The 457,717-nt window shown below is 63.1% G+C and carries 404 protein-coding genes, 6 tRNA genes and 7 pseudogenes (1 of these 417 cut by a window edge); 222 read left to right on the top strand and 195 right to left on the bottom strand.

Annotated elements, in window-relative coordinates; translation table 11 throughout:
• Positions 1 to 1,271: the 5' portion of a S8 family peptidase gene (locus BGP00_RS20530; protein WP_292688601.1), read on the bottom strand. It extends 1,093 nt beyond the left edge of the window; the window shows 1,271 of its 2,364 coding nt (coding positions 1–1,271); it begins with the start codon at positions 1,269 to 1,271; its stop codon lies off the left edge, out of view.
• Positions 1,272 to 1,454: 183 nt separating this feature from the next.
• On the opposite strand from BGP00_RS20530, the gene dapD reads away from it, so the two are divergent.
• From dapD to BGP00_RS20505, 5 genes are all read left to right on the top strand, one after another.
• Positions 1,455 to 2,297 carry a 2,3,4,5-tetrahydropyridine-2,6-dicarboxylate N-succinyltransferase gene (dapD, locus tag BGP00_RS20525; protein ID WP_168605612.1) on the top strand — a complete coding sequence of 281 codons (843 nt, stop codon included), beginning with the start codon at positions 1,455 to 1,457 and terminating at the stop codon, positions 2,295 to 2,297.
• Between the two features lie 19 nt (positions 2,298 to 2,316).
• Complete coding sequence (locus BGP00_RS20520) at positions 2,317 to 3,144, top strand: glutaminyl-peptide cyclotransferase (RefSeq protein WP_292688598.1); 828 nt, start codon at positions 2,317 to 2,319, stop codon at positions 3,142 to 3,144.
• Positions 3,145 to 3,206: 62 nt separating this feature from the next.
• Positions 3,207 to 3,644: a potassium channel family protein gene (locus BGP00_RS20515; protein WP_168605610.1), complete on the top strand. Its 438-nt coding sequence runs from the start codon at positions 3,207 to 3,209 to the stop codon at positions 3,642 to 3,644.
• A gap of 81 nt (positions 3,645 to 3,725) precedes the next feature.
• Positions 3,726 to 5,048 (top strand): nucleoside transporter C-terminal domain-containing protein, encoded by a 1,323-nt coding sequence (locus BGP00_RS20510; RefSeq protein WP_290007918.1) that lies wholly within the window; start codon positions 3,726 to 3,728, stop codon positions 5,046 to 5,048.
• 4 nt (positions 5,049 to 5,052) lie between these two features.
• Positions 5,053 to 5,610: a thermonuclease family protein gene (locus BGP00_RS20505; RefSeq protein WP_292688595.1), complete on the top strand. Its 558-nt coding sequence runs from the start codon at positions 5,053 to 5,055 to the stop codon at positions 5,608 to 5,610.
• Between the two features lie 267 nt (positions 5,611 to 5,877).
• Here BGP00_RS20505 and BGP00_RS20500 read toward each other — a convergent pair whose 3' ends face one another.
• Complete coding sequence (locus tag BGP00_RS20500) at positions 5,878 to 7,206, bottom strand: nucleotide sugar dehydrogenase (protein ID WP_292688593.1); 1,329 nt, start codon at positions 7,204 to 7,206, stop codon at positions 5,878 to 5,880.
• Between the two features lie 152 nt (positions 7,207 to 7,358).
• Between BGP00_RS20500 and wecB the strand changes: the two genes are divergently transcribed.
• Both wecB and wecC read left to right on the top strand, forming a co-directional pair.
• Entirely contained in the window at positions 7,359 to 8,498 is a 1,140-nt protein-coding gene (wecB, locus tag BGP00_RS20495; protein WP_292688591.1) for a UDP-N-acetylglucosamine 2-epimerase (non-hydrolyzing), read from the top strand.
• A complete protein-coding gene (gene wecC, locus BGP00_RS20490) occupies positions 8,495 to 9,796 on the top strand; it encodes a UDP-N-acetyl-D-mannosamine dehydrogenase (RefSeq protein ID WP_292688589.1) in 1,302 nt (433 codons plus the stop codon). The genes wecB and wecC overlap by 4 nt, the downstream gene beginning before the upstream one ends.
• Before the next feature lie 289 nt (positions 9,797 to 10,085).
• Here wecC and BGP00_RS20485 read toward each other — a convergent pair whose 3' ends face one another.
• Positions 10,086 to 10,823, bottom strand: a complete 738-nt coding sequence (locus BGP00_RS20485; RefSeq protein ID WP_292688587.1) for a molybdopterin-dependent oxidoreductase — start codon at positions 10,821 to 10,823, stop codon at positions 10,086 to 10,088.
• A complete protein-coding gene (locus tag BGP00_RS20480) occupies positions 10,820 to 11,683 on the bottom strand; it encodes a cytochrome b/b6 domain-containing protein (RefSeq protein ID WP_292688585.1) in 864 nt (287 codons plus the stop codon). The genes BGP00_RS20485 and BGP00_RS20480 overlap by 4 nt, the downstream gene beginning before the upstream one ends.
• Positions 11,684 to 11,865: 182 nt before the next feature.
• On the opposite strand from BGP00_RS20480, the gene BGP00_RS20475 reads away from it, so the two are divergent.
• Entirely contained in the window at positions 11,866 to 13,476 is a 1,611-nt protein-coding gene (locus BGP00_RS20475) for a secretin N-terminal domain-containing protein (RefSeq protein WP_168605603.1), read from the top strand.
• 5 nt (positions 13,477 to 13,481) lie between these two features.
• On the opposite strand, the gene BGP00_RS20470 is transcribed toward BGP00_RS20475, so the two are convergent.
• Complete coding sequence (locus BGP00_RS20470) at positions 13,482 to 14,219, bottom strand: hypothetical protein (protein WP_292688583.1); 738 nt, start codon at positions 14,217 to 14,219, stop codon at positions 13,482 to 13,484.
• A gap of 1,077 nt (positions 14,220 to 15,296) precedes the next feature.
• Here BGP00_RS20470 and BGP00_RS20465 point away from each other — a divergent pair.
• The 5 genes from BGP00_RS20465 to BGP00_RS20445 all read left to right on the top strand — a co-directional run bounded on the left by BGP00_RS20465 (position 15,297) and on the right by BGP00_RS20445 (position 21,363).
• Positions 15,297 to 17,405, top strand: coding sequence for a polysaccharide biosynthesis tyrosine autokinase (locus BGP00_RS20465; RefSeq protein WP_168605601.1), 2,109 nt, complete (start codon positions 15,297 to 15,299; stop codon positions 17,403 to 17,405).
• A gap of 79 nt (positions 17,406 to 17,484) precedes the next feature.
• Complete coding sequence (locus BGP00_RS20460) at positions 17,485 to 18,741, top strand: hypothetical protein (RefSeq protein ID WP_168605600.1); 1,257 nt, start codon at positions 17,485 to 17,487, stop codon at positions 18,739 to 18,741.
• Positions 18,738 to 19,637 (top strand): glycosyltransferase, encoded by a 900-nt coding sequence (locus tag BGP00_RS20455; protein ID WP_292688580.1) that lies wholly within the window; start codon positions 18,738 to 18,740, stop codon positions 19,635 to 19,637. Before BGP00_RS20460 ends, BGP00_RS20455 begins: the two co-directional genes overlap by 4 nt.
• Positions 19,634 to 20,545 carry a glycoside hydrolase family 16 protein gene (locus tag BGP00_RS20450; RefSeq protein ID WP_292688578.1) on the top strand — a complete coding sequence of 304 codons (912 nt, stop codon included), beginning with the start codon at positions 19,634 to 19,636 and terminating at the stop codon, positions 20,543 to 20,545. Before BGP00_RS20455 ends, BGP00_RS20450 begins: the two co-directional genes overlap by 4 nt.
• Positions 20,546 to 20,553: 8 nt before the next feature.
• Complete coding sequence (locus BGP00_RS20445; protein ID WP_168605597.1) at positions 20,554 to 21,363, top strand: aldo/keto reductase; 810 nt, start codon at positions 20,554 to 20,556, stop codon at positions 21,361 to 21,363.
• Between the two features lie 44 nt (positions 21,364 to 21,407).
• Here the strand turns inward: BGP00_RS20445 and BGP00_RS20440 are convergent, their stop codons facing one another.
• From BGP00_RS20440 to BGP00_RS20430, 3 genes are read right to left on the bottom strand one after another with little or no spacing between them, the layout of a single operon-like run.
• Positions 21,408 to 22,196, bottom strand: a complete 789-nt coding sequence (locus tag BGP00_RS20440; RefSeq protein WP_290007897.1) for a hypothetical protein — start codon at positions 22,194 to 22,196, stop codon at positions 21,408 to 21,410.
• Between the two features lie 7 nt (positions 22,197 to 22,203).
• The gene (locus BGP00_RS20435; protein ID WP_168605595.1) at positions 22,204 to 22,875 is read right to left on the bottom strand and encodes an exosortase C-terminal domain/associated protein EpsI; all 672 of its coding nucleotides are present in this window, start codon (positions 22,873 to 22,875) and stop codon (positions 22,204 to 22,206) included.
• Entirely contained in the window at positions 22,872 to 23,756 is an 885-nt protein-coding gene (locus BGP00_RS20430) for an archaeosortase/exosortase family protein (RefSeq protein WP_292688575.1), read from the bottom strand. Before BGP00_RS20430 ends, BGP00_RS20435 begins: the two co-directional genes overlap by 4 nt.
• A gap of 425 nt (positions 23,757 to 24,181) precedes the next feature.
• Between BGP00_RS20430 and BGP00_RS20425 the strand changes: the two genes are divergently transcribed.
• Positions 24,182 to 24,682 carry a PEP-CTERM sorting domain-containing protein gene (locus BGP00_RS20425; protein WP_168605593.1) on the top strand — a complete coding sequence of 167 codons (501 nt, stop codon included), beginning with the start codon at positions 24,182 to 24,184 and terminating at the stop codon, positions 24,680 to 24,682.
• Positions 24,683 to 24,742: 60 nt separating this feature from the next.
• On the opposite strand, the gene BGP00_RS20420 is transcribed toward BGP00_RS20425, so the two are convergent.
• Complete coding sequence (locus BGP00_RS20420) at positions 24,743 to 25,198, bottom strand: retropepsin-like aspartic protease (RefSeq protein ID WP_292925857.1); 456 nt, start codon at positions 25,196 to 25,198, stop codon at positions 24,743 to 24,745.
• Between the two features lie 389 nt (positions 25,199 to 25,587).
• Between BGP00_RS20420 and BGP00_RS20415 the strand changes: the two genes are divergently transcribed.
• On the top strand, positions 25,588 to 27,435 hold the full coding sequence (locus tag BGP00_RS20415) for an acyltransferase family protein (RefSeq protein ID WP_292688570.1): 1,848 nt from the start codon (positions 25,588 to 25,590) through the stop codon (positions 27,433 to 27,435).
• Between the two features lie 66 nt (positions 27,436 to 27,501).
• Here BGP00_RS20415 and BGP00_RS20410 read toward each other — a convergent pair whose 3' ends face one another.
• From BGP00_RS20410 to BGP00_RS20390, 5 genes are all read right to left on the bottom strand, one after another.
• On the bottom strand, positions 27,502 to 29,181 hold the full coding sequence (locus BGP00_RS20410) for a GMC family oxidoreductase (RefSeq protein WP_292688567.1): 1,680 nt from the start codon (positions 29,179 to 29,181) through the stop codon (positions 27,502 to 27,504).
• Positions 29,182 to 29,558: 377 nt separating this feature from the next.
• On the bottom strand, positions 29,559 to 30,317 hold the full coding sequence (locus BGP00_RS20405; RefSeq protein WP_310012909.1) for a sugar transferase: 759 nt from the start codon (positions 30,315 to 30,317) through the stop codon (positions 29,559 to 29,561).
• A gap of 574 nt (positions 30,318 to 30,891) precedes the next feature.
• Positions 30,892 to 31,821, bottom strand: a complete 930-nt coding sequence (locus BGP00_RS20400) for a hypothetical protein (protein ID WP_292688565.1) — start codon at positions 31,819 to 31,821, stop codon at positions 30,892 to 30,894.
• A gap of 740 nt (positions 31,822 to 32,561) precedes the next feature.
• A complete protein-coding gene (locus tag BGP00_RS20395; RefSeq protein WP_168605587.1) occupies positions 32,562 to 32,990 on the bottom strand; it encodes a hypothetical protein in 429 nt (142 codons plus the stop codon).
• A 50-nt stretch (positions 32,991 to 33,040) separates the two neighbouring features.
• Positions 33,041 to 35,773, bottom strand: a complete 2,733-nt coding sequence (locus tag BGP00_RS20390) for a GMC family oxidoreductase (RefSeq protein WP_292688562.1) — start codon at positions 35,771 to 35,773, stop codon at positions 33,041 to 33,043.
• Between the two features lie 391 nt (positions 35,774 to 36,164).
• On the opposite strand from BGP00_RS20390, the gene BGP00_RS20385 reads away from it, so the two are divergent.
• Both BGP00_RS20385 and BGP00_RS20380 read left to right on the top strand, forming a co-directional pair.
• Positions 36,165 to 37,016 (top strand): hypothetical protein, encoded by an 852-nt coding sequence (locus BGP00_RS20385; RefSeq protein ID WP_290007877.1) that lies wholly within the window; start codon positions 36,165 to 36,167, stop codon positions 37,014 to 37,016.
• 116 nt (positions 37,017 to 37,132) lie between these two features.
• Positions 37,133 to 38,617 carry a M48 family metalloprotease gene (locus BGP00_RS20380; RefSeq protein ID WP_292688559.1) on the top strand — a complete coding sequence of 495 codons (1,485 nt, stop codon included), beginning with the start codon at positions 37,133 to 37,135 and terminating at the stop codon, positions 38,615 to 38,617.
• A gap of 33 nt (positions 38,618 to 38,650) precedes the next feature.
• Here the strand turns inward: BGP00_RS20380 and BGP00_RS20375 are convergent, their stop codons facing one another.
• From BGP00_RS20375 to BGP00_RS20360, 4 genes are all read right to left on the bottom strand, one after another.
• The gene (locus BGP00_RS20375; RefSeq protein WP_292688557.1) at positions 38,651 to 39,433 is read right to left on the bottom strand and encodes a glycoside hydrolase family 16 protein; all 783 of its coding nucleotides are present in this window, start codon (positions 39,431 to 39,433) and stop codon (positions 38,651 to 38,653) included.
• 38 nt (positions 39,434 to 39,471) lie between these two features.
• Complete coding sequence (locus BGP00_RS20370; RefSeq protein ID WP_292688555.1) at positions 39,472 to 40,644, bottom strand: glycosyltransferase family 4 protein; 1,173 nt, start codon at positions 40,642 to 40,644, stop codon at positions 39,472 to 39,474.
• 73 nt (positions 40,645 to 40,717) lie between these two features.
• A complete protein-coding gene (locus tag BGP00_RS20365) occupies positions 40,718 to 41,989 on the bottom strand; it encodes a hypothetical protein (protein WP_292688553.1) in 1,272 nt (423 codons plus the stop codon).
• Positions 41,986 to 43,332, bottom strand: a complete 1,347-nt coding sequence (locus BGP00_RS20360; protein WP_292688552.1) for an O-antigen ligase family protein — start codon at positions 43,330 to 43,332, stop codon at positions 41,986 to 41,988. The genes BGP00_RS20365 and BGP00_RS20360 overlap by 4 nt, the downstream gene beginning before the upstream one ends.
• 813 nt (positions 43,333 to 44,145) lie before the next feature.
• Here BGP00_RS20360 and BGP00_RS20355 point away from each other — a divergent pair.
• Together BGP00_RS20355 and BGP00_RS20350 are read left to right on the top strand one after the other, a co-directional pair.
• Positions 44,146 to 45,219: an acyltransferase gene (locus BGP00_RS20355; RefSeq protein ID WP_292688550.1), complete on the top strand. Its 1,074-nt coding sequence runs from the start codon at positions 44,146 to 44,148 to the stop codon at positions 45,217 to 45,219.
• Positions 45,220 to 45,234: 15 nt separating this feature from the next.
• Positions 45,235 to 46,188 carry a D-glucuronyl C5-epimerase family protein gene (locus BGP00_RS20350; RefSeq protein WP_292688548.1) on the top strand — a complete coding sequence of 318 codons (954 nt, stop codon included), beginning with the start codon at positions 45,235 to 45,237 and terminating at the stop codon, positions 46,186 to 46,188.
• Between the two features lie 847 nt (positions 46,189 to 47,035).
• Here BGP00_RS20350 and BGP00_RS20345 read toward each other — a convergent pair.
• From BGP00_RS20345 to BGP00_RS20335, 3 genes are read right to left on the bottom strand one after another with little or no spacing between them, the layout of a single operon-like run.
• Positions 47,036 to 47,824, bottom strand: coding sequence for a metallophosphoesterase family protein (locus tag BGP00_RS20345; protein ID WP_292688546.1), 789 nt, complete (start codon positions 47,822 to 47,824; stop codon positions 47,036 to 47,038).
• Positions 47,821 to 49,164 carry a hypothetical protein gene (locus BGP00_RS20340; RefSeq protein ID WP_292688544.1) on the bottom strand — a complete coding sequence of 448 codons (1,344 nt, stop codon included), beginning with the start codon at positions 49,162 to 49,164 and terminating at the stop codon, positions 47,821 to 47,823. Before BGP00_RS20340 ends, BGP00_RS20345 begins: the two co-directional genes overlap by 4 nt.
• Before the next feature lie 36 nt (positions 49,165 to 49,200).
• Positions 49,201 to 50,388 (bottom strand): glycosyltransferase, encoded by a 1,188-nt coding sequence (locus tag BGP00_RS20335; protein ID WP_292688543.1) that lies wholly within the window; start codon positions 50,386 to 50,388, stop codon positions 49,201 to 49,203.
• Between the two features lie 235 nt (positions 50,389 to 50,623).
• Between BGP00_RS20335 and BGP00_RS20330 the strand changes: the two genes are divergently transcribed.
• The 7 genes from BGP00_RS20330 to BGP00_RS20300 all read left to right on the top strand — a co-directional run bounded on the left by BGP00_RS20330 (position 50,624) and on the right by BGP00_RS20300 (position 59,415).
• Positions 50,624 to 51,202 carry a polysaccharide biosynthesis/export family protein gene (locus BGP00_RS20330; RefSeq protein ID WP_292688542.1) on the top strand — a complete coding sequence of 193 codons (579 nt, stop codon included), beginning with the start codon at positions 50,624 to 50,626 and terminating at the stop codon, positions 51,200 to 51,202.
• 143 nt (positions 51,203 to 51,345) lie between these two features.
• Positions 51,346 to 52,578 carry an outer membrane beta-barrel protein gene (locus BGP00_RS20325; RefSeq protein WP_292688541.1) on the top strand — a complete coding sequence of 411 codons (1,233 nt, stop codon included), beginning with the start codon at positions 51,346 to 51,348 and terminating at the stop codon, positions 52,576 to 52,578.
• Between the two features lie 235 nt (positions 52,579 to 52,813).
• Positions 52,814 to 54,034 carry a glycosyltransferase family 4 protein gene (locus tag BGP00_RS20320; protein ID WP_292688540.1) on the top strand — a complete coding sequence of 407 codons (1,221 nt, stop codon included), beginning with the start codon at positions 52,814 to 52,816 and terminating at the stop codon, positions 54,032 to 54,034.
• Between the two features lie 287 nt (positions 54,035 to 54,321).
• Positions 54,322 to 55,449 (top strand): glycosyltransferase, encoded by a 1,128-nt coding sequence (locus BGP00_RS20315; RefSeq protein ID WP_292921065.1) that lies wholly within the window; start codon positions 54,322 to 54,324, stop codon positions 55,447 to 55,449.
• A 573-nt stretch (positions 55,450 to 56,022) separates the two neighbouring features.
• Positions 56,023 to 57,852: a phosphoenolpyruvate carboxykinase (GTP) gene (locus tag BGP00_RS20310; protein ID WP_292688539.1), complete on the top strand. Its 1,830-nt coding sequence runs from the start codon at positions 56,023 to 56,025 to the stop codon at positions 57,850 to 57,852.
• Positions 57,853 to 57,922: 70 nt separating this feature from the next.
• Complete coding sequence (locus BGP00_RS20305; RefSeq protein WP_292688538.1) at positions 57,923 to 58,138, top strand: hypothetical protein; 216 nt, start codon at positions 57,923 to 57,925, stop codon at positions 58,136 to 58,138.
• Between the two features lie 110 nt (positions 58,139 to 58,248).
• Entirely contained in the window at positions 58,249 to 59,415 is a 1,167-nt protein-coding gene (locus BGP00_RS20300) for a nucleotide sugar dehydrogenase (protein WP_292688537.1), read from the top strand.
• Positions 59,416 to 59,649: 234 nt separating this feature from the next.
• Here the strand turns inward: BGP00_RS20300 and BGP00_RS20295 are convergent.
• A tRNA-Gly gene (locus BGP00_RS20295) sits at positions 59,650 to 59,723 on the bottom strand.
• Positions 59,724 to 59,890: 167 nt separating this feature from the next.
• Here BGP00_RS20295 and BGP00_RS20290 point away from each other — a divergent pair.
• On the top strand, positions 59,891 to 60,394 hold the full coding sequence (locus BGP00_RS20290) for a GNAT family N-acetyltransferase (protein WP_292688536.1): 504 nt from the start codon (positions 59,891 to 59,893) through the stop codon (positions 60,392 to 60,394).
• 60 nt (positions 60,395 to 60,454) lie between these two features.
• Complete coding sequence (locus tag BGP00_RS20285) at positions 60,455 to 61,066, top strand: murein L,D-transpeptidase catalytic domain-containing protein (RefSeq protein ID WP_292925853.1); 612 nt, start codon at positions 60,455 to 60,457, stop codon at positions 61,064 to 61,066.
• A gap of 48 nt (positions 61,067 to 61,114) precedes the next feature.
• Here BGP00_RS20285 and BGP00_RS20280 read toward each other — a convergent pair whose 3' ends face one another.
• On the bottom strand, positions 61,115 to 62,641 hold the full coding sequence (locus BGP00_RS20280; RefSeq protein WP_292688535.1) for a L,D-transpeptidase family protein: 1,527 nt from the start codon (positions 62,639 to 62,641) through the stop codon (positions 61,115 to 61,117).
• 175 nt (positions 62,642 to 62,816) lie between these two features.
• On the opposite strand from BGP00_RS20280, the gene BGP00_RS20275 reads away from it, so the two are divergent.
• Both BGP00_RS20275 and acnA read left to right on the top strand, forming a co-directional pair.
• The gene (locus tag BGP00_RS20275; protein WP_168603447.1) at positions 62,817 to 63,716 is read left to right on the top strand and encodes a DMT family transporter; all 900 of its coding nucleotides are present in this window, start codon (positions 62,817 to 62,819) and stop codon (positions 63,714 to 63,716) included.
• A gap of 264 nt (positions 63,717 to 63,980) precedes the next feature.
• Positions 63,981 to 66,653: an aconitate hydratase AcnA gene (gene acnA, locus BGP00_RS20270; protein ID WP_292688534.1), complete on the top strand. Its 2,673-nt coding sequence runs from the start codon at positions 63,981 to 63,983 to the stop codon at positions 66,651 to 66,653.
• A 137-nt stretch (positions 66,654 to 66,790) separates the two neighbouring features.
• Here acnA and BGP00_RS20265 read toward each other — a convergent pair whose 3' ends face one another.
• From BGP00_RS20265 to BGP00_RS20235, 7 genes are all read right to left on the bottom strand, one after another.
• The gene (locus BGP00_RS20265; RefSeq protein ID WP_292688533.1) at positions 66,791 to 67,489 is read right to left on the bottom strand and encodes a PEP-CTERM sorting domain-containing protein; all 699 of its coding nucleotides are present in this window, start codon (positions 67,487 to 67,489) and stop codon (positions 66,791 to 66,793) included.
• A 198-nt stretch (positions 67,490 to 67,687) separates the two neighbouring features.
• The gene (gene ruvB, locus BGP00_RS20260; protein ID WP_292688532.1) at positions 67,688 to 68,728 is read right to left on the bottom strand and encodes a Holliday junction branch migration DNA helicase RuvB; all 1,041 of its coding nucleotides are present in this window, start codon (positions 68,726 to 68,728) and stop codon (positions 67,688 to 67,690) included.
• A 265-nt stretch (positions 68,729 to 68,993) separates the two neighbouring features.
• On the bottom strand, positions 68,994 to 69,605 hold the full coding sequence (gene ruvA, locus BGP00_RS20255; RefSeq protein WP_292688531.1) for a Holliday junction branch migration protein RuvA: 612 nt from the start codon (positions 69,603 to 69,605) through the stop codon (positions 68,994 to 68,996).
• 305 nt (positions 69,606 to 69,910) lie between these two features.
• Positions 69,911 to 70,387 (bottom strand): crossover junction endodeoxyribonuclease RuvC, encoded by a 477-nt coding sequence (ruvC, locus tag BGP00_RS20250; protein WP_292688530.1) that lies wholly within the window; start codon positions 70,385 to 70,387, stop codon positions 69,911 to 69,913.
• Positions 70,388 to 70,456: 69 nt separating this feature from the next.
• The gene (locus BGP00_RS20245) at positions 70,457 to 71,221 is read right to left on the bottom strand and encodes a YebC/PmpR family DNA-binding transcriptional regulator (protein WP_292688529.1); all 765 of its coding nucleotides are present in this window, start codon (positions 71,219 to 71,221) and stop codon (positions 70,457 to 70,459) included.
• A 122-nt stretch (positions 71,222 to 71,343) separates the two neighbouring features.
• On the bottom strand, positions 71,344 to 71,583 hold the full coding sequence (locus tag BGP00_RS20240) for a DUF2312 domain-containing protein (protein ID WP_168603441.1): 240 nt from the start codon (positions 71,581 to 71,583) through the stop codon (positions 71,344 to 71,346).
• 119 nt (positions 71,584 to 71,702) lie between these two features.
• Complete coding sequence (locus tag BGP00_RS20235; RefSeq protein WP_292688527.1) at positions 71,703 to 72,032, bottom strand: DUF1244 domain-containing protein; 330 nt, start codon at positions 72,030 to 72,032, stop codon at positions 71,703 to 71,705.
• An 83-nt stretch (positions 72,033 to 72,115) separates the two neighbouring features.
• On the opposite strand from BGP00_RS20235, the gene pyk reads away from it, so the two are divergent.
• Both pyk and BGP00_RS20225 read left to right on the top strand, forming a co-directional pair.
• Positions 72,116 to 73,597: a pyruvate kinase gene (gene pyk, locus BGP00_RS20230; protein ID WP_292688525.1), complete on the top strand. Its 1,482-nt coding sequence runs from the start codon at positions 72,116 to 72,118 to the stop codon at positions 73,595 to 73,597.
• Between the two features lie 6 nt (positions 73,598 to 73,603).
• Entirely contained in the window at positions 73,604 to 74,059 is a 456-nt protein-coding gene (locus BGP00_RS20225; RefSeq protein WP_292688523.1) for a hypothetical protein, read from the top strand.
• Here BGP00_RS20225 and BGP00_RS20220 read toward each other — a convergent pair.
• From BGP00_RS20220 to BGP00_RS20210, 3 genes are read right to left on the bottom strand one after another with little or no spacing between them, the layout of a single operon-like run.
• The gene (locus BGP00_RS20220; protein ID WP_292688521.1) at positions 74,051 to 75,304 is read right to left on the bottom strand and encodes an adenosylmethionine--8-amino-7-oxononanoate transaminase; all 1,254 of its coding nucleotides are present in this window, start codon (positions 75,302 to 75,304) and stop codon (positions 74,051 to 74,053) included. The genes BGP00_RS20225 and BGP00_RS20220 overlap by 9 nt on opposite strands.
• Positions 75,301 to 75,912, bottom strand: coding sequence for a dethiobiotin synthase (gene bioD / locus BGP00_RS20215; protein ID WP_292688519.1), 612 nt, complete (start codon positions 75,910 to 75,912; stop codon positions 75,301 to 75,303). The genes BGP00_RS20220 and bioD overlap by 4 nt, the downstream gene beginning before the upstream one ends.
• A gap of 3 nt (positions 75,913 to 75,915) precedes the next feature.
• Positions 75,916 to 76,578: a YggS family pyridoxal phosphate-dependent enzyme gene (locus BGP00_RS20210; RefSeq protein ID WP_292688517.1), complete on the bottom strand. Its 663-nt coding sequence runs from the start codon at positions 76,576 to 76,578 to the stop codon at positions 75,916 to 75,918.
• Here BGP00_RS20210 and BGP00_RS20205 point away from each other — a divergent pair.
• The 3 genes from BGP00_RS20205 to BGP00_RS20195 all read left to right on the top strand — a co-directional run bounded on the left by BGP00_RS20205 (position 76,577) and on the right by BGP00_RS20195 (position 80,291).
• Entirely contained in the window at positions 76,577 to 77,125 is a 549-nt protein-coding gene (locus BGP00_RS20205; RefSeq protein WP_292688516.1) for a thiamine phosphate synthase, read from the top strand. The two genes, BGP00_RS20210 and BGP00_RS20205, sit on opposite strands and share 2 nt — an antisense overlap.
• A gap of 81 nt (positions 77,126 to 77,206) precedes the next feature.
• Entirely contained in the window at positions 77,207 to 79,591 is a 2,385-nt protein-coding gene (locus tag BGP00_RS20200) for a DNA translocase FtsK 4TM domain-containing protein (RefSeq protein ID WP_292688515.1), read from the top strand.
• A 226-nt stretch (positions 79,592 to 79,817) separates the two neighbouring features.
• Entirely contained in the window at positions 79,818 to 80,291 is a 474-nt protein-coding gene (locus tag BGP00_RS20195; RefSeq protein ID WP_168603594.1) for a CHAP domain-containing protein, read from the top strand.
• A gap of 203 nt (positions 80,292 to 80,494) precedes the next feature.
• Here the strand turns inward: BGP00_RS20195 and BGP00_RS20190 are convergent, their stop codons facing one another.
• Both BGP00_RS20190 and BGP00_RS20185 read right to left on the bottom strand, forming a co-directional pair.
• Positions 80,495 to 80,908, bottom strand: a complete 414-nt coding sequence (locus BGP00_RS20190; protein ID WP_292688513.1) for an acyl-CoA thioesterase — start codon at positions 80,906 to 80,908, stop codon at positions 80,495 to 80,497.
• A 259-nt stretch (positions 80,909 to 81,167) separates the two neighbouring features.
• Positions 81,168 to 83,231, bottom strand: a complete 2,064-nt coding sequence (locus tag BGP00_RS20185; protein WP_292688512.1) for a S9 family peptidase — start codon at positions 83,229 to 83,231, stop codon at positions 81,168 to 81,170.
• Between the two features lie 71 nt (positions 83,232 to 83,302).
• On the opposite strand from BGP00_RS20185, the gene BGP00_RS20180 reads away from it, so the two are divergent.
• The 6 genes from BGP00_RS20180 to BGP00_RS20155 all read left to right on the top strand — a co-directional run bounded on the left by BGP00_RS20180 (position 83,303) and on the right by BGP00_RS20155 (position 89,200).
• Positions 83,303 to 85,105: an aminopeptidase P family protein gene (locus BGP00_RS20180; protein ID WP_292688511.1), complete on the top strand. Its 1,803-nt coding sequence runs from the start codon at positions 83,303 to 83,305 to the stop codon at positions 85,103 to 85,105.
• An 82-nt stretch (positions 85,106 to 85,187) separates the two neighbouring features.
• On the top strand, positions 85,188 to 85,583 hold the full coding sequence (locus tag BGP00_RS20175) for a VOC family protein (protein ID WP_292689208.1): 396 nt from the start codon (positions 85,188 to 85,190) through the stop codon (positions 85,581 to 85,583).
• The gene (locus BGP00_RS20170; RefSeq protein WP_292688509.1) at positions 85,573 to 85,974 is read left to right on the top strand and encodes a cupin domain-containing protein; all 402 of its coding nucleotides are present in this window, start codon (positions 85,573 to 85,575) and stop codon (positions 85,972 to 85,974) included. Before BGP00_RS20175 ends, BGP00_RS20170 begins: the two co-directional genes overlap by 11 nt.
• 206 nt (positions 85,975 to 86,180) lie before the next feature.
• Positions 86,181 to 86,930 (top strand): hypothetical protein, encoded by a 750-nt coding sequence (locus BGP00_RS20165; protein WP_292688507.1) that lies wholly within the window; start codon positions 86,181 to 86,183, stop codon positions 86,928 to 86,930.
• A 12-nt stretch (positions 86,931 to 86,942) separates the two neighbouring features.
• Positions 86,943 to 87,689: a response regulator gene (locus tag BGP00_RS20160; RefSeq protein ID WP_168603427.1), complete on the top strand. Its 747-nt coding sequence runs from the start codon at positions 86,943 to 86,945 to the stop codon at positions 87,687 to 87,689.
• Entirely contained in the window at positions 87,686 to 89,200 is a 1,515-nt protein-coding gene (locus BGP00_RS20155) for an ATP-binding protein (RefSeq protein WP_292688504.1), read from the top strand. The genes BGP00_RS20160 and BGP00_RS20155 overlap by 4 nt, the downstream gene beginning before the upstream one ends.
• Before the next feature lie 14 nt (positions 89,201 to 89,214).
• Here BGP00_RS20155 and BGP00_RS20150 read toward each other — a convergent pair whose 3' ends face one another.
• A complete protein-coding gene (locus tag BGP00_RS20150; RefSeq protein WP_292688502.1) occupies positions 89,215 to 91,965 on the bottom strand; it encodes a M1 family metallopeptidase in 2,751 nt (916 codons plus the stop codon).
• 205 nt (positions 91,966 to 92,170) lie between these two features.
• Between BGP00_RS20150 and pabB the strand changes: the two genes are divergently transcribed.
• From pabB to BGP00_RS20135, 3 genes are read left to right on the top strand one after another with little or no spacing between them, the layout of a single operon-like run.
• Positions 92,171 to 94,021, top strand: a complete 1,851-nt coding sequence (pabB, locus tag BGP00_RS20145) for an aminodeoxychorismate synthase component I (RefSeq protein WP_292688500.1) — start codon at positions 92,171 to 92,173, stop codon at positions 94,019 to 94,021.
• A gap of 10 nt (positions 94,022 to 94,031) precedes the next feature.
• Positions 94,032 to 95,210: a pyridoxal phosphate-dependent aminotransferase gene (locus tag BGP00_RS20140; protein WP_292688498.1), complete on the top strand. Its 1,179-nt coding sequence runs from the start codon at positions 94,032 to 94,034 to the stop codon at positions 95,208 to 95,210.
• A gap of 14 nt (positions 95,211 to 95,224) precedes the next feature.
• Positions 95,225 to 95,929, top strand: a complete 705-nt coding sequence (locus BGP00_RS20135; RefSeq protein ID WP_168603423.1) for an RluA family pseudouridine synthase — start codon at positions 95,225 to 95,227, stop codon at positions 95,927 to 95,929.
• A gap of 257 nt (positions 95,930 to 96,186) precedes the next feature.
• On the opposite strand, the gene arfB is transcribed toward BGP00_RS20135, so the two are convergent.
• A complete protein-coding gene (gene arfB, locus BGP00_RS20130) occupies positions 96,187 to 96,609 on the bottom strand; it encodes an alternative ribosome rescue aminoacyl-tRNA hydrolase ArfB (RefSeq protein WP_292689206.1) in 423 nt (140 codons plus the stop codon).
• Positions 96,610 to 96,829: 220 nt separating this feature from the next.
• The gene (locus BGP00_RS20125) at positions 96,830 to 97,141 is read right to left on the bottom strand and encodes a hypothetical protein (RefSeq protein ID WP_168603422.1); all 312 of its coding nucleotides are present in this window, start codon (positions 97,139 to 97,141) and stop codon (positions 96,830 to 96,832) included.
• Between the two features lie 166 nt (positions 97,142 to 97,307).
• Here BGP00_RS20125 and BGP00_RS20120 point away from each other — a divergent pair, with 166 nt between their 5' ends.
• The 8 genes from BGP00_RS20120 to BGP00_RS20085 all read left to right on the top strand — a co-directional run bounded on the left by BGP00_RS20120 (position 97,308) and on the right by BGP00_RS20085 (position 108,218).
• The gene (locus tag BGP00_RS20120) at positions 97,308 to 98,321 is read left to right on the top strand and encodes a metalloregulator ArsR/SmtB family transcription factor (protein WP_292688495.1); all 1,014 of its coding nucleotides are present in this window, start codon (positions 97,308 to 97,310) and stop codon (positions 98,319 to 98,321) included.
• Positions 98,318 to 99,265, top strand: coding sequence for a methylenetetrahydrofolate reductase [NAD(P)H] (gene metF, locus BGP00_RS20115; protein ID WP_292688494.1), 948 nt, complete (start codon positions 98,318 to 98,320; stop codon positions 99,263 to 99,265). The genes BGP00_RS20120 and metF overlap by 4 nt, the downstream gene beginning before the upstream one ends.
• A gap of 1 nt (position 99,266) precedes the next feature.
• Complete coding sequence (locus tag BGP00_RS20110) at positions 99,267 to 100,325, top strand: homocysteine S-methyltransferase family protein (protein ID WP_292688493.1); 1,059 nt, start codon at positions 99,267 to 99,269, stop codon at positions 100,323 to 100,325.
• Positions 100,326 to 100,340: 15 nt separating this feature from the next.
• The gene (gene metH / locus BGP00_RS20105) at positions 100,341 to 102,941 is read left to right on the top strand and encodes a methionine synthase (RefSeq protein WP_292688492.1); all 2,601 of its coding nucleotides are present in this window, start codon (positions 100,341 to 100,343) and stop codon (positions 102,939 to 102,941) included.
• 99 nt (positions 102,942 to 103,040) lie between these two features.
• The gene (locus BGP00_RS20100; RefSeq protein ID WP_292688491.1) at positions 103,041 to 104,252 is read left to right on the top strand and encodes a serine hydrolase domain-containing protein; all 1,212 of its coding nucleotides are present in this window, start codon (positions 103,041 to 103,043) and stop codon (positions 104,250 to 104,252) included.
• Positions 104,253 to 104,259: 7 nt separating this feature from the next.
• Complete coding sequence (gene recQ / locus BGP00_RS20095; RefSeq protein ID WP_292688489.1) at positions 104,260 to 106,035, top strand: DNA helicase RecQ; 1,776 nt, start codon at positions 104,260 to 104,262, stop codon at positions 106,033 to 106,035.
• Positions 106,036 to 106,041: 6 nt separating this feature from the next.
• A complete protein-coding gene (locus BGP00_RS20090; RefSeq protein ID WP_310012868.1) occupies positions 106,042 to 107,262 on the top strand; it encodes an ATP-dependent DNA helicase RecQ in 1,221 nt (406 codons plus the stop codon).
• A gap of 11 nt (positions 107,263 to 107,273) precedes the next feature.
• A complete protein-coding gene (locus BGP00_RS20085) occupies positions 107,274 to 108,218 on the top strand; it encodes a right-handed parallel beta-helix repeat-containing protein (RefSeq protein ID WP_292688487.1) in 945 nt (314 codons plus the stop codon).
• Here the strand turns inward: BGP00_RS20085 and BGP00_RS20080 are convergent.
• From BGP00_RS20080 to BGP00_RS20055, 6 genes are all read right to left on the bottom strand, one after another.
• A complete protein-coding gene (locus tag BGP00_RS20080; protein ID WP_292688485.1) occupies positions 108,215 to 109,540 on the bottom strand; it encodes a gluconate:H+ symporter in 1,326 nt (441 codons plus the stop codon). The two genes, BGP00_RS20085 and BGP00_RS20080, sit on opposite strands and share 4 nt — an antisense overlap.
• A gap of 20 nt (positions 109,541 to 109,560) precedes the next feature.
• Positions 109,561 to 111,519, bottom strand: coding sequence for a glycoside hydrolase family 3 N-terminal domain-containing protein (locus BGP00_RS20075; protein WP_292688483.1), 1,959 nt, complete (start codon positions 111,517 to 111,519; stop codon positions 109,561 to 109,563).
• A gap of 123 nt (positions 111,520 to 111,642) precedes the next feature.
• Positions 111,643 to 113,937 (bottom strand): TonB-dependent receptor, encoded by a 2,295-nt coding sequence (locus BGP00_RS20070; RefSeq protein WP_292688481.1) that lies wholly within the window; start codon positions 113,935 to 113,937, stop codon positions 111,643 to 111,645.
• Between the two features lie 304 nt (positions 113,938 to 114,241).
• Positions 114,242 to 115,252 (bottom strand): LacI family DNA-binding transcriptional regulator, encoded by a 1,011-nt coding sequence (locus tag BGP00_RS20065; RefSeq protein WP_292688479.1) that lies wholly within the window; start codon positions 115,250 to 115,252, stop codon positions 114,242 to 114,244.
• 20 nt (positions 115,253 to 115,272) lie between these two features.
• Positions 115,273 to 116,958: a GMC family oxidoreductase gene (locus BGP00_RS20060; RefSeq protein ID WP_292688477.1), complete on the bottom strand. Its 1,686-nt coding sequence runs from the start codon at positions 116,956 to 116,958 to the stop codon at positions 115,273 to 115,275.
• Between the two features lie 21 nt (positions 116,959 to 116,979).
• On the bottom strand, positions 116,980 to 117,522 hold the full coding sequence (locus BGP00_RS20055) for a gluconate 2-dehydrogenase subunit 3 family protein (protein WP_168603409.1): 543 nt from the start codon (positions 117,520 to 117,522) through the stop codon (positions 116,980 to 116,982).
• Positions 117,523 to 117,614: 92 nt separating this feature from the next.
• Here BGP00_RS20055 and BGP00_RS20050 point away from each other — a divergent pair, with 92 nt between their 5' ends.
• The 6 genes from BGP00_RS20050 (at position 117,615) to BGP00_RS20025 (ending at position 124,288) form a co-directional block, all read left to right on the top strand.
• The gene (locus BGP00_RS20050) at positions 117,615 to 118,850 is read left to right on the top strand and encodes an MFS transporter (RefSeq protein WP_292688474.1); all 1,236 of its coding nucleotides are present in this window, start codon (positions 117,615 to 117,617) and stop codon (positions 118,848 to 118,850) included.
• Positions 118,850 to 119,827 (top strand): sugar phosphate isomerase/epimerase, encoded by a 978-nt coding sequence (locus tag BGP00_RS20045; RefSeq protein WP_168603407.1) that lies wholly within the window; start codon positions 118,850 to 118,852, stop codon positions 119,825 to 119,827. Before BGP00_RS20050 ends, BGP00_RS20045 begins: the two co-directional genes overlap by 1 nt.
• Before the next feature lie 136 nt (positions 119,828 to 119,963).
• Complete coding sequence (locus BGP00_RS20040) at positions 119,964 to 121,079, top strand: Gfo/Idh/MocA family oxidoreductase (protein WP_292688471.1); 1,116 nt, start codon at positions 119,964 to 119,966, stop codon at positions 121,077 to 121,079.
• Between the two features lie 12 nt (positions 121,080 to 121,091).
• Positions 121,092 to 122,144, top strand: a complete 1,053-nt coding sequence (locus tag BGP00_RS20035; RefSeq protein ID WP_292688469.1) for a sugar phosphate isomerase/epimerase — start codon at positions 121,092 to 121,094, stop codon at positions 122,142 to 122,144.
• Positions 122,145 to 122,288: 144 nt separating this feature from the next.
• A complete protein-coding gene (locus BGP00_RS20030; protein WP_292688467.1) occupies positions 122,289 to 123,284 on the top strand; it encodes an aldo/keto reductase in 996 nt (331 codons plus the stop codon).
• 104 nt (positions 123,285 to 123,388) lie between these two features.
• Entirely contained in the window at positions 123,389 to 124,288 is a 900-nt protein-coding gene (locus tag BGP00_RS20025; protein ID WP_292688465.1) for a LysR family transcriptional regulator, read from the top strand.
• A gap of 11 nt (positions 124,289 to 124,299) precedes the next feature.
• On the opposite strand, the gene ribA is transcribed toward BGP00_RS20025, so the two are convergent.
• The 7 genes from ribA to BGP00_RS19990 form a co-directional block, all read right to left on the bottom strand.
• Entirely contained in the window at positions 124,300 to 125,349 is a 1,050-nt protein-coding gene (gene ribA, locus BGP00_RS20020) for a GTP cyclohydrolase II (protein ID WP_292688463.1), read from the bottom strand.
• Positions 125,349 to 126,137 carry an exodeoxyribonuclease III gene (locus BGP00_RS20015; RefSeq protein ID WP_168603401.1) on the bottom strand — a complete coding sequence of 263 codons (789 nt, stop codon included), beginning with the start codon at positions 126,135 to 126,137 and terminating at the stop codon, positions 125,349 to 125,351. The genes ribA and BGP00_RS20015 overlap by 1 nt, the downstream gene beginning before the upstream one ends.
• Positions 126,138 to 126,420: 283 nt before the next feature.
• Positions 126,421 to 127,068, bottom strand: a complete 648-nt coding sequence (locus BGP00_RS20010) for an outer-membrane lipoprotein carrier protein LolA (RefSeq protein WP_292688461.1) — start codon at positions 127,066 to 127,068, stop codon at positions 126,421 to 126,423.
• Between the two features lie 87 nt (positions 127,069 to 127,155).
• Positions 127,156 to 127,323: a 50S ribosomal protein L33 gene (gene rpmG, locus BGP00_RS20005; RefSeq protein ID WP_168603399.1), complete on the bottom strand. Its 168-nt coding sequence runs from the start codon at positions 127,321 to 127,323 to the stop codon at positions 127,156 to 127,158.
• 159 nt (positions 127,324 to 127,482) lie between these two features.
• Positions 127,483 to 127,761 carry a hypothetical protein gene (locus BGP00_RS20000; RefSeq protein ID WP_292688459.1) on the bottom strand — a complete coding sequence of 93 codons (279 nt, stop codon included), beginning with the start codon at positions 127,759 to 127,761 and terminating at the stop codon, positions 127,483 to 127,485.
• 110 nt (positions 127,762 to 127,871) lie between these two features.
• A complete protein-coding gene (locus tag BGP00_RS19995) occupies positions 127,872 to 128,687 on the bottom strand; it encodes an undecaprenyl-diphosphate phosphatase (RefSeq protein WP_292688457.1) in 816 nt (271 codons plus the stop codon).
• 34 nt (positions 128,688 to 128,721) lie between these two features.
• Positions 128,722 to 130,542 (bottom strand): ABC transporter transmembrane domain-containing protein, encoded by a 1,821-nt coding sequence (locus BGP00_RS19990; RefSeq protein WP_292689204.1) that lies wholly within the window; start codon positions 130,540 to 130,542, stop codon positions 128,722 to 128,724.
• Positions 130,543 to 130,784: 242 nt separating this feature from the next.
• On the opposite strand from BGP00_RS19990, the gene phaZ reads away from it, so the two are divergent.
• Positions 130,785 to 132,011, top strand: coding sequence for a polyhydroxyalkanoate depolymerase (gene phaZ, locus BGP00_RS19985; protein ID WP_292688455.1), 1,227 nt, complete (start codon positions 130,785 to 130,787; stop codon positions 132,009 to 132,011).
• Between the two features lie 18 nt (positions 132,012 to 132,029).
• Here phaZ and BGP00_RS19980 read toward each other — a convergent pair whose 3' ends face one another.
• Together BGP00_RS19980 and BGP00_RS19975 are read right to left on the bottom strand one after the other, a co-directional pair.
• Positions 132,030 to 133,949, bottom strand: coding sequence for an acyltransferase family protein (locus BGP00_RS19980; RefSeq protein ID WP_292688453.1), 1,920 nt, complete (start codon positions 133,947 to 133,949; stop codon positions 132,030 to 132,032).
• A complete protein-coding gene (locus tag BGP00_RS19975; RefSeq protein ID WP_292688451.1) occupies positions 133,949 to 134,833 on the bottom strand; it encodes an SGNH/GDSL hydrolase family protein in 885 nt (294 codons plus the stop codon). Before BGP00_RS19975 ends, BGP00_RS19980 begins: the two co-directional genes overlap by 1 nt.
• A gap of 248 nt (positions 134,834 to 135,081) precedes the next feature.
• On the opposite strand from BGP00_RS19975, the gene BGP00_RS19970 reads away from it, so the two are divergent.
• Entirely contained in the window at positions 135,082 to 136,044 is a 963-nt protein-coding gene (locus BGP00_RS19970) for an FkbM family methyltransferase (RefSeq protein ID WP_292688449.1), read from the top strand.
• On the opposite strand, the gene BGP00_RS19965 is transcribed toward BGP00_RS19970, so the two are convergent.
• The 3 genes from BGP00_RS19965 to BGP00_RS19955 are packed head-to-tail and all read right to left on the bottom strand — an operon-like array spanning position 136,033 to position 138,701.
• Positions 136,033 to 137,145 (bottom strand): acyltransferase, encoded by a 1,113-nt coding sequence (locus BGP00_RS19965; protein WP_292688447.1) that lies wholly within the window; start codon positions 137,143 to 137,145, stop codon positions 136,033 to 136,035. The genes BGP00_RS19970 and BGP00_RS19965 overlap by 12 nt on opposite strands.
• Before the next feature lie 25 nt (positions 137,146 to 137,170).
• Positions 137,171 to 138,544 (bottom strand): DUF5935 domain-containing protein, encoded by a 1,374-nt coding sequence (locus BGP00_RS19960; RefSeq protein ID WP_292688445.1) that lies wholly within the window; start codon positions 138,542 to 138,544, stop codon positions 137,171 to 137,173.
• On the bottom strand, positions 138,537 to 138,701 hold the full coding sequence (locus BGP00_RS19955; RefSeq protein ID WP_292688443.1) for a hypothetical protein: 165 nt from the start codon (positions 138,699 to 138,701) through the stop codon (positions 138,537 to 138,539). Before BGP00_RS19955 ends, BGP00_RS19960 begins: the two co-directional genes overlap by 8 nt.
• A gap of 149 nt (positions 138,702 to 138,850) precedes the next feature.
• Here BGP00_RS19955 and BGP00_RS19950 point away from each other — a divergent pair, with 149 nt between their 5' ends.
• The 5 genes from BGP00_RS19950 to BGP00_RS19930 all read left to right on the top strand — a co-directional run bounded on the left by BGP00_RS19950 (position 138,851) and on the right by BGP00_RS19930 (position 148,000).
• A complete protein-coding gene (locus tag BGP00_RS19950) occupies positions 138,851 to 140,080 on the top strand; it encodes a TIGR04063 family PEP-CTERM/XrtA system glycosyltransferase (RefSeq protein ID WP_292688442.1) in 1,230 nt (409 codons plus the stop codon).
• A gap of 75 nt (positions 140,081 to 140,155) precedes the next feature.
• Complete coding sequence (locus BGP00_RS19945; RefSeq protein WP_292688440.1) at positions 140,156 to 141,313, top strand: hypothetical protein; 1,158 nt, start codon at positions 140,156 to 140,158, stop codon at positions 141,311 to 141,313.
• 256 nt (positions 141,314 to 141,569) lie between these two features.
• Entirely contained in the window at positions 141,570 to 146,222 is a 4,653-nt protein-coding gene (gltB, locus tag BGP00_RS19940; RefSeq protein ID WP_292688438.1) for a glutamate synthase large subunit, read from the top strand.
• A 23-nt stretch (positions 146,223 to 146,245) separates the two neighbouring features.
• Positions 146,246 to 147,682, top strand: a complete 1,437-nt coding sequence (locus BGP00_RS19935) for a glutamate synthase subunit beta (protein ID WP_292688437.1) — start codon at positions 146,246 to 146,248, stop codon at positions 147,680 to 147,682.
• A 117-nt stretch (positions 147,683 to 147,799) separates the two neighbouring features.
• Positions 147,800 to 148,000 (top strand): hypothetical protein, encoded by a 201-nt coding sequence (locus tag BGP00_RS19930; RefSeq protein ID WP_168603386.1) that lies wholly within the window; start codon positions 147,800 to 147,802, stop codon positions 147,998 to 148,000.
• A 25-nt stretch (positions 148,001 to 148,025) separates the two neighbouring features.
• Here the strand turns inward: BGP00_RS19930 and BGP00_RS19925 are convergent, their stop codons facing one another.
• Both BGP00_RS19925 and ung read right to left on the bottom strand, forming a co-directional pair.
• Positions 148,026 to 148,679: an N-acetylmuramidase domain-containing protein gene (locus tag BGP00_RS19925; RefSeq protein ID WP_292688434.1), complete on the bottom strand. Its 654-nt coding sequence runs from the start codon at positions 148,677 to 148,679 to the stop codon at positions 148,026 to 148,028.
• 89 nt (positions 148,680 to 148,768) lie between these two features.
• On the bottom strand, positions 148,769 to 149,455 hold the full coding sequence (gene ung, locus BGP00_RS19920; protein ID WP_292688432.1) for a uracil-DNA glycosylase: 687 nt from the start codon (positions 149,453 to 149,455) through the stop codon (positions 148,769 to 148,771).
• Positions 149,456 to 149,521: 66 nt separating this feature from the next.
• Between ung and BGP00_RS19915 the strand changes: the two genes are divergently transcribed.
• The 12 genes and pseudogenes from BGP00_RS19915 to BGP00_RS19860 all read left to right on the top strand — a co-directional run bounded on the left by BGP00_RS19915 (position 149,522) and on the right by BGP00_RS19860 (position 162,574).
• Positions 149,522 to 150,145 carry a ribonuclease D gene (locus tag BGP00_RS19915; RefSeq protein ID WP_168603383.1) on the top strand — a complete coding sequence of 208 codons (624 nt, stop codon included), beginning with the start codon at positions 149,522 to 149,524 and terminating at the stop codon, positions 150,143 to 150,145.
• 7 nt (positions 150,146 to 150,152) lie between these two features.
• Positions 150,153 to 150,800 (top strand): LPS export ABC transporter periplasmic protein LptC, encoded by a 648-nt coding sequence (gene lptC, locus BGP00_RS19910; protein ID WP_292688430.1) that lies wholly within the window; start codon positions 150,153 to 150,155, stop codon positions 150,798 to 150,800.
• A gap of 41 nt (positions 150,801 to 150,841) precedes the next feature.
• The gene (locus tag BGP00_RS19905; RefSeq protein WP_292688428.1) at positions 150,842 to 151,435 is read left to right on the top strand and encodes an LptA/OstA family protein; all 594 of its coding nucleotides are present in this window, start codon (positions 150,842 to 150,844) and stop codon (positions 151,433 to 151,435) included.
• Between the two features lie 200 nt (positions 151,436 to 151,635).
• A pseudogene (gmd, locus tag BGP00_RS19900) lies at positions 151,636 to 152,737 on the top strand (GDP-mannose 4,6-dehydratase).
• Between the two features lie 11 nt (positions 152,738 to 152,748).
• Entirely contained in the window at positions 152,749 to 153,678 is a 930-nt protein-coding gene (locus tag BGP00_RS19895) for a GDP-L-fucose synthase (protein WP_292688424.1), read from the top strand.
• Positions 153,678 to 154,934 carry a WcaI family glycosyltransferase gene (locus BGP00_RS19890; protein ID WP_292688422.1) on the top strand — a complete coding sequence of 419 codons (1,257 nt, stop codon included), beginning with the start codon at positions 153,678 to 153,680 and terminating at the stop codon, positions 154,932 to 154,934. The genes BGP00_RS19895 and BGP00_RS19890 overlap by 1 nt, the downstream gene beginning before the upstream one ends.
• 2 nt (positions 154,935 to 154,936) lie before the next feature.
• Positions 154,937 to 156,349, top strand: a complete 1,413-nt coding sequence (locus BGP00_RS19885) for an oligosaccharide flippase family protein (protein WP_292688420.1) — start codon at positions 154,937 to 154,939, stop codon at positions 156,347 to 156,349.
• A 26-nt stretch (positions 156,350 to 156,375) separates the two neighbouring features.
• Positions 156,376 to 157,140 carry an acyltransferase gene (locus BGP00_RS19880; RefSeq protein WP_292688418.1) on the top strand — a complete coding sequence of 255 codons (765 nt, stop codon included), beginning with the start codon at positions 156,376 to 156,378 and terminating at the stop codon, positions 157,138 to 157,140.
• Between the two features lie 64 nt (positions 157,141 to 157,204).
• A complete protein-coding gene (locus BGP00_RS19875; RefSeq protein ID WP_292688416.1) occupies positions 157,205 to 158,170 on the top strand; it encodes an NAD(P)-dependent oxidoreductase in 966 nt (321 codons plus the stop codon).
• Positions 158,167 to 159,345 carry a glycosyltransferase gene (locus tag BGP00_RS19870; protein WP_292688414.1) on the top strand — a complete coding sequence of 393 codons (1,179 nt, stop codon included), beginning with the start codon at positions 158,167 to 158,169 and terminating at the stop codon, positions 159,343 to 159,345. Before BGP00_RS19875 ends, BGP00_RS19870 begins: the two co-directional genes overlap by 4 nt.
• A gap of 131 nt (positions 159,346 to 159,476) precedes the next feature.
• Positions 159,477 to 159,902 carry a hypothetical protein gene (locus tag BGP00_RS19865; RefSeq protein ID WP_292688412.1) on the top strand — a complete coding sequence of 142 codons (426 nt, stop codon included), beginning with the start codon at positions 159,477 to 159,479 and terminating at the stop codon, positions 159,900 to 159,902.
• The gene (locus tag BGP00_RS19860; RefSeq protein ID WP_292688410.1) at positions 159,899 to 162,574 is read left to right on the top strand and encodes a right-handed parallel beta-helix repeat-containing protein; all 2,676 of its coding nucleotides are present in this window, start codon (positions 159,899 to 159,901) and stop codon (positions 162,572 to 162,574) included. Before BGP00_RS19865 ends, BGP00_RS19860 begins: the two co-directional genes overlap by 4 nt.
• 36 nt (positions 162,575 to 162,610) lie before the next feature.
• Here BGP00_RS19860 and BGP00_RS19855 read toward each other — a convergent pair whose 3' ends face one another.
• Together BGP00_RS19855 and BGP00_RS19850 are read right to left on the bottom strand one after the other, a co-directional pair.
• On the bottom strand, positions 162,611 to 164,155 hold the full coding sequence (locus BGP00_RS19855) for a GMC oxidoreductase (protein ID WP_292688408.1): 1,545 nt from the start codon (positions 164,153 to 164,155) through the stop codon (positions 162,611 to 162,613).
• Positions 164,152 to 164,934, bottom strand: coding sequence for an aldo/keto reductase (locus BGP00_RS19850; protein WP_292925848.1), 783 nt, complete (start codon positions 164,932 to 164,934; stop codon positions 164,152 to 164,154). Before BGP00_RS19850 ends, BGP00_RS19855 begins: the two co-directional genes overlap by 4 nt.
• Positions 164,935 to 165,080: 146 nt before the next feature.
• Here BGP00_RS19850 and BGP00_RS19845 point away from each other — a divergent pair, with 146 nt between their 5' ends.
• The 8 genes from BGP00_RS19845 (at position 165,081) to BGP00_RS19810 (ending at position 174,177) form a co-directional block, all read left to right on the top strand.
• Positions 165,081 to 167,012, top strand: a complete 1,932-nt coding sequence (locus BGP00_RS19845; RefSeq protein WP_292688404.1) for a right-handed parallel beta-helix repeat-containing protein — start codon at positions 165,081 to 165,083, stop codon at positions 167,010 to 167,012.
• Positions 167,013 to 167,092: 80 nt separating this feature from the next.
• On the top strand, positions 167,093 to 168,361 hold the full coding sequence (locus BGP00_RS19840; protein ID WP_292688402.1) for a hypothetical protein: 1,269 nt from the start codon (positions 167,093 to 167,095) through the stop codon (positions 168,359 to 168,361).
• 13 nt (positions 168,362 to 168,374) lie between these two features.
• Positions 168,375 to 169,298 (top strand): SGNH/GDSL hydrolase family protein, encoded by a 924-nt coding sequence (locus BGP00_RS19835; RefSeq protein ID WP_292688401.1) that lies wholly within the window; start codon positions 168,375 to 168,377, stop codon positions 169,296 to 169,298.
• A gap of 180 nt (positions 169,299 to 169,478) precedes the next feature.
• On the top strand, positions 169,479 to 170,318 hold the full coding sequence (locus BGP00_RS19830) for a glycosyltransferase (RefSeq protein WP_292688400.1): 840 nt from the start codon (positions 169,479 to 169,481) through the stop codon (positions 170,316 to 170,318).
• Positions 170,319 to 170,328: 10 nt separating this feature from the next.
• The gene (locus tag BGP00_RS19825) at positions 170,329 to 170,925 is read left to right on the top strand and encodes a putative colanic acid biosynthesis acetyltransferase (protein WP_292688399.1); all 597 of its coding nucleotides are present in this window, start codon (positions 170,329 to 170,331) and stop codon (positions 170,923 to 170,925) included.
• A gap of 4 nt (positions 170,926 to 170,929) precedes the next feature.
• Entirely contained in the window at positions 170,930 to 171,871 is a 942-nt protein-coding gene (locus BGP00_RS19820; protein ID WP_292688398.1) for a glycosyltransferase family 2 protein, read from the top strand.
• Positions 171,868 to 173,070 (top strand): glycosyltransferase, encoded by a 1,203-nt coding sequence (locus BGP00_RS19815; protein WP_292688397.1) that lies wholly within the window; start codon positions 171,868 to 171,870, stop codon positions 173,068 to 173,070. The genes BGP00_RS19820 and BGP00_RS19815 overlap by 4 nt, the downstream gene beginning before the upstream one ends.
• 18 nt (positions 173,071 to 173,088) lie before the next feature.
• Entirely contained in the window at positions 173,089 to 174,177 is a 1,089-nt protein-coding gene (locus tag BGP00_RS19810; protein ID WP_292688395.1) for an acyltransferase, read from the top strand.
• 33 nt (positions 174,178 to 174,210) lie between these two features.
• Here BGP00_RS19810 and BGP00_RS19805 read toward each other — a convergent pair whose 3' ends face one another.
• From BGP00_RS19805 to BGP00_RS19755, 11 genes are all read right to left on the bottom strand, one after another.
• Positions 174,211 to 175,437, bottom strand: a complete 1,227-nt coding sequence (locus BGP00_RS19805) for a hypothetical protein (RefSeq protein ID WP_292688394.1) — start codon at positions 175,435 to 175,437, stop codon at positions 174,211 to 174,213.
• The gene (locus BGP00_RS19800) at positions 175,434 to 177,668 is read right to left on the bottom strand and encodes a polysaccharide biosynthesis tyrosine autokinase (RefSeq protein WP_292688392.1); all 2,235 of its coding nucleotides are present in this window, start codon (positions 177,666 to 177,668) and stop codon (positions 175,434 to 175,436) included. The genes BGP00_RS19805 and BGP00_RS19800 overlap by 4 nt, the downstream gene beginning before the upstream one ends.
• Before the next feature lie 20 nt (positions 177,669 to 177,688).
• Complete coding sequence (locus BGP00_RS19795) at positions 177,689 to 178,306, bottom strand: polysaccharide biosynthesis/export family protein (RefSeq protein WP_292688390.1); 618 nt, start codon at positions 178,304 to 178,306, stop codon at positions 177,689 to 177,691.
• Positions 178,307 to 178,397: 91 nt separating this feature from the next.
• Positions 178,398 to 179,852 (bottom strand): O-antigen ligase family protein, encoded by a 1,455-nt coding sequence (locus tag BGP00_RS19790; protein ID WP_292921088.1) that lies wholly within the window; start codon positions 179,850 to 179,852, stop codon positions 178,398 to 178,400.
• Positions 179,853 to 179,982: 130 nt separating this feature from the next.
• A complete protein-coding gene (locus tag BGP00_RS19785; RefSeq protein ID WP_292688386.1) occupies positions 179,983 to 180,309 on the bottom strand; it encodes a hypothetical protein in 327 nt (108 codons plus the stop codon).
• Between the two features lie 270 nt (positions 180,310 to 180,579).
• Positions 180,580 to 180,909: a hypothetical protein gene (locus BGP00_RS19780; RefSeq protein ID WP_292688384.1), complete on the bottom strand. Its 330-nt coding sequence runs from the start codon at positions 180,907 to 180,909 to the stop codon at positions 180,580 to 180,582.
• A 257-nt stretch (positions 180,910 to 181,166) separates the two neighbouring features.
• Positions 181,167 to 182,498 carry an exopolysaccharide biosynthesis polyprenyl glycosylphosphotransferase gene (locus BGP00_RS19775; protein WP_292688382.1) on the bottom strand — a complete coding sequence of 444 codons (1,332 nt, stop codon included), beginning with the start codon at positions 182,496 to 182,498 and terminating at the stop codon, positions 181,167 to 181,169.
• Positions 182,499 to 182,766: 268 nt separating this feature from the next.
• On the bottom strand, positions 182,767 to 183,798 hold the full coding sequence (gene holA / locus BGP00_RS19770; protein WP_292688380.1) for a DNA polymerase III subunit delta: 1,032 nt from the start codon (positions 183,796 to 183,798) through the stop codon (positions 182,767 to 182,769).
• Positions 183,795 to 184,295, bottom strand: coding sequence for an LPS assembly lipoprotein LptE (lptE, locus tag BGP00_RS19765; protein ID WP_292688378.1), 501 nt, complete (start codon positions 184,293 to 184,295; stop codon positions 183,795 to 183,797). Before lptE ends, holA begins: the two co-directional genes overlap by 4 nt.
• Before the next feature lies 1 nt (position 184,296).
• Positions 184,297 to 186,813 carry a leucine--tRNA ligase gene (leuS, locus tag BGP00_RS19760; protein ID WP_292688376.1) on the bottom strand — a complete coding sequence of 839 codons (2,517 nt, stop codon included), beginning with the start codon at positions 186,811 to 186,813 and terminating at the stop codon, positions 184,297 to 184,299.
• 82 nt (positions 186,814 to 186,895) lie between these two features.
• A complete protein-coding gene (locus BGP00_RS19755; RefSeq protein ID WP_168603583.1) occupies positions 186,896 to 187,402 on the bottom strand; it encodes a DUF3576 domain-containing protein in 507 nt (168 codons plus the stop codon).
• A 338-nt stretch (positions 187,403 to 187,740) separates the two neighbouring features.
• Between BGP00_RS19755 and BGP00_RS19750 the strand changes: the two genes are divergently transcribed.
• The 5 genes from BGP00_RS19750 to BGP00_RS19730 all read left to right on the top strand — a co-directional run bounded on the left by BGP00_RS19750 (position 187,741) and on the right by BGP00_RS19730 (position 190,931).
• Positions 187,741 to 188,478 (top strand): hypothetical protein, encoded by a 738-nt coding sequence (locus BGP00_RS19750; protein WP_168603352.1) that lies wholly within the window; start codon positions 187,741 to 187,743, stop codon positions 188,476 to 188,478.
• Positions 188,479 to 188,743: 265 nt separating this feature from the next.
• Positions 188,744 to 189,466: an acetoacetyl-CoA reductase gene (gene phbB / locus BGP00_RS19745; protein ID WP_168603351.1), complete on the top strand. Its 723-nt coding sequence runs from the start codon at positions 188,744 to 188,746 to the stop codon at positions 189,464 to 189,466.
• Between the two features lie 358 nt (positions 189,467 to 189,824).
• Positions 189,825 to 190,085 carry a ribbon-helix-helix domain-containing protein gene (locus BGP00_RS19740; RefSeq protein ID WP_292688373.1) on the top strand — a complete coding sequence of 87 codons (261 nt, stop codon included), beginning with the start codon at positions 189,825 to 189,827 and terminating at the stop codon, positions 190,083 to 190,085.
• Positions 190,086 to 190,173: 88 nt separating this feature from the next.
• A complete protein-coding gene (locus BGP00_RS19735) occupies positions 190,174 to 190,545 on the top strand; it encodes a glycine zipper 2TM domain-containing protein (RefSeq protein ID WP_292688371.1) in 372 nt (123 codons plus the stop codon).
• A 95-nt stretch (positions 190,546 to 190,640) separates the two neighbouring features.
• Positions 190,641 to 190,931, top strand: a complete 291-nt coding sequence (locus tag BGP00_RS19730; protein WP_168603349.1) for a hypothetical protein — start codon at positions 190,641 to 190,643, stop codon at positions 190,929 to 190,931.
• A 44-nt stretch (positions 190,932 to 190,975) separates the two neighbouring features.
• Here the strand turns inward: BGP00_RS19730 and murA are convergent, their stop codons facing one another.
• Positions 190,976 to 192,259, bottom strand: coding sequence for a UDP-N-acetylglucosamine 1-carboxyvinyltransferase (murA, locus tag BGP00_RS19725; protein WP_292688369.1), 1,284 nt, complete (start codon positions 192,257 to 192,259; stop codon positions 190,976 to 190,978).
• Positions 192,260 to 192,427: 168 nt separating this feature from the next.
• Here murA and galU point away from each other — a divergent pair, with 168 nt between their 5' ends.
• Positions 192,428 to 193,324 (top strand): UTP--glucose-1-phosphate uridylyltransferase GalU, encoded by an 897-nt coding sequence (galU, locus tag BGP00_RS19720; RefSeq protein ID WP_168603347.1) that lies wholly within the window; start codon positions 192,428 to 192,430, stop codon positions 193,322 to 193,324.
• Between the two features lie 142 nt (positions 193,325 to 193,466).
• On the opposite strand, the gene BGP00_RS19715 is transcribed toward galU, so the two are convergent.
• The 3 genes from BGP00_RS19715 to BGP00_RS19705 form a co-directional block, all read right to left on the bottom strand.
• Positions 193,467 to 193,994: a hypothetical protein gene (locus tag BGP00_RS19715; RefSeq protein WP_168603346.1), complete on the bottom strand. Its 528-nt coding sequence runs from the start codon at positions 193,992 to 193,994 to the stop codon at positions 193,467 to 193,469.
• 148 nt (positions 193,995 to 194,142) lie between these two features.
• Positions 194,143 to 195,132 (bottom strand): sulfur carrier protein ThiS, encoded by a 990-nt coding sequence (gene thiS, locus BGP00_RS19710; protein ID WP_292688366.1) that lies wholly within the window; start codon positions 195,130 to 195,132, stop codon positions 194,143 to 194,145.
• An 18-nt stretch (positions 195,133 to 195,150) separates the two neighbouring features.
• Positions 195,151 to 195,525 (bottom strand): MerC domain-containing protein, encoded by a 375-nt coding sequence (locus tag BGP00_RS19705; protein WP_292688364.1) that lies wholly within the window; start codon positions 195,523 to 195,525, stop codon positions 195,151 to 195,153.
• 172 nt (positions 195,526 to 195,697) lie between these two features.
• Between BGP00_RS19705 and BGP00_RS19700 the strand changes: the two genes are divergently transcribed.
• From BGP00_RS19700 to rpsI, 4 genes are all read left to right on the top strand, one after another.
• A complete protein-coding gene (locus BGP00_RS19700) occupies positions 195,698 to 196,726 on the top strand; it encodes a COX15/CtaA family protein (protein WP_292688362.1) in 1,029 nt (342 codons plus the stop codon).
• Positions 196,723 to 197,046, top strand: a complete 324-nt coding sequence (gene cutA, locus BGP00_RS19695; protein ID WP_292688360.1) for a divalent-cation tolerance protein CutA — start codon at positions 196,723 to 196,725, stop codon at positions 197,044 to 197,046. Before BGP00_RS19700 ends, cutA begins: the two co-directional genes overlap by 4 nt.
• Positions 197,047 to 197,183: 137 nt before the next feature.
• Positions 197,184 to 197,663: a 50S ribosomal protein L13 gene (gene rplM / locus BGP00_RS19690; protein ID WP_168603342.1), complete on the top strand. Its 480-nt coding sequence runs from the start codon at positions 197,184 to 197,186 to the stop codon at positions 197,661 to 197,663.
• Positions 197,663 to 198,145, top strand: coding sequence for a 30S ribosomal protein S9 (gene rpsI / locus BGP00_RS19685; protein WP_168603341.1), 483 nt, complete (start codon positions 197,663 to 197,665; stop codon positions 198,143 to 198,145). The genes rplM and rpsI overlap by 1 nt, the downstream gene beginning before the upstream one ends.
• Before the next feature lie 60 nt (positions 198,146 to 198,205).
• Here rpsI and BGP00_RS19680 read toward each other — a convergent pair whose 3' ends face one another.
• A complete protein-coding gene (locus BGP00_RS19680; RefSeq protein WP_292688357.1) occupies positions 198,206 to 198,991 on the bottom strand; it encodes a 3'(2'),5'-bisphosphate nucleotidase CysQ in 786 nt (261 codons plus the stop codon).
• 131 nt (positions 198,992 to 199,122) lie between these two features.
• Between BGP00_RS19680 and sucC the strand changes: the two genes are divergently transcribed.
• A complete protein-coding gene (sucC, locus tag BGP00_RS19675) occupies positions 199,123 to 200,322 on the top strand; it encodes an ADP-forming succinate--CoA ligase subunit beta (protein ID WP_292688354.1) in 1,200 nt (399 codons plus the stop codon).
• A 146-nt stretch (positions 200,323 to 200,468) separates the two neighbouring features.
• Positions 200,469 to 202,244: a sensor domain-containing diguanylate cyclase gene (locus BGP00_RS19670; protein WP_292688353.1), complete on the top strand. Its 1,776-nt coding sequence runs from the start codon at positions 200,469 to 200,471 to the stop codon at positions 202,242 to 202,244.
• Here the strand turns inward: BGP00_RS19670 and BGP00_RS19665 are convergent.
• Entirely contained in the window at positions 202,241 to 202,654 is a 414-nt protein-coding gene (locus BGP00_RS19665) for a helix-turn-helix domain-containing protein (protein WP_292688351.1), read from the bottom strand. The two genes, BGP00_RS19670 and BGP00_RS19665, sit on opposite strands and share 4 nt — an antisense overlap.
• Before the next feature lie 55 nt (positions 202,655 to 202,709).
• Between BGP00_RS19665 and BGP00_RS19660 the strand changes: the two genes are divergently transcribed.
• On the top strand, positions 202,710 to 203,318 hold the full coding sequence (locus BGP00_RS19660) for an NAD(P)-dependent oxidoreductase (RefSeq protein ID WP_292688349.1): 609 nt from the start codon (positions 202,710 to 202,712) through the stop codon (positions 203,316 to 203,318).
• Here BGP00_RS19660 and BGP00_RS19655 read toward each other — a convergent pair.
• Entirely contained in the window at positions 203,315 to 204,715 is a 1,401-nt protein-coding gene (locus BGP00_RS19655) for a short-chain fatty acyl-CoA regulator family protein (protein ID WP_292688347.1), read from the bottom strand. The two genes, BGP00_RS19660 and BGP00_RS19655, sit on opposite strands and share 4 nt — an antisense overlap.
• A gap of 116 nt (positions 204,716 to 204,831) precedes the next feature.
• Here BGP00_RS19655 and BGP00_RS19650 point away from each other — a divergent pair, with 116 nt between their 5' ends.
• Genes BGP00_RS19650 through BGP00_RS19635 form a run of 4 tightly spaced genes read left to right on the top strand, consistent with a single transcriptional unit; the run spans position 204,832 to position 210,974 of the window.
• Positions 204,832 to 206,358: an acyl-CoA carboxylase subunit beta gene (locus BGP00_RS19650; protein ID WP_292688346.1), complete on the top strand. Its 1,527-nt coding sequence runs from the start codon at positions 204,832 to 204,834 to the stop codon at positions 206,356 to 206,358.
• A 14-nt stretch (positions 206,359 to 206,372) separates the two neighbouring features.
• Entirely contained in the window at positions 206,373 to 206,822 is a 450-nt protein-coding gene (mce, locus tag BGP00_RS19645; RefSeq protein ID WP_292688344.1) for a methylmalonyl-CoA epimerase, read from the top strand.
• Positions 206,809 to 208,947, top strand: a complete 2,139-nt coding sequence (gene scpA, locus BGP00_RS19640; protein WP_292688342.1) for a methylmalonyl-CoA mutase — start codon at positions 206,809 to 206,811, stop codon at positions 208,945 to 208,947. The genes mce and scpA overlap by 14 nt, the downstream gene beginning before the upstream one ends.
• A 5-nt stretch (positions 208,948 to 208,952) precedes the next feature.
• Positions 208,953 to 210,974 (top strand): acetyl/propionyl/methylcrotonyl-CoA carboxylase subunit alpha, encoded by a 2,022-nt coding sequence (locus tag BGP00_RS19635; protein ID WP_292688340.1) that lies wholly within the window; start codon positions 208,953 to 208,955, stop codon positions 210,972 to 210,974.
• Between the two features lie 42 nt (positions 210,975 to 211,016).
• Here BGP00_RS19635 and BGP00_RS19630 read toward each other — a convergent pair whose 3' ends face one another.
• From BGP00_RS19630 to BGP00_RS19605, 6 genes are all read right to left on the bottom strand, one after another.
• Positions 211,017 to 211,382 carry a hypothetical protein gene (locus BGP00_RS19630; protein ID WP_168603330.1) on the bottom strand — a complete coding sequence of 122 codons (366 nt, stop codon included), beginning with the start codon at positions 211,380 to 211,382 and terminating at the stop codon, positions 211,017 to 211,019.
• Positions 211,383 to 211,407: 25 nt separating this feature from the next.
• The gene (locus tag BGP00_RS19625) at positions 211,408 to 212,589 is read right to left on the bottom strand and encodes a DUF445 domain-containing protein (RefSeq protein ID WP_292689201.1); all 1,182 of its coding nucleotides are present in this window, start codon (positions 212,587 to 212,589) and stop codon (positions 211,408 to 211,410) included.
• A 113-nt stretch (positions 212,590 to 212,702) separates the two neighbouring features.
• Positions 212,703 to 215,882 carry an efflux RND transporter permease subunit gene (locus BGP00_RS19620; RefSeq protein WP_168603329.1) on the bottom strand — a complete coding sequence of 1,060 codons (3,180 nt, stop codon included), beginning with the start codon at positions 215,880 to 215,882 and terminating at the stop codon, positions 212,703 to 212,705.
• Positions 215,883 to 215,895: 13 nt separating this feature from the next.
• Positions 215,896 to 217,089 (bottom strand): efflux RND transporter periplasmic adaptor subunit, encoded by a 1,194-nt coding sequence (locus BGP00_RS19615; protein ID WP_292688335.1) that lies wholly within the window; start codon positions 217,087 to 217,089, stop codon positions 215,896 to 215,898.
• A 188-nt stretch (positions 217,090 to 217,277) separates the two neighbouring features.
• The gene (locus BGP00_RS19610; RefSeq protein ID WP_168603328.1) at positions 217,278 to 217,577 is read right to left on the bottom strand and encodes a DUF1153 domain-containing protein; all 300 of its coding nucleotides are present in this window, start codon (positions 217,575 to 217,577) and stop codon (positions 217,278 to 217,280) included.
• Positions 217,574 to 217,936, bottom strand: a complete 363-nt coding sequence (locus BGP00_RS19605) for a hypothetical protein (protein WP_168603327.1) — start codon at positions 217,934 to 217,936, stop codon at positions 217,574 to 217,576. Before BGP00_RS19605 ends, BGP00_RS19610 begins: the two co-directional genes overlap by 4 nt.
• Before the next feature lie 246 nt (positions 217,937 to 218,182).
• Between BGP00_RS19605 and mnmA the strand changes: the two genes are divergently transcribed.
• Entirely contained in the window at positions 218,183 to 219,265 is a 1,083-nt protein-coding gene (mnmA, locus tag BGP00_RS19600) for a tRNA 2-thiouridine(34) synthase MnmA (RefSeq protein WP_292688332.1), read from the top strand.
• 3 nt (positions 219,266 to 219,268) lie between these two features.
• Here the strand turns inward: mnmA and BGP00_RS19595 are convergent, their stop codons facing one another.
• The gene (locus tag BGP00_RS19595; RefSeq protein ID WP_292688330.1) at positions 219,269 to 219,643 is read right to left on the bottom strand and encodes a hypothetical protein; all 375 of its coding nucleotides are present in this window, start codon (positions 219,641 to 219,643) and stop codon (positions 219,269 to 219,271) included.
• 31 nt (positions 219,644 to 219,674) lie between these two features.
• Between BGP00_RS19595 and BGP00_RS19590 the strand changes: the two genes are divergently transcribed.
• Positions 219,675 to 220,826: a serine hydrolase gene (locus BGP00_RS19590; protein ID WP_292689199.1), complete on the top strand. Its 1,152-nt coding sequence runs from the start codon at positions 219,675 to 219,677 to the stop codon at positions 220,824 to 220,826.
• Positions 220,827 to 221,107: 281 nt separating this feature from the next.
• Here BGP00_RS19590 and BGP00_RS19585 read toward each other — a convergent pair whose 3' ends face one another.
• Both BGP00_RS19585 and pdxH read right to left on the bottom strand, forming a co-directional pair.
• Complete coding sequence (locus tag BGP00_RS19585; protein WP_292688328.1) at positions 221,108 to 222,043, bottom strand: cation diffusion facilitator family transporter; 936 nt, start codon at positions 222,041 to 222,043, stop codon at positions 221,108 to 221,110.
• Between the two features lie 11 nt (positions 222,044 to 222,054).
• Positions 222,055 to 222,687, bottom strand: coding sequence for a pyridoxamine 5'-phosphate oxidase (gene pdxH, locus BGP00_RS19580; protein WP_168603324.1), 633 nt, complete (start codon positions 222,685 to 222,687; stop codon positions 222,055 to 222,057).
• A 137-nt stretch (positions 222,688 to 222,824) separates the two neighbouring features.
• Here pdxH and BGP00_RS19575 point away from each other — a divergent pair, with 137 nt between their 5' ends.
• From BGP00_RS19575 to BGP00_RS19525, 11 genes are all read left to right on the top strand, one after another.
• Positions 222,825 to 223,763, top strand: coding sequence for a DnaJ C-terminal domain-containing protein (locus BGP00_RS19575; protein WP_292688326.1), 939 nt, complete (start codon positions 222,825 to 222,827; stop codon positions 223,761 to 223,763).
• Between the two features lie 64 nt (positions 223,764 to 223,827).
• A complete protein-coding gene (locus BGP00_RS19570) occupies positions 223,828 to 224,829 on the top strand; it encodes a YihY/virulence factor BrkB family protein (RefSeq protein WP_292688324.1) in 1,002 nt (333 codons plus the stop codon).
• Positions 224,826 to 225,629 (top strand): enoyl-ACP reductase FabI, encoded by an 804-nt coding sequence (gene fabI / locus BGP00_RS19565; RefSeq protein WP_168603321.1) that lies wholly within the window; start codon positions 224,826 to 224,828, stop codon positions 225,627 to 225,629. The genes BGP00_RS19570 and fabI overlap by 4 nt, the downstream gene beginning before the upstream one ends.
• A gap of 92 nt (positions 225,630 to 225,721) precedes the next feature.
• Positions 225,722 to 226,456, top strand: a complete 735-nt coding sequence (locus BGP00_RS19560; protein WP_292688321.1) for a sterol desaturase family protein — start codon at positions 225,722 to 225,724, stop codon at positions 226,454 to 226,456.
• A 95-nt stretch (positions 226,457 to 226,551) separates the two neighbouring features.
• A complete protein-coding gene (locus BGP00_RS19555; RefSeq protein WP_292688319.1) occupies positions 226,552 to 227,826 on the top strand; it encodes a hypothetical protein in 1,275 nt (424 codons plus the stop codon).
• Between the two features lie 47 nt (positions 227,827 to 227,873).
• Entirely contained in the window at positions 227,874 to 229,253 is a 1,380-nt protein-coding gene (locus tag BGP00_RS19550; RefSeq protein ID WP_292688317.1) for a M48 family metalloprotease, read from the top strand.
• A gap of 141 nt (positions 229,254 to 229,394) precedes the next feature.
• Positions 229,395 to 230,099: a DsbA family protein gene (locus BGP00_RS19545; RefSeq protein ID WP_168603317.1), complete on the top strand. Its 705-nt coding sequence runs from the start codon at positions 229,395 to 229,397 to the stop codon at positions 230,097 to 230,099.
• Positions 230,100 to 230,148: 49 nt separating this feature from the next.
• Complete coding sequence (locus tag BGP00_RS19540) at positions 230,149 to 231,309, top strand: histidine kinase (protein ID WP_168603316.1); 1,161 nt, start codon at positions 230,149 to 230,151, stop codon at positions 231,307 to 231,309.
• A 62-nt stretch (positions 231,310 to 231,371) separates the two neighbouring features.
• Positions 231,372 to 232,172, top strand: coding sequence for a LytTR family DNA-binding domain-containing protein (locus BGP00_RS19535; protein ID WP_168603315.1), 801 nt, complete (start codon positions 231,372 to 231,374; stop codon positions 232,170 to 232,172).
• 270 nt (positions 232,173 to 232,442) lie between these two features.
• Positions 232,443 to 233,318 (top strand): carboxylating nicotinate-nucleotide diphosphorylase, encoded by an 876-nt coding sequence (nadC, locus tag BGP00_RS19530; RefSeq protein WP_292688314.1) that lies wholly within the window; start codon positions 232,443 to 232,445, stop codon positions 233,316 to 233,318.
• Complete coding sequence (locus BGP00_RS19525) at positions 233,319 to 234,083, top strand: hypothetical protein (protein ID WP_292688312.1); 765 nt, start codon at positions 233,319 to 233,321, stop codon at positions 234,081 to 234,083.
• On the opposite strand, the gene BGP00_RS19520 is transcribed toward BGP00_RS19525, so the two are convergent.
• Positions 234,080 to 234,535 carry a nucleoside deaminase gene (locus BGP00_RS19520; RefSeq protein WP_292688310.1) on the bottom strand — a complete coding sequence of 152 codons (456 nt, stop codon included), beginning with the start codon at positions 234,533 to 234,535 and terminating at the stop codon, positions 234,080 to 234,082. The genes BGP00_RS19525 and BGP00_RS19520 overlap by 4 nt on opposite strands.
• 126 nt (positions 234,536 to 234,661) lie before the next feature.
• Between BGP00_RS19520 and rpmB the strand changes: the two genes are divergently transcribed.
• Positions 234,662 to 234,952, top strand: coding sequence for a 50S ribosomal protein L28 (gene rpmB / locus BGP00_RS19515; RefSeq protein ID WP_292688308.1), 291 nt, complete (start codon positions 234,662 to 234,664; stop codon positions 234,950 to 234,952).
• 356 nt (positions 234,953 to 235,308) lie between these two features.
• Here rpmB and BGP00_RS19510 read toward each other — a convergent pair whose 3' ends face one another.
• The 10 genes from BGP00_RS19510 to BGP00_RS19465 all read right to left on the bottom strand — a co-directional run bounded on the left by BGP00_RS19510 (position 235,309) and on the right by BGP00_RS19465 (position 249,954).
• A complete protein-coding gene (locus tag BGP00_RS19510) occupies positions 235,309 to 236,967 on the bottom strand; it encodes a M28 family metallopeptidase (protein WP_292688306.1) in 1,659 nt (552 codons plus the stop codon).
• A gap of 32 nt (positions 236,968 to 236,999) precedes the next feature.
• On the bottom strand, positions 237,000 to 239,102 hold the full coding sequence (locus tag BGP00_RS19505; RefSeq protein WP_292688305.1) for a M3 family metallopeptidase: 2,103 nt from the start codon (positions 239,100 to 239,102) through the stop codon (positions 237,000 to 237,002).
• Positions 239,103 to 239,116: 14 nt separating this feature from the next.
• Complete coding sequence (locus BGP00_RS19500) at positions 239,117 to 240,247, bottom strand: aspartyl/asparaginyl beta-hydroxylase domain-containing protein (protein WP_292688303.1); 1,131 nt, start codon at positions 240,245 to 240,247, stop codon at positions 239,117 to 239,119.
• Positions 240,244 to 242,268, bottom strand: a complete 2,025-nt coding sequence (locus tag BGP00_RS19495; protein ID WP_292688301.1) for a tetratricopeptide repeat-containing sulfotransferase family protein — start codon at positions 242,266 to 242,268, stop codon at positions 240,244 to 240,246. Before BGP00_RS19495 ends, BGP00_RS19500 begins: the two co-directional genes overlap by 4 nt.
• An 83-nt stretch (positions 242,269 to 242,351) precedes the next feature.
• Positions 242,352 to 245,432 (bottom strand): TonB-dependent receptor, encoded by a 3,081-nt coding sequence (locus BGP00_RS19490; protein ID WP_168603307.1) that lies wholly within the window; start codon positions 245,430 to 245,432, stop codon positions 242,352 to 242,354.
• Between the two features lie 559 nt (positions 245,433 to 245,991).
• Positions 245,992 to 246,663 (bottom strand): glutathione S-transferase family protein, encoded by a 672-nt coding sequence (locus BGP00_RS19485; protein ID WP_168603306.1) that lies wholly within the window; start codon positions 246,661 to 246,663, stop codon positions 245,992 to 245,994.
• Between the two features lie 86 nt (positions 246,664 to 246,749).
• Positions 246,750 to 247,553 (bottom strand): formate dehydrogenase accessory sulfurtransferase FdhD, encoded by an 804-nt coding sequence (fdhD, locus tag BGP00_RS19480; RefSeq protein WP_292688298.1) that lies wholly within the window; start codon positions 247,551 to 247,553, stop codon positions 246,750 to 246,752.
• A 6-nt stretch (positions 247,554 to 247,559) separates the two neighbouring features.
• On the bottom strand, positions 247,560 to 247,937 hold the full coding sequence (locus BGP00_RS19475) for a VOC family protein (protein ID WP_168603304.1): 378 nt from the start codon (positions 247,935 to 247,937) through the stop codon (positions 247,560 to 247,562).
• A 21-nt stretch (positions 247,938 to 247,958) separates the two neighbouring features.
• Positions 247,959 to 248,513: a dCTP deaminase gene (gene dcd / locus BGP00_RS19470; RefSeq protein WP_168603303.1), complete on the bottom strand. Its 555-nt coding sequence runs from the start codon at positions 248,511 to 248,513 to the stop codon at positions 247,959 to 247,961.
• Positions 248,514 to 248,955: 442 nt separating this feature from the next.
• Positions 248,956 to 249,954 (bottom strand): agmatine deiminase family protein, encoded by a 999-nt coding sequence (locus tag BGP00_RS19465; RefSeq protein WP_292688294.1) that lies wholly within the window; start codon positions 249,952 to 249,954, stop codon positions 248,956 to 248,958.
• An 83-nt stretch (positions 249,955 to 250,037) separates the two neighbouring features.
• Between BGP00_RS19465 and BGP00_RS19460 the strand changes: the two genes are divergently transcribed.
• The 4 genes from BGP00_RS19460 to BGP00_RS19445 all read left to right on the top strand — a co-directional run bounded on the left by BGP00_RS19460 (position 250,038) and on the right by BGP00_RS19445 (position 255,157).
• Positions 250,038 to 252,749, top strand: a complete 2,712-nt coding sequence (locus BGP00_RS19460; protein WP_292688292.1) for a bifunctional [glutamine synthetase] adenylyltransferase/[glutamine synthetase]-adenylyl-L-tyrosine phosphorylase — start codon at positions 250,038 to 250,040, stop codon at positions 252,747 to 252,749.
• Positions 252,746 to 253,216 (top strand): peroxiredoxin, encoded by a 471-nt coding sequence (locus BGP00_RS19455; RefSeq protein WP_292688290.1) that lies wholly within the window; start codon positions 252,746 to 252,748, stop codon positions 253,214 to 253,216. Before BGP00_RS19460 ends, BGP00_RS19455 begins: the two co-directional genes overlap by 4 nt.
• A gap of 270 nt (positions 253,217 to 253,486) precedes the next feature.
• Positions 253,487 to 254,284 (top strand): ferritin-like domain-containing protein, encoded by a 798-nt coding sequence (locus BGP00_RS19450; RefSeq protein WP_172249182.1) that lies wholly within the window; start codon positions 253,487 to 253,489, stop codon positions 254,282 to 254,284.
• A gap of 144 nt (positions 254,285 to 254,428) precedes the next feature.
• Positions 254,429 to 255,157 carry a M23 family metallopeptidase gene (locus BGP00_RS19445; RefSeq protein ID WP_292688287.1) on the top strand — a complete coding sequence of 243 codons (729 nt, stop codon included), beginning with the start codon at positions 254,429 to 254,431 and terminating at the stop codon, positions 255,155 to 255,157.
• Positions 255,158 to 255,567: 410 nt separating this feature from the next.
• Here BGP00_RS19445 and BGP00_RS19440 read toward each other — a convergent pair whose 3' ends face one another.
• Both BGP00_RS19440 and BGP00_RS19435 read right to left on the bottom strand, forming a co-directional pair.
• Positions 255,568 to 257,388: a long-chain fatty acid--CoA ligase gene (locus BGP00_RS19440; RefSeq protein WP_292688285.1), complete on the bottom strand. Its 1,821-nt coding sequence runs from the start codon at positions 257,386 to 257,388 to the stop codon at positions 255,568 to 255,570.
• A 101-nt stretch (positions 257,389 to 257,489) separates the two neighbouring features.
• Complete coding sequence (locus BGP00_RS19435; protein ID WP_292688283.1) at positions 257,490 to 258,539, bottom strand: quinone-dependent dihydroorotate dehydrogenase; 1,050 nt, start codon at positions 258,537 to 258,539, stop codon at positions 257,490 to 257,492.
• Positions 258,540 to 259,011: 472 nt separating this feature from the next.
• On the opposite strand from BGP00_RS19435, the gene BGP00_RS19430 reads away from it, so the two are divergent.
• Genes BGP00_RS19430 through BGP00_RS19395 form a run of 8 tightly spaced genes read left to right on the top strand, consistent with a single transcriptional unit; the run spans position 259,012 to position 264,858 of the window.
• Positions 259,012 to 259,482, top strand: a complete 471-nt coding sequence (locus BGP00_RS19430) for an Rrf2 family transcriptional regulator (protein WP_292688262.1) — start codon at positions 259,012 to 259,014, stop codon at positions 259,480 to 259,482.
• Positions 259,479 to 260,960 (top strand): Fe-S cluster assembly protein SufB, encoded by a 1,482-nt coding sequence (gene sufB / locus BGP00_RS19425; RefSeq protein WP_274174847.1) that lies wholly within the window; start codon positions 259,479 to 259,481, stop codon positions 260,958 to 260,960. The genes BGP00_RS19430 and sufB overlap by 4 nt, the downstream gene beginning before the upstream one ends.
• Complete coding sequence (locus BGP00_RS19420) at positions 260,957 to 261,298, top strand: hypothetical protein (RefSeq protein WP_292688259.1); 342 nt, start codon at positions 260,957 to 260,959, stop codon at positions 261,296 to 261,298. Before sufB ends, BGP00_RS19420 begins: the two co-directional genes overlap by 4 nt.
• A gap of 7 nt (positions 261,299 to 261,305) precedes the next feature.
• Entirely contained in the window at positions 261,306 to 262,049 is a 744-nt protein-coding gene (gene sufC / locus BGP00_RS19415) for a Fe-S cluster assembly ATPase SufC (protein WP_168603573.1), read from the top strand.
• Entirely contained in the window at positions 262,046 to 262,768 is a 723-nt protein-coding gene (locus tag BGP00_RS19410; protein ID WP_292688257.1) for a SufD family Fe-S cluster assembly protein, read from the top strand. The genes sufC and BGP00_RS19410 overlap by 4 nt, the downstream gene beginning before the upstream one ends.
• A gap of 23 nt (positions 262,769 to 262,791) precedes the next feature.
• The gene (locus tag BGP00_RS19405; protein ID WP_292689195.1) at positions 262,792 to 263,979 is read left to right on the top strand and encodes a cysteine desulfurase; all 1,188 of its coding nucleotides are present in this window, start codon (positions 262,792 to 262,794) and stop codon (positions 263,977 to 263,979) included.
• The gene (locus BGP00_RS19400) at positions 263,979 to 264,500 is read left to right on the top strand and encodes an SUF system Fe-S cluster assembly protein (RefSeq protein WP_292688255.1); all 522 of its coding nucleotides are present in this window, start codon (positions 263,979 to 263,981) and stop codon (positions 264,498 to 264,500) included. The genes BGP00_RS19405 and BGP00_RS19400 overlap by 1 nt, the downstream gene beginning before the upstream one ends.
• A 1-nt stretch (position 264,501) precedes the next feature.
• Positions 264,502 to 264,858: an iron-sulfur cluster assembly accessory protein gene (locus tag BGP00_RS19395; protein ID WP_292688253.1), complete on the top strand. Its 357-nt coding sequence runs from the start codon at positions 264,502 to 264,504 to the stop codon at positions 264,856 to 264,858.
• Between the two features lie 43 nt (positions 264,859 to 264,901).
• Here the strand turns inward: BGP00_RS19395 and BGP00_RS19390 are convergent, their stop codons facing one another.
• Both BGP00_RS19390 and BGP00_RS19385 read right to left on the bottom strand, forming a co-directional pair.
• Positions 264,902 to 265,258 carry a hypothetical protein gene (locus tag BGP00_RS19390; RefSeq protein WP_168603290.1) on the bottom strand — a complete coding sequence of 119 codons (357 nt, stop codon included), beginning with the start codon at positions 265,256 to 265,258 and terminating at the stop codon, positions 264,902 to 264,904.
• 119 nt (positions 265,259 to 265,377) lie between these two features.
• Positions 265,378 to 265,797, bottom strand: a complete 420-nt coding sequence (locus BGP00_RS19385; RefSeq protein WP_292688251.1) for a hypothetical protein — start codon at positions 265,795 to 265,797, stop codon at positions 265,378 to 265,380.
• A gap of 108 nt (positions 265,798 to 265,905) precedes the next feature.
• Here BGP00_RS19385 and BGP00_RS19380 point away from each other — a divergent pair, with 108 nt between their 5' ends.
• The 3 genes from BGP00_RS19380 to BGP00_RS19370 all read left to right on the top strand — a co-directional run bounded on the left by BGP00_RS19380 (position 265,906) and on the right by BGP00_RS19370 (position 267,509).
• Positions 265,906 to 266,901: an adenosine kinase gene (locus tag BGP00_RS19380; protein WP_292688249.1), complete on the top strand. Its 996-nt coding sequence runs from the start codon at positions 265,906 to 265,908 to the stop codon at positions 266,899 to 266,901.
• Between the two features lie 209 nt (positions 266,902 to 267,110).
• On the top strand, positions 267,111 to 267,314 hold the full coding sequence (locus BGP00_RS19375; RefSeq protein ID WP_168603287.1) for a hypothetical protein: 204 nt from the start codon (positions 267,111 to 267,113) through the stop codon (positions 267,312 to 267,314).
• A gap of 18 nt (positions 267,315 to 267,332) precedes the next feature.
• Positions 267,333 to 267,509 (top strand): hypothetical protein, encoded by a 177-nt coding sequence (locus BGP00_RS19370; protein ID WP_168603286.1) that lies wholly within the window; start codon positions 267,333 to 267,335, stop codon positions 267,507 to 267,509.
• A 40-nt stretch (positions 267,510 to 267,549) separates the two neighbouring features.
• Here the strand turns inward: BGP00_RS19370 and purD are convergent, their stop codons facing one another.
• Complete coding sequence (gene purD, locus BGP00_RS19365) at positions 267,550 to 268,830, bottom strand: phosphoribosylamine--glycine ligase (protein WP_292688247.1); 1,281 nt, start codon at positions 268,828 to 268,830, stop codon at positions 267,550 to 267,552.
• Here purD and xseA point away from each other — a divergent pair.
• From xseA to BGP00_RS19350, 3 genes are read left to right on the top strand one after another with little or no spacing between them, the layout of a single operon-like run.
• The gene (gene xseA, locus BGP00_RS19360) at positions 268,829 to 270,316 is read left to right on the top strand and encodes an exodeoxyribonuclease VII large subunit (protein ID WP_292688245.1); all 1,488 of its coding nucleotides are present in this window, start codon (positions 268,829 to 268,831) and stop codon (positions 270,314 to 270,316) included. The two genes, purD and xseA, sit on opposite strands and share 2 nt — an antisense overlap.
• Before the next feature lie 18 nt (positions 270,317 to 270,334).
• A complete protein-coding gene (locus BGP00_RS19355) occupies positions 270,335 to 270,535 on the top strand; it encodes a DUF2093 domain-containing protein (RefSeq protein ID WP_168603283.1) in 201 nt (66 codons plus the stop codon).
• Positions 270,532 to 271,368 carry a M23 family metallopeptidase gene (locus BGP00_RS19350; RefSeq protein WP_310012807.1) on the top strand — a complete coding sequence of 279 codons (837 nt, stop codon included), beginning with the start codon at positions 270,532 to 270,534 and terminating at the stop codon, positions 271,366 to 271,368. The genes BGP00_RS19355 and BGP00_RS19350 overlap by 4 nt, the downstream gene beginning before the upstream one ends.
• Here the strand turns inward: BGP00_RS19350 and BGP00_RS19345 are convergent.
• Positions 271,358 to 272,275, bottom strand: coding sequence for a complex I NDUFA9 subunit family protein (locus BGP00_RS19345; protein WP_292688243.1), 918 nt, complete (start codon positions 272,273 to 272,275; stop codon positions 271,358 to 271,360). The two genes, BGP00_RS19350 and BGP00_RS19345, sit on opposite strands and share 11 nt — an antisense overlap.
• Before the next feature lie 225 nt (positions 272,276 to 272,500).
• Between BGP00_RS19345 and BGP00_RS19340 the strand changes: the two genes are divergently transcribed.
• The 4 genes from BGP00_RS19340 (at position 272,501) to BGP00_RS19325 (ending at position 274,516) form a co-directional block, all read left to right on the top strand.
• Positions 272,501 to 272,587 (top strand) — tRNA-Leu (locus tag BGP00_RS19340).
• 444 nt (positions 272,588 to 273,031) lie between these two features.
• Positions 273,032 to 273,307 (top strand): hypothetical protein, encoded by a 276-nt coding sequence (locus BGP00_RS19335; RefSeq protein ID WP_292688241.1) that lies wholly within the window; start codon positions 273,032 to 273,034, stop codon positions 273,305 to 273,307.
• Between the two features lie 70 nt (positions 273,308 to 273,377).
• Positions 273,378 to 273,824 (top strand): hypothetical protein, encoded by a 447-nt coding sequence (locus tag BGP00_RS19330; RefSeq protein WP_292921120.1) that lies wholly within the window; start codon positions 273,378 to 273,380, stop codon positions 273,822 to 273,824.
• Entirely contained in the window at positions 273,821 to 274,516 is a 696-nt protein-coding gene (locus tag BGP00_RS19325; protein ID WP_292688237.1) for a phytanoyl-CoA dioxygenase family protein, read from the top strand. The genes BGP00_RS19330 and BGP00_RS19325 overlap by 4 nt, the downstream gene beginning before the upstream one ends.
• Positions 274,517 to 274,521: 5 nt before the next feature.
• Here BGP00_RS19325 and BGP00_RS19320 read toward each other — a convergent pair whose 3' ends face one another.
• The 4 genes from BGP00_RS19320 to BGP00_RS19305 all read right to left on the bottom strand — a co-directional run bounded on the left by BGP00_RS19320 (position 274,522) and on the right by BGP00_RS19305 (position 276,703).
• Complete coding sequence (locus BGP00_RS19320) at positions 274,522 to 274,965, bottom strand: hypothetical protein (protein ID WP_168603278.1); 444 nt, start codon at positions 274,963 to 274,965, stop codon at positions 274,522 to 274,524.
• An 81-nt stretch (positions 274,966 to 275,046) separates the two neighbouring features.
• Complete coding sequence (locus tag BGP00_RS19315) at positions 275,047 to 275,409, bottom strand: hypothetical protein (RefSeq protein WP_292688235.1); 363 nt, start codon at positions 275,407 to 275,409, stop codon at positions 275,047 to 275,049.
• The gene (locus BGP00_RS19310) at positions 275,384 to 276,547 is read right to left on the bottom strand and encodes a DUF6538 domain-containing protein (RefSeq protein ID WP_292688233.1); all 1,164 of its coding nucleotides are present in this window, start codon (positions 276,545 to 276,547) and stop codon (positions 275,384 to 275,386) included. Before BGP00_RS19310 ends, BGP00_RS19315 begins: the two co-directional genes overlap by 26 nt.
• Before the next feature lie 81 nt (positions 276,548 to 276,628).
• Positions 276,629 to 276,703: transfer RNA gene (locus tag BGP00_RS19305), tRNA-Thr, on the bottom strand.
• A gap of 161 nt (positions 276,704 to 276,864) precedes the next feature.
• Here BGP00_RS19305 and BGP00_RS19300 point away from each other — a divergent pair.
• The 6 genes from BGP00_RS19300 to BGP00_RS19275 all read left to right on the top strand — a co-directional run bounded on the left by BGP00_RS19300 (position 276,865) and on the right by BGP00_RS19275 (position 280,813).
• Complete coding sequence (locus BGP00_RS19300) at positions 276,865 to 277,011, top strand: hypothetical protein (RefSeq protein ID WP_168603276.1); 147 nt, start codon at positions 276,865 to 276,867, stop codon at positions 277,009 to 277,011.
• A gap of 130 nt (positions 277,012 to 277,141) precedes the next feature.
• A complete protein-coding gene (gpmA, locus tag BGP00_RS19295) occupies positions 277,142 to 277,828 on the top strand; it encodes a 2,3-diphosphoglycerate-dependent phosphoglycerate mutase (protein WP_168603275.1) in 687 nt (228 codons plus the stop codon).
• Between the two features lie 4 nt (positions 277,829 to 277,832).
• Complete coding sequence (purE, locus tag BGP00_RS19290) at positions 277,833 to 278,321, top strand: 5-(carboxyamino)imidazole ribonucleotide mutase (protein WP_168603274.1); 489 nt, start codon at positions 277,833 to 277,835, stop codon at positions 278,319 to 278,321.
• 3 nt (positions 278,322 to 278,324) lie between these two features.
• Positions 278,325 to 279,383, top strand: a complete 1,059-nt coding sequence (locus BGP00_RS19285; RefSeq protein WP_168603273.1) for a 5-(carboxyamino)imidazole ribonucleotide synthase — start codon at positions 278,325 to 278,327, stop codon at positions 279,381 to 279,383.
• The gene (locus tag BGP00_RS19280) at positions 279,383 to 279,871 is read left to right on the top strand and encodes a dihydrofolate reductase (RefSeq protein ID WP_292688230.1); all 489 of its coding nucleotides are present in this window, start codon (positions 279,383 to 279,385) and stop codon (positions 279,869 to 279,871) included. Before BGP00_RS19285 ends, BGP00_RS19280 begins: the two co-directional genes overlap by 1 nt.
• Positions 279,872 to 279,883: 12 nt before the next feature.
• Positions 279,884 to 280,813 (top strand): bifunctional riboflavin kinase/FAD synthetase, encoded by a 930-nt coding sequence (locus BGP00_RS19275; protein ID WP_292688228.1) that lies wholly within the window; start codon positions 279,884 to 279,886, stop codon positions 280,811 to 280,813.
• A gap of 296 nt (positions 280,814 to 281,109) precedes the next feature.
• On the opposite strand, the gene BGP00_RS19270 is transcribed toward BGP00_RS19275, so the two are convergent.
• From BGP00_RS19270 to BGP00_RS19255, 4 genes are all read right to left on the bottom strand, one after another.
• Entirely contained in the window at positions 281,110 to 281,526 is a 417-nt protein-coding gene (locus tag BGP00_RS19270) for a DUF3035 domain-containing protein (RefSeq protein ID WP_168603271.1), read from the bottom strand.
• A 6-nt stretch (positions 281,527 to 281,532) separates the two neighbouring features.
• The gene (lspA, locus tag BGP00_RS19265; protein ID WP_168603270.1) at positions 281,533 to 282,078 is read right to left on the bottom strand and encodes a signal peptidase II; all 546 of its coding nucleotides are present in this window, start codon (positions 282,076 to 282,078) and stop codon (positions 281,533 to 281,535) included.
• Complete coding sequence (gene ileS, locus BGP00_RS19260) at positions 282,075 to 284,906, bottom strand: isoleucine--tRNA ligase (RefSeq protein WP_292688224.1); 2,832 nt, start codon at positions 284,904 to 284,906, stop codon at positions 282,075 to 282,077. Before ileS ends, lspA begins: the two co-directional genes overlap by 4 nt.
• Positions 284,907 to 285,217: 311 nt before the next feature.
• The gene (locus tag BGP00_RS19255; protein ID WP_168603268.1) at positions 285,218 to 286,528 is read right to left on the bottom strand and encodes a hemolysin family protein; all 1,311 of its coding nucleotides are present in this window, start codon (positions 286,526 to 286,528) and stop codon (positions 285,218 to 285,220) included.
• 200 nt (positions 286,529 to 286,728) lie between these two features.
• Between BGP00_RS19255 and BGP00_RS19250 the strand changes: the two genes are divergently transcribed.
• On the top strand, positions 286,729 to 287,418 hold the full coding sequence (locus BGP00_RS19250) for an OmpA family protein (RefSeq protein ID WP_168603267.1): 690 nt from the start codon (positions 286,729 to 286,731) through the stop codon (positions 287,416 to 287,418).
• A gap of 22 nt (positions 287,419 to 287,440) precedes the next feature.
• Here the strand turns inward: BGP00_RS19250 and BGP00_RS19245 are convergent, their stop codons facing one another.
• Together BGP00_RS19245 and BGP00_RS19240 are read right to left on the bottom strand one after the other, a co-directional pair.
• Positions 287,441 to 288,169: a metallophosphoesterase gene (locus BGP00_RS19245; RefSeq protein ID WP_168603266.1), complete on the bottom strand. Its 729-nt coding sequence runs from the start codon at positions 288,167 to 288,169 to the stop codon at positions 287,441 to 287,443.
• Positions 288,170 to 288,425: 256 nt separating this feature from the next.
• Positions 288,426 to 289,946, bottom strand: coding sequence for a fumarate hydratase (locus tag BGP00_RS19240; RefSeq protein WP_292688221.1), 1,521 nt, complete (start codon positions 289,944 to 289,946; stop codon positions 288,426 to 288,428).
• Between the two features lie 295 nt (positions 289,947 to 290,241).
• Between BGP00_RS19240 and BGP00_RS19235 the strand changes: the two genes are divergently transcribed.
• Genes BGP00_RS19235 through BGP00_RS19215 form a run of 5 tightly spaced genes read left to right on the top strand, consistent with a single transcriptional unit; the run spans position 290,242 to position 293,614 of the window.
• On the top strand, positions 290,242 to 290,847 hold the full coding sequence (locus BGP00_RS19235) for a protein-L-isoaspartate O-methyltransferase (protein WP_292688219.1): 606 nt from the start codon (positions 290,242 to 290,244) through the stop codon (positions 290,845 to 290,847).
• Positions 290,847 to 292,310 (top strand): TolC family outer membrane protein, encoded by a 1,464-nt coding sequence (locus tag BGP00_RS19230; protein WP_292688217.1) that lies wholly within the window; start codon positions 290,847 to 290,849, stop codon positions 292,308 to 292,310. Before BGP00_RS19235 ends, BGP00_RS19230 begins: the two co-directional genes overlap by 1 nt.
• Before the next feature lie 42 nt (positions 292,311 to 292,352).
• Positions 292,353 to 292,781, top strand: a complete 429-nt coding sequence (locus BGP00_RS19225; RefSeq protein ID WP_168603263.1) for a DUF2497 domain-containing protein — start codon at positions 292,353 to 292,355, stop codon at positions 292,779 to 292,781.
• 39 nt (positions 292,782 to 292,820) lie between these two features.
• The gene (locus tag BGP00_RS19220; protein ID WP_292688215.1) at positions 292,821 to 293,252 is read left to right on the top strand and encodes a thioesterase family protein; all 432 of its coding nucleotides are present in this window, start codon (positions 292,821 to 292,823) and stop codon (positions 293,250 to 293,252) included.
• Positions 293,243 to 293,614 (top strand): (2Fe-2S) ferredoxin domain-containing protein, encoded by a 372-nt coding sequence (locus BGP00_RS19215; protein WP_168603261.1) that lies wholly within the window; start codon positions 293,243 to 293,245, stop codon positions 293,612 to 293,614. The genes BGP00_RS19220 and BGP00_RS19215 overlap by 10 nt, the downstream gene beginning before the upstream one ends.
• Here the strand turns inward: BGP00_RS19215 and BGP00_RS19210 are convergent.
• Positions 293,596 to 293,895 (bottom strand): hypothetical protein, encoded by a 300-nt coding sequence (locus BGP00_RS19210; RefSeq protein ID WP_292688213.1) that lies wholly within the window; start codon positions 293,893 to 293,895, stop codon positions 293,596 to 293,598. The genes BGP00_RS19215 and BGP00_RS19210 overlap by 19 nt on opposite strands.
• Positions 293,896 to 294,078: 183 nt before the next feature.
• On the opposite strand from BGP00_RS19210, the gene BGP00_RS19205 reads away from it, so the two are divergent.
• The 3 genes from BGP00_RS19205 (at position 294,079) to xth (ending at position 295,940) form a co-directional block, all read left to right on the top strand.
• The gene (locus tag BGP00_RS19205; RefSeq protein WP_168603259.1) at positions 294,079 to 294,507 is read left to right on the top strand and encodes a CBS domain-containing protein; all 429 of its coding nucleotides are present in this window, start codon (positions 294,079 to 294,081) and stop codon (positions 294,505 to 294,507) included.
• Between the two features lie 70 nt (positions 294,508 to 294,577).
• A complete protein-coding gene (gene erpA, locus BGP00_RS19200) occupies positions 294,578 to 294,916 on the top strand; it encodes an iron-sulfur cluster insertion protein ErpA (RefSeq protein WP_168603258.1) in 339 nt (112 codons plus the stop codon).
• Between the two features lie 250 nt (positions 294,917 to 295,166).
• A complete protein-coding gene (gene xth, locus BGP00_RS19195; RefSeq protein ID WP_292688210.1) occupies positions 295,167 to 295,940 on the top strand; it encodes an exodeoxyribonuclease III in 774 nt (257 codons plus the stop codon).
• Between the two features lie 15 nt (positions 295,941 to 295,955).
• Here the strand turns inward: xth and BGP00_RS19190 are convergent, their stop codons facing one another.
• From BGP00_RS19190 to BGP00_RS19100, 19 genes are all read right to left on the bottom strand, one after another.
• The gene (locus BGP00_RS19190; protein ID WP_168603256.1) at positions 295,956 to 296,564 is read right to left on the bottom strand and encodes a hypothetical protein; all 609 of its coding nucleotides are present in this window, start codon (positions 296,562 to 296,564) and stop codon (positions 295,956 to 295,958) included.
• A gap of 109 nt (positions 296,565 to 296,673) precedes the next feature.
• Positions 296,674 to 297,192 (bottom strand): demethoxyubiquinone hydroxylase family protein, encoded by a 519-nt coding sequence (locus BGP00_RS19185; protein WP_274174787.1) that lies wholly within the window; start codon positions 297,190 to 297,192, stop codon positions 296,674 to 296,676.
• A gap of 1 nt (position 297,193) precedes the next feature.
• Positions 297,194 to 297,661 carry a disulfide bond formation protein B gene (locus BGP00_RS19180; RefSeq protein WP_292688206.1) on the bottom strand — a complete coding sequence of 156 codons (468 nt, stop codon included), beginning with the start codon at positions 297,659 to 297,661 and terminating at the stop codon, positions 297,194 to 297,196.
• A gap of 1 nt (position 297,662) precedes the next feature.
• A complete protein-coding gene (locus BGP00_RS19175; protein WP_292688204.1) occupies positions 297,663 to 299,000 on the bottom strand; it encodes a S41 family peptidase in 1,338 nt (445 codons plus the stop codon).
• 77 nt (positions 299,001 to 299,077) lie between these two features.
• Complete coding sequence (locus BGP00_RS19170; protein WP_292688202.1) at positions 299,078 to 300,271, bottom strand: peptidoglycan DD-metalloendopeptidase family protein; 1,194 nt, start codon at positions 300,269 to 300,271, stop codon at positions 299,078 to 299,080.
• A gap of 24 nt (positions 300,272 to 300,295) precedes the next feature.
• Positions 300,296 to 300,718: a 23S rRNA (pseudouridine(1915)-N(3))-methyltransferase RlmH gene (locus tag BGP00_RS19165; RefSeq protein WP_290007487.1), complete on the bottom strand. Its 423-nt coding sequence runs from the start codon at positions 300,716 to 300,718 to the stop codon at positions 300,296 to 300,298.
• A gap of 54 nt (positions 300,719 to 300,772) precedes the next feature.
• Entirely contained in the window at positions 300,773 to 301,180 is a 408-nt protein-coding gene (gene rsfS / locus BGP00_RS19160; protein WP_292688200.1) for a ribosome silencing factor, read from the bottom strand.
• A 100-nt stretch (positions 301,181 to 301,280) separates the two neighbouring features.
• Positions 301,281 to 301,907: a nicotinate-nucleotide adenylyltransferase gene (locus tag BGP00_RS19155; protein WP_292688198.1), complete on the bottom strand. Its 627-nt coding sequence runs from the start codon at positions 301,905 to 301,907 to the stop codon at positions 301,281 to 301,283.
• A gap of 26 nt (positions 301,908 to 301,933) precedes the next feature.
• Entirely contained in the window at positions 301,934 to 303,220 is a 1,287-nt protein-coding gene (locus BGP00_RS19150) for a glutamate-5-semialdehyde dehydrogenase (protein WP_292688197.1), read from the bottom strand.
• A 38-nt stretch (positions 303,221 to 303,258) separates the two neighbouring features.
• Positions 303,259 to 303,426 (bottom strand): DUF1289 domain-containing protein, encoded by a 168-nt coding sequence (locus tag BGP00_RS19145; RefSeq protein WP_168603247.1) that lies wholly within the window; start codon positions 303,424 to 303,426, stop codon positions 303,259 to 303,261.
• 68 nt (positions 303,427 to 303,494) lie between these two features.
• On the bottom strand, positions 303,495 to 304,106 hold the full coding sequence (locus BGP00_RS19140) for a cell wall hydrolase (RefSeq protein ID WP_168603246.1): 612 nt from the start codon (positions 304,104 to 304,106) through the stop codon (positions 303,495 to 303,497).
• Positions 304,107 to 304,304: 198 nt separating this feature from the next.
• Positions 304,305 to 304,643, bottom strand: coding sequence for a DUF1491 family protein (locus BGP00_RS19135; RefSeq protein ID WP_292688193.1), 339 nt, complete (start codon positions 304,641 to 304,643; stop codon positions 304,305 to 304,307).
• 8 nt (positions 304,644 to 304,651) lie between these two features.
• Complete coding sequence (locus BGP00_RS19130) at positions 304,652 to 305,110, bottom strand: PTS sugar transporter subunit IIA (RefSeq protein WP_292688191.1); 459 nt, start codon at positions 305,108 to 305,110, stop codon at positions 304,652 to 304,654.
• A gap of 199 nt (positions 305,111 to 305,309) precedes the next feature.
• Positions 305,310 to 305,876 carry a ribosome-associated translation inhibitor RaiA gene (raiA, locus tag BGP00_RS19125; protein ID WP_168603243.1) on the bottom strand — a complete coding sequence of 189 codons (567 nt, stop codon included), beginning with the start codon at positions 305,874 to 305,876 and terminating at the stop codon, positions 305,310 to 305,312.
• 34 nt (positions 305,877 to 305,910) lie between these two features.
• Positions 305,911 to 306,603, bottom strand: a complete 693-nt coding sequence (dnaQ, locus tag BGP00_RS19120; RefSeq protein ID WP_292688188.1) for a DNA polymerase III subunit epsilon — start codon at positions 306,601 to 306,603, stop codon at positions 305,911 to 305,913.
• A gap of 59 nt (positions 306,604 to 306,662) precedes the next feature.
• Positions 306,663 to 307,271: a dephospho-CoA kinase gene (coaE, locus tag BGP00_RS19115; RefSeq protein ID WP_292689192.1), complete on the bottom strand. Its 609-nt coding sequence runs from the start codon at positions 307,269 to 307,271 to the stop codon at positions 306,663 to 306,665.
• Between the two features lie 2 nt (positions 307,272 to 307,273).
• Positions 307,274 to 308,122, bottom strand: a complete 849-nt coding sequence (aroE, locus tag BGP00_RS19110; protein ID WP_292689190.1) for a shikimate dehydrogenase — start codon at positions 308,120 to 308,122, stop codon at positions 307,274 to 307,276.
• Positions 308,123 to 308,127: 5 nt separating this feature from the next.
• Positions 308,128 to 308,712 carry a Maf family protein gene (locus BGP00_RS19105; protein WP_292688186.1) on the bottom strand — a complete coding sequence of 195 codons (585 nt, stop codon included), beginning with the start codon at positions 308,710 to 308,712 and terminating at the stop codon, positions 308,128 to 308,130.
• Positions 308,712 to 309,554, bottom strand: a complete 843-nt coding sequence (locus BGP00_RS19100; protein WP_168603239.1) for a pyruvate, water dikinase regulatory protein — start codon at positions 309,552 to 309,554, stop codon at positions 308,712 to 308,714. Before BGP00_RS19100 ends, BGP00_RS19105 begins: the two co-directional genes overlap by 1 nt.
• Positions 309,555 to 309,881: 327 nt before the next feature.
• Here BGP00_RS19100 and hemE point away from each other — a divergent pair, with 327 nt between their 5' ends.
• The 9 genes from hemE to BGP00_RS19055 all read left to right on the top strand — a co-directional run bounded on the left by hemE (position 309,882) and on the right by BGP00_RS19055 (position 319,258).
• Positions 309,882 to 310,907, top strand: a complete 1,026-nt coding sequence (hemE, locus tag BGP00_RS19095) for a uroporphyrinogen decarboxylase (RefSeq protein WP_292688184.1) — start codon at positions 309,882 to 309,884, stop codon at positions 310,905 to 310,907.
• Positions 310,908 to 311,008: 101 nt separating this feature from the next.
• Complete coding sequence (locus BGP00_RS19090) at positions 311,009 to 311,452, top strand: CopD family protein (RefSeq protein WP_292688182.1); 444 nt, start codon at positions 311,009 to 311,011, stop codon at positions 311,450 to 311,452.
• A 385-nt stretch (positions 311,453 to 311,837) separates the two neighbouring features.
• Entirely contained in the window at positions 311,838 to 313,094 is a 1,257-nt protein-coding gene (gene rho, locus BGP00_RS19085; RefSeq protein ID WP_168603237.1) for a transcription termination factor Rho, read from the top strand.
• A 316-nt stretch (positions 313,095 to 313,410) separates the two neighbouring features.
• On the top strand, positions 313,411 to 313,656 hold the full coding sequence (locus BGP00_RS19080; protein WP_172249178.1) for a DUF6489 family protein: 246 nt from the start codon (positions 313,411 to 313,413) through the stop codon (positions 313,654 to 313,656).
• Between the two features lie 12 nt (positions 313,657 to 313,668).
• The gene (gene mnmE / locus BGP00_RS19075; RefSeq protein ID WP_292688179.1) at positions 313,669 to 314,946 is read left to right on the top strand and encodes a tRNA uridine-5-carboxymethylaminomethyl(34) synthesis GTPase MnmE; all 1,278 of its coding nucleotides are present in this window, start codon (positions 313,669 to 313,671) and stop codon (positions 314,944 to 314,946) included.
• A 68-nt stretch (positions 314,947 to 315,014) separates the two neighbouring features.
• On the top strand, positions 315,015 to 316,859 hold the full coding sequence (gene mnmG / locus BGP00_RS19070) for a tRNA uridine-5-carboxymethylaminomethyl(34) synthesis enzyme MnmG (protein ID WP_292688177.1): 1,845 nt from the start codon (positions 315,015 to 315,017) through the stop codon (positions 316,857 to 316,859).
• Position 316,860: 1 nt separating this feature from the next.
• Positions 316,861 to 317,514, top strand: coding sequence for a 16S rRNA (guanine(527)-N(7))-methyltransferase RsmG (rsmG, locus tag BGP00_RS19065; RefSeq protein ID WP_292925877.1), 654 nt, complete (start codon positions 316,861 to 316,863; stop codon positions 317,512 to 317,514).
• On the top strand, positions 317,511 to 318,290 hold the full coding sequence (locus BGP00_RS19060) for a ParA family protein (RefSeq protein WP_168603233.1): 780 nt from the start codon (positions 317,511 to 317,513) through the stop codon (positions 318,288 to 318,290). Before rsmG ends, BGP00_RS19060 begins: the two co-directional genes overlap by 4 nt.
• A complete protein-coding gene (locus tag BGP00_RS19055; protein WP_292688172.1) occupies positions 318,287 to 319,258 on the top strand; it encodes a ParB/RepB/Spo0J family partition protein in 972 nt (323 codons plus the stop codon). Before BGP00_RS19060 ends, BGP00_RS19055 begins: the two co-directional genes overlap by 4 nt.
• Before the next feature lie 33 nt (positions 319,259 to 319,291).
• On the opposite strand, the gene BGP00_RS19050 is transcribed toward BGP00_RS19055, so the two are convergent.
• Positions 319,292 to 319,780: a hypothetical protein gene (locus BGP00_RS19050; protein WP_292688170.1), complete on the bottom strand. Its 489-nt coding sequence runs from the start codon at positions 319,778 to 319,780 to the stop codon at positions 319,292 to 319,294.
• A gap of 118 nt (positions 319,781 to 319,898) precedes the next feature.
• On the bottom strand, positions 319,899 to 320,387 hold the full coding sequence (locus tag BGP00_RS19045; protein ID WP_292689188.1) for a GAF domain-containing protein: 489 nt from the start codon (positions 320,385 to 320,387) through the stop codon (positions 319,899 to 319,901).
• 88 nt (positions 320,388 to 320,475) lie between these two features.
• Here BGP00_RS19045 and BGP00_RS19040 point away from each other — a divergent pair, with 88 nt between their 5' ends.
• Positions 320,476 to 321,957 carry a sorbosone dehydrogenase family protein gene (locus tag BGP00_RS19040; RefSeq protein ID WP_292688168.1) on the top strand — a complete coding sequence of 494 codons (1,482 nt, stop codon included), beginning with the start codon at positions 320,476 to 320,478 and terminating at the stop codon, positions 321,955 to 321,957.
• Positions 321,958 to 322,286: 329 nt separating this feature from the next.
• On the opposite strand, the pseudogene BGP00_RS19035 reads toward BGP00_RS19040, so the two are convergent.
• From BGP00_RS19035 to BGP00_RS19015, 5 genes and pseudogenes are all read right to left on the bottom strand, one after another.
• A pseudogene (locus tag BGP00_RS19035) lies at positions 322,287 to 322,475 on the bottom strand (transposase); the annotation flags it as partial.
• Positions 322,476 to 322,613: 138 nt separating this feature from the next.
• On the bottom strand, positions 322,614 to 323,486 hold the full coding sequence (locus BGP00_RS19030) for a phytanoyl-CoA dioxygenase family protein (RefSeq protein ID WP_292925841.1): 873 nt from the start codon (positions 323,484 to 323,486) through the stop codon (positions 322,614 to 322,616).
• A gap of 168 nt (positions 323,487 to 323,654) precedes the next feature.
• Complete coding sequence (locus BGP00_RS19025; protein WP_292688164.1) at positions 323,655 to 325,265, bottom strand: glycosyltransferase family 2 protein; 1,611 nt, start codon at positions 325,263 to 325,265, stop codon at positions 323,655 to 323,657.
• A 25-nt stretch (positions 325,266 to 325,290) separates the two neighbouring features.
• The gene (locus BGP00_RS19020; RefSeq protein ID WP_292688162.1) at positions 325,291 to 326,028 is read right to left on the bottom strand and encodes a DUF5672 family protein; all 738 of its coding nucleotides are present in this window, start codon (positions 326,026 to 326,028) and stop codon (positions 325,291 to 325,293) included.
• A 134-nt stretch (positions 326,029 to 326,162) separates the two neighbouring features.
• Positions 326,163 to 327,347 carry a polysaccharide biosynthesis/export family protein gene (locus BGP00_RS19015; protein WP_292688160.1) on the bottom strand — a complete coding sequence of 395 codons (1,185 nt, stop codon included), beginning with the start codon at positions 327,345 to 327,347 and terminating at the stop codon, positions 326,163 to 326,165.
• 311 nt (positions 327,348 to 327,658) lie between these two features.
• Here BGP00_RS19015 and BGP00_RS19010 point away from each other — a divergent pair, with 311 nt between their 5' ends.
• The 3 genes from BGP00_RS19010 to BGP00_RS19000 are packed head-to-tail and all read left to right on the top strand — an operon-like array spanning position 327,659 to position 330,265.
• On the top strand, positions 327,659 to 328,819 hold the full coding sequence (locus BGP00_RS19010) for a capsule biosynthesis protein (protein ID WP_292688158.1): 1,161 nt from the start codon (positions 327,659 to 327,661) through the stop codon (positions 328,817 to 328,819).
• Positions 328,820 to 328,823: 4 nt separating this feature from the next.
• Positions 328,824 to 329,621: an ABC transporter permease gene (locus BGP00_RS19005; RefSeq protein WP_292688156.1), complete on the top strand. Its 798-nt coding sequence runs from the start codon at positions 328,824 to 328,826 to the stop codon at positions 329,619 to 329,621.
• A complete protein-coding gene (locus tag BGP00_RS19000) occupies positions 329,618 to 330,265 on the top strand; it encodes an ABC transporter ATP-binding protein (protein ID WP_292688153.1) in 648 nt (215 codons plus the stop codon). Before BGP00_RS19005 ends, BGP00_RS19000 begins: the two co-directional genes overlap by 4 nt.
• Positions 330,266 to 330,286: 21 nt before the next feature.
• Here BGP00_RS19000 and BGP00_RS18995 read toward each other — a convergent pair.
• Positions 330,287 to 330,521 (bottom strand): annotated as a pseudogene (locus BGP00_RS18995) (IS5/IS1182 family transposase); the annotation flags it as partial.
• Positions 330,522 to 330,765: 244 nt separating this feature from the next.
• Here BGP00_RS18995 and istA (BGP00_RS18990) point away from each other — a divergent pair.
• Positions 330,766 to 331,391, top strand: a pseudogene (gene istA, locus BGP00_RS18990) (IS21 family transposase); the annotation flags it as partial.
• On the opposite strand, the pseudogene istA (BGP00_RS18985) reads toward istA (BGP00_RS18990), so the two are convergent.
• The 4 genes and pseudogenes from istA (BGP00_RS18985) to BGP00_RS18970 form a co-directional block, all read right to left on the bottom strand.
• Positions 331,387 to 332,259: pseudogene (gene istA / locus BGP00_RS18985) on the bottom strand (IS21 family transposase); the annotation flags it as partial. The pseudogenes istA (BGP00_RS18990) and istA (BGP00_RS18985) sit on opposite strands and share 5 nt — an antisense overlap.
• Positions 332,260 to 332,874: 615 nt before the next feature.
• On the bottom strand, positions 332,875 to 334,779 hold the full coding sequence (locus tag BGP00_RS18980; protein WP_292688151.1) for a methyltransferase domain-containing protein: 1,905 nt from the start codon (positions 334,777 to 334,779) through the stop codon (positions 332,875 to 332,877).
• Positions 334,780 to 334,898: 119 nt separating this feature from the next.
• Entirely contained in the window at positions 334,899 to 335,849 is a 951-nt protein-coding gene (locus BGP00_RS18975; RefSeq protein ID WP_292688150.1) for an NAD-dependent epimerase/dehydratase family protein, read from the bottom strand.
• A 31-nt stretch (positions 335,850 to 335,880) separates the two neighbouring features.
• The gene (locus BGP00_RS18970) at positions 335,881 to 337,131 is read right to left on the bottom strand and encodes a hypothetical protein (RefSeq protein ID WP_292688148.1); all 1,251 of its coding nucleotides are present in this window, start codon (positions 337,129 to 337,131) and stop codon (positions 335,881 to 335,883) included.
• A gap of 253 nt (positions 337,132 to 337,384) precedes the next feature.
• On the opposite strand from BGP00_RS18970, the gene BGP00_RS18965 reads away from it, so the two are divergent.
• Positions 337,385 to 340,135: a glycosyltransferase gene (locus tag BGP00_RS18965; protein WP_292688146.1), complete on the top strand. Its 2,751-nt coding sequence runs from the start codon at positions 337,385 to 337,387 to the stop codon at positions 340,133 to 340,135.
• 57 nt (positions 340,136 to 340,192) lie between these two features.
• Here BGP00_RS18965 and BGP00_RS18960 read toward each other — a convergent pair whose 3' ends face one another.
• Positions 340,193 to 341,116 (bottom strand): phytanoyl-CoA dioxygenase family protein, encoded by a 924-nt coding sequence (locus tag BGP00_RS18960; RefSeq protein ID WP_292689187.1) that lies wholly within the window; start codon positions 341,114 to 341,116, stop codon positions 340,193 to 340,195.
• 132 nt (positions 341,117 to 341,248) lie between these two features.
• Positions 341,249 to 342,025: pseudogene (locus BGP00_RS18955) on the bottom strand (IS5 family transposase).
• A gap of 118 nt (positions 342,026 to 342,143) precedes the next feature.
• Here BGP00_RS18955 and BGP00_RS18950 point away from each other — a divergent pair.
• The 7 genes and pseudogenes from BGP00_RS18950 (at position 342,144) to BGP00_RS25430 (ending at position 347,052) form a co-directional block, all read left to right on the top strand.
• Positions 342,144 to 342,449, top strand: coding sequence for a hypothetical protein (locus BGP00_RS18950; RefSeq protein ID WP_292688144.1), 306 nt, complete (start codon positions 342,144 to 342,146; stop codon positions 342,447 to 342,449).
• Positions 342,450 to 342,502: 53 nt separating this feature from the next.
• On the top strand, positions 342,503 to 343,081 hold the full coding sequence (gene rfbC / locus BGP00_RS18945) for a dTDP-4-dehydrorhamnose 3,5-epimerase (RefSeq protein ID WP_292688143.1): 579 nt from the start codon (positions 342,503 to 342,505) through the stop codon (positions 343,079 to 343,081).
• Between the two features lie 9 nt (positions 343,082 to 343,090).
• Entirely contained in the window at positions 343,091 to 344,146 is a 1,056-nt protein-coding gene (gene rfbB, locus BGP00_RS18940) for a dTDP-glucose 4,6-dehydratase (protein WP_292688141.1), read from the top strand.
• On the top strand, positions 344,143 to 345,042 hold the full coding sequence (gene rfbD / locus BGP00_RS18935) for a dTDP-4-dehydrorhamnose reductase (protein WP_292688140.1): 900 nt from the start codon (positions 344,143 to 344,145) through the stop codon (positions 345,040 to 345,042). The genes rfbB and rfbD overlap by 4 nt, the downstream gene beginning before the upstream one ends.
• Positions 345,039 to 345,914, top strand: a complete 876-nt coding sequence (gene rfbA, locus BGP00_RS18930) for a glucose-1-phosphate thymidylyltransferase RfbA (RefSeq protein WP_292688139.1) — start codon at positions 345,039 to 345,041, stop codon at positions 345,912 to 345,914. Before rfbD ends, rfbA begins: the two co-directional genes overlap by 4 nt.
• A gap of 203 nt (positions 345,915 to 346,117) precedes the next feature.
• Positions 346,118 to 346,807: pseudogene (locus BGP00_RS18925) on the top strand (IS5 family transposase); the annotation flags it as partial.
• Between the two features lie 20 nt (positions 346,808 to 346,827).
• Positions 346,828 to 347,052: a transposase gene (locus BGP00_RS25430; protein WP_366522309.1), complete on the top strand. Its 225-nt coding sequence runs from the start codon at positions 346,828 to 346,830 to the stop codon at positions 347,050 to 347,052.
• Between the two features lie 589 nt (positions 347,053 to 347,641).
• Here the strand turns inward: BGP00_RS25430 and BGP00_RS18920 are convergent.
• Positions 347,642 to 348,481, bottom strand: coding sequence for an ATP-binding protein (locus BGP00_RS18920; protein ID WP_168603229.1), 840 nt, complete (start codon positions 348,479 to 348,481; stop codon positions 347,642 to 347,644).
• Positions 348,482 to 348,534: 53 nt separating this feature from the next.
• On the opposite strand from BGP00_RS18920, the gene BGP00_RS18915 reads away from it, so the two are divergent.
• Positions 348,535 to 349,485 carry an L-threonylcarbamoyladenylate synthase gene (locus BGP00_RS18915; protein WP_292688137.1) on the top strand — a complete coding sequence of 317 codons (951 nt, stop codon included), beginning with the start codon at positions 348,535 to 348,537 and terminating at the stop codon, positions 349,483 to 349,485.
• A gap of 11 nt (positions 349,486 to 349,496) precedes the next feature.
• Here the strand turns inward: BGP00_RS18915 and BGP00_RS18910 are convergent, their stop codons facing one another.
• The 5 genes from BGP00_RS18910 to BGP00_RS18890 all read right to left on the bottom strand — a co-directional run bounded on the left by BGP00_RS18910 (position 349,497) and on the right by BGP00_RS18890 (position 354,493).
• Positions 349,497 to 350,231 carry a head GIN domain-containing protein gene (locus tag BGP00_RS18910; protein WP_292688135.1) on the bottom strand — a complete coding sequence of 245 codons (735 nt, stop codon included), beginning with the start codon at positions 350,229 to 350,231 and terminating at the stop codon, positions 349,497 to 349,499.
• Positions 350,232 to 350,359: 128 nt separating this feature from the next.
• Entirely contained in the window at positions 350,360 to 350,893 is a 534-nt protein-coding gene (locus BGP00_RS18905; RefSeq protein WP_168603226.1) for a CarD family transcriptional regulator, read from the bottom strand.
• Between the two features lie 347 nt (positions 350,894 to 351,240).
• Entirely contained in the window at positions 351,241 to 351,579 is a 339-nt protein-coding gene (gene fdxA / locus BGP00_RS18900) for a ferredoxin FdxA (RefSeq protein ID WP_168603225.1), read from the bottom strand.
• Complete coding sequence (locus tag BGP00_RS18895) at positions 351,576 to 351,890, bottom strand: RNA-binding S4 domain-containing protein (protein WP_168603224.1); 315 nt, start codon at positions 351,888 to 351,890, stop codon at positions 351,576 to 351,578. Before BGP00_RS18895 ends, fdxA begins: the two co-directional genes overlap by 4 nt.
• Entirely contained in the window at positions 351,890 to 354,493 is a 2,604-nt protein-coding gene (locus tag BGP00_RS18890; RefSeq protein WP_292688130.1) for a helicase-related protein, read from the bottom strand. The genes BGP00_RS18895 and BGP00_RS18890 overlap by 1 nt, the downstream gene beginning before the upstream one ends.
• 152 nt (positions 354,494 to 354,645) lie before the next feature.
• On the opposite strand from BGP00_RS18890, the gene BGP00_RS18885 reads away from it, so the two are divergent.
• The 3 genes from BGP00_RS18885 to BGP00_RS18875 all read left to right on the top strand — a co-directional run bounded on the left by BGP00_RS18885 (position 354,646) and on the right by BGP00_RS18875 (position 357,282).
• Positions 354,646 to 356,139 carry a M23 family metallopeptidase gene (locus BGP00_RS18885; RefSeq protein WP_292688128.1) on the top strand — a complete coding sequence of 498 codons (1,494 nt, stop codon included), beginning with the start codon at positions 354,646 to 354,648 and terminating at the stop codon, positions 356,137 to 356,139.
• 87 nt (positions 356,140 to 356,226) lie between these two features.
• Positions 356,227 to 356,667, top strand: a complete 441-nt coding sequence (locus BGP00_RS18880) for a group II truncated hemoglobin (protein WP_292688126.1) — start codon at positions 356,227 to 356,229, stop codon at positions 356,665 to 356,667.
• On the top strand, positions 356,668 to 357,282 hold the full coding sequence (locus BGP00_RS18875) for a DUF1275 family protein (protein WP_292688124.1): 615 nt from the start codon (positions 356,668 to 356,670) through the stop codon (positions 357,280 to 357,282).
• A 13-nt stretch (positions 357,283 to 357,295) separates the two neighbouring features.
• On the opposite strand, the gene BGP00_RS18870 is transcribed toward BGP00_RS18875, so the two are convergent.
• The 6 genes from BGP00_RS18870 to BGP00_RS18845 form a co-directional block, all read right to left on the bottom strand.
• Positions 357,296 to 357,577 carry a DUF167 domain-containing protein gene (locus BGP00_RS18870; RefSeq protein WP_292688122.1) on the bottom strand — a complete coding sequence of 94 codons (282 nt, stop codon included), beginning with the start codon at positions 357,575 to 357,577 and terminating at the stop codon, positions 357,296 to 357,298.
• A complete protein-coding gene (locus tag BGP00_RS18865) occupies positions 357,564 to 358,136 on the bottom strand; it encodes a gamma carbonic anhydrase family protein (protein ID WP_168603218.1) in 573 nt (190 codons plus the stop codon). Before BGP00_RS18865 ends, BGP00_RS18870 begins: the two co-directional genes overlap by 14 nt.
• A gap of 9 nt (positions 358,137 to 358,145) precedes the next feature.
• Entirely contained in the window at positions 358,146 to 358,685 is a 540-nt protein-coding gene (locus BGP00_RS18860) for a GNAT family N-acetyltransferase (RefSeq protein ID WP_292688119.1), read from the bottom strand.
• A gap of 2 nt (positions 358,686 to 358,687) precedes the next feature.
• Positions 358,688 to 359,695, bottom strand: a complete 1,008-nt coding sequence (gene hemB, locus BGP00_RS18855; RefSeq protein WP_292688117.1) for a porphobilinogen synthase — start codon at positions 359,693 to 359,695, stop codon at positions 358,688 to 358,690.
• 94 nt (positions 359,696 to 359,789) lie between these two features.
• Positions 359,790 to 362,195 carry an ATP-dependent Clp protease ATP-binding subunit ClpA gene (gene clpA / locus BGP00_RS18850; RefSeq protein ID WP_292688115.1) on the bottom strand — a complete coding sequence of 802 codons (2,406 nt, stop codon included), beginning with the start codon at positions 362,193 to 362,195 and terminating at the stop codon, positions 359,790 to 359,792.
• A gap of 148 nt (positions 362,196 to 362,343) precedes the next feature.
• Positions 362,344 to 362,589, bottom strand: coding sequence for a DUF1192 domain-containing protein (locus BGP00_RS18845; protein WP_168603215.1), 246 nt, complete (start codon positions 362,587 to 362,589; stop codon positions 362,344 to 362,346).
• Positions 362,590 to 362,683: 94 nt separating this feature from the next.
• On the opposite strand from BGP00_RS18845, the gene BGP00_RS18840 reads away from it, so the two are divergent.
• From BGP00_RS18840 to BGP00_RS18830, 3 genes are all read left to right on the top strand, one after another.
• Positions 362,684 to 363,688, top strand: a complete 1,005-nt coding sequence (locus BGP00_RS18840) for an NAD(P)H-quinone oxidoreductase (protein WP_292688112.1) — start codon at positions 362,684 to 362,686, stop codon at positions 363,686 to 363,688.
• A 269-nt stretch (positions 363,689 to 363,957) separates the two neighbouring features.
• Entirely contained in the window at positions 363,958 to 364,608 is a 651-nt protein-coding gene (locus BGP00_RS18835) for a glutathione S-transferase family protein (RefSeq protein ID WP_292689185.1), read from the top strand.
• A 158-nt stretch (positions 364,609 to 364,766) separates the two neighbouring features.
• Entirely contained in the window at positions 364,767 to 365,468 is a 702-nt protein-coding gene (locus tag BGP00_RS18830; protein ID WP_168603213.1) for a DUF1013 domain-containing protein, read from the top strand.
• A gap of 331 nt (positions 365,469 to 365,799) precedes the next feature.
• On the opposite strand, the gene BGP00_RS18825 is transcribed toward BGP00_RS18830, so the two are convergent.
• Positions 365,800 to 366,294 carry an MmcB family DNA repair protein gene (locus BGP00_RS18825; RefSeq protein ID WP_292688110.1) on the bottom strand — a complete coding sequence of 165 codons (495 nt, stop codon included), beginning with the start codon at positions 366,292 to 366,294 and terminating at the stop codon, positions 365,800 to 365,802.
• 28 nt (positions 366,295 to 366,322) lie between these two features.
• A complete protein-coding gene (locus tag BGP00_RS18820) occupies positions 366,323 to 366,715 on the bottom strand; it encodes a hypothetical protein (RefSeq protein WP_168603211.1) in 393 nt (130 codons plus the stop codon).
• 120 nt (positions 366,716 to 366,835) lie between these two features.
• Between BGP00_RS18820 and BGP00_RS18815 the strand changes: the two genes are divergently transcribed.
• Positions 366,836 to 366,912, top strand: a tRNA-Arg gene (locus BGP00_RS18815).
• Positions 366,913 to 366,946: 34 nt separating this feature from the next.
• On the opposite strand, the gene BGP00_RS18810 is transcribed toward BGP00_RS18815, so the two are convergent.
• Positions 366,947 to 368,416 carry an LTA synthase family protein gene (locus BGP00_RS18810; protein ID WP_292688108.1) on the bottom strand — a complete coding sequence of 490 codons (1,470 nt, stop codon included), beginning with the start codon at positions 368,414 to 368,416 and terminating at the stop codon, positions 366,947 to 366,949.
• A 342-nt stretch (positions 368,417 to 368,758) separates the two neighbouring features.
• On the opposite strand from BGP00_RS18810, the gene BGP00_RS18805 reads away from it, so the two are divergent.
• Entirely contained in the window at positions 368,759 to 369,940 is a 1,182-nt protein-coding gene (locus tag BGP00_RS18805) for a capsular biosynthesis protein (protein ID WP_292689183.1), read from the top strand.
• Between the two features lie 3 nt (positions 369,941 to 369,943).
• Here the strand turns inward: BGP00_RS18805 and BGP00_RS18800 are convergent, their stop codons facing one another.
• Complete coding sequence (locus BGP00_RS18800; RefSeq protein WP_292688106.1) at positions 369,944 to 370,753, bottom strand: SDR family NAD(P)-dependent oxidoreductase; 810 nt, start codon at positions 370,751 to 370,753, stop codon at positions 369,944 to 369,946.
• Positions 370,754 to 370,950: 197 nt separating this feature from the next.
• Here BGP00_RS18800 and BGP00_RS18795 point away from each other — a divergent pair, with 197 nt between their 5' ends.
• Positions 370,951 to 371,457 carry a sterol desaturase family protein gene (locus tag BGP00_RS18795; RefSeq protein ID WP_292688104.1) on the top strand — a complete coding sequence of 169 codons (507 nt, stop codon included), beginning with the start codon at positions 370,951 to 370,953 and terminating at the stop codon, positions 371,455 to 371,457.
• 6 nt (positions 371,458 to 371,463) lie between these two features.
• Here BGP00_RS18795 and BGP00_RS18790 read toward each other — a convergent pair whose 3' ends face one another.
• Genes BGP00_RS18790 through BGP00_RS18770 form a run of 5 tightly spaced genes read right to left on the bottom strand, consistent with a single transcriptional unit; the run spans position 371,464 to position 376,772 of the window.
• Positions 371,464 to 372,657, bottom strand: a complete 1,194-nt coding sequence (locus BGP00_RS18790) for a glycosyltransferase family 1 protein (protein WP_292688102.1) — start codon at positions 372,655 to 372,657, stop codon at positions 371,464 to 371,466.
• Complete coding sequence (locus BGP00_RS18785; protein ID WP_292688099.1) at positions 372,654 to 374,330, bottom strand: beta-3-deoxy-D-manno-oct-2-ulosonic acid transferase; 1,677 nt, start codon at positions 374,328 to 374,330, stop codon at positions 372,654 to 372,656. Before BGP00_RS18785 ends, BGP00_RS18790 begins: the two co-directional genes overlap by 4 nt.
• Positions 374,312 to 374,920, bottom strand: a complete 609-nt coding sequence (locus BGP00_RS18780) for a histidine phosphatase family protein (RefSeq protein ID WP_292688097.1) — start codon at positions 374,918 to 374,920, stop codon at positions 374,312 to 374,314. The genes BGP00_RS18785 and BGP00_RS18780 overlap by 19 nt, the downstream gene beginning before the upstream one ends.
• A 24-nt stretch (positions 374,921 to 374,944) precedes the next feature.
• Positions 374,945 to 375,769 carry a 3-deoxy-manno-octulosonate cytidylyltransferase gene (gene kdsB, locus BGP00_RS18775; protein WP_292688095.1) on the bottom strand — a complete coding sequence of 275 codons (825 nt, stop codon included), beginning with the start codon at positions 375,767 to 375,769 and terminating at the stop codon, positions 374,945 to 374,947.
• Positions 375,770 to 375,782: 13 nt separating this feature from the next.
• A complete protein-coding gene (locus tag BGP00_RS18770; RefSeq protein WP_292688093.1) occupies positions 375,783 to 376,772 on the bottom strand; it encodes a KpsF/GutQ family sugar-phosphate isomerase in 990 nt (329 codons plus the stop codon).
• 188 nt (positions 376,773 to 376,960) lie between these two features.
• Here BGP00_RS18770 and kdsA point away from each other — a divergent pair, with 188 nt between their 5' ends.
• The 10 genes from kdsA to BGP00_RS18720 all read left to right on the top strand — a co-directional run bounded on the left by kdsA (position 376,961) and on the right by BGP00_RS18720 (position 391,966).
• The gene (gene kdsA / locus BGP00_RS18765; RefSeq protein WP_292688091.1) at positions 376,961 to 377,788 is read left to right on the top strand and encodes a 3-deoxy-8-phosphooctulonate synthase; all 828 of its coding nucleotides are present in this window, start codon (positions 376,961 to 376,963) and stop codon (positions 377,786 to 377,788) included.
• A 140-nt stretch (positions 377,789 to 377,928) separates the two neighbouring features.
• The gene (locus tag BGP00_RS18760; protein ID WP_292688089.1) at positions 377,929 to 380,403 is read left to right on the top strand and encodes a heavy metal translocating P-type ATPase; all 2,475 of its coding nucleotides are present in this window, start codon (positions 377,929 to 377,931) and stop codon (positions 380,401 to 380,403) included.
• The gene (gene cueR / locus BGP00_RS18755) at positions 380,400 to 380,855 is read left to right on the top strand and encodes a Cu(I)-responsive transcriptional regulator (RefSeq protein ID WP_292688087.1); all 456 of its coding nucleotides are present in this window, start codon (positions 380,400 to 380,402) and stop codon (positions 380,853 to 380,855) included. Before BGP00_RS18760 ends, cueR begins: the two co-directional genes overlap by 4 nt.
• 79 nt (positions 380,856 to 380,934) lie before the next feature.
• On the top strand, positions 380,935 to 382,563 hold the full coding sequence (locus tag BGP00_RS18750) for a family 43 glycosylhydrolase (RefSeq protein ID WP_292688085.1): 1,629 nt from the start codon (positions 380,935 to 380,937) through the stop codon (positions 382,561 to 382,563).
• 111 nt (positions 382,564 to 382,674) lie between these two features.
• Complete coding sequence (locus BGP00_RS18745) at positions 382,675 to 384,900, top strand: PQQ-binding-like beta-propeller repeat protein (protein ID WP_292688083.1); 2,226 nt, start codon at positions 382,675 to 382,677, stop codon at positions 384,898 to 384,900.
• A 13-nt stretch (positions 384,901 to 384,913) separates the two neighbouring features.
• Positions 384,914 to 385,825 carry a ThuA domain-containing protein gene (locus BGP00_RS18740; protein ID WP_292688081.1) on the top strand — a complete coding sequence of 304 codons (912 nt, stop codon included), beginning with the start codon at positions 384,914 to 384,916 and terminating at the stop codon, positions 385,823 to 385,825.
• Positions 385,826 to 386,007: 182 nt separating this feature from the next.
• Complete coding sequence (locus tag BGP00_RS18735) at positions 386,008 to 388,779, top strand: TonB-dependent receptor (RefSeq protein WP_292688079.1); 2,772 nt, start codon at positions 386,008 to 386,010, stop codon at positions 388,777 to 388,779.
• Positions 388,780 to 388,933: 154 nt separating this feature from the next.
• Complete coding sequence (locus tag BGP00_RS18730) at positions 388,934 to 389,896, top strand: helix-turn-helix domain-containing protein (protein WP_292688077.1); 963 nt, start codon at positions 388,934 to 388,936, stop codon at positions 389,894 to 389,896.
• A gap of 103 nt (positions 389,897 to 389,999) precedes the next feature.
• On the top strand, positions 390,000 to 390,686 hold the full coding sequence (locus BGP00_RS18725; RefSeq protein ID WP_292688075.1) for a hypothetical protein: 687 nt from the start codon (positions 390,000 to 390,002) through the stop codon (positions 390,684 to 390,686).
• Positions 390,683 to 391,966 (top strand): MFS transporter, encoded by a 1,284-nt coding sequence (locus BGP00_RS18720; RefSeq protein WP_292688074.1) that lies wholly within the window; start codon positions 390,683 to 390,685, stop codon positions 391,964 to 391,966. The genes BGP00_RS18725 and BGP00_RS18720 overlap by 4 nt, the downstream gene beginning before the upstream one ends.
• Positions 391,967 to 391,980: 14 nt before the next feature.
• Here BGP00_RS18720 and BGP00_RS18715 read toward each other — a convergent pair whose 3' ends face one another.
• Both BGP00_RS18715 and BGP00_RS18710 read right to left on the bottom strand, forming a co-directional pair.
• Positions 391,981 to 392,925: a hypothetical protein gene (locus BGP00_RS18715; protein ID WP_292925837.1), complete on the bottom strand. Its 945-nt coding sequence runs from the start codon at positions 392,923 to 392,925 to the stop codon at positions 391,981 to 391,983.
• Positions 392,925 to 395,105 carry an ATP-binding protein gene (locus BGP00_RS18710; protein WP_292688071.1) on the bottom strand — a complete coding sequence of 727 codons (2,181 nt, stop codon included), beginning with the start codon at positions 395,103 to 395,105 and terminating at the stop codon, positions 392,925 to 392,927. Before BGP00_RS18710 ends, BGP00_RS18715 begins: the two co-directional genes overlap by 1 nt.
• A gap of 544 nt (positions 395,106 to 395,649) precedes the next feature.
• Here BGP00_RS18710 and BGP00_RS18705 point away from each other — a divergent pair.
• A complete protein-coding gene (locus tag BGP00_RS18705) occupies positions 395,650 to 396,513 on the top strand; it encodes a response regulator (protein WP_292923736.1) in 864 nt (287 codons plus the stop codon).
• A 3-nt stretch (positions 396,514 to 396,516) separates the two neighbouring features.
• Here BGP00_RS18705 and BGP00_RS18700 read toward each other — a convergent pair whose 3' ends face one another.
• Positions 396,517 to 397,044, bottom strand: a complete 528-nt coding sequence (locus tag BGP00_RS18700; RefSeq protein ID WP_292688069.1) for a hypothetical protein — start codon at positions 397,042 to 397,044, stop codon at positions 396,517 to 396,519.
• 266 nt (positions 397,045 to 397,310) lie between these two features.
• Here BGP00_RS18700 and BGP00_RS18695 point away from each other — a divergent pair, with 266 nt between their 5' ends.
• The 7 genes from BGP00_RS18695 (at position 397,311) to BGP00_RS18665 (ending at position 406,703) form a co-directional block, all read left to right on the top strand.
• Positions 397,311 to 398,264 carry a LacI family DNA-binding transcriptional regulator gene (locus BGP00_RS18695; RefSeq protein ID WP_292688067.1) on the top strand — a complete coding sequence of 318 codons (954 nt, stop codon included), beginning with the start codon at positions 397,311 to 397,313 and terminating at the stop codon, positions 398,262 to 398,264.
• A gap of 105 nt (positions 398,265 to 398,369) precedes the next feature.
• The gene (locus BGP00_RS18690; protein WP_292688066.1) at positions 398,370 to 400,112 is read left to right on the top strand and encodes a sulfatase; all 1,743 of its coding nucleotides are present in this window, start codon (positions 398,370 to 398,372) and stop codon (positions 400,110 to 400,112) included.
• An 85-nt stretch (positions 400,113 to 400,197) separates the two neighbouring features.
• Entirely contained in the window at positions 400,198 to 401,118 is a 921-nt protein-coding gene (locus BGP00_RS18685) for a formylglycine-generating enzyme family protein (RefSeq protein ID WP_292689181.1), read from the top strand.
• 180 nt (positions 401,119 to 401,298) lie between these two features.
• Positions 401,299 to 402,390 (top strand): HlyD family secretion protein, encoded by a 1,092-nt coding sequence (locus BGP00_RS18680; RefSeq protein ID WP_292688065.1) that lies wholly within the window; start codon positions 401,299 to 401,301, stop codon positions 402,388 to 402,390.
• A gap of 2 nt (positions 402,391 to 402,392) precedes the next feature.
• A complete protein-coding gene (locus tag BGP00_RS18675; RefSeq protein ID WP_168603173.1) occupies positions 402,393 to 403,922 on the top strand; it encodes an MDR family MFS transporter in 1,530 nt (509 codons plus the stop codon).
• Between the two features lie 8 nt (positions 403,923 to 403,930).
• Positions 403,931 to 405,343, top strand: coding sequence for an efflux transporter outer membrane subunit (locus BGP00_RS18670; RefSeq protein WP_292688063.1), 1,413 nt, complete (start codon positions 403,931 to 403,933; stop codon positions 405,341 to 405,343).
• Positions 405,344 to 405,362: 19 nt separating this feature from the next.
• The gene (locus BGP00_RS18665; RefSeq protein WP_292688061.1) at positions 405,363 to 406,703 is read left to right on the top strand and encodes an anti-phage deoxyguanosine triphosphatase; all 1,341 of its coding nucleotides are present in this window, start codon (positions 405,363 to 405,365) and stop codon (positions 406,701 to 406,703) included.
• A 231-nt stretch (positions 406,704 to 406,934) separates the two neighbouring features.
• Here BGP00_RS18665 and BGP00_RS18660 read toward each other — a convergent pair whose 3' ends face one another.
• The 10 genes from BGP00_RS18660 to BGP00_RS18615 all read right to left on the bottom strand — a co-directional run bounded on the left by BGP00_RS18660 (position 406,935) and on the right by BGP00_RS18615 (position 419,159).
• Positions 406,935 to 407,711, bottom strand: a complete 777-nt coding sequence (locus BGP00_RS18660) for a methyltransferase (RefSeq protein WP_292923740.1) — start codon at positions 407,709 to 407,711, stop codon at positions 406,935 to 406,937.
• On the bottom strand, positions 407,675 to 408,262 hold the full coding sequence (locus tag BGP00_RS18655) for an alpha/beta hydrolase (RefSeq protein WP_292688057.1): 588 nt from the start codon (positions 408,260 to 408,262) through the stop codon (positions 407,675 to 407,677). The genes BGP00_RS18660 and BGP00_RS18655 overlap by 37 nt, the downstream gene beginning before the upstream one ends.
• Complete coding sequence (locus tag BGP00_RS18650; RefSeq protein ID WP_292688055.1) at positions 408,259 to 409,326, bottom strand: 8-amino-7-oxononanoate synthase; 1,068 nt, start codon at positions 409,324 to 409,326, stop codon at positions 408,259 to 408,261. Before BGP00_RS18650 ends, BGP00_RS18655 begins: the two co-directional genes overlap by 4 nt.
• A 77-nt stretch (positions 409,327 to 409,403) precedes the next feature.
• The gene (bioB, locus tag BGP00_RS18645) at positions 409,404 to 410,489 is read right to left on the bottom strand and encodes a biotin synthase BioB (RefSeq protein ID WP_292688053.1); all 1,086 of its coding nucleotides are present in this window, start codon (positions 410,487 to 410,489) and stop codon (positions 409,404 to 409,406) included.
• A 218-nt stretch (positions 410,490 to 410,707) separates the two neighbouring features.
• Positions 410,708 to 411,649, bottom strand: a complete 942-nt coding sequence (locus tag BGP00_RS18640; protein WP_246870053.1) for a response regulator — start codon at positions 411,647 to 411,649, stop codon at positions 410,708 to 410,710.
• Positions 411,646 to 413,472, bottom strand: a complete 1,827-nt coding sequence (locus BGP00_RS18635) for an ATP-binding protein (RefSeq protein WP_292688049.1) — start codon at positions 413,470 to 413,472, stop codon at positions 411,646 to 411,648. Before BGP00_RS18635 ends, BGP00_RS18640 begins: the two co-directional genes overlap by 4 nt.
• Positions 413,473 to 414,046: 574 nt before the next feature.
• Entirely contained in the window at positions 414,047 to 414,748 is a 702-nt protein-coding gene (locus BGP00_RS18630; protein WP_292688047.1) for a hypothetical protein, read from the bottom strand.
• Positions 414,745 to 415,323, bottom strand: coding sequence for a TadE family protein (locus BGP00_RS18625; RefSeq protein WP_292688045.1), 579 nt, complete (start codon positions 415,321 to 415,323; stop codon positions 414,745 to 414,747). Before BGP00_RS18625 ends, BGP00_RS18630 begins: the two co-directional genes overlap by 4 nt.
• Complete coding sequence (locus BGP00_RS18620; protein ID WP_292688043.1) at positions 415,320 to 417,089, bottom strand: TadE/TadG family type IV pilus assembly protein; 1,770 nt, start codon at positions 417,087 to 417,089, stop codon at positions 415,320 to 415,322. Before BGP00_RS18620 ends, BGP00_RS18625 begins: the two co-directional genes overlap by 4 nt.
• A 54-nt stretch (positions 417,090 to 417,143) precedes the next feature.
• A complete protein-coding gene (locus BGP00_RS18615; RefSeq protein WP_292688041.1) occupies positions 417,144 to 419,159 on the bottom strand; it encodes an EAL domain-containing protein in 2,016 nt (671 codons plus the stop codon).
• 448 nt (positions 419,160 to 419,607) lie between these two features.
• Here BGP00_RS18615 and rpe point away from each other — a divergent pair, with 448 nt between their 5' ends.
• The 5 genes from rpe to BGP00_RS18590 all read left to right on the top strand — a co-directional run bounded on the left by rpe (position 419,608) and on the right by BGP00_RS18590 (position 425,597).
• Entirely contained in the window at positions 419,608 to 420,270 is a 663-nt protein-coding gene (gene rpe / locus BGP00_RS18610) for a ribulose-phosphate 3-epimerase (RefSeq protein ID WP_292688039.1), read from the top strand.
• Positions 420,271 to 420,273: 3 nt separating this feature from the next.
• Positions 420,274 to 422,148, top strand: a complete 1,875-nt coding sequence (locus tag BGP00_RS18605) for a heparinase II/III family protein (protein ID WP_292688037.1) — start codon at positions 420,274 to 420,276, stop codon at positions 422,146 to 422,148.
• A 330-nt stretch (positions 422,149 to 422,478) separates the two neighbouring features.
• On the top strand, positions 422,479 to 424,053 hold the full coding sequence (purH, locus tag BGP00_RS18600; RefSeq protein WP_292688035.1) for a bifunctional phosphoribosylaminoimidazolecarboxamide formyltransferase/IMP cyclohydrolase: 1,575 nt from the start codon (positions 422,479 to 422,481) through the stop codon (positions 424,051 to 424,053).
• Between the two features lie 328 nt (positions 424,054 to 424,381).
• A complete protein-coding gene (msrA, locus tag BGP00_RS18595) occupies positions 424,382 to 425,071 on the top strand; it encodes a peptide-methionine (S)-S-oxide reductase MsrA (protein WP_292688033.1) in 690 nt (229 codons plus the stop codon).
• Between the two features lie 19 nt (positions 425,072 to 425,090).
• A complete protein-coding gene (locus BGP00_RS18590) occupies positions 425,091 to 425,597 on the top strand; it encodes a transcriptional repressor (protein ID WP_292688031.1) in 507 nt (168 codons plus the stop codon).
• Positions 425,598 to 425,856: 259 nt separating this feature from the next.
• On the opposite strand, the gene BGP00_RS18585 is transcribed toward BGP00_RS18590, so the two are convergent.
• Entirely contained in the window at positions 425,857 to 426,543 is a 687-nt protein-coding gene (locus BGP00_RS18585; protein WP_292688029.1) for an NnrU family protein, read from the bottom strand.
• A gap of 16 nt (positions 426,544 to 426,559) precedes the next feature.
• Positions 426,560 to 428,344 carry a peptide MFS transporter gene (locus BGP00_RS18580; RefSeq protein WP_292688027.1) on the bottom strand — a complete coding sequence of 595 codons (1,785 nt, stop codon included), beginning with the start codon at positions 428,342 to 428,344 and terminating at the stop codon, positions 426,560 to 426,562.
• Between the two features lie 105 nt (positions 428,345 to 428,449).
• On the opposite strand from BGP00_RS18580, the gene BGP00_RS18575 reads away from it, so the two are divergent.
• From BGP00_RS18575 to BGP00_RS18545, 7 genes are all read left to right on the top strand, one after another.
• Complete coding sequence (locus BGP00_RS18575; RefSeq protein WP_292688025.1) at positions 428,450 to 428,803, top strand: GntR family transcriptional regulator; 354 nt, start codon at positions 428,450 to 428,452, stop codon at positions 428,801 to 428,803.
• Positions 428,804 to 428,991: 188 nt separating this feature from the next.
• On the top strand, positions 428,992 to 429,270 hold the full coding sequence (locus BGP00_RS18570; RefSeq protein WP_168603153.1) for an integration host factor subunit beta: 279 nt from the start codon (positions 428,992 to 428,994) through the stop codon (positions 429,268 to 429,270).
• 142 nt (positions 429,271 to 429,412) lie between these two features.
• Positions 429,413 to 429,497, top strand: a tRNA-Leu gene (locus tag BGP00_RS18565).
• Positions 429,498 to 429,599: 102 nt separating this feature from the next.
• Positions 429,600 to 430,778 (top strand): glycosyltransferase family 2 protein, encoded by a 1,179-nt coding sequence (locus BGP00_RS18560; RefSeq protein ID WP_292688021.1) that lies wholly within the window; start codon positions 429,600 to 429,602, stop codon positions 430,776 to 430,778.
• The gene (locus BGP00_RS18555) at positions 430,778 to 431,476 is read left to right on the top strand and encodes a class I SAM-dependent methyltransferase (RefSeq protein ID WP_292688019.1); all 699 of its coding nucleotides are present in this window, start codon (positions 430,778 to 430,780) and stop codon (positions 431,474 to 431,476) included. The genes BGP00_RS18560 and BGP00_RS18555 overlap by 1 nt, the downstream gene beginning before the upstream one ends.
• Positions 431,473 to 431,859 (top strand): GtrA family protein, encoded by a 387-nt coding sequence (locus BGP00_RS18550; RefSeq protein WP_292688017.1) that lies wholly within the window; start codon positions 431,473 to 431,475, stop codon positions 431,857 to 431,859. Before BGP00_RS18555 ends, BGP00_RS18550 begins: the two co-directional genes overlap by 4 nt.
• A 279-nt stretch (positions 431,860 to 432,138) precedes the next feature.
• Positions 432,139 to 433,218 carry a glycosyltransferase family 4 protein gene (locus BGP00_RS18545; protein ID WP_292688015.1) on the top strand — a complete coding sequence of 360 codons (1,080 nt, stop codon included), beginning with the start codon at positions 432,139 to 432,141 and terminating at the stop codon, positions 433,216 to 433,218.
• Here the strand turns inward: BGP00_RS18545 and BGP00_RS18540 are convergent.
• Positions 433,205 to 434,905: a hypothetical protein gene (locus BGP00_RS18540; protein WP_292688013.1), complete on the bottom strand. Its 1,701-nt coding sequence runs from the start codon at positions 434,903 to 434,905 to the stop codon at positions 433,205 to 433,207. The genes BGP00_RS18545 and BGP00_RS18540 overlap by 14 nt on opposite strands.
• Before the next feature lie 241 nt (positions 434,906 to 435,146).
• Here BGP00_RS18540 and BGP00_RS18535 point away from each other — a divergent pair, with 241 nt between their 5' ends.
• From BGP00_RS18535 to BGP00_RS18525, 3 genes are read left to right on the top strand one after another with little or no spacing between them, the layout of a single operon-like run.
• Positions 435,147 to 436,715: an NAD(P)/FAD-dependent oxidoreductase gene (locus BGP00_RS18535; protein ID WP_292689179.1), complete on the top strand. Its 1,569-nt coding sequence runs from the start codon at positions 435,147 to 435,149 to the stop codon at positions 436,713 to 436,715.
• Positions 436,715 to 437,125 (top strand): GtrA family protein, encoded by a 411-nt coding sequence (locus tag BGP00_RS18530; protein WP_292688011.1) that lies wholly within the window; start codon positions 436,715 to 436,717, stop codon positions 437,123 to 437,125. Before BGP00_RS18535 ends, BGP00_RS18530 begins: the two co-directional genes overlap by 1 nt.
• Positions 437,122 to 438,954: a hypothetical protein gene (locus tag BGP00_RS18525; RefSeq protein ID WP_292688009.1), complete on the top strand. Its 1,833-nt coding sequence runs from the start codon at positions 437,122 to 437,124 to the stop codon at positions 438,952 to 438,954. The genes BGP00_RS18530 and BGP00_RS18525 overlap by 4 nt, the downstream gene beginning before the upstream one ends.
• On the opposite strand, the gene msrB is transcribed toward BGP00_RS18525, so the two are convergent.
• The 3 genes from msrB to BGP00_RS18510 all read right to left on the bottom strand — a co-directional run bounded on the left by msrB (position 438,912) and on the right by BGP00_RS18510 (position 441,734).
• A complete protein-coding gene (gene msrB, locus BGP00_RS18520) occupies positions 438,912 to 439,349 on the bottom strand; it encodes a peptide-methionine (R)-S-oxide reductase MsrB (RefSeq protein WP_246870099.1) in 438 nt (145 codons plus the stop codon). The genes BGP00_RS18525 and msrB overlap by 43 nt on opposite strands.
• Positions 439,350 to 439,551: 202 nt before the next feature.
• Complete coding sequence (locus BGP00_RS18515; RefSeq protein WP_292688007.1) at positions 439,552 to 440,793, bottom strand: ABC transporter permease; 1,242 nt, start codon at positions 440,791 to 440,793, stop codon at positions 439,552 to 439,554.
• Positions 440,790 to 441,734: an ATP-binding cassette domain-containing protein gene (locus BGP00_RS18510; RefSeq protein ID WP_292688005.1), complete on the bottom strand. Its 945-nt coding sequence runs from the start codon at positions 441,732 to 441,734 to the stop codon at positions 440,790 to 440,792. Before BGP00_RS18510 ends, BGP00_RS18515 begins: the two co-directional genes overlap by 4 nt.
• Positions 441,735 to 441,788: 54 nt before the next feature.
• Between BGP00_RS18510 and queG the strand changes: the two genes are divergently transcribed.
• On the top strand, positions 441,789 to 442,853 hold the full coding sequence (queG, locus tag BGP00_RS18505; RefSeq protein ID WP_292688003.1) for a tRNA epoxyqueuosine(34) reductase QueG: 1,065 nt from the start codon (positions 441,789 to 441,791) through the stop codon (positions 442,851 to 442,853).
• Between the two features lie 243 nt (positions 442,854 to 443,096).
• Here the strand turns inward: queG and BGP00_RS18500 are convergent, their stop codons facing one another.
• The 3 genes from BGP00_RS18500 to BGP00_RS18490 all read right to left on the bottom strand — a co-directional run bounded on the left by BGP00_RS18500 (position 443,097) and on the right by BGP00_RS18490 (position 449,629).
• Entirely contained in the window at positions 443,097 to 447,842 is a 4,746-nt protein-coding gene (locus BGP00_RS18500; RefSeq protein WP_292688001.1) for an NAD-glutamate dehydrogenase domain-containing protein, read from the bottom strand.
• A 182-nt stretch (positions 447,843 to 448,024) separates the two neighbouring features.
• The gene (locus tag BGP00_RS18495; protein ID WP_292687999.1) at positions 448,025 to 448,894 is read right to left on the bottom strand and encodes a tetratricopeptide repeat protein; all 870 of its coding nucleotides are present in this window, start codon (positions 448,892 to 448,894) and stop codon (positions 448,025 to 448,027) included.
• A gap of 6 nt (positions 448,895 to 448,900) precedes the next feature.
• Complete coding sequence (locus tag BGP00_RS18490) at positions 448,901 to 449,629, bottom strand: alpha/beta hydrolase (protein WP_292687997.1); 729 nt, start codon at positions 449,627 to 449,629, stop codon at positions 448,901 to 448,903.
• A gap of 88 nt (positions 449,630 to 449,717) precedes the next feature.
• Between BGP00_RS18490 and thrS the strand changes: the two genes are divergently transcribed.
• Together thrS and BGP00_RS18480 are read left to right on the top strand one after the other, a co-directional pair.
• The gene (gene thrS, locus BGP00_RS18485; protein WP_292687995.1) at positions 449,718 to 451,709 is read left to right on the top strand and encodes a threonine--tRNA ligase; all 1,992 of its coding nucleotides are present in this window, start codon (positions 449,718 to 449,720) and stop codon (positions 451,707 to 451,709) included.
• A 155-nt stretch (positions 451,710 to 451,864) separates the two neighbouring features.
• Positions 451,865 to 452,716: a siderophore-interacting protein gene (locus tag BGP00_RS18480; protein WP_292687993.1), complete on the top strand. Its 852-nt coding sequence runs from the start codon at positions 451,865 to 451,867 to the stop codon at positions 452,714 to 452,716.
• Between the two features lie 248 nt (positions 452,717 to 452,964).
• On the opposite strand, the gene BGP00_RS18475 is transcribed toward BGP00_RS18480, so the two are convergent.
• Positions 452,965 to 453,660, bottom strand: coding sequence for an RlmE family RNA methyltransferase (locus tag BGP00_RS18475; protein WP_292687991.1), 696 nt, complete (start codon positions 453,658 to 453,660; stop codon positions 452,965 to 452,967).
• Positions 453,657 to 454,865: a Ppx/GppA phosphatase family protein gene (locus BGP00_RS18470; protein WP_292687988.1), complete on the bottom strand. Its 1,209-nt coding sequence runs from the start codon at positions 454,863 to 454,865 to the stop codon at positions 453,657 to 453,659. The genes BGP00_RS18475 and BGP00_RS18470 overlap by 4 nt, the downstream gene beginning before the upstream one ends.
• 385 nt (positions 454,866 to 455,250) lie before the next feature.
• On the opposite strand from BGP00_RS18470, the gene BGP00_RS18465 reads away from it, so the two are divergent.
• Positions 455,251 to 455,324, top strand: a tRNA-Gln gene (locus BGP00_RS18465).
• Between the two features lie 154 nt (positions 455,325 to 455,478).
• On the opposite strand, the gene BGP00_RS18460 is transcribed toward BGP00_RS18465, so the two are convergent.
• Together BGP00_RS18460 and BGP00_RS18455 are read right to left on the bottom strand one after the other, a co-directional pair.
• Positions 455,479 to 456,489, bottom strand: coding sequence for an Abi family protein (locus BGP00_RS18460; protein WP_292687986.1), 1,011 nt, complete (start codon positions 456,487 to 456,489; stop codon positions 455,479 to 455,481).
• A 364-nt stretch (positions 456,490 to 456,853) separates the two neighbouring features.
• The gene (locus BGP00_RS18455; protein WP_292687984.1) at positions 456,854 to 457,084 is read right to left on the bottom strand and encodes a hypothetical protein; all 231 of its coding nucleotides are present in this window, start codon (positions 457,082 to 457,084) and stop codon (positions 456,854 to 456,856) included.
• Positions 457,085 to 457,717: the final 633 nt, after the last annotated feature.

Raw genomic sequence — 457,717 nt, 5'->3', positions numbered from 1 at the left:
AACGCCCGCCCATAGGAATCCAGCACCACTGCGGCCACAGAGGCCCCCTGCGCCGCATCGCCCATCGCGGGCGATGTCACCGCGCTGGTGCCGCCCAGCGCCATTTGCGTCGCTGTGCCCGCAAGCGAGGTGGCCCCTTGCGCATTGAAGGCCGCCGCAATGTTCAGCCCGCCGCGCCCATAGACCGCATCCTGCCCGGTGGCGCCAAGGTTGGTGGCGGTGTTGAGCAGGATCGACACCGCCTGCGCGGCGGTCAGGTTGGGAAAGGCCTGCCGCAGGAGTGCGACCGCCCCCGCGATCTGGGGCGCGGAAAAACTCGTGCCGTTATAGACGGTCGTATAGGTCGTCCCGCCCGAGACTGTGGTCTTGATGACGCCATTTTCATACTGACAGCAGATCTGTTCACCCAGCGCCGCCAGATACCATGCCGCCTCGGTCCCGGCCCGGTTCGAAAAGCTGGAGATGACATTGGTCGATCCCACCGAGCCCGCGATGATGACATTGCCATTGCCCGCCGCGCGCACGCCCGAGGCGAAAGGATCGACCTGAGCCGAGGCGTCATTGCCCGCCGAAACCACCACCACCACGCCCGCACCGGCCGCCCCGGCGATGGCATTGGCGACATTGGCATTCGGCACCGATCCGCCCAGCGACAGATTGATGACCTTGGCCCCGGCGGCGATGGCGGCGGTGATGCCCTGCGCGATGGCGTTGTCGTTGAAACTGCAACCGGCGCTGCTGGCGCAACTGCCTGCGGTGTCGACGCGCATGGCCGCGATGGTGGCGTTAAAGGCCATGCCCATCACCCCCACCCCGTTGCGCGCGGCGGCGGCCACCTGCGCGACGATCGTGCCGTGGTCGCTGTCGGGATTGTTCAAACCCCGGCTGCCCGCCAGATCGGTCGAGGCCGAGGAAATGCGCCCGGCAAATTCGGGATTGGTGGTGTCCATCCCCGAATCGACGATGCCGATGGTCACGCCCTGCCCGCTGGCGCCCGCCGCCCATGCGGTGATCGCGCCATGCTGCGACGGGCCGGTCGAACGATTGTATTCGGCGGTCTGGAAACTGGCCGAAGGCGTGGGGGTGATGATCGCGCCGGGAGAGACGGTGGCCGTTGGCGTTGGCGTGGCCGTCGCGGTCGGCGTGGCGGTGGCGCTGCTTGTGCCGCTGGGCGTGGAATTGACCGATCCGCCGCCCGATCCCCCGCCGCAGGCCGCCAGCCCCGCCAGACCCGCGCCCACCACCGCCGTCAGCGGCAGGCGACGAACCATCGCCAAGGACCTGTACACCCCATCCCGATTCATAAACCCATCCCCCTGTGCCTCCTTCCTGCGCCCTTTCGGGTAAACACCGGGTAACGATCCCGCCTTCACACTTGTTCTATCGCGCGTCAGGCGATAGGCGCTGTGGTCAAACAGGCGTATGCCGTCCCCCTTCGCAAAGAGGCCAAGACCATGACCGACACTACCGTCCTTGCCGCCGCCATCGAGGCCGCCTGGGAAGCCCGTGACACCGTCACCCCCGCCAGCGCCGATGTACGCGCCCATGTAGAGGCGGCCTTTGGCCTGCTGGAATCGGGCGCGGCGCGCGTGGCCGAAAAGATCGACGGCGAATGGGTGGTCAATCAGTGGCTGAAGAAGGCCGTGCTGCTCTCGTTCCGCCTGAACGACAATGCCGTGGTGCCCGGCGGTTCGGCAGGTTCGCCCGCCTTTGATAAGGTGGCCAGCAAGTTTGACGGCTATGACGACGCCAAGTTCCGCGAAGGCGGCTTCCGCGTGGTGCCGGGCGCGGTGGCGCGTGCGGGCTCGTTCATCGGCAAGAATGTGGTGCTGATGCCTTCTTTCGTCAACATCGGCGCCTATGTGGGCGAAGGTTCGATGGTCGATACCTGGGCCACCGTCGGTTCGTGCGCACAGATCGGCAAGGGCGTCCACCTGTCGGGCGGCGTGGGCATCGGCGGCGTGCTGGAACCGCTTCAGGCCGGGCCGGTCATCATCGAGGACGGCGCCTTTATCGGTGCGCGTTCGGAAGTGGTTGAAGGCGTCATCATCGGCGAGGGCGCGGTGCTTTCCATGGGCGTGTTCATCGGCGCCAGCACCAAGATCATCGACCGCGCCACGGGCGAAGTCCATATCGGCCGCGTGCCGCCCTATGCGGTGGTCGTGCCCGGCTCGATGCCCGGCAAGCCGCTGCCCGACGGCACGCCGGGGCCGAGCCTCTATTGCGCCGTGATCGTCAAGACCGTCGACGCGCAGACCCGCGCCAAGACCGGCATCAACGATCTGCTGCGCGACTGATCCGGGACCGCAAAGCCTCATGAAAAAGCGCGCTTTCGCTCTGCTGCTCGCCCTGCTGATTCCTGCGGGGCTGGCCTCTCATGGGGCGGCAGAGGCGCAGGGCGAACGCGCGCCCAAGGTTGCTCCCAAAGTTCCCATGGCGGCGGCACAGGTCTTGCGCCGCCTGCCCCATGATCCCCATGCCTATACCGAAGGACTGTTCATCCATAATGGACAGCTTTTTGAAAGCACCGGCATGGAGGGACGCTCCAGCCTGCGCCGGGTCGATCTGAATTCGGGCCGGGTGCTGGAAAAGACCGACCTGCCGCGCCCCTTGTTTGGCGAAGGGATTGCGCCATGGCGCGATCAGATCCTGATGCTGACATGGCGCGACGGGCTGGGCTTTCGCTTTACCCGCGCCGGGTTCCGCCCGATTGGCCGCTTCACGTATCTGGGCGAAGGATGGGGCATGACGGCGCGGCCCGATGGGGCCGAGCTGATCATGTCGGATGGCAGCAACACGCTGCGCTTCATCGATCCGGCCACTTTCCGCACCCGCCGGATGCTGAGCGTCACCGCCGACGGGATCGGGGTGGACATGCTCAACGAGCTGGAATGGGTGAACGGCGAGATCCTCGCCAATGTCTGGATGACCAGCCGCATCGCCCGGATCGATCCCGCCACGGGGCGGGTCAAGGGCTGGATCGACCTTGCCGCTCTGGCGCGCGAGGCAGGCGCCACCGGCCCCGATCAGGTGGCCAACGGCATCGCCTGGGACGCGGTCGGCAAGCATCTTTACGTCACGGGCAAAGAATGGCCGGTGATGTTCGAAATCGCCCCTCCCGCCGCCGCGCCGCCCGCCCATTGATACGCGACATTTTGACCGGCCACATGGACAAAGCGGGCTGAAACCGCCATGTCTGGGGTCTGATGGGCAACAATCTGTTCCTGCAATTTGCGGTTTCCTCGGCCATGGTCGTGCTTTGCGTGATTGTGCATGGCTTTGGCCTGTTCGGCCTGACCCGCGCGCTGCGCAGCGAGGCCAATGTGGAACGATTGCGCCATATCCGCCCGCTTTCGCCGCGCGGGGCGATTTTCACGCTCTCGATCGTGGTGGCGATCATCGCGCTGCACGGGGTGGAAATCTGGGCCTTTGCGCTGGTCTATTTCTCGGTCGGCGCGGTGCATGGGCTCGAGCCTTCGCTCTATTTCTCGACCATCTCCTATTCGACCGTGGGATACAGCGACATTCACATCACCAGCCAATGGCGGCTGATCGGGGCGTTTGAAAGCATTCTGGGGATGCTGCTGCTGGGCTGGTCCACCTCGTTCTTTTTCCGGATGCTGGGGCGCATAGACGCGCATTAACGGCGCATTGATGGCGCTTGCCGCGCGGCGCGCGCTGCATTACCGGTGGGCGGTTGCGCCAAGACGGGATAGACCTCTTTCATGCCGATCATCCATAGCCTGCTGGGAATGCTGCTCATTCTGGGGATCGCCTTTGCGCTGTCCTCCAACCGGCGCGCGGTGCGGCCAAGGGTGGTGCTGGCCGCTTTCGGGCTTCAGGCGGGGCTGGCGGCGCTGGTGCTCTATGTGCCTGCGGGCAATGCGGCGCTTCAGGTCGTGGCGGGCGGGGTTTCCTCGCTGCTGGCCTATGCCCATTCGGGGGTGGATTTCCTGTTCGGCCCGCTGGCCAAGCCCGAGATCGGCGGGGCCAGTTTCGCCATTTCGGCGCTGCCGGTGATCATCTTCTTCGCCTCGCTGATTTCGATCCTCTATTACCTGCGCATCATGCCGCTGGTGATCCGCTGGATCGGCGGCGGCCTTGAAAAGCTGACGGGCATCAGCCGGATCGAATCGCTTTGCGCGGCCAGCAATATTTTCGTCGGCCAGTCCGAGGCGCCGCTGGTGATCCGGCCCTATCTGGCCGCGCTGTCGCCGGCGCAGTTGTTCTGTGTGATGACCGTGGGCATGGCGGGCGTGGCGGGCACGATTCTGGCCGCCTATGCCAGCATGGGCATCCGCATCGACTATCTGGTGGCGGCCGCCTTCATGTCGGCGCCGGGCGGGATCTGCATGGCCAAGATCATGATGCCCGATCCGCGCACGCCGCCGCCGGTCGATGGCGATCTGCCCGACAATATCGTGCCGCCCGCAGGACTTGCCGCCGCCGCGCTCAACCGCGCCGATGTGACGCATCAGCCCGGCGTGCATGTCGATGAGCCGGTTCCGCTGGCCCATGACGAGGAGCGCCCCGCCAATATCATCATGGCCGCCAGCGAAGGCGCGCAGACCGGCGTGAAGCTGGCCGTAGCAGTGGGCGCGATGGTGCTGGCCTTTGTGGCGCTGGTGGCGCTGGCCAATGGCATTGTGGGGGGCATCGGGCATTGGGTCGGCATTCCCGACCTCTCGTTCCAGAAACTGCTGGGCTATCTGTTTGCGCCGATCTTCAGCCTTCTGGGCGCGCCGACATGGGCCGAGGCGATGCGCGCGGGCGGGATGTTCGGCACCAAGATCGTGCTCAACGAATTCGTCTCCTTCATCGATCTGGGCCAGGCCAAGGAATTGTCGGCCAAGACCGTGGCCATCGTCACCTTTGCCCTGTGCGGCTTTGCCAATTTCTCGTCCATCGCGATCCAGATGGCCGTGACCGGCAGCCTTGCCCCCAACCAGCGGCCGCTGATCGCCAAGATGGGGCTGAAGGCTCTGGCCGCAGGCGCGCTGTCCAACCTGATGAGCGCGGCGCTGGCCGGGCTGTTCCTGTCGCTGTAACGCCATGAGCCAGCGCTGGGATGAAGAATGGGCCGCCGCCATGCCCAAGCGCGCGCGGCCAAAGCGCAAGGCAGGCATCGGCACGGTCTTCGCCGTCGTGCTGTTGCTGATGGCGATCAGCGTGGTCAGCACGCGGTGGCGGCAATGGAACGCGCCGCAGAACGTGGGCGTGACAGCATCGGACCTCAAACCCACTGCGCAGGACCGCGAATCGGCCCGCTTTGCCCTGTGCAAGGGCAAGGTGCGCGTCACCTGCGTCGTCGATGGCGACACGATCTGGTTCAAGGGCGAGAAAATCCGCATCGCCGACATCAACGCCCCCGAAATCAGCCACCCGCAATGTGATTACGAGGAGCAGTTGGGCGACAAGGCCCGCGATCGGTTGATGGGCCTGCTCAATGCGGGCGCGTTTTCGGTGGTGAGCGAGGGCAGCCGGGACGTGGACAAATATGGCCGCAAGCTGCGTGACATTACGCGGGGCGGAAAAAGCCTTGGCGCGGTATTGGTCAGCGAAGGGTTGGCCGAGCGGTGGACCGGGCATCGGCGGGATTGGTGTCATTGATTTTTGGGGGTTTAAGGTGCCTCCGGCGGGTTAAGGGCGGGGGCCCTTAACAATCCCGGTAATGGCTTTGTTGCGCCCTGCCCCGGCCAAGGCTGATGGGGGAAAGGTTAAAATGATAAAGCCTGCGGCGCTTGAAGGCAGAACCTCTCCGCGCCGCAGGCTTTCAAACCATCAGACAAACATAACTCTGCCATCCTCCCGCCACCCCAAAAATGGGATTGCAAAGGGACGAGTCCCTTTGCCCGCCGGAGGCATCAAACCGCTAAATCAAAGCGTCCAATCCGCCGCATCCCCCAGCTCACCCTTAAGATCAGCCAGCGTACCGCCCGCGTTCAAAAGCCCGCGCAGAGCCTCCCCGCCCAGCTCGTAATATTCGCGATGGGGCACGGCGAGGACGACCATGTCGTAGGTCCGCTCCAGCGCATCGTGGACCAGCGGGATACCATATTCATGCATCGCCTCATCGGCATCGGCATGGGGATCGTGGACCGCCACGCCGTGGCCAAAGCGACCCAGCGCCGAGACCAGATCCGCCACTTTGGAATTGCGCAGGTCGGGGATATTTTCCTTGAAGGTCAGGCCCAGCATGAGGACGCTGCCGGTCTTGTTCCCACGCGCCTTGTGCAGTTCCTTGGCCACCCATCCGGCCATGCCGTCATTGATCCCGCGCCCGGCCAGGATCACGCGCGGGTCGAGACCAAGCTGTTCGGCCCGGTGCGACAGGTAATAGGGATCAACCCCGATGCAGTGCCCGCCGACAAGGCCGGGCGCGAAAGGCAGGAAGTTCCACTTGGTCCGCGCCGCCGCCAGCACATCCCAGATCGAGATATCGAGCCGGTTAAAGATCTGGGCGATCTCGTTCATGAAGGCGATGTTGATGTCGCGCTGGGCGTTTTCGATCACCTTGGCGGCTTCGGCGGCCTTGATGCTGGCCGCGCGGAACGTGCCGCCGCTGGTCACGCTGCCGTAGAGATGGGCCACGCGGTCGAGGATTTCGGGGGTCTGGCCCGAGACGACCTTGGTGATCTTGTCGATCGTGTGTTCGCGGTCGCCCGGATTGATGCGTTCGGGGCTGTATCCGAGGAAGAAGTCCTTGCCGCACAAAAGGCCCGAATGCGCCTCAAGGATAGGGGCGCAAATGTCCTCGGTCACGCCGGGATAGACGGTGCTTTCATAGACCACCACCGGCACGCGCCCTTCGGCAATCGCGGCGGGCAGCATGGCGCCCACGGTCCGGCTTGCCGCCTCGACCATGCGCAGATCGGGGCGATTGGCGCCATCGATGGGCGTGGGCACGGTGACGATGTAATAGTCGGCCGGAGGGCAGACCTGCGGATCGGCGGCCAGCGCCAGCGTGCTGGCGGCCAGCCGGTCGCGGTCGATTTCGCCGGTGCGGTCATGGCCTGTGTTCAATTCGTCGATGCGGCGCTGGTCGATATCCAGCCCGACCGTCTCGAACTTGCCCGCCAGCGCCACGGCCAGCGGCAGCCCGACATAGCCAAGCCCGACCACCACCACGCGGGTCACGCGCTGCTGCGCATCAAGCGAACCAAGCGATACAGGCGCGGCGCTGTCCACCGCCACCTTGGAATACATATACGTCAAAGCGAACCCCCTCTGGCGGCTCGGCATGGAATTTGCCGCCCGGAGGCTTAGGCCCAAGGCTCTTATATTACGGTTAACACCTGCAAAGCTAAAGCATCACCGGCAAACGGCCCATGTAGGCAACCATAAGGCAGAGTATTCGCATGACCGATCAACCGGCCAAGATTCTCGTTATTTTCGGCACCCGCCCCGAAGCGATCAAATTGTTCACGGTGGTGGAGGCGTTGAAGCAGGATCCGCGATTCGAGCCTGTCGTCTGTGTTTCGGCCCAGCATCGCGCGATGCTGGATCAGGTGCTGGAGATTGCAGGCATCACGCCCGACCACGACCTTGACCTGATGCGCCCGAATCAGACGCTTGATGGCCTGACCGCCGCGCTTTTGACCGAACTGGGCGAGGTGATGGACAAGGTGAAGCCCGACCGCGTGATCGTTCAGGGCGATACGGCAACGGCCATGGCGGGGGCCTTGGCGGCCTATTACCGCAAATTGCCGGTCGATCATGTCGAGGCCGGTTTGCGGTCAGGCAATATCTATCACCCATGGCCCGAAGAGGTGAACCGCAAGATCATCGGGGGCATCGCTTCTTTGCATTTTGCACCGACCACCACCAGCGAGGCGGCGCTGCTGCGCGAGAACGTTAGCGCGGATCGGGTCCACGTTACGGGCAACACCGTGATCGACGCGCTGCATTGGGTGCTGGCGCGAATCGAGGCGCAGCCTTCGCTGGCCGCCGGGCTGGATGACTTGGCCGAGCGATTCAAGGGCAAGCGGATCATCGGCGTGACCAGCCACCGCCGCGAGAATTTTGGGCATGGCATGGAAAACATCGCCAGCGCCATCCGCCAGATCGCCGAACGCCCCGATACGGCGATCATCTTCCCGGTGCATCTCAATCCCAATGTGCGCGCGGTGATGAATGAGCGGCTGGTCGGGCTTGATAATGTCGCGCTGATCGAGCCGCTCGATTATCCGCATTTCGCGCGTTTGCTGTCCATGGCCGAAATCATGCTGACCGATTCGGGCGGAGTGCAGGAAGAAGCGCCGGCGCTTGGCAAACCTGTTCTGGTCATGCGCGAGACGACCGAGCGGCCCGAGGGCGTTGTTGCGGGAACGGCGCGGCTGGTGGGCACCGATTCTTCGCGTATTGTTTCCGAAATCTTCAGCCTTCTTGACGATAAAGCCGCCTACGAAGCCATGGCGCGCGCCCATAACCCGTTCGGGGATGGGCAGTCCTCGCGCCGCATCGTGGACGCGCTGGCGCAGGAGGTATGGGGCGCATGAAATCGGACAAGAAGCCTGACGTTTGTGTGGTGGGGCTGGGGTATATCGGCCTGCCCACGGCCGCTATTGTCGCCCGTTCGGGCTGCCGCGTGCGCGGCATCGACGTCAGCCAGAAGGTGGTGGACACGATCAATCGCGGCGAAATCCATATTGAAGAAGTCGATCTGGACGGGCTCGTCCATGCCGTGGTCGGGCGCGGGCTGCTGACCGCCTCGCTGGAGGTGGCGCCTGCCGATGTGTTTGTCATTGCCGTGCCCACGCCCTTTGGCCCCGATCATGAGCCGGATGTATCCTATGTGCTGACCGCCGCGCGTTCCATCGCGCCGGTGCTCAAGCATGGCGATGTGGTGATCCTCGAATCGACTTCGCCCGTGGGCACGACCGAGCAGATCCGCGATCTGTTTGCCGAGATGCGCCCGGACCTCAAGATCCCCGGCCTGACCCGCGACACGCCCGATGTGTCGATCGCCTATTGCCCGGAACGCGTGCTGCCCGGCCGCATCCTGCATGAACTGACCGAGAATGACCGCTCGATCGGCGGCATCACGCCACGCTGCGCGCGCAAGGCGGTGGGCTTCTACAAGATCTTCGTGCGCGGCCAGTGCATCGCCACGGATGCGCGCAGCGCGGAAATGACCAAGCTGGTCGAAAACGCCTATCGCGACGTGAACATCGCCTTTGCCAACGAACTCTCCATCGTCGCCGACCGCATGGGTCTGGACGTGTGGGAAGTCATCAAGCTGGCCAATCGCCATCCGCGCGTGAACATCCTGTCGCCCGGCCCCGGCGTAGGCGGCCATTGCATCGCGGTCGATCCGTGGTTCATTGTGTCGAGCGCGCCGGCGGAAACGCCGCTGATCCGCACGGCGCGGGGCGTGAACGATGGCAAGATCCACCACGTCATCGCCAAGGCGGACGAACTGATTGCCGCCCACCCGAATGCCCGCGTCGCGGCGCTGGGGCTGGCGTTCAAGGCGAACATCGACGATTTCCGCGAGAGCCCGGCGCGCCTTGTCGCCGCCACCCTCGCACGCAAATATCGCGAGCGGATGAGCATCGTCGAACCCTATGCCACCGTCCTGCCCCGCGAGTTCGAAGGCACCGGTGCGACCCAGATCGACCTCGACGAAGCGCTGGAGGAATGCGACATCCTTTTGGTCCTCGTCGATCACGACGCCTTCCGCCAGGTGCCTCTGGCCGAGCGCGCGGGCAAGATCGTCTATGACACGCGCGGGATCTGGCCGGATCAGCCCAAGGGTGGAGCTGAGGTCAGCGAAGGATTGCGGTTGGTGGGATGAAGATGCCTCCGGCGGGTTAAGGGACTCGTCCCTTAACAATCCCATTAATGGGGTGGCGTGTGGTCGGCAGACTGGCGCGCGACTTATGATTTGAAAGCCTGCGGCGCGGAGAGGGCATACCTTCAAGCGCCGCAGGCTTTATTCATTCGGAGATCGCACATAATCGCCCTCCAAACACAACACCGACAATATCGGGATTGTTAAGGGCGAGTCTTTGTCGGTCGCATTTCTCAAGAGAAATGCTCCGGGCCCTTAACCCGCCGGAGGCATCAAACCCGAGCCAAAGAACTCAAATCCCCCCATACCACTGATACCCGGCCACATCCTCCCAATACCCCCCCTTGCCGCCATAGAGGCCCGCGAGCGTATCGCGCACTTCCACCCGCATCACATACTTGGCCTGCTTGTATCCCAACTGCCGTTCCACACGCAGGCGGACCGGCGCGCCATGCTCCAGCGGCAATTCGCGCCCGTTCATCGCCCAGGCCAGGATCGTTTGCGGGTGGAAGGCGTCCACCAGATCGATGCTTTCGTAATAGGGGGCCTCGTCGGTCTTGTCGGCGCAGTGGAACACCACGAACTGTGCGGTCGGCATCAGCCCCGCCATGGCCAGCACCTGCCCCAGTTGCGGGCCTTGCCACTGGCCGATGGCGGACCATCCCTCGACACAATCGTGGCGGGTGATCTGGCGGCGCTGAGTCATGGCTTTGAGCGCGGTGAGCGGCAGGTCGAGCGGGCGTTTGACCAACCCATCGACGCGCAGCGACCAGCGCGCAAAGCCCTCCGCCGCATGGGCCGCCCATGCCGCATCGCCCTCGGTATTGCCGTTGGAGCGGAAGGTGGGCGACATATCGGCTTCGCGGAATTCGCGCGCCAGCGCATCGCGGCCCAGCAGCAGCCTTTGCGCGGGCTGGTGCAGCCCCGCCGCACCCTCGACCCAGCCCGCCACCGTGGGCTGACGCACGATCCGGTCGCAACCCGAAAGCAGCAGGCCCCCGCCCGCGATCAGGCCCCGTCTGGAAATCATGGCCTGCCTCCCTCGCGCCGCCATCCCGTGATCATACCGCGCAATTGGTTAATCGGCCCGGACGCCAGCACCATCGCCAGATGCACCACCACGAACAGCACGATCCCGCAAAGCCCCAGAAAATGCAGCGAACGCGCCGATTGCCGCCCGCCCAGAACATCAAGCAACCATGGCGCCGCCGCATCCATCCCCGGCGATAGCGCCAGCCCGGACGCGATCATCAGCGGCAACAGGCCGAACAGCACCCCGGCATAGGCCAGCTTCTGCAGCACGCCATAGGCGCCATCATGAAAGCGAAAGCGCAGATGGTCGACCACATCGCGCGCAATCGAACGCGGCGACCACTCGGCCCGCGTGATATGCAGATCGCGCCGGATATGCCCGTTGACCAGCGACCATAGCAGATAGGCCGCCAGCCCCACCGCCAGCCCCCATGCAAAAGCCAGATGCCAGCTTCGCGCCAGCGCCAGATCATAGGTCGAGGGCAAGGTCATCCAGCCCGGAAAGGCCAGCGCCAGTTCGGCCCCATCGGCCCCGCGCGACAGGCCGAAGACGCCCGTCGTCTCCATCGTATGGCCCAGCAGCGTGATGCCTCCGTGATTGGCCCCGGCATTATCGGTCCACGCGCCGAATTCCAGCCATGCCGGATCATCATTGGCGCCATAGGCCCCCCAATAGAGTCGCGGATGGGCATTGAAGATCATCAGCCCGCTCATCGCCATGACCAGGATGACCAGCGCATTGACCCAATGCCAGAGGCGCGTCGAAAAGCGATGGCGCCGCACCAAAGGCCGCGCAACACCGCTGCCCTCGCGCAGGACACGGCCCCTGAATAGGGTGAAATCCTTATCCTCGTCCATGATGCAAATCTAGGCCGACAATGCCGCAAGAGCAAGCAGCACCAAGGGTTTGGCAGGCAGAAGTCCCGCCGGTGATCTTACCACTAAGCTACTCCACTTTCTGGGAAAGTCCCAAATTGTCCCGCGATACGAAATTAAGCATTCCACGCGAAAATAGGGGCCTTCCATAAGGATTTGGGACTATGAGATTCTTCTCGGCAGCCGCGTTGCTCAAGAGCGGAGCTGTTTTTTTTGTGTCGCTTTGCATCGCCTCGCCGGCATGGGCTCAAGCGCCTTCTCCCTCTGCGCTGGTTGATATTCAGGTTGTCGCCCAATCAACGAACCAGACCCGCCTGCGCCTGACCTTTACCCCGCAGGCGAACAGCTTTGGTTCGATTGGCACCTCTGTGACCCAGCCCGCGATCGGCTTTGCGCTGACCTCACGCGGGAACAGCGCCGCATCGCCGCGCCAGTTGAACGGCTTTCTGCGCCAGATAAGCTTTGAGCAGCTCGACACCGTTTTGGTGATGCGCTTTCTCACCACCGGCCCTTCGCAGATGATCACCAGCGCGGTGGATGCAACGCATGTGGATGTGACGCTGTCCGACGGCGTGGAAAAGGCCGTGCGCAAGGCCGTTGCCGACAATCTGCCGCCCCCGCCGCCTCCGCCGCCCGCCAGCCCGGTGCCCCCCGCCGATCAGGGCTATGAACTGGTCATGCTGCGCTATGCCGATGTCAGCGAAGTGGTGGGTCTTTTGACCGAAGGGCTGACGGTCAAGTCGAACGTCTCATTTACGCCAAAGTCGCCCGGATTCGGATCCACCAACAATTCAAACAACAGCTATGTGATCCAGCAGGCCCAGAACACCGAGAACAATGATCAGCCGCTGGGCCAGTCGGTTGACGGCTCGATTGCCGTGGACCGCCGCTTGAACGCGGTCTGGCTGAAAGGAAGCCCGGAGAAAATCGCCCGGATGAAGGCCCAGATCGCGCTGATCGACGTGCCGGTGGACAGTGTCATCCTCGAAACGCAGCTGGTCGAATTGACCGACAGCGGCGCCCGCTCGATCGGCATCAATTTCAGCAATGCCAGCGGCCAGATCGGCGTGGCCACCTTTCAAAGCGGGGCCAGCATTCCGCTGGGCTATACGCCCAATGGCGGAGGCCACGTTTCGCATGACGGCGGCACATTGATGGGCGGGCATCTGTCCAGCGTGGCCCTGCAGGCAGCCATTTATGCCCAGGTTGCCAAAGGCGAGGGACGCATCGTGTCGCGCCCCCGGATTTCGGCGCTTTCCGGCTCCACCGCCCGGATCATCACCGGCGATGCCTTGCCCATCCTGACGGCTATCACGCTTTCGGGCGTCAACGGCGTCTCGCAGCAGGTGCAATATGTGAATGTGGGCGTGACCCTTCAGATCGCGCCGCGCGTCACGCCCGATGGATTCGTCAGCAGCAACGTCTTCTGCGTGGTTTCAAGCGTTTCGGGCTATTCGCAGGGCTATCCCACGATCAGCCAGCGCGAGGCCCAGACCACGGCCATTGTGCGTGATGGGGACACTTTCGTCATCGGCGGATTGACTCAGGAGAGCAGCATCAAGTCCCGCTCGCGCGTGCCTCTGCTCGGAGATCTGCCGGTGGTCGGCACCGCCTTTCGCTATGAGCAGGCGAGCAAGGCCAAGACCGATCTGTTCATTGTGGTCACGCCTCATGTGGTGCGCACCGGCTTGTTGAAAGCCCCGCCGCAGCCAGAGCGCGAAATGGAGGCCCCCCCTGCGGATCAAAGCCGCGTCCCGCCCCCACCCGGCTTGTAAGGTGCTCAGTTCATGCTGAATTGGCGATCATGCCTTGTTTGGCGATAGAGCATGACCCATTGCCCCGCCGCGAAGAGCAGGAACAGCAGCGCCGCGAAAAAGCGAAAGGTCGCGTGGCGCCAGTATTGGGCATACAATTCCTCGGGATTGGTGAAGAGAACCCAATATTTGCCTTTGGCCAGAGTGCCTTGCTCACGCAGGCTGTATTCGGCCGAAACGGGCAGGATGTCGGCCACCAGCAGACCCGTCAACCCCATGGAATTCACCGTTGCGGGATCGAAGGTCAGGCCGTCGTCGGGCAATTGCACCACCAGCCAGGCCGCCCCGGCCTGCTGGGCGCTCTGGACGGGCAGAAAGCGCGTGGGCGGTGCGAAATCCAGCCCCGCGCCTTTGTAACGCAGGACGGCCCCCAAGGGACGGGCGCCAAGCACCTTAACGAATCCCTCTTTCGGATCAGCCGGACGTGAAAGATCCATGTCGACCGCGGGCCCTTTGGCAGACGGCAGATTGCGGGCCTGAAGCAGGACGATGGCCCCCGCCACCGTGCACAGGATGCCCAGCGCCAGCAGGACATAGATCCGCGCCGTAGCCCCACGGCCAACGTCTTGGCCCAAATCATCCAAAGCCGCCCCCTCCGGGGCCGGCAGGAGTTTCTGCACAAGCGGCTGCAGGACCAGCAAGGCGAGGAACAGCAAAAGCGCCATCAGCGGCACCTGCGAATCTATCCCGATATTCTGCGCCATACGAAGAATATGCGGAAGATTGAACTCAGCCAACGCCAGCAAGGCCAATACAGCTGCAATCAGCCCCCAATAAATTATATGTCTTGATGTCGTCGTCATAGCACATCTCAATGCCTGTTGAGAAAACCGAAAGATTGCGGACAATCCGGCGAGGAACGATCCTCGACCTTGCTTCCACTTAGAAGCCCTTAATCAGATGTCAGATAGCCGACGGGGCCGAACATGCCCTTGTGGAATCGAGCTTTTGTTACTGCACAAAGTAAACTTCATTCTCGATTTACAAAAGGAGATTAAGGGTGGATTCGGTTCAAACATGTATTTTGGCCTGTGCCCCCCTCAAAGACATTCCAGAATCCAAGTCGCGTCCGCGTTTGAAATGGGCATTCTGCGGTACCCTTTGGCCATGAAGCCTGGAAAGGCGAGCAGAGGGATCTTCTTCGGGAGCGGATCGGAAAGCGACGGGCCGCATGAGCAATCCGGCCGATACCCCCTCCAAAAACGCGATTCCGTGGTGCAACGCAGAATCGCCCCGATGGTTCCTGCTGCCTTGCGCCAGCCCTCCCAGAGATCGGGCATGGAAAGGCGGGGCAAACCTCCATATTGAATGGAAATAGCGCAAGGCAACGCTCGGCTTCTGCTGCAACGCGATCCGGTGATCAACGAGGATAAATAGCAGATCTTGTCCGTTATGGCCCCATTGCACCGGCCCAGCCTGACCGAGCATCAAGTCGATCAAACACATAGCAGGCATCGGCGAACGCCGGTCGGCGGCCCCGGAAAACACTGACAAATTTATGCACTTCGTCCGCACGTCGCGGAAACAACAGCGCGGAACGCCAGTATATAAGTTTTTATATATAAGATTTTATATCCATAATGGATTAAATAACGCCATCCTCCCCACACATCACCACACACATTAAAACATTTTGGAAATGTAGTTCGGTAATGGCGACATCTTATAGGCCAGTTTCGAAAGAGGATATTGCCTTCGCATCTGCGACAAGGTTAGGTATTGCACTTATGGATGGATGTTCGCGATCTTTTGGATCCCGGCACATTATTGAGGTGTAATAAATGGCTTCGATGGGCGGAATTCGCGACGAAGAGCGGTTGGACCTGGCGGCGGTCACGTCTCGTTATCGGCGACACGTGGGGCCGATTCTGGCCTGCACCGCCGTGGGGGCTATCCTGTTTGGCGGGCTGACCTATTTCCTGCCAAACCGATACACCGCCGTGACCGAAATGACCTATGCGCCGCAGGTGCCGCCCGATGTTTCGCAGAACAGTTCGGCGGTTCCAGCGCCTTTGAGCGACCAACAGCGCGATTCGCGGATCGACGCCGCGGTCCAAGGCATTCAATCCCTGCCCGTAGCGGTGCGTGTTGTCACAGCCCTCAAGCTGGAGCGGGACCCGCAACTGGCGGACAAGGCCAAGAAATATCTGACCGGCGGGAATGTGCGCGAAGCGGTTGCCGCAGCCCTGCTCGACAGTCTGAAGGTCAAGCGGGTCAGCGAAACCCCGCTGATCGACATCAGCTTTACCCATGCCGACCCGCTGCAGGCCGCCAAGATCAGCGATGCCTTTGGCAAAGCCTATGAGGATCAACAGAGCGCGGACAACACAGCGCTCTCGCAAAGCAGTTCGAACCGGATGGACGCATCGATGGTCCAGATGGCCCAGCAGGCGCGCGATGCCGATGCCGCCGTGGCACGGTTCAAGCTGGAGCACAGGGTCGAATTCGACCCGAAATCGCCCGCCATTGGTCAGGACATCGCCATGTTGGCCAGTTCGCTGGGCATGGCGCAGGCCCAATTGGGCGAAGCGCGCGCGCGCGCCAGCTTTGTGCGTCAGGGCGGCATGAATGACCAGTTCGCCACAAATTCACCCCTGACGCCGCTGCGCGATCAACAGGCGCAGGTTTCGCGCAATCTGGCCTCGCTGCAATCACGCTACGGCTCGATGCACCCCAAGGTGATCGAGGCACAAAAAGAACTCGACAGCATCAACAATCAGGTCCGGTCGGAAACCGTGCGCCAATCCGATCAGGCCTATGCGTCGGTCCGTTTTGAAGAGCAGAAGGTCAAGGCCCTGTCCTCCGCGCTGGCCGAAGCGCGCAATCGACAGATCAACCAGATCGCCGCCGCAACCCAGTTGGAAGGGCTTCAGCGCCAGGCCGAAACCGCCAACACATTGTATAACAACATGTTGAGCAACAGCACGCAGGAAGTGGCCAAGCGCGCCGTTCTGCCGCCCGACACCACGATCACGATGCGTGCGTCGCCGCCCATGCGGCCCAGCTTTCCGATCCTGCCACTCAATATCGCGATTGGCCTGATTCTGGGCTTTGCGGCGGGGATCGGCATTGCCTTCTTCCGCGAACGCTGGTCCATCGGTATCGACAACAATGGCGATATCGAGCGCCTGTTGGGCAAAACCTATCTGAATTCGCTGCCGACGCTGACCAGTGCGATCGACCGTCCGACCACCAAGGATCCGGTCGAAGCGCTCACGGCGCATCCGCTTTCGCTCTATGCCGAAGCCTATCGCAGCCTTGCCACCAACCTGCGGATGAGCGACCAGAATGTGAAGGTCATTGCCGTGACCTCGGCGCTGCCGAAGGAGGGCAAGACCACGACCGCAATCAATATGGCGCGGACGCAAGCCATGGCGGGCGAGCGTGTGCTGCTGATGGATTGCGACCTTCGTCGGCGCAGCGTGACCACCCTTTTGGCTCCCGATGCCAAGATCGGCCTGAATCAGGTGATCAATGGCACCGCAGCGCTTGAAGAGGCCATTTCCGTCGATTCGACCGGGCTGCACCTGCTGCAGCTGGCGCCGCAATCCCATATCGGGCCCCAGCCATTCGGCACACCGGCCTTTGATGAGTTGATGGGGAAGCTGCGGGAGGAATATGATCTGATCGTCATCGATACGGCGCCCGTTCTGGCGGTGGTCGATGTTCGCCTCCTGCTGCCGCATATCGACGCGCTGGGCCTGTTGACCCGCTGGCGCCAGACCCCTGTGCGGGCGACGCGTGCGGCCATCCATCAACTGGAAACGGTTGGCGGCCGCGTGGATGGCATTGCCCTCTCCTTGGTGGACGCCAATGCGCAGGCGCATGTCGGCTATGGCGATGCGTCGCAATATTACACGGAAATGAAGGAGTATTACGCAACTGCGTAAATTTACTTCAAACCATGATGATACTGGAGGTCAAAGCGCCATGCTTTCCCGATTACAGCGCTTATCGCATTCGGAAAACATGGCGCGGATCTTCTCTCTGATTGACCAAGGCGCCCAAGGCGTCGCCAATATCATTGCCACGGCCGCCTTGGGCCGGATGCTGCCCAATGAACAGTTCGGGGCCATAGGTCTTGCAATCGGGATCTATTATTTCGTCGCCGGGTTTCATCGCTCGGCGGTGGTGCTGCCCTATATCACCGAGCATGTGCCCCAACTCAGCACCATGGCCGCACGCCAATATCACTCCGATTGGTGGTGGTTTAATGTGATGGTGGCCTTGGGCCTGGCCGCGGGTTTGGCCGGGATTGCGGGGGTGCTGCGGCTGCTGGCCCCTTTGCATCCGCAAATGGCCTTGGGTATCGAGCCTCTTATGCTGGGCGCCATAATTACGCCGCCGCTGCTGTTTGCAGAGCATGTCCGTCGCTGGCTTTACAAGATCGGGAAGGCCAATGCGGCCGCCTTTGTGGCTCTGCTCTATGCCCTGTCTCTGGTAGCCCTGGCGATCATCCTGCCCCATTTTCACCCCAGCGCCTTCACCGGCGCGCTGGTGTGGCTGGCGGCGGGCATGTCCGCCACGCTGGCCGCGCTGATCGGGCTGCGGCCGAGGGGCTTTTCCATCGCGCGCAGCCTTGATTGTTTCCATCGGCACCGGCGTTTCGCCGTCTGGCTTTCGCTGACAATCATTCCCTATGTCTTTTATTCCAGCGCAACGGTGGTGATTCTGATCGGCTTGTTGGACGGAGCCTTGGCCGCCGCCGTTTTCACCGCCGCCCGCACGCTGACAAATCCAGCAGTCAGCATCGTTTCGGCGATTGATTCGATTGACAAGCCCCGCGCGGCTCATGCGCTGGCCACGCAGGGAATGGCCGGTCTTCGCCATTCAGTCCAAAAGACGCGCCTGCTGCTGATCGTGGTGACGGGGGGGTATCTCGCCCTTGTGGCTCTGGGCGCCCAACCCTTGCTGGATCTGGCGTTTCACCACCGTTATTCGGGCATCACCCACGAGGTGCGGCTGCTCGCTCTGGCCACGTTCCTGTTCTGCCTCAACCAGCCTTCGGAAACCATGCTGATTGTCCTGCGGGCCAGCGCAACCATGTTTGCCACGCGCACCGCAACGGCCATCGTCACCATCATCCTGCTGGTCGCGGGCAGCGGTCATGGGGTGATCGGCATGGCGGTGGGCATCGCCGTGGCGCAGGCGGCCAACCTCCTTTTCCTGTTTGGCGCGGCCCATTGGGCCGAACAAAGGCAATCCACCCCCATGGTATCGGCATGACCCAGGCACCACGCTTTTCCATCGTCATCCTGACCTATGCGCGCGATGCGGTGCTGGCTGAAGTGCTGGGCCGGTTGCGGCCATTCGTTGCCCATCGTGAGGATACCGAAGTCATTCTGGTGGACAACAACCCGCCAGATCAGGACCGTGCAGCCCTGCTGGCGCCTTTCCCCTCGGCGCGCCTGATTCAGGAGCCGCATAACCGGGGAGTCGTGGCCCGCAATGATGGCTTTTCGGCCGCAAGAGGAGACATCATCATTCTGCTGGATGATGATGTGTTTGTTGAAACAGAGGATTTTCTTGATCGCTTCGCCGCCTTGTTCGATGCCGATGCACGATTGGGCGCGGTCACGATCCGCAAGCATGTTCGGGGTGAGACGCGCCGCCGGGTCGATCTGATCCCGCATACGAACAAGGCCGTGGACCTGACGCGGCCTTTTGACACCTTCCGCTTTGTCGGGGGCTGTGTCGGCTTTCGCGCGGCCACGCTCAAGCAGGTTGGGGGCTTCCTTCCGGACTTTTTTTATGGGCTGGAGGAGATCGAGCTGTCCTATCGCATCGTCGATGCCGGGTGGAAGATCATCTACTCACCCGACATCTCGGCCGAAGAATTGGAACATCCGGCGGGCCGAAAGCCAAAAAGAGTAGTTCAGACTGATCGCCTCGCTAATAAATATATTATAAGCTACCTGAGGATCCCTTTTCCTTGGGTCGTGATCAATTATATTCTCTTCACGCCTTACCTCCTTTTCTTTGCCCGAGGCGACGTCAGCGTCATCGGGGCAATACAGCAGTTCCGAAACTGGCTGGCTCGCAAGGATCGGCCAAAGCGCAAGCCGTTTTCTCGCGAAACAGCCAATTATATCCGCGCATGTGGGGGAGCAGTGTGGCGATGAAAAGAAATTGGCAGCAACCGCTGGTCCGCGGCGCTCTCATCCTTACGGCAGCCGCTTTCCTTGGCGGATGCCAGGATCTTTATGCGCGGATGGTGGGCGACAAACAGTTGAACCGTTCCGGACTGGTCCAAACCTTCCATGAGGATTTTTCCGCCCCTCCTTCCTTCTGGGATGCTGTGAAAAACCCCGATGGGCGCTGGAAAACCAATTTCTATTTCGGAATACAGGATGTTTCCGATCCGCGAGGCTGGGAATCACGCACCCTGCAGCCCAACGGAGAGCAGGAATATTATGGCGAACCCAAAGGCGTCGCCAACCCGTTTGAATGGAGCAAGGGCACGCTGACCATTGTGGCCCGGCCCAGCCCGGTGGTCGATGATCCCCACACCAATCACCTGCCCTATCTTTCCGGGCTGATCACCACGGAAAAGTCCTTCAACCAGCGCTATGGCCTGTTTGAGGCAAGGCTTGCCCTGCCCATGAGCCATGCCGTCTGGCCCGCATTCTGGCTTTTGCCACAGCCGCGTATGGTAAAAGGATGGGCCCAGGCCGTTGGCCAGCAGGAGATCGACATTTTTGAATCGATCGGCGAACCGGACAAACTCTACTTTACGCATTTTTCCGATGATGGCGGGCGCAAGATCGCCGATGATGTGGGCCGCGAATATTATACCAACGCCGATCTGACCCAATTCCATACCTACAGCGTGCTTGTCTCGCCCGCCACAATCACCTGGTATTTCGATGATCGACAGGTCCGGCAGCGCCCGAACCACGATTTCCACATGCCCGCCTATATGCTGCTCAACCTTGCGGTGGGGGGCAAATGGCCCGGCTACGTCAACGCCACCACCCAATTTCCCGCCAAGATGCGGATCGCCTGGGTTCGCGCCTACAAGCTGAAATGAGACCTATCGTGATTGATGAACCAAAACTCTCACCTCTCGGCCTTGGCGCCGGCCGCATTGGATCTTTCAACAATCCCCAGCCGCTGAGCGAAAGCATCAGACTGCTGCGCGCGGCGCTCGATATGGGCGTCACCACGCTGGATACATCGAACATCTATGGTCAGGGAGACAGCGAAAAAGCCATCGGCGCGGTGTTGGCCGGGGCCGGGCGCGACAGGGCCTTTGTCATCACCAAGGGTGGCCGTGTTTTTTCCCCCAAGGCGCGGGCGCTGTCATGGCTGAAGCCGGTGGTGCGTCCCCTGCTGGCGATGCGGTCCAAGGGCACCTCTGTCACCGCAAAGCGCGGCGAAGTGCTGGGTTTCGACTGGTCTCCCCAAGCCCTGGTCAAAAGCCTCGACGGATCGCTGCGGCGTTTGCGCACCGATCGCGTGGATGGGTTCATCCTGCACAGCCCGCCGGCCAGCGTGGCCGCCGATCCGGCTGTGGGCGAGGCGCTGTCCTCCATGAAAAAGGCCGGAAAGGCACGCCATGTGGGCTTTTCTTGCGATGATGCCGAAGCATTGGTCGCGGCGCTGGCCGTCCCGGAAACCACCATGCTGGAATTGCCGGTGGATCTGATGCCTGTGCTGCGCCAACATGCCGGAGATGTGCAGGCCCGCGGAATTATCGTGATCGCCCGCGAAGTGATCCGTATGCGCCCCGATCTCCCCCCGGTTCAGGCGGTACGGACCTGCATCGACGATCCCCTTGTCGCATCGGCCCTGATCGGAACAACCAAGATTGCCCACCTTGCCGAGATCGCCAAGGCGCTGCACTGATCCCTATGGCATGAGGAGCGCGGCCATTCCCATCGCCATGCTCCTCATTTCTGGGGCGCCCATTCAATCCGGGCCCCGGCGCGCAGCGCCATGCGGTGCCGCGCCAAGGCATCCATCTGCTGTTTCTGGTGCAGATTGGCCTTGAGCAGGGCCAAGGCACTCTCCCGGTCAAGGGGGGCAGGCTGGACCGCGGAAAGCATGACAACCTGTCGGACATTGCCAAGGGTGGAAAGCTTTAGCTTGCCTGCCTGCAGTTTGGTGACCAGATCGGCCTGTTCCGGCGTCAGGCTGGCGCTGTCCCACACTTCCACGCGGCGGGCGGCCAATATGTTGCGCTGGGCCAGCAGGGCCGACAAACCGGCCGCGTCGCGAACATGCGTTACCAGATCCACAATCGGATCGGGCGCAGAGAACTTCACGGTCTCGATCACATAAAAGCAATGTTTCGCCCCATATTCGGGATGGGCGGCCAGCCATGCCTCCACCTGTGAATCGCCGGCCAGACGGGTGCGGGCGGCGATGATATCGCTGGTGCTCTGGGCCAGCAGGACCTCATGCCAGCGGCGCTCCAGACGAACAAAAGTCACACCCCGCTCGGCGCCGCGCGCGCGGGCGTCCTGGGCAAACAGCTTGCGGTCAATCAAGTCCTGAAGGACGCGGGGGCGGGCGCCCGCGCGTTGGTCGGGCGGCAAGAGCGCCAGTTCAAGATCGACATCATCGCGCGAAATCGGCTCACCATTGACCAAAGCGAGCGTCTGCCCGCCCAATTGCGCCTTTTGGCAACCGCCGCAGGCCAGCAAAGCCAGTCCCAGCATCCAGCCGATTTTTCGCATGGACCGTTTACCCCATCACCAGCAGCGAACGTCCGGCCGGCCCTGCCGCGCCCACCAGTTCTGTGGTGAATTGCATCAATTGTGTCAAAGCCATATCGGGATCGGCGCCCACCACGGAAAAGCGGGCCAACATGCCATCGGGAATGGTACCTTCCAGAGCCCCCTGCATGATCAGCCATTGCGCGCGCGATGCGGAAGTGGCGAATTCCGCCCCGATACGAATCCAATAGAGGATCTGTTCGATCCGCCCTTCGCATTCAGCCGTGAGGAAGCGGGCAGCCACGCGGCGCTCCAGATCAAGCATCACCTCGCGCATGGCCGTGATCCGGTAACCGGCCGCAGGATAGCAGACTTCGGGTTGATGTACCCGCAGGCTGCCGCTTTGCCGTTGCGTGACGGCCACCACCATGAGCACATCATGCGCCCCCGGCCGACGATAGACGCGGGCCAGTTGCGCATCATAAGGCGAACCTTCACGCTCATCGCTGGAGGGCAGGACCATTTCCGCCTCTTCGGTCGATCCCGTCCAGCCCGCGAATCGATTCGGCGCCAATTGGGCCAGAGGTTTTTGCGTCCATAGCGGACGCGCCGCCACCGGCTGTCGCCAGAAACCCATGCCGGCCCCGACAGTCAGCAATCCCCCCATCAACATATGCCGCCGGTTGATCGCGCTGCTCATCGCCGCCCCCTCATCAACGGGTAGATGGCCGTGTCGAGAGCAAACAGAACCCCGACCGCGAACGCGAAAACACTCATTCCGACAAGGGGATGCAAGGGGCCGGACACCGGCGCATCGCCAAACCAGTGGGTCACACCGATCATAATCATGATGCGCGCCAGATTGGCCAGAATCGCCACCGGCGCCAGCATGATGCACAAGAGCATGGCATACAGCGGCTCGCTGCCCCGGCGCAGATAGACATAGAACAGGCTGATCCCGGCGATCCCCATCAGGGAATTGACCCCGGAACAGGCATTGGCGACCTGCAGTTGATAGCCATCCACCTGAATGATCGCGCCCGTGGCCCCGACACGAAGCCCCGCCGTCTGCGCGATGAGCGTGGCGATCTGCGGCAGCCAAAGCTTGAGCCCCCTTGCCACAGCATCCACCACGCCGCTGGCGGGCGTGCCCAGAAAAAGGGAAAGCGAAGCAGGAAACCAGAAATGGCGCAACGTCGCAAAACCCAGTTCGAGCCAGCCCACCAAGAGCACGATGGCCAAGGTGGCCAACAATTGCCACAAGGGGTTTTGGCAAATCCAGGCCAATACATAAGCGGGCAGGAGAAGCGCAAAAAGCCCGATGCCCGGCCAGAGCGGCTGGGCGCGCGCCAGCCTGAAATGGTCCCGCTCGCGCCAGAGAAGATAGCCGATGGCTATGGCCACAAGGAGGAATTGCCCCCCGCCGTCGGGTGCAAGGTCCGCTTTCCACAAGGCTCGCAGGGTGGGCGCAACAAGCACCGCCAAACCGCCCAGCAGGCAGATCAGCCCCCCATGCGCGCGGATGATTTGGAACAGATTTCGCGCTTTCCTGTCGGGCGCAAGGGCTGGGGTGGCGGTCAAGGCGCGTCCTTCATGTCGGGAAGGCGGCCCCAGACCGGTGCCGTCCATATGTGTGTCCAATCGATCCGCCCGCCGTTGGCCGCAAGCGCCCGTTCCGGTCATCATCAAGCCGCGCCGCCCAATGGGGACGGCGACACCGCCATGGACGACCGAGCCGGAAGAAAGCGCCAACAATGCGATTTCCGTAAAATTGCTCTCGGTAGTTTCACACCCTCCTGATCTGGTCAAGAATTGCCCTGTCCATCAGCCTGTATGAAAAGGTCCGAATTCGATCATGTACCGCCCTCTGTTACAATTACCCCCCTTGCTGACCTACAACACGCAATATATTAATAAAGAAGAATTTTATTTAATCCATGAATCGTGAGGAGGCATTCACGATGTCTATTGCCGCATCCCTTATTCAACAGATCGCGCAAAGGCGCATGGACTTGATCCTCTCGGCGGTGCTGGTCTTTGGCGGCGCCGGTCTTGGCGACAAAACGAGCTGGATCCCGCCGGAACAGGAAGAAACGCCGAGCGCCCTGCTGGCGCAGCCTAAGGACGCAGCCGCCCCGGCCGAAGTGGTCATGCCGCAACTGGCCTATTTGCCCACCGGGCAGCGCGCGGGCGGCAGCGTGGGATCCTTCCCGCTCACCAATCTGGTCTTTCCGCAGACCCCGCAGGGAATAGGCGCCAGGGGCGGGCAATCCGGCGCGATCGGCAACAGCCCGGTCCATTTCGATGTGCCGCGCGGCCAGGGCATCTCTTTCGGCAGCGGCGCAGCGGCTCCCAGCGGCGGCTTTGGGGCCCCTGTACAGACCACACAATCTGCGCCTGCGGTTCCCGAGCCTTCGACATGGGCGTTGATCGGGATTGGCATCGTGATGGCGGCGGTCATGGCCTTGCGCGACCGCAAGGCGCGGAGCCTGTCCGCCCAAGCCTGACACCGGCGCCGCCACATGCGGCGCCCTTTCCGGTTTATGCAGAATCCGCCGCAGCGCGCCTTAGCGGATTTCCAGATGATCGCCCTTGATCGTGACGGATTGCATCCGCGAAAGGACATCCCCGCCGATCAGGGAAACCTGACTGCCCGGCACAATCGCCACGGGAACTCCGTTCAGGGAAAGCCCGGCAACATCCAGACGATCCACGCGGCCTTTGTACATGGGCGCCGTGCCATCGGCGGTGACGATAGTGGTTGAGGCAAGTGGCGTCGCCACATGCGCGGCGGCGGCATCGGCCTTGCTGAGCACCATCATGCTGGCGCCCGTATCCACCACGAAGCGAACAGGCGTGCCGTTAACCGAGGCGCTGATATAAAACAGCCCATCCCGATCCCGACTCGCGCGCAATCCTAGGCCATTCGAATTTTTCGCGCTCGGCTGCTCCCCCATTTCGGCGTGGATAGCTGCAGATTGGGTCCAGGCGGAGTTGTTGGCTGCTTCATCGCGGATCGACATACCCAAAATGCCACCAATCGCGATGATTGCGGTGGTGCCGATAGCCCAAAGGGGAAGCGAGGATACTGTGTTCTGCATCCCGCTATTGGTACAAACAGCACCTTTAACACCTCACCCCGGAATATAGTTAATAATATCGTTTGATATTTGCAAATCATTAGATATTTATATGAAGTTTTACCTATGATTTCTCAGACTCCAATCGAAATTCCGCAACAATATCCAGAAAATCGAAACGAATACGTTCTTGTCGGAAAAGTCAAAGCACAAGGGAAACATTACGCAAGGGCCGCCCGTGATCCCCCAATATGGAACCATCTGGATTTGATCCAGATACGGGGCCCGCTTAAATTGCAAAAATCCGAAAGCCCATTTATTAAAGTGTAATTATGATCAGACAAGACATTCAGGTAATTCGCGCCATATCGATTATGGCGGTACTCGAATTCCACTTCAAGATGGGCTTTACAACAGGTGGATTTACGGGTGTTGACGTATTTTTCGTCATATCCGGATACCTGATATCCTCCGGCATCATGCGCAATATAGAGCAGAATGACTTCAGTTTCCTGAGGTTTTACCAGCGCCGTATCTTTCGATTGATGCCTGCATTGATGGTGACCTGTCTGCTAACGGCCATTGGTGCATGGTGGCTGTTGCTGCCTCCCGATTTCGCTGCCTTTGGCTTCAGCCTGATCAGTGCGGTTTTCGCCGCAACCAATTTCTACTTTTGGAAGCAAAGCGGCTATTTCGCGCCGGAATCGCAAAGCCAACCCCTGCTCCATCTGTGGTCTCTGGGGATTGAGGAACAATTCTATTTCCTGATGCCTGCGGCCCTTGTCCTGATCAGCCGGTGGTGCAAACCCCACCGGCTGCTGCTGATCACTCTGGCGCTTCTCGGCAGCCTGGCTGTCTGCATAGGCGCCGCCTTCATTGCGCCTGCGGCCGGGTTCTATCTCTTGCCTTGCCGCGCATGGGAACTGCTGGCCGGTGCTTTTCTGGCCGTGGTGGTCATGGATAGAGGCGGCTTGCCTGCATCACGCCTGTGGCGTGAAACAGCCGGCGCTTCCGGCTTGGCCCTGATCCTTGGCTCAATGCTGATCTTGCGGGAAACCGACGTGTTTCCAGCGTGGAACGCGATCGCGCCCTGTCTTGGGGCCGGGCTGGTCATATGGGCCGGAACCGGCACGGACCGCGCGCCCGTGGCGAACCGGGCTCTGTCATGGGCGCCCTTCCGCTTTATCGGCAACATTTCCTATTCGCTTTATCTGGTCCATTGGCCGATTGCCGCCTTTTGGGAATATCGCATGATGCGCCCTCCCACGATGGGCGAGAGTTGGGCCTTGGTGGCCATAAGCCTGATTCTGGCCAGCTTGATCTGGCAGCTTTTTGAACAACCCGGGCGCCGGAAAACCTTGCTGCCCCGAAAAAGACTGACGATCATCGTCGCTTCTGCGGCGGGTTTGGTCGCGCTGGGCCTGGGCATCGCGACCCATCGCGTTCCCCAGCGGTTTTCCGATTTTGCCCTGGCCGACAATTCCGCCCAGGGACAATGGGGCGGCGCCCACTGTTTCAATGAAAGTTTGGCGCATCCTATCGACTGGGACCGCAGGCTCTGCACCCGGACGCAAGGCAAAGCCCACCGCGTATTGTTGTGGGGGGATTCGTTTGCCGCCCATTATACGCCCGGCCTCGTCCGTGATGCGGCCAATCGAGATGCGGAAATCCTGCAATATACTTTTGCGGGCTGCCCGCCCATTCTGGCCTATAACAGTCTTTCGCGCGTGGGGTGTCAGGTGTCGAACGGCCGCGTGCCGGATATGGTCACGCAATTGCACATCGACACGGTGGTGATTGCCGCCAAATGGACCGATACGCCCAAGCGCACTCTGGACCGTTTGCATGAAACCATTGCCGCCCTTCGCGCGCGGGGGGCGAAGGTCTATGTCATCGGGCAAACTCCCGAATTCGTGGCCGATGTGCAAAGGGTCGATTATGTGGGCGGCCGACATAATGCGCCCGACGGGCAATGGCCGATTGCCTTTGATCCGGCCATCAATGCCGTACTCAAGGCGCAATCGGCTCAAGCCGGCTTTATCGACCCCCTTGCTGCGCTGTGTTCAGGCAGGCAATGCCCCTATCGTCGCGGTAAAATCTGGCTTTATGCCGATTACGGCCACTTTTCGGCCGCCGGCAGCCAATGGACGGTGGAAACCTACTTCCCCCTACGCAAGTAACAGATGCAGAAACGAAAAACGGGGCAGGCCGACAAGGCCCGCCCCGCTTGCTGCGGCGGCGACAATTCAGATCGACAGAGTCCTGCCCGGCGCCAGATACTCGGCCAACCGGAGCGACAGAGCCACAATGGTGAGCGTCGGATTGGCAAAGCTGGAAGTGGGGAAGCTGGCCGCACCGGCAATGAACAGGCCCGGCGCATCGAACACCTCGCAATTGCTGTCGCAAACGCCTTCCGCAGCGCTGTCAGCCATGCGCGCGGTGCCGATGTGATGCCCTCCGATGGGCACGATCAAATCGCGCAGCGTGGCAACATCGATGCCCTCCACATCGTAGCGAACCGTCCTGCTGGTGGCAAAGGCGGCCGAAATGGTGTGAATCGAGCGCACCAGCCTTTCGTAGTCGGCATCGGTCGTCCGCCAGTCGACCTGCACACGCGGCATGCCCAAGGCATCGCGCGTATCGCCGATCGAAATGCGGCTGAGGTAATTCGGCTCCTGTTCGGCATTGATGTCCGCCGGATAAAAGTTGCGCGGATCGGGCAACACAACCGAGGGCAGCTTGCGTTTGGCAAGTGTCCGCCGTCGCAGCCAATCGGTGCCGAATACGGCAAGTTTGGGCGCACCGCGCAGAATATTGGCGATATGCGCGCCGTAATAGGAAAGGCCCGAGGAATGGTTGGCGCGGATCTTGTGTTCAAGCGCCGTCATCTTGCGGGCATATTCGGGCACGATGAAGTTCTTCACCAGATACATGGCCGAAAGCACCGGATGGCGGTGGCGCGGGTCGACAATGCTGGGGTGTCCGGGGCGCAGCACCATGCCGCCCAAATGTTCGCGCCTTTGCGCCTCGGGCGACAGCCAGATGTAGCGGCGGCAATAGATGTCATCATGCGATTTGCCGTAATTGAGCCGCAAATCCGACGAGGGCGAGAGGAAATGCAGATGCCCCACCTCACCTTCGAGATGGCATTGATAATAGCGCCCCACCAGATCGCGCCCATTCCCGACGCCAACGGACTGGCTCTCGCGACTGGCCAACAGCAGGCGGGCGGTTTCGATGCCTCCGGCGGCCAACACAACGCGAGGGGCGGTCATTTCCACCGCGCGCCCATCCATTGAACAGCGCACGCCCCGCACGCGGTTATTGTCGTGCAGGAGGATCTGAGTGACCGGAGCGTGGGTGTAAACCGTCAGATTGGCGGCCTGTTCCATATTCTCGCGCCAGATCTTGCCGAAATGGGATGGCTTGCTGAACCTTTCGATGCGATCAAGAATCACATCTGCGCTGTCCACGCCCTTGACCATCGGTTCCTGATCGCCGGGCCAAGCCTGCGCCGCGTTGAATTCGGGCAGGCCCGCTTCGGCGATCCGCAAAGCCTGAGGCCAATGTTTGGCGACATCCCCATGCGTGATCGGCCAATGGGCCGCTTCCATCCAAGGGCGATCCTCGAAATCGATGGGATCAAAAGGGATGCATCGCCCGCCCCAGATGGCCGTTGAGCCGCCGAGCAGGCGCTGGCGATACATGTGCGTGGGGGAATGGGTTTTGGGCGAGATGGCATCGCTGGCCAGCAATTGCTGCGCCTCGGCGGAAAAGCGTTCGCCCCCGGCCTCGATCATGGCGATTTTCAAACCCGATTGCCGCAGCGAAAGCGCCAAGGTGATCCCGGCGGCCCCGGACCCGACAATGATCAGGTCGAATTCAACGTTTGCCGCCAGGTTGGCCTTGCGGGCATCGACGATCATGATCCTTGCATCTCCTGTATATGCGGGGGAGTTGATAATGATTGAAAATATTCGTTCCGGGCATGACCGAAAATAGCCTTAAAATCGGAAACGGAGCAACGATGCCAATCCGCGGCGGATTTTGAAAAATCAGCGATCGGCAGAGCCAGGCTGGGCAGATAAATTCAATTTTCGCGATTTATTGATGCGGATAAATGAAGATCAATGTCCCTGCGCACCACCGGATTTTCAAAACGGATCGAAACGGCAATCGGCATCCCGCAAGAGAGAACATGCCGCACCACAAACCGCCGGGCATGAGTGCGACAATGCCCAACGGAGCAGGCAAGCTCCGTTGGGCATTTCATGCTGCGACCAAAGTGGCGATCTGCAGAACCTTAATAGGAACCCTGCTGGCGCAGGACTGCCGGAACGGTCCGCACGATGATCATGCTGTAGAGGCGGAGGCTGCGGCTGCGCACATAGAGCACATCCATGGCAACGCGGCGGCGATAGGACGTGTCATTACGGCCCGAAACCTGCCACAGACCCGTGATACCCGGCCGCACTTCGCAATAGGCATTGAAGCGGCGGCCATAGCGGATCACTTCGCCGGCAACGATCGGGCGCGGTCCGACCCAGCTCATCGAGCCCATCAGGACGTTGAAGATCTGGGGAAGCTCATCAAGGCTGGTCTTGCGCAGAAAGCTGCCGATCGGCGTGATGCGCGGATCATTGCGCAGCTTGTGGTCCTGTTCCCACTCGGCGCGTGCGGCGGGATCCTCGCGCAGCAGCTTGGCAAGCCGCACGTCGGCATCGCAGACCATGGTGCGGAACTTGCAGCAATAGAAATCCTTGCCATTGCGCCCGATACGGCGGTGGCGGAAGATCGCCGGTCCCTTGCTGGTCAGCTTGACCAGAAGAGCCACGGCCAACATGACGGGCGCCAGCACGATCAGGGCGGCCAGCGCCAGCACAATGTCAATGGCACGCAACCAGTCCACGCCGGATCGAGGAGCGCCATCATCCTGACGCACATCGTTGGCGCCGCTGCCCCCGCGGAACTGGGCCGGGCTGCGACGGTTGGCAAACCGATCATCGATGATGACGGCGGCTTCTTGCGTCGAAACGATAGATTTCGCAGGCATTGCAACCATGAAAGGTCCCCTTTTGTGTGCAGCGCAATATAAATCACACCACCCACTCAGGTAACCCGCGAATAATCCAAAATGGCTTCAGTCAATCTGGATAATTTCTCAGACTCAACTATGGAATTTTAAGTATTATTACATACATATTTTCTGAAAAATCATTAAAAGTAGAAAATTATCACCAAACATCCGGCAAAATTTCGTACAGATGCCAACCAAGAAGCGCACGCAATCTGAGCCGTCGCTCTGGCGCCTTGAAATTCCCACCCCTGTTTCGGCTCTGCATTGTCTGGTCCGGTTTGGGGGCAATTCATCGGTTGCGCTGGCGAGAGCGCATCACCGCCGTAATTTTAGGTTAGATCAGGGCGCTGGCACGAACGAAAAATAGCACAATGCCGCACTTTTTACCAATGCGGGCGCAAAGTTTTCGCCAAATCGGCAAGATGTTTTTATAGCTGACATTTTTTCATAGGCCATATTGGCATATTATCTGATATATTTTCACCAATCAGGCCGTGCCTTTATTCAAAAATCCGGAGTCGCCCGCTGCCCTTCATCGGTTTGCAAGACGACTCCCGGATCAGGCAAATTGCCCCTTGAATGTGGCGCCAAGCGTCGCGTGCTGGCCGTCCGAAAGCTTGCAATTGATATCTGTTGTGCGATCCCACCAACATACATGGTGCAGTCGGCTGCCCAGTCCCTTCAACCACAGACCGATCAGCTCAAGGCTGGGTGCGAACACATCGGAATCAAAGCCAAGTTCGGTCAGAGCGTAGGGTTTATTTTGCGATGCAGCAAAATTCGCGCCCCATGTCAGCCCGCGCGGTTCCGGCATCAGCCATGTCGACAATGCCGAAGGGGCCAGACTGCTCGAACGCATATAGATATCCTGCGAGACGATCTCGACATATTGCGCGCCGGGCCAGCAGGACAGCGGGTCGATCTGGCGGGTGCAGACATTGGGGCACCAAATCCGCTGGAAGCGCGGAGATACGCTGCGCGCGATATTGGCGATGCGGATCCAGGCGGCGACAAATTTGGTTGGGCTGGGCAGGCCGTTGGAATCCACCGCTGCGCAATGCCAGTTGTCGGTCGTGACGTTGAATTCCCAAGGCAGACGGGCATAGATCGGCGCCCCGCCCGCAGGCGCATTGGCCAGGATCGATTTGAACACCGAGGTGTACAGATCGTCAAACTGCCCGGAATTGACGTTTTCGATCTGCCTTGGACCGGGGAAAGGCACCGACCAGATCACCGAGGACCCGAGCTGATACATCGATGCGCCAAGCGAGGAAATATAGGCAATCGATTTGGTCAGATCCGCGCCCGTGAGCGCCAGATTGAAGCAAAGCATCGTGAAATTGGGCACCCGTCCGAACCAGCCCGTGAAGAGCTTGTAATCGCTCAAAGCATATCCGGAATTGGTCCCGATAAAATTCGAACCGGTCGCGGCAAAGGCCTCGTCGCCCACCGCAGCATAAGCCAAGGCAGATGTCGGGACTGCCGACATGACCTTTAAGTACTTGCGCCTATTCATCATCATGAAATGTCCAATCTATTCTTAGAAATTTGACGATTTCACAAAATTAGATAATGGTGATTGAAGTTTATTGCATCAAATAGGGTTAATGCTCTTCACTTGGACGCACCCCGAAACCGATGCACAAAAACACCCCTTCCCCAGGCAGGGCGGCCGGAGATCAATGGAATATATCTCATATAATACAAATGTTTACTGGATATAAAAGCACTCTTTTGCGCCGATCGCCATTTTTATCCCGACCACCGTCCTACGTCCCTTGCCAGCCCCAATCGTTATCACGGCAAAGGATGTCAGCGGGTTTGAACGGAGGCAATTCGGACAAAATCGCCGTTTTACCAGCTTTGCGATTATGACTTCGGACTATATACTTATACGTAATAGGTAATTACGCTTATAAAATGCGCGATCCACCCAAGCGCACCGTCAGCGCCCACAGGATGATTGCCCCAAGGCACCCTGAACAGAATCGGCCCAATAGCGATTCCCGCAGGTCGGATATTGCCAAGGAAGAATGCGCACGCACCTCTCGGCATACCGCCGCCAAAGGCGCGCCTTCCCTGCACCATCAAACCACTGGACCAGTGTCCGAGGAGCGGCGCATCCAGCCTGCAACGCCCGAAGCAGACACGGGACCTCCTTTTCCGCAAAGGCCCCCGCGGAATCGGAAATCAGTCCTTCATGAGAAACTCTTGCTGGCGGCGCTGCGCTCAGCAGCCACCGCCAAGGCCGACCTGGAATTGCAGCTTAAGCAATTCCTTGCCCTGCGCCTCGGGCTTTGCTGTCAATTTATGCTGCTGCCCCGGAGTCAAATCCACCGGCGCCGAAGCATGGGCTGTCAGCACGCCTGTCCCCTTGCTCTCTGCCGTCTCGGATGATCGGCCAACCGGGACACCATCCAAATACAGCTTGAGCCGCACCTTGCCAAATCGCGTCCCTCGGGCGGCGATGTCGGCGCTCAGGAGGGTCCGAGTCGGCTGTTTGACGCTGACCCAGATGGAAATCGCCTTATCGTCCCCCCTTATGCTGGGGCGATCATCGGTTTCACGCCTGATGCATTGCGTGGTGTTGGCCTGCAAGGCGTTGCCATTGGTTCCGTCCTGCGCGGCGGCATCCTGAACCCAGCCCATCGCCGCCAAGGCCAAGGCCGACGCTTTCATCAAATTTGCCGGTGTGGGCATGATGTCTTTTATACTCCTGAAAGGCTTGATTCACGATGGGATGGCGCATGGACATGCGGGACGCCGCCCCCCTCGGCCTGAGGACAGGGCTGAGGCCGGCATGACTCAAGACCGCGCGCGAGATCATAAGTCGGGTGAAAGCCTGTGGATTTCATGCGGCCGGCATCATAGCGCAGCACGGCGCCAAAGCGGCGGCTTTCATCCCGCGAAGGGATGGCATCCGCCCATTCCCGCAGCCAAGCCCACAGCGCGGGCCTGCGCCTGGGCCACAGGCGGCCGACTATCAGCCTGTCGCACAACCGCACCGCCACGCGACACCGCGTTGCCCATCCCGCCATACGACGCGGCGCGCGCGGTTCGGGCAGATCAAACGCGACGCGAAGGGATTCCAGATAATGGTTCCAGCTCGGAATCTCCGGGCCGTTCACATTGTATATGGCCTCGGCGCGCGGCGGCGGAGCGTTCAGCAGATGCGTCACAAAACCGGCCAGATCCTCCACATGGATCAGATTGGCCAACCCATTGCCCCGCGCGCCCAAGGCATGCCAGCGTCCGCTGCCCATGCGGCGGACATAGGGAACGGTCCATTGCGCGCTGTCCCTGCCCCAAATGAGCGTGGGCCGCAGAATGGTCACGCCCAACCCCTTGCCCACCGCCTTGCGGCAAAGCTCCTCGGCCTCGCGCTTGGCCAATCCATAGGCCCCCTGCGGAGAGGACACGTCCGACAGTTCATCGATCAGGCCGTCCTGCCCGCTGTAGACCGCAACAGAGCTCATATGAACAACATGCCGCACCCCCGCCGCCAGCGCCGCATCCAGGACATGGGCCGTGCCTTCGATGATGACCCGCGTATCATCGGGGGCGCCGACCGCACAGTGGACCACCGCCGTCACGCCATGCATGGCCGCCGCAACACTGGCCGGATCCAGCACATCGCAGCGCAGCGCCTGCGCGGCCCCTTCAACCATGGTCCCGTTGCGCGTGCCGGCCTTGACCGTCCACCCCGCCGCCGCGAGGTGGCGCACGACCGCGCGGCCGACAAAACCGCTCGCCCCCGTTACCAGCGCCGCGCCCTTGCTTTCGCCCTCATGCGAAACATCCGCGGGCTGCAGTATCGGCTTTTCGGTCGGCAAGGATTCCAGATGATCGGCAAGGCGCAGCGCCAGCGCAAGAATGGTCAGCGTGGGGTTGGCCTGGCTGGATGTGGGCAGGACGGCACTGCTGGCCACATAGAGATTGTCGAGACCATGCACCCGGCAATCGGCATCCACCACGCCATCGGCGGGCGAGGCGGACATGCGCGCGGTGCCGCTGTGATGGCCGCCATAGGCCCCGGCCTTGAGCACGGCAGCCTCCAACGCGGCATCGTCATAGGTGAGACGGCCGGTTCCTGTGCGCTCCATCTCGCGCGCCATCAACTCATAGGACTTGCGCACCGTGGCGAAATCAAGCGGCGTGACGCGCCAGTCCACCTCCAACCGCGGCATGCCATAGGCATCGTGATCCTCGGTCAGGCGCAACCGGCTTTCCGGATTGGGGGCCTGCTCGGCGTGGAATTCCAGCGGATAGCGGCCATGGCGTGAATAAAGCGCAATGGAGGGAATGCGCCTGCTGGCCAGATAGCGCTGAACGCCCCATGTCCGGGCAAAATTGAACAGCCGGATCGGATCGCGGGCGATATTGCCGATATGGCGCATCATGACCGGCCAGGACCGGTCCGCCTCGCGCATACCCCTGCTGTATTCATACTTCACGGCAAACGCGGCCAGAAAGATCAGGGACAGCACGGCATTCCTGTGCGCCGGATCATTGGCATCGAAAATATGCAGCCGCGCGGTGAAATTCATCACCTCCAGTTCGCGCTGGGCATGTTCGGTCAACGCGATTCGGCGGCGCAGATAGATGCCTTCGCCATCGCGTTCATAATCGAAACCGATCGAGCGGGGATCGCCATGCAACTGCACCTCGCCGAAAGTGGCGGCCAGATGGCACATATAGCCGCGCCCCAGCCAGCCGCCGCCATTGCCGATGCCATCGCGCAGCACATCATTGGACGCCATCAGCAGCCGCGTGGTTTCCAGCCCGCCCATGGCCAGAACATAAGAGCCCGCGCGCACCCTGGCCTGTTTTTCGCCGCAACGCACAACCAGGTGATCGACATGCGCGCCCTGTTCGTTAAGTGCGATGCCGGTGACCGCCGCCTCGGAAAACACCTGAACATCGCTGGCCTTCAGTGCGGGGCCGTAACGGGTCCAGAAATCGGTCGGCCGACTGAAACGCTCGATCGTGGTATGCAGCCATTCTCCATCCAGCCCCGGCACGATCGGGCCGGAAGGCGTGTAATCGAAGGCGCCCCCTTCCGCCGCGGCCAAGGCGGCTGGATAATAGGGCGCCAGATCCTCATAGCCGATGGGCCATCCCGAATGGGCGACCCACGGCCGCCGGACGAAATCGATGGGATCATAGGGAATCGCCCTGCCGCCCCAGATGCGCCCCGTTCCGCCCAAAGCCCGCACCCGATAGGTATCCAGCGGCCAATGCACCGAAGGATCGGCAACGCGCCCGGCATAAAAGGCCTGCGACTCGCTCGTCTGGTGTTCGCCGCCCGCCTCCAGCAGGAGCACCTTGCGCCCGCGCCCGGCCAGCCGCGCCGCCAGTGTCAATCCGGCAGGCCCGGCCCCGGCGATGCAAACGTCCGCGTGGATCTCGCGATTGCTTTCGGTGATCTCCGGGAAACGCATAAGCACAAATACCTATCAACCAGACATGATTCTCCCGAAAACCGGGAATAGTCAATGATCGGTTTATACGACAGCCCGGCTATTTACTCCATAATTATTTATAAAAAGAATGATCCACTTAATAAATTTCATTTCCAACTTAGACATTAATCTTGTTTCGTAAATAAGTTTAAAACCAATTGCTCTATAACGGCATGCATAAAGTATTCACCACTCAATCAGGCTGCAGATTTACTTTAACAAAAACTGCCGCCGCCTACTATCATAAGTGGATGTTTCCATGCATAGCTCCAGAAGAGAATTTTTAAGATATTCATTGGCAGCCCCCATGGCGGTCGGCGGAATCAGTTCAATTCTTCCGGCTTTGTCACAACCGGCGGCGGCCGGCACAATGCCCGGCCTTGGCGGCGCGATTGTCGGCAATGACCCGTCGCTCTACCTGCGCTTTGCCGGCTGGCTGGGGCGCAAGCCTCCGCTGACCGTGCTGGCCTTCAACCAGACCAATGCCACAGAGCTTGCCAATTCGATCAACTGGATATGCCAGCAAGGGCGCCAGTTCATAGCAGATGGCGCGCGAGTCTTGTGGTCGGTGCCCTGCCCTGGTTCACGGCAATTGGAAGCCATCGCGGCCGGGACCTATGACACGCTCTATACCAACCTGTTCAAGGCCATCCTCGCGGCATCCCCGGCCGATGGCACCGGCATTCTGGTCCGCCTGCCCTGGGAATTCAATCTGTCGTGGCAGGAAAACGCCGCGATCGACAAGAATGGTCAGTTCAACAACACGCTGTTCATTCAGGCATTCCGCCGTATCGCCACAATCGCAAAGGGCGTGTCCTATCGCTTCCAGCGCATATGGTGCCCCAATGTGACCACCATGTCGCTCGATCCGATCAGCTGCTGGCCGGGCGCGCAATATGTCGAAATCATCTCGCAGGATTTCTACATGCAGGCCCGCTATAACAAGCCGGGCGATTTTGCCTGGTTCCTGAATGAAAAGCGCGGTCTTGCGTGGGCTTCCAACTTCGCCAAGAGCTACAGCAAGCCTTACGGCCTGAGCGAATGGGGCATGGACTCGGACATTTTTGTCAATGATCTCAATTCGGCGGCCTTGTGGCTGACCGGCCTGGGCACCACTCTTCATCACCAATGCTGGTGGGACCGGCTCGAGGTGATCGATTGCCGCCTGTCCGATGGCACCCACCCCCAATTGGGCGCCGCCTACAAAAATCTCTGCGTCTGAACATCGACAAGGGCGCCGTCCATCAGGACTCCATGCCAAGGCGGCGCCCCGGTTCGTGGTTGCCATGCCCATGCCCGCCGGTTTATTGCTGGTCCGACCGGGGCAGGGGGATGTGTATGAAGAAGCTGGGTTTGGTGGCTCTGATGGCTCTGACGGCGGCAACGCCTGCCATCAATCTACCCGGCCCCCAGGCTATCTCGCCCGATGACCGCGCCACGGGGGGCAAGGCGCACCCCGACATGCTTTCCGAATATGGCGGCGCCTATTCGGGCCCTCAATCCGCCATGGTGCGCCGGGTGGGGCTGAAAGTCGCCGGCCAATCGGGCATCAGCAATGTGGAGCGTGATTTCACCTTCACTCTGCTCAATTCGCCGGTCGAAAATGCCTTCGCCATCCCCGGCGGCTATGTTTACACGACGCGGGCGCTGCTCGCGCTGATGAACAACGAGGATGAACTGGCCTTTGTACTGGGCCATGAGACAGGCCATATTGCCGCGCGCCATTCGGCAAAACGCCAGCAGGTGGCCCAGCGCAGCACATTGCTGGGCGCGCTGGGCCAAGCCGTGCTGGGCAGCGTGCTGGGCGGCGGCGCCATGGGTCAGATCGGCAGCCAGATCGGTCAGGCCGGGATCAACCGGCTGGTGGTGGGCCATGTCATGGCCTATTCGCGCGGCGAGGAATTCGAGGCCGACGATCTGGGCGCGGTCTATATGCAAAAGGCCGGTTACAGCCCCGCCTATGCCTCAACCATGCTTTCCTCGCTGGCGGCGCAGACCGGGCTGGAGGCCAATCTGGCGGGCAATGCGCGCACCACGCCGGGCTGGGCCATGTCGCACCCCAACCCTGAGGCCCGCGTCACCCGCGCGCTGGCCCGCGCCAGAGAGATGGGCGTGGGCGCACCCGCCGGATCGCGGGCAAACGAGACGTTCCTGCTCTCGCTCAAGGGCATGATCTATGACGATGACCCCGAGCAGGGCGTGATAGAGGGGCAGACCTTCACCTATACGCCGGACCGCCTGCGCTTCACCGTGCCGGGCGGCTATGGCATGTCCAACGGATCGGACGCCGTCACCATATCGGCCAAGGGCAGTCAGGTCGCCGGACAGGCCCGTTTCACCGGCGCCTACAAGGGCAATCTGAACGCCGCGCTGCGGGCCGCTTTCACCGCCATCGCCAAGGATGGACAGGTAGGCGAGATCAAGGGCACACCCGGCACCATCAACGGCCTATCCACCCTGAGCGCCACCGCACGGGGCAGCAACGGGGCAACGGCCATGGACCTGACCGTGGTGGCCATCGCGGTCGCGCCGGAACGGGCCTATGCCTTCACGGTGATCCAGCCTGCCGGGCGCGGGCTTGGCGATCTGGCCCCGCTGGTCAACGGCTTTCGCCGCATCACCCCGGCAGAGGCCGCCGCGATCCGTCCGCACATTGTGGATGTCGCCCGCGTCGGCCCGGGTGACACGGTGGCCACCATGGCCGCCCGCATGGCCTATACCGACAATGCGGCGCAACGGTTTCTGGTGCTCAACGGTCTTTCCCCTGAGACAACGCGCCTGACGCCGGGCAGCATGGTCAAGCTGGTCGTGTGGAAACGATAGTGCCGCGCCCGGCCGAACGCCGGGCCCAGGCCCCTATTGCTTCAAGGACCAGGCCCGAACCGACTGGATTTGCATAGAGGCCGGAAAGCGCGTGCTCTGGTCCGGGTCGCCATCCATGACGCCGCCTACGGCCAGGTTCAGGTGGATGGCCATCGGACTGTTCGGTATGTAATTGGTGGTTTCCAGATAGCGTTGGCCATCCAGATACCAGCTCACACCGGTGGGGGACCATATCAGGCCATAGCGGTGGGGCGCGGTGAAATCCATGTTCCAGCCCAATGGATGCCACGCACAGCCGCGTTTCACCCCGAAAAGGGAATCCCCCGCCCCGCCCAACCGCGCACATGTGGCCCCCATATGGGCACCATTGGCCCAATTGTGCAGCGTACTTTGGATCACGCCAGGGTGCGAACCAAAGCCCTCCATGATATCAATCTCGCCATTCGTGGGCTTCATGAAATCGGTGCGCAGCCAGATTGCCGGCCAAAGGCCCTTGCCCGCCGGCATTCGGGCCACCACCTCGAAACAGCCGTACAGGAAGGTCTGGGTCGAATAAACCCGCGCCGAGGAAATACGGCCCCAGGCATCGCTGGTGGCCGACAGGCGCAGCCCGTCCTCACCCAGGCTCAGGTTTTGGGCGCCATAGGATTGTATTTCCCTGTTGCCGTTGATCCCCGCCTTGCGCTGGACCACTTTCCAGTTCGCCCCCAGATCGCGGCGCGCGAACGTGTCCTCAAACTGGGGCGAGGCGGCACAGGCGGAACGGAATTCATCGGGCAGAGCCTTGGCATCGGGCACCATAAGCGATCCTGCCAATAAAACGCTTCCCCAAATGCCCAGATATCGACGCTTGTTCACTGACATGAACTGTCTCCTTGAACACCGGCACGCTGCATGGCCGAAACATAGAGCTGAGCCAGACGCCCCCATCCGGCCACATCCAGAAAACGTTCCTTCAAAACGGCGGCCTGTGCCTGACGCCCGGCGCGGGGGATGGCCGCAAATGCCTTGATGGCCTGGGCGATCGCCTCCGCATCGGCAACAGGCGCCACATCGGGCCATGGCGCGTCGCCCATATCCACATTGGGCACGCCCACATTGGGCGTGCGGATCAGGGGAATGCCGTTGGAAACCGCCGTTACCGCCACCCCGCTTTGCGAATCAAAGCCGACATAGGGGCACAGCATGGCATCCACCTGCGAAAGGATTATAGGCAAATCCTCATCGGCGATAAAGCGCGCCTGGACGTCGAATCCGTGCTGGTCGTCGGGAATTTCGGCAAGGCACGCCTGCGCATAGGCCGCATCTTCGCGTCGGGGCGCACCGGCGATGCGCAATTCCACATCCAAGCCTTGTTCGCGCAATTTGCGCACGGCCCGAATCGATTCCAGCACCTGCTTGTTAGGCCGGATCGACCCGAATACCAAAAGACGCAGCGAGCGCTCCGGCCCATCCGGCGCCCGCAAATGCTCGACCGCGAAAGGGCCGTGGAAAAGCGTGACAATCCGCTTTTCGGGCACACCGGCCTCCTCGATCAGGCGGCGTGTCTGTTCGGCATTGTTGGTGACGACCAGATCAAAACGGCGATAGGCCCAGCGATAGATATAGCGTTCGAGCCAGTGCAGACGAGCCGGGAAACGCATCGTGTGCGGATAGAAATCATGGAGATTGAGGATCGCCCTGGCGCCTTTCAATTTGGCCGCGATCAGGGGAGCCAGGCTGACCGGCAATGTGGGCGTCAAATGGATGAGGAGAAAAGGCTGGCGTTTGCCCGCCCGTTTCAACACCTCCTGCCCGATCCTCAAAGAGGACCGACAGAGCGCCGCAATCTTGTCGCTGCGCCGGGAGCCAGTGGGCAAGGCCAGCCCAACCGTTTCCGACACGGCAATGCCATATTGCTGGGGCGGCGTCACAAAGGTCACGCAAAGCCCGGCTTGTTCAAGGGCATTGGCCAATTCAACCGAAAAGCGGCCCAGCCCAGAGCCTGGAACCTCCGTGGCAACCAGCAAAGGGAATGGCTTAGGCACTGCGCTTGATCTCCTGTATGGGATTGCGAAAATCCCGCTTAACCTTTGAACGTCAGCGTCATGGCAAAGCCGCTCAGGCCCTGCGCAAAGCCAGGGTGGCGAGTATGATCAAAGAGGCGGCCAATTCCGTTGCCGAACCGACGGCGATCGCGGGTCCGAAACCCCAACGGCTCCAGACGTAATAGCGCGCGCCATTGGCGAGGAAATAGCCGGTGACCGTAATCACGGTGTAGATACGGACCGCGCCGCGCGCAAAACTGAGTCGGCTGAGCATCATATTCGTGCCCTGCGCCACCAGCCAAAGCGAGTAGCTGGGAATAAGGCCCGCCAGCAGCAGGCCGTTTGATGAATGGGTCAGCCCCGCGATGAAACGGGAAAAGAGCGACAGCGAAAGGGCCACGCCGCCCAATCCCATCATCGTGAGCGAGGCGACCTTCACCAGATAGGCGCGCTGTTCACCCTCGGGGATTTTGGTCATCCGCACCATGACGACATTGGACATGGGATTTACGACCAAGCCATTGGCGGTCAGCGCGATCCTCTGCGCAAGGGAACCGGCCGAGGCGACCCCGACGCCCGATGACGAGGCAAGAAACAGAACCACCGCCTGCGTGGCCAGGAAACCCAATGTCTCGATACTGGCATAGGCCAGCATGGGCAGGAAACGCTTGCGCACCGAAAGCATCAGATCCGCCTTGGTCGCTTGATCCGGGATGGGTGCCGCGGCATGGCCCTGACTGTCATGACGAAGGGCGCGCAGGCCATAGAATGCCGCGATCAGCGCGGCGGCCGAAAAAGCCGATGTCAGCGCAATCCCCGCCGAGTGCCGGAACAGCAGGGCAGCAACTCCAAGCAGCGCGACAAACCCAAGATTGTTGGCGAACAATATGGATTGCGCCCGGATGAAACGCCCCTTTGCATTGGAAACGGTGGAGCAGAAACAAAACAGGGCAACCATCACGCAGGACATGGACATCAGCGCGAGCGAGAATGCTGAAATGCCGCTGGAGGCATTGCGGTATCCCATCGCCAGCGTCACCGCGAACATGCACGCGGCAAGAATACCGGCGCAGGCAAGCAGGAACTTCAGAGTGAGCGCGCGGCAAAGGCGCTCATCAGGGGCATCCTTGCCGTTGACCCACGCAATATAGGACGTGGCAAAGGGCCCGGTGATGAAAGTCATCAGATAGGTGGGCGTGGCCGCCAACTGATAAAAGGCGTCCGTGATGCGGGAAAAGCCGAAGCCCACGGCAATGATCAGTTCACGCAGGAAACCGATGCCCCGCGAAACGATCGTAAAACCGAAAACCCCCGCAATATGACCACGCTTTCGGCCAGAACTCATGGAGCGCCAACCTTGCGCGCGCCCGACGGCCGGCTGCGGTCCCCAGCCCCTTGCCCGCTGCGGGAACGGCGGTTGGCGGCTGGGCCGGTCTTGAGCGGGATCGCTTCGTCAAGGCGCGGAAGGCTCAGCGCCACCGTGATCATCACCACCGCGTCCAGCGCGCCTTCGGCATAGGAAAATAGGCCCGAGATTTCGAACATCCCGCGCAGCAGCATGAAGAGCAATGCGATCAGAACAATCAGGCGGCGCTGAAACGGCACCTTGCCACCGGCATAGATCGCAGCGGCAAACAGCAGGGTATAGGAAAGAAACAGCCCCAGAAAACCCACCGCGCCGCGCTCGGTCAGGATATTGAGCCAGGTGTTATGGACCCCGCCGCCCTGAAGCGAATACAACGCCGTGCGCTCCCAATAGATGGTCATATGCGCCTGCGACAGGTTCGAACGAATTACATCCGTATAGGTGCGGACGCCGGTGCCAAACAGGGGGTTTTGCCAGAAGCTGGCCATCGCGATCTGCCAGAGGGCTGCGCGCCCGGCCAGTGCCTCGGCAGCCTTTGAATGGGCAATGTTCTGGATTTGCGAGAGGAATATCGCCAGCACCAAGGCCCACGACCCCGCCGCAAACATCCATGTGCGCAGCAAAGAACGGTCAAACAATTCCCTGGGCCGCCAGGTGGCCAGCGCCCATGCGCCGCCCGCCGCGAGGATCAAGGCCGCCACGGGCGCGCGGGCCGTGAGGAAGAACGAACTGATGGCCAGCAGGACCGCCGTTGCGATCAGGACACGGCGGTTCATCAGTTCATCACGAAAGCATCCCAGCACCGCAACAAGACCTGCGAAGCAAATCGCATTCGAGCCAAAACCGGCCTGATAGCTCTGCGCCTTCAATTCGCGCGCAGCCTTGAAAGACCAGCCATGGGAAAGAACCGGCAGCGTTTCAACCAACGAGGCCGCCAATGCCAGCATGGCGCAGGTTATCAGCGTCCAGAAGCACATGCGGCGGATGGGATGATTGTACGAACTGCCGAAAACCAGAGCGCCAAGGCCGACGATGAAAGCCTGCTTGAACAGGTCCGCAAGAGAGGCGAGGTCGCGGTGCGCCAGCAGGCTGATCGCGGTCACGGCAAGCCATGGTGAAAAGATCACGGCAAAACGAACCATGTCCTGCCGATTGGGGGACATGGCCAAACAGGCGATCATCAGCAGGACAATGCCCAGGCGCCAGATGGCCCCGGACAATGTTTCCTGAATTCCCATGGTCTGCACAACAAGGCTGCCCACAAGCATCAGGCCGATGAAGATTCCGAAGAGGGATTCGGGCGCAAAAGGTTTTGAACGCATCCGGCCGCGCGTGGCGGGCCCCGAACCCGATGGCAATGGTAGGGCATCAGCGGTTCGCCGGGAATTCTGCAAAGCCATTGGTTCCACCTTAATTTTATCCCGAAGCGAGTCTTTTCGACGCCTGGAACAGCCCAACAAACCGCCGGCACCCCTGCATATCCGAAGGGCAGTTCTCGGATATGCATGCCCCGCCATGGCCACTCGGCAATTCTGCAAGAACCTTGAATGCAGTGAGCTTCCGAATGTCGACCCGATATGTCGCTGCAATGCAAAAGAGGCCCTTGATTGGTGCAAGGTAATACCCCCACCCATTCAATTTAAGAATACCCCCCACCGACCTATCTTATCCGATTTGGGCTAAATTGGTGCATCCGGCGTTCCATCGGGGACTGTCCGAGACGCAGGGAATTGGGGGACAATCGCGCCATATGGACCGGAAAATTCATCCCAAGACATAAGCAGCCGAAATGAATTCAAGAACATCGCGACAAGGGGGCGGAATCATGCCGCATAGCGCAGAGCCGGGCCGAGGGCGCGCAGCCCACGCCGCTGGGACACGCTTCTGCCAAGGTTTCGATGCAAGCAGCCCATGCTGCGATGCAGCACAGCCTCTCGACAACAGGCCTTTCACGCCCGGCGCCAACGCATTTCTAGATCAGATATCGATCCATCAGCGTTCCGGTTTTCCGGCCACGCAAGCTAAAGGGGTGGGAAGAACACGCCGCCACAATCGGAAAACCTTCACCCGGTCGGACGGCCACAGGGCGCTTTTTCTATTCCACCCGGCATCCCGAAGTTTCACTGGGAATTTACATGAACAAGAATCTCTCGGTCTATATCGATTTTCTTCGAACCATTGCCGCCATGGGAGTTTTTCTTGGTCATGCGCGTGGCTGGATGTTGCCGGGTATGCCCGTTCTGATCGGGGCCCAGGCTTCACAATGCGTGGCAGTGTTTTTTGTTCTTTCAGGTTTCGTGATTGCTTTTGTGACCGACGGCAAGGAAGTGCATTGGCAAACCTATGCCCGTGCGCGTGCTCTGCGCATGTATTCGGTCACGCTTCTGGCCTTGCTGGTCGGCATCGCCTGCGATTCCATCGGATACGGCATCGCACCCGAACTTTACACCCGGCTTGAGGATTTCAAGACATCGGCAAACTTTGTCGATTACTTCACCTACTTCACATTCACCAATCAGGTTTGGTGGAACAATCGCTGGATCGGGTCCAATCAGGCTTTCTGGTCGCTCGGGTACGAGGTCCCCTACTATTTTCTGTTTGGCTTGGCCGTGTTTCTGAAAGGGTGGCCTCGGCGGATCGGCTTGGCGTTGGCCTGCGTGGCCATTGGGCCTCGGGTTGTTGCCTATGCGCCCCTATGGCTCCTTGGTGTCGGCACCTATTCCTATATCAAACAGCGCGAGCGGACAGGCGCCGCCGCGCGGCGCCGTTTCGGCGGCGCCCTGATTGCGGCCAGTCTGATCCTTTATTGCGCCGTTCGATTTGTTCTGCTGCGCAAGGTGGACAACATATTCTATGCTAATGGCCTCATGCCTTTTGCGCGATCATGGGTGCATTTCCATCTGATCGGCATTGCCATTGCGATGAACATCATTGGTTTCCACGCCTTCGCCGGAGAACGCAAGTTCTGGCCCGAATGGCTGACAAGAGCCATCCGCTGGATAGCCGGGGGCAGCTTCACACTCTATCTGGTCCATTTTCCGCTAATGATGCTCAGCCTGGCCCTGTTTCCGGCCATTATGCGTCAGCCGGTGCTGGCCGTTCTCGATATGGTGCTTGTACTTGTTGCCGCCTTCGCTCTGGCTGAACTGGGCGAGCGCCGGAAAAAGCAATTGCAGCGCCTGTTTCCCCTCAACCACAGTCACCTCTAAATCAGGAGCTTCATCTTGCTTTTGAAACTGCGCCGTTACGCCATGCGCCTGAAAAAGTGGTCACGCTATGCGATGGGCAACAGCTATCAACACGTGCCGCAGGGGATCGGCCGGGCCTTTGCCCCGGGCAAGCTGGAAGGCTATTACAATGACCTGACCGGCAAAGCGCGCTGGACCGGCAACACGGGGCGCCACGGTGTGCCCACGGTCAAGACCGATACAAACCCGGCCTATGAAATGCCGATCGTGATTTTTCAATGGGCCTTGGGCAATTGGGACAGCGCCCTCTTGGGAGAAATCAGCGATGGCCGCGACCGGCTGATGGCCGCCGCGCGCTGGGCCCACGAAAATACGGACGAGAAGGGAGGGTGGGAATGCTGGCGCGATTTGCAACGCCCGACCATTTCCTATTACTCCGCCATGGCCCAGGGCGAAGGCCTGTCGGTGCTGGCCCGCGCCGCCCTGATCGATCCGGATGGCCCGTGGCTGGCCACCGCAAAGCGCGCGTATGATTTCCTGCTGAACTCCGGCCGCGAAGGGCTGACAAGGCAATTTGGCGATATTGTCGCCTTGGAAGAATATCCAGGTGACAGCTTTCCCAGCGTACTCAATGGGTGGATCTTTTCGCTCGTCGGCATCTATGATCTGGGTATTATTTCCGGCGACGAAGGCATTCAGGCCAAGGCCAAGGATCTCGCCGGGAGCGTTTCCAAAGCCCTTCCCCTTTACGACACGGGATATTGGTCGACCTATGATATAGGCAAGAATATCACCAGCCCGTTTTATCACGATTTGCACGTGGCCCAGCTGCGGGCTCTGGCGATGCTGTTTCCCGCACAGGCCGATAATTTCAATCGGACGGCCGACCGGTTTGAAGCCTACAGCAAGAAGCGGATCAATCGCGCAAGGGCAATTGTCGTCAAGATCTGTCAGAAACTGGCCCAACCGCAAGTGGGCGAGATGGAATGACGAACCGCTAGACGCCATTCCGATGTCCAGCAGTCTATAAGGATGGAATTATTGCTGCGCCGCCACGACCTGAACACAGCGTGGCGGCACGCGCACTGCAGATAGGCGGTATAGGACAGGTCTGCATTGTTCAGACTGTTCGATAGGACGTGAACGGCTTGAACAAGCGCGCAAGCTGGCGATGCGACAAAGAAAGCATGTCCATTTCAGCGTAAAATCCCCGTGACGCTTTCCATTTATGGAATTTCATTAACCGGATTTTGGAAGGCATCTGTTAAGCATATATTGCGCCCATACCGAATGGCGTGGAGGCTCCGTCCTATTAGAAATGAGAGCGTGTTGGCCACCCTCACACCGTGACGATATTCGACGGACCAGAAATTTATAAATTAATACAATAGCCTGAAAAAATTACGATCGGAATTGCCCCATAATGCGGCGCAAATCCGCCTCCGCTTCACTCAAACTCCATACCGTCCGATCGCAGAGAAGCGGGCCAAAATCAAAGCATCCATCTCCGATCTTTGCCCGAAGGAATACCCAATCCCTTCGTTAAGACTATCTCCAACCAATTCGCGCAGAAGTGTCCTAAGCCCAGCAAGCAAAGGTTAAGCGATGCGCCCGAACATGAAAGTCACGGCCCCTGCCCCACAGGCGCGCCCTTGCGATGCATCGCCGGTTCAAGACAGGCCGGAGGGCCGCCCCCGGTTGTTTCTGTTTCCCTTGAGGGACGACCCAATGGCCCATATCAAGCCTTGGCCGACGCCCATGCGGATTGCATTTCTGGGCGCATGCACGTTGCTGGGCTGGTCGGCTCCAGTCTATCTCTGGCTTTCGCGTTAATTGTTCAAACGCGCACAACGTCTCCTGCCGCCATGGCCGAAGTCAATATGGCCGGTGATCCGCCATCAAGACGTGCGGCGCTGAGCATACCCGTCATATAGGCCCCCGTGTCCAGATTGAGGCGCCCGGCCTGCAGGTCGCTCCGCTCAACAGGCGTATGACCATGCACGACGAAATGGTCGAAGTCATATTCGGCGTTCAGGAATTCCTTGCGGATGCCCAAAAGATCGCCCCTCGCCTGTTGATCAAGCGGAACGCCGGGGCGGATACCGGCGTGGACGAAGAGCGTCTTTCCATAAAGGACAAACAATTCCATGCTCTTGAGCAGAGCCAGATGGGACGACGGCACAGCTGCGGCGAAAGCTTCACGCGCCGCGTTCCATCCGTCAACATCATGGTCATTGGTTGGCACCGTCACGCCATAGGATTCCATGGTGGTCCGCCCGCCATAGCGCGCCCAGCCCCGCCCCGAGGTTTCGCCCGCCAGAAAATCAAGCATGGCTTCTTCGTGATTGCCCAGCAGCAGCCGTAATTCGAACGGGCCTTGGACACCCAATCGCACCAGACGATCCAGAACCTGCGGCGATTGACGGCCACGATCAATATAATCGCCCAGCATGACCAGAACCGGCGGATCGGGATATTCCGCAACTCTGGATTGCAGATCATCGCCGATCCGGTCCAGCACGCGGGCCAGAAGATCATCGCGCCCGTGGACATCGCCAATCGCATAGATCAGCCGACCGCCCGTGTCCGGCAGACCGGATTCGGTTGAGGAGGGCTCGAAAATCATCCGTCATTTTCTCCGTTTCTGGTCGATTTGTGGGGTGGCGCTGTCGTGTTGCCGCCCCTTTCGCCGCCCCGTCTGGATCGCTCGATCAGGATCATGCTGGACAACAGGCAGGTGATGGGATTCACCGCCGTCAGCAGGGCGCCTTCGAACGTATACCAGATGACCAGCACAATGGCGAGCCGCAGGTGCGGCGGACGGTCGAACATGGAATACAGGAAGTAGGCGTAGAACAGCAGGCCGGGCAGAAGGCCATATTCCACGATTGCCTTGGCAATGGGCCAGAATTGGTGGTTGTTCACCTTCTCAATCTGGCCCGCACCAATACCGCTGTAGAATGAGCCGGTGCGGTCGAGGGATTGCATGATGCGGTCAAACGGTTCGATGAAGCGGTGATTGGCGCTGCCACCCGCTTTATGGAATTCCGTGACGCGCCCGCCGACCATATCGATCCAGCCCAGATGAGCCGCCAAACCGGCCACCATCAGCAACACCAGGGTCACCAGCAGCGCATTGCGCAGCGGCATACGCCCCATCACCAAAGGCAGCGAGACCAGCAACAGCAAGAGCCCGGTTCCCGCAAAGGTGGCAAACAGGGCGGCGGAGAAATAGACGATCCGCTTGACCCGGCGGAAGATCAGGATTTCGATCAGCAGCGCCAGCGCGATATATTGCGAAAGGAACGACACTTCGAGGAAGACGAAGGCCTGCGGCTTGTTCAGGCGCGCTCCCCAGGCAATGGGTTGCAGATAGGTGAAATTGGGAACCAGCATCCCCTCCGGCAGCAATTTATAAGGATTGGGCCAGCTCTGTGGCCCGGCCACCAATTGCATGGCATGCTGAAGGAATTCCAATCCCGCCAACGCGATCATCAACACGCTGAACATGTCGAGGCAGCGCCGGAAATTGGCCTCCGTTGTCTGGAACGAAAAGATGAACGGCGTATAGAGCGCCACCAGCAAGGCAAGGCTGGCAATCGAATAAGTGTCGGCAAAGATCGATGTGGAAAGACCCACCGTCGCCACAAAAAGAAAATAGAGGACCAGCCGCCAGGGGTTGATCTTGGGCGGAACGAACCAGCACAAGACCGCGAGGCTGATGAAAGAGACCGGAATGGCCAGCGGAATAACGGCGTCATCCGTGATCGGCAGCCCGATGCATTGGAACACCGTCACCGACACGGCAATTATCGAAAAGGCGATGAATATGGCCCGGTCGCGCAGGCGGGCCTGTTCATCGCCCGTGCTGCGCGGGGCCTGTTTGGCGAAAGGTTGCGCGGTCAAACCCAGCGCGGCCCGGCGCGCCTCCAGTTTGGCGTCGAAGTCAGAGCTGCCATCAACCATAGGGTGTCAGATCCTTTATGACGAGATACGAACGGATCAACGGGCGCTTTGCTCGTCAGGCGAAGGTTCGGCCCTCACCGAATTCGCCGGCAACCAAATCGTATAAGTCTTGCTTGTGAAGATTGCCTCTGAAATGCCCGAAGCCACCCCAAAAAGGCTGTATGCGATCGATAAAATCATCGATGCCGGCTTAAATTTCAGCAGGTATGCTATGTAAATTGCCAAAATTCCGCCCAATGTGAGAAACCCAACTTTCTCAAAACCAATCAAAATAGCCAGTATCCAAAGAATGGAAAGCCCTGTGATCATGACGAATAGGGGCATGAACCATTTGAGCACACGATGGGAAATATAGCTGTAAAGGCGGAGCGAAGACATTTTGCGCAACTGCGGCCACAAGGTACGGTGCACGTTCCATGCCTGACAGGCGATACGCCGCTTGCGGTTGAACTCTTCGCCCGCCAAGGCCGCCGAACGTTCGTAAACCACCACCGAATCCACCGAAATGATGCGCTTCTCGGCAATCAGGACGCCCAGACTGACATACAGATCGTCGATCAGATGCGGCGGCGGGGCCTGATACAGCGAACGGCGGATCATGAACATCGCGCCGTCGACCCCCACCAGACCAACTGTCTGACTTTCGATGCGCTTGATCGCCTCCTCGATCTCCCAATAGGCCGCGCCGCTCTTGCTGGTGACGGATTCCTCGGAGTTGTTGTAGCGCAACCGGGCGCTGGTCAGCCCGACGGAGGGATCGCGGAACGGTGCTGACAATCCGACAAGAGCCTCATCGCCCGAAACCACATTGGCGTCGGTGAACATCAGCAGGTCGCTGTCGGTCTGGGAAACAAGATGGGTCATGCCCCAGGTCTTGCCGCGCCGTTCCTTGGACAGGACGATGTTGGCACGGTCCTGATAAGCCGCAAGGATCTGGGGCGTGGAATCACTCGCGCCATCCACAAAGACATTGACCGAAACGGCGCCCGGATAGGCCGCCGCCATCGCCAAAAGTGAGTCCATTTTGACCGCAATTACCCGCTCTTCGTTAAAAACGGACATGCAAATGGCCACCGAAGGCACCCGATCCCCCGTCCTCTTCTGTTGATCCCCATCGGGCAGGGGCTGCTTGCGGGCGAGCAGGAGACTCAGGGGGTAGGTAATGAACGGATGTATCCCAAGGAGTATTGAGGCAGCCGCTATGATAAAGGCAGTGATCAGCACCCTGAGTTCACCTCGATAAAGGATGGTCCTGAACAGCGGCTCAGCACAGCATTCAGACCGGTGGCCCAATTTACGGCACAAACCCAGCCCAGGACAAACATCGCATCATCCATGTTCGATCTATAATCGAAACCGGCATCGGCATTTTGTGATAGGTGATGTCCACATGTCCGAAATGCGGCCCATCCCCTAACGCACTCTGCACAGTGCTTTTGCAAAAGGTGACGGTAATTCCATGCGTAGAAACAGTAATCGTCCGCGCGCCAAAATCGCGATTGCTCTGGCCATTGGTACAAGTCTGCTCTGGCAGGCTCCGGCCCATGCAGAAACTTCGTTGCCACAATCCGCTTCTCTGCAGGATTACCACCTTGGCCCCAATGACCGGATTTCGCTTTCGGTCTATGGCGAAGACGAAATTTCGCGGGAATATGTGATCAGCCCGACCGGCATGATCTCGGTGCCCCTGATCGGCGAGGTCGAGGCCAAGGGCCTGACGGTCGAGCAGTTGCGCGGCGAAATTCAGCGGCGCCTTGCCGCAGGCTTTGTAAACAATCCGACGATCTCGCTCATGATCACCGGATATCGCAACTTCTATATCCTGGGTGAAGTGGGGCGGCCGGGTGAATATGCCTATACCGTCGGGCTGACCGTGACCCAGGCGGTGGCCGAGGCAGCGGGGTTCACCTATCGCGCGGCCAAGCGCTATGTCTATATCCGGCACGAGGGCGAGACCGAGGAAAAGAAGGTCCAGCTGTCGCCCGACATGAAGGTCCTGCCCGGTGACACCATCCGCTTTGGCGAGCGCTATTTTTGAGCGACGCAGAGCGATCCGGCCCTTGGCTTAGAGCAGCGACTGAGAGCGAAATGAAAGACAGCCAGCCCCATCGGGCACGATTCCGTCCGCACTGGATGGGTTTTGGAGCGACTGTTCTGGCATTGCTGGCGCCTGTGCCAGCCATGGCGCAGGATTCCGGCGATTTTCTCGGTTCGGACATCCCCTTCAACCTGAAGGCCAGCCAAGGCTATGCTGTCCGTGATCGCCCCCATACCGAACTGGAGCCGCTTGGGCTGCATGTCGGTTCCTTCGTGTTCTTTCCCGCCGCCTCGGTGGGCGCGGGCTACAGCACGAACGTGTACGGCCAGACCCGCAATACCGTGGGCGATGCCTATGTCACGTTCAACCCGCAGGGAACGCTGACCAGCCAGTGGAATCGCCACCAGCTGGAATTCAGCGGCAGCGCCGGTCTGAAACAATTCGCGACGCAAACGGTGCGAAGCGAGGCCGCCTATTCGCTTCAGGCCACCGGGCGGATCGATCTGGGTGCGGATCAGAGCAATATCGTGGCGCTGATCCATCGCGGGCGCGCTTTCGAAGCCCAGAATTCAGGTTCATTCCCCCAGAATTCGGCCGGAACGATAGGTTATAACCAGACCGACGCCACCGTGCGGGGCACTTTTGTCCTGAACCGCCTGCGCTTCACGGCAAGCCAGAAGGTCAACGATCTGGAATATTCGGATGCGACCAGTTTGACCGGCAGCCTTTTGCCGCAACGGTTCCGCAACCGCACAGAGTACAATTCCGCGCTGCGCACCGAATTTGCCATCATGCCCAGCTTTGCCCTGTTTGGCGAAGGGGCCTATAATCAGGCCACCTATCACGTGGAAACGCCCAGCCAGCCGTTGCGCAGCAACCATACTGTGCGCCTCATCGGCGGGGGCAATTTCTCGATCGACAACCTGGTTCGCATCATGATCGGTGCCGGATATGAACAGCGCGATTACGACCTGTCCTATTACCGCCCGATCAGCGGCTTCACATTCGATGCACGCGCGCAATGGCTGGCGACCGAACTGACCACGGTCAACATTCAGGCCACCCGCAAGATCGAGGACGCGATCAATGCCCGTTCACCCGGCTATTTCGCCACAGCCGCGAAATTCCGGATCGACCACGAACTCCTGCGCTATGCCTTGGTCTATGCCGGCGTTGATTATGAGCGCGACGATTTCGTCGCCTTGTCGCGCAACGATACGCAGAAACAGTTTTCCGTCGGCGCGATCTATTCGATCAACCGCCATTTAAAGCTGATGCCATCGGTGACCTATCTCGACCGCAGCTCGGTGGGCGCCAATGCGGGCCAGAATTTCAAGGATCTGCGGCTTTTCACCAGCATCATGGCCCAATGGTAATGCCGGTGCGCCTTGCCTTCTCAGCGGGCGCAGACATCGGATTTGGACCATCGGATTTGCGGCATCGGATTTTCGAACGGGCAACGGTCGCTTCGGATCAGTCCGCACGAAAGCCCGGTTCGCGCCCATGACGCCTCTGAACGGCCGGAAGTGCGAAAGAGCATAAACTCACCTGACCCGCGCCCGGCATCCCACCTCTCGGCCGATGGTCGCGGGTGCTATCATGTAAGGTGTAATGATGAAGGTTGCCTACGTTAACAAACAGATACCTTTTGGCACAACCGACGCCTTCATTTTGCCCGAAGTGGCCGACCACCGGGCGCATGGCTGGGATGTCTGGTTTGCGCCGCTGGTGGATGGGCCGGTCCTCCATGACCGGGGCTTGCTGGATTACACAATCGGAGCGCCGGTCCTCTCTTTCAGCATCCTGACGGCGGCATTGGCGGAGACGCTGGCGCATCCTGCGCGCACGCTGCACCTGTTGGGTCAAATGTTGAGGGCCAGAAGCCTTAACCTGAAGCTGCGCAATCTTTATGTCTTTCCCAAGGGCCTGTGGCTGGGGCGCCGCCTGCGCCGGGACGGGTTCGATCACGTACATATCCATTTTGCCGCCGCGCCGGCTACGATGGGTGTGGTGGCGGCCCATGTCGCAGGGGTGCCCTACAGCATGACCGCGCACCGCTTTGACATTGCCCTCAACAATCTGCTCGACTGGAAGGCCGGAGGCGCAACCTTTGTGCGCGCCATTGACGGGCCGGGCGCCGATGAAATCCGCACCAACGTCGGCCGCACGCCGATGAATCTGGAGGTGCTGCATATGGGCGTCCATGTGGCCGAAAGCCCGGCGCCCCGGCGGGCAGGACCGGCCATTCCGTTTCGCATGGCCATCGCCGCGCGTCTGGCGGGCAAAAAGGGGCATCCCTATCTGCTGGACGCGATGGCCGTTGCCAAGGCGCAAGGCGTGGATTGCGTGCTCGAAGTGTTCGGCGACGGGCCGATGATGGCGGAGTTAAAGGCCCAAAGTGACAGGCTCGGGCTGGTCGATTCCATTGTCTGGCATGGAGCAACCGCCCATGCCACCCTGCTTGAGGCTTTGATGAGCGGCCGTTTCGATGCAGGCGTTCTGCCCAGCATCACCACCGACGATGGCGACAAGGAAGGGATTCCGGTCTTCCTGATCGAGGCCATGGGGGCCGGTCTGCCGGTTATCACCACGCCTAATGGCGGCATCGTGGAATTGGCCGGAGATGGGCACGGCGTGCTGGTGCCCGAACGCGATGCAGAGACGCTGGGCGCGGCCATCGTCAGGCTGGCCCATGATGAGCAGGAACGCGCGCGCCTGGCAGAAAGCGGGCGAGCGCATGTTCTGGCCGAATTTGAAGTTTCCATTTGCATGAAACGATTGCGACAGTTGATGACAGAGCGCACCCGGCCATCGACAGACAAACGGGCCTGAGCGAGGACGCCTGTGCGGGCGGCCAAGGTCATAACGAGAGGGTTAGGGACATATCCCTAAGAAAAACTCTCTGAATCGGTTCTAATAATGATCGGATAAAGCAAATATTCCGAATGAATGAACGGATTTCCGTCCTTTTCCGCGTGGCAAAGACTCCGGCGTGACTATACGATACCGCAATCGCAGCAATGGACTGGGATATGCGATCTGACTGCTCTGGGGCCAATGGTGCAAATCCGGCCTGATAGACGCGCTCGATCACCAATTATGAGGCTGTTGGCATGTTCATGTTTTGCGCTCTGCTGGCGATAATTCTGATATTCCTCTTTCTGTTCCCCTATACTGTCTACCCGTGGAGCCTGTCCTGGTTCCGCGAAAAACCTGTCCATATCGATCCCAATGCACCGCTGCCCAGCGCGACTTTCGTCTTCTCCGCCTATAATGAAGCGCGGGCCCTGCCGGGAAAGATCGAGAACCTGCGAGCGATCAAGGCGATGCACCCCGATATCGAGATCATCGCCTATTCGGATTGCAGCGCGGACAATACGCTCGACATCCTCAAGGCCAATGATGACATCATCCATGTAATGAGCGGCACCGAAAGAGCCGGCAAAGCCACCGGCATGCGCCACATGGTGGCAAAGGCCAAAGGCGAAGTCGTCGTGTTCACCGATGCCAATGTCATTCTTGACCCCCAGTCCATCACGCCTCTTCTGCGCTATTTCACGGATCCTTCGATCGGCGGGGTGGCGGGCACGCTAAAATATATCAACGAAGATGCCAGTTCGACGGCAAAGGTAGGCGGCCTCTATTGGCGCCTGGAAGAAATGATCAAGCGGCTGGAATCGCGCTCCGGGTCCATCATGGGCGCCGATGGCTCGATCTTTGCAACGCGGCGGTCGCTTTATCCGGTCGTGCCTGCGCATCTGCTGGATGATATGGTCACATCGATGAGCGTTACGTTTCACGGCAAACGCCTGATCCATGCCACCGATGTGATCGCTTATGAAAAGAACGCTACGTCATCGAGCGATGAATTCCGGCGCAAGCGGCGCATCGCATGTCGCGCGTTCAACACGCACCGCCACCTTTGGTCGAGCATTTGCCAACATTACAATGGGCGCGACATCTACAAGTATGTCGCCCACAAATACATCCGCTGGCTTGGGCTTCCTGTGCTTGGGCTCAGCCTTGCCTTCCTGATGACCGCGCTTGTTCTGGCCGGGCAATATGCCTGGGCGGGCTTCGTGGCGGCCCTGACCATTGTCGCCATTGTTTTGGGCATGATGGATATCCCGCTGTTTCGCAGCGGTTATCAGATCTTTCTGTCCATCGTGGCCACTTTCTATGGCGTCATGGACTCGCTGCAGGGCAAGACCTATCAGACCTGGGCCCCCGCTGCCTCGCGCGATTAGGCTTACGCAGCCTGCTCCTCCGATAGCGGAAAGGGGGGCGCTGCCACGGCCTTGCGGTAGGGCTTTAGGAATGCGGCCAAACGCCAAGCTGAGACTTTACAGTTCTTCCCATGGGCCTCTGCCGGAATATTCCGGTGGGGGCCTTTGCTGCTGAACCGGCAGATGAGGACGGGACTGCCATCCCCGGAATGGAAACACCAGCGAGCCAAACTCCGCCTTGATCGCCCAAATTGTTTGGCGATGCCTTTTCCATGCAGCGGCATGACCAGCTAAGTGATTCGGCCAAACCGGTATTGCTTCAGCTAAACCCTCGATATGTCATACATAAAACGACCGCCCGCACCGCGAATTGACGTATATTGTCTGGGTTATTGACTGGTTTTTTCATGCTGCACTGCACATAATTCCAATCGGATCAAAAATATTCCCCAAATTGTCGCCGCCTAGCCGATTGATGAGCAATTCCATCGCAAGAGGCCTCGACGAGGGGCGCTTGTGCTGATAGCGCATAGGTATGTTATGCAGCCAAAGCATTCGAATTCACGCTTGCATTTGGCACAGGTGAGGAACGCGATGACCCAAGACACCCTTTCCCCCGATTCGGTTCTGACCGCCCCGACCCGCAACCAGCGCCTGATCGACTGGGTTGAAGAGGTCGCCGCGCTCACCCGTCCGAAGGACATCGTGTGGTGCGACGGCTCGCAGGAGGAATGGGATCGCCTGACCTCGCAACTGGTGGATGCCGGCACGCTGGTGCGCTTGGCGCAGGACAAGCGCCCCAACAGCTTTTACACCCGTTCGGACCCGCGCGACGTGGCCCGCGTGGAAAGCCGCACCTTCATTTGTTCCGAAACGCCCGAAGGCGCCGGGCCGACCAACAACTGGCGCGATCCGGCCGAAACCCGCGAAACGCTGGACGGCCTTTTCGCGGGCTGCATGGAAGGGCGCACGATGTATGTCGTCCCCTTCTGCATGGGCCCGCTGGGTTCGGAAAGCAGCGTGGTGGGCGTCGAACTGACCGACAGCGCCTATGTCGTGCTCTCGATGCGCATCATGGCGCGCATGGGCCAGCCTGCTCTGGACATGCTGGGCCGCGACGGCTTCTTCGTTCCCTGCGTCCACACCGTCGGCATGCCGCTGACCGAAGGCGTCAAGGATGTGGTGTGGCCCTGCAACGATGAAAAGTGGATCGTCCACTATCCCGAAACGCGCGAGATCTGGTCCTATGGTTCGGGCTATGGCGGCAATGCGCTGCTGGGCAAGAAGTGCCTCGCGCTGCGCATCGCCAGCGTGATGGCGCGTGACGATGGCTGGCTGGCCGAACATATGCTGATCCTGAAGGTCACCCCGCCCGAGGGCGAGGCGCATTATGTGGCGGCCGCTTTCCCCTCGGCCTGCGGCAAGACCAATATGGCGATGCTCGAATCCACCCTGCCCGGCTGGAAGGTGGAAACCATCGGCGATGATATTGCATGGATGCGCCCCGGCAAGGACGGCCGCCTCTATGCGATCAATCCGGAAGCGGGCTTCTTCGGCGTGGCCCCCGGCACGGGGGTGGAGACCAACAAGAACGCGGTCGAAACGCTCTACGCCAATGCCATCTACACCAACACGGCGCTGACCGCCGATGGCGACGTGTGGTGGGAAGGGCTGACCAGGGAAGTGCCCGAGGGTCTGATCGACTGGCAGGGCAATCCCTATGATCCGGCCAGCGGCAAGCCTGCGGCCCACCCCAATGCCCGTTTCGCGGTGCCTGCCGCGCAATGCCCCTCGATCGCGCCGGAATGGGAAGATCCCGCCGGTGTGCCGATCTCGGCCTTCCTGTTCGGCGGCCGCCGCGCCACTTCGGTGCCGCTCGTCACCGAAGCGTTTGACTGGAACCATGGCGTTTACCTCGCGGCCAACCTTGCCTCGGAAGGCACGGCGGCGGCGGAAAACAAGATCGGCGCCCTGCGCCGTGATCCCTTCGCCATGCTGCCCTTCTGCGGCTATGCGATGGGCGACTACTTCAAGCACTGGGTCGATATGGCCGGCAAGGTCGCCCATGGCGGCGCGAACCTGCCCAAGATCTATCTGGTCAACTGGTTCCGCAAGAGCGGCGGCAAGTTCCTGTGGCCCGGCTATGGCGACAACATCCGCGTGGTGAAGTGGGTGATCGAGCGGGCGCAGGGCAAGGCGGATGCCACCGAGAGCGTCATCGGCCGTCACCCGGTCGAAGGCGGCATCGACCTGACGGGCCTGTCCATCACGCCCGAGCAGTACGCCGAGCTGATGACCGTCAGCATCGATGGCTGGCGCGAGGAAGCTGAGGGCAATGGCCGTGATCTGGCCGCGCTGGGCGCCCTTCCCGAGGCGATCCTGGAGCAACAGGCTGCGCTGGAGGCCCGCCTGGCCAAGGCCTGAGCAACCGCAGCAAGAGTTTAGACACAACCCCCGGCGCCATGCGTCGGGGGTTTTGCTTTGCCCGACCGGGATGGAGAGCATCGGCACCCAAGCGGAAAAAAAGCCTTTTTACAGAAATTTAATGGCCATTATCGCCCCCGTTGCCGCCACATTCCTCAGCTATGGTTCCAGCGCGGACCAAAATGCACAGGACATCGGCTGCAAGATCGCTAAGATCATGGGCACACCACCTTCCCCATGGCCTTCGCGCGAGTGCAGCATAAAATCATTGACCATCCCGGCCTGAGGGGCAAAAAGCACCTCGTTGCTCAGGCGGAAAACTCGCGCAAGAACCCATAATGCGAATATTTCGATGGATAACCTCCACCGGCGTCATGACAAACGAGAGTATTCGAAATGAAGATAACAGTTTTTGGCCTCGGTTATGTCGGCCTTGCTAATGCGATCCTGCTGGCCCAGAACCATGAAGTGGCCGCTGTCGATATTTCGGCCGAACGCGTTGCCATGCTGAATGCGCGCAAGTCGCCCATTTCGGATCCCGAGATCGAGGATTTTCTTGCCAACCGTCCGTTGAACCTGCTGGCCACGCTGGATGCAACCGAAGCCCTGACCGGGGCCGACTATGTGATCGTGGCCACGCCCACCAATTACGATGTCGAAACCAACAAGTTCGACACCTCTTCGGTCGAGGAGGTCATCAAGATCGCGGCCCGGATCAACCCCAAGGCCACGATCGTGGTCAAATCAACCATTCCCGTCGGCTTCATCCAAAGCGTGCGTGAACGGCTGGGGGTGGAGCAAGTGATCTTCAGCCCCGAATTCCTGCGCGAAGGCCGCGCGCTTTACGACAATCTCCACCCCTCGCGCATCATCGTGGGCGAACAGTCCGAACGCGCCCGCATCTTTGCCGATCTGCTGGTCGAGGGGGCAGAGAAGAAGGACATCGAGGTTCTCTGCACCAACAGCAATGAAGCCGAAGCGATCAAATTGTTTGCCAACACCTATCTGGCCATGCGGGTTGCCTTCTTCAACGAGTTGGACAGCTATGCCATCGCGGGCGGGATGGACACGCGCCAGATCATCAACGGCATATGTCTGGACCCGCGCATTGGCCAGCATTACAACAATCCCAGCTTTGGCTATGGCGGTTATTGCCTGCCCAAGGACACCAAGCAATTGCTGGCGAACTATTCCGAGGTTCCGCAAAATCTCATCCGCGCGATCGTCGATGCCAACCGCACCCGCAAGGATTTCCTGGCCGAGCAGATCATCGAAAAGAAGCCCAAGACCGTGGGCGTTTACCGGTTGGTGATGAAGGCCGGCTCGGACAATTTCCGCCAGTCCTCGATCCAGGGCATCATGAAGCGGGTCAAGGCCAAAGGCATCCCTGTGGTCGTGTTTGAACCGGCCATGGCTTCGGATGACTTTTTCGGCTCGCCGGTGGTCCGCGACCTCGACAGTTTCAAGGCGCAATGCGACGTGATCATCGCCAATCGCATGACCAAGACACTGGAAGACGTCAAAGACAAGGTCTTTACGCGCGACCTCTTCGGCTCCGATTAATCGGGGAGCAAAAGCTTCGGTACAATGCACACCCGGGAAGCATATCGCCTCCCGGGTGTGTTGTTTGGCCATGAAACCGGCGACCCACTGAGAACTCTCTCAACGGCCATTCATGAGGGCAGGCCGGGCCGCCAGCGAACAAGGTCGGACCCCAGCAGGCGAATCGAAGCCAAGAATATGGCAGATTTCCAATCTCTTTCGAGACGCGAATGAAGGTGTGATTGGGGGGGAAATTGGAGCGGGTGAAGGGAATCGAACCCTCGTATTCAGCTTGGGAAGCTGCTGCTCTACCATTGAGCTACACCCGCAGGCGCGTTGAAAGCATTGGGGCTTTCGCTTGCGATGCCTGAAACAGGGCATATCCCCTCAGACAGACGGGCCGATTGCCACAGTCGAACGGCATTGGTCAATACAAGTTTTTGCAAAATCGCCCCTTATGCTTCCCAGAAGCGCAAATCGGGCTAAACCGCGCATCATGACCAACACGATCCGCCCAGCCACGCCTGATGACATTCCCCTGATCGCGCAATTGATCCGCGACCTGGCCGAATATGAGAAGCTCTCGCACGAGGTCCGTTTTGACGAGGCTGCGCTGACCCGCCACCTGTTCGGCCCACACCCGATGGCCGAGGTGGTGATCGGCCAGATCGACGGGACGCCGCAGGGTTTCGCGCTCTTCTTCCACAATTTCTCCACCTTCGAGGGCCGTCCGGGCATTTATCTGGAGGATCTCTATGTCCGCCCCGCCGCGCGCGGCTCGGGGCTGGGCAAGGCTTTGCTGCTCCATCTGGCCGCTCTGGCGCAGGATCGGGGCTGCGCGCGGCTGGAATGGAGCGTGCTGGACTGCAACACCCCCTCGATCGAATTCTATCGCCGCATGGGCGCAAAACCGATGGAACAATGGACAGTGATGCGCGTTGATGGCGCAACTTTGGCTCAACTCGCCGCTGACTCGCGTGATTCCATCGCAGGTGAATAGAAAAATTTACCCCGTTGCCCTATTGCAACAGACATGGGAATCGCGAATCAGAATAACGTGTTGAGCCGTCGTGCATTGTTGGGTGGACTGGCCCTTGGCGGGGTCGCCATGGCCACTCCCCTGCGTGTTGCCGCACAGGCTTCGGGCCTCTCCGAATATGAACGCCGCGTGGTGGGCATCGCCATGCGCGAGCGGGATCGCGTCGGCGCGATGCTGGCACGCCCCGATGTCGTGGCCATTGCCGACTTCAGCAAGCCTTCGCATGACGCGCGGCTGCACTTTGTCGACATGGTCGGCGGCGCGGTGCGTTCGCATCTGGTGGCCCATGGTCGCGGGTCGGACCCGGCCCATGTCGGCTGGCTCAAACAGTTTTCGAACAGCGTCGGCTCCTATGCCACCTCGCGCGGGGCCTATCTGACCGCGGGCCAGTATGAGGGCAAATATGGCGCCTCGATGCGGCTGCGCGGGCTGGATCTAGACAATTCCAATGCGTTCGACCGCGCCATCGTGATGCACCCGGCATGGTATGCCGCGCCCGATATGGTGTCCAAATTCGGCAAGCTGGGCCGTTCGGAAGGCTGCTTTGCCATGGCGCCCGAGGATTTCAGCCTTGTGCTGGGTCATCTGGGGGCGGGCCGCCTGCTTTACGCCGACCGCATCAGCGAGGCGTGAGCCCGGCGCGGCGCCGCTGATCGGTTCAGCAGCGCCGCCCCCCGCCGATTACAGCGGGTTATCCAGCTTGATCACTTCCTCATTGCTCTTGCGCTGGGTCGTGTGCAGCGCGCGCGGCGCATGGAAACTGTCGATCACCGGCCCATCGCGGCCATAGAGATCGTTGAAGGCCGCCAGCGAACCGTTGATGTCGCGGCCATAGGTGAAATAGGTGAGATAGACCGGGAAGGTCCGTGTCATCGGCACCTTCTTGTACTTGCCCGCCTCAAACGTGGCCACGGCATCTTCCTGGCTCATCCCCGCGCCCAGAATGGCCATCGTCATGCCCAGTTCCACCGCGCGATCGGTGCGGATGCAGCCATGCGAGAAAGCGCGCACCGACGCATCGAAGAGCTTTTTCGACGGCGTATCATGCAGATAGATCGCATGAGGATTGGGCATGTCGATCTTCATCCGGCCCAGTGAATTGCTGTTGCCCGGCTGCTGCACCACCTGCAGGCTGCCGTCCTCCATCCGCGTCACCTTATAGCCGGCGCGCGGGCGGGCGAGCAATTGCTGGCCCAGCCCCTCGCCCACGACGATGGATTGCGGCACGGTCCATGTCGGGTTGAACACCACCGCCTCGACCTTTTCGGCCAATTGCGGCGTGGCGGTGCGGCCCGGCTTGCCCACGATGGTGCGATAGGTGCGGATGTTGCGGCCATTGACCGCAAGGCGCAGCTGAAACTCGGGCACATTGGTGATCAGATAGACCGGCCCCAGATCGCGCGGCAACCAGCGCCAGCGATCCATATTGATGCGAATCGCATCGCGCAGCTTGGTCTGCGCCTTGGGCGTGGCGGCCAGCGCTTCTTTGAGCGCGGCATAATCGGGATAGGTCGGCGCGAGGCCCGCCAGCGTGCCGGGCACGTCATGGTTGGTGGTGGCGCGCTGCATCAGCGCGGTGGTGGGGTTGTCATCCTGATCGGGATCGACGGCAAACCATTGCACCCGCGCGGTCATCGGCGTGCGCCCATCGCGCAGATCCTCGACCAGCCATGCGAAACTCTTGCTGGCCTGCTGGTCCAGCGCGTCGCCCGCCCCGGCCTTAATCGCGGCGCGCAGCGCATCGGGTTGATAATCGGCCGGAAACAGGCCCTCCTCGCCGATCGCCATGATCGCGGCCAGCAAATCGCCCGCATCGGCCACGGTCCAGTTGACCACCGCTTCCTGCACCGGCGTAGCGCCCGGCGACGGGCTGGGCGTGGGATAGGGGGTCGGCGTGCCGGAAGGGGTGGCCGAAGGGGTCGGCAATGGCGTGGGCCGCAGGGTCGGTCCGGCACTGGGGGTTGCGCTCGGGCGCGGACTGGGGGACGCGCTGGGGGAGGCGCCGGGTCGGGGGCTGGGCGTCGCGCTGCCGGTGGGTGTGGGCGCGGGTGTCGCCATGCTGGCCGGGCGCACGTTGGGCAGCTTGCCCAGCCCCTGCTTGCCCTCGATCGGACGATCCTGCGCCATGGCGGGATAAAGGGCGCCCAGCCCCGTCCCCAAGGCCAGAATCATTCCGCCCATCATCAGCTTGCGCGTGTTCATCATCATTCAACGCCCCTTTTCGCCCGGCCCAAACCACTCAATTCAACGACAGCCAAGCACAGTTCGTCGCACACCTTCCAGCATTGCCCCTGTCTGTTGGCTGAACACCGCGCCGCATGCAAGCTCGACCTACCTTCTCATAGTGACGGCTTGGCGCAAGCCCGCTAGGGTCTTAACGATCATGGCGCGCCCTTTGTTTCTTCCCCTAGTTGCCGCCGCGGGCGGAATTGCCAGTTTCAGCGTGATGGACGCGCTGATGAAGCGGGCGTCGATCGATACCGGGGTGCATGCGGCCTTGCTTTGGCGCAACATCATCGGGGCGGGTTTTGGCCTGGCGGTGTGGCAAATCGCCCATCCGGGGGCGTGGCCGGGACGGCGTATGGCGATGCATGCCATGCGCGCGGGCGTCACCAGCGCGATGGCTTTCGCCTTTTTCTGGGGCATTGTGCGCACGCCGATGGCGGTGGGCATGGCGCTGTCGTTCATCGCGCCGATCATTGCGCTTTTCATGGCCGGTTTGACGCTTGGCGAGGCGATCACGCGGCGCGCGCTGGGGGCCTCGGTGCTGGGGCTGCTGGGGGTGGGCGTGATCGGGCTGGGGCGGATGCAGGTGGGCGGCGCGCTGGCGCAGGACGCATGGCACGGGATGCTCGCGCTACTGGGCTCGGCGGTGCTCTATGCCGCCAATCTGGTGATGCAGCGCCATCAGGCGCAAATGGCCCCGCCCGCCGAAATCGCCTTTTTCCAATCCTTGTTTACCGCCTGCTTCCTGACCCTTGCGGGTCTGGTGATCGGCATGCCGCCCATCCCGCAAGGGACGGTCTGGCGCGATCTGACCGGGTCTGCGGGCCTGTCTTTTGTCTCGCTGATGCTGCTGTCATGGGGCTGGGCGCGGGCGCCGGCGCATCGGCTGCTGCCGGTGGAATATTCGGGTTTTCTCTGGGCCGCGCTGATGGGCTGGATCTGGTTTGGCGAAAGGCTCGATCTCTACACGCTGGGCGGCGCAGTGCTGGTCGTGGCGGGCTGCTGGCTGGGCGCGGGGGGACAGAAAGGCGAGCATACCGAGCAGGTCGCGCTGTGATCGCGCGCACCGTGGCAAAGGGCATTTCTCCGACAATCCGGCGGCCTTTTACGCTTATTTCAGATAACAATTCGCAATAGCAACAATATCGCGGCAACCTGCCGCTCTTCATTCCTTTTTCCACCTTTCGCGCCCTTGACGCGGGGCGGAATCACGCGCATCGGCCCTCATGCTGCAACCGCCCAAAGGCGGGCGAGATCGCGCCTGAACGCGCCTTTTCGTCTTTTTCGTCTCTGGGCCAATTGAGGTGAGGAAGACGCCCGTATGACCCAGGTCGGACAGGACTCGCTCGGCACCCGCTCGAAACTGAGCGCCGGTGGCAAGGAAGTCGCTTATTATTCGCTGAAGAAGGCCGCCGAAAAGTTTGGCGACATCAGCCGCCTGCCGTTCTCGATGAAAGTGCTGCTGGAAAACCTGCTGCGCTTTGAAGACGGTGGTTTCACCGTTTCGACCGCCGACATCCAGGCGATCGTCGACTGGCAGAAGAACCCCAGCGAATCGTCGAACGAAATCCAGTACCGCCCCGCGCGCGTGCTGCTTCAGGACTTCACGGGCGTGCCCTGCGTGGTCGACCTTGCCGCGATGCGCGATGCCATCGCCAAGCTGGGCGGCGACACGTCGAAGATCAACCCGCTGGTTCCCGTCAACCTCGTCATCGACCACTCGGTGATGGTGGACGAATTCGGTCATCCCAAGGCGTTCGAACAGAACGTGGAGATCGAATATCACCGCAACATGGAGCGCTATGACTTCCTGAAGTGGGGTTCCAAGTCGCTCAACAATTTCTATGCCGTGCCGCCGGGCACCGGTATCTGCCACCAGGTGAACCTGGAAAACATCGCGCAGGCGGTGTGGACCAGCGTTGACCAGAACGGCGAAACCGTTGCCTATCCCGACACTTGCGTCGGCACCGACAGCCACACCACCATGGTCAACGGCCTTGGCGTGCTGGGCTGGGGCGTGGGCGGCATCGAGGCCGAAGCCGCGATGCTGGGTCAGCCCGTCTCGATGCTGATCCCCGAAGTGGTCGGCTTCAAGTTCACCGGCAAGCTCAAGGAAGGCGTGACCGCGACCGACCTCGTGCTGACCGCCACCAACATGCTGCGCAAGCATGGCGTGGTGGGCCGTTTCGTCGAATATTTCGGCCCCGGCCTTGCCGACCTGTCGCTGGCCGACCGCGCCACGCTGGCCAACATGGCCCCCGAATATGGCGCGACCTGCGGCTTCTTCGGCATTGACGGCAAGACGCTGGACTATCTGCGTCTGACCGGCCGCGACGAAGGCCAGATCGAACTGGTCGAAGCCTATGCCAAGGAGCAGGGCTTCTGGATCGACCCCGCCGTCGAACCGATCTTCTCGAGCACGCTCGAACTCGACCTCTCGACGGTCGTTCCCTCGCTTGCCGGTCCCAAGCGTCCGCAGGACCGCGTCTCGCTTCCCGAAGTGGACGACGTGTTCAACGCCGACATGGCCAATGTCTACAAGAAGGCCCAGACCCGCGTTCCGGTCGAAGGCAAGGACTTTGACATCGGCGACGGCGACGTGACTATCGCGGCGATCACCTCCTGCACCAACACCTCGAACCCCTCGGTTCTGGTGGCTGCCGGTCTGGTTGCCAAGAAGGCCGACGAGCTGGGCCTCAAGCCCAAGCCCTGGGTCAAGACGTCGCTCGCCCCCGGTTCGCAGGTCGTCACCGACTACCTCGAAAAGGCCGGTCTCCAGAAGCACCTCGACAATGTCGGCTTCAACCTGGTCGGCTATGGCTGCACCACCTGCATCGGCAACTCGGGTCCGCTGGCCGAACCGATCAGCAAGGCGATCAACGAAAACGGCCTCGTCGCCGCCGCCGTGATCTCGGGCAACCGCAACTTCGAAGGCCGCGTCTCGCCCGACGTGCGCGCCAACTTCCTCGCTTCGCCGCCGCTGGTGGTGGCCTATGCGCTCAAGGGCACGGTGATCGAAGATTTCACCACCACCCCGATCGGCGTGTCGAACGAAGGCAAGGACGTGTTCCTCAAGGACATCTGGCCGACCAACGAAGAAGTCGCCACCACGATGGCCGGCTGCATGGACCGTCCGATGTTCATGGCCCGCTATGCCGACGTCTATAAGGGCGACAAGCACTGGCAGGCGATCAACGTCACCGGCTCGGAAACCTACAAGTGGCAGGCCGGTTCGACCTATGTCGCCAACCCGCCCTACTTCGAAGGCATGACCATGGAACCGGCCCCGGTTCAGGACATCATCGAAGCCAAGCCGCTGCTGATCCTGGGCGATTCGATCACCACCGACCACATCAGCCCCGCTGGCAACATCAAGGCCGACAGCCCCGCTGGTGAATGGCTGATGGAGCGTCAGGTCGCCAAGGCCGACTTCAACAGCTATGGCGCGCGCCGTGGCCACCACGAAGTGATGATGCGCGGCACCTTTGCCAACATCCGCATCAAGAACGAAATGGTCCCCGGCATCGAAGGCGGCATGAGCCGCTATGGTGAAGAAGTCGGCGCCGTGTTCGACGTTGCCCAGAAGCACAAGGCCGACGGTACGCCGCTGGTGGTGATCGCGGGCAAGGAATATGGCACCGGTTCGTCGCGTGACTGGGCCGCCAAGGGCACCAACCTGCTGGGCGTGCGCACCGTGATCGTCGAAAGCTTCGAGCGTATCCACCGCTCGAACCTGGTCGGCATGGGCGTGCTGCCGCTGCAGTTCAAGGATGGCGAAAACCGCCAGACCCTGGGCCTGGACGGTGATTGCTCGTTCACGATCCACGGCGTTGCCAGCCTCAAGCCGCGTCAGGACGTGACCGTGGAAGTCACCCGCAAGGATGGCACCAAGTTCACCTTCACCGCGCTGTGCCGCATCGATACCGCCAATGAAATCGAGTATTTCAACAATGGCGGCATCCTGCAGTACGTGCTGCGCAAGCTGGCCGCGTAAGCGATCGCTTGATGCCAAAAAGAGGGGGCGGCCTTTGCGGGCCGCCCCTTTTTTATGGGCGCAAGGTTTGTTGGGGCCATAAAAAAGGCGCCGCCCGGATCATCCGGCGGCGCCTTTTTATACGCGGATGGAGGGCCTCAGGCGGCCTGAGTCTTGCCCTTGCGGCGGCGGGCGAACATCGCCCCGGCCGCGCCGCCAAACAGCAGCAGCATCGGCGGAGCGGGAACCTGCGTGCCGCCGGTGGTGCTGGTGGTGCCCCCGGTCGTCGTTGTGGTCGTCGTGCCGCCTGTCGTGGTGGTTGTACCGCCTGTGGTAGTGGTCGTAGTCCCCCCGGTGGTGGTGGTGGTGGTGCCGCCTGTGGTCGTCGTCGTTGTGCCTCCGGTGGTGGTCGTGCCGCCCGTGGTCGAGGTCGAGCCCGAGGTGGAGCCGCTGGAGTTCACCACGATCACATTGCCGCTGGTCCCGCCAAAGAAGCCGCCGATATAGCCGCCGCCAAAGCCCCAGTTGCTGTAGTATCCGCGCGCACGCTCTGCCGAAAGCGGGCTGGGCGCGGGGGCGGGCGTGTTGGGCGTCAGATCGGCGGCGGGCAGGCCCGGCGGCGGCATCGGCACCATCGCGGTCCGCGTCACCGTCTTGGTGCAGCAATCCTTCTGAACCACCACAGTGCGCGTCACCACCTCCTTGCGCACCACGGGGGCCTTATGGGCCTTGGCGTGTTTGACATATTGCGGTTTGTTGCTGCTGGCCTTTTCGGCGATATGCACCGCACCGCCGCCAATCAGCGCGGTGCCTGCCACCAGACCGGCAACTTTGGCGAGCCCCAAACGAACCGACATAACAATCTCTCTTTCCTGTGGTCGGCAGAGGCCCGCACCCTTTCGGACGCAAGGCGATTCTGCCCTCACCTGAGAGATCATGCAGCGGAGGTAAGGGGACAACCGTATGGGGGCGCTTGCCATGTCCTGAATCGGGACTGGCGAAGATTCATCAAGACTTAACCAACAAGTGTCCTGCTATGGCACAAGAATCGGGATTCACTCCCCCTCGCCGGCTTCAAACAGCCCGCCCTGCGACCCCTGTCCGCTGGGCGGGGTCAGGCCCAAATGCTGCCAGCCACGGTCATTCAGGCAGCGCCCGCGCGCGGTGCGCGCCACCATGCCAAGCTGGATCAGGTAAGGCTCGATCACTTCCTCGATCGTATCGCGCGGCTCGGAAAGGCCCGCCGCCAGCGTGTCGGCCCCCACCGGCCCGCCCTTGTAGATATCGGCGATCATCGTCAGATAGCGACGATCCTGGGCATCCAGCCCCGCATTGTCGACCTCGAGCCGGGTCAAGGCATTGTCGGCGATAGACTGGGTAATCACCTCGCTGCCCGCAACATGGGCGAAATCGCGCACCCGGCGCAGCAGGCGCCCGGCCACGCGCGGCGTGCCGCGCGAACGGCGGGCGATCTCTCGCGCGCCCTCGGCGGCAATGCCGATGCCCAGCAGGCCCGCCCCGCGCGAGATCACGCGTTCAAGCTCATCCACACTGTAAAATTGCAGCCGCACCGGAATGCCGAAACGGTCGCGCAAAGGCGTTTGCAGCAGGCCCGCGCGCGTGGTCGCGCCGATCAGCGTAAAGGGCGGCAGGTCGATCCGCACCGAGCGCGCCGAAGGGCCTTCGCCGATCATCAGATCGAGCGCGCGGTCCTCCATCGCGGGGTACAGCACTTCCTCGACCACCGGATTGAGGCGGTGGATTTCGTCGATGAACAGCACATCGCCATGCTCAAGATTGGTCAGCAGCGCGGCCAGATCGCCTGCCTTGGCGATCACCGGGCCGGAGGTGGCCTTGAAATTGACGCCCAACTCGCGCGCGATGATCTGGGCCAGCGTGGTCTTGCCCAGCCCCGGCGGGCCGAAAAACAGCGTGTGATCCAGCGCCTCGCCGCGCGATTTGGCCGATTCGATGAAAACGCGAAGGTTGTCCTTGGCGGCCGCCTGCCCCACGAATTCGGCCAAGGATTTGGGACGCAGCGCGGCGTCCATATCCTCGATCTGGCGATGGGCGGAGAGGAGGGGGTTGTCGGTCATGGATGGGGCCGTTCAGAAAGTGCGTGGCCAAGGACTTGGTACAAGAAACGTCGGTAATGCTTGAACAAAACAACCAGCATGAACGGGACACTCAAATGACTCGCGAAAGAGTAGAGCAACTCCCATATGCTTCTCACAGGGCAACCTTGTTCCGTAAAATGGCACTCTGGTTCACCAACGGCCAAGAAATCCATCGACCATCGCAGCAAGATAGCCCCTGCGACCATCGCATAAATCCCATAGGCCAGAAAGCGTAGCGCGGCCTTCATCCCGCTGCCTTCTTCAACGCCACGCGGATTAGCGCGGAAACCCCCGCCTCCTCGCCCAGTTCGGCGATGGCGGCGTCGGTGGCGCTGGCGGCGATGTGGGGTTTGAAGCCGAGGTTCTGCAAAGCCGAGACGACATCGCCCGCGACATTGCCCTCCGGCATCGCGACACCCGCCGACACCGCCGCGCCGACCGGGCCCGTCGGCAATGCCCCCGCCTTGTCCTTCAACTCATTGACGATGCGCGCTGCCAGTTTCGGCCCCACACCATTGGCCCGCGCGACCATCGCGGCATCTCCGCCCGCGCAGGCGCGCTGCAATTCCTCAACCGTCAGCGCCGACAGGATCGCCAAGGCCACCTTGGAGCCAACCCCCTGCACCACCGTCAGCAGCTTGAACCAGGCCCGCTCCCCGGCGCTGGTGAAACCGATCAGGCGCATATCCGTCTCGCTCACCTGCATCTCGGTATAGACCGTGCAGGCATCGCCCCGAATGCCCAGCGCCGTCAGCGTCCGCCCCGAGCAGAACACCAGATAGCCAACGCCATTGACGTCAATCACAGCCCAGTCGGGGCCGAAGTCGTCCAATATGCCGGTCAGTTTCGCAATCATGCGCGCACCCTAGCCGGGGGAGAACGATTTGGGAACATTTTTTGACAGGGAGGGGAAGGTTTGCCTCCGGCGGGCAAAGGGCGGGGGCCCTTTGCAATCCCGTTAATGGGTTGGCGCAAGAACGGCCAAGGGGTAAATGGGGCCGATGCTTTTAAAGCCTGCGGCGCGGCGAGCACAACGCCAGAAGCGCCGCAGGCTTTAAAATCAACTCTCGCGCCAATCCGCCCCATAGCGCAACATAGACAATACCGGGATTGTTAAGGGGCCCCGCCCTTAACCCGCCGGAGGCAAAAACCCCCAACAGATCAAATATGACTCCCCACATGATGCGCATGGGTAATCGCCACGGCCAGAGCATCCGCCGCATCCGCCCCGGCCAATTTAACCCCCGGCAGCAGCACTTTGAGCATATGCTGCACCTGCCCCTTGGCCGCCCCGCCGGTACCGACCAGCGCCTTTTTCACCACCTTGGAAGGGTATTCCGACACCGGCAGCCCAGCGCGGGCCAGGGACAGCAAAGCCACCCCCCTCGCCTGCCCCAGTTTCAGCGTCGATTGCGGGTTCACGTTGACGAAGATTTCCTCGACCACGCCGAAGTCAGGCCTGTAGATCTCGATCACGCGCGCGATGGTCGTGTCCAGTTCGAGCAAGCGCGAGGCCATCGAGCCTTCCTTGTCGGTGCGGATCTGGCCATTGGCGACATGGCTGATGCGGCTGCCCGATTTGGCGACAATGCCCCATCCGGTGCAAACGAGGCCCGGGTCGATGCCTAAAATTATCATGCAGGCCCTATAAAGCAAAAGGGCGGGAGGATCATCCCCCCGCCCCTTATGGGATCGCGGAAAACCGGATCAGCCCAGCGTGGCCATAACCTCGTCGGGGATTTCGTAATTGCCCCAGACGGTCTGGACGTCATCATCGTCTTCGAGCACGTCGATCAGCTTCAAGAGCGTGGCGGCGGCATCGGCATCAACCGTCGCCTTGATCTGCGGGCGCCAGGCCAGCTTCACGCCCTCGGCCTCGCCCAGAACCTTTTCCAGTTCGCGCGCGACGGGGTGGAGCGAATCGACCGCAACCCAGATCGAGTGGCTGCCGGGGTTTTCGTCCCCATCGCCCATATCCGATTCGACGTCTTCGGCGCCGGCCTCGATGGCGGCTTCCAGCACCTTGTCCTCATCGCCCACGCTGGCGGGATATTCGATCAGGCCGAGGCGGTCAAAGCCATGCGACACCGCGCCGCTGGCCCCAAGGTTGCCGCCGTTTTTCGCAAAAGCGGTGCGTACATTGGTGGCGGTACGGTTGCGGTTGTCGGTCAGCGCCTCGACGATGATCGCCACGCCGCCCGGGCCATAGCCCTCATAGCGCACTTCTTCATAGTTTTCAGCATCGCCCTTGCTCGCCTTGTCGATGGCGCGCTGGATGTTGTCCTTGGGCATCGACTGGGCCTTGGCCGCGTTGACGGCGGCGCGCAGGCGCGGGTTCATGTCCGGATCGGGCATACCCATCTTGGCCGCCACGGTGATTTCGCGCGAAAGCTTGGAGAACTGCGCCGAACGCTTCTTATCCTGAGCGCCCTTGCGGTGCATGATGTTCTTGAATTTGGAATGGCCTGCCATGGATCACTTCATATCGCTATGTGTGGAGTTGGCAGCGCCGATAGCCGAGATGCGGCCTTTGGGCAAGGCAGGGGCAAGGGCGGGAGGGCGGAAATCCGCCCCCCCTCCTTTACCCGGATCGATCAGTCGATGCCCAGAGCGTTGAGGTAAACCTCCAGGATCGCTTCCTGCTCCTTGCGGTCGTCCGGCTTCATCTTGCGGATGCGGACCACCTGCTTCATCGCCTTGGGGTCATAGCCGGTGGCCTTGCCCTCGTTATAGACGTCCTTGATGTCGTCGCTGATGCCCTTCTTTTCTTCTTCCAGACGCTCGATACGCTCGATCAGCAGGCGCAGGCGTTCGTCAGCTGCCATTTCAGCCATGGGTAAAATCTCCGAAATTGGTCAAAGTTGAGAATCGGTTTGCCCGGCCAGATAGCGGGACGCGGCCTCAAGGGGAATACAGGGGGCGAGTAATCCCCAGCGTTGCGATCAGCGCCCTGTCAATGGCCGGGTGCATTCTTGGCCAGACTTTCCTTCATGCGCGCCATCTGCTCCGACGTCGCCTCGGTCTGATAGCGGCTTTTCCATTCATCGGCGGGCATGCCGTGGATCACCTCGCGCGCCGCGCCCTTGTCGAGCGGGGCACCCGCCGCTACGATCCAGTCCGCAAGACAATTGCGGCAAAAACCGGAGAGGCCCATCAGGTCGATGTTCTGCGCATCATGGCGATGGCGCAGGTGGCGGACCAGCCGGCGAAAGGCGGCGGCGGCATGTGCATCGTCGAGTTCATCGAGCGGATCGGGAATCGTTTGTTGTGCATTCATATTCATGGGTCCATCCGGAGTGAGTTGTTCTTGGGTTTGCAACCAGCCTTTGCCATAGGCTGATGCCCGTCCCAAAGGGAGAAATCGGTGTGACGAAACTCAATCCGCGCGGCCGCAAGGTCAAGATTCTGGCAACGCTGGGCCCGGCCAGCAGTGATCCGGAGATGATCGAGAAGCTGGTGCGTGCGGGGGCGGATGCTTTCCGCGTCAACATGAGCCATGCCGATCATTCGGTGCATACCAAGACCATCGCCAATGTGCGCGCGGTCGAGGCCAAGCTGCGCAAGCCCATCGCCATCCTGGCCGACCTTCAGGGGCCGAAACTGCGCGTGGGCGCGTTCAAGGATGGCCGGGCGGTGATCCGCCATTCGGGCCATTTCACCTTCGACCGCAATCCCGAGCCGGGCGATGAGAACCGCGTGTGCCTGCCGCACCCGGAACTGTTCGGCATCCTGCAAAAGGGCCAGCGCCTGCTGATCGACGACGGCAAGCTGCGCCTTCGCGTGATCCGCGCCGATGAAAACGAAATCCTGTGCAGCGCCGAAGTGGGCGGGGTGATCTCCGACCGCAAGGGCGTGAACATTCCCGACGCGGTGGTGCCGGTTCCGGCGCTGACCGAGAAGGACCGCCGCGATCTGGCCTTTGCGATCGAGCATGGCGCGGATTTCATCGGCCTCTCCTTTGTGCAGCGTCCCGAGGACGTGGCCGAATGCCGCCGCTTGATGGGCGGCCATGGCGCATTGATCGCCAAGATCGAAAAGCCCGCCGCGCTTGAAACGCTCGAAGGCATCATCGAACTGTCTGACGGCATCATGGTGGCGCGCGGCGACCTTGGCGTCGAACTGCTGCCCGAAGAAGTGCCGCCGATCCAGAAGCGGATTGTCGAACTGACGCGCCGCAGCGGCAAGCCGGTGATCGTGGCGACGCAGATGCTCGAATCGATGATCGAGAGCCCCGCGCCCACCCGCGCCGAAGTCTCGGACGTGGCCAATGCGGTCTATGACGGCGCGGATGCGGTGATGCTCTCGGCCGAAACCGCCGCCGGTCAGTGGCCGGAAGAAGCGGTGACGATCATGCACCGCATCGCCACGCAGGTCGAAAACGATTCCTACTATCGCCAGCGCGTCCATCTGGCCGAGATCAACCCGGATCAGACCACCGCCGACGCTCTGGCCAAGGCCTGCGCCGCGATTGCCGATACCGTCACGCTGACGGGCCTCATCGTGTTCACCGGTTCGGGCTCGACCTCGCGCCGCGTGGCGCGCGAACGGCCCTCGGTGCCGATGCTGGTGCTGACGCCCAGCCAGAACACCGCGCGCCGCTCCGCGCTGCTGTGGGGCGCCCATGCGGTCCACACGCGCGACATCGGTTCGTTCGAGGAAATGATCGCCAAGGGCAAGCGCATGGCGCTGCGCCATGGGTTCGGCGTGGCCGGGTCCAAGCTGGTTGCGCTGGCGGGCGTTCCCTTCGGCACGCCGGGGGCGACCAACCTGCTCCATGTCGTGACTTTGCGCGGCAATGAACTGGAACTCTATCGCGCCGTTGAGGAAGACGGCAGCGACGCGGAGTAAAGCCTGATGCATCCCCTCGCCCCGCCACTGGAACGTAGCTTGCGCGCCGTGGCGGGCGCGATGGCCGATGCGCGCGATCCCTGGTGGATCATCGGCAGCGGCGCGGTCGCGCTGCTCAGCGCGGGTTCGGTCACGGTGGCCGATCTTGATATCCTGCTGTCAGAAGGCGATGCGGCGCGCGTTCTGCCCGCGCTGGGGCTGAACGCCGCGCCGGGCGGGGTGGACAGCCGGTTCCGCTCGGGCATCTATGCCCGGTGGGATGCGCCCGAATTGCCGGTGGAATTCATGGCGGGTTTTGCCCTGAATCACGATGGGCAATGGCAGGACGTGGCCCCGACCAGCCGAATCGCGCATCATCTGGGCGATACGGTGATTTACACGCCGTCTCGCGAGGAAATGCGCGCGATCCTGCTCTCCTTTGGGCGGCCCAAGGATCTGCGCCGCGCCGAAATGCTACGCTAAGAGCTCAACCGCCTCGGCCAGCGCCTGATGGCAGCGGGTCAGATCCTCCGCCGTAATCGAATAGGGCGGCATCAGATAGGCGGTGTTGCCCAAGGGCCGGATCAGCAGCCCCCGCTCACGGAAAAAAGCCAGCAGGCGCGGTTGCAGGCCTGAGAGATAGCCCCCCTTCGGCACACGGTAATCGAGCGCGAGGATCGTGCCGCATTGGCGGACATTCTCCACCCCCGCCACATTCGCCAGCATCGCCGCCCCCGCCGCCTGCCGCGCAGCCAGCGTGTCGATGCGCGCCTGCACCGGCTCGTCGCGCCACACGCCAAGATTGGCCACCGCCGCCGCGCAGGCAATCGCATTGGCGGTATAGGAACTGGAGTGGAAAAAGGTCTTTGAGCGGTCGGGCGCGTAATGCGATTCGTAGATCGCCTCACTCGCCATGGTCACCGCCAGAGGCAGCGCGCCCCCGGTAATCCCCTTGGCAAGGCACAGGATGTCGGGCCTCACCCCCGCCTGATCACAGGCCAGCATCATGCCGGTGCGGCCCCATCCAGTCATCACCTCGTCCGCGATGAAGAGTACGCCATGGACGGCGCAAATCCGCGCCATCTCGGCCAGAACGGCGGGCGGATAGAACAGCATCCCGCCCGCGCCCAGCACCAGAGGCTCGACGATAAAACCTGCCGCATCGTCGCTCGCGCAAAAACGCTCCAGCGCGTCATAGGTCGCCTGCTCGGCCCCGGTATGGGGGAAGGGCACGGTGTCGACGGCAAAGAGCAAAGGCTCATAGGCGGCATTGTAAACACCGCGCTCGCCGATGCTCATCGCGCCGATCGTGTCGCCGTGATAGGAATGCTGCATCACGGCGATGCGCTGGCGCTGCCCCTGCCCCAGATGGCGCCAATGGCCCAGCGCCATTTTCAGCGCGACCTCGACGCAGGTGGAGCCGGAATCGGAGAAGAAGGCGTAGGGCAGGCCGGTGATGCCCACCAAGCCCTGCGCGACATCCTGCGCGGGCTGATGCGTCCATCCAGCAAAGATCAACTGATCCAGCTTGCCCGCCTGCTCGGCAATCGCGCGGCCGATGGGCGGATAGGCATGGCCATGCGTCGTCACCCACCAACTGGAAATCGCATCGACGATGCGGTCGCCCTCGGCGGTATAGAGGCTCGCCCCCTCGGCCCGCGCGATCAGGGGGATGGGTTCGCCAAGGCCATGCTGGGTGAACGGATGCCAGATGGGCGAGCGCGTCACAGGTCAAACTCCGCCATGGCGGCCGCCAGCGTTTCGGGTGTCACCGAGGCAAGGCGCGGCAGATGACCCAAACGGCGCAGGCCGGTATGAGCACAGAGGAAACGCATCGATTCCTCCTCGGCAGGCCCAGCGTCACCGATAAAGGCCAGCCCGGCAATCGCGCAACCCCGCGCCGGCAGCGCCTCCACCGTCAGCAAGGTGTGGTTGATCGTCCCCAAACCAGTGCGCGCGGCCACCACGACAGGAAGCCCCCATTCGGCAAACTGATCGGCATAAAGGCGCGTGCCGGACAAAGGCACCAGCGCCCCGCCCGCGCCTTCCACCACCAGCGGCCCATCGCCCTCGGGCAGGGTCAGGCGGGCCGGGTCAATCGTCACCCCATCAATCGCGGCGGCCCAATGCGGGCTGGCGGGGGTGATCAGGCGATAGGCTTCGGGATGGATCGTCGCGCCGGGGACGAGCCGGGCGATGCATTCGCTGTCGGTCTCCTCCTCCAGCCCCGATTGCACCGGCTTCCAGTATCGCGCCCCAAGGCGACCCACCAATCCGGCGGCCAGCACGGTCTTGCCGATGCCCGTATCGGTGCCGGTAACGATCAGCCCGCGCATCGGTTAAACGCGCGCGCCGAACAAGGCCGAGCCGACGCGAATATGCGTCGCACCCAGCGTGATGGCGGTTTCAAAATCGCCGCTCATCCCCATCGACAGGCCGGAAAGGCCATTATCCGCCGCCAGCTTGGCCAGCAGGGCAAAGAAGGGGGCCGCCTCAATATTGGCGGGCGGCACGCACATCAGCCCGGCCAGCGGCAGGCCCCCCTCACGGATCTGGGCCAGCAGAGCGGGCAGATCGGCCACCGCGCAGCCGCCCTTCTGCTCCTCGGCGCCGATGTTGACCTGAACGAAGCAGGGAATGCGGCGGCCAAGCTTGTCCATCGCCTTGGCCAGCGCCGTCACCAGACTGGGGCGGTCAACCGAATGGATCGCGTCGAACAGCGCGACCGCATCCTCGGCCTTATTCGATTGCAACTGGCCCACCAGATGCAATTCGATATCGGGATAGCGCGCCTTGAGTTCAGGCCATTTGGCCTGCGCTTCCTGCACCCGGTTTTCGCCAAACACGCGCTGGCCCTGCGCGATCAGCGGCTCGATCTCCTCGACCGGCTTGGTCTTGGAAATGGCGATCAGCGTGATGTCGCTGTCCTTGCGGCGGGCGATGCGGGCGGCGGCGGCGATTTTTTCGCGCACTTGCCCAAGCGAAGAATCTGGTTCCATCATGGCGCGGTGCTATAGCGCGATGATGCCCCCGCGCCAGCCCCTTTCCCTTTTGTCCCTGCCCAAACTCTGGCTGATTTCGGACGCACGCAATGATGCCGTGCTTGAGCGCGCGCTTCGCCGGATGCCAAGGGGCAGCGGGCTGATCTATCGCCACTATCATTTGCCAGAGCCCGAGAGGCGCGCGCGATTCGAGGCGCTGGTCCGGATCGCGCGGGCGCGCGGGATGGCGGTGGTGCTGGCGGGCGATGCGGCCATGGCGCGGCGGTGGGGGGCGGACGGGGCCTATGGCGCGGGACAGGCTTGGGCCACGGCGCATAATCTGCGCGAATTAAGGATGGCGCGGGGCGCGGCGGGCGTGCTGCTCTCGCCGGTGTTTCCCACGCGCAGCCATCCGGGCGCGCCGGTGCTGGGGGCGGCGCGTTTCCGCCTGCTGGCTGCGCGCAGCCCTGTGCCCGTCATTGCCCTTGGCGGGATGAACCGGGCCCGCGTGCGCGCGCTGAAATGGCCGCGCTGGGCCGCGATTGACGGGCTTTCCCCCACGCATTGACGCGGCGATTCTTGACGCGGACTCCCCCAAAGGCGCATGATGGCAGGGATTTCCCACCCCTTTTGTCGAGATGAACATCCCATGGCCACACGGCCCATCAAGCACAGCGGCGCATCATGGCGCCTGATCCTGCGGCGCAGCGTGCTGCGCAGCGCCGAATTGCTGGGCGCGGGCCTGTTGGGGCTGGGCGCGGTGCTGCTGGCGGTGGCCTTGCTCACCTATCATCAGACCGACCCTTCGGCCTCGACGGCATCGGGGGGCGCGGTGCTCAACTGGTTGGGGCGGCCGGGGGCCTTTGTGGCCGATGGCGCGCTGTTGATGTTCGGGCCGATGGCGGGGCTGGCCGTGCCGCTGCTGCTGATCTTCGCGCGCCAGCTCTGGCTGGTGGCCGAAGCGGAAGAAGAGGACGAAGATGAGGCCGTGCCGCTGCACCAGCAATATTGGCTGCGCCCCACCGCCGTGCTGGTGCTGGGCATGGGGCTGCTGGCCAGCGCGCTCTCGCTGGGCTTTGGCGAGCATCCGGGCAATCTGCCCGCCTCGCCGGGGGGCATCATGGGGCTGCTGGGCGCGGCGATGATCCGGGCGCTGGCGGGGCTGCTGCCCGAAGCGGCGCAGGGCTGGGCGGCGGGCTTGCTGGGCGTGCTGGCCTTTGTCGGCGGGATCGCGGCGATCACGCGGGTGTTTGCCATCGACTGGGGCTGGGTGTTGACCATGCCGCTGCATTTCCGGCGCAGACATGCCGAGGGCGAGGAGGCCCCTGCCCCCGCCCGCCGCGAAAAGCGCCAGCCCAGACCCGCGACGACCGAGGCAGAGGCGGAAGCCGAAGACCTGCCCTTTACCCCCGACGAACCATCGGCAGGCCCGCGCAAGGCGCCGCAGATCAGCGACCCGGCCACCAAGGCCAAGCCCGCCGAAATGGGCAGTCTGGCCAAGCAGGGCGATCTGTTCGGCACCTGCGAATTGCCCGGCCTCGACATTCTGGCCGATCCGCCGCCCAATTCTGCGCCCAAGGTCGACAAGCTGGCGCTGGAGCGCAACGCCAAGCTGCTCGAAACCGTGCTCGACGATTTCAACGTCAAGGGCGAGATCACGGGCGTGCGCACCGGGCCGGTCGTCACCATGTATGAGCTGGAACCGGCGGCCGGCATCAAGGCGGCGCGCGTGGTGGGTCTGGCCGATGATATCGCCCGCAACATGAGCGCGATTTCGGCCCGCGTTTCGCCGGTGCCGGGGCGCACCGTCATGGCCATCGAACTGCCCAATGCCGACCGCCAGATGGTCAGCTTCAAGGAGCTGATCGCGTCTGAGAAATTCGTCGGGGCCAAGGGCCTGCTGCCGATGATTCTGGGCAAGGACATTGCGGGCGAGCCGATCATCGCCGATCTTGCCACCATGCCCCACCTGCTGGTGGCGGGCACGACCGGGTCGGGCAAGTCGGTGGGGCTCAACTGTATCCTGCTGTCCTTGCTCTATCGCCTGACGCCCGCGCAATGCCGGATGATCCTGGTCGATCCCAAGGTGCTGGAATTGAAGTCCTATGAGGACATTCCGCATCTGCTGTCCCCGGTTGTGACCGAGCCTGCGAAAGCAGTGCGCGCGCTGAAATGGGCGGTGGAGGAAATGGAGCGCCGCTATCGCCAGATGAGCGAGATCAACGTGCGCAACATCGTCAATTTCAACGAAAAGGTGCGTAGCAACGCGGCCAAGGGCAAGCCCTTGGGGCGGCGGATTTCGGTGGGCTTTGACCCGGAAACCGGCGAGGAGCTGTATGAGGACAAGCAGCTCGATTACGAGGTACTGCCGCTGATCGTGGTGATCGTCGACGAGCTGGCCGACCTGATGGTGACGGTGGGCAAGGAGATCGAAGTGCTGATCCAGCGTCTGGCGCAGAAATCGCGCGCGGCGGGCATCCACCTGATCATGGCGACGCAGCGCCCCTCGGTCGACGTCATCACCGGCGTCATCAAGGCCAACCTGCCCACGCGCATTTCCTTTGCCGTGACCAGCCGCATCGACAGCCGCACCATCCTTGGCGAACAGGGGGCCGAGCAATTGCTGGGCAAGGGCGACATGCTGTTCAAGCCCTCCTCCGGCCCGATTGTCCGCGTCCACGGACCTTTCGTCTCGGACGAGGAGGTCGAGCATGTGGCCGACCACTGGCGCGCGCAGGGCAAACCCAATTACGTCGATTCGGTCACCGAGGAACCCGAAGAGGGCAGCTTCGGCTTCGATGATCTGGACGCCACCGCCAGCGACAATCCCGAAGAACGCAAATATCGGCAGGCCTGCCACATCGTGTTCGAGAGCCAGAAGGCCAGCACGAGCTGGCTGCAGCGCCAGATGGGCGTGGGATACAACACCGCCGCCAAATGGATCGAGCGGATGGAAAATGACGGCCTCGTCGGCCCGGCCAACCATGTGGGCCGCCGCGAAGTCTATCGCGACAAGGACGGGAATCCGCTCTGATCGGCGGATCATGGGGTGAGCGGGAATGCATCCGCTCACCGCTTATCCCCATGCTGCGGGTGCGAAAGCCGATGAACCGTTGTTAAGCCACGATAGAGCGCGACCTCCGGACATTCCCTAATTGCCATCGGCTGGCTACACCTTGGCCATCGACGCCAACAAGCGGTGCCGATAAGCGCCAAAGGGGTTTTCAGTGGTCCGGGTTTCCTTTTTCAACGCAAAGCTGATCCGCGCCGCTATCGCCCTGATTTTCGCCGCTTTCATCTCGGTTCCGGCCTCGGCACAAGTGCTGCAATGCGCTCCCTACGCCCGCGAGGTTTCCGGCATCGCCCTTTCGGGCCGCGCCGCCGGCTGGTGGGATCAGGCCGAGGGCCGCTATGATCGCGGCACTGCACCCAAGGCTGGGGCTGTCCTTGCCTTCCGCGCCACCCACTCGATGCGCGCAGGCCATGTCGCCATGGTTTCCAAGGTGATCGACGAACGCCACGTTCTGCTTAACCACGCCAACTGGTCGCGCCCCGGCATGATCGAGCGCAGCGCCATGGCCGAGGACGTCTCGGCCAACGGCGACTGGTCGGAAGTGCGCGTGTTCTACGCCCCCACCGGCAAGCTGGGCATGCGCTCCTCGCCCACCTATGGCTTCATCTATGCCAACAAGGCGGATCGTCTCGATGGCACCAAGCTGGCGATGCGGGACTGATATAGTTCTAAGGGTGCCTCCGGCGGGTTAAGGGTCTCGACCCTTAACAATCCCCAGACTGTAGAACCTCCCAAAGCACAACGCCGCCGCGCCGCAGGCTATTAAACCGCTTTGCGGATGCGCACATACCTGCGAACTTGAGCACCACCCCATAATGGGATTGCAAAGGGAGAAGTCCCTTTGCCCGCCGGAGGCAAAACCTCCTACCCCGGCCAGCCACCCTCCGGCGCAAAAGCCGCCGCAATCTCCCCCGACACCCGCGTCAGCCGCAGCGTCTCCTTGTCCAGCATCGCCCATGTGCTGCGCGCCGAGACGATGACCTTGCCCGCGTCGTTGCGGAAATCGATCCGCCGGTCAAAGCGCGCACCGATCGGCCCTTCGGGGATAAAGGTCTCAGCCGTAACGCTCTGCCCCTGCGCGATATTGCCGCGATAGTCGATCTCGTGCCGCGTCACGACCCAGACATAGCGCTCGACATGTTCGGGCGCGGCGTCCTGCATCCAGTGCGCGGTGGCCACGGCCTCCATCCACTGCACCCAGACGGCATTGTTGACATGGCCCATGATGTCGATGTCATCGGGGCCTGCGGTGAAGGTGTGGGTATAACGGTTGGGCATGGGAGGAGTTTGGGGACAGGCATCCGGAAGGCAAGGGGTTTTCGTTGAAAGGAAGTGGGCCTCCGGCGGGCAAAGGGTCTCGACCCTTTGCAATCCCATTACTGGGGTGGCGCCAAAATCCGCCAACAAACTCCTTTCCGCGAAGCGGTTTATAAAGCCTGCGGCGCGGCAACGTTGCGCTTCGGGCGCCCCCACGCCCGACCTGGACAATATCGGGATTGTTAAGGGCCCTCGCCCTTAACCCGCCGGAGGCAAAATCTTACCCCACAACCCCCAACTGCCAGAGGATAAACGCAAATTCCTCCGCCGTTTCGGTCAGCGATTCGAAGCGCCCCGATTTCCCGCCATGCCCCGCGCCCATATTGGTTTTCAGGATCAGTTCGTTGCTGTCGGTTTTCAATTCCCGCAGCCGCGCGACCCACTTGGCCGGTTCCCAATAGGTCACGCGCGGATCATTGAGCCCCGCCGTCACCATCAGCGGCGGGTAGTCCTGCGCCTTCACCTGATCATAGGGCGAGTAGGAGCGGATCAGTTCAAACGCCGCCTTGTCCTCGATGGGGTTGCCCCATTCGGGCCATTCGCCCGGCGTCAGGGGCAGGCTCTCGTCCAGCATGGTGGAGAGCACATCGACGAAGGGTACATGGGCCACCACCGCGCCCCACAGGCCGGGATCGGAATTGATGACCGCGCCCATCAGCTCGCCGCCCGCCGATCCGCCCGAGATGCTGATCCGCCCCGGCGCGGTGTAGCCAAGGTCGCAAAGCCCGCACGCCACATCGACGAAATCGTTGAACGTGTTGGTGCGGGCCTCGCGCTTGCCCGCCTTGTACCATGCGCGGCCCATGTCGTCGCCGCCGCGGATATGCGCGATGGCATAGGCAAAGCCGCGATCCACAAGGCTCAGGCGCGTGGTGGAAAAGCCCGGGCTGATCGCAATGCCATAGGCCCCATAGCCATAGAGGTGCAGCGGGTCGACGCCCACACGATCCTTGCGATAAAGGATGCTGACCGGCACCAGCGTCCCGTCGCGCGCGGTGATCTCCAGCCGCTTTGTCTCATACAAAGAGGCGTCATAACCGCTGGGGATCTCCTGAACCTTCAGCAGCTCAAGGCTCTTGTCGGCCAGATGGTAGTCATAGACGCTGGCCGGGCTGACCATGCTTTCATAGCTGACGCGCAGGCGGTCCACCGCCCATTCGGGATTGTCGGCCAATCCGGCCTCATAGGAATCCTCGGGGAATTCAATCGGCTCGATCCGCGCGGGGTCGTCGTAATAGCGCAATTCGATGCGATCGAGGCCGCGCACCCGCCCTTCGATCACATAGAAATCGCGGAACAGATCAAAGCCCGTCAGATAGAATTCGTCGCAACCTTCGATCAGGCTGGTCCATTCCCCCGGCGCCGAGAGGGAAGCGATGGCCAGCCGGAAATTCTCATGCGTATCGTTCGCGTGGATGTAGAGCACCCCATCGCGCTCATCGACATCATATTCGACGCCCTCGACACGCGGACGCACCAGAATCGGCGCGGCCAGCGGATCATTCGCCGGGATCAGACGGACTTCGCTGGTTTCATGATCGCTGGTCGAAATGATCAGCCATTGCTCATTGGCCGACAGCGAGGAGCCGACGCGAAAGCCATCGTCATCCTCGTGATACAACTCGACATCCTCGGAAACCGGGCGGCCCAGCCAGTGCAGGCGGGCATTGTCGGTGCGCCAGTTCTCATTGGCGAGGCTGTAAACCAGCCCCTTGTCGCCCGCGACCCAAACCAGCGAGGAGAGCGTCCCTTCGATCACATCGGGCAGCACCTCACCCGTCTCGATCACCTTGATCCGGGCGGTGAAGCGCTCCGATCCATTGTCATCCACGCTCCAGGCCAGCAATTTGCCATCGGCCGAGAGCGAAATCGCGCCGAGGCGGAAATATTCCTTGCCCACCGCCAATGCCACTTCATCGAGCAGCAATTCATCATCGCCACCCGCGACCGGACGCCGCCACCACTTTTTATATTCGGCGCCTTCCTCATATTCGATCCAATAGAGGTAATCGCCATCCTTCTGCGGCACGCTCTTGTCGGCTTCCTTGATGCGGGCGCGCATTTCGGTGAACAGGGCGTCGATGCGGTCCTTCTGCCCGGCCATCCGGCTTTCAAACCACGCATTTTCCGCGTTCAGATGCGCCAGCACCGCCTCATCCTTCACCTCTGGATAATCGGCATCGCGCAGCCACGCGTAATCGTCGGTGACGGTGATGCCGTGGTGGGTGAAGCTATGCGCCTGTTTGGCGGCAATCGGGGGGCGAGGCTGGCTGGAATTGCTCATAGCTTGCATCTATGTTGGCAAGCCCCCCTCCGCAAGCCAGAGGTGTGGGAAACGAAGGAAAGCGCGTGCCAATGCCGAACAATATCCACACTGAACGCCTTGCCGCTCTGCGCGCCGAACTGGCCGCACAGGGGCTGGACGGTTTTGTCATCCCGATTTCCGATGAGCATATGAGCGAATATGTCGGTGCCTATGCCCAGCGGCTGGAATGGCTGACCGGCTTTGGCGGGTCGGCGGGGACGGCGGTGGTGCTGGCCGATCGGGCCGCGATCTTTGTCGATGGACGCTATACTTTGCAGGTGCGCGATCAGGTGGATGGCGCGCTGTATGAGTATCAGAATGTCCCGGCCACCAGCCCCGCCGCATGGCTGGGCGCGCATGCGCCGCTGGGGGCACGGATCGGTTATGACGCCTGGCTGCATGGCCGCCCATGGGCGCGGGCCGTGGAAAAGGCGCTGGAGCCGCGCGGCGCGGCGCTGGTGGCGGTGGATCGCAATCCGGTGGATGCGGTTTGGACCGATCAGCCGACGCGCAGCCTTGCCCCCGCCCTGCCCCATCCGACGGCTCTGGCGGGCGTGCCTTCGGAGGCCAAGCGCGCCGAAGTGGCCGAATGGCTGGGCGCGCGCGGGGCCGATGCGGCTGTGATTGCCGCGCTCGATTCGGTGGCGTGGCTGCTGAATATGCGGGGCACGGATGTGTCGCGCACGCCTGTGGCGCTGTCCTTTGTGGTGGCCCATGCCGATGGCACGGCCGATCTCTTCATCGCGCCCGAAAAGGTGACGCCCGAATTGCGCGCCCATCTGGGCAATGCGGTGCGTATCCTGCCGCGTGAGGATTTTGTACCCGCATTGGGCGCTCTGGCGGGCAAGAAGGTGGTGGTCGATCCCGAACGCAGCGTGGCGGCGATCTTCGAGGCCCTTTCGGGCGCGCGGATCATCGAGGAACGCGACCCCTGTGTCCTGCCCAAGGCGATCAAGAACCCCGTCGAACAGGCCGGACACCGCGCCGCGCAGGCCCGCGATGGCGCGGCGGTGACGCGCTTCCTCCACTGGCTCTCGGTCGAAGGCCCCAAGGGCGGCGTGACGGAAATCAGCGCCGCCGAAGCCCTGCACCAGTTCCGCCGGGAAGGCGGCGACCTGCGCGACCTGTCGTTTGACACGATCAGCGGCGCGGGGCCGAACGGCGCCATCGTCCACTATCGCGTTTCGGAGGAAACCAACCGCGCGCTTGATCCTTCCAGCGTCTATCTGGTCGATTCGGGCGGGCAATATCCCGATGGCACCACCGACATCACCCGCACCGTCTGGATCGGCCCCGGCACGGCCCCGGACGAGGTGCGCGACCGTTTCACCCGCGTCCTGAAAGGTCATATCGCGATTGCCCGCGCGGTCTTTCCGGCGGGAACGAATGGATCGCAGCTCGACACGCTGGCGCGACAATATCTCTGGGCGGCCGGACTCGATTATGCCCATGGCACCGGGCATGGCGTGGGCAGCTTCCTTTCCGTCCACGAAGGGCCGCAGCGCATCGCCAAATCCAGCGGCGGACAGGCGGGCACCGGGCAGGAATTGCTGGCGGGCATGTTCCTGTCGAACGAGCCGGGCTATTACAAGACCGGAGCCTATGGCATCCGCATCGAAAATCTCGTGCTGGTCGAGGAGCGCACCATCGAGGGCGCGGAAGGCGCCTATTTCGGCTTTGAAACGCTGACCCATGTGCCGATCGAGCGCGCGCTGGTCGATGACCGCCTGCTGACCCGCGACGAGGTGGCATGGTGGAACGCCTATCACGCGCGGGTGGAAAGCATCATCGCCCCGCAATTGTCCGGCGAGGCGCTGGATTGGCTGAAGGAGCAATGCGCGCCGTTGGGGTGATGCTTGCGGGGGCGGGCTCGTTCCCATATTGTTCCACAGAAGGCGACTCGGGCTACCTCAGAGCGCCATCAGGAGAGCAATGATGATCGGCTATGTCACACTGGGCACGCAGGATTTGCGCCGCGCGGCGGAGTTTTATGACGCCATCGCCGCCGAAATGGGCGTGGGCCGCATGGGCGGCGATGAGCGCTATATCTCGTGGGGCGTGCCGGGCGGTCCGGCAGGGATCGGCATCACCCTGCCCTTTGACGGACAACCCGCCAGCGTGGGCAATGGCGTGATGGTCGCGCTGGAGGCGAAGGACCGCGATCAGGTCGACCGCCTTCACGCGCTGGCGCTGGAATTGGGCGGATCATGCGAAGGCGCGCCGGGTGAGCGTTTCCCCGGCTTCTACGTTGCCTATTTCCGAGACCGGGATGGCAACAAACTCAATGCCTTCGTCTTTGCCCCCGGATTTGGAGAAGGCCATGACGCATAATCTGGCCACCCATCCGGTCCACCTCGGCCTTGGCGGAACGGCCTGCGCGGAACCGGAATTTACCGGCATGGACTGGTACGGCGCCTATGTCGCGCGCCATGCCGCCGATGGGGCAGATGGGCGGCTGGTCAGTATGTACACGTTCACGCAGGACTGGGATTCATGGGAAATGCATCCCGAAGGCGAGGAGGTGGTGATCTGCCTTGATGGCGAAATCACGCTGATTCAGGAGGATGCACAAGGGGTGCGGCAGGAGGTGGCGCTGAGCGCCGGGGAATGTGCGATCAATCCGCGCGGGGTATGGCATACGGCCAATGTCGCCGCATCGGCGCGCGTGCTGTTCATCACCGCAGGGTGGAACACGCAGGGCCGCGCGCGATCCGGCGGATAATACATACTGGGCAGGACCGGCGCGACAATTGGCGACAAAAATCGGCGGTTCCGGCATAATGGCGCGACAGTCGGGGCATAGAACAACCATGAAAGCTGCAGCCGCCCCGGCCTCTCCCCTCCCCCTTCAAGGCATGGGTAACGGTTGCAGCTTTCATTCAACTCTCTTTTGCCCCCCAAGAAGAGTTCACTGTAAGGATCGCTAGGATGAGGAAACTTTCTATCGGGCTTTCCGCCATTGCCCTCATGGCGGTTTCGGCTGCCCATGCGCAGGCGCCCGCCACGCCCCCGGCGCCGCCTGCCGGCCCCCACGCCATGGGCCATGGCATGCCCCCCCGCGCCATGCCCCCGATGAAGGACATGACCCGCGCCGAAGCCAAGGCCCATGCCGAAAAGATGTTCGACATGATGGACATCAATCATGACGGCAAGCTGGACAAGGCCGACCGCGAGGCGCGCGAGGCCAAGCATTTCGACGCCATGGACACCAACCATGACGGCCAGTTGAGCCGCCAGGAATTTGAAGCCGCCCATGACAGGATGCGCGAACGGATGAAGCATGGCATGGGCGCCATGGGTGCCGATCATGACATGCCCCCGCCGCCTCCGGGCGGACCGGACGGCAAAATGGATCACGGCAACATGGGGCCGGGCGGCCCCGGCATGAAAGGTCCGCGCGGACATCATCGCATGGGCCGCGGCATGATGATGATGGGCCTGATGCGCCAGGCCGATCCCAATCACACCGGCACCGTGGCCAAGGACGCCTTTGTCGGCGCCGCGCTCAAGATGTTTGACAGCGCGGATGCCAATCACGATGGCAAGGTCACGCCCGAGGAACGTCGCGCCGCAATGAAGGCCCATATGGGCCAGAACATGGGCGGGCGCGGTCCGGGTGGCCATCGCCCTGAACATGGCGGCCATGACATGCCGCCCCCGCCTCCTGCGGGGCAGTAAGGTAAGGTTGAAGTGAACAGCGACAGCGACATTACTCCGCTGCGCCTCCTGCTGGTCGATGACGAGCCGGATCTGCGCGAACCTCTGGCCTCCTATCTGGAGCGTCAGGGGTTTGCCGTCCGGCAGGCGGCCAGCGCGGCCGAGGCGCGCAGCATCATTGCCCTTGATGTGCCCGATTTGGTCTTGCTCGACATCATGATGCCGGGCGAGGACGGGCTGTCGCTGTGCCGCCATCTGACCGAGGCGCGTTCGATTCCGACGATCTTCCTGACCGCGCGCGGCGAGGCGACCGACCGGATCGTGGGGCTGGAGATCGGCGCCGACGATTATGTCGTCAAGCCTTTCGAGCCGCGCGAGCTGGTCGCCCGCATCCGCAGCGTGATGCGCCGCACCCATCGCGGGGCGCTGCCCGAGCTGCAGGCCAATGAGGATTTTCAGTTCGATGGCTGGCGGCTCGATCCGCTCAAGCGGCGACTGATTGCGCCCGATGGCGCGATCGTGGCGATTTCCTCGGTGGAATTCCGCCTGCTGATGGCGTTCCTCGAACATCCCCGGCAAGTGCTGGACCGTGACCGGCTGCTCGACATGGTGCAGGGGCGCGAGGCCCATCTGTTCGACCGCGCGGTCGACAATCAGGTCAGCCGCCTGCGCCGCAAGATCGAGGTGGACAGCCGCAATCCGCAATTGATCCAGACCGTTTGGGGCGGCGGCTATATGCTGGCCGCCGATGTGCGCCGGGTGCCCACGGTGGACGCATGAAACGCTGGGATCCCAGCCGGTTTCTGCCGCCCCGACTTTTACCGGGCAGCCTGACCGGACAGGTCATGCTGGCGCTGGCGGGCGCATTGTTGCTGGCCCAGACGATCAGCGCGATCCTGCTCTACAAGGCGCAGGCCGAATATCGCGAACAGCAGGTGACGCAGGAACTGGCGATGCGCGCGGCCATCGCGCTGCGCCACCGCGACGAGGTGGACGCTCCGGAAGGAGGCCCGCCCCCTCCTCCGCCCGGCCCGCCCGAGCGCGGCCCGCATCACCATGATGGCCCGCCGATGATGGTCGGGCGAGGGCCGGACGACATGCCGCGCGGGCCGCGCCCGGTGCGCATGGCCGATTTCCGCCCCAATCCGCGCGACGAGGCCAAGCCCGAAATCACCCAGCGCCTCAATGAGCTGCTCGGCTCGCAGGATCTCAAACCCCAGCATCTGATGGTGGTCGAGCGCGATATTGCCGACGATCCCTTCTGGAAAAAGCGCGTCGATCGCCGCTATGCGATGATGGGCGACCATGCCCCGCCCAAGCCCAAACATGTGCTGGTGGCCGCCGCGCAGGCGCAGACCGGCGGCGACTGGATGGTGGTGCGCTCCTCCGTGCCCGCGCGCGATCCATGGCTGCTGGCCACGCTGATTGCCCAGACACTGTTCATCTATGCGGTGCTGGTGGGCGCGATTGCGCTGATCCTGCGGCGGATCGCGCGGCCTCTGGCGGCGCTGACCAGCCGGGTCGATCAATTCGCCCGCACCCGCGAATCCACCGATCAGCTTGAACCGCAAGGCCCCGCTGATGTGCGCCATCTGATCGAGGCGCATAATGCGATGGAAATGCGCATCACCTCGCTGATCAATGAAAAGGACGTGATGCTGGGCGCGATCGGCCACGATCTGAAAACGCCGCTGGCCGCGCTGCGCGTGCGGATCGAGAGCGTGGAGGACGATGCCGAGCGGGACAAGATGGCCAAGACCATCGAGGACATCACCCGCTCATTGGACGACATTCTCTCGCTGGCCCGCGTGGGCCGCCCCAGCGATCCGGTCGAATCAACCGAACTCGCCGCCCTCGTCGCCTCGATTGTCGAGGAATATGAGGACATGGGCGAGGATGTGGAATTCGACCACGCGCCGCGTCTGGTCATGCCCGTGCGCGCGACATGGCTGCGCCGGGCCTTGCGCAATCTGATCGGCAATGCGCTGCGCTATGCCGGCAGCGCGCAGGTAACGATGGTGCGCGAGGAGGCCGAGGGGCGCGGCTGGGCGGTGATCCGCGTGGTCGATCATGGCAAGGGGATCGGCGGCGACATCGAGAAGATGTTCGAGCCTTTCACCCGCGGCGAACCTTCGCGCAACACTGCCACCGGGGGCGCGGGTCTTGGCCTGACGCTGGCCCGCGCGATCGCGGACCAGCATGGCGGGCGGCTGACGCTGCACAACCAGACCGACGCGCGCGGAGCGGTCACCGGCCTGATGGCCACGCTCTGGCTGCCGCTTCCTGCCTGATTATGGCGGGCTGATTATTTGGCGCGCACCATCGCGGCGGAAACCTCGGCGGCACGCGCGTCCTTCAACACGCCGCAGCTATGGACCTGTTCAATGACGCGGGCCAGTTCCAGCTCGCCGGTCTTGCCCGCCAGCCGCGCGCCGAAGTCCTTTTGGATCGCCTCGGATTTCTCCACCGAACAGAACGTGCCGAACACCTGCGGCAGGCGCGATGCAAGAAAGATGCCCGAACTGCCCGAGAGCAATTCGTCGGCATGGGCCCGCAACCAGTCATAGCCCATGTCGCGCGTCTTGGTGTTCACCGCCACGCCCATCACCAGTTGCACTCTTTCGGACAGGCGCAGGCGCTTGTCCTTGGCGTCATCGAGCAGCCATTGCGCGACATCCGCCTTGCCTGACCCGGCCAGAGCCGAAAGCGCGGAGGGGCGGAACAGCGGATCCTGCGAAGCCAGCGCCTGTTCGAACAGGGATTTGGCCGCCGCCATCCGGTCCGACTGCGCCTCCAGCCATGCGCCAAGGCCAACGCCATACCATGCCGGATCGAGCGCCGCCTTGTTGCCCCCCAGCCATGCGCCCGCCGCGCCTGCCAGCGTGGAGAGCAGCGCCGGATCGCGCGCCACCCCCGCCATCTTGCGCACCAGTTGGGCGCGGCGCTGGGAAGCTTCGGCGTCCTCGCCCGCATAGGCGCCCAGCGCTGGATTGAACCCCGCCTTGGCCAGCATCGGCGCATAGAGCCGCGTGAAAAAGGCGCGATAGGCCGCCTCGGCCGGGGCGTCATAGAAACCGGCGCGCTCGAGCGTCTGCATCCATCCGGTGGCCGCCGCGCCGGCATAGGAATCGGGGTTGTTCACCATGGTCCGCGCCATTTGCAGCAGCAATGCGGGCCGCGCGCGCCCGGCCTGGAAACTGGCCCACAGGCTGTCGGCCACGGCCAGCGCCTCGCCGCCCGGAAGGCCCGCCGAAATCGCCAGCAGGCGTTCCCAATCGGCCTGGGGCATGTCGAAACGGTAATAGCCGGTGCCGCCCGCATTGGGAATCATCGCGCCATTGACGATGATGCTGATGATCGCCGCCTCGCCGTCCAGCAACTGACACTGGCGGATCTTTTGCACGCGCACGCAAAAGGGGATCGACCATTTCTGGGGCGGGGCCTGCGTGCCCAACCGGGCATAGCGGCTCTGCACCGCGTAATATTCGCCCTTGCCGCCGCTGAAGGTCAGCAGCGGAATGCCCTGCTGGTCGGTAAAGCTCTGCATCGCGGGCAGGATGCGCGGATCGCCCGAAGCCTTGGCCAGCGAGGCGAAGAAGTCGGCGCTGGTGGCATTGCCGTAGCGATGGGCGGCCATATAGTCGCGCACGCCCGCCTTGAACGCATCATCGCCCATAAAACCCGCGATCATCGCCACCACATGGCCGCCCTTGCCATAGGTGATCGAATCGAAGGCCGCGTCGATCTGGGCATTGGTGTCGATTTTCTGATGGATCGGCCGCCCCGCCAGCAGGGCATCGGTGCCCATCGCGGCAAAGCCTTCCTCCAGCGCGCCCGCGCCGATGTTCAGGTCCGCCCGCCACTGATTGCCGATGCGATAGCCCATCCAGTTGGCAAAGCTCTCGTTGAGCCAGATGTCATCCCACCACGCGGGCGTCACCAGATCGCCGAACCATTGATGCGCCAATTCATGCGCGACCACCATACCGAAGGCGCGCTTTTGCGCCGTGGTGGCGGCGTCGTCCAGGATCAGCAGATTGTCCTGATAGAGGTCGGCCCCGGCATTCTCCATCGCGCCGGGCATGACGGGCGCGGTGATCTGGTCCAGCTTGGGATAGGGGAAAGCGGTGCCGAAATAGTTTTCCAGATGGGTGACGATGCTCTTGCTGTTCTCCAGCGCGAAGGCGAGCTTGTCCTTGTTCTGCTGGGTCGAAATAATGCGCAGGGGCAGCGGCTTATCGCGCTGGGGCGTGGGCGCCACCTCGCCCTTGGCCACAGCAAAAGGCCCCACCATCATCGCCACCAGATAGGAGGGCAACGGCGCGGTCTGGGCAAAGCGGTGGATGGTCTGCGCGCCATCATCGACCGTATCGGTTTCGGGCGCATTGGACACCGCCGTCATGCCCTTGGGCGTGCGCAGCGTGACGGTGAAAGGCTGCTTATAGCCCGGCTGGTCAAAGGAGGGGAAAGCGGCGCGCGCGTCGATCGATTCAAACTGGGTCCAGCTATACCAAGCATCGCCCACCTTGACGCGGAACATGCCCTGCGGCCCGTCCTGAAACGCGGCGTCATAGTCAAAGGCGAAGGTGGCCTGCCCCGCGGGCAATTCCTCGTCAAACGTCAGCAGGGCGACGCCGGTGTCGTCCACCTGTTTCCAATGGCCGGCAAATTTGCGCCCGTTGACGTTGGCGCTGACCCGCGTGACATTGAGATCGCGCCCATGCAGATAGACATAATGCGACGTGCCATGCAGCAGCGCGTCAATCTCGACATGGCCGGAAAAGCGCTCCTTGGCCGGATCGACGGAGAGGTCGAGGCGGTAGAAAGCGGGTGTCGCCGCGCCATCCAGTCGCCCGCGCGGGGCGGGGGGCGGAGGCGGCAAGGGCTGGGCCGGGGCAGCGGGGGCCGCCACAGGCTCGGCCACAACGGGCGAGGGCGCGGCGGGTGCGGGATGGCGAGCAACGGCGCGCGGCGCAGGATGGGGCGCGGCCCATACCCCATGGGGCAGCATCATGGCGGCGCAAAGCACAGTGCCAAAAAGCCGATGATGACGCATGATCGCTCTCCCCCCGGGCGCTCCCCGCCCCGTTCATGATGGCCCGCCAGTCGACAGGGCCGAACGGGCCAGCCCCTCCAATTCGTCCAATATAATGCGATGTTAGGCCATTTCTATCGCTTTCTTCGGGCAAAGCGCATCACGGATGCCCGTCGAACAAAGGGTTTTTGCAACCTTGGCCCGACATCGCTAGAAGCCGCGCATCATGGGAGATTCCATAAGAAACGACCGGCGTCGTGACGCGCCCTTTGTTCTGCTCGACGACGCGCGGGCCGGAGAACAAGGCTGTGCTCGGCTCTATACCAATCCCCGCGAGATCATCGTCGCGCGGCGGCCCGAAGAGGTCGCCCCGGCGCTGGCCCGGATCGAGGCACTGATCGCGCAGGGTTATGCCTGCGCGGGCCATTTCGGCTATGAGGCAGGGTTGGCGCTGGAGCCGCGCCTCGCCCCTCTGGCCGCGGCGCGCAGCGGGGCCGATGGGCCGCTGGTGTGGATGGGGGCCTTTGATGGCTGGCAGGATATGTCGGGCGCGCAGGTGGAGCAATGGCTGGCCGGGCATGCCGCGCATGATCCAGCGCCCCGGATCGGCCCCATGGTGCCCGCCATCGGGCCGGGGGCCTATGCCGCCGCCTTTGGCCATATTGCCGAAGCGATTCGGGCGGGCGACATCTATCAGGCCAATTTCACCTTTCCGCTGGCCGGGCCATGGGCCGGCGATCCGCTGGCGCTCTATGCCCAATTGCGCAGCAGCGGCGGGGGCGGCCATGGCGGCATCCTGTTCGACGGGCAATACTGGCTGCTCAGCCTCTCGCCCGAATTGTTCTTTGCGGCGCAGGGGCGGGATTTGCGCGCCAAGCCAATGAAGGGCACCCGCCCGCGCGGCGCGACGCCCGATGCCGATGCGGCATTGGCGCGCGAACTGGTCGAAAGCATCAAGGATCGTTCGGAAAATCTGATGATCCTTGATCTTATGCGCAATGACATCGCCCGCGTCAGCGATGCGGGCAGCGTGCGGGTGGACGCGCCCTTTGCCATCGAATCCTATCCCACCGTGCATCAGATGGTCTCCACCGTAACGGCGCGGCTGGAGGAGGGACGCTCTTTGGTTGATGTGATCCGGGCGCTGTTTCCCTGCGGATCGGTGACGGGCGCGCCAAAAATCCGCGCGATGGAATTGATCCATGCCCATGAACGCGATCCGCGCGGGATCTATTGCGGATCTCTGGGCCATATCGACCCGCCAACGCCCGGTAATTCCACTGGATGCGCGGCATTCAATGTGGCAATCCGCTCTTTGCGTCTCGCGCCTGATGGGAAAGCGGTGCTGGGCGTGGGGTCGGCGGTGGTGGCGGATTCGCATGCCATCGACGAATGGCGGGAATGTCTGGTCAAAGGGGGTTTCGTGCATCAGCCAGCGCCGGACAAGAGGATTGCGGCCTTCGATCTGATCGAGACCATGGCCTTTGATCCAGAAGCAGGCGTGCCTCTGCTGGAGGCGCATCTGGAGCGGATGAAGGAAAGCGCTGGCGAACTGGGCTTTTCCTTTGACCGCCACGGCGCGCGCAATGCCATCCATGCGCTGTGTTTCGAGGTGGAAAAGCCCTCGCGCCTGCGCCTCGTGCTGGGGCGCAGCGGGGCGGTCAGTGTCGAGGTCGGGCCTTTGCCCGCACCTTTGGACACGGCCGGGCCGGTGCCGGTGATCGCGCTGCCGATCCCGCTGGATACGGGCGACTGGCGGCTGCGGCACAAGACATCCGACCGCTGGTTCTATGACGCGGGCCTGCGCGCGGCGCGGGCCGAGGGCGCGAAGGAGGCGATCTTTGTCCGCGACGATGGGCTGGTGACCGAAGGCTGTTTCACCAGCGTCTTTGTCGAACGCGACGGGGTGCTGTTGACGCCGCCTTTGGCGCTGGGCCTGCTGCCTGGGGTTTTGCGCCGGACGCTGATCGAGGAAGGGCGCGCGCGTGAGGCGGAATTGACGCTGGAGGATCTGGAGGAGGGATTCTTTATCGGCAACGGCCTGCGCGGCTTGATGCGGGCGCAGCTTTGCGCTTAACGCGCTTTCCATGAACATCTCTCAGGCCCTCTCGCGCATCCAGCCCTCGCGCACCAACGCCATGACCGACCGCGCCATCGCGCTGCGCGAGGAAGGCCGCGACATCATCTCGCTGTCCGTGGGCGAGCCGGATTTCCCGACCCCGCCCCATGTGGTGGCCGCGATGAAGGATGCGCTGGATGCGGGTGACACGCGCTATACGGCGGTGGCCGGAACGGCGGCGCTGCGGCGCGCCTCGGCGCTGCATTATGAGCGCGATCTGGGGCTGAAGGTCGTGCCTTCGCAGGTGCTGGTGTCCTCGGGCGGGAAGCAGTCGATCTTTCTCGCACTGATGGCCACGCTCAATCCGGGCGATGACGTGCTGATCCCCGCGCCATGGTGGGTGTCCTATCCCGAAATCGTGCGCTTTTCAGGGGCCAGCGTGGTGCCGGTGGCGACTTATGCGGCGGATGGTTTCCGGCTCTCGGCCGATGCTCTGGCCGCCGCGATTACGCCGAAGACCCGCTGGCTGCTGCTCAACAGCCCCGGCAATCCGACGGGCGCGACCTACAGCGCGGCGGATTTGCAGGCGCTGGGCGAGGTGCTGCGCCGCCATCCCCAGGTGCTGGTACTGAGCGACGATATTTACGCGCCGCTGCGGTATAAGGACGGGGTCCATGCCACGCTGGCGGTCGAATGCCCCGATCTGGCGAACCGCGTGCTGACCGTTTCGGGCGTGTCGAAGAGCCATGCGATGACCGGGCTGCGCATTGGCGTGGCGGCGGGGCCGGAATGGCTGATCGGCGCGATGGGGCGTTTGCAAAGCCATGTTTCGGGCAATGCCTGCTCGATCTCACAGGCGGGCGCCGTGGCCGCGTTTGAAGGGCCGCAGGAATTCCTGCTCGACTGGCGCGAGAAATTCCGGGCGCGGCGCGATCTGTGCGTCGAGGCAATCAATGCGATTCCCGGCCTGTCCACCCCCATCCCCGATGGCGCGTTCTATTGCATGATTGATGCCGCGCCCCTGATGCCCCGCTTTGGCGATGATGAGGCGCTGGCCATGCATCTGCTGGAAAACGGCGTGGCGATTGTCGCGGCCAGCGCCTTTGGCGGCGCGCATTGCGGCTTTGCCGGTTTCCGCATCTCCTTCGCCGCCGATGAGGCGAAACTGACGCAGGCCTTCGCCCGGATTGCTTCGGCCCTCAAATGATCTATGGGGTGGGCATGAACATTCCCATCCTGTTTGAAGACGGCGAAGCGCTGATCGTCAACAAGCCCGCCGGCTTGCCCCTCGACCGTCCGCGCAAGGGCGGCGTGGCTCTGGAAGATTTCCTTCCCGATCTGCGCCTTGGCTTTGCGCGTGAACCGCTGCCGGTCCACCGCCTCGATCAGGACACGTCGGGCTGCCTCCTGCTGGCGCGCAATCCCAAGGCGCATAAGCGATTCTGCGCTGCCTTTGAGGCGCGCGTGGTGTCCAAGCGCTACCTTGGCGTGGTCAATGGCCCGGTGCGCAAGGAATCGGGCACGATTTCGCTCAACCTGCTCAAAACCTCGAGCAAATATGGCGGTTGGCGGATCGTCGCCTCGCACGAAGGCAAGCCCGCCGTCACCCACTGGCGCAAGATCGCCGAAGTGGACGGGATGACGCTGGTCGAATTCCGCCCCGAAACGGGCCGCACCCACCAGATCCGCGTCCATGCGCAAAAGGGCCTCGGCGCGGCGCTGGTGGGCGATCCGATCTATGGCGACGGCACGGGCGCGGCGCGCACGATGCTTCACGCGGTCGAGCTGACCGTCCTGCGCGAGGGCAAGCCGCCGATCCATGCCGTGGCGCCTCTCCCTGAGGATTTCATCGAATTGGGATTTGAGGAAGGGATGGATTTGGCGAAGGTTTGGGAACAGCAGGGCGAGGAAGATCAGGGGGAGTGAGGCATTATGCCTCCGGCGGGCAAAGGGCGGGGGCCCTTTGCAATCCCATTAATGTTTTCGTTGCGCCAAGGGTTCAGCGTTAAGCTTTGGACGCAGCGTCAAAATTTGAAAGCCTGCGGCGCCAACCAGCGCCACTTCGCCGCGCCGCAGGCTTTAAAAAACCAATCACCCACATCTGAACCGGCACACAACCCAATGAACGGGATTGCAAAGGGACAAGTCCCTTTGCCCGCCGGAGGCATAACTCCCTAAAGCCTTCATTCCTTCCACTTCCCCCGCCCCGCCTTCACCGAGGAACGGCGCGATTTCCCATCCATGCGCCGGGTTTGCGAGGCTTTGGTGGGCTTGGTGGCCTTACGGGCCTTGGGGACAAAGGTCGCCTCGACGATCATCGCGATCAGGCGGGCGCGCACATCCTGCCGGTTCGCCAGTTGCGAGCGGGAGCCTTCAGAGCGCAGCACGATCACGCCCTCGGCCGTCATGCGCGAACCGGCGATGCGCGCGAGGCGGTATTTGACCGCATCGGGCAGCGAGGGCGAGGCCGCGACATCAAATTTGAGGATCACCGCGCTGTCTGTGGTGTTCACATGCTGTCCGCCCGGCCCGGAGGAGCGGGTCGTGCTTTCGACGAGTTCGCTTTCATCGAGGCTGATCGAGCGGGTGACGGGGATGCGCGGCATGGAGACGTAATAGGCAAGGGCGGGGGCCCCGTCCAGCACCGGGCATCCGCGGGCCGACACGTATAAAATTTCTTTTATACCATGATCATGGGATGCGGTGGGTCAGGGCCAACATTAACACTTGTTCAGCGACCCGATGGGCTGGTGGTTTTGCGATACCACGCCATCGAACTGACCCGGACAAGGCATCCCCCTTGTCCGGGTCATTTTTTATCAAAAATCAGGGCTTCTTGGCGGGCGTCGGGGTCGGGCTGATGTCGGCGCCTGCGGCGGCGGCGGCGGCGGCCACATCGGCGGCGGCCTGGCCTGCGGCGGCGGCAACACCCTCGGTGGTGGTGGGGGCGGTGGATGTGGCGGCGGCGGCCGAATCCGCCGCAGGCGCGGCATCAACCGGGGCCAGCGCCGATTCGGCGGGCATTTCCACGTTTTCCGGCGTCACCGCGTCGGCGGCCTTGTCCGAACTGCCGCAGGCGGCCACCGCCAGCGAGGCGACAACAGCAAAGGCAAGAGCGCGTTGGCGTTGCGAAATCATGGAAATCCTCACGTCATGGGGCTAAAAACTGGACCTATTAGGTAGGCCCGCGCGCCCAAAAGGCAAGCGCGAATGGCGGGCAGAGCGCCCTTTGCGCCCCAGCAAACATTCCTATCGTGGTAGTAGTTGTAATCATATAAAGATATCTTTATATGCCGTGCCAGCCATGACACAGAACCTGCTCATCGACCCTCTTTTGCGCGCGCTGGCCGATCCCACGCGGCTGCGCATCATGCGCCTGCTGGCCGCGATGGAGCTGGCCGTGGGCGAGCTGGCGCAGGTCTTGGGGCAGAGCCAGCCGCGCGTGTCGCGCCATGTAAAGATCCTGTGCGATGCGGGCCTTGCCGAAAGGCGCAAGGAGGGCAGCTGGGTGTTCCTCAAGATCGCCCCATTTGCCGCCGATGGCCCATCGAGTCGCCTGTCTTTGCGCGCCGCCAGCGCCCGCCTGCTGGCCGCCGCCGAGGATGAGGACGCAGATTTCGCCACCCAATGCGCCGAGGACCGCCGCCGACTGGCCGCGATCCGCGCCGGGCGCGAAGCGGCTTCGGCCCAATATTTCGCCCGCCATGCCGAGGAATGGGATCAGATCCGTTCGCTGCTCAGCCCCGACGAGCCGGTGGAGGAAGCGTTGGGCCGCCTGCTGCCTGCCTCGCTGGGTCAATTGCTGGATATCGGCACCGGCACCGGGCGGATGGCGCAATGTTTCGCGCCCCGCGCCGCCCATGTCACCGCGCTGGACAAGAGCCCCGACATGCTGCGCATCGCACGCACCCGGCTGCAGGATCTGCCCGCGGGCAAGGTCGATCTGGTGCAGGGCGATTTTGCCGCTCTGCCCTTTGCGGATGCCGCGTTTGACACGCTGCTGATGCATCAGGTGCTGCATTATGCGCAGGCGCCCGAGGCCGTGCTGGCCCAGGCCGCGCGCGTGGCCCGGCCCGGCGCATGTCTGGCCATCGTCGATCTGGCCGCCCATGCCCATGAGGAATTGCGTGAACGCCATGCCCATGCCCGCCTCGGCTTTTCCGACGAGCAGATGGCGCAATGGTTCGCCGCCGCAGGATTTTCCGCCGATGCGCCCCTCGCGCTGAACGGCGGGCAATTGACCGTCAAGATCTGGACCGGGCGCCGCCTGCCCGAAAACGCAGGCACCGCCCCAAGCAATGCAAAGGTTTCCGCATGAACGCCAGCTATGAAGCGCTGAACGAGGCCCGCAAGGCGCTGGACGCGCCGCTGTTTGCCGGGCTGCCGGGCGATATTCGCGTATCGTTCGAATTCTTTCCGCCCAAGAGCGATGCGATGATGGCGCAATTGTGGGAAGTGGTGGAAACGCTGGCCCCGCTCGATCCGGCCTTTGTCTCGGTCACCTATGGCGCGGGCGGCACCACGCGGGATCGCACCCATGGCACGGTGGCGCGCATCATTTCCGAGGCCCGCCTGCCCGCCGCCGCGCATCTGACCTGTGTGGACGCCAGCAAGGCCGAGGTGAATGCCGTGGCCGAGGCATACTGGGAGGCGGGGGTTCGCCATATCGTCGCGCTGCGCGGGGATATGGGCCAGCCGGGCGCGCCTTTCGTTCCGCATCCGCAGGGGTATCAGAATGCCGCCGATCTGGTGGCGGGCTTGAAGCGCGTCGCGCCGTTCGAGATTTCGGTGGCCGCCTATCCGGAAAAGCACCCCGATTCGGCCGATGTCGACGCCGATATCGACAATCTGAAGCGCAAGCTTGACGCAGGCGCGACCCGCGCGATCAGCCAGTTCTTCTTCGAGCCGGAAACCTTCTTCCGCTTCCGCGACCGTCTGGCCGCCGCCGGGATTGATGCGCCGGTGCTGCCCGGCATCCTGCCGGTGTCGAACTTCGCCCAGACGCGCAAATTCGCCGATGCCTGCGGGGCGGCGATCCCGGCGTGGATGGAGGGCCTGTTTGCCGGGCTCGATACCCACCCCCCGGCGCGCGCGCTGGTGGCGGCCACGATTGCCGCCGAATTCTGCCGCAAGCTCTATGCGGGCGGGGTGCGTGATTTCCACTTCTACACGCTCAACCGCGCCGAACTGTCCTATGCCATCTGCCATCTGCTGGGGGTTCGCCCCAACCCCGTCCGCACGGTCCAAGAAAAGGCTGCCTGATATGTCCCTGATTCCCTCTGCTGCCCGCAAGGCCCTGCTCGAACAGGCCGCTGGCCGCATCCTCATCACCGATGGCGCCTTTGGCACCGAAATCCAGAATTACGGCCTGTCCGAGGCCGATTATGCGGGCAACCTGGGCCTGAGCCACGATCAGAAGGGCAATAATGACATCCTCGCGCTGACCAAGCCGGAAGTGCCCGAGGCGATCCACCGCGCCTATTTCGCCGCCGGGGCCGATATTGCCGAAACCAACACCTTTTCCGCCAACCGCATTTCGCAGGCCGATTATGGCGCGGAACATCTGGTGCGCGAAATCAACGTGGAGAGCGCCAAGCTGGCCCGCCGCGTGGCCGATGAATTCACTGCAAAGGACGGGCGCCCTCGTTTCGTCGCGGGCGCCATCGGGCCGACGAACAAGACGCTCTCGCTCAGCCCCGACGTCAACGATCCCGGCTTCCGCGAGATCGACTGGGACCATCTGGTCGATGTCTATGCCGAGCAGGTTGAGGCGCTGGTTGAAGGGGGCGCGGATTTCATCCTGATCGAGACGGTGTTCGATACATTGAACGCCAAGGCGGGCATCATGGCCGTGCGCCATGTCGAACAGAAGCTGGGTCGGGAAATCCCGATCATGCTGTCCATGACGCTGACCGATCTGTCGGGCCGCAATCTGTCGGGCCATACGGTCGAGGCTTTCTGGTGGGCGGTGCGCCATGCGCGGCCTGTCACCATCGGGCTGAACTGTTCGTTCGGCGCCACGCAATTGCGCCCGCATGTCAAGGCTTTGTCGGAAATCGCCGATACGCTGATCATGGTCTATCCCAATGCGGGCCTGCCCAATGAGCTGGGCGCCTATGACGAATTGCCCGAAACCACGGCGGGCCTGGTCAAGGAATGGGCGGATGCCGGACAGGTCAACATCCTTGGCGGATGCTGCGGTTCGACGCCTGCGCATATTGCGGCCATGGCGCGCGCGGTGGACGGGCTGCCCTCGCGGCAATTGCCTGCCTTGACGCCGGTGACGCGCCTTGCCGGTCTTGAACCCTTTATCTTTGCCTGATCGCTGGAATTTTCGATGACAACTCAATCCTCCGCCCGTTTCGTCAATGTGGGCGAGCGCACCAATGTCACCGGCTCGGCGGCGTTCAAAAAGCTGATTCTTGCGGGCGATTACGCCAAGGCCATCGAGGTTGCGCGCCAGCAGGTCGATAATGGCGCGCAGATCATCGACGTCAACATGGACGAGGGCCTGCTCGACGCCCATGCGGCGATGACGACCTATCTGAAGCTGATCGCGTCCGAACCCGACATCGCCCGCGTGCCGATCATGATCGACAGTTCCAAGTGGGACGTGATCGAGGCGGGGCTGAAATGCGTGTCGGGCAAGCCGATCGTCAATTCGATCAGCATGAAGGAAGGCGAGGAAGCTTTCCTCGCGCAGGCGCGCAAATGCATGGATTATGGCGCCGCCGTGGTGGTCATGGCCTTTGACGAAAAGGGCCAGGCCGACACGCGCGAGCGCAAGGTGGAAATCTGCTGCCGCGCCTACAAGCTGCTGACCGAGAATGGTTTCCCGCCTGAGGACATCATCTTCGACCCCAATGTCTTTGCCGTCGCCACCGGCATCGAGGAGCACGACCGCTATGCGCTCGACTTCATCGAGGCGTGTCGCGACATCAAGGCGGCCTGTCCGCATGTCCATATCAGCGGCGGCCTGTCGAACCTGTCCTTCTCTTTCCGCGGCAATGAGCCGGTGCGCCGGGCGATGCACTCGGTGTTCCTGTATCACGCCATTCCGGCGGGCATGGACATGGCCATCGTCAATGCGGGCCAGATCGATATCTATGACCAGATCGACCCGGCGCTGCGCGAGGCGGTCGAGGATGTGATCCTGATGCGTCCTGTTGAGGGCGAGCTGACCGCGACCGAGCGGCTGATCGCACTGGCTGAAAGTTTCAAGGGCAAGGACAAGGCGGCGGAAAAGGAGGCCGAGGAATGGCGCTCCTATGATGTCGTCAAGCGTCTCGAACATGCGCTGGTCAAGGGCATCGACGCCTATATCGTCGAGGATACCGAAGAGGCCCGTCTGCTGCACGCCCGCCCGATCGAGGTGATCGAGGGGCCGCTGATGGCGGGCATGAACCGCGTGGGCGATCTGTTCGGCTCGGGCCAGATGTTCCTGCCACAGGTGGTGAAATCGGCGCGCGTGATGAAAAAGGCGGTCGCACACCTCATCCCCTTTATCGAGGCCGCCAAAGAAGAAGGCGCCAAGGCCAAGGGCCGGATCATCATGGCCACGGTCAAGGGCGACGTCCACGACATCGGCAAGAACATCGTCGGCGTAGTCCTGCAATGCAACGGCTATGAGGTGATCGACCTTGGCGTGATGGTGCCGTGGAGCAGGATCATCGAGACGGCCCAGAAGGAAGAGGTCGACATCATCGGGCTGTCGGGCCTGATCACGCCCTCGCTCGACGAAATGGTGACCGTGGCCGAGGAAATGCAGCGCGCGGGGATGACGATCCCGCTGCTCATCGGCGGGGCGACGACCTCGAAGGTTCACACCGCGCTGCGCATCGATCCGGCCTATGACGGGCCGGTGGTGCATGTGCTGGACGCCAGCCGTGCGGTGGGCGTGGCCAGCCAATTGCTCTCGGATACGCAGGCCGAAGGGTTTATCGCGGCAACGGCCGATGAATATGAAGCGGTGCGCATCGCGCGCGCGGGCAAGGGCGGTTCCAAACTGCTGTCCATTGCGGACGCGCGCGCCAATGCTTTCGTGATCGACCCCGCGCAAAAGGCCCCGGCCCCGTTGCAACCGGGCCTGCATCGCTATGACGACTGGAGCCTGACGGATCTGGCCGATTATATCGACTGGACGCCTTTCTTCCGCGCATGGGAACTGGCGGGCACCTATCCGGCGATTCTGGAGGACGAGATCGTCGGGGAATCGGCGCGCAGCCTTTATGCCGATGCGCAGAAGATGCTGAAGCGGATCATCGAGGAAAAGTGGCTGACCGCACGCGGCGTCTGCGCCTTCTGGCCTGCGCACCGCGAGGGCGACGACATTCTGCTCGACGATGGCACGCGCCTGCCCATGCTACGCCAGCAGTTCATCAAGAGCCGGGGCCGCGCCAATTTCTGCCTGTCCGACTTCATCGATACGTCCGACGACTGGCTGGGCGGCTTTGCCGTGGGCATCCATGGGATCGAGCCGCATCTGGAACGCTTCAAGGCGGACCATGATGATTACAGCGATATCCTTTTGAAGGCGCTGGCCGACCGCTTTGCCGAGGCATTTGCCGAACGCATGCATGCCCATGTCCGCCGCGACCTCTGGGCTTATGCGCAGGGCGAGCAATTGACCAATGAGGCGCTGATCCGCGAGCAATATCGCGGCATCCGCCCGGCGCCCGGCTATCCGGCCTGCCCGGACCATACGTTGAAGCCGATCCTGTTCGATCTGCTCAAGGCGGGCGACAATGCCGGGCTGGTGCTGACCGAATCGCAGGCCATGCTGCCCACCGCAGCGGTCAGCGGCTTCTACTTCGCCCATCCCGAAAGCCAGTATTTCGGCGTCGCCACCATCGGCGAGGACCAGTTGGCCGATTATGCCGAGCGGCGCGGCCAGACCATCGAGGAAACCCGCCGCTGGCTGCGGCCCAATCTCGATTAAGGCGTTTTCCTGAGCGTGAGGTGATTTCCACCCGACGAGGCAACGCTTTAAGGCATCCGGCGTATTGACGGGGGAGAGCGCAGGGGCAAACCTTGTCCCATGCCGCTCTCCGCCCTTCTGCTCGCCGCCGCCCTGCCCGCCTCTCTTCCGGCAACGGTGGCCGTCCGCTTTGACCGGCGCCATGCCGTCGCGGTGCTTGAGGAAGGCGCCGCAGACCGCGCAACCGGGCGCCGCGCCACGGCCGCATCGCCGGTGCGCATCGCCTCGATTTCCAAACTGGTGGCCGCGCTGGGGGTGATGCGGCTGGTGGATTACGGGACGCTCGATCTTGACCGCGATGTGTCGGATTATCTGGGCTGGCCCCTGCGCAACCCGGCCTTTCCCGATACGCCGATCACGTTGCGCCTGCTGCTCTCCCACCGCTCCAGCCTGAGTGATGACACCGGTTATGTCATCCCGCTTGGCGAGAGCCTGCGCCAGCGTGTGGCCGACCCGCGTGCTTGGGATAGCAACCATGCGCCCGGCAGCGATTGGTTCCATTACACCAATCTCAACTTTCCGGTCGTGGCCAGCGTCATGGAAAAGGTGACGGGCGAGCGCTTTGACCAGTTGATGCATCACCTTGTGCTGCGCCCGCTTGGGCTTTCCGCCTGCTATAACTGGTCGCCATGTTCGACGCAGGAAGCCGCCCGCGCGGCGGTGCTTTACCGCGCCAATGGCGAAGTGGCCAAGGATGACCTGCATGGCGCGTTGCCCGCATGCCCGGTCGAAGTGATGCCGGGGCGCGCATGCGATCTGGCCGCCTATCGCCCCGGTGAAAATGGCGCGCTGTTCTCGCCGCAGGGCGGGTTGCGGATCAGCATGATGGATCTGGCGCGGATCGGGCAGATGCTGGCGCGCGGCGGGCGCGGGTTTATCAGCGCCGAGGCTTTTGCCGAAATGACCCGTCCGCACTGGCGCTTTGACGGCACCAACGGCCTGGGCGAGAACGGCGAGGGCGACGGGTTCTTCTGCGCCTATGGGCTGGCGGTGCAGACGCTGGCGCTGCACATGAAGGCGGGGGGCGGAGGGACACCGGGCGGCACCAGATGCCACGACGACCTGTTTGGCGACGCAACCATGCGGATCGGCCATGCGGGCGACGCCTATGGGTTGAAATCGGGCCTCTGGGTTGACCCGGTGCGCGGGCAGGGGCTGGCCTTTTTCACCACCGCCGTGGCCGATGACGCGCCCAAGGGCCGCAGCGCATTTACCGCGCGCGAGGAAGAAGTGGTCGCGCGCGCTTCCGCTTCCCGTTCCGCTCTGCCATAGCGGGCGCGTGAACACCGCAACGCTCAATCCGCTCGACACGCTGCACCGCATCTTCGGCTTCTCCGCCTTTCGCGGGGTGCAGGAGGATGTGGTGGGCCGCATCTTGGCGGGGCATTCAACCTTGGCGGTGATGCCCACGGGCGCAGGCAAATCACTGACCTATCAATTGCCTGCGGTGATGATGCCGGGCGTTTGCGTGGTGATTTCGCCGCTGATCGCGCTGATGCACGACCAGTTGCGGTCGGCAAGCGCCAATGGCATCCGCGCGGCCAGCCTGACCAGCGCCGACATGGATCGAGGCGCCACGATGGCCGCGCTGCGCGACGGGTCGCTCGACCTGCTCTATGTCGCGCCCGAACGCGCCAGCCAGCCGCATTTCCGGGAACTGCTCGAACAATCCCATATCGGCCTGTTCGCCATCGACGAGGCGCATTGCGTGTCGCAATGGGGCCATGATTTCCGGCCCGATTACCGGCTGCTGCGCCCGCTGATGGATGCCTTTCCCGATGTGCCGCGACTGGCGCTGACGGCCACGGCGGATGCGCATACGCGCGGCGATATTCTCGAACAATTGGGCATTCCCGAGGACGGTTTGATCGTCTCCGGTTTTGACCGGCCCAACATCCAATACCGCATCGCCCCGCGCGACAATCCCCTCTCGCAGATCAAGGTGCTGATGGCGGAGGTTCCCGGCCCCGGCATCGTCTATGCCGGAACGCGCGCGGGCGTGGAAAAACTGGCCGAGCAACTGGGCGCGACCGGGCGGCGGGTGCTGCCCTATCACGCGGGCCTGCCGCCCGAAGTGCGCGCCGCCAATCAGGCCGCCTTTGTCGCCAGCGAAGACATGGTGATGGTGGCCACCATCGCCTTTGGCATGGGCATCGACAAGCCCGATGTGCGCTTTGTCGCCCATGCCGGTCTGCCCAAAAGCATCGAGGCCTATTATCAGGAAACCGGCCGCGCGGGGCGCGACGGCGATCCTTCGGTGGCGCTGATGCTGTGGGGGGCCGAGGATTTCGTCCGCGCCCGCCAGCGCATTTCCGAGGTCGAACCCGAGCGCCAGTCGGGCGAGCGGACGCGGCTGGACAGCATGGCCGCGCTGGTGGAAACGGCGGGCTGTCGCCGCGCGCTGCTGCGCCGCCATTTCGGCGAGGATGCGCCCCAGCATTGCGGCAATTGCGACAATTGCCTCAACCCGCCCAAGGTGATCGAGGTGACGGAGCTGGCGCAAAAGCTGCTCTCGGGCATCTATCGCACCGGACAGAGGTTTGGGCTGGGCTATGTCTCCAATGTCCTGACCGGGGCGGCGGACGAGCTGATTGCCAAGCGCGGCCATGACACGCTCTCGGTCCATGGCATCGTCGCGGGCGAGGAAGCCGCGCTGCTGCACCCGCTGGCCCGCGCTTTGCAGGCGCGCGGATGCCTGGAGGCGACCGAGCATGGCGGATTGCAACTGGCGGGCGAGGCCCGTGCCATCCTGAAGGGCGAGATGGCATTCGCCATGGCCCAACCCCCGGCGCGCACGCGCAGCACCGGCCGCAAGGACCGCACCCCCAATCCCAGCGGCGATCCCCTGTTCGAGGCCTTGCGCGCCCTCCGCCGCGATCTGGCGGCCGAGGGCAAGGTGCCGCCCTATGTCATCTTCAACGACGCTACTCTGCGCCAGATGGCCGCCGACCGTCCCGGCTCGATGCATGAAATGGCGCAGATTTCGGGCGTGGGCGCGCGCAAGCTCGATGCCTATGGCGAGGCTTTTCTGCGCGTCATCCGCGGCCATGGATGAACTGGCGTGGATGAATTAACCGCCGCGCTGCGCGAGCATTTCGGCCACGACGATTTCCGCCCCACCCAGCGCGCCATTATCACCCGCATCATGGCCGGCGGGCATACGCTGGCCGTCATGCCCACGGGCGGCGGCAAATCGCTGACCTATCAATTGCCCGCGCTGCTGCTGCCCGGCACGGGCGTCATCATCAGCCCGCTGATCGCCCTCATGCAGGACCAGATGCGCGCGGCCAAGGCCCACGGATTGCGCGCCGCCACCCTGACCAGCGCCGATGACGATCAGGGCCGCACCATCGACCTGCTGAAACGCGGCGCGCTCGACCTGCTCTATGTCGCCCCCGAACGCGCCGCGCGTGAGGATTTCGCCGCGCTGCTGGCGGGCATCCCCATCGCCCTGTTTGCCGTGGACGAGGCGCATTGCGTGTCGGAATGGGGCCATGATTTCCGGCCTGATTACCGCACCCTGCTCCCCCTGCTCGACGCCCATCCCGCCCCGCGCCTGTGCCTGACCGCGACGGCCGACGCCCACACCACCGCCGACATCGCCGAACATTTCGCGATTCCCCCTGAGGGCCGGATCATCGGAGGCTATGACCGGCCCAACATTCATTATGCCGTCCTGCGCCGGGGCGACACGCTGGTCCAACTCCGCAAGGTGCTGGCCGAGAATCCCGGCCCCGGCATCATCTATGCCCGCACCCGCGCCGAGGTGGAAAAGACCGCCGACGCCCTTTCCGGCACCGGCCGCCGCGTGTTGCCCTATCACGCCGGGATGCGCGCCGAACAACGCCGTGCCCATCAGCAGCGCTTTTTCGACAGTACCAGCGCCGTGATGGTGGCGACCATCGCCTTCGGCATGGGGGTGGACAAGCCGGATGTGCGCTTCATCGTCCACCTCTCGCCGCCGCTCTCGGTCGAGGCCTATTATCAGGAAACGGGCCGGGCGGGGCGCGATGGGGCGCCTGCGCTAGCGCTGCTGCTGTGGAGCGCCAAGGATCTGAAAGGCGGGCTCCACCGCGCCATCGCCGGCGGGAATGAACGCGGACAGGAGGCGCGATGGCGGGCCATGGAGCATCTGATCCGCACTTGGGGCTGCCGCCGCGCGGTTTTGCTGCGCCATTTCGGGGGTGATCCGCCGCGCACCTGCGGGAATTGCGACCGCTGCGCGCGGTGGCCGGTGAGGATGGCGCAGGCCGTTGGGCGGATTTTAACGCGCGCCCGTTAAAGCCGGAGGCCATGAAGCGCCCCCTCCTCCTGCTCGCCGCGCTGGCCGCGCCCGCCCTCGCCCACGCTCAGGCTGCCTATCAGCAGACCAGCCCCTATACGGTGGTCGAGACGGGGCAGAAGTTCAACCGGCTGCAGGACGCGCTTTTTGCCATTGGCGACAAGACCGGCACGATCCGCATCGACGCTGGCCGCTGGCGCGATTGCGCGGCGCAGATCGCGGGCGATGTCAAATTCGTCGCCGCCGTGCCGGGCAAGACGATCTTCGACGGGCGCCTGTGCGAGGACAAGGCGGCGCTGGTGCTGCGCGGGCGCTCCTCCCGCGTGGAAGGGCTGATCTTTGCCAATATGCGCCATCAGGACGGCAATGGCTCGGGCATCCGCCTCGAACATGGCAATCTCTCGGTCACGCAAAGCTGGTTCAAAGACAGCGACGAGGGCATTCTGGCCAACAATGACCCGCGCGGGACGATTGCCATCGACCATTCGACCTTCACCCATCTGGGCCGCTGTGATCGGGGGCTGTCCTGTGCGCATTCGGTCTATCTGAATTTCTACGACCGCGTGACCATCACCAATTCGCGCTTCGAAATGGGCGATGGCGGCCATTACATCAAGGCGCGCGCCCGCGTGGTCGACATCCGCGACAATGTTATCGACGATACCGGCGGGCGCAATTCGAACTATCTGATCGACCTGCCCGCAGGCAGTACCGGGCGGATTTCCGGCAACTGGATGGTGCAGGGGCCGCATAAGGAGAACCCCGGCACGATCATCGCCCTCTCCGCCGAGAGCCGCGATCACCCCACCGATGGGCTGGTGATCGAAGGCAACACGGTGAAAATGGCGCCGGGCGCGCCGCGAGGGCCTGCCTTTGTGCGCGACTGGTCGGGCGGGCGGATCGTGATCGGGGCGAATCAGATCGATCCGGGCGTTGTGCGTTTCGCGAAACCTTAAACCACCTGCGCCAGCAGCAGTACACAGCCCAGCCCCACCACGGAAATCGCGCTTTCCAGCATCGACCATGTGCGGAACGTGTCGCGCGTGCTCGTGCCCAGATAGGCTTTGACCAGCCAGAAGCCCGGATCATTGACGTGGGAGAAGAACACCGATCCCGCGCCAATGGCCATGACGATGAGGCTGGGGTCGATCTGATGCCCGCCCACCACGCCCGCCATAATGGCCGAGGCGGTGATCGTGGCCACTGTGGCCGAACCCGTCGCCACGCGGATCGCGGCGGCCACCAGCCATGCCATCACCACCGGTCCGACGAAATTGGCCTGCGCCAAACGGGCGAACAGCGCGGGCAGGCCGATATCGACCAGCACCTGTTTCAGCGCCCCGCCCGCACCAATACCCAGCAGGATCCCGCCCGCAGGCAACATCGCCTCGCGCCAGATCATGTCCTGAAGGGTGCGATCCGCCATACGCGGCCCCAGCAGCAGCGCCAGCCCCGCCCCATTGGCGATCAACAGCGCCACCACCGGATCGGACACCAGCGCGATGGCGGGCGGCAATTCGCCCCCGCCCATTCGCATCAAGGCCCCCGCCGCGATCAGCCCCACCGGCAGCAGCAGCACGATCAGCGCCCGCCATGCCGGTGTTGCCAACCCCTCATCCGGCTCGATCAGCGGCAGATTTTCCGTGACCACCCCTCGTGTGGTGATCCGCGCCAGCAATGGCCCGGCGATCAGCGCCGTGGGAATGGCCGCAATCAGGCCCAGCAGCATCGTGCGCGCCGGGTCCGCGCCCAATTCTCGCACCGCGATCAATGGCCCCGGATGCGGCGGCATCAGCGCATGCAGCACCGACAGGCCCGCCAGCGTGGAGAGCATCACCCGCAGGCGCAGGCTGCCCGATTGGGCGCGGTCGGCCATGCCCGCCGCGATGATGGGCAGGAGCAGCACCGTGCCGGTTTCAAAAAACAGCGGCATGCCGATCAGCAGCGCCGCCGCCAGCCCGCCCAGCGTGGCGTAGCGGTCCCCGGTGCGGTCGAGCACCGCCTTGGCCAGCGCCCGCGCCCCGCCCGAAATCTGCAGCATCGCGCCAAGGCCCAGCCCCAGCGCCACCACCATGCCGGTGCCGCGCAGGATGTCGCCAAAGCCCTTCTCGATGGTCTGGGCCAATTTGTCGGGCGGCAATTGCGCGGCAAGGCCAGTGACCAAAGCCCCGGTCAGCAGGCCCAAAAACGGATGCAGCCCCAGCCGGGCGATCAGCAGGATCGCCAGAGCGATCCCGCCGATGCTGATGCCCAGCAGCCAGATGTCAGCCGCCAGCATGGATCACAGGCCCGCCAACATCAAAGGCCAAAGCCGTGCTTGAACAGCGGCTTTTCGCTGTCATTGGGCACGGCCGGGTCCTGCTTTTCCACCGCCGCCATGCTGGAGGGCAGTTCGAAGGGCAGATGCCCCTTGGCCTTGGCCTTACCCAGCACGATGTCGAGCACGGCCTCATCGCTGGCGCCGAAATTGGCCAGCACCGCATCGGCCTTGTCCACCACATTGGCGAGGATCGCCGGACGGTCGAGGAAGATCGCAAAGACCGTGGGCTTGCCCGCGGCCTTGGCGGATTTCAGCGCGTCATAGGCGGCATCGCCGTCGCGGAAGTCCAGACGGCCTTCCTTCTGGCGGCTGCCGAAGAAATGGTTGGGGTGGAGCATTTCGGACGGGCTTTCGGCGCGCACCACGGCGAAATCGGCCTGCGCCGGATCGCTCACCACGGTTAGGCCAGCCGCCTGCGCGGCCTTGGGCTCAACGCCGAACAGCCAGACCTTCTTGCCTTTCGCCGCCACCGGCAGCAGGCCCTTGTTGGTCAGCAAAACCTGCGCCTCGCGCTGGGTCTGGGCGGCAAGGGCATGGTTGGCCGGATTGGCAATCATGCGCGCAGCCGCCGCCGGATCGACATAGGGATTGTCGAAAAGCCCCTGTTCAAACTTGGCCAGCAGAATGCGGCGCACCGATTCATCGACGCGCGCGGGCGTGATCAGCCCATCCTTGATCGCCGAAAGCAGCGGGGCAACATCCTGCGTGCCGCCGAACTGGTCGATGCCTGCCTTGATGCCTAAGGCATAGCGCTGCTCGACGGTCAGGTCATTGACGCCCCAGTCGGTGGAGATGTCCTGCGGGCGCTGGGGGGCGTCCTTGGTGGGGTTGCTGCAACGCTCGTTGCAATCCACCGTGATCGCCCAGTCGGACAGGATGATGCCTTTGTAGCCCAGCTTGCCGCGCAGCAGATCGGTGAGGAGGACCTTGCTGTAACCGGCACCATAGGGCTCCAGATCCTTGCCCAGCGGCTTGGGGCCGGAAATGATCGGATAGGTCGGCATAATGCCCGCCGAACCCGCCGCCAGCGCGCCCTTGAAGGCGGCAATATGCATGTCGAGCTGGGCAGTGGTCAGCTTGGCGATGCGGCCATAGTAATTGTGGCTGTCAAACCCTTCGGGCAATGCGCCATAGCCGACCCAGTGCTTGACCACGGTCATCACGCCATTGCGCGCCAGCCCGCCCGGGGCGCCCTGAAAGCCCTGCACATAGGCCCCGCCCAGCACGCTGGCGAGTTGCGGATCGGCGCCGAACGTGCCGGTGATGCGCGCCCAGCGCGGCTCGCTGGCCAGATCGACCTGCGGGCTCAGCGCCTCCTGAATGCCGACGGCGCGATATTCCATGCGGGCGATTTCGGCAAAGCGCTTCACACGCGCCGCATCGCCCAGCGCGCCCAGACCCAGCAGTTCGGGCCATTGCGTCACGCCGGTCGCGCTCTCGCCCGCGCCCAGCACATGGTGGAAATGGTTGCGCGGATCGGCGCTGATGGTGACGGGAATGCCAAGGCGGGTGCTCTCGGCCAGCGCCTGCACCGCGTTCGATTGCTCCGCCATCGCGGCAGGAGCCAGCGGCAGGCGGGTGATGAAACTGGAAATATGCTTGTCGCGCAGCATGGGCGCGGCCGCTTCAAGGTCATAGCCCTTGTTCGACTGGCCGATCGCGCCGCCAAGGCCCGGCAGCGTGCCATGCAGCATCTGGCCCGCCTTTTCCTCGATGCTCATGCGGGCCAGCAGATCGGCGGCGCGCACGGCAGGCGACAGGCGCCAGTCCTCATAAGGGGTCAGCTTGCCATCGCCGTCGAGGTCGCGGAAACGCAGGCCCTTGATGGTGATGATCGCCTTGCCGCGGCTTTCCACCACGGGCTGCTGAGGGGCGGCGCGCTTGGGCGCGGCGGCATGAACCGCAAGAGGGGCAGCAAGCGCAAGGAGAGATGACATCACAACGGTTTTGCGCAGCATAAGACATTCTCTCCCGGATTGAGCCATCAAAGGGGCGTCAGACATAAAGGTGGCCGAACCGCCCAAAGGGCAGCCCGGCCACAGGTCAGGGTTGGTTTACTATCAGAACTTGAAGCCGGCGCGAACGCCGTACATCAGAGGATCCGAAACCTGGAGCGTACCGTTCACGCCCGCGCCAACGGCGGTGACGAGCAGGTTGTTTTCCAGATTCTTGCCGTAGGCCTGCACGTAATAGACCTTGTTCGGCGAGTTATAGGTCACGTTGACTTCGGTCTGCGTATAGGAGGGCTGAACGAAGCGGCTGTAGATCGAGAGCGCCAGCATGTTGTAGCTCGACGAATACTTCGAACGCACACCGGCAATGATTTCGCCGCCATTGGCCAACGGCACCGTGTGGGTATAGCCCACCGTCAGCGTGGTGGTGGGCGAACGGTCCAGACGGGTGTTGGCCAGGTTCAGCGTCGGATAGGTCGCGGCATTGGGATAGAAAGTGCCGTAACGCGCGTCGAGCAGCGAGAGCTGAACGTCGAGCTTGCCGTTCTTGACGATGTTATAAGCAGCTTCAGCTTCGATACCATCCACCTTGGCCGAAGCGGCGTTGGTGGTCTGGGTGCACTGGGTGCCGCCGGCGCAGAACGGACCGACCTGGGTCAGCTGCAGGTTGTTGTAGTTATAGTGGAAGGCCGAGAAGTTCAGACGCAGCTTGTTGTCGAGCAGACGGGCCTTGGCGCCGATTTCATAGGCGGTCAGCGTTTCGGGCTGATAGTACAGCGTGCTGGCGGGCAGCGTGCAGCCCACAGCGGTGCCGGCTTCGCAACCGTCGTTGAAACCGCCGGCCTTGTAGCCGGTCGAGATCGTGCCGAACAGCATCGTGGCCGCGTTCAGGTTGTAATCGACGCCGACCTTCCAGGTGGCCTTTTCATACGAACGCTTGGCAATGTTCGGGGTGACGATGTCGCCCGGGTTGTTGCAGGCGACGGTATAGGCGCACTGGACGGTGGCGCCGGTACGGGCCTTTTCATCCTTGGTGTAGCGACCGCCGGCCGTGAAGTGCAGCTTTTCGCTGGGCGAATAGGTCACCTGGCCGAAACCGGCCACCGACGAGGACATCACATAGTGCTGCGGGAAGGCGAAGACATAGCCGACATCCGAAGGCGCATAACGCAGGCCGGTAGCCCCGTTGGTGCGGTCATAGATAGCCAGCTGGATGTCGGCGCGTTCCTTGAAGTAGTACACACCGGCCTGAGCGCGGAACGGACCCGTGCCATTGGTCGACAGGCGCAGTTCCTGGCTGTTCTGCCAGTACCAGCCGTCGAACTTGTTGGGAGCCAGACCGCCCACGTTGACCGCGCTGGCCGGGCCGTAATAGCTGTAGTTGCCTTCGTGGCGCTTGAATTCGCGATACGAACCCAGATAGTTCAGCGTCACCGCGCCGAAGTCATACTTGAAGTCCACATCAAGGCCATAGGTGGCGTTGTTGCGGCGCAGGTTGTCGGCCCAAAGCGACGCCTGCGGCAGACCATCGGCGGTCGGCGCGTTCAGCGTCAGGAGCTGGGCGTTCGACTTGCCGTTGGCGGTGTAGACCGGCATCACCGTGTTGGTGGTGTAGCCCGAATAGAAGTTGCTGGTGGGCAGCGCGTTCGAGCTGATGCCCTTCATCTGGTTATAGTCGCCGCGAACCAGCAGTTCACCGTGGTCGAACTTGAGCAGCGCCTGCAGACGGCCCGAGAACACGTCCTTGAACGGCGAGAGGTTCAGGCCCGACAGGTTGTTGCCCGCCTTGAGGAAGCTGTCGCGGTGGTCATAGTTGACCGCAGCGCGGATCGCCAGATTGTCGGTCACGGGCACGTTGATCGCGCCGCCGGCCTGGGTGTTGTTGTAATTGCCATAGGCAATGTTCACGTCGCCCTTCACCTTGTCGAAGGTGGGGCGGTTGGTGATCAGGTTGACCGCACCGGCCGTGGTGTTGCGGCCATAGAGCGTGCCCTGGGGACCGCGCAGAACTTCGACGCGGCTGATGTCGTAGAAGCTGGTTTCCTGGGCCTGCTGACGGGCGATATAGACGCCGTCCATCATGAAGGCGGCCGAGGGATCGCCCTTTTCGGTGCCGTCCGAGCTGGTCACGCCGCGAATGGTGATCTGCAGACCGTTGTTGCGGTTGATCATCACGCTGGGGACCTGATCGCCCAGGTTGGTCGGGTTGGTGATGCCCGCGGTGCGCAGCGCATCGCCCGAAACGGCGGTCAGCGCGATCGGGGTCTTGGAGGCCAGCGTTTCAAAACGCGTGGCGGTCACGATGATGTCGCCGTCGGGGCTGACCTTGGTTTCCTGCGCCATGGCGGGGCCGGCAATCGCCAGCGCGAGCATGGATGCTCCGAGAATACGAGTGAACTTCATATTGCCTATCCCTCTCCTGTTTAAGCAATTCAAATTGCCGCCTCGGCGCGGCGGATGCAGCGTCGAGACAGGCGGCCATCGGTTGAAAACGTTATCAAATTGGCAACAATTTACTGCGGCCTATCCCCTAGCTCTCGTCCGTCGCGACATGAGTAAGGCTTGGTATCGTTTTCAAAACTGCGGGAAATAAATGCGGCGCAAAGCCGCAAACCCCATTCCATCCTCTCCATTGGTGCCGGGCCAATCGATTGGCTCCGCGCTTCCTGCTCCTCGTCCTCTAACCATTTCGCCAATTCGATGCAAGTCAGTCCTGTACCCCCGAAGAACGGCGGACGATCAACTGATGCGCCAATACAACACTTTGCTCTGCAAGGGGCTTGTCATGCAGCATGGCGTCGATCATCCGCATGGCCGTTTCGCCCAGTTCATTGGTCGGCTGGCGGATGGTTGTCAGCGGCGGCGAAGCATAGGCGCCAAAGCGCAGGTCATCAAAGCCGACAATGGCAATATCACCTGGAATAGTCAGGCCTTTTTCATGAATCGCCTGCTGTGCGCCGATCGCCATTTCGTCATTGGCGCAAAACACCGCATCAGGCCGCGATTCCAGTTCGAGCAGGCGCAGCATCGCGGCATGGCCCGATTCGATCGTGAAATCGCCATCGACAATCCACCCCGCCTCCGGGGTCAGCCCGGCCTCGACCATCGCCGAATGATAGCCGCGCAGACGGTCGGCGCACAGCGAGTTGACCATCGGCCCGGTGATCGTGGCGATCCTCTTGCGACCCACCTCGATCAGATGCTGCACCGCCAGCTTGGCCGCAGCCACATTGTCGATCACCACATGCGGACAATTCAATCCGGCATAGCTCTCGCAGGCCAGCACCAGCGGCATGGGCAAAGGCTTGCCCGCCTTGACCGTGGCGCGCACCACCGAGGGCAGCAGCGAGCCGAGCAGAATCAGCCCGTCCGCCACCCGTGAGGTGACCATTTCGGCATAATAATCAAGGCGTTCCTGCTTACCCTGGGTTTCCCCGATCAGGACGCGATAGCCCAGCTCATGCGCAACATTCTCGATGCTCTGCACAATCTCGGAAAAGAACGGGTTGGCGATTTCGGGCACGATCACAATGATCGCTTCATGACGTGGCCGCCGCAATTGCTGGGCAATCGCGTTGGGCACATATTTCATTTCCTCAATCGCCTGATTGACCGCGTCGCGCTTGGCCGGACGCACCGCCTCCGGCTCTCGCAACGTTCGCGAAACCGTGGCCACCGAAACGCCTGCACGCTTGGCAATATCGCGAATGGTGACCACGCTTTGCTGTAACCCCTCTATCAGATCGTGCCCGCTTTCAGGAGTTCCGAAGCGTAATTGGCGGCCCGAGCCGACATCGCCATATAGGTCAACGACGGGTTCTGGCAACCGCTCGACGTCATGGCCGCGCCGTCCGTGACGAACAGATTGGGCACGTCATGGGCCTGGTTGTGCTTATTGAGCACGCTGGTCTTGGGATCATGGCCCATGCGCGCGGTGCCCATTTCGTGAATGCCGAGGCCCGGCGGGTGCAGCTTGCTGCTTTCCTTGATGATGCGTCCGCCCGCAGCGGTCACCATCGCCTTGGCGTCCTCCAGAATGCGGCGGCCCAGCTCCTTGTCATTCTCGCCATGCTCGCAATGGATGTTGAGCAGCGGCAGGCCCCATTCATCCTTCCTGGTCGCGCTCAGCGTCACGCGGTTTTCCGGATTGGGCAGCATTTCGCCAAAGCCCGACAGGCCGACCATCCATGCGCCCGGATGGCGGATGCGATCCTTCAGCTCGGTGCCCACGCCCGGCGCGCCCATGGCCACGCCGTGCCACCCCTGACGCATCACCCGGCCTTGATAGCCATAGCCGCGCAGATAGGGTTCGGTCTGACCATCAAGATTGCGATAGCGCGGAATGTAGATGCCGTTGGGGCGGCGGCCGCGGTGGAAGGTTTCAGGACCATCCATCACCGCCATCACGCTGGGGCCATAAACGTGGTCCATCAGATTGCGGCCCACCTGATCAGAACTGTTGGCAAGGCCGCGCGGATTGGCTTCATTGGCCGATTGCAGCAGCACCTGCGCGCTGCCGATGGTCGAGGCGCACAGGAACACCACCTTGGCCTCATAGGTCGTGCCCTTCTTGGTGTTCTGGTCGATCACGCGCACGCCGGTCGCCTTGCCGGTTTTCGGATCGGTGATGATCGAATGCACGATGGCGTCCGTCACCAGCGTCAGATTGCCGGTCCGCGTGGCGGCGGGCAGCGAGGAGGACAGGCTGGAATGATAGGCGCCGAACGAGCAGCCGCGTTCGCACAGCGAGCGGTACTGGCACGGATTGCGGCCCAGTTCGATATGGTGCGGCTGGGGCTGGGTCAGATGGGCGCAGCGGCCCATGATGACCTTGCGACCGGCAAAATTCTTCTCCACCGCCGTCTTGAACAGCTTTTCGCCGTCGGTCATCGGCATCACGGGCAGGAACTTGCCGTCGGGCAATTGGGCCAGACCATCGTTTTCGCCCGAGACGCCGATGAAGGTTTCCACCTTGTCATACCAGGGCGCCATGTCGGCATAACGGATCGGCCAGTCGACGCCGTGGCCGTCGCGGGCATTGGCGCTGAAATCCATTTCCGAATAGCGATAGGTCTGGCGCCCCCACATGATCGAGCGCCCGCCCAGATGATAGCCGCGAATCCAGCTGAAAGGCTTGTTTTCGGGGGTTTCATAGGGGTGCTGGCTGTCCTTCACCCAATATTGCTGGGTGGCGGTGTTGACCGCATAGCACTGGCGCTGGATCGGATAGTCCTTTTCCAGCACTTCCTCGGGCACGCCGCCGCCGGTGGGCAGATCCCACGGCTGCATCCAGTCATTATAGGACGCGCCATGCTCAATCTTGCGGCCACGCTCCAGCACGAGCGTTTTCAGGCCCAGTTCGCACAATTCCTTGGCGGCCATCCCGCCGCTCATCCCAGAGCCGATAACAATGGCGTCGAACATTTTACTCTCCCAGAATTCTTATCAGCCGACGTTATGGCCAGCCCAGGCGCGCGTATCCTTGGTCAGGGGGATCGAAGGCTCCCACGCGCCGGGCACATGCTCGTAGCGCAATTCGACCGTGGCTCCCGGTTCGCTCATGTAATAGGCGGTGACCAGCAGATCCTTGAGTTTGTAGTAATCGGGATTGGAGAAGTTCTCCAGATCATAGCCGGTCAGGAACGTCTTGCGCGCCGCCGGGGTCAGCAGGGCAAAGGGCTTGCCGGTCTTGGCGCGGGCGGCCGTGTCGATGGCCTTGAGCGCGGCAATATGGGCCGCGCGATGCGCCGGATTGGCCCAGTCGCGCAGCAGCCCATCCACCGTGGCGGGCACCTTGGCCTGAACCGCGCCGGGCGTGTCGGTGCGCGGGATGAATGTGTCGCTGACCGCGGCCAACAGCGCGGTGGTGGGCGCGTCAAGGAGCGATGGTTTCCTGGCCGCTGCGGCCAGCGCGTCAGCCGGCAGCGCGGACAATCCGATAAGAGCCGCAAGACCTTCCAGCATGTGACGGCGATCGAGTTCGATCATCCCCAACTTCTCCTCTTCCCGAAATTTGATTCTTGACCGATGCCGCTGGGTTCTGGCAACGTTTACAAAAATATGGGACAGAGGACGAGGCCTTGTCAACAACCACTTCATCGCAGACCCGAAAAATAAGCCTTTTCATTATGATGGCATTGCAATTGGCCATCTGGGGGGCTTGGGCGCCGAAATTGTTTCCTTACATGGGGATGCTCGGCTTTTCCGCAGGACAACAGGCACTTGTCGGCTCATGCTGGGGCATTGCCTCGGTCGTGGGCATCTTCTTTTCGAATCACTTCGCCGACCGCCACTTTGCCGCCGAACGCTTTCTGGCGGCCAGCCATCTGATCGGCGGCCTGTGCATGCTGGGTGCGGCCTATTCGACCGCCTTCATGCCGTTTTTCGCCTTTTATCTGGCCTATAGCCTCGTTTACGTTCCCACCCTGTCGGTGACCAACACGATCGCCTTTGCCAACCTCAAGGAAGGCAAGGATTTCGGCACCGTCCGCGCAGGCGGCACCGTGGGCTGGGTGATGGCCTCTTGGCCCTTCGTATTCATCCTGGGCGCGCATTCGGGCCCCGAAGAAGTCCGCTCGATCTTCATCGTCTCGGGCGTGATCTCGCTGGTGCTGGCGGCCTATTCGCTCACCCTGCCCCATACTCCGCCGAAAAAGGCCGGCGATGATGTCGATGCGCTGGCGTGGCGCCGGGCGCTGGGCCTGCTCAAGAAGCCCTTCGTGGCGGTGCTGTTCTTTGTCACCTTCATCGATTCGGTCGTGCATAACGGCTATTTCGTGATGGCCGACGCTTTCCTGACCAACCGCGTGGGGATCGCGGGCAATCTCTCGATGGTGGTCCTCTCGCTGGGCCAGATCGCCGAAGTGCTCACCATGCTGGTGCTGGGCACGGTGCTGGGCAAGCTGGGCTGGCGCAAGACGATGATCGTGGGCATTCTGGGCCACGCCGCGCGTTTTCTCGCCTTCTCCTTCCTGTCGGACAGCGTGGCCTCGATCGTCGCGGTGCAATTGCTGCACGGCATCTGCTACGCCTTCTTCTTCGCCACGGTTTACATCTTCGTGGACGAAGCCTTTCCCAAGGACGTGCGTTCGAGCGCGCAGGGCCTGTTCAACCTGCTGATCCTTGGCGTCGGCAATATGGTGGCCAGTTCCTTCTTCCCCAACCTTGTCGCCAAACTGACCGGGGTTGATGGCGTGGTCGATTATCGCACGCTGTTCCTGGTGCCTGCCGGCCTTGCCACGCTGGGCGCGCTGGTTCTGGCCTTTGCTTTTCACCCGCCGACGGCCGCACCGGCCGGGGCTTTGGAGGACGCCTGATGACCATCCATCTCAACCGCCGTGGCCTGTTGGCCGCCATGGGCGCGACCGGCCTTGCCGCCGCCGCCCCGGCCCTTGCCGCGCCCCGAACCACAATGGGCCGCAAACCTTTGTTCAAGCGCATCAACAAGCCGCTGGGCGTCCAGCTCTATGCGCTGGGCGAGGCCGCGCAAAAGGATCTGGCCGGGACGCTCAAGCGCCTTGCCGCGATCGGCTACACCGATTTCGAACTGCCCGGCCTCTATGGCCGTTCGCCCAAAGACCTGCGCGCCGATGCCGATGCGGCGGGCGTGCGCTATGGCTCGATCCACATGGGTATGCCCCAGCGCCTGCCCCCCGGCTCGCTCACGCTGATGAGCAGCCCGCAGGAAATCGCCGATGCGCTGGGCACGCTGGGCATCCGCAAGGCGGTGCTGCCGATGCCGTTGCTGCCCGACGATTTCAAAATGCCCGCCGGGGGCGACATGCGCGCCGCGCTGGTCGCGGCGGTCGATGCGGGCGGTCTGGACATGTGGAAGCGTCTGGGCGGTCTGCTCAACGAACGCGCCCACGCGCTCAAGCCCTATGGCATTGATCTGGGCTATCACAACCACAACATGGAATTCCGTCCGCAGGGCGGCACCACGGGCTATCAGGTGCTGCTGGGCGAACTGGATCCCAAGCTGGTGTTCCTTGAGCTTGACCTCGGCTGGGCGGCGGCAGGCGGGCTGGACCCGGCGGCCGAAATCCGCCGGTTGAAGGGCCGGATCAAGATGGTCCACCTCAAGGACATCAAGGCCTCGACCAAGATCAACTATGCCTTGGGTCAGGACCCGGCCGAAGTCGGTCTGGGCATGCTCAACTGGCACAAGATCCTGCCGGCCTGCGTGGAATCGGGGGTCGAGAATTTCTATGTCGAACAGGAAGCGCCCTTCACGCGCGACCGGTTCGATTCGATGAAGATCAGCTACGATTATCTGGCCAAATTCGTGGCTTAACGGGTTGACGGCGGCCATGGGCGCTTCATGCCTGCCCGTGGCCGCCGGACTTGACAGATTTGACGAGGCAAGGGATAAATCAGAATAACAATTCTGATTATTGATGGGCGTAATGCCTGTCTCCAAGGAGAGTGAAATGCGCCGCTTGCGGATGGGAATGATCGGTGGTGGGCCGGGGGCGTTTATCGGCCCGGTGCATCGGATAGCGGCGGAACTGGACCGCGAGATCGAGCTGGTGGCGGGCGCCTTCAGCTCCAGCGCGGAAAAGTCGCGCGCGGCGGGGGAAGCGTACCGGATCGATCCCTCGCGGGCCTATGCCGACATCGCCGCCATGTTGGCCGAAGAAGCCAAGCGCGCCGATCCGATTGATTTCGTGGCGATCACCACGCCCAACCATATGCACCTGCCCGCCGCCAAGGCCGCGCTGGAGGCAGGGTTTGCGGTGATCTGCGACAAGCCTGCGACCACCACGTTGCGCCAAGCCCATGAACTGGCCGCGATCGTGGAAAAGGCGGGCAAGCCCTTTGCGCTGACCTACACCTATTCGGGTTATCCGCTGGTGCGCGAGGCGCGTGCGCGCATTGCGGCGGGCGCTCTGGGCGCGATCCGCAAGGTGGTGGTGGAATATCCGCAGGGCTGGCTGTCCAAGCCCGAGACCGGCAAGCAGGCCGAATGGCGCGGCGATCCGGCGCGCAGCGGCGTTGGCGGCTGCGTGGCCGATATTGGCGTCCATGCCTTCCATCTGGCCGAATTCATCACCGGCCTTCAGGTCTCCGAGATCCTTGCCGATCTGGGCACGGTGGTTCCGGGCCGCCGCGTCGATGACGATTGCCAGATCCTGCTGCGTTTTGCGAACGGCGCGCGCGGCGCGCTGCTGGCCAGCCAGATTTCGGTGGGCGAGCGCAACGGCCTGACCATTCGCATCTATGGCGAAAAGGCGGGCCTGCGCTGGCGTCAGGAAGATCCGAATATGCTCTGGATCTATCACGATGACGGCCGCAGCGAGTTGGTGCAGGCGGGCGATCCCGGCCTTGGCGCCGATGCCGTCCGCGCCAGCCGTACGCCGGGCGGCCACCCCGAAGGCTATCTCGAAGCCTTCGCCAATCTCTACCGCGACTTCGCCCGGCAAATCCGGGGCGAGGAAGGCTCGCTGGTCCCCGGCATCGCCGATGGCCTGCGCGGCATGGCGCTGATCGAACAGTCCGTTGCGCTTTCCAAAGCGGGCGCGGGCTGGACCAAGTTCACGGTTTAAAAGGACCGACATATGAAGACCATCAAAGGCCCCGGCATTTTCCTCGCGCAATTCGCGGGCGATGCTGCGCCGTTCAATTCGCTGCCCGCCATTGCCGATTACATGGCAGGGCTGGGCTACAAGGGCATCCAGATCCCGAGCTGGGACGGGCGTCTGTTCGATCTGGCCAAGGCGGCGGAAAGCCAGACCTATTGCGACGACATCAAGGGGATGCTCGCCGACAAGGGGCTGGAGATCACCGAACTTTCGACGCATTTGCAGGGTCAGCTCGTCGCGGTTCACCCCGCCTATGACGCGCAATTCGACGGTTTCGCCGCCGAGCATGTGCGCGGCAATCCCGCCGCGCGCCAGGCTTGGGCGGTCGAGCAGATGCACTTTGCCGCCAAGGCGAGCGCGCGTCTGGGCCTGACCACCCATGCCTCGTTCCCCGGCGCGCTGGCATGGCCCTATGTCTATCCCTGGCCCCAGCGCCCCGCCGGTCTGGTCGAGGATGCGTTTGACGAACTGGCCCGCCGCTGGAAGCCGATCCTTGACGTGTTCGATGAAAACGGCGTCGATATCGGCTTTGAACTGCATCCGGGCGAGGACCTGCACGATGGCGTGACCTTCGAGATGTTCCTTGAGCGCGTGAACAACCATCCGCGCGCCAACATCCTGTATGATCCGTCGCATTTCGTGCTGCAATGTCTGGACTATCTCCAGTTCATCGACATCTATCACGAGCGCATCAAGTGCTTCCACGTCAAGGATGCCGAGTTCCGCCCCTCGGGCCGCAGCGGCGTCTATGGCGGCTATCAGAGCTGGGTCAACCGTCCCGGCCGTTTCCGCAGCCTTGGCGATGGTCAGGTCGATTTCAGCCAGATCTTCAGCAAGATGGCGCAGTATGACTATGCCGGCTGGGCCGTGCTGGAATGGGAATGCGCGTTGAAGCACCCCGAAGTGGGCGCGGCCGAAGGCGCTCCCTTCATCGCCAAGCACATCATCCCGGTCACCGAACACGCCTTCGACGATTTTGCCGCAGGCGGCGAGGATCGCGATCTCAATCGGCGCCTGATGGGGCTGTAAATTACCCAAGGCGGCATGCGGGAAAGGTTCCCTCGCCTTTCATGAAGCATCTTCATAACCGCATGCCGCTATCCCCTGCTAATCCTCATAAGCCGTTTGGGCTAAAAGCCCCGTCATACCCCACCCTTTCGGAGTGACCGGCTTATGAAAATCCGCCAGCTTGGCCAGAACGGCCCGCAAGTTTCCGCCCTTGGCTATGGCTGCATGGGGCTGGATTTCGGCTATGCCAACACGCTCTCGCGCGCGGACGGCGTCGCCATGATCCGCGCCGCGGTCGAGCGCGGCGTGACCTTTTTCGACACCGCCGAGGTCTATGGCCCGTGGACCAATGAGGAAACCGTGGGCGAGGCGCTCGAACCCTTCAAGGGACAGGTGACCATAGCCACCAAGTTCGGCTTTGACATCGACCCGGCAACCGGCGCCATGCGCGGTGTTTCCAGCCACCCCGACCGCATCCGCGCCGTGGCCGAAGCCTCGCTCAAGCGCCTGCGCGTCGATGCGCTGGACGTGTTTTACCAGCACCGCGTCGATCCCAATGTGCCGATCGAGGATGTGGCCGGAACCGTGCGCGATCTGATCGCGCAGGGCAAGGTCAGGCATTTCGGCATGAGCGAGCCCAGTGCGGCCACCCTGCGCCGCGCCCATGCGGTCCAGCCCGTCGCCATGCTGCAAAACGAATATTCGCTCTGGACGCGTCAGGTTGAAACCAACGGCATTCTCGACGCCTGCGATGAACTGGGCATCGGGCTTGTCCCCTATTCGCCGCTGGGCAAGGGTTTCCTGACCGGGGCGATCACCAGCACGGACGATGTCTCGCAGGGCGATTTCCGCGCCACCCTGCCGCGTTTTCAGGCTGACGCTCTGGCCGCCAATCTGGCGCTGGTCGAGGGCCTCAAGGCCATCGCCGCCCAGCATGGCACCACACCGGCCCAGATCGCGCTGGCATGGCTGCTGGCCCGCCGTCCCTACATCGTCCCCATCCCCGGCACGACCAAGCTGCACCGGCTGGAGGAGAACCTTGGCGCGGCGGATATCGCCCTGTCGGACACCGATCTGGCCCAGATCGGCCTGCTGCTTGCCGGAATCGAGGTCCATGGCGCGCGCTATACTCCGGCGGCCGAAGCGATGACCGGGCTGTGAGCCATAAGGTCAAGATCATCGCGAGATGGTCTTGACCATGGCCTTTGGCGGCGCGGCGGCCTATGCCTCTCCGGGTTTAAACGGCAAGGGGAGGAAAGCCCGACATGGCGGTTGATCGCAACGATCTGGCCGATCTGGCCGCCTTTCTGGTGGTGTCCGAAGAGCGCAGCTTTACCCGCGCGGCGGCCAAGCTGGGCGTGTCGCAATCGGCATTGAGCCACACGATGCGGCGGCTGGAGGCCAAGATGGGGGTGCGCCTGCTGACGCGCACCACGCGCTCGGTTTCCCCCACTGAGGCGGGCGAACGACTGGTGGCGGTGATCGGCCCCGCGCTCGATCAGATCGGCGCCGGGATCGGCGAGATCACCCAGATGCGCGAGCGGCCCGCAGGCAATATCCGCATCACCGCCTCCGAACATGCCGCAAGGAGCCTGCTCTGGCCCGCGCTGACGCGGATCCTGCCGCGCTATCCCGACATCCATGTCGAGGTCAGCATCAACAACGGCTTTGTCGATATCGTCGAGGAACGTTTCGATGCGGGCATCCGCTTGGGCGAGGCGATTGCGCGCGACATGATCGCGGTGCGCATCGGGCCTTCGCTGCGCATGGCCTGTGTCGGTTCGCCCGACTATTTCGCCCGCCATCCCATCCCCCAAACCCCGCAGGAACTGGCCCAGCACAATTGCATCAACCTGCGCATGGCCAGCAGCGGGGGCCTGTATGCCTGGGAATTTGAAAAAGAGGGCCGGGTGATGAATGTCCGCGTCGAGGGACAATTGACCTTCGGCGGGTCAAGCATGGTGCTGCAGGCCGCCGAGGCGGGCATGGGGCTGGCCATGACGGTGGATGACATCGTGCATGACAGCGTGGCATCAGGCCGTCTGGTGCGGGTGCTGGAGGACTGGTGCCCGCCCTTTGCCGGATACCACCTCTATTACCCCAGCCGCCGTCAGGCCTCACCGGCGTTTGCCTTGCTGGTCGAGGCCCTTCGGTATCGGGATTGACGGCGCGCCCGTTAAAGAAAATGGCCCGAACGGTCCCGCTTGGTGGCCAGATAGCGCGCATTGTGCGGATTGGCGGGCAAGGCATGGGCCACGCGCTCGATCACATTGACGCCCACGGATTTCAAGGTTTCCACCTTGGCCGGATTGTTGGTCATCAACCGGATGCCATGCACGCCCAGCAGTTCGAGCATCCGCGCCGCCACGGGAAAATCGCGCGCCTCATTAGGCAGGCCGAGGCGCTGGTTCGCATCCACCGTGTCAAAGCCCTGATCCTGAAGCTGATAGGCGCGCAGCTTGTTGACAAGGCCAATGCCCCGCCCTTCCTGACGCAGATAGAGCAGCACGCCCCAGCCGCCGTCATTGGCCTCATCCGCCATAGCGGCAAGGGCCGCATCAAGCTGCGGCCCGCAATCGCATTTCAAACTGCCCAGCACATCGCCCGTCAGGCATTCGGAATGGAGCCGCACCAAAGGCACTCGGTCCGCGCTCTGCCGCCCCAGCACGAGGGCGACATGTTCGCGCAGATCATCGAGCGCGCGGAAGGCGACGATCTCGGCGCTCTCGCACACCGAGACGGGCAAGCGCGCGCGCGAGGCGATGCTCAGGTGGCGCGGGTCCTTCCAATCCTCCAGATCGGCGGCGGAAACCTCCTGCGCTTCCTCAACCCCGCTGGGGTCAACGAGGAAGGCGGGCAGGACGCCCGCCAGACGCGCCAGTTCCATCGCGGCCACCGCGCTGTCATGATCGGCAATCGGTTCGGCCAGAAACGGCCCCTTGAGCGGATTGGCCAGATCGAGCGCGGGATCACCCATCGCGCGGGCCAGCGCGAGATCGAAAGGCTCGGCCCCGCGAATCAGCACCGGGCTTTCCGGCTCTGCCGCATCGCGCTGGTTGGCCAGCTTAAGCGTGGTGGCCCGCGCGGCGGAAATCAGCATCCGGCGCGCGGAAACCTCGGCGCCAAAGCCGGTTTCGGCCGGCAGCAGCACCCAAGGCCCCACCCGCACCGCCCAGCCATGGCGCAGCGCATCGAGCGCCCGCGCAACCCGCCGCGTCGCGCTCATTACAGATCGAACTCGGTGATCAGCGGCACGTGGTCCGAGCATTTTTCCCAATTGCGCGCATCTTCCAGCACGCGATGCGCGCGGGCCTGCGCTGCCACGCTGGGCGAGCCCCAGATATGGTCGAGGCGGCGGCCCTTGTCGTTCACGCGCCAGTCCTTGGCGCGATAGGACCACCAGGAATAGTAACGCTCAGGCGCGGCGATCAGCTGGCGACCGATATCGACGAAATCATGCGCGGCCTTGAAACGTGCCAGCGTCTCGACCTCGATCGGTGTATGGCTGACCACCTTGAGCAGCGCCTTATGGCTCCACACATCGCTTTCCAGCGGGGCAATGTTGAAATCGCCAAGGATGATCGTGGGGTCCTTCACCGTCCCGGCCCACTCGGTCATGCGGGCCAGGAAATCGAGCTTCTGGCCGAACTTGGGGTTGATTTCGCGGTCAGGCTCGTCGCCGCCCGCCGGGATATAGACATTCTCGACCACCACGCCGCTGTCGCTCAGCCGGACGCCCACATGGCGCGCCTCGCCATTGGCCTGCCAGTCGTGGCGCGAGACTTCGGTAAAGGGAATCCGCGCGACCGTGGCCACGCCGTGATAGCCCTTCTGGCCATGCACCGCCTGATAGGTGTAGCCCAGATCGGCAAAGGCCTGCGCGGGGAACAACTCGGCCACTGTCTTGATTTCCTGAAGGCACAGGACATCGGGCCCATGCTCCTTCAGATAGCGTTCGACCAGCGGCATACGCAGCCGCACCGAGTTGATGTTCCATGTAGCGATAGAGATCATGCGCGCAGCCCATAAAGCATCGCGCCCGAAAGTGGCACCGCATTTTTTCTCAACAGGCCGCAAAAAGAAAACCCCCGCTCCCCGGGGGCATGGGGAGCGAGGGTTCGTGTGTGCGTTCGTCACGCTGACATGCGGATCTCGTTAGAGAGGTGGGCAACAGGGGGGAAAACCCACCAACTCGTCCGCCTTGTCGAAGACCTGTATAGGCCCGCTTGCCTTGCTGCCTTATGAACAGGATCGGCAGCATTGTCGCAGATTGTCACAGCAATGACATTTAAGCGTATCAGCGCCGGACATTGGGCCTGATGTCGAGATATTTGAACAGATCATCCCCCAGATCCACGCCATATTGGTGGCCCGAAAGGATAATCGTGGTGCGCCGATTCTGCGCGTCCACGGTCTGCCATCCCACCAGCTCCATCCCGCCCGGCACACCGGCCTTATGGGCAAAGCTGAGCGTCATGACGCCATATTCGGGGTGCATGCGGTCGGTCACGCGGATGTTGGTGACATGGGGGTCGAGGCTGGGCAGCAGCGTGCCATATTGCGCCATGTCCTTGGCCGGGTTCAGCAGCGCGCCCATCGGGCTCTTGCCGATCGGCCAGCGCTGGGTCTGCTTGACCTCCGAATCGATAATGGTCAGCGCCTTGCCGTCCGAAATGATCAGCACCGGATAGCCGCGCTGATACTGGAAACGGATCTTGCCGGGCCGCTTCAGGCTCAGCACGCCGGTCACCTGCTGGCCGGTGGCCTCGGAGCGCTGCACGAAGTTGGCGCGCAGCGTGTCGATCCCGCGCAGGGCGGCAACAGCCTGATCGATCTGGGCCGAGCCATTGGCCCCCACTGCATTGGCCATCGCGGGGGCTGGAGCAGCAAGCGAAAGGGCCGCCGGTCCCGCAACCAGCAGCCCCATGGCCAGGCGCAACGTCATGCGACGCGCCACCCGGCGATTCGGTAAGGTCTGAGCGTTTTTCATGCCCGCGCTTATAACAGCGCCGGCTTGAACCGCTCCTGAATCTTACTTGATCTTGGCTTCCTTGAATTCCACGTGCTTGCGGGCAACGGGATCATACTTGCGGAAGCTGAACTTTTCCGTGGTGTTGCGCGGGTTCTTCTTGGTCACATAGAAGAAGCCGGTGTTGGCGCTGGAAACCAGACGGATCTTGACGGTTGCGGGCTTTGCCATGACACTTTCCTAATTGTTCCAGACCCGGTCCTTGCATCGCTGAGACAGCGGCGCGCCAACCAGGGCAAAATTCACATGAGCCAAGCTGCACCTTATGCGCCGCGTGGCAAGAGGGTGGCCCCATGCTTTAGCCGGGGCGCAGAGTCAAGCGCGACTTGCCTATCGGCGCTTGTAATATTTGGTGTGAACCGGCCGCAGCAGCGCCGAGGCGACATGAACCAGCACCACCAGCCCCGCAGCCCCCACGGCGGCAAAGGCGGCATAGGTGCGGTCCAGCCCCTGCAACAGCGCGCCGGAGCCCATCGCCCCCACCACAAAGGCCCCGATCATCCCAAAGCCCATATCGGCCAGCCGCGTGATAATCCCCAAGCGGCGGAACAAGGCTCCGGTCAACAGGCCGACAACAGCACCGATCAGCAAAAGGGCAAGCAGGGTCATGGCGCGAATCCTTTCCGGTTCAAGGATACTACAAACCTGCGCAAACACTTATGGGTCTTTTTGGCGGCCCGAAAATCGGCTCGCGGGATTTTCAGGCCGGACCGGCGCATTTATCCCATATGGCCCAGCGCATAGATCGCCACCGCGCCCGCGATGATGCGATAGATGGCAAAGGGCGTGAAGCCACGGCGGCTGATATAAGTGACAAAGCCCTTGATGACGGCCAGCGCCACCACGAAGGACACTACAAAGCCCACCGCGATCTCGCTCATGCCCACGGCCGAGGTGCCCGCCGCCAGTTCATGACGGTGGCTGGCCAATTGCAGCACGGTCGCGCCCAGCATGGTGGGAATGGCAAGGAAGAAGCTGAATTCGGCCGCCGTCGAACGGTTGATGCCCATGCACAGCGCGCCCATGATCGTCGCCCCCGAACGCGACACGCCCGGCACCATGGCCAGACATTGCATCAGCCCCACACCGAAGCACTTGGACACCGGCAGTTGCCCGATGCCGACATAATCGCCGCCCTTGGCAAAGCGCTCGATGGCGATGATCGCCACGCCGCCCACCACCAGCGCCCATGCCACCACCATCGGGCTTTCGAGCAGGATGTCGATCTTTTTCTTGAAGATCAGCCCCAGCACCACGGCCGGGATAAAGGCCACCAGCAGGTTGATGATGAACTGGATCGCGGTCTTTTCGCCGCGAATCAGCCCCAGACCCACCGCCCAGAACGTGCGCCAATACAGCACCACCACGGCCAGAATCGCGCCCAGCTGGATCACGATGTTGAACACCGACCATTGCGCATCGTCATAGCCGAACAGCTTGGCGGCAAGAATCAGGTGGCCGGTGGAGGAAACAGGCAGAAATTCCGTCAGACCTTCGACGATGCCGAGCAGGATGGCGGTGACTAGCAAGGGCATGAGATGTCCTTAAAATTCGCGGGAGAGGAGGAAATTACGCTTCGCCTGCAAAGGCGCGTTCGTCAAATTGCAAACTTGCAAGGCGGGCATAAAGTCCGCCCGCCTGCGTCAATTCCTCGTGTCGGCCCAGCTCGACGATGCGCCCGCCCTCCATCACGACAATGCGGTCGGCCTGACGCACGGTGGCCAGCCGATGGGCGATGACCAGCGTGGTGCGCCCCTGCATCAGACGGTCGAGCGCATCCTGCACCAGACGCTCGCTTTCGGCATCCAGCGCGCTGGTGGCCTCGTCGAGCAGCAGGATCGGCGCATCGCGCAGGATCGCGCGGGCAATCGCCATGCGCTGACGCTGACCGCCCGAGAGGCGCGCGCCGTTTTCGCCAAGGAATGTGTCCAGCCCCTCGGGCAGATCGCGCAGGAAGCCCTCCGCATTGGCCGCGCGGGCCGCTTCCCAGATCGCCTCGTCCGACGCGCTCCAATTGCCATAGCGCAGATTGTCGCGCGCGCTGGCGGCAAACAGCACGCCTTCCTGCGGCACCAGCGCCATACGCTGGCGGATCTCGGCCGGATCGGCGCCTGTCAAAGGCACGCCGTCCAGCTTGATCGCCCCGCCCTGCGGATCATAGAAACGTTCGGCCAGTTGGAAGATCGTCGATTTGCCCGCCCCCGAAGGGCCGACAATCGCCACCGTCTCGCCCGGCTCGACCTTGAGGTCGAAATTGGCCAGCGCCGCCACTTCGGGGCGAGTGGGATAGCGGAAGGTCACGTTCTCAAAGCTGATCTGGCCGCGCGCGGGGCTCGGCAGAGCAATCGGCTTGGCAGGCGGCGCAATCGCGGGCCGCTCGTTAAGCAATTCGGACAGACGGCTTGCCGCCCCCGCCGCACGCACCAGATCGCCATACACCTCGGTCAACGAGCCAAAGGCCCCCGCCACCAATGCGCCCGTCAGCACGAATTGGGCGATGATCCCGCCCGAAATCTCGCCGCTGGCCACGCCCGCCGCCCCGCGCCACATCAGCAGCACCAGCGAACCCAGCACCAGAAGCGTCACCACACTGGTCATGGTCGAGCGGATCTTGATCCGGCGCAGCGCGGTGCCAAAGCTGCGCTCGACGGCGGCGGCGAAACGGTCGCTCTCGCGCGCTTCCTGATTGAAGGCTTGCACAATACGCGCCGCGCCCAACACCTCGGTCACCATCGCGCCGATGTCGGCGATGCGGTCCTGGCTGGATCGCGATTCGCGGCGCAGACGCCGCCCGAACCACACGATCGGCCCCACCACCACCGGAATGGCGATCACCAGCATCCCCGTCAGCTTGGGCGCAAGGAAAAAGAGGATGGCAATACCGACAATCGCCGTGATCGCATTGCGCAGCGCCACCGACACCGTCGTGCCCACCACCTGTTCGATGAGCGCGGTGTCGGCGGTCATGCGGCTGGAGATTTCCTTGGGGCTGTTTTCCTCAAAGAAGCTGGGCGGTTGGCGCAGCAGGTTGCGCTGAACGGCCAGCCGGACATCGGCCACCACGCGCTCGCCCAGCCAGGAGACGTTGAAGAAGCGCACCGCCGTGCCGATGGCCAGCACCACCACCATCGCCAGCAGGGTTTCGAACCAGCGGTCGATGGTCGCCGGATCGCTCCCGCGCGAAAAGCCTTTGTCCACCACTTGGCGGAACCCCCATGGCACGCTGGCCGTGGTGGCCGAGGTGACGATCAGCGCCGCCCCCGCCATCGCCAGCCGCCCCGGATAGGCCACCGCCGCGCGCCACACCATGCGCAGCGGGCCCAGATCCTTGGACGGTTTGGGGGAAACGGCGGCCTCGCCATCGGCGCTATCTTGCGCGCCGGATGGCATCGGGGCGGGGGCAACGGTTGCTTCGGCTTGGCTCGCAGACATGGGCCAGCGCCCTATAGGATTTTTAGGCGGTTTGGAACCGGGCAAGCAAAGAATGGTTAGCAAGATGAGGGGGTCAGATTGCTCCGACTACTGAATAGTAGGCCCAGGTCGGATTGCAACATTGAAGGAATATGGCGATATGTATGACAACAAGCCGATGGCGTATTCCCCCACCATGACGCCGCGCAAGGGATAAGTTGATGTTATACAACGCTTATGAAATGCAACGCAGCCTTCTTTCGGGCGCCAGCGCCTGGGCCTCGGTGATGGCCGAAACACTGACGAATCCGGCCAATCCGATGGCCGCGCTGGGTCTGGGACAGGTGATGGCCTCGGCTTTGGATGTTTTTTCCCATGCCGCGATGCCGCGGGGCAAACCCAATTTCGACATTGAGACCGTGACCGTCGATGGCGTCTCGCATGGCGTGACGGAGGCCATTGTCCAGCACCGCCCCTTCGGCAATCTGCTGCGCTTCAGCCATGACGGCCTGCCTGCCGATGCGCCCAAACTGCTGGTCGTCGCGCCGATGAGCGGGCACTATGCCACGCTGCTGCGCGGGACGGTGGCGCGGATGATGGAACGCGCGGTGGTTTACATCACTGATTGGGCCGATGCGAAGATGGTGCCGATGGAGGCCGGGCGCTTCGATCTGGACGATTATATCGACTATCTGATCGGCTATCTCGAATTTATCGGGCCCAACACGCATATGCTGGCCGTGTGCCAGCCTTCGGTCCCGGCCTATGCGGCAACGGCGATCATGGGCGCGAACAAGCACCCATGCCGCCCGCTGACGCTGACCATGATGGGCGGCCCGGTGGACACGCGCGAGGCGCCCACCAGCGTTAATGACGTGGCCGTCACGCGTCCGCTCAGCTGGTTCGAACATCATGTGATCGCGCAGGTTCCGCTGCATTACCCCGGCGCCGGGCGCAAGGTTTACCCCGGCTTTCTGCAGCTTGCCGGCTTCATCAGCATGAACCTGCATTCGCACATGATGAGCCATTGGCAGATGTTCAAGCATCTGGTCGAAGGCGACGGCGACAGCGCGGATGCCACCAAGGGTTTCTATGAGGAATATCGCAGCGTCTGCGACATGACCTCGGATTTCTATCTTCAGACCATCGAGCATGTGTTCCAAAAGCATTCGCTGCCCAAGGGCGAATTTGTCCATCGCGGCAAGCCGATCGATCTGGGCGCGATCACCGACACCGCGCTGCTGGCGGTCGAGGGCGAGCGCGATGATATTTCGGGCATCGGCCAGACCCGCGCCGCGCTGACGCTGGCGCATAACCTGCCCGAGGCCAACAAGCGCTATCTGTTGGCCGAGAGCGTGGGCCATTACGGCATTTTCAACGGCAGCAAATGGCGCGGAAGGATCGCCCCGGTGGTCGAGGAATGGATGGCCCAGCACGCATCGCGCTGAGCCATCCTTGATGGTTCCTCAGTTTGCGCCGGAATGAAAGACCGACGCAAACAGGGGAATCAGCGCGCGATTGCCCCATTCGGTCATGTGGTGCGTATCGCGGAACAACGCCCGATGCCCGCGCGTGGCCATGCAATTCTGTCCATCGGGGCACAGCATGGGCGTGGGATCCAGCAATTGCACCCCGCATTGACGGTGGGCCTGCTCCATGGCCTCGACGATCATCGCCACCTGTGCCTTGTAGGTGGCCAGCGGCATGGAAATGTCGGGCGCCTTGGGATCGGCGATCAAGGCAAGTTGCAGGCTTGAAACCACAGGCTCGGGAAATTCCGGATTGGGCAGCAGCAGATAGGTCGGCCCACCCTTGGCCAGCGCGCAGCTCGATGCGATCAGCTTTTCGCGCAATTCGGGCCAGGCGGCCGGCTTGCCCGATCCGTCGAAGGTCAGCGTCTGCCCCGAGATCACGCCCTGCCAATAACCGGTGAGCACCAGCGGCGTCCGGCGCGGCTTTGTCTGGGGCACCAGATAGGTTTCGAGAAACTGCTGGCAGCGGCTTTCGCGATCCACCGATCGGGCCCCCAGCACCGGCGCGCAGGCGGCATAGCCATTATAGGCCACCGCCCCGTCGGTTCCCGGCGGCAAGGCGGCGATCAGGGCGCTCACCTCATTTTCGCTCATGCTGTCGCCCAGAAAGGTGACCGCCACCCGCTTGTGATCGCCCGGCCCCAGCAAACAGGGTTTGGGCACCGGCCCGCCGGTCACGAAACAACGGTTCGCGCCCTTGGAGTAGGGGCCGCCGGGCGCGGCCTCGGCCTCGAGCGCGCGCACTTCGGGCGAGAAGCGCTGGGGAAGGCCGCGCGATTTCCAGAAGGCCGCGCCGCCCGCCGCGATCACCAGCATTGCGGCGACATAGGCCAGATGGGCGGTCCATGGATAGGTTTTGGCGCCCTTCGTCTTGGCTCCGGCCTGCTCGATCCAGCGCCACGAGGCATGGCCCAGCAGCAGCGAAAGCACGAAGGCCGCCGCCGTCCAGCGATAATCGCCGATTTTGCCATAGCGCGTGAGAAGCACGGCCAGCGGCCAGTGCCACAGATAGATCGAATAGGAATTGCGCCCCAGCCAAGTGGCCAAGGCATTGCCCGTAATGCGCGAGCGGTCCAGCCCTGCCGCGATCACCAGCCCCGCGCCCAGCGTGGGCAGCAGCGTGGCCGGGCCCGGCCAGCTTCCGGCCTGCGCAAAGGCGATCGAAACCGCAATCAGCACCAGCCCCGCGATCTGGACCGGCCTTTGCGCCCTGGTCGGAACCGCCGGGGCCAGATAGGCCAGCGCCCCGACCAGCATTTCCCAAGCGCGCGGCGGCAACAGGAAAAAGGCGGCGGAGGGCTTATGGATGCTTAGCCAGACACACAGGCCAAACGAGGCCAGCGCCAGCAGCGCCAGAATCGGCAGCAGATGGCGCCTGAGGCCGACCCGGCAAAGCCCAAGCAAGACCAGCGGATAGACCAGATAGAATTGCCACTCGACCGAGAGCGACCAGGTATGGAGAAAGAATTTCAGCGTGGATTTCTGATCGAAATAGCCCGTTTCGCTCCAGAACATCATATTGGAGAAAAAGGTGATCGCCGCGGCCCCGTGCTTGCCGGTGGCAAGCAGGTCCTGCGGCAAGAGCCAGAAGGCAGCAGGGACGAGGACACAGATGACCATGGCCGCCAGCGGGGGAAAGATCCGGCGCGCACGATCAAGATAGAAATCGGTGGTGCGAAACACACCGCGGTCCAGACGCGCGACGATGATCCCCGTCATCAGATAGCCCGAGATGACGAAGAAGACATCAACCCCGGCAAATCCACCGCCAAGCCCGGGAAATCCGAAATGGAAAGCCAGAACCGCCAATACGGCGATTGCCCGCAGCCCGTTGATATCCTGCCGAAAGTTCATCAAGATTTTCCTTTGCCCGGCAAGTTTGCGTAAGATTTCAACCAATGATGGGCCGCAATTGCATCGCCCACCGCCTTGGCCCAGACATGGCGCCCGGCGGGGTTGTAATGGATATGATCGGCCCGCAGCGAGGCGGGCGGAACATCGGCGTTCCTGTCCGCCAGATCCTGCGGCAGGGCCGGATTGCCGCCCGCATTGTAGGCCGCGCGAATATCGACATAGTCATCGCCATAGAGCCGCGAGAGCAGCGCATTGAAATCAACGATGGCCTGATAGGCAGGCGTGCCGCGAGCTTCCTCGGGCCCGGCCTGATTGGGGACGCCCAGCACCAGAAAATGACCGCCCGAGCGGCGCTGTTTCTCGACGATGGCGGCAATGGCGGAAAGCACCTTGTCCTGATCGGCGGGCAAATGGTTGTTGCGCCCGGCACAGATGATCAGCACATCGGCCGGCGGCGCCGGAGCATCGAGTTCAAGTTCGACATTGCCCGCGATGCTGACCGGCAGGGTCTGGCCCGGATCGGGCGTGAATATGTTGACATCGTGATAGGGCGGATCGCCCTCGCCATGCCTCTGATAGATCCCGCTGATCCCGGCCAGTGTGGCATGGGTGCTGCGAATCGCGGTATCGCTGGTGCGGAATATCTCGGGCCAGATCGCCGCGATCGGATTCGCACCGTCATGCAATTCCGGTTCGGTCAGGCGCAAATGGACAGGCAAGGCGCCAAAGCGCGCGGCAATGGCGTCGGCTTTCTGGCCGCCGATTCCCAGATTAATAGCTTGGGCGTGAAACCTTTCCCCCAGTTCAGCCCCAAAATTGCCGCGGGCCAGACTGTCGCCCAGCACAACGATGACCGGGCTCCGGGTTTCTGCCCGGATCGGCACGCTTGCGCTAAGCCATGCTGCGGCTGCCAAAAAACAAGGGGAAATACGCATATCCGTCCCGTATCACGCGATGTTGCAGCGCGAAAGAGCCGAACATGCAGGCTGCGAGAAGAAATTATGCCCGTTTACCTTGGGCTAAGCCGGATATGTTACGATTCGGCACAGGCAAAGAACAACATGGTTAACCAGTCTACATCATCAATTACCCCCATGTTAGCCACACCGTCATCCAATAACAGGAGAGTGACGTGGCTGTTTCCTTGGCAATGGGCGGCATCGGCATCGCCGCGAAAGAATTAAAACCCAATCCGGGCCGTGTGCTCAAAGCCATTGCCAGTGTGCCTTGGGGTGAGCGCACCTTGCTGCGTTTTTACCGCCGCGTGTACAACCGCCTCTTTCCCCGCAGCCGCGCCACCACCGTGTTTGGCGCCAGTTTCGATTGCGAGGCGGGCGACCTCATTCAGGCCAGCATCCTGCATTTCGGCCTGTGGGAACCGCATATGACGGCGCTGATGAAACATCTGATCGAGCCGGGGACGGTGATTGTCGATATTGGTGCGAACATCGGCTATTATACGTTGATGTTCAGCCAGTTGGCCGGGCCTGGCGGACGGGTGGTCGCGGTTGAGGCCCTGCCACGACTGGCCGAATATGGGCGGGCCAACAGCGCGCGCAACGGGGCCACCAATGTCGATGTGCGCGGCTGCGCGGTGGCGGCGCAGGCGGGCGAGCTTACCATTTACGAAGGCCCGCAAAGCAACATCGGCATGACCAGCCTGCTGCCCGGCGCGCATCGCACGGGCGGGGCCAAGGTGAAGGCCCTGCCGCTCGATCAGGTGCTGAGCGCGCAGGAATGCGCCGATTGCTCCTTCATCAAGATCGACATCGAGGGGGCCGAGGTGCCGGTGCTCAATCAGTTCCTTGACCAGATCGACCGCTTCCCCCGCCGCCCGACGCTGGCGGTGGAGGCCACGCCGGCCGAGGATGGCGCGTGGCCCGCGCTGTTCGACCGCTTCGTGGCCGCAGGCTATGTGCCGATCCGCATGTTCAACAGCTATGACTGGCTCGACGCGTTGCATTACGAAGACAAGCCGCTGGAGATCGTCCACAGCCTGCCGCGCGAACAAAGCGATCTGTTGATGGTTCACCCCGACAATGCGCGGGCCTTTGCCACGGCCATGGATCTGGTGATGAGCCGCTCAGGCCGCTAAACGCGCTTCTCCCCGGCGCAGCATCCAATGCTGCGCCGGTTTTTCCACCAGCCGGTAGAGCGCCGCCGAGGCCGCCAGCACGATCATCAGGAACAGGGCCAGCTTGCCCAGCCCCACCGTCAGATCGGGTCCGACGAAGAGCATCTTGAAGACGATAAACAGCAAAAAATGGGACAGATAGGTTGAATAGCTGATCTCGCCCAGCCAGTGCAGCGGACCGGAACGCAGCAGACGCGCAGGCGTGCGGTCCTCCAGCGAAAGCGCAAGGATGAGCGCGGCAAAGGCGCCCGGCACATAGGACGCCTCGGGCAGTTGCAGCACCACACCTCCTTCGAGCAGGGCGATCATCGCCGCCCAGGCCCCGGTGCAGATATCGGGCACATCGCGCCAGCGGGCCCACAGCATCCGCAGCACGTTGCCCATCCAGAATTCCAGCAGACAGCGCATCAGCCCCGTGCGCTGGATTTCATACCCCAGATAATCAGCCGAGCCATGCAGCGCGAAATAAGCCCACAGCCCCGCCAGCAGGCCGCAGCCCAGCGCCACCAGCGCGCCCGTTGACCAATCGCGCCACGGCGCGGCCATCACCGTAAAGGGAAACAGCAGATAGGCCGCCCATTCGCAGGAAATCGACCATGCCGGTTCATTCCACATCAGCCCGATGGTCATGCCCCAGTTCTGCATCAGCAACACATGGAGCGGCAATTCGCCCCAGCGATAGAAGCTGGTATCGCGCCCCGTGGCCGCCAAAAGCCCCACCAGCGCGACAAAACCGCCCAGCAACACCATATGCAAAGGCCAGATCCGCGCGATCCGCCGCAGCCAGAAGCGCGCCATGCCCCGCGCCCCGCGATAGGCCGGATTATCCGCGCCCGAATGCCACAGCACAAAGCCCGAGAGGATAAAGAACAGATCGACCGCCAGATAGCCATGGCTGAGAAAGGCATAGGCCATCGGCCCCACCGTAGCCTTCAGCGTGACGCGCGTGTGGAACAGCACGACATACCACGCCGCCAGCCCGCGCAAGCCCGTCAGCGCATCAAGCTGGGGCGCAAGAGCGCGGGCGCCCGGCAGGGCGGCGGTCTGCTGCGTCCTGTCCATCAACGCCGCTCCCATGGTCGGCCGCTCAGTTGGCAGCGGCCGGGGCGTGTGCCGCCAAAGGCTTTTCTCCCGGCACCTGCATCCGGCGCTGGGCCACGGCCACGGGCGCGGTCTTGCGCCGCACCTGCTGCACCAGCGCGATCTGCAGCGCGATCAGCATATAGACGAAGGGCTGGAACGCGATGCCCACAAAGGCCGCGCCGAGCAGATAGACGAAGTGCCCCTGCTGAAGCGCCAGCGCCAGATCGGCATAGCGCCGGTCCGACGGCGCATCGCTCTTGCGCAACCGGCGGCGCACGCCCTCAAGCTGGATCAGCCCGCTGATCTGCAGCGTCAGCCACAGCGCCAGACCCGGCCAGCCCTGTTCGCCCAGCATTTCGAAATAGGCCGAGTGGAAGGCGCGGCCCTGATCGATGATCTTGGTCGAATTGCTGCCGAAACCATCGTCCTCGCTGGTGATGATCTCCAGCTTGTTGCCGCGGAAGGCGTCAAAGCCGCCGCCAAAGGGATGTTCGGTCGCATAATTGATCGTCCATTTCCACACCGCAAGGCGCGTCGCGGCCGACTGGTCGGACTGGTTGTTCTGGATCGTGCCCATGCGGTTGGAGAAACTGTTGGGCAGCAAGGGCTGTACCAGCACCGCCGCCAGCGCCAGACCGCCGACGTAGAGCCAGCGATATTTCACCGCCCGCATCATCAGCACCGCCAGCAGACCCGCGCAAAGCAGACCCGTGCGCGCCTCGGTGCCGATGGGGATCAACAGGCCGGCAAAGGCCAGCCCATAGGCGAACAGGCGCGTGCGGCTGTTGGCGGGAAAGATCGTGCCGTCGCGCGCCAGCCAGAGCGCCAGCGGGATGATCGCGATGGCCACGCAGGAAATAGTCGAGCCTTCATAAAGGCCGTTATTATCATTGATGAACAGCTTGAGCGTGCCGTAGCCGCCGCCGCCCGCCATGGTTTTCAGCGCGCCGTCCAGAATCAGCGCCGCCGCCGAAAGCACCATCACCAGAGCCGCGGCCTCGATGCGCAATTGCGTGCGCAGCGCCAGCGGCAGGAACATCGCCCACACCAGCGACTTCCACACCCACGACCATTTATCCGCCGCCTCGACCGGGAAATCGGCCGATTGCGTGGTGAAATAGCAGTAAATAAGCAGGAGCAGCATCAGCACCTGACGACCGCTGACCCGCGCGCCCTGCTTGTTGTCAAAAAACAGCCAGCCGACCACCGCCAGAAAGAACACCACCAGTGAGAGCTGGACGTTGGTCAGCAGCGCGTAAGAGATCTTTTGCGGGGCGACGATATCGACATAGAGGAAGGCCAGCACCCAGATAAAGGGCTTGCGCAGCCCCATCAGCAGGATCAGGGCGACAAAGCCGGTGAGGAAAAGATCAAGCACGGCGCACCCTCCACTTGGCCTTCTTCTCGGGCTCGGCTTCCAGCGGCACCTCTTCTTCGGGCGCAGGATCGCGGTCGAGATCCGCGCGCGTCAAAAGGCGCAGGCAGACCAGAACCAGCAGACCATGGGTCAAGGCGATCGAGAAATAGTCAATCATCGAAGAGATGCCCTCTTTGCCTTTACTTCGCCCTTCGCGCGGCAGCCAAGAATCGGCGGCCTGGAATCGGCAATGCGCCAGCCTTTGATTAGGGCATAGCAAGCAGCGGTTGACGGGACGTTAAGCCTTTATCACCTAGGAATTGCGCCATGACACGCATCCTGCACCTGCTCGACCATTCGCTGCCGCTGCACAGCGGCTATACGTTCCGCACCCGCGCCATTCTCAAGGCGCAGGAGGGGCTTGGGCTGGAGGTGCGCGGAGTGACGGGCCTGCGTCATTATGCCGACGGGCCCGATTGCGAAGAAGCCGAAGGGCTGACCTTTTACCGCACGCGGGGGCAGGCCAAGGGACCGGCGGGGCTGCGCGAATGGCGCGAAATCGGCGCCTTTTCCCGCGCGGTGGAGCAGGTTTGCCGCGACTGGCGGCCCGATGTGCTGCATGCTCATTCGCCCGCTTTGTGCGGGATGGCGGGGCTGCGGGTGGCAAGGAAGCTGGGTATTCCACTGGTCTATGAAATCCGCGCCTTTTGGGAGGATGCGGCCGTGGGCAATGGCACCGGGCGCGAAGGCGACATCAAATATATGCTGACCCGCACCCTGGAAAATCACGTAGTGAGCGGCGCGGATGCGGTGGTTACAATCTGTCAGGGGCTGAAGGGCGATCTGATCGCGCGGGGCAATGATCCGGCGCGAATCACCATTATGCCCAATGGCGTCGATCTAGACATGTTTGGCCAGCCGGTGGCGCGCGAATCGGCACTGGCCGACGAACTGGGGCTGGGAGACGGCCCGGTGATCGGCTTTATCGGCAGCTTTTATGATTACGAAGGCATTGACGATCTGATCGACGCGATGCCGGGCCTGATCGCGGTACATCCCGATGCGCGCCTGCTGCTGGTGGGCGGCGGGCCGATGGAGGCGGCTTTGCGTGAGCGCGCAGCGGCGTCGAGCGCGGCCCATGCGATCCGCTTCATGGGCCGGGTGCCCCATTCCCAGGTCGAGCGTTACTATGCGCTGTGCGACATCATGGCTTATCCGCGCAAAAAGAGCAGGTTGACCGATCTGGTCACGCCCTTGAAGCCGCTGGAGGCAATGGCGCAGGGCAAGCTGGTGGCGGCCAGCGACGTGGGCGGGCACCGCGAATTGATGAGCGATGGCGTGACCGGAACCCTTTTCACGCCCGACGATCCGGCCGCCTGCGCCAAGGCTTTGGCCGGACTGCTCTCCGATCGCTCAAATTGGCCGCAAAGACTTGCGGCGGGGCGCTCTCATGTGGAAAATGCGCATGACTGGGCCACCAATGCCAAGCGTTATCTCAATGTTTACCAAATGCTGGCACCGGTTAATGGTGTAAATTCGGAAAGCGAGGCGGCATAACACCCCGATTCGCCCCGGAATACACCGGAAAAGTACATATCGAACACGCAACGGGCAGGACGTAAGGGCGCGACTTTGGCAACGAAGCACACTTCTGCGGGACAGGGCTGGCAAGGCATCACCCATCACCCGTTGTTCGCCACGGTTGTGCCGGTGTGGCTGGCTGCCACTTTCGCACTTTCGACGCTGGCCGTCCGCGGAGAGCTGATCGAGCGGATCGTGCTTTCGGCCCGGCTTGACCTGATCCTGCCGATGGCGACGCCCCCGCTGGGGACGACGGCCCGGCTGTTGCTGGCGGTGGCTTTTGGGCTGGTCGGTGCTTTGCTGGGCTGGGCTGCGGTGCGGGTGCTGGCCCCGCACCAGGCTTTTTCGCAGACCGCGTGGCAGCAGGCCCGCCGCGAAAAGACCGGCGAATCGGCTCCTCTGCGCCGCCGCAGCGCCGATGCACACCCCGACTTTCCCGCGCGCCAGCCGATTCAGGCCCATGCCGAATTGGGCGCGCATGGTTTCGACAATGACCCTGCCCATGCGCCCGCCCCCGAACCGGCCGCCCCCGGGCCGCAGATGACCGAGGCCGCATCGGGCCCCAGCTATGCCCCGCCCCCGCCGGTGGCCGAAACATGGCAGGTGCTGCACGATGTGCCGCCGCCGCCGCCGCCCGCCGAAGAACCTTCGTGGGACTGGAAGCCGCAGGACATCGTGGCCGTCATGGAGCGGCCAGTCGAAACCAGAGTGAAAACCGCCCCCCCCAAGGCCGAGCCCGTGAAACCCGAGCCGGTGGTTGAAACTCCGGCCATCCAGCCGTTTCGTTTCTTCAAGATCGACCCCAGCCCGGTGGAAGCTGTGGTGGAGACTGAGTCGGCCGCTGAAGCGATCCCTGTGGTCGAAGCCGCGCCGATGGCTCCTTCGCCGCTGGCGACGGCCGAAAAGACGCCCGAGATTGCAGCCGAGCCAGAGCTGCCTGCCGCACCTGTGGCTGCGGCCAAAAGCTGCGGGGGCTTTCCCTCGCTCAAGCTCGACGGCCCAAGCGCAGCCGACCATATCGCCTCGGCCTCGCTCGATTCGCTCAGCCATGTCGAGCTGCTTGCGCGGCTGTCTCTGGCCCTGCAGCGTCACCAGAACGCCCCGCAGGAAACCAAAACAACCACTTGCGAGCCTGCGCTGGCCCCTGCCCCGGATGGCACCGGCGATGCGCTGCGCGCCGCGCTGGCCTCGCTGCGCGACGTTAAATAGTTTCCCCACACCCTGCCCCGGCGCATGATTACACCGACAAATGGCGCTTAAACGGCAAATCCTTTCGTCAGAAACGCGCCAAATACGCCGTTTGTGTCCTTTCGCGGTTGCAAAAGCTGCGTTCTGACGCCATGGGGCATGATGCGTCATCTCCCCCGCGCCTGCGCGGGCAGGGGATTCGCGCTCCAGATACACGGGTTCAGGTTGCGCCCTGCCAGAGAGACGGCAGAGGGCGCGAGATTGGGATAGATAATCGATGGGATTTCCAGAGCCCCAGGGCCTCTATGATTCGCGTAACGAGCACGATGCGTGCGGCGTAGGTTTTGTTGCCCATATCAAAGGCGAGAAAAGCCACGCCATTATTACGCAGGCACTGGAAATTCTGAAAAACATTGACCACCGCGGCGCGGTGGGCGCCGACCCGTTGCTGGGCGACGGTGCGGGCATCCTGATTCAGATCCCCGATGCGCTGCTGCGCGACTGGGCCAAGGGTGCGGGCCTGACCCTGCCCCAGCCCGGCGATTATGCAGTGGCCATGTGCTTCCTGCCCCGTGACGAGGGCAGCCGCAATTTCGTGGTCGAATATTTCGAAAAGTTTATCGCCAAGGAGGGCCAGACCCTGATCGGCTGGCGCGATGTGCCGGTGAACATCGATGGTCTGGGCAAGGCTGTGCTCGAATCGATGCCGGTGATTCGCCAGTGCATCATCGGCCGGGGCGAGCATTGCGCCGATCAGGATGCGTTCGAGCGCAAGCTGCTGGCCATCCGCAAGCAGACGCAGAACCCGCTGGCCGCCCTGGCCGAAAAGCATGGTCTGCCGGGCCTGACCGAACTGTATATGCCCAGCATCTCGACCCGTACCATCGTGTACAAGGGTCTGCTGCTGGCAACGCAGGTCGGCAGCTTTTACCCCGACCTGTCGAACCCGCTCTGCGTTTCGGCACTGGGTCTGGTTCACCAGCGTTTCTCGACCAACACCTTCCCCAGCTGGAAGCTGGCGCATCCGTTCCGCTTCATCGCGCATAACGGCGAAATCAACACGGTTCGCGGCAATGTGAACTGGATAAACGCGCGCCGCCGCTCGATGCAGTCGGAACTGCTGGGTCCCGACCTCGACAAGATGTGGCCGATCATCCCGCATGGTCAGTCCGACACGGCAAGCCTCGACAATGCGCTCGAACTGCTGGTGGCGGGCGGCTATCCGCTGGTCCATGCGATGATGATGCTCATCCCCGAAGCATGGGCGGGCAACCCGCTGATGGATGCCAAGCGCCGCGCGTTCTATGAATATCACGCCGCGCTGATGGAGCCTTGGGACGGTCCGGCCGCCGTGGCCTTCACCGATGGCCGCCAGATCGGCGCGACGCTGGACCGCAACGGTCTGCGCCCCGCCCGCTTCCTCGTTACCGATGACGATATGGTGGTGATGGCTTCGGAAAGCGGCGTTCTGCCGATTCCGGAAGAGAAGATCGTGCGCAAGTGGCGCCTGCAGCCGGGCCGTATGCTGCTGATCGACTTTGAACAGGGCCGCATCATCGAGGATGAGGAAATCAAGGCCAGCCTGGCCAATGCCGAGCCTTATGAGGAGTGGCTGGAATCGGCCCAGTACAACATCAAGGACCTTGATGTTGTCGAGCCCGAACTGGCCCAGCTTCCGGTCGAAACCACCACGTTGCTCGACCGTCAGCAGGCCTTTGGCTATACGCAGGAGGACGTGTCCAAGTTCCTCGAACCGATGGGCCGCAATGGCGATGATCCGATCGGCTCGATGGGCACCGACACGCCGATTGCCGTGCTGTCGCGCAAGTCGCGTCTGCTCTATGATTATTTCAAGCAGAACTTTGCGCAGGTGACCAACCCGCCGATCGACCCGATCCGCGAGGAACTGGTGATGTCGCTGGTCAGCATGATCGGTCCGCGTCCCAACCTGCTGGGCAAGGAAGCGGGTAGCCACAAGCGTCTGGAAATCGACCAGCCCATCCTGACCAACGAAGACGTGGCCAAGATCCGCAGCGTGGAAGCTGCGCTTGACGGCGCGTTCCGCACCGCTACGGTCGATACGACGTGGGACGCCAAGTCGGGCGCCGAAGGTCTGGAGCAGGCGATCAAGGAAATGTGCTGGGCGGCAACCGAAGCGGTTCTGGCCGATCACAACATCCTGATCCTGTCCGACCGTGCGCAGGGCCCGGATCGCATCCCGATGCCCGCCCTGCTGGCCACCGCCGCGATCCACCACCATCTGGTGCGTCAGGGTCTGCGTATGCAGGCGGGCCTTGTCGTGGAAACGGGCGAAGCGCGCGAAGTGCATCACTTCTGCGTTCTGGCCGGTTTCGGCGCCGAAGCGATCAACCCCTATGTGGCCTTTGAAACGCTGGAAGATATCCGCGTGAAAAAGGGGATCCCGCTCGACGCCAAGACGGTGAAGAAGAACTACATCAAGGCGGTGGGCAAGGGCATCCTGAAGGTCATGTCCAAGATGGGCATCAGCACCTATCAGTCCTATTGCGGCGCGCAGATCTTCGACGCCATCGGTCTGTCGAGCAGCTTCATCAACGCCTATTTCACCGGCACGGCCACGACCATCGAGGGTGCGGGTCTGAAGGAGATCGCGGAGGAAACCGTGCGTCGCCACGCGGCGGCCTATGGCGACAACCCGATCTATAAGAACATGCTCGATGTGGGCGGCATCTACGGCTATCGTATCCGCGGCGAAGAGCATGCGTGGACGCCTTCCAACATCGCCAGCCTGCAGCATGCGGTTCGCGGCAATGTTCCTGAAAAGTACAAGGAATTTGCCGAGACGATCAACGATCAGGCCCAGCGCAACCTGACCATCCGTGGTCTGCTGGACTTCCGCAAGGCGGACAAGCCGCTGGATATCAGCGAGGTTGAACCGGCCAGCGAAATCGTCAAGCGTTTCGCCACCGGCGCGATGAGCTATGGCTCGATCAGCTGGGAAGCGCATACCACGCTGGCGATCGCCATGAACCGTATCGGCGGCAAGTCGAACACGGGCGAAGGCGGCGAGGATCCGATCCGCTTCAAGCCGCTGGAAAACGGCGATTCACTGCGTTCCTCGATCAAGCAGGTGGCCTCGGGTCGCTTTGGCGTGACCAGCGAATATCTGGTCAATGCCGATGACATCCAGATCAAGATGGCTCAGGGCGCCAAGCCCGGCGAAGGCGGTCAGTTGCCCGGCGACAAGGTCGACAAGACGATCGGCAAAACCCGTCACTCGACCCCGGGTGTGGGCCTGATCTCGCCGCCGCCGCACCATGACATCTATTCGATCGAAGACTTGGCGCAGCTCATTCACGATCTCAAGAACGTGAACACCGGCGCGCGCATCTCGGTCAAGCTGGTGTCGGAAGTGGGCGTGGGCACCGTGGCTGCGGGCGTTTCCAAGGCGCGCGCCGATCATGTCACGATCTCGGGCTATGAAGGCGGGACCGGCGCTTCGCCGCTGACCTCGCTGACGCATGCCGGTTCGCCGTGGGAAATCGGTCTGGCCGAAACGCAGCAGACGCTGATGCTCAACAACCTGCGTTCGCGCATCTGTGTTCAGGCCGATGGCGGCCTGCGCACTGGCCGCGACGTGGCGGTCGCCGCGCTGCTGGGCGCCGACGAGTTCGGTTTCGCAACCGCTCCGTTGATTGCCGCTGGCTGCATCATGATGCGCAAGTGCCATCTCAACACCTGCCCGGTGGGCGTGGCAACGCAGGACCCCGTGCTGCGCGCGCGCTTCACGGGTCAGCCTGAGCATGTCATCAACTACTTCTTCTTCGTCGCCGAAGAGCTGCGCGCCATCATGGCGGAGATGGGCTTCAAGACCCTCGCCGAAATGGTGGGCCGCGTGGACCGTCTGGAGCCCAAGCGGGCGATCCAGCACTGGAAGGCCGAGGGCATCGACCTCTCGCGCCTGCTGCACAAGGTTCCCGATGGCATCTCGCCCAGCCTGAACTGGAGCGAAACGCAGGATCACGGTCTGGCCGGCGCGCTGGACAATGACCTGATCGTCGCGGCCAGCGATGCGCTGATCGAGGGCAAGGCCGTGCGCATCGAGCGCAAGGTCATCAACGTCAACCGCACGGTCGGCGCGATGCTCTCGGGCGAAGTGGCCAAGCGTTACGGTCATGCGGGCCTGCCCGACAACACGATCCATATCGCTCTGACCGGCACGGCGGGTCAGTCCTTCGGCGCCTTCCTCGCGCATGGCGTGACGCTGGAGCTGACGGGCGACGGCAATGACTATGTGGGCAAGGGCCTGTCGGGCGGTCGCGTGATCGTCAAGCAGCCGGACTACGTCAACCGCGAGCCGACCCAGAACATCATCGTGGGCAACACGGTGCTCTATGGCGCGATCAGCGGCGAGGCCTTCTTCTCGGGCGTGGCGGGCGAGCGTTTCGCGGTGCGCAATTCGGGCGCGATCGCCGTTGTCGAAGGCACGGGCGATCATGGCTGCGAATATATGACCGGCGGCGTGGTCGTCGTGCTGGGCAAGACCGGGCGCAACTTTGCGGCCGGTATGTCGGGCGGCGTAGCCTATGTCTATGACGAGGCCGGCAACTTTGCCGATCTGGTCAATCCGGCTCAGGTCGACGTCCTGCCGATCAGCGCGGCGCGCGATGAAGAGGATGGCGCCAAGAGTGATTGGGGCCGTCCGCAACAGCGCACCGTGTCGGTCTATGACCTGGGCATGGGCGACATGCTGCGCCACGATGCCGAACGTCTGCGTATTTTGCTCGAACGTCACAAGCTCCACAGCGGCAGCAAGCGCGCCGCCGAACTGCTGGAGGACTGGGACAACGCGCTGGCCAAGTTCGTCAAGGTCATGCCGCGTGATTATGCCAAGGCGCTGCGCAGCTTTGAAGCTGAGCGTCTGGCCGCAGAAACTGTGGCCGCAGAATAAGTTCGAGAAGGAAGGAATTACACATGGGCAAGGAAACCGGCTTTCTCGAGCTTGACCGTCAGGACCGCACCTATGCGGACCCGGCGGAGCGCGTGAAGCATTACAAGGAATTCGTGATCCCGCATGCCGAGCCTGCGCTCAAAGCGCAGGCCTCGCGCTGCATGAATTGCGGCATTCCCTATTGTCACAATGGCTGTCCGGTGAACAATATCATCCCGGACTGGAACCATCTGGTCTATGAAGGCGATTGGCAGAATGCGCTTGAAGTGCTGCATTCGACCAACAATTTCCCCGAGTTTACGGGGCGCATCTGCCCCGCGCCTTGCGAGGCAGCCTGCACGCTGAACATCGTGGACCAGCCGGTGACGATCAAGTCGATCGAATGCGCGATCGTCGACAAGGGCTGGGAGAACGGCTGGATCACCGCGCAGGTGGCCGCCAGGAAGACCGGCAAGTCAGTGGCCGTGGTGGGTTCGGGCCCGGCGGGTCTGGCCGCTGCGCAGCAACTGGCGCGCGCGGGCCATTCGGTCACGGTGTTTGAAAAGAACGACCGCGTGGGCGGGCTGATGCGTTACGGCATCCCCGACTTCAAAATGGAAAAGCACCTTATCAACCGCCGCATGGTGCAGATGGAAGCCGAAGGCGTGGCCTTCCGCACCTCGGTCGAGGTGGGCGTGCATGTTTCGGTCGAGTCGCTGAAGGAAAACTTCGACGCCATCGTGCTGGCAGGCGGTGCGGAAGATCCGCGTCCCCTGAACATTCCGGGCTATGAAATGCAGGGCGTGCGCTTTGCCATGGAATTCCTGACCCAGCAGAACAAGCGCGTGGCGGGCGATGATGAAATCCGCGCCGCACCGCGCGGCTCGCTGACCGCCACGGGCAAGCATGTCGTGGTGATCGGCGGCGGCGACACAGGCAGCGACTGCGTCGGTACGTCGAACCGTCAGGGTGCCCTGTCCGTCACGCAGCTGGAAATCATGCCCCAGCCGCCGGTGAAGGAAAACAAGGCTCTGAGCTGGCCGAACTGGCCGCTCAAACTGCGCACCTCGTCGAGCCACGAAGAAGGCGTGTCGCGCGAATTCGCCGTACTGACCAAGCGCGTCGTGGGCGAAAACGGGGTCGTCACCGGCCTCGAATGCGTCCGCGTCGAATGGGAAGGCGGCAAGATGGTCGAAGTGCCGGGCAGCGAATTCACGCTCAAGGCCGACCTGATCTTCCTCGCCATGGGCTTTGTCGGTCCGCGCAAGCAAGGTCTGCTCGATCAGGCTGGCGTTGAACTGGACGCGCGCGGCAATGTGAAGGCCGACACCAACAATTATCGCACCAGCGATGACAAGATCTTTGCCTGCGGCGACATGCGCCGCGGTCAGAGCCTTGTCGTCTGGGCCATCCGCGAGGGCCGTCAGGCCGCGCGCGCGGTGGACGAGGCGCTGATGGGCGTGACGGAACTGCCCCGCTGATCGGGCACGCAAACGGGTAAAGAGAAGCGCCGGCGGGGCAACCTGCCGGCGCTTTTTCTATGGAGCATTGGGCAGGCCATGGCGTAGAATACCGGCAACACACCGGAGTCGATGCCCATGTTCCTCGACACACGCGATCCCTGGCCTCCGCCCGACCCGTGGAGCCCGCCGCCCCGCCGAGACCGGCCCGAACTGGGCAAACGGCGCGAGGGGGTGATGCTGTCGCTGGTGGGGATCAATCTGCTGCTGCTGTTTATCGCGCCGATTGCCGGGATCACCTTTTTCGACATCGCCCTGGCGCTCTGGCAGAGGTTTTAGGGTGGCCCCAAACCGCCGCCCTGCCTCACTTCATCGCGGCGGCCAGCTTGTTGTGATAGTCGAACTGCACATAAGCGGGGCCGTTATAGGCCTTGGCAAAGGCGCGGCAGGTTTCCGGATTGGTCGAGAGCGCGGCCATTTCGTCCTGCAGCCTGTTGGTCTCGATATAGTGGACCAGCAGGAGATAATGGCCAGCCTCGGACGCAACGGTGGACAGGGCCAGAGCATAGGGCGAGGCATAGTCGAAATCGTCCCAATATTCGCCCAGCACCTGAAACTTGCCCCATGAGCAGGCCATGAAGGCGGCATCGATCTCTCCGGTGACGATCGCGCCCAGCAATTTGTCCCAACTGTTTTCGTTATAACCGCCCGACTGCGGGTTGCCGAAACTGCACACCGAATATTTGCCGCCGGTGTATTTGTGGAATTTATGGCGTTCAAACAGGACCTTGGGGCGGCCGTCCTTGTCGTACCCGCTGCCTGCGGCCTCGACCTTGGCGACGGCGGCCAATTGCTTGACCGACACGCCCAGCCGCGTGGCGAAAGTCTTGATCTGGTCGGCACCGAGCGGGGCCGTGTTCGCGCTGGTAAAAGTGCTTAGCAAGGCTTTACGAGACAAGTCACCCCAGACGCCATCGGGTTTTGCGCCAATAGCTTTCTGCAAATCGATGATGTTCATGGCCATCCCTTTCAAGAGAAGATGGCCACAGTGTGAATAATCGCTCCTATGTAGGCAATGATTCCATGGCTGCAGTTGGAAACTTCTTTTTAGAGCGACCAGTCGATCGGGGATCGTCCTACAGATTCAAGAAATTCGTTCGCCTTTGAAAAATGGCGGCTGCCGAACCAGCCGTTATAGGCCGAGAGCGGGCTGGGGTGTGGAGCCTTGAGCACCAGATGTCGCCCGTCGTTCAACCCCGGCACGCGCGCCGCCTTCTTCTGCGCATGGCTGCCCCAGAGCATGAAGACACATGGCAAAGGCCCTTTCGCCACCGCCGCCACGCAGGCATCGGTAATCGCCTCCCATCCGCGATTCTGGTGCGACCCGGCCTGCCCCTGCTCGACGGTCAGCGCATTGTTGAGCAGCAGCACGCCCTGACGCGCCCAGGAGGACAGATCGCCATGGGCGGGCGGGACAAAGCCGACGTCTGTTTTCAGCTCCTTGTAGATATTGACCAGACTGGGGGGCACGCGCACGCCCTGTTGCACGGAAAAGCTCAGGCCATGGGCCTGTCCCGGCCCGTGATAGGGGTCCTGGCCCAGAATCACCACCTTGACCTCATCGAGCGGCGTCAGCGCCAGCGCGGCCAGCCTTTGCCCGCGCGCAGGGAAGATCACCTTGCCCGCCGCTTCCTCGCTTTTAAGAAAACCGCCCAGCCGCCGCGCCTCGGGCGTGGAGAGTACGCCATCAAGCGCCTCGCGCCAACTTGTGGGAACTGCGTCACTTGCCGTCATAATCTGCCTTCCCGCCGCTTTCAGGGCTTTTCAGGTCGCCCGCTTCGTCCTAAGCATTTTGGCACAATGGCTGTCTATCTCCACGAAGAAGATCTCCCCGAAGGCGTGCTGGCTCCCGGCCCGATTGCGGTGGACACCGAAACCATGGGCCTTATCACGGCCCGCGACCGGCTGTGCGTCGTGCAAATTGCCGACGGGCGGGGCGACGAGCATCTCGTCCGCTTCAAGCCCGGCAGCACTTACGCTGCGCCCAACCTGAAAGCCGTGCTGGCCGATCCAGAGCGGGTGAAGATCTATCACTTTGCCCGTTTCGACATTGCCGCGATCCAGCATTATCTGGGCGTGACGGCGGCGCCGGTGTTCTGCACCAAGATCGCCAGCAAATTGGTGCGCACCTATACCGACCGGCATGGCCTCAAGGATCTGGTGCGCGAATTGCTGGGCAAGGAATTGAGCAAGCAGCAGCAGTCGAGCGACTGGGGCGGGGCCGAGCTGTCCGACGCCCAGCGAGAATATGCGGCCAGCGATGTGCGCTATCTGCATGCCGCCCATGCCATTCTGGTCACGCGGCTTGAGCGCGAAGGGCGCACCGCATTGGCGCAGGCATGTTTCGACTTCCTTCCCGCGCGGGCGGAACTCGATCTGGCCGGATGGCCCGATCACGACATCTTCAGCCATATGTCGGCCTGAGGCAGCCTTGACCATCGGTGCCGATCTGCTGCGCAACCGCCGCCGCGCGAAAGCCGCGCCCGGCGGAGCGCAGGATCGCATGATTCGCTTTCTTTTTTCCGCCCTGCCCATCGGCGTGGGCATGACCACCGCCGTCATGGTGGTCAGCCCGATCTTTCCCCATGGCGAGGTCTCCTTTCTGCTCGACCGCAACAAGGTGGCCGTGGCCAAGGAGCGCCTGTCGGTGACCAGCGCGACCTATCGCGGCACTGATGACAAGGGGCGCCCGTTCGAGTTGAACGCCGGGCAGGCGGTGCAGCATTCCGCGCAGGTGCCGATTGTGGAAATGCGCGGCCTGCAGGCCAGTCTGGCCATGGAAAGCGGCCCTGCGCGGGTGGAGGCGCCCTCGGCGCGCTATGACCTGAACCGCGAACGCATGCAGGTGGCAGGGCCCGTGCAGTTCTCTGAGAGCGGCGGCTACAGCATGCGCACCAGCAGTGTCGAAATCGACCTGAAGACCCGGCGCGCCACCGCCAACAGCGGTGTGACCGGAACCGTGCCCGCAGGCACGTTCTCGGCCGATCACATGGCGGTCGATCTCTCGTCTCGCAACGTTGTGCTGGAGGGGCGCGCGCGGTTGCGCATGACCCCTTCACGGATGAAAATGCCCAGATGAAACCGCTTCACGCGAGGTGGGGCTTGGGTTAAGGACCAATCATGTCTGTTAGCATGCGCTTTTCGTTTTCCCGTCGCGCCGGTGTCACGGGATTAACCGCTCTGGTGTTGAGCGGCTGGGCCGGCGCCCTTTTGGCGCAGGGGCTGGAGAGTCATGACAGCAATGCGCCGGTGGACTATGCCGCCGATCGCATCGACGTTCAGGACAAGGCCAAGCGAGTCCTGCTGACAGGCAATGTCGAGATCACGCAAAAGGGCTTGAAGCTGCGCGCGGCGCGTACGCTGGTGGCCTATACCGATGATGGCGCAAGCGGCGGCGGCAGCGGCAATGACGTCAAGATCCAGCGCATCGACGCGACCGGCAATGTTGAAGTCATTCGCGGCGAGGAGCACGTCTGGGGTGATCTTGCCACTTATGACTTTGGCCGCCGGGTTATTACGGTCGTCGGCCATGTGCGTCTGCAGAATGCGCGGGGCAATGGCACCGGCGAAAGACTGGTGATCGATCTGGACAATCACATGTCCAATTTCCAGGGCACCGGTGCGGGCAAGGGATCGGCTTCGGGCGGCCGCGTGACAGGGAGCTTCTCGGTCGCAAAAAAGAATGCGGTTAATTCAACGCAGGATCGAAATTAACCTAATCCTTCCGAATCAAACGCCTAATTTTACCAGTGCAAACCTCATTTCGTACCAATTTGGAACACAATTATCTGATTTCGCAACATTTTGGCTCGCCAAGTCGATATCTAAGCCTTTTTACTTATAAATTGACTTGCGGAATTCCCCTCATTGGGTAGATATGCCGCACCTGCGAAATCAATGAGGTTTGAAAAGCCATGACCACCGTCCCTTCCAATGGCAAAGTAGCGCTTATTACCGGCGTAACTGGACAGGACGGGGCATATCTTGCCCGGCTATTGCTGGAAAAGGGCTATGAAGTTCATGGCATTAAGCGCCGCTCTTCGTCTTTCAACACCGGCCGTATCGAAGATATTTACGAAGATCCCCATGTTGAAGGCGCCCGCTTTCACCTGCATTACGGCGATCTGACGGATTCGACCAACCTGATCCGCATCGTTCAGCAGACCCAGCCGGACGAAATCTACAATCTGGCCGCCCAAAGCCATGTGCAGGTCAGCTTTGAAACCCCCGAGTACACCGCGAATGCCGACGCTATCGGCACGCTGCGTCTGCTTGAGGCGATCCGCATTCTGGGTCTGGAAAAGAAGACCCGCTTCTATCAGGCTTCGACCTCGGAACTTTACGGCCTGGTGCAGGAAGTGCCCCAGCGTGAAACCACCCCGTTCTATCCGCGCTCGCCCTATGGCGTGGCCAAGCTCTACGGCTACTGGATCGTGGTGAACTATCGCGAAGCCTATGGCATTCATGCCAGCAACGGCATCCTGTTCAACCATGAAAGCCCGCTGCGCGGCGAAACCTTCGTAACGCGCAAGATCACCCGCGCGGCCGCCGCCATTTCGCTGGGCCGTCAGGAAAAGCTGTATCTGGGCAATCTGAAAGCTGTATCTGGGCAATCTGGACGCCAAGCGCGACTGGGGCCATGCGCGTGAATATGTCGAAGGCATGTGGCTGATGCTTCAGCAGGAGCAGGGCGACGATTACGTGCTGGCGACCGGCGAAACCGTCGAAGTGCGCAATTTCGTGCGCTGGGCCTTTGAAGACGTGGGCATCGAGCTGGAATTCACCGGCGAAGGCATCGACGAAAAGGGTATCTGCAAGAAGACCGGCAAGGTCATTGTCGAGATCGACCCGCGCTACTTCCGCCCGACCGAGGTGGACCTGCTGATCGGCGATCCGACCAAGGCCAAGGAAAAGCTGGGCTGGAGCCACAAGACCCCGATCCGCGAGCTGGCCCGTGAAATGGTCCAGGCCGACCTTCAGGTCATGCGCGACGCCCCGATCGCCAAGTTCCAGTAAGGGTTTCCGGCATGTTCGATCTTTCCGGTAAGCGTGTCTTTGTCGCAGGCCATCGTGGTATGGTGGGCAGCGCCATTGTGCGCCGCCTTGCTTCGGAAAATTGCGATGTGCTGACCGCCGGCCGCGCCGAGCTTGATCTGATGGATCAAGCTGCCGTGCGCGGCTGGATGGCTCGGGAAAAGCCCGATGTGGTAGTGGTTGCCGCAGCCAAGGTGGGGGGCATTCTGGCCAACAACACCTATCCGGCCGACTTCCTCTATAACAATCTGATGATCGAGGCGAACCTCATTCAGGCCTCCCACGCCGTGGACGTGGGCAAGCTGCTGTTTCTGGGTTCGTCCTGCATCTATCCCAAATTCGCCCCTCAGCCGATCACCGAGGACGCGTTGCTCACCGGCCCGTTGGAAGAAACCAACGAATGGTACGCGATTGCCAAGATCGCCGGGATCAAGCTGTGCGAGGCCTATCGCGTGCAGCATGGCGTTGACTACATCAGCGGCATGCCCACCAATCTTTACGGCCCGGGCGACAATTACAACCTCGAAACCAGCCATGTGATGCCCGCGCTGATCCGCAAGGTGCACAATGCCAAGAAGATTGGCGGCACGGTGGAGGTGTGGGGCACGGGCACCCCGCGCCGCGAATTCATGCATGCCGATGATTGCGCCGATGCCTGTGTGCATCTGCTCAAGAACTATTCCGGCCGCGAACATGTTAACATCGGCTTCGGCTCGGATGTCTCGATCCTCGAACTGACCCAGCTCGTGATGGAAGTCGTCGGCTATGAAGGCGAGATCGTCCATGATCTGTCCAAGCCCGATGGCACCCCGCGCAAGCTGATGGACTCCGCACGCCTTCATGCGCTTGGCTGGACCCCGCGGATCGCGCTCAAAGAAGGCATTGCTGACGCCTACCGTCACTTCCTGACAGAGGTAGGTTAATGGGTGATGGCCTGCGGCTCGCCATTGTCGGTCTGAATTACGCCCCCGAGGAAATCGGGATCGCGCGTTATACGACCGACATGGCAAAGGCGCTTGCCGCCAGAGGAGCCCAGGTCGAGGTTATTTCGGGGAAACCCTACTATCCGGCATGGTTTGTCGAGCCGGAATGGCGCGGGGGCTGGCGCCGCAACGTCGAAGCCGGCGTTTCGATCACCCGTTGCCCCTTCTACGTCCCGCGCAAACCGGGCGGTCTCAAGCGTATCCTGCATCTGGCCAGCTTTACCCTGAGCGCGCTTGGCCCGGCCCTTACACTGGGGATGAAGCGCCGCGACAAACGGCCTCAGGCGGTCTTTTGCATCGCCCCCTCGCTGCTCAGCGTGCCGGTGGCATGGGTGCTGGCCCGGTTGTCCGGGGCCAGTCTGTGGGTGCATGTTCAGGATTTCGAGGTCGAGGCCGCTTTCGCCACCGGCCTGGTGGGCAGCGGCGGGGCCGTGGCGCGTCTGGCGCGCTGGGTGGAAAACCGTATGCTGGGGCTGGCCGACATCGCCTCCTCGATCAGCCCGCAAATGTGTGAGCGCCTTGCGGCCAAGGGGATCGCCCCGGACCGCGTGGTCGAAGTGCGCAACTGGGCCGATGTGGACACCGAATTTTGCAGCCCCCGGCACAGTCCCTATCGGGCCGAGTGGGGTATTGGCGAACGCAAAGTCTGCCTTTATTCCGGCAATATCGCCAACAAGCAGGGCATCGAGATCCTGATTGAGGCAGCCCGGTTGCTGCGCCATCGCGCGGACATCCAATTTGTCATTTGCGGTCAGGGGCCCAACCGCGTCCGGCTGGAAGAACTGGCGCGTGGACTGGACAATGTGATGCTCCATGACCTTCAGCCGATGGCCCGGATGGGCGAATTGCTGGGTCTGGCGCAGGTTCACCTGTTGCCGCAAATTCCCGGAGCGGCTGATCTGGTGCTGCCCTCGAAACTCACCAATATGCTGGCCTCTGGCCGCCCCGTCGTGGCCACGGCCGAGCCCGGCACCGGCCTGTATGACGAGGTGGACGGTTGCGGTCTGGCGGTGGCGCCCGGCGATGCGGCGGGCTTGGCCCAAGCGATTGAACGGCTGATCGACGAGCCAGAAATGGCAGCACGCTTCGGGGCCGAAGCACGCAAACGGGCACAGGAACGCTGGTCTCAGGCCGCGATGATCGACCGGATCGAGGCGCGTCTGGCCCGGCTGCTCCGCCCCCGCGTGGCGGCCTGACGATGGCTGTCGCCCTCAAGCTGCGCAATGGCTTTGGCGCCGTCGCGCGCAAGCTGCACTATGTCCGCCTGACGCCCTTTGACACCGACACGGCCGAAGGACGCGCGCATGAAAGACAGCGCCGTGTGGCGCTGAGCGCCATGGCCTCGATGGTGGCGAAGGTGATTTCGGTATCCACCGCCCTGATTTCCGTGCCGCTGACGCTGCATTATCTGGGCGCCGAGCAATATGGCATGTGGATCATCCTCAGTTCATTGCAAGCGTCTTTCACCTTTGCCGATCTAGGCGTCGGCAATGGCGTGCTCAATCAGGTGGCGACGCTCTATGGCCGCGATGATTTCGAGGGCATACGGCGGGTGATTTCCTGCGGCTATGCGATTTTGACCATGGTGGCCCTGGCAATCATGGGGCTGTTTGCGGCCCTGTACCACCTCGTTCCATGGTATGGGATCTTCAACGTCAAGACCGCCGCCGCGCAGGCCGAGGCGGGACCTGCGCTGGGCGCCTTCATCCTGTGCTTTGCGGTGGCCATGCCGCTGGGCATCGTGCAAAAGGTTCAGATCGGCCTGCAGCGCGGCTTTATGGCCAGTTTGTGGCAATGCGCGGGCAGCGTGATCGGGCTGATCGGCGTTCTGGTCTGTATCGAGATGAAGCTCAGCCTGTTCTGGCTGATCTTTGCGCTGATGGGCCAGCCGCTGGTGGCGGCGCTGTTGAATGGCGTGATCTTCTTCGGCTTCATCGAAAAGGGTCTGTCGCCGCGCCTGCCCTTGATCAGCCTGAGCGTGATACGGGCGATTTCGCAGACCGGCGCGATGTTCTTCGTGCTCCAGATCGTGGCGGCGGCCACATTTTATGTCGATTCCATCATTCTGGCGCAGGTGCTCGGCGCTTCGCAGGTGCCGGTCTATTCGGTGCCCGAAAAGCTGTTTTCACTGATCGCCACTGTGCTGGCCATGGTGCAGGCTCCGCTCTGGCCGGCCTACAGCGAGGCGGTGGCGCGCGGCGAGTATGAATGGGCGCGGCGCACCTTGCGCAAATCCCAGATATTTGCCGCAGGCTTTGCCACGGCATGTTCGGCCGTGCTGGTGATCGGCGGGCCGACCATCCTGCATTACTGGGTCAATGGCGCGGTTCAGCCTCCGCTGATGCTGATGCTGGGTCTGGCCATCTGGAAGATCGTAGAAGGGCAAGGCAATGCCATGGCCATGTTCCTCAACGGCACCAACCAGATCCGCTTTCTGGTCATGCTTTCCGTGGTGACGGCGGTGGTGGCGGTAACACTCAAGGTGTTGCTGGCGCGTAAGTTCGGCATTTCAGGAACCGTTTGGGCCACCACGATCGCGTTTTCGGTCTTCATGCTGGTTCCTAGTATCATGCACACGCGCAAGTATCTGCTTGAGCATAGCGGGCACTGAAAGAGCTGCACAGGAAGGGAACGACCATGTTTTCGGCAATAACAGGCCACCTGAAGCGCAATCTTTCACCGTCAATGCGTATCCGGGTTCTTCGCCTTTACACGAGTCTCTCTCGGCTTTCGCATCCGTTCCGTATCTGGCGTTTGCGGCGGCAGCATGTTGGCGCCGGGTCCTATATCGACAAGTCCGTAAACGTCTTGGGCTGGCGCAATACGCGCATTGGTTCAAACAGTGTTATCTGTGAGAACACCTGCATTAATATCAACAATCGCGGAAGCCGCGAACCAAAAGTTGTGATTGGCAACAATTGCTTTATTGGAAGAAGAAATTTTTTTAGCAATGCCAATCAAATTATCCTTAAAGATTACTGTATGACAGGCTTGGATTGTCACCTTAATAGTGCAGATCATGTTTTCAATGATCCGTTCATGCCTTATATCGGCACTGGTGTTACCAATACGAACAATATCATTCTTGGCGTCAATACGTGGCTGGGCACTGATGTCACCATTCTTGGCAACGTGACCATCGGCCATGGCTGCGTGGTGGGCGCAGGCTCGCTCGTCACCAAATCGGCGCCGCCTTTCAGTCTGTTGGTGGGCAGTCCGGCGCGGGTGATCAAGCGCTATGACATGCTCTCGCAATCATGGCGCCCGATTGCCGAGTTCACGCCCGAAATGGAGGCCATGCTGCCCGATGAGGACAGCTATCTGGCCACCCTGCAAAAGAACAAACCGCACCTGTTCATGTCTTATGATGCCGCCGGAAAATGCCGGGGCGATTTGCCGTGAACAGGAAGCGTCCATGACTTCGCATCAAACCCAAATCTTGCACCCAATTGATAAAGGACCTTTCATGACCACGCAATTCAAGCGGTACATCGTGACGGGCGGCGCTGGCTTTATCGGTCATCGCGTCGTGCGCAATCTGCTCGCCATCGAAGACGCCCAAGTGGGGGTGATCGACGATCTCTCGGTCGGGATGCCGATGCCCGCCCCCGCCGATCGTCTGACGCTGCACAAGGCCGATATCCGGGATGCGGAGTCAATTGCGGCCATTCTTGCCGAATTCAAACCCGATGTTGTTGTCCACCTTGCTGCGGTGCATCACATTCCCACCTGCGAGACCAAGCGGGCCTATTCGCTCGATGTCAATGTCGTGGGTACCGAAGTTGTGCTGGAAGCTGCCGCAGCGGCCGGGGTGCAGAAGATCGTGCTGGCCTCCTCGGGCGCGGTCTATGACTGGAAGGAAGGCGCGCTGATCGAGGACACCGCTCCGTTGCGCGCTGCCGACAACTATTCCATCGCCAAGCTGACCAACGAAACGCAGGTTCGCTTGTGGGGCGACCGGACCGGCGGCCAGGTGGCCATCGCCCGCATCTTCAACACCATCGGCGCCGATGACCCCAACGCCCACCTGATCCCCGACATCATCACCCAGATCCCCCAGGGCGCCAGCCAGGTTGAGATCGGGCTGGGCAATCTGACGCCGCGCCGCGACTACATCCATGTTGAAGATACGGCCCGCGCGATTGCCACGATCGCCATGACCGCGCTGGAAGGTCCGTTCAACATTTTCAACGTTTCCACCGGCAAGGACGCAACGGTGGTCGATCTGGTCAATTTGCTGGGCGAAATCATGCAGGTCAAGATCGACGTGGTGTCCGACCCGGCCCGCATTCGGCGCATCGACCGCCCGACCCAGTTGGGCGCGACCGGCAAGATTCGCGCTACGCTGGGCTTTGAGCCGCAACGCAATCTGCGTGAAGCGTTGGTCGATATCGTCAAGCAGTCGGGTTGGACGAGTGAGGCCGTCCAATGATCCGCGTCGGTTTTGTCTTTGCCCGCACCGACACTGGATGGATGGGCGGCATCACCTATATGCGCAATCTGATTGCGGCCATTCAGGCGATCCCGAACCGGAAAATCGAACCGGTGCTGATTGTACCCTCGCAGATGCCAGACAAAAATCTTTCCGATTTCAATGGATTGGAAATCATAAGGACAACGGCACTCGATCGCAAAAGTCCGGCTTGGTTATTGGGCAAATTGAGCGAGAAATATCTCTTCAAGCGCAATCTCGCGCTTGAGGCTGTTTTGCGTCAAAACGGGATCGCAATCCTGTCGCATCACGCCCGGATCGGCTCAAAATCGAAATTCCCCAACTTGCTGTGGATCCCCGATTTTCAGCAGAAGCGCCGCCCGGACTTTTTCGAACCGGCCGAAATCGCCCGCCGGGATGCCGACAACGAACGTTGCGTAGCCGAAGCCCATTGGGTGGTACTGAGCAGCCATGACGCGCTGAACGATCTGAAAACTTATGTGCCCGCAGGGACTGACAAGAGCTCCGTCCTGCGGTTTGTATCGGGCATCCAGTCCACATCTCGCGGAGAACTGGGGCTGGCGGAACTGGAGGCCAAGTATGGTTTTTCCGGCCCCTATTTCCACCTGCCGAACCAGTATTGGGCGCATAAAAACCATGCCGCCGCCATCCGCGCGGTGGCCTTGCTCAAACAGCAGGGGTTGAAGGTAACGGTCCTGTCAACCGGGGCGCCGACCGACTATCGTCATCCCAAGTTCTTTGAGTCGATCGAGAAACTGATCCAGGAACTGGACGTTGCAGATTGCTACAAGGTGCTGGGGCTGATCGACTATGCCGACATGGGGCCATTGATGGGGCACAGTGTGGCGCTCATCAATCCGTCCTATTTCGAGGGGTGGAGCACCACCGTCGAAGAGGCCAAGGCGATGGGCAAGGCCATCATCCTGTCCAATATCCCGGTCCATATCGAGCAGAATCCAGCTCGCGGGGTCTATTTCGATCCCGATCAGCCAGAAGAACTGGCGCAGGCCATGCGCGCAGTTCTGGCCGCTTATGATCCAGCGCAGGAAGAGGCTCTGGTTGCACAGGCCAAGATCGACAACCAGGCCAAATTTGTCGAGTTTGGCGAGGTGTATCAGCAGATCATTCTGGAAAGCCTGGGCAAAGAGGCCTGATCTCAAACCGAAACGGGGCGGGTATCCTATTCAATGGGGCACCCGCCCCGTTTACCAATTAGACATTTCATTTTCCTACCTATAACCAATATGGCTATCTGATCCCTCCGCTCGATTCGTGAGGGACTGAGATGACCGACTTAGCAATTTCCACGCCAGCCGCCTATATAACGCCACAGGCGATGGCCTTTGCCGGTGCCTCCGGCAAAGCCATCTATGTCAGCCAGAACTCGCCGCTGCCGGTAACCAGCAATGCCTGTCCGGCTATCCCGCTGAGCGGCACGACTTCGGCCAATCTGATCGCCGGCCCGTATACGCCCATCATCGGACGCAGCGCCATTCTCACCCTGTCGGGCGACTGGAGCGGAATGGTCCAATTGTCGCGATCCACCGACGGGGGGGGCACGCGCCAGCCGATCACGCTGGGCGGCGCGCCCTGGGCGCTGTTTTCGACCAATTGCTGCGAAAGTGTTTGGGATGAAAGCGACGCGGCCGCGCGCCTCTATCTCGAAATCACGCTGACCTCGGGCACTCTTACCTACAGGCTCTCGCAATGACCATTGACTCGCTATCGCGAAAACTGGCGACACTGGCCAGCACGAATGCCGCCGCCGCCCTGACCATGGCCACCACTGCCAACCAGCGGATTGCCTCGATCCCCCTGTTCAGCGGTCTGCCCAACACCTCCTTCGACAGTTCGATCACCACAGTCGTCACGGGCGGCAATGCCGCTGCCGGAATGGGCGGCGCCAGCTATGTGTGTGACGGGTTGGCCACATCGGCGCTGGCAACCAGCAATCCAGCGCTGTGCAAGATGTCGGCCGATGGCCGCTACTGGCGGTTGGCTCCGGTCAATGGCGCGATCGCGGCCGAGCAATGCGGCGCGGTGGCCAATGACACGACCATGGGCACGGCCAATGTCGCGGCCTTGCGCGCCGCGCTTTCCTATGTCTCGCAGGTCTGCAACGGGGGCGTAGTGCTGTGCGGGCCGGGCCTGTTCACACTGGATGCCGCCTCGCTGGGCAACGACGGTCTGGCCATTCCCTCCTCGGTGGTGATCCGGGGCCAGCGCGGTTCGACAGTCTGGGCACCCAGCAGCACACCGGCCGATCATATGGTTAACATCATGGGCGCCAATGATGTTGCAATTGAGGACATCGAATTGCGCGGCACCGTGCTGTTCGCCAATACCAGCCGGGCTGCGCTGCGCCGGGTAAAGGTGGTGGGCAGACTGTCCAGCACGGTACAATTTGCCGAAACGGGCATTGCGGTCGCCTCCTATTTCGGCGGCACGGGCCAGACCTATCAGGACGCCGCAGGCAGCATCAGCGGCAGCGATTTCGGCCATACGATGGCGGGCAGCGTGATGACCACCACGATGTCGAGCGGGACGCCGGGGGTGACGCAGCAAGCGCGCTATGCGGTGTCCGACTTTATCCCGCTCAATTCGGCACTGCGCTATGTGGTTGAGTTCCAGCCCGGATTTCTGGGCGGTGCAGGCGCGGCCGCGCCCATGATCACCCTTTATAACAGCGCCAAGACCCCCCTGGCCTCCGGACAGAGCAATTCGCCCACAAACCTGTTCATCGGCAGCAATGAAAGCCAGAACGGCACGATCAGCGCGGCCATCATGAATGCGGCCTACATGAAAATCGCGGTGGGTTCCTATCGCGACTATACGACCGCGACCGGACTGGCAGCGACATTCGATCTCTCGAAGATCATCATCTATTCGGCCTCCAATGATCTGGCCACGCAGGGGCTGACCGCATCGCCAGGGGATGCTGCGCAGATCCAGGTGTCCTCCTGCACGGACATGGTCATCGACGACTGCGACTTTCGGCTGGTCAACCGCAGCTGCGTAAAACTGATCTCGTGCACGTCTTGCAGCATCACCCGTTCCCGCGTTCGCTATTCCTATCAGGGCTTTACTGATGATGGAGGCAAGGGCAACCGCATCACCGACAATGACATCGACCTGCGCTTGGCCACCAGCGGCGGTGATCTGATCGGCAACAAGCTGCTGCGCCTGCGCGGTCTGGGGGGCGTGGGGTCGAACGGGGGCGACTATTCGCGCAACCGCATTCAGGGCGCCAGTTGGGGAATCGAATTCCTGCCCAACAACCCGGCCTATCGCAACACGGCCAGCCACAATGTGATCGATGCCGAATTTGCGGGCATGTCGCTGACCACCGGCGACTGGGTGGTGGCCAACAACCGCATCAGCCTGTGCTCTCAGGGCCTGTACGGCATCGAATTGCCCGGGGTCGACAGCGTGAATGCCGTCAGCGCCACGGCCTCCGGCAACGTCATCCAGTGGCGCGATTTTTCCGGCTATCTGGGCTTTGGCATTTCGGCCACCTGCGTCGGCAAGGTTGCCGTTCAGGGCGGCTTTATCCGCGCGCCGGTCGTGATCCAGAACGCGGGCACGAACATATCGGGCGAATTGGTGATCGATGGAACCGTGGGCGAATTTGGCGCCACGGCGCTGCTGGGTCGCGACAGCGCGATCAGCGCGCGCTTTGCCGCCCTGCGCCCCTATATCCTGTGCTATCCCTACGGAAGCGGCACCAGTGGGGCGGTCATCGACTTCAAACCGTCCAGCAGCGCCAATCCCCTGTCGCTGAGGATCGATCATCTGGTGCCGGGCGCGGCCAGCATCACCCAGATCAGCAATTGCAGCAATGTCAGCCTGACTATGCCCGACATTCGGCCCACCGGCTATGTCACCTCGCAGTATATCCGGATCGACTGGCCCACCAATGCGCCTGCCAGCATTACACTCAAGGATTGCAATTTCACCAATCCCCCCGCGGATATGAGCCGCAGTCAATGGTGTTCACTGGGCAGCACCGTCCCGCAAACAGGCTCAAAGGTGGTGATGCAGGGCAATGTCTGGGGCTTGCAAAAGGTGCCCGCGCCCAGCGGCAATTATGTCCGCGCCATCGTCTCGGGCGATCCCCTGCTCAGCGGCTATACCAGCAGTGCTGCAATTGGCTCGATCGCCGCAGGCGGCAGTTGGACCACCAGTCTGGCCGCCTTTGGCGCCTGCACCACCGATCGCGGGTATGATGTTCAGCCGGGCACGCCGGGGGCGCTGGCCGGGCTGATTGTGCAATGCTGGGGCAGCAGCGACGACAATGTCACCGTGCAGATCACCAACCCGGGCAGCACCGCACGCACGGTCGGCACGGTATCCCTGTGGGTCAATGGCTTGCGGTCAGCCTAAAGGAAAGCGTCCCGGCCTGCGATGGCCGGGGCGCTTTTATGCAGCGCGCAGATCTTTCGCCAGACGATCCGATGCCCGAAAAGCCAGCATCATCAGCATCATCGTCGGATTGGCACCACCGCTGTTAGGCAGCACCGACGTGGCCAGAACCGTCGCATTGGCCAGCCCGTAAGGACGCAGATCGCCATCCACCACGCCACTTCCCGGGCTCGGCCCCATCCTCGTCGAACCGACCGGATGGAACACGCCGCCCGAATCCTGCAATTCGCGCAGCACATCCTCGCCCGGCCGCCGCACGACCCGCGCCAGATCGCCCAGCGCCGACCCCTTCCACGCCGCTTCATAGGCGTTGGCCGCCTTTTCCAGACTGTCGAGATCGCGCGCCGCCACATCCCAATCCACCACCGCCAAAGGCAGGCCGAACATGTCCTTGCGATCAGGCGAAAGACGGATGCGGTTTTCCGGCAAAGGTGCCTGTTCGATCACCATATGCAGCTGCACCTCGGCGTCGTCGGGATAGAGCAGGCGTTTTTCAACAAAGCGCCACCACACCGCGCGCGCCAGCCATGGCAAGGACCGCGCCAGCGCCGCCAACACCGACATGGGCGGCATTCGGCGCTGCTGCAGATAGCGGAACAGGTCGCGCAAGGCATTGAAGCCCCCGCTTTCCTCGCTGACAAAAGCGATATGGGCAAAACACGGTGGTATCGTTTCGCGCAGCGCCGTATGATCGGTCAGTTCAAAGCGCAGGTTGCGCATGGCGCCGCCCGCCGAAAACTGAAACCCGGCCAATCGGTTCAGCTTGCGCCGGTCCTGCGGCTCCAGCCGACCAATGACCACGGAAAGATGATCGGAAAAATAGCGGCCCAACTGATCGTGGGGAGCAAAAATGCGCTGTCCGTTCTGATCGTCGAGCAGCAGCAGCAGGCGGGTGGTTTCGATGGCGCCAGCGCTGAACACCACTTCGCGCGCGGCGATGGTCAATTCCCCGCCCCGATTCCCGCGCGCCACCACCTGGGTAATACGGTCGCCTGCAAGGCGAAATTCCGTCGCCGTTGCCCCCAGCCAGATCACAGGCACCGATGGCCCTTTCAACGCTCCATCGACCAGATTGGCGACATTGCGACTGGCGAAAGGCGGCCATTTGGCCAGCCGGGGCACGAAATCATCCGAAACAAAGCCCCCCAGCCCGGGCGCCGAATAGTCGCCCTTGCTTAGCCCGAAGAATTCCTCGACCGCCGGGGCATAGGCCACGATATCCTCATGCGCGATGGGCCACTGCGCCGGGTCCAGATCCCCCTTCAAAAAGGGGATCAGGGCCCCGCCCCACCGCGTCGACGTGCCCCCAAGACAGCGGAAACGTCCATGCGCCGCGCCGTCGTAATAGCGGCGGGCGAATTCCACCTCATTGAGGGGATGCTCTTCGCCCTCCTGCTTTTCCAGGCCCGATTCCAGCGCGACCACCCGCAGCCCCTTGCGCGCCAGGCGCACGGCCACGGCCAGCCCCGCCGTGCCCGCCCCGATCACCAGAACATCGGCCTCGATCCGCTCCTGCGTATCGGGGGTCAGATGACGGATCATGCCAGCAGGCCGGCATATTGCCCGGTGCGTTCCGGGCGGGTCGTGCTCACGATGATCGCTCCATCGGCATTGCGGCGCAGCGCCTTTTTCAACACATCCGTCACACTGGCCGCCGGGTCGAGCGCCTTGGCCGCCGAGACGTAGGCATAGGTAATCTGCAAAAGCTTGCCATGGGCGGTCAGCAGGTCCGCCTCGCGCTGTTCCAGACTGTCGGCCATCTGCACCACCTGAGCAAGCGGGCTGTTGCTTTCCAGATAGGGTGCCAGCAATTCCGCCGTCAGCGCCAAGCCGAAATGGCGGACCTTGCCCATATGGCGCATATCCTCCAGCCAACGCAGCCATTCGTCGGTATGGACCAACGCATAGGGCGGCTCATGGAGCGTATAGAGGTCGATCGTCTCGCGCCCCAGTCGCCGCAGGCTGCCCTCCAGCGCGGCCTGGGCGCGTGAAAGCGTGAAATCCACGGTCGGGCGAGAAATCGGCTTAATAAAGCGCCCCGCCGCTTTGCGGGCAAAGACCGCGATCTGGCTCTGCTCCTCGCCACCGGGCGAATAAATGCCTACCTTGGTGGTGACCGTTACATCGCGGTGGCGTCGCAGGGGGCCGGCCAGATCACGCTCGGCATGGCCAAAGCCGTAATAAGGCGCGGTATCGAAATGGGAAAAGCCGCTTTCGATGGCGGCCTCAATCAAGGTTTCCCGTTTGTCTGCATTTCCCGCATTGAACAGGCTGGCTGTGCCGAAGATGAAGCGAGAGACGTCCAGATCGGTTCCTGCCAATCGGACTTTTTGCATGGGCATGGACGGTCACCTTGATAATGCCGGGTCCGGAAAAGGGGGCAAGCTGCTTGGCAAAATTTTTGCAATGCAGTATAAACCGCTATGCCATGAAAAACGCAAACCGGTCAACAAAGGGCGCCTCTGGTATGTCGATGAAGCTTTGGCTGCAAAGCTCTTGCGCCCTTCTTGTCCTGTCGGGCGCACCGAACCTGGCCGCGCATACGATCACGGTCGGTTCGCCGGCCTATCCCGATCTTGCCGCCGCGATTGCCGATGTGCCCCGGCTCAAGGCCAGCCTTGCCGATGGCGAGGCGATCGAGATCCGTTTGCCGCCCGGGGCCACCCGGCTGAAGGCTCCGATAGAGATTGACGGGCCCCACGGCGGATCGCCCGCGCATCGCCTGATAATCAGGGGCGATGCCGGGGGCACAACACGCTTTGTGGGCACGGCCACGGTGCCGACCCGTCCGGCCACGGCCGCCGATGCGCCCGGCTTTGCGCTGCCCTCGGGCGTGCTCGTCGCTGACCTGCGCGGATTGCCCTCCCCGGCCCATCTGGTCGCGCGGGGCAATTATGTGGCGACGACCATGGCGGGCTTCGAACTTTATCAAGGCTCTGCCAGACTGGCGCCCAGCCGCTGGCCGGTTAACGATTATGCCACAACCACGCCGCAGGGCGCCAACAGCGCAGGCCCTTCCTTCGCGCTGCCACCTGATCGCGCCAAGGCATGGGCGAGCGAACCCGCACCTTGGGCGGGCGGTTTCTGGGGCGCACCCTGGTCCTTTGAACTGGCGCCGGTCGTCCGGATCGATCCGCAAGGTGCGCAGGGACAATTGGCTCCCCTGCAATCGCAACAGGAACCCAACGGGCCCGCACGATATTTCGTGGAGAATCTGATCGGCGAGTTGAAGGCGCCGGGGCAATATGTTCTCCTGCCGCAAAAGCAACAGGCGCTTGTCCTGCCCATGCCGGGCGGCGGGGCGCTGGAGGCGGCGGTGCTGCCGCGATTGATCGGTATCTCCGGGGCCGCCCAGATCGAGATCCGCGACATTGCATTTGACCGCAGTCTGGGCGAAGCGGCCAATGTCCTCAAAAGCTCCGACATTCTCTTTGAGCATTGCGCGTTCCGCCAAACCGGCGGGGATGGTGTGATCGTGCGCGGAGGCTCGCGGGTAGTGCTCTCGCATTCGGTGATCGCGTCTACGGCGGAAACCGGCGTGGAACTGACCGGTGGAGACCGGAACAGCCTGACCCCCGGGGGGCATCGGTTTGAAAATGGCGTGATCACCGATTTCGGGCTGGAAGAGCCCACCTATCGCCCCGCCGCCCATCTGACCGGGGTGGGTCAGGTGCTCACTGGATCGCTGCTGCAGGGCGGCGATCACAATGCGGTCATGCTGGCTGGCAACGATCATCGCGTGACAGGCAATGAAATCGCCTATGTGCTGCGCCATACCGAGGATGCCGGCGCAGTCTATATGGGCAATGACTGGACCCAGCGCGGGATGGTGATCGACGGAAATTATTTTCACCATCTTGGCGGCCAGGCCGTCACACAATTCCTGTCGGCCGTCTATCTGGATGACCAGTCGAGCGGCCAGACCGTGACCAATAACATCGTTGTGGGCGGCGACTATGGCGTGGTGATCGGCGGCGGGCGCGACAATGTGGTGCGCGCCAATACATTTTATGGCCCGCGCCGCGGCGGGGTCCATTATGATGAGCGCGGCACGAGTTTTCAGGCCAAAGCCATTCCCGCCTTTGTGCAGCGTCTGGGCAAGATACCCTATCAGGGCGATGTCTGGGCAAAGCATTATCCCACACTCGCCGGCCTGCAATCGGCCGATTACGGCAAGGCACAGGGCAATGTCCTGCGTGACAACCGCAGCTTTGGCGCCGCCGTTCTGGTGGCCGACGCCCGGTTGCAGGCGAGTCCGGGTCTGGCACAATCGGGCAATGCGACATTGGCCATGGCGGCGGCCCCGAAACCGCCGCTAAGCTCCGGGCAGAACACGCACATTGCGTCGCTTTTGCCCCTGAGACAGGTCCCGCCGACCAGCGTTTCGCCGGCGCGATAGCTCATGTTGACCTGCCCGAGGGCGCATGCGAAGGACGCAGGTATATCCATGTATAAAATGACAAGTCAGTGGAGGTCCAGGTGCAGGGCTCGGTAGCAACAATGAAGCGTCCGCCCGCCAGGGCCAAGGCCAGTGCCGCCACCCGGCCCGTTCTGCGTTTCAATACGCTTGATTATGCGGTCATTCCCGGCTTCCTGCTGATTGAAGTCGGCCTTAGCTATTGGGTTTCTTTCGCAACTCTTTTCGCAGTTTTCCTCGCATGGCGCTGGCGCGACGTCATTTGGGCCGGTCTGTCGAGCTTGCCGCTGTTCGTCTTTGTACCGCCGCTGTTCTTCATGGCACTGCTGATCGAACCCACGACGGATTTGACGCAGGACGTCCTGCATATCTGCCGCGAGGCGATGTTCTGGCTGCTGCTTTGTGCAATGCTTGAGGGCCTCAAGAAATTCACGATCGAGATTGATCAGAAAAAGCTGGGAAAAATACTGTTCCTAATGGCGGTTTTTGTTCTTTTGCTTTGCGTCTATCAATTCAGGCAATATTCTGTCGGCGTCTATTTCGGTATTCCCAAAGAATATTTTTCTCAGGGGCAGGGCACGATCGCCGGCGATCTCGATCTGGCTTACAGCCATCTGCGACCGTCGGCCACACTCGCAGAGCCGAGCTATCTGGCGTTCATTTTGATTTCGATCTTGTTTTTCACGAAATTTTTTGAATTTCCGGGCGGTATTGCCCCGCTGACCTCGGCCATTTTCATCATCACAGGCTTTCTCAGCCAATCGATGTCTTTTGTCATGTTTCTGGCCGGTCTGACTGGGCTTGCGCTTTATACTCAGCCAAGGTTTGCACGCTATCGCGCTCCTGCAACGCTGATTGGCTCTGTAGTGCTGCTTGTCCTGATCACCGGCGCCGCGGCTTTTCTGAGCGACACCAGATTGGCAAAATTTGGTTCAACATCAGACACATCAACATTTGCCCGTATCGTTGGCCCGCTCATTTCTCTGCCTGAATTTTTCGCTATCCATCCATTTGGCACGCTCTCGACCACCATGACGGATATGCTTGAATATTTCACAAGCCCCTATGGCATGAGCGGCGAGGAATGGACGCATAACTTTCTCTTCAACGCCATCTTCCTTTATGGACTTGGCGGGATATTCATCCTTTATTTCCTGCTGAAAGGTCGGGGCCTGGTGCCAGCCTCCTATATATTCTCGTGTATGTTCTTCAACGGCGGCATGCTCAACCCCGATAAATTCTCCGTCATGTCGGTCAGTTTTATCATTTTCAAAGCCTTGGGCGATCTCAAGGCGCCTAATCAGATGGCAATCAAGCGCACATCGACCTGATGCGGAGATCTTTATGCCTACATTGAAACGATACCTTGCGCTTGGCGCCCTGGCTGTGCTCGGCCTTGGCGCCGCCGGCGAAATCGCGGCCAGAAGCGCAGGTTTTGGCAAACCCCTGCTCTATCAATCCTCTGCCGCCGGCTATGAGCCACGGCCCAACCAGCACGTCGCCCGCCTCGGCAAAATCACCAACATCAACAGTTCGGGCACGCGTGGCCCCGAATTGGCGGCGCAACCCGCAGGTTTGCGGGTTCTTTCGCTCGGTGATTCCGTGGCGAACGGCGGCACCCAGGTTAATGATGACGAAACCTATCCCGCCTTGTTTGGCACATTGCTAGCTAGGACGAAACCCAAAGCCGAAGTGGTCAATGCCTCGGCTGGCGGATGGTCAGTGTTGAATGAGGCAGCCTGGCTGAAATTGCATGGCACGTTGGGCGCGCGACTGGTCGTTCTGGAGGTCAATGACCGGGATCTGGACCAGAGCTTTGTTGGCCCCGAGATTCTCGATCAACATCCATCCTTCCCCAGCCACCGCCCTTTGTCGGGCTTGGGTGAAATCCTGTTCCGCTATGCCCTGCCCCGTACCGGTCTGGTTCCCTCCGCTGCGGATCCGGGATCAACCGGCGGCGATTTTCAGGAAAATCACGCACGGGTGACACTTGATGCAATTGGCGAAATCAAAAATTTCGCACAAAATCATGGCGCCCGCCTTGCTTTGCTTTACTGGGACGCTCGACTGCCCGTTTCCGCTCCGCAACAGAAGGCGCGCAACGAATTACTCGCTTGGGCCTCCGCTCAAGGGGTAACGGTCATTCGCCCTCAACTCAATACGAGTCCCACAGCTGATAAATATTTCCGCGACCAAATCCATCCTTCAGTCGAAGGCAATCGGATAGTGGCGAAAATGCTGGAAGACAGCCTGTCCAAAGAAATGTAGCAGATCAGGGGCGGCATTTCATTTTGCCGCCCTTTTTCGTTGCATCACAATATTCGCAAATCAAGAAACATTGTCTGCCGAATATATTAACCGCCAATAAAGCTTTGACGGGCGGTGCCGCATTGCAACATGAGCCCATATGCGGTAAAAATCCCTAATCGGGGAATTCAAAGGCGAACCATGTCGGATAACTCACCGCGTATTGCGGTCCTGGCTACCTGTTTCAATCGACGGGACACCACGCTGGCCGGTTTGCAGGCCTTGCGCCTGGCCGCACAAGGCATTGATTATACGGTCTATCTGGTTGACGATGGCTCGACCGATGGCACGGGCGCCGCCGTAGCTGCGCAGTTCCCGGAGGCCCGCGTCTTTACCGGGGATGGTTCGCTGTACTGGAATGGCGGCATGCGCAAGGCATGGCAGGAAGCCATTGTTGATGCGCCCGATTATTACATGTGGTGGAATGACGATCTGCTGCTTGAACCGGGCAGTATTAGTCGACTGTTAACATTTCAACGCGAGATGGAGGCAAGCCACGGGCCTCGCGTCATCACGCTGGGCAAGGTTGTCGATCCGGAAACCGGATTGGTTACTTACGGTGGTTACGTACGCGTTCCGGGTGCGTCGCGTCTGCGGTTTCGGCGGGTTGCCGACGATGGCAGCGTCTGCGTTACGATGAACGGCAATTGCGTGCTGATCCCGGCGCGGGCGGTGCAGGACGTGGGCATTCATTCCGAGCATTATTCCCATGCCAGCGGCGATGTCGATTACGGCCTGCGCGCCAGTCGCGCGGGCTATGCGATTTTCCAGAGCCCGCATATCGTGGGCAGCACCCCTTATAATTTCGCCTATGCGGCCAAGCAGAACCGCCTGACGCTGGCGAACTGGCGTTTTGTCTTTACCCACCCCAAGGGGATTCCCTGGAAGGAATGGCTGCATTTCTGCCGTCTGCATGGCGGGTGGATGTGGCCGGTGAACTTTGTCGGGCGCTATCTCAAAATTATCAAATTCGGCGCCTGAGGTTTATTCCATGTCAGACTCACCTCTGGACGCCGGCTCGGCCGGCTCGTGGGAAGGCGGCGGGACCTTTACGCTGCGCAATCGGATCTATCGACTGGTCTTTCAATTGTGCTGGGCCTTGCTGGCTTCATGGACGCCGCCTTTCATGCATCCCTGGCGGTGCTGGCTCTTGCGATGTTTTGGCGCGCAGGTGGCGCCCACGGCCTTTATCTATGGCAGCGTCCGGATCTGGTATCCCCCCAATCTGCGGGTGGACGACTTTGGCACTTTGGCGCCGGGGGTCACCGCCTATACGATGGCGCCGATCCATATCGGGGCTTATGCGATCGTTTCCCAGGGCGCGCATCTCTGCGCCGGGACGCATGATATTGAGTCCCCCCATTTCCAACTCTTTTCGCGCCCCATCACGATCGAGCCGCGCGCTTGGGTTGCGGCCGAAGCCTTTGTCGGCCCGGGCGTTACCATTGGCGAGGGCGCCGTGCTCGGCGCGCGCGGCGTGGCCATGCGCAATCTCGACGCATGGGGCGTCTATACCGGCAATCCGGCCACCAAACTGCGCGAACGCAAATTGCGCTTTGCTCCGTCCCCTCCACGGCAAGAGGCCTGAAACGATGCCTTCCGCTTCCTCCACGCTGGACCTGACGGTTCTGATCCTGACCTATAACGAAGCGCGCCACATCGAGCGCTCGATCGCCAGCGTGAAGCATTTCGCCCGCGAGATTGTGGTGGTCGACAGCCATTCCACCGACAACACGGTCGAGCTGGCCGAAAAGGCCGGCGCGCGCGTACTGTTCAACCCGTTCATCAATTATTCCAAGCAGTTCCAGTGGGGCCTCGACAATGGCGGGATCACATCGGAATGGGTCATGCGGTTGGATGCCGATGAGATCATCGAGCCGGATCTGGGCGATGAACTGATACGGGCGGTCAAGGATGCACCTGCCGATGTGGTGGGCATGAACATGGACCGCAAGCATATCTTCATGGGCCGCTGGGTGCGCCATGGCGGGCGCTATCCGCTGCGTCTGCTGCGCGTCTGGCGGCGCAACAACGGGCGCATCGAAGACCGCTGGATGGACGAGCATATCGTCATCTGGGGCGGGCGCACCATCGACCTCAAGGGCGGGTTTGCCGACTGCAATCTCAATGACCTGACCTTCTTCACCGAGAAGCACAACAAGTACGCCACGCGCGAAGCGATCGACAAGCTGAGCCAGAAATATCGGCTGTTCGAAAAGGACGAGGCATTTTCCGATGATTCCGGCCCCCGCCAGGCCGTCATCAAGCGCTTTGTCAAGGAGCAGGTTTACAATCGGTTACCATTCTGGGCTGGACCCTTCGGTTATTTCCTCTATCGTTATTTCGTTCAACTTGGCTTTCTCGACGGCTATCAGGGGTTGATCTACCATTTCCTTCAGGGTTGCTGGTATCGCTTCCTGGTCGAGGCCAAGACCATAGAACTCGATGAAGCCATCCGCGATTGTCAGACCAATGATGAACGCGTGCAACGGCTTACCGCTTTGACAAAATTATCGCTTGGACCGACACGATGACCCGCATTTTGCACATTATCACCACTTGCGATCTGCGTGGCGGCGGCCCGATCGAGGCTGCGCGCAATATGGGCACGATCTGGGCCGGACAGGGCCACAGCCATGATCTGCTCACGCTTGACCCTGAAGACGCGGATCTGGAATTGCCCGGCTATCCGGGACGGATTTTCAAGGTGGGCGTTCCCGTGGGGAAATCGCTGGCGGCCCGTTATCGCTATTCGCCCGCGATGGTGCCGTGGCTGAAGGCCAATGCGCATAATTATGATGCGGTGATCGTTTCGGGCCTGTGGCGTTATCAGACGATGGGGGCCGCCAATGCGCTCATCGATCTGGGCATTCCCTATTTCGTGTTCACCCATGGGATGCTCGACCCGTGGTTTCGCAAGCGTTATCCGCTCAAGCACGCGGTCAAGCAGGTCTCCTGGCTGCTGGCCGAGGGTCGCCTGCTGCGCAACGCCGCCAATGTCATGTTCACCTGCGAGGAAGAGGGCATTCTGGCGCAGGACGCCTTCTGGCCCTATTCGGTGAATGCGGCCTGCGTCGGTTATGGCACCCGCGATGTCGCGGGTGATCCCGCGGCGCAGAAGGCGGCTTTCCGTGCCGCCGTGCCCGAGCTTGCCGACAAGCGCTTTTTGCTGTTCCTGAGCCGCATTCACGAGAAGAAAGGCTGCGACCTGCTGCTCGACGGGTTTGCCCGGGTGGCCGGGCGTGAACCGGATCTCGATCTGGTCATTGCAGGGCCCGATCAGACCGGGCTGGTGGCGACGCTGAAGGCGCAGGCGGAAAAGCTGGGAATCGGTCACCGCGTCCATTTCCCCGGCATGCTCAAAGGCGACATCAAATATGGCGCCTTCCGCGCCGCAGAAGCCTTTGTGCTGACCTCGCATCAGGAAAATTTCGGCATCGTGGTGGCCGAGGCCCTGGCCTGCAACACGCCGGTTCTCATCAGCGACAAGGTCAATATCTGGCGCGAGGTGGAAAGTGACGGCGCTGGGCTGGTCGGGCCCGACACGGCAGAGGGTGCCTACAAGGTGCTCTCCGGCTACCTCGACCTGTCGCAGGATGAGCGGCTGGCCATGCGGGAAAAGGCGCGCGAATGTTTCATCAACCGCTTCCGCATCGAGGAAGTCGCGACGCGCCTCATGGCGCTGATCGAATCGCATTTGAATAAGGTGGAGTTGAATTCGGCGAGGCATTAACCAAGGATAGGGATCGATATGAAAATCGCAGGTGTTCAATACCTTAGAGCAATTGCTGCGATCGCTGTAGTTCTCGATCACTGCTGTGGCATGGCCGCATTTGACAAATATTATGGACGAAAATCCATACTGTTCGACTTTCTTGTATCCGGCTCATTCGGTGTAAATCTTTTCTTTCTTATAAGCGGCTTCATAATTGTTGTTTCGTCAACAAAATTTAAGTCCCTCACTCCAAGCAAAACTTTGGGGGATTTTTTTAAGGCGCGTGCCATTCGTATCCTGCCCATGATGTGGCTGACCATTATTTCTTATGCCACATTACGGATTTTAGGCAGAGGATCAGCAGAATGGCACTCCTATTTGAACGCTTTTTTCCTGATACCTTTCGGAGATTATGATCCGAACAATATCTGGACACTACGTCAGGAAGCCATTTTTTACATCATCTTTGGTTTGACATTTTTATCCGGTCGCAAATTGTGGCCGGTTTTTCTTTTTTGGATCCTGATTCCCTTCTTACCACAAATCACAGCCCTTGCTCAGGGCGTACCAGCCTCTCGGCCTATTGGACATCAGATTTTGCTGAACTTCCTATCGCCCGTTAATGTCCTATTTGGAGGCGGGGCGGCAATCGGTCTCCTATACAGGAAACGGGAAGATCTTTTTCATGACAATATGAATCGTGTCATTTCGGCACTTCAGACATGGCCCGCTTTGGTCATCATGTTTTTGATAGCTATGACCATCTTGAAGGGCGACATAATCAGTCCGTCAAACGTACTGCTCTCTTTGCCCATTTTCACCATCATGCTCGTAATCGGCGCAATAGAGTACAAGAAAATAAACAGAATTTTCTATTACTTGGGCAACGCATCCTATGCGATTTACCTCTTCCACCTTCAATTTATCTCGGCATTTCTGGGAATATTTTCCAAACATGCGCATGGAATGCCCGTAACGCTTGCCATTGCGACAATCTCAGCAACGACCATTGCAATTTCTTGCGCAATATATTCATTTGTTGAAGTGCCATTGACAAAATATCTGATGGCAAAGCTCATTCATCGACCGAAGGAACAATCGGCTCCGATCGCCGCGGCAGAATAATCCTGCCTGTGAAACAGCGTGGCGGAACGCGCCCTATTTCGCGGCTGAACCGGCCTCGACAATGGCGAGATCACCAAATTGCGTGGCTTCCAGCGTGGGGTGCAGGATCACGTTCAGCCATTGCGCCGGACATTGGCCGTCAATCCGGAAATCGACCTCCCAGCGTCCATTGCCCAGCGGACGCTGGCCATCGAGCGGCTGGCGGCTGTCCTGATCGCAGCCGATTGCCAGTTGCAGCGGCGACGTGTCCTGATGGCCTGCACCGCCCGTCAGGCGGTAACTGGCGCGATAGGTTCCGGGCTTGAGCACCAGCAATTGGCGCAGAATCGGCATCGCCACCGGCGCGGCATTGTGGATCAGCAATCCGCCCGCCACGTTCTTGTCGCCCTTGCGCATTTCATAGGTAACATCGCCATTGCCCCGCCAAGTCCAGGCAAAGGGCGAGTCTGCATTGGCGGTATCGGCCAGCGTGGCGAAACCGGGATCGCCTACCAGCTTGTCGCCGGCCAACGGGCAATGCAAGGCCCAGACATCGCGACCCAGCAACGCATTTCCACTATTGGCCAGCGCAGCCGTCATGGATTTGACATCCGCACAACCAAGCGTGATGCCCACCCGACCAAGATCGACCAGCATCTGGCCGCGCGCCTGCAGGACGTCCCCTTTGGTCCGCCAGCCTTCGCGGGCATAGGCGCCCAGCCAGAGCGGATGCTGACGCATCTTTTCAAACAAGGCGGCGCGCAGTTCCGGCGTGGTTTCCCACGGCTCGATCAGCGGCGTATAGGTCAACAGATCGGCGTGCTGGCGCAGGATCACATCGAAACGCATCGCGGCATTGGGAACGTCGCCCAATTGCAGCGCCCGATCGATCCAGAACAATTGTGTGGAGAGTTCACGCCAGCCCATCTTGGCCGATACCGTGAAGGCCTCCAGCACCTTGGGCCGTTCGCCCATCGCCATACGGGCGGCGCCCAGCATGGCCGGGCCGGTGCTGTCGATCGGCGCCCGCTCAATCAGCATCCGGGCCATGCGCTCAGCATCGCGGGGCTGGGTCTGCGCGAGTTGCGGGGTCAGCCGTGTATCGAGCGAACGAATGGCCAACGCATCAGGAACCATGGCCGCGATGACGGGATCATCCTCACCGCCCGCGCGATCCAGCGCGCTGGCGGCTGCGACAATCGAAAAGATCGCCGCAGCCGCAACTCCCAGATAGCGTATCCGGACGCTCAGACGCGAGGAGGATCGGGCCGACCTTCTCATGCGTTGGGCGTGTAACCATATTGATACTGATAATACTCATACCCGTAATAGGACGAGTAGCGGTTGTTCGACTTGAGCGGGTCGAACTTGGTCAGCACCGCGCCCAGGATCACCGGACGCACCGCGCGCAGACGACGCAGGGCGCCCTTGAGCGAGCCGCGACGGCTGCGGTCCGCCTCGACCACGAAGATCACGCCCTCGACCTGCGCGGCGATCAGCGGCGCGTCGGCCAAACCCAGCACAGGCGGAGAGTCGATGATCACCGCATCGAACGCGTTCTTTGCCTCTTCCAGCAGTTCCTGAATGCGGGTGCCGGAGAACAATTCCGTCGGGCTGGGCGGAATGGGGCCCGAAGTGACGACATTCAGATTGGGCGTGGCGGTCGGCAACATCACCTGCGACAGGCTCTCCAGCCCGACCAGCGCGCTCGACAGACCCTTGTCATTATCATTGTCTAGCCAGCGGTGCAGCGAAGGACGACGCAAGTCGGCGTCGATCAGGATGACCCTCTTGCCGGTTCGGGCCAGCGAAATCGCCAGCGACAGTGCAGTCGTACTCTTGCCTTCGCCCGGCTGCGCGCTGGTCACGGACATGACCTTGGGCATACCGGTACGGCGGATATAGAGCAGGGCCCCGCGGATCGAGTTGTAGGCTTCGGCCACCTGCGACTTGCGATCCTCCAGATCGCTGATCGGCTGACCCGAATTCGAGATCGGCACAACCCCCAGCAGCGGCAGGTTGATCTTCGGCTCGATATCCTCGGGGATGCGGATCGAGTCATCGAACTGATCCTTGATCGCCAGCGTCAGCGCCGCAGCGATGATCGAAAGCGTCAGCCCGATCAGGATGTTCTTGACCATGTCGGGCGAGGAAGGACGCAGCGGAACCTGTGCCTCATCGACGACCGAGATGTTGCTGGTGCTGATACCCGCCGACGCGTTCAATTCCTTGTAGCGCTGGAGCAGACCGTCATAGACCTGACGGTTGGTATCGACTTCGCGCGCCAGCAGGCCATAACGCACCGTGCGGTCCTGCTCGTTGAGCGTCTCGGCTTTGAGCTGCTCGACCTTGGCACGCAATTCGGACTCGGCCCTGACCGCTGCGGTGAATTCGGACTTCACCGCATTGCGGATCGCATTGGCCGAGGTCTGGATCTGGCTGGTCACCGAGGCCAACTGAGCCTCACCGGCGCGGATGGTCGGATAATCTTCCAGATGGCGCGCGCGGTCCTGCTGCAGCGTTGCGGCAATGCCTGCGCGCTGGGTCAGCAATTGCTGGATACCCTGGTTCGACACAACCTCGGTCGCGCTCATCAGCTGGCCCTTGCTGATCGCGTTCCAGCGGGCCTCGGCGGCGATGCGCTTGGACTGGGCCTCGCTGTAGGCCGCGTTCAACTGGTTGAGGCTCGATGCGGTGATCGACCCGCCCTGCTGCACGGCATCCTGCGAGCTGGTCGAGCCAAGCTGCGAGGCGTTCATGCGAATGAGGCCGGCATCGCGGGTGTAGGCGTTGAGCGCTCTTTCGGATTCCTCCAGCTTCTGCTTGACCTCCACCAGCTGATTGGCGAGGAACTCACGCGCATAGCTCGAGCTCTGGAACTTGCGCTGCAGATTGAACTGGATGAATTCCTTGACATAAGTGTTCACGATGAGCGCCGACATATCCGGGCTGTTGCTCTCGAAGGACACTTTCATCAGGCGCGAACTGTGGGGCAGATCAACCGTCAGGTTGCGCATCAGCATGTTGACCACAGCGATCTGGGCCGCCTGCGGCGTCATCTTGGCCAGCGCGCCTTTACGGCTCTGCGAAGCAAAGAAGGCCTCGCTGCGCGTAAGGTTCAGCGTGCGCGAAACGCGCTCGGCCATCCCCCGGCTCTTGAAAACGTCGACCTGCGTCTGCAGGAAACGTTCGGTATCGAGCGAGCTGCCCGACGCCTGATTGTCGGTGTCCTCGTCCTGATCCTTGAGGAACCGGCCGCCGGAATTGTTGACCTGAATATCCGCGCTGGCCTGATAACGCGGCGTGGTCAGCAGCGTCACAATGACCGTAATCGCGAAAACCCCGAGAAAAATCAGGATAATCAGGCGCAAGTTGGCGCGGATGGCGGCAAAGACATAGCGGGCGTTCAGCCCCCCCTGCCCTTCGCCCGGCAGCAAATCGTCCTCGATATGCGGCTGGAAGTGCTGGTCGGCAAGAAGAGCCGATTCGTCGTGATGACCTGCGTTAACCACGGAGCGTCTCTTTCTGCCAATTACAAGTTACGGAAAACGTAGAAAGCATTGAACAGCGGTGCAGCCTGGAGAATGTCATGCCAGGTGCCCTTGACCGCCGAGCGGCCCACCACCACGACATCGCCCGCAACAATCTGGGGGTCCGGTGCACGGCCGGAGCGGATGTAGCCGAGGTGGAAACGGGCAACCAAACGCTCCCCGTTCACTTCGCGAAACACCACCACTTCATCCAGCTTGGCGTCCTTCGTCGTGCTCTGCGCCAGCGCCAGCGCGCCCAGCAGGGTCATGCCCGGCGACGCTTCAAAGCGCCCGGCCTTTTGCACCTGCCCTTCGACGGTCACGCTGCTCTTGTTATGCTCGACAATGCTGATCGCAACCTGAGGATCGCGAATATAGCGCGCAGCCAGACGTTCGGTGATTTCTTCACGCAATTCGCCGATCGTGCGTCCGCTGGCATCAAGCTCACCGGCCAGCGGCATCTGCACCTTGCCGCCGCCATCAACCCAATATTGCTCGGAGGTCAGATCCGGTTCGTTCAGCACGCGGATATAGAGGCGGTCGCCCGGCTGAATAGCGCCTTCCTTGATGCCCACCGGCTTGACCGGGATGACATCATAGGCGGCGGCGCCCGAAGGCATATTCAGTGCCGGATGAGTACCGCATCCTGCGCAAAAGACGCTTGTACCAATCAGGAACAATAAAGTTTTGCGAGGAGTCATACTTGGTCTCTCACTTGCCATAATCCGCAGGATTTGCCTTGGGATTAAGAAGAATGGCGGCGCATAGGGCTGCAATGCCTGCCAACGACATCGAGCGCAACGGGTAATCCACCAGCGAATGCAACCCGATCACACAAAGTGCCAAAGTGGCACAAAAAAGCTGTCCGCGTGAACGCTTGTCCGCCGCAAGCAAGCCTTTGACGACGCCCAGCACGAGCAAAATCACAATGGCGCCCAAAGCGATCACACCGGGATATCCGGCCTCAAGAAGAAGCTCGAGATAGTCATTGTGAGCACGGTTGACATAGGTGTCCGTCACCGCTTCGGCAGGCTCGTAAATATTGAAAACGGGGACAAATGTTCCCATACCGGCACCCGTCGGCAAAAGCTCTCCGGCCGCATAGAGCGAGTTGGTCCAGATCTGCGGACGCGTGTCATGGTCCAGCGAAAATCGGTCCAGCGCAACCATCAAAGGCGAAGTATCGGGCAGAAAAGAATAGGTCCCGGCCACAATTGCACAGACACCGGCAAGCGAAATAAACAAATTCGCCCAGCGCAGTTTCAGCCATGGCCGGATCAAGGCAATCTGTCCGGCCACCACCAGCGGGAGCATCATGATGCCCGTGCGCGAGCCCGTCAGTACAACCGCCAGCGCCAGCGCCAGATCCGCCACTCCGACCAGCCCGATCACGAGCCAGCGCTGGTCAGGCAGGATGCGCCGCTGAACCAGATCGCGCATGAAGGCCGCCGCGCAGAGCATCGCAACAAGCAGGACGTCGGCCTGGCTGTTCGGATTGTTCTGAAATCCGCGCAACCGCGCCTTGCCGCCATTGGTCGGAAAAAGCGCGAAAATGCTGTCCGGCGCGCCATTGAGCTGAACCACCCCCGGCACCAACGACAAAAGCGCCACAGCCAGCACCACGCCCAGCACCAGCGTCCGCCCCGATCGCCCGATCGAGGCCACCATGACCAGCACCATTCCTGCGCTCGCCATGCTCAACAGGCTCGAAAAGGTCAGCGCCGGATCCATCGAGAGGGGGCGCCAACTGTCAGCCCGGCCGATCAGGGCCAGACTATCCACCTCGATCTGACGCCCCGGCAGACTGTGCCAGATCTGGGGCGGCAAAGGCACAAGTTGAACCAGCGGAGCGACCAACAGGATCAGCACAACCGCCCAGACCGCCTTGGGGATCGAACGAAACTGACTTTCCGGGATTTTCCAGAGCCACAGTGCCGCAATCACCGCCACACCGACCTGCACAAACAGCTCTGGCAGAGGATGGCCAACGCCACCTCCGCCAAAGGTCATGGTGATCGCCACAGCGAAAACCACCAGCGGCGTCACCACGCCCTGTTCTTTTGCTAGTCTGCGTAAGATTGGCATAAAATGATTTTGACAGGAAATGCGGTAACCGCAAGAGTTATCGAACAAATTTGGCGCTCGATAACGAAAAAACCAACCCATTTGCACAATTATGAAAAAATACCGCCCTGGCTGACTAAGGCCTGAACAGGCATCCTTACCAAAATCGTTCAAAATATTAAGAATAACGGCCGAACAATACTATCCGACCTGAAATTCCCAGCACCCAAACTCAGCGGCTGGACGCAGGCGGCACTGTGGAAACTACGGTAGCAACCAAAATCCCGCTGAAGCCAGCCTGCCACACGCGCCAAAGGCCGTCCGTGCCGCGAAAGGTGTCCCCAGCCTGCGGACCGGCCATCGCCTTCTCGCAAGCGGCAACCCCGGCGGCACCTGCCTGACGCAAATTAACGCAGCCGACCGGGGCCTTGGCCTTGCTCTTGGCCGCAGTCAGATGAGCGACCGGCAATGAAACAGCACCGCGCGAATTGCCATCCGCAGGAGCCGAGGCGGCCACAAGGCCGGACGCGGCAAGCATCACGATCAAATTTGCAGCCACAGAACTTCTCCTTAAAAATACTTAAGTAGCTTTAACATAGAGAAGGGCAGGAATCCACATTAAAGCGATAAACGGTGGAAAAATGAAACCGATATGGTTCCCTGCCCATACGTAAACGCAGCAGGCAAATGCCTGCGGGCACTCATGCCGCGAAACCAACAACTTGCCTCACCACCAAGGCCATGCATTCCCCATGCGCCCTCTCGCAGCCCACAAAAAAACCCCCCGGAATAACCGAGGGGCCCTTTTGGTCCAGCGTTGAGCCGAGAATTAACGGCTCGACGCAGGCGGAACGACGGCAATAACCGCAGCCGTCGTGCCAGCCGTGATGGCGGCGTTGACCAGCAGATTGGTGGCACTGAAGCCGTAAACCGGCGGCGTGTTCGGGCCGGCCTGAACCTTTTCACAGGCAATGGTCTTGCCGTTCAGCTTCTTGCCGGCGGTCAGCGAGGTGCAGCCCAGAGCCGAAGCCTTGGCCGGGGTAACCAGCGCCGCCTTGGCAACCGGCATCGCAGCAGCGCTGCGCGTATTGTTCGAAACAGGAGCCGCCGAGGCCACGAGGCCAGAAGCGGCGAGCACCACGATCAGGTTAGCAGCCATTGGAATTCTCCTTCTTTACGTAGTTGTACATATAACAGGACAACTCGCGTAGTCCAGTTGAAACTCCTTAACATCTCGCGTTCGCAGCTTAACATCTCGCATTCGCAGTATGTTTTTACGCCTTGAAACACCGATGTGGATAGTCTTACCCAATCCTGGCCCCATCCCGGTTCGGACCTATCATCATCGACCAGGGGAGCGAATCACCTTATTCGCAATTCTTGACACAGCGCAGCATGGAAATTCCGGTGCGATCCTCAGAACGCTCGCGAATGAACCACGACGCGAACGGTCATCAGCATGATCCAGATATCGCGCCAAAGCGACCATCCATGCAGATATTCCAGATCCGCGTAGAGGCGGTCGGTCAAATCCTCCTCGCGGTCCGTCGCCCCGCGATAGCCGCGGATCTGCGCCAGCCCGGTCAGACCTGGCTTGAGCGCATGACGCTCCCAATACCGCGGGTCGACTTCCCAGAACAGCTTGCCCCCGGCCATCGAGCCGGTTGCGTGCGGACGCGGGCCGACAAGGCTCATGTCGCCGCGCAGAACATTGATAAGCTGGGGCAGTTCGTCGATACTGGTCGAACGGATGATCTTACCGACGCGGGTGATCCGCTTGTCGTCCTTGGCCGCCGACTGAGTGCCGTTTCTGCCGATCTTGTTCACGCTCATGCTGCGGAACTTGAAGATCGGGAAGAAGCGGTTGCCGCGACCCACGCGCCGCTGGACAAAGAACACCGGCCCGCCATCCTCCAACTTGACCGCCAGCGCGACCAGCAGCAGAATCGGCGAAAGCAGCAGCAGGGCCGAACCGGCCACAACCGCATCAAGCATCCGCTTCTGCAACCTGTCGCGCAGGCCCATCGGCCCCACCGACACCAGCAAAAGCCCATGCCCATTGGCAATCCGCGCCCCTTGCGCAGAAAGTTCGAGCACAGTGTCATCGACCACCTCGCCCGCGACATTCGCGCCCTTAAGGATAATCGACCAGTTCGCGCGCCGTTCGGGCACCGAACTGATGACCACGCGATCCGCATTGCGGATGATCATTCCGATCCGGTCCAGCGCATGGGGATCATCCAGCACTGGGGCCAGAGCGAAACTTTGCGCCGAAACGTGAAAAGCGCCGTGCAGGGTAATATCGGGCCCGCCATCGTCGATCACCAACTGGTTGATGACCGATACGCCGCAGCGCCACCGCACAAAGCGGCGCATGCCCACCCGATTGACCAGCACGAACAGCGCCGACAACACGACACCAATAGTGAACAGCATGCGCGAATAATTGTCGGTCGAGCGCGCGTAAAAGGTGATGAACGTGACCACCGCCACCGACAGGCCCAGCGCGAGCAAGGAACGTATGACGCTGTGGCTGGTGCTGCGCAGGGATTCGATCGAATAGGAATCGTTGTACAGCGCAATCGTCAGATAGACGGGCAGAACCAACTGCGAGAGCATCAGCGTCCCGCCGGCGAAAGTCTCGGCGCGCAAATAGCCGGCAAGGGCAAATCCGGCGAAAATCGCCAGCACATCGCCGAGAATAAATGCCAGATAGCATTGGAGACGACGCTGCTGCAACGAAGGCATCAGCGGCATGCGCAATGCTTTGGCTCTAGCCTTGGCCCGTTTACGCAACGAACCGGACACACGTGCTACTGGCGCGTTCATGCTTGCTCCACCCTGCTAACTTTGCCGCATCAACGTCGGTTCGTGCCAGGCGCGAGGCCTTAACACTTCCGATCTTGTCACCCTAGTAAAACCACTAACATACCGCTGCATTGCAGCAAACCTAAAATTTCATTCAACCTATTTCAGAACTTCTGATGTTTCCCGGAAAGGTTAAACAAAACAGCGGCTAGGAGCGTGACTTGGCATAGCGGGCAATTTCCGCAAGTTCCTGAGCAAGAAGCAATTCTGCCGTATGGTTATTGGCCATCAGACTGCGGTGGAGCGCCATCAGGCGCTGGGCGAGTCGGGCCAGACCGCGCCCACGCCAGACCCGCAACTGGCGGCTAAGGTCCGGAACATCCTTGAAAAAAACCCGCCGCGACGCCTTCTCGCCCTCCATGAAGGCGGAAATATCCGGGTTGGTTCCGAGTCGCCCGGATAATTGTGCCAATTGGGCAACACGTCGTTCAAAAGCGAGCAGCAGACCAACGGGATTAAGCTCCAGTTCAGCCATCCGACGCAACTCGCTTTTCAGCCTGGTACTGTCCCCATTCAGGACAGTATTTACCAATGTGGTAAAGCCATCCTCTTCGGTTTTGGCTCCCACCGCCTCAAAGGCCTCCAGCGTGGCCGGGCGCGGCCGCTCGGGCGTGGCATCCAGATAGAGCGCCAGTTTGGTAACTTCGGACGCTGCCAGACGGGTATCGAGCCCGACCGCAGCCGCAATACGCTGGGCCAATTCGCGGTCCATCGGCGCTCCGGCCGCATCGGCCATCTGGCGCACCGAAGCCGTTACCGATGCCAGATCCGGCGGATAGAACATCGCCACCAGCGCATCCTCGCGCTTTTCCAGCAACTTGGCGGTACGCGCCTTATCGCTGGCATTGGCGGCCTGGATGATCACCGGACAGGGCGCGACATCGCCCCCGATCAGATTTTCGACCGCGTCATAGACTTCGTCGCCCGAGCAGCGGACCCAGATATGGCGCGTATCGCCAAACAGCGAAGTCGAACGCGCCTCATCGCCAAGCCGCACCGGATCGCGCTTCAACTCTGCGCCGGTCAGTTCCACCCGCTCGCCCGCATCGGGCAGCAAGGAAGCGATGCGAAAGGCGGCATCCTGAACACTGGCGTCATCCGTGCCGCACAGGAAGAACACGCGCATGGTTTGCGCGGCTCTGGGCGCTAGATTGGCAAAGTCGCGCTGGGTGGCTTTCATTGCCTCGCGCGCAGCTTCACGGCCAGATTGGTTACGATTCGCCCCGCAACCACACGCGTGAGGTTCTCCAACGCGGTCTGCTCGGCCGCCACCGTGGCATATTCGGACGAGACCACATCCAGGCCTGCATCCGACCCGGCCGTGGCATCCAGCAGGATCGCGCCGCTGGCCGCATCGATCAACTGATAGCGCGCGCGCAGGATACGCCGCTCTCGCCCCACTGTGTTGTTCGACAGCAGGCCCAGACCGAGCAGTTGATCGTCCAGCCGAACTTCCAGCCGATAGCGCGGCGTGGTTCCCTCGGGCGCGGTGCCGAGTTGATCGACCAGCGCATTGTGCATCAGCCATCCGGCCTTGCCCTGAATGGGCGAGACCGAGATCGACCCCAGCCCCTGCGCCACGCCGGCCTGCGCCCCGCCCGCATAAAGCGGCTGCAAAGCGCAACCCTGCAAGGCGGGCAGCATGGCCAGAAGGCAAAGAGGCAGGAAAGGACGCATATCAGACCACCAGATTGACGAGGCGATCGGGCACCACGATCACTTTCTTGATCGCAGCCCCTTCGAGCGCACGCTGCACCTTTTCGGACGCCAAAGCCAGCGCTTCCAGTTCTTCCTTGGCCGTGCCCTTGGCCACGGTCAGTGTGTCGCGCAGCTTGCCCTTGACCTGAACCGCGATGGTCACCTCATCATCGACCAGCAGCGCCGGGTCGACCGGCGGCCATGCGGCATCGGCAATCAGGCCCTCGGAAATCGAAGCCCAAGCCTCTTCGGCCAGATGCGGCATCATCGGCGCGATCAGCAGCAGGACCGACTTGATCGCGGCGCTGCGGCTGGCGCTGGGCGCGGCCTTTTCGACCACGCCCGTCAGTTCATAAATGCGCGCCACCGCCTTGTTGAAGCTCAGAGCCTCGATATCGGCGGCAATAGCATGGACGGTCTGGTGGGCCTTGCGGTCCACCGCCTTGTCCTCGCCGGTGGCCGCGGCGTCATATTGGCCGAACAGGCGCCACAAGCGCTGCACAAACCGCGCGCAGCCCTCGATCCCCGCCTCGCTCCAGGGCAGATCGCGCTCGGGCGGGCTGTCGGACAGCATGAACCAGCGGATCGCATCGGCGCCATAGGCGGCAACGATCTCGTCGGGGTCCACCACGTTCTTCTTGGACTTCGACATCTTGATGACGCGGCCAATCTCGACCGGAGCGCCATCGGCCTTCAAAGTCGCGCCTTCGCCCGTGCGGGTGATATCGCTGGGCGCATACCAGATCGGCTGACCGTTCGACGGATCGATGCGGCTGTAGGTTTCATGCGTCACCATACCCTGCGTGAACAGGCTGGCGAAAGGCTCCTTAACATCGATCTTGCCGATGCGGGCCAGAGCGCGGGTCCAGAAGCGGGCATAGAGCAGGTGGAGGATCGCATGTTCGATCCCGCCGATATATTGCCCCACCGGCAGCCAGCGCGCGATTTCGGCCGGGTCAAACGGCGCATCGTCAGGCTGGCTGGCAAAGCGCAGGAAGTACCACGAGCTGTCCACGAAAGTATCGAGCGTGTCGGTTTCACGCCGCGCCGCGTGGCCGCATTGCGGGCAATCGACATGCTTCCACGTGGGATGGCGGTCCAGCGGGTTGCCGGGCACGTCAAACGTCACGTCCTCGGGCAGGGTCACGGGCAGGTGCTTCTTGGGCACCGGCACCACGCCGCAGACCTCGCAATGGATGAAGGGAATCGGCGTGCCCCAATAGCGCTGGCGCGAAACGCCCCAGTCGCGCAGGCGCCACACGGTCTTGCCCTCGCCCCAGCCTTCGGCTTCAGCCTTGGCGATGACGGCGGCCTTGGCGGCCTCGACTTCCATGCCGTTGAGGAAGCCGGAGTTCACCAGAGTGCCCGCGCCCGTATAGGCTTCATTGCCTTCAAAAACGGCTGCGGTGTTTTCGCCATCGGCCACCACGCGCGTAACGGGCAGGCCATATTTACGGGCAAAATCAATGTCGCGCTGGTCATGCGCGGGGCAGCCAAAGACCGCGCCCGTGCCATAATCCATCAGCACGAAATTGGCGATATAGACCGGCAATTGCCATTCGGCGTCCAGCGGATGCACCACGCGCAGGCCGGTGTCAAAGCCCAGCTTTTCGGCCGTTTCCAGCTCCGCCGCCGTCGTCCCCCCCTGCTTGCACAGGGCGATGAAATCGGCCGCATCAGGATTGTCCGCCGCCAGCTTCTGGGCAATCGGGTGATCCGCGGCGATGGCGACAAAGCTGGCGCCGAACAAAGTGTCGGGGCGGGTCGAATAGACCTCGACCTCAGCGTCGCCCTTGAAGGTGAATTGCAGGCCCTGCGACTTGCCGATCCAGTTTTCCTGCATCAGCTTGACCTTTTCCGGCCAATGCTCAAGCCCATCAAGCCCTTCGAGCAATTCGTCGGCAAAGTCGGTGATCTTCAAAAACCACTGGTTCAGCTTGCGCTTTTCCACCAGCGCGCCGCTGCGCCAGCCGCGCCCGTCGATCACCTGTTCATTGGCCAGAACAGTGTTGTCGACCGGGTCCCAGTTGACCGTCGATTCCTTGCGATAGACCAACCCGGCGGCGTACAGGTCGAGAAACAGCGACTGTTCCTGACCGTAATATTCCGGTTCGCAGGTGGCGATCTCGCGGCTCCAGTCGAGCGCGAAGCCAAGGCGCTTCAACTGCGCCTTCATGTTGGCGATATTGTCGCGGGTCCAGCCGCCTGGGTGAACGCCCTTTTCCATCGCGGCATTTTCGGCGGGCATGCCGAACGCGTCCCAGCCCATCGGATGCAGCACTTCAAAGCCCTGCATCTTCTTATAGCGGGCCAGCACGTCGCCCATCGTGTAATTGCGCACATGGCCGATATGGATGCGCCCGCTGGGATAGGGGAACATTTCCAGGACATAGGAACGCGGCTTGGCGCTCTTGTCATCGGCCCGGAAGCTCTGCTTCTCGTCCCACACGCGCTGCCATTTGCCATCGGCAACACTGGAATCGAAACGCTCACTCATTTGCTCATGCCCTTTATACCAGAAAGCCTCCCGACTTGCCGGTACGGGGGCAAGTAGGGAGGCAAACGGTCAGAATTGATGTTTACTTGATCAGCGTGGCCTGACGCAGATCGCGCGCCTTGGTCAGGATAACGTCCTCGAGCCGCTGAACCGTGGCGGCGGCCACCGGCGCATCGGTCCAGAAACCGTCCTTCGACACCTGACGCGAGGCGCTCACGCGCAGCGCGTCGGTGCGCAGATCCTTGTCGAGGATCGCAATGGTCAGCTTCATCCGCTCGCCCGGATTCGACGGATTCGAATACCAATCGGTCACAATCACGCCGCTGTTCGCATCGCTTTGCAGCAGGGGCATGAAGGACACCGAATCCAGCGCCGCGCGCCACAGATAGGCGTTCACGCCGATCGTGGTCAGATTCGAGGGCGGCAGCATAACCGTGGTGCGGGTAACGCGGTGATGCTTGATATGGATCGGATTATGCACGCGCATATTGCCGATTTTGCACCCGCCCAGCGCCAGAAGGGCCAGAGCCACCGCGCCCCCACGCAGCATCGGACTGATAAACTTACGGGCAGGAGCCTTGCTGGCCATCATCGGTTCTGCACTTTCCGTCTCAAAAACCCAAAATGCTTGGGCCCCAAAAAACTGTTCGTCCACGCTCCGCCGACGCTGTCGCGCGCGCAAGGGTTGGCAAGTCTCTATAACCGCCAAAAAGCGCGCGACAAGGGGCGTTGGGCACGCTTCTTTCATGGCCAGCGATGGCGTGAACCTTGGCTGAACATCGCGTTGACCATAACAGCGCCGTGCAGCCAAGGTTCATCATGGCGCGCTTAGGATTTGAGGTGTATGGATATTGGCGCCGGAAAGACCCGGTTGTGATTCACGAAACGATGAGACAGGCAACGCTCTCTTTGGTCCCGCGCAGTTCGATGCCCGCCCTGGTCATGGCCGGGGCTGTGGGGCTGCTTGCGCTGCCCAGCGCGGTGCTGGCTTTTTCCACGCGGTTTGAAACCATCGCTGAAAGCGCCGATTCCCGCGCCGATCAGGACAGTTTCACGCCCAGTGGCCTCGATCCCAGAGTGGCCCGCGCCATGGCCGCGCGCGAGCAGGCCCAGTTCATGCAGGGCAAGGAAGCGCTGTTTCACTTCACCCCGGCGGGGCTCGCCACGCGGCCCGACCGGTCGGTGACGGTGGCGGTGCGGGTGGATGCCGAAACCGCGCGGGCCATCGTCGTGCGCGGCCCGGCGCAGCGGATCGCCGCCCCCGGCCCCAACACGCGCGTGGCGCCCAATGCCTACAATCTTGGTCTCTCGCGCGGGTATCAGAACTTTTCGACACTCACCTCGACCTATTCGCTGCCCGGCAACGATCACGCCAAGCACGATCTGCCCGACCTTTCAGCCTTCCCCCGCGTGGAGAGCGGCAGCGATTCGCGACTGGCGCCCCATATTCAGCTGGTCGATCGTGAAAGGGCGGGCCGCGCGCCGCGCACGCTCGAAAGCCTTGGCGAACAGAGCGTGGATGTGGGCGGGTCCTATCGCGTGACGCGCAATTTCGATGTGACGGCGGGCGTGCGCTATTCGCAGGACCGCGACCGGCTGAAGCCCACCAATGACACCAAATCAGACAGCCAGGCTGTCTTTGTCGGCACGCAATTCCGCTTCTGATCCGCGCCGCCCTATTTGACAGACAATTGGCGTAAAAATCGGCCCAATCGGCGGCGGATTGTAAGTGAACCATTCAATGCTGCAAATGCGTAATTCGAAGATTTACTTCGCAGATGCAGCATATCCCGCAATTTACCTCCACTCTTGCGCTAAACTGCGCAATTTTTGCGTGTCTCATCCTTCTATCTTACTTGCCTCTGTCGCATTGCGCCGATAGCACTTGGGCATCTGCTGTTTTCTGGCCGATTTCTTCTGGAGGGAATGCATGACGCGAGTGGCAATCGTTACAGGTGGTACGCGGGGCATTGGTGAGGCAATCAGCCTCGCGCTCAAGGATCTGGGGTATACGGTTGCAGCGAATTACGCGGGCAATGATGAAAAGGCCAAGGCCTTCACCGAAGCGACGGGCATTGCCGCCTATAAATGGGATGTGGGGGATCATGAGGCCACTCTGGCCGGGGTGGCGCAGGTCGAGGCCGATCTGGGCCCGGTCGACGTTGTGGTCAACAATGCGGGCATCACGCGCGACGGCGTGCTGCATCGCATGACTTTCGAAAACTGGAACGAGGTGATCCGCGTCAACCTTGGCGGCTGTTTCAACATGGCCAAGGCCACTTTCCCCGGCATGCGCGAGCGCGGCTGGGGCCGTATCGTCAACATCGGCTCGATCAACGGTCAGGCGGGCCAGTATGGCCAGGTCAATTATGCCGCCGCCAAATCAGGCATCCACGGCTTCACCAAGGCGCTGGCGCAGGAAGGCGCCAAGTTCGGCGTGACCGTCAACGCCATCGCGCCCGGCTATATCGACACTGAAATGGTGGCTGCCGTCCCCGCGCCGGTGCTGGAAAAGATCGTCGCCAAGATCCCGGTGGGCCGCCTTGGCCATGCCGAGGAAATCGCGCGCGGCGTGGCCTTCCTGTGCAGCGAGGACGCGGGCTTTGTCACCGGCTCGACCATGAGCATCAACGGCGGGCAGCATATGTATTGATCGAATCGCGGTTTTCGTGATGCGAGGAAAGGGCGCGGGTCGAAAGGCTCGCGCTTTTTTGTGCTTTAAGGCAAGTGAATCATGAGGGACTGGCTCCTCGTGGCTCCCATTACTGTCTTTGTTGCGCCAGGGTTTAGACGTTGAGTGTAGAACGCGATGATTTATAAGTCTGCGCCGCAAACAGAGATAACTCCACCGCGCCGCAGGCTTTTAAACATCGCCCCAAATACACCCCATGCCCTTTTGGCACCACCCCATTAACGGGATTGCAAAGGGCCCCCGCCCTTTGCCCGCCGGAGGCAAAAACTCCCGCCGGAGGCATCTTTCCCTTCCTCTCCCCCGTCACTACACTCCCCCCATGCCTCCACCATACCACCCCCCTGTCAAACGCTCGGTCGAGATCGCCGGGCACAAGACCTCGATCAGCCTTGAACCCCTGTTCTGGGACATGCTGCGCGAGGCGGCGTTGCGTGAGGGCGTGTCGGTCAATGCACTGGTGGCGCGAATCGATGCGGAAAGGATTGCCTGCGACACTCCTCCCGGACTGGCCGGGGCGGTGCGGATCTGGCTGGTCACTCAACCATTCGTCGCGGTTGATACACGCCCTGCCCTAGGCTAAAATGCCTAGATTAACCATAGTCATCGCTGCGGGGCCCTTGGCATATCCGTACGTCTGCGGTGACAGGTGAAATGGAGGGGGATTTTTCATGCGCAAGATTCACGCGATTTCGAGCCTCGCCCTGCTGGCCTGCGCACTGTGCAGCCAGCCTGCTCTGGCCGCGACGAAGAAGAAGGCGGTCAAGCACAAGCCGGTTGCAGCCGCCTCTTCCGCCCCGATGGCCGCGGCCAGCCCGGCGCCGGTGATGCAGAAAACACGCGTGTGCGACACCACCAGTTCGACCACCGGAGCCGTGGCGGGCGCCGCGCTGGGCGCGGTTTTGGGCAATAAGGTGATCGATAAAGGCGTGTTGGGCACGGCGGGCGGCGCGGCCGCGGGCGCCTTTGCCGGACAGGCACTGGAACGCACGCTGACCGCCAAGCAGCGCTGCCACGATGTCGAAACTCCGGTTAAACCTTAAACCATCAGGAACGGTTCGTCGTAAAAACCGTTCATCTTGAGTTGAACTTGGTTGGCGCTTTATGGGGTCAGCCAAGTCAAAACAGGAGACGCCTTATGCCGAATTTCATCAAATTGATCGCCATGTCCTCGGCGCTGGCGGTGGTGGCAGCGCCCGTGATGGCCGAAGCCCGCCCTGCCAAGCGCGTGGTCAAGGTTTGCCGCAAGTCGAGCGGCACGGCGGGCCTGATCGCGGGCGGCGCAGGCGGCGCCTTGGTGGGCCATGCCGCGCTGGGCGGTCCGGTCGGGCTGGTGGCGGGCGCGGTGGGCGGCGCCTTTGCGGGCCGCGCGATCGACCGCACGATCACCGCGAAAAAGCGCTGCCGCTATGTCGAGGCGCGCCGATAACACAGGGTTGACCCGGCGGTTCGGATAACCGCCGGGTCCCCAACTCAATCGCCGCCGACGCGCTCGATCTCGGCGCCCAGCAGAGCGAATTTCTCTTCCAGCCGCTCATAACCACGGTCAAGGTGATAGAGGCGGTGGACCGTGGTCTGCCCCTCGGCGGCCAGCCCTGCAATCACCAGACTCATCGAAGCGCGCAGGTCGGTCGCCATCACTTCGGCCCCGGTCAGACGCGGCACGCCATGGACGATGGCCACCCGGCCCTTGGTTTCGATCCGCGCGCCCATGCGGGTCAATTCCGGCACGTGCATATAGCGGTTTTCAAAGATCGTTTCGGTCAGCACGCTGGTCCCCTCGGCGCGGGTCAGCATGGCCATCAGCTGGGCCTGCATATCCGTGGCGAAACCGGGATAGGGCGCTGTCGAGACAGTGACCGGGCGGATCGGGCCATTGGCGGCCACAAAGATGCTGTCCTTGCGCGGTTCGACATGCACACCAGCCTCGCGCAGCGCGGCCAGCGTCGCGTCCATTTCATCGGCGCGCGCGCCCAGCAACTCGACCTCGCCCCCGGTGATCGCGGCGGCGCAGGCATAGGAGCCGGCCTCGATCCGGTCCGGCATAACCTGATAGGTTGCGCCATGCAGGCGCTTTACACCGTGAATGGTAAGTTCCGAAGTGCCGATGCCCTCGATCTGGGCGCCCATCGCCACCAGCAGGTTGCAAAGATCGACGATTTCGGGTTCGCGCGCCGCATTGTGCAGGCGGCAGGTGCCATTGGCCATGCTGGCCGCCATCAGCGCGTTTTCCGTCGCGCCCACCGACACCACCGGGAAAGCATAGCGCCCGCCGGGCAGCCCGCCATCGGGCGCAATCGCGCGGACATAGCCCGAAGTCAGCTCGATCGTGGCCCCGAATGCCTCCAAAACCTTCAAATGCAGGTCGATCGGGCGATTGCCGATGGCGCAGCCGCCGGGCAGCGACACGGTCGCCTCGCCCGCGCGGGCCAGCAAGGGGCCAAGCACGAGAATCGAGGCGCGCATCTTGCGCACCAGCTCATAAGGCGCGGTCGTGCTGGTCAGGCGCGTGGCCTGAAGGGTCATAACCCGACCAAAATCCTCTGGCCTTGTCCCCGCGATGGACGTAGAAACGCCGAACTGGTTCAATAGATGCTGGAACCCGTCCACGTCGGCCAGACGCGGCAGATTGCGCAAGGTCAGGGGTTCCTCGGTCAGCAGCGCGCAAGGCAGCAGGGTGAGGGCCGAATTCTTGGCTCCCGACACCGGAATGGCTCCGGAAAGTCGCTTGCCACCGCGAATGATGATTTTGTCCATCGCCACCGTTTAGGAGGCATTTGTGCTGTCGGCAATGGGCCGATTGTGAAAGGCTGGGGGCGGACTGCGAAAGGCTGGGTCGAAAAAATTAACCAAGTTGTAGAACTTGTATTTTAGGTAAACCTACAGCTACTTCAGCTAAGAAGTCGGGAACGAAAGCGAGAAATGATGATGCATTCGCGTGAAATCAAGCCCGTCCGCAAGGCGGTATTTCCAGTGGCAGGCCTTGGGACGCGCTTTTTGCCCGCGACCAAGGCGATCCCCAAGGAAATGCTGCCTATCGTTGATCGTCCTTTGATCCAATACGCCGTCGATGAAGCGCGCGAAGCGGGCATCGAACAGCTCATCTTTGTGACCGGCCGCGGCAAGACCGCCATCGTCGAACATTTCGACACGGCGTTCGAACTCGAAGCCACGATGGAAGGGCGCGGCAAGTCGCTCGACGTGCTCGAACCCACCCGCATCAAGCCGGGCAATCTGGTCACCGTGCGTCAGCAGGTGCCGATGGGCCTGGGCCATGCGATCTGGTGCGCGCGCGCCGTGATCGGCAATGAACCTTTTGCGATTTTCCTGCCCGACGAGCTGATGATCGGCAAGAAAGGCTGCATGAAGCAGATGGTCGAAGCCTATCACAAGACCGGCGGCAATCTGATCTCGGTGCTCGAAGTCCCGCGTGAGGAAGTGTCGTCCTATGGTGTGATCGCGCCGGGCAAGTCCGAGGGCGATCTGACCGAGGTGACCGGCCTTGTCGAAAAGCCCAAGGTTGAGGCGGCGCCCTCGAACCTGATCATTTCGGGCCGCTATATCCTTCAACCCGAAGTGATGACCGTGCTGGAAACGCAGGGCAAGGGCGCGGGCGGCGAAATCCAGCTGACCGACGCCATGGCGCAGATGATCGGTCACCAGCCGTTCCACGCCGTCACCTTTGAGGGCAAGCGCTATGACTGCGGCTCGAAGGTGGGCTTTGTCGAAGCGACGCTGGCTCTGGCGCTTCAGCGCGAGGACATGGGCGCCGAAGTGCGCGAAATGGCCCGCAGGCTGCTGGGCGAATACACCCCCGCCTGATCGGGCGGCGGGGCAGGCAAGGGCGCGAAGGGCAATCCTCTTCGCGCCCTTTGTTTTGCCCGGACCCATAGCGCAGATACAAGAAAGGCGCGAAGGGATGCCCCTCGCGCCTTTCTTGATGCCGAAACTTTTTACGCCGCCCTCAGGCCGCTTCCTTATCCACCCATTCAGGATAAAAAGCCGGTTCGCGGGTGGACCAGCCCGGCGCGGTGGCCGCCGCTTCGCTGATCGATTGCAACAGTTTCTTGCGCCGTTCGGGCCGGATCTGGGGCAGCGCCGCCGCGGCGCAGAAAGCCGAAGGCAGCCAAGGGCGGATATCAGCCCCCAGCAGGCGCTCGTACAAAAAGCGATAGGCCGAAAATCCGGTGATCTTTTCCTGCGCCAGATCGAAGGCGGTCAGCCGCACCAGTTTGCCCAGAAAGCTTTCGAGCGCATCAAGGTTGGTTTCGCAGGGTTTTTCGCCGCGCAGGGCCTTCAATTCCTGATAGATCACATATTGGCTGCGGATGCTGGCACTTTCCGCCGCATCGCGCGCCCACAGCTTGAAAGCGTCCTGACGCCCCAGCCCCACATCGAGGCTGCGCTTGATGTAACGCTGTTCGCAAGGCGTGAAACCGGCAAATTCGCGCAGTTCGGCGATTGCGAGCGTGGCCGTTCCCGTATGTGCCATCTTCGTGATCCCTCGGCCCGGACGATTCCCGGCCTCAGGTTCAAATTGCGCTCAAGGTCTTGAAAAGACGTTAACCATCTTAAAGAAAGTCATAGGGGGCGCCCATTAGCGCCCCCGCCCTATTTGTTTAGAGAATGCCGATGTCGCCTTAGATCATGCCAGCCAGCGGGCTGGACGGATCGGCATATTTGCGGGTGGCCATACGCCCGGCAAGATAAGCGTCGCGCCCGGCCTCGACGGCCAGACGCATCGCGCGGGCCATGCGGATGGGGTCGCGGGCCTCGGCAATGGCGGTGTTCATCAACACGCCGTCCACGCCCAGTTCCATCGCCACGGCCGCATCCGAAGCGGTGCCCACGCCAGCATCGACCAGCACCGGCACTTTGGCGCCCTCGACGATGAGGCGGATCGTCACCTTGTTCTGAATGCCAAGCCCAGAGCCGATCGGCGCGCCCAAAGGCATCACCGCCACGGCGCCCGCTTCTTCCAACTGCTTGGCAGCGATCGGATCATCGACGCAATAGACCATCGGCAGGAAGCCTTCCTTGGCCAGCACCTCGGTCGCCTTGAGCGTCTCGCGCATGTCGGGGTAAAGCGTGCGCGCCTCGCCCAGCACCTCCAGCTTGACCAGATCCCAGCCGCCTGCCTCACGCGCCAGTCGCAAAGTGCGGATCGCATCCTCTGCCGTAAAGCAGCCTGCGGTGTTGGGCAGATAGGTAACCTTTTTGGGGTCGATGAAGTCGGTCAGCATGGGCGCCTTGGGGTCCGACACATTAACGCGGCGCACCGCCACGGTGACGATTTCCGCGCCCGATGCCTCCAGCGCGGCGGCGTTCTGGGCAAAATCCTTGTACTTGCCGGTGCCGACAATCAGGCGCGACCGGAAAGTGCGACCCGCAACGGTCCAAGTGTCATCTGCGCTCACGTCACCACCTCCCACAAAATGCACGATCTCCAGCACATCGCCATCGGCCAGCGCCACATCGGCCAGCGTGCTGCGCGGCACGATGAGCGCATTGCGCTCGACCGCCACCTTGGCCGGATTGAGGCCGATATCGGCCACGAGGTCGGCCACGCTGGCGCCATGGGCAATCCGGCGCGGCTCGCCATTCACTGTCAGGGAGATCGTTTCGCTCATGCCTCGCGCTATTGCGCGTCAGGCCGCGTGGCGCAAGTTCCGGATGTGGGCAAAGGCGAGAAGAATGACGCCCGGAATGGTCATCGCCATTTCCGGCAGGCCATGCGGCACGGCCAGCCCCATCGCCATCAGCACCAGCCCCACGCAGCCCATGATCAATGGTTCGCGCCGCCCATGCCGCGCCAGCCCAAAGCCCAGCCCCAGCGCGCCAATCGCAATCGCAGCCGCCAGACCATATTCATGCACCCGAGGATCAAGCAGCACGCCGCCGCCAATCCCCAGCAAGCCCACCAGCACCACGCCCGACACGCAATGGATCAGGCACAGCGCCGAAAGCGCAACGCCAAGGCGATCAAGCCGGGCACGAATCAGGGCAAGGGTGGGGGCGAACATGGGGCTTCCGATATGTGATAATGTATCATGTGGCAAGCGTTTCTGTCTTTTCAAGCCCGGCCATTTTTTTAAATCCTGCCCCGGCAGGCTCTTGCGATAAAAAGCCATTCATTGGATCAAGGCCCCCGCCCCCGCCCATCGCGGGCATGGCCCGGAATGCAGGATCAAAGGAATGAAACAAACGTCCAACGCCCGTCCCTTGCTGGTGGCGCGCTGGCTTTGGGCCGTGGCCGCGCTGGTGGCGGGCATTGTGGTGGTGGGCGGGATCACGCGCCTGACCGAATCGGGCGTCTCGATCACCGAATGGAAGCCGGTCAGCGGCGCCCTGCCGCCCTTGACGCAGGCCGCATGGGAGGCCGAATTCGCCAAATATCGCGCCACCCCACAATATATATTGATCAACGGCCCGGCGGGCATGACGCTGGCCACCTATAAGATGATCTTCTTCTGGGAATGGGTGCACCGGCTGCTGGCACGCGGGATCGGGCTGGTCTTTGCGCTGCCGCTGGTGATCTTCTGGGTCCGGCGCCAGATTCCCTCGGGCTATCACCTGCGGCTGGTGGCGCTGCTGGCGCTGGGCGGATTGCAGGGGGCGGTCGGCTGGTGGATGGTCAAATCGGGCATTGCCCATGATGTGAAGGTCAGCCATCTGCGGCTTGCCACCCATCTGGGCGTGGCGCTGTTTACGCTGGCCGGGCTGGTGTGGACGGCGCTCGACCTGCAGGCGCTGGCGCGCGGGCAGAAGCGCAGCCGGTTGACAGGTCTGGGAGCGCTGGCGGGGCTGGTGCTGGCGGTACAGCTGATCTGGGGGGCGTTCACCGCAGGTCTGCGTGCAGGGCACGTCACCGATGAATGGCCGCTGATGAACGGCCATATCTGGCCCGGCCCGACCCAGACCGGCGAGACTTTCCTGCAGGCCATCACCGGCGATCCGGCGATTGTCCATTTCCTGCATCGCTGGTGGGCGTGGGTGGTGGTCGGCGTGCTGGTGGTGCTGGCGCGGGCGCTGAAACAGCGCGGGCGGCGTGAGCCCTCGATCGCCATTCACAGCGCTTTTGGCACCCAGATCCTGCTGGGCATCGCCACGGTGATGAGCGGCGTGTCGATCCCCTTGGCGGTAGCGCATCAACTGGTGGGCGCGCTGCTGCTGGTGGCAACGGTCTGGGGTATGCACGCGCTGGGCAGCGAGCGCTGGTCGTGAGCGTACCTGTTCCTGTGCTGATCTGGTGTCCCTTTCCCGATACCGATAGCGCCAAGGCGGCCGCGCGAGTGCTGGTCGAGGGGGGCCTTGCGGCCTGCGCCAATATCCTGCCTGCGATGGAATCGGTCTATGCATGCCAGGGCGCGGTGCATGAAGGGGCTGAGGTCGGGGTGCTCTTCAAAACCAATGCCGATCTGCGCGAAAGTTGCATCGAGCGCCTGCGGGGCCTGCATCCTTATGAGGAGCCGGCGATTCTGGGTTGGGAATGCCCGCTTTCGCTGCCCGCGACCATGGCCTGGCTGGGCGCGCTGAAAGGGTGAAAAACAAGCGGTATTATTTTACCGTACCCTGAAAAGCCCAGAATGCTTGACTCTTGGGGCCATTTGCAACATTAGCGCCGCCACACCCCCCGCCGCGACCGCGTGGCGGGGTCGTCATTTATACGGGAACCAAAGCCATGAAGGCTCTCACCAAGGTCACCCGGTCGGTCAAGCCGGCTGAGGTGGAAAAGAAGTGGCATCTGATCGATGCCGAAGGTCTGGTGCTCGGCCGTCTTGCCGTCATCATCGCCAACACGCTGCGCGGCAAGCACAAGCCCACCTTTACGCCCCACGTTGACACCGGCGATCACGTCGTCGTCATCAACGCCGACAAGGTGCGTCTGACCGGCAACAAGCTGAAGAACAAGGTGTACTACAAGCACACCGGTTATGCCGGCGGCATCAAGGAAGTGACCGCTGCCAAGGTTCTGGAAGGCCGCTTCCCCGAGCGCGTGATCGAGAAGGCTGTGGAACGCATGATTCCGCGCGGTCCTCTGGGCCGTCAGCAGATGCGTGCCCTGCACCTCTACGCTGGTGCCGAGCACCCGCACGCCGGCACCCAGCCTCAGCCGCTGGACGTCGCTGCCCTGAACCGCAAGAACAAGGTTGGTGCGTAATGTCTGAAGAATTCTCCGCTCTGGCCGAAATCGGCACCGCCGCTCCGGTTGCCGCTGCTCCTGCCGCTCCGCTTCGCGCTCGCGAAGTTGACGCTCAGGGCCGTTCGTATGCCACCGGTCGTCGTAAGGACGCCGTGGCCCGCGTGTGGATCAAGCCCGGCACCGGCAAGATCACTGTCAACGGTCGCGATCAGGAAACCTACTTCGCCCGTCCGACCCTGCGTCTCGTGATCAACCAGCCCTTCGGCGTGGCTGACCGTTCGGGCCAGTATGACGTGGTCTGCACCGTCAAGGGTGGCGGTCTCTCGGGTCAGGCCGGCGCTGTGAAGCACGGTATCGCCCAGGCTCTGGCCAAGTTCGAGCCCGCCCTGCGCGGCGCCGTCAAGGCTGCAGGCTTCCTGACCCGCGACCCGCGCGTCGTTGAACGTAAGAAGTACGGCCGCGCCAAGGCTCGCCGCAGCTTCCAGTTCTCGAAGCGTTAATCGTTTCAGGAATGGCGAAAAGGGGCGGTCCGGCAACGGGCCGCCTTTTTTCATGGGCGCTTACGGCCGCTGCGAGAGCAGACGCGCGCGTTCGGCCAGACGCTCGATGAGATCGGCATGGATCGCGGGCGCCGAGACCGCCACGCCGAACACGCGCGGATCCAGCTTGTTGTAATTGAGCTTGCCCCCCTGCGCGTCGCTGATCGCCGCGCCCGCCTCGCGCGCGATCAGGGCGGCGGCGGCAATATCCCACTCATAGCCCCAGCGCAGAGTCGCCACCAGATCGGCCCGGTCGGCGGCCACCATGGCAATGCGCAGGGCGATGGAATTGGGCTGATCCACCATCGCCATATCGGCATCCTCGGCGGAAAGATTGCGTGTGGGAACGCGCGCGCCCGACAATTGCCCCCGCGTCGAGGCGGAAAGCCGCGCGCCATTGCAAAAGGCGCCGTGCCCGGCCTCGGCCTGCCAGAATTCATTGCGCGCGGGGGCGTGCAGCATCGCCAGCAGAGGTCGGTGGTTGCTGACCAGCGCCACCGAAATCGCCCAGCCGGTGCGCCCCCGGATGAAATCGCGCGTCCCGTCGATGGGATCGACCAGCCAGACCAGTTCGCCCTCGCGCTGATTCGGCGCATCGATGGTTTCTTCCGACAGCCAGCCCGCGCTGGGCAGCAGGTCATGCAATTGCGTACGCAGAAAGGCATCGACCGCCAGATCAGCGCTCGACACGGGGCTTCCGTCCGATTTTCCAAAAATTTCCAGCGCTTTGTTATCGCCCGGCCATTGTTCCATGGCGATCTGCCCGGCTTGGCGGACAATGGCTTCGAGACGCGCGCGATCAAGCATCGGCGGCCCGTCGATAGGAAAGTTTGCAATTAAGAATGATTAGCACATCTTTCCCTTCCCATCGCCCATCACCTGTGCTTAGCCCGCCGCCGACCAAAGGGCCATTAGGCCTGCAATAGCGAGAAGCACCGATGAACGTCCATGAGTATCAGGGCAAGGAACTGCTGGCCAAGTTCGGCGTTGCCATTCCGGCGGGCTATCCGGCCCTGTCCGTTGAAGAAGCCGTTGCAGGCGCCAAGCAGCTGCCCGGGCCGCTCTATGTTGTGAAGTCGCAGATCCACGCCGGTGGCCGCGGCAAAGGCAAGTTCAAGGAACTGCCCGTCGACGCCAAGGGCGGTGTCCGTCTGGCCAAGAGCCTGGAAGAAGTCGAATCGCACGCCAAGGAAATGCTCGGCAACACGCTGGTGACCGTGCAGACCGGCGAAGCGGGCAAGCAGGTCAACCGCCTGTATGTCACCGACGGCGTTGACATCGCCAAGGAATATTACATCTCGCTGCTGGTCGATCGCGCCACCGGCCGCGTCGCCTTCATCGTGTCGACCGAAGGCGGCATGGACATCGAAGCCGTCGCCCACGATACGCCCGAGAAGATCACCACGGTCACCATCGACCCGGCCACCGGCTTCCAGCCGCACCACGGCCGCTCGATCGCCTTCGCGCTCAAGCTGAAGGGCGACACCAACAAGCAGGCGCAGGTTCTGGCCAAGCAGCTGTTCGACGCTTTCGTGTCGCTCGACTGCTCGATGCTCGAAATCAACCCGCTGGTTGAAGACGTGAACGGCAACCTGCTGGTGCTCGACACCAAGATGAGCTTCGATTCGAACGCGCTGTTCCGTCACCCCGACGTGTTCGCGATGCGCGACGAAACCGAAGAAGATCCGGCCGAAATCGAAGCCAGCAAGTATGACCTGGCCTACATCAAGCTCGACGGCAACATCGGCTGCATGGTGAACGGCGCGGGCCTGGCCATGGCGACGATGGACATCATCAAGCTCAACGGCGCCTTCCCGGCCAACTTCCTCGACGTGGGCGGCGGCGCCACCACCGAGAAGGTGACGGCGGCCTTCAAGATCATTCTGTCGGACCCGGCGGTCGAAGGCATTCTGGTCAACATCTTTGGCGGCATCATGAAGTGCGACGTCATTGCCGCGGGCATCATTGCCGCGGCCAAGGACGTCAACCTGTCGGTTCCGCTGGTGGTTCGCCTTGAAGGCACCAACGTCGAACTGGGCAAGGAACTGCTCAACAATTCGGGCCTGCCCATCGTGGCGGCCAATGATCTGGGCGACGCTGCCAAGAAGATCGTCGCGGAAGTCAACAAGGCCAAGTAAGCCTTTTTTGATTTTCGGGAAAAAGGCCCCGCGGCGCATCGGCGCTGCGGGGCCATTTGCATGGGCGGCCTGCGGGCGCCGCTTGCGCAAAAGGATCATGCGGGGCAGCGAGGCTTTCTTAAACTTTTGCATGGCAGTGTGCGTCCATGAGTGCTCGAGTCCGCGCCTTGCTCCTGCAATATTTCGGGCAAAGCCTGTTGCTGTGCCCGATCTATTTCGCCAGCGCGCTGCTCGCCCTGCAGCTGACGCGCTTCAATGGCGGGGTGGCGATTGTCTGGCCGGCGGGCGCGGTGCTGTTCTCGGCATTGGCGGCGATGCCGCATCGGCGCTGGGCCATGGCGCTGCTGCTGTGCTTTCCGGCGGGGGCTCTGGCGATTGCGCTGCGCGGGTTTGGCGGGGCCTATACGCTGCCGCTGACGCTGGCGGGATTGTTCGAGGCATGGCTGGCCGCCAGTCTGCTGCGCCATCTTTCTCCGCGTTTTACCCGGTTTGAATCGATCCGCGATGTGGTCAGTTTCCTGCTGGTCGCCGGGGTGATTGCGCCTGCCGCCTCAGCCTTTATCGGCGCATGGGCGGCCCATGGGGCCACGGGCATCCCCTTTTTCAACGCATGGCGCGACTGGTTCGGCGCCCATGCGCTCAGCCTCGTCACCTTTGCCCCGCCGATCTTTCTGGTGCTGCGCCGCCGCCGTCTGGATGCGGCCAAATTCCGCCGCGAACGCCTGGGCGAAGCGCTGGTACTGATGGGCGCGGTATCGCTGGCCACGCTGGCCACGTTTGGGCAAAACCGGATTCCGCTGGTCGTCGTGCCGCTGGTGCCGATGGTGGCGGCCACGTTCCGGCTGGGGCGGATCGGGGCGGTGGCCTCGCTGCTGGTCCTGATCTGCGGCGGGTTGATCGGCACGATGACGGGCCATGGGCCCACGATGCTGCTGCATCTCGATATGCCGACCAAGCTGCTGGTGCTGCAGATCTATTTTGCCTGCGTGGTGCTGATCCTGCTGCCGGTGGCGGCCGAGCTGGAATCGCGCCGCCGCCTGATGCAGAACCTGCGCGATGCCGAAGCCCTGCACCGACTGATCGTCGAGCGGACCGGCGATGTCATCATGCGGGTCAATCTGGATGGCACCTTGCGCTCGGTATCGGAGGAAGGAGCCCGGCTATGGGGCTATCAGGCCGAGGAACTGGTGGGCCGCTCGGCCTATGATCTGGTCCATCCCGAGGACGAGCAGGCCGTGTTCGACGCCCGCTTTCAAGCGCTGTGCGAGCCGGAGGGCACCGTGGCGGTCGAATGCCGGGTCATGCGCAAGGATGGCGGATCAACCTGGGTGGAAAGCCATATGTGCGCTACGCTGGACCCGCGCGGGGTGCCCAACGGCACGGTGTCGATCATCCGCGACAATTCAGCGCGGCGGCGGCTGATCGAAAATCTGGCGCATGAGGCCAATACCGATCCGTTGACCGGGCTTGGCAACCGGCGCGCCTTTGACCGCGCCATGGCCCGCGACAGAAAGGCGGGCGGAAGCGGTTGTCTGGCCCTGTTCGACCTGGATCATTTCAAGCGGATCAATGACGTCTATGGCCATGCCACGGGCGACCGCATCCTGACGATGTTTGCCACCTTGCTGTGCGGGACAGTGCGCGCGGGCGATGTGGTGGCGCGGCTGGGGGGCGAGGAATTCGGCGTGCTGCTGCGTGATGTCTCGCTGGAGCAGGCAGGGCTGATCTGCGAAAGGGTGCGCACCCGTCTGGCCGAGAGCGAGGGGCGCTCGATTCTGGGCGAAGTGGTGCGGGTGACGGTCAGCGTCGGCCTGACCCCGCTGAACGCCGACATGCCGCCCGAGGAGGCTTTTCGTCAGGCCGATGCCGCGCTCTATCGCGCCAAAGGGGCGGGGCGCAACCAGATGGCCATCGCGGCCTAATCGGCCATGCGCAGGTCATAGGCGACCTGCGCCTGCGCCACCGCGCCCATCCGTGTTTCGGCCCAATCAATCAGCCATTGCAGCGCGCCCAGCAATTCGCGCCCCAGCGGGGTGATCGCATAGGTCACGCTGACCGGCACGGTGGGTTCGACATGGCGGGTGATCAGCCCGTCGCGTTCGAGCGTGCGCAGGGTCTGCGCCAGCATCTTTTGCGAGATGCCGTCGACCCGGCGTTTGAGAGCGCTGAAGCGCATCTCCCCCTCGCCCAACATACCGAGCAGCAGGATGCTCCATTTATCGCCCACCCGGTCCAGCAATTGCCGGGTGGGGCAATTGCGCGCGAAAACATCGCCGCGTTTCGAGGTGGTTACGTGCGGGTAAGCTGGTGAAAGAAAAGTGCTCTCTTGCATGATACGTTTCCATAGCACACTTGGTTTCCATTAGAAACCTGATGGAGCATCAAAAATGAAAGTTGCAGTGTTGGGCGCCAGCGGCCGCGCAGGATCGGAAATCACCAGGGAACTGGCCGCGCGCGGGCATCAGGTGGTGGCCATCGCCCGCAAGCCTGAAGCGATCCCCGCAGCCGACGGCGTAAGCGCGGTGCAGGGTGATGCTTCGGACCCGGCGGCTCTGGCCGGATTGATCGCGGGCGTCGATGCGGTGATCAGCGCGCTGCATTTCGATGTCCCGGCGCAGACGCTGCTGTCCGCTCTGCGTCAGGCGGGCGTTGGCCGTTTGCTCGTCACGGGCGGCGCGGCCAGCCTGAAACTGCCCTCGGGCGAGCGCCTGATTGACGGGCCTGACTTCCCCGAGGCGTGGAAGGGCGCGGCCATGGGCGGGATCACCTTCCTCGACGATCTGCGCGCCGTAACCGACATTGACTGGACCTTCTTCTCGCCCGCCGCCTTCATCTTTGAAGGGCCGCGCCTTGGCACCTATCGCGGCGGCAAGGACGATCTGGTCGTGGACGAGGCGGGTGAGAGCAAGATCAGCTTTGCCGATTATGCCATCGCCATGGTCGACGAGCTGGAGGCCCATAAGCACCCGCGCGCCCGCTTTACCGCAGCCTATTAATCCAGAATGCGATAGGGGATGAAGCCGCGCTGGTTCGTGGTGATGTCGATGGGCTTGTCATTGGGCGGATAGGCGCGCTGATGGCAATCGTGGCGCGAACAGATGCGGCAGGAAATGCCGATCCGCGCCACCGCCTCCTCGCATTCCAGATTGAGCGTGTCGGCATAGATGAACTCGCTGGCCAGCGTGACTTCACACCCCAGCACCACCGCATAGCGGCGCGGCGGGCGGAAATAGGCGTCCGAGGGTTTGACCAGCCCCTTGGCGAGGAAGACAAAGCGCCGCCCCTCGGGCATCTCGGCCACTTGCAGATGGATGCGGTCGGGGATGGCCACGGCCTCATGCGCGATCCACAGCGGACAGGCGCCGCCGAAACGCGCGAATTGCAACCCGTTGGCCGCGTGGCGCTTCGTAATATTGCCCGCCATGTCGATCCGGCAAAAGGCGATCGGCACGCCGCGCTGGTGGGGCCGTTGCAGGTTGGACAGGCGGTGGCAGGTCTGTTCAAAACTGGTGCCGAAAATCTGGCGCAAGCCGTCAATATCATGGCGCAGCCGCCGCGCCGCATCGCGAAACGGGCGATAGGGCATCAGCAAAGCCCCCGCCGCATAATTGGTAAGCCCCACCGAAAGCAGATTGCGCGCGGTTTGCGTTCGCATCCCGCCCTTTTCCACCGTCTCGGCGATCTCCTGCGCCAGCGCGATGGCGCAAAGCTGATAGGCCAGTTGGAAGCGCAGGCTCTCATGGGGCTGGCCCGCATCCAGCGTCAGTTCGCGGCGGGCCTCGTCATAGCGGCGGATCGGCGCGCCGGGCAGATGGCGCAGGGTGATGCCCTGCCGCTCGAACCATGCGGTCAATTGCGCGGTGTCGGGCGTAGGCAGATGGCGCGCAAGGGCGCCTGCCATGGCCTCGGCGCTGGAATCGATCAGATGGACGTAATTGTCGGCCAGATGGAACCAGTCACGCACCTCCTCCCACGGCAGGCGTCCGCCCGACACGCTGTCGGCCCCCAAGGCTTCATCCATCGCGGCCAGACGCTGCGAATCGCGTTTGTGCAGGCGGTAGAGATGGGCAAATTGCTCGGCAAATTGGGGGAACTGGTCGGCCACGCGTTCGATCTGATCGGCGGGCAGGTCGCCCAGCAACGGATCGGCAGAGGCCTCCAGCAATTCGGTGACAACGGGCTCGACCGGGGTTTCGGCCATGTCGGCCCAATCCACCGGGAAGATTTCGCGCACCCTTTCGGCCAGCGCCAAGGTCATCGGCCGCGTGTCATTTTCCAATTGCGAGAGATAGGGCGTGCTGATCCCCAGCCTTTGCGCCAGTGCGCCCTGTTTCAGGCCATGGTCCTCGCGCAGGGCTTTAAGGAATCGCCCCGCATAGAGCCGCCTTTTCATGATGTCCTCTCGCTAATTTTTGCAAATTCTTCCTTTGCAAATTTGCAACATTACTGTGGACGGGTCAAGATGAATGGCGCATCGCGGCCTCAAGTGGTTTTGCAAGAGGATACCCGATGAGCGCGAATGTGGCGGAGATGGAGCGGCGGCGGGCAGCGGCCCGGATGGGCGGCGGCCAGAAGCGGATCGATGCCCAGCATGCCAAGGGCAAGCTGACCGCGCGCGAACGCCTGAAAGTGCTGCTCGACGAGGGCAGCTTTGAAGAAGTCGACATGTATGTCGAACACAATTGCGTCGATTTCGGCATGCCCGACAACACGATCCCCGGCGACGGCGTGGTCACCGGGTCCGGCACGATCAATGGCCGTCTGGTTTTCGTGTTTTCGCAGGACTTCACCGTGTTTGGCGGGGCGGTTTCCGAACGCCATGCGATGAAGATCTGCAAGATCATGGATATGGCGATGAAGGTCGGCGCGCCTGTCATCGGCCTTAACGATTCGGGCGGTGCGCGCATTCAGGAAGGCGTGGCCTCGCTGGGCGGCTATGCCGAGATTTTCCAGCGCAATGTGCTGGCCTCGGGGGTTGTGCCCCAGCTCAGCCTTATCATGGGCCCTTGCGCGGGCGGCGCGGTTTACTCGCCCGCCATGACCGACTTCATCTTCATGGTGAAGGACAGCTCCTATATGTTCGTCACCGGCCCCGATGTGGTCAAAACCGTCACGAATGAAGTGGTTACGCAGGAGGAACTGGGCGGCGCGATCACGCACAGCACCAAGACCAGCGTGGCCGATCTGGCGCTGGAGAATGATATCGAGGCGCTGCTGACGGCGCGCGAATTCTTCGACTTCCTGCCTCTGTCGAACAAGGAAGAAGTGCCCGAGCGCCCCAATGCCGACCCGTGGGACCGCCTTGAAAACAGCCTCGACACCGTGATCCCGGCCAGCGCGACCCAGCCTTATGATATGAAGGAAGTGATCCGCAAGACGCTGGACGAAGGCGATTTCTTTGAAATCCAGCCGGGCCATGCGGGCAATATCATCTGCGGTTTTGGCCGGATCGAGGGCAAGACGGTGGGCGTGGTCGCCAACCAGCCTTTGGTGCTTGCCGGCGTGCTGGACATCAATTCGTCAAAGAAGGCGGCGCGTTTCGTGCGCTTCTGCGATGCGTTCAACATCCCGATCCTGACCTTCGTCGACGTTCCCGGCTTCCTGCCCGGCACCGCGCAGGAGCACAACGGCATCATCAAGCATGGCGCCAAGCTGCTCTTCGCCTATGCCGAGGCGACCGTGCCCAAGATCACCATCATCACCCGCAAGGCCTATGGCGGGGCCTATGACGTGATGGCCTCGAAGCATCTGCGCGGCGACCTCAATTACGCTTGGCCCACCGCCGAAATCGCGGTGATGGGGGCCAAGGGCGCGGTGGAGATCATCTTCCGCGGGTTGCCCGCCGAGGCGCAGGCCGAAAAGGTCAAGGAATATGAGGACCGCTTCGCCAACCCGTTTGTGGCGGCAAGCAAGGGCTTCATCGACGAGGTGATCCACCCGCATTCCACCCGCCGCCGGATTGCTCTGGGCCTGCGCAAATTGCGCAACAAGGCGCTGGAGAACCCCTGGAAGAAGCACGACAATATTCCGCTCTAAGCGGGGAGGATGCCATGAAACTCGGACGCCTCAACCATGTTGGTGTGGCTGTGCCTGATATGCAGGCCGCCATTGCCTATTACCGCGATGTGATGGGCGCCAGCCTCATCACCGAGCCTTTCGACATGCCGGAACAGGGCGTGAAGGTGGCCTTCGTCAACACGCCCCAGCAGCCGGGCGCGCTGGGCACTGATGGTGGCACGCAGATCGAGCTGATCGAGCCGCTCGGCGAGAGCAGCCCCATCGCGGGCTTCATCGCCAAGAACCCCGCCGGGGGCCAGCACCACCTCTGCTATGAGGTCGAGGATATCGAGGCCGCCCGCGAATGGTTCACCGCGCAGGGTAAACGCATCCTCGGTCCCACGCGCATCGGCGCGCATGGCACGCCGATCTTCTTCCTGCACCCCAAGGACATGCTGGGGCAGCTGACCGAAATCATGGAGAGGTCGCATGAGCAGCATTGATAACTGGCAGGCGCTCGCCGCCAAAGAGGTCAAGGGCAAGAACCTTGATTGGCAGACGCCCGAGGGGATCACGGTCAAGCCGCTCTATACCGCCGATGATGTGAGCGTGGACCCCGGCCTGCCCGGTTTCGCGCCCTTCACGCGCGGCGTGCGCGCCAGCATGTATGCGGGCCGCCCCTGGACGATCCGCCAATACGCAGGCTTTTCCACCGCCGAGGAATCGAACGCCTTCTATCGCCGCAATCTGGCGGCGGGGCAGAAGGGCCTGTCGGTCGCCTTCGACCTTGCCACCCATCGCGGCTATAATTCCGACCACCCCCGCGTGGTGGGCGATGTCGGCAAGGCAGGCGTGGCCATCGATTCCGTCGAGGACATGAAGATCTTGTTCGACGGCATTCCCCTTGGCGAAATGTCGGTGTCGATGACGATGAACGGCGCGGTGATCCCGATCCTGGCCTTCTTCATCGTCGCGGGCGAGGAACAGGGCGTTCCCACCGAAAAACTCGACGGGACCATTCAGAACGACATCCTCAAGGAGTTCATGGTCCGCAACACCTATATCTATCCGCCCGAACCCAGTATGCGGATCATTTCGGACATCTTTGGCTATACCAGCGCCAATATGCCGAAATTCAACAGCATTTCGATCTCCGGCTATCACATGCAGGAGGCCGGCGCCACGCAGGTGCAGGAACTGGCCTTCACCATCGCCGACGGCATCGAATATGTGAAATATGGCGTGGCCTCGGGGCTCGACATCGACAAATTTGCCGGGCGGCTGAGCTTCTTTTTCGCCATCGGCATGAATTTCTTCATGGAGGTCGCCAAGCTACGCGCCGCGCGCGTGCTGTGGCACCGGGCGATGACCAAGCTGGGCGCAAAGGATGAACGCAGCAAGATGCTGCGCACCCATTGCCAGACCAGCGGCGTCAGCCTTCAGGAGCAGGACCCGTATAACAACGTCATCCGCACCACGATCGAGGCCATGGCCGCGATGCTGGGCGGCACGCAGTCGCTCCACACCAATGCGCTCGATGAAGCCATCGCGCTGCCCACCGATTTCTCCGCCCGCATCGCGCGCAACACGCAGATCGTGATTCAGGAAGAAACGGGCATGTGCAATGTGGTCGATCCGCTGGGCGGGTCCTACTACATTGAATCGCTGACCCAGCAGTTGGTGGATAGCGCCCAAGCCATCATCGACCGCGTGGAAGGCGAAGGCGGCATGGCCAAGGCCGTGGCCGCCGGTTGGCCCAAGGCGATGATCGAGGAAGCCGCCGCCGCGCGCCAAGCCCGCGTCGACCGGGGCGAGGATGTCATCGTCGGCGTCAACAAATACCGTCTGGCCACCGAAGACCGGATCGAGACACTCGAAGTCGACAACCGTGTCGTGCGCGAGGCCCAGATCGCCCGGATCAAGGCGGTCAAGGCCGCCCGCGACGAGGCCGCCTGTCAGGCCGCCCTGCGCGCCATCACGCAGGGCGCGCGCGAGGGCGGCAACCTGCTGGCGCTGGCCGTCGAGGCCGCCCGCCACCGCGCAACGCTGGGCGAAATCAGCGCCGCGATGGAAGAGGTCTTTGGCCGCCACGGCACCGTGCCCACCCCGGTCAAAGGCGTTTACGGCGCGGCCTATGCGGGCGATGACCGCTACCAACAGATCCTCGATGGCGTCGAGGCCGTTTCCCGTCGTCTGGAGCGCAAGCCCCGGATGCTGGTGGCCAAGATGGGGCAGGACGGGCATGATCGCGGGGCCAATGTCATTGCCTCGGCCTTTACCGACATGGGCTTTGACGTGACCAGCGGCCCGCTGTTCCAGACGCCCGAAGAAGCCTGCGCGCTGGCGCTGGAAAAGAATGTCGACGCGGTGGGGGCCTCCTCGCTTGCTGCAGGCCACAAGACGCTGATCCCGCAACTGATCGCTCTTTTGCGTGAGGCCGGACGACCCGACATCAAGGTCGTGGCAGGCGGCGTCATCCCCCCGCAGGATTATGAATTCCTGCGCGAGGCGGGCGTTCAGGGCATCTATGGTCCGGGGTCCAACGTGCTCGATTGCGCGGCCGACATGCTGCGCCTGCTGGGCCACAATATGCCGCCGCTGGGCAGCGAACTGGAAAAGGCGGAGTAAGACGCATGTTCAAGAAAATCCTCATCGCCAATCGCGGCGAAATCGCCTGTCGCGTCATCAAGACCGCGCGCCGGATGGGCATTGCCACGGTGGCGGTCTATTCCGACGCCGATGCGCGCGCGCCTTTCGTACAGATGGCCGATGAAGCCGTGCATATCGGCCCCTCGCCCGCCGCGCAGTCCTATCTGATTGCCGACAAGATCATCGAGGCCTGCAAGGCCACCGGCGCCGAGGCGGTCCATCCCGGCTATGGCTTCCTGTCGGAACGTACCAGCTTTGCCGAGGCTTTGGCCAAGGAAAACATCGCCTTCATCGGCCCGCCCGTCGGCGCCATTGCCGCGATGGGCGATAAGATCGAATCGAAGAAGCTGGCAAAATCGGCGGGCGTCAATGTCGTCCCCGGTTTCGTGGGCGAGATCGAGGACACCGACCATGCCGTGCGGATTTCCGATGAAATCGGCTATCCGGTGATGATGAAAGCCAGCGCGGGCGGCGGCGGCAAGGGCATGCGCCTTGCCTATAACGAACAGGACGTTCGCGAGGGCTTCCCCGCGGTCAAGCGCGAGGGGCTGAATTCCTTTGGCGACGACCGGGTGTTCATCGAGAAATTCATCCTCAATCCGCGCCATATCGAGATCCAGATCCTGGGCGATAAGCACGGCAATATCCTTTACCTGAACGAGCGCGAATGCTCGATCCAGCGCCGCCATCAGAAGGTGGTCGAGGAAGCGCCCTCGCCCTTTGTCAGCCCCGCGATGCGCAAGGCGATGGGCGAGCAATGCGTCGCGCTGGCCCGCGCGGTGGGCTATTACAGCGCAGGCACGGTCGAACTGATCGTTTCGGGCGCGGACAAGAGCGGCGAGAGCTTCTACTTCCTTGAAATGAACACCCGCCTTCAGGTCGAACACCCCGTCACCGAGGCGATCACCGGCATCGATCTGGTCGAACAGATGATCCGCGTGGCCTATGGCGAGAAATTGGCCATGACGCAGGAGGATGTGAAGATCGACGGCTGGGCGATTGAAAACCGCGTCTATGCCGAAGACCCCTATCGCGGTTTCCTGCCCAGCACGGGCCGCCTCTCGCGCTATCGCCCGCCCGTTGAAGGCTGGACCGACGATGGCGCGGAAAACGGGCGCCGGGGCATTGACGGCGTGCGCGTGGATGATGGCGTCTATGAAGGCGGCGAAGTTTCCATGTTCTATGACCCGATGATCGCCAAGCTGGTGACTTGGGGCGAGACCCGCGACGAGGCCGCCGACAAGCAGATCGCCGCGCTCGACCAGTTCGAGATTGAGGGGCTGGGGCACAACATCGACTTCGTTTCGGCCATCATGCAGCACCCCCGCTTCCGCAGCGGCGAGCTGACCACCGGCTTCATCGCCGAGGAATATCCCGAAGGCTTCCACGGCGCGGCGACCGATGCGCAGACTTTGGCCCATATCGCGGCGGTTTCGGGTTTTGTCGCCACCGCGCGGGCCGATCGCGCGCGACAGGTCGATGGACAATTGGCCGCTAATCTGGCCCCGCCTTCGGAATGGTCGGTCAAATTGGCGGGCGAGACCTTCGCCGTCAGCGTCGATGCCGACAGCGTGCGCGTCAATGGCGCGCAGGTTGATCTGGCGATGGAATATACGCCCGGCGACCACCTGATCGTGGCCGAAATCGGCGAGGAAGTGCTGGGGCTCAAGATCGAGATCACCCGCACCGGATTGAAAGTGACCACGCGCGGCGCGATCCACAAGGTCGATATCCTGCCCGCCCATGTCGCGGCTCTGGCCGATCACATGATCGAAAAGATCCCGCCGGATCTCTCGAAATTCCTGATCTGTCCGATGCCGGGGCTGCTGGTGTCGCTCAACGTCAAGGAAGGCGACAAGGTCGAGGCCGGTCAGCCGCTGGCCGTGGTCGAGGCGATGAAGATGGAAAACATCCTGCGCGCCGAAAAATCGGCCACCATCGGCAAGATCAATGCCAAGCCCGGCGAGAGCCTGCCGGTCGACTACATCATTCTGGAACTGGAATAGAGTTAAGGCGAGGCGGCGGGGGGCCTTCGTGCTCCTCGCCGTTTATTTACCCGATAATTCGGCGTCCAGCTCGATCAGGCGCCGACAGGCCGCCAGCGCGCCCGGCGCATCATCGGCCGCCAGATTGGCCGCATAGGCCGCGCATTCGCGCTGTCCCTCACGGGTTTTCTGAAATCCGGCCACCATGGCCAGCGGACGCAACAGTTCAAGCCGCGCCGCCCAATCTTCATCATCGCGACTGAGCAGATCGAGCGTTTTAGTGTAAAGACACTGAACAGCTTCACCACGATTGCATGCCCCCATACAATCGCAATTGATGGCCTGAGCAGTAGCCTGCACATCCTTTAAGTCAAAATTAATCATAGGGCCTGTAATCCCGCTTATCTGCGCATCACAGATTGCAAGCATCAACGCATGACGTGCAAAATCGTTCCTATATTAGCTTCTCTATAGAGTGAAGCAGCAATCCGACGATTCCACCGACCAGCGTGCCATTGATGCGGATAAATTGCAGATCGCGCCCCACCGCGCCCTCGATCCGTTCCGAAACGGTACGCGCATCCCACCGGCGCACCGTGTCCGACACCAGTTTCACAATGCCCGCCCCATGCCGCACGGCCAGCCCCGCCAGCGAACGGCGCGCGAATCGGTTAACCTGATGGCGCAGGCGGGCGTCGGTCTGCAGCCCTGCACCAAATCCGGCAAGGCCCGCGCCCATCCGCCCCTGCAACAACCCGCCCGGATGGCTCAGCGCATCGAGCGCCGCGCCGCGCGCGCGCTCCCACAAGCCGTCGATCCACGCCCCCATGGCGCGATTGGCCAAAATCTCGCCCTTCATCCGCGCCACCTTGGCCTGCATCGCCGGATCATGGCGCAGATCATGGGCCAGACCCGCCAGCAGGTCCTCCAGCTTGGTCCGCAGAGGATGGTGCGGATCGACAATGCATTCGGCCAGCAGCTTATAAAGGCCATCAAGGATCGTATTGGCCAGCGTCTCGTCCAGCCCGGTCCAGCGCAGCAGCGTATGCGCGCGGTCATGGATCATCTGGCGCAGGATGTCCTCGTTGGCCTCCAGCGTGATCCCGGTCCAGCGCAGCATGGCCTCGATCACACCGCGATGGCGGCCGTCGGCCATCGCCCCTTCCAGCAATTGGCCCAGCAAGGGCGCCAGATCGAGCCGCTCCAATTGCCCGCGCACGGTGGATTTGAGCATATCGCCCAATTGTTCACCCGGCAGCGATTGCAGCATATCGCCCAGCAGGCCTGCCGCCCCCTGACGCAGGCGCGGCTCTCCCGCGCCACTTTCGCCCGGATCGGTCAGAAAGCCGCCCAAGGCCCCCGCCACATCCAGCCCCGACAAACGCCGCGCCACAACCTGAGGCGTGAGGAAATTGTTGCGCAGGAACCCCGCCATACTGTCGGCGATCTGGTCCTTCTTCGCCGGGATGATCGCGGTATGCGGGATGGGCAAACCCATGGGATGGCGAAACAGCGCCGTCACCGCGAACCAGTCGGCCAGCGCGCCCACCATCGCGGCTTCGGCAAAGGACTTGACCCATTCCCAGCCCGGATTCAGCGGCGCAAAATGGCGCGAGAGCAGGTAAAGCCCCGCCATGCCCACCAGCAACCCATGCGCCAGCCAGCGCACGCGGGCGGCCTGCCGGTTGCGCGGCTCGCTCTCCACGCCCAGCCAGCGCCCCAGCGACCACCACAGACTGCGTTCCTGTCTCACTCGGCCGGGGTTACTCCAGCATGAGCATCGCGTCCATGCTCAGGTTCATAAGTCAGCAATCCGCGGCGCAGTTTCGGGCCGATCCGTTTCTCAAACCCGTCGGCCAGACTGAAGGCGGCAGGCACGATCAGCAGCGTCAGCACCGTGGAAAGCGTCAGCCCGCCGATCACCACCACGCCCATGGGCGCGCGAAACGCCGCATCGCCCGAAAGCGACATGGCCGCCGGAATCATCCCCGCCGTCATCGCCACCGTCGTCATCACGATGGGCTGGGCGCGCTTGTGGCCCGCCTCGATGATGGCGTCGAACTTGGGCGTGCCGCGCTGCATTTCCTCGATGGCAAAGTCGATCAGCAGGATCGAGTTTTTCGCCACAATCCCGAACAGCATCAGGATGCCGATATAGACCGGCATCGAGATCGGCATGTCGAGCAGCGCCAGCAAGAGCAGTCCGCCCAAAGGCGCCAGAAACAGCGAGGCCATATTCACCAGCGGCGAGACGACCCGGTGATAGAGCAGCACCAGCACCGCAAACACCAGCCCGATCCCCGCCGGCACCGCCAGCGCCAGATTGACGATCATTTCCTGCTGCCACTTGGCCTCGCCATAGGCGGTGTTCGACACGCCTGCGGGCAGATTCTTCATGATCGGCAGCGCCTTGACCTTGTTTTCCGCATCACCCTTGACCACGCCCGGCGCCAGATCCGCACCGATGAAGATGCGGCGCTCCTGATTGTAGCGCTGGATGGTCGAGGGGCCGGAACCGAAGGTGATGTCGGCCACGCGGCTCAAGGGCACCGAGCCGCCCGACGCGGTGGGCACCGGCAGATTGGCGATATTAGACAGGTCGCGCCGCGCTTCCTCGGGCAGGCGCACGCGGATCGGCACCTGACGGTCGGAGAGCGAGAATTTGGCCGCGTTCTGGTCGATCTCGCCGATCGTGGCGATGCGGATCGCCTGGCTGAGCGAGGAGGTCGAGATGCCAAGGCTGGCGGCCAGATCCATATGCGGCACAATCACCACTTCGGGGCGGCGCATGTCGCCCGAAATGCGCGGGGCCACCAGTTCGTGCATCCCCTTCATCTGCTCAACCAATTGCGCCGCCGTCTGGTCCAGCAGCGCCGGGTCCGAGCTGGACAGCATGATTTCCAGCCCGCGTCCGGTCGAGGAACCGCCATTGTTGCTGGCCTGGAAGGTGATGCGCGCATCGGCAATGCCCTGCACGGTGGGGGTGACTTCACGCTCGAACTGCTTGGTGTGGATCTTGCGATCCTTTTTCAGCATGATCATAACGCGGGCGTTGCCCTCGTTCACCCGTTCGAGCACCTGATCGGCCTCGGGCCGCCGGCGCACGATATTGGCCACCTCATCGGCCACCGCCTCGGTCTGGGCCAGCGTAGTGCCGGGCACCATTTCGATGCGGAGCTGGGTGAAATCGCTGTTCTCATCGGGGAACATTGCCGTGGGCATGGAAATGAACAGCACAATGGTCAGCGCGAAACAGCCCAAGGCGACGCCGATCATCCAGATGCGATGATCGCGCATCCGCGCGCGCAGATGGTCGCGCCACGACAGATCCCCCTTTTCCGCCAGCAGCCGCGCCCGCAGCGCCCGCGCGCCCGAAACGTCCAGCGACCAGTGCAGCACGCGCAGATAGTAATCCATCATCCGCCCGCCGCCATGTTCGGCATGGCCGTGGCTTTTCAGGAAATAGGCCGCCACCATCGGCGTGATCATGCGGGCCACGGCCAGCGACATCAGCACCGAGACCACCACCGTAAGACCGAAATTCTTGAAAAATGCCCCCGATACGCCCGGCATCAGCCCGACCGGCAAAAACACCGCCGCGATCGAGCAGGTGGTCGCCACCACCGCCAGACCGATCTCATCGGCGGCATCAATCGCGGCCTGATAGGCGGTCTTGCCCATGCGCATATGCCGGACGATGTTCTCGATTTCCACGATCGCATCGTCCACCAGCACGCCCGCGACCAAGCCCAGCGCGAGCAGGCTCATCGTGTTGAGCGTAAAGCCGAACCACACCTTCATGAACCAGAAGGTGGGGATGGCCGAAAGCGGGATGGCGATGGCCGACACCACCGTGGCGCGCCAGTCGCGCAGGAAGAAGAACACCACGATCACCGCCAGAACGGCGCCCTCGACCATGGATTCCATCGAGGATTCGTATTGCTTCTTGGTATAGGAAACCTGATTGAACAATTCGGTGAAATGGACGCCGGGCCGCTCCTTGGCGATCTTGTCCAGCTCGACCATCGACTTGTCATAGACCGACACGTCCGAGGCCCCGCGTGCGCGTGCGATGGAGAAGGTAACGACCTGCTTGCCGTTGACCTTGCCCAGCGAGGTGATTTCGCCCCATGCGTCGCGCACCGTGGCAATATCGGCCAGTTTCACCACGCGCCCCGCGACCGGAATATCGGCCTGGCTCAGCGCAAAGGCGTCCTGCGCATTGCCCAGCACGCGCACCGATTGGCGCGTGCCGCCGATTTCCGCCTTGCCGCCCGCCGCATTCAGGTTAAGCGCACGCAGCGCCGCATTGACCTGCGGCGCGGTGACGCCGAATGCCTGCATCCGCGCCGGGTCGAGCGTGACGAGAATTTCGCGGTTGACGCCGCCGTTGCGCTTGATTTCGGCCACACCCTCCACACCCAGCAGGCGCCGCGCCACCGTGTCGTCGATGAACCACGAGAGCTGCTCGATGGTCATGTCCTCGGCGGAAACCGCGAAATAGGCGATGGGGTTGCTCGAGGTGTTCACCTTGAACACCTGCGGCTCAAGAATACCGTCGGGCAGATTGCCGCGCGCCTGATCGACCGCGTTCTTCACCTCGGCCACCGCGGCGTTGATGTCCTCGCCCAGCTGGAATTCCACCATCGTCTGGCTGTTGCCTTCCGATGCGGTCGAACTGATCGAGGAAACGCCCGAAATCGTGCGCACCGCGCCTTCGATGCGCTGCGTGATCTGGGTCTCGATTTCGGTCGGGGCGGCGCCCGGCTGGGTGATCGAAACCACCACGATGGGAAATTCGATGTCGGGCTGGTCCTGGACCTCCATCCGGGCAAAGCTGATGATACCCATCAGCATCATGGCCACAAAGATGACAATGGGCACCACCGGATGCCGGATCGACCATGCCGAAAGATTGCGGAAGTTCATCGCTCCGATCCCCTTACGGCTGGTTGGGCTGGCTGCGCGGATTGACCGTTTCGCCCTCGGTCAGGAAGGCGCCTGCACGCAGCACCACCCGTTCGACGCCCGAAAGGCCAGAGGCAATGGCCACGCCCTTTTCGGTCACCATCGCCACCTTGACCCGCCGGCGCACCGCCTTGTTGTCGCCGGTCACGACATAGACATAGCTGCCCTGCGCATCGGCCTGCAGCGCCGATTCGGGCAGCAAAGGCGCCGACATCGAACCGCTGCGGATTTCCGCGCTGGCAAAGCCGCCGGGGCGGATGTCGCGGTCATAGGGCAGCGCGATCCGCGCGATCCCCTGCCGCGTGGCCGGGTCGATCACCGGCGAGACCTGCCAGACATGGCCGACAAATTCGCGCTCCGAACCCACAGGCCGCACCTTGACCTCCTGCCCCAGCGCCAGATGCGCCAGATCGCTTTCCGACAGGCGCGCGCGCATTTCCATCTCGCCCTTGTCGGCAATGCGGAACAGCACGCCATTGCCGGGGCTGACCACCTGACCCACCTCGAGCGCGCGGTCGAGCACGAGGCCGTCGGCGGGTGCGACAATGTTCAGCCGGCGGATCTTGGCCTGCATTTCGCCCAATTGCGCCTGCGCCACGCGCACCCGCGCATTGGCCGCATCGCGCACGGCGGTCAGCTTGTCGATGTCGGCGTTCGAAATGAACCCATTGGCCACCAGTTTCAGCCCGCGGTCCAGATTGGCCTGCGCGATGCGCGCATCGGCCTGCGCCACGCCGATATTGGCGTTGCTGCTGGCCTGCTGCTGGTTCTGCACCTGACGGTCGATCACGGCCAGCAACTGCCCGCGCTTGACCCACGCGCCCGGTTCGACCAGCACCTGCACCACCGTGCCGCCTTCGCCCACCACGCCCACAGGCATGTCATGGCGCGCGGCCAGCACGCCGCTGGCATTGATCGTGCCGGCAACCGTGGTGACGCCGGGGGCCGATACGGTGACGAGGGGCGCCTGATTGGCGCGCGCGGCATCGCCGCCGGGGTTGCGATGACTATAGGCCCAGATGCCGCCGACGGCCAGCAACACGGCCCCCGCCCCGATCAACGCCTTGCCGCGCGGAAAAGGCTGGGCCTCCCCACCTTCGAGGACGCCTTCATAAGCCGGTGCCATTTGGGCAGACTTCACCTTGGCCTCGACATTCATCTCGCTCACCACCCCATAAGTATTGCGAACCGGGTCTGCGCCCGGATCATGCGGCAAGCGTATTACTCGCGTATAGCACCTCAGGCAAGCGGGCTTTTCGTGCAATCGCGCCAAATATAAGCAAAAGGGCGCAGGAGCCCCCCGCTCCCACGCCCTTTCAAGCCCTGAAACGGGCCGATGACAGGTATTTCAACCTATCAATATTTCAGCTGGCGCTCATAGAGATCGCGGTAATGCTGAATCCGCGTGACGCGCAGGCCCTGCATCCCCGAACGATCCACCGCGCGTTGCCACGAGGCGAATTCTTCGAGCGTGAGGCTGTAACGCTCGCAGACCTCATCGATGGTCAGCAGGCCGCCGTTGACGGCTGCGACCACCTCGGCCTTGCGGCGCACAACCCAACGCGTGGTGTTGGGCGGCGGCAGCGATTCCAGCGTGAGCGGTTCGCCGAGCGGGCCAATGACCATGGCCGGACGGATTTTCTGGTTCTCGATCATTTCATTCCTCGATCGCCGGGATGACGGGGACCGGCAACGCCGAATTCAATGCCAGACATCGTTTTTCGAACCCCTCTAAAAACAGGGTTAACATCTTGGAAAGCCCCTTTGCAGGAAGCACTGAGGTCGTCCCAAACCGGTGCATAATCATGAAGGAGCCGCGCCACGTGGGGGTCGAAACTGCCCCCGGCCAGCATGGCCGGCGCCTCGCCGCAATCGCGCTGAAACGCATGGGCCGCCGCCAGCCTTGTGGCCAGCCCATGCCAGTCCATCGCCGACCGGCCCGCATCCACGCCGGTGGCAAAGGATGCCGCAAAGGACTGGGCCAGCCAGTCTTCATGATCAAATCGAAGTTCCATTGCCCACGTTATAGGCCCAACATGGTCAAGAGGCGGTAAAGGCGCGATTTACAACTTGTTGACCATGTTTAACCGGACGCAACAGTCCCCTCCGGCGCATTCCCTAGGGGCGCGGGGCGGCAAGAATCTGCCGATTTGGCGCTGGGGCCGGGTGGGTGTATGGGGCCGATCATGGCCCATGATTCCCCCTCTGTGTTAACACCCGCCGCGCTCCTTGATCTGTTTGATCTTGGACAAAATGTAAAAATGCGTCGAATCGTTGTCGCCATGTCGGGGGGTGTAGACTCATCCGTGGTGGCCGCTCTGGCCGCGCACAGCGGAGCCGAGGTGATCGGCATCACACTGCAGCTTTACGATCATGGCGAGGCGGTCAAGCGCAAGGGCGCGTGCTGCGCGGGCGATGATATCCGCGACGCGCGCGAGGTGGCCGACCGGCTTGGCATCGCGCATTATGTTTACGACCATGAATCCGCATTTCGCGAAAGCGTGGTTGATCGTTTTGCCGAAGATTACCTCAACGGACGCACGCCGATTCCCTGCATCCGCTGCAACATGGGGCCAAAGTTCACCGACCTTTTGACCATGGCGCGCGATCTGGGGGCCGATTGTCTGGCCACCGGGCATTATGTGCGGCGCGTGATGGGGGCGGCGGGGCCGGAATTGCACCGCGCGCTCGATCCCGCGCGCGACCAGTCCTATTTCCTTTACGCCACCACCGAGGCGCAGCTCGACTTCCTGCGCTTCCCTCTTGGCGGCCTGCCCAAGACGCAGGTGCGCGAACTGGCCGACCATTTCGGCCTCAAGGTCGCGGCCAAGCCCGATTCGCAGGACATCTGCTTTGTGCCCGAGGGCGATTACGCCAGCGTGGTGCGCAAGATCCGCCCCGAGGGCGAGCGCCCCGGCGATATCGTCCATGCCCAAACAGGCGCGGTGCTGGGCCACCATCGCGGCGTGATCCATTATACGGTGGGCCAGCGGCGGGGCCTTGAAATCGGCGGCCTGCCCGAGCCCGTCTATGTGGTGGGCATTGATGCGCCCGGCGCGCGGGTGCTGGTGGGGCCGCGGGCGATGCTGGCGGTGTCGGCGGCGCGGATTGTCGAAACCAACCGCATCGGGCCAGTGCCCGAAGGCGCGGCGCTGACCGCCAAGGTGCGCTCGCTGGCCAAGCCTGTGCCGGTGACGCTGGACGGGCCGCTGGGCGATGGGGCCGATACCACGATCCGCTTTGCCAGCCCCGAATATGGTGTCGCCCCCGGACAGGCCGCGGTGATCTATGCGGGCGACCGGGTGATCGGCGGCGGCTGGATCGAGGAAACCTTCGCCGCCTAAGGCTTACTGCTCCCATTTCTCCAGCACGCAGCCTTCGCCGGGGCGGAAAGTTGCGGTCTGAGCCGCGATCAGGGGAACGCGCGCGGTGACGCTCTTCGCGCCCTCGTCGGCCGAGAGCATCACCATGCTCATGCCCGGCTCGAAATCGCTCTTGCACTGATCGAGCGGGCGGCCTTCGACAAAACGGCAGGAGCAGGCGATGCGCGCGCCAAAGGACGCCCCGGTCAGCGCATCCTTGGCCAGACGCGGCCCCTTCCACAGGCCCAGCCCCAGCGCGGTGATTCCCGCAAGACCCAGCAGAACAAGCACAATCCTCAGCCGGACGCCACGACCGGGGGCCGTGCTTTCGCGTTGCCATGTGAGCTTGAAACTTGCCATCGGGAACGACCTTGCGCATGGAGGCATCGTGATGGTCACGCGCCGCCCCCCCCTTATCGCGCCCAAGCGCCGCTTGCCAACCCCGCTGGTGGCGCTTTCGCTCGCCCTGCTGGCGGGCTGCGGCGGCGGGGAAAAGGCCGAATCGCCCCTCTCGGCGCAGGCTATGGCCGCCATCGGCGCGCGCCCCGGCGCCCCGCGTGAAGCGCTGGCCCGCGCGGTGGATGAATTGTTCACCGATCCGATGCTGGGCGAAACGCGCGCATTGGTGGTGATGCATCGCGGGCGAATCGTGGCCGAGCGATATGCCCCCGGATATGGCCCGAACACAAAGCTGATCGGCTGGTCGATGTCCAAGACGATCACCGGGGTGCTGATCGGCCTGCTGATTTCGGACGGGCGGCTCACGCTCGACGAATCGGCCCCGGTCCCTTCGTGGCAGCGCCCCGGCGACCCGCGCGGCGAGATCACCTTGCGCCAATTGCTGCAAATGCGGTCCGGCCTGCGCCATATCGAATCGACCACGCCTGCGGGCGATGCCGACACGGTGCGCATGCTCGCGCTGGACGGACGCGACGATATGGCCGCCTATGCCGAGGCCCAGCCGCTGGTGGCCGAACCGGGCAGCCGGTGGGAATATTCCACCGCCACCAGCGTGATCCTCGCCGACATCGCCGCGCGCGCGCTGACCGACAGCCGCGACCCGGCCGCCCGGCGACAGGCCGTCAGCGACTATCTCCACAGCCGCCTCTTCATGCCCGCCGGCATGACCAGCGCCACCCCCGAATTCGACGCCGCAGGCACCCTGATCGGGGGCAGCATGATCCACGCCACCGCCCGCGACTGGGGCCGGTTCGGCGAATTCCTGCGCAACAACGGCATGGTCAACGGCGCGCGCATCGTGCCCTCGGATTGGGTCGGCTTCATGCTGAGCCCCGCGCCGCACAACCCCGGCTATGGCGCGCAAATCTGGCTCAATCGACACCAGCCCAGCGGAGAGGAAGAACTCTTCCCCGGACGGGGCAAGGCCAATATCTTCGCCGCCATCGGCCACCTCGGCCAATATGTCATCGTCTCGCCCGATCAGGAGCTGACCGTGGTGCGGCTGGGCAAGACCGACCACGCGATGCGCCCCGCGCTGGTGCGCAAGCTGGCCGATATCGTGCAATTGTATAATCAGGATTGATTGGGGTGGGGGTTTAGATGCCTCCGGCGGGCAAAGGGCGGGGGCCCTTTGCAATCCCCATACTGTCTTTGTAGCGCCAGAGCGGCGGCGTTGCGCAAGGCGGGCAGCGTTCGGAATTGAAAGCCTGCGGCGCCAATCAGCGCCACTTGACCGCGCCGCAGGCTTGATAACCCTTGCGACCAAACGCGCCCCGACGATTCTGGCACCACCCCATTATCGGGATTGCAAAGGGCCCCCGCCCTTTGCCCGCCGGAGGCACCTTAAACCTTCCTCCTTAAACCTCAAACATCCTGCAAAATATCCCGCCCCGCTACGCCGCGCTCATCGACATGGCCTTCGGGATCGGGATGGATCAGAATCTCCACCTCGGGGAATTCCTCCCGCAATTTGTCCTCGATCTCATCCATCACGCGGTGGGCCTGGGTCACGGTCATGTTGCCGTCGACCCAGACGTGGAACTGGACGAAATCGCGGTTGCCGCTGGTGCGGGTGCGCAGGTCGTGGACGCCGCGCAGTTCGGGGTGGCGGCCCAGCACTTCGACAAAGCGGGCCTTTTTGTCCTCGGGCCATTCGCGGTCCATCAATTGCTCGATGGCTTCCTCGCTTGCGTGATAGGCGCCCCAGCCCAGCCAGAGCGCGATGCCGAGGCCAAAGAGCGGGTCGGCCTTGGTCAGGCCCGCATATTGGTCGAGCAGCAGCGCGACGATAACCGCCATATTGAGCAGCAGGTCGGATTTGTAATGGAGATGGTCGGTGAAGATCGCCACCGAGCGCGTCCGGCGCAGCACATATTGTTGCCACGCCAACAGGGCCAGCGTGCCGATGATCGCGATCACCGAGACGAGGATACCGTCGCCCGCCGATCCGGTGCGCTCACCCGACATCAATTGCTGGACCGAATGCACCGCCAGCGCCAGCGCCGAGGCCCCGATCAGCAGCACCTGAAACATGGCCGAGAGCGCCTCGGCCTTGCCATGGCCAAAGCGGTGGTTGTCATCGGCGGGCATCCCCGCCACCCAGACCCCCGCCAGCGTGGCCAGCGAGGCCACCAGATCGAGCAGCGTGTCGGCCAGGCTGCCCAGCATCGCGGTGGAACCGGTGGTCCATGCCGCCCAGCCCTTCAGCCCCACCAGCAGCAGGGCCATGGAGATGCTGGCATAGGCCGCGCTGCGGTTAAGCGCGGAATGGTCGGGCGCGGAATGATTGTGTTGGGCCATGGTCCTGCCTTTTACGGGTAAAGCAGGCTGCTGGTCCAGCCCTCGCTGTCGCCGTCACCGGCGCGGACAAAGCGGCGGCGTTCGTGCAGGCGAAAGGCGCGGTCCATCCAGAATTCCATCGCGTCGGGCACAAGGCAAAAGCCCGTCCAGTGCGGCGGGCGCGGCACCGGCCCGATCAGATGGCGCGCCGTCACGCGGGCGATATCGCCCAGAAACGCCGCGCGCGAGGAGAGCGGCGCGGACTGGTTGCTGGCATGGGCGCCCAATTGCGAGTCGCGGCTGCGGCTGGCGAAATAGGCATCGGCCATGTCATCGGGCACCTGATGGATCGCGCCCTCGATGCGGATCTGGCGGCGCAGGCTCTTCCAGTGAAACAGCATTGCCGCCTTGGGATTGGCCAGCAATTCGCCACCCTTGCGGCTGTGGCTGTTAGTATAGAACACAAAGCCACCCTTGGGACCGAGCAATTGGGCCCCGTGATCCTTCATCAGCACCATGCGCACCGAGGGGAAAGCATCGGGTGTGGCCGTGGCCACGGCGACCGCTTCGGGGTCATTGGGCTCGGATTTCTTCGCCTCGGCAAACCATGCGTCGAACAGGGCGAAAGGATCGCCGCCGACAATCGCGTCTGATTCCGAACTCATATCCGTTGATTCCCATGCCATTTGCGCCTGTCTGCGCCGTTAGGCCAGTTTGCCCGATCACGAAAGCGGCGAAAAGGGCATCAAGCATTTGATCTGATACCTTGCAGGGCGGGCCTTGCCATCCTAGCTAGGCGGACATGGCACAAGATCCTTATGCAATTCTGGGTGTATCGCGCGGCGCAAGCGAGAAGGACATCAAGTCCGCCTATCGCAAGCTGGCCAAGGAATTGCACCCCGACCACAACAAGGACAACCCCAAGGCCGCCGAGCGCTTCAGCGAGGTGACGCGCGCCTATGACCTGTTGACCGACAAGGACAAGCGCGCCCAGTTCGACCGGGGCGAAATTGACGGCGAGGGCAATCCGGCCGGATTCGCCGGCGGTTTCGGGGGCGGCGGCTTCGGCGGAGGCCAGCGCGGCTTTGGCGGCGGGGCCGGACCCGAAGGCATGGATTTCGGCGATATTTTCGAAGGCATCTTTGGCGGGCGCAGCGGCGGCTTTGGCGGCGGCGGATTCGGGGGCGGCGGCGGCGGCGGCGGTTTTGGCCGCCAGGCCCCGCCCAAGGGCGCCAACCGCGCCTATCGCCTTGCCGTGTCGCTGCCCGATGCCGCGCTCTGCGCCAGCCAGCGCATCACGCTGGCCGATGGCAAGACAATTGATGTCAAGCTGCCCAAGGGCGTTGAGGACGGGATGCAGATCCGTCTGGCGGGCAAGGGTGAGCCGGGGCCCGGCGGCCCGGGCGACGCGATGATCACCATCGCCATCCAGCCCCACCCCTATTTCCGCCGCGACGGCGACGATATCCGCATCGACATCCCCGTCACGCTGGACGAGGCGGTGTTCGGCGGCAAGGTCAAGGTGCCCACCGCCGATGGCGCGGTGATGCTGACCGTGGCGCCGGGCAGTTCGAGCGGCAAGACTTTGCGCATCAAGGGCCGTGGCTTTACCCGCAAGGACGGCACGCGCGGTGATCAGTTCGTGACGCTGGAAATCGCGCTGCCCGAAGGCGACGCGGATCTGGCGCAAAGGCTCGAAGGCTGGCGCGATACGCGCGATCTGCGCGCGAAATTCGGATAAGGCTTTGCCGGATTCGGGGCCGAACGCGGGCAAACCGGAGGGAGAGGCAAAGGCCTCTCCCTCCTTGCCCGGCGGGTTTGTCCTCAACGCCAAAATTCACGATCTGACGCCCGAGGCGCGGCGGCGGCGGGCTGCGCGCCTCAATGGCGATCTGGCCGACCGGCTGCGCGCGCAACTGGGCCATCGCGGCTTTACCGTGGTCCAGCGCGTGGCAACAGGCGTCTGGCGCGACGGTTTCATCCATGCGGGCAATCTGGCCTATATGGCGGTGCTTTCGATCTTTCCCTTTTTCATCGTGGCGGGCGGCCTGTTTTCGCTGGTGGGCGAGGCGAGCGAGCGGGCCGATCTGGTCCATGCCTTTTTGCGCGTCACGCCCCGCGTGGTGGCGTCTGTGCTCGAACCTGTGGCGCGCGATGTGGTGGTGATGCGCCATGGCTGGCTGCTGTGGGCGGGCATGGCGGCGGGCGTGTGGACGGTTTCCAGCCTGATCGAGACGGTGCGCGACATTCTGCGCCGCGCCTATGGCACGCCGGTGCGTCACAAGAGCTTCTGGCGGCGGCGGCTGATCGGCACGGGGCTGGTGATGGTGGCGGTCGTGCTGCTGCTGATCTCGCTTTATATGCAGGTGGCGATCAGCACGACCTTGCAGTTGATTCCGATCCGCACGATTCGCGAACAGGCGATGGTGGCCAATCTCAGCCTGTCGCGGCTGGTGCCGATGGTGGTGCTGCTGGGTTCGCTCTACCTGCTGTTTTTCATATTGACGCCAAGCACTTATCGCGGCCCTGCCTATCCCAAATGGCCCGGCGCGCTGCTGGTCACGCTGTGGTGGGCGCTGGTCTCCCTGGTGCTGCCATGGCTGCTGCGCTGGCTTTTTTTGTATGATCTGACCTACGGCAGCCTTGCCGGCGCCATGATTGCCTTGTTCTTTTTCTGGCTTGTCGGGCTAGGACTGGTTACAGGCGCGGAATTGAATGCGGCTCTGGCGGTGACGCCCGAAGAGCGCGACTGGTTAGGACAGGCGGATAACCGCGCCTCCGAAAACATGAGGGATGATTACGAATGACCGGACTGATGCAGGGCAAGCGTGGCCTGATCATGGGGCTGGCAAACGATAAGTCGCTGGCATGGGGCATTGCCCAGAAATTGCACGAACATGGCGCGGAGCTGGCCTTTTCCTATCAGGGCGAGGCGCTGAAAAAGCGCGTCGGCCCGCTGGCCGAAAGTCTGGGCAGCGATTTCCTGATCGATTGCGACGTGTCGGACATGGACGCGCTGGACGCGGCCTTTGACGCGCTCAAGACCCGCTGGGAAACCATCGACTTCATCGTCCATGCCATCGGTTATTCGGACAAGACCCAGCTGCGCGGCCGGTATTACGACACCACGCTCGACAATTTCCTGATGACGATGAACATCTCGGCCTACAGCCTGGTGGCCGTGACCAAGCGCGCGCAGGAAATGATGCCGAACGGCGGCTCGATCCTGACGCTGAGCTATTATGGCGCGGAAAAGGTCGTGCCCCATTACAACGTGATGGGCGTGGCCAAGGCGGCGCTGGAAACCAGCGTCAAGTATCTGGCCAATGACTGCGGCCCGGCGGGCATCCGCGTCAACGCCATTTCGGCAGGCCCCATCAAGACGCTGGCCGCCAGCGGGATCGGCGATTTCCGCTATATCCTGAAGTGGAACGAGCTGAATTCGCCGCTGCGCCGCAATGTCACGATTGAGGACGTGGGCGGTGCGGGGCTCTATCTGCTCTCCGATCTGGCGGGCGGCGTGACGGGCGAGATCCACCATGTGGACGCCGGTTACAATGTCGTGGGCATGAAGCAGGAAGACGCGCCCGATATTGCGCTGAGCTGATGCATTTGGGGGCGCGGGCGGGCATTGCCCCTTGCGCCCCATTCCCCCCGGCGGGCAAACGCGGCATAAGCCAGCCCATGTCCCAACCGACCATGTCCGACCCAACCCTGCTCTCCGCCCTGATTTCGGCATTGGCGATGACGATCATTGTCTCGCTGCGCTATCTGCTGTCCAGCGGCGGTTTCGCATGGGCGACGCGGGTGCGCCAGCCCGGCCTCTATGCCCCCCTTTCCCGCCAGATCCGCTCCGAGATCGCCTGGTCGCTGTTCTCCTGCGCGATCTTTGGCATTCCGGCCGGGATCGTCGCATGGGGATGGCGCGCCCATGGCTGGACGCGGATCTATGAAGACATTCACGCCATGCCTTTGTGGTACTGGCCGCTCTCGATTCTGATCTATTTGGCGATCCACGACACATGGTTCTATTGGAGCCACCGCTGGATGCATGTCCCGCGCGTGTTCCGCATCTTTCACGCCGTCCACCATGCCAGCCGCCCACCCACCGCATGGGCCGCCATGGCCTTTCATCCCACCGAGGCGCTGACGCAGGCCTTTGTCGTCCCGCTGCTGGTGTTTCTTGTGCCGATTCACGTGGGGGCATTGGGCGTGGTATTAACCATCATGACGGTGATGGGCGTGACCAACCATATGGGCTGGGAGATATTCCCCCACCGCCTCGTTCACGGGCGACTCGGCCGGTGGATCATCACCGCCACCCATCATCAGCGCCACCACGACATCTATCGGGCCAATTTCGGCCTCTATTTCCGCTTTTGGGACCGGGTTTGCGGGACGGACAAGGGGCTGGGAGAATTTTTGCGCCCATAGCACCCGGACCGAATGGCGCAACTTAACCAAACCTTTACCCTGTTGCGCGAATATGCCCCCGTTAAACATTGGTAATGATCGGCGGGAGCGACAGGATGGACGGCGCGCGCAGCTTTTTTGAACGCAACGCCGGAATCAATCCGGTCAGTGACGAGGAAGAGGACGATTTCCTCGACCTGCCCCCTGTGGTGGTGGCCGAGGGCGAGCGCCGGTTGCAGATCCGCGCCTATGACCATTGGACCCAATTGCTGGGCGCCAAGACCATGCCGCTGATCGCGGACCTCAAACTGGATCAGATCGGCGATATTGCCACGCAGGCGGTGCTGATCGATTTTGCCCACAGCACTGACGATCCGCGCATCCGCTTTGTGGGCGAGATGCTGGCGCAGGAATGCGGCGTGGCGCGCGACATCACGCGTCTGGAGCAGGTGCCCGACCATTCGATGCTGGCGCGCCTGACCGGGCAATATATGCAGATCATCGCCAATCAGGCCCCGATCGGCTTTGAGGAGGAATTCCTGAACGCGCGCGGGGCGATGATCGCCTATCGCGGGATGCTCTTGCCCTTTGCCGAGGAAATGGGCGGGTCGATCCGCTATGTGCTGGGCGTGGTCAATTGGAAGGAAGCGGCCGATGCCTCGCTGAGCGAGCAGTTGGCGCGCGAATTGGGCGCCTCTTTCCACGAGGACGAACAGGTCCATGCCCCCCGGCCCAGCCCCGAACAGACCGTGGCGCAATGGGCCGCGTGGGCCGATGGGCCGCAAGCGGGGATAAACGCCGCCCCCGCGCGCGATCTGGCCGACTGGCTGCGCGACGCGCGCGACAGCGCCCATGCGGCCTCCATCACGCAGGACCGCCCGCGTCAGGCGCTCTATGACGCGATCGGCCGGGCCTATGATTTCGCGCTGATGGCGCGCGACAAGCCGAGCGAACTCCACGAACTGATGGTGCAGGCAGGCCTTGTCGGCCAGCCGCGCGCGCCGCTGGTACCCATTGTCAAACTGGTGTTCGGCGCCGATCATGACAAGACGCGGCTGACCGAATATGCCACCGCGCTCTCGCATGGGCTGCGCCTTGGCCTGCCGCAGGGCGCGATGGCCGATCATCTGGCGCAGGCCAGCGGGGGCCTCAAGGGCGTGGTGGCGCAGGAGCGCCGGTTGCGCCGCGATGAAAGCGCCGGTGAAGCCGAAGACGGCAATCCGCTCGACCGCCTGACCCCGCGCCCTCTGAGCACGCTGGGCGCCAAGGGGCCGGAATATGCGGTCGTGCTGGTCCGGCGCATGGCGGACGGCACCATCGCGCTGCTGGGCGATCTGGGCGATGATCCGGCGCTGATGACGCGGGCGACAAGGCTGCTGACGCCGGAATAATTCTTCAGGCGCGGTTCAGTCCGAAACGTGTTAGGTCTGGCCCCAGCATGTCAGTCCGTTCCGCGCTCGCCTCTGCCTTTCGCTCCGTGGCCACGCTTGCCGTGTGCCTGCTGGCCACCACGCCTGCGGCGGCGCAATCGGTGCTGCGCGATGCGGAAACCGAGGCGCTGTTTCGCGATATGGCCTCGCCTCTGGTGCGCGCGGCGGGGCTGGACCCCAAGAATGTCGATATCGTGCTGGTCAATGATTCCTCGATCAACGCCTTCGTGGCCGGGGGTCAGGCGGTCTATATCCACTCGGGCCTGATCAATGAGGCATCCTCCGCGCTGGAGGTTCAGGGCGTGATCGCGCATGAGCTGGGCCACGTGGTTGGCGGCCATGCGATTGATGATCGCGGGGCCAAGATGGCAGGCAATATCTCGATCCTCTCGCTTTTGCTGGGCGCGGCGGCGGCTGCGGCGGGCGGCGGCGCGGCGGCGATGGGCGTGTTCATGGCCGGACAGCAGGCCGCGATGGGCAAATTCCTGGCCTATACGCGCGGCGAGGAAGAGGCGGCGGATGCGGCGGGCGCATCGTTCCTGTCCAAGGCGGGCATGTCCGGGCGCGGCTCGCTGGAGTTTTTTCACAAGCTGCTGGTGATGGAAAACCGCTATGGCATGACCCATAGCGACGAGGCGAGCTTCTATTCGACCCACCCGCTGACCGATGAACGCATCGCCTATCTGGAAGACGTCTATAAGAAAGACCCCGCGTGGAACGCGCCCAGCGATCCGGCGCTGGAGGAACGCTTTCAAAGGGTGAAGGCCAAGCTTTACGGTTATCTGGCCGAACCGCCCAGCACGTTTCAGGCCTTTCCCGAGTACATGAACAATGTGCCCGCGCTTTATGCCAGAGCCTATGCCTATCACAAGGAAGGCTTTCTGGATAAGGCGACGACCGAGGCGGACAAGCTGCTGGCTCTGGCCCCGCGCGATCCCTATTTCCTTGAGCTGAAGGGGCAGATCCTGCTGGAGGCGGGCAAGCCTGCCGAGGCGCTGGGCCCCTTGCGGCAGGCCACGGCTCTTACCGGCAATCAGCCGCTGATCGCCACCACTTTTGGCCATGCGCTGATCGCGCAGGATGATCTGGTCAATTCACGCGACCATCTGGACGAGGCGCAAAAGGTGCTCAAGGCCGCCGTCGCGCGCGACCGGGAAAATCCCTTTGCCTGGTATGTTCTGGGCATCACCTATGCCAAGAGCGGCGATCTGCCCCGCGCCCGTCTGGCCAGCGCCGAGCAGGCCTCGCTTTCGGGCAATTGGGGCGGGGCGATGGTCAATGCCGAGGCGGCCAAGAACGGCCTTGCCGCCGGATCGCCCGACGCCATCCGCGCCGAGGATATTGCGCTGGAGGCCAAGAGCTATCTCGCAAAATCGAAAAAACGCTAATAGAGCAGAGCGGCACCAGCCCTCTCCCCCGGCCCTGTCATCCCTGTAAGGTATCCTGTTGGGTGGCAGGGCCGGGGGAGAGGGTCGGTGCCGCAGGCAAATCGCGGAGGCGATTTGCCTAAACAGCATAAAGGAAATTCCATGTCTCAGTTTCGCACCATTGTTCTTGCCTCGCTGTTCGGACTGGCGGGCGGTCTGGTGGGCGCAACTCTTGCCCCGATGCTGCCCTTTGGCCATGCCGGACAGGTCAAGGCGGTGCGCGAGGCTCTGCTCGAACGCCCCGAAATCCTGAGCGAGGCGGCCGAAAAGCTGAAATCGGGCGAGGCGGAAAAGCAGCTGGCACAGGTGGCCCCGCAGGCATTGAAGCCCTTTCCCGGCGCGGTGATCGGCAATCCGCAGGGCAGCCATGTGCTGGTCGAATTCATGGATTACGCCTGCGGCTATTGCCGGGCCAGCGAGGAGGACGTGGCCAAGCTGGTCGCCGCCGATCCGCAGGCGCAGGTGGTGATCCGCCAATTGCCGATCCTCACGCCTGAAAGCGTGGATGCCGCCAAGATGGCGCTGGCCGCGGCCAAACAGGGCAAATTTGCCGCCTTCCACAAGGCGATGTTTGCCGCCGGACGCCCCAATGCCCAAACCATCGCGGCCGCCGCGCAGAGCGCCGCGCTGGACATGGCCGCCGCGCAAAAAGTGGTGGCCGATCCGGCCACGCAGGCCGAAATCGAGGCCAATCTGGCCCTTGCCCGCCATCTTGGCCTTGGCGGCACGCCAAGCTGGATCGCGGGCGGCAAGATCCTTGGCGGGGCGGTAGGCTATGACGCCTTGGCCGCCGCCATCAAGGGTTGATGCCTTAGCCTCTTCCCCCGGCGCACGGCTTCTGCGATAAAAGCGCATCATGGCCGTGCTTCCCTTTCGCCCCTCACCCTTTTTTGCCAACAAGAACAAGGCGTTCTGGCGATTGCAGATGCTGGGATGGTCGGGCGCGATGCTGCTGCGCGCCATGTCCAGCCTGGCCAACAACCAGCCGGCCAGCTTTCTGGTGCTGGTGCTGATCGCCACGATCACGGGCTTTTCGATCTCGCTCCTGCTGGCGGTGGTCTATCATCAGTTGATCGGCCAGCGCCCCTTGCTGACATGGGGCGTGACGATGGTGGTGCTGCCTTTTGCGGTGTCGCTCTATGCCTTCATGGATGGCTGGGTGATCGCGCTCTATCGGCCCGACAGCATCGCCAGTTTCGCGCAATTGTTCATCGGCGTGTTTTATCTCGACGCCACGCTGCTGGGCGCCTGGTCGGCGCTCTATTACGCGATCAACTTTTTCCTGCGGATCGAGGAGCAGAATGATCAGCTCCTCCGGCTGGAGAATCAGGCGACCAGCGCGCAACTGGCCATGCTGCGCTATCAGCTCAACCCGCATTTCCTGTTCAACACCTTGAATTCCATCAGCACACTGGTCCTGCTTAAACAGACCGATCAGGCCAATGCGATGCTGACGCGCCTGTCTTCTTTCCTGCGCTATACGCTGATCAACCCGCCGACCGGGCGCGTGACCGTGGCGCAGGAGGTGGAAACGCTCAAACTCTATCTCGATATCGAGCGGATGCGGTTTGAGGAAAGGCTGCGCACCACCTTCCGCATTGACGAGGCCTGCAAGGAAGGGCTGCTGCCCTCGCTGCTGCTGCAGCCTTTGGTCGAAAACGCGATCAAATATGCCGTCAGCCCGCAGGAATCGGGCGCGGAAATCACCATTGCGGCGGGCCTGCTGGGGCAAAATCTGCGTATTACCGTGTCCGACACCGGGCCGGGCATGACCGCGCAAAATGCCGAAAACCGGTCCAGCGGCATCACCTATGACGGGCGCGAACAGGTCTCGACCGGGGTGGGCCTTGCCAATATCCGCGACCGTCTGATGCAGGCCTATGGCCCCAATCACCGTTTCGACATGTACGAGCCGCCCGAGGGCGGATTTGCCGTCACCATCGAAATACCGTTCGAAAAGCGCCAGTCGTCGAGTGCGCCCGCATCGGTCACCCCACGTTCAGCCTTGGCGGTGTGAAGGAAAAGGAGTTACAACGACTCCAGATCCGCAAAATGCGGCAACAGGCAGGATCCCATTGCATGACCATCCGCACTATTCTCGTCGATGACGAAAAGCTGGCCATCCAAGGCCTGCAACTGCGGCTTCAGAAATTTCCCGATGTGGAAATCATCGACACCTGCAACAATGGCCGTGAGGCGATCCGCAAGATCAAGACCGAAAAGCCCGACCTCGTTTTCCTTGACATCCAGATGCCCGGCTTCGACGGCTTTGCCGTGGTCAAGGGTGTGATGGAAATCGAACCGCCGCTCTTCGTTTTCGTCACCGCCTATCAGGAACATGCCGTGCGCGCGTTCGAGGCCAATGCGGTGAACTATCTGATGAAGCCGGTGGACGAGGATCGCCTGGCCGATACGCTCGACCGGGTGCGCCAGCGTCTGGCCGACAAGCGGGCATCCGAAGAGGCCGAGAAGCTGAAAAACGTGCTGGCCGAAGTGGCGCCCGATGCGATGGACGCCATGGAGGATGAACCCGTCGATACCGGCGCAGACCGCTATGAAAAGCTGCTCAACATCAAGGATCGCGGCCAGATCTTCCGCGTCGATGTGGACACGATCGAGCGCATCGAGGCCGCGGGCGATTATATGGTGATCTATACCGCCGACAATTCGATGATCCTGCGCGAAACGATGAAGGATCTGGAACGCCGCCTCGACCCGCGCGTGTTCCAGCGGGTGCATCGCTCGTGGATCGTGAACCTCAATCTGGTGCGGCAGGTGAAGCCCCATACCAATGGCGAGTGTTTCCTCGTGCTGGAATCCGGGGCCGATGTGAAGGTTTCGCGCTCTTACCGGGATGTGGTGGCGCGGTTTGTGCATTGATTGATGGGTTTTAAGGGGTTTTGCCTCCGGCGGGCAAAGGGACTCGGTCCCTTTGCAATCCCGGTAATGGGGTGGCGCTTGGTTGGCCAAGGAGTGCTTGGGGTTGCTGTTTAAGGCCTGCGGCGCGGATAGCGATGCCTTTGCCGTGCCGCAGGCTTTATCCTGAAACGACGCGTCCGATACCCAACGCTGCCCCTATCGCGCAACAAAGACAGTAAAGGGAGCGCGAGGGTCTAGACCCTCGCATCATCCATCTTCTATAGCCCCTTTATGACCTTCACGCACCAAGGCTTCGCACTGACCGGCTTTGATCTGGCCGCCTTCATCCACTCCACCCTCGCCGAGGATCTTGGCGAAGGCTGGCCCGGCGGTGGGCATGATGTGACCAGCGAGAGCGTGATTCCGGCTGCCGCGCGCTTTATCGGCGTGATGGACAGCCGCGATGCAATCACGGTGGCGGGCCTGCCGATTGCGGCGGCGTTTTTCCGCCATCTCGACCCCGATGCCGAAATCGAACTGCTGGTGCAGGACGGCGACCGCGTAGCGCCGGGCACCCATCTGATGCGCATCACCGGCATGGGCCGCGCGCTGCTGACGGCCGAGCGCAGCGCTCTGAACACGGTGCAGCATTTGTCAGGCATCGCCACGATGACGCGGGACTATGTCGACGCGATGGGGAATGCGGGCGCGACCCTGCTCGACACGCGCAAGACGATTCCGGGCCTGCGCGTGCTGGAAAAATACGCGACGCGCATGGGCGGGGCTACCAACCACCGCATGGGCCTGTGGGACGCGGCAATGATCAAGGACAACCATGTCGCCATCGCGGGCGGCGTCGGCCCTGCGGTCGCCCGCGCCAAGGCCGCAGGCATCGCCAACATCATCTGCGAGGTCGACCACCTCGACCAGATCGAACCGGCGCTGGAGGCAGGCGCAACGCATCTGCTGCTCGACAATATGGGGCCCGAGATGCTGGCGCGCGCGGTGGAGCAGGTTTCGGGCCGCGCGCCCTGCGAGGCCAGCGGCGGGGTGCGGCTCGACACGATCGGGGCGATTGCCGCCTCGGGCGTGGATTACGTCTCGGTGGGCCGCCTGACGCAGAGCGCGCCTGCGGCGGACATCGGCCTTGATTTTGAGGAGGTGTGAATGCGTCTGATCCTCACCACGCTTGCCCTTTCGCTGATCCCTGCACAGGCCATGGCGCAGCAATGCGTGGCCGCGCAGGTGGACGCCTTGCCCAAAATCTCGCGCCCCGCCGCCGAGCCGGTCAAGCCACTCGCGAAACACCCGATCAATGTCTACAGCTTCGTGATGAGCTGGACCCCGTCCTATTGCGCGGGCCTCAAGGGGCCGCTGAAGGATCCGGGCGACAAGCTGCAATGCGGTCAGGACAAGCCGCCCTTCGGCCTCGTCGTCCATGGTCTCTGGGGCGAAACGGATGGGACCAACTGGCCGCAATGGTGCGCGACCAAGGCCCCCGCGCCCACTTTGCCGCAATTGCAGAAGCATCTTTGCATCATGCCCTCGGCCGCAACGCAAATGCATGAGTGGAAAAAGCACGGCGCCTGTGGTCCCTGGACCAGCGGCGGCGCCTATTGGCAAAGCGTGGCGCGGCTTTATGCCAAGCTGAAAAAGCCCGACCTCTACAAGCTGGCCAAGGACGGGCGGATGGTGTCGGACGCGGTGGTCCATGCCTTTGTGGACGCCAATCCGATGTTCAAGGACAATGAAAAGGCCATTCAGGTCCAGACCATGCCCGCCGCCGACGGCTCGGGCAAAGTGTGGCTGAAGCAGGTCCATCTGTGCTTTGAACCCAAGGGTATCGAAAAGGGCAGCTTTGTGCCCAAGGCCTGCCCCGCGCCGTCGAGCAGCGAGCTGTTCATCATCCCGACCCTGCGCAAACCCGCTTAACGGCGGGCCGTAAAGAAATCCCGCAGCATCTGCGCCGCCTCATCCTCGCCCATGCCGGAATAGACCTCGGGGCGGTGCAGACAGGTGGGCTGGTCAAAGATCCGTCCGCCATGGGCCACAGCGCCCCCCTTGGGGTCGGCGGCGGCATAATAGAGGCGGGCGATGCGCGCATGGACGATCGCGCCCGCACACATCGCGCAAGGCTCCAGAGAGACCCAAAGATCGCAGCCATCGAGTCGCTCATTGCCCAGCACCCGCGCCGCCTCGCGAATCGCCAGCACCTCGGCATGGGCGGTGGGGTCGCAATACGTGCGCGGCAGATTATGCGCGGATGAAATAATCACGCCATCCTTGACGATGACCGCGCCAATCGGCACTTCTCCGGCACCGGCCGCCGCCCGCGCCTCGTCAAAAGCCCGGCGCATCGGGGCGGGAAGTGGCCATCGCGTCATAAAGACAAGGGCTAGCGCAGCGAAAGGTCCAAGGCAACTTGACCTTTTCCACACGAATCGTTATGCGCGCCCCCTCACCCGCCTTTTATGCGGGTCATCGGATTCTTTCTTAAGCGAGTAGCACCCATGTCCCGTATTTGCGAACTGACTGGCAAAGGCCGCCAGGTCGGCCACAACGTCAGCCACGCCAACAACAAGACCAAGCGCGTGTTCCTGCCCAACCTGCAGAACGTTACGCTTCTGTCGGAAGGTCTTGACCGCAGCTTCAAGTTCCGCGTCTCGACCCACGGCCTCCGCTCGGTGGAACACGTGGGCGGCCTCGACAACTGGCTGCTCAAGAGCTCCGACGACAAGCTAAGCCCGCGCGCCGTCAAGGTGAAGCGCGAGCTGGCCAAGAAGGCCGCTATCGCCGCTTAATCGGCCCGTTGGGTTGATGTGAAAAAAGCCCGGTGGGGGATTCTCCGCCGGGCTTTTTCGTGTCTGGAATTTGAAGGAAGGTTGAAGAAGCGAGGGGTGGTTTTCCAGATGGCCGATTTGTCGAGACAAATCGGTTGGTCCCTCGCGCTCCCATGACTGTCTTTGTCGCGCCAAGGGTTCGGCGTCAGGTATCAGACGCAGCGTTTCAGGAATAAAGCCTGCCGCGCGGTAAAGGCATCACTGTCCGCGCCGCAGGCTTTAACAATCCAGCACGGCGCGGCGATCTGGCCACACCCCCATTACCGGGATTGCAAAGGGACCGAGTCCCTTTGCCCGCCGGAGGCCGCTTAAACCCCCTACTTCCCCGCCTTCAAACTTGCATCCCGCACCCCGCGAAACTCGTCGGTTTTATGCCAATTGGGCCACACCGTCCCATCGGCCAGAATCCGCCCCAGCTTGTAAAAGACCTTCACGTCCTGCGTGATGCCCGACCAGTCCCACGTGTCCGAATATTCGTCCGAAGGCTGGTGATAGCGGTGCTCGACATAGTCCTCGGTGGCGGTAGCACCAGCCTTGGCGCCGCCCACGAACAGGTCCTGCCCGCGCGAGATATCGAACATCGGCACGCCGCGCTTGGCGAGGCTGAAGTGGTCCGAGCGGTAGTAGTGGCCGCGTTCGGAATGGTCCTCGGGGCTTTCATACAACCCTTCCTGCTTGAGCACGGCGCGGAAAATGCCGGTGAGGTCGGATTTGTCGCCGCCCGTCATCGCGTAATTGCGCGCGCGCCCGATGGGCGCCAGCGCGTCCATGTTCACCCCGCCCACGGTTTTGGCCAGCGGATAGAGCGGGTTCTGGCCATAGAATTCGCTGCCCAGCAGGCCCGATTCCTCCAGCGTGAGCGCCACGAAGACCTGACTGCGCCGCGCCGGGCCTGCCTTCACATTGGCCTTAGCCAGCGCCACCAGCGCGCCCACCCCGGTGGCATTGTCGACCGCGCCGTTGCAGATGCCGTCGCCCTTGGCGTCCTTTTCGCAATGCCCCAGGTGATCCCAATGCGCCGAATAAAGCACCACCTCATCGGGCTTCACGCGGCCCTTCTGGATGCCCACGACATTGTGCGATTCGGACCGGCGCAGCGTGCTGTCAAACGAGAGGCTGGCCTTGAGCCCCAGCGGAACGGCCTTGAAGCCCTTTTGCTTGGCCGCTTCGGACAGGGCGGCAAAATCCTTGCCCGCCGCAGCAAAGACCTTCTTCGCCACGCCCATCTGGATCCAGCCATTGGCCTCGGTCTGGTCCATCGCATTGTCGGGCCGCGCTACATAATATTCCGAACCCGACCAGCTCGACTGCACCACATTCCAGCCATAGGCGGCCGGATAGGTATCATGCACGATCAACGCCGCGCGCGCGCCCTGCCGGGCCGCCTCTTCGTATTTATAGGTCCAGCGCCCGTAATAGGTCATGCGGCGGCCCTTGAAGAGGCCCGCCTCGTCCTTGGCGGCATAATCGGGGTCGTTGATGAGGATGACGGCCACCTTGCCGTGCATGTCCACCCCGGCATAATCGTTCCACCCCAATTCGGGCGCGTTGATGCCATAGCCGACAAAGACCAGATCGCTGTCCTTGATCTCGGTATGGGGCACATGGCGGAAACTGGTGGCGACAAAATCGCTGCCCCGCACAAAGCCGATGCCGCCGATGGTCAGCGGGCTGCTCTGCGCCACGGTCATTTCGACGGTGGGCACGGTTTGCAGCCAGCCGCCCTTTTCGCCGCCGGGCTTCAGCCCCGCCGCCTTGAAGCGGGCAATGATCGCGTCCAGCACCTTGGGTTCAACGGCGGTGGAGGGGCCGCGCCCCTCCATATCGTCGGCCGAGAGCGTTTTGACCGTGTCCTTCATCAGCGCCACGTCAATCGGCGGCACCTTGACCACGGGAACCTTGGCAGCAGGGGCGGCGGCCAGCGCGGACGCAGCGGCACCCAGCAGGAGAGCGGCCAGCAAGGGCGAATATTTCATGTCTCGAACCTTCTGATGGGGGAGGGATGAGTTCAGTCGATCAGGCCCTTGGCGCGCAGCATCGGCGTCACCGAAGGATCGCGCCCGGTGAAGCCTTTGTACATGGCCGCATAATCCAGCGACGACCCGCGTGAGAGCACCAGAGCGCGGAAACGCTCGCCATTGGCGCGAGTCAGCCCGCCATGGTGGACGAACCAGTCATAGGCGTCATGATCCAGCATCTGGGTCCACAGATAGGCGTAATAGGCGCTGGCATAGTCATTGGCCCAGATGTGGCGGAAATAGCTGGAGCGATAGCGCGGCGGAACATGGGCGGTGTCCAGCCCCGTGGCGGCCAGCGCCTTGGCCTCGAAGGCATCGACATCCTGACGCGGCGCATCGGCAGGCAGCGCGTGCCAGTCCATATCGAGCATGGCCGCAGCCACCACCTCGCCCAGATCATAGCCCTGATCGATGCGGCGCAGATCTTTCAGCTTTTCCACCATGGCCGGGGGCATCGGCGCGCCGGTCTGATAATGGCGCGCATAATGGGCCAGAACCTTGGGGTCGGTGGCCCAGTTCTCATTGAACTGGCTGGGGAATTCGACGAAATCGCGGGCCGTGTTGGCGCCCGACATACTGGGGTAATACTGGTCTGAGAACAGGCCGTGCAGCGCGTGGCCAAACTCATGGAACATGGTGATCACATCGTCGAAACTGACCAGCAGCGGTTCGCCCGCGCCCGGTTTGGCGAAATTCTCGACATTATAGATGACCGGCTTGGTGCCCATCATCCCAGACTGGCCGACGAAATTGCTCATCCATGCGCCGCCCTGCTTGTTGTCCCGCTTCCACGGGTCCCAATAGAACAGGCCCAGTTCCTTGCCGCCCTTGTCATAGACGGTGTAGGTGCGCACATCCTCCTGATAGACGGGCAGATCGGTGCGGCGTTTGAAGCTGATCCCGTAAAGCTGGTTGGCGGCGTAGAAAACGCCCTCCTCCATCACCTTGTTGATCTCGAAATAGGGCTTGGCCGAGGAAGGATCGAAGGAGAGCTTGGCCTTCAGGCTCTGCCCGGCATATTTCTGCCAGTCCCAGGGTTTGACACTGGTGTCGCCGCCGTCCTTGGCGATCAGCTCGGCCAGTTCCTTGACCTGCCGCTCCTGCGCGGCCTTGAGCGAGGGGGCCAGCTTGGCCATGAAGGCGCGGGCATTGGCGCCGTTCCTGGCCATCTGATCATAGAGCTGATAGTCGGAAAAATTCTTATACCCCAGCAGCTTGGCCTTTTCGGCGCGCAGCTGGGCCATTTCGGCAATCATCGCGCGCGTGTCATGGGCATCGCCGCGCTCGCTGCGGGTCCAGCTCGCCTCGAACAACGCCTTGCGCGTGGCCGGATCGCTCAGGCTTTCCAGTTGCGGCTGCTGCGTCGTGTTCTGCAAGGGCAGCGCATAGGAACCGGCGGGCAGCTTTTTGCCCTCGGCCGCCTTGGCCGCCGCCGCGATCTCGCCCTCGGACAGACCCGCCAGCACCGCCTTGCTGGTCACCACCAGCGCGGCCTCGCGCGTGCCTGCGGTCAATTTCTGTGAAAACTCGGTCGAGAGTGTGGCAAGCCGCTGGTTGATCGCTTTCAGCCGCGTCTTGCCCGCCTCGTCCAACAGCGCGCCGCTATGGGTGAAACCCTCATAGGTGCGGTCGAGCAGGCGGCGCTGGACCGGCGAGAGCTTGAGACTCGCTGCCTTCTCATGCAGCACCTTGACGCGGGCGAAGAGTTTCGCATTGAGCGCCACCTCGTCATTGAGCGCCGCCAGCTTGGGCGAGGTGATGCGGTCCACCTCGTCCAGCGTGTCATTGGTGTTGGCCCCGGTCAGCGCGGAAAACACCTGCAAAACCCGGTCGAGCATCTGGCCCGAACGCTCCATCGCCTCGATCGTGTTGGCAAAGGTGGGGGCGGCGGGATTGGCGGCAATCCTGTCGATCTCGGCCCGGCGCAGGGCGATGCCGCGCTCGATGGCGGGCTGGAAATCACCGTCCTTGATGCGCGAAAAATCGGGCGCATGGAACGGCAAAGGCGAAGGCGCGTCAAACACCGTCTGCGCCCCCGATGCGGCGGGAATCATCGCCAGCGACGCCGCCATGACCATCAAACGATGCTTCATCAAACTGCTCCTTGTTAGCCCAAATTACCGGCCGCGGTTTCCTGCGCCACGATGGCGCGCACGGCGTCGCGTTCCCCCGGCGTCAGATCCGGGTGCCAGATGTCGAAAATCATCACCACGCGCAGGTGGTCGCTGGGGTTCAGCGCCTCATGTTCGATCGTGTCGTCAAACACGAAAGGCTCGCCCTCGCGCCACATCCGCGTTTCGGCCCCCACCCGGAACCAGCAGCCATCGGGCACCACCAGCGGCACATGGCAAAGCAGGCGCGCATTATTGACCCCGACATGGGGCGGGATCGCCGTATGGGGCGCCAGCAAGGAAAACAGCGCATTGGCCGAAGCGCCCGGAATATCGGGCTGGGGCATGCGCGAGAGCAGTTCCATCGTGACCGGACATTGCGCGGCATTCGCCGCCACCACCTCGCCCCGGCGGATCAGGTGGATCGCGGTCCAGTCGGGATTGTGGTTCAAGGGCTGCCACTGGCGCAGCGCCTGATGCTCGGCATATTGGATATAGGGGGCCAGTTCGGCGCGGTCCGAACGCATCACGGCCAGCATCTCGTCGCGGATCGCCCCGGTCGCGGCGGCAAGGTCAGCCAGCCATGGAAAACGCTCGGCCGGGTGATATTCGCGCATGCTCAGACCCGGAAAGAAGAAATGGGTCGGCTCGGAATAATAGGGGCGGGTGTGGCGCAGGGTGTTGCTGCGAAAACGGGCGATGCGCCATGCCTGATCGCCCCCGACGGCCTCGCTGGCCTGTGTGGCCTGCGCCATCTGCGCGGCGCGCTCGGCCCGCCACTGATCGCGCAACCCCTCGCCATGGGCCATCGCGGCCAGCAGCGGGGCCGGCAGATCCCCCTCCGGCCTCTGCGCCAGCGCCTCGTCCCATGCGCGGCCCACGGCCGGATCGCCGATGCTCTCCAGCAATCCGGCGCGCATACACAATGCCATAAAATCAAGCGGCGCCAGCGCCAGCCCCGCCTCCACCGCGCGCAGGGCCCGGTGAGGCTGGCGCAAGGCGCGGCGCAGGCCCGCCAATTGCAGATAGCGCGTCAGGTCCGGCTCGCCTTCCGCCAGTTCCCGTTCCAGTTGCTCCGCCGCCCCGGCCAGATCGCCCGCGCGAACCATGGCCTCGACTGCGCTCATGCCTGATCGCCATAGCCAAAACGTTCGATCCAGCCCGACAGGCGCGCCGCCACCGGGGCCAGATGCGCCTCATACCGCCGCCATCGCCCGGCGGCGCGCTTATAGATCGGCTCGGTCACCTGCGCATAGCTGGCGGTGATGACCGTGCCGCGCGCGCGCGCCGCCTCGCGGTGGTCCACCCCGCCCTCGGGCCATGCCAGCCCCAGCCAGTCGAACAAGGGCCGCAATTCGCGATCCTTGTCCTCGACAAGGCGTTCATAGACCACCTCGCCCACGGGCAGATCCAGCAGCGCGCGCGCCTTTTCCCACTGGCTAAAGGCGGCTTCATAAAGCGCGGCGGCATCGTCCAGATCGAGGAAACTGGCCATCGCATTGTTCAGCCGGAAATTCGTCAACCAGCAGGAGAGCACCACATCGCAAGGGTGGCGCAGGGCCAGAATGAACCGGCTTTCGGGAAACAGGCGGGCGATGGTGGGCGCATGGCGCAGATGCATCGGATGCTTGTCCAGCACGATGCTGTCAGGGCCCAGATCGGCCAGTTCACCGGCGCGGGCGAAATAGAGCGCGCGGGCCTCCTCGATCTGCGCCGCGCTCAAACCCGGCAGGGCGGCGATCCCCCCCAGTTGCGCCTCGATCTCGGCAATGATCGGCGCCTCCTCCAGCACGCGCACGCGCGGCTCGGCCATCAGCATCGTGTCGAGCAGGGTCGTGCCCGAGCGGGGAAAGCCCAGCAGGAAGATCGGCGCGGGGCGTGTGGACGTGGGCGCAAATGCACTCCATCCCGCCCGCCAAGCCGGGGTCAGCAAGGCCGCGCCCTCGTCAATCTCCGCGCGATAGCGCGCCCCGCGCCCGCGCGGATCGGTGGGATCAGCGGCAAATTCGGCATTCATCGCGGCAAAGGCGGCAAAGGCCTCGTCATAGCGCCCCAGCCGGTCGAGCAGCACCCCGCGCAGGTGATACCGCTGCGCCGCCGTCACCGTTTCCTCGCCCGCCGCCTCCAGCGCGGCCAGCGCCTCGTCATAGCGATGGGCGCGCTTGTGGCGCAGCGCGTCGATGAAGGAGAGCGAGGCGGGATCGACATGGGCCGCAGCCTCCGCGCGCAAAGGCTCGATCTCCTCCTCGCGGTTCACCCGCTCCAGCAGGCTGGCCAATCCGACCCATGCCTGCGCAATCGAAGGGTCGATCGCCAAAGCCTTGCGCAAGGGGGCCTCCACCTCGTCGAACAGGCCCATCATCGCGGCATGCTGGCCAAAATCGGCCTGAATCTGGGCATCATCGGGGGCCAGACGGGCGGCGGCGGCAATCGAGCGATGCGCCCCATCGGCATCCCCCGCCCCGCGCAGCACATCAAACATCGCGTAATGGGGCGCGGCCTCCTGCGGAAATTCGCGGACCAGCGCGCGCAGCAAGGCCTCGCCTTCCTCGCTCCTCCCCGCATCGATCAGGGTCTTGCCAAGGTTGAGCCGCACCGGCGCGGAATCAGGCACCAGTTCAACCGCGCGGCGCAGCGCCGCGATCGCCCCATCCCAATCGCCCAGCGCGCAAAGCGCATTGCCCAGATTGTTCCACCCCGACCAATCCTGTGGATCGCCCGCCAGGGCGATGCGGTAAAGCGCCGCGGCGCGGGCGAAATCCTCGGCCTCCTGCGCCAGATGGCCGCCGATCCGCGCAAGGCGCAAAGACCGGTCCGCCCGCGCCGCATCCTCTTCGCACAGCGCCAGCGCCGCATCCCCAGCCCCGGTGCGATAGAGCGCCTCGGCCAGATTGGCGCGCACCGTATTGTCGGCAGGCTGGGCGCTGTGGGCAAAGCGCAGATGGGGGATGGCATCGGCAAATTGCCCGCGATGAAACTCCACCGCCCCGGCCAGCGCGGCAAACACCGGCCCGCCCGCCCCGCGCGCGGCGGCGCGGCGCACGGCAACCGAGGCATCGTCCATTCGCCCGGCCCGCGCAAGGCCGACAATCTGACGGATCGTCTCCTGCTCGTCGGCCTGTGTCATCCCGCCGGCATCAAGGCTCACGAAAATTCCCCTTCTATCATAAGCAAACGGCGGCCTCTCCCGAAGGAGAAGCCGCCGCTGCCGATCACGTTAGCGCCAGAGGATCAGAAATTGACCGTCGCGCCAACGAACAGATAGCGACCCAGCGAGTCATACACGCCCGGATAGGTATTGCCATTGCAATAGACCGAGGCGCAAGCGCTGGCCACGCCCGTCCCGCCCGAGGAAACCAGCGGCGGATCCTTGTCGAACAGGTTGTTGACGCCCGCGCGAACCGACAGGTTCTTGGTGACCTTGCCGGTCAGGAACAGGTCGATGTAATTCATCGCGGGCAGCTTGTTGTTATACAGGCTGTAGGTCGAATTCGACAGCGTGGCCGAGGGGTTCATGTATTCCACGTTGACCGAACCGACATAGCGCCAGGTCAGCGACACATCGATGTTCTTGGGGGTCGACCAGGTGATGCGGGCCTTGTGGCGCCAGTTGGGCGCCGGAACGCCACAGGTGGGGCCATAATAACCAGCGCAGTCATAGGCAGGCGACAGGCCGTTGTAGGTCGACTTCTCGCTCAGCGCGGTGCCGGTCAGGCTGCCGCTGATCTTGCCCCAGGCCCCAATGTTCTTGGAATAGCTGGCGTTGACTTCAAAGCCGGCGGTCTTGACCCAGCCCACGTTGTTATCAAGATCGATGACATAGCCGTCCGAGGACAGCCACAGCGAACCGGCCGCATTGCGCTTGACCAGACCGCAGGCCAGCGCGCTGCCCGAGTTGCACGCACCCAGGATCGCGTCGGCGCCATAGGCCTGAATGGCCTGATTGATCTTGATGTCGAAATAGTCGACGCTCAGCGACAGACCCGGAACCATATGCGGGGTAAGCACCACGCCGACAGTCTTGGTGGTGGCCTTTTCCGGCCGCAGATTGGCATTGCCGCCCAGATAACCGTTGTACTGAGCCGCCGGATTCGGCGTCACATACTGGCCCACGCGCAGGCCCTGCGCCAGACAGCCCGTGTCGGCGGCCGTGATCGTCTTGCCCGAGCAGGGGTCCGACGAACCATCGAGGCCGACATAGTTGGCGCGGAACAGTTCCTGAATGTTGGGCGCACGAACGGCCCGGTTGAGGCTGGCGCGGATGCGGATGTCCTCGATCGGGGTAAAGTCCAGTTCCAGCTTGTAGGTGCCGGTCTTGTAACCCTTGCCGTTGTTGATCGCGTAATCCGAATAACGGAAACCGCCATTGAAGGTCAGCATCCGGTCAATCACCGGCACCGCGATTTCGCCAAGGAATTCGGTGACGTGATAGCCGCCGTTGATCGGCAGGGTGGGTGCGCCCTGACCCGTGAGATCGCCGGTCTGGAACGAGGTGTCGGTGTTGAGCGCCAGCTTTTCGGTGCGGCGTTCGATACCCAGCGCGATGTTCACGCCATCGCTGGCCAACGGCGATTTCAGGCCATAGGTGCCAAGGTCACCCGTGATCGTGCCCGAGATCACGGTCTGGCTGGTATAGCCGTTCTGGAAACCCGTGGCGCTCAGGTAAGAGAGCGCAGCGGCCGACGGTGTACCCGACCAGATGTTATAGGGAACGCAGCCCGAGCTGGGATAGGTGAGCGAAATGCGGCACACCGGCGTACCGGCCGGGCCGGTCACGACATCGAGCGCATAACCCAGACGCTGAGCCGAAAATTCGTTCGAATAGATCTGGTTGTAGTTGGTGCGCCCATACTGGAAATAGGCATCATAGGCCCAGCCATGGCCCAGATCGCCCTTAGAGCCGATCACCGTGCGGAACGAAGTGTGCTGGAGATCGCTGATGCGGGCCCCGCCTTCGACGTTGCGGCGCAGCAGCTGGAAATAGGCCGTATTGGCGTTGGCCGCCGGCGTCACCTGCGACTGGGTGGTCGGGTTGAACGTGGCGTAGATGGCCGGAACAACCGGATAGTTGCCCAGATAGCCCATGACCATGTTGGCGGGGGTGCAAATGTTCGACCTCTGCTGCGCGCTCATCAGCGGGTTGTCGCAGTTGATCGTCTGCGTGTTGCCAAAGTCGCCCGAGGGAGCGATCTGGGCCACCGTGTGATCGTCCATGAACATGAATTCAAGATAGGGCTTCAAAGCCGAATTGATTTCATAATCGGCGAACAGACCGGCGGTGTAACGCTGATCGGGGCGCTGGAAGTAGTTGAGCGGTGCAAAGTTGTAGCGGGTCAGCGCGCCCGGCGTGAACGTGCCGTTGCCCAGCGTGCCCACGGTCGAGGACGAACCGCTGCCGGGCGTGAAGTAGAAGGCGTTGCCATTGGCCGAGGTGGCCGAGCCGCCGCACTGAAGACCCGAACGGTTGTTCGTGCGGTTCTGGATCGTGCACTTGGAGAAATCGCGCGAGGACTGGAGCAGCGCATTGGCGCGGCGATAGCCGAAATAGGCCATCACATGGCCGGCGCCATCGGCAAACTTGGTGCCGTAGGAAATCGTGGCATCCACGCTGTTGCCGCCCCAGGTGTTGCCCGTGGGATAGTCATAGCCCGAAATGCCCGCCGCCGTGCGCGCGTTCAGCAGGCCCTGCACCATGGTCGAGCCATTATTGTGCTGATACAGGCCGTCGTTGAGATCGATGCGCAGGCCGTTGAGGTCCTTGTCCATGACAAAGTTGACCACGCCCGCCACAGCGTCCGCGCCATAGGTGGCCGATGCGCCGCCGGTCAGCACGTCGACGCGCTTGATCAGCGAGGCCGGGATGAAGTTAAGGTCGGCAGCCGAGCTGCTGGTCGGGCTGGGATCGCCCGCCATCAGGCGGCGGCCGTTGATCAGCACCAGTGTGCGCTTGGGACCAAGACCGCGAAGGTCGACTTCGGCCGTGCCGCTCGCGCCATTGGCCAGCGTCGAGGATTGCGCGGCAAACACCTGCGGGAGCTGGTTGAGGATGTCTTCGGTGCGGGTCGTGCCCGCCACCTTGAGATCCATCGCCGAGACCGTGGTGATCGGAGCGGCCGACTTCAGGTTCGGGTTGACGATGCGCGTACCCGTCACCACGATCGTGGCCGAAGTGTCGACCGGTGCGGCCGGGGCGGGCGGCGGACCATCGACGATGGAGGCCTGTTGGGCATAGGCGGGACCGGCGAGCATGGCGATGCTCATCACCAGCGGCGCGGCGCCATGCCTCAGTGCGTTTGCAAGGTTCGTTTTCATGTTCACCCCTTTGTTGCGCGCGAGGCGCGAGACCAGCCGCCAAGGGTTGGCCCGGACAAAGCTCCGTTCGGTCGGCAAGCGGTTCTGGGCAGACTTCCTGATGCCCCGGAAGTTTGTTTGGCGCGCCTCCGCACGGTGACAGAGCAATGCCGATGTCTTGCCGCCGAGGCGGGCCTTGGTAAAGGAGCTGACATGGCTGTTAGTAAAATATTGCGCGAATGTTGCAATTCAGTCACATTTGTTGCAACGAAGCAGCAGGTCATGGATGCGATAGTTATAAACTATTGAAATAATATAACATTCAATTCGTGATTTATAACCATTTTTGCATGCTTAGAGTCCAAATCGCGAAATATAGCTGCAAAACGGGCCGTCACGCGTGGGCCTGAAAAGTGAATGTTTCAGCGCCGCGCCAATGAAGGCCGAGCGCCAGCTCCCTCGCCCGAAAAGGGCAAGGAAAATTATTCTTTATCAGATAATTAAATGCCAAATGCAGCAGAAAGGCAACGCACTCTCCCGCCACCCCGCCCCACTGGAAAAGAGGCGCGCCGATCCGCGATCAGGCGTTAAGGTCCGCATAATGGCTGGGCGGCTGGATCACTTCCATCCGCTCGGCCAGCAGGGGGCGGAAGCTGGGGCGGCTTTTGAACACCGAATACCATGTGCGGGCCTGCTCATGCCCGCTCCAGTCCAGCCCGCCCAGATAGTCGCAGACCGAAATCTGCGCCGCCGCCGCCAGATCGGCCAACGAAAGCGTCGCCCCGCCCAGCCATGGCCGCGTATCGACCAGATAGTCGATGTAATAGAGGTGATCGTGGGCCAGTCGCATCGCCTCGCGCAGCACGCGGGAATCGGGCGACTGGCGCAGCACCAGCCGCTTCATCATCCGTTCCTGCAACAAGGGTCCGGTGACATCGGCAAAGAATTTCTCGTCAAACATCGCGACAAGGCGGCGGATTTCCGCCCGCGCCGCCGCCGTGCCGATAATCAGCGGGCTGCGCTCGACGGTTTCCTCCAGATATTCGCAGATCGCCCGGCTGTCGGCCAGCGCCAGCCCCTTTTCCGGGTCCTGAAGCACAGGCGTGCGCCCGGCCGGGTTCAGGTTCAGGAACTCGTCGCGCATGTCCCACGGGTTTTCGCGCCACAGCTCATAGGCAATCCCCTTCTCGCCCATGACGAGACGGACCTTGCGGGAGAAAGGACAGAGCGGAAATTGATAAAGGCGCCACATGACCCATTCCCTTGCCCCAAGCGGTGGGGCCAGAGCAAGGGATCAGGCGCGCGATTAAAGGATTTTGACCCGGATAAGCCTGCAGCCTATCGCGAAGTGACGCAAATCACACTGTCGTGGCGCGCCAGGACCCACAGCGAGAGCCCAGCCTCGCGCGCGCGCGCCACCGCCAGCGAGGTCGGCAGCGAGATTGTCACCAGAGTCGTGACCCCGGCCTTGACCGCCTTTTCGACGATCTCATACGAACAGCGCGCGGTGGAAAACAGGAAACCTTCGGCCCGCGAGACCCCGGCCCGCGCCATGGCGCCCACCAGCTTATCCACCGCATTGTGCCGCCCGACATCCTCGCGGCAGGCTAAAATCGCACCATCAGGCGCGCAGAAGGCGGCGGCATGGGCCGCCGATGTCGCCCGGCCCAGGGTCTGATGCTCGCGCAATTCCTCGCCCGCCTCAAATATGGCTTCGGGAGTGATCGCACCGTGGGGCGCCACCTGGGGCAAGGGCCGCGCCAGCACCTCCAGATTCTCCATCCCGCACAGGCCGCAAGAGCTTTCCGCCACCCGCGCCCGCACGCGCTCGGACAGTTTGGCCGCGTCCAGCCCGTCGATCTGCGCCCGCAGGATCCAGCCGATATCGAGATGCGCCAGGCCGATCTCGCCCATCTGGGCCGCGTCCGAAATCAGCCCCTCGGCCATGGCAAAGCCGGTGGCGTAATCCATCAGATCGGAAGGGGTGGCCATCATCACCGCATAGGCAAGGCCGTTGAATTCCAGAGCCACCGGCGCCTCGGGCACCCACAGGCGCCCGGCATAGGCCACCGATCCGTCGCGCCCGTACACTTTCCCCCCGCTGTCGAGCGAAAAGGGCAAAGGTTCGGGCGCGGGGATCATGTCACATCAGGCCGGGCGATAAAGCGCGCACAGCTTGTGCCCATCGGGATCGCGCAGATAGGCCAGATAGAGGTTGGCTTCCTTGCGCAGGCCCGGAGGATCCTCGCAGGTGGTGCCGCCATGGGCGATGCCTGCCGCATGCCACGCGTCGACCTGCGCCTCATTGTCGAGACCAAAACCGATGGTCCCGCCATTGGCGACACAGGCTGATTCACCATTGATCGGAATGGCAACGATGAAGGCCGCGCCCTTGTGGACATAGACCAGACGGTTCTTGGCCGTGTCGACCACGCCTTCCGGCCCGCCAACCGCGGCAAAGAGCGCATCGTAAAAGGTCTTTGAACGCGCCAGATCGGTCGATCCGACGAAGATATGGCTGAACATCGTTTGCCTTTCCTTTCTGATTTAAAGCCGGGGCAGGGTCACGCCGCGCTGGCCCATATATTTGCCTGCGCGGTCGGCATAGGACACCTCGCAAGGTTCATTGCCCTTGAGGAACAGAAACTGGCACGCGCCCTCATTGGCGTAAATCTTGGCAGGCAAAGGCGTGGTGTTGCTGAATTCCAGCGTCACATGGCCTTCCCAGCCCGGCTCCAGCGGGGTCACGTTCACGATGATGCCGCAGCGCGCATAGGTGCTCTTGCCAAGACAGATCACCAGCACATCGCGCGGAATGCGGAAATATTCCACCGTGCGGGCCAGCGCGAAACTGTTGGGCGGAATCACGCAGACATCGGTCTTGCGGTCCACAAAGCTGTTCGCGGCAAAATCCTTGGGGTCCACGACCGCCGAATCGACATTGGTGAAAATCTTGAACTCATCGGCCACGCGCGCGTCATAGCCATAAGAGGAAAGCCCGTAAGAGATCACACCCTCACGATGCTGCCGCTCCAAAAACGGCTCGATCATTCCCTGCGTCTGCGCCGCTTCGCGGATCCATTTGTCTGATAGTATCGCCATAGCGTGGCTTCATGGCGGATGGAGGCGCATGGGGCAATGATTTTGAGAGGTAGTAGGGTTATGCCTCCGGCGAGCAAAGGGACTCGTCCCTTTGCAATCCCGTTAATGGGGTGGCGGGAGGTTTGAGAGGGTGGGGAATTTTTAAAGCCTGCGGCGCGGCGGGCTCATGCCTCTTCGCGCCGCAGGCTTTAAAATTTTAGTCGGTGCGTGCGACACCAAACACTGCCTCCTTAACGCTACGCAGACAGTAATGGGAGCGCGAGGGTCTAGACCCTCGCATCTTATCCCTTAAACTCTACCCGCCAAAATCAACGCCAAAGCACAGCCCACGACGATAACCAGCCGCACTGCTTCCAAACCATGATCGAGAATAAGGGCGCGGGTTTTGCTCATGGAACAAACCCTGCGCCGAAAACCTCACCGAATCCTTAAATTGCTGCCCTTAGCGGATGGCGGGCATCTGCTGGCTGGAGCAATGGAACGACCCGCCCCCGGCCAGAATCGCATCCGCCATAACGCCCACGGTTTCGCGATCCGGGAAAAGCTCGGCAATTGCCGCCACGCCATCGACATCATGCGCGGTGCCATAGATCGGCACGACGACCAGTTTCGAGGTAATGGCGAAATTCATATAGGACGCCGGTTCGATCCGCCCATCACGCTCCACCCGCCCCGGCGAAGGGACATTGCGCACAATCACGCCCGCCGCCTCGGCCCGCGCCTTGGCATCGGCATAGATCGCGGCATTGGGATCATCCGCCCCGGTCGCCATGGGCAGCGCCAGCACATTGTCGGCCACAAAGCGGGCAAGGTTATCGACATGCCCATCGGTATGGTCATTGATCAGCCCGTCGCCCAGCCACAGCACCCGGTCAAAACCAAGGTCACGCTTCAGCCGCATTTCCTGATCCGCGCGGCTCAGATGCGGGTTGCGGTTGGGGTTGAGCAAGACCTGCTCGGTCGTCGCCACCAATCCGGTGCCGTCGCAATCCAGAGCGCCGCCCTCGATGATCCAGTCGCTGGTGGTGATCTCCAGCCCGGCGTCGGCCGCGATTTCCGCGCCGATGGTCTGGTCGCCCTCCATCAGATATTTGCCGCCCCAGCCGTTAAAGCCAAAGCGCCGCGCCGCGCGCCCGCCTTTGCCGTCCAGCACCACCAGCGGCCCGGTATCGCGCAGCCACACGTCGCCATAGACGCGCCGCTCCAGCACCACCTTTTCGCTGCACAGTGCGCGGGCGCGGGCCTCGTTCGCCTCGTTGCGCACGATCAGGCGCACCTCCTGCCCGCTTTCGGCCACGGCATTGGCAAAGGCGGCCATCTGTTCCTGCGCGGCCTCAAGAAAGCCGGGCCATTCCTCGCCGTCATGGGGAAAACCGATCCACAGCCAGTCCTGCGGATGCCATTCGGGGGGGAAGCGCCAGTTGGGGGTCAGGTTCGTCATGGGAGGGGCCTTTAGCGACTTACCGCCCTTGCGAAAAGGGGCGCAAACAGGCCAATAGGATGGCCGGAGAGTGAGGAGTTTTTATGACCGATTGGCAAAGCGCCCTGGCGCGGGCCGAGGCGCATTCGCCCTTTTTGTCGCGGGCGATGGGGCGTTTGCCCGATCTGGTGGCGGTGCTGGCCTCGGGCGATGGAGAGGCCGCGCTGGCCCATGCGCGCCGCGCGGGCGAAGGGGTGGCCGACCTTGGCGTAGGTTTGCGGCGCGAGAAACTGGCGCTGGCGCTGGCCTTGGGCGTGGGCGATCTGGCCGGGGCCTTTGACCTGACGCGGGTGACGGGCGAGCTGTCCGATCTGGCCGACCGGGCGGTAGATGCCGCCATCGCCCATGGCATCCGCAGCCGCGCGCCCGATGCGGAAGCCGTCGGTTTCACCGCGCTGGCGCTGGGCAAGCATGGCGCGCGCGAATTGAACTATTCCTCCGACATCGACCCGATCCTGATCTACGATCCGGCCACCCTGCCCCGCCGCGCCCGCGACGAACCAGAGGAGGCCGCGCTCCATGTCGCGCGCACGGTTTTGCGGCTGGTGTCTCAGGCCGATGGCGAAGGCTATGTGTTCCGCGTCGACCTGCGCCTGCGCCCGGCCAGCGAGATCAGCCCGCTGGCGCTGCCCATCGACGCCGCGCTGACGCATTACGAATCCTCGGCGCTGGCATGGGAACGCGCCGCCTTTATCCGCGCGCGGGCGGCGGCGGGCGATGTGGCGATAGGGGAGCATTTCCTCCATGCGATCCGGCCCTTTGTGTGGCGCAAATCGCTGGATTTCGGCGCGATTGCCGAAATCGGGCGGTTGACCCGCCGCATCCGCGCCCATCATGGCAAGGTCGAGGCCATCGGTCCCGGCTTCGATGTCAAACGGGGGCGCGGCGGCATCCGCGAGGTCGAATTTTTTGCGCAGGTCCATCAATTGATTCACGGCGGGCGCAAGCCTGCGCTGCGCCTGCGCGGCACGCGGGCCACGCTCGATGCCTTGGCCGCCGAGGGGCTGATCGATCCGGCGGACGCGGTGATGCTGGGCGAAAGCTATGACCGTCTGCGCCAGATCGAGCATCGGCTTCAACAGGTGTCCGACCTGCAGACCCACAAGCTGCCCCGCGACATGGAGGGCATCGACAATGTCGCCGCGCTCGACGGCCTGCCCAATGGCGCGGCGCTGGTCGAGGAACTGGAGGCGATCACCTCCCGCGTGGGCGCTCGCTATGACCGCCTGATCGCGGCCAGCGCGGGCGAAGGCACCAGCGTTGCCGTGCCCAATCAGCATGAGGGCGACGATCTGGCCGCCGAGCTGGAGCATCTGGGCTTTGCCAAACCGGCAGAATTGGCGGGGCGGATTGCGGCATGGCGTTCAGGGAGCGTGCGATGCCTGCGTTCGGGCGCGGCGCTGGCGGCTCTGGATGCGGTGCAGCCCGCGCTGCTGGCGGCCCTTGCCGCCGCGCCGGAGCCGGACCGCGCGATGATCCGCTGGGAACAGATGATCGCCCGCCTGCCCAGCGCGGTCAACCTGTTCCGCCTGCTGGAGGCACGGCCCGGTTTGCTCGAAGTGCTGGTGCGAGTGCTCTCGCTCGCCCCGCCGCTGGCCGATGCGCTGGCGCGGCGGGCGGATCTGCTCGATGCGCTGATCGACGCCAGCGCCTTTGCCCTGCCGGGCAGCGTGGAGGATCTGGCCCGCGAATTTGGCGCAACCGAGGCGGGGGATGATTACCAGCGCCTGCTCGACCGCGTGCGGCGACAGGTGGGCGAGAAGCGCTTTGCCCTTGGCGTGCAACTGATCGAAGGGGCGCAGGACCCGCTCGACATATCGGCGGGCCTGTGCCGTGTGGCCGAGGCGGCGCTCGATGTGCTGGCCCGCGCGACGATTGCCGAATTCGAGGCCACCCATGGCCGCATTCCGGGCGGCGAGCTGGTCATTCTGGGCCTTGGGCGGCTGGGCGGCGGGATGCTGACCCATGCCAGCGATCTGGATCTGGTTTACCTGTTCACCGGGGATTTTGCCACCGAGAGCGACGGGCGGCGGCCGCTGGGCGCCACGCTCTATTTCAACCGTCTGGCCCAGCGGGTTTCCGCCGCGCTGTCGGTGCCCACGGCCGAAGGCGCGCTCTATGAGGTGGACACGCGCCTGCGCCCGCAAGGCACCCAAGGCCCGCTGGCGGTGGGTTTCGAGAGCTTTGCCCGCTATCAGCGCGAGGAGGCCTGGACCTGGGAGCATATGGCGCTGATCCGGGCGCGGGTGTTGTTCGGATCGGATGCGGCGCGGGCCGAACTGGGCGCGATCATCGGCGGCGTGCTGGGGGCCGAGCGCGACAAGGCCAAAGTCACCGCCGAGGTGCAGGATATGCGCGACAAGATGGCCGCGCATAAGCCTGCCAAGGGCGTGCTGGACGTGAAGTTGCTGCGCGGTGGGCTGGTCGATGCCGAATTCATCGCCCACGCCCTGCAATTGCGCGAGCGCGCGGGCGTGCGGCCCGATATGGCTGGCGCTTTGGCGGAACTGGCGGCGGCGGGGCTGATTACGGGCGATGTGCCGGGGGCGTTCGACCTGCTCTCGCGCGTGCTGGTGGCGGCGCGGCTGCTGGCGCCCGATGGCATCCTGCCTGAATCTGCCCCATGTGCCAGTCTTGCCAAAACATGCGGCTTTGGCGATTGGAAGGAAATGATCACGGCAATGGAGGCCGCGCGCGCCGCCATCGCCCGCCAATGGACCGCCACATTCGGCCAGCAATTGGAGATGCAAGCATGAGCACCTTTCCCGGCGTGGGCGACAAGATCCCCGACATCGCCATGACCGCCACCGACGGCAGCGCGGTGAAACCCTCCGATTTTGCCGGGCGACGGCTGGTGATCTTCTTCTATCCCAAGGATGACACCCCCGGCTGCACCACGGAAAACAAGGATTTTTCGGCGCTGGCGGGCGAGTTTGAGGCCGCCGGGGCGGCGCTGCTGGGCGTTTCGAAAGACCCGCCGAAAAAGCACGCCAAATTCATCGAAAAGCACGCGCTGACCGCCCCCCTCGCCTCGGACGCCGAGGAAGGCGGGCTTTCGGACACGCTGGGCGTGTGGAAGGAAAAATCCATGTATGGCCGCACCTATATGGGCATGGAGCGCAGCACCTATCTGGTCAGCGCCGATGGCGTGATCGAGCGGATCTGGGAAAAGGTGAAGGTCAAGGGACACGCTGAAGAGGTGTTGGGGGCGGTTAAGGGGTAGTTGCGAAGGGTTTATGCCTCCGGCGGGCAAAGGGACTCGTCCCTTTGCAATCCCGTTAATGGGGTGGGGGGAGGTTTGCGGCGATGCGTCCGCCGCTATGTTTGAAAGCCTGCGGCGCGGTTCGCTCATCCTTGTCAGCGCCGCAGGCTCTAAAAATTCCAACGTCGCGTCCGACACATTCGGCAGAACCCATCGCACCACGCAGACAGTAATGGGAGCGCGAGGGTCTAGACCCTCGCATTTTCCCCTTCCTTCTTCTAACGCCCCATCATGCAATCCCTCTCCGAATCCATCCGCAATGCCCTGCTGACCGCCGACCCGCGCGAAAAGGCGATGGTCACCCGCAAACTGGTGCGCGACTGGCGGCAAGGCAGGCTGGCGTGGGATTTCAGCGCACCGATGCCCGACCGCCCCGCGCGCCCGGACAAGCCCGAATTGCTCCCGCCCAACCGGATGCCCAAGCGCGGGCGCGGCGGATCGGAGCGGGCGCGGGTCGCGCTGTGGCATTCGCTGGCGCATATCGAATTTGTCGCGATCGATCTGGCGCTGGACATGGCCGGGCGGTTTGGCGAGCAGCGCGGGCGCGATTTCGTCGATGATTTCCTTACCGTCGCCGCCGATGAGGCGATGCATTATGCAATTATCGCGCGGCATCTGGCGCGCATGGGGGCGGCCTACGGCGATCTGCCCGCGCATGACGGATTGTGGCAATCGGCCGAGGCCACCGCGCATGATGTGGCGGCCCGTCTGGCCATTGTGCCGATGGTGCTGGAGGCGCGCGGGCTGGACGTGACACCGGCCACTCTGGAGCGCGTGCGGGCCGGCGGCGACGAGGCCGGAGCGCGGATTCTGGAAAGGATTCTGGCCGATGAAATCCGCCATGTGCGCTATGGCTGCGACCATTTCGCCAAAGTGGCTCGCGAACTGGGTGATTCTGCGGAAAAACTCTGGCAATTGCTGGTTACGCGTTACTTCCGGGGCAACGTTAAGCCACCGTTCAACGACTCAGCGCGCGAGTCTGCCGGTCTATCGCGCAAGGCGTATGAGGCGCTTGCCAGCCGCGCCTGACCTGGGATAGCACAAACTCACGAGACGGCGGGGGGTTCCGACCATCTCCAACAATTTCCTGCCTGCGGGAATCTGCGGGCGTCATTTCCCATGTCCAACGGCCATTTGGGGGGCCGACGGGCGCAAGAATAAAGGTGTTTTGGAGTGGTCGCGCTTCGTATTTCTACCAAGTTTCTTCTCGGCGCCCTTGCCGCTGTTGTCGCCCAGCCCGCGCTGGCCAACAGTGCCGCCAACGCCGACATCGCCGCCCCGCTGCGCGCCGCCCAAGCCGCGCCCATCTCGCAGGACAATGGCGATCAGAACTTCCGCCAGCTCTTCTCGTCCTGGCGCTCGATGGAAGGCACCGGCAACAAGCTGGTTAACGCCACCATCGGCAACAATGGCGGCGTTGCCGGCATCGTTAACCGCGCCATCTCGATCCCCTCGCGCTCGCCCCTCGAAGGCCTGCGCATGAGCAGCGATTTCGGTATGCGCAGCCACCCCGTTCTGGGCGGTATGCGGATGCACAAGGGCATCGACCTGTCGAGCCCGATCGGGACCCCCGTCTATGCCACCGCCGATGGCGTCATCAGCCGCGCCGACTGGTTCAGCTCGTATGGTCTGTTCATCTCGATCGAACATGGCGGCGATGTACAGACCCGCTATGGCCATCTCTCGCGCCTGAACGTGGCCGATGGCCAGATGGTGCACAAGGGCGACCTGATCGGCTTTGTCGGCACCACCGGCCGCTCGACCGGCCCCCACCTGCATTATGAAGTCCGCGTCGATGGCGTGGCCGTTAATCCTGTTCCCTACCTTCAGGGTGAGGGCAATCCGCAATTGGCGCTTGCTTCTGTCCCGCATCACGATAAGAGTGATGAGGACGGCGAATAACTCACACAAGTTGATTCCCGAGCGAGATAACCAAGCCTGAGAAAGAAGGGCGGAAAACAAGCCCAACAGGCCTTAGCATCTTGGAGAGGATGCGGAAAAAGCGGCGGGAAACTGCCGCTTTTTCTCGTTTGGGGATCTGGGAGGTTAAGATGCGAGGGATGGTTTTTAGATAGCCGATTTGTCGAGACAAATCGGTTGGCCCCTCGCGCTCCCGTTACTGTCTGCGTGACGCCAAGGGTTCGGCCAAAGGGTGTCAGACGCAGCGTTTTATAGCCTGCCGCGCGGACAAGGATGAGTTCGCCGCGCCGCAGGCTTTTCATAACCATCGACGCACCTTGGCAAACTTCCCACCACCCCATTAACGGGATTGCAAAGGGCCCCCGCCCTTTGCCCGCCGGAGGCAAACCCTTTTACCCCTTATACAACCCTTCCAACCGCACCCCATACCGTTCCTTCAGCTTATGCCGACGGATTTTCAAAGAGGGCGTCATTTCCTCATTGTCGATGGCAAACGGTTCATCGGCAAAGGTAAACTGCCGAACCTTTTCGATGACGGAGAGATCCCGGTTCACCCGGTCCACAGCCTCACGGATCGCCCCGCGAAAGCTGGGCAGTTCCTGGAGCGCGCGCACATCGGCACCGTGGTGGCCATTGACCACCGCCCATTCGCGCGCCCACTCGGCATCCGGCACGATCAGGCCAACGATGTAGGGCCGCTTGTCGCCAAAGACCATCGCCTGCGCGATTTCGGGCTGGAGGGTCAGCATCCCTTCCAGCTTCTGGGGCGAGATATTGTCGCCCTTGTCGTTGACGATCATGTCTTTTTTGCGGTCGGTGATGACGATCCGCCCCGCCGCGTCGATATGGCCGATGTCGCCGGTATGCAGCCAGCCGTCCTTGAGCACGCGGGCCGTCTCGGCCTCGTTGCGCCAATAGCCATGCATCACCAGTTCGCCGCGCAGCAGGATTTCGCCATCCTCGGCAATGCGCACTTCCGTTGCGGGAAGGGGCGTGCCCACCGTGTCCATCTTGATGCCGGTGCTGGGGCGATTGACGCTGGCGATGGGGCCGCTTTCTGTCTGGCCATAGCCTTGCAGCAGCGTTAACCCAACACCTTGGAAAAACAGGCCGATTTCCGGGTTCAGCGGCGCCCCGCCCGAGACCAGCGCCTTGACCCGCCCGCCGAAACGCGCGCGGATCTTGGGACGCAGCAGCTTTTCCAGCACCTTGTCCAGCGGCCAGTCAAGCAGCTTGCCCTTGCCCGCCCCGCGCCGCGCCGCCAGCGCCACCGCGCTCTCCAGCAGCCCGGCGGCCAGTTTGCCCTGCTTTTCCACCTGCTTCATGATCCGCGTGCGCAGCACTTCGAACAGGCGCGGCACCACGACCATGATCGTCGGGCGCACTTCTTCGATATTGCTGCCCAGCTTATCCAGCCCTTCGGCGTACCAGATCTGTCCGCCAAGGCCGATGGGGAAGAATTGCCCCGCCGAATGCTCATAGGCATGGCTGAGCGGCAGGAAGCTGAGGAATACCTCCGGCTCGGCGCCGGTCGGGTCCCAGCCGAAATCCTCGACGATGACATGGGCCGCGCCCGCCACATTGTGCAGGATCGCGCCATGATGCTGCATCACCCCGCGCGGCGCGCCGCCGGTGCCGCTGGTATAAATCAGGCAGGCCGTATCGGTGCGGTCGATACGGCTCATCCGCGCCTCGACCGCCGCGCGCGCGGCCACCGCATCGCCCTCCAGCATCGCGTCCCAGCCGTGATATTCCACCGTGCTGGCCTGCGCCATGCCCAGCGGCTCCATCGCGATCAGGTGATTGGCCCCGCCCGAGCGCATGACAGCTGGCAGCAGCGGCTTGGCCAGTTTGGCGGTGGAGACGATCACCCCGCGCGATCCGGAATTTTCCAGAATATGCAGATGGTCGCGCTCGGTATTGGTCGTATAGGCCGGGACCGTGATGCAGCCCGCCGCCATGATCGCCAGATCGGCGATGCACCATTCGGGCCGGTTTTCCGACACCAGCATGATCCGCTCGCCGCGCGTATAACCCAGCCGCACCAGATTTTGCGCCAGCACCACCACCCGCCGCGCCGCCTCGGCCCATGTGATCGCCTGCCATCCCTGATCGGTCTTGGCGTGAAGAAAGGGGCGGTCGGCCAGCAGATCGGCCCGCGCCAGAAACAGCGTGACCAGATTGGGGCTGGTTTCAATATCGAGGATGCGCAAGGAATTATGTCCTCTGCCCGGGGAAGTGCATTAGGCTTTTGTTACGTCCGATTTAGGCTTTGGTCGGGGCTCTAGCAAGGGGAGGAAGCAGCCCGAACGCCTCAGAGCGAGACATCGGCCCCGACCGCCTCGGCCACATTGGCAAAGCCATCGCGCGCCAGCAGGCGGGCAAGCCCGGCCCCGATCTTTTCGGCAATGGCATGGCCTTCGTAAACCATGGCGGAATAGAGCTGCACAAGGCTGGCCCCGGCGCGGATGCGGGCATAGGCATCCTCGGCATTGGCGATGCCGCCCACGCCGATCAGGGGAATCTGCCCCCCGGTGGCGCGGCGGAAATCGACCATGCGCTGCTGCGCCAGGTCGCGTAAGGGCGCGCCCGAAAGGCCGCCCGTTTCGCCCGCGTGGCGGCTATGCAGCGGGGGGCGGCTGATCGTGGTGTTGCTGACGATCAACGCGCCCAGACGGCGCGAGATGGCGATGCGGGCGATGGCCTCGATATCGGCAGGCTCCAGATCGGGCGCGACCTTGAGGAAGACCGGCGGGCGGTGTCCCGTCTCATCGCGCGCGGCGATCACACCGTCGAGCAATTCGGTCAGCGCCGATTCGTCCTGAAGCGCGCGCAGGCCCGGCGTGTTGGGGCTGGACACGTTGATCGCCAGATAAGAGGCCAGCGGGGCGAACACCCGCGCGCCATAGGCATAATCAGCGATGCGGTCGGTGGCGTCCTTGTTGGCGCCGATGTTGATGCCCACGATCCCGCCGCGCGTCAGCCGCGCGCGAAGGCGCTTTTCCGCCGCATCCGCGCCGCCATTGTTAAAGCCCATGCGATTGATGACGGCGCGGTCCTCCTCCAGCCGGAACAGGCGCGGCTTGGGGTTGCCCGGTTGCGGCAAAGGCGTGATCGAGCCGACCTCGGCAAAGCCGAAGCCGAGGCCGAGCAGCGCGTCGGGCACCTCGCCATCCTTGTCGAACCCGGCGGCCATGCCCACGGGCGTGGGAAAGGTCAGGCCCGCCACCGTGCTGGTCAGCGGCCCGCCGGGCGCGACAGGCGCGCCCGCGATGGGCAGATATTTCAGCGCGGCCAGCGCCATCCCATGGGCGGTTTCGGCATCCAGACGGAACAGGGCTTTGCGGATCAGGGCATAGGTCATGGGAACAGGCCTATGGCAAGAAGCGGGGAATTTGTCGATTCTCTGGCGAAGGCTGTTTGGCGGCGAGATGATTCGCGCGGGAGAGGCCCTAGCCTTGGCGCCATGATGTAAGGGCTGCATGATGGAGGCTTATGAAATCCTTTGCATGGATGGCGTATCGGGAAAACTACCTGAAATCAGCCCTGCGGTTTGACGCAATCTTACAATTATCTTCCCCCGCAATGCTTTATCCGCCTCCTTGCGACCCGAAGGGCTCGTGGTTTTCGCCACAGAGTTCTCGAAACTCAAGCGGCTCTCTCAGCAATGGGGGAGCCGTTTTTTTATGCCTTGCGCCTTTCCGCCACCGCTCGATCCCGCCTGCCCTCTTGCCCGCGCGGGGGCAAAGTCCTAGGGGCCTTTAAATCGGATTGATTCGGTCTTATTTTATCGGGGCCGGCTTGAATGCCGATGGCTGACGAAAGGGATTGGCGCGATGCGCTTGTCGAGCATGGCCGATTATGCCGTGGTGGCAATGGTGGCGGCGGCCCGCCACTGCGCCCCTGTGGGCCGCGATGGCGATATGCGCGCCGAGGGCGATGCCCGCGCGCGCGCCAATGCCGGACAACTGGCGCTGGAAACAGGCCTGCCCGCACCCACGGTGCAAAAGCTGGTCAGCCGTCTGGTGGCAGCGGGGCTTTTGACCTCGGCGCGAGGCGCGGGCGGCGGATTGGCTCTTGCCCGCGACGCCCATGACATCAGCCTTGCCGATATTGTCGAAGCGGTCGAAGGGCCGATCGCGCTGACCCCTTGCGTGGAAGGGATCGGCCATGATTGCGCGCCGGGGCTGGGTTGCAGCGTGCGCCCGCATTGGCCGGTGGTGAATGAGGCGTTGCGTCTGGCCTTGTCGGGGGTGCCCCTGACCCGGTTGATGACGCCGCAGGACAATGTGGATATGGTGCAATGAGCGAAGATATCGAGATCAAGGATCAGGCCGCGCGTGAGGCTGCCGCCAAGGTGGCCGAATACGAACACGGCTGGGTGGCCGATATCGAGCAGGAATATGGCCCCAAGGGCCTGTCCGAGGACACGGTCCGCTATATTTCGGCCAAGAAGGACGAGCCGGAATGGATGCTGGAATGGCGTCTGAAGGCCTATCGCCACTGGCTGACCATGCCGATGCCCGATTGGGCCAAGCTGAACATTCCGCCGATCGATTATCAGGAAGCCTATTACTGGGCCGCGCCCAAGAAGAAGGACGGGCCCAAGTCTTTGGACGAGGTCGATCCGGAAATCCTGCGCGTCTATGAAAAGCTGGGCATTCCGCTGGCCGAGCAGGAAGTGCTGGCGGGCGTTGAAGGCGCGCGCAAGGTGGCCGTGGACGCGGTGTTCGACTCGGTTTCGGTAGCCACCACCTTCCGCAAGGAACTGGAAGCGGCGGGCGTCATCTTCCGCTCCATCAGCGAGGCGATCCGCGAATATCCCGAGCTGGTGAAGAAGTGGCTCGGCCGCGTGGTGCCAATGGCGGACAATTATTTCGCGGCGCTCAACTGCGCGGTGTTTTCCGACGGGACGTTTGTTTACGTGCCCGAGGGCGTGCGCTGCCCGATGGAGCTGTCCACCTATTTCCGTATCAACGCGGAAAACACCGGCCAGTTCGAACGCACGCTGATCGTGTGCGACAAGGGCGCCTATGTGTCCTATCTCGAAGGCTGCACCGCGCCCCAGCGTGACGAGAACCAGCTTCACGCTGCGGTCGTCGAGTTGGTCGCGCTGGACGATGCCGAGATCAAATATTCCACCGTTCAGAACTGGTATCCGGGCGATGCGCAAGGGCGGGGCGGCATCTACAACTTCGTGACCAAGCGCGCGCTGTGCCAGGGCAAGCGGAGCAAGGTGAGCTGGACGCAGGTGGAAACCGGCAGCGCCATCACCTGGAAATACCCGTCTTGCGTGCTGAACGGCGAGGACAGTGTGGGCGAGTTCTACTCGGTCGCCGTCACCAACAATTATCAGCAGGCCGACACCGGCACCAAAATGATCCACAATGGCAAGGGATCGCGCAGCACCATCATCTCCAAGGGCATCAGTGCGGGCCACAGCCAGAATACTTATCGCGGGCTGGTCCGCGTGGGCGCCAATGCCGAGGGCGTGCGCAATTTCACCCAGTGCGACAGCCTGCTGCTGGGCAAGACCTGCGGCGCGCATACCGTGCCCTATATCGAGGTGCGCAACCCCACCGCGACCATCGAGCATGAAGCGACCACCAGCAAGATTTCCGACGACCAACTGTTCTACGCCATGCAGCGCGGGCTGGATCAGGAAAGCGCGGTGGCGTTGATCGTCAATGGTTTTGCCAAGGAAGTGTTGCAGCAACTGCCGATGGAATTTGCGGTGGAAGCGCAGAAGTTGCTGGGGATCAGTTTGGAAGGGAGCGTGGGGTGATGCTCACGCTGGCGCTTGCCGCTTCTGTGCCGTTGACCATGCCGGTCGCGATGCGTGGCGATTGGGATTTGCCCAGCCATTGCAAAATGCCCGGCGAGGAAAGCGATTCACGCGCCATTGTTCGCAAGAGCGAGGTGGCCTTCGGCGAAACCGTGTTCACGCCCAGGCGGATCGTGGTGGCTGAACAGACCAACTGGACGGCTACGGGCGAGTTCTATGACGAAGGCGAAACCTCCAAAGGCCGCCTCAACCTTCGCCTGTCCAAAGATGGTAAAATCCTTGCCTATACCAATTCAGACAATCGTATCGTCCGCCTGACGCGTTGCGGGAAGAAGTGAAATGACCATGCTGACCATTGAAAACCTCCACGCCTCTGTTGCGGACAAGCCGATCCTCAAGGGTCTCAGCCTCACCATCAACGCGGGCGAGGTGCACGCGATCATGGGGCCGAATGGCGCGGGCAAGTCGACCACCGGCTATGTGCTGGGCGGGCGTCCGGGCTATGAAGTGACGGAAGGGACCGCCACGTTCGAAGGCCAAGACCTCTTCGCCCTCGACCCGCATGAGCGCGCGGCATCGGGCCTGTTTCTGGGTTTCCAGTATCCGGTCGAGATTCCCGGCGTGTCCAACCTGCAATTCCTGCGCGAGGCTTTGAACAGCCAGCGCAAGTTCCATGACCTGCCCCCGCTGTCGGGCGGCGAGTTCATGAAGCTGGCCAAGGAAAAGGCCGCGCTGCTGCGGATGGACATGGACATGCTCAAGCGCCCGGTCAACGTGGGCTTTTCGGGCGGCGAGAAGAAGCGCGCCGAAATGGTGCAGATGGGCATCCTCGACCCCAAGCTGGCGATTCTGGACGAAACCGACTCCGGCCTCGACATTGACGCGCTGCGCATCTGCGGCGAGGGCATCAATGCGATCATGCGCAAGCCTGACAAGGCCGTGCTGCTGATCACGCACTATCAGCGCCTGCTCGACTATGTGAAGCCCGACTTCGTCCATGTGCTGGCGGGCGGCCGCATCGTCAAATCGGGCGGCCCGGAACTGGCGCTGGCGCTGGAAGAAGGCGGCTACGAAGGCGTCGCGGCATGAGCAATCTGCCAACCCGCAAGGCCGAGGAATGGCGCTATGCCGACCTCGGCGCGCTGGAAACGCTCTGGCCTTTGCCCGATGCGGAAAGCGTCACCGTGGCGGCGGGCGGCGAATTTGCGCGCGCGATTGTGAACAAGGGCGGCGTGGTGCGCCTCTCCCTCACGCTGGAGGCAGGCGCCAAGGCCACCGTCCATGTGCTCAGCACCGCCGACACCTATGCCCGCATCGAGATCGAGGCGACGCTGCATGAGGGCGCGGATTTCCACCTTGGCGGCGTGCAATTGAGCAGCGGCGATCAGACCGCCGAAATCGTCACCACCGTGCGCCATATCGAACCCAACGCCCATAGCCATCAGATGATCCGCTCCGTTGCGGGCGGCACATCAACCGCCAGCGTGCTGGGCAAGGTCTATGTGGCCAAGGGCGCGGATGGCACGGACGGCGAACAATCGGTGCGCGCCATGCTGCTCGACCGCACGGCGCAGGCCAATGCGCGGCCAGAGCTGGAAATCTATGCCGACGATGTCAAATGCGCCCATGGCTGCGCGATTGGCGAGCTGGATGCCAATGGCCTGTTTTACCTCGCCGCGCGCGGGATCGAACCGGCACGGGCCAAGGCGCTGATGCTGCAGGCCTTTATCGCCGAAGCCTTTGACGGGGCGGAGGAAGAGGACAATCTGCAGGCGGCCGCTCAGGCCGCTTTGGAGGCTTTGCTGTGAGCGTGGACACCCTCACCCTCGATCTGGCCAAGATCCGCGCCGATTTTCCTGGGCTGGCAGGGGGATGGCATTATCTGGACAGCGGCGCCACCGCGCAAAAGCCGCAATCCGTGATCGAGGCCACGGTCAACGCCATGGGCCGCGACTATGCCACCGTCCATCGCGGCGTCTATGCCCGCAGCGCCAATATGACGCTGGCCTATGAAGAGGCGCGCCGCAAGGTGGCCGGTTTCATCGGCGGACAGGAAGGCGAGATCGTGTTCACCCGCGGCGCGACCGAGGCGATCAACCTTGTCGCGCAAAGCTGGGGCGGGGCGCATCTGAAGGCGGGCGACCGCATTCTGATTTCGACCTTGGAGCATCACTCGAACATCGTGCCCTGGCAATTGCTGCGTGATCGGGTGGGCATCGAGATCGACGTCTGCCCGCTGACGGAGGATGGCCAGATTGATCTGGACGCGGCAGAGCGTATGCTGACTCCGGCCCACAAGCTGGTCGCGCTGGCCCATGTGTCGAACGTGCTGGGCAGCGTGCTGGATGTCGAACGCGCCGTGGCGCTGGCGCATGGCGTGGGGGCGAACATCCTGATCGACGGCTGTCAGGCCGTGCCGCGCATCCCCGTCGATGTGGCCGCGCTGGGCGTCGATTTCTACGCCTTTTCCGCGCACAAGCTCTATGGGCCGACCGGGATCGGCGCATTGTGGGCGCGGGCCGAGATTCTTGACGCCATGCCGCCATGGCAGGGCGGCGGCTCGATGATCGACCGCGTGACGTTTGAAAAGACCACCTGGGCCCCGGCCCCCACCCGTTTCGAGGCGGGCACCCCGGCCATCATCGAGGCAATCGGCTTTGCCGCCGCCGTCGATTATGTGCAGGGCATCGGCCTTGAAGCCATCCATGCGCATGAATGCGGCCTTGTCAAAACCCTGCGCGGCGCGCTCTCGGCGATGAACGATGTGACCGTGTTCGGCCCCGACGACAGCGCCGGGATCGTCAGCTTTGCCATCGACGGGGTGCATCCCCATGACCTTGGCACCATTCTGGACGAAGGCAATGTGGCGATCCGCGCCGGGCACCATTGCGCCCAACCCCTGATGGACCACCTTGGCGTGCCCGCCACCGCGCGCGCCAGTTTTGGCCTGTATAGCGATGAAAGCGATATTGCCGCGCTGATCGCCGGCATTGAACGCACGAAGAGGATCTTCGGCTGATGACTGACACCACCCCTGACGATACCCCCCGTTTCACCGTCGAGGAAGTGAGCGATGCCCCCACCCCGCCGCGCGCTCGGGTGGATGTGTCGGCGGCTCCTGCGCTGGGCGCCGATGGCGAGATCGAAAAGATCGCCGACAAGGTTGCGCGCAAGGCGGATTACCTCGAAGGTTTCCTTGCGCAGCAGCCCACCGGCCTGACGGCGCATGAGCCGGGCGGCGAACTGTATGAGGGCGTGATCAATGCCCTCAAAGAGATCTTTGACCCCGAAATCCCGGTCAATATCTACGAACTGGGCCTGATCTACGGCGTGGAAATCACGCCCGAAGGCTCGGCCAGCATCACCATGACGCTGACCACGCCGCATTGCCCGGTGGCCGAATCGATGCCGGGCGAGGTTGAATTGCGCGTCTCGGCCGTGCCGGGCATCCGTGACGCCGAAGTGGCTCTCGTCTGGGACCCGCCATGGGATCCGGCCAAGATGAGCGATGAAGCCCGCCTCGAACTGGGGATGCTGTAAAATGACCGCAACCACCCGCAAGCCCCGCCCCGCCGCCGTCCTGTTGACGCCGAACGCAGAGGCGCGCGTGGCCAAATTGATGAGCGAAGCGCCCGAGGGCGCCATCGGCGTCAAGCTGTCCACCCCGCGCCGGGGCTGTTCGGGTCTGGCCTATTCGGTCGATTACATCAACGAAGCAGGCCCGCTGGATGAAAAAATCGAGACGCCCGGCGGCCTCTTCTTCATCGACAGCGCCAGCGTGCTTTACCTGATCGGCAGCACGATGGACTGGGTGGAGGATGATTTCACCGCAGGCTTCGTCTTCGCCAACCCCAATGCCAAGGGCACCTGCGGCTGCGGCGAAAGTTTTACGGTCTGATCTTACCGGATCCGGAGGCCCCCTCATGGGCCTCCGGCATACTTCAAGCCATTCTCGCCTCCTGCATCTGCAGATATTGCATCAGGCGCTGGGGCACGCGCTGGGCCTTGACGCAGCAGCGTTGCAGCAGGTTGAGCGCGGCGGGCGAATTGACCTCACCCCCCTCGTCGATCCGCTCGATCAGCCACATCGCCTTGGCGTCATCCACCACGCCATGCGGAACCCGCTGCTCCACCAGCCAGTGCGAGAGCGTTTCGCCGATAAAACTCACCCATTCGGGCGATGGCGAGCGAAGATGCGCGTTGATCGCCAGCAGCGCTTCGGCATCATCCGGGTTCAGTCGGGCCGGGTGATAACCGGGCAAATCGCTGCCATGAAAGTCGTTAGACGAGTTCGACATTTGGAGCATTCCTTTCGGTTTGCGCCCCCAAAGCCGAAATGACGAACCGCGCCTTGCCGCCCAATGAACCAAATTGTCAGACGCGATAAAGCGTTATGGGGAACCCTGCGCCCGTTCGTTTATTTACGGCGCAAGGCCGCCACACAGGCCGCCCGGTCCACATCCTTGGCGTCCGTGCTGCGCCGCGCATCGACATAGGTGGCGCGCACTTCGCCCCCGCCCCCCTGCGGATAGAGATAGACATCGAGCACGCAGGCAGGCCCGACAAATTGCAACTTGCGCGCATCGCCCTCCTGCACATCCAGACGCGGCGGGCCGAACAGCCGCGCCAGTTCACCGGTGCGCGCGCCGATCACCCCCTCCAGCCCCGGCGCACTATGCACCACCGGCGCGGGCACAGGCTGGCGGCGCGGGGCCACGGGAACCGATGAATGCGCGGCCGGACGTGATGGCGCGCGCGGCATGCTGGCCACCGGCCCCTGCTCTCCACAAGCGGCGAGGAGCGGGATGAGCAGCAAAGGCAGAAAGAAAATGCGCATGGGCCCTGCTCATGCCACGGCCAAACCGGCTGTCAATGCCGGTTGCGGTCAAAGCCCGCCCCCGCTAGGGCAGGCCGGTTCAACCACAGCAGGAAGCAGCCCACACCCATGTCCGAGCCCACCATCGACGTCATCGCCATCGGCAACGCCATTGTCGATGTTCTGGCCCCCGCATCCGAGGAGCAGATCGCGGCGCTGGGCCTGGCCAAGGGCGGCATGACGCTGGTGGAGCCGGACCGCGCGCGTGAGCTTTACGCCGCGATGGGCCCGGCGCGCGAGATTTCGGGCGGCAGCGCGGCCAACACGCTGGCAGGGCTGGCCCAGCTTGGCGCGCAATGCGCCTTTATCGGTCAGGTGGCCGACGATCAGTTCGGCCATGTCTTTGCCCATGACATCCGCGCCGGCGGGATCGGTTTCGACACGCCGGTGCGCGATGGCGAACCGGCCACCGCGCAATGCCTGATCTTCGTCACCCCCGATGGCCAGCGCACGATGAACACCTTTCTGGGCGCCAGCCAGTTCCTGCCCGCCGACGCGCTGGATGAAAGCGTGATCGCCTCGGCCCGCGTGCTCTATCTCGAAGGCTATCTGTGGGACCCGGAAGAGCCGCGCCGCGCGATGCGCCGCGCCATTGCCGCCGCGCGCGGGGCGGGCCGCGAGGTCGCCTTCACCATGTCGGACGCTTTTGTCATCGCGCGCCATGGCGACGATTTCCGCGCGCTGATCGAGGAAGGCCAGATCGACATCCTGTTCGCCAACGAACACGAACTGGCCGCGCTGACCGGGCTTGAAGACTTCCACGCGGGTCTGGACCAACTGGCCGCCAAGGTGCCCTGCGTGGTGGTGACCCGCAGCGAAAAGGGCGCCCATGCCGTGCGCCGGGGCGAGGTCGCCCATGTGCCTGCCCAGCCGATCGACAAGGTGGTCGACACCACGGGCGCGGGCGATCTGTTCGCCGCCGGTTTCCTGTTCGGCCATGTGCGCGGCATGGCGCTGGACAAGTGTCTGACGCTGGGCGCGATCTGCGCGGCGGAAATCATCTCGCATTACGGCGCGCGGCCCGAGGCGGACCTCAAGGCGCTGGTGGCCGACACAGTCGCATAGAACGTGGCCGATACTGTCGCGTAAACCGGGCTCAAACGATTGCTGAAAAAATTTGACCGCCGGGCTTAAAAAGGCCCGGCGGTTTTCGTTCTGTCGTGCGCGCGCCAAAGAATCGGGGTTGCGGCCGGGGTCGGGCAGGCCCGGCCAATGCCCTCCGGCCGCGCAGGACCGGCCAGTCGCACGCTGGCCCCAACAACAGGACAGGAACCATGACCGCAGGAGTATCGCCCGTTTCTCCCGTCGTACACGGCACTCCGGCCAGCCGGACGATGTATGAAGCGACCCCGCTGACCCCGGCTGTCGAAAAAGCGACCGCGATGACCAAAGCCGACCCGCCCAGCGTCACCGACCCCAGCCAGACCACGCCGCGCAGCCCCAATGACGGCTACAGCGGCTTCAGCACCTACGCCTGAACAGACAGGATCAGCCCCATGACCATGAGCATTTCCAGCCCCGCCGCCCCGGCCGTTGCCGCGGGCAATGCGGCGCAGGCCGCCGTGGCCGCCGCATCGGCCGCCATCGCCACCGGACAGGCCAATGGCGGCAGCGGCGCTCCCACGCCGCCTCCCAGCGGCCCGTCAGGCGCAACCTTCGCGGTCTATGCCTAAATCCGCGCCGGGAGCGCCGTAACGCTCCCGGTAAAGCGCCTTATTCGGCCTCACGCGCCACTTCGCGCCAGCCGATGTCGCGGCGGCAGAACAGTTCGGGCGCCTCGATCGCATCGACGGCGGCATAGGCGGCGGCCTGCGCGGCGGTCACATTGGCCCCGCGCGCCGTCACGTTCAAAACGCGCCCGCCTGCAGCCACCAGCGCGCCATCGGCCATGGCCGTGCCCGCATGAAAGACCTTGGCGCCATCGGCCTGCGCGGCCTCGATCCCTTCAATCGCGCCGCCCTTTTTCGGCGTGCCGGGATAGCCATCGGCAGCCATCACCACGGTCAGCGCGGTATCATCGGAAAATTGCGGCGCGGGAATGCTGCCCAACCGGTCCGTGGCGCAGGCATAGAGCAATTCGCCCAGATCGCTGGTCAGGCGCGAGAGCATGACCTGGCATTCCGGATCGCCAAAGCGGGCGTTATATTCGATCAGTTTCGGCCCTTCGCGCGTCAGCATCAACCCGGCAAACAGCACGCCCGAATAGGCCATGCCCTCGTCCGCCAGCGTCTTGACCGTGGGGGCGATGATGCGGGTCATCACCTCGGCCTGCAGCTCGGCGGTCAGCACCGGGGCGGGCGAATAGGCGCCCATGCCGCCGGTGTTCGGGCCGGTGTCGCCATCGCCCACGCGCTTGTGATCCTGCGCCGATGCAAAAGGCACGATGGTCGCGCCATCGGTGAGAGCGAAGAAGGAAGCCTCCTCGCCCTCCATGAATTCCTCGATCACGGCCTCGGCGTCACCGAAGCGGCCTGCGAAAATGTCGCGCACCGCCTCCTGCGCCTCGTCCATGGTCATCGCCACGGTCACGCCCTTGCCCGCGGCCAGACCATCGGCCTTGACCACCACCGGCGCGCCGAACTGGTCCAGCACGGCCAGCGCCTGTTCCAATGAGGTCACGCGCTGGTATCCGGCGGTGGGGATATTGGCCCGCGCGCACAGATCCTTGGTAAAGCCCTTGGAGCCTTCAAGCTGGGCCGCGTCCTTGTTCGGCCCGAACACCGGAACACCCGCCCCGCGCAGCGCATCGCCCAGCCCGTCGACCAGCGGCGCCTCAGGCCCGACCACGACGAAACCGATCCGCTGTTCCTCGCAAAAGGCCAGAACGGCGTCATGATCGCCGGCATCGAGCGAGACCAGTTCGGCATGTTCGCCGATGCCCGGATTGCCCGGCGCGGCAAAAAGCTTTCCACCGTTTGCCAGAAGCGAGGATTGCGATAGACGCCACGCCAGAGCATGTTCGCGCCCGCCCGAACCCAGCAAAAGGATATTCATGCCTGCCTCTTTCGATTCCGATGATGATCTCTCCGGCGGGCTCGTAGCGAAAGCCGCGCGCGGCGACAACGCGGAACCCCTCTCGATCAGCGAGATTTCCGCGATTTTGAAGCGAACGGTGGAGGATCGTTTCGCTTTTGTGCGCGTGCGGGGCGAATTGTCGGGGGTAAAGCGGGCGGCATCGGGCCATCTCTACCTCTCGTTGAAGGACGAGGGGGCGCGGCTCGACGGCGTGATGTGGAAGGGCAATGTCGCCCGGCTGGGTTTCCGGCCCGAGGATGGGGTGGAGGTGATCGCCACCGGCAAGCTGACCACCTATCCGGGGCGTTCCAATTATCAGATCGTGATCGACCGGATGGAGATCGCGGGCGAAGGCGCTTTGCTGGCCCTGCTGGAGAAAACCAAGGCGCGGCTGGAGGCCGAGGGCCTGTTTGATCCGCGCCGCAAGCGCCGGTTGCCGTTTTTGCCCCGCGTGATCGGTGTCGTCACCAGCCCCACGGGCGCGGTGATTCGCGATATTCTGCACCGTCTGGCCGACCGCTTCCCTTCGCGGGTGATCCTCTGGCCGGTGCTGGTGCAGGGCAATGGCGCGGCCGAGCAGGTGGCGGCGGCGGTGCGCGGTTTTTCAGCGCTGGCCCCTGATGGGCCGATACCGCGCCCCGATGTGCTGATCGTCGGGCGTGGGGGCGGGTCGATCGAGGATCTCTGGTCGTTTAACGAGGAAATCGTGGTCCGCGCGATTGCCGAAAGTTCGATTCCGGTGATTTCGGCCGTGGGGCATGAAACGGACACGACTCTAGCGGATTTTGCCGCCGATATGCGTGCGCCCACGCCCACGGCGGCGGCCGAAATGGCGGTGCCGGTGCGCGAGGAATTGCGCGCCTTTGTCGGCGATCTGGGGCTGCGTTCGCGCCGCGCGGTGGTGCGCCCGGTGGTGCTGGGCCGCGAAAGGCTGGAGGCGCGGGCGCAGCGCTTGCCCACGCCGGAGGAACTGATTGCGGCCAAGGCGCAGGCTTTGGACGAAACGAGCGAACGCCTGCGCCGCGCGCTGGGCAATGTGGCGCAAAAGGCAGGGATGAGGCTGCAGCGCACCGCAGGCCCCCTGACGCCGGGCCTGTTACAAGCCCGCCTGCGCCATGCAGAGGCGCGGCTGTCGGCCCAGCGTCTGAACCCGGCCATGCTGGCCCAGCGTCTGCGCCATGACCGGCAAAGGCTGGACGGCGTGGCGCGGATCATGACCAGTTTGAACCCGGACAATGTGCTGGCGCGCGGCTATGTCCGCGTGACCGCGCCCGATGGCCGCACCCTGACCAACCGCGCGGCGGCGGCGGGGGAAAGCCATCTGACGCTGCATTTCCGCGATGGTTTGCTGGAGGTAACGCCGGGCGACGCACCAGCCCCCGCGCCCGAGCCTGCGGCAAAACGCCCCGCCCCCGCGCCCCGCGCCAAATCGCAACCATCCGCGCAGGATGATTTGTTCGGCTGATCGTGCTATAAAGGGCCCATGTTGATGAATTCCCCGGATCGCGCGGCGGTGCTGCGCTATGAACCCAATGGTTTCACCATGCTCTCGCGCGGCAACCATGTCGTCTGCGCCGTCTCGGGCGAGGCGATTGCGCTTGAGTCGCTGCGCTATTGGAGTGTCGAGCACCAGGAAGCCTATGCCACGCCCGAACTGGCGACGAAGCGTTTGCTGGGCCAGTGATAACACGCCGCATGGTGCTGGGCGGGCTGGCCTCGCTGGCCCCGGCGGCGGCTTATGGCTTTTCGCTCGACGTTGGCCCGATCACCTTTCCGCGCGGCGAAACCACGCAAGGCGGATGGGCGCAGGGTCAGGCGCCCAAGGGGTGGCAGGTGGCGCTCGACGGCGCACCGCTGCCCACCGATCTTTTCGGCCGCTTTCTGGTCGCCTTTGACCGCGATGCGGGGCCGGTGGCCAAACTGACCGCATCGGCGCCGGGTGGGACGCAGGCCGTGCTGGGGCTGGACATTGCCCCGCGCGCATGGCGGATCGAGCAGGTTAACGCGCCCTTCCGTCCGCCCGCCATTCCCGAGGGCGAATATGCCCGCATTCGCGCCGAGGAAGTGGCGCGGATCGATGCCGCGCGCCATGCAGGGGCTTTGTCCGAGGGCTGGCGGCAACCCTTCCTCTGGCCGGTCAAGGGCCGAATTTCCGGCCTCTTCGGATCGCAGCGCGTCTATCGCGGTACGCCGGGCGCCTATCATTCGGGCAGCGATGTCGCCATGCCTGCGGGCACGCCCTATCTGGCCCCCGCCGATGGGGTGGTCGTGCTGGCCGCGGAAAAGCCCTTCACGCTAGAGGGCAATCTGTTGATGATCGACCATGGCATGGGACTGGTCAGCGCCTTTCTGCATTCCAGCGAACTGCTGGTGCGCGAGGGCGAACGGGTGAGCCAGACCCAGCCCATCGGCAAGGTCGGCATGACCGGGCGCGCGACGGGGCCGCATCTGCATTGGGGGATGCGCTGGCGCGAGGCGCGGCTGGACCCGATGCTGTTTGCCGGACCTATGGCCTGAACCAGCGGTCGAGATAGAGGCCCATCGGATGCGGGGATAGGCCCAGCGCGGCAAAGCCCTGCGCGCCATCGGCCACCACGCTGCCCGCCTTGAGCAGGGCGATCTGATCGGCCGAAATCGGCGTGCCGGGAAGGGCGGCGAATATCCGCGCCGCCAGATCGGGCATCGGCAGCAGGTGAATGCCGCCGCCCACCGCCCTCGCAATGCGCCGGTTCAGCTCCAGCATGGTCACCACCTCCGGCCCGCCCAGTTCATAGGTCTGGCCGCCATGCCGCTTTGGATCGCCCAGAGCCGCCACAATCGCCCGCGCAACATCGTCCACCAGCACCGGTTGCAGCAGCCCATCCGGCACAAACACCGGCAACAGCGCGGGCACAGGCAGAGCCTTCAGCATCCCCATCATCCGCGCAAACATATTGAGGAAATTGTCATCCTGCCCAAAGATCACGCTGGGGCGAAGGATCGTGGCGCCCGCAAAGCCTTTGCGCACAGCCTCCTCGCCCGCCGCCTTGCTGCTGGCATAGGGCACGGGTGAGGCCGCATCGGCGCCAATGGCCGAAACATGGACAAAGGCGCGCGCTCCGGCATGGTGCGCCGCGCGGGCGAGGCTTTCCACCCCGCGCCCCTGGACCGCATCCAGCGGCCCGGAAAACAGCCCCACCAGATTGACCACCGCGTCCGCCCCCGACAGCGCCCGCGCCACGGCGACCCCGTCGCGCAGGTCCGCACGGGCAAATCCCACCTGCCCCGGATCGCCCAGCCCTCGAATCATCCACGCCTTTTCCGGGTGGCGGCTGACGATTCGCAAACGCGCCCCGCTGCGCAGCAGGGCATGGGCCAGATGCCCCCCGACAAACCCGCTCCCGCCCGTGACCGCCACCAAGGCATCGCGCAAAACGTCACTCATGGTCGCAACTCCAGCAATTAGGCACCTTTAAGATGGTATGGCGGGCGGCGCGGCGCAATCGGGCCGGAAGGGCAAATTCACGCCGCCCAAAAAAACTTTTCAGTTTCGCGAAAAAAATGATCTTTTTGCGTTGACAGGATTCGAAGGTCCGCTTAGAGGCGCGGTCCTACCCGGCGCGGGCAGCAACCGAAAGGACGCTAAGCCTCGGCGCCAAAAAGCAAATGTGCCCAGGTGGCGGAATTGGTAGACGCACTAGCTTCAGGTGCTAGCGCTCGCAAGGGCGTGGAGGTTCGAGTCCTCTCCTGGGCACCATTTGCTCTCCCGGCCAGCGGCCGGGAGGATCGACAAAATCCCCAAAATTTATAATCGCTGGCTATCTCGCTACTTTTGCGCGTTGAGCGATCCGCAAGGCTTCGTCCGTAATCGGTCCCGCCAGAAACCCGTCTTAACAAACCAGTCGCAGCGCCCTGTCGGACGCCCCTGCCCAGACCGCCTCGCGCGCTCTGCCCGCGCCAGCCGCGTGCCGACAAACTGGACGCCCGGCAACGCCGCCTGTGCCATGCCGATCATGCCTACTGTGAGGCCCTGCGCAAGCGCGTCGGCAACCCTGACCGCTTCGCCGCCTTCCTTGAGGGCATCGCCTCCTATGTCGATTTCGACTGCCCCTGCCCCGCCTGTGAGGGCGTGCGCCGCCGCACCCGTGACCGATCCTGCTACGCCTGTCACCTGCGCAGGGGCCAAGACAACTTCGACCGCATGAAGGCCGGGATCGCTCCCATAGTCACCCGCAACCGTAACAGCCACCTTGACCTTCTGCGCCGCCAGAAGGCCGAGCGAGAGGGGCAAGGCACCACCCGCACCTTCGGCGCCATCACCGCAACGCGATGGCCTACAGGGCGGTTGGAGGTCCATTTCCCGAACGGCACCAGCACGCCCGACCTCGCCAAGGCCATGCCTGCCAAAGCCATCTGGCAGGCGGCGCAGCGGGTGCCGGACCTGTGGGAGGCGTTGGTGTGGGCGGGGTGGTACTAGCCCTGCATCCTCTGGCATTCCGGTGAGGCGAGAGTATGTTGACCCTATGATCATCGCCCCAACTTTACTGTTGAGCCTGTTGCTCTCTGCATCGGCAGCCGATGATCCGGCAGAGGAGGCTGCTCCGCCGCCATGCTATGATGTGGCGGTAAGGGCCAAACTGATCGACCAAGTACCCAGCATCATGCCTGAATGCGACGACTGCATCATCATGTCTTGGCCTTGGTTCCTTGACCTCAAGGTGGCGAAGGTTTTGGAAGGGCGCCTTGATGCCAAAACCATCACAGCCTTGAACGTGCAGCATACCTACCTGCAATCCCGCTATGGTGTGTGGAGACTGCGCCGCAACGCAGCTGGTGGCTTTAACGTGGTCCGCACAGGAGCTAGCGGCGAGTTGCCCTTAAAATGCACCCCCGCCATGGCGCCACCCAAGCCCTACATCCGCTCGAAAGATAAGACCCTCGACGATCTCAGGAATGAGGGGCTTGGCTACTACGGTCACTTTCCCAAGCAATGACTAGCACCCCCACCCGTCCCAACCTCGACACCCTCACCCTCGCAGACCACGGCGCCCAACTGTTCCGGGGCGCTGCACTCGACGACCTACCCGCGCTCTTGGATGTGTTGGCCCCACTACCCGCAGAGCAAGCCGGTAGCCGCATCAGCGACATGCCCGGCCTGCGCCCCTTCCTTGCCCCCACAGGCTGCATCGGCATGGTAGCCAGCCGCGCCTTGGGGGACGAAGGCAAGGCGGTGCGGGCAATCCTGTTCGACAAGAGCGCGGGCACCAACTGGTCGCTGGCATGGCATCAAGACCGCACCATCTGCGTGGCCGAACGGGTGGAGGTGGAGGGCTTCGGCCCGTGGTCGGTGAAGGCCGGGCTGCACCATGTCGCCCCGCCGTTTGACCTGTTGGCCCGCATGGTCACGCTGCGGGTGCATCTGGACGATGTGCCTGCGACCAATGCCCCGTTGCTGATTGCTCCGGGTTCGCACAGGCATGGCAGGGTGCCCGTGGATGCGGTGGAAGGCTTGGCCGCCCGCTGCGGCACAATGGCCTGCCTCGCCTCGGCTGGGGACGTTTGGGCTTACTCCACGCCCATCCTGCACGCCTCCGAAGCGGCCAGCCGACCGGCTCGGCGCCGGGTGCTACAGGTCGATTTCAGCGCCGATGCCCTGCTCGGCGGGCTGGAGTGGCTGGGGGTGTAGCGGGCCTATGCCTCGCCCGACGCCATTTGGAGCATCGTCACAAGCATCGCGGCAAACAGCCCTGCCATGACCAAACCGACCAGCTCAGCACGCCCTTGCGATAACAGCATGGTCACGCCCGCCTCGACAAACAGCACGGCACGCAAGACCTGCGCTGGACGGCTCCCGGTTCGAGTACCGAACATTCCCCATTCCGGGTCTAGCAGGGGCTTACGAGATCGGAATGAAAAGGCTGGCTGCCCATCGCGCATCTCGATGTTGATGGCGTCGATCTTGTCGCGGTAGGTACGGGAAAACAAGATACGCAGGAACAGGCAGACTGCTGGTGTGGCAGCTACAAAGGTCAACGGGCGCATCACGCCCCCCATCGGCAGGAACACACTGAGAGGCACTGCGAAAGCCGCCAATGTGGCCGCAGCCAATCCCGCTAGATAAAGCCATCTGTTCATGGGGTTGATGATTATCAGAAGGCCGGGGGCAATCAACTACGCCGGTACTCGGAGCCATGGCGGTTCGCCCCCGACAGGCATTTATACCTCATACCGAGGCATCCTCTCAATCTCCGCCAGCAGTACGCCCACAGGCAAAGCCCCCGTGCCATACTTGCCGCCCTGATGCTTGGGCGCGTGGCCTTGGATGCGGTCGGCCAGTTCCTCGGGGATGCCCACCACGCGGGACAGCGTTTTGAAGCGGTGCCGCCACCCGTGGTTGGGCTGCACGTTGGGGTCCGTCGCGCCCAAGGACCGCACCCAATCGCTTAGGTCGGTAGCCCTGATCTTGGGGGCGGGGTTCACCTCGTTGCCCGCGCCCTCGCGGTAGAACAGGGGCGTGGTATCGCCCGGCTTGGCCAGTGCGGTGATGCCCTGTTCAATCAAATGGGGATGCAGGGGCACACGACGGGCCTTGCCGTCCTTGGTTGATCCGGCCTCGGGGGTCACATGCACAACCCACACGCCTTGCTCCTGCCGTATGTCGCCAGCACGCAGTTGGTGTCATCTCTGCCACCCGTGCACCCGTATAGGCGCAAAGCCATGGCACCCACCGCCGGGCCAATGCGTGTTCCGGCGAGAGCCGTTCAGACTGAGGCTGTAGCGACCCGCGCAGGATCGTGATGGCTTCATCGTCGGTCAAATCGCGGTCACGCACCATGACTGCCGAGGGGCCGCGTACCTTCAATCCACTGGAGGGGTTGGACTGTATAAGCTCATCATCATAGGCAAGGCCCAGGATCACCTTCACCGGGGGCAAGTAGCCATCTGCTACCGTCTTTTTGGCCAGCCCCTTGGCGATCAGCGCTGCGGTCCAGTTGTTGAGGTCGCCTCGCTTTACTCCCGTCACGTCATCGAGACCGAGGTGTTCAACAAAGCTGGCCACGCGGGGGCGCCATCTGGCGACGGTCTTGGGGTTGGCCGATCCTGATAGGGCGTAACGCTCGTACAGTCCGGTGATGGATGCCGCTTGAGGGACGTTTTGGGCAAGCCGGGCAACCTGCTCTGCCCGTTGTTTCGCCGTTGCCTCGGCTTGCTCCGCCTGAAAGGCTGGGCCGTATTTGTCCTTCTCCATCACGGCGATGGCGGCTGTCAGTTCTTCTATCTTGGCGTCCCGTTCCTTTAGCAGATCAACCGCAGCCGCTTGCTCTGGGGTCAGCGCAGCAATGCTGGTCGCTCGCCGTTTACGCCACAAGGTCCGAAGACCTCCGCGAGCCTCTCGACGCGCTTGGCTCTCGGCGGCAAGGGCAGCCATAGCGGCGGCTTCCTCGCGCTCACGCGCCTGCGCGGTGGGGTCTTTCGGGGTCGCCTGTTGGCCCTGCACGATCTTGGCGCGGGCTTCGTCAGTCTGCCTGTCGGTATCGACAATGTGGGGCACGCGCAGCCGCTTGGCCGTCTCGTGGTCCTTGGTGTTGAGGCTGATGTTCCACTCGGTCCGGGGCTTGCCCGAGGCGGTCAGGATGAGGGCCTGCGCGATAATGTCCTTGGGGACGAGACGGCGGAACCGGTAGGTAGAATCGACTTTGAAAAGGTAGCTGCACATGTGCGCCTCCGTTACGATTGTAACAGGCGACTGTCAGAAACCCTTGTTTTCGCTGGTTTCCCGTGTTTCCGGGAGAAACTGTGGTGCTGCTGGGGAGGATTGAACTCCCGACCTCAGCCTTACCAAGGATGCGCTCTACCACTGAGCTACAGCAGCACACCACAGTCATCGCCGGTGCGACCAGTGCCGCAGCGGAGGCGCGCTATTGGCCGGGGATCGAGGGAATGTCAAGCGCCCTTGCTGCATTTTTCTGCAAGGGGTGCTTGAAGTCTGTTGCCGCCTTCGCCAAACACGGGGCGCAGGATGAGACAAGACCCATGAGCAACACCGAAAAACCCGCTAATTCCGGCTCTTCGCGCGAAGAGCGCCTCGCGGCCAAGCTGCGCGAGAATCTGCGCCGCCGCAAGGCGCAGAGCCGCGCGATAGAGGATACCCAGACCCAAAGCACCGATTCGCAAGGGTGATGCCCACGACTTCGCCCCGCCCGGCGCGCGCGCGAAATTCAGGCAAATCCTTGCTTCCCATTGTCGCGGCAAAGGGCTAGGGCCGCCGGTAAAGGTGTATTCACGCTGCATTTGAGGGAGTGCCAGAACCGTGCCTCGTCTGATTCTCGTCCGTCATGGTCAAAGCCAATGGAACCTTGAAAACCGCTTCACCGGCTGGTGGGACGTGGATCTTACCGAGAAGGGTGAAGGCGAAGCCCGCGCGGCGGGTGCCCTGCTGAAAGAAAAGGGCATCCTGCCGACGGTGGCTTTCACCAGCGTGCAGACCCGCGCGATCCGCACGCTGCATCTGGCGCTGGAAACGGCGGGCCGGGTGTGGATCCCCGAATATAAGGACTGGCACCTCAATGAACGCCACTATGGCGGGCTGACCGGTCTGGACAAGGCCGAGACGGCCGCCAAGCATGGCGACGAGCAGGTCAAGATCTGGCGCCGTTCGTTCGACGTGCCGCCTCCGGTGCTGGAAGACGGCAGCGAGTTCGACCTGAAGCAGGACGCGCGCTATGCCGGGATCGACATTCCCAGCACCGAATCGCTGAAGCTGACTATTGAGCGCGTGCTGCCCTATTATGAAAGCACCATCGCGCCGCAACTGGCCAAGGGCGAAACCGTGATCGTTGCCGCCCATGGCAATTCGCTGCGCGCGCTGGTCAAGCATCTGTCGAACATTTCGGATGCGGATATCCTCAATCTGGAGATCCCCACCGGCCAGCCCATCGTCTATGAGCTGGACGATAATCTGAACGCGCTCGAACGCTATTATCTGTCGGAGAGGTAAGACTATGACCCGTCCCGGAGCCCTCGTTTCCATCGTTATGGGCAGCCAGTCGGACTGGCACACCATGAAGAAGGCCGCTGACATCCTGACTCAGCTGGGCGTTGTGCATGATGTGCGGATCGTCTCGGCGCATCGCACGCCCGACCGCCTGATCGATTTTGCCAAGAACGCCGCCAATGAAGGCTTCAAGGTCATCATCGCGGGCGCGGGCGGCGCGGCGCATCTGCCGGGCATGGTCGCTTCGATGACGCATCTGCCGGTGCTGGGCGTTCCGGTGCAGTCCAAGGCGCTGTCGGGTCAGGATTCGCTGCTCTCCATCGTCCAGATGCCCGCCGGCGTTCCGGTCGGCACGCTGGCCATCGGCGAGCCGGGCGCGACCAATGCGGGCCTGCTGGCCGCCAAGATTCTGGCCACCAGTGATCCGGCTCTGGCCGAGCGCGTGAAGGAATTCCGCGTGGCGCAGACGGAGAGCGTGGCGGAGCGTCCGGAATAAGGCATGATTGCTCCGGGTGAAACGATCGGCATTCTGGGTGGCGGCCAACTGGGCCGAATGATGGCCTTTGCCGCCGCCCGTCTTGGTTATCGCGTGCATATCTTTGCGCCCGAGGCCGACAGTATAGCGGCTGAGGTCTGCAGCCGCTTTACCTGTGCGGATTATACCGACGAGCCGGCGCTGGCGCGCTTTGCGGCGGATTGCGCGGTCATCACCTATGAGTTTGAAAATGTGCCGGTTGCGCCTTTGGCGGCAGTGGGGGACACGCCCCTGCTGCCTCATCCCCGCGCGCTGGAAACGGCGCAGGACCGGCTCAGCGAGAAGAATTTCGTCAAGGCGCTGGGCGGGCGTCCGGCGCCTTTCATGGCGGTGGACGGAGCTGAGGATCTGGCCCGCGCCGTGGCCGAGATCGGCGCGCCGGGCATTTTGAAAACCCGCCGCGACGGCTATGACGGCAAGGGGCAATGGCGGATCAAGAGCGAGGCCGATCTGGCCGGGCTGGATCTGCCGCCTCAGGCGCTGATCTATGAAGGTTTCGTCACCTTCTTTGGCGAATTCTCCGTGATTCTGGCCCGCGCCGCCGATGGCAGCGTCAAGTTTTGGGACAGCGCGGAAAATGTCCATGTGAACGGCATTCTCGACACATCGACCGTGCCCGCCAATGCAGCGATTCTGGCGCAGGTGCCCGAGGCGCGCGCGCTGGCGCAGAAGGTGGCCGAGGCGCTCGATTATGTCGGCGTGCTGACGCTGGAATTCTTTGCCACTAACGATGGCCCGGTGTTCAACGAAATGGCGCCCCGCGTCCATAATTCGGGCCACTGGAGCATCGAGGGCGCGCTCACCAGCCAGTTCGAGAACCATATTCGCGCCGTCTGCGGCCTTCCGCTGGGGCTGACCACGCTGGCAGTGCCGGGCGCGCGGATGCTCAATCTGATTGGCGACGATGCCCATGACTGGGCGGAAATTCTGGCCGATCCGGCCAACCACCTGCATCTCTATGGCAAGGCGGCGGCGCGGCCCGGGCGCAAGATGGGCCATGTGACCCGCCTGATGCTGGGATAATGACACGCATCACCTTTGTTGTGGCCCGCGCGGCCAATGGCGTGATCGGCGCGGATGGCACAATGCCATGGCATTTGCCCGCCGATCTGCGCCACTTCAAGGCCAAGACCATGGGCAGGCCGATGGTGATGGGGCGCAAAACCTTTGAATCCCTGCCCGGATTGCTGCCCGGCCGCCGCCACATCGTGCTGACGCGCGATGCGACGTGGGAAGCCGCAGGAGCCGAGGTGGCGCCTGATCTGGACGCCGCGCTGGCATTGGCAGGCGATGTGGAGGAAGTCTGCGTGGTGGGCGGAGGGCAGATCTATACCCAGTTCATGCCCATCGCCAACCGAATCGAATTGACCGAAATCGACGCCAGCCCCGAGGGCGACACCCATTTTCCCCTGACGATCGGCCCCGAATGGGTCGAAACCGTCCGCGAAGAGCATGCTGCCCAAGAGGGCAGACCGGCTTTTGCCTTTGTCACGCTGGAAAGGGCGGGATAGGCGCTTTTTTCCATGATCCGTCTCGATTCCCGTCAGCCCATTCCCGAAGCCTTGCGCGGCGCCATCATCGCGCTGGGCAATTTCGACGGTTTCCATCTGGGCCATCAGGCCGTGGTGGGCGAGGCCCTGCGCTGGGCCCGCGCCGAGGGGCGGCCCGCGATTGTCGCCACGTTCGATCCCCATCCGGTCGAGTTTTTCGCCCCCGGTTCGCCTGCGTTCCGCCTCTCCACGCTGGAGCAGCGCGAGGAATGGTTTGCGCAGGCCAGGGCCGACGCCATGCTGGTCTTCGCCTTTGATGCCGCCATGGCGGCCAGCAGTGCGCATGACTGGGTTTATGACGTGTTGGGCCGTCAGTTGGGCGCGGCGGGCGTGGTGACGGGCGAGGATTTCACCTTTGGCAAGGGCCGCTCGGGCTCGGTGGCCACGCTGCGCGAGATGGGGGCCAAAATCGGCCTTGGCGCGCGGGCTGTGGGCGCAGTGACGGAAGGAGGCGAGATCGTCTCCTCCAGCCGCATCCGCCGCGCACTGACCTCGGGCGACATTGCGCTGGCCACGCGCCTGCTGACGCGCCCCTTCGCCATGCGCGCCGCCGTACAGCATGGCGACAAGCTGGGCCGGGAAATCGGCTTTCCCACGGCCAATATGGCGCTGGGCGACTATCTGCGGCCTGCCTATGGGATTTACGCGGTAACGGGGCGCCTGCCCGACGGGCGCGTGCTGAAGGGTGCGGCCAATATCGGTATCCGGCCTCATTTCGATCCGCCCAAGGAATTGCTCGAACCGCATTTCTTCGACTTCTCCGGCGACCTCTATGGGCAGGAGATCGAGATCGGGTTTCATGCGTTTTTGCGCGCTGAAGCGAAGTTTGATTCCCTCGATGCGTTGATCGCGCAGATCGGGCGGGATTGTGATGAGGCGCGGAAGGTTTTGGAGGGGGTTTAAGATGCGAGGGTCTAGACCCTCGCGCTCCCTTTACTGTCTTTGTTGCGCCAAGGGGTCGGCGTCAGGTATCGGACGCAGCGGCTGAATTTTTAAAGCCTGCGGCGCGGATAGATCCGCCTTCACCGCGCCGCAGGCTTTAAAAGCGATCCACACCTCCGCCAACCAAACACCACCCCATTAATGGGATTGCAAAGGGACCGAGTCCCTTTGCCCGCCGGAGGCATAACCCCCTCCAAACCCAACAAAAACCCCCACCCAACCGGGCAGGGGTCTTTTAAACCAATGACAACCCGCGATTACTGGCGCGGCGGGGTCTTGGCCTGCGCTTCGCGGCCATCGCCTTCGGGGGCGGCCACGATGGTGCGGGTGACATCGCCCTTGTTGGCAGTGGCGGTCTTGGGATCGGCCACGGTCGAGCGGATCGAGGCATCGCCGGTGCCCATCTTGGCCACGGCGGCATTTTCCACGCCGCTGCGCTGGGGCGCGGGGCCGAACATGGCTTCGGTGGTTTCGACCTGACCGGGGCGGGTGTTGGGGCGCGGAGCGCCGGGCTGGGGCGGGGTCAGCGCGAAATCGGGCGGGGCGAACAGCGGCGTCTGGCGCTGGACGGCGAATTCATCGGGGCGCACGCGGTTGAACAGCCCGCCCGCGCCACAGCCGGAGAGCATCAGGCAGGTGGTGCCGGCCAGCAGGATGGCGGAAATCTTACGCATTGTGGTTCAGTTCTCCGGGGTGGACGGCGCGGCGTCCAACTTGATGTGGCCACGCTTTTTGCCCGAAAGAAAGCTCCGGGCAAGGATAATCAATACGCCGAAGGTGATGGCGACATCGGCGAGGTTGAAGATATAGAAGGGGCGGTAGGATCCGATGTGGAGATCGGCATAATCGACGACAAAGCCTTTGGCCACGCGGTCGAGGATATTGCCCAGTGCGCCGCCGAGCACGAGGCCCAGCGGGAGGATTTCGCCCATGCGCCGTTCGATAAAGATCCACACCGCCACGCCCAGCGCAATCGCCCCGGTCATCCCCACCAGCAGCCAGCGTTCAAGATCCGAACCCGCCGTCAGCAGGCCCAGCGACACGCCGTAATTTTCCGCCCAGGTGAAATTGAAGATGGGCAGCAGCGTGATCTGCTCGACGCGGGGCAGATCGAGCGGGCCGATCATCGCCCATTTGACGATCTGATCCAGCGCAAACACCACCCCCGCCACGGCAAAGCCGAGCAGGCGCGCTTTGACAGGGGAGGTTTGCGCAAGGGTGGTCATTGGGCGGCATCCATGGCGGACACAACCTGATCGCAGCGTGAACACAGGTCGCCATCCTCGGAGACCTCCGGCAGATGGCGCCAGCAGCGGCCGCATTTATGGGCTTCGGTGCGAGCCACGGCCAAAGCATCGCCGCGCACGACGCTGGCGCTGATGAACAGTTCGGCCAGATCGGCCTCGGGTGCATCAGTGGGCACCGTGACCTGCGCTTCAAGGCTGGAGCCCAGCGTCTTGTCGCGGCGCAGCGGCTCGATGGCGGCCAGCACTTCGCCGCGCAGGGCGCGCAGCGCATCCCAACGTTCCGCATCGAGCGAAACCGCCGGCACCACCGGCCATTCCAGCAAATGCACGCTGCCTTCATCGGCAAAGCGTGACTTCCATACTTCCTCCGCCGTGAACACCAGCACCGGCGCGGCATAGCGGATCAGCGCATGGAACAGGGCGTCGAGCACCGTGCGATAAGCGCGGCGCTTCGTATCCGTGGGCGCGTCGCAATAGAGCGAGTCCTTGCGGATATCGAAGAAGAAGGCCGAGAGGTCTTCGTTGCAGAAGTCGACCAGACTGCGGACATAGGTGTTGAAGTCGAAAGCATCGACCGCAACCTTGAGCTCGCCATCCAGCTTGGCCAGCAGCGCGAGGATATAGCGCTCCAGCTCGGGCATGTCCTCAACCGGCAGCTTTTCAGCATCGGTAAAGCCGTCGAGCGCGCCCAGCAGATAGCGGAACGTGTTACGCAGCTTGCGATACTGATCCGCGACGCCCTTGAGGATTTCATCGCCGATGCGGTGATCCTCGGTGTAATCCACCGACAGCGCCCACAGACGGACGATATCCGCGCCGTAAGTCTCCATGACCTTGAGCGGATCGACCGTGTTGCCAAGGCTCTTGGACATTTTCATGCCCTTGGCGTCCATGGTGAAACCATGGGTCAGCACCGCCTTGTACGGCGCATGGCCGCGCGTGGCGCAGGATTCGAGCAGCGAGGACTGGAACCAGCCGCGATGCTGGTCGCTGCCTTCGAGATAAAGGTCAGCGCGGGGGCCGCGATAGCCCTCGGGGCGCAGCAGGTCGGGCCAGCGGCCGCTTTCCATCACGAAAGCATGGGTGCTGCCGCTGTCGAACCACACGTCGAGAATGTCGGTGACGCGCTCGTAATCCTCGGCGTTGTAATCGGCGCCCAGAAATTCCTGTGCCCGCGCCTCATCCCATGCGTCGACGCCTTCCTCGCGGATGGCGGCGATGATGCGGGCGTTGACCTCCTTGTCGACCAGATATTCGCCGGTCTTGCGATCAACGAACAGCGTGATCGGCACGCCCCATGCGCGCTGGCGCGAAAGCACCCAGTCGGGGCGTCCCTCAACCATGGCGCCGATGCGGTTGCGGCCCTTTTCGGGCACGAAACGGGTCTGGGCGATGGCATGTTTGGCACGCTCGCGCAGCGTATCGGGCGAGAGGATGGTGGCCAGATCGAACATGTCGTCGGCCTCGCTCAGCGGCGCCAGATCCTTGTCCATCGGCACGAACCACTGCGGCGTGCAGCGGAAGATCACCTTGGCCTTGGACCGCCACGAATGCGGATAGGAATGCTTGTAATCGGCCGAGGCCGCCAGCAAACCGCCCTCTTCGCGCAGCGCGGTGCAGATCGGGCCGTCGGGCGCGTTGAACTTGGGGTTGATGACGCTGCCTTCGCCGCCCAGCCACGGCCAGTCGGCGCGATATTTGCCGTCACCCTCAACCGCAAAGACCGGATTGATCTTGTTGGCCTTGCACAGCAAAAAGTCGTCCTCGCCATGGTCGGGCGCCATATGGACAAAGCCGGTGCCCGATTCGACGGTGACGAATTCACCGGCCAGCAGCGGGCGCAGCTTGGTGAAGAACTCACTGTCAGGGAAGCGCGCGGCCATCGGGTGGCGCGCCTTGGCCCCGTTCAGCACCGGCCCCTTCACATACATCAGGAAGTCATAGCCATCCTCGTCGATGCGCTTCAAAAACGACTCGATCAGGGGCTCGGCAATCAGATACTTCTGATCGCCCACGCGGATCTGCGAATAATCGATCGCGCGACCAAAGGCCAAAGCCTGATTGGTCGGGATGGTCCAGGGCGTGGTGGTCCAGATCACCACCTTGGTGCCGACCAGCTCGGGCGCGGCGGGCACTTCGACCAGTTCGAAGGCCACATCGACCTGCGTGCTGGTGATGTCCTCATACTCGACCTCGGCCTCGGCCAGAGCGGTCTTTTCGACCGGGCTCCACATCACCGGCTTGGCGCCGCGATAAAGCTGGCCCGACTGAGCAAACTTCAGCAATTCGCCGACGATGGTCGCCTCGGCCTGAAAATCCATGGTCAGATAGGGATTGTCCCAATCGCCATTAACGCCCAGACGCTTCAACTGCTCGCGCTGCGCATTGACCCAGGTCTGCGCATAGGCGCGACATTCGGCGCGGAATTCGCGCGGGGGGACCTCGTCCTTGTTCTTCTTCTTCTTGCGATATTCTTCCTCGACCTTCCACTCGATGGGCAGGCCGTGGCAATCCCAACCGGGCACATAAGGCGCGTCCAGGCCCTTCAGGCTCTGCGTGCGCACCACCATGTCCTTCAGGATATGATTGACCGCATGGCCCACGTGAATATTGCCATTCGCATAGGGCGGACCATCGTGCAGAATGAACTTCTCACGCCCCGCGCGGGCATCGCGCAAGGCTCGGTACAGATCCTGCTCCTGCCACCCCTTCAAAATGCCCGGCTCCTTCTGCGGAAGGCCGGCCTTCATGGGGAAATCAGTCTTCGGCAGGAAGACGGTGGGTCGAAAATCGCGTTTCTCGGTCATGACGGCGCAGGCCTTAGCGATTCGGCAGGATTTCCGCAAATCTTGATGATGGTGGGGGGTGCGATTTGATTTTTGCCTCCGGCGGGCAAAGGGACTCGTCCCTTTGCAATCCCATTATGGGGTTGTGCGTAGTTTGCCATCAGGGTGGGTTGGAGGATGTGTGAAAGCCTGCGGCGCGGCGAACTCATACCTGTCCGCGCCGCAGGCTTTCAATTTTCAAACGCCGCGTTCGACACCCATCGGCCGAACCATATACGCAACACGGACAGTAACGGGAGCGCGAGGGTCTAGACCCTCGCATCTAAACTCCCTTAACCTTCTTCCAAAACCTCAACCCTGCTCGCCAGCAATTTATCAATCTTGCGCCGATCCATATCGACAATCTCCCAGCGCCAGCCCTGATCAACGAAATGATCGCCCTCCTTGGGCAAACGCTTCAGGATCGACAGAGCATAGCCCGCCACGGTGGCATAATCGCGCGTTTCGGGCACTTCGATGCCAAAGCGGTCGCCCAGCGAATCGGCGGGCAGGGCGCCAGAGATCAGCAGCGAGCCATCCTCACGCGTGACCACCAGCGGGCTGTCACCTTCGTCCTGATAGGAGGCGAAATGGCCCGCGATGGCCGAGAGCAGGTCAGCGGGGGTAACGATGCCTTCGAGATGGCCATATTCGTCATGCACCAGCGCCATCGACAGGCCGGAATTTTGCAGCACGCGCAGCGCATCCATCGCGTCGATCTGGTCGGGCACGATTTCGGCCTTGTGGATCAGGCTTTCCAGATCCAGCGGTCCGCCGGCCAGCAATTGCGCCAGCACCTCGCGCACCTTGATGACGCCGACGATATTGTCGACCGCGCCATCGGTCACGGGCAGCAGCGAATGCGGGCTTTCGGCAATGGCGGCGCGCACGTCCGATTCGCTCGCCCCGCGTTCGATCCAGTCCATTTCGGTGCGCGGCGTCATCACCTCGCGCACGGGGCGTTCGGCAAGGCGCATGATGCCGGTCATGATCGCGCGCTCCTCCTCCTCGATCACGCCCGAGCGCGTGGCCTCGGCAAAGACGAGGTGGATTTCCTCGGCGGTCACCTGCTGCTCCTCGCCGGTTTTCACCCCGATCAGGCCAAGGATCGCATCGGAGGACACGCGCAGCAGCCAGACCAGCGGCGCCGTGGCCCGCGCCATCATGGCCATGGGCGGCGAAGCGATGATCGCGATCCGTTCGGCATGGGCCAGCGCCACCTGTTTGGGCACCAGTTCACCGATGATCAGGCTGACAAAGGTGGTGAGCCCCAGCACCAGCACGCTGGCCAGACGGTCGGCATAGGCCAGCGGGATGCCCCAATGCGCGATGCGTTCGGCCACAGGGGTCGACAGGCTGGCCTCGGAAAAGGCGCCCGTGACCACGGCGACCAGCGTGATGCCGATCTGCGCGGTGGAAAGCAGCTTGCCCGGATCCGCCGTCAGATCAAGCGCGGCCTGCGCGCCCCGGTTGCCGCGATCGGCCAGCACCCGCAATTTTGCCGTGCGCGCCGAAACAATTGCCAGCTCCGACATGGCAAACACGCCATTGAGGACAATAAGCCCGCCAATGACAAGTACATCTATCCAGGGAAAGGGTGTCACAAGACCATCCCTAGCAGCTTTGTTCGCAAAGGCGAAGGGGGCGCGCGAAGAGCCAGGCAAACAAATGCCGATACAAATCTGTTACAAATCCTTGGCGGGCGCTGTTCAGCAATGCTAGATTCAGCCGTCCCGGTCCAAACGCGGCCCATACGGACAGCATTGGCCGCCATGCGCGGCCAGTCAACCATGGAGAGATTTTCATGACCAAAGCACGCCTTGCCACCGCCGGGATCGCCGTTGCCGCGCTGCTGGCGACTTCGGGTTGCGTGACCGATCCCAACACCGGACAGCAGAAAGTGTCGCGCACCGCCATTGGCGCGGGCGCGGGCGCGCTGGGCGGCATGTTGCTGGGCGGGCTGATCGGGGGCGGCACGGGCCGCATCATCGGCGCAGGCATCGGCGGCGTCGCGGGCGGCGCCATAGGCTATGAACGCGACAAGCAGATCAAGCAGTTGCGCGAACAGACGGCGGGCACCGGGGTGGACATCCGCCCGTCCGACGATGGCCGCTCGATCATGCTCAGCCTGCCTGACGGCGTGACCTTCGACACCGGCTCCTATATGCTTCAGCCGCATTTCCGCCCCACGCTGGACAAGATCGCGCAGAGCCTGAAGGATTATCCCAACAGTCTGATCGACGTCTATGGCCACACCGATTCCACCGGCAGCGCCCAGTTGAACCAGACGCTGTCGGAAAATCGTGCGCGCACGGTGGGCGATTATCTCGGCACGCAGGGCGTGTCGCAGGCGCGCATCCGCACGCAGGGCTATGGCGCGACCATGCCGGTGGCCGACAATGCCACGCCCGAGGGCCGCGCGAAAAACCGCCGCGTGGAAATCAAGATCGTGCCGATCACCCAGGAACAGGTGAACGCCGCGCGCGGTCAGTAAAACGGGAATTTGGGCGGCGGGATTATCCTGCCGCCCGAACCGTCACGTTCAGGCCCGTTTCGGGCGTATAATCCAGCCGGTTATAGCTGGGCAATGTGGCCCTTGTGCGCTCGGACAAAGTGCCAGCGCCGATGATGCGGATAGGGCCGTTTTCGGTTTCGACATTCAGGTCGAAGGGGTCATGCACATGGCCCGAGAGCACCGCGCTCACCCCTGCGCCCGCCAGCGCCGCCAGCGCCCGCCGCCCGCCACGCGTCGATCCCGTGCCATGCGTATCGGCATCGACCAGCGGATGATGGCAGGCCGCCAGCTTCAACCCCTGCGCGCCCTCAAGACGGCGCAGCGCCGCATTGAGGGCAGGCTGTTTCACGCAGCCCTTCGACCAGTTGATCCGCCATTGCGCCGGCGTCACCGTGGGCAGCGAGGCCAGCGTCACATCGCCCAGCGGCAGGTCCGAATGCGCCCGCGCCCGCAACGCCTCAAACCGGGCAAAGGGGCGGCGCAAACGGCTCACCATCTCCCAGTAATAAGGCATATCGTGGTTGCCCGGCTCGATGCTGACCGGAATGCCAAGGCCAAGCAGATATTCGCCCGCCGCGTCGAATTCGCGCACGGTGCCGCGCATCGTCAGGTCGCCGGTGCAGATCACCGCGTCGGGCTTTTCCTGCGCAATCTCCTGTTTGAGCCAGTCGAGAGCGGCGCGGTCCTCGGCGCCGAAATGCAGGTCGGAGATGTGGAACAGGATGGCCATGGGGGAAGGGGTTAGGGGAATTAAGGGAGAAATGCGAGGGACTAGTCCCTCGCGCTCCCATTACTGTCTGCGTTGCGCCACGGGTTCGGCGGAGGGGTGTCGGACGCACCGTTCGACATGAAAAAGCCTGCGGCGCTTTTATGTAGCGCCGCAGGCCTTCATTTCATCGCCCGATCCGCATCGCTGCAAACCACGCGCAACCCATTAACGGGATTGCAAAGGGACAAGTCCCTTTGCCCGCCGGAGGCAAAAAACCTTAGACCAACAACCCCTCAGCCGCGATCTTTTCCTTCCACACCAACGGGGCGAGCTGGTGGACATTCTTGCCCTCGGAATCGACCGCGACCGTCACCGGCATATCCTCGACAGTGAATTCATAGATCGCTTCCATGCCCAGATCGGCAAAGCCCACGACCTTGGATTCCTTGATCGCGCGGGCGACGAGATAGGCCGCGCCGCCGACCGCCATCAGATAGGCACTCTTGTGGTTGGCGATGGATTCGGTCGCCTTGGGGCCGCGCTCGGCCTTGCCCACGCTGGCCAGCAGGCCCAGGTCGAGCATGAGGTCGGAGAAGCTGTCCATGCGGGTGGCGGTGGTGGGGCCGGCGGGGCCGACGACTTCTTCGCGCACGGGGTCGACGGGGCCGACATAATAGATCACGCGGCCTTTGAAATCGACGGGCAGCTCCTCGCCCTTGGCCAGCATGTCCTTGATCCGCTTGTGCGCGGCATCGCGGCCGGTCAGCATCTTGCCGTTGAGCAGCAGGCGGTCGCCCTGCTTCCAGCTCTGCACTTGCTCGGCCGTCAGCGTGTCGAGATTGACGCGCTTGGCCGCCGCATCGGGGGTCCAGTGAACCTGCGGCCACTGATCCAGCTTGGGCGTTTCCAGATACGAAGGCCCGCTGCCGTCCAGCGTGAAGTGAGCGTGGCGCGTGGCGGCGCAATTGGGGATCATCGCCACCGGCTTGCCCGCCGCGTGGCAGGGGGCGTCCATGATCTTGACGTCGAGGATCGTGGCCAGACCGCCGAGACCCTGCGCGCCGATGCCCAGCGCGTTGACCTTGTCAAAGATCTCGATGCGCAAAGCTTCCAGATCGTTCTGCGGCCCGCGCTGCTTGAGCTGGGCCATGTCGATCTGTTCCATCAAAGCCTTCTTGGCCAGCAGCACGCAATGTTCGGCCGTGCCGCCGATGCCGATGCCCAGCATGCCCGGCGGGCACCAGCCAGCACCCATCTGGGGCAGCATTTCCAGAACCCAGTCGACGATCGAATCCGACGGGTTCATCATCTTGAACTTCGACTTGTTTTCGGACCCGCCGCCCTTGGCCGCCACGTCCACATGGATCTTGCTGCCCTTGACCATGTCGACATGGAGAACGCAGGGCGTGTTGTCGCGCGTGTTGCGGCGGGTAAAGGCCGGATCGGCCAGCACCGAGGCGCGCAGCTTGTTGTCGGGGTTGTTATAGGCACGACGCACGCCTTCATCGACAACTTCCTGCAGGCTCATCTCGGATTCCAGAATGCAGTTCTGGCCCCATTGGATGAAGACGTTGACGATGCCGGTGTCCTGACAGATCGGGCGATGACCTTCGGCGCACATGCGGCTGTTGGTCAGGATCTGGGCGATGGCGTCCTTGGCGGCGGGGCCCTGTTCGGCCTCGTATGCGTCGCCCAAGGCGCGGATATAGTCCATCGGGTGATAGTAGCTGATATATTGCAGCGCATCGGCCACGCTGTCGATCAGATCCTGTTCCTTGATGGTCACCAATTCGGCCATGGGGCGCTCCTTCGCTCTGGGCCTTGGGCCACAAGGGAAGGGGGGCCAAGGCGCATTCGTATGATCGGTTGGGGCGGTCCATAGGCATGATTGCCCCCCTTCGCCAAGGGTAAAGCGGCGGTTATGACAAAAGTCGGTGCCGCTTGTGGTGAAATTGCCCGGATTCCCGTGTCAAAGCGCTTGGCTTTGGCGGGGCGTTTGCCCTAGAAGCGCGCGCGATAAATGAACACAGGTCTGGCCTATTGCATTACTGTGTTATGTATGTAATACGGCCTTGGTCAAGGATTGTGATGGCATGAGCGAAATCCACTACGCACCCCAAGGCGCCGAGGCAGGCACCGCCCGCCGCGCCATGATCGACAGCCAGCTGCGCACTTGCGGCGTGAATGAGCCGTGGGTGCTGTCGGCTCTGGCCAGTGTCGCGCGTGAGGATTACGTGCCCGCCGCCAACCGTGCGGCCGCCTATATCGACCGCGCCGTGCCGCTGGGCAATGGCCGCGCGCTGCCCGCGCCGCTGTTCCATGGCAAGGTGCTGGGCGCTGCCGAACCAACCGAGCAGGACAAGGTTCTGGTCGTGACGGCGGGCAGCGATTACCTCGCCGCCGTGGTCGCGCGCCTTGCGGGCAGCGTGGACAAGGTGGACGCCGCCGATCTGGCCAAGGGTCTGCCGGGCACCGGCTATTCGCTGATCCTGATCGACGGCGCAGCGGGCGAAGTGCCTGCTGTGCTGAGCGATGCGCTGGCCGCCGATGGCCGCATCGTCACGGGTCTGGTCGACAAGGGCGTTTCGCGTCTGGCGCTGGGCCGCAAGGTGGCGGGCGCCGTATCCTATATCACGCTGGCCGATCTTGGCATTCCCGCGATTGCCGAACTGGCCGCGCCCAAACACTGGAGTTTCTGATGATCGATGGCCGGGTAACGCGCAAGCTTCTGCTTTTGGGGTGCCCGGCCATGGTTCTTGTGGCGCCGATGCTCCATGCCGAGGATCTGCGCAGCGCGCTGGCCGCAACCTATGCCAGCAACCCCACCCTGCTGGGCGCCCGCGAGCAATTGCGCGCCGCCGATGCGGGTGTGCCGCTGGCGCGGGCCGATGGCCTGCCCTCGCTGAACGCCACGGCCAATGAAACCGAATATGTCCGCCAAAATACCGCTTCGACCACCGATATGCCGCGCATGGTCACGGCGGTCGGCACGCTGACGGTTCCGCTGTACAGTGGGGGCGGGGTGAAAAATGCGATCCGCGCCGCCGACACGCGGGTGATCGCCGGGCGCAACGATCTGCGCTCCACCGAGGCTGGCGTGTTTACGCAGGCCGTCACCGCCTATCTGGATGTGATCCGCACCGAGGCCATCGTGCGGCTTAATCGGGCGCAGGTGCAGACGCTGGTGACCAATCTGAAGGCCACCAGCGACCGGTTTCAGATCGGCGATGTGACCAAGACCGACGTGGCGCAGTCGCAATCCCGCCTGGCCGTGGCGCAGGGCAATCTGCGCAGCGCCGAGGCCAGTCTGGTGCAGGCGCGCGAAACCTATATCCAGATCATCGGCCATGAGGCGGGCGAATTGACCCCGCCGCCGCCTTTGCCCGCTTTGCCCGCGACGCCCGATGACGCGGTCGGTCTGGCGCTGGATGCCAACCCGGATCTGGCCGCCGCGCGCGAGCGCAGCAAGGCCGCGGGCTTTGACAGCGATGTGGCCCGCGCCGCGCGTCTGCCCAAGGTCAGCATGATCGCCAATGGCAATTATACTGATTATCTGGGCCAACTGGCGCTGCGCGGCAATTTTCCTTTCCCCATCGCCCAATCAGCGGCGACGGCCGATGTGAGCATCCGCGCGACGATCCCGCTCTATCAGGGCGGGCGGCCCAGCGCCCAGATCAAGCAGGCGCAGGCCCGCGAAGGGCAGGCGCTGGACACCGAAATCGCCACCGAGCGGCAGGTGATCGCCAATGTGCGGGCCTCTTTTTCCAATTATCGCGCCGCCAATGAAATCATCACCGCCAGCCAGACGGCGGTCGAGGCGGCCGAACTCTCGCTGCGCGGGGTGAAGGCGGAGAACAGCGTGGGCAACCGCACCGTGCTGGATATTCTCAATGCCGAACAGGAACTGGTCAACGCGCAGGTGCAATTGGTGACCGCGCGGCGCAATGCCTATGTGGCGGGCTTCTCGCTGCTCTCGGCCATGGGGCGGGTATCGGGCAAGGATCTGGGGCTGGATGCCGGCACGCTGTATGACCCGGAAATCCACTATCGCGAAGCGCGCGGAACGCTGAGCGACTGGGGCGTGGACAAGGTGCAGGGCGCGGGCCAACCCACGCGCACCGTTGACACACCCGCCCAGAACGGTTCAACATTTGGCAATTGAGGGCCGGTTTCGGCGATAATGCGATTTTCAGGGGCACATAGAATGCGCGCACAGGGCGAACCTTCGGTCGAGGAAATCCTTGATTCGATTAAAAAAGTGATCGCGCGTGACAATCGTGTCCCTGCGGGTGCGCCGCGTTTGAACGTGGCCGAATCGCATGACGACGATGTGCTCGATCTCGCTGATTCGGATCAGTATTTTCACGAGGAACCCACCCCGACAGGCCCCGCTGCCGACCTCATCAGCGAGCCGGCGATCTCCTCGATGCGCGAATCTCTGGCCGCTCTGGCCATGATGTCGCAGCCCAGCAGCCGCCCCCAGATCGTGCGCAGCGGCGAAACTTCGCTCGAAGGGCTGGTGGCCGATCTGCTCAAGCCCGCGCTGCGCGAATGGCTGGACCAGAACCTGCCCGCGATGGTCGAGCGCATGGTCGCCGCCGAAATCGCAAGGATCGTCGGCAAGAAGGGCTAATATCTAGCTCTTCCGCCTTTGTCCTGATAGGGCAAGGGCATGGCCAAACCTGATCCCGCCCTGCTCGATCCCGCCGGTTACCCGCATATGTGCGAGGTGACTACCCGTTATGCCGATCTGGACCCCAACAACCACATCAACAATGTGGCGATGGCGGCGATCATCGAGGACGCCCGCGTGCGTTTCCATATGGCCAGCGGTTTTGCCAAGGCGATCCCGGCGGGGGCGCAGACGATGGTCGTCTCGCTGACCATAGATTATCTGGCGCAGGCCCATTATCCCCATCCGCTGGTGATCCATTCGGGCCTTTCGGCGGTGGGCGAGCGCAGCTTGCGCCTGCGCCATCTGCTGACGCAAAATGGCCGCCCGGTGGCGCTGGCCGAGGCGGTGGCGGTGCATGTGGTGGACGGCAAGGCAGCCCCCTTGCCTGAAGGGCTGCGCGAGACGATTGAGGCTTGGAAATGTCGGTAAAGCCTGAGGAACTCGCGCTGGCGCAGGCCGCGCTGGCCAAGGCCGGGGCCGCCGCGCCGGGCGGGGTTCAGCGCCACATCTTCCTCTGCGCCGAGCCGCAAAAGGGCGAATGTTGCACCCCGGCGGTGGGCAGCAAGGCATGGGCCTATCTGAAAAAGCGGGTCAAGCAACTGGGCCTGACCGAGGCGGGTGTGATGCGCAGCAAGGCCGATTGCCTGCGCGTGTGCTTTGCCGGGCCCGTGGCGGTCGTCTATCCCGATGGCGTCTGGTATCATTCCTGCACCGAGGAAGTGCTCGAACGCATCCTTCAGGAGCATATCATCGGCGGCGTGCCGGTCGAGGATTACCGGCTCAGGTCCTGATCGTCCTTCGGGCCTTCGCTCACTTCCTCGTCATGTCCGCTGTTGTTGGACAGAAACACCAGCCCCATCAGCGCCGACATCAACAGCATCGCAAACGAGATCCCGATCGCCACCGCGATATAGAAATGCGGGCTGACCATCCCCTCCTGCTTGTACAGCACGGTCAGCGCGCCGATCACCGTGGTCATCGTCACCAGAAACATCCAGCGCATGATGCGGCGAAACCGCGCCCATGCGGCCGCCGCCGTGGCCGTGTCGGAAAAGGGAGATCGGTTGGTCATCGCGCGCCTTCATGCGCCTTTGCCCGCCATGTTTCAAGCCGCGCGCTAGAGCGTGGCGCATGGGTGACAGTTAACGGGCCAAGAGCCAAAACCCGCGCAATTCCCCACTTTTCACGGGGGAGGGCCTATGTCATACTCATACAAATAGACAAAAACCCGCCAAAAGGGGGAGATGGAGGAAATATGTCGATTGCTCGTTTGATCGAAGGCCGCGACGTCAATATCGTCGGCTGCACCGTCTCGATGAAAGTGCGCGATGCCATCGCTTTGCTGGCGGACAAGAGGATCGGCGCGATCCCTGTGCTCGATGGCCATGCCATCGCAGGGATCTTTTCCGAACGCGATGTGATCTCGCGCCTCAATGAACATGGCCCCGCCTTGTTCGACATGCTGGTGGGTCAGGTGATGACCTCGCCCGCGATCACGGTCGACCCGGAAACCTCGGCGCTTGAGGCACTTGGCCTGATGACCCGCCGCCGCATCCGCCATTTGCCGGTGCTGCGCGAAGGGCGGATGGTCGATTTCATCTCCATCGGCGACCTTGTGAAATACCGGATCGACCGCATTCAGGGCGAAGCCGATGCCCTGCGGGATTACATCCAGATGGCCTGATCGCTGCCTTCTGGATTGATGGGTGCGCGCCCGCCTTGCGAGTGGACGGGCGCGCGCCTACATTGGGGCCATGACTGACACCGCCCCCACCATCGCCCTCAGCCCCTCCGCCGCCGCCCGAGTCGCGTGGATCGCGCAGAAACAGGGCAAACCGGCGGCTCTGCGCCTCTCGGTCGAGGGGGGCGGCTGCTCGGGCTTCCAATATCGCTATGGCCTGGCCGAAAGCGTCGAGGCCGATGACACTGTGGTCGAAACCGACGGCGTCAAGCTGGTGGTTGATTCGGTCAGCCTCGATCTCGTTTCGGGCTGCGTCGTCGATTATGTCGAGTCGCTGGGCGGGGCGGCATTCAAGGTCGAAAATCCCAATGCCGTGGCCGGGTGTGGGTGCGGGTCCTCGTTTGCGGTTTGAGGTTAGGGGTTAAGAGTTAGAGGTGCCTCCGGCGGGCAAAGGGTCTCGACCCTTTGCAATCCCCATAAGGGGGTGACGCAGAGTCGGCATCGGAGCACCACGCGGCGAAGCCGCTTTCAATTATTGCCTCCGGCGGTAAGAGAAGGTGACATTGCCACCGGCACCATCCCAGTCATGGGATTGCAAAGGGTCGAGACCCTTTGCCCGCCGGAGGCACCTGAAACTTCTCTTCCCAAGGACCGCCCCACCCATGAAAATCGCCAGCTTCAACATCAACGGCATCAAGGCCCGCCTGCCGCGCCTGCTGGAGTGGCTGGAGGAAACGCAGCCTGATGTCGCCTGCCTTCAGGAGATCAAGACGCAGGACGAGGGCTTCCCGGCCGATGAGTTTGAAAAGATCGGTTATCAGGCGATCTGGCACGGCCAGAAGGGCTTTAACGGCGTGGCGATCCTGGCGCGGGGCGAAAAGCCGGTCGAGACCCAGCGCGGCCTTGCGGGGGAGCCTGAGGATGAACACAGCCGCTATATCGAGGCCGAGGTGAGGGGGGTGCGGATCGCGGGCATCTATCTGCCCAATGGCAATCCGCAACCGGGGCCGAAATTTGATTACAAACTGCGCTGGATGGAGCGTCTGCGCGCCCGCATGGCCGAATTAAAGGCGCTGGAAATCCCCGCCATCGTCACCGGCGATTTCAACGTCATCCCCACCGATGCCGACATCTGGAACCCCAAGGCGATGGCGGACGATGCGCTGATGCAGCCCGAATCGCGCGATGCCTATCTGCGCCTGCTGCATGACGGCTGGACCGATGCGATCGCCACCCATAACCCCAATGGCGGCGTGTGGACCTATTGGGATTATCAGGCGGGCGCATGGCAGAAGGACCATGGCTTCCGCATCGACCATGCGCTGCTCTCACCCGAGCTGGCGGACCGGCTGGTGGCCTGTGGCGTGGACAAGGCGCATCGCGGCCGGGAAAAGGCCAGCGACCATGCGCCCGTCTGGGTCGAAATCCGCGACTGATTGCTGCTCTAGGCTTTATTGACCGGGGGCAGGGGGTCCGTGCTGCGCGGCCTCTGCCTTGGCCTTGGCTTCGGCTTCCGCCTGCTTCTGCTTGCGGGCGAAATAGGCCTTTTCCTCGTCCTCGACATCGGACTGGGTGCGGGCGGCTTCATCGTCGATCTTGCCAAGGCGCTTTTCGCGCTCGGCCTCGATCATCTTGGAAAACTGCACGTCGCTCGACTGCTTGCGCTCGGCATAGGCGTTCTTGATGAATTGCGAGACGCAGCCCGTCTGCCCGCCCGCACCCACCGGCGAACAGCTTTGCGCGCCCGATGCGCCCACGCGTTCATAGGCGATCACCTTGTTGTTCCAGGATTCGTTCTTGGGCCCACCGGTGTTCTCGCGGAACGGCTCGGGGATGCGATAGCGCTCGCTCTCGGCCTTGCGGGCGCAGACGGTGATTTCATCGCCCTTGCCCTGCGGACAGGCATCGTCGCCAAAGATGATGACCATGTTGACCCGCTCGCCCCCCGGCGCGGTGATCTGCGTGCCGGTCGGCTGGGCTTGGGCGGCGTTCTGTTGGGCGGCAAGGGCCGGAGCAGCCATGCTCAAAACCGCAGAGAGGGTGAGAATCGGGCGAAACATGGCAACAGGCTCCTCATGCGTTTGGCGGCATTATAGGCTGCCACAGCCCTTGGCGATAGCGGGTGAATGCTAGCTGAAGTTAGCCATCCCCGGCTTGAGCCAGAACAATTTAGATACGTTCCGACAGTTTGATGGCGAAACGACACCCCAACCGGATCGCCCCCGACAGCAGCGGATAGGCGGGCGCACGCTCAGCTCCATTGGCAAGGGCGGTGTCGCGATGCTCGCGCTCGTCATCGCGCGCCTTTTCGATCAGGCCCGCCAGTTCGGGGTCCTCATCGCCCAGCTCTGCCAATTGCTCGGTATAATGCTTGTCGATCTCGGTCTCGATGGCCGCGGTGCAGGCCATGGCCGCCTCCGGCCCGATCAGCGCGGTGGCCGCGCCCAGCGCAAAGCCTGCGACATGCCAGATCGGCTGCAGCACCGTGGGCCGCCCCTGCCGCTCGACGATCAGCCGGTCGAACCATGCGCGATGATCGACCTCTTGCGCTTCCATCTCGCGGATCTTGGCCGAATGCGGCCCGCGATCGCCCATCACCGCCAGTTGCCCGGCATAGATGCGCACCGCGCCATATTCGCCCGCCTGATCGACGCGCACCATCCGCTTTACGCGCTCTGAAACCGCCATCTCAACGCTCCTTGCGCGCCATCAGCGCGAAAACCACCAGCGCTGCAGCGCCCGAAATCAGGAAATCATACCCGGCCATCGAAATGCCCATCAGCTTCCACTGCACCACATCGCAGCGGATGACCGGCGCCGCCATGATCGCGGCCAAAGGATCACCGCCATTGGAAAAGCTGACCGTGGTGGTGCATTCGGTCAGCCCCTTCCACCAGCCATATTCGACGCCCGCATGGTATCCGCCAATCGCCGAGGCCGCCGCCAGAGCCAAACCCGAAAGCGCCACGAACAAACGCTTCACCGGCAGCACGAATGCCGCCACCGCCAGCCCCAGCGCCGCGAAATGGGCATAACGCTGCCACCAGCACATTTCGCAAGGCACAAGGCCCCCGATATACTGAAACCCATAGGCCCCGCCCAGCAGCGCCAGCGGCACCGCCAGAGCGACCAGATTGGCCTTGCCCAGATTCTTCATCTCACTTGCCCTTTGCCGCCAGCGTCGCCGTGCGATTGATCGTCTGCAGCGCATACCACAGCTGGAAATCCTTGATGCCCTTCTCGGTCAATTCCTCGGGCGTCATTTTGAAGCGCGGATCGGGATTGTTGTCCTTCTCCAGCTTCTTGTCGTCCACGCCCTTTTCATTGACCAGATGGCGGCGCAGATCGCTCTCGCGCAGGGCTTTTTCGCTGCGCTTGCGCGCATCGGGGTCGGAAATCTGGGGCACGCGGATGTCGGGTTCGATCCCGCCTTCCTGCACGCTGCGGCCCGAAGGCGTGTAATAGCGCGCCGTGGTCAGTTTCACCGCATGGGCGCTGTCGATGGGGATCATCGTCTGCACACTGCCCTTGCCAAAGCTGCGCTCGCCCATGATCAACGCGCGATGCTGATCCTGCAGCGCGCCCGCAACGATTTCCGAAGCGCTGGCCGAACCGGCATCGATCAGCACGATCACCGGCAGGCCCTTGACCAGATCGCCGGGGAAATAGGTCTCGGCGCGATAGACCGCATTCTCGCCCGCCTGACGCCCGCGCTGCGACACCACCGTGCCGCCGCTCAGGAACAGGTCGGAGAGGGCCACCGCCTCGTCCAGCTCGCCGCCCGGATTCGAGCGAAGATCCAGCACCACGCCGGTCATCCGGTTGCCCGAGGCCGCGCGCTGCTTCTGGATCTGTTCAAACACCAGACGGCCCACGTCATGGCTGAATTCATTGACGGTCACCACCGCCACATTGCCTTCCAGCTTGCTCGTCACCGGCTCCAGCGTGATGACCGCGCGGGTCAGCGTCAGGTCAAACGGCTCCTCGCGGCCGGGGCGATAGATGGTCAGCTTGATCTGGGTGCCTGCCGCGCCGCGCATCTTGGCCACCGCATCGTCCAGATCGCCGTCCACGATGAACTTGCCGTCCAGATGGGTGATATAGTCGCCCGCCTTGACCCCCGCCTGTTCGGCCGGGCTGCCGCGCATCGGGCTGACCACCTTGACCGCGCCATCCTCCTGCACCACCGAAATGCCAAGGCCTGCATAGCCCCCGTCGATCATCGTGCGCAGCCGCTCAAGACTGGCCCCGTCGAGATAGGAGGAATGCGGATCGAGGCTGGAGAGCATCCCGTCAATCGCACCCTTGACCAGTTTCTCGTCATCGGTCTGATCGACGTAATGCGCCTTGATCAGGCTGTAGACCGTATAAAGCCGGGCAAATTGCGGCGCCACGCGGCCATCCACCGCCGCCAGACCCGCTGTGCCCACCGGCACCATCGCCACCGCCCCCAGCAAAAGTCCGGCGCGGGCAAGAGTGGCTAAACGTGAACGCATGGGGGGCCTTTCTGGATAATCACGGGGGAATCTAGCCCGGTTGGGCGCACAATGCCAGATGCCCAATGTTGCAAGATTTAATGGTGCAGTTGATCAAGCGGGTTTACCGGTCGGCCATCCCGGCGCAATTCCAGCGTAATCTGCGGCCGCCCGCCGCCCGCCGCGCCCAAGGGCGATCCGGCCACGACATTGTCGCCTACCTGCGCCGAAATGCGCTCAAGGCCAGTGATCAGGCTGGTGAAACCGCCCGGATGATCGATGATGATGATCTGGCCATAACCGGCAAAGGGTCCGGCAAAGGCGATCCGCCCGCCCGATGGCGCCACCACCTGCGCCTGGGCGCGGACGGACAGAGTGATCCCGCGCGCGGCTGTTCCACGTGAAGCATCGCCAAAGCCGGACACCAGCCGCCCCGTCACCGGCAGCAGGAAATCAGGGAGCGCCGTGGGCGTCGGGCTGGGCGAGGGAGCATAGGCCGCCTCATTGACCATCTGCCCCACCCCTGCCGAGCCTGGCGCAGGGCGCAGCACCGGGCCGGGCAGCGCCGCCAGACGGTCGCGCAGCGCCGCGGCCTGCTCCAGCCCATCGAGCAATCCGCCCAGATCGCGCGCCTTTTCAGCCAGAGCCAGCGCGCGTTCGGCCTCGCGGCTTGCCCCGCCATTGGCTTCGCGCGCGGCCTGACGCTGGCGAGCCTCCATCGCACCCAGATCGCGGCGGCGGGTGCCCAGCGCGGCGATTTCGCCATGGAGCGCGGCTTCTGCCGCCTTGGCCTGTTCCTGCAGCGCGCGGGCGCGGGCCAACTCGCTGCGCAAGGCGGCGGTGCGGCGCTGAACCTGCGGCAACATGCTCTCCAGAAGGGCCCGCGTATGCACGCTGTCGGCCAACGAACCGGGGCGCAGCAGGGCCACCAGCGGCGGGCGGCGCGACAGGCGCTGCAAAGCCCCGGTCAGTTCGACCAACGGCTTTTGCCTTTGCGCCAATTGTGCGCGCAATTCTCTGCGCTGTGTTTCGATGATGCGGATGCGCGCCTCGTCGGCCACGATCTGGGCCTCGGCCTCCTGAATCCGCGCGGCCAGAGCGGCGGCTTCCTTGGCGGCCTTGTCGGCGGCGGCGGTGGCCTGCTGGGCGTCATGGTCCAGCCTTTCGGCCCGCGCGCGCGCCTGCCCGGCCTGCGCCTGCGCGGCGGCCAGATCGCGGCGCGTCTGGGCCGGATCGTCCAACCCCTGCGCCCCGGCCGCACTGGCCAGCAAGGGGGCCAGCAACGCCGCCATCAGCAAGACCCCAGCCCGCATCCGTCAATTCGCCCGGTGATAGGGGTGGCCCGACAGGATCGCGGTGGCCCGCCACAATTGTTCGGCCAGCATCGCGCGCGCCATCAGATGCGGCCATGTCATCGCGCCAAAGGCGATCAGCAGATCGGCGCCTGCGCGCCCGTCATCGCCATGCCCATCGGCCGCGCCGATTTCAAAGCGCACCTCACGCACGCCATCATCGCGCCAACGCCCCAGCATCGCGGCAAATTCTTCCGAAGAAAGCTGGCGCCCGCGCTCGTCGAGCAAAACGCGGCGGGCAGGGGTGGCAAGGGCGGGAATCGTACCGCCCCGATCCGGCAATTCGGTGTGTTTCACCGGCCAGCTAATCCGCTTCAGATAACGGTCCAGCATGTCTCCTTCGGGCGAGCGGGCAATCCGCCCACGGGCCAGTATATGCAACAGCATCGTGCCGACCCGTCCTTTTGCCGCGCCCCCGAAAAGCCTGATCAGTTCTGAAAATCAGGCCGCACCGCTGGGTCCGTCAAAGCCCCACATGCGTTCCAGATTGTAGAAATTGCGCACTTCGGGACGGAACAGATGGACGACAATATCGCCAGCATCGATCAGCACCCAATCCGCCGCGGGCAGACCTTCGATGCGGACATGGCCAAAGCCGCCATGCTTGATACGCTCGGCCAGATGCTGGGCCATCGCGGCCACCTGACGCGTGGAACGGCCCGATGCGATCACCATGTGATCGGCCACCGAGGTCTTGCCTTCCAGCGGGATGGAGACAATTTCCTGCGCCTGATCGTCGTCAAGCGATTGCAGGATCAGCGCATGCAGCGAACCGGGAATGGATTCGGGCAGCGTTGAAACGGGTTTCGCCGCCGGGATGGCGGTCGAAGGGGTGATAGGTTCGGGCATGTAAGTCAGAATAACTCCTCTCTGGTGGCAGGCCCGATCCGGCTGGAGACGGGGTGCCAGAATGATCAATGTGGAACGCTTTAGGCCGCTTCGCGCCGCATCATGCCCGTCCCCACGGGGCAATTTTGCGGCGAGTCAGGCCATCGCGCAGTGATGATGCAATCGCCCCCTGCGCCCACGCCGGATTGGCCTGCCGGATGGCGGTGGCCGAACGGGGATCGGGGTCGAAACGCAACAGCACCAGCCTTGGCGCGCTCCATCCAGCCGGCTTTTTCAAACTGGCCGCAGGCCGCCGGAATCGGCCCAGCCAGGCCATCGCCGGACCGGCAACAGCGCCGCTATCATAGCCCGGACGCGCCACAACCGCAATCGGCATAGCGCGGGCGATATCGCGCCAGCGCCGCCAGCGGTGAAATTGCGCCAGATTATCGGCGCCCATGATCCACGTGAAACATTTCGTGGGCCAGCGGCGGCGAATCCGCGCCAAAGTATCAACAGTATAGCGCGTGCCCAACTCTCGCTCGATGGCCGAGACGCGGATCGGGGCGCGCCGCGCCATAGCCCGGGCCGAAGCGACGCGGGCGGGCAAGGGGGCCATGCCCGCCTGCGGCTTCAACGGGTTTCCCGGAGACACCAGCCACCACACCTCATCCAGCCCCAGCGCGGCAAGCGTCATGAGGCTGATGCGGCGATGGCCCCCATGGGCGGGATTGAAGCTCCCGCCCATAAGGCCGATGCGATGCGCAGGCGTTTTCAGGGGCGAACCTGCCCGGTTCCGCGCACCTGCCACTTATAGGTGGTCAGCCCTTCCAGAGCGACCGGGCCGCGCGCGTGCAGACGCCCGGTGGCGATGCCGATTTCCGCGCCAAGGCCGAACTCGCCGCCATCGGCAAATTGCGTGCTGGCGTTGACCATCACAATCGCGCTGTCCACGCGCTGAAGGAATTCCTCAGCAGCAGCGGCGTCAGCCGTAATGATCGCGTCGGTGTGATGGCTGGAATGGCGGGCGATATGGTCAATCGCCGCCTCCAACCCATCGACCACGGCCACCGAAAGGATCGCGTCGAGATATTCGGTATCCCAATCGGCCTCGCTGGCGGGCAGGATGCGGGGATCGAGCGCGCGGGCGCGGGCGTCGCCGCGCAATTCGCAGCCCTTGTCGAGCAAAGCGCGGACCACCGCCACCGAACCGGGGAAGGCAGCATCGAGCAGCAGCGTTTCCATCGAACCGCAAATGCCGGTGCGGCGCATCTTGGCGTTCACCGCGATGGACAGCGCCATGTCGGGATCGGCCGCGCTGTGAACATAGGTGTGGCAAATACCGTCCAGATGCGCGAGCACGGGCACGCGGGCGTCATCCTGCACCCGCTGCACCAGCGACTTGCCCCCGCGCGGCACGATCATGTCGATCAGCCCCGCCGCCGTCAGCATCGCGCCTACCGCCGCGCGGTCCTGCGTCGGCATCAATTGCACCGCCGCCTCGGGCACGCCCGCGCTGACCAGACCCTGCACCATCGCGGCGTGGATCGCGCGATTGGAATGCACCGCCTCGCTGCCCCCGCGCAGCAGCGCGGCATTGCCCGAACCGATGCAGAGCGCGGCCGCGTCCGCCGTCACATTGGGGCGGCTTTCATAAATAATGCCGATCAGGCCGACAGGCACACGCACCCGCGCCAGAACGAGGCCATTGGGGCGCTCGTCCTGCGAAATCACCTCGCCCACGGGATCGGGCAGACCGGCCACCGCCGCCACCGCATCGGCAATCCCGGCCAGACGGCCCACATCCAGCCGCAGCCGGTCGAGCATCGCGCCCGACAGGCCGCGCGCCGCGCCTGCGGCCATATCCTGCGCATTGGCCTCCAGAATCGCCGGTGCCGCCGCGCGCAGAGCCTCCGCCGCGGCCAGCAGCGCGGCTGCCTTTTGCGGGGTGGTCATGCGCGCCAGCACGACCTGCGCCGCGCGGCCAGCCTTGGCCAGACGCGCGACCAGCGCTTCGGGCGTTTCGGTTTGGGCGGATTCAAGAGTTTGCGTATCAGACATGCGCGGCCCTTTAACAGACTTGCGCCGCCCTGTCAGTATCAGCGTTTACGCCGCTTTTTCAGTTCGGCCAGCAGCGCGCGCTTTGCCCCGTCCGACATGGTGGGCCATGCCGCAATCTCGTCGCCGCTGCGCCAGCATCCGGCGCAAAGCCCGCGCGTGGGGTGAATGCGGCAAACGCCATTGCAGGGAGAAGCGGGGGATTTCATGCCGCGCCCATACAGAAAAGCCCTCCGTCGGCAAGGACGGAGGGCTTTTCAACATCGGTCCCGAAGGATCAACGATAAAAGATATGGTTCTCGATCTGCGCCACGCGAACCTTGTCCTGCCAGCGCGAGCCCAGACGGGCGGCGTGGAAGAACAGCGCGCCTTCCGCGCTCGACTTCCAGCGGTTGTCATGGGCGATATGGGCGATCGCCAGGGCATTCTGCCACTTGCGCGATTCCGTCTTGATCGCGGGCATGTGGTGACCATGGACGAAGGAGAACTGCGAAGGCTGATACACCACGCCGCAATAGGACGTGGGGAAACGGCCCGAACGGGTGCGGTTGACGATCACGCGGCCCACGGCCAGCTGGCCATCGAGCGGTTCGTTACCGGCTTCGAAATAGATCGCGCCGGCCAGACAATTAATGTCTTCCGACGTTTCCGACGCGGCAGCTTCGGGCTCTGCGGCGACAAGGTCGGCGAGCGAAGCGGGTGCCTGCGGGGCGGGGATCAGGGCGTCCGACGAGTTCTGCTCGTTAAACACGCTGAGCGATGGTTGCAGTTGAACCGACGACAGGGCTTTTTCCTGTGCGGCCGCGCCCGAACCGGCGGCGCTGTAAAGCAAAACGAGAAAACCAGCAGCAACCGAGGCCAGACTGGCGCGTTTCAGAAAGAGAGCCATAAACAATTTCAAATGGGCGGTGAACAGCCTGTCGCAAGGGTGAAGCAGGGTCTTAGGCCATTGCTGGCGCCGAAACTGCCCGACCGCTTGCCGGATGTCCCCCGTCTGCGCGCTTGTCTTTCCGGTGTGATTACCGGACAGACCGCCCTCGCAAGATTAGGTCTTGCGCGCGTTGCCCAACAGGCCACGCAGGGTCAATCAGTCATCTGCCGTTAATCCGATGAACCGTTCACCGCGCACGATATCCAGTTCAACAATCCACAGGTCGCTGTCCTGACGCTCGCGTTTTTTCAGCCAGTCGGGGAACTCGTCGAGCGATTCGGCGTTGTATCTTTTCGTGCATTGCCAGATTCGGTGGCCATCCGCGCTGGGCATCCGTTCATAGGCGCGATAATCGCCGCCCCGGTCGCACAAAACCACCATCACCGTGCCCGCATCGGGATCGCCGCGCGCGATGATCGTGCCAAAGCCGCCCTCGGCCTGAACCTGACGCAAAAGCGCGGAAACTTCTATTCCAGCAGGAAGGCGCTCGCTCAAAGCCCTGCTTAACCGGCGCGGTCGGCCACATTGGCGATCAGCGCATAGATCGCCTCATCGCCCGGTGCCTCCATCAGCGCGGCATGCATCTTGTCATCGCGCATCAACCGCGAAATCGCCGCCAGAGCGTGCAGATGGACCACGCCCGCCGCCTCGGGGCTGAGCAGGCCGAACACCAGATCGACCGGCATGTCATCGGCCGCCTCGAACGCCACGGGCGCCGCCAGTCGCAAAAAGACGGCCACCGGCTTTTCCACCATGGGCACGCGGGCATGGGGAATCGCCACGCCGCGCCCGAAACCGGTGCTGCCCAGATTTTCCCGTTCAAGGATACGCTCAAGCACCTGCCCCCGATCAAGCCCGTAAACCGCCGCAAAGCGATCAGCCAGGCAATCGAGAACAGCCGATTTGCTATCGACTTTTACCGTACTCACGGCATCAGGCAGGAGCGTGAACAGCGCGGTCATCGCCAAAATTCGTTAAGCCTTCTCTCCCGCGTGCCAGAAGCCAAGCGGGGTCGGCGGGGCCGATAGCGGTTTTATCGAAACAAGCAAAGGGGTTTGGTTCGTCAGCATACCGCCTTGACCAAACGCCCCATTGCCAGTGGTCAAAAACACACCACGGCCCGCGCCAAAGGCACCGGGCCGTGGAGCGCGTTAACGTTCGTCAGGACGGTTCGACCCAGCCGATCGACCCATCACCGCGCCGGTAAACCATATTATGCTTGCCGGTGCCAGCGTTTTTGAACAGCAGCGCGTTAGTGTTGCGCAGGTCGAGCATCATCACCGCGTCCGACACGGTGGTTTCGGGCACGTCCACGCGCAGCTCGGCAATCACCAGCGGCGCCTCGACGGGGGCTTCGTCCTGCTCCATCTCGGGTTCGACGAAAATCGTATAGGCCGCTTCTTCCGAACGAACCGAATGAGCAGCCTGCTCCTGCCGCGCGCTCAACCGGCGCTTGTAGCGGCGAAGCTGGGTTTCCACCTTGTCCGATGCCTGGTCAAAGGCATGGTGGGCATCGTGGCTGAGGCCGGCGCCCTTCAGGATCAGGCCCTGGCGCACATGCATCACGATGTCGCTGCGGAACGAACCGCCCGGGGCCTTGCTGAAGGTGACAACCGAAGACAGCGCCCGCGCGAAATATTTGTCGATGATCGCCGCCAGGCGCTCCTCAACATGCACGCGCAGTGCATCGCCAGTTTCCATTTGATGACCGGAAACGCGAACGTCCATGGTTGTTACTCCTCTTGTTGTTATCTCTTGATAGTCACTGGAGCCAGATCGGCTCCTTGATCGATTTCAAAAACGCGCCGTGAGCGTCCAGTTCCTCCTGGCTGGCGGCATGGGGGCGGGCCTCGCGCAGGGGTCGCGTTCGCGGCGCCTGCGTGTGGGTTTCGGTAACTGTCTGTGTAATAACAATGCTTTGTGCGGCCAGTTCCATGCCAATCTGGCGGCCGCCCAGCAATTCGACATAGACCTGCGCCAGCAGTTCGGAGTCGAGCAGGGCGCCGTGCTTGGTACGGTGGCTGCGGTCGATGCCATAGCGGGTGCAAAGCGCATCAAGCGAGTTTTTCGCGCCGGGATGTTTCTGGCGTGCGATCTTGACCGTATCGACCATGCGATCAAGCCCGATGGGATCGAATCCGGCCGCCGTCAGCTCGGCATTGATAAAGCCAAAGTCAAAACCGGCATTATGCGCCACCATCGGCGCATCACCGATGAAATCGAGAAATTCCTGGGCCTTTTCCGCAAACAGCGGCTTGTCCGCCAAGAATGCTTCGGACAGGCCGTGGACCCGTTCGGCCTCGGCGGGCATGTCGCGCTGGGGGTTGAAATAGGCATGATAGGTGGCCCCGGTGGCCACGCGATTGACCATTTCGACGCAGCCAATTTCCACCAGCCGATCGCCGTTTTTGGGGTCCAGACCTGTGGTTTCGGTGTCGAAGATAATCTCACGCATTGTGATATCTATCCTCCTCGAAACCGGGCTGCACAAGCAAAATTGTCACGGAATCGAGATTAGGGTGCGTTTCCATCCAAATGGTTAATCCGGTCTAACACTTTTGCCAGAGCTGCGCGGGTTTCCTCCAGCGAAGTGCCTGTATTCAAAACATAATCGGCCAGAGCCCGTTTTTCCGCATCGGGCATTTGCGCGGCCAGAATATCGGCGAATTTGGCCTCATTCATGCCCGGCCGAGCCATGACTCGGGCCTTTTGCACAGGGGCCGGGGCCGAAACCACCACCACCACATCCATTCCCCCGCGCCCGGTGCGTTCAAACAGCAAGGGAATGTCAAAAACGACCATTGGTGAGTCGCAATGTTGCGCAAGGAATTGCTCCCGCGCAATCGCCACCGCCGGATGGACAATCGCCTCCAGCCGCGCCAGCGCTTCCGGCTTGCCAAACACCGCCGCGCCCAACTTGCCCCGGTCCACACCATCCGGGCCCGTGGTGCCGGGAAATTCCGCCTCAATCGCGGGCAGCAAGGCCCCGCCCGGCCCCTGAAGCGCGCGCACCGTGGCATCGGCATCGAACACCGGTACACCCGCCTCGCGCAGCATCCCGGCCACGGTGGATTTGCCCATGCCGATCGAGCCGGTGAGGCCGATAATCTTGGGGCCGATGATCTTCATGCCGTCAGAATCGCGCGCAGGGCCACATCGCCCCGCTCACGCGCAGGATCGGCGCCATAGAAATGCTCAAACGCGATTCCCGCCTGACCGATCAGCATGGTCAGCCCGTCGATGCAGCGCATCCCCTCGGCCCGCGCGGCGGCCAGCAGAGGCGTTTCGAGCGGCGCGGTGACAATGTCATAAACAATCGCCGCAGGCCGCCCATGGCTCAGATCCAGCACCAAAGGCGGATTACCCACCATGCCCAGCGGGCTGGCATTGACGATCATGCCGAATTCGCCATCGCCGCCGCGAGCAAAATCCCCCAGCTCCGCCGCCCTGTGCCGCGCGCCCGGCGCCAGTTCATCAAGCAAATCCCGCGCCTTATCGGAATCGCGCGCGGCCAGCGTAATCGCTATCCCCGCATCGGCCAGCGCCACGACAATCGCCCGCGCCGCGCCGCCCGCCCCGATCACCAGCGCATTTTCCGGCGCCAGCTCATCGCCCAGCACCGGCAGCAAAGGCTCGATAAAGCCCGGCGCATCGGTGTTATAGCCGATCAGCCGCCCATCTTCCTTCACCGCCACCGTATTGACCGCGCCGATCCGCGCCGCCAGCGGGTCCAGCCCGTCGAGCAGGGGGATGATCGCCTGCTTATGCGGCATGGTGACATTACAGCCGCGCCACAGAGGCTCGGCCCGGCGCGCGGCAACATAGGCGGGCAAATCGGCGGGCAGCACATGGGCGCGGCCGTAATCAGCCTCCAGCCCCAGCCGTTCGAGCCAATGGCCATGAATCGCGGGCGATTTGGATTGGGCAATCGGATCGCCGATCACTTCGGCAAAGGGCCGCGTGGGCGCTGTAATCTCGTTCACTTCAAGCCTCTCAAAGCCCCCAGCACCGCCAGCAGCGGCATACCCAGCACCGTGAAATGGCTGCCCTCGATGCTGTCGAACAATTGCACGCCGCGCGCCTCGATGCGGAACACCCCGACGCAGGCGGCCACTTCGGGCCATTCGGCGTCGAGATAGGCCGAAATAAATCCCTCGTCGAGCGGGCGGACCGACAGGCGCGCGCATTCGGCATGGGCCCACACCACCGCCCCATCGCGGGCCAGCGCGGCGGCGGAATGCAATTCCATCACTCGCCCCGAAAAGAAGCGCAGATGCTCAGCCGCATCCTCGCGGCTTGCCGGTTTGTCGAAACGGCGGCCATCGACCACGACAAGAGAGTCGCTGCCCAGCACCAGCGCGCCCGGCGCCGATGGACAAACCGCCAACGCCTTGGCCTGGGCCAGAGCCAGCGCGACTTCATCGGGCACAGCGCCTTCAAGGCTGGCCTCCAGCGCGCGTTCGTCGATGCGCGCAGGGATGGCCTGATGCGCCACACCGGCAGCATCCAGCATCGCCCGGCGCGATGCGCTCTGGCTGGCGAGAACAAGGTCAGGAAAAGTCATCAGATCGGCTTGGCTCCGGATTGATTGTCATGGCCCGTCTGCCGCTCCTTGATCAGATTGATGATCGCGGCGGCGGTTTCCTCGATCGAGCGGCGAGTGACGTCGATCACCGGCCAGCCATTATCGGCAAACATGCGGCGGGCAAATTGCAGTTCGGCCCCCACGCGATCATTATCGACATAGGCGGTGTCGGGCGACTGGTTGAGGGTCAGCAGGCGGTTGCGGCGCACCTGAATCAGGCGTTCGGGCGCAGTGGTCAGACCGACGACCAGCGGGCGTTTGAGATCATAGAGCAGGCCGGGCGGCGGGCTTTCCACCACGATGGGAATATTGGCGACCTTGAACCCGCGATTGGCCAGATAGATGGAAGTGGGCGTTTTGGAGGTGCGCGACACGCCCGCCAGCACGATATCGGCCTCTTCCCAATCCTCCCACGCAACCCCGTCATCATGGGCGATGGTGAATTGGATCGCCTCGACGCGGGCGAAATAGGCCGCGTCCAATGTGTGCTGGCGGCCGGGGCGGCCCTTGGCTTCCTGGCCCAGCGCGGCCTCGAGCGAGTCAATCACCGCATCAAGCGCAGGAACCGCAGGCAGACCCAAAGTACGACAGCGATCCTCCAGCGCCCTGCGGATATCATGGCTGACCATGGTATAAACCACCAGACCGGGGTTGGCAGCAATATCGCCGATGATACGATCGAGATGCGCCTGTGATCGCACCATCGGCCAGAAGTGGCGCACAACATCGGCATCATCGAATTGCGAGAGCGCGGCCTTGGCGATCATTTCAAGCGTTTCGCCGGTGGAATCCGAAAGCAAATGGAGATGGAGCCGCGTCATTCGTGAATGTACCTAAACCCGTTCCGCATTGTGGATAAGCCTGCCCATAAACCACGGCAAAGGTCTGGTGACAATCTCGGGCATAGGTTTGATCCCCGATAGGAGGACTCCTTTGCGCGACTTGTGGACATGTGAATAGGGTTACCCACAGGCTGGGGATAAGGGGGAAAAGGAATCCTTGACCCTGACTCTTGGGGAGTCGCAAAGGGCCTTGCCCTGTTCATTTCGGGATAAATCGGGCAAGGAACCGGTATGCCCGCTATCCACAGGCCAACAACCTACTAGAACCCTTTAATAAGAATCTATTTTTTGGATTGGACTCTCTCGATGCCCGGTTTGCTCCTTGATACGTTACGTGGTTCCAATGGCGTGTCGCGCCCGATCTGGCTCATGCGTCAGGCCGGACGCTACCTTCCGGAATATCGCGAACTGCGGGCAGAGAAGGGAGGCTTTCTAGCGCTGGTCTATGACAGCGCGGCGGCGGCGGAGATTACGGTCCAGCCTTTGCGCCGTTTCGGCTTTGACGGGGCGATCCTGTTTTCCGACATTCTGATCGTGCCCTATGCCATGGGTCAGGATCTGCAGTTTCTGGTGGGCGAGGGGCCGCACCTGTCTCCCCGGCTGGTCGATCATGCTCTCAAATCACTTGTGGCGGTCCCTGAGCGCCTTGCGCCGATCTATGAGACCGTGAGGCAGGTCGTGGCCCAGATCGGCCCACAGACCACCATGCTGGGCTTTGCGGGCAGTCCCTGGACCATCGCGACCTATATGGTGAATGGCGAGGGCAGCCGCGATCAGCATGAGACCCGCGCCTATGCCTATCGCGACCCTGCGGCGTTTCAGGCGATCATCGACGGGATTGTGGACGTGACGGTCGAATATCTCGATGGTCAGATCAAGGCCGGGGCCGAGGCGATCCAGCTTTTCGACAGTTGGGCAGGGTCTCTCGCTCCGCGTGAGTTCGAGAAATGGGTTATTGCGCCCAATGCGGCCATTGTGAAAGCGGTCAAGGCTTTGCACCCCACCGTGCCCATCATCGGCTTTCCCAAAGGCTCCGGCGAGAAACTGGCGGCCTATGCCCGCGAAACTGGCGTGGACGCGGTGGGTATCGACGAGACGATCGATCCCATCTGGGCCGCGCGCGAATTGCCCGCCAACATGCCGGTGCAGGGCAACCTCGATCCGCTGCTGCTGCTGGCGGGCGGACAGGAGCTGGAAGACCGGGCCATCGGCGTGCTCGAAGCCTTCGCCGACCGGCCGCATGTGTTCAATCTGGGGCACGGCATCGGGCAAACCACGCCCATCGCCCATGTCGAGCAATTGCTCAGCGTCGTGCGCGGCTGGAAACGGTAAAGCGCGCGTAAGGCACTGTTCTTCCGGTTTTTCGCCGCCATCCTGTTGACAGCGGAAAATCGGACACCAACTTTTCGACCATGCTAAACCATGGTGCAGCGATGGATTGGGTGCTTTCGATGACCTATCTCTGGCTCAAGGCGGGCCATATCATCTTTGTGATCTTCTGGATGGCGGGGCTGTTCATGCTGCCGCGCTATTTCGTCTATCATCAGGAAAGCGAGCCCGGATCGGCCGAGGAAGCCCGCTGGATCGACCGCGAGGCCAAGCTGCGCAAGATCATCCTGACGCCGGCGATCATTGTCGTGTGGGTGCTGGGGCTGCTCTTGGCCCACACGATCGGGGCCTTTTCGCAGGGGTGGTTCCATATCAAGCTGGCCGCTGTGCTGGGGCTTTCGGCCTATCACATGTGGCTGGTGGGCTATTCCAAGGCGCTGGCAAAGGGCGAGCGGCGGTTGACCGGAAAGAAGCTGCGGATGCTCAATGAAGTGCCGGGGCTGGCGGCGGCGGTGATTGTGGTGATGGTGGTGTTGAAGCCGTTTTGATTATTTGAGGTTTTTTGTCTCCGGCGGGCAAAGGGCGGGGGCCCTTTGCAATCCCGTTAATGGGGGTGCGCTTGGGTTCGCAGGGATGTGGATGGGGCGATGATTGAAAGCCTGCGGCGCTATCATCAGGCGCCGCAGGCTTTCTCATTTCAGAGGGTGCGTCCGACACCCGGCATTAAACCTCTGGCGCAACGCAGACAGTAACGGGAGCGCGAGGGTCTAGACCCTCGCATCAACCCCTTCTTTCCTTGATTTCCCCCCTCCAATCCCCTATCTCCATCCGCAACCGGCACCGCCGCGCGACATAAAGACGCGGCACCATCATGGTCTTGCATTCTCCATGCCCGATAGACCCGCCGGCCGAACCTCATAGGAATACCTTGATATGCATTTGAAAGAATTGAAGAAAAAGACTTCGGCCGAGCTGGTCGAGATGGCCGAGGAATATGGCGTGGAAAGCGCCAGCACCTTGCGCCGCCAGGATCTGATGTATGCGATCCTGAAGGAAGTGGCCGAGGATGGCGAAGAGATCATCGGTCAGGGCACGATCGAAGTGCTGCCCGACGGCTTTGGCTTTTTGCGCAACCCGGAGGCCAACTATCTGGCCGGGCCGGACGACATTTATGTCTCGCCCAATCAGGTCCGCAAGTGGGGCCTGCGCACGGGCGACACGGTGGAAGGTGAAATCCGCGCCCCCAAGGATGGCGAGCGCTATTTCGCGATCACCAAGCTGGTCAGCGTCAATTTCGACAATCCCGAAGCGGTGCGCCATCGCGTCAACTTCGACAACCTGACCCCGCTCTATCCGAACGAGCGCCTCAAGCTCGACACGCTCGACCCCACGGTCAAGGACAAGTCGGCCCGCGTGATCGACCTGATCTCGCCTCAGGGCAAGGGCCAGCGCGCGCTGATCGTCGCCCCGCCGCGCACGGGTAAGACCGTGCTGCTGCAGAACATCGCCAAGGCGATCACCGACAACCACCCCGAAGTGTTCCTGCTGGTGCTGCTGGTCGACGAACGCCCCGAAGAAGTGACCGACATGCAGCGCAGCGTGAAGGGCGAGGTCATTTCCTCGACCTTTGACGAACCGGCGCAGCGCCACGTGCAGGTGGCCGAAATGGTCATCGAAAAGGCCAAGCGCCTGGTTGAACACAAGCGCGATGTCGTCATCCTGCTCGACTCGATCACCCGTCTTGGCCGCGCCTACAACACTGTCGTTCCTTCGAGCGGCAAGGTGCTGACCGGCGGCGTTGACGCCAACGCCCTGCAGCGCCCCAAGCGCTTCTTCGGCGCCGCGCGTAACATCGAAGAAGGTGGCTCGCTCTCCATCATCGCCACCGCGCTGATCGACACCGGTAGCCGCATGGACGAAGTGATCTTTGAAGAATTCAAGGGCACGGGTAACAGCGAAATCGTCCTCGACCGCAAGGTTGCCGACAAGCGTATCTTCCCCGCGCTCGACGTGGGCAAGAGCGGCACCCGCAAGGAAGAACTGCTGGTCGAAAAGGGCAACCTCTCGAAGATGTGGGTCCTGCGCCGCATCCTCATGCAGATGGGCACCGTCGACGCGATGGAATTCCTGCTCGACAAGATGAAGGATTCCAAGACCAACGAGGACTTCTTCGCGACGATGAACCAGTAAGAATGGTTTGCCTCCGGCGGGCAAAGGGACTGGTCCCTTTGCAATCCCGTTAATGGGGTGGTGTCTCGGTTCGCAGGGATGTGGATTGGGCGATGATTGAAAGCCTGCGGCGCTATCAATAGGCGCCGCAGGCTTTATCATTTCTGATGCTGCGTATTGTGCGCCGTGGTTGAACCCGATGCGCCACGCAGACAGTAACGGGAGCGCGAGGGTCTAGACCCTCGCATAACCTCCTTTCCTCCTTTCTAAAATCTAGACTTCCCCACCCCACTGTGTCTTTATCCATTCCGGTTTGCGCCATAAGGAGACCCCGGCGATGAAGATGAATTTCGAGGTGGATTGCACACCGGAGGAAGCGCGTCGCTTTCTGGGCCTGCCCGATGTGACGCGGGCCAATGAGGCCTATGTCGATGCGGTGATGAAGGCGATGCAGGGCGCCGGTTCGCTCGAGCAGATCCAGGAATTCACCAAGCAGTTCGCGCCGATGGGGCAACTGGGCATGAAGATGTTCCAGAATATTCTTGAGGCCGGCGCGAGCATGGCGACCGGCGGCAAGAAGTAAGATCAGCCTTTCATGACGGACACGATTTTTGCCTGCTCCAGCGGGATGCCTCCGGCTGCGATTGCGGTGATCCGGATCAGCGGGCCGCAGGCGGGCGCGGCGTTGATCGCGCTGGGCGGACGCTTGCCCGTGGAGCGGCGTGCAAGCCTGATGGTGCTGCGCGATGGGGCAGGGGCGGAACTGGACCGGGCGCTGGTCCTGTGGTTTCCCGGCGCGCGGACGGCGACGGGCGAGGATTTGGCCGAGATCCATTGTCACGGCGGACGCGCGGTGATCGCGGCCTTGGAACAGGCGCTGGCGGCTCTGCCGGGCCTGCGCCGCGCCGAGGCCGGCGAATTCACACGGCGCGCATTCTTGAACGGGCGTATGGATCTGGCCGAGGCCGAAGGGCTGGGCGATTTGCTCTCCGCCGAGACGGAGATGCAGCGACAGGCGGCGGTGGCGATGGCGGGCGGTGCTTTGTCGGTTGTGGTCAAGGGCTGGCGCGAGCGTGTGCTGATGCTCTCGGCTCAGGTTGAGGCTGTGCTCGATTTTGGCGATGAGGATGACGTTGGCGCGCTGCCCGCTTCCTTCGCTTCGACGCTGGCGATGTTTCACGTGGAACTTTGCGAATGGCTGTCCCGCCCGCGCGCCGAGGCTCTGCGCGAAGGGTTTCGCGTTGTGATCGCCGGGCCGCCCAATGCGGGCAAGAGCACCTTATTTAACGCGCTGGTCGAGGATGATGCCGCGATCATCACGCCGCTGGCCGGAACCACACGCGACATTTTGATGCGCCCGGTGGCGCTGGGCGGGGTGCCGTTTCAGTTTCTCGATACGGCAGGCCTGCGTGACGACGGCGCGGATGTGGTGGAAAGCATCGGCATCGAACGCGCCCGCGAAGTCATGGCGCGGGCCGATCTGGTCCTCTGGCTGGGGCCGGAGGGCGAGGGGCCGGAGGGCGCGTGGGAGATCGAATCCCGGATCGACGCCGCCGTGCGCATGGCCAAATCCGCCCCCCGCCATCGCCTCTCGGGCAAGACCGGGCAAGGGGTGAATGCCCTGCGGCAGGACCTGATCGCCACCGCCCGGATGGCCATGCCCAAGCCCGGACAGGTGGCCCTGAATGCCCGCCAGTATGGTTTGCTTTCCGAAGCCGCCTCCGCTTTGGCGACCATTCGCCCCGATGGCGACCTGCTGCTGACCGCCGAAGATCTGCGCGCCGCGCGTTCCGCCTTCGACCGTTTGCTGGGCGGGGCGGGGACGGAGGATATGCTCGACGCTTTGTTTGGACGCTTCTGCATCGGAAAATAAGGCGTGTTTCACGTGAAACACGCTGGACCCTTTTGACCCGCCCGCCCGCATAGGGTAGGGGCAGACCCATGCAGAATTTCGACATCATCGTGGTCGGCGGCGGCCATGCCGGCGTAGAGGCCGCCGCCGTCGCCGCCCGTATGGGCGCACGTGTGGCGCTGGTCTCGTTCGACCTTTCGGCCATCGGCGCCATGAGTTGCAACCCGGCCATCGGCGGTCTGGGCAAGGGCCATCTGGTGCGCGAGGTCGATGCGTTCGACGGGTTGATGGGGCGCGCCGCGGATGCCGCCTCGATCCACTATCGCATGCTTAACCGCAGCAAGGGAAGCGCGGTGCAGGGGCCCCGCATTCAGGCCGACCGCAAGCTGTTCAAGGCCGCGATCCAGCGGATGTTGCCCCAGCAGGGGGACCTGACTCAGGTGGCCGGAGAGGTCGCCGCACTGGTGCTGAAAGGTGGCCGAGTGGTGGGCGTGGATCTGGCCGATGGGCTTCGGCTGACGGCCTCGGCCGTGATCCTTTGCACCGGCACCTTCCTTGGCGCCACGCTGTTTCGCGGGGAAGAGCGGATAACCGGCGGACGCATTGGCGAGGCTGCCGCGCATCGTCTGGCCGTCCAGATGCGCGAGGCGGAGCTGCCGATGGCGCGGCTCAAGACCGGCACACCGCCGCGTCTCGATGGGCGGACCATCGATTGGGTGCGGCTGGAAGAACAGCCGAGCGATGCCGAGCATTGGTGCATGTCGGCGCTGGAAACGCGGCGCGTGAACCCGCAACTGGCCTGCGCGATCACGCGGACCAACGCCGCCGTCCATGAAACGATCCAGGCGAACCTCCATCGCTCGCCGCTGTTCAGCGGGGCTATCGGGGCGAGGGGGCCGCGCTATTGCCCCAGCATCGAGGACAAGATCCACCGCTTTGCCGACCGCGATGGCCATCAGATTTTTCTCGAACCGGAGGGGCTGTCGACCCATCTGGTCTATCCCAACGGCATCTCGACCAGCCTGCCCGCCGATGTGCAATTGACCATGCTGCGCCACATGGAAGGGCTGGAGCAGGTCGAGATGGTGGTGCCGGGTTATGCGGTCGAGTATGACCATATCGACCCGCGCGCCCTGCGCAGCTCGCTGGAGCTGCGGGCGATCCCGGGCCTCTATTGCGCGGGCCAGATCAATGGCACGACCGGCTATGAAGAGGCGGCGGCGCAAGGCTTGATCGCCGGGATGAATGCGGCGGCCAAGGTGTTGGGGCGAGAGGCTCCGCCGATCGACCGGTCCAATTCCTATCTGGCGGTGATGGTTGATGACCTGACGCTCCACGGCGTGACCGAGCCTTATCGGATGTTGACAGCGCGGGCGGAATACCGCCTGCGCTTGCGGGCCAACAATGCCACCTCGCGCCTGACTCCTCTGGCGGCGGCGGTGGGGTGCCTTGGCGCCGAACGTTCCGCGTGGTTTGCCCGGCGGCAGGAGGACAAGGCGGCGCTGGAAGGCGCGCTGGAGCAGGGCGTGACGGCGCAGGATCTGGCCACGGTGGGTATCACTGCCAAGGCCGATGCGGGGCGCTTGCCCCTGCGCGAATGGTTGCGCTTTGATGGCATCTCCATCGACCGTCTGGCCCCATGGCTGGGCGAAGCGTTGGACGTGGACGCGACGCTGATCGAGGAAGTGGCCGAGGACGCTTTCTATGCCCCCTATCTGGCGCGGCAGGAGAGGGAGCTGTCCGACCTGCGCTCGAACGAGCATCTGCTTTTGGCTGAGGACTTTCCCTATGGCCAGATCGCCGGTCTTTCGAGCGAGATGGTGGAACGCCTGACGCGGGCGCGTCCGGAAAATCTGGCGGCGGCGGGGCGCGTGGCGGGGGTGACTCCGGCGGCTCTGGCGGCGCTGTTGGTGCATGCAAGGAAGCTGGCCTGATATGATTGCTAATGAGGAACAGGCCCGTGACTGGTTGGCTGCGCGCTGGGAAATGACGCCCGAGGCGATGGAGCGGCTGGAGAAGTTGCTCGCGATGTTGGCCGAGGAAAACGAGCGTCAGAACCTTGTGGCCGCCGCGACGATCCCGATGGTGTGGCAGCGGCATATCGTCGATTCCGCGCAATTGCTTGCGCATGTTCCACGTGAAACATGGAATGGGACCAAGGGGCCATGGCTTGATCTTGGCACCGGCGCAGGCTTTCCGGGGCTGGTGATTGCGGCGATGCGGCCGGGGCATGAAGTGCTGATGGTGGAATCACGCGCGCGCCGAGTCGAATGGCTCAATCGCGTGATTGAGGAACTGGCACTGCCCAAGGCGAAGGTCTTGGGCCAGAGACTGGAGATGGTGGAGACGCGCACCGTTGCGGTGATTTCTGCCCGCGCCTTTGCACCGCTCGACAAGCTTCTGAAAATCTCCGCACGCTTTTCCACAAGGGACACGCTCTGGCTGTTGCCGAAGGGGCGGTCGGCAGGGCAAGAGTTAGAGGCACTCAAAGCATCGGTGCGCGAAGGGTTCCACGTGGAACAATCGCTGACCGATGAGGACGCCGGGCTGATTGTCGGCCATCTCAATCCCAAGGGAGTGAAGCTGTGATCCGCATTGCCATTGCCAATCAGAAAGGCGGCGTGGGCAAGACCACATCCGCGATCAATCTGGCCACAGCCTTTGCCGCGGCCGGTTGGCGCACGCTGCTGATTGATCTTGATCCGCAGGGGAATGCTTCGACCGGGGTTGGCGTGCCGGCATCGGCGCGCGAATATTCGACCTATGATCTGCTGTTGGGCGAGGCGACGCTGGCCGAATGCGCGATGGAAACCAGCATTCCGGGCCTGCATTTGTTGGCCGCGACGGTTGATCTGTCGGGGGCTGAGGTCGAGCTGGTCTCGGTCGATGGGCGTACCGACAAGCTGCGCAAGGGGCTGGCACGTGGATCGGAGCGCTATGACATCTGCTTCATCGACTGCCCGCCCTCGCTGGGCCTGCTCACGCTCAATGCGCTGAGCGCGGCCGATACGGTGCTGGTGCCGCTGCAGTGCGAATTCTTTGCACTCGAAGGCTTGAGCCAGTTGCTGCAGACGGTCGAGCGGGTGCAGCAGCGTTTCAACGCTGACCTTGGCATCATTGGCATCGCGCTGACCATGTTCGACCGCCGCAACCGCCTGACCGATCAGGTCTCGGATGATGTGCGCTCGTGCCTGGGCAAGCTGGTGTTCGACACCGAGATCCCTCGCAACGTCCGCCTGTCCGAGGCGCCCAGCCACGGTCTGCCCGCGCTGATCTATGACCAGCATTGCAGCGGCAGCCGCGCCTATCTGGCGCTGGCCCGCGAATTGATTTCACGTTTGCCTGAAAACAGGAAAGCCGCATGAACGACGAAACCTCGACCCAGAACCCGCTTTCCGCCGCGCTGGCCGGGCCCGCCGCGCCGCGCCGCAAGGCTGCGCTGGGGCGGGGGCTTCAGGCCTTGCTGGGCGAGACGCGGCGCGAGGAGCCGGTGGCTTCGAGCGGCGGCGGAAACGGCCCGGTGATGGTGGAGAGCGGTCTGGCCTCCTTGCTGGTGTCCAGCATCGAGCCCGACCCGGATCAGCCGCGCCGTCAGTTCGATGATGCGGCGCTGGACGAACTGGCCGCTTCGATTGCTGCACGTGGCGTGCTGCAGCCGGTGATCGTTGTGCCGCTGGGCGATGGTCATTATCGGCTGGTGGCGGGCGAACGCCGCTGGCGCGCGGCGCAGCGGGCGAAGGTGCATGAAATCCCCGCATTGGTGCGCAAGCTGACTCAGCGCGAGGTGATGGCGATTGCGCTCATTGAAAACCTTCAGCGCGAAGACCTGAACCCGATCGAAGAAGCGCGCGCCTATCAGCGTCTGGCCGAGAGCGAGAGCATGACGCAGGCCGAGATCGCCAAGATGGTCGACAAGAGCCGCAGCCATGTCGCCAATATCCAGCGCTTGCTGGCCTTGCCCGATCCGGTGACCAAGATGGTCGAGGCGGGCGAATTGTCGATGGGCCATGCCCGCGCGCTGATCGGTGTTGAAGATGCGGAAGGCTTGGCGCAGCAGGCGGCGGCCAAGGGCCTGTCGGTGCGCGAGGTGGAGCAGATGGTGCGCCGCCGGTCGGGCCGCGAGGCGCCGACCCAGCGCCGCGCCCGCAATGAATTCAAATCCGCCGAGTCCGCTGACATTCAGGCGATGCAGGCGCATCTGGAGGAATTTCTCGGCCTGTCGGTCAAGATCAGCGTGGATGCCGATCCGCGCTCGGGCGCGGTGACGATCCGCTATCGCACGCTCGATCAGCTCGATCTGATCTGTCAGCGTCTGACGGGCGAGGGGATCTAAAAAGAGGGGGCCGCAAAGCCCCCTTTTTTAATGTCAGATCGGGATGCGCTTGTCGCGAACGACCTTGTGCCGGATCACCCGGCGTTGGATCACCCGCTTTTCGATCACCTGCGGCGGGCAATCGGCTTTTACGTTTTCCATCACGCTGATGGGGATCGAATAGCCGTAGGTGGGGTGAGGTACGCCGCCGCCCTGATAATAGGCCCACCAGTCCTGACACGCGCCCGAAGATTGCGAGACATCGGCGCCAGGCACGGCGTTCAATCGCCGCTCGCACTCGGCCAGCCAGGGGCCGCGCTGCATCCCGCCCGGCTGCAGACCGGCGGCGGGCGGGGGCGCATAGGTGGTGGAAACCGGCCCGCCGACAGCGGGCGCGGTCTGGCTGTAACTGGCCCCGGCCAGCGAGGGCGCGGGCAGGGGCATGGCCGAAACCTGGCCCGATGAAGTCTGGGCCATGGCGGGGGAGGCGGTGAAACCGGCCGAAACGAAACCGGCGGCAATCAGCAGGGCGCGGATGGACATGGGCTTGGCACCTTCATGACGGGAACGCGGCGCGCGCCTCGTTCATAAAGGTTAATATCAGAAACAATCCCTGCGCCCAAGTGAAAGCTTAAACGCCTATATCCGGTAATTTACGAGGTTAACCGGAGATGGCCCCGGCCATGGCCCCCGCCAGAGCTTCAATCCCCGCCGCATCCTCATCATCGAAGCGCGCAGGAGTCGGGCTGTCGAGGTCGATCACCGCCACCAAACGCCCATCGACCACCACCGGCACCACCAGTTCCGAGGCGCTGGCCCCGTCGCAGGCGATATGGCCGGGAAAGGCATGGACATCGGGCACCAGTTGCGTCGTGCCGCCGGCTGCGGCCGTGCCGCACACGCCCCGGCCAAAGGGGATGCGGATACAGGCCGGTTTGCCCACGAAAGGCCCCAGCACCAATTCGTCGCCGATGGCGCGATAGAACCCGGCCCAGTTGAGATCGGGCAGGAACTGCCAGATCAGCGCCGCCACATTGGCCATATTGGCCACACTATCGCTCTCGCCGCTGGTGATCGCCAGCGCGGCTTCGCGCAGGTCGCGGTAGATTTCGGATTTGGGCGCGTCGGCCTGGGGGGAAAAGTCGAACATGGCGCCGATGTAATACGCCCAATCGCCCCCGCCAAGGGCTACCATTCCGGGCTTGTCGGCCACGCGGCAAATCCCTATCTCATCGCGCATGAGCCCTACTTTGCGCAAATCGCTTATCGCCCTTGGTGCCGTCATTCTGGTTGGCGGGGGAGGCTTTGCCTATCTGTCGCGCGGCAATGTCTCGCATTTGCCGATCGAGCAGATGGAAGGCCGCAAGCCCAAGCTGGTCGATCCCGAGCCGGAGACCTTCCCCACGGTGGGGCTGGTCAAATCGGTGGGCTGGGCCGCCAATGAGGCGCCCACCGCCGCGCAGGGGCTGAGTGTCACCCGCTTCGCCACCGGCTTGCAGCATCCGCGCACGATCATCACGCTGCCCAATGGTGATGTGCTGGTGGCCGAGACCGGCGCGCCCAAGGACAATGGGCCGGGCGGAATCACCGGATTTTTGCAGAACATCTTCATGGGCTTTGTCGGCGCGGGCGATCCCAGCCCGAACCGTATCGTCCTGCTGCGCGACAGCAAGGGCACCGGGGTTGCCGATCAGCGCTTTGTGCTGCGCGAGGGGCTCTCCTCGCCCTCGGGCATGGCCTATGGCGACGGCAAGCTCTACATTGCCAATCATGACGCGGTGCTGGCCTTTGACTATCAGCCCGGCGCGACCAGCCTGACCGGGGCGCCCAAAAAGCTGATGGATCTGCCGCCTGCGGGCAATCACTGGATGCGCAATCTGGTGCTCAGCCCCGACGGCAAGCATCTCTATGTCGCCATCGGTTCGGCCTCGAACATCGGCGAACGCGGCCCCAAGGCCGAGGAAGGCCGCGCCGCGATCTATGAAATCGACACCGCCAGCGGCCATGCCCGCCGCTATGCGATGGGTCTGCGCAATGCCAACGGCATGGCGTGGAACCCCTCGACGCAGGAACTCTGGACGGTGGTGAACGAGCGCGATCAGCTCGGCCCCGATCTGGTGCCCGACTATCTGACCAATGTGCCGGTGGGCTCGCATTATGGCTGGCCTTGGTTCTATTGGGGCAAGAATGAGGACAATCGCGTCTATCAGAACACGCCCGAATTCCAGATGCCCGAATTCCTGATCGATTATGTCCGCAAGCCCGAATATGCGCTGGGGCCGCATGTGGCCGCGCTGGGGCTGGCCTTTGTGAAGGGCGGCGAGAAAATGGGCGCGCATTATGCCAATGGCGCCTTCATCGCGCGCCATGGCTCGTGGAACCGCAAGCCTGCCGCTGGCTATGACGTTGTTTTTGTGCGCTTTGATGCCAATGGCAATCCTCAGGGCCTGCCCGAAAAGGTGCTGACCGGATTCCTCAAGCCGGATGGCGAAACCCATGGGCGGCCCACCTGGCTGAACTTTGCCCAGGACGGCGCGCTGCTGGTCTCGGACGACACCGCCGGGATCATCTGGCGCGTGGTGGCGCCGGGCGCCGCGCCCGCTGCCGAGATCAAGCCGGTCGTGGTCAAGCATCTGCCGCCGCAGAAGGACCTCAATGGCGATCCGGAAATCCAGTATCGCTTGAAGTTCAAGGACGATCAGAAGGTGCAGGAGAATTGATCGTTTAGGTTTTTGGGGGTTTTATGCCTCCGGCGGGCAAAGCGCGCCGGAGCATCGCGCAAAAAGTGGGAACCGGTTTTTGGCATCGGCGGTGCGTCCATCCGGGACTTTCACCGCCTGTTTGGCGCACATCAAGCGCACTTATCATGTCGCCAGCAGTTTTGGCAGGTGCACCAGGTTGTAGCCGGAAGGCTACGCGCGGCAGTCCGCGGTGGCGGTTCTTGCGCAGATGGCCGCAGGCCTTGGCCCAGATCGGCGCGTGAAGCCCGGAGAAATCGGGCAACAGGAAGTCCAGCATTCGTCACGCATCCGGCTGTTGAAGCTCTCGGCATAGTCTCGGCCAGCAGCCGCTTCACCTCGGCGTTCTCATCCTCAAGTCTCCGCAGCCGCTTTGCCTCGGACACCTCAAGACCGCCATACTTGGCCTTCCAGTTGCAGATGGTCGCTTCTTACACGCCAAGGCGTCGAGCCGGGTCGGTGGTCTTCGTACCTGCCTCCTGCTCTTTCAACACGCCGATGACCTGCTTTTCTGTAAAGCTTGCCCGCTTTGTTCGTCCGTCCTTCCATCTGGCCGGATCCTAATCGGAAGACCACGGGCGGGCATCAATGCCCATCAATGGGGACGTAGTCCGGGGTGAAGAGCGAGCGGTCGTTGATCAGCGCCTCCGCCACAGGCGGGCCCATCGGCCAGAGCCTTTCGTGGGCAAAGGCTCGCCCATATAGCGGCACCGATGCACCGCGCCATCGATGACTGAGATGGGCTGACGGCGCTGCAATTGTCCGGTGAACTCGTCGGAGAAAGCCGGGGTGTAGTAGATGCAGTCTTCGAAATAATAGTGGGTTACCTGCGACCAGCGCGTCAGGCTGCGGTTGTTTTGATGGCTGCCGCCGTGGAGCAGGTTGGCCATCCAGATCAGCGCCTGACCTTTGCGTGCTAGAAAGGGCTCTTCGCGCGCCTGATTGGCCTCGGCCAGCGCCCGCCAAGCCTCGGCGAAGGGGTCCTGAGCAGAGCCAAGCGCGCTGCCAAAGCCGCGTCGGCCGATAAGACCATTGGTCAGCGATGGCCAGCGATGCGAGCCGGGCAGATAGAACAACGGGCCGGCATCCGGGCCAATATCTTCCATCGCCAGCCACACCCCGCACATGAAGCGTTCGGGCAGGCTGGAGAAGTGAACGAGGTCGGTGTGGGCGGCCTGCTCGGTGCCGACCACGAAATTGAGCGTCTGGAACGGGAAGGCGGGGCGGCCGTAGAGCTTGCCCAGAAGGCCCAGAACCGCCTCGTTGGCGGCAATCGCGCGCACGTCCTCGTCAAACTTCCAGGCGTCCTGAATGCGGCGCTCACCGCAAGTCTTGTCGCTGGCCGGGTCATCAAGCGCCAGGCCATAGCGCGGGCCAAGGTTGGCTCTGATCCGCTCAATCCGCTCATCGAGCGTCACATCGGGAAAATCCATCACCGCGTAACCATGGGTCACCAGACTGTCGGCGAGGCGCTGCTCTTCCTCACTCAGGCCCAGTGTATGGCGCAGCATGGGAAACAAGGGCGATTCCACCAAGGGGATGCCGGGCAAGGGGTTTTGCAAAAGGTCTCTTCCCTCTTCAACGCGCCAGGTCGGGATCAAACCCGCCCGTAGTTCGCCCCGGTGTGAGCCAGCATCATGGCGCTTGGCAAGCCCGGGATGCCTTGGATAGGATAAATTTTACAGCGCGATGGTGAAGCCCTCACTGACCCGGCTGAGTTGCGGGTGATGGAAGGGATCAACGCAGGTTTCGGTTCCCCACAGGCGCTTGAGCGCGGCCAGCTCGCCAGCGAAACGCGCTGCGCTCACCGGGTCGCTATCATCTCCGCGCGAAACCGATTCATGATGGATCAGTGTTGCGCGTGGTTCGTAAAACGATTGCCAGCCCCGCTCATTGAGCCGCAGGCAAAGGTCGACATCATTGAACGCCACCGGGAAATGGATCTCGTCCAGCATCCCCGCTGCCATGAACCGATCGCGACGCACCACCAGGCAGGCCGCGGTGACCGCCGAGGCGAACTGGGGCAGGTTGTGGCGATGGAAATAGCCGGTCTCTTCGGGCAAGACAAAACGGTGCGCATGACCGGCGGCATTGCCCATCCCGATCACCACGCCTGCATGCTGTATGCGTCCGTCGGGATAGAGCAGCCTTGCGCCCACCGCGCCTACGTCGGGCCTCATCGCGATGCAGGCCATGCGGGCCAACCAGTCAGGCTCAAGGATCTCGATGTCGTTGTTGAGGAGGCAGATCAGGTCGCCGCGTGCTTGCTCGACGGCGCGGTTATTGATCGCGGAATAGTTAAACGGGCCATGGTGGCGCAGCACCCGTATACGCTCTCCAGCCAGCTCGGCCAGATAGGCAAGGGTCGCCGGATCATCACTGTCATTGTCAACCACCAGCACTTCCATCTCTGGATATCGTGTGGCAGCCAGACCCGCCAGGCAGGTGCGTAGCAGGTCCAGCCGGTTGCGGGTGGGGACAATGACGCTGACCATCGGCAGAGCGTTCACCGCCTCCAGCGGGGCTGCAACCGGCACCTGTGCCGCGCGCCGCGTGCGCCGGTGATGAAGAGGGCGATGGATATGGCGCGGCGGGTGGGGATCCACGGCAAGAACTCGGCGCAGCAAAGCTCCGGCCCAATCGGCCTCGCCGCTGACCGCTGCCAGGTCATGCGGGCCCACCTTTATGGCGCAGGCCCCTGTAAGGTAATCGAAATGCTCGAAAAGTGGCGCGTTCCAGTCGGGCTTGAAATGGGGGGCTTGGTGGCGCCCTGATGCGGTGATCAGATCATCATCGGCAAAGACAACCCGCCCAGGCCCTGCTGCTATCGTCGCCCGGTATGCCTCTACGGTGCCCGGCGCGATCTGGTCACCCGCCTGGATAGGCATTACCCAAGGTTGCGCCGCCCAATCTACCGCTTCAGCCAGCGCTGCCAAGGCCGGGCCGGCCTGCGCGGGGATGATATGGGCGGTAATGCCCTGTGCGGTCAGGCTGCTTAGCGTTTGGCGCAGGGTCTGCTCCGGGAGATTGGCTGCGTCATCGATCAGCGCGATGATTGGTGGTTCTACCCGTTCAAAGCCCACAGCCGATGCCAGCTTTGCCTGCTGGCGAAACCATAGCGGATAGGCCAATGGTGAAAGGCCGAGTAGTGCCGTCATCTGCCGTCGCGCGCGCACCTTCTTGCCCAGCAGCCGCCACTTGGTCGCGGTGAGAAAACTGCCCGGCGCTAGGTAAAAACCATGGCAATAGAGTGCACAGCGTAGCCCAGCGCCCCAAAGACGGTCTCTCAAACCCAGCCATAACCGGCGCAAAACTCTATCTCCCATGGGCGGCCCCGCCAAGCCGGTCAAAGAGCATCCGCGCCATCCGCCTCGTCCCGCCCGGTCCGCGCCCCATCTCGCGCAGCAGCGGCCAGAAATCGTGGCGCACCGTGCCAAATTCTTCGAGAGCGCGGTAAACCTCCCAGAACTCGGCAATTCCCAGCGCACGGGGCATGTTGAACACACCATGGTAGCCGAAAGTAGTCAAAGGATCGCCGCGTCGCTCGGCCGAGAAACGGTCGGCCAGCGCCCTTGGCGCAAAACGCAGCCCCAGGCTTTCCAGCAAGGGCCGGTTCACCCGGCCAATCGCCACGTCTTCGGCGTGCCTCCCGTCAAAGCGCGGATCGCGGCAGGCCAGCATCAGCCGCCGACTGCGCAGCGAGAACCCGCCATTGCCCACGTCATGGCCATCGTCAAACTGCGGCCAACTGGCGCCGATATAGTCGTAGTCGAGGAACTCGGGCTGCCAGCGGTCGGCGTTGAGCACATGCCCATCCCATTGGACCACCAGGCAATGGCTGGTGGGCACATGATCAGCGAGATCCTTCAGCACGACCTGCGAATAGGCCGCAGTCGAGGTGAGTGGTGCCACGCGCTCCACCCTTATGCGCGCGTCGCCAGGGGCCACGTCGCGGTCGGTCAGCAACACGCAAGCCCCAAAGCTGATGTTCTCAAGGCACACATGCAGGGCGCGCAAAGTGGCCGCCAGATTGACCGAGCTAACCGCGCACAAGGTGACATCGGGAAGAGAAAGCCTAGGAAGCACGCTGGCCGCTTACGCGTCTCGGCGCGCCCTGCAAGCCCCGTGGCGGGGTAAAATGAGGCCCATTGCGGCGCATGACGATAGGCCTCATCCTGCAGTCAGGCTCAATTCTTGAGCGCCTGCATTCCGCTCGTTACCGCGATGACCGGTGAGAAGAGCTGGCTGATCAGCTGAACGAGCTTGGAAGGCTGGTTGGCGCGGGCATTGCCGACATACAACACATCCTTGTCCTGCATAGTAAAGTTCTGCGCCAGGAAATAGCTGCCAGCGTGCTTCATGTTGATGTGATAGACCACTGGTCGGCGGGCACTCGGATGGTCGGGATCAACCACATAGCGGAACACGAAAATCGCCGCGGGGTCCCCAGAATAGGGGTTGGGGCCGCCGGCCGCCGAGACGGCCTCGGCAAGTGTCATCCTGCCGCTGGCAATGGGGAGCTGTTCCATCCGCCCGGCCGCGCCCAACACCGAGAAGGTCAGCGGCGCGGCAATGAGCGTGTAGCGGTCACCCGGATAGACTCGGACATCAAGGTCAGGATTGTCTAGGAGGGTGCTCAGCCGTACATTCGCGCTTTGATCGCGGCGCTTGATGCGCAGGATGATGTCGCTCGCTCGCCCGCGATAGCCACCGGCCAGCGCCACAACGTCTGAGAGGGTCTCCTGATTGGTGTTGAGCACCAACCTGCCCGGGCGCGCCACTTCGCCGCCCACGATCACCGAATTACTAATCACCTCGCGGCGGGTCACCAGAACCTGGGGGTTTTGCGAGAAACCGCGAAGCGCCTGCCTGATCTGGGTCTGGATCTCGGCGGGTGTTTTGCCCGCAACGTGGAGCTTGCCAGCATAGGGGATGGTGATGTCGCCATCATCATTGATGCGTAATTCGGGCAGTGTCTGCGCGCGCGCGCCAGCGTCGGCCATGGTTGCTGCCATGCCGCCCACACTAGCCTGTGGGCCCGAGAACAGTGTCACGCCCGCTTCATAGATCGCCACGCCCAGCACGTCGCCTGGCCCGACCATGTCGGTAGGAGGTGCGGGCAGAACGGTGAGGTGTGGCCCGGTTGCGGCCTGCGGTGCCGGCACAGAGGCTTGGTCATACACTTCGACCAGCGAGAGGCCCAGCGGCGCCTCTTTGATCACGCTTTTTTTCACTTCGGCACCAGTCGGGCCGCTTGAGGGCAAGGTGGCGCAGCCACCGAGAAACAAGGTAGCGCAGCCACCCAGCAGCAAGGTCGTGCGGCCACTCAGTGCCAGAGTGGTATCACGCAAAAACGAATTATGGAGCTTCATGAAAGACTTCCGGGAATATGTATCGCAAGGGTCTGCGTGAACGAACCATTATGCCACCCACTTACCGCGCACGGCGGCGGGCGGGCGATGCTTGGGCTCAGGTAGCGCCGTTCGCGCCATTTGCCTAGGGTGACCTTATCATCTGCCCGATTTTTGGTCCTTTTTCAAATACGGTCCATCTCATAGGCAGCGCAAACGCAGCCAACTGCGTGTGATCGGCGCTTGCGCTGCCTATGATCCTGCTTTAGCGGAGAGCCATCTTTGCGCTAGGCGGAACTCGACCGTCTGGCTTTTCGTCTGACACGGGTACTATGAACTTGGAAACGACTTTTTCCGAAGATGCCATGTCGCCGCCCCGCAGGTCGGCAGCGCTTCTTTGGGTACAAAAAAACCGCTGGTTTTTTCTGTTTGTCATCGTGCCGGTTTTGCTGTCCTGCCTGTATTATGGGTTGATCGCGTCGGATGTTTACGTTTCGGAATCCCGCTTTGTCATCAAGGCTCCCGACCAAAAGCACTCGCAAGTCTCTTCGCTTGCCAATCTGATCCAGACCACTGGCCTTTCCAGCGGTCAGGAACAGGCCAATGAGGTGCTCGATTTCGTGCGATCGCGCGATGCTCTCGCCAATCTCGAGCGTAAGGTGGATATCCGCCGACGCTATGGCAATGGTGGTGATGTACTGTCGCGCTTTCCTTCGGCGCTCACCGGCGATTCCTTTGAATATCTTTACAAATATTACGCCAACATGGTCGATGCCGACATTGACACCCAGACGGGAACGGCGGTGGTCAAGGTCAAGGCCTTTACCGCTGATGACGCCTTTCAGATTAATCAGGCATTGCTGGGCATGAGCGAGGATATGGTCAACCGCCTCAACGCCCGCGCCCAGGAACGCGGCATTGCCGAGGCCGAGCACCAGGTGGCCATTGCCACCGAGCGCACCCGCAAAGTTACCGCGCAGCTTACCGCCTACCGCAACCAGTCGGCGCTTATTGACCCTGGCAAGCAGGCGGTAGGGGTGATTGAGATCGCCAACCAAATGGTTGCCCAGCGCGCGGCGCTGCAAGCTCAGCTTGAAACCATGCAGCGCGAGACACCGCGCAACCCCGCGATCCCGGCGCTTGCCAATCGTGTCGCTGCGCTCTCTGGGCAAATCGCTCAGCAAAACGGGCAGGTTGTCGGCGGCTCCAGCACCATCGCCTCGAAGCTGGGCAATTACGAGGGTCTTCTGGTCGAGCAGAAGTTTGCCAACGAGAGCCTGACCGCTGCCAATGCTGGTCTGGTCCAGGCCCGCGCCGAAGCGCAAAAACAGCAGTTTTATCTGGAGCGGGTGGTCGAGCCGAACCGACCTGATACCGCCCTGCTGCCCCATCGCCTGCTCAGCATTCTGACGGTGGCGGCCTGCGCGCTGTGTCTGTACTTCATTGGATGGATGCTGATGATCGGCATTCTTGAGCACGCACCCGAGAAGTGAAGCTATGAAGAGCAGCACGTTTTCACGGTTCTGCGAGGGGCTTCACACGCAAAGACGCGTTATTCACGCGTTGATTATCCGTGAACTGATCACCCGCTTTGGCCGCGAAAACATCGGCTTTTTGTGGATGATGGTGGAGCCGCTGCTGTTTGCCAGCCTCGTTTCCATCATGTGGCGTATCATCCATGGTCCGCAAGAACACGGGGTCAGCATCGCCGCTTTCGTGGTAACGGGATATATTCCGCTAACGTTGTTTCGCCATGTTGTTAACCGAAGTGTCGCGATTTTCCAGGCAAACAGCAGCCTGCTGTATCACCGCCAAATCCAGATCCTCGATTTCGTGATTGCGCGCTTCGTGATCGAGATGCTGGGGTCGATGATGGCCTTTCTTCTCGTAGCCGTCTTGCTCATTGCGTTTGATCTCTTTCCGATCCCTGCCGACCCTGGCATGATGATTGCCGGATGGCTGATCTATTGCCTGTTTTGCTTTTCCTTGTGCCTGGTCATCGCCCCGCTTTCGGAAATGTCTGAGGTGCTGGAAAAATTCATTCCGGTTACCACCTATATCATGATCCCGGTTTCGGGCACCTTCTCGATGGTGTCCTGGCTGACGCCTGCATTTCGGCACGTCATGTTGTGGTCGCCGTTTGTGAGCGGGGTTGAAATGATGCGTGGTGGCATCTGGGGCAATCGGGTCACGGTATATTATGAGGTCTGGTACCCCATCGCCCTGTCGATGGTGCTTTCGTTTATCGGGCTGGCGCTCATCCGTTACGTTCGCCGCAGTTTGGTTGTCGAATGATCGTCTGCGAAAATCTCTCAAAGTCGTATCGTGTTGGCCACGGGCGCAAGCATGTCCTGTGCGATGTTAATTTGCAAATCAGCAAATCGGACAAGATTGCGTTTTTGGGGCGCAACGGAGCGGGAAAGTCCACGCTGATCCGTCTTTTGGGCGGGGTGGAAATGCCCACTTCGGGCATCATCCGCCGCTCGATGTCGGTGTCCTGGCCGCTGGGCTTCAACGGTGGCTTTCAGGGTAGCCTGACCGGCTATGACAATGCCCGCTTCATCGCGCGCATTTACAACAAGCCCTACCAGTATGTGCGCGAGTTTGTTGAAGAGTTCACTGAATTGGGCCGCCAGTTGGCGATGCCGGTCAAGACCTATTCCTCAGGGATGCGGGCGAGGCTGGCGTTTGCTCTCTCGCTGGCCATCGAGTTTGATTGCTATCTGATCGACGAGATCATCCTGGTTGGCGATGCCCAGTTCCGCGCCAAGTGCCAGTACGAACTGTTCGACAAGCGCGGCGATCGTGGTTTTGTGCTGGCATCCCATGACATGGGTATCATTCGCGAATTCTGCAACCGCGCCGTGATCGTGGGCGGGCAGAACGCCATCGTCACCGACGACGTCGAAGGGGCTGTTGCCCATTACGAGAGAAGCTGAAACGTTGTAATCGTTTAATGTTTATGGTTGCAAAGCCTGTTGTGAACCGCCGATCAAGTTGATGTCCTGTTTGGACAGGATGATTGCGAAAGCGAAGAGGTAGACGCCCTTGAGGGTTTGTACATATCGCTCGCAATTCTTGACGAGCCTGCGGAAACGGGCAGCCCGGGCGAAGGATCGCTCGACGGCCCATCGGCGCGGGGGGCAGGACAAAGCCGCGTTTGGTTCCGGGCAGCTTGACGACTTTGAGGTCGATATAGCGGCTTGGGCGCTGGCAAGTTTGACGTGCAGCGCGAGCAGGTGTCCCTGCGTATCGACCGCGATGTGTCAGTGTGGGCAATCCTTCGATCAAGGTACAACCTGCGGCGCGGCAATGCCGGAGGAGGGAGCAATGAAAGCCATCACGGGGATTGGAAAGGATACCTGTTGAGTAGCGCCGAGAATTGACCCATGCTTTCCTCGCCTCCGGCTGACAGTCGGGAGGCATCGGAGTGATCGACATGGACCTACTCAGTGTGATCCGCCGCTGACATTTATGCTGCGCATAGCCTTCGGCCCGCCAAGGCATCCCCATTCGCGAGATCAAGCGGCGCACCGGCTTGTCGCGCAACACGATCCGCAAATATCTTCGGGCCGACGCGGTTGAACCGGTGTTCAAGGTACCCGCCCGGCCAAGCAAGCTGGCCCCTTTGCCGAGAAACTGACGGGTTGGCTGCGGGTAGAATCGGGCAAGTCGCGCAAACAGAAGCGGACGGCCAAGCAGCTTTACGCTGATCTCGTCGTGCTGGGGTATGATGGATCTTACTGTCGCGTGGCGGCCTTTACGCGGGACTGGAAGCGTGAGCGCCAGTATGAGCAGCAGACCAGCGGGCGCAGAACATTCGTGCCGCTGGCCTTCCAGCCTGGTGAAGCCTTCCAGTTCGATTGGAGCGAGGATTACGCTGTTCTGGGCGGCAAGCCGGTCAAGTTGCAGGTGGCCCACACCAAGTTTTCGCATAGCCGCGCTTTCATCGTGCGAGCCTACCTGCTGCAGACGCACGAGATGTTGTTTGACGCCCTGACGCAGGCATTCCGGGTACTGGGCGATGTGCCGCAACGCGGGATCTTTGATAATATGAAGACAGCGCCTTGAGTACCTTGCGCTCTGCATCGATGCGCGCGGCATGCCGTCGGTTCTGCCTGGCGACCTGGGCGTCAACGAACTCGCGCCAGGCCTCGAGGCTGACGAAATCGCGACTGTGCCGCTGGCGCAGGGCCTGATCGAGGCGCCTCTTGAGGGGACCGTGTGGACCTTCGATCGATCCGTTCTCGTGCGCCTCGCCTCGGTTGTTGCGGGTGGCAAGCATGCCGTAATGACGGCACAGTTCGTCATAGCTTCGGGTAAAATCCCGCTGCGCATCGGCGTCGAGGTTTTTGTAGGCGGCTGAATCGCTGCGGTGTTCGGCTGGTGCACCGCCCAGCTTCCACAACGCATCCTGCAGGTGCTCAGAAAGGGCGGCAAAGCTCTCCCCGCCAAGCACGACAGCCGCATGCTCCCAGCCACTCGCTGCCAGGCGGAAGTGGTAGAGGCGATAGGCCAAGGTCTCGCCGGCAACCGTGACCTTGAGACTGTCGCATACCGTGAAATCCGACAGGCCCTGCCGACCGGGCTCGTGATGCTGCGGGAAGAAGATCTCCTTCTTTCCGCCGTGCAGGGCCCGCCACCGGGCGATCCGGCGCTCCAGTGTTCGTCGTATAGCATCGGGAACAGCATCTTCGCCGAACTTGTCCTGGAACGTCTCGAAGACCGTGACGGCAATGATACCGTCGATCTGGAGCAACTCTTCGACACGTGGCCAGAATGGCTCGAGCGGATCGGCCCGGGTGCGCCAATGGCGCTCCTTCTTCTTCTGCGACGGAAGCTGAGGAGCGTTCTCGATCCGGCGTGCGCTGCGCTCGCTGATACCGGCCTTGGCAGCCGCGACGGCCTGGGTGTGTTGACGGCGATATGTCATGAAGAGGAATACCTGCCGATCGGAAATGTGGTGGCCCGGCATCACAAACCCATCGTTCCTTGTTCGATGAGTGTTCCGATACCACCGCCCGCCGCAGCCCCGATCAACCCCTGCAAAAAAGGGGATAGAAGATCGCCATCGGTTGTCTGGTCCGCTCTCCGGTCGGGGCTCCGCCCCTCCCTACGATCAGCCCAGACAACCGATCCTACCGGCCATTATAGTTGCCGCTCAACCGGCCATCGTAGTTGTCGCCGCGCAAGATAGCGGCCTTCACCGGATGGCTACGAGCCATCCCGGCCGACAGGGGATGCAAATATCAAAATTAATCCACTAGCGATCTCAGTGTAAAATCGTCGGCTGCCCCGACAAGCCCGGTAAGGCCGGACGACCAAAGATCGAAAATCGACGCATTCTCAAAGTGCTTCACCCACCCGCGCACAGGTCTCCTAAAACAACAGGCTGAGCCGCCGAACCACGTTCCCCATCGCGCCGGTGCTGGCGAGAGCTTGCGCGGCCGGCGGCCACGGTTCGGGTTGATCCCGGCATCACCGGTCAGTCGCCCCCGGATCCGATCGCGCAGTCCGTGACGTCCTGGCCCTCACACTCAGGCGCGGATCAGACTTGCACCTTGGAGTCCACGAAGCGCCCTTCGGCCATGCCATGCAGGATATAGTGGTGCAAAGGGTCCATGCCTGCCTCGGCAACATCAGGGTACTTGGCCAGATATGCCTCGCCGTCGAAGTGGTTCGTGCTTTGCAGCATGTGCGCTACGCGCTGGCGGCGCATTGAGGGGGGCATCATGCCCTTCAGCCCGGCGTTGGCATGTTCGATGATGCGGTAGAGCCGGCGCATCCAGTCCAACTGGCGGTCCTTGCGGCCGACGCGCTCTTCGGCTGCACGCAGTTCGCGGGCTTGCTGCTTGTTCTGGGCCTGAAGGATGGACAGCTGTTCCAGTGCCTGCGAGGCCTTGCCGTGGTATTCCAACGCATCGGCGCGCACCGCGGCGAGGGCCTGGTTGAGCGCTGCGATCTGCTCTTGCGCGTGGCGCGCTTCGTTCTTGCCTGTTTCGAGCCGGTCCAGAAGCATTTCGATATCTCTGTGCAGGCCCGCCTTCTGATCAAGCAGCACTGAAATTGCTTCGCGCTCCTGGCCATCGCTGTGACCCGCATCCTCGGGGACCGCGACGGAAACAGAACGAACGAGCCGATCAAGAAACACAGCCAGATCCGCAAGCGGGTGCTGTTCTTCCTGCCATTCGTCACGCAGCCGCTCAGTCTGTGCGCGCAGCACGTCAGGTTCGGTTTCCAAGCCTTTCAGCCGCGCAACACCGGCAAGAATGTGGCGGTTGGCTTTGCCGTATGCGTCGATCTGCTGCTGCCTGAATTCGGCAACCGCCCCCATGCGATCGATCGTGCGGCGGGCCTTTTCCAGTTCTGACTGGACCGCAGCCAGGCGGTTTTCCAGGATGCGGCGTTCGCCGGCAAGATCAAACACCCATCCATCGGCTTCCGTCAGCCGGGTCTGCAGGCGTTCCTGAACGGTCTGGAGTTCCTCAATCCGGCCCAGTAACTGGTCGCGTTCGCCGGTCAGGCCGTCAGCTCGTGACCACGCCTGCTCGATTTCTTCCTGACGTTGGCGCAGGTTGCTTTCCAGCGCCGCGATTTGCCCGGCAAGCTGGGCTTTTTCCGCAGCAGCTTCGGCTGCGGAGCGCGTTCCGTTCTGCTCCGTTTCGGCGAGCGCAGCGGAAAGGCGGGCGATTTCCTGAGACAGGGCTGTGTGTTGCTCACGCTCGAGGACAAGAGCGGCGCGCGCTTGGTCGAGCTGCGCGTTGCGTTCCTGTTCCGCAGCCGGATCCGACAGACTTTCGCAGCGCTGGCGCAGCTCGCTGATGAGCCGCATATCCTCGGTGCTCTCGCTTTCATTGTAGACCGCGCGCGATTGCCAGGTACGTGCGTTGAGCGCCGGGTAGCGGTGATAGACGAAGGCCGTGTTCAGCGGTTCCGCACTGGGTCCCTTGCGAAAGACGGCGACGAAATCGTTCCATACATCGCTGTGCCGATTTCCGATGAAGCTTTCGACAAGATCTATTTCCAGACCCTTTGACTTGGCATGTTCGGCCAGCGCCAGTCCGGCATCGGGATAAAAGCGCCAGCAATCGAGGGGATAGCGATGGACGGTGCCGTTGGATGGTGCATTCACATATATGTGGCCACCGGGCCGGGCAGCGCGGCACATGCGCAAGAACGTGTCCCAGAAGCGGATGTCATGTTCGAACACCGACGAGGCCATGACAAGATCGAAGCTGTTATCCTCAACCGGAAAATCAGAGCCCGGAGTGATGACGAGGTCTACCGAAGGCCCTTCTTCCAGATCCAGCCCGGTATATTGGGTGGTGGGTGCCGCGGCATCCCGAAGGCATCCGTTGACATTGAGTGAGCCTACTTCCAGGATCTTCGCGTTGGGAAGATCGCTGTAAGTGCGCATGACCAGTTCCCCGATCCGATACGCAGAATCGTGCATTTACGTCACTCCATTGCCGTCTTCCGGTCCCCCCGATGAACGGACCGGCAACTTTATGCGACTTTGCCCAAATGCCTCTTTCTTGCAAGGCTCTAGACACGAAAAAGCAGGAGGGGAAATCAATCACCCTCGACTGGAGTCTGCCTCCACTGGCGCAGTTGCCACTCGATCGTCCGCGCAACGCCTTCGCGAAATGGCGTCGTGGTCTTCCATCCCAGCAGCCTTTCCGCTTTGGCCGGATCAAGAATGTTGGAAGGTGTATCGGTAGCCCTGTCGGGGATGTGTTCGCGGATAATGCGTTGGCCCAGTGCCGCTTCCACCGCCTCTACGACCGCCAGGATCGAGCGCCCTTTTCCGCTGCCCACGTTCACCACATCGTTCAGCGGCTCGCGTTCGACCGCACGCACGATGGCATCGACTGTATCGTCGATGTAGAGGTAATCGCGTTCGTTCAGCCCATCGCCAAAAATGGTGATCGGCTGCTCCTGCCGGTATTTTTGCAGGATTGTGCCGATAAGCCCCTGCCCGCCCACGCCGGTTTGGCCCGGGCCGTAGGGATTGGCCACGCGAAGGATGTTGAACCCCATTGTGGTCCCCCGGCACAGCATCCGCAAATACTGTTCGGTAAACAGCTTGGTCAGTCCATACGAATTGAGCGGCAGGGTAGGATGATCTTCCGTGATCGGCACTGTCCGGGGATAGCCATAGACCGTCCCGCCCGACGATAGGAATGTGAATGATCGCACTCCCGACACGATACATGAATTTATGAAGCTCACATGCGGGATGATATTGCTGTGTATGTCCGGAACGACCTTGTTGTTACCGATCGCGGCATTGGATGAATTGATCAGCTGCACCACATGGGTAATGCCGAACAGCTTGCGATGGGCTTCGATATCGTCGTGCAGATCGACCAAGCGCATTTCTACCCGATCGCCGAACTTCTCCTCAAAATCGCGAGGGAAATGACGGCCAAAGCATACCGTGCTGTAACCCTGGGCCAGCAAGGCCGCGGTAAGATGGCGACCGATAAAGCCGTTGGCGCCGAAAACTCCTACAATAGTCATTTCTTCCTCGATTTCAGCCGCAGGCCGAGTATTAAAAGCCGTTGCAGGAGAATACCACAGAGTCCGATTGCCTCATGTTCGAGACAGCGAAAGTGGCGCTTTTCCTGTCGTAGGCAGTTTCGCGCAAAATACCTTCGCTTCGCGTGAGACTGGATGCGAAGCAGGCCCATCCATTAGGCGCCTCGGCCGAAAATCCAATCATGACAGTGCCGGCTGCGCAATCGCGGGCCATAGCGAAGGATCCGGCCGCTTGGCCTCCCCGCCGGTCGCCCACGGCGCAGCTGCCCGAGATCGACGGCGGCCCGCCCGATGCGATGGTAGCTGGCGCTGAAATTGCATCGCGCTCCACTTTGAGCGCCGGCGTTCCTCCTGCCGGTCCCACTTCGATCAATACGGCATCATCGGCCATGATCAGCTTTCCCGCCCCGGCCCTGCGCGCAGTCGAAAAGACACGCCACGAGGGCCTGCCCGGTGCGCCATACCAGGAAAGGGCATATTGGGCTGGCAATGCCACGGCATCTGCGGCCCCGTCGACCACTTCGATGGACTTGTCCCCAAACAGGATGCCCAGGCGATAGCTCGCCCCGTTATTGAGGATCGATATCGGATTGGTACAGCTTTGCGGCTCTCCCATCCCGATGCCGCAATCGACCCGGAGATTGTTCAGCAACTGTTGTGGATTGAAATTGTAGGGATCTGCAAAAGGGGCCGGATTTCCTTCATTCTGAATGGAATTCTCATCATTGATAAGCAGGCGGAAAGCCGTTTTTCCGCGTGGGACATAACCCTCGGAATATTGCGCCCAGTGCAGGTGGGGCCGGTCGCTGTCAGCGACCACGAGGTTGATGCTGCCGATGACGTTTTCCGCCCGCGCGCTGCGATTGTCGCTCGAGCGCGCACCGAAAAACGCCCCGTAATTGCCGGTCGTGGACAATGAATAAAGCTGTACTATCCCACTCAAATCCGTGCCTGGGACATAGCGGTTGGCCCATGTCTCGCCTTCGCGGGAGGCCGCACCGAACAGGCCCGTCCTTGCTCCTATGGTATTGACCAGAAGATTGCTCGAACGATCGAAACGCTGCTGGTTGGTCTGCCTCGAGATTGCGGGATAAAGGTCAGTTCCGATCACGATCGCTTCGCGTTCTTTCGCTTCGGCGGGGACTGGCCCTTCATCGGCCCGTGCCGGAGCCGAAAATCCGGTCATGAGGATGCCGCAGGCCAGCGCCGCCACCTCCAGAGCCTGGCTTTTGCAACGGTGCTTCATTGTGGGCAGGCAGATCATGAAGGTAAACTCCGGCAATACGTTGCGTGCAGGTGCCCGGGGCTATACGGGGCACGCAGCTGTTTGCACGCGGTGGCTTGTCCTTGCGTTGTTGGCCAACCGTCACATCACACATTTTCATGAGTATGTCCTGTAGCTGCGGCGGATGCATTGACCAAGACTCTAATTGAAAATAGCGTGGATCAAAATAGCTCGACGAAACATAGTGATGTAATCATTCATCTATTATCATCAAAATTTTCCTGGAGTAAGCATGCAATTTTCTAATAATCAGGAAGATGGCGTACTTGGCAAGCTAAGTGCACGCCAAAGAGAAATCGCATATGCAAATTTTGATGAAAATTACTATAAAGTGTGCAATCCAGACCTTGAAGTTGACGGGGTGGATTTACTTTCCCATTACCTGCAAGTAGGCTGGAGGCAGGGTAGAAATCCCAACGCATCTTTTCGCACATTGGAATACTTACTTCGCAATCCACACCTGATCGGTGCGCAGCAGCATCCGCTTTTTCACCATCTGTTCGGGGGGGAAAGCTCCGGGATGGTCGAACCTCCCGTTGCCGTTGCGGATGTAGCCGATCTGCCGCCGGTGCCTGACCTGCCCGCGCCAAACCAATCTGGCCTGGATATCCAGGTCGCAACGGCTGTGCCTATTGCGCCGATCACCCCGCTTTCCGAGGATGAAGCCCTGCGCGGGCTGATCCCACACGAAATCCGCCGCCTGCGTGAGGAATTTGACGAAGCCTACTACCTTGAACAGTACCCTGAAATCCGGATTTCAGGCGCTGACCCGTTCATGCACTACATGACGCTGGGGTGGCTGGAGCGGCGTAACCCATGCGGCGATTTCTCGACCAAGTTCTATCTTGATCTCCACTCCGACATCGCCGCTTCGGGGATGAACCCGTTCGTCCACTGGGTATTGCATGGCAAAGTGGAAGGACGTGCAGCGATATCCTTCCGCCAGATGCTGGCAAAAAGGCGCTATGCCCCCAAGGTTTCGGCGATCGTTCCCAATTACAACCATGCCCGGTTCCTGGCGAAGCGGCTCGACTCCATCCTCGCCCAGACGTATCCCAATATCGAGATCACCGTTCTTGACGACTGCTCAAGCGACAACAGCCGTGAAGTCATTGACGGTTATGTCGAGCGATACCCCGGTCGTATCAAGAAAATGTACAACGAGGTCAATTCGGGCGGCGTCTTCAAACAATGGAGCAAAGGCGTCAGCAGCGCGGACGGGGAACTGGTCTGGATTTGCGAAAGCGACGACTTCTGCGAACCGGACTTTGTGGAAAAACTGGTCCCGTTCTTTGCCGACGACAGCGTGCAGATGGCCTTCGGGCGCATTCTTGAAACCGACATCGAGGGCGAGCCCAACCTCTGGCTCGACACATACCGCGAACGCACAGAGGCGGGGATATGGGACACATCGCTGGTCCGTCCTGCGGCGGACTGGTTCGCTCACAGTTTCGGAATCAGCAACGTGATCGCCAACGTGGGCGGCTGCCTGTTCCGACGCCAGCCCATTCCCCTGCACGTCTGGCAGGAGGCTGCCACCTATCGCGTGGTAGGTGACTGGTACCTGTATCTGCAGATCGCCGGCGGGGGCCAGATCGCGTGGGAACCCGAGGCGGTATCCTATTTTCGCCGTCATGGGGGAAATACCTCGTCCAATTCCTTTACCGGCCCAGGCTTCTACAATGAACTTGAACGGTTTATGATAGAGCTGCGCAAAACATGGGATGTGCCTTATGTCACGGTAGAGAAATTTTATCACTTTATTAAAGAACAATATGAACATTTCTCTCTTTATTCGAAAATCGGAGATTTAAATCTTCATTGCAACCTTGAAAAAATGCTGTCCTCTAAACGAGAGAAAGGTCACATCTTACTTGCAATGCTTGGATTTGTTCCAGGTGGTGGTGAGAATTTTCCGATCCAGCTGGCAAACAGTCTCGTAGAAGCAGGATGGATCGTTTCGCTGCTCATATTCGAAAGCGAAGAAGTCAACGAGCACATGCGTGTGTCTCTCAACCCTGCAGTGTCGGTTTACGACGCCGCATGGGTCACCGAATACGGCTGCGCACGCTTCATTCGCGAAGCCGGTGTGTCCTTGATCCATTCCCACACGGTCGGTGCCGAAATGCGCTTCTATGACATGTGGAATCTGGATCCCGATGTACCCTACGTGGTGACACTGCACGGCTCCTACGAATGTTCGGACCTCCCGCCCGACCTGATGAATCGCATCACGCAATCGGTCGATCATTTCGTCTACACCGCGGACAAGAACCTGCTGCCGCTGGAAGGCCAGGGCATCCCTGCGGACAGCCTCACCAAGATGGCCAACGCCATGCCGATCGATCCACTGCCCTATCCCCAGACCCGCGCGGAAATGGGTATCGATGAGAATACGATCGTATTCACGCTGGTCGCCCGCGGCATCAAGCGTAAAGGCTGGCGCACCGCGATCGAGGCATTCCGCCTGATCCGCAAGCGCAACCCGGGGCGTGCGATGCACCTGTGCCTTGTCGGCGAAGGCGAAGAGCCGGATCGTCACCGCAAGAAATACGATAACGATCCCGATATCAGCTTCCTGGGCTATCAGGCCCGCATCCACGGTCTGTACCGGATCAGCGACGTCGCGATCGTGCCAACCCGGTTCGCCGGCGAATCCTATCCGCTGTGCATCATCCAGGCGCTACAGGTGGGAACGCCGGTGGTCGCCAGCGATGTCGGCGAGATCAGCAACATGCTCGAAAACGAAGCCGGGGAGCGGGGTGGCATCATCGTCAAGGCGGTTCGGGATACCGATCAGTTCATTGCCAACTTCGCAAAAGCGATGGAAGCGATCCTCGATGCCCGCCTTCGCGGGGAACTGGCCAGAAATGCGCAGGAACTGGGTCGCAAGTACGATATGGGGCCGTTGGTCGAAGTCTATGGCGGCCTTTACGCAAGGATACTGGACAAGCCGGTCCCTGCAGTGACGCTGGCGGCCTGACGCTTCGCAAAGCCCCGTCTGCGCCGCGTGTGCATCGGCGCAGACGGCCAAGACCGTTCAAAACCTTGCGAGCCAGCCCCGGCCCCTCTTCCCCGGCCTTTCCACCTTTTCTCCCAGATAGGTGTTGGGCCGGGACTGGCCGTCGGCGATCGACCTGAGACTGCGCAGATCGAGCCTCCCCAGTGCCTCGTCGAAAAAGGCGGGGGTGTAATAGATGCAATCGTCGAAATAATAGTGCGTCACCTGCGACCAGCGGGTCAGGCGCGGGTCTTTCTGGTGGCTGCCGCCGTGGAGCAGATTGGCGGTCCAGATCAGCGCCTGTCCCTTGCGCGCAAGGAACATCTCCTCAATGGCGCCATAGGCCTTGCGCAACGCCTGCCAGCCTTGCGCAAAGGGGTCCTGCGCGGAATTGAGCGTGCTGTCGTGGCCGCGACGGCCGATCATGCTGTTGGTCAGCGGCGGCCAGCGGTGGGAGCCGGGCAAGTAGAACAGCGGCCCCGCCTCCGGCCCGATATCCTCCATCGCCAGCCACACGCCACACATGAACCGTTCGGGCAGGCTGGAGAAATGCACCGCATCGGTATGCGCCTCCTGCTGCGTGCCGACCGGAAAGTTCAGCGTCTGAAACGGAAAGGCGGAGCGGCCGTACAACTTGCCCAGAAGGTCCAGCATCGTCTGGTTCGCGGCGATCGCGCGCACGTCCTCGTCGAATTTCCAGGCATCCTGGATGCGGCGCTCGCCTTGCGTCTTGTCGCTGTCGGGATCGGCAAAATCGATGCCAGCGTAGCGCGGCCCCAGGTTAGCCTTAATTCGTTCTATCCGCGCGTCGATCCCGGCATCGGGAAAATCGAGCACCGCATAGCCGCGCTCGTTGAGGTCCCTGGCGATCCGTTCTTCGTCCGCCGTCAGGCCCATGGCCCCGCGCTGCATGGCGAAAAGCGGGGATTCAATCAGCGGAGTGCCGGGTAAGGGATTAGTCAAGATGGTCAATGTTGTCCTTGTTGCACGCAATGCGTGGCAGCCTTGGTACAGGGCCGCCTCGTGGATTGATTTTGACATTTGCATCCCCTGTCGGCCGGGATGGCTCCGCAAATGTCAAAATCGTAAAATCCATTAGGCGGCGTGGACAAATTTGAGCCAGTATCTGGCGGTGGCGAGATGAACCATGCCGAGGAAACTGTTGGCAAGCTGGTCGTATCGGGTTGCGATGGCGCGGTTGATCTTGAGGTGGCCGAACATGCGCTCGATGCGATTGCGCTGCCTGTAGAGCGCCCGATCATGCTCGATCTTCACGCGACGGTTTGATCGACCAGGGATGACCGCCTTGATCTTGCGTTCGGCAAGATCGGCGCGGATGGCATCGGCATCATAGCCTTTGTCGGCAGGAAAGCGTGCGGAGCCTGTTCTGGCAGGTCGATCAAATCATCATATGCCTTGCAATCTGCCGCCTCGCCGCCTGCCAGGTGGAAGGCGACTGGTCGTCCAAGGGCGGCAACCACACAAGTTTACTGGTGAACCCGCCCCGCGAGCGGCCAAGAGCGCGTCGACGAGTCCCCCTTTTCCGCCCGCTGCCGAGACATGGGCGCGGACTGTGGTGCTGTCGATGCTGTAATGGCCGCTGTCGGCCATGATCTCGGCCAACGTCACGGCGGCGGCCTCCCAGACCCCGGCCTCACTCCACCGCCGGAGCCGCCGATAGATGGTGTTCCAACTTCCATATTTGGGCGGGACATCACGCCACGGTGCGCCGCAGCGGAGCCGCCAGAGGATGCCATTGATGATTGAGCGGTTCTGCTCGGGCAGCCTGCCGCGACCACGGTTCTCAGGTTCGATTGGTAGCAAGTCCTTCAAGACGCGCCACTCCGCTTCGGTAAGATCGCCCCGGCTCAAGCCCACCTCCAAAAAGCAGCCTTGAATCAACCATTCCGTTCCGCGTCAACTGCAACGCGTCTGGCTGCTGACAGCAGATGTTGTTATGAACTGACGTGATATGACACAAACGATGCACATGGACGACGAATATTGCGACTGCGTTGTGCATGGGCATCAGCCCATCACCTTCGTGTGCACCCATATTGTTGGTTGCGTATCGCCCGAGACACCGGGATTTGTCTCATTTCCGTCGGAAGATGAAAATGACCTTCGGGATGCATGGTGCGAGGCCTGTGACTCGTATCTGCAAGAAAACGGTGGTGAGTGGACCGAAGGGACTGTGGAAGCTCCCGGCGGCATCACCATCATCTGCGCCGAGTGTTATCGCCAACGCGAGAGGGATGCGAGGCTCGCCGGGCGAAGGGTAATTCGACAGAACTAAATTTGACCACGCCGCCTAGCCATAAGCGCATCGCACCATTATAGACAATGGTCATGGATTTATCTGTTTCTCCTGTTCGTTTGATAAAGCCGCGCCGTCATGGCGATGCGCGTGGCTGGTTTACCGAGGTTTATTCCGAGCCTGCGTTTGCCGAGTTGGGCATTACCTGCCGCTTTGTACAGGACAATCACTCGCTCTCGGTGCCGGCCTTTACCCTGCGTGGCCTGCATTTTCAGACGCCCCCCCGGGGCCAAGACAAGCTGGTGCGCTGCATTCGCGGGCGCATTTTCGATGTGGCGGTCGATGTGCGGGCGGGCTCACCCACCTATGGCCAGTGGGTGGGGGCGGAACTGTCGGCACAGAACGGGCATCAACTGTTCATCCCCATCGGCTTTGCTCACGGTTTCCTGACGCTGGAGACCGATTGCGAGGTTACCTACAAATGCTCTGACACTTATGCGCCAGCGCATGATGGCGGCATCCGCTGGGATGATCCGGCGATCGGCATTGACTGGCCGCTGCCTTCGGGCGCCGTGCCCGAAACCTCGCCCAAAGATGGCGTGCAGCCCTTGCTGGCTGACTTTGCCAGCCCCTTTACCTATAATGGCCGCCCGCTCTTGCCGCTGGCCTAAGGAGAATCCATGCGCATTTTCGTGACCGGCGGCGCCGGCTTCATCGGCTCGGCGCTGGTGCGCCACCTCATCGCCAATACCGCGCATGAGGTGCTCAATTTCGACAAGCTGACCTATGCCGGCTCGCTGACCACGGTGGAGGAAGTGGCTGCCAGCCCGCGCTACCGCTTCGTGCAGGGCGATATTTGCGACGCGGCCGCCGTGCGTGCCGCGATTGCCGAGTTCCGCCCCGATGTCATCACGCATCTCGCCGCCGAAAGCCATGTCGACCGCTCGATCGACGGGCCGGGAGCCTTCATCCACACCAACATCGTGGGCACCTACACGATGCTGGCCGAGGCGCGCGGCTATTGGCAGGGGCTGGACGAGGCCGCCAAAGCTGCCTTCCGCTTCCATCATATCTCGACCGACGAGGTCTACGGCTCACTGGGCGCCACCGGCCTCTTCACCGAGGAAACGCCCTATGATCCCCGCTCGCCCTATTCGTCCTCGAAGGCGGGGTCGGACCATCTGGTCAGCGCCTGGGGCCACACTTATGGGCTGCCGGTGCTCATCACCAATTGCTCGAACAATTACGGGCCTTACCATTTCCCTGAAAAGCTCATTCCGCTGATGGTGGTGAAGGCCTTGGCTGGCGAGCCGCTTCCCATCTACGGCAAGGGCGACCAGATCCGCGACTGGCTTTACGTGGAGGACCATGTCCGCGCGTTGCAGGTGGTGTTCGAGCGCGGCCGGCCCGGGCGCACTTACAACATCGGCGGCCATAATGAGCGGCAGAACATCGAAGTGGTGCGCGCGGTGTGCGCTCTGCTTGATCAATGGCGCCCACGTGCCGATGGCGCCAGCTACGCCACGCAGATCACCTCGGTGGCTGACCGGCCCGGCCATGACCAGCGCTATGCTATCGACGCCACCCGCATCGGCGAGGAGCTGGGCTGGCACCCTGAGGAGAGCTTCGAGACCGGTATCGCCAAGACGGTGCGCTGGTATTTGGACAATGAGGCCTGGTGGCAGGCGATTGTCGCCCAGCACAAAGCCGACCAGCGGCGCGGACTGGCGGCATGACCAGCGCTGTGCTGGTGACGGGGGGCACGGGCCAGTTGGGCCAGGCGCTGGCGCGCGCCGCCTGGCCAGCGGGCTGGCAGCCCCATGTCGTCACCCGCGCCGATCTTGATCTGGCTGATCCGGCTGCCATTGCCGCCATGGTCGCGAGCCGGCCATGGGCGGCGGTGATCAACGCCGGCGCTTATACTGGCGTTGACAAGGCCGAGAGCGACCAGCTTACCGCCTGGCAGGTTAATGCGCTGGCCCCAGCCGCGCTGGCCTCCGCTTGCGCTGAAGCTGGGATCGCATTGGTGCAGGTGTCGACCGATTATGTCTTCGCTGGCAACAAGGAGGGCGCTTGGGATGTGGATGACCCGGTGGCGCCTTTGGGCGTTTACGGCGCCTCTAAGTTGGGGGGCGAACTGGCGGTGCGCACCAGCGGCGCGCGCTACGCCATTGTGCGCACCGCCTGGGTGGTCAGTGCCGATGGGCACAATTTCGTAAAGACCATGTTGCGCCTGGCCGCCGCCCGCGATGAACTGAGCGTGGTTGATGATCAGATCGGCAGCCCGACGAGCGCCGATGACCTGGCCGCCGCGCTCATCACTGTCGCCGTACGGCTGGCAGGCGATGCTGCGGCAAGCGGTACCTATCATTTCAGCAATGCCGGCGCGGTCAGCTGGGCGGGCTTTGCGGCGGAAATCTTCCGCCAGTCGGCCTTGCGTGGCGGGCCATCGGCGCAGGTGGTGCCTATTGCCACCGCGCAATACCCAACGCCTGCGCGCCGGCCAACAAATTCCCAACTCTCGCACCGCGCCATTGGCGGGACCTTTGGTATAGCCCCGCGCCCTTGGCAGATAGCGCTCGCCGACATTCTCGACGCACTCATAGACCCATTGGATAGGATACCCGCGTGAAAGGCATTATTCTGGCTGGCGGCTCTGGCACGCGGCTGCACCCGGCAACGCTGGCGGTGAACAAGCAGCTTCTGCCCGTCTATGACAAGCCGATGATCTATTATCCGGTCTCGGTGCTGATGCTGGCGGGTATCCGCGAGATTCTTATCATCTCCAGCCCGGAATTTCTGGGTAATTACCAAAAGCTGTTTGGCGATGGCAGCGCGCTGGGTCTCACCATGTCCTATGCCGAGCAACCCCGCCCCGAGGGCCTCGCCCAAGCCTTCACTATCGGCGCCGATTTTATTGGCGATGACAATGTGGCGCTGGTGTTAGGCGATAACATCTTCTTTGGCGCGCATCTTTCCGACCTCTTGGCCAGTGCGGTGGCCCGCAAACAGGGCGCGACGGTTTTCTCCTATCATGTGGAAGACCCCGAGCGTTATGGCGTGGTGGAACTGTCGGCTGACGGTCGCGCGCTGAGCCTGGAAGAAAAGCCGGCGAGCCCCAAATCAAACTGCGCGGTGACCGGCCTGTATTTCTACGACAACCGGGTAGTTGGCTATGCCCGCACGCTAAAACCCAGCGTGCGCGGCGAGCTTGAGATCACCGACATCAACCGCCTCTACATGGAAGCGGGCGACCTGTACGTCGAGCAGATGGGGCGCGGCTATGCCTGGCTAGACACCGGCACCCATGACAGCCTTCTGGAAGCGGGCGAGTTTGTGCGCGTCATCCAGCACCGCCAGGGCGTCCAGATCGCCTGCCTTGAGGAAATCGCATACCAAAAGGGCTTCATCACCGCCGATATGGCCCGCGAAACCGGCGAGCGTTTCAAAAAAACCGCCTATGGCCGCGCCATATTGCGGGCGGTAGGCGAGGTAGGGCTCTGAGGCCCCGCCGGGTTAACCGCTAATTAAATGCAAAGGGGTTCTCACCGACCCAAAATACCCGAAAGTTGAAGGAGCTGGCGCAAAAATAAGATCCAGATCTATCCGCGCGCAGGTCTCATAAGTAATGAGACCTGCGCGCGGGTTGGCGTAGACACAGGTGTTGATTACTGATTCTATGGGCTTTCCCAAGAGGAGGGCTGCAAGTGGCGCAACGTTCGATCGGGCAGGAACAGTTTGGTTTCGCGGGGCGCGAGCGGGCGGCTTCATCGCTCGATGCGCTTGTCTCGCTGATCGACTGGAGCCAAGTGGCCGTACTGCTCGATCCTCTTTATCCTGCTGCCAAGGGCGAGCCGGCCTGGCCGCCGCTGGCGATGTTCAAGGCCCTACTTCTGTCGATCTGGTACGACCTGTCCGACGTAAAGCTGGCCGAAGCGCTCGATGATCGAGCCTCCTTTCGCCGCTTCTGCGGGTTCTCGGCGAATGAAGCGACGCCCGAGCGGACCGCCTTCGTCCGATTCCGCAGGCTGCTCCTTGCTCACCGACTGGATCGGACTCTGTTTGAGGTCGTGACCGCACAACTCAAGGCCAAAGCGGTAACGATCAAGACCGGAACGCTTGTCGATGCCACCATCATTGCCTCGGCCAGCGAGGAGGACGGTGACGCGCGTTGGGTCAAGCACAAGGGCAAACGGGCTATTCACGGCTTCAAGGCCCATGTTGGCGCCGACGCCGATACGGCATTGGTCGAGGAACTGTCGGTCACATCTGCCAATATCAACGCTGGCAAGGCAGGTCCTGAAGCATTGCTCGAAAATCCCGGTGAGGTGTTTGCCGACAGCGCCTATCGCGGCAATCACTTCCGCGATGCCGTGCGTGCCAAGGGTGGGATACCCCGGATCGTCGCTACCGGGATGTGGGGCGCGACGAAGCCGAAACGCTGCGCAAGCTCCATGAATGGAACCAGCCGATCCATCGCGTGCGCGGCCGGATTGAGAAGATCTTCGGAACCTGGAAGCGCTGCTACGGCCTTCGTCGAATGCGATGGCGAGGTCTCGCCAAAGCTGCCGTCCAGGTCCATCTCACCGCCATCGCCTACAACCTCAAGCGCACCATGAATATTCTGGCGGCAGCTGCCTGAGCGTTCGAATTGCTATGCCGACGTGCTGGCCAAACAAACGCCGGCCCGAGGATCCGGAAAAATACGCCGTCTCTTCAGTGCCCTACGCCAACCCGCGCACAGGTCTCATAAGTGACGTGCTTCCCAGCTTTCCGCCAGTTTGGATGAACACACTACGGAAATACGTTATGTAATTTACATGATGAGGAAATAGGTCCTGCAATGAACAGGCTGCGGAAATACGCCCTGGATACGCAGGCTGAATCACACCGATGCGCTGATGGAAAGGCCTTTTCCGTGGCCTGTTGGGTTTGGGGTTTCTTTATGCCTCTGGCGGGCAAAGGGCGCCCGAGCATCGCACCAAAAAGTGGGAACCGGTTTTTGGCATCGGCGATGCGACGACAAAGATCCGGCCTTTGCAATCCCGTTAATGGGGTGGTGCTTGTATGGCCAATGTGGGGTGATGACATAAAAGCCTGCGGCGCTAATAAGGGGCGCCGCAGGCTTTCAATTTTCAGACGGTGCGTCCGACACCTGTCGCCGAACCCGTGGCGCGACATAGACAGTAATGGGAGCGCGAGGGACGAGTCCCTCGCATCTAAAAACCCCCTTAAACCCTCATCCCGGCCCGCCCGGCCAGCTCATGCACATAATGCCACGCGATCCGCCCCGATCGGCTGCCGCGCCGCTTGGACCATTCCAGCGCATCGCCCACTTCAAAGCTCAGCCCCAACTCCTGCGCATAGCCGGAAATAATCGCGAGATAATCGTCCTGAGAGCAGGCATGGAAGCCGATGGAGAGGCCGAAGCGGTCGGCCAGCGCCAGCTTGTCGTCGACCACATCGCGCGGGTTGATGGGATCGTCCTGTTCGCCCAGAGAGCGCCCGACGATGGCGCGGCGGTTCGATGTGACGGCAAGGCGGACATTGGCCGGGCGCGCCTCGACCCCGCCTTCGAGCCATGAGCGCAGCGCGCGCGGGCCGGAGAGATCGCCTTCCTCAAAGCCGAGGTCGTCAATGAAGGTGAGGAATTGCCGTTCGACGCGTCCCAGCATGGCAAACAGCGCCGAGAGCGAGGAGAGCGCATCGGGGGCCACCTGAACTAGCGCGATGGCGCCGGGGTGGGCCTGCGCGGCGTTCAGCACGCTGGCGCGCACCAGCGCCGATTTGCCCATGCCGCGCGATCCCCACAGCAGCATGTCATGCGAGGCATGGCCTGCCGCCAGCCTTGCGACATTGCGGGCAACCGCTTCTTTCTGCTGCTCAATGCCCTGAAGCAGGCGCAATGCGGGGGCGTCCAGCCGATCCACCCCGCGCGCGGTCCGCCCATCCCAGACATAGGCGGGATGGGCCAGCCATTCGGCGGGTGCCGGGGCGGGGGGAGCCAAATGCGCGCCCAGTCGCTCCAGAGCATCGGCAATACGGGCCAGCGGATCGCCCTGATCGGCCATAAATTCGTTCCTTATGCTTGGCTTTGCTGCTCTTGCGCTATAGCGGGAGAGCTATGGCTGACAATGATCTTCCCCGTATCGTGACCACCGCGCCTGATGATCTGGCGCTGGCGGCGCGCGCCTTGCGCGACGGGGCGATTGTCGCGGTGCCCACCGAGACGGTTTACGGACTGGCCGCGCGGGCGGACAGTGTCGATGCCGTGGCCGCGATCTATCGCGCCAAGGGACGACCGGATTTCAACCCCTTGATTGTCCATGTGCCCGATCTTGCCGGAGCTGAGGCGCTGGCGGTGCTCGATGATCGCGCGCGGGGGTTGGCGGCGGCTTTCTGGCCGGGGCCTTTGACGATGGTTCTGCCGCGCCGGGATGATGCGCCTTTGGCGGCGGCGGTGACGGCGGGCCTGCCCACGGTGGCGATTCGCTGTCCGGCGCATCCGGTGATGCAGGCGATTTTGCGCGAATCCGGCCTGCCGCTGGCCGCGCCCTCGGCCAATCGCAGCGGCGGGGTCAGCCCTACCACGGCGGGTCATGTCGCGGCCTCGCTGGGCGGGCGGGTGCCGGTGATCGTTGATGGCGGGGCGTGCAAGGCGGGGATTGAATCGACGATTGTCGCCCTGCGCGACGATGGCGGATGGCAGGTGCTGCGTCCCGGCCCGATCACTTCGGCGGATCTGGCCGCGGTGCTGGGGCAGGGCGAGGCGCATGAGGATCGCGGCATCGAGGCGCCGGGGCAAATGACCAGCCATTATGCGCCGGGCAAGCCGGTGCGCCTGAATGCCGCTGAGAAGGCCGCTGACGAGTTTTACATCAGTTTTGGGACGGAGGAGGGCGATAGTGTACTTTCGCGCTCAGGCGACCTTGCAGAGGCCGCCGCGCGGCTTTACGCGGCGCTGCATGAGGCGGCCCATGCGCCGCAGCCCAAAGTGGCCATTGCGCCCATCCCGGATAAAGGCATCGGCGCGGCGATCAACGACCGCCTGCGCCGCGCCGCTGCGCCGATCTGAACCGTGCCGGTTCAGGGTTCGCACACCAATTTGCCCGAACCCATCGCGCTGACCTCGCATTTCGCGCGGCCTTTGACATGGACCGATCCCGAACCCATCATCGAAGCCTTCACCGTCCCGTCCGAGGCGAATTGCGTGTCGCCTGAACCAAGGATCGAAATATCGGCCTTGTCGGCCTTCAGGGGGGCCATCTCGGCGCTGCCGCTGCCCGCGATATTGACCTTCAGATCGGCGGTATGGCCCGCCCCGCGATAGGTGCCCGAACCGCCGATCGAGATTTCCAGCTTTTCGCCGTCCACCTTGGGTGTTTCGATATCGCCCGAACCCACGATGTTGATTTGCGCCTCACGCGCCAGATCGGCGCTGGTGATCTTGCCCGATCCGGTCATGGTCAGCGATTTGGGCGCGGGCATGGTCACCAGCACCGAAACCGCCTCGCCGGTGTTCCAGCCTTTCCTGTCGCGCAAAATCCCCAGCGTGCCGTCCTTCAGCGTAAAGCGCAGGTGCGACGCCTGATCGGGGGCGCCATCGACCTTGATGGCCAGTTTTTCGCCCGCTTCGATTTTTACCGCATCGGGGCCAAGCACCACCACGCTGTCGGGCGCCGGGCCGGACAGGTCGAGTTCGGCCAGCGGCTTGCCCGCGCCATGCAGCGAAACCTCGCCATCGTGGCATCCCGATAGAATGGCGGTCATGCCGATGGCGATCATCGGGGCAAAGGCGGATGTGATCTTGCGAAAGTCCATGGGGCTGCTCCCTGACATATTGCGTGTTGGTGTTGTAATACACCACACACCCAAAGGGAAGCCCCAAAGAAAAAGGGGCCGCCCCGACGGGCAGCCCCTCTTTGCAAACCCATACGGGCCCCGGCCGATCAGACGGCGGCGGCGGCCTCGTAATATTTGGGCGCATACTCATTAAGGATCGCGAGGATCTTCTTCAGAGCAGCCGGTTCGTCGGTCTTTTCCATCGCGGCCAGTTCGCGCGCGAGGCGGCTGGAGGCGGCTTCAAAGATCTGGCGTTCCGAATAGGACTGCTCGGGCTGATCGTCGGCGCGGAACAGGTCGCGGGTCACTTCGGCGATCGAAACCAGATCACCCGAATTGATCTTCGCTTCATATTCCTGGGCGCGGCGCGACCACATGGTGCGCTTGACCTTGGGCTTGCCCTTGAGCGTGTCCATCGCCTCGCGCAGGGTCTTGTCCGAGGACAGCTTGCGCATGCCGATGGCTTCGACCTTGTTAACCGGAACGCGCAGCGTCATGCGTTCTTTTTCAAACCGCAACACATACAGTTCAAGCTTCATCCCCGCGATCTCCTGCTCAAGCAGTTCGATCACCCGGCCAACGCCGTGCTTGGGGTATACGACGTAATCTCCGACATCGAAGGCGTGCGCCTTGGCGGTCATCTATCGTCCTTTCACTCGGCTCGGTGCAGCATGGAGAGGATCACGGCGGATATTGCGCATGCCCGTGCAAAAGTGATGAGCTTTTGCTGCGGTATGATGCGAAACATCAACCGAGTGCTGCAACGACGCCTTTCATGGTCAGGGGGTTCGACCCGGTTCTTTGCGATGACGACAGGCCAGACATAGGGACAGCCTGTCGCGACTGTCCTATTATATAGCACGCCTGTAACAAAATTGCCAGAGGCCAGCGGTGCGTTTATCGCAACCCCAGCCTCTGGCAGCAAAATTTTATCGTTCGGGCACCCGAAAATGCCTTCCGGGGGTGATTCGCCCCCCGGTAGATTCTCTTAGTCGCCTTCGCCCGGCGCTTCAGAGAAGAACTTTTCGAACTTGCCGTCCACGCCCTTGAATTCGTCGGCGTCCTCGGGCGAATCCTTCTTGGTGGTGATGTTGGGCCATTCGGCGCTGAACTTGGTGTTCAGCTCCAGCCACTGCTCCAGCCCGCTTTCGGTGTCGGGCAGAATGGCTTCGGCCGGGCATTCCGGTTCGCAAACGCCGCAGTCGATGCATTCGCTCGGATTGATCACCAGCATGTTTTCGCCTTCGTAAAAGGCGTCAACCGGGCAGACTTCCACGCAATCCATGTATTTGCAGCGGATGCAGGCGTCGGTAACGACATAGGTCATGGCTGCAAATCCCCTTTCAATGAAGAACAAACTTTCCCCGCTGCTAGTGGGGAAGGGGCGGTCTCGTCAAGCGCCTCATAACAGCTTTGTGCTTCATTTGGCGGTCCGCGCCGGTTTGGCATGGCGATCAACCGGATGATCCGCACCCCCGAAGGCACCGGCAGCACCAGCACATCGCCCACCGCGACCGAGGCCGAACAGCGTTCGATGCGCGTGCCGTTGCGGCGGATATGGCCCGCCTCGACCCATTCCTGCGCCGCGCCCCGGGTTTTGACCAGCCGCAGAAACCAGAGGAGCTTGTCGATCCGCATCAGGCCACCAGCGAGGCCAGAGCGGCAAAGGGGCTGTCGACGTCCATCGCGGCCTGCTGACGGGTGGATGCCTCGGTCTCACGCCGGGGAGGATGCCAGCGCCAGACCAGCGGGGCGGGTGGACCATAGACCTCGGCCGGCAGCACGCGCGGCATGATCGGGCGAAATCCGCCCAGCCGCAGCAGATGGGCATAGGCCCGCGTCGAGAGGCCGATTTTCACCGCCTCACCCGGATCGAGCGAGAAGGCCGTCTTGCCGGTTTTTCCGCTCGCCGCCTTGCGCCGCGCATGGGCCTCGCGCAGCAGCCGGTCGGCCCGGTCGATGCGCAGCGCCTCCTGGCCCAAGCGGCGATAGAAGCGCGGCACAGGCTTGTCGCTCAGCTTGACCACCGGGGCCATCGGCTGGGCGATGATGCCCTTTGCGCCCACCGCCGATTGCCATAATTGCAGCGGCGCGGCCTTGACCATCGCGGGGTGAAACACATCGAGCGGCCCGATCCGCACCCCCAGCCTGCGCAGCACATCGCGCTGGGGCGGAGAAAGCTTTTCCACCCCCGAGGCGGCGCGATCAACCATCCCGCCCCCCTCAATCATGCGGATGAGCAGCGCGCGCAGATCCGATCCGCTGTCGGGATCAAGGCTGGCCGCCTCCATTGCCGCCAGCGGGGCAAGCGGTTTCCACCGCCGCGCCAGCCATTGCCCCAGCGCCGCGATCAGATCGGCGCGCAAGGGCGCGGCAAGCCGGTCGAGCAAAGGCACAGCCGTCAGCGTAGGGGTGAGCAGCGCCCGCCCCCGCGCGATCCGGGCAAGAGGATGGCCATGCCAGACGATGCTCTCGCCTTGCATCTCCACATCGGCCTCGCCCGCATTCAGCGCCGCGATCAATTCGCCCGCGCGCCGGGCCAGCAGGTCGGGCAAATGCTTCTCCGCCGCCGCCTGAAGCAGCCGCGCATCCTCGTGCCGCGCCGAAGGATCGACGCGAAAGGCAAAGCCGCTCAGCGTGCCGATCTTCTCGCCCTCGACCAGCACATCATCGCCCTCCATCGCGACCGACAGCAGGCCTGCGTCCGGCCCCAGCTTGCGCATCAGAACGGTGGTGCGCCGGTTGACGAAACGCTCGGTCAGGCGGGCGTGCAAGGCATCGGACAGGCGCGATTCCACCTCACGCGCGCGGGCCGCCATTTCATCGCGCGCCAGCACCCAATCGGGCCGCTGGCAGATATAGGACCACGAACGCACCGCCGCGATCCGGCCCTGCAACGTGTCGATATCGCCCTGCGTGTTGTCGAGCTGGGCAATGGCGCGCGGGGCAGTGTCGGCGGCCAGCGGCCCGTGGCGCAATTCCTCCCACAGGCGGGCGATGAAACGGGCGTGGGTTTCGGCTCCCTGCTGGCGAAAATCGGGCAGCGAGCAGGCTTCCCAGAAACGGCGCACCATACCGGTGCCGCGCACGCCGGGGGCAATATCGGGGTCTTCGGCCAGGCGCTTGAGCACGGCCAGATCGATAGCTTGGGGCGCTGCGATCAGTTCGGCCTTGGCCGGGGGCCGTTCGAGCGAATCGATCAGCCGCGCTACCGAATCAAAGCTGAGATCGGATTCGCGCCAGAACAGGCGGGTCAGCGGGGCGAAGCGGTGTTCCTCGATCGCATAGATTTCCTCATCGGAAAATTCCGCGTCATGGCCCCCGGTTCCGGCCAGCGTGCCAAAGGTCCCATCGCGCTGATGCCGCCCGGCGCGCCCGGCGATCTGCGCCATTTCGGTGGGCAGCAGGCGGCGCTGGCGCACCCCGTCATATTTCGACAGCCCGGCGAAAGCCACATGGGTGATATCAAGGTTCAACCCCATGCCGATGGCATCGGTGGCCACCAGATAATCGACCTCGCCCGATTGATAGAGTTCGACTTGACGGTTGCGGGTTTCGGGGGAAAGCGCGCCCATCACCACCGCCGCGCCGCCGCGAAACCGGCGCAGCATTTCGGCCACGGCATAGACCTGCTCGGCGCTGAACGCGACGATGGCGCTGCGCGGCGGCACGCGCGACAGTTTCTTCGCGCCCGAGTGGCTGAGCGTGGAAAAGCGCGGGCGGCTGACGATCTCGGCCTCGGGTACGAGAGACTTGACCAGCGGCTCCATCACCGAGGAGCCGAGCAGCATCGTCTCATCGCGCCCGCGCGCATGCAGAAGGCGGTCAGTGAAAATATGACCGCGATCCCGATCACCGCAGAGTTGAATTTCGTCGATGGCGACAAAGGACAGGTCGGTGAAGCGGGTATTCGCGCCCTTTTTGGGCGCGCCGCGCACCGGCCCCCTTACCGGCATCGCCTCAACCGTACACAGCAGCCAGCGCGCATTGGGCGGCTCGATCCGCTCCTCGCCGGTGATCAGCGCGACATGCTCCGCGCCTTTGATCGCGCAGACCTTCTCGTAAACCTCACGCGCCAGCAGCCGCAGCGGAAAGCCGATGGCGCCCGAGGAATGGGCGCAGAGCCGCTCGATGGCCAGATGGGTCTTGCCGGTGTTGGTGGGGCCAAGCACGGCCTTTACCCGGCCATCGTGGGATTGTTGCGGGCGAAACGAAGCGCGCAGGTTGGGGGTGTGAACCATTACCCCCTGAATGTGGCAAAGCAGACCCGGCCCTGCAAGGGGCGCTTTGTCGCATTCGGGGGCCAATGGACCAAAAGGCCACAGGTTTAGCGATGACTTAACCATCATGAGGCAGGGAGGGAGGTGTAGAAATCTCCTTTGCAAAGACCATCATGGCAAGCTGCGCTTTTTCCACCCCTGTCGTCTTGCCGCCGGCTCTGGCCGCACGGATGCGGCGTGCCTTGCGCGGTTTCGACTTTGCCACCGACCTCGCCGAGGAGATCGGCACGGCGCGCTGGTATCGCGGGCTGGGGTTGATGCTGGGCGGGATCGGGCTGGCGGTTGCGCTATGGCCGGGCATCGGCGGCGGCCCTGCGATCCAGTCGCAGCCGATGGACGCCGTCGCGCGCCAGGAATGGCGCAGTCAGACCGTCCAGCCCCTGCTCTATGGCGGCGACACCGGCAGCAGGATGGGGCCGACCGCACGGCTCGTTCCACTGGCGCAGGCGCCCGAGCGGCCCAGTCTCGATCTCTCGGTGATGCTGGCGCAGGAGGACAGCGTCGAGGCGATGCTCAGCCGCGCCGGGGTTTCGGCGGCCGACAATGGCACGGTGCGCAGCGCACTGGCCTCCGCCGTAGCACTGGAGGATATCGCGCCGGGCACGCGCTTTGCCCTGCATCTGGGGCAGGCCGCAGGCGCAGGGGCGGCGCGCCCGCTCGAAAGCCTTTCCCTGCGCGCGCGTTTCGATCTCGACCTGACGCTGACCCGTTCTGCAGGCGGTTTTGCCGTGGTTCGCCATGTTCTGCCGGTCGATTCAACGCCTTTGCGCATTCGCGGTGTGGCCGGGGCCAGCGTCTATCGCGCCGCGCGCGCGGCGGGCGCGCCGATGAAGGCGATCCAGCAATTCCTGGCCGCCATCGACGCTCATCTCAGTCTGGATGAGGTTCATCAGGGCGATGTCTTCGACATGGTGGTCGATTACAAACGCGCGCCCGATGGTCAGGTCGAGGTGGGCGATCTGCAATATGCCGCCATCGAATCGCATGGGCATATGGCCAAGCAATTGCTGCGCTGGGGCAAGGGCCGCGATGCGCAATTCTATGACGCCTCCGACATGGCCCAACAACGCGCGACGCAGGCGTTGGTGATGCCGGTCGCGGGCGCGCGGATCAGTTCGGGCTTTGGCCTGCGGCTGCATCCGATCCTTGGTTTTGCGCGGATGCATTCCGGCACCGATCTGGCCGCGCCATGGGGCGCCCCGGTCTATGCGGTGGCCGATGCGCTGGTCAATTTCGTCGGGCCGCATGGCGGGCATGGCAATTACATCCGGCTGGACCATGGCGGGGCGGTCTCCACCGGCTATGGCCATCTTTCCCGATTTGCCGTGTCGCCGGGCATGAGGGTGCGCGCGGGGCAGGTGATCGGCTATGTCGGCTCGACGGGCCTGTCGACCGGCGCTCATCTGCATTATGAAGTGTTTCGCGGCGGGGCGTCGGTCGATCCGATGTCGGTGGGCTTTACCGTGCGCGCCGGAGTGGACCGGGCCGAGCTGGCCGCGTTTCGCGCGCGTCTGGCGGCGGTGCTTCACGTGAAACCTTCGGCGGGGCTGGGGCCGGTCGGGGCGCAAATGGCAATGCGCGCGCCTGCATCGGGCGCGGTCTATTGATTGGCGTCCCCTGTTGATTGACGTCAAAGCCTGAAGGGCTGGCCTATGGCAGCCGATTGCATTATCTGTTGCATAAGGATGGCCCCCGTGAGTGATGAAACCGACCAGATCGAAGGCGAACAGGTGGCCCGCAAGACGCCCTATGAGCGGCTGGGCGGGCGCGAGGTGATCGCGGCCATCACCAACCGTTTCTATGATCTGATGGAGGCTGATCCGGCCTATGCCGAGTTGCGCGCAATGCATGCCGCCGATCTGGGGCCGATGCGCGAAAGTCTGGCCGGGTTTCTGACCGGATGGTCGGGCGGGCCGCGCGACTGGTTCGCCTCGGGCAAATGCATGATGAGCATGCATCGCGGATTGCCGATTGCGCGCGAAACCGCCGATCAATGGGCCGCCGCCATGCGCCGCGCGATTGCCGATGTGGCCCCGGAGGATAAGGTGATGGCGGACGCCATGGCGGGCGTGCTGGAGGAGATCGCCGGTTCGATGGTGCCGGTTGGGGTTCCCGTTGAGGCGTCAGCGGACTGAATGCACAGGCTCGACCGCTCCCGACGCAGCCTTGCCATCGCGCTTTCGGCGCTGGCGGGCTTTGTCGATGCCAGCGGTTTTGTCGCCAATGGCGGCTATTTCATCTCCTTCATGTCGGGCAATTCGACGCGCATGGCGGTCAATCTGGCCAGCGATATGCGCCGCGCTCTGGTGCCTGCGGGGCTGATCATGGGCTTTGTGCTGGGCGTGGCGCTGGGCACAGCGGTGGCGGCGCGTTCGGGCGCGTGGCGCAAGGTGGCGGTGCTTGGCATGGTCTGCGCCTTGCTGGCGGTGGGCGCGCTGACGCATGGCACGGTGATTGCCCAGGGGGCGCTGGTGCTGGCGATGGGGGCCTTGAACGCCACGTTTCAGCGTGAGGGCGAGGGGAGCCTTGCGCTGACTTACGTGACTGGAGCGTTGGTGAAAGCGGGCCAAGCGCTGGGCGGGCAGAAGGTGCCGGGTGCGGGGGCCGGGCTGGCGCTATGGCTGGGTCTGGTGCTGGGCGGTGTGGGCGGTGCGGCGATGGGGCTGCATCATCCAGAGGCTGGCCTGTGGATGGGGGCGGCATGGGCGGCCGTCGCAACATTGGCCGCCGTCAGCATCACGCGGCCCTAGGCCGCAGGCAGCATCACGCGGCAATAGAGAGCAGTTTTTCGCGCGAGGTCGCCCCGCGCAGCAGCGTTACCCGGCTCGATCCGATGCCCAATGCCTGCGCCACCAGTTCGATCACCGCTTCGGTCGCCTTGCCGTCCTCAGGCTTGGCGCGGACCTTGACCAGCAACCGGCCCTCGACAATCTCGACCCCCTTGCTGCGCGCGCCGGGCGTCACCTTGACCGCCAGCCTGCCCTCGCCATCGACCAGCGCGCGGATGGCCTCGGGCGCGGGCAGGGCGAGTTTAGGCCGCGCCATGCAGCAGCATATCGTCCAGCGCCGCCTTGTGATCGCGCCCGTTGCGGACATAGGCGGCCACGCCGCGCTGCATGTCGGCCAGTTGGGCATCGTCCAGTTCGCGCGCATAGCGGGCCGGTTGGCCGATCCACATCTGACGGCTGGGGATGCGCTTGCCGGGGCTGAGCAGCCCGCCTGCGGCCAGCATCGCGTCCTCTTCGACCACACAGCCATCCATGACGATCGCGCCCAGCCCGACGAAAGACCGGTCCATCAGCGTGCAGCCATGCACCATCGCCATATGGCCGATCAGCACATCCTCGCCGATGACGGTGGGGAAACCATCGTGCATTCCCGGTTTGGGGCTGTCGCAATGGACCACGCTGCCGTCCTGGATATTGCTGCGCGCGCCGATGCGAATCGAATTGGCATCACCGCGAATCACGCAATTGTACCAGATGCTGACGTCCGGCCCGATTTCGACATTGCCGATAATCCTGCAACCTGGTGCAATAAAAGCACTTTCATGGATGCGGGGCCAGATGCCCTTGAACGGGGCGATGGTAACGTCTGAACGCATGGTGTCCTCTCAGCTCTTCGGCCGTGCAATGCGATAGAGAACATGGGGACGCAAGCGATCAGTTTCCAGAAGGGCGGGGTGATCGAAATCTTCATCCGGCGCATGGGCCATGCCGATCCGCATCATCAGCGCCCGGCTTTTGGCATTTTCGCGCGTGGTGATGGCAACAATCGTGGCCATATCGCGATGCGTCCATGCCCAGCCCAGTACCGCGCGGGCGCTTTCCGTGCCATAGCCCTGACCCCAAGCGGCGCGGGCCAGACGCCAGCCAATCTCGTATTCCGACAGCGGGGGGCGGGGCGGGCAAAATCCGCACATGCCAAGGAATTGCCCATCCCCGCGCCGCTCCATCGCCCAGAACGTGTGGCCATGCTGCGCCTGCATGGCCATCATCCGGTCGATCATCGCATCGCTGCTCTCGCGGTCCAGCGAGGGCAGGTAGCGCATCACCTCGGCGTCCTGCGCCATCATCCAGGCGGCGTCGCGGTCGCGATCCTCCCATGGGCGCAGGATCAGCCTGTTGGTGATGATGGGCAGAGCGTCAGACAATTTCAGGCATTCAGCAGGCGCGCGGCATGCAGCGCATGATAGGTCAGCACTCCGCTGCAGCCCGCCCGCTTAAACGCCAGCAAGGTTTCCAGCACCATCGTGTCGCGATCCGCCGCGCCCGCAGCCACGGCGGCCTCGATCATCGCATATTCGCCACTCACCTGATAGGCGAAGACTGGCACGCCGAATTGCTGCTTCACGCGGATGGCGATGTCCAGATAGGGCAGGCCGGGCTTGACCATCACGCTGTCCGCGCCCTCGGCCAGATCGACGGCGACCTCGCGCAGCGCTTCCTCGGCATTGGCCGGGTCCATCTGGTAGGTCTTCTTGTTGCCTTTCAGCAGCCCGCGACTGCCCACCGCATCGCGGAAGGGGCCATAGAAGGCGCTGGCATATTTGGCGGCATAGGACATGATCTGGACGTTGTGGTGGTTTTCGGCCTCCAGCGCCTGCCGAATCGTACCGATGCGGCCGTCCATCATGTCCGAAGGGGCGATGATGTCCGCGCCCGCCGCCGCCTGATTGAGCGACTGGCCCACGAGTACCTCAACCGTGGCGTCATTGAGCACATAGCCCGCATCGTCGATCAGCCCGTCCTGACCGTGGCTAGTATAGGGATCGAGCGCGACATCGGTCAGCACGCCGATATCATCGCCGCAGGCATCCTTGATCGCGCGGATGGCGCGGCACATCAGATTGTCGGGGTTGAGCGCCTCGGCGCCATCCTCGCTGCGGCGCTCGGGCTGGGTATTGGGGAAGAGCGCCAGCACGGGGATGCCCTGCGCCACGGCCTCTTTGGCCCGCGCGACGATGCCATCCACGCTCCAGCGCGAGACGCCGGGCAGCGAGGGGATCGGTTCCTCAACGCCCGCGCCTTCGGTGACGAACAGGGGCCAGATCAGGTCGGCGGGGGTCAGGATGTTTTCGCGGTGAAGCGCGCGCGACCAGCCGGTGGCTCGGGTACGGCGCAGGCGAAGCGCCGGAAAGGGCGCGGGGATGGTCTGGGTCATGGGCGCAGGGTCTAAACCCCTTGCGGCTTTACGAAAAGGGAGAATTGAAGGGCGGGACGTTTTGCCCCACCCTTCAATCCTTTGATTTATCGACTTATTCGCTCTCGCCCTCATTCTCGCCGCCGTTTTCGGACGGCTCGGATGCGGCGCTGGACTTCTTCTTGCCCTTGGGCGTCTTTTTCGCGTCCAGCTTGGGCGCGGCCGGCACGAGCAGGAAGGTCAGCTCGCTCCTGCCATCCTCGCCTTCCTTGACCGTGACATTGACCTCGCCGCCATGGGCCAGCTTGCCGAACAACAGTTCCTCGGCCAGCGGTTGCTTGACCTTGTCCTGAATGAGGCGCGACATCGGCCGCGCGCCATAGAGCCGGTCATAGCCGCGATCACCCAGCCATTCGCGCGCTGCCGCATCGAACTGGATATGCACGTTCTGATCGGCCAGCTGCAGTTCGAGCTGGAGGATGAACTTGTCCACCACGCGGCTGACCACTTCCTTGCCCAGATAGGCAAAGGGCACGATAGCATCCAGACGGTTGCGGAATTCGGGGGTGAAGAGGTTGCGCACCGCTTCCTCGCCCGCATCCGCCTTGGAGATGTCGCCAAAGCCGATACCGCTGCGCGCCATGTCGGACGCGCCCGCATTGGTGGTCATGATCAGGATCACGTTACGGAAATCGACCGTCTTTCCGTGGTGATCGGTCAGGCGGCCATTGTCCATCACCTGAAGCAGGATGTTGAACAGATCCGGATGGGCTTTTTCGATTTCGTCGAGCAGCAGCACGCAATGCGGTTGCTGGTCAATGGCATCGGTGAGCAGACCGCCCTGATCAAAGCCGACATAGCCCGGAGGGGCACCGATCAGGCGCGAGACCGAATGGCGCTCCATATATTCCGACATGTCGAAACGCTGGAGCGGGATGCCCATGATTTCCGACAGACGCTTGGCCACCTCGGTCTTGCCGACGCCCGTGGGGCCGGAGAACAGGAAACAGCCGATCGGCTTGTCCGGATCGCGCAGGCCCGCCCGGCTCAGCTTCATGGCCGAGGAGAGCACTTCGATGGCCTTGTCCTGACCAAACACCTGGCGCTTGAGATCGCGTTCCAGATGGCCCAGCACCGCGCGGTCGTCCTTGCTGACCGACTTGGGAGGGATGCGCGCCATCGTGGCGATCACGGCCTCGATCTCGCGCTCGGTGATGGTCTTCTTGCGCTTGGAGGGCGGCACCAGCATCTGCATCGCGCCCACTTCGTCGATCACGTCGATCGCCTTGTCGGGCAGCTTGCGGTCGTTGATGTAGCGCGCGGACAGTTCCACCGCCGACTTGATCGCGCCCGGCGTGTATTTCACCTTATGGTGATCTTCAAACGCGGTGCGCAGACCTTTCAGGATCTTGATCGTGTCCTCGATGCTCGGTTCGTTCACATCGATCTTCTGGAACCGGCGCAGCAGGGCGCGGTCCTTTTCGAAGTGATTGCGGAACTCCTTATAGGTGGTCGAGCCGATGCAGCGGATCGAGCCGCCCGAGAGCGCGGGCTTCAGGAGGTTGGACGCATCCATCGCCCCGCCGCTGGTGGCGCCGGCGCCGATGACGGTGTGGATCTCGTCGATGAAGAGGATCGCGTGCGGCATCTTTTCGAGTTCCGAAACGACCTGCTTCAACCGCTCTTCAAAATCGCCGCGATAGCGCGTGCCCGCCAGCAGCGAACCCATATCGAGCGAATAGATCACCGCATTGGCCAGCACTTCGGGCACTTCGCCCTCGACGATCTTGCGCGCAAGACCCTCGGCAATCGCGGTTTTGCCCACGCCGGGGTCGCCCACATAAAGCGGGTTGTTCTTCGACCGGCGGCACAGGATCTGGATCGTGCGGTCCACCTCGGGCCCGCGCCCGATCAGCGGATCGACCTTGCCGCCCAGCGCCTTTTCATTGAGGTTGACGCAGAACTGGTCGAGCGCGGAATCCTTCTTGTTGGCGCTGCCCGCCGACTTGGTTTCCTGCTTTTCTTCCTGACGCGGTTCTTCGGCCTCGGCGCCCTTGGGGCTCTTGTCCTCGATCTTCTTGCCGCCCTTGCCGATGCCGTGGCTGATAAAGCTGACGGCATCCAGACGGCTCATGTCCTGCTGCTGCAGGAAATAGACCGCATAGGAATCGCGTTCGGAAAACAGCGCGACCAGCACATTGGCGCCGGTGACCGTATCCTTGCCGCTGGATTGAACATGCAGGATGGCGCGCTGGATCACGCGCTGGAAACCGGCGGTCGGGGCCGGATCACCCTTTTCCTTGGTTTTCAGGCTCTGGTATTCCTGATCCAGATATTGCTTCACCGCCTCGGCCAGATCGCCCAGATCCACACCGCAGGCGATCATCACCTGCGACGCATCGGGATCGTCGATCAACGCCAGCAGGAGATGCTCCAGCGTTGCATATTCATGGCTGCGCTCCGACGCCTGGCTGAGTGCCGCGTGGAGGGTCTTTTCGAGACTTTGGGCGAAACTGGGCATTGATCGCGCTTTCGCTACTAAGAGGGCAGGGGGCTGGAGGGAAGGGATGGGCGAGCAAGCCGGGATGATACCTCGGCAGGATATGCGACAACAGGTGTGATAAAGCCCATATGGCGATCCCCTGCACAATTACGAGGGGGCGCGCGCATCAGCTTGTCGCACCCGATGAGGACGGGGCCGATGGGGCGGATGTCCGAAACAGCGCCTCGGCGGCAAGGCGATTGGCGGCGCTGCGGGCCTTGTGTGCACGAACCCGCGCGATCTCGGCTTCCAGCAGAGCCACGCGCGTATCCAGTTCGTCAATCGAATAAGGCTCAAGGCTCTCCAAAGAGAGGGAGGCCGCAGCGTCCTTGCGACCGCTTGCCAAAGCATGGGGGCGATCTTCATCTTCCATTGGCAACAGCATCGGACTGCTTTCGCTTGCTGTCAACAGGGCGTGAGGCTAGGGATTACAGTTAAATAGTGTATTACAGCATCGCGGGGCAATCATGGGGTCTGTGCTTCCCGAATTTATGAAGGCGGTGACATTCGATTCTCCGGGGCCGGCGCAGGTCCTGAAAGTGTCGGATCTGGCGGTGCCGATGCCCGGCGCGGGTCAGGTTTTGATCAAGGTGGCCGCTGCCGGGGTCAACCGGCCCGATGTGATTCAACGTCTTGGCCAATATCCCGCGCCCAAGGGGCATTCCCCGATCCTGGGGCTGGAAATCGCGGGCGAGGTGGTGGCGCTTGGGGCGGGCGCCGATCCCGCATTGCTGGGCCAGAATGTCTGCGCGCTGGTCAATGGCGGGGGATACGCACAATACTGTATTGCCGAGGCGGGCATATGCCTGCCCGTGCCCGATGGTCTCTCGATGGTCGAGGCGGCCGCGATTCCCGAGACGCTGTTTACCGTGTGGCACAATGTGTTCGAACGCGGCTGGGCCAGCGAGGGCGAGCGCGTGCTGGTCCATGGCGGCACCAGCGGGATCGGCACGATGGCGATTACACTGGGCAAGGCCTTCGGGCTGGAGGTGATCGTCACCTGCGGCAGCGACGAGAAGTGCGAACGCGCGATCGAACTGGGCGCGGCCCATGCGATCAATTACCGCACCCATGATTTCGTCGAAGAGGTCAAGCGCATCAGCCATGGCGAAGGCGTGCATCTGGTGCTGGACATGGTGGCGGGCGATTATGTGGCGCGCAATCTGAAATGCCTGGCCGATGACGGGCGCCATGTCACCATCGCGGTTCAGGGCGGGGCCAAGGCCGAGGTGCTGATGTGGCGGGTCATGGCGCGGCGCCTGACGCTGACGGGATCGACGCTGCGGGCGCGCTCCAACGCTTTCAAGGTGCTGCTGGCGCAGGAAATCGCCGCCAATGTCTGGCCGCTGGTCGATGAGGGCGAGGTCCGCCCCGTCATGGCGCGCACCTATCCGCTCGAACAGGCGGCACAGGCTCATGCGCAGATGGAATCGGGCGATCTGGTCGGCAAGATTGTGCTGGAGGTGGTATGAGCTATCCGTTGCTGCGTCTGAGCGATGACCGGGCATGGGTGGAAATCCGCAAGGGACGCGGCGCGGTCACCTGGAACGACATGGAGCGCGTCTTTGAAGGCGCCGCCAGGGCCGGGCAGGAATGGCGCGGCGATGAGGGCGGCAAGCTCTCCGGGCGCTGCTGCATCTCGTCCTCACATGTCGATTCCACGCTCAGCCTGCCCTATGCCGTGCATGGTCAGGACGGGGTGAATGTCGGTCAGGCCGTTGAACTGGCCTTTCCCGATGACATGATCTGGAAAGCCTCGCTGCATGGACAGGCCTTTGTCCTGCATGAGGATCCGATTTCGGCCAATTGCTACAAGATCCGGCTGACGGCGGCCCTGCTGGGCCTGCCTTTGTCGCGGCGAGCCTATGATATCCGCAAGAGCGAGACGCGGACGCCTGAATTTCTGGCGCGGGTCAATGCCAATGGCCGCATCCCGGTGCTGGAAATCGCCGGGGCCAGCGGCATCCGCTTTCTGCCCGAAAGCAATGCGGCCTGCTGGTATCTGGCCAGCGGTTCGCGCCTGATCCCGACCGACCGCTTTGCGCAGGCCGACATGCTGCGCTGGATGTTCTTTGAACAATATAATCACGAGCCCAATGTCGCCACCCTGCGCTTCTGGCTGGCCTATCTGGGCGAGGAAAACCTGAGCGACGCGCAAAAGGGGCAATTGGACGCCAAGCGCAGCGCGGGCGAGGCGGCGCTGCGGCTGATGGACGAACATCTGGCGATGCACGACTGGTTTGTCGGCCATGGCATCACGCTGGCCGATATCGCGCTCTTTGCCTATACCCACGTGGCCGGGGAAGGCGGCTTCGTTCTGGATGATTTTCCCGCCATCCAGCGCTGGATTGGCCGGATTGAGGCCCTGCCGGGCTTTGTGCCGCTGAATTAACGGCGCAAATCCGCGCGATTTTGCGGCAAAACGCTTGCCCAGAATCAATCCCGCGCTTATGGGGAAAAGGTTAGGCCGCTCCGTGAAGGGGCGGCCCTTCTATTTTGTGCCCGGTTTTGGCGGGTTTTTCCCGCCTCAAACACGCTCGGAGATGACCCGTGACCCAGCCCACCCCGCTGATGCCGCATGCAACGGCCTCGTGGCTTGTCGACAATACCGCGCTCACGTTTGAGCAGATCGCAGACTTCTGCGGACTGCACATTCTCGAAGTGCAGGCCATGGCCGACGATCTGACCAGCGCCAAGTATATGGGCCGCGATCCGCTGCGCGCGGGCGAACTGACCGCCATCGAAATCGAACGCGGCCAGAACGACCCCAACTATCGCCTCAAGATGTTCAAGGCGCCCGTCACCGTCAGCCGCACCAAGGGCCCGCGCTATACGCCGGTGTCCAAGCGCCAGGACAAGCCCGACGGCATCGCCTGGATCCTGCGCAACCACCCCGAAGTGTCGGACGCCCAGATCAGCAAGCTGATCGGCACCACCCGCACCACCATCGCCGCGATCCGCGACCGCAGCCACTGGAACATCGGCAACATCACCGCCAAGGACCCTGTGACGCTGGGCCTGTGCTCGCAGCGCGAACTGGACGCGATGGTGGCCAAGGCCGCCAAGGGCCGCAGCGCCGAGGATGACGAGGCCGACGTCCAGCGGTTGGGCAGCGACCGCGACGCGCTGATCGAAGAACTGCGCGCCGCCCGCGAAGCGCAGGCCAAGGCCGCCAGCGAAGCCGCGCAGGAAGCCGAAGCCGCCGCATGGCTCGCCGCCAAGCGCGCTGCGGAGGCCGAAGGGCGCGAATAAGCGCTTCGGTTTCTCGGTATGGAAAAGGGGGCTGCCTTCGGGTGGCCCTTTTTTTTTGGTTTTGCAGGGGTTTTAAGAGGCCTCCGGCGGGCAAAGGGCGGGGGCCCTTTGCAATCCCGTTATGGGGTTGCGCTTTGGTTCGTAAGCGGGTGGGTGGGGCTTCGGTTGTAAAGCCTGCGGCGCGGCAAGCTCATCTCTATCCGCGCCGCAGGCTTTAAACTTCAAACGCTGCGTCCGACACATAACGCCGAACCCATGGCGCCACGCAGACAGTAACGGGAGCGCGAGGGACTGGTCCCTCGCATTCATCCTTCCTTCTTCAAAACCCCGATCAAGCCCCACCCCACTGCCCGATCCTTGGATCCAACGCCACCGCCTGCCGCCGCAGGGCCGCCCGCGCCAACCGCTCCACCTCGACCTTGCGGCGCGCCGGGGCCAGCGGCATCAAAGGCGCGGACCGCAGGATTTCGGCGTCATAGCCATCGGCCACAATCAGGCCGCATTGGTCGGGGCGAAAGGCTTCGCTTTCCATGCAGGCGCGGTCGAGATGGCTGGCCAGCCCCCAGAAGAAGCGGTCGCAATGGTCGAGATAGTCGGTCCATTTGCCATCGCCCATCAGGTCGGCGCGGGCCACTTTGATTTCGACGATGATGACCTGTCCCTTGGCGTCGATGCCCATCAGGTCGGCCCGCCGCCCGTTGCGCAGCGGCATTTCGGCCATGCACCAGATGTCGTTGCGGGCAAACAGGCGGGAAATCCCGCGCGCGACCGCCAGAGCATCGGCGGGCATGCCATCGGGAATCAGCGAATCAGGCGAAATATCCATCTCACCATTTTAGGAACAGAAGGCGAACTTACAAGCCCTGATCGTCGCTTGCCGGGGCCAGCGCCAGCAAGCCGCGCCGTGCCGAGGTGAACTCCTGCCACAGCGCGCGCGCTGCGGGCACCACATCGCCGCCGCGTTCATGCACCGAGAGCAGCGCCGCCACGCCCGGCTCCATAATGGCGACCAGATCGCCGATGGATTGTTCGATCAGCCGCGCCCGGCGCGGATCTGCCCCGCGCAAACCGGTCGGAAAAGCCAGCAGCGCGGCCACTTCCTGCGCGGAATTTTCCCCGGCCAGCGCGGCAATCGCCCGCGCCGCTTCGCGCAGCGCGCCCCAGCGCATGCCCAGCGGATCGACATTGTCGTCGGGCAAAGCCCCCGATTGGGCCAGAGCATCGGAAGAGGAGGGCAAGGGTTCCATGAACCGTCATTATAAAACCTAGGCCTTGCCAAAAACCTAATACAGCAAACTTTTTTACCATACAGCGAAAATCTCTGGCCACGACGGTCAAGCGCTGCTAACCGCGCAGACATTCGGTGCGCATCCGTAGCTCAGCTGGATAGAGTACTGCCCTCCGAAGGCAGGGGTCACAGGTTCGAATCCTGTCGGGTGCACCATTTCCCTTCATCGACGCGCTGAACGCCGGGACGATCAGTCCTTTCGCGCGCCCAGCACCACATCCAGCACGGCATGGTGCAGTTGCGCCGGGGTCAGGTCGATGCGTTGATCCGATCCGCGCACATATTGCCCCTGTGCATCGAGGCGGACCATCACATAGGGCGTATGCCGCGCGCCGCCCGGCCGGGTCGCGCCGGGGATGCTGGGGCGATGGTCGCCGAAAAAGACCAGCATCGCCGGCCGCCCCGCCTGCGCCATCCGCTCGACCAGCGTGGCCAGCATGGCATCGCTGTTGCCGACCAGCCGCAGATAGCTGCGGACCAGATCGCGCTCGGCGCCTGCGGCCTCCTCGGGTGCCCATGGGCCGTGGTTTTCGATGGTGACGGCATAGATCATGGTCGGCCCGTCGGCCTGCGATGCCAGCGTGTGGATCGCATCGGCCATGGCCGCATCGGTGACATAGCGGCCGTCCTCGGGCCGGGGCGGGTCAAACCTTTCCTCGCCCACCAGTTCGTCAAAACCCGCTGCGGGCATGATCGCGTCGCGGCCGTAAAAGCGCATGTCATGCGGGTGGACAAAGAGGCTGCGCCAGTTGGCCGCCTGCAACCGCGCGGGCAGCGCATAGGATGCCTCGCCCAATGCGGTGAGGAAGGGGTCATAGCGGCGGAAACCGAGCACATCCTCGTCGCGCCCAAACAGCACACCATATTCGGTGCGCATCGTATAGGCGCCAAAGCCGCTGACCTCGAGGCGGCCCCATTGCCATGCCTGCGCCCGGGCGGCGGCTAGGCCGGGCAGGGCGAAATCGGGTTGGGCGGGATGGTCGGGGCTGAAGAGTTCATGCGGATCGGCAAAGGATTCACATTGGATGATGATCACCAATTCGGGTGCGTCATCATCGGGCGCATGTCGCGCCACGGAGGGGCAGGGGGCGGGGTCCTGACTCGCCCGCCACCGTCGCCAGTACAGCACCAGCACCGGCACCAGCCCATGGCTGCGGACATCGCCATGGGCATCGGGCATGGTGACGAGAGGACGACACGCCCGCAGGCTGAACGCCAGCACGACCAGCCCGCCCGCCAACAGCGCCGCGCCCGCCAGATGCGGCGCCACCGCAGGATCGAACAGCCATACCAGCACCGCCACCAGCGCCAGCGCGATCAGCCCGACCGCCACCCTTTGCCATGGCCGGACGGCGGAAAGATAGAATTGCGGATGCCGGAACACCGCCCCGACGAGTGCCAGATCGGAAAAAAGCAACGGTTCACCCAGCATCGCATGTTTGGCGTTCGAGGCCAGCGTAAACAGGGCGGCCAGCGCCAGCACCAGCACCGCGGCAACCATCATGCTGCCGCTGAACATCAGAAACAGGCCGAACAGCGCGATTGTCGTCCAGCCCATCAGCCATAGGCCGATCAGGCTGCGCCCCGGCAGGCGAGGCCGGGGATGGACCAGCGCATCGAGCGCCATGACCATCACGAGCAAAGCTGCAAAGGTCAGCACCTCGGATATCGCCCTAAGCAGATCCTGTTCACCCCGTTGACCCCTTCAGGTCGATTTCCGTGCGCCTCATCACGCGGCCGGGCCATAGCCTGCTCTGTGGACAGTGTCATCAGGTCTCGTGTTTCAAATATAGATCTTTCCGAGTCTTGCCCGATACATGGGAGGGGACTAACGCCGGAGCAAAGAACAGGGGCAAACGTGTCCCGGCCTTTCGCATTGCTGTTGGATGGAGCGTTTTTGCACATGCCAGATATTTCGGCCGCGTCCCCGGCTCTTGCCGAAACCGCGGAATACACCTGGTCGGGCGGCGCCAGGCGTCATGTGCTGCTGTTGCAGGGGCTGATGGGGCCGTTGTTCCGATGGCTGGGTCGCGGGCTGATGCGCGACGGACATAGCGTCCACAAGGTCAATTTCAACGGCGGCGACCGGGCGTTCTGGCGCCTGCCCAATGGCATCGATTATCGCGGGTCGCTGGAGGAGTGGCCCGGGGCGTTGCGGCGGCTGATCGGGGACAAGGGAATCACCGATGTGGTGCTTTTTGGCGATTGCCGTCCGCACCATCTGATCGCGCGACAGGTGTGTCAGGAGATGGGCATCCCCGTCCATGTGTTCGAGGAAGGCTATATCCGGCCCGATTGGGTGACGCTGGAGCTGGGCGGGGTCAATGGCCATTCCTCTTTGCCGCGCGATCCGGTGTGGTATCGTGAAACCGCCGCCGCTCTGCCGCCCGTTCCGCCCCATGCGCAGGTCCCTTCCTCGTTCCGCCGCCGGGCGACCGAGGGGCTGATCTACAACGTCGCCGATGTGTTTACCCGCTGGCGCTATCCCCACTGGAACAACCATCGGCCATGGCCGCCGCTGGTCGAGGGCATGGGGTGGCTGCGCAAGCTGCGTCAGGGCAAGGAAAAGCGCGCGCGTGGCGCGGAACTGATCGCCCGGCTGGAAACAAGCGACCAGCCCTATTTCATCTTTCCGCTCCAGCTTGATTCGGATGCCCAGATCCGCCTGCATTCGCCCTTTTCCGGCATTGCCGAGGCGCTCAAGCTGGTGCTGGGCTCTTTTGCGGCCCATGCGCCCGCCCATGCGCGGCTGGTGGTCAAGGAGCATCCGCTCGACAACGGAGTGCGCGACTGGCGGCAGGAAACCGCCACGATTGCCGCGATGCTCGGCATTGCCGAAAGGGTCGATTACATGGACTGGGGCGACATTGTCCCTGTCACCCGGCGGGCGCAGGGCATGGTGACGATCAACAGCACCAGCGGCACTTTGGCGCTGGCCATGGGCGTGCCGGTGGTGGCGATGGGCAGCGCGGTCTATGACATTGCCGACATCACCTGTCAGGACGGGCTCGACGCTTTCTGGCAGAACCCCGTCGCGCCGGACAAGGAAACCTTTGATGCGTTTCGCCGGGTGCTGATCGATCGCTGCCTGATCCCGGGCGGTTTCTTTTCCGAGGAAGCACTGGACAAGGTGGTTCGCCACGCGATTGCCAGGCTGGAAGGGCGGCCGCTGCTGCCCGAATGATCGCTACCACCCCGGCGGGGCGAGCGAGCGCAGCAGGCGGTCGCGCAGAAACCGGGGGAGCGCCCGGTCGAACAGGCGCAGCAGGGCAAAATGCCATGGGGTAACCAAATGCGCGCGCCCCATGCCCTTTCGGCCCGCCATGGCGGCGCGCAGGATGCGCCTTGCCGCCTCCTTGGGCGAGAGCGGCATCGGGCGGGCGCCCGGTACCGCGCGGCCCGCCGCCGTGTCGATAAAGCCCGGAGAGGCCAGTGTAACCGACACGCCATGGGGCCGCATGGCGATGCGCAGCGAATCGGTGAAACGCGACAGCCCCGCCTTGCTGCCCGCATAGGAGGCGGCAAAGGGCAGCGCGTGAAAGGCGGCGGCCGAGCTGATCAGAACCAGCCGCCCGCCGCTCTTACGGTGGCCATTGCGGGCCGCCATCCGCCCGGCGAGGGCCGCCGCCATGGCCGCCGGAGCGATAAAATTAACCTCTATCAGCCGGGCGACCTGAGCGGGATCCTCGACCAGCGCGCCTTTGGCTCGGATGTCGCCAAGCCCTGAGGCGAAGATGGCCATATCGAAGGGACAGGCATCATCCTCGGCTAATAAAGCCGCGACCGCACCCTCCACATCGGTCAGATCCAGTGAACGCACATCGACCAGCGCTCCTTTCTCGCTGCATTGCGCAGCAATAGAGGCCAGTTTTTCGCGATCGCGTCCCCACAGTGAAAGTCGCGCCCCCGGACGCGCCAGTTGTCGCGCCATCGCCTGACCGAGTTCACCAGAGGCGCCAGTAACAATTGTTCGTTTCGGATGAAATTGATCGGTCATAAATCTGTTTTGGGTTAATGATGTAGATTATAAAACCGTCTGACGCTTACCACTTGACAGCAATGAGCCGGTGCTGTCCAGACATGGAGATAATGATCAGCCGAGATTCCAGCATGCAGCGTATCAGACTGTTTAGGAATGAACAGCTTGAAAAGCTTACCGTTCTCTCACCGCTCGGATTCGCCATAATCTGGAGCGTGGCCCTGCCATTGGTGCTCTGGGCGGCCTGGGGAACGGCGGCGCCGATGAAGGCGCTGGGGCTGTTCCTGGGGGGGCTGGTGGTGTGGTGCCTCTTTGAATATGTGATGCACCGCTATTTGTTCCATTGGGAAACCAATTGGGCTCCCGCACGCTGGCTGGTGTTCCTGATCCACGGCAACCACCACAGCAGCCCGAATGACGACATGCGCAACCTGATGCCTCCGGTGATCAGCCTGCCTGCCTCGGCGCTGATCTGGTGGGGGTGCATGGCGCTGGTGGGTCACGGCGGGACATGGCTGTTTCTGGGCTTCATCCTTGGCTATGTGGCCTATGACCTGCTGCATTTCGCCTGTCATCAATGGCCGATGCGCTCGCGGCTGGGCAAGGCGTTCAAGCGCCATCACATGCGCCACCACTATGTTGACGAGCATGGCAATTACGCGATCACCGCGATCTTCCTCGATTGGATCTTTCGCAGCCGGATCATCTCGCCGCGCGGTTGAGAGCGGTTAGCGCTGCAACCGGGCAATCGCCTCGGCCACGATCTCCATATGCCGGGCCCAGCTTGGATTGTGCCATGATGCCATGCGCTGTTGCTGCACCTGGTGCAGCGCGCCGCCGCCAGCATGGTCGAGGATAGCCGTCTTCCAGCCTGGCCCGTCCAGCGGATCGAGATAATCGGGCACATCCCCGCCCGCCTCGCGCAGGGCGGGCAGATCGCTGCACACCACCGGCGTGCCGACCGATAGCGCCTCGGCCACCGGCATGCCATAGCCCTCGGCAAAGGAGGGCAGCAGCAGCGCCCGCGCGCCCCGCAGCAGCCCGGCGATTTGCGTATCGGGACAGCCGTTAAGCTCCTCAACATGGCCCTTCAGCGCGGGGCAGCGCTCGAGCATGTCGATCACCTGTTCGTTTTCCCAGCCGCGCCGCCCGATCACCACCAGCCGGGGCACCTGCGCGGGTGGAAGAGTCTCTGCCAGATGGCGCCAGAGATGGAGCAGCAGCAGGTGGTTCTTGCGCGGCTCGATCGTGCCGATGCAGACGAAATAGGGCCGCCCGTCCGCCCAGACCGCAGGCGGCGCCTCGGCCATGCTCTCGGTGCCCAACAGGGCGACATGCATGGCGATATCGCGCCCCGACCGCGCAATCCACGGGGCAAAGGACGCCCCGGTGGCGGCGGAATTGACGATCACCCCATCGGCCAGCGCGGCCACCGTGGCCATCCGTTTGCGGTGCAGATCGGCGCCGTTGGGGCGGGCATATTCGGGAAATTCGATGGGGATCAGATCGTGGACCATGCAGAGATAGCGCGCATTCTCACGCGCCAGAATGCGGCGGATCAGATCCTGCCGGGTCAGATGATGGGGCGAGACCTGAACATAGACGCTTTTCCCGAGCGCCCGACGCACGCGTCTGGGCCAGAGCGCAGTCATCCACGGCAGACTAGAGATCACCGATTTTCGCGCGCCGCCGCTTTCCTCGCTCATCCAGCGCCGCTCCAGCTCATCGAGATAGGCCAGCGCCGCCTTGCGCGACAGGCGACCATAAAGGCCGGTGGGATGCACGGCGGCAAAGGCCAGATCATCGCCATAATGGGCCAGCATCCCGCGGGCATAGGCCATCTCGACCCGGTCGACCCCCGAGGGTGTGGAATAATGCACCCGCGAAATCAGCCGGGAAATGTCCAGAATGACGGAGCTCATTTCGTGCCTCTCCGGTTCAGGCGGGCCATCAACTGCCCTTGCCAGCGGCGCAGCGGGGCGATCCATTCCAGACGGTTGGGCGCGCGGTCGCTGGCCATGCGGCCGACCAGCACTTCGGGCGGGCAGGGCAGGCCGGTGATCGGATCGAGATAGCGCGGATAGAGGATCAGCACGCCCGCGACCAGTTCGTCCAGCGCCAACGCCCGCCCGCGCCGGTCAGGCACCGCGCCCAGATCGCGCGTCAGGCCCCATCCGGCATAGAAGGGCGTGCCATGGCACGTCACATCCCGCCCGCGCATCAATGCCTCAAATCCGGTCAGCGAGGTCAGCACATGGACCCCATCGACCGTATCGAGCAGCGGCGCCATGCCCCCGCCCCGCGCGATCCGGTCGGCCAGTTGCAGCACTTCGCCATCGGGCACGGCGCCCTTGCGATGACCGGCATCGACATCGGGGTGCGGGCGGAACCAGATCTCGGCGTCGGGTTCGAGCGCGCGCGCCCGGCGCAGCAATTCCAGATTCGAACGCAAACCGCCGCCGCCCGCGATCACCGACATGTCATCCTCGACCTGTCCGGGCACCAGCACCAATCGCCGCGCCCCGCGCCGGGGGGCATTTTCAGCGGTACCGGCGGCATATTTGCTGATCCCGGCCGCGACGATGGTTTCGCGCAAGGAGCGGGCGCGCTCGAGCAGTTCGGGGGAAAAAGCGGTCCGGGCCAGAATCGCTTCCAGATCGCTGGGCCGCGACGGGTCGAAATGGATGCCGCCCCGGTCAACCACGATCGAGGAGGGCGGCACGAGATTGCTGCCCAGCCCCACCGAGCGGACAAAGCCATCCTCGACCCTGACCAGCGGCACGCCCTGCGCCTTGGCCTCGGCCAGCAGGACGGGCGACACGCGCGAGGGCCAGATCGCCACCGCTCCGCCCCGGCGCCGGGCCGTGGTCAGGGCGCGGCGCGGGCTGGACACCATGCGCAGATTGTCCGCGCTCGACCACAGGAAACGTCGGATTTCGGCGCGTTTCCACCATGCCATGCCGCTGGCCACGACAATGCCGCGATTGGCCTCGATGATGCGCCGCCATTCCGCCAGAAGGTCGATGGTGGCCTCCAGCGTGGAAGGGCTGCCGGTAAAGGGATCGCGATAGTGCGCCGATGTCAGGGCGCGAAAGGCATGGCGGTCGAGCACGGCATCGTCCTCGCCCGGCGTGCCAAAGCGGCCCGGCGACAGCACGCGCACCGGCACCCCGGCGATGCGGGCCAGCGCGACCCATTCGTCATCGCCATGGGCCAGCAATTGTCCGGCCCCGGCCAACGCCGACCAAGGATCGACAGAAGCGCGCCATTCGCCGCCTTCGCGCTCGGTCCGGCGGGCCAGCGCCTGACGCAAGGTGCGCGCCGGCGAGGCGGCGACCCACAGGGCTGGGGAGGCGGGCGCCAAGGCGGCAACCTCTGCGGCATCGCGCGGGCGCACAACCATCTCGGCCGGGCCGGGCAGCCCGACGGGCGAGTCCCAGAAGGCTCCGCCGACCCGCGCCGCGCGCAGGTGGGCGAAAAGGGCTGCGGAATCGCCAGCTGCGGCCTCGTCACCGCTAAGGGCCACATGGATGGGCCCCACCCCCGGAAAGGGCGGCGCGCGCAGCAAAGGCGCGGTCACGGCCTCTGCCCCCATGCGGCGATTTCCAATTGCCCGCGCGCATCGCGGCGCAGCAGGCCATAGGCGCCGGTGGGCAGTTTGAGGCCGGGCATATCCCGCATCGCCGCCTGCAGCGCCGGATCGGCCAGCAGCGCGAAACGCGCAGCGCCATTGCTGGTGACCAGCAGGATCGGGCCATCGGCGGGGGGCGAGGCAAAAAGCGCCCGCCATCCGCTCAGCCGCTGTTCGGCATCGACCCGCCAGTCCGGCGGGGGCAGGGCGTGCGCATCCCATGCCGCCAGCGCATCATGGCCGATTCTGCCCAGAACTGTCGCTTCGTCCTTGTCCTCGTCCGGCCCATGGTCGATTTCGGCCAGCCAGTCGCATGACTCGGGCACAGGGATGTCGCTTTGCGCCGCCACAATCGCCTGAGCCGTGGCGCGGGTGCGCAGCAGGGGCGAGGTCAGCACGCGGGAAAAGCGCCAACCCAGCGCCGCGAAATGGGCGCCCAGCGCCTCGGCCTGCGCCTGACCTTGCGCGGTCAGCGGCAGATCGGTGCGCGCGCCGATGCGGCGCGGCTGCTCTCCGGCGGCAAAAGTGTTTCCGTGGCGGACGATAACAAACATCCCTGCGCGCTTAACCGATTCGGATCAGGCGGGAAAGGGATCACCCAGCCGGGCAATCGCTTCCTCGGCCCATTGCACATCGGCGGGCGTGTCGATGCCGGACAGGGCATGGTCGGGCGCGGTCACCTCGAATGTGTCGATGGTCCGCCCGCCTTCGAGAAAGCGGAGCTGTTCGAGCCCCTCGAGCACTTCATAAGGGGTGGGCGCACAGGCCGCGAACCAGTCGAGCGCGGCCATGCGATAGCCGTAAAGCCCCAGATGCTGCCACACGGGCGAGAGATCGCCCGCCGCGCGCAGGGCCTCCTCGTTGCGGATGGCCGGGATGATCGTCTTGGAAAACCACAGCGCCCGCCCATCGGGCCCGCGCGCGCAGGTGGTGCCGCTGAAAGGCGCGGTCAGCTTGTGATGGCGCAGCCGGTCGAGCCGCGCCCAGTCTAGCCGATAGACCGGCGTGGCCACATCGGCCTGCCCCCCGCGCAGGGTGCGGATGAGGCCCGCAACAATGGCGGGCGAGATGAAGGGGGCATCGCCCTGAAGATTGATGACAAGCCCCGGCGTCCGGGCCTGTTGATGCGCGGCGGCGCAGGCGCGGGCCGAACCGGAATCGAGCGAGGCGGGCGTCATCGCCGCACCGACCCCCAGCGCCCGCGCATGATCGGCGATGCGCGCATCATCGGTGGCCACGACCAGTTCGCAATGGCCCGCCTGCGCGGCCGCCACGCGCGCCACCCCCACCACCCGTTCGAGCAGCGTGCGCCCGGCGATCATCATCAACGGCTTGCCCGGCAGCCGGGTCGAGCCGTAACGCGCCGGAATAACGATCAGATCCGGCGCGGCCGATGACGCCATATCAGGCGCCATTTCAGGCAACACCGGTCCTGACGATGTCATGCATATGCACGATGCCGACCAGCTTTTCGTCATCTTCCACAACGAACAGCACCGAAATGGCGTTTTCATTGAGGATACGCAGCGCATCGGCGCAAAGCGTGTCGGGATGGACCATCACCGGGGTGGGTGACATATGCCTGCCGATTTCGTCCTGCAGATCATAGACCGCAATACAGCGGCGCAGGTCACCATCGGTAAAGGCCCCCACCAACCGCCCATCGCCATCGACAACCGCAGTGCAGCCATAGCGCTTGCGGCTCATTTCGATCGTGGCGCTCACCAGCGTGGCGTCGCGATAGACGCGGGGAACAGCATCATCCACGCCCATGATATCGGCCACGCGGGCCAGTTGCGCGCCCAGTTTGCCGCCCGGGTGGAACACGTGGAAATCCGAGGAGGTGAAGCCCCGCGCTTCGATCAGCGCCACCGCCAGCGCATCGCCCAGCACCAGTTGTAGCGTGGTCGAGGAGGTCGGCGCCAGATTGTTCGGGCATGCCTCGCGCACCACGGGCAGCTGAAGGCAGATATCGGCGGCGCGGCCGGCCGTGCTTTCAGGATGGGCCGTGGCCACGATCAGTTTGACGCCGAAACGGTGACAATATTGGAAGATATCGACCAGTTCGGCCGTCTCGCCCGACCAGGTGATGGCCAGAACCACGTCCTGTTCGGTGATCAGGCCAAGATCGCCATGGCTGGCCTCGCCTGGGTGCAGAAACAGTGCCGGGGTGCCGGTGGAGCGCAGGGTTGCGGCGATCTTGCGGCCGATAAGTCCGCTTTTGCCCATGCCGCTGACAACAACGCGGCCCTTGGTAAAGGCCATGATCTGGATCGCCGCGTCAACGGACTGGCTCAATTCGGGCGACTGGAGTGCGGACTTGAGCGTTTCGAGAGCCTGCAGCTCGATATCGAGAGTTTTGAGGGCCGAGGCGGCATGTCGAGCCTGAAATATTTGAGCGGTCATAGACATCCCTGATGGCATATAGGCGCTAAACTGTACAAGTCCGACCGACTTCGTAAGTATTGAAAACGGTTGGGGATTGCCAGCCCTTTCGTTCTCGGCCAAGGAGTGCCCTGTCGCGAGGGAAATGCGGTTCGTCGCAGAATGGCGTTTATAAACTCGTGTATTCAGTAATTTGGGGTTGAAGCACCATGCGCCTTTGCGGACACGAGATCGGCCACGATACGCCCCTTTTCGTTATTTGCGGCCCTTGCGTGATCGAGAGCGAGGCGATGACCCTGTCGATCGCGCAAACGCTGGCCGATATGGCGCGGCGCCTTGGCCTGATGGTGATTTTCAAGAGTTCGTTCGACAAGGCCAACCGCAGTTCCGACCGCTCGTTTCGCGGGCTGGGCATGGACGAGGGGCTGCGCATTCTTGAAAAGGTGCGGGCCGAGACCGGCCTGCCGGTGCTGACCGATGTGCATGAGCCGCATCAGGTGAGCGCGGTCGCCTCGGTGGTTGACGTGTTGCAAACGCCCGCCTTTCTGGCGCGCCAGACCGATTTTATCGCCGCCGTGGCCGCCTCGGGCAAGCCGGTGAACATCAAGAAGGCGCAGTTCATGGCGCCCGGCGATATGGTGCAGGTGGTGGCCAAGGCGCGCAATGCGGCCGCTGCGGCCGGGCATGACCCGGACAATTTCCTGCTGTGCGAGCGGGGCGCCTCGTTTGGTTACAACAATCTCGTTTCCGACATGCGCTCGCTGGCGATCATGGCCCAGACCGGATGCCCGGTGGTGTTCGATGCCACCCATTCGGTGCAATTGCCCGGCGGACTGGGCGAAAGTTCTGGCGGTCAGCGCGAATTTGTGCCGCTTCTGGCACGCGCGGCGGTGGCCGCCGGTGTGTCCGGCCTGTTCATGGAAACGCATCCGGACCCGGACAAGGCCCTGTCCGACGGCCCCAACGCGGTGCGGCTCGATCAGGTCGAGGCACTGTTGCGCAAACTGCAGGCGATTGACGCGGTGGTGAAGGGGTGAGCATTCGTCTGACGCAATTGCCCGGCGGCGATCAATACAGGGCGCGCTTGTAGTCAGCCCCTCATTTCGCCCTTGACCTTCCCATGATGGCAAGCCCCATCTTCACGCCAGAACCCGTTTCCCAAGCGTGAGCATCCGTCATGAGCAAGCCCCAATCCCAGCCCGCAACCGGCCCCACGCGGCGCCATATTGCCATTGAGGGCATGAATTGCGCCTCCTGCGTCGGGCGGGTGGAAAGGGCGCTGAGCAAGGTGGCGGGGGTGCGCTCGGTCAGCGTCAATCTGGCCACTGCGGGGGCCGATATTGTGGCCGATGCGGGGGTGAATCACGGCGCCATCGCCCGCGCGGTCGAGGAGGCGGGCTATCGCATTCCCTCCGCCGCGCAGGAACTGGCGATCGAGGGAATGAGCTGCGCCTCCTGCGTGGGCCGGGTCGAGCGGGCGCTGCTGGCGGCGCCCGGCGTTGCGGCGGCCTCCGTCAATCTGGCCACCGGGCGGGCGCAGGTGCGGGGAAGCGCGCCGGTCGAGGATCTGATCGCGGCGGTGGCCGGGGCGGGCTATCAGGCGCGCGAATATCGTGGCGCTGCGGCGCGCGACGAGGCGCAGGACCGCCGCGAGGCAGAGGCGCTGGAATTGAAACGCGATTTCCTGTTGGCACTGGTGCTCGCCCTGCCGGTCTTCGTGGTGGAAATGGGGTCGCATCTGATCCCGGGCGTGCATGAGCTGATCCACCGCACCATCGGCATGCAGAACAGCTGGTATTTTCAGGCCGCGCTGACCACGCTGGTGCTGATCTTTCCGGGGCGGCGTTTCTATCGCCATGGCATTCCGGCGCTGCTGCGGATGGCGCCCGATATGCATTCGCTGGTCGCGGTGGGCACGCTGGCGGCCTATGCCTATTCGCTGGTGGCGACGTTTGCGCCCGCGCTGCTGCCCCCCGGCACGGTTCATGTCTATTACGAGGCCGCCTCGGTCATTGTCGCGCTGATCCTGCTGGGCCGGATGCTGGAGGCGCGGGCCAAGGGGCGCACGTCCGAGGCGATCCAGCGGCTGGTGCGGCTTCAGCCCAGAACCGCGCGGGTGCGCGGCGGCGGGGAAGTGGCCATTGAGGATGTCATCGCGGGCGACATCATCGAGATCCGCCCCGGCGAGCGCATCCCGGTCGATGGCGAGGTGATCGAGGGCGAGAGTTTCGTCGATGAGGCGATGATCACCGGCGAGCCGATCCCGGTGGCCAAGACCATCGGCAGCGCGCTGGTGGGCGGCACGGTCAACCAGCAGGGCGCGCTGGCCTTTCGCGCCACGGCGGTGGGAGGCGATACGGTGCTCTCGCAAATCATCGCCATGGTCGAGGCGGCGCAAGGGGCGAAATTGCCGATTCAGGCGGTGGTCGACCGGATCACCCTGTGGTTCGTGCCCGCAGTGATGGCGGCCGCCGCGCTGACCTTTGCAGGCTGGCTGGCGTTTGGGCCGCCCCATGCTCTGGGTCTGGCGCTGGTCAATGCGGTGGCGGTGCTGATTATCGCCTGCCCCTGCGCGATGGGGCTGGCCACGCCCACGGCGATCATGGTCGGCACCGGGCGCGCGGCGGAAATGGGCGTGCTGTTTCGCCGGGGCGAGGCGCTGCAAATGCTGCGCGAGGCCAAGGTCATCGCGCTGGACAAGACCGGCACGTTGACGCTGGGGCATCCGGCGCTGACCGACCTGCATCTGGCCGAAGGGTTCGAGAGGGGCGCGGTGTTGGGCGCCATCGCGGCGGTTGAGGGTCGCTCCGAACATCCCATCGCCCGCGCGATTGTCGGGGCCGCGCAGGCCGAAGGGCTCAGCTCCGGCGCGGCGGTCGATTTTGCCGCCATCCCCGGCATGGGCGCGCGCGGCGTGGTCGATGGCCGCACGGTGGCGGTGGGCGCGGATCGCTATATGGAAAGTCTGGGGCTGGATACCGCGCCCTTTACGCAGATGGCGGCGCGGCTGGGCGCAGAGGGCAAGACCCCGCTTTATGCCGCCATCGACGGCGTGCTGGCCGCGGTGCTGGCGGTGTCCGATCCGGTCAAGCCGGGGACGCCCGAAGCCATTGCGGCATTCCATGCGCTGGGCCTGAAAGTGGCGATGATTACTGGCGACAATCGCGCCACCGCCCATGCCATTGCCGCGCGTCTGGGCATAGACGAGGTGGTGGCGCAGGTCATGCCCGAGGGCAAGGTGGAGGCGGTGCGGCGGCTTCAGGAGCAATATGGCCGCCTTGCCTATGTGGGCGATGGGATCAACGATGCGCCCGCGCTGGCGCAGGCCGATGTGGGCATGGCGGTGGGCACCGGAACCGATATCGCCATTGAGGCCGCTGATGTTGTGCTGATGACGGGCCATCTGGGCGCGGTGGGCGATAGCATCGCGCTGTCCCGCGCGACGATGGGGGTGATCGGGCAGAACCTGTTCTGGGCCTTTGCCTATAATGTCGCGCTGATCCCGGTGGCGGCGGGGGTGCTTTATCCGGTGCTGCTCTCGCCGGTGTTTGCGGCGGGCGCGATGGCGATGTCCTCGGTCTTTGTGCTGGGCAATTCGCTGCGGCTGCGGCAATTTGGGCGTCAGTTTCGGGCCAAAGGAGGCGCGCGATGAACATTGGCGAGGCGGCAAAGGCATCGGGCGTTTCGGCCAAGATGATCCGCTATTACGAAACCACCGGTTTGATCCCCAAGGCCGAGCGGCGGGATTCAGGATACCGCGATTATTCGCCCGCCGATGTGCACAATCTGCGCTTTATCCGCCGCGCGCGCGACATGGGCTTTGCCGTGGCCGAGATTCAGGAACTGCTGGGCCTGTGGCGGGACCGTTCGCGCCACAGCGCGGATGTCAAACGCATCGCTTCGGCCCATGTCGAGCAATTGAGCGCCCGCATCGCCGCGATGGAGGAAATGCGCAGCACGCTCCAGACGCTGATCGGATGCTGCGCCGGGGACGACCGGCCCGATTGCCCGATTCTGGCCGATCTGGAGGAGCCGGGGCTTGCGGTTCGCCCCGATGCGCAGGCCCGGCTGCGCGAGCGGTCAATTGCGAACCGGCGCGGATAGGGCGATTTTCTTTTCCCCTTGCTAGCGCTACCATAGTTTAATAGAACTATGGTTCTAAAATAGACCGAGGGGGGATGACATGGTTACGCGACGTTCTGCATTGGAAAGCCTTGCCACCGGAGCGATGGGGGCCGCGCTGCCCGCCGTTCCCGCTCTGGCCGCACAAAAGCCGCGCCCTGTCATCCAGGCCACCGGCCACGCCACTGGCCCTGAGGGCGAACGCCGCGCCGATCTTGGCAATGGCTGGTATCGCAATCCGATCATGCCGGGCGATTATCCCGATCCTTCGATCCTGAAGGATGGCGATGATTATTACATGACCCATTCCAGCTTTGAGGCCGCGCCGGGCCTGATCATCTGGCATTCGCGCGATCTGGTGAATTGGCGCCCGATCGGCCCCGCGCTGGAAAAGCCGCTGGGCACGGTGTTCGCCGTGGACATCGCCAAGCATAATGGCCGTTATTACATCTACATCCCCTTCATGCACGCCCCATGGGCCAAGGATCTGCACAGTTTCGCCAATATCTATGTCATCCATGCCGACAGCATGGCGGGGCCTTGGAGCGATCCGGTTGATCTGAAAATCTATGGCCTGATCGATCCGGGCCATGTGGTGGGCGAGGATGGCAAGCGTTACCTGTATCTCTCGGGCGTGAACCGGGTGGCGCTGGCCGATGATGGCCTCTCCACCATCGGCCCGGTCGAACCGGCCTATGATGGCTGGCACTATCCCGATGAATGGATCACCGAGGGCTATTCGCTGGAAGGCCCGAAACTGTTCCGGCGCGGCGAGTGGTTCTATCTGGTCTCGGCCGTGGGCGGCACATCCGGTCCGGCCACCAGCCATATGGTGATCATCGCCCGCTCGAAATCGGCGAAGGGGCCTTGGGTCAATTGCCCGCATAATCCGATTGTGCGCACGCATAGCGACAAGGAGGCCTGGTGGTCGCGCGGCCATGCCACGATGGTGGAAGGGCCTAAAGGCACTTGGTACATGGTCTATCACGGCTATGAGAAGGACTACCGCTCGCTGGGCCGCCAGACCTTGCTGGAGCCGATGACGTGGGACGCCGATGGCTGGCCGCGCGCGCTGGGGGGCGACCTGTCGCTGGCCATGCCGATGCCGACGGGCAAGGCGGGCACTCCGGGCGGCTTTACCCGCAGCGATGATTTCACGCGGCCCGCCTTTGGCACCCGCTGGAGTTTCTATGGCGCCGCGCCGGGGGAACTGGCGCGGGCCAAGGTTGGGGGCGGCGTGTTGACGCTGGAGGCCAAGGGGACCGGCCCTGCCGATTGCTCGCCGCTGACCCAGACCGTGGGCGATCATGCCTATGAGATCAGCGTGAGCGTCGATGTCGATGCGGGCGCGCAGGGCGGCTTGCTGCTGTTCTATGATGACCGGCTGTTTCTGGGCATGGGCATCGATGGGCAGAAGATGATCACATGGCGCGGCGGTCGCTCCAGCTTCTGGCAGGAACCCGCGCCCAAGGTGGGCAAGCTGCACCTCAAGATCGTCAATGACCGTCAGATCGTGACCTTTTACTACAGCCTCGACGGAAGGACATGGACCCGCCACGGCATCCGCAGCGAAGTCTCGGGCTATCAGGCCAACACGGTCGATGATCTCTCCTCCCTGCGCCCCGCGCTTTATGCCAGCGGCAAGGGGACGGTGCGGTTTATGGACTATCGCTTCCGCGCCCAGCCCTAGGGAGGCAATTCCCTCGCAGGCAAGGATCTGGTGCAGCGCCAGCCAGCGACCGCTGGCGCTTTGCCCTCTAATCCCCATAGACGCAAAAGAAGCGGGATGCGGGAGAAGAGAATGAGACGGAGCCTGTTTGGCGCGATGGTCAGCGTGTTGGCCATTACGGCGGCCAATGCTCTTGCCCAAACGGGCGAGGATTGGATCGCGCGCCTGCCGCAGGGGCCGGGCCGCGCCGAATTCGCCGCCAATTGCAGCAAATGCCACGCCATCGGCACCGTCACCGCCAAGCCGAAATCGGCCGCCGACTGGGACGAGACGCTGGCCAAAATGAAGAAGCAGGGGCTGATCATCACCCCGGCGGATGAGGCGGCGGTGCGCAGCTATCTTCTGGCCCATTATCAGGCCAAGGAGGGCGGCGCGGGCGCGCCGATGCCCGTGGCGACTGGCGAGGCCAAGGCGCTCTATCCCCGGCCCAGCGGGGCGAACCAGTGGCCAGCCTATGGCGGCGGCGGGGGCAATGGCAATTTCTCCCCCCTCACGCAGATCAACGCCCGGAATGTGGGCCGCCTGCAACCGGCATGGACCTTCCGCTATGGCACCGGCCCCAGCAAGGCGGGCGATCAGGGGCTGGATTCGCGCTTTGAGGTAACGCCGCTGCTGATCGGCGGGGTGATGTATATTTCCACGCCCGCCACGCCGCTCAAACCCGATCTGAAGGCCAGCATCACCGCCATCCGCCCCGAAACCGGCGAGGTGATCTGGAAATATGAAAGCCCCAAGGGCATCCACGGGCGCGGCATTGCCTATTGGCCCGGAGACGCCAAGACCGCCCCGCGCCTGATCTTCGGCACCGATGAGGGCTATCTGATGGCGGTGGACGTTACCACCGGCCAGCCCGCGCGCGGATTTGGCCGGGGCGGGGTGATTGACGCCTATATCGGCGTGGCGTCGGAAATCGTGGGCGAGTCGCGCCGTTCCACCTTCACCATCCCCAATCCGGTCACAATCTGGCGCGACCTGATCATCACCGGCGCGCGTCCGGGCGAGGGCGGCCCGCCCCAGCCGCGCGGCGACATCCGCGCCTTTGACGCGCGCACGGGCCGCCAGGTCTGGGCCTTCCACGTCATCCCCGAACCGGGCGAGGCCAACCATGACACCTGGGTGGGCGATGAATGGCGCGATACGTCCGGGGCCAATGTCTGGTCCACCATGGCGATCGACGAGGAGCGCGGCATCCTCTACGCCCCCACCGGGGACGCCAATTCGGGCGCCAAGGGGCCGCAGCTTTATTCCGACACTTTGCTGGCGTTGGATGCGGCGACGGGCAAGCTGCTGTGGCATCACCAATTGACCCATCATGACATCTGGGACTGGGATTCGCCCACGCCGCCGCTGTTGGCCGATGTGATGCAGGGGGGCAAATCGGTGCCCGCCGTGATGCTGACCGGCAAGCATGGGCTGTTCTTCATGTTCGACCGCGTAACGGGCGAGCCGCTCAATGGCTTTACCGAAAAGCCCACGCCCCGCGCGGATGAACCTAACGATGAAGTCTGGCCGACCCAGCCTTTTCCCGATGCGCCCGGTCCGATTGCGCGCATCACGATGAAGCGCGAGGAGATCCCCGATCTGCTCCCCGGCATGAAGGCCGCCTGCACCGATTTCTGGGACAGGAACGGCATCGTGGTGGGCGACCTTTACGCCCCGCGCCAGAGCAGCGCGCACGCAACCTTGACCTATCCCAGCCCGGTGGGCGGGCCAAACTGGGGCGGGGGCAGCTATTCCGCGCCGCTGGGCTATTATTTCGTCAATGTGCAGAACCGCCCGGTCTATCGCCCCAAGGTGGCGGCGGGATCGGGCGTGGGGATGATGAACCGTAATGTGCCCGCAGGCCCGCCGCCGCCCCGCCCCACCGGGCCCCGCCCGCCGCAGGGCTTTACCTATAGCGCCAATGGCGTGAACCTCTCCTGCGGCGCGACGCCTTGGGGCGAGCTGGTTGCGGTCGATGTGGCGAAGCGCAGCATCGCATGGCGCGTGCCGCTGGGCATTACCGAGGCGCTGGGCAAGGCTGGCCTCAACACCGGCGCGCCCAATATCGGCGGCAATATCGTCACCGCCGGGGGCGTGGTGTTTATCGGGGCGACTAACGACCACCGTTTCCGCGCCTTCGACGCCAAGACCGGCAAGCTGCTCTGGCAAAGCGTGCTGGAGGCCTCGGCCCATTCGACGCCGATCACCTATATGGGCGCGGATGGGAAACAATATGTCGTGGTGGCCGCAGGGGGCGGCACGGCGGTGGGCGGGCCGGAAATGTCCGACACGCTGGTGGCCTATCGGTTGCCGTAAGGGGGATAATGTGATGCGTAAGATGTTCTTGCTGGCGGGTTTGCTGCCCGCCGCCGCGCTGGCCCAGACGCCGCCCCCCGCGCCCGCTGCCCCGCCGCCGATGATGCCGCAATCGAGCGTCAATGATCCCTGGCCGGGGATGAAGAAGCTGCTGATTATCGCGGATGTCCAGACCGGATGGCATCACGATTCAATCAACCATGCGATGGGCGTGATCGAACAGATGGGCCGCGAGCATGGCGAATGGGCTACCGTGATCCGCACCGACAGCCAGTTGATCACCAAGGCTCCGATTGTTGGTCAGGGCGCGCGCTATGCGGGCAAATTCGTCAATGCCCGCAATTTGGACCAGTTCGACGCGGTGTTCTATCTGGGCAGCGGGGCAGGGGCGCTGTCCGATCAGCAGAAGGCCGACCTGCTGTCTTTCGTGAAGCAGGACGGCAAGGGCTTTATCGCAGGGCATGCCGCCACGGTCGCCTATTACGAATGGCCCGAATTTACCCAGATGATCGGCGCCTTTATGGAAAGCGAGTTTCGCGTCGATACGATGCAGATTATCAACGAAGATCCGGCCTTCCCCGGCGCGGGCGTCTTTCCCAAGACTTTCGCCTATACTGACCAGTTTCCGGTGATGCGTATGCCGTTTACCAGCAAGGACGCGCATGTCATCCTGCGGCTGGACCCGAGCAAGATGACGCCGCAGCAGCGCAAGACCCGCGCCGACGATGATTTCCCGCTGGTCTGGGCCAAATCCTATGGCAAGGGCCGGGTCTATAACCTGACCATCGGCCATCAGGAGCAGGTCTGGGACGACCCCAAATTCCGCGAGATGGCGCATCAAGGGATCCGCTGGGCGCTCGGGCTGGTGGACGCGAAAGTGGACCCGCCAGCGCCGCCCGCGCCGCCCCGGTCAAAGGGCAAATAAACTCTCCTCCCGCGAGCGCCCGGCCCCAAAAGCCGGGCGTTTTGCTGCCCGCTGCCCGGTCCCCACCTGTGCAGTCTCAGTCCAGAGATTGGGGCCTTCGCAGCTAGGGGCGCAGGAGACGGGCGGGCGTATGCCGGAACCATAATCCGGCAAAACAACCGGACACCAACAAGGGGGACAGGATGAAGATCGGGCAAACAGGCCGCGTGGCTTTGGGCATTTCCTATATGGCGCTGGCCATGGCGGGCGCGGCCCATGCGCAGGATATCAGCGGCCACGGGGCGGCCGAATCGGCCAGCAAACAGGATGCCGAAATCATCGTGACCGGCACCGCGATCAAGGGCGTGGCCCCGGTCGGTTCGGCCACCGTCACGATGGACCGCGCCAGCCTTGTGGCCAGCGGCGTGCGCGACACGGCGCAATTGATCGCTCAATTGCCGCAGGGGTCCAGCCTTGGCACCAGCCAGAATTCGACCGGCGGGCGGCAACAGGGCGTCAACCTGCGCGGGCTGGGCAACAATGCCACGCTGCTGCTGTTCGATGGCCATCGCTGGGCGCCGCAGGGCGTGATCTCGCAGATCCCCGATCCTTCGGTCATCCCCTTTGCCGCGATTGAGCGCGTCGAAGTCGTCACCGACGGCGCCTCGGCCATCTATGGGTCGGACGCGGTGGCGGGCGTGGTCAATTATGTGCTGCGCAAGGATTATGAAGGGCTGGAACTGACGGGCCGCTATAATCACACGCTCTATGACCAGCGCGCGTTTGAAGGCGTATTGGGCCATCGCTGGAGCGAGGGCGGCTTCATGCTGGGCTTCAGCTATACCGACCGCGATCCGGTGAAACGCGCCGCGCGCGATTATCTGCGCAATGATTTGCGTCCCTATGGCGGCAACAACAACAATCTGATCGGCACCACGGTGTTTCCCGGAACGCCCGGCGCGCTGATCATCGGCAGCACGGTTTACGGCCTGCCCGCCACCAATGGCGCGGTGCCCACCGCCGCGCAGGTGACGGCGCTGAAAGGCAATCCCACACTGGCCGATCCGGCGGACATGTATGATTACTTTTCCAGCCGCAAACAGATCAGCGTGCTGCTCAAGGCCCATCAGACCATCGGCGCGGGCGAGCTGAGCGGCACGGTCAATTACAACCGCCGCGAAAACTCCGCCCGCGCGCAGGAGGCCCTGCCCAATATCTCGATCAACCTGACCCCCAGCAGCCCGTGGTATATCCCCGGCCTGACCACGGGCAACGAGACGCTGGTCTATAATCTGGGCCTCAATTACGCCAATTATGACCTGACCCAGCGCAACAAGGAGGAGACGTTCAACTCCACGCTGGAATACAAGACCCGCATCTTCAAGGGTTTCGACTGGACGACCTACGGCTCCTACGGCTTTTCGTCCGGGTGCAACGTGTGTCAGCCGCAGGCCAACACCACCATTGCCGCTGTTATCGCCAACAATCCCAGCTATTATTCCAGTTTCAACCCCTATCAGCCCGGCCAGCAGAGCGGGGCCGACATGCTGATCGGCGGGTTTCTGCAGGAGGCCAAATTCCGCACCGCCGATTTCGGCACCAAAATCAGCGGGGCGCTGTTCGGTCTGCCCGCTGGGTCGGTCAAGGTGGCGCTGGGCGGGGAATATACCGAATACTGGTTCTGGCTCTTGGCGCAAAACAAGCTCAACCTGCAAAACGCCTTTCAGGTGTCGCGCAGCACCAAGAGCGGGCGCCATGTCTCCTCGGCCTATGGCGAGGCGTTCATTCCGGTGTTTGGCGCGGCCAATCGCATCCCAGGCTTTGACCGGCTGGATCTGAGCGCGGCGGTGCGCTGGGACAAATATTCCGATTTCGGCACCACGGCCAATCCCAAATTCGGCCTGACATGGCAGCCGACCGGCGGCGTCAAGCTGCGCGGCAGTTGGGGCACATCGTTCCGCGCGCCCACGCTGATCGAGAGCAATCCGGCAACCGTGGGCCAGACCAACCGCGCCTATATCGCCAATGGCGCCAATGATCCCTCGGTGCCCGTCACGCTGTCGAGCACGGGCCAGAGCGCAGTGCTCAACCGCACCGGCAACACCGCGGGGCTGAAGCCGGAATCGGCGACCGTCTGGTCGCTGGGGCTGGATCTGACGCCTGCCTTCACGCCCAATCTGAAATTCGGCGTCACCTATTACAACGTCAATTACAAGAACCGCATCGAGAACCTGCCCAACCAGACGGCGACCAATGCGCTGGTCCTTTCCAGCCCGGCCAATCGCGCGCTCTACAGCGACTATTTCATCGTCGCGCCCCAACCCAGCACCTGCGTCAACGGCAATTACGCGACCTATAATCCGGCCTATCTGCCCTTCCTGACCGACAAGAACGCGGTGTTTACCCCCAGCACGATCAATGACTGCACGCTGACCGGCATTGTGAATGGCGGCACGCAGAACCTTGGCAATGTGAAGCAGAGTGGGCTGGACTTCACGCTCAACTATCGTCTGGAAACCAGGGCGGGCACCTTTGCCTTTGACGGCAGCTTTACCAAGATCCTGAACCTGCAAAAGAGCCTGACGCCGACGGGGGCGCTGTTCAATGCGCTCGATACGTTCGGTTTTCAGGTGTCCTCGCGCGGGCGGGCCTCGGTGTCCTGGCGCAAGGACGGGTTCAACGCCAATATCGCGGCCAATTATGTCGGCTCCTATCTCAACAATGCCACGATCACCGTGGCGGGCGTGAAACTGCCCGATACGCAGATCCCGGCATGGACCACGTTCGACGGCAATCTGGGCTATGAATTTGGCGAGAACCACCGCTGGCTGAGCGGCACGCGGCTGGCGCTGGGGGTGCAGAACCTGACCGACAAGGCGCCGCCGATTGTCCTGTCGGGCACCAATGCGGTCGATACCAACAACCACAATGTCTGGGGCCGCATCTGGACCTTTGAAATCAGCCATAAGTTCTGAGCCCGGCCATCATCCACCCTTGGCCCCGGCAGCCTGTCTGTCGGGGCCGTTTTGTGTACTAGTGTGAACATATGTTGTCAGGAGGTCCGGCCTGGGTTAGGCTGGCGCGCAGAGGATAGAGGCAAAAATGCTGGAAAATTGCGGGAGAAATGCCATGCGTTCATGGTCCACCGACACCCATACAGAAGTGAACCATCTGGTTTACTGGCGTGAGGCGATCTGTGAGGCGATCTTTGAACTGGACTTTACCAGCAAGGACGAGGGCGTGGCGGCCAGTATGCAGCAGCATGACCTTGGCCCGCTCAAACTGAGCGCGATTTCCATCGGCAGCGCGCACAGCGTGGTGCGATCCCAAGGCGCGGCGGCGCGTGAGCGGCAGCCCCATCTCAACCTCAACTGGATCCGCAGCGGGGCATGGCAGGTCGATCATTATGGCCGCCGGGTCGATCTGGGGCCGGGCGACATGGTGCTGCTCGACAATCGCCAGCCCTACAGCGTCACCACCGAGCATGGGTCGGAGCATATCGTGGCGCGCCTGCCGATTGAATGGGTGCGCTGCTGGCTGCCCTCGCCCGAAGCGGCAGTGGCGCGGGTGGTGCGCGCGGGCGACCCGTGGCATGGGGTGCTGGAGGCGACGTTGACCGAGGCGATCCGCGATGATCGCGGCGATGAGGCATGGCGCAGGCTTTGCACGCAACAGATCGGCGGGGCGCTGGCGCTGATGCTGGGGGCCAATGAAAGCCGCCTGTCGAACCACACGCGCCAGCTTTACCGCCGCATCCGTACCGCCATCCAGAACCGCTTTTTCGAACATGAACTTGATGCGGCCAGTGTCGCTGCCGAGGTGGCGATCTCACCGCGCTATCTGCACAAGATTCTGGCGCAGGAGGGCACGACCTATGTGCAGGAACTTTTCGCCGTGCGTCTGCAACATGCCTGCGCCTTGCTGAAAGACCCGCGCTTTGCCGAATTGTCGGTGTCGGAAATCGGCTGGCGTTCGGGCTTTTGCGATCCCAGCCATTTTTCCCGCCGCTTCAAGGCCCATGTCGGCCAGACGCCCGGCCAGTGGCGGCAAGAGGGTCAGGGACAGCAGGACATGGAACAGAACCTGCATTGACCCGCGTGCATCGCGAGCCAAGCATTTGTTCGCCCCCAAGCAGCGTCGGGGCTGCGCCTTGCTGATAGACCGGCCTGACAAGGCAAGCATAACGGGGAAGACTATGGCGCTTAAAGGTCGCGCATTCATCATCATGTGGCATGACATCACCGCGCAGGGCGATGATGATTACCACCAGTGGCACACGCATCAGCATATGCCCGAGCGGCTTGACCACGCCGGGTTTCGCCGCTCGCGCCGGGGGGTGAACCGGGGGCTGGAGCGCCAGACCTATTTCACCCTGTATGAAGGCGCTGATCTGGCCGGTTTCGTAGCCGATGATTATGCCCACAGCCTGAATTTCCCCACCGAATGGACCCAGTCCATCGCGCCCCATTTCCGCAATTTCCTGCGCATGGCGTGTGAAGTGCTGGAAACCGGCGGGCGCGGGGTGGGGGGCGCGCTGGTGTCGCTGCGCCTGCGCCTGCCCGCCGGGATGGATGAGGGCGAGGGGCATCGCGCGCTGGCCCCCGCGCTGGCCGCGATTAATGCCATGCCGCAGGTGACATCGGTGCATCTGGCCGCCGCCCGGCCCGATTATTCCGAAATCCGCACCTCCGAAACCGAATTACGCCCGCCGATGAGCGAGCCGCCCTTCGATCTGGTCATCCTGGCCGAATGCATGGGGCTGGCCGAGGCGAGCGCGGCGCAGGGCGCCATGGTCGCCGCCGTCGAACAGGCCGGTTTTGCAGAACCTTTGGCGCAGGCCTATGACGTGGCCTACACGCTGGAAAAGCGAGAGGCGCAATGAAGGCGCAAGTGGGGAAACCGACCCGCAAGCGCTATGCGATGCTGGCGCTGGTCGCGCTGGCTACGGCGCTCAATTATCTCGACCGCACGCTGATGGGCGTGGCCGCCCCGGCGATGAGCCGCGAACTGGGCCTCGGGCCGGAGATGATGGGGCTGGTTTTCGCCGCCTTTTCGTGGAGCTATGCGCTGGCGCAGGTGCCGGGCGGGATCTTCCTCGACCGCTTCGGCACGCGGCTGACCTATGCGCTCTCGCTCTCGATCTGGTCGGCCTGCACGGTGATGCAGGGCATGGTGCGCGGCGGCTGGGCGCTGATCGCGGTGCGCCTTGGGCTGGGCGCGGCCGAGGCGCCCTGTTTTCCCGCGAACAGTCGCGTTTTGATCGCATGGTTTCCACGCGGCGAGCGGGCGCGGGCCAATTCGATCTATTCGGTGGGCATGTATTTCGGCATCGCCTTTTGCAGCCCGGTGCTGTTCTGGATGGCCGCCCATTGGGGCTGGCGCGCCTTGTTCTGGATCGTGGGCGGGATCGGGATCGGCTATGGTCTGGTGTGGCATCGGCTCTATCGCGACCCGGCGGAGCATGTGGGGGTCAACGAGGCCGAACTGGCCCTGATCCGCGCCGATGGCGGGGCCACCCAATCCGAACCCCCGCGCCCCTTCCGCTGGAGCGATGTTGCCTATCTGCTGCGCCAGCGCAGCATCATCGGCGCCTCGATCGGCCAATTCGCCACCAATTCCACGCTGGTCTTCTTCCTCACCTGGTTCCCCACCTATCTGGCCAGCGAGCGGCATATGGATTGGCTTAAAGCCGGGATCTACGCGATGGTGCCCTTTATGGCGGCGTCCCTTGGCGTGCTGGCGGGAGGGCAGGCGTCGGACCGGCTGCTGCGTGGCGGTGTCTCGCTGGCCGCCGCGCGCAAGGCTCCGGTCATTACGGGCCTGATGCTTTCCACCCTCATCATTCTGGCCATCTGGCTGGAAAGCGACGCCGCCGTGATCGCGGTGATGAGCATCGCCTTTTTCGGTCAGGGCATGTCCAATCTGGGCTGGACTTTGGTGTCGGAAATCGCGCCCACGCGGCTTGCGGGCCTCACCGGGGGTCTGTTCAACCTTTGCACCAATCTGGCGGGCATCGCCACGCCGATCATCATCGGCATGACGGTGGGACGGACGGGTTCGTTCTTCATCGGCCTGATCTTTATCGGGGCGATGGCCTGCCTTGGCGCGGCCTCCTATGCCTTTGTCGTCAACCGGGTCGAGCGGCTGCCCAATCCGGAATAGGTGCGGGGAACAGCTTAGAACCGCACCCGCAACCCGATGGATGCGGTGGTGCTGTTACCCGCCACCGCGCCAGCCGTGCGCGCCACCTGCGTGTCCAGCCAGAGCCGGGGGCGGATCTGCCACATGCCCGAGAGCGCCACTTCGTCAAACCCGTCGGGGGTGCGCAGCGGCTGCGGCCCGGATGTGTCGGGCGGCGGGGCCAATTGCCATGTCGTCATGCCATTGTCGGTGACGTAATGCGAATAGGACAGGCCCAGATAATGCTGCCCCCGCCGTCCCAGCGCGCGGTCCACCCGCACCGAGGCGATCCCCGTCAGCGCCCTTTCGCGCAATTCGAAATCCGACCATGACAGAGTGGAGAAATCGAACCGCTGATGCAGCGAGCGGGTATAGACATATTGCCCGGCAATCGTCGGGGTAATGTACCAGCGCGCCCATGGCTGAAACACCCGGCCCAGCCGCAGCCCCGCCGCGACATAATCGGCCCCCGATGCCACCCCGCTTTGCCGGGCGATGCCCTGCGCCTGAATCGCGCCGTAAACCTGCCTGCCATAGCTGACATAGGCATCGGCCACCCAGCCGTGCCAATTGCCTCCCGCGCCGATCGAGCCGATGTGATAGGTGGACGGGATCGCCGCATCGGCCTGTTGCAGCGTGCCGCCAAACAGGGTGTAGGAGGCGCGCAGATAGGTCGGCCCCTTGTAGCGGGTGATGGCCAGCGCGCCATAGGGGCTGGAGGATGTGGTGTCGCGGTCGACCACGCCGCCTGTGGCGCTGGCGACCCAGATCGCCTTGGGATCGACGGGGGCAGGATCGGCGGGGGCGGCATCGACCGACGCGGCGGCGGGGATTTCCAGTCTTTCAGGCCGGGCTGTTTCCGCCTGCTGGGCCTGCGCCGCGCCTCCCGTCATCGCCCCGCCCGTCATCGCCAATGCGGCGCCAAGGATCATCCGCTTCATCATGCCGCCTTGGGCATCATGTCGTCATAGAGCGTGGGCAGCACCAGCTTGGCGACAAAGCCCTCCTCGCGCTGCTCCAGCAGGACATCGCCGCCATGCGCCCGCGCGATGGAGCGGCATACCGCCAGCCCCAGCCCGCTGCCCGGCTTGTCCGATTCGATGGCCTGTTCGCAGCGGAAGAAGGGTTCAAAGGCACGCTCACGATCCTCTTGCGGGATGCCCGGCCCATTGTCGACAATCTCGGCCACGGCCCCCTGCTCATTCACCAATACGCGCACCCGCGCCTGCTGGCCATATTTCAGCGCGTTTTCAAGCAGATTTCCCAAGAGGCGGCGAATGCCTAGCGGATCGACCTCGACCCGGATCGGGGTGGTGATATCCAGCCGCACCCGGTCGCCCATCACGCGCGCATCCTCGACCGCATCGGCCACCAGCGTGGCCAGATCCAGCCTTTGCCGGGCACCGGGGGTCGATGCTTCGCGGATGAAGGCAATGACCTGACTGATCATCATCTCCATCTCGTCCACCTCGGCAAGAAGCGCGTCGCGTTGTTCGTCGGGCACATCCTCCAGCCGGAAACGCAGGCGCGTCAAAGGGGTGCGCAGATCGTGGCTGATCGCGCCCACCATCGCGGTGCGGTCATCGACAAAGGCGCGCAGCCGGTCGCGCATCTGATTAAAGGCGCGCGCGGCCCGGCCCACCTCGGCAGGCCCTGACAAAGGCACGACATTGGCCGAAGGATCGCGCCCCAGCACCTCGGCGGCGCGGGCAAAGCCTTCGAGCGGCTTGACGATGCGCCGGGCAAACATCAGCGCCAGCGGCACGGTAATCAGCAGCGAGAGCACGAACCACAGCATCACCCGCTTTTGCCAGCGGTTGGGAAAGGGTTCGGCGCGCGGGGCAACGGCGATCCATGTGCCGTCATCCTGACGCATTGCGGCGACGAAATCGCCCTCGATAAAAGGCGGCGTGGTGAAGGAAAGCGCGCCCTTGCCTTCGCGGAAAGGGATCGGTTGGGGCACGCCCAGCGGCGCGGAATCAGGCGTCGCCGCGCCCGAATCGGCGGCCGCAGGGACAGGCGCGTCGGGCAGCGATGGGGCGGCGGCGTGAGAGGGCGCGGAGGCTTCGGCCTGCGGGGTGTCATTGCGCGCGGCATCCGGATCGGCGGCGGCAGGGCGGGCGGGGGTTGCGCCCGATGCGCGCGGCAGATGGATCGGCGGCAGAGCGGAGGGCGGAACCGAGGCCGGGCCGGGATTGCCCAGCGAGGCCATCGGGCCAACCATGGCCGGTCCCATGGGGCCGCCATTCGCGCCGGGGCCTTGCCCGCCGGAGCCCAGCCCCGTTGCGCCGGGCGCGGTGATCCGCGCGGCGCCGCCGGTCTGGCTCTGCTGGCCGCCGGCAGGCGTGGTGGGAGCGGCGGTATGCGGGGTTGCATTGGCAGGCGCGCTGCCTGTGCTATTGGCGGCGGGACTGGCGCCGGGGGCGTGGCCTCCCGGAGCGCTCCCGCCCGGAGGACCGCCGCCGGGAACGCCTCCTCCGGGCATGCCGCCGCCGGGATGCCCTGCGGGGAAACCGCCTCCCGGAAAGCCGCCACCGGGAAAGCCTCCTCCCGGAAAGCCTCCTCCCGGAAAGCCCCCTCCCGGAAAGCCCCCTCCCGGAAAACCATTGCCCGCCGCGCCGCCGCCCAGCGGGCCGCCATGCATCCCTTGCGCATGGGCGGTGCCGATGGCGCCTGAGAGCAGACCTGCAAACAGGTCCGAACCCTCAGGGTCGCTCAAGGCCATCGGCCCGCGCGAACCGCCCGCCGGCACCGCCACCCCGCCCACCGGCAATTGCGTGTAAAAGGCCAGCACAACGTGATCCAACCGTTGCCCCAGCCGCCGCGCCAATGCCTCCCGCGAGGTTTCCGACACCAGCCAGCCCGAGCCGCTGATATCAGGAGGGCCTTTCATGGCCCGGATTTCCAGATTGTCGCTTTCCGCCCCGTTTTGCCGTGAACCATGGCCCAGCAGCATCCGCGCCACCGCCTCAAGATCCCAGCGCTGCGGGCTGGCGGGCGGGATCAGCACGGTCAGCGCCAGCGTCGCGCATTGCGCCACGATCAGGACGCCCACCAGCAGTCCGAGCATTTGCAGCCCCAGCGGCAGCGCCAGTCTGCGGCGAAAAGAATATGCGGCCATGCCCCGGCAATTGCCATAGATCGGGGGTGAAAGCGATGCTTCATCGCCGGGCGATCCGGGCTGGTTACGCGCAAATATCGAGGAAACCGCGCGCGCGGTTTCGCTGTCCCGGCCCCTATCGGCGCCAGGCGGCGGCATGGGGGATGGGGCAGACATGGCCGCGCTATCCCCGCAAAAAGGAGCGGGGGGCCAAAGGCCAATGCCGCCGCCCTGACCAGGGACCGAGCGAAAGCGGGGGGGCGATGGTGCTTTCGAGCGGGATCAGGGCGGCGGACGGAAGCGCGGTCTGGCCGGGACATGCACCAGTGGGGGCGGTTGCATGTCCTTGGGCCGGGCCGCTCGCCGTTCGTTCAGGACTTTGGCCGGTGGCATGGCCCGCAAACGCCTGCGTCGCGGCCGGGCCGGACACAGGGAAGGAGGGCGATGCATCGGTCATGAAGCCAGATTGACCCCGTTCGATTGCGCGATGATTTCGGCCAGATTTCATCGGCGGGGCGACCGGGCGCGGGCGTTGAAAAATTTCTGAAATTCGCGGGCCAGAAAAATGTGGAAATGGCACGGGATGCAGGCCACACACAACGCCATGGATCTGGCGACCAAAATCCTGATCGTTGATGATGACAAGGGCATCAGGACGGTCGTGTCCGAATTTCTGGGCAAGCATGGCTATCAGACAGCCACGGCGGCCAATCCGGTCGAAATGCGCCGGATGCTCGAGGCCGGTTCGTATGATCTGATCGTGCTGGACGTGATGATGCCCAAGGAGGACGGGCTGACCGCGCTGCGCAGCCTTGGGCCCCAAGCGCCGCCGGTGATTATGCTCAGCGCCGTGGGATCGGATATCGACCGCGTGGTCGGGCTGGAAATGGGCGCCGACGATTATCTGGCCAAACCGTGCAACCCGCGCGAATTGCTGGCGCGCATCCGCGCCGTGCTGCGGCGCAAGGCGGCGGCGCAGGCGGTGCTGGATCAGGCGATGGAAATCCGCGCCGGAGGAGCAGAAGCGCCCCCGGCCGATGCCGCTGCGGCCGAAGGCGCGCCCGGCCCCTCGCAGGATCAGGCCGGGGCGACATGCGCCAATGGCCTTTATTTCGAAGGCTGGCGGATGGATCTGGACATGCGGCTGCTGTTCGATCCCGATGGGCGGATGATCACGCTGACCGAAGGCGAGTTCCGCCTGCTGCTGGCCTTTGCCCAGCATCCGCGCCGGGTGGTGACGCGCGACCAGTTGCTGGAATGGTCACGCGGGGGGGATGCTGATCATTTCGACCGCGCGATCGATGTGCAATTGTCGCGCCTGCGCCGCAAGATGACCGATGCGGGCAGCAGCGGCGTGTCCGAGCTGATCCGCACGGTGCGCAATGAGGGCTATGTCTTTGTGCCGCATGTCACGCGGACGCACGGCTGACGTTCAGGCCAGGCCCACGACATCCCCGGCCAGCGCGAGATAGAAGCGCGCGATTTCGGCCAGCGCGCGGTCATCCAGCACGAAAGGCCTCCCCGCCGCCTGTCTGCCCCCCGCCAGCCCCAGCGAGGCCGTGGCCAGATCGCGCGCGGTGATCGCGCAATGGTTGCGCACCGGTCCGTCGCAGGCCGCGATCTGAAGCCGCCGGATCGCGCGCAGGCGGGGGCGATGTTTGTGTAGCGGGTGGAGATCGGCCGGGGCGGGATTGGCATGGGGCGCCATCGCCCGCAGGAAGGCGCGATATTCGCCGATCAGCAGCGAAAAGAAGCGGTCGAGTTCCTTGAGGTGGTTGCCCGAGACGCGCATCATCACCTTGGCCGCGCTGGAGGCGGCGCCCATCCGGGTTTCACGCTCGATCAGATAAAGACACCCGGCCCGCAGCGTTTCGAAAGAGCTGTGCAGCGCAAGGGCGCTGGTGTGGTCGAACCATGGTCTGATGGTGTCGGATCGCAGACAATCGGCCTGTCTCGTCATGGCCTGTCTTGTCATGGAGTTTCTGGACATAAGGCTCCCAAGGCAAGCGGGAGCATGACAACTCTCAGCCGACAGCGCTTGACGATGGAGATGCTGCCGGTGGATCATGCCTACATAATGCCGACGGCTTCGTCCAACGCAAATGGCATCGTTTGCGCGAAAGGGCCCCAGCGGTTAAATTCCATCGCTGGTATTATGCTCTTGCCTCTTGCGCATCGCAGGTAAAATGGCGCATCAGCCCGGATCGGCAAAAGGAATGGCAGGCCATGGCGACGATCAAGGATGTGGCGCAGCATTCGGGCATTTCGATCAAGACGGTTTCGCGCGTCATCAATGGCGCGCAGACGGTGCGCCCCGGCGTGCGCGAAAAGGTCGAACGCTCGATCCGCGAATTGAACTATCGCCCGGCGCTGGCCGCGCGGCAATTGGCCAGCGGGCGCAGCTTCATCATCGCGATGATCGCCCCGCGCCTGACCTACAGCTATTTTTCGCGCATCATGGTGGCCACCGCCGATGCCTGCCGCAAGGTGGGCTATCATCTGGTGCTCGAGGTGATGGATGGCGATGACCTGTCAATCACGCTTTCATGTGAGCCGGATGCGGTGATCGTGGTGCCGCCTTTTGCCGACAATCCGCGCGTGCTGGCCGCGCTGATGGATCTGGGCAAGCCGGTGGTGCGGATCGCGGGCAAGAATGACGGCATCGGGCGCAGCGTCGAGGTGCATGATCATGCGATTGCGCGGGAAATGGCGCACTATCTGGTCGGGCGGGGGCATCGGGTGCTGGCGATGATCGCCCCGCCGCGCCCGGAAATGGCCGCCGAGGAACGGCTGACCGGCTTTCGCGAGGGGCTGGCGACAAGCGGGCTGGATTTGCCCGACAGCCATGTGGTGCGCGCGGGGATGAATTTTGCTGATGGCGAGCAGGCGTTTCGCGATCTGATGGCCTTGCCCCGGCGGCCCACGGCGATCTTTGCCGCCAATGACCAGATGGCGCTGGGGGCGATGGCTTGCGCTCTGCGCATGGGTTTCCGCGTGCCGCAGGATGTGGCGATTGCCGGGTTCGACAATGCGGTCGAGGGGCAGATGTGCTATCCGGCGCTGACCAGCATTCACCAGCCGGTCGAGGAAATCGCGCGGATCGCGGTGGATCTGGCGCTGGACCGGAGAGGCGCGGATGCCAGTTTCGCGCATCATCTGGTGATCCGCGAATCCACTTAAAATACCAGCGCTGGTATTTTCTTGACTTGGCCGCAGGGCCGCGTCATTCAGGCTGCGGAAAGATGGCGCGTCGGTGGCGATTCACCGCCGACGCCCTGCAACGGGATGAGGCCGATGGCGAAATTGCATAAAGTGATTCTGGGTGGTGCGGCCTGTTTTGCCGCTGTGGCGTTTCAGTCGGGCATGGCCCAGGCGGCGGCCAAACCAGCCCCGGCTCCTGCCGCTGCGCCTGCCTTCGACGCCCCGGCGCATGCCCGCCCCCGCAATATCATCTTCGTGCTGGTCGACGATCTGCGCTTTGACGGCATGGGTTTCCTCCAGCCCGGCCTGCTCCAGACCCCCAACATCGACCGCATGGCGCGCGAGGGCACCTATTTCCCCAATGGCGTGACCACCTCCTCGCTGTGCAGCCCCAGCCGCGCGACGATCCTGACCGGCATGACCGCGCGCAACCATGGCGTGGTGGACAATAACAATTCCAGCGAAGATGGCCTGACCTTCTTCCCCAAATATCTGCAGCAGGCCGGGTATCAGACCGCCTTTATCGGCAAGTGGCACATGGGCAATGACACCGACGCCCCGCGCCCCGGCTTCGACAAATGGCTCAGCTTCAAGGGGCAGGGGCATTATTACCCGACCGGCGACATGCCCGCAGCAGCCGTTGCCGCGGGCAAGGCCAACATGTTCAACGTCGATGGCAAGGAAGTCGCCCAGACCGGCTATATCACCGACGAGCTGACCGATTATGCGATGAACTGGCTGGAAAAGGAGCGCGACCCCAAGAAGCCCTTCTTCCTCTATCTGAGCCACAAGGCGGTGCATTCCGATCCTTTGCCCCCGCCGCGCTATGCCCATCAGTATGACAAGGCAAAATTCGCCCTGCCCGCCAGTGCGGAAAACACGCCGGAAAATTACAAGGGCAAGCCGCGCTGGGTCTATGATCAGCGCAATACGTGGCATGGCATTGATTTCTTTTATAATTCTGACATGAAAATGACGGAATACCTGAAATATTACTATGGCACGCTCTCGGCGGTCGATGACTCGCTGGGCCGGATCATGGCGTATCTGAAAAAGAACCATCTGGAAAAGGACACGCTGGTCGTCTTCACCAGCGACAATGGTTTCCAGATCGGCGACCACGGGTTGATCGACAAGCGCACGGCCTATGAAGCCTCGGTGCGCGTGCCGCTGGTGATGTGGGAGCCGGGGACGGTTCCCGCCAATGCGGTCAATACAGGGCGCGTGCGCGGCCTCGATTTCGCGCCCACTTTCCTGAGCGCGGCGGGCGTGAAGACCATGCCCCAGCAGTTCGAGGGCCAGAACGCATGGGGCCTGATCACCGGCGCGCAAAATCCCGCGCAGTGGAACCCCAGCGACTTCATCTATGAATATTACTGGGAATGGAGCTTCCCCGAAACGCCGACCACCTTTGCCATCACGCGCGGCAACCTGAAGTATATCCAGTATCACGGCATTTATGACCGCGAGGAACTGTATGACATCGGCGCCGACCCGACCGAGATGACCAATCTGATCGACGATCCGGCGCATCTGAAAGACAAGATCACCCTGCGCGCCGCGCTTTATGAGCAACTGGCCAACAACAAGGGCAAACATGCGATTCCCTATACCGCGCGCCAGTCGATCGGCTCGGTGCGGCGGATGAAGGGCGGCACGGGTGCGGCGCCTTTCCCGGCGGAATGGCTGGTCGAACCCAATCGCACCGACCGCATGGACGACATCCTGCCCGACAGCCCGGCCAAGGGCGCGGCGCAGGCCGCCGGCAAGCCCTTTATGAACGCGCCAACCGTCGATCAGCAGTTCAAGCAGATCCCGGCGAAGTAAGGGCCTTTGCAAGACGCCTGAGCGGCCATAGAAACAAGCGATGAGCAGCGTTCCATCCTCCTTCGCCCCTTCCGTCCGTGAAGGCATGCGCCTTGTCGAAGGCGGTGTCTTCATGATGGGCTCCTCGGCCTTCTATCCAGAGGAGGCGCCGCGCCGAAAGGTGCGCGTGGCTTCCTTCTGGGTGGATGAAACGCCGGTGACAAATGCGCAGTTCGCCGCTTTTGTTGAGGCCACCGGATACCGCACCTTTGCTGAAACCGCGCCCGATCCGCGTGATTATCCCGGCATGGATCCGGCGCTGGCGGTGGCCGGATCGCTGGTGTTCACGATGACGGACCGGCCGGTGGATCTGGGCGATCCGTCGCAATGGTGGCGCTGGGTGGAGGGCGCCTGCTGGCGCCATCCGCTGGGGCCGGACAGCGGGATCGAGGATATTCTCGACCACCCGGTCGTGCATGTCACGCATCAGGATGCCGCCGCCTATGCCGCATGGGCGGGCAAGCGCCTGCCCACCGAGGCCGAGTTCGAATTTGCCGCACGCGGCGGCCTGGAGGATTGCGAATATGCCTGGGGCGATGAGCTGACGCCGGGTGGCGAGCATCGCGCCAACACCTGGCAGGGGATGTTCCCCTTTGCCAACACCGCCGCCGACGGCTGGGTGCGGACCAGCCCGGTGCGCGCCTTCCCGGCCAATGGCTATGGCATCTACGACATGATCGGCAATGTCTGGGAAATCTGCGAGGATTGGTGGAGCCTGCCCTCCGAGACGCGCCCGCGCAGGAAGAGCGCCTGCTGCGCCATTGATAATCCGCGCGGCGGTTTTCGCGCCAAGAGCCATGATCCATCCGAGCCCACCGCGAAAATTCCGCGCAAGGTCATCAAGGGCGGATCGCATCTTTGCGCGCCCAGCTATTGCCAGCGCTATCGCCCCGCCGCACGCCACCCACAATCCATCGACAGTTCGACCAGCCATATCGGCTTTCGCTGTGTAAAAGACGCCGACTGAGAGGGTCGGCGTCGCAATTTTCGAGGGCGCCGCGTGCCCCTGATGCCCGATGGTTGACTTCGGGTTAAACCCTGATGACAGGCTTGTCAGGAATAGAAATCATCTATACCGCCTGCAAAACCCCCGCTTGCCCAATAGGTTCGGCATGCGAAATGGCCTTGGCACGTATGAGAGTACTGCATGACCGATACTTCCCAGGTGGCTGACCAGACGGCTGAATCCTCCGAAAGTTCCTCGTCCTCGCCCGCGCGCAAGGTGCTGCCCTTTGTCGGGCTGGCGCTTTTGCTGGGCGGCGGCTGGTGGGGCTGGGACTATTTCACCCATGGTCGCTATATCGAAGAAACCAATGACGCGCAGATCGCCGCCGACACGCTGGCCGTGGCCCCGCGCATCTCGGGCTATGTCGCGCAGGTTCTGGTTACTGACAATCAGGACGTGAAGGCGGGGACGCCTTTGCTCACGCTCGACCCGCGCGATTACAAGGCCAAGACCGCGCAGGCATCGGCGCAGGTAGCGATTGCCGAGGCGCTGCAGGCCAATGCGCAGGCCGCCATTGCCGAACAGCGCGCCGGGATCGAACAGGCCCGCGCCCAATTGGCCGCCGCGCAGGCCAAGGCGCAATTCGACGCCGATCAGGTCAAGCGCTTCACCCCGCTGGTGGCCAGCGGAGCCGAGCAGGCCCAGCAATTGTCGCAATTGCGCGCCGCCGCCGACCAATCCGCCGCGCAGGTCCGCGCCCAGACCGCCGCCATCGAGGCCCAGCAGCGCCGCATCGCCGCCATCGAGGCGCAGGCCAAGCAGGCCGTCGCGCAAGGGCTGGGCGGCAAGGCGCAGTTTGACGCGGCCAATGTCGATCTGGACGCCACCACCATCCGCGCCTCGATCGACGGGCGCATCGGCGACAAGAATGTCACGCCGGGCCAGTTCGTTTCGGCGGGCACGCGGTTGATGACGCTGGTGCCGCTTTCCAAGATCTATGTCGTGGCCAATTTCAAGGAAACGCAATTGGCCCATATGCGCCCCGGACAGAGCGTGTCGATCAAGGTCGATGCGCTGGACGGCCATGCGATCAAGGGCCGGATCGAAAGCATGGCGCCCGGCACCGGGGCCAGCTTCAGCCTGATCGCGCCCAGCAACGCGACCGGCAATTTCACCAAGATCGTTCAGCGCATTCCGGTGCGCATCGCGATTGACGCCAATGATGAAACGCGCCGTCTGCTGGTGCCGGGTCTGTCGGTGACGGCGATGGTGGACACGAAAACGGCGCGCTGATCATGGTCGATGCGCCTCCGGTAAAGGCCGATCTGTCGGCATGGCTGGCGGTGGCGGCGGGGACGCTGGGCGCGTTGATGGCGACGCTCGACATTTCCATCGTCAATTCCGCGCTGCCCACGATTCAGGGTGAAATCGGCGCATCGGGCACCGAGGGGACGTGGGTGGCCACCTCCTATCTGGTGGCCGAAATTGTGATCATTCCGCTGGCCGCATGGCTTCAGCGGGTGCTGGGCCTGCGCACCTTTCTCCTCATCGCGGCCAGCCTGTTCACCTTTTTCTCGATGATCTGCGGCTGGGCCGACACGCTGACGATGATGATCATCGGGCGCGTGGGACAGGGTTTTACCGGCGGGGCGCTGATTCCCACGGCTCAAACCATTATCGCCATGCGATTGCCGCGCGACAAACAGCCGATCGGCATTGCCGCCTTTGGCGTCACGGTCATCATGGGACCGGTGATGGGGCCGCTGGTGGGGGGCTGGCTGACGGAGAATGTCAGTTGGCATTATGCCTTCTTTCTCAACCTGCCGGTCTGTATCGCGCTTTTGCTGCTGCTGATCCTTGGTCTGCCGCATGAGAAAAGCCATCTGGGCGAATTTGCCAAGGCGGACTGGTTCGGCATTGTCGGGCTGGCGCTGGGGCTGGGCGGGCTGACGGTCTTGTTGGAGGAGGGGCAGCGCGAGCAGTGGTTTTCCTCGCCCGTGATCCGCGAAATGGCTGTGCTCAGCGCGGTGGGCTTTGTCTGCATCGGCATCGGCCAAAAATTCGCCGCTCGGCCGGTGATCCAGCTCAAACTGCTGCTCGACCGGCAATTCGGCGCGGTGGCAACCATGGGGCTGGTGCTGGGCATGGTGCTTTACGGCACTTCCTATGTGATCCCCCAGTTCCTGGCCTCGGTGGCCAATTACAACGCGCTGCAATCGGGCAAGATCGTGCTGATTTCCGGCGTGCCCAGCCTGTTCATGATGGCCATTGTGCCGATCCTTTTGAAACGGATCGACGTGCGCCTGGCGGTGTGTTTCGGCCTGCTGATCATGGGCGTGTCGTCTCTGATCGATACGGGCATGACGATGGGGTCGGACGGCGGCGATTTCGTCGAATCGCAATTGATGCGCGGCGTGGGCCAGATTCTGGGGATGCTCTTCCTCAGCCAGGCCTGCGTGCGCTCGGTCCCGCGCGAACTGGCGGGCGATGCTTCGGGCCTGTTCAATTCGGTGCGCAATCTGGGGGGCAGCATCGCACTGGCCGGGATTGCCATCATTCAGGACAACCGCCTGTGGCTGCACACAAGGCGGCTGGAGGAAACGCTTCATGCCAACAGCCCGATGGTGCAGGATCAGGTCCGCGCCATGGGCGGCATCCTGCGCGCCGCGCCCCAGCTTGAGGCCCAGCTTCAGCTTCAGGCGCTGGTGATGACCTATAATGATATTTTCCGGATCATGGGTTATGGCACGCTGATCGTGCTGCCGCTGGTCCTGTTGCTGCGCCCGTTTTCCAATGACGCCGCGCCTGACGTCCCCATGCATTGACGAGAGCCATGATGACCCGTTTGCCGCTGATGATTGCTGTGGGATTGCCGCTGGCGTTGCCGTTGGCTTTGGGGGGCTGCGCGCTGGGGCCGGATTATGCCGGGCCGCCCAAGGTGGCCGGCGGACAGAGCTTTGCGCGCGGGGCTGCGGCGGTCGAGGCGGGGCCGGTGCTGGCGCGCTGGTGGGAAGTGCTGGGCGATGAGCAGCTCAATGTGCTGGTCGGGGATGCCCTGGCCCACAGCCCCAGCGTCGAGGATGCGCAGGCCAAGGTGCGCGAAGCGGGCGCGGTCCTGCGGCAAAAGCAGGCCAGCGATCTGCCCTCGGTGGCGCCCACGCTGATCGCGGCCAAGGCTGATCTTCCGCCGTTCAGCGCAGGGGGCAAGCGGACCTCGCTCGAAATCTACAACCTTGGCGCGACCGCCTCGTGGGAGCCCGATTTCTGGGGCATCAACAAGCGCACCAATGAAGCCTCGCGCGCCAGTGTCGATCGGGCCAAGGCGCAATTGGCCGATGCGCAGGTCAGCCTCTCGGCGCAGGTGGCGCAGGCCTATGTGAACCTGCGCGATGCGCAAAGCAGGCAGGCGATGGTGGCGCAGGTGGTGGCCTTGCGCCAGCAGGCGCTCGATCTGGTCCGCCAGCGTCAGGGCGCGGGCGTGGCCACGCTGGCCGATGTGGCGCGCTCTGAGGGCGATATGCGCAGCGCCATGGCGCAGGCGGCTCCCTTGCGCGCGCAGGTCGAGGTGGCGATGAACCAGTTGGCCGTGCTGACCGGCAAGGCGCCGGGCGATCTGGACGCGGCTCTGGCTTCGGCCCGGCCATTGCCCGTGCTGCCCGCGAAAGTGGCGGTGGGCGATCCGGCGGAGCTGATCGCGCGGCGCCCCGATGTGCGCGCGGCCGAACGCCTGCTGGCGGGCAATACGGCGCAGATCGGCGCCACGCGGGGCAAGCTGATGCCGCGCCTGAGCTTTACCGGCATTCTGGGCATGGGCAGTTCTTCGCTCTCCAGCATCGTCGATCCGGCAACGGCGGCCTATGGCATATTGCCGCAGCTGAAATGGTCCGGCCTCGATTGGGGCAAGGGCCAGGCCACCGTGGCGCAGGCCAAGGCCCAGCGCGACAGCGCCGAGGCGCAATATCGCCGCGCGGTCCTTGCCGCGCTTGAGGATGCCGAGAGCAGCCTGTCGCGTTTCGGCGCGGCGCGCGAGCGACTGACGCAGCTTGAGGCGGGCGAGGGGACCGCGCGCACCAACGCGGGCCTTGGCGCGCAAAGGGTGAGCGCGGGGACATCCTCCAAGCTGGAGCAGACCGAGCGCGACGCGCAGGTCTTGCAGGCCGCGATCACCAGCGCGCAGGGCCGGGCCGAAGTGGTGGTGGATTATATCGCCATTGCCAAGGCGCTGGGCTTGGGCTGGCAGGGCTGATCGCGCTATAGGCGCGGCCATGGATGACACGCTCTGGCTGGCCCGCCGCGAAAACTGGACCCCGCAGAATGAGGACGCCCGCGACGGGGGCGACATTGACTATGCCCGCGTCATCCATTCGGCCTCGTTCCGGCGGCTGCAGGGCAAGACGCAGATCCTCAACCTGGGCGACAGCGATTTCTACCGCACGCGCCTGACCCATTCGCTGGAGGTGGCGCAGATCGCGGGCGGCATTGCGCGGCAATTGGAGCGCGACGCGCCCGATCATCCCGCCACCGCGATCCTGCCGGGGCGCAGCATGATTCACGCCATCGGCTGCACCCATGATTTCGGCCATCCGCCCTTTGGCCATGGGGGCGAGGTGGCGCTGAACTATTGCATGCGCGAGGAGGGCGGGTTTGAAGGCAATGGCCAGACCCTGCGCATCCTTTCGCGGCTGGAGACTTTCTCGCAAAATGCCGGGGCCAATCTGGCCCGGCGCACCTTGCTGGGGGTGCTGCAATATCCGGTGGCCTATTCGGCGGTCCGCAATCCGGCCATCGCGCCGCGCCTTTCGCCGGGGCCGACCACCTTGCGGATCATCGATGCGGCCAGCGCCAAGTCGCCCAAATGCTATCTCGACACCGAGAGCGATGTGGTGGACTGGATTCTCGATCCGCTGAGTGTCGATGACCGCGCGCTGTTGCAGGGTTTTGAGGAAAAACCGGGCAGCCATGCCAAATCGCGCCATAAATCGCTCGATTGCTCCATCATGGATGTGGCCGATGATATTGCCTATGGCGTCCATGACCTTGAGGACGCCATCGCGCTGGACCTGATCCACCGCGAGACCTTTGCCGCCGCCGTCACGGATCGCTGCCCCACCTTCCTCGATGCGCTCAAGGCCAAATATCCCGGCGAGAGCGCCAATGATGTGATGCGCCAATTCGTCGATGGATTGTACGGCGGCGAAAACAGCCGCAAGCGCTTCATCGGGCGGCTGGTGCATCATTTCCTGACCGCGGTGCATTATGTCGAAATGCCCGAATTCGACGCTCCCCTGCTGCGCTGGCGGGTGGGCATGGCGCCGGGGCAGAAGGCTTTCCTCGATGTGCTCAAGGATCTGGTCGTGCGCGAGGTGATCACCAGCCCGGCGGTCCAGCATCTTGAGTTCAAGGGCCAGACGATGGTGGTGGCCGTGTTCGAGGCGATGCAGGCGGACCCGGCGCGTCTGCTGCCGCGCGACCGGATGCCGTTTTACGAAGCCTATGGGGTCCGCGCGATCTGCGATTATGTGGCGGCGATGACCGATACCAGCCTGCTGAAGACGTATGAGCGGCTGTTTGCCCCGCGCATGGGATCGGTGTTCGACAGGCTGTAAGGCTTGCGGGCAAAAAAATGGCCAGCCCGGAGGCTGGCCTTTGGAAGTTTGGGAGAGGATGCCTGAAAGGCCTGTTCCTTATGCGGATCGGCGGGCCTCTTCGCAAGTGCAAAATTGCCGGGTTTGATGCAAAGAATGCAATTGCCGAATAGGTAAATGCAAAGATCAGCAATTTCGGTCGGTTTAGCGCTATGATTTGTGATACCAAAGGCCAAGATGCGTGGTATGCAATTATTGCGACGCAGCATTCCGGCGCAGGCAAAGCGCCACGCGATAGGTTGCCCGGCCTCCTTGCGAATCGAATCGGGCGATCACCTGCCGCAATTGCCCTGCCGACAAAGGCCGATGCCCCGCGCGCGGAACATCCGCGCCAATTCCGCGCAGATGGCGCAAAAAGGCCCGTCCGCCGCCTTCCACCGCCAATTCCACCTCGCGCACGGCAAAGCCCATGGCCCGCAGATCCGCCGCATCCGGATAATCGGCCAGCCCGCAGGGCGCCCCGGCATGGGCCGCGCGCCACTGCGCAAAACTGCCCGCGATCATCGTGCTGAAGGCCAGCAGGCCGCCCGGTGCCAGCAGCCCATTCAGCCGCGCCACCGCATCGCCCAGATCATTGAACCATTGAAACGCCAGACTGGACACGATCAGATCGAACGGCCCCTCTGCGTCTGGCGCCTGCCCATCCATCACGCGGTAATCCACCCCGCCATGCCCGGCAAAACGCGCCCGCGCCCGCGCCAACATGGCGGGCGACAGATCGCTCATCACCCACCGCGCGCCGGGCAGCAGCGGCATCAGCGCCGCGCCCAGCAAGCCCGTGCCGCAACCGATCTCCAGCACGCGCGGGACGGGGGGTAAATCCTGCGCCGCCACCGTTTCGGCCAGCATCGCGGCGACTTGTTGCTGGACCCCGGCATGGGCATCGTAATTATCGGCCCGGCCAAAGGCTTCGGAAACAAGGCGCTGCGCCATCATCGCGCAAAATCCGCAATTTGCGCCGCGCACCATGCCGCCTGTGTCAGGGGCAGCAGATGCCCCCCTTGGTCGCACACCGCAGAGGGCCCGCCAAGGGCCCTCTTGCGCAGCGCGGGCGGCAACAGCGGATCATCCTCCGCCTGAAGCACCAGTACGGACGCGCGATGTGCCGGGGGCTGCGTCTGATCGGCCAGCAACGCGAGATCCTCACCCAGTCGTTCACGGGAAACCATCGGCGGGGCCGGGCCGCCGCTTATACTGGCGCGGAAATCCGCCAGCACTTTGGCCGGGTCTTCGCCAAAACGCTTCACCATCCGCTGAACCACGCGCGGGGCCACCGCATCGGTCCCGCAGAACCGGTCAAACCCGTTGATCGCCACCAAGGGCACATCGCTCCAGCGCCGCGAGAGCAGCATCGCGCCCAGCGAATGGCCGATCATCAGATCGGGCCGCTCGCTCTCCACCGCTGCGCCAAAATAGCCGCGATCCATCCGCGTGATATCGCCCAGAGGCGCCAACAGGGGCGCCAGCGCATCCCATACGCCCGCATCAAACCCCCAGCCATGCAGCAGCGCGATTCTCACCGGCCAATCCGCGCCGCAATCGCGCGGCCCAGCGCGGCCACATCCGCCCGCGCATGATTGGCATGCAGCGCCACGCGCAACCGGCTGGTGCCGGGTGGCACCGTGGGCGGGCGGATCGCCACGGCCAGCATCCCTTCGGCGACCAGATCGCGCGCCAGAGCCAGCGCCGCTCCGGCATCGCCCACGATGACCGGCACGATCTGCGTGCTGCTGTCGGCTGTGGCGATCCCCGCGCTGTTCAGGCTTTCCCGGAAAAACGCGCCGTGATCGGCCAACTTCGCGCGTTCGGCCTCCATCCCCGGCGCCAGATCGAGCGCGGCATCGACCGCTCCCAGCATCGCGGGCGAGGGCGCGGTCGAAAAGATAAAGCCACCGCAGGCATTGACCAGATAGTCGATCAGCAAGCGGCTGCCCGCGACATAGGCGCCCATACACCCGAGCGCCTTGCTGAACGTGCCCATCACCAGATCGACGTCATGGCCATAGGTCAGCCCGCGCCCCTGCGGCCCCAGCACGCCGGTGGCATGGGCCTCATCAACATAAAGAAACGCATCATGCGCCCGCGCCAGATCGGCCAGCGCCGCCACATCGGCCCGGTCGCCATCCATGCTGAACACGCTTTCGGTGACGATGATCTTCGGCCCCTCGGCCTTGGCCAGCAAGTCAGCCAGATGGTTCAGATCATTGTGGCGAAAGCGGATCTGGCGGTGGGCCGCTGCGCCTGCGTGCAGGCTGCCATGGATCAGCCGGTCGGTGAACAATTGCACCCCCGGCGCGGCGCGCAGCAAGGCCGCCAGCACCGCCGCGTTGCAATGCCACCCGCTGGGAAACAGCAGCGCGGCCTCTTTGCCCTTGAACCGGGCGATCTTCTCCTCGACCGCCTGATGCAGCGGTTGGGTGCCCGTCACCAGCCGCGAGGCCGCCGATCCCGCGCCATGGGCCAGCGCCCAGTCCGCCGACCTTTGCGCCAGCAAAGGATGGCGCGAGAGGCCGAGGTAATCATTGCTGGAAAAATCGACCAGCATGGCGCCATCGCGCAGCAACCGCCCGCCATCCTGCGGCACACTGGCGCGCAGGATGCGCCGCTCGTCGCGCTGGTCTATGCGGTCCAGCGCGGCGGCAAGGTGAGTTTCAAAACCCTTCAGATCATCTGCTCCAGCTTGACGCAGCCCTTGGGCATGGCTTCGGCGGCAATCTCGGCCTCGGTGCGGGTCACGGCCATGGGTTTCAGGCCCAGACGCGCAAACATCGCCATGTCATTGTCATCGCCCGCATTGGGCGCGGTCAGCAGCTTGTCGCCGGTGAAGATGCTGTTCGCCCCGGCAAGGAAGCACATCGCCTGCGTCATTTCCGACATCGATTCGCGGCCTGCGCTCAAACGCACCATCGATCCCGGCATGGTGATCCGCGCCACCGCCACGGTGCGCACGAATTCCACGTCATCAATCTTGGCCAGCGGCGTATCGGCCAGCATATTGCCCAGCACCGTGCCCTTGACCGGCACCAGCGCGTTGATCGGCACCGATTGGGGGTGCGAGGGCAAAGTGGCCAGCGTATGGACAAAGCCCACCCGGTCGGCGCGGGTTTCGCCCATGCCGACGATCCCGCCGCTGCACACATTGATCCCAGCGCGGCGCACCTGACCCAGCGTGTCGAGCCGGTCGCCCATCGTGCGGGTGCTGGTGATTTCCTCGTATTTCTCAGGGCTGGTGTCGATATTGTGGTTGTAATAATCGAGCCCCGCCTCGGCCAGCATATCGGCCTGATGGTCGGAAAGCATCCCCAGCGTCATGCAGGTTTCAAGACCCATGCTGCGCACGCCCTTCACCATTTCGATGATCGCGGGCATGTCGCGGTCCTTGGGGTTGCGCCATGCCGCGCCCATGCAGAAGCGGCTGCTGCCCTGATCCTTGGCGCGCGCGGCGGCCTGCAAAACCGACTGCACTTCCATCAGCTTGGTGGCTTTCACCCCGCTGTCGGCCTTGACGCTCTGGCTGCAATAGCCGCAATCCTCGACGCAGCCGCCGGTCTTGATTGAGAGCAGCGTGGAAAGCTGGACCTCATTGGCCGGGTGGCTGGCGCGGTGGATTTCAGCCGCTCGATAGACCAGTTCGGTGAACGGTAAATCAAACAAAGCCGCGATCTCTTCGCGCGTCCAGTCAGTGCGGGCCACGGGAGAACTGGCCACGAGAGAACTGGCCGGGGTGTCGAGAGGGGGCACGGTCATCGGGTATTCTCCATTCGGCGCTGTCCTGCGCGGCCTTGGGCATTGTTACGCATGCCGCGATAGGCGCGCGCGGGCCAAGGCTCAAGCCATCAAGCGGTGAAATGACCATCCCGATGGGCAATAACATGGCGCGTTTCACACGGTGATGCGTCAGGACGGGGGCGGCGTCCACGGTAATCTTGCAAATTTGCAAAGAGAGTCTTTGCAAAATCGGCCCGTCACCCGTTAATCGCGCGCACTGCCAGCGCCGCCGCCGCCGCGCGCGTTTCCACGCCCAGTTTGACGAAAACCTGCTCCAGATGCTTGTTCACCGTGCGCGGAGAGATCGACAATATCTCGCTGATGACGCGGTTGGGCTTGCCATAGCTGATCCACAGCAGGACCTCGGCCTCGCGGCTGGTCAATCCGTGGCGGGCCTGAAGCAGGGCGATGTCGCCCGCCGGGTTGACGTCATTCAATCGCACCAGCCATTCGGCCCCGCGCATCCGCGCCACCAGCACCAGCTCCAGCGTCGAATGGGCAAGGTCGAGCCGGACGCTGGCCCCGCTTTCATCGGCGCGGGCCAGACGGGCAAGGGCGGGGCGCAGCGGGGCGGGGGCCGGGCCGGGCACCACGCTCCATTCGGGGCAATTTTCCGCCAGCAGGCTGCCGGCCTGCGGGGTCCACCAGAGCAATTGCTCTTCTCGCCCCATCGAAATCAGATGGCGCCCGCTGGCGTCGAGCGCGGCCTGACTGTCCTGCGCCAGACGCGCATTGGCCATATGCACCCGCACCCGCGCGATCAATTCGTTGATAACCAGAGGCTTGCGCACATAATCGACGCCGCCTGCCTCAAGGGCCGCCAGCACATGCTCGCTTTCGGTCAGACCGGTCATGAAGATGACGGGGACGCGGGCGCTGGCCGGATTGCGTTTGAGGATGCGCGTGGCCTCAAAACCGCCGATGCCCGGCATCACCGCATCCATCAGGATCAGATCGGGTACGATATGCGACAGCAGCGAAAGCGCCGCCTCGCCGCTGGTGGCGATCAGCACGCGGATGCCCTCCACCTCCAGCGTATCGGCCAGAAAGCGCAAAGATTCGGGCGTATCGTCCACCACAAGCACGGTGTCGACATGGGGCTGGGGGTCCTGCGCCATCAGCGGGTCGTGTCGCATCATGCCTCTCCGCGTCTGTTGGCGGCAAGTTCGGCGGCGAGTTCGCCCAGATCGAACCGGTCGAGGCTGGCCAGCAGCCGCTTGGCCAAGGGGGCGGCCTGCGGCACGGCGGCCTCCATCGCGCGGATCGCTTTTTCCACGCCGCGCACATGGCCGATGCGCAGATCGCTCTCGATATCGGCCAGAAAGGGGCGGGCTTCATCGGGCAGGGCCTCGCGGTCCGGCGCGGGTTCGGGGGCCTCGGCCTCCTCGGTCCGCCCGCGCCAGTGCAGGCCCAGCAGGCTGCCCACCGCATCGATCAGCGCGTCCAGATCGACCGGTTTGATCAGGAACTGGTCATGGGCGATGAAGCCCGCGCTGCCCTGCCGGATCTCGTGGGCGTCGCCCGAAACCATGATGATGCGTATATCGCCGCCCCGCATCGCGCGCAGCCGCCGCGCCACTTCCCAGCCCGACAGGCCCGGCATGGTGACATCGAGCAGCACCAGTTCGGGCCGGTGCTGGCGGGCCAGTTCCAGACCGGAATCGCCATCATGCGCAATATGCAGGATAAAGCCCAAGGGTTCGAGCAGCCCGCGCAGCAGCGAGGTCTGGTCCGGGTCATCGTCGATCAGCAGGACATGGCGCGGGGGGCCGTCAAAACCGGTGATCGCGCGGGTGCTTTTTACCTCCTGCACGCTGGCCTGCACCGGGCTGAGCATCAGGCGCACGGTAAAGGTCGTGCCCACGCCCGGCTCGCTGCTCACGGCCAGATCGCCGCCCAGGATATGCACCAGCGCCTGCGTGATCGCCAGACCAAGGCCGATGCCCTTTTGCCGCTGAGCCTCGGGATGCGTGCCGCGTTCAAAGGGGGCGAAGATGCGGGCCAGGTCCTGCTGTTCAATGCCGATCCCGGTGTCGGCGATGGTGAAGCTCATCACCTGAGAGCGATAGGTGACGCCGAAAGTGACCTGCCCCGCCTTGGTGAACTTGATCGCGTTGGAAAGCAGGTTGATCAGGATCTGGCGCAGGCGCTTCTGATCGGTGCGCACGAATTCGGGCAGATGACCCTGTGTTTCATAGACCAGCGTCAACCCGCGCGACTGGGCTTGCGGGCGGAACATGCTGGCGATCTGATCCAGCAGGCTTTTGAGGCGCACCGTATCGTTCGACAGGCGCAGCACCCCGCTTTCGACATGGCTGATATCCAGCAGGCCCTCGACCAGATTGGTCAGATGTTCGGAGGAGCGGCGGATGATCCGCGCGGCCTCGATCGGGGCGATGTCATGCCCGCGCTCCAGCAATTGCGCATAGCCGTAGATCGAATTGAGCGGCGAGCGGATCTCGTGGCTGACCGAAACGAGATAGCGGCTCTTGGCGCTGTTGGCCGCCTCGGCCACCTCCTTGGCCAGATGCAGTTCCTCCAGCGTGGCATTATGCGCGGCCACCTCGGCGCGCAGGTCGGCCACATGGCGGCGCGCCTCGGACAGGGCCGCGCGGCGGCTGTCATAGGCGCGCAGGATCAGCCCGCCCAGCGCGCCGCCCACCGCCAGCAGCGCCCCCAGCGCCGTCACCAGAACAGCGCGCACCATCGGCATGCTCTGCGCCGGCAGGCTGCGCCCCAGCGCCCAATAGGCCGCCGCGATGATCGCGGTCATCATCACCGCCATGGCCGCCATCACCAGCATGAAGCGCCCCGGCGCAGACTTGATCCTGTCCATCAGGCGCAAGGTTTCGATCATCCCGCCGCGCCCCGCATCCGGCGCGCAAAGAGGCGGCACGCCAGCCTGTCGATCCTGTCGCTTGCCGCCATCTGTCGACCCCCGCTGGCTGATTGCTGTCGACATGGTGTAACGCGCAATCGGGCTGCATGATCCTACGTCAAATGACGAATGGCTGGCGGCGGGCCGGGCAAGGATATTTTGCCCCGAACCCTATGATCCTGTTGCCTTTACGAGCAAGGTCTGCAAGCGTTGACATTCATAGGCTGAATTGTTCGATATGTTGCCGGCGGCTTGGGGGGCAAGCCGTTACCAGCAACAGGGGGCGCGCGATCTGTTCATGCCGATGGGCGGGGCATGTCGCGTTCCCGAATGGCCGGATGGTGGTGTGGCGCTGGGGGCAGCTTGCCGCGCGCCATCCGGCTGTTCATGGGGATTATGCCTCCGGCGGGCTTTTCGGGTGCCTCCGGCGGGCAAAGGGCGGGGGCCCTTTGCAATCCCGTTAATGGGTGGCGCCGGGTTGGCCAGCGGGTGTTTTTTGCAATGATGGAAAGCCTGCGGCGCGGAAAGCTCCGACTGCTTGGCGCCGCAGGCTTTTAAAACTCGATAGTGCGTCCGATACCCATTGGCTGAACCCTTGGCGCAACGCGGACAGTAACGGGAGCGCGAGGGTCTAGACCCTCGCATCTAACCCCTTCTTCTAACTCGTATACTTATCGCACGTCATCCGCGTCGCTGCCGGGCTGGGGTTATAGATCTGCGAATAATCGCGCAGGTCGCGCACCACAAAGCTGGCGCTGTTATGCATCAGCTTGTTGGCCACGAACATCGTGCCGAAAAAAGGCTGGTAGGTGTAATTGACCTCGACGAACATCACCCCGGCGCCGGTGGGGGCGTTGACCTTGTATCCGGTGTCGCCCATGCCCGTGGCCATGGTCGTGCCCGCATTGGCCACGGTGGCGTCCGTTCCCGCAGTGGCCGATGTGGTGCCATAGGATGAGGCATAGCCGCTGCCGCTTTTCAGCCCGATGCAGCGTTGCCAGTGGATGCGCTGCACGGGCACGGTGTCATAGGATTGCTGGACCATTTCCAGGCTGGAGATGGTGACGCGCCCGTTGGTGGTCAGGCCCAGCCCGTTGCCCTGCAGCCGCGCGCCCGCCAGCACATCGTTCATGTCGGTTTCGCGGATCTGGGTTGCGGCCAGATTGCTGGCAAGACCCACCCGGCTGGCATTGTCGGCCAGATCGAGCGTGATCTGGCTGATCTGCATCTGGACGCGGGCCATGTTGGTATATTCGATTCCCGCCCCGCCCATGTAGAACACGACCGGCAGCGCCAGCGCGAATTCGATCAGCGAGGCGCCCGAACCATCGCGCAGCAGGCGGCGCATCATGGTAATCATGTGCATACCGTGGCCGCCGCCGTGGTGGTCTGCATCGCCCATGGCTGGTTTTTCAGGATCGTGCTGGCCGAAAGCGTGGCCGTTTTGCCCCAGCCCAGCCACAGGCCCAGCGGAAACAGGCGGGTGTAGGTGATCGAGGCGGTATAGAGCACCGTATCGCCCGCCCCGCCATTGCCCGATACGCCCGGATCGGCATCCCAGATGCCGTTGCCGTTCACATCGGTAAAACATTCGCCGGGATCGCGCATGCCGTTGCCGTTGCTGTCGACAAAGCTCTCGGGCGAGATATAGCCGTACGAAGCATAGGATTTGCGCATCGGATAGCCCGAGACAAAGGCCGCATTGCCGTTGATGTTCTTCACCGCCTGCAGCACGGCATTGTCGATGGTGGTGGTGTTGGCGCTTTCCACCGTGCTGTCGCGCCCGGCCTTTTGCACCGCGCCCGTCAGGATCGCCTGCATATAGGCCTGATAGGCCATTTCGCACAGGCCCATCCCCATCAGCAGCATCACCGGTAAAACCAGCGCGAATTCCACCAGCGCCGCGCCGCCGCGATCACGCCACAGCCGCTTCATTTCGAAATCCGCAGCTTGGCGATCTTGCTGGCGATGGTGGCGAATTGGGCGGACAGGCCCGATCCCGATGTGGTGGAGAGCGCCTGCGAGGGCGAGGTCGCGCATTGGGTCAGCTCGGTTGTGCTGCTCATGCCCAGCGCCACGGTCCACACGCTTATGTTCTTGGCCTTGGCTGCGGCGCAAGCGGCCAGGAAGCGCGCATTGTGATAATTTTTCAGATTGGCCAGATCGCCGCCCGACACGCGCTGGTCGTAATATTCCATGCCATAGGAGCCGTAGATATACTGGCTGGGCGCCAGATCGCCGTCGGTCAGGAATACGATGATCCGCTTGGGCGCATCGCGGCCGGTGGTCGCGGCGGTATCGGCGCCAAAGATGCCGTCGGGCGAAATCAGCCGCGTGCCCCAGATCATGCCCAGATCATGATAGGTGCCGCCCATCGCGCGAAAATCCGTGGCGTTGACGTAATTGGACACTTGCGTGCGGGTCATCGCGGCCAGACGCGAAACCGGCTTGCCGCAGCTGATATAGCCCGCCTTGTAATAGGCGGCCTGATCGAGATTGGGGCTGTTGCTGGTGTCGCCGCTGGATGTGGCGGTGGCGGTGCTGTTGTAATTGTTGCGCGCATAGGTGACGGCCGTCCACATCGGCTTCCATTGCGTGCGGATGTCGCTGCCCGGCTTCAGGTCGGGGTTCAGGTCATTGGGCAGGCTGGTGGTGGAAAAGCTGGTGACGCCCGGGGTGGTATAGGCTTCCTCGATACAGCCTTCCCACGTGTCGGTGGTGTTCACATATTTGGTCGGGTCCACCGTGGGCGCGCCGGTGACAAAGGTGGTCAGCAATTGCGGGCTCTGCTTGTATTGCCAATTGGGCAGGGTGCAGAAGCAGGAGAAGGAAAAGCCCGTGCCGGTCAGCACGCGGGTCTGATAATTCCAGCTCGTGTTCACGCTGCCCAGACCGCCCACGATATAGGCCGGGTTGATGTCCATGATCGCGCGGCCCGAATTGATCGTCGACGTATAGGTGACAAAGCCATAGCGCACCCGCGTGTTGACATCGATCGAGGCGGCCATCGTGTCATAGAAGGAAAGCACCGCGCTGCGCAGCGCGCTGATCCGCGAGCCGGATTTTTCCGGCACATAATAGGCGGTCGATCCGGGATAGCCCGCCGTGCTGGTATTGCCGCTACCGGTGCCGTCGGCGGGGCGGGAATAGGCTGTGGCGGTCACCGAGTTGACATAGTTGTTGCAGGTGGTGGTGTCATCCGAGGGCAGGCAGGCCATCGAGCCGGTGGTGTCCAGCACGAAGATCACATCGGTGTCGCTGATCTGATAGGTGGCTTGGCACACGGCATTGAGCGTGATCGAACTGTAGCCGAAAGCGCGCATCAGCGTCATGGGCATGGCCGCGCTGGCGGTGGCGCTGACCTGCGCGTCGGCGGTCTTGGCGGGGGTAAAGCTGAGTGAGGTGATGCCGTACCAGCCGGTGCGGATATTGTTGGCGAAAAAGGCGTTGGCCGCCGCCGTTGCGGTCGAATCCAGCGTGGTGTTGCCGGTGCTGGTGTCGGTCATCGCCTTGCGCCCGGCCAGAACCCCGGCATCGCAGGCCTGTTGCAGGCGGGCATTGACCATATACATCCGCGCCCCATCCACCGCGCAGCCGACAAAGGCCATCAGCAGCGACAGGATCAGCGCCAGCATCGGCAGGGCGTTGCCCCGCCGGTTGGCGATCAGGCGCGACAGGAAGGGGCGGGGATGGTGTGACACCGCGCCATTATGCCGTTCAAACATTTGCCTTTGGCCAAGCGCCCATCCGGGCGATTACGGATTATGGCCGGAAAACAGCCCGTTCAGCTCGGCTGCGGGCACCGGGCGCGAGACCAGGAAGCCCTGAAACGTGTTGCATCCGCAGGCGGCCAGACGGTCGCGCTGATGCTCGGTTTCCACGCCCTCGGCCACGACATCCAGTTTGAGCGCGCGGCCCAGCTTGACGATGGCATCGACCAGCCCTTCGGCCTCGTCATTGGCCTCAAGGTTATGGACAAAGCTGCGGTCGATCTTGATCTTGTCGACCGAAAAGCGCTTGAGCGAATTGAGGCTGGAATAGCCGGTGCCGAAATCATCGAGTGCGATGGAAAAGCCTTCCTGTTTCAGCATGGTGATATTGTCGCGCGTGATGCCGTCATCGCCCAGCAAGGCGGTTTCGGTGATCTCGATTTCATAGCGTTCGGGATTGACCCGGAATTCGGCCACCAGCCGCGTCAACGTCGCCATGAACATGGGCGAGCGCAATTGCAGCGCCGAGACATTGATCGCCACACGGATGTCGCCCCATCCGGCGGTTTCCTCAAACACGCGGCGGAACACGAATTCGCCCAGATCGAGGATCAGCCCGCTTTCCTCGCAAAGGGGCACAAAGATCGAGGGGGCGATGCTGCCGCGTTCGGGATGGTTCCAGCGCACCAGCGCCTCTATCGCGTCGATCGCCCCGCGCCCGTCCATCTGGGGCTGATAGACCATGGTCAGACTGCCATCGGCCAGCGCCTTGCGCAGATCGCTTTCCAGACTGCGCCGCATGCGCAGCGCGGCATCCATGTCGGGTTCGAAAAAGGTGACGCGGTTGCGCCCGTTTTCCTTGGAACCATAAAGCGCCAGATCGGCCTGACGCAGCGCCTCGGCCGGTTCCATTTCCGGGTTGGACACCAGCGTGACGCCGATGGAAACCCCCACCTCGACCACGCCCGCCTCCAGCACAAAGGGCGTTTCGAACAGTTTGAGCACGCGCTGGGCCAGATGCGAGGCGCCCGAACCATCGGCCTCGGGCTGCAGGATCACGAATTCATCGCCGCCCAGCCGCGCCACCGTATCGGAATCGCGGCACAATTCGCTCAGCCGCCGCGCGACCTGCTGGATCAATTCGTCGCCCGCATGATGGCCCAGCGTGTCATTGACCTCCTTGAACCGGTCGAGATCGAGGCAATGGACCGCCATTTCCCCGGCATAGCGGCGCGACATGGCCAGAAGCTGTCCCAGCCGGTCAAACATCATCGCCCGGTTGGGCAATCCGGTCAGCGTGTCGTGAAAGGCCAGATGACGCGCGCGCGCCTCGCTGGCGATCAGGTCGCTGGCAATCGTGTTGCTGCGCCGCATGAAAAGCCAGACCAGCATCAGGAAGGCCGCCGCAATAGCCAGCAGCATCTGAGGAATCTCGGTTTCCGATGCCTTGAATGGATTGATCGCGGGCCATGCCAGCGAGGCCACCAATTGGCCGTCGGGGCTGGTCAGGGGCATGATGTGATAGCCGCTGATCGGCGGTTTGCCCTTGGGCAGCAGGAGATGGACCTGTCCATGCTGGCCGCCGAATTGCGAAACCAGCCCCTGATCCACCGCCACGCGCAGCACATAGGGCGCAGGCGCGCCGGCCGGCGTCCGCGCGGTCATGGGCAGCGAAAGGATGGCCGTGCCATGGACGAGGCGCAGCGCCACCGCCTTGTCCGCCGGTTCGGCCGGTTCCAGCCGGACCTGTGCGGACCCGATCTGCGTGCGCATCGGGGCCAGAACGGCCTGTTCGATCCAGCGCCGGTCGTCCGCCGCCAGACGGGCGGGCGCCTCGTCCTGACGGATCAGCGTCTGGCCGCTGGCCTGCCATTGCTGCACATTGTGCTGCCAGCTGCGGTTGATAATGCCGAATTCATAGTCATTGGCGCCCTTGCCCATCCGTATCAGGGTAAAGGTCGTTGCGCCCACCAGCATGAGAATCGCCGCGACCACCAATCCGTTGATCGGACGCAGCAGCCCCTTGCGCTGGGCTTCCTGCGGCGAATTCCTGCTGTCCATTGTTATTATCCACCCATGCGAGCCGCCAGTGCCAATTGACCAATCCGGCCGATCTGTCGGGCATCCATCCTGGGCGCATGATAGGCGACACGCTCTTGCCGAAGCTTTTGGGCGACAACAGGTCATTAGCCCTAGTTTTGGCTAACGGACTATTCACCATGGGAGGGCGGCCGGACGGGCAAAAGACCGGCTCCGGCCCCTCATTCTCTTGCGCTTGCGGAGACGGGCCTAGCGGTTTTTCCCCAGAAAACTGCAGCAGGCTCTGGTTTATGTCGCTTTGCCGGGAATAACGGAGGCTTGACGCGCCGCAAAGGCGCATAAATCCGCAGCTTTTGCCTGCACCAAGCCGCCCGGCGGCGATAAGTGTGTGGAAAATGGAGAACTACGTGCTTGTGACTGCGCGAATCATGGCGTTTATCGCCGCATCAACATGTGTGGAACTGGTGTGATGAGCTTGCCTCTGATTGCCCCTTCGATCCTTTCCGCCGATTTTTCCCGGCTGGGCGAGGAAGTGCGCGCGATTGACGCGGCCGGTGCCGACTGGATCCATGTCGATGTGATGGACGGTCATTTCGTGCCCAACATCACCATCGGGCCGATGGTGGTCAAGGCGCTGCGCCCCCACACGAAGAAGATCTTCGACGTCCATCTGATGATCCAGCCGGTCGATCCCTATATTCAGGCCTTTGCCGATGCGGGCGCCGACATCATCACGTTTCACCCCGAGGCCGGGCCGCATAGCCACCGCACGGTGCAGGCGATCCATGCCGCAGGCTGCAAGGCGGGCGTCTCGCTCAACCCGGCCACGCCTGCCAAGATGCTCGACTATCTGATCGATGACATCGATCTGGTGCTGGTGATGAGCGTCAACCCCGGCTTTGGCGGACAGAAGTTCATTTCCAGCCAGCTTCGCAAGATCGAGGCGATCCGCAAGATGATCGACAAGACCGGGCGCGAGATCCATCTGGAGGTGGATGGCGGCATTGACACCACCACCGCGCCGCTGGCCATTTCGGCCGGGGCCAATGCTCTGGTGGCGGGCACGGCCACCTTCCGGGGGGGGCCGGATCACTATGCCGCGAATATCGCGGCGCTCAAAGGACTGGGCTGAACCATGAACCTGGATATGTCTGCACAGGGCAAGCCCCGCAAGGCGGGGAAGGGCAAGGGGCAGGCTATCCCATTACCGACGCTGGAAGAAGGCGAAAGCGTCGAAACCAACGAAGCGTCAGCGCAGGTGGTCGAACCGGGCCGCGCGCTGGCGCTGGCCGATTTCACGCCGCCCTCGCTGGGGGCGGGTGAAAGGCTGATCCGGCTGGCCTATCGCATCGGCGTTCCGGGGCAGGTGCTGACCGCTCCTTTCCGCAAGCCCGCGCGGCCCAAATTGCTGGCCACGGTGACGAATCCGCTGGCGGGCGACAAGACGGCGGGGGCGGCGCTGCGCTCCGGGCATTTTCTCGTCCATGGGCTGAAACAGCCGATTGCCCAGCTCGATCTGGCCGGGGCGGGGCGGTTGGCGCCGCCGCTCGAACGGCTGGTGCATGGGTTTCACTGGCTGGCCGATCTGGAGGCGGCGGGGCCGCGCGAACAGGTCTCGCCGGTGGCCGAACGGATTTTGGCCGCATGGCTGATGGCCAATCCCAAGCCGCCCTCGCGCCCCGGCAAGGGGCCCGCGTGGACGGTGGCCTATACGGGCGCGCGGCTGCTCGGCTGGCTGGTCCATGCGCCGCTGCTGCTCTCGGGCGGCGACAAGACGCTGCGGGTGCAGACGTTGGGGGCGATGGCCGATCATGCGCGCTGGCTGGACCGCCATGTGGCCAAGGGCGAGGATACGCTGGCGCAGGTGGCGGGCTGGTGCGCGATTGTCGCGGCCGGGCTGCTGCTGCCCGATGGCCGCCCGCGCAGGCTCTATGGTGAGGCGGGGCTGATCGCGTCGCTGGGCGAATTGCTGGGCGATGATGGCGGCTGCATGGCGCGCAGCCCGCTGGGCCAGATGGAGGCGATTGCGCTCCTGGTGCAATTGATCGCCTGCTATCGCGCGACGCGGCGCGAACCGCCCGCTGCGCTCGAATCGATCCTCTCGCTGATGGTGCCGCCCTTGCTGGCGCTGACCCATGGCGATGGCGCCTTGGGCAGTTGGCAGGGCGGATGGGCGGTGTCGGCCTCTGACGTTTCCTCGCTGATCGCGGCCACGGGCGTGCGGACAAGACCCCTGCGCGAGGTCCGCCAATGGGGCTATCAGCGCGTGGTGGCGGGCAAGAGCGTGATGCAGTTCGACGCTGCGCCCCCGCCGCTGACGCGCCACGCGCGCAACGGCTGCGCCTCGACGCTGGCCTTTGAGCTGAGCCATGCCGGACAGCGCGTGATCGTCAATTGCGGCGGCGGCGCGGCGGCGGGCGGCCTGATGCCGGTGCGGCTGGATCAGGGGCTGCGCGCCACGGCGGCCCATTCGACGCTGGTGCTCGACGATGCCAATTCGACGGCTGTGCTGATCAACGGCGGGCTTGGCTCGGGCGTGGCCGAGGTCGAGGTGGACCGCCGCAGTATCGAGGGCGAGCGCAACGGCACATCCGGGCGCACATGGGGCGCCACCCGCCTTGAGGCCAGCCACGATGGCTATGCCGGGCGCTATGGCCTGACCCATCGCCGCATCCTGATCCTGCGCGACGACGGCACCGAATTGCGCGGCGAGGATCTGCTCGTCCCCACCGGACGCAAGGGCAAGCGCGGCATGGTCTCCTATGCGCTGCGCTTCCACCTCGGCCCCGGCGTCGAGGTCGGCCTGTCCGAGGACAAACAAGGCGTGGGCATGGCGCTGCCTGATGGCTCCTACTGGCAATTCCGCAGCGGCGGGGGCGAAATCGCCATCGAGGAATCGATCTGGGCCGATGGGCAGGGGCGTCCGGTGCCGGTGCAGCAATTGGTGATTCAGGGGATGGTTTCGCGGGGGGGCGGGAGCTTTTCTTGGATTTTGAAGAAGATGGGGTGATTATTGCCTCCGGCGGGCAAAGGGACTCGGTCCCTTTGCAATCCCGTTAATGGGGTTGCGTGAGGTTTGCCGGGGTGGGGTGATCCGCGAAGCGGCGTAATTTAATGCCTGCGGCGCGGAGAGGTAGCGTTATTCCAAAATTCCAACGCTGCGTCCGACACTTGCCGCCGAACCCATGGCGCAACGAAGACAGTAACGGGAGCGCGAGGGTCTGGACCCTCGCATTCAATCCTTCCTTCCTGATCAAAAAATCCCCCCTTCACCCTTCCCAAAACCGCCAAAATCCTTAAGGGCCGCGCCAAACACGCAGCTTCACAGGACACACCACCCATGACTGACACTGTCACCATTCGCCGGGCTTTGCTCTCTGTTTCGGACAAGACGGGCCTTGTTGATCTGGGCAAGGCGCTGGCCGGCAAGGGTGTCGAGCTGGTTTCGACCGGCGGCACGGCCAAGGCGCTGCGCGACGCCGGGCTGGATGTGAAGGACATTTCGGAACTGACCGGCTTTCCCGAAATGATGGACGGCCGTGTCAAGACGCTGCACCCCAAGGTTCACGGCGGCCTGCTGGCCGTGCGCGACAATGCCGAGCATGTGGCCAGCATGAACGAGCATGCGATCGGCGCGATTGATCTGGTGGTGGTCAACCTCTATCCCTTCGTTCAGACGGTGGCCAAGGGCGGCACGCGCGAAGAGATCATCGAAAACATCGACATCGGCGGCCCGTCGATGGTGCGCAGCGCGGCCAAGAACCACGATTTCGTCGCCATCGTCACCGATCCGGCCGATTATGCCATCGTCGCCAATGGCGAAACGACGCTGGCCCAGCGCCGCAAGTTTGCCGCCAAGGCCTATGCGCTGACCGCCGCCTATGATGGCGCGATCAGCCAGTGGTTCGCCACTGTCGATCAGGGCGAGACTTTCCCCGAAACCATCGCCATCACCGGCGCGCGCGTGTCGGAACTGCGTTACGGCGAAAACCCGCATCAGGCAGCGGCCCTTTACATCCCGCATGGCGCGAAGGAAAAGGGTCTGGCCCAGGCCGTGCAGGTGCAGGGCAAGGAGCTGAGCTACAACAATTACAACGATGCCGATGCCGCGCTCGAACTGTTGGCCGAATTCAAGGATGCCGAGCCGACCGTCGTGATCGTCAAGCACGCCAACCCCTGCGGCGTCGCCACGGCGGCAACGCTGGTCGAGGCCTATGAGGCGGCGTTCAAGTGCGACAGCGTTTCGGCCTTTGGCGGCATCATTGCCGTCAACCGCCCGCTCGACGGCCCGACCGCCGAAGCGATCAGCGGCATCTTCACCGAAGTGGTCGTGGCGCCCGACGCCAATGACGATGCCAAGGCGGTGTTTGCCAAGAAGAAGAACCTGCGCCTGCTGCTGATCGGCGAAATCCCCGATGCCAAGCGCGGCGGTCTGATTGCCAAGCCGATTGCGGGCGGTCTGCTGGTTCAGAACCGCGACAATGGCGCCATCAGCCTTGATGACCTCAAGGTCGTGACCCAGCGCCAGCCCAGCGAGCAGGAATTGAAGGACGCGCTCTTCGCCTGGACCGTGGCCAAGCATGTGAAGTCGAACGCCATCGTCTATGCCAAGGAAGGCGTGACCGCCGGGATCGGCGCAGGCCAGATGAACCGCCGCGATTCGAGCCGCATCGCCGCCGCCAAGGCCGCCGAAGCCGCCGAAACCCATGGCTTTGCCGAAACGCGCACCAAGGGCAGCGCGGTGGCCTCGGATGCGTTCTTCCCCTTTGCCGACGGCCTGCTGGCCGCGGTGGAAGCGGGCGCGACCATGGTGATCCAGCCGGGCGGTTCGATGCGCGATGATGAAGTCATCAAGGCGGCCGATGAAGCGGGTCTTGCCATGGTCTTCACCGGCATGCGCCACTTCCGCCATTGATCGGCGCATTAAACGCTTGATCTGATGCAATGCTGCAACGCCCCACCGCGTTGCAGCATTTCGTCGTATACGGCCCCCGTTTTATCGCGGCGTTGCGCAAGGTTCAGGCGGGATGGTCTAGACATTCCGGGAATCATCCCCATCTGGCTGCCCGACAGTCAATTTCCCGGACTCTTCTGATGCGCCTCTTGAACCGCGATTTGTTTCGCTCTTTCGCTATTGGCTTTGCGCTGGGGGGCGCTCTGATTGTTGCAGTGATGTCCACCGGGCCCGGCGGCCTGACCGGCCTTGTGGGGCAGGCGATCGCCGCTCCGGCCAGCCAATAGCCATGGCGCGGGGCTTTCTCTTTGCCCTGCCTTTCGCGATGGCGCTGCTGGTGTCGGTGGCCGCGTGCCAGAACGCTGATGCGGCCAACACCCACACGACGGTCGCCCCCGCGGCGTCTGCCCCGGCGCAGGAAGCGCCGGGCCTGAAACAGGCGGTGTTCGCCGGTGGCTGCTTCTGGGGCGTCGAGGCGGTGTTCAGCCATGTGAAGGGCGTGACCAGCGCGGTCTCGGGCTATCACGGCGGGGCGGCCAATACCGCGCATTATGACGATGTGGGCCAGGGCAACACCGGCCATGCCGAGGCGGTGCGCGTCACCTATGACCCGGCGCAGGTGCGCTATGACGAACTGCTGCGCATATTCTTCTCGGTCATCATCGACCCCACGCAGGCCAATGGCCAGGGGCCCGACATCGGCCCGCAATATCGCAGCGCGCTGATCCCCGTCAGTCCCGAACAGGACAAGGTTGCCCACGCCTATCTGGCCCAGATCGCCGCATCTGGCCTGTGGCATGGCCGCATCGCCACCAAAATCGAACCTCTGCGCCAATTCTATCCGGCCGAAAAATACCATCAGGATTTCGCGGCCCTCAACCCCACCCACCCCTATATCGCCTATTGGGACGTGCCCAAGGTGGCCGCGCTCAAACAGATGTTCCCGGGCGATTATAAGGCTGATTTCACCCGCAACTGATTTGGGCTATAGGTGCGCCATGAGCGCTACGCATGATCACGTCCAAGAACACGCCCACGAGCATCCCCGCCACCGCGAATACAGCGGAGAGGGCCTTGTCATCGCCGCCCGCAACGCGCTGGAAACCGCCGGCGAGCAATGGACCGAAATGCGCGGCGATGTGTTCGACGCCCTTGCCGGACACGCCAAGCCCGCCAGCGCCTATGACATTGCCGAGGCCGTTTCCAAGGCCCGCGACAAGCGTGTGGCAGCCAACAGCGTCTATCGCATCCTCGACCTCTTTGTGCGGACGAATCTGGCCCGGCGAGTCGAAAGCGCCAACGCCTATATCGCCAACCCCCACCCCGGTTGCCGCCACGACTGCATCTTCCTCATCTGCGATGGATGCGGAAAGGCGGTGCATATCGACGATGACCGCCTGACCGGGGCGCTGATTCAGGCTGCGCGTGAGGCCGGGTTTGCCGATGTGCGGCCGGTGGTGGAATTGCGCGGGATGTGTGGGGAGTGTTCTTCGGGCGCGGAGTGAAGGGTTTTAAGGTGCCTCCGGCGGGCAAAGGGACTCGGTCCCTTTGCAATCCCATTAATGGGGTGGGGCAGGATGGGCAGTGATGCGTTTGGGGTATGGTTTATATAGCCTGCGGCGCGGCTAGGTTGCGCTGATTGGCGCCGCAGGCTTTAAAAATCCCAACGCTGCGTTCGATACCTGATGCCGAACTCTTAGCGCCACGCCGACAGTAACGGGATTGCAAAGGGCCCCCGCCCTTTGCCCGCCGGAGGCATAAACCTCACAAAACCCACCGCCATACCCCCGCCAACACATGATTGGCGTGGACATGCCCGAACGTGGCCCCCAGCCAGACCAACACACCGATCCCCCAGAGCAGCGGCGAGATCCGCCCCAACCCGGCCAAACGCGGCCAATAGGATGTCTGCGCGCTCCAGCTTTCCCATGCGACGCCCAGCAGCACCGCCTTTTTCCTATCCTGAAGCCGCGCGCCGATCAGCGCCAGCGCGGCCATGGCCACCATCAGCACGAGGACGCGCGGGGTGGGCGCGACCAGAATATGCGCCAGCGCCCAGAGCGCGATGCCCCACATCATCGGGTGGCGGGTGACGGCGAACACGCCTGTGGCGCGGGCAGCGGCGATTTTCTCGCCCGGCACTTGAGGCATGGCGGGATTGCCATGCAAGGACCCCAGCAGCAGCGTGATGCCGACCAGCGAGAGCAGGCTGGCGATGATCCACATGGCCTCGCCCGTGCCGTCCCAGAGCGGGGCGCCGCCCGGCCCAACGCTGCGAAACGCGGCAATCGTCCAGCCCAGCGTGGCAAAAGAGACCACCGAATAGAGCCCCATAAAGCCCTTTTCCCCCAGCCGCGCGAGCAGCCCCGCGCGCCATGGGTGCGACATCAGCAGATGCGATCCGACAAAGGCCATCGCCCCGGTCAGCAGCCATGAAAACGCCTGATCCATCTCAGCTTACTCCAGCTCAACTCACCCCATGCATCAACTTTCGGATCGCCCCCGACAGCGCAAGCAACACCAGCCCCACGCCGATGGTCACGATCCCGATCTGGGTAAACACGCCGACATAGGTATCGAGGCTGAGCTTCAGATTGGTGACCTGTCCGCCCACGGTTTCCACCGTCGCCATTTGCGCCAGCAGGCCCGCGCCATATTGCCCCATGGCCAGCGAGAGATACCACGCCCCCATCATCAGCCCGACCACGCGCGCGATGGACAGTTTGGTGATCATCGACATGCCGACCGGCGAAATGCACAATTCGGCCACCGAATGAATGAGATACAGCCCCGCCAGCCAGCCCAGCCCGACCCGGTAATCGGCCCCGGCAAAATGCGTGCCCAGCACAAGGAACAGAAAGCCCGCGCCAACCCCGATCAGCCCCATGCTGAACTTGATGGGAATCGAAGGCTCGCACCCGCGCCGGGCCAGCACCGACCACAAGGCCCCCATGATCGGGGCCAGCGTGATGATGCCGATGGCGTTGAACTGCTGGGTGCCGGGCGCCGACATTTCGAACCATCCGAACACCGAGCGGTCGACATTGCGGTCGGCAAACAGGGTGAGGCTGGAACCAGCCTGTTCAAACAGGCTCCAGAACACGGTGTTGAACACCATCAGGATGATCGCGGCCAGCATCATCTCAAACTCGGCCCGGCTGCCCGCGCGCCAGGACCAGATCAGGATCGCGGGCAGGCTGAGGCCGAAGGTGGCGCAGAGCAATTTGCCCATCACCGGCAGGCCCATCAGATAGCCGATGAAGCCTGCGCCCGCCGTCGGGGCGGGAGCGTGCATCAGATTGGTGAAGAGGAAATAGCAGGCCGGAATCGCCAGAATCGCCGCCGGATAAATCCAGAGCGCCGGATCACGCCCGGTGGTTGCGGGCGGCTCGCCCAATCCGCCAAGGCTGCGCTGGCTGTAATGCATCATCGCCCATGCGATCAGCATCACCGCCCCGGCCGAGGCCAGACCCGCCCCCCAGCCGAAATGGTCGGCCAGAATCGGGCAGGCCATTTGCCCCAGCCATGAGCCAAGGTTGATGCCCATATAGAAGATGCTGAAACCGGCATCGCGCCGTTGATCGCCATCGGCATAGAGCAGGCCGACGATGGTGGCGATATTGGGTTTGAAGAAACCATTGCCCACTGCCACCGCTGAAAGCGCCATCAGCGTGATGGCCAGACGCAGCTCATCCCGGTCTGCGCCTTCCTTCAGCACGCCGGGGGCCAGATGGCGCGCCACTGAACCATCGGGCGCGATCAGGTCGATGCTGCCGTCCTCCTGCCCTTTGATGAGCAGGTGGCGGCCATGGTCGATCACGGCGCGCGTCTCATTTGCCGCGCTGGTCGGCCCGTCGCGGTAATGTTCGACCACGATTTCGTGGCGCGCCCCGTCATATTCCGCCCATGGCCGCGCCGGAGAACCACCCAGCGCCAGCGCGAAATAGCCCGCCGCCATAATCAGCGCGCCGAATTTGACCGCCCGTTTCGACCCCAGATACTGATCCGCCAGCAGCCCCCCGATCAGCGGCGTCAGGTAGACCAGCGCGGTATAGCCGCCATAGATCCCGGCCGAGACCCGGTCACCCAGCAGGAAATGTTTGGTAAGGTAGAGCATGAGCAGGGCGCGCATGCCGTAATAGCCAAAGCGCTCCCACATCTCGATGGCGAACAGGCGGGCCAGCGGGCGCGGATGGCCCATCCATGTGGGGCCGGTGGCGGGGGTTCGGGCCGCGTCGGAAGGTGTTGTCATGGGGGCGCAAATTAACATCGAAGTAAGCAAAGGAAAGCGCCAAGTTGCCTGCTGTCTGCGATGGTGGCGCTTGTGTGAGGCGCTGTATTATGGCAGTGATGCGCCATGACAGCCAGCACCCGCCCGGTCTATCTCAAGCTGCGCGACATGATCGCCGCGGCCATCATCGACGGCACCTATCCGGAAGGTTCCATGCTCCCGTCGGTGCGCGCACTGGCCGCCGAACAGGGCGCCAATCCGCTGACCGTGGCCAAGGCCTATCAGCAATTTCAGCTTGATGGATTGGTCGAGGTTCAGCGCGGCGTGGGCATGATGGTGGCCCCCGGCGCGCGGGCCTGGCTGCTTGATGCTGAAAAGACACGGTTTTTGCAGAAGGAATGGCCCGAGGTGCTGGCGCGGATCGCCCGGCTTGGGCTGCGCGTTAACGACCTGCTGGACAATACCGTCCCCTCCGCCTGAACCGCCGCGCCGGAACCATCGCTGGTTAAAGGCGCTCCACCGTATTGCACCTAGGGGCGCTATTGTACAAAGTCTTGAACTTCTGTACATAAAAGCTTCCGAGCCGGGCAAAAAGACTCGAGCCGGAGAGAGGTTGTTTGATCGGTCGGGCCATTGGAATGGGACCGCGGCCCAGAGGGGGTATATTCATGATCAGATCTGAATTGTTGCAGGCACTGGCCAAGGCTAACCCCGAATTGCGCACCGACGATGTGGAAAAGATCGTCGATGTGTTTTTCGATGAAATCGCCCAGCGTCTGGCCGAAGGCGGCCGGGTGGAACTGCGCGGGTTTGGCGCCTTTTCGACGCGCGAACGCGATCCGCGAAAGGGGCGCAATCCGCGCACCGGCGAAGCGGTGGACGTGCCGGGCAAGAAAGTGCCCTTCTTCAAGCCGGGCAAGGAAATGCGCGCCCGGCTCAATGTCTGAACGGGCATAATCGCCAAGTGATGTAAAAGGCGCAGGCTGTCCACGGGGGGGCAGGCCTGCGCTTTTTATTGGCGCGGCGCGGGCCGGCATCGGGCCCCCTTGCCGTTTGCCCGCCGATCTGCCAGAGCCGTGGTCCTGCCTTGCGGACGTGGCGGAATGGTAGACGCCAGGGACTTAAAATCCCTTGAGCTTTGCTCGTGCGGGTTCGAGTCCCGCCGTCCGTACCAGTGCAGATGCGCATATGGGGTCGGGGTGATGCGGTGAACGAGCAGGCAGGCGATCCGGCAGCGGGTGTCCCAGTAGCGGATGGGCCAACAGGCGGCAGGGGCGTGGATGTTTCGATCATCATGCCCTGTCTCAACGAGATTCAGAGCCTGCCGCATTGCATCGCCAATGCCAAGGAGGCCGCCCACCGGATCGAGGTGGCCTATGGGCTGAAATCCGAAATCGTCATCGCCGACAATGGCAGCACCGACGGGTCGCAGGCCTATGCCACGGCGCAGGGCGCGCGCGTGGTGGCGGTGCCCCGGCGCGGCTATGGCGCGGCGCTGATCGGCGGATGCGAAGGGGGCTATGGGCGTTTCCTGCTGATGGGCGACGCGGATGGCTCGTATGATTTCAACGATGGCGTGGCGATGATCGGGCAATTGCTCGAAGGCGCGGACCTGTGCATGGGGTCGCGCTTTGCAGGCGGCATCGCCAAGGGCGCGATGCCGTGGAAAAACCGCTATATCGGCAATCCGGTGCTGACGGGCATTTTGAACCTGTTTTACCGCAGTGGGATCGATGACGCCCATTGCGGCATCCGGGCCATTACGAAACGGGCGTTTGAAGAATGCGCGCTCTCCTCGACCGGCATGGAATTTGCCAGCGAGATGGTGATCAAGGCATCCCTGCGCGGACTGCATATCGAACAGGTGCCGGCCAAGCTGCAGCCCGATCTGCGCGACCGGGCGCCGCATTTGCGCCCATGGCGCGATGGGTGGCGGCATTTGCGCTACTTGCTGATGCTTTCGCCTACATGGGTGTTTGGCGTGCCCGCGATGATCGCGATGCTGGCGGCGGTGGCGATTCTGGGCGTGGCGATGGGCTTTGACATGGGCTGGCTGGCGGGCAATCCGGTGGTGGGGGCGGGCTGGACGATTCTGGCCGGTTTCCTGCTGACGGTGGGCCATTTTGCCGCGATCATGGCCATGGCCACGCATTTTTATGGTGTGCGCACCGGCTATCGCGATCTCAACGGATGGTTTGATCGGTTCAGCCCGATCCTGACGCTTGAACATGCGCTGGTGCTTGGGCTGGGGCTGATGGTGTTTTCGGGCGCGGCGCTGGCGGTGATCGGCATCAACTGGCGGGCGGGGGGCTATCTGCCGCTGCCCTCGGTGCTGCCGCTGGTGGTGGCGGCGGCGGCGGGCGCCATCGGGGTGCAGACCGCGCTGGGCGGGTTTTTGCTGGCGATCATCGCGGGCCATGATGCGGCCTTTGTGCCGGGTGAGGAAGATCTGTGATGCATGATGCGCGCCGCGTTTCGCCCTCGATGTGGCATACCGACTGGCTGCAGTTGGGGCCGCTGGCCAAGCTGATCCGGGCGCAGGCCGAGCGTTTGCCCAAGGGGGCCAGCATCGTCGATCTGGGCTGCGGGGATATGCCCTATGCCTCGCTGCTGCGCGGGCTGGGGCTGGATTATCGCCCGGCCGATATTGACGCGGACGCCGAGGCCAAGGGCAAATTGCCGATCGGGCCGGACGGGCGCGTGCCTTTGCCCGATCACAGCGTGGATGCGATCCTTTCCGCGCAAGTGTTCGAGCATGTGCCCGATCTGGACGCCTATTGCGCGGAAATCCGCCGTTTGCTGAAACCGGGCGGCACGCTGATCCTCTCCACCCATGGCAGCTGGTTTTATCACCCCCACCCGGAGGACCACCGCCGCTGGACCCGCACGGGACTTGTGCTGGATCTGGAAACGCGCGGGATCGTGACCGAGGAAATGCACTCGATCTGCGGCCCTCTGGCCACCACGACGATGATCCGCCTGACCGCCTTTGCCTTTGTGCTCAAGAAAGTGCCGGTGGTCGGGCCGATCATCGCGGGCGCGCTGGCGGTGGTGATGAATGCGCGCGCGGTGGTCGAGGATGCGATCACCCCAGCCCAGATGCGCGATGACAATGCCTGCGTCTATCTCGTGCGGGCGCATGTCGCGGTATGAGTTTGCGTACCGGGCTGGCCTATGGCTTTGTCGCCGCCACCTGCCTTGCCCTGCATAATGGCGTGATGATCGCCACCGACTGGGCGATGCGCGGCGCGGGGCCGCTGGCCATCTCCAGCGTCGGTTTTGCCCTGTCCTTCATTGTCGTCTCGCTGGTGGGCTATGCGCTCCACTCGCACCTGACCTTTCGCGAGCCGATGAGCCTTGGGCGCTATGGCCGCTATGCTTTGGCCATGAGCACCAATACGCCGCTCGCCCTTGGCGTCACATGGGTGTTGCGCGGGCCGGTGGGGCTGGCCATGGTCTATGCCGCGCCTTTGGCCTCCTGTCTGATGGTGGGGATGAATTTCCTGCTCTCGCGCTGGGCGATTGTCCGGAAATAGGTTTTGCCTCCGGCGGGCAAAGGGCGGGGGCCCTTTGCAATCCCATTTTGGGGTGGTGCCGGGTTGGCCAGCAAGGGGTTTAGCCCATCGTTGATAAAGCCTGCGGCGCAAATCAGCGCAACCTCGCCGCGCCGCAGGCCTTACAAACCTCGGCTAAACACGGCCCTGCCGACGAAGCGCAACCCCATAACGGGATTGCAAAGGGACGAGTCCCTTTGCCCGCCGGAGGCCCTTCTTTCCTCCTGCAAAACCGGCTACCCCCACCCCATGCACATCCTCATGGTCAGCCATTTTTTCGAAAGCCACCTTGGCGGGATTGAGCGCGTGGCGGGGCATTTGTCGCGTCAGATGATCGCGCAGGGGGCGGAGCTGACATGGGCGGCCAGCGCGCAGGATGCGGCGCCGGTGGATATTCCTTCTCTCGCGCTGTCCTGCATCAATCCCACGGAGAGGCTGACGGGACTGCCCATGCCGATTCCGGGGCCGGGGGGGATGGCGGCGCTGTGGCGCGCGGTGGGGCGCTCCGATGCGGTGGTGGTGCATGATGCGTTGTATGTGACCTCGATACTGGCGCTGGTGATGGCCCGGATGCGCGGGCGGCGGGTGGTGCTGATCCAGCATATTGCGGGCATTCCCTTTGCCTCGGCGGTGATGCGGGGGGTGATGGGGCTGGCCAACGCCATCGTGACGAGGCCGATGCTGCGGGCGGCTGACCGGCTGGTGTTTATTTCGGATACGGTGCGGCGCGATTTAATCGGTGAACCGGCGCGGCTCGATTATGCCTTGTTGTTCAATGGCGTGGATGGCGAAGTTTTTACGCGCATCGGCCCGGCGGCGCAGGGACTGCCCGCGGGCCAAAGGCGGGTGCTGTTCGTGGGCCGCTTTGTTGAAAAGAAGGGCCTGTCGATCCTGCGCGCGGTGGCGGCGATGCGACCGGATATCAGCTTTCTGCTGGCGGGCGCGGGGCCGATCCGGCCTGCGTCATGGGGGCTGGCCAATGTCCATGATCTGGGGCCACAGAGCCCTGCGCAACTGGCCGCGCTTTATCGCAGCTCCGATTGCCTGCTGCTGCCCAGCGTGGGCGAGGGCTATCCCTTGGTCATTCAGGAGGCGATGGCCTGCGGATTGCCGGTGATCTGCGGCGCGCCGACGCATCTGGCCGATCCGGAGGCGGGGCAATTCCTGCGCGGCGTGCCCGTCGATCTGGGCGATCCTGACGGCAGCGCGGCGCGTGTGGCCGCAATGCTGGACGCGCCGGGCCTTACCCTGCCCGAACGCGCGCAAATGGCGACATGGGCGGCGGGCCGCTATTCCTGGGCCGGGATGGCGCGGGCGATCATGGGGCTTATGGCAGGCTGACCACCTTGCACCCGGCATTGATAAATTCCTGCGTATGCCAAGCGCGGCGACGCTCGGTGGTGCGGCCGGGCATCATGTTGAGTGCGCGCCCGATGCCGAAATAGAAGCTGCGCGCGGGCAGGGCCACCGTCTCGCCATGGGCGCAAAGGCGCGGGGCCATCTCTTCCAGATCGTCATAGCCATATTCGATCAGCCGCAGCGGACGGTTCGACAGATCCGGCCGATTGATGCCCAGATCGAGCGCGAGCGGCGCGTCATAATTGCCGATGATGATGTAATCGGCATGAACCGTATCGATCTTCGCGCTGGCATCGGCAAAGGCGCCATAGAGGCGGTGGGCAAACCACCCCTGCATCGGGATCAGCACCACCAGCGTCAGCCCCGACAGCGCCACCATTCCCCCGCGCAGCCGGTCGCGCCAAGCCGTCCCCAGACTTTGCCAGCCCAGCGCGCCCAGCAGCGCCACATTGCCCAGCATCGGGTGCAGATAGCGATAGCCAAAGCCATGGCCCTGATAGGGCAGGATCAGCCCCATCACCACGACCACGATCACCGCCCCGCCCAGCAGCGCCAGTACCCGCCCGTCGCGCCGCCCGGCCCATGCGCCGATCGCCGCCAGCACCCAGAGCGCGGGATGCGTCCATGCCACCATGCGCAGCAGATTGGCCGCCATCAGCGTGCCATTGTCGCTGTTCTGCGCCAGCGTTTCCATTAGGCGCGAGACATAATCGCTGCCCGCCTCGACCAGCACCGAATCCGGCCCGCGCACCGCATCGAGCGTCAGATGCGGCCACCATAGCCAGAACAGGCCCGCCGCCAGATAACCCCCGACAAACAGCGCAAGCCGCCCCCAGCGCTTCTCCCACAGCAGGAACGCCAGCCATGGCGCCACGAACATGGGATGAAACAGCGGCTGGTGCAGCCCCGTGGCGACAAAGCCCACCGCCAGCGCCGCCAGATCACAGCGCCGCGTATCGCGCAGGAACAGCCACAGCCAGACCAGATTGAAGGCCAGATGGGCGGGCATGGCAAAGCGGCTCATGGCCGAAAACAGCACCTGACCCGAAAGCAGGAACAGCGCCATCATCACCGCCAGCGCGTCCTGATCCGGCCCCAGCAACCGCCGCCCCACGCGCCAGAGCGCCAGCACCGAAACCGCCATCAGCAGCGGTGTCTTGAGCGGGCCGAGCAGCGCCTCCAGCATCGCATTGCCGGGCAGATAGGTCGAAACCCATGCCGCAGGCCGCGCCAGCGGCATCATGAACAAGGTGTTGAGCGCGGGAAGGTCGCCGCGCCATTCCACCGGCACCGGCCATGCCAGACGCCCGGTGCGATAGATCGCCGCATCGAAACTGACCATCTGCTCGTCGCGGCTCAGGTCATAGCCCGCCAGCACCAGATAATGGCCCGCCAGCGCCACCAGCGCAGCCAGAGCCGCCAGCCCCCAGACCGTATGCGCCCCGATCCGCCATGCGGGCGCCAACGGCCAGCGCCGCAGCGCCACCGCCGCCCCGGCCCATGCCCAGAGCATCGCGAGCAGCAGCCATTGATCCTGCAACTTGCGATAGAATACGGTGATTTCAGGATGGGCGGGCGGCGCGGCCAGCCACAGGCCCGCCACCACCAGCATCCACCCCATCATCAACGCCGGCAGCCATCGGCCCCCCGGCGCGGCATCCTTGCCCATTCGACCCGCCTTGTATTACCCAACCCCGTCCATCCTGCCCCAGCGCGCGGCAAATGGCCAGTGGTCGCTTGCAGCCGGGCAAATAGGCATATTTGCGTGGATCAAAGAGGCTGCTTAACGATTTGTTGTCCATTTTCCTTCACCCCGAAGGGGACGGAAATTGGGGAATCAGATGGCTTTTGGCAGCCCCGAGGCGGGCAAGACAGCGGGCGGATCGGTCGGCGCGGCGGGCAGGGCCGCGATGGTCGATGTGGCGATCATCGGCGCAGGTCCGGCGGGGCTGACGGCGGCCTATCTGCTGACCAAGGCGGGCATGAGCGTGGCGGTCATCGAAAAGGATGAGCGCTATGTCGGCGGCATCTCGCGCACGGTCGAGCATGAGGGCTATCGCTTTGACATCGGCGGCCACCGGTTCTTTTCCAAATCGCAGGCGGTGGTTGATCTGTGGAACGAGATCCTGCCCCATGATTTCATCCAGCGCCCGCGCATGAGCCGGATCTATTACGAGGGCAAATTCTACTCCTATCCGCTGCGCGCCTTTGAGGCTTTGCGCAATCTGGGCATCTGGCGCAGCGCGGCCTGCATGGCCAGTTTCGCGCGGGCAAAGGCGTTTCCGCGCCGCGATGTGCGCTCTTTCGAGGACTGGACCGTCAACCAGTTCGGGCAGAAGCTGTTCTCAATCTTCTTCAAGACCTATACCGAAAAGGTGTGGGGTATGCCCTGTGATGAAATGAGCGCGGATTGGGCGGCGCAGCGGATCAAGGGGCTTTCGCTGTGGGGCGCGGTGGTTGATGGGCTGAAGCGCTCGCTGGGGCTCAACAAACGCCCCAATGACGGGATGCAGACCAAGACGCTGCTCGAGAGCTTCCGTTATCCCCGCCTTGGGCCGGGTATGATGTGGGAGGCCGCGCGCGACCATGTGATCGCCAGCGGGCGCGGACAGGTGTTGATGGGCCATGCCCTCAAGCAGCTCTCGCAAGGACCGGACGGGCAATGGCGCGTTTCGGCCGGCCACAGCCATGGCGAGACGGTGATCCATGCCGCCCATGTCATTTCCAGCGCCCCGATGCGCGAACTGGCCGGGCGTATCCATCCCCTGCCGGTGTCCTCGCCCGAGGCGATGGAGCTGAAATATCGCGATTTCCTGACCGTGGCGCTCAAGATCCGGTCGCAGGATCTGTTTCCCGACAATTGGATCTATATCCACGATTCCAAGGTTCAGGTCGGCCGCATCCAGAATTTCCGCAGCTGGTCGCCTGAAATGGTGCCCGAGGCGGGTGTGGCCTGTGTGGGTCTGGAATATTTCTGTTTCGAGGGCGATGGCCTGTGGTCGCAAAGCGATGAGGATCTGATCGCCCTTGCCACGCGAGAGATGGAGATTCTGGGCCTTGTGCGCGCAGAGCAAGTGATCGGCGGCGCGGTGGTGCGTCAGGAAAAGGCCTATCCGGTCTATGACGAGACCTATGCCGAACATGTCGCGGCGATGCGGGCCGATCTTGAGGCGCGCTTCCCCACGCTGCATATGGTGGGGCGTAATGGGATGCACCGATACAACAACCAGGATCACGCGATGATGACCGCGATGCTGACGGTGGAAAACATCAAGGCCGGGGCGCGCATCTATGACATCTGGCGCGTGAACGAGGATGCCGAATATCACGAGGCGGGCGATGAGGGCGCGCATCGCGAAGCCGTCCGGCCCGCCGCGAACCCCACGCCCGATCAGGCCGCAGCGCTGGCTTCGACGCGGGATGTGCCGCAACGGCTGGTCGAAAACAAGCGATCCGGCGACAAGCGACGCGCGGCCTGATGCGTTCCCTCTTGCCTGTCCTCTTGGGGGCGCGGGCGCTGCGCTATCTGGGCGTCAGCGTCGCGGCGCTGGGGGCGGACATGGGGGCTTTTGTGCTGCTTTTGCGCTTGGGCGCGGCGGCGGCGCCGGCTTCGGCGCTGGCCTATGGGCTGGGGGTGGGGCTGCATTGGTGGCTCTGTGCGCGGGTGGTGTTTGACGCGGCCGACGGCGCGGCGCGCTGGATGCAAAAGCTGCTTTTTGCAGGCTCGGCGCTGGTCGGACTGGGCCTGACGGTGGCCATCGTGGGGCTGGGCGCAAGGGCCGGGTTTGATCCGCGCCTCGCCAAAATCGCGGCGGTGGGCGTCAGTTTCATCGCCACATGGCTGCTGCGTTCGCTTGTGGTCTTCAAACCCCGACTGGCGGCGGCATGAGGGGCGATATCCGCGATTTCCTGAAACGGGTGGCGCTGGCCTATGGGCTGGTGGCTTTGCTGCTGCTGCTGACCAATGCGGGGGGAATCGCGGCGGGGCGTTTCCCCGATCCCGACGATGCGCTGCGGCTGGTCGAATTGCGCGACTGGCTGGGCGGACAAGGCTGGTTTGACGTGACCCAGCACCGGATCGACCCGGCCCATGGCGGGGTGGCGATGCATTGGTCGCGGATCGTCGATGTCCCGCTGGCGATGGTGGTGCTGGCTTTGCGGCCGCTGTTGGGGGGCGATGGCGCGGAAATGGCCGCCATGCTGATCGTGCCGATGCTGACGCTGGCGGTCGTGCTGGTGCTGGTGGCGCGGGTGGCGTGGGAAAGGCTGGGGGCCGAGGCCGCGACGCTCTCCTGCCTGACGCTGGCCATGTCGGTGCCGGTGGTGACGCAGATCCGGCCCATGCGGATCGACCATCACGGCTGGCAAGTGGCCGCCGCGATGCTGGCGCTGCAAGGGCTGATGACGCGCCATGCGCGGATCGGTGGGTGGATTTCGGGGGCGGCGCTGGCCATCGGCCTGTCGATCAGCCTTGAAGGCTTGCCGTTGACGGTGGTGTTTGGAGCTTTGGGGGCGTGGCGATGGCTGAGGCCGATGGGGAACATCGGCTCAGCCCGCGCGGCGCTTGAGCGTCTTCAAGGTGCTGATGCGTCAGCATCGTCGCACCTTGCAAAAAACGCCGGGGAAACGAAATATTGGCTGGCGCATTTCGCCGCCGCGCTGGCGGTTGTGTCGCTGGCCTGTTTTGCGGCCACGCGCTGGGGCGATTGGGCGCAGCATTGCGATGCGATTGCGCCGGTGCATCTGGCCATGTTCGTCTGGGCCGCGGTGGTTTTGCGCCTGTGGCGCGGCCCGGCGCTGGTGGGCTTTGCCATCACGGGTGTGGGGGCTCTGGCGCTCTATTTCGGCCTTGCCCCGCAATGCCGGGCGGGCAGTTTCAACATGCTCGACCCGCTGGTCCAGCGCCTGTGGTATCAGCAGGTGGCCGAAGGGCTGCCGGTATGGCGTCAGGATTGGGCGACAGCGTTGCAGACCGTGGTGCCTCCGCTTTTCGCGCTTTACGCCTGCGCCGGGCTGATCCGGCGCAGCGCGGGCGAGGAGCGCGTGTGGTGGCGGGAATATATGCTGATCCTTGGCGGGGCGCTGGGGGTGGCGGTGCTGGTGACGCGGGCCGGGGCGGTGGCGGGGGCCTTTTCGGCGGTGCCGCTGGCCTGGCTGGTGGGAGAATGGCTGGTGGCGGCGCGGCAAGGGCGGCCGGTGGCGGTGCTGGGGATTGTCGCGGCCATGGTGCCATCCGCGCCGATCACGGTTTGGGGCATGGTGCCGCATAAGGCGTCCAGCCCGACAACCACGACGGCGCAGCGGGTTTCGACCTGCGAAGCGCGGCGCCATGCCGCTGTGCTCAACACAATGCCGCGGGGGACCATTCTGGCCCCGCTCGATATCGGGCCCGATCTCCTGCTGGGCAGCCGCGACAGCGTGCTGGCCACCGGCCATCATCGCGGCGCGCGCGGGATGCATGATGCCATCGCCGCTTTTGTCGCCCCGCCCGATCAGGCGCGCGCGATCATCCGGGCCAACCATATCGCCTATGTCGCGCTCTGCCCCGATCTGGGCGAGCCGCAGATTTATGCGCGCGAGGCCCCGCATGGGTTGGCGGCACAATTGCTGGCCGGGCGGGCGCCGTCATGGCTGGCGCCTGTGGCCGCCGATGGTCTGCAAATCTGGCGTGTGCGTTATGCCGGGGTAAACTTCATCGCCGCGCCGTTCATGCAATAGCGCAGCCCCGTGGGACGCGGGCCATCGTCGAACACATGGCCCAGATGGCCCCCGCATTGCGCGCAATGCACCTCGGTGCGAGCATAGCCCAATTCGTGATCGGTACTGGTGCCCACCGCGCCGTCGAGCGGGCGCCAGAAGCTGGGCCAGCCTGTGCCCGAATCGAATTTGGTGAAGGAGGCGAAGAGCGGGTGATTGTCCGCCGCGCAGACGAAGGTGCCCTTGCGATGCTCTTTGAGCAGGGGTGAGGTAAAGGGATATTCGGTCTGTTTGCCGCGCAGCACATTATATTGCTGAGGCGTCAGCCGTTTGCGCCACTCGGCATCGGGCAGAGTCAGCGGGAAAGCGGCCCATGCCCGCGCCGGGATCAGGGCGGCGGCGGCAAGGCCGATCATCAGTTGGCGGCGGGTGGGGCGCATATCACTTCTCCCTTTGCCCTCTATACGTGGCGCAAAGGGAAAAAGTTTCAAGTTGCCCTGTTGGGTGGAAAATCGCCTCCGCGATTTTCCTGCGGCCCCGGCCCTCTCCTCCGGCCCTGCCACCCATAAATTGTGCCCTGCAGGCTGTCAGGGCCGGGAAAGAGGGCCGGTGCCGCTATCACTTTTTCCCCATCAAGGCCGCGATCAGGCCTTGCTTTTGCCCTGTCCCCTGCGGCCCGCTTTTCATCACCCGCTTGCGGAACAGCGCCGCCCCGCCGCGCACAAAGATCGCCACCCAAAGCGCTTGCCAGCCCAGCGCGATCAGATGCGGCCACAGCCCTTCCTGCATCGCCGCGCGCGCCAGCATGGCAAAGGGCGAGGAGAAGGGCACCACCATCGCCGCGATCTCCACCCCCGAACCGGGGCGCGCCATCGCATAGGAGGCGAAGAAGAACACCATCAACTGGCCCATCGTCACGGGCATGTTCAGCGTCTGGATCTCGCGCACCGAATTGGCCATCGAGCCGATGGCAAGGAAGATCGAGCCCAGCACCAGATAGGCCATGGCGAAATAGGCCACCCCCAGCGCAATGAACAAAGGCCAGCCCACCGCAGGCGTCACCAGTTCGGGAATATGCACCCAGCCCGCCATCGAGAGCGCCGCCCCCGACAAAGCCCAGACGCCGATGCCGACAAAGCTGATCGCCAGCATGGCAAACAGCTTGCCGAAGAACACCGATTCCATCGGGATCGCGGCGGCCAGTATCTCTATGACCTTATTGCCCTTTTCCTCCATCAGATTGGACAGCACCATGCCCGCCAGCAGCATGGTGAGCAGGAACAGCAAGGTCTGCCCTCCCTGCGCGGTCAGCACGCGATTATGCGCCTGCGCGGCGGTGGAGGTGGCCGTGGGGGCCAGAGCGACATCGGGCAGCACATCCGGCCCATGCCCCGTGGCCCGCGCCGCGATCAGCGCAACCGAGCCCTGCCATGCGGCCAGACGCCCCGGCGTGCCGGTCAGCACAGGGCTGCGCGCTGTGCCCGAAATGATGGCGGAAAGATTGCCGCCATTGATGCTCTTGTCGGCTAGCGCCTTGGCCGGGTCCGCCCGCTCGCCGTGCCTCAGCCGTGCCACCACCACCAGATCGGGCAGATCATCGCGCAGCGCCGGTTCGAGCGCATGGCGCGCGGTCAGCATCGCATCAATATCCTCGCCCGCCATCATCAGGCCGATTTGCGGCGTATCGACGGCATTTTCGACATGGGCGCCGATGCTGCCCGCCATCGCGCCCACGAACAGCGGGAACAAAGGGCCCAGCAGGAAGAAGATGAAGCTGCGGCTCCACAATATGGCGACAAAATCACGGCGGGCGACGACAAAGGCGCCCGCAAGGGTGGAAAGGCGGCCCTTATGGATCATGCCGCTTCCTCCTGCGTGGGTTGGCCAAGGGCGTGGGCGGCGGCCTCACCGGCAATGGCGACGAAAGCGTCGTGCAGCCCCGCGCGCTCGATGGAGAGCGAGAGAATGCCCGCCTCACCCTCGATCAGCGCGCGCAGCAAAGGTTCGACCCCGGTGTCAGGCAGGGGGAATGACCACAGGGCGCCTTCATGCCGTGCATCGGGCGGCAGGGCCGCGCGCCATGGTCCATCGGCGTGGCGGGTTTCAAGGCGGACCTGCGCCGGGATGCGATCGCGCGCCACGTCCACCGGCCCGGCAAAGGGCACCCGGCCCCCGGCGATGATCGCCACTTCGTCGCATAATCTTTCGGCATGGGCGATGACATGGGTGGAGAAAATCACCGTTGTCCCCCCCGCCGCCAGCGCGCGGATCATTGTTTCCAGCTTGCCCTGATTGAGCGCGTCGAGGCCGGAGAAGGGTTCATCGAAAATCACCAGATCGGGCTGATGGACCAGCGTGCCAAGGATCTGCACCTGCTGCGCCATGCCTTTGGAAAGCTGGCGGATCTGGCGGTCGATGGCATAGGACAGGCCGTGCTCCTCCATCATCGCCTTGCCGCGCCTGCGCCCTTCGGCCAGGGGCAGGCCGCGCAGCGCGCCCATGAAGGCGATTGCCTCATAGGTCTTCATCGTTGGGTAAAGTCCGCGCTCTTCCGGCAAGTATCCGATGCGATGGGCCACATCATGCGGGCGATCCGCGCCCAGAATGCGCCGCACCCCCGAATCGGGGTCGATAATGCCCTGAAGCATCCGCAAAGTCGTGGTCTTGCCCGCGCCATTGGGGCCAAGGATGCCGTAAATCGCCCCTTGCGGCACGGACAGATCGACGCCATCGACGGCGGTGAACCCGTCAAACCGTTTGACGAGGCCGCGCGCCTCAATGGCCCAATCATTGCTCAGCACTTGCGGTTCCCCTAAGCGTTCTGGGTCATGCCCGTAACAGGATCTAGCCTTCCCTTGCTTAACAATGCCATCCCCTCTCTGCAAAAAGCCTTGGGCGAAGAAGCGGCGCGTCTGGGCTTTGCCGCATTCGGCGTGGCGGCGGCGCAGGAGGATGAGGCGCGCGCGGCCCGCCTCGAACAATGGCTGGAGGCCGGGTCCTATGGTCAGATGGAATGGATGGCGGACCGTCTGCACCACCGCCGTTCCCCGCAAGGATTATGGCCCGAAGCGCAAAGCGTGATCGCGCTGGGCATGAGCTATGCGCCCACGCATGATCCGCTGGCGCTGGCCGAACATGGGGATCGGGCGCGGATCTCGGTCTATTCGCAGGGGACCGATTATCACGATGTGGTCAAAAAGGCGCTGAAAGCTCTCGCCCGCTGGCTGGTCGATGCGGCGGTCAAGGCGGGATTGGGCGAGATCGGGGTCAAGGTCTTTGTCGACACCGCGCCGGTGATGGAAAAGCCGCTCGCCGCCGCTGCAGGGCTGGGCTGGCAGGGCAAGCACACCAATGTCGTCAGCCGCGAGCATGGCTCATGGCTGTTCCTCGGCGCGATCTACACCACGCTGGCGTTTGAACCGGATGCGCCGGGCCGGGACCGCTGCGGATCATGCCGCGCCTGCCAGGACGCCTGCCCCACCGGCGCCTTCCCCTCGCCCTATCAATTGGATGCGCGGCGCTGCGTGTCTTACCTGACCATCGAGCATAAAGGGCCGATCCCGGAGGAATTCCGCGCGGCGCTGGGCAACCGCATCTATGGTTGCGACGATTGCCTCGCCGTATGCCCATGGAACAAATTTGCCGATGCCGCCGCGCGCAACCGCGCCTTCCTGCCCCGCGCCGAACTGGTCGCGCCCCGGATCGGCGAACTGCTGGCGCTCGACGATGCCGGGTTCCGGCGATTGTTTTCCGGCTCGCCCATCAAGCGGATCGGGCGCAATCGCTTCGTCCGCAATTGCCTTTATGCGGCAGGCAACAGCGGTGATGCGGCGTTGATCGGGCCGGTCATGGCGCTGTTGGGCGACGAGGATGAGGCGGTGGCCGAGGCGGCGGTGTGGGCTTTGGAGAGGTTGAGGTAGGGAGGTATGCCTCCGGCGGGTTAAGGGCGGGGGCCCTTAACAATCCCGATAATGGGTTGGCGCTGGGTTGGCGGGGAGTGATGGAAATAAAGCCTGCGGCGCGGGGAACTTAGCCCTTTCCGCGCCGCAGGCTCTAAAATTCCGCCATCGCGTCCGAAACCCATCCGCTGAACCCGATACGCAACGCAGACAGTAACGGGAGCGCGAGGGTCTAGACCCTCGCACCAACCCTTTCCTTAAACCTCACCGCATCAACAACCCCCGCGCCTGCCCGGCAATCTGGGCCAACAGGGCGGGCGTGGTGGGCACGACCTTGCGCGCCCGCTCGATCATGCCGCCAAAGCGCGCCACGCCTTCGGCCTGCGCGGCCAGCCAGTCATTGACCGCGCCTTGCGGATCGCCGCCGTTCCAGCGGCGCAGCGCATCGAGTCGCATCTGTTGAAAATCGCGGGCGAGGCCGCCGACCAGCAGGCGTTCCCACGGGTCGGAGGGCGAGAGGCGCGCGGCGGTGGCCTGCGCCCAGTCGAGGCCCAGCGTCGCGCCAAGGCTGGTAAAGGCCTTGGCCAGCGAGACGGCTTCCAGCCCGGCGCCATGGGCCAGCGCCGCGATGCCCACCGCCCCGTCAAGGTCAAACAGGCGCACCACGCTGCTCAATTCCGCCTCATTGGCCCCCGCCACCGAGAGTTCGGCGCGCAGGCGGGCCGACCCGCTGCGCGCCTCGGACACCAGCAGGCCGTCGAGCGCACCCGCCAATTCCTCCAGCGCCGGGGCCAGCGCATCGGCCAGCACCGAGGGGAATTCCTGCGCCGCGCCCGCGCGCAGCAGGTCGGCCATATGCCCGCGCAGCGCATGGGCCGCGCGTTCGAACAGCAGGATGCGCGCGGGTTCCTCCATCTGCCCGCTTTCGATATCGTTCCACACCGGCCCCATGGCGAACAGCCTTTCGGCGGCAAGGAAGGCGGCGGCCACATCGGCAAGGCTCACGCCTTCCTCTTCGGCCAGTTCGAAGGGGTGGATAAAGCCCATCCGGTTGACCAGCCGGTTGGCGATTCGCGTGGCCAGAATTTCCCGGCGCAGGCGGTGGTTCAGGATGTCCTCGCGATATGTCTCGCGCATGGCGGGGGGGAAGGCGGAGAGCAGGTCCTCCTCCAGCCCCGGATCATCCAGCACGCCCGAGCGTTCCAGCGCATCCTGAAGCACCAGTTTCGCGCTGGAGAGTAGCACGGCCAGTTCGGGGCGGGTAAAGCCTTCCCCATCCTCGGCGCGGCGGTGGAATGTGTCGGCGTCCGCCAATCCCTCGGTGCGGCGGTCGAGATGGCCGCCATCTTCCAGCACCTCGATCAACCGGACATAGCCCGGCACGGCCGCCGCCCCGCCGCTTTCGGCAATGGACAGGCCCAGCGCCTGCAAGCGGTTATCCTCCAGCACCAGCGCCGCCACATCCTCGGTCATCGATGAGAGCAGGGCCACGCGGCCATCCTCGTCCAGCCGCCCGGCGCGCTTGGCGCTGGCCAGCGCGATCTTGATGTTGACCTCCTTGTCGGAGCAATCGACGCCCGCTGAATTGTCGATAAAGTCGGGATTGTCGCGTCCGCCCACGCCCTGCGCGCCATGCAGGCCATAGTCGATGCGCCCCGCCTGGGTGCAGCCCAGATTGCCGCCTTCGCCGATCACGCGGGCGCGCACATCGGCGCCGTTCACGCGGATCGCATCATTGGCCGGATCGCCCACATCGGCATGGGCCTCATGCGGGGCCTTCACATAGGTGCCGATGCCGCCAAACCAGAGCAGATCGACCGGGGCCTTCAGAATCGCGGTCATCAGGCTGTCGGGGTCGATGCTTTCGCCCTCCAGCCCCAAGGCCTCACAGATTTCGGGGGTAAGGGGTATCGACTTCTGGGTGCGGGGGAATACCCCGCCGCCCTGCGAAATCAGGCTCTTGTCGTAATCGTCCCAGCTCGACCGGGGCAGGGCGAAGAGGCGATTGCGTTCCTCCCACGACTTTTCCGCGTCGGGCGCGGGGTCGAGGAAAATATGCCGGTGGTCAAAGGCCGCCACCAGCCGGGTCGAACGCGACAACAACATCCCATTGCCGAACACATCGCCCGACATATCGCCCACGCCCACCACGCGGATCGGATCGGTCTGAACATCCACGCCCATTTCGCGGAAATGGCGCTGGACCGAAATCCATGCCCCGCGCGCGGTGATGCCCATCGCCTTGTGGTCATAGCCCTTCGACCCGCCGCTGGCGAAGGCATCGTCCAGCCAGAAGTCCTTTTCCGCCGCCAGCGCATTGGCCGTGTCGGAGAAAGTCGCAGTGCCCTTGTCGGCGGCGACCACGAAATAGGGGTCCTCCCCATCGAGCACCACCATGCCCGCCGGATGCACCACCGCGCCATCGACGATATTGTCGGTGAGCGAGAGCAGCGTGCGGATGAAGAGCTTGTAGCTTTCGCGCCCTTCATTGGCCCATGCGTCGCGGTTTTGTGTGGGGTCGGGCAATTGCTTGGGATAGAAACCGCCCTTGGCCCCGGTGGGCACGATCACGGCGTTTTTGACGCGCTGCGCCTTCATCAGGCCCAGCACCTCGGTGCGGAAATCGTCGCGCCGGTCGGACCAGCGCAGGCCCCCGCGCGCCACCGGCCCGGCGCGCAGGTGGATGCCCTCGACGCGGGGTGAATAGACGAAGATTTCGCGCCACGGCAAAGGCTTGGGCAGGCCCGGCACAAGGGCTGAATCGAATTTGAAGGCCAGCGCCTCGCGCCCCGCATCGACAAAGGCATTGGTGCGCAGGCACGCATGAACCACCGCGCGGAAGGCGCGCAGCAGGCGGTCCTGGTTGATCGCGGTCACGCCCGCCAGCCCGTCGCGGATCGCTTCTTCGGCCTGCGCTTCGGCCTTGTCGCGGTCCTCGATGCCGGGCTGATGGCGTGCGCGCAGCAGATCGACCAGACCCAGCGTGACCATCGGCGCGCCCAACAGCGCATCGACCGCCGTATCAATGCCATAGGACAGGCCCGTTTGCCGCAGATAGCGATAGAAGGCGCGCAGCCAGTTGGCCTCCCGCGCGGAAAGGCCCACGCCCACGATCAGCCGGTTGAACCCGTCATTCTCGCCCGCGCCATGCAGCATCGCGGTCAGCGCATCCTCGATGATCGGCGCATGGCCCAGCACCTCGCTCAGCGATTGCCCGCCGCGCAGCGCCAGCACGAAATCATGGATCGAACCCAGCGCCAGATCGCCCGATTCCAGCGTGGTGGGGATCGTGTCGATCACGCGGAAACCGAAATTCTCCAGCGCGGGCACGACATCCGACAGGATCAGCGAACCATGGCGCTGATAGAGTTTCAAGCGCAATTGCCCTTCCTCGTCGCCGGGCAGGCGATAGAGGCGCACGCCGCGCTGGTGGGCATCGTCATCGGGCGCGCCGGCGATGCGGCGCAGGTGGCCGATGTCCTGCGCGGCCTCGGCCGGGCCATAGAGGTTGCGATAGGCAATGGGGAAGGCCCCGGCATAGCGCCCGGCGATGGCGGCGGCGCGGCCCGGTTCCTCGCTGCGGGCGATTTCGGCCTCGACCGCATCGCCCCATCCGCGCAACATCGCGCGCAAACGGGCGTCCAGCGCCGCCTCATCGGGTTCGGGACAGGTCTCCAGCGCCTCGTCCACCGACAGGGTAAAGCGCAACTGGGCCAGATTGGATCCCTCGACCTCAAGGCTCCAGTCGATCACCTGGCCGCCGGTGGCCTCGCTCAGCATCTGGGCGATTTCGTGGCGGACCTCGGTGGCCACCGAATCGCGCGGCAGCCAGACGAAGGCGTAGAGATGCCTTTCCAGCGTAGCGCAGACCAGCGCGATGCGCGGGCGCGGGCGGTCGATCAGGCTCATCATGGCCAGCGCCACACGCTCCATATCGACATCGGTAAAGCCGATCATCAGATCATGGGGCAGGCTGGTCATCGCATGGGTCAGCACCTTGCCCGCATGGCCGTTGGGGCTGAATTCATGCTTTTCCAGCAGCGCGGAGAGCTGCGCGCGCATCAGCGGCACATGGCCCGGCGCGGTGGCCAGCGCGGCGCTGGTCCATACCCCCGCATGGACCGAGAGCGCGGCCAGCTTGCCTTCCTCGATCACCGGCAGGATGAACAGGTCGAGCGGCACCCGGCGGTGGACATGGGCGATCCGGTTCGATTTGACGATCAGCGGCAGGCGCCCCGCCCCGCCCCGCGCCAGAAACTGGTCGAACCAGGCAAAGCAGCGGGCATAGGCGGGCGCGGAGAGCAATTCCCACGTGCTTTTCCGACAAATGCCCAGCGCGCCGGTCTGCGTACCGTCGCGGCGGCGCACGACATGGCCCAGTTGCGTCAGCATCCCGTCGTTGAACCAGAGCAGCAGGGCGGCGCCCTCGGTCCGGTCCATCGCGTTCAAGGTGGCGGCATCATCGACCATGGCGCGCTGAATCGCGGGCCAATCGCCCACCGCCGCGCGCACATCGCCCAGCGTGACGCCCAGCGCCGCCGAAATGGCCGAGCGCGTGCGCGCATCCGCCCGCGCGGTTTCCAGATAGACCATTGATTCGCGCGGGATGCCGGGGCCGTGATCCTCGGGAATCTCTGTGATCTCGCCGCGCCCGTCGCGCAGCACCGGCACCACCGGATGCAGCAACCGGTCAATCACCAGCCCCTGCGCCGAAATCGTCGTGGCGATCGAATCGACCAGAAAAGGCATGTCTTCATTGACGATGGCGATGCGCATGAAACGCCCGCCCCCTTCGCGCGAGACATTTTCGATGGAAAGCGCGGTCTGCGTCCTTTCCCGGCGCCCTCCGGCGGCCAGCAGAAAACGCGCCGCCGCGATCAGGCCATCGGCGTCCAGATCGCCGTCGCCGGGCAATTGCGCCTCGGCCAGATGGCGGGCCAGCGCGGTTTCGCGCGGGTCGATCGCAGGGGTTTGGGAAAGGGATTCGGGCTTACGAGAACTCTTGGTCATTGTCGGACACACTCTCCCCCCGTGGCCGGGGATGCGGCCGGGGCAGAGGGGATTCCCGGCTGCCCGGGGCCTGTATTACGACTTGGTCTTGGTTCGCCTCATCCGGTCTAGCCATCAGAGGTTACGCATTTGTGTTATTTTATTACCGTGATGCCGCCAAGATGGGATCGCACTTATACACTTTATTTTCCTGCCGTTTGGGCCGGGGTCTGCGGGCCGATCTGCGCCAGATAGGCTTTTGCGCGCGCGGCGCTGTCCGAATCAGGGCTGGTTTTGACCACCGATTCCCAGCTTTTGCGCGCTGCATCCTCGCGGCCCGACAGCATGGCGATGACGCCCGCCTCCACCCCGATTTCGCCGTCACGCGGGTCCAGTCTGGCGGCATTTTCGATCTGGACCTGCGCCTCGGGCAATTTGTTCATCCGGCGCGAAAGCGTGGCCGAGAGCAGCCAGACCTGCGCATCATCAGGCAGCGCGGCGCGGGCGTCGGCCAGCACGGGCTCGGCCTCGACCGCGCGGTTCAGCGCGACCAGCGCGCGGGCGCGGTCCACCAGAATGCCGCCCGCCAGAACAGGTTTTGACGCCGCGCGTGCATCGGCCAGCGCCGCATCGAGCAGCGGCAGGGCGTCATCGGCGGCCCCCTGCGCCAGTGCGGCATTGCCCGCCATCGCGCCCGCCTGCGCGCGCCAGAGCTGGTCGGTGGTGGCGTCATGGGCGGCGATGAAGGCGGCGCGGGCCGCGCTCCACTGCCCCTGCCGGGACAGAGCGCTGCCAAGGCAGACATTGGCCTGCGCGCGGGCGATTTCGTGCTCCTTGGTCGCGTCCTTCACCCATTGGCGCGCATCGGCCAGCCCGCCTGCCGGATCGCTCTCGGCCGCATCCATGCATTTGCGGAAATGGCTGGTCTGGGTGGGAAAGTCGAAGACAATGCCGCGTGGGCGCGGGGCGATGGGCCGGGGCCGGTCGATCTGGGGCAGGTTGAGGCCCGCAATGCCCCCGCCGTTGAGCGAGGAGGCCTGAGCGATAAGGGGGATCAGGAAAACGAGGGCCATGGGCGATCAATCTGCAAAAGAAGCAAGGGTGCGCAGCAGCAGGGCGATGTCCTCATCCCGGCTGAGACGATGATCGCCGCCTTTGACAAGGGTCAGCTGAACATCGCCCGAACGCAGCGCGCCGAGCAGGCGATGGCCGATGGCGGGCGGGACATCGCCGTCCTCGATCCCGTGCAGCAGGCGGACGGGGGCGTCGATGGGGATGGGGGCGTCAAGCTGCAATTGCGATTGACCATCGGCCCAGAAGGCGGCGTGGGTGGGCGTTGGCTCGGGGCCATAGGGGTTGGGTTCGAGGATGGTGTGCCCTGCGGCCAATTCCGCTTTTTGCCCCTCGCTATAGCCCCAAGCGGTGAAATCGGGCGCGGCGGCAATGCCCACCAATCCGGCGATGCGGTCGGGGATCGCGCGGGCCACCAGCAGCATCAGCCACCCGCCCATGCTGGACCCCACCAGCACAACAGGCCCCGCGACATGGGCCGCGATGAGCGCCAGCACCTCGTCGCGCCAGCGTGAGAGCGTGCCATCGGCAAAGGTCCCCGGCGATTGCCCGCATCCCGAATAGTCCATCAGCAGACAGGCGCGCCCGCCCGCCGCCGCCCAGTCGAACACCGCGCTGGCCTTGCTGCCGGCCATGTCGGACATATAGCCGGGCAGGAAGACGATGGTCGGGCCGGTTCCGGGCGTATGGCGATAGGCGATGGCGCGGCCATCGGGCATCATATGGGTCTGGATCATGGCGCATCAGATGGGCCTGTTTCTCTGACGGCACAAGTCGGCGCCTTTGCTGTTGAGCCTTGGCCGCGCGGGCGCTAAGGCAGCCCCCATGTCGACCATGCTCAAGATCACCCTTCCCGATGGCTCTGTGCGCGAGATGGCGCCGGGCTCGACCCCTGCGGATGTTGCCGCCGCGATTGGCCCTGGCCTGGCCAAGGCCGCGATTGCCGCGCGCATTGATGGCGAACTGGTCGATCTCACCCGAACTTTCACGGGCGATGCGCAACTGGCGCTGGTGACGGGCAAGGACGAGAAGGACGCGCTCGAACTGGCGCGCCACGATTTTGCCCACGTTCTGGCCGAAGCGGTGCAGGCGCTGTTTCCCGGTACGCAGATCACCTTTGGTCCGGCCACGGATGATGGTTTCTATTACGACTTCGCGCCTGCGGAGCGTCCGTTCACCGATGAAGACCTGCCGCTGATCGAGGCGGAGATGCGCAGGATCATCGCCGCCAACAAGCCGCTGCGCCGCGAGGTGTGGAGCCGCGAGCAACTGATTTCGCGCTGGAAGCAGCAGGGCGAGAGCTTCAAGGCCGAATGGGCCGCCGAACTGCCCGAGGATGAGGAACTGACCGTTTACTGGTCGGGCGACGACTGGCTGGACATGTGCAAGGGGCCGCATCTGCCCTCCACCGGCAAGCTGGACTCGGCGGCGTTCAAGCTGACGCGCGTGTCGGGCGCCTATTGGCGCGGCGACCAGAAGAACGCGATGCTGTCCCGCATCTATGGCACCGGCTGGCTCAACAAGAAGCAGCTTGATGCCCATCTGCTGCGCCTTGAGGAGGCCGCCAAGCGCGACCACCGCAAGCTGGGCGCGGAGATGGACCTGTTCCACCTGCAATCCGAAGCGCATGGCAGTGTGTTCTGGCACCCCAAGGGCTATCTCATCTGGCGCGAGCTGGAGGCCTATATGCGCCGCGCCATCGACGGCACCGGCTATCAGGAGGTCAAGACCCCGCAGGTGATGGACGCCAAGCAGTGGGAGCAATCGGGCCACTGGGGCAAATATCGCGAAAACATGTTCGTCATCCCCGACGAGGCGCCCAACACCGAGGACGATGGCCCCATCGTTTCCAAGGACGCCGACTGGATGGCACTCAAGCCGATGAACTGCCCGGCGCATGTGCTGATCTTCCGTCAGGGCATCAAGTCGTACCGCGAATTGCCGCTGCGTCTGGCCGAGATGGGCTGCTGCCACCGCAACGAGCCGCATGGCGCGCTGCACGGCATCATGCGCGTGCGTCAGTTCACGCAGGACGACGGCCATATCTTCTGCCGCGAGGATCAGATCGTCGAGGAGGTCCGCGCCTTCTGCGAACTGGCCGACCGGGTGTACAAGGACTTTGGCTTTACTTATTCGATCAAGCTGGCGCTGCGCCCCGAAAAGCGTTTCGGCAGCGAGGAAATGTGGGATCTGGCCGAGACCGAGCTGCGCGATGCGGTGGTCAATGCCGGTTTGGCCACGGAAGAATATGGCTGGGAAGAACTGCCGGGCGAGGGGGCTTTCTATGCGCCCAAGCTGGAATGGCATCTGACCGACGCCATCGGGCGCACCTGGCAGTGCGGCACGATCCAGTCGGACCGCGTGCTGCCTGAGCGACTCGACGCGGCCTATATTGCCGAGGATGGCGAAAAGCACCGTCCGGTGATGCTGCACCGCGCGATTCTGGGGTCGTATGAGCGTTTCATCGGCATCCTGATCGAGCATTTCGCGGGCAAGCTGCCGGTGTGGCTGGCCCCGGTTCAGGCGGTGGTTGCCACCATCGTGTCGGATGCCGACGAGTATGCGCAGGACGCGGTGGCGCAATTGCGCGCGGCGGGCATTCGCGTGGAAAGCGATCTGCGCAACGAGAAGATCAACTACAAGGTGCGCGAGCATTCCTTGAAAAAGGTGCCTTATCTGCTGGTCGTGGGCAAGCGCGAGGCCGAGGAAGGCACCGTGGCGGTCCGCATTTTGGGCGAGCAGCAGCAGAAGTTCATGCCGCTCTCCGAAGCAATTGCCATGCTGAAAGGCGAGGCGACGCCGCCGGATCTGCGCTGATCGGCCACAGATTTTTGCAGGACACGGGAACGGCGCCTTCGGGCGCCGTTTTTGTTTTTGCGAGGCGATCGCAAAAAATCGCGCGGGGGGACTTGTGTTTTGCACAGTAAGATATATCTTGACCGCAACATAGCGATTCAGGAATAGGCCGCTCCATGATGACTCACCTCGAAATCCTGCGCCGCCGCCACCTGCCCTTCCACCTTCCGTCCAAAGGGAAAGCCATCATGAGCACCGACACCGCCCCCCGCCACCAAGTCATCCGCATGCGCCACGAAATCCGCCGTCGCACGCTGACCGTCCAGACCATCGAGGCCCTTGGCCCCAACATGCGCCGCATCACCTTCTCCTGCGACGACCTGCATGATTTCGCCAGCGCTTCGCCCGATGACCATATCAAGCTGTTCTTCGCGGCCCCCGCGGGCGAGGAAAAGCCGCTGATGCGCGACTATACCCCCCGCCGCTTCGACAAGGCCGCAGGTGTGCTGGTCATCGACTTCGCCCTGCACGAGGCAGGCCCCGCTACGAAATGGGCCATTGAGGCCAAGCCCGGCGACCCGCTGGCCATCGGCGGGCCGCGCGGCTCGGCGGTCGTGCCCGATGATTTCGACTGGTATCTCCTGATCGGCGACGAGGCCGCGTTGCCTTCGATCGGCCGCCGCACCGAGGAATTGCGCGCGGGCGTTCCCGTCATCACCGCCGTCGTGGTCGATGGGCCCGAGAGCGAGCAGGTGTTTGCTGCGAAATCCGCTTGGCAGGGCCTGTGGGCCCATCGTGGCGCGGCGCAGAGCGGGGGCAAGGAAGATGCCGCCCGCCTGATCGCGGCCCTTGGCGGGGTGGATCTGCCTGCGGGTGAAGGCTTCGTGTTCATCGCGGGCGAAACCGAAATGGCGCGGGCGGTAAAGGCCTATGTCGTCGATACGCTCGGCCATCCGCGTGAGTGGGTGAAGGCCGCCGGATATTGGACGCGCGGGGTGGCCGACAGCCATGGGGGGATTGAGGATTAAGGGGGTTTTGGGAGGTTAGAAGGCTTGCCTCCGGCGGGCAAAGGGCGGGGGCCCTTTGCAATCCCGTTAAGGGGGTGGCGCTTAGTTGGCGGCGGTGGGGTTTGTGGTTTTATAGCCTGCGGCGCGGCGGCCTAGCGCTTCCCGGCGCCGCAGGCTTTAAAAATCCAAAGGTGCGTCCGACACCTGACGCCGAACCCATGGCGCAACGCAGACAGTAGCGGGAGCGCGAGGGTCGAGACCCTCGCATTTCACCCTTCTTCCTTACCGGCCTCCAATTCCGCCACAGTCCCCTTGAACCCTTGAGCAATCACATACCACTCCGACGAATCCTTCCGGCTCGCAGGCGGCTTTGCGTGCTTTACGGTGGTGAAGTGCCGCTTGAGGATGTTCAGCAGCCCCGGATCGGTCCCGCCCGCAAAGACTTTCGCCACGAATGCACCGCCTTTGGACAGGTTGTGCACAGCGAAATCCACAGCCGTTTCCACAAGGCCCATCGTGCGCAGGTGGTCGGTCTGTTTGTGGCCCACGGTATTGGCGGCCATGTCCGAGATCACCAAATCGGGCCGCCCGCCCAGCGCCTCCATCAGCGCGTCGGGGGCCTCGTCGGCCATGAAGTCCATTTCGAACAGGATCGCGCCCTCGATCGGGGCGGTGGGCAGCAGGTCGATGCCGACCACGCCCGCTTGCGGCGCGCGCTGGCGCACCACCTGCGTCCACCCGCCCGGCGCCACGCCAAGATCGACCACCCGCCGCGAGCCTTTCACCAGACCGAATTTATCGTCCAGTTCGATCAGCTTATAGGCCGCGCGGCTGCGATAGCCGTCCGCCTTGGCTTTCTTGACATAGGGGTCGTTCAACTGCCGTTGCAGCCAGCGGGCCTGCGAGGCGGTGCGGCCCTTGGTGTTCTTCAATCTGGTGCCGGGATCGCGGCCGGAACGGCTCATGCCGCGCCTCCTTTGCTGTGTGTGATGCCGATCAGGCTGCGCAGGATGCCTTCACGGATGCCGCGGTCGGCCACGCCGAGGCGCGCCGCCGGCCATAGATCGAGAATCGATTCTAGGATAGCGCATCCCGCCACCACCAGATCGGCGCGCTCGCGCCCGATACAGGCCACCTCGCGCCGCCCGGCCACGCTCAGGCTGGACAGGCGCTGGCTGATCGCGCGCATGCTGGCGGCGGGCACGATGCAGCCGTCCACCGCGCTGCGGTCGTAATGGGGCAGGTCGAGATGGACGCTGGCCAGCGTTGTCACCGTCCCGCTGGTGCCCAGCAGGCGCAGCGGGCCGTGATCGTGGACCAGCCCTTCGCGCAAGGGGGCGATGCGGGCGGCAAAGGCGGCAAAGCCATCATCCACCAAGGCGCGCATTTCGGCATAGCGTTCGGCGCGATCCTGCGGTGAATCCAGCTCCGCCCGGCAGCTTTCGGTCAGCGAGACGACACCATAGGGGATCGACACGAAATCGCGGATCAGCGGCACGCCGCCATCATCCTGATGCTCGATCAGCACCAGTTCGGTCGAGCCGCCGCCAATGTCGAACACCAGCGCCGGGCCGGGGCCGGGCTCGATCAGGATATGACAGCCCAAGACCGCAAGCCGCGCTTCCTCGCGCGCCGAGATGATGTCGAGCGCAATGCCGGTTTCGCGGCGCACACGCTCGATGAATTCGGGGCCGTTGGTGGCCCGCCGACAGGCCTCGGTGGCCACGGAACGGGCCAGAGCCACGCCCCGGCGACGCAATTTATCCGCACAGATCCGCAGCGCGCCCATCGCCCGCTCCATCGCGGCATCCGACAGGCGCCCGGTCTGAGCCAGACCTTCGCCCAGGCGCACGACCCGGCTGAAGGCATCGACCACCACGAAACTGTCGCCCGCAGGCCGCGCGATCAGCAACCGGCAATTGTTGGTGCCAAGGTCGATGGCGGCATAGGACTGGCCAAACGGCCCGTGAAAATAGGGCGCGGGCCGGGGGGCGGAGGCATCGGGCGTTTTGGCGGGGGCCTTGGCGCCGGATTTTGCCTGTGCCGATTTCGCCTGCGCCGATTTGGCCGCCACGCCGCGTTCGCGCGCCTTTGCCCCGCGTTTGCGCCTTGCGCCGCGCCGCGAAGTGGGGGGCGCCGCCGCCCCGGAATTGCTCTGCTCCGCGGGCACGACTGTGCCTTCGGGCTTGCCGCCGGTTACGTCTACTCTCTGGTCCTTGCGCGGGGCGGCAGCGCGACTCTTGCGTGCCCGGCGCCTTGCTTTTTCCCCGCGCCGTTGAACCTTTGCTGGCGTGTCCGGCGGAGTTTGATCCGCCATGTGTAATTCTCAAAAATCTGTGTCCCGCGAGATACGCGGGTAATGTTGCCCTCCATGCTAGCGCCGAGCGGCCTCCGGAGCAATGGCTGATAAGGAGGATTGTCGCATGGGGCCCGCCGGCGGCGGAGCAGGCCGCCGGCGGGCCCCATGCGACGATTTACCCGTCGCACCGCGCTTTCATTTTTTCACTTGACGCTTGGAAACAGTGGGTTTAGAGGCCCGCTCCACACCGAGATGATGCCCTGTCGTCTAATGGTAAGACTACGGATTCTGATTCCGTCTATCGAGGTTCGAATCCTTGCAGGGCATCCATTCTCTTCCTGAATTTTGGAAGATTTACAGCGACTTAGGCAAGATGCGCTGACCGGTGTTACCAAACTCATTACCCAATCGTGCTTTGGCTGAGGCTGGGCAATTGGCGAGCAGTTGTGACCCTTTGGCGAGCCGCTTTAAACCTCTCCAAGCATTAGGCGGGGCGGTTCGCTTCTGCCTCCGGTGCCTCCGGCAAGGGAAGGTCATCTGCAGCTATGTTAGCCAATGCATCGGTGCCGTCTATCTCTTCTGGCTTTGGATAGAGCGGCGCCCAGAGGGGCCGTTCGCGCCAATCAGCGGGAAAGCCCATTGCTGCAAAATCGCCGGTGGGATTGCCTTCGATAAGCGCCACCAATCGCTGCGGCCAATCTGAGTTTGGCGTAATGATAGACATTGAGTGCAGCAGCATGGAAAGTGTGTTGTAAAGTTTTCGGTCTGCTTGAGGCTCAACAGTGTTCGCGAGGGAGGGGGGGCTCTGCGCGATCGGAAAAGTGACGGTAAATCGCCTATTCCATAGCCGGCTGTGGTGCGCGCAAATGTTTCGGACAGTTGCAAGGTGGTGCATCAGTCCTTGAAAAACGCCATCGTCAAAACCTAGCTTGCGTGCGATGGATTTGCGGTCGGCCCGACTTCCAAGGGCCGAGAAAAATTTCGAGAGTAGGCCAAAAGACATAAACTCGGCTGCCATCCAAACGGGAGGCTCGGCAGGATCATTGTACGTTCTTTTGTAATGATCGACAAACACGTCGTGGGAGCGGTCATACTCGGACTGGAGTTGATCCACATTTTCCTGAAAACGAGCCGCCTTTGGATAGAGGGCCGGATTGAGATGCCCGTGAGGTCCATAAACCATCGCCATTTGATATGCCCATGAGCCCCGAGCAGCCACCTCAATCCGTTCGAGGGCGTCCATCAGCATAAGCCGAAGGCGGCGGTCAAACTCGTAAAGGTCGAGGATCTGACCCAGCGTTGTCCCTGGCTTGATCGCATGATCGCCATTTTCCGCAGGAACCTCAAAATAAAGCCAATAAGCTCGGAGGCGGTAATAGCTGATATGGGAGAGAGCGTGTTCGGCTTGCTCCATATTCTCGATTACCATACCCCGCTCTTGCAGAAGGGAGATTTGGTCGGGAATCGACTTCGACGGTTTGGTGAAAGGACGCATTCGCCGCTTATGCGTGAACTTGCTCCAAAAACAAAGTAGCCCGCCATGGTGCGCATCGTTGAGAGGCGTGGCGGGCTTTGTTGAGACTAAGATAGTTAGAGGAAACCCACTTGTCAAATTTCGCTTGACAACGGCGCTGCGGAGGAATCCGAAATTTCGGCTTAGGAAGGCCACAGAGCCGAGTCCTCTTTCGAGGTATGCACGGACGCGTAAAAAAAATTCCCTCGCCCAGAAGGACCCTCAAAACCGATCTGAGGGGGGAATGGTGGGTGCATGTACCTTCTGGTTCGGTGGCTGGTTGGATTAGCGTCTCCTTGGTCCTAGCCGTCGGGCCGGTTGGTAGCGTGCCAAATCCTAAGCTTCATCAATTCCTCCAAGCTTGCCCAAGCTCTTCGTCGAACCATTGTTCGGCATCGTACAGTGGCTCGGTCGATGTGCGGAAATTCAGATAGTGAGAATACCCCTTCTGGCCCAGCCAAGTGCAGAAGGTGCTAAAAGACGGCATGTCAGCTTGTCCGCGCCGAATGCCGATCTCTCGGGCCCAATCGGTTGCCAGTTTCCGGATGGCCCGTTCGCAGTCGGCTTTCTTTTCCATGAAACCCTCGTAAGCTAGGTCTGCACGGAGCGCAGGCTAACAGTCCGTTGCAAGCGGGCAAGCTGAGACCGTTTTTATCGGGTAAAGCGGACCTTTACCCGCCTCCGCGATTCAAAAGCCCCACCGTCCTCGTATCCTGAGATTACACCCGCGCATTGCCGGCCAATCAGGAGAGTACGAGATGAAGGTCTGGAACCACCCCGCATTTAGAAGAGCAGTTGGAGGGTGCTGTGATGTGATGAAGGCCGTCGCGATAGCGGGGCTCATTCACTGGCTCGGTTTCGGCTCGTGATATGCCGCCCAAGTCGGGGCTGAAAAGTCGCCTTTCGTGCTGTCGGCTGGCGGATTCAAGAAGACTTGGCTCATCGCGGCAAGCAGGCATAGATAATTCCGGGCGGGCCATAAATGGCCCCATTCGGCGCGGGATCACCCGCATCGGGCCCCTTCACGTAAGTGCGAGCCTTTTCGCATTGATCCATTGTCTTATATGTTATGGTCTTGATCATTTGATGATTTGAAATGACCATTGTGGCGGGGTGGCCTGCTGCCGGTTTGATGGACACCGAGATAAGGTGTTTTCATCAACCGGAGTGATCGATGCAACGAAGGAAGTTCAGCCGCGAGTTCAAGCTT

The organism is Novosphingobium sp. 63-713 (genome assembly GCF_001898925.1).
Lineage (GTDB): Bacteria > Pseudomonadota > Alphaproteobacteria > Sphingomonadales > Sphingomonadaceae > Novosphingobium.
The sequence above is the reverse complement of the archived record's forward strand: the minus strand, read 5'-3'. Positions and strand labels throughout refer to the sequence as shown.

What these genes read in the sequence shown, in the direction of transcription:
- BGP00_RS20300 (WP_292688537.1), top strand. Translation starts at nt 58,249, where the DNA reads ATGAAGATAACAGTTTTTGGCCTCGGTTATGTCGGCCTTGCTAATGCG.
- BGP00_RS20425 (WP_168605593.1), top strand. Translation starts at nt 24,182, where the DNA reads ATGGACTTGATCCTCTCGGCGGTGCTGGTCTTTGGCGGCGCCGGTCTT.
- BGP00_RS19555 (WP_292688319.1), top strand. Translation starts at nt 226,552, where the DNA reads ATGGACGGCGCGCGCAGCTTTTTTGAACGCAACGCCGGAATCAATCCG.
- BGP00_RS19000 (WP_292688153.1), top strand. Translation starts at nt 329,618, where the DNA reads ATGATCGTCTGCGAAAATCTCTCAAAGTCGTATCGTGTTGGCCACGGG.
- BGP00_RS18875 (WP_292688124.1), top strand. Translation starts at nt 356,668, where the DNA reads ATGCACAGGCTCGACCGCTCCCGACGCAGCCTTGCCATCGCGCTTTCG.
- BGP00_RS19175 (WP_292688204.1), bottom strand. Translation starts at nt 299,000, where the DNA reads ATGCGTTCACGTTTAGCCACTCTTGCCCGCGCCGGACTTTTGCTGGGG.
- BGP00_RS19755 (WP_168603583.1), bottom strand. Translation starts at nt 187,402, where the DNA reads ATGGCCAGCAAGGCTCCTGCCCGTAAGTTTATCAGTCCGATGCTGCGT.
- BGP00_RS19545 (WP_168603317.1), top strand. Translation starts at nt 229,395, where the DNA reads ATGTCTCAGTTTCGCACCATTGTTCTTGCCTCGCTGTTCGGACTGGCG.
- BGP00_RS19245 (WP_168603266.1), bottom strand. Translation starts at nt 288,169, where the DNA reads ATGGCCATCCTGTTCCACATCTCCGACCTGCATTTCGGCGCCGAGGAC.
- BGP00_RS19185 (WP_274174787.1), bottom strand. Translation starts at nt 297,192, where the DNA reads ATGGCGGTTTCAGAGCGCGTAAAGCGGATGGTGCGCGTCGATCAGGCG.
- BGP00_RS19090 (WP_292688182.1), top strand. Translation starts at nt 311,009, where the DNA reads ATGGATTGGGTGCTTTCGATGACCTATCTCTGGCTCAAGGCGGGCCAT.
- BGP00_RS19655 (WP_292688347.1), bottom strand. Translation starts at nt 204,715, where the DNA reads ATGAAAAGGCGGCTCTATGCGGGGCGATTCCTTAAAGCCCTGCGCGAG.
- BGP00_RS19990 (WP_292689204.1), bottom strand. Translation starts at nt 130,542, where the DNA reads ATGCCATCCGGCGCGCAAGATAGCGCCGATGGCGAGGCCGCCGTTTCC.
- BGP00_RS20435 (WP_168605595.1), bottom strand. Translation starts at nt 22,875, where the DNA reads ATGAGCAGCGCGATCAACCGGCGGCATATGTTGATGGGGGGATTGCTG.
- BGP00_RS18710 (WP_292688071.1), bottom strand. Translation starts at nt 395,105, where the DNA reads ATGGCCGCATATTCTTTTCGCCGCAGACTGGCGCTGCCGCTGGGGCTG.
- BGP00_RS19105 (WP_292688186.1), bottom strand. Translation starts at nt 308,712, where the DNA reads ATGACTTTTCCTGACCTTGTTCTCGCCAGCCAGAGCGCATCGCGCCGG.
- BGP00_RS19145 (WP_168603247.1), bottom strand. Translation starts at nt 303,426, where the DNA reads ATGAAATCCCCCGCTTCTCCCTGCAATGGCGTTTGCCGCATTCACCCC.
- BGP00_RS18590 (WP_292688031.1), top strand. Translation starts at nt 425,091, where the DNA reads ATGAGCGCTACGCATGATCACGTCCAAGAACACGCCCACGAGCATCCC.
- BGP00_RS20010 (WP_292688461.1), bottom strand. Translation starts at nt 127,068, where the DNA reads ATGACGTTGCGCCTGGCCATGGGGCTGCTGGTTGCGGGACCGGCGGCC.
- BGP00_RS19915 (WP_168603383.1), top strand. Translation starts at nt 149,522, where the DNA reads ATGGCTGTCTATCTCCACGAAGAAGATCTCCCCGAAGGCGTGCTGGCT.
- BGP00_RS19130 (WP_292688191.1), bottom strand. Translation starts at nt 305,110, where the DNA reads ATGACCGCGCTGTTCACGCTCCTGCCTGATGCCGTGAGTACGGTAAAA.
- purH (WP_292688035.1), top strand. Translation starts at nt 422,479, where the DNA reads ATGACTGACACTGTCACCATTCGCCGGGCTTTGCTCTCTGTTTCGGAC.
- BGP00_RS20265 (WP_292688533.1), bottom strand. Translation starts at nt 67,489, where the DNA reads ATGTCGGTTCGTTTGGGGCTCGCCAAAGTTGCCGGTCTGGTGGCAGGC.
- phaZ (WP_292688455.1), top strand. Translation starts at nt 130,785, where the DNA reads ATGTTATACAACGCTTATGAAATGCAACGCAGCCTTCTTTCGGGCGCC.
- BGP00_RS20420 (WP_292925857.1), bottom strand. Translation starts at nt 25,198, where the DNA reads ATGTCGATCCGCGATGAAGCAGCCAACAACTCCGCCTGGACCCAATCT.
- BGP00_RS18680 (WP_292688065.1), top strand. Translation starts at nt 401,299, where the DNA reads ATGACCGATACTTCCCAGGTGGCTGACCAGACGGCTGAATCCTCCGAA.
- BGP00_RS18890 (WP_292688130.1), bottom strand. Translation starts at nt 354,493, where the DNA reads ATGGTTCACACCCCCAACCTGCGCGCTTCGTTTCGCCCGCAACAATCC.
- BGP00_RS18540 (WP_292688013.1), bottom strand. Translation starts at nt 434,905, where the DNA reads ATGGGCAAGGATGCCGCGCCGGGGGGCCGATGGCTGCCGGCGTTGATG.
- BGP00_RS19830 (WP_292688400.1), top strand. Translation starts at nt 169,479, where the DNA reads ATGTCGGATAACTCACCGCGTATTGCGGTCCTGGCTACCTGTTTCAAT.
- bioD (WP_292688519.1), bottom strand. Translation starts at nt 75,912, where the DNA reads ATGCGCGGGCTGATCGTTACCGGCACCGATACGGGCATCGGCAAGACC.
- BGP00_RS20120 (WP_292688495.1), top strand. Translation starts at nt 97,308, where the DNA reads ATGACACAGAACCTGCTCATCGACCCTCTTTTGCGCGCGCTGGCCGAT.
- BGP00_RS18705 (WP_292923736.1), top strand. Translation starts at nt 395,650, where the DNA reads ATGTGGAAATGGCACGGGATGCAGGCCACACACAACGCCATGGATCTG.
- BGP00_RS20520 (WP_292688598.1), top strand. Translation starts at nt 2,317, where the DNA reads ATGAAAAAGCGCGCTTTCGCTCTGCTGCTCGCCCTGCTGATTCCTGCG.
- BGP00_RS19450 (WP_172249182.1), top strand. Translation starts at nt 253,487, where the DNA reads ATGCAATCCCTCTCCGAATCCATCCGCAATGCCCTGCTGACCGCCGAC.
- BGP00_RS20500 (WP_292688593.1), bottom strand. Translation starts at nt 7,206, where the DNA reads ATGTATTCCAAGGTGGCGGTGGACAGCGCCGCGCCTGTATCGCTTGGT.
- rfbD (WP_292688140.1), top strand. Translation starts at nt 344,143, where the DNA reads ATGACCAGCGCTGTGCTGGTGACGGGGGGCACGGGCCAGTTGGGCCAG.
- BGP00_RS20150 (WP_292688502.1), bottom strand. Translation starts at nt 91,965, where the DNA reads ATGCGTCATCATCGGCTTTTTGGCACTGTGCTTTGCGCCGCCATGATG.
- BGP00_RS19460 (WP_292688292.1), top strand. Translation starts at nt 250,038, where the DNA reads ATGACCGATTGGCAAAGCGCCCTGGCGCGGGCCGAGGCGCATTCGCCC.
- hemE (WP_292688184.1), top strand. Translation starts at nt 309,882, where the DNA reads ATGCCCGGTTTGCTCCTTGATACGTTACGTGGTTCCAATGGCGTGTCG.
- BGP00_RS19885 (WP_292688420.1), top strand. Translation starts at nt 154,937, where the DNA reads ATGGCTGTCGCCCTCAAGCTGCGCAATGGCTTTGGCGCCGTCGCGCGC.
- BGP00_RS20325 (WP_292688541.1), top strand. Translation starts at nt 51,346, where the DNA reads ATGGCGCAGGATTCCGGCGATTTTCTCGGTTCGGACATCCCCTTCAAC.
- BGP00_RS19730 (WP_168603349.1), top strand. Translation starts at nt 190,641, where the DNA reads ATGCCGAATTTCATCAAATTGATCGCCATGTCCTCGGCGCTGGCGGTG.
- BGP00_RS18635 (WP_292688049.1), bottom strand. Translation starts at nt 413,472, where the DNA reads ATGTCGACAGCAATCAGCCAGCGGGGGTCGACAGATGGCGGCAAGCGA.
- BGP00_RS18725 (WP_292688075.1), top strand. Translation starts at nt 390,000, where the DNA reads ATGGCGCTTAAAGGTCGCGCATTCATCATCATGTGGCATGACATCACC.
- BGP00_RS18695 (WP_292688067.1), top strand. Translation starts at nt 397,311, where the DNA reads ATGGCGACGATCAAGGATGTGGCGCAGCATTCGGGCATTTCGATCAAG.
- rfbB (WP_292688141.1), top strand. Translation starts at nt 343,091, where the DNA reads ATGCGCATTTTCGTGACCGGCGGCGCCGGCTTCATCGGCTCGGCGCTG.
- BGP00_RS18500 (WP_292688001.1), bottom strand. Translation starts at nt 447,842, where the DNA reads ATGACCAAGAGTTCTCGTAAGCCCGAATCCCTTTCCCAAACCCCTGCG.
- BGP00_RS20450 (WP_292688578.1), top strand. Translation starts at nt 19,634, where the DNA reads ATGAAAAGAAATTGGCAGCAACCGCTGGTCCGCGGCGCTCTCATCCTT.
- BGP00_RS19595 (WP_292688330.1), bottom strand. Translation starts at nt 219,643, where the DNA reads ATGGCAAGTTTCAAGCTCACATGGCAACGCGAAAGCACGGCCCCCGGT.
- wecB (WP_292688591.1), top strand. Translation starts at nt 7,359, where the DNA reads ATGACCGATCAACCGGCCAAGATTCTCGTTATTTTCGGCACCCGCCCC.
- pdxH (WP_168603324.1), bottom strand. Translation starts at nt 222,687, where the DNA reads ATGAGTTCGGAATCAGACGCGATTGTCGGCGGCGATCCTTTCGCCCTG.
- scpA (WP_292688342.1), top strand. Translation starts at nt 206,809, where the DNA reads ATGAGCAGCATTGATAACTGGCAGGCGCTCGCCGCCAAAGAGGTCAAG.
- BGP00_RS18715 (WP_292925837.1), bottom strand. Translation starts at nt 392,925, where the DNA reads ATGAAGCGGATGATCCTTGGCGCCGCATTGGCGATGACGGGCGGGGCG.
- BGP00_RS19370 (WP_168603286.1), top strand. Translation starts at nt 267,333, where the DNA reads ATGACCATGAGCATTTCCAGCCCCGCCGCCCCGGCCGTTGCCGCGGGC.
- BGP00_RS18550 (WP_292688017.1), top strand. Translation starts at nt 431,473, where the DNA reads ATGAGTTTGCGTACCGGGCTGGCCTATGGCTTTGTCGCCGCCACCTGC.
- xth (WP_292688210.1), top strand. Translation starts at nt 295,167, where the DNA reads ATGAAAATCGCCAGCTTCAACATCAACGGCATCAAGGCCCGCCTGCCG.
- BGP00_RS20280 (WP_292688535.1), bottom strand. Translation starts at nt 62,641, where the DNA reads ATGATGATGAACACGCGCAAGCTGATGATGGGCGGAATGATTCTGGCC.
- BGP00_RS19250 (WP_168603267.1), top strand. Translation starts at nt 286,729, where the DNA reads ATGACCAAAGCACGCCTTGCCACCGCCGGGATCGCCGTTGCCGCGCTG.
- BGP00_RS20025 (WP_292688465.1), top strand. Translation starts at nt 123,389, where the DNA reads ATGGCGGTTGATCGCAACGATCTGGCCGATCTGGCCGCCTTTCTGGTG.
- xseA (WP_292688245.1), top strand. Translation starts at nt 268,829, where the DNA reads ATGCCTGCCTCTTTCGATTCCGATGATGATCTCTCCGGCGGGCTCGTA.
- fdhD (WP_292688298.1), bottom strand. Translation starts at nt 247,553, where the DNA reads ATGATCCCCGCGCCCGAACCTTTGCCCTTTTCGCTCGACAGCGGGGGG.
- BGP00_RS19890 (WP_292688422.1), top strand. Translation starts at nt 153,678, where the DNA reads ATGGGTGATGGCCTGCGGCTCGCCATTGTCGGTCTGAATTACGCCCCC.
- raiA (WP_168603243.1), bottom strand. Translation starts at nt 305,876, where the DNA reads ATGGACGTTCGCGTTTCCGGTCATCAAATGGAAACTGGCGATGCACTG.
- BGP00_RS19380 (WP_292688249.1), top strand. Translation starts at nt 265,906, where the DNA reads ATGTCCGAGCCCACCATCGACGTCATCGCCATCGGCAACGCCATTGTC.
- BGP00_RS19005 (WP_292688156.1), top strand. Translation starts at nt 328,824, where the DNA reads ATGAAGAGCAGCACGTTTTCACGGTTCTGCGAGGGGCTTCACACGCAA.
- BGP00_RS19665 (WP_292688351.1), bottom strand. Translation starts at nt 202,654, where the DNA reads ATGCAAGAGAGCACTTTTCTTTCACCAGCTTACCCGCACGTAACCACC.
- BGP00_RS20390 (WP_292688562.1), bottom strand. Translation starts at nt 35,773, where the DNA reads ATGCGTTTCCCGGAGATCACCGAAAGCAATCGCGAGATCCACGCGGAC.
- BGP00_RS18865 (WP_168603218.1), bottom strand. Translation starts at nt 358,136, where the DNA reads ATGCGTTCAGACGTTACCATCGCCCCGTTCAAGGGCATCTGGCCCCGC.
- BGP00_RS18455 (WP_292687984.1), bottom strand. Translation starts at nt 457,084, where the DNA reads ATGGAAAAGAAAGCCGACTGCGAACGGGCCATCCGGAAACTGGCAACC.
- BGP00_RS18665 (WP_292688061.1), top strand. Translation starts at nt 405,363, where the DNA reads ATGGATGACACGCTCTGGCTGGCCCGCCGCGAAAACTGGACCCCGCAG.
- BGP00_RS19780 (WP_292688384.1), bottom strand. Translation starts at nt 180,909, where the DNA reads ATGGCTGCTAACCTGATCGTGGTGCTCGCCGCTTCTGGCCTCGTGGCC.
- mnmE (WP_292688179.1), top strand. Translation starts at nt 313,669, where the DNA reads ATGACGGACACGATTTTTGCCTGCTCCAGCGGGATGCCTCCGGCTGCG.
- BGP00_RS20140 (WP_292688498.1), top strand. Translation starts at nt 94,032, where the DNA reads ATGAACATCTCTCAGGCCCTCTCGCGCATCCAGCCCTCGCGCACCAAC.
- ung (WP_292688432.1), bottom strand. Translation starts at nt 149,455, where the DNA reads ATGACGGCAAGTGACGCAGTTCCCACAAGTTGGCGCGAGGCGCTTGAT.
- BGP00_RS19100 (WP_168603239.1), bottom strand. Translation starts at nt 309,554, where the DNA reads ATGACGCGGCTCCATCTCCATTTGCTTTCGGATTCCACCGGCGAAACG.
- BGP00_RS19010 (WP_292688158.1), top strand. Translation starts at nt 327,659, where the DNA reads ATGAACTTGGAAACGACTTTTTCCGAAGATGCCATGTCGCCGCCCCGC.
- BGP00_RS18740 (WP_292688081.1), top strand. Translation starts at nt 384,914, where the DNA reads ATGCGTAAGATGTTCTTGCTGGCGGGTTTGCTGCCCGCCGCCGCGCTG.
- BGP00_RS18525 (WP_292688009.1), top strand. Translation starts at nt 437,122, where the DNA reads ATGAGGGGCGATATCCGCGATTTCCTGAAACGGGTGGCGCTGGCCTAT.
- purE (WP_168603274.1), top strand. Translation starts at nt 277,833, where the DNA reads ATGACCCGTCCCGGAGCCCTCGTTTCCATCGTTATGGGCAGCCAGTCG.
- BGP00_RS19590 (WP_292689199.1), top strand. Translation starts at nt 219,675, where the DNA reads ATGGTCACGCGCCGCCCCCCCCTTATCGCGCCCAAGCGCCGCTTGCCA.
- BGP00_RS18720 (WP_292688074.1), top strand. Translation starts at nt 390,683, where the DNA reads ATGAAGGCGCAAGTGGGGAAACCGACCCGCAAGCGCTATGCGATGCTG.
- BGP00_RS18915 (WP_292688137.1), top strand. Translation starts at nt 348,535, where the DNA reads ATGGCTGACAATGATCTTCCCCGTATCGTGACCACCGCGCCTGATGAT.
- hemB (WP_292688117.1), bottom strand. Translation starts at nt 359,695, where the DNA reads ATGACCCAGACCATCCCCGCGCCCTTTCCGGCGCTTCGCCTGCGCCGT.
- BGP00_RS20125 (WP_168603422.1), bottom strand. Translation starts at nt 97,141, where the DNA reads ATGATTTCGCAACGCCAACGCGCTCTTGCCTTTGCTGTTGTCGCCTCG.
- rfbC (WP_292688143.1), top strand. Translation starts at nt 342,503, where the DNA reads ATGGATTTATCTGTTTCTCCTGTTCGTTTGATAAAGCCGCGCCGTCAT.
- BGP00_RS20100 (WP_292688491.1), top strand. Translation starts at nt 103,041, where the DNA reads ATGCCGCTCTCCGCCCTTCTGCTCGCCGCCGCCCTGCCCGCCTCTCTT.
- BGP00_RS20505 (WP_292688595.1), top strand. Translation starts at nt 5,053, where the DNA reads ATGAGCCAGCGCTGGGATGAAGAATGGGCCGCCGCCATGCCCAAGCGC.
- BGP00_RS20410 (WP_292688567.1), bottom strand. Translation starts at nt 29,181, where the DNA reads ATGATCGTCGATGCCCGCAAGGCCAACCTGGCGGCAAACGTTGAATTC.
- BGP00_RS19190 (WP_168603256.1), bottom strand. Translation starts at nt 296,564, where the DNA reads ATGTTTCGCCCGATTCTCACCCTCTCTGCGGTTTTGAGCATGGCTGCT.
- BGP00_RS18750 (WP_292688085.1), top strand. Translation starts at nt 380,935, where the DNA reads ATGGTTACGCGACGTTCTGCATTGGAAAGCCTTGCCACCGGAGCGATG.
- BGP00_RS19610 (WP_168603328.1), bottom strand. Translation starts at nt 217,577, where the DNA reads ATGATCGAGAACCAGAAAATCCGTCCGGCCATGGTCATTGGCCCGCTC.
- BGP00_RS18870 (WP_292688122.1), bottom strand. Translation starts at nt 357,577, where the DNA reads ATGGCGCGGCCTAAACTCGCCCTGCCCGCGCCCGAGGCCATCCGCGCG.
- BGP00_RS19880 (WP_292688418.1), top strand. Translation starts at nt 156,376, where the DNA reads ATGTTTTCGGCAATAACAGGCCACCTGAAGCGCAATCTTTCACCGTCA.
- BGP00_RS19485 (WP_168603306.1), bottom strand. Translation starts at nt 246,663, where the DNA reads ATGTGGCGCCTTTATCAATTTCCGCTCTGTCCTTTCTCCCGCAAGGTC.
- BGP00_RS20085 (WP_292688487.1), top strand. Translation starts at nt 107,274, where the DNA reads ATGAAGCGCCCCCTCCTCCTGCTCGCCGCGCTGGCCGCGCCCGCCCTC.
- BGP00_RS20030 (WP_292688467.1), top strand. Translation starts at nt 122,289, where the DNA reads ATGAAAATCCGCCAGCTTGGCCAGAACGGCCCGCAAGTTTCCGCCCTT.
- BGP00_RS19300 (WP_168603276.1), top strand. Translation starts at nt 276,865, where the DNA reads ATGAGCAACACCGAAAAACCCGCTAATTCCGGCTCTTCGCGCGAAGAG.
- BGP00_RS19510 (WP_292688306.1), bottom strand. Translation starts at nt 236,967, where the DNA reads ATGAAATATTCGCCCTTGCTGGCCGCTCTCCTGCTGGGTGCCGCTGCG.
- BGP00_RS20155 (WP_292688504.1), top strand. Translation starts at nt 87,686, where the DNA reads ATGAAACGCTGGGATCCCAGCCGGTTTCTGCCGCCCCGACTTTTACCG.
- metF (WP_292688494.1), top strand. Translation starts at nt 98,318, where the DNA reads ATGAACGCCAGCTATGAAGCGCTGAACGAGGCCCGCAAGGCGCTGGAC.
- cueR (WP_292688087.1), top strand. Translation starts at nt 380,400, where the DNA reads ATGAACATTGGCGAGGCGGCAAAGGCATCGGGCGTTTCGGCCAAGATG.
- BGP00_RS18675 (WP_168603173.1), top strand. Translation starts at nt 402,393, where the DNA reads ATGGTCGATGCGCCTCCGGTAAAGGCCGATCTGTCGGCATGGCTGGCG.
- BGP00_RS20180 (WP_292688511.1), top strand. Translation starts at nt 83,303, where the DNA reads ATGCCGAACAATATCCACACTGAACGCCTTGCCGCTCTGCGCGCCGAA.
- BGP00_RS20515 (WP_168605610.1), top strand. Translation starts at nt 3,207, where the DNA reads ATGGGCAACAATCTGTTCCTGCAATTTGCGGTTTCCTCGGCCATGGTC.
- BGP00_RS18790 (WP_292688102.1), bottom strand. Translation starts at nt 372,657, where the DNA reads ATGAGCTCCGTCATTCTGGACATTTCCCGGCTGATTTCGCGGGTGCAT.
- ruvA (WP_292688531.1), bottom strand. Translation starts at nt 69,605, where the DNA reads ATGATTGCGAAACTGACCGGCATATTGGACGACTTCGGCCCCGACTGG.
- BGP00_RS18480 (WP_292687993.1), top strand. Translation starts at nt 451,865, where the DNA reads ATGATGACTCACCTCGAAATCCTGCGCCGCCGCCACCTGCCCTTCCAC.
- rplM (WP_168603342.1), top strand. Translation starts at nt 197,184, where the DNA reads ATGAAGGCTCTCACCAAGGTCACCCGGTCGGTCAAGCCGGCTGAGGTG.
- BGP00_RS19560 (WP_292688321.1), top strand. Translation starts at nt 225,722, where the DNA reads ATGTCCGACCCAACCCTGCTCTCCGCCCTGATTTCGGCATTGGCGATG.
- BGP00_RS19955 (WP_292688443.1), bottom strand. Translation starts at nt 138,701, where the DNA reads ATGATTGACTATTTCTCGATCGCCTTGACCCATGGTCTGCTGGTTCTG.
- BGP00_RS19700 (WP_292688362.1), top strand. Translation starts at nt 195,698, where the DNA reads ATGAAACAAACGTCCAACGCCCGTCCCTTGCTGGTGGCGCGCTGGCTT.
- BGP00_RS19810 (WP_292688395.1), top strand. Translation starts at nt 173,089, where the DNA reads ATGAAAATCGCAGGTGTTCAATACCTTAGAGCAATTGCTGCGATCGCT.
- BGP00_RS19740 (WP_292688373.1), top strand. Translation starts at nt 189,825, where the DNA reads ATGCCTCCACCATACCACCCCCCTGTCAAACGCTCGGTCGAGATCGCC.
- rpe (WP_292688039.1), top strand. Translation starts at nt 419,608, where the DNA reads ATGAGCTTGCCTCTGATTGCCCCTTCGATCCTTTCCGCCGATTTTTCC.
- BGP00_RS18690 (WP_292688066.1), top strand. Translation starts at nt 398,370, where the DNA reads ATGAGGCCGATGGCGAAATTGCATAAAGTGATTCTGGGTGGTGCGGCC.
- BGP00_RS20240 (WP_168603441.1), bottom strand. Translation starts at nt 71,583, where the DNA reads ATGGCTGAAATGGCAGCTGACGAACGCCTGCGCCTGCTGATCGAGCGT.
- BGP00_RS20310 (WP_292688539.1), top strand. Translation starts at nt 56,023, where the DNA reads ATGACCCAAGACACCCTTTCCCCCGATTCGGTTCTGACCGCCCCGACC.
- BGP00_RS20305 (WP_292688538.1), top strand. Translation starts at nt 57,923, where the DNA reads ATGGAGAGCATCGGCACCCAAGCGGAAAAAAAGCCTTTTTACAGAAAT.
- rsfS (WP_292688200.1), bottom strand. Translation starts at nt 301,180, where the DNA reads ATGCCCGAACCTATCACCCCTTCGACCGCCATCCCGGCGGCGAAACCC.
- BGP00_RS20200 (WP_292688515.1), top strand. Translation starts at nt 77,207, where the DNA reads ATGGCCACACGGCCCATCAAGCACAGCGGCGCATCATGGCGCCTGATC.
- BGP00_RS18530 (WP_292688011.1), top strand. Translation starts at nt 436,715, where the DNA reads ATGCGTTCCCTCTTGCCTGTCCTCTTGGGGGCGCGGGCGCTGCGCTAT.
- thiS (WP_292688366.1), bottom strand. Translation starts at nt 195,132, where the DNA reads ATGAGCGAAACGATCTCCCTGACAGTGAATGGCGAGCCGCGCCGGATT.
- BGP00_RS20385 (WP_290007877.1), top strand. Translation starts at nt 36,165, where the DNA reads ATGCCCGGCCTTGGCGGCGCGATTGTCGGCAATGACCCGTCGCTCTAC.
- kdsA (WP_292688091.1), top strand. Translation starts at nt 376,961, where the DNA reads ATGCGCCTTTGCGGACACGAGATCGGCCACGATACGCCCCTTTTCGTT.
- BGP00_RS19490 (WP_168603307.1), bottom strand. Translation starts at nt 245,432, where the DNA reads ATGAAAACGAACCTTGCAAACGCACTGAGGCATGGCGCCGCGCCGCTG.
- BGP00_RS18835 (WP_292689185.1), top strand. Translation starts at nt 363,958, where the DNA reads ATGATCTGGAAAGCCTCGCTGCATGGACAGGCCTTTGTCCTGCATGAG.
- BGP00_RS19965 (WP_292688447.1), bottom strand. Translation starts at nt 137,145, where the DNA reads ATGGACAGGACGCAGCAGACCGCCGCCCTGCCGGGCGCCCGCGCTCTT.
- gltB (WP_292688438.1), top strand. Translation starts at nt 141,570, where the DNA reads ATGGGATTTCCAGAGCCCCAGGGCCTCTATGATTCGCGTAACGAGCAC.
- rpmG (WP_168603399.1), bottom strand. Translation starts at nt 127,323, where the DNA reads ATGGCAAAGCCCGCAACCGTCAAGATCCGTCTGGTTTCCAGCGCCAAC.
- BGP00_RS19040 (WP_292688168.1), top strand. Translation starts at nt 320,476, where the DNA reads ATGAGCCCTACTTTGCGCAAATCGCTTATCGCCCTTGGTGCCGTCATT.
- BGP00_RS19520 (WP_292688310.1), bottom strand. Translation starts at nt 234,535, where the DNA reads ATGACGCGATGGCCACTTCCCGCCCCGATGCGCCGGGCTTTTGACGAG.
- BGP00_RS20245 (WP_292688529.1), bottom strand. Translation starts at nt 71,221, where the DNA reads ATGGCAGGCCATTCCAAATTCAAGAACATCATGCACCGCAAGGGCGCT.
- dapD (WP_168605612.1), top strand. Translation starts at nt 1,455, where the DNA reads ATGACCGACACTACCGTCCTTGCCGCCGCCATCGAGGCCGCCTGGGAA.
- BGP00_RS18585 (WP_292688029.1), bottom strand. Translation starts at nt 426,543, where the DNA reads ATGGATCAGGCGTTTTCATGGCTGCTGACCGGGGCGATGGCCTTTGTC.
- BGP00_RS18895 (WP_168603224.1), bottom strand. Translation starts at nt 351,890, where the DNA reads ATGCGGATCGACAAGCTCCTCTGGTTTCTGCGGCTGGTCAAAACCCGG.
- acnA (WP_292688534.1), top strand. Translation starts at nt 63,981, where the DNA reads ATGACCCAGGTCGGACAGGACTCGCTCGGCACCCGCTCGAAACTGAGC.
- BGP00_RS19660 (WP_292688349.1), top strand. Translation starts at nt 202,710, where the DNA reads ATGAAAGTTGCAGTGTTGGGCGCCAGCGGCCGCGCAGGATCGGAAATC.
- BGP00_RS18760 (WP_292688089.1), top strand. Translation starts at nt 377,929, where the DNA reads ATGAGCAAGCCCCAATCCCAGCCCGCAACCGGCCCCACGCGGCGCCAT.
- metH (WP_292688492.1), top strand. Translation starts at nt 100,341, where the DNA reads ATGACAACTCAATCCTCCGCCCGTTTCGTCAATGTGGGCGAGCGCACC.
- BGP00_RS19835 (WP_292688401.1), top strand. Translation starts at nt 168,375, where the DNA reads ATGCCTACATTGAAACGATACCTTGCGCTTGGCGCCCTGGCTGTGCTC.
- BGP00_RS19355 (WP_168603283.1), top strand. Translation starts at nt 270,335, where the DNA reads ATGTTGATGAATTCCCCGGATCGCGCGGCGGTGCTGCGCTATGAACCC.
- BGP00_RS19140 (WP_168603246.1), bottom strand. Translation starts at nt 304,106, where the DNA reads ATGGCTCTCTTTCTGAAACGCGCCAGTCTGGCCTCGGTTGCTGCTGGT.
- BGP00_RS18700 (WP_292688069.1), bottom strand. Translation starts at nt 397,044, where the DNA reads ATGACGAGACAGGCCGATTGTCTGCGATCCGACACCATCAGACCATGG.
- BGP00_RS20475 (WP_168605603.1), top strand. Translation starts at nt 11,866, where the DNA reads ATGAGATTCTTCTCGGCAGCCGCGTTGCTCAAGAGCGGAGCTGTTTTT.
- BGP00_RS18825 (WP_292688110.1), bottom strand. Translation starts at nt 366,294, where the DNA reads ATGGATATTTCGCCTGATTCGCTGATTCCCGATGGCATGCCCGCCGAT.
- BGP00_RS18820 (WP_168603211.1), bottom strand. Translation starts at nt 366,715, where the DNA reads ATGGAACCCTTGCCCTCCTCTTCCGATGCTCTGGCCCAATCGGGGGCT.
- BGP00_RS19865 (WP_292688412.1), top strand. Translation starts at nt 159,477, where the DNA reads ATGACCGACTTAGCAATTTCCACGCCAGCCGCCTATATAACGCCACAG.
- BGP00_RS19505 (WP_292688305.1), bottom strand. Translation starts at nt 239,102, where the DNA reads ATGAAGCATCGTTTGATGGTCATGGCGGCGTCGCTGGCGATGATTCCC.
- BGP00_RS19395 (WP_292688253.1), top strand. Translation starts at nt 264,502, where the DNA reads ATGACCGCAACCACCCGCAAGCCCCGCCCCGCCGCCGTCCTGTTGACG.
- BGP00_RS19845 (WP_292688404.1), top strand. Translation starts at nt 165,081, where the DNA reads ATGTCGATGAAGCTTTGGCTGCAAAGCTCTTGCGCCCTTCTTGTCCTG.
- BGP00_RS19650 (WP_292688346.1), top strand. Translation starts at nt 204,832, where the DNA reads ATGAGCGCGAATGTGGCGGAGATGGAGCGGCGGCGGGCAGCGGCCCGG.
- BGP00_RS19345 (WP_292688243.1), bottom strand. Translation starts at nt 272,275, where the DNA reads ATGAGTGACGTTTTGCGCGATGCCTTGGTGGCGGTCACGGGCGGGAGC.
- BGP00_RS19790 (WP_292921088.1), bottom strand. Translation starts at nt 179,852, where the DNA reads ATGGGTTGGTTTTTTCGTTATCGAGCGCCAAATTTGTTCGATAACTCT.
- BGP00_RS20165 (WP_292688507.1), top strand. Translation starts at nt 86,181, where the DNA reads ATGAGGAAACTTTCTATCGGGCTTTCCGCCATTGCCCTCATGGCGGTT.
- BGP00_RS19500 (WP_292688303.1), bottom strand. Translation starts at nt 240,247, where the DNA reads ATGAGCGCAGTCGAGGCCATGGTTCGCGCGGGCGATCTGGCCGGGGCG.
- BGP00_RS20110 (WP_292688493.1), top strand. Translation starts at nt 99,267, where the DNA reads ATGTCCCTGATTCCCTCTGCTGCCCGCAAGGCCCTGCTCGAACAGGCC.
- BGP00_RS19335 (WP_292688241.1), top strand. Translation starts at nt 273,032, where the DNA reads ATGAAGGCCGGGATCGCTCCCATAGTCACCCGCAACCGTAACAGCCAC.
- BGP00_RS19715 (WP_168603346.1), bottom strand. Translation starts at nt 193,994, where the DNA reads ATGGCACATACGGGAACGGCCACGCTCGCAATCGCCGAACTGCGCGAA.
- BGP00_RS19325 (WP_292688237.1), top strand. Translation starts at nt 273,821, where the DNA reads ATGACTAGCACCCCCACCCGTCCCAACCTCGACACCCTCACCCTCGCA.
- BGP00_RS18885 (WP_292688128.1), top strand. Translation starts at nt 354,646, where the DNA reads ATGGCAAGCTGCGCTTTTTCCACCCCTGTCGTCTTGCCGCCGGCTCTG.
- BGP00_RS20345 (WP_292688546.1), bottom strand. Translation starts at nt 47,824, where the DNA reads ATGATTTTCGAGCCCTCCTCAACCGAATCCGGTCTGCCGGACACGGGC.
- BGP00_RS19170 (WP_292688202.1), bottom strand. Translation starts at nt 300,271, where the DNA reads ATGGCGGCGTTGCTGGCCCCCTTGCTGGCCAGTGCGGCCGGGGCGCAG.
- ruvC (WP_292688530.1), bottom strand. Translation starts at nt 70,387, where the DNA reads ATGATAATTTTAGGCATCGACCCGGGCCTCGTTTGCACCGGATGGGGC.
- BGP00_RS19390 (WP_168603290.1), bottom strand. Translation starts at nt 265,258, where the DNA reads ATGTCGAACTCGTCTAACGACTTTCATGGCAGCGATTTGCCCGGTTAT.
- BGP00_RS18980 (WP_292688151.1), bottom strand. Translation starts at nt 334,779, where the DNA reads ATGCACGATTCTGCGTATCGGATCGGGGAACTGGTCATGCGCACTTAC.
- BGP00_RS19670 (WP_292688353.1), top strand. Translation starts at nt 200,469, where the DNA reads ATGAGTGCTCGAGTCCGCGCCTTGCTCCTGCAATATTTCGGGCAAAGC.
- BGP00_RS20015 (WP_168603401.1), bottom strand. Translation starts at nt 126,137, where the DNA reads ATGATCTCTATCGCTACATGGAACATCAACTCGGTGCGGCTGCGTATG.
- BGP00_RS18745 (WP_292688083.1), top strand. Translation starts at nt 382,675, where the DNA reads ATGAGACGGAGCCTGTTTGGCGCGATGGTCAGCGTGTTGGCCATTACG.
- BGP00_RS19210 (WP_292688213.1), bottom strand. Translation starts at nt 293,895, where the DNA reads ATGACCAACCGATCTCCCTTTTCCGACACGGCCACGGCGGCGGCCGCA.
- rho (WP_168603237.1), top strand. Translation starts at nt 311,838, where the DNA reads ATGCATTTGAAAGAATTGAAGAAAAAGACTTCGGCCGAGCTGGTCGAG.
- BGP00_RS18965 (WP_292688146.1), top strand. Translation starts at nt 337,385, where the DNA reads ATGCAATTTTCTAATAATCAGGAAGATGGCGTACTTGGCAAGCTAAGT.
- BGP00_RS19475 (WP_168603304.1), bottom strand. Translation starts at nt 247,937, where the DNA reads ATGTTCAGCCATATCTTCGTCGGATCGACCGATCTGGCGCGTTCAAAG.
- BGP00_RS19550 (WP_292688317.1), top strand. Translation starts at nt 227,874, where the DNA reads ATGTCAGTCCGTTCCGCGCTCGCCTCTGCCTTTCGCTCCGTGGCCACG.
- lspA (WP_168603270.1), bottom strand. Translation starts at nt 282,078, where the DNA reads ATGACCACCCTTGCGCAAACCTCCCCTGTCAAAGCGCGCCTGCTCGGC.
- BGP00_RS20400 (WP_292688565.1), bottom strand. Translation starts at nt 31,821, where the DNA reads ATGTCGGCAGTCCCGACATCTGCCTTGGCTTATGCTGCGGTGGGCGAC.
- BGP00_RS18735 (WP_292688079.1), top strand. Translation starts at nt 386,008, where the DNA reads ATGAAGATCGGGCAAACAGGCCGCGTGGCTTTGGGCATTTCCTATATG.
- BGP00_RS20465 (WP_168605601.1), top strand. Translation starts at nt 15,297, where the DNA reads ATGGCTTCGATGGGCGGAATTCGCGACGAAGAGCGGTTGGACCTGGCG.
- BGP00_RS19280 (WP_292688230.1), top strand. Translation starts at nt 279,383, where the DNA reads ATGACACGCATCACCTTTGTTGTGGCCCGCGCGGCCAATGGCGTGATC.
- BGP00_RS19930 (WP_168603386.1), top strand. Translation starts at nt 147,800, where the DNA reads ATGTTCCTCGACACACGCGATCCCTGGCCTCCGCCCGACCCGTGGAGC.
- BGP00_RS18575 (WP_292688025.1), top strand. Translation starts at nt 428,450, where the DNA reads ATGACAGCCAGCACCCGCCCGGTCTATCTCAAGCTGCGCGACATGATC.
- BGP00_RS20290 (WP_292688536.1), top strand. Translation starts at nt 59,891, where the DNA reads ATGACCAACACGATCCGCCCAGCCACGCCTGATGACATTCCCCTGATC.
- BGP00_RS18905 (WP_168603226.1), bottom strand. Translation starts at nt 350,893, where the DNA reads ATGACCGCCAAGGCGCACGCCTTCGATGTCGGAGATTACGTCGTATAC.
- BGP00_RS20170 (WP_292688509.1), top strand. Translation starts at nt 85,573, where the DNA reads ATGACGCATAATCTGGCCACCCATCCGGTCCACCTCGGCCTTGGCGGA.
- BGP00_RS19805 (WP_292688394.1), bottom strand. Translation starts at nt 175,437, where the DNA reads ATGAGAAGGTCGGCCCGATCCTCCTCGCGTCTGAGCGTCCGGATACGC.
- BGP00_RS20405 (WP_310012909.1), bottom strand. Translation starts at nt 30,317, where the DNA reads ATGGTTGCAATGCCTGCGAAATCTATCGTTTCGACGCAAGAAGCCGCC.
- BGP00_RS19535 (WP_168603315.1), top strand. Translation starts at nt 231,372, where the DNA reads ATGACCATCCGCACTATTCTCGTCGATGACGAAAAGCTGGCCATCCAA.
- BGP00_RS20035 (WP_292688469.1), top strand. Translation starts at nt 121,092, where the DNA reads ATGAAGACCATCAAAGGCCCCGGCATTTTCCTCGCGCAATTCGCGGGC.
- BGP00_RS18670 (WP_292688063.1), top strand. Translation starts at nt 403,931, where the DNA reads ATGATGACCCGTTTGCCGCTGATGATTGCTGTGGGATTGCCGCTGGCG.
- BGP00_RS18570 (WP_168603153.1), top strand. Translation starts at nt 428,992, where the DNA reads ATGATCAGATCTGAATTGTTGCAGGCACTGGCCAAGGCTAACCCCGAA.
- sufC (WP_168603573.1), top strand. Translation starts at nt 261,306, where the DNA reads ATGCTGACCATTGAAAACCTCCACGCCTCTGTTGCGGACAAGCCGATC.
- BGP00_RS20460 (WP_168605600.1), top strand. Translation starts at nt 17,485, where the DNA reads ATGGCGCGGATCTTCTCTCTGATTGACCAAGGCGCCCAAGGCGTCGCC.
- BGP00_RS20135 (WP_168603423.1), top strand. Translation starts at nt 95,225, where the DNA reads ATGAACATTCCCATCCTGTTTGAAGACGGCGAAGCGCTGATCGTCAAC.
- BGP00_RS20330 (WP_292688542.1), top strand. Translation starts at nt 50,624, where the DNA reads ATGCGTAGAAACAGTAATCGTCCGCGCGCCAAAATCGCGATTGCTCTG.
- BGP00_RS19585 (WP_292688328.1), bottom strand. Translation starts at nt 222,043, where the DNA reads ATGGCCCAACACAATCATTCCGCGCCCGACCATTCCGCGCTTAACCGC.
- clpA (WP_292688115.1), bottom strand. Translation starts at nt 362,195, where the DNA reads ATGCCCAGTTTCGCCCAAAGTCTCGAAAAGACCCTCCACGCGGCACTC.
- BGP00_RS20055 (WP_168603409.1), bottom strand. Translation starts at nt 117,522, where the DNA reads ATGATCGAACTCGATCGCCGTCACATGCTGGAAGGTCTTGCGGCTCTT.
- BGP00_RS18490 (WP_292687997.1), bottom strand. Translation starts at nt 449,629, where the DNA reads ATGATCCAGACCCATATGATGCCCGATGGCCGCGCCATCGCCTATCGC.
- BGP00_RS18580 (WP_292688027.1), bottom strand. Translation starts at nt 428,344, where the DNA reads ATGACAACACCTTCCGACGCGGCCCGAACCCCCGCCACCGGCCCCACA.
- dcd (WP_168603303.1), bottom strand. Translation starts at nt 248,513, where the DNA reads ATGGCGATACTATCAGACAAATGGATCCGCGAAGCGGCGCAGACGCAG.
- BGP00_RS19860 (WP_292688410.1), top strand. Translation starts at nt 159,899, where the DNA reads ATGACCATTGACTCGCTATCGCGAAAACTGGCGACACTGGCCAGCACG.
- bioB (WP_292688053.1), bottom strand. Translation starts at nt 410,489, where the DNA reads ATGACCGTGCCCCCTCTCGACACCCCGGCCAGTTCTCTCGTGGCCAGT.
- BGP00_RS18780 (WP_292688097.1), bottom strand. Translation starts at nt 374,920, where the DNA reads ATGTTTGTTATCGTCCGCCACGGAAACACTTTTGCCGCCGGAGAGCAG.
- BGP00_RS20275 (WP_168603447.1), top strand. Translation starts at nt 62,817, where the DNA reads ATGGCGCGCCCTTTGTTTCTTCCCCTAGTTGCCGCCGCGGGCGGAATT.
- BGP00_RS20185 (WP_292688512.1), bottom strand. Translation starts at nt 83,231, where the DNA reads ATGAGCAATTCCAGCCAGCCTCGCCCCCCGATTGCCGCCAAACAGGCG.
- BGP00_RS19270 (WP_168603271.1), bottom strand. Translation starts at nt 281,526, where the DNA reads ATGCGTAAGATTTCCGCCATCCTGCTGGCCGGCACCACCTGCCTGATG.
- BGP00_RS20040 (WP_292688471.1), top strand. Translation starts at nt 119,964, where the DNA reads ATGCGCCGCTTGCGGATGGGAATGATCGGTGGTGGGCCGGGGGCGTTT.
- BGP00_RS19155 (WP_292688198.1), bottom strand. Translation starts at nt 301,907, where the DNA reads ATGGGCGGGAGCTTCAATCCCGCCCATGGGGGCCATCGCCGCATCAGC.
- BGP00_RS18840 (WP_292688112.1), top strand. Translation starts at nt 362,684, where the DNA reads ATGGGGTCTGTGCTTCCCGAATTTATGAAGGCGGTGACATTCGATTCT.
- mnmG (WP_292688177.1), top strand. Translation starts at nt 315,015, where the DNA reads ATGCAGAATTTCGACATCATCGTGGTCGGCGGCGGCCATGCCGGCGTA.
- wecC (WP_292688589.1), top strand. Translation starts at nt 8,495, where the DNA reads ATGAAATCGGACAAGAAGCCTGACGTTTGTGTGGTGGGGCTGGGGTAT.
- BGP00_RS18910 (WP_292688135.1), bottom strand. Translation starts at nt 350,231, where the DNA reads ATGGACTTTCGCAAGATCACATCCGCCTTTGCCCCGATGATCGCCATC.
- BGP00_RS19205 (WP_168603259.1), top strand. Translation starts at nt 294,079, where the DNA reads ATGTCGATTGCTCGTTTGATCGAAGGCCGCGACGTCAATATCGTCGGC.
- msrB (WP_246870099.1), bottom strand. Translation starts at nt 439,349, where the DNA reads ATGATCGGCCTTGCCGCCGCCGCCCTGATCCCGGCGCGGGCATGGGCC.
- BGP00_RS20365 (WP_292688553.1), bottom strand. Translation starts at nt 41,989, where the DNA reads ATGAGTTCTGGCCGAAAGCGTGGTCATATTGCGGGGGTTTTCGGTTTT.
- BGP00_RS18975 (WP_292688150.1), bottom strand. Translation starts at nt 335,849, where the DNA reads ATGACTATTGTAGGAGTTTTCGGCGCCAACGGCTTTATCGGTCGCCAT.
- BGP00_RS19750 (WP_168603352.1), top strand. Translation starts at nt 187,741, where the DNA reads ATGCCCGCCCTGGTCATGGCCGGGGCTGTGGGGCTGCTTGCGCTGCCC.
- BGP00_RS18515 (WP_292688007.1), bottom strand. Translation starts at nt 440,793, where the DNA reads ATGATCCATAAGGGCCGCCTTTCCACCCTTGCGGGCGCCTTTGTCGTC.
- BGP00_RS19165 (WP_290007487.1), bottom strand. Translation starts at nt 300,718, where the DNA reads ATGCTGTTGCATATACTGGCCCGTGGGCGGATTGCCCGCTCGCCCGAA.
- BGP00_RS20380 (WP_292688559.1), top strand. Translation starts at nt 37,133, where the DNA reads ATGAAGAAGCTGGGTTTGGTGGCTCTGATGGCTCTGACGGCGGCAACG.
- BGP00_RS19620 (WP_168603329.1), bottom strand. Translation starts at nt 215,882, where the DNA reads ATGAACTTCCGCAATCTTTCGGCATGGTCGATCCGGCATCCGGTGGTG.
- BGP00_RS18800 (WP_292688106.1), bottom strand. Translation starts at nt 370,753, where the DNA reads ATGACCGATCAATTTCATCCGAAACGAACAATTGTTACTGGCGCCTCT.
- BGP00_RS19080 (WP_172249178.1), top strand. Translation starts at nt 313,411, where the DNA reads ATGAAGATGAATTTCGAGGTGGATTGCACACCGGAGGAAGCGCGTCGC.
- BGP00_RS19240 (WP_292688221.1), bottom strand. Translation starts at nt 289,946, where the DNA reads ATGGCCGAATTGGTGACCATCAAGGAACAGGATCTGATCGACAGCGTG.
- BGP00_RS18660 (WP_292923740.1), bottom strand. Translation starts at nt 407,711, where the DNA reads ATGGTGCGCGGCGCAAATTGCGGATTTTGCGCGATGATGGCGCAGCGC.
- pabB (WP_292688500.1), top strand. Translation starts at nt 92,171, where the DNA reads ATGGGAGATTCCATAAGAAACGACCGGCGTCGTGACGCGCCCTTTGTT.
- BGP00_RS19235 (WP_292688219.1), top strand. Translation starts at nt 290,242, where the DNA reads ATGAGCGAAATCCACTACGCACCCCAAGGCGCCGAGGCAGGCACCGCC.
- BGP00_RS20045 (WP_168603407.1), top strand. Translation starts at nt 118,850, where the DNA reads ATGACCATCCATCTCAACCGCCGTGGCCTGTTGGCCGCCATGGGCGCG.
- sucC (WP_292688354.1), top strand. Translation starts at nt 199,123, where the DNA reads ATGAACGTCCATGAGTATCAGGGCAAGGAACTGCTGGCCAAGTTCGGC.
- BGP00_RS20360 (WP_292688552.1), bottom strand. Translation starts at nt 43,332, where the DNA reads ATGCGTTCAAAACCTTTTGCGCCCGAATCCCTCTTCGGAATCTTCATC.
- BGP00_RS19575 (WP_292688326.1), top strand. Translation starts at nt 222,825, where the DNA reads ATGGCACAAGATCCTTATGCAATTCTGGGTGTATCGCGCGGCGCAAGC.
- BGP00_RS20440 (WP_290007897.1), bottom strand. Translation starts at nt 22,196, where the DNA reads ATGCGAAAAATCGGCTGGATGCTGGGACTGGCTTTGCTGGCCTGCGGC.
- fdxA (WP_168603225.1), bottom strand. Translation starts at nt 351,579, where the DNA reads ATGACCTATGTCGTTACCGACGCCTGCATCCGCTGCAAATACATGGAT.
- BGP00_RS20080 (WP_292688485.1), bottom strand. Translation starts at nt 109,540, where the DNA reads ATGCTGGCGGCTGACATCTGGCTGCTGGGCATCAGCATCGGCGGGATC.
- BGP00_RS20205 (WP_292688516.1), top strand. Translation starts at nt 76,577, where the DNA reads ATGGCGCGGTGCTATAGCGCGATGATGCCCCCGCGCCAGCCCCTTTCC.
- BGP00_RS20470 (WP_292688583.1), bottom strand. Translation starts at nt 14,219, where the DNA reads ATGGCGCAGAATATCGGGATAGATTCGCAGGTGCCGCTGATGGCGCTT.
- BGP00_RS18785 (WP_292688099.1), bottom strand. Translation starts at nt 374,330, where the DNA reads ATGGGGGCAGAGGCCGTGACCGCGCCTTTGCTGCGCGCGCCGCCCTTT.
- BGP00_RS19435 (WP_292688283.1), bottom strand. Translation starts at nt 258,539, where the DNA reads ATGACCTATGCCCTGATCCGCAAAGCCCTGTTCCGTCTGGATGCCGAA.
- BGP00_RS19630 (WP_168603330.1), bottom strand. Translation starts at nt 211,382, where the DNA reads ATGCTTGCAATCTGTGATGCGCAGATAAGCGGGATTACAGGCCCTATG.
- murA (WP_292688369.1), bottom strand. Translation starts at nt 192,259, where the DNA reads ATGGACAAAATCATCATTCGCGGTGGCAAGCGACTTTCCGGAGCCATT.
- BGP00_RS19465 (WP_292688294.1), bottom strand. Translation starts at nt 249,954, where the DNA reads ATGACGAACCTGACCCCCAACTGGCGCTTCCCCCCCGAATGGCATCCG.
- BGP00_RS18950 (WP_292688144.1), top strand. Translation starts at nt 342,144, where the DNA reads ATGGACGACGAATATTGCGACTGCGTTGTGCATGGGCATCAGCCCATC.
- BGP00_RS18555 (WP_292688019.1), top strand. Translation starts at nt 430,778, where the DNA reads ATGCATGATGCGCGCCGCGTTTCGCCCTCGATGTGGCATACCGACTGG.
- sufB (WP_274174847.1), top strand. Translation starts at nt 259,479, where the DNA reads ATGAGCGAAGATATCGAGATCAAGGATCAGGCCGCGCGTGAGGCTGCC.
- BGP00_RS19230 (WP_292688217.1), top strand. Translation starts at nt 290,847, where the DNA reads ATGATCGATGGCCGGGTAACGCGCAAGCTTCTGCTTTTGGGGTGCCCG.
- BGP00_RS19220 (WP_292688215.1), top strand. Translation starts at nt 292,821, where the DNA reads ATGGCCAAACCTGATCCCGCCCTGCTCGATCCCGCCGGTTACCCGCAT.
- BGP00_RS19815 (WP_292688397.1), top strand. Translation starts at nt 171,868, where the DNA reads ATGACCCGCATTTTGCACATTATCACCACTTGCGATCTGCGTGGCGGC.
- BGP00_RS19045 (WP_292689188.1), bottom strand. Translation starts at nt 320,387, where the DNA reads ATGTTCGACTTTTCCCCCCAGGCCGACGCGCCCAAATCCGAAATCTAC.
- BGP00_RS19275 (WP_292688228.1), top strand. Translation starts at nt 279,884, where the DNA reads ATGATCCGTCTCGATTCCCGTCAGCCCATTCCCGAAGCCTTGCGCGGC.
- BGP00_RS20510 (WP_290007918.1), top strand. Translation starts at nt 3,726, where the DNA reads ATGCCGATCATCCATAGCCTGCTGGGAATGCTGCTCATTCTGGGGATC.
- BGP00_RS20485 (WP_292688587.1), bottom strand. Translation starts at nt 10,823, where the DNA reads ATGATTTCCAGACGGGGCCTGATCGCGGGCGGGGGCCTGCTGCTTTCG.
- BGP00_RS19015 (WP_292688160.1), bottom strand. Translation starts at nt 327,347, where the DNA reads ATGAAGCTCCATAATTCGTTTTTGCGTGATACCACTCTGGCACTGAGT.
- ribA (WP_292688463.1), bottom strand. Translation starts at nt 125,349, where the DNA reads ATGAGCGCGACGCGGCGGGTTGCGCGGGCGCTCGATGCGCTGCGCCAT.
- BGP00_RS19375 (WP_168603287.1), top strand. Translation starts at nt 267,111, where the DNA reads ATGACCGCAGGAGTATCGCCCGTTTCTCCCGTCGTACACGGCACTCCG.
- BGP00_RS19705 (WP_292688364.1), bottom strand. Translation starts at nt 195,525, where the DNA reads ATGTTCGCCCCCACCCTTGCCCTGATTCGTGCCCGGCTTGATCGCCTT.
- BGP00_RS19925 (WP_292688434.1), bottom strand. Translation starts at nt 148,679, where the DNA reads ATGAACATCATCGATTTGCAGAAAGCTATTGGCGCAAAACCCGATGGC.
- holA (WP_292688380.1), bottom strand. Translation starts at nt 183,798, where the DNA reads ATGAAAGCCACCCAGCGCGACTTTGCCAATCTAGCGCCCAGAGCCGCG.
- BGP00_RS19030 (WP_292925841.1), bottom strand. Translation starts at nt 323,486, where the DNA reads ATGCTGCGCCATACACTGGGCCTGAGTGAGGAAGAGCAGCGCCTCGCC.
- lptE (WP_292688378.1), bottom strand. Translation starts at nt 184,295, where the DNA reads ATGCGTCCTTTCCTGCCTCTTTGCCTTCTGGCCATGCTGCCCGCCTTG.
- mnmA (WP_292688332.1), top strand. Translation starts at nt 218,183, where the DNA reads ATGCGTCGAATCGTTGTCGCCATGTCGGGGGGTGTAGACTCATCCGTG.
- BGP00_RS19410 (WP_292688257.1), top strand. Translation starts at nt 262,046, where the DNA reads ATGAGCAATCTGCCAACCCGCAAGGCCGAGGAATGGCGCTATGCCGAC.
- phbB (WP_168603351.1), top strand. Translation starts at nt 188,744, where the DNA reads ATGACGCGAGTGGCAATCGTTACAGGTGGTACGCGGGGCATTGGTGAG.
- BGP00_RS18535 (WP_292689179.1), top strand. Translation starts at nt 435,147, where the DNA reads ATGGTCGATGTGGCGATCATCGGCGCAGGTCCGGCGGGGCTGACGGCG.
- BGP00_RS20480 (WP_292688585.1), bottom strand. Translation starts at nt 11,683, where the DNA reads ATGGACGAGGATAAGGATTTCACCCTATTCAGGGGCCGTGTCCTGCGC.
- BGP00_RS19820 (WP_292688398.1), top strand. Translation starts at nt 170,930, where the DNA reads ATGCCTTCCGCTTCCTCCACGCTGGACCTGACGGTTCTGATCCTGACC.
- BGP00_RS20060 (WP_292688477.1), bottom strand. Translation starts at nt 116,958, where the DNA reads ATGTTCGACGCCATTGTTATCGGCTCTGGGATGAGCGGCGGGATGGCC.
- BGP00_RS20415 (WP_292688570.1), top strand. Translation starts at nt 25,588, where the DNA reads ATGATCAGACAAGACATTCAGGTAATTCGCGCCATATCGATTATGGCG.
- BGP00_RS18920 (WP_168603229.1), bottom strand. Translation starts at nt 348,481, where the DNA reads ATGGCCGATCAGGGCGATCCGCTGGCCCGTATTGCCGATGCTCTGGAG.
- BGP00_RS19385 (WP_292688251.1), bottom strand. Translation starts at nt 265,797, where the DNA reads ATGCGCATTTTCTTTCTGCCTTTGCTGCTCATCCCGCTCCTCGCCGCT.
- BGP00_RS18770 (WP_292688093.1), bottom strand. Translation starts at nt 376,772, where the DNA reads ATGACCGCTCAAATATTTCAGGCTCGACATGCCGCCTCGGCCCTCAAA.
- mce (WP_292688344.1), top strand. Translation starts at nt 206,373, where the DNA reads ATGAAACTCGGACGCCTCAACCATGTTGGTGTGGCTGTGCCTGATATG.
- arfB (WP_292689206.1), bottom strand. Translation starts at nt 96,609, where the DNA reads ATGCCGCGCATCCCCGTCACCCGCTCGATCAGCCTCGATGAAAGCGAA.
- BGP00_RS19540 (WP_168603316.1), top strand. Translation starts at nt 230,149, where the DNA reads ATGGCCGTGCTTCCCTTTCGCCCCTCACCCTTTTTTGCCAACAAGAAC.
- BGP00_RS19775 (WP_292688382.1), bottom strand. Translation starts at nt 182,498, where the DNA reads ATGCCTTCGTTGCAGCAGCGTCGTCTCCAATGCTATCTGGCATTTATT.
- BGP00_RS19225 (WP_168603263.1), top strand. Translation starts at nt 292,353, where the DNA reads ATGCGCGCACAGGGCGAACCTTCGGTCGAGGAAATCCTTGATTCGATT.
- BGP00_RS19635 (WP_292688340.1), top strand. Translation starts at nt 208,953, where the DNA reads ATGTTCAAGAAAATCCTCATCGCCAATCGCGGCGAAATCGCCTGTCGC.
- BGP00_RS19215 (WP_168603261.1), top strand. Translation starts at nt 293,243, where the DNA reads ATGTCGGTAAAGCCTGAGGAACTCGCGCTGGCGCAGGCCGCGCTGGCC.
- thrS (WP_292687995.1), top strand. Translation starts at nt 449,718, where the DNA reads ATGTCGACCATGCTCAAGATCACCCTTCCCGATGGCTCTGTGCGCGAG.
- BGP00_RS19150 (WP_292688197.1), bottom strand. Translation starts at nt 303,220, where the DNA reads ATGTCTGATACGCAAACTCTTGAATCCGCCCAAACCGAAACGCCCGAA.
- BGP00_RS20455 (WP_292688580.1), top strand. Translation starts at nt 18,738, where the DNA reads ATGACCCAGGCACCACGCTTTTCCATCGTCATCCTGACCTATGCGCGC.
- fabI (WP_168603321.1), top strand. Translation starts at nt 224,826, where the DNA reads ATGACCGGACTGATGCAGGGCAAGCGTGGCCTGATCATGGGGCTGGCA.
- BGP00_RS19180 (WP_292688206.1), bottom strand. Translation starts at nt 297,661, where the DNA reads ATGAAGAATCTGGGCAAGGCCAATCTGGTCGCTCTGGCGGTGCCGCTG.
- BGP00_RS20355 (WP_292688550.1), top strand. Translation starts at nt 44,146, where the DNA reads ATGAACAAGAATCTCTCGGTCTATATCGATTTTCTTCGAACCATTGCC.
- BGP00_RS19285 (WP_168603273.1), top strand. Translation starts at nt 278,325, where the DNA reads ATGATTGCTCCGGGTGAAACGATCGGCATTCTGGGTGGCGGCCAACTG.
- galU (WP_168603347.1), top strand. Translation starts at nt 192,428, where the DNA reads ATGATGCATTCGCGTGAAATCAAGCCCGTCCGCAAGGCGGTATTTCCA.
- BGP00_RS18475 (WP_292687991.1), bottom strand. Translation starts at nt 453,660, where the DNA reads ATGAGCCGTTCCGGCCGCGATCCCGGCACCAGATTGAAGAACACCAAG.
- BGP00_RS19795 (WP_292688390.1), bottom strand. Translation starts at nt 178,306, where the DNA reads ATGCCTTCGGGCGCCGCCGCCTATGATGTCATCCCGGTCAAGCCGGTG.
- BGP00_RS19430 (WP_292688262.1), top strand. Translation starts at nt 259,012, where the DNA reads ATGCGCTTGTCGAGCATGGCCGATTATGCCGTGGTGGCAATGGTGGCG.
- BGP00_RS19680 (WP_292688357.1), bottom strand. Translation starts at nt 198,991, where the DNA reads ATGCTTGATCGCGCGCGTCTCGAAGCCATTGTCCGCCAAGCCGGGCAG.
- BGP00_RS19980 (WP_292688453.1), bottom strand. Translation starts at nt 133,949, where the DNA reads ATGAACTTTCGGCAGGATATCAACGGGCTGCGGGCAATCGCCGTATTG.
- BGP00_RS18805 (WP_292689183.1), top strand. Translation starts at nt 368,759, where the DNA reads ATGGGGCCGTTGTTCCGATGGCTGGGTCGCGGGCTGATGCGCGACGGA.
- BGP00_RS18545 (WP_292688015.1), top strand. Translation starts at nt 432,139, where the DNA reads ATGGTCAGCCATTTTTTCGAAAGCCACCTTGGCGGGATTGAGCGCGTG.
- BGP00_RS20320 (WP_292688540.1), top strand. Translation starts at nt 52,814, where the DNA reads ATGATGAAGGTTGCCTACGTTAACAAACAGATACCTTTTGGCACAACC.
- BGP00_RS19935 (WP_292688437.1), top strand. Translation starts at nt 146,246, where the DNA reads ATGGGCAAGGAAACCGGCTTTCTCGAGCTTGACCGTCAGGACCGCACC.
- BGP00_RS20210 (WP_292688517.1), bottom strand. Translation starts at nt 76,578, where the DNA reads ATGATGGAACCAGATTCTTCGCTTGGGCAAGTGCGCGAAAAAATCGCC.
- BGP00_RS18615 (WP_292688041.1), bottom strand. Translation starts at nt 419,159, where the DNA reads ATGGACAGCAGGAATTCGCCGCAGGAAGCCCAGCGCAAGGGGCTGCTG.
- BGP00_RS19905 (WP_292688428.1), top strand. Translation starts at nt 150,842, where the DNA reads ATGTCTGTTAGCATGCGCTTTTCGTTTTCCCGTCGCGCCGGTGTCACG.
- BGP00_RS19055 (WP_292688172.1), top strand. Translation starts at nt 318,287, where the DNA reads ATGAACGACGAAACCTCGACCCAGAACCCGCTTTCCGCCGCGCTGGCC.
- BGP00_RS20225 (WP_292688523.1), top strand. Translation starts at nt 73,604, where the DNA reads ATGCATCCCCTCGCCCCGCCACTGGAACGTAGCTTGCGCGCCGTGGCG.
- BGP00_RS19310 (WP_292688233.1), bottom strand. Translation starts at nt 276,547, where the DNA reads ATGTGCAGCTACCTTTTCAAAGTCGATTCTACCTACCGGTTCCGCCGT.
- BGP00_RS18605 (WP_292688037.1), top strand. Translation starts at nt 420,274, where the DNA reads ATGAACCTGGATATGTCTGCACAGGGCAAGCCCCGCAAGGCGGGGAAG.
- BGP00_RS18970 (WP_292688148.1), bottom strand. Translation starts at nt 337,131, where the DNA reads ATGATCTGCCTGCCCACAATGAAGCACCGTTGCAAAAGCCAGGCTCTG.
- BGP00_RS19735 (WP_292688371.1), top strand. Translation starts at nt 190,174, where the DNA reads ATGCGCAAGATTCACGCGATTTCGAGCCTCGCCCTGCTGGCCTGCGCA.
- rpsI (WP_168603341.1), top strand. Translation starts at nt 197,663, where the DNA reads ATGTCTGAAGAATTCTCCGCTCTGGCCGAAATCGGCACCGCCGCTCCG.
- BGP00_RS19525 (WP_292688312.1), top strand. Translation starts at nt 233,319, where the DNA reads ATGCGTCTGATCCTCACCACGCTTGCCCTTTCGCTGATCCCTGCACAG.
- BGP00_RS19625 (WP_292689201.1), bottom strand. Translation starts at nt 212,589, where the DNA reads ATGGCGGGGCTTTACCTGCTCTCGCGCCATTTTGCGCCGCTGAATCCG.
- BGP00_RS20175 (WP_292689208.1), top strand. Translation starts at nt 85,188, where the DNA reads ATGATCGGCTATGTCACACTGGGCACGCAGGATTTGCGCCGCGCGGCG.
- BGP00_RS19605 (WP_168603327.1), bottom strand. Translation starts at nt 217,936, where the DNA reads ATGGAACTTCGATTTGATCATGAAGACTGGCTGGCCCAGTCCTTTGCG.
- BGP00_RS19455 (WP_292688290.1), top strand. Translation starts at nt 252,746, where the DNA reads ATGAGCACCTTTCCCGGCGTGGGCGACAAGATCCCCGACATCGCCATG.
- BGP00_RS19995 (WP_292688457.1), bottom strand. Translation starts at nt 128,687, where the DNA reads ATGCCCTTGCTAGTCACCGCCATCCTGCTCGGCATCGTCGAAGGTCTG.
- nadC (WP_292688314.1), top strand. Translation starts at nt 232,443, where the DNA reads ATGACCTTCACGCACCAAGGCTTCGCACTGACCGGCTTTGATCTGGCC.
- BGP00_RS20075 (WP_292688483.1), bottom strand. Translation starts at nt 111,519, where the DNA reads ATGTCATCTCTCCTTGCGCTTGCTGCCCCTCTTGCGGTTCATGCCGCC.
- BGP00_RS18625 (WP_292688045.1), bottom strand. Translation starts at nt 415,323, where the DNA reads ATGAAGCGGCTGTGGCGTGATCGCGGCGGCGCGGCGCTGGTGGAATTC.
- BGP00_RS20190 (WP_292688513.1), bottom strand. Translation starts at nt 80,908, where the DNA reads ATGCCCAACCGTTATACCCACACCTTCACCGCAGGCCCCGATGACATC.
- erpA (WP_168603258.1), top strand. Translation starts at nt 294,578, where the DNA reads ATGACTGACACCGCCCCCACCATCGCCCTCAGCCCCTCCGCCGCCGCC.
- BGP00_RS18630 (WP_292688047.1), bottom strand. Translation starts at nt 414,748, where the DNA reads ATGATTACCATGATGCGCCGCCTGCTGCGCGATGGTTCGGGCGCCTCG.
- BGP00_RS19320 (WP_168603278.1), bottom strand. Translation starts at nt 274,965, where the DNA reads ATGAACAGATGGCTTTATCTAGCGGGATTGGCTGCGGCCACATTGGCG.
- leuS (WP_292688376.1), bottom strand. Translation starts at nt 186,813, where the DNA reads ATGAGTGAGCGTTTCGATTCCAGTGTTGCCGATGGCAAATGGCAGCGC.
- BGP00_RS19825 (WP_292688399.1), top strand. Translation starts at nt 170,329, where the DNA reads ATGTCAGACTCACCTCTGGACGCCGGCTCGGCCGGCTCGTGGGAAGGC.
- BGP00_RS19855 (WP_292688408.1), bottom strand. Translation starts at nt 164,155, where the DNA reads ATGATCCGTCATCTGACCCCCGATACGCAGGAGCGGATCGAGGCCGAT.
- ruvB (WP_292688532.1), bottom strand. Translation starts at nt 68,728, where the DNA reads ATGACCGACAACCCCCTCCTCTCCGCCCATCGCCAGATCGAGGATATG.
- rsmG (WP_292925877.1), top strand. Translation starts at nt 316,861, where the DNA reads ATGATTGCTAATGAGGAACAGGCCCGTGACTGGTTGGCTGCGCGCTGG.
- msrA (WP_292688033.1), top strand. Translation starts at nt 424,382, where the DNA reads ATGGCGCGGGGCTTTCTCTTTGCCCTGCCTTTCGCGATGGCGCTGCTG.
- ileS (WP_292688224.1), bottom strand. Translation starts at nt 284,906, where the DNA reads ATGACCGAGAAACGCGATTTTCGACCCACCGTCTTCCTGCCGAAGACT.
- BGP00_RS18640 (WP_246870053.1), bottom strand. Translation starts at nt 411,649, where the DNA reads ATGATGCGACACGACCCGCTGATGGCGCAGGACCCCCAGCCCCATGTC.
- BGP00_RS20000 (WP_292688459.1), bottom strand. Translation starts at nt 127,761, where the DNA reads ATGACCCTGCTTGCCCTTTTGCTGATCGGTGCTGTTGTCGGCCTGTTG.
- BGP00_RS20070 (WP_292688481.1), bottom strand. Translation starts at nt 113,937, where the DNA reads ATGAAGTTCACTCGTATTCTCGGAGCATCCATGCTCGCGCTGGCGATT.
- dnaQ (WP_292688188.1), bottom strand. Translation starts at nt 306,603, where the DNA reads ATGCGTGAGATTATCTTCGACACCGAAACCACAGGTCTGGACCCCAAA.
- BGP00_RS18460 (WP_292687986.1), bottom strand. Translation starts at nt 456,489, where the DNA reads ATGCGTCCTTTCACCAAACCGTCGAAGTCGATTCCCGACCAAATCTCC.
- BGP00_RS19400 (WP_292688255.1), top strand. Translation starts at nt 263,979, where the DNA reads ATGACTGACACCACCCCTGACGATACCCCCCGTTTCACCGTCGAGGAA.
- BGP00_RS19895 (WP_292688424.1), top strand. Translation starts at nt 152,749, where the DNA reads ATGTTCGATCTTTCCGGTAAGCGTGTCTTTGTCGCAGGCCATCGTGGT.
- BGP00_RS18495 (WP_292687999.1), bottom strand. Translation starts at nt 448,894, where the DNA reads ATGGCCCTCGTTTTCCTGATCCCCCTTATCGCTCAGGCCTCCTCGCTC.
- BGP00_RS18845 (WP_168603215.1), bottom strand. Translation starts at nt 362,589, where the DNA reads ATGGAAGATGAAGATCGCCCCCATGCTTTGGCAAGCGGTCGCAAGGAC.
- kdsB (WP_292688095.1), bottom strand. Translation starts at nt 375,769, where the DNA reads ATGGCGTCATCGGCCGCGCCGGATCTGATCGTTATTCCGGCGCGTTAC.
- BGP00_RS19870 (WP_292688414.1), top strand. Translation starts at nt 158,167, where the DNA reads ATGATCCGCGTCGGTTTTGTCTTTGCCCGCACCGACACTGGATGGATG.
- BGP00_RS19875 (WP_292688416.1), top strand. Translation starts at nt 157,205, where the DNA reads ATGACCACGCAATTCAAGCGGTACATCGTGACGGGCGGCGCTGGCTTT.
- purD (WP_292688247.1), bottom strand. Translation starts at nt 268,830, where the DNA reads ATGAATATCCTTTTGCTGGGTTCGGGCGGGCGCGAACATGCTCTGGCG.
- rpmB (WP_292688308.1), top strand. Translation starts at nt 234,662, where the DNA reads ATGTCCCGTATTTGCGAACTGACTGGCAAAGGCCGCCAGGTCGGCCAC.
- BGP00_RS20315 (WP_292921065.1), top strand. Translation starts at nt 54,322, where the DNA reads ATGTTTTGCGCTCTGCTGGCGATAATTCTGATATTCCTCTTTCTGTTC.
- BGP00_RS20235 (WP_292688527.1), bottom strand. Translation starts at nt 72,032, where the DNA reads ATGAATATGAATGCACAACAAACGATTCCCGATCCGCTCGATGAACTC.
- BGP00_RS20340 (WP_292688544.1), bottom strand. Translation starts at nt 49,164, where the DNA reads ATGGTTGATGGCAGCTCTGACTTCGACGCCAAACTGGAGGCGCGCCGG.
- BGP00_RS18730 (WP_292688077.1), top strand. Translation starts at nt 388,934, where the DNA reads ATGCGTTCATGGTCCACCGACACCCATACAGAAGTGAACCATCTGGTT.
- BGP00_RS19050 (WP_292688170.1), bottom strand. Translation starts at nt 319,780, where the DNA reads ATGTCCATCCGCGCCCTGCTGATTGCCGCCGGTTTCGTTTCGGCCGGT.
- BGP00_RS19950 (WP_292688442.1), top strand. Translation starts at nt 138,851, where the DNA reads ATGACACGCATCCTGCACCTGCTCGACCATTCGCTGCCGCTGCACAGC.
- BGP00_RS18685 (WP_292689181.1), top strand. Translation starts at nt 400,198, where the DNA reads ATGCGCCTTGTCGAAGGCGGTGTCTTCATGATGGGCTCCTCGGCCTTC.